Source organism: Streptomyces sp. DSM 41931 (genome assembly GCF_050271085.1).
GTDB classification, from domain to species: Bacteria; Actinomycetota; Actinomycetes; order Streptomycetales; family Streptomycetaceae; genus Streptomyces; species Streptomyces albogriseolus.
The window spans coordinates 4,818,524-5,279,896 of the sequence record NZ_CP189902.1; the positions used below are offsets into that span (position 1 = coordinate 4,818,524).

385 protein-coding genes, 7 tRNA genes, 4 pseudogenes and 3 riboswitches (2 of these 399 only partly in view) are annotated in these 461,373 nt (G+C 71.9%); of the genes and pseudogenes, 253 read left to right on the forward strand and 143 right to left on the reverse strand.

Features of this window, described 5'->3' with window-relative positions:
• The 4 genes from ACP7TJ_RS22475 to ACP7TJ_RS22490 all read right to left on the reverse strand — a co-directional run.
• Nucleotides 1-49, reverse strand: the beginning of a protein-coding gene (locus ACP7TJ_RS22475; protein ID WP_387791075.1) for a penicillin-binding transpeptidase domain-containing protein. Its footprint begins 1,418 nt before the window's first position; only the first 49 of its 1,467 coding nucleotides appear in the window; its start codon is at nt 47-49; the stop codon falls past the left edge of the window.
• Nucleotides 46-1,407: an FtsW/RodA/SpoVE family cell cycle protein gene (locus ACP7TJ_RS22480; RefSeq protein WP_266400706.1), complete on the reverse strand. Its 1,362-nt coding sequence runs from the start codon at nt 1,405-1,407 to the stop codon at nt 46-48. Before ACP7TJ_RS22480 ends, ACP7TJ_RS22475 begins: the two co-directional genes overlap by 4 nt.
• A gap of 43 nt (nt 1,408-1,450) precedes the next feature.
• Nucleotides 1,451-1,981, reverse strand: a complete 531-nt coding sequence (locus ACP7TJ_RS22485; protein ID WP_427764894.1) for an SH3 domain-containing protein — start codon at nt 1,979-1,981, stop codon at nt 1,451-1,453.
• A gap of 151 nt (nt 1,982-2,132) precedes the next feature.
• Complete coding sequence (locus ACP7TJ_RS22490) at nt 2,133-2,639, reverse strand: protein-tyrosine phosphatase family protein (RefSeq protein ID WP_427764897.1); 507 nt, start codon at nt 2,637-2,639, stop codon at nt 2,133-2,135.
• A 99-nt stretch (nt 2,640-2,738) separates the two neighbouring features.
• Between ACP7TJ_RS22490 and ACP7TJ_RS22495 the strand changes: the two genes are divergently transcribed.
• Nucleotides 2,739-3,542, forward strand: a complete 804-nt coding sequence (locus tag ACP7TJ_RS22495; protein WP_093767020.1) for an NERD domain-containing protein — start codon at nt 2,739-2,741, stop codon at nt 3,540-3,542.
• Nucleotides 3,543-3,570: 28 nt separating this feature from the next.
• On the opposite strand, the gene ligD is transcribed toward ACP7TJ_RS22495, so the two are convergent.
• Nucleotides 3,571-4,452 (reverse strand): non-homologous end-joining DNA ligase, encoded by an 882-nt coding sequence (gene ligD / locus ACP7TJ_RS22500; RefSeq protein ID WP_427764900.1) that lies wholly within the window; start codon nt 4,450-4,452, stop codon nt 3,571-3,573.
• Nucleotides 4,453-4,516: 64 nt separating this feature from the next.
• Here ligD and ACP7TJ_RS22505 point away from each other — a divergent pair, with 64 nt between their 5' ends.
• Complete coding sequence (locus tag ACP7TJ_RS22505) at nt 4,517-5,539, forward strand: Ku protein (protein ID WP_427764903.1); 1,023 nt, start codon at nt 4,517-4,519, stop codon at nt 5,537-5,539.
• 300 nt (nt 5,540-5,839) lie between these two features.
• Here ACP7TJ_RS22505 and ACP7TJ_RS22510 read toward each other — a convergent pair whose 3' ends face one another.
• Nucleotides 5,840-7,615 (reverse strand): beta-ketoacyl-[acyl-carrier-protein] synthase family protein, encoded by a 1,776-nt coding sequence (locus ACP7TJ_RS22510; protein WP_427764906.1) that lies wholly within the window; start codon nt 7,613-7,615, stop codon nt 5,840-5,842.
• A gap of 419 nt (nt 7,616-8,034) precedes the next feature.
• Here ACP7TJ_RS22510 and ACP7TJ_RS22515 point away from each other — a divergent pair, with 419 nt between their 5' ends.
• Together ACP7TJ_RS22515 and ACP7TJ_RS22520 are read left to right on the forward strand one after the other, a co-directional pair.
• A complete protein-coding gene (locus tag ACP7TJ_RS22515) occupies nt 8,035-8,550 on the forward strand; it encodes a SigE family RNA polymerase sigma factor (RefSeq protein WP_093765266.1) in 516 nt (171 codons plus the stop codon).
• A complete protein-coding gene (locus tag ACP7TJ_RS22520) occupies nt 8,540-9,208 on the forward strand; it encodes a hypothetical protein (protein ID WP_427764910.1) in 669 nt (222 codons plus the stop codon). The genes ACP7TJ_RS22515 and ACP7TJ_RS22520 overlap by 11 nt, the downstream gene beginning before the upstream one ends.
• On the opposite strand, the gene ACP7TJ_RS22525 is transcribed toward ACP7TJ_RS22520, so the two are convergent.
• The 6 genes from ACP7TJ_RS22525 to ACP7TJ_RS22550 form a co-directional block, all read right to left on the reverse strand.
• Entirely contained in the window at nt 9,201-9,872 is a 672-nt protein-coding gene (locus ACP7TJ_RS22525) for a response regulator (protein WP_167744631.1), read from the reverse strand. The genes ACP7TJ_RS22520 and ACP7TJ_RS22525 overlap by 8 nt on opposite strands.
• Nucleotides 9,869-11,026, reverse strand: a complete 1,158-nt coding sequence (locus ACP7TJ_RS22530; RefSeq protein ID WP_427764913.1) for a sensor histidine kinase — start codon at nt 11,024-11,026, stop codon at nt 9,869-9,871. Before ACP7TJ_RS22530 ends, ACP7TJ_RS22525 begins: the two co-directional genes overlap by 4 nt.
• A complete protein-coding gene (locus tag ACP7TJ_RS22535; protein ID WP_427764915.1) occupies nt 11,023-11,850 on the reverse strand; it encodes a CPBP family intramembrane glutamic endopeptidase in 828 nt (275 codons plus the stop codon). Before ACP7TJ_RS22535 ends, ACP7TJ_RS22530 begins: the two co-directional genes overlap by 4 nt.
• Nucleotides 11,851-12,022: 172 nt before the next feature.
• Nucleotides 12,023-12,883, reverse strand: a complete 861-nt coding sequence (locus ACP7TJ_RS22540; RefSeq protein ID WP_093765258.1) for a carbohydrate ABC transporter permease — start codon at nt 12,881-12,883, stop codon at nt 12,023-12,025.
• Entirely contained in the window at nt 12,880-13,821 is a 942-nt protein-coding gene (locus tag ACP7TJ_RS22545; protein ID WP_370164750.1) for a carbohydrate ABC transporter permease, read from the reverse strand. The genes ACP7TJ_RS22540 and ACP7TJ_RS22545 overlap by 4 nt, the downstream gene beginning before the upstream one ends.
• Nucleotides 13,821-15,176 carry a sugar ABC transporter substrate-binding protein gene (locus ACP7TJ_RS22550; protein WP_427764920.1) on the reverse strand — a complete coding sequence of 452 codons (1,356 nt, stop codon included), beginning with the start codon at nt 15,174-15,176 and terminating at the stop codon, nt 13,821-13,823. The genes ACP7TJ_RS22545 and ACP7TJ_RS22550 overlap by 1 nt, the downstream gene beginning before the upstream one ends.
• A gap of 252 nt (nt 15,177-15,428) precedes the next feature.
• Here ACP7TJ_RS22550 and ACP7TJ_RS22555 point away from each other — a divergent pair, with 252 nt between their 5' ends.
• Together ACP7TJ_RS22555 and ACP7TJ_RS22560 are read left to right on the forward strand one after the other, a co-directional pair.
• Nucleotides 15,429-16,271, forward strand: coding sequence for a class I SAM-dependent methyltransferase (locus ACP7TJ_RS22555; protein ID WP_427764923.1), 843 nt, complete (start codon nt 15,429-15,431; stop codon nt 16,269-16,271).
• Nucleotides 16,264-16,608: a hypothetical protein gene (locus ACP7TJ_RS22560; RefSeq protein ID WP_427764926.1), complete on the forward strand. Its 345-nt coding sequence runs from the start codon at nt 16,264-16,266 to the stop codon at nt 16,606-16,608. Before ACP7TJ_RS22555 ends, ACP7TJ_RS22560 begins: the two co-directional genes overlap by 8 nt.
• Nucleotides 16,609-16,616: 8 nt before the next feature.
• Here the strand turns inward: ACP7TJ_RS22560 and ACP7TJ_RS22565 are convergent, their stop codons facing one another.
• Together ACP7TJ_RS22565 and ACP7TJ_RS22570 are read right to left on the reverse strand one after the other, a co-directional pair.
• Nucleotides 16,617-17,030 (reverse strand): type II toxin-antitoxin system VapC family toxin, encoded by a 414-nt coding sequence (locus ACP7TJ_RS22565; protein ID WP_427764929.1) that lies wholly within the window; start codon nt 17,028-17,030, stop codon nt 16,617-16,619.
• The gene (locus ACP7TJ_RS22570; RefSeq protein ID WP_093765264.1) at nt 17,027-17,290 is read right to left on the reverse strand and encodes a CopG family transcriptional regulator; all 264 of its coding nucleotides are present in this window, start codon (nt 17,288-17,290) and stop codon (nt 17,027-17,029) included. Before ACP7TJ_RS22570 ends, ACP7TJ_RS22565 begins: the two co-directional genes overlap by 4 nt.
• A 117-nt stretch (nt 17,291-17,407) precedes the next feature.
• Here ACP7TJ_RS22570 and ACP7TJ_RS22575 point away from each other — a divergent pair, with 117 nt between their 5' ends.
• Nucleotides 17,408-18,637, forward strand: coding sequence for an HNH endonuclease (locus tag ACP7TJ_RS22575; RefSeq protein WP_427764932.1), 1,230 nt, complete (start codon nt 17,408-17,410; stop codon nt 18,635-18,637).
• 92 nt (nt 18,638-18,729) lie between these two features.
• Here ACP7TJ_RS22575 and ACP7TJ_RS22580 read toward each other — a convergent pair whose 3' ends face one another.
• Together ACP7TJ_RS22580 and ACP7TJ_RS22585 are read right to left on the reverse strand one after the other, a co-directional pair.
• The gene (locus tag ACP7TJ_RS22580; protein ID WP_427764935.1) at nt 18,730-18,921 is read right to left on the reverse strand and encodes a hypothetical protein; all 192 of its coding nucleotides are present in this window, start codon (nt 18,919-18,921) and stop codon (nt 18,730-18,732) included.
• Between the two features lie 11 nt (nt 18,922-18,932).
• Nucleotides 18,933-19,784, reverse strand: a complete 852-nt coding sequence (locus tag ACP7TJ_RS22585) for a helix-turn-helix domain-containing protein (protein WP_427764938.1) — start codon at nt 19,782-19,784, stop codon at nt 18,933-18,935.
• Nucleotides 19,785-20,037: 253 nt separating this feature from the next.
• Between ACP7TJ_RS22585 and ACP7TJ_RS22590 the strand changes: the two genes are divergently transcribed.
• The gene (locus ACP7TJ_RS22590; RefSeq protein WP_391113639.1) at nt 20,038-20,451 is read left to right on the forward strand and encodes an ATP-binding protein; all 414 of its coding nucleotides are present in this window, start codon (nt 20,038-20,040) and stop codon (nt 20,449-20,451) included.
• A 146-nt stretch (nt 20,452-20,597) separates the two neighbouring features.
• On the opposite strand, the gene ACP7TJ_RS22595 is transcribed toward ACP7TJ_RS22590, so the two are convergent.
• On the reverse strand, nt 20,598-21,263 hold the full coding sequence (locus ACP7TJ_RS22595) for a hypothetical protein (RefSeq protein WP_391113636.1): 666 nt from the start codon (nt 21,261-21,263) through the stop codon (nt 20,598-20,600).
• Between the two features lie 76 nt (nt 21,264-21,339).
• On the opposite strand from ACP7TJ_RS22595, the pseudogene ACP7TJ_RS22600 reads away from it, so the two are divergent.
• Nucleotides 21,340-21,490 (forward strand): annotated as a pseudogene (locus ACP7TJ_RS22600) (replication initiator); the annotation flags it as partial.
• Nucleotides 21,484-21,986 (forward strand): annotated as a pseudogene (locus tag ACP7TJ_RS22605) (tyrosine-type recombinase/integrase); the annotation flags it as partial. The pseudogenes ACP7TJ_RS22600 and ACP7TJ_RS22605, both read left to right, overlap by 7 nt.
• 99 nt (nt 21,987-22,085) lie before the next feature.
• Here the strand turns inward: ACP7TJ_RS22605 and ACP7TJ_RS22610 are convergent.
• Nucleotides 22,086-22,505 carry a YybH family protein gene (locus tag ACP7TJ_RS22610; protein WP_376725445.1) on the reverse strand — a complete coding sequence of 140 codons (420 nt, stop codon included), beginning with the start codon at nt 22,503-22,505 and terminating at the stop codon, nt 22,086-22,088.
• A gap of 147 nt (nt 22,506-22,652) precedes the next feature.
• On the opposite strand from ACP7TJ_RS22610, the gene ACP7TJ_RS22615 reads away from it, so the two are divergent.
• Together ACP7TJ_RS22615 and ACP7TJ_RS22620 are read left to right on the forward strand one after the other, a co-directional pair.
• Nucleotides 22,653-22,955 carry a winged helix-turn-helix transcriptional regulator gene (locus ACP7TJ_RS22615; protein WP_427767444.1) on the forward strand — a complete coding sequence of 101 codons (303 nt, stop codon included), beginning with the start codon at nt 22,653-22,655 and terminating at the stop codon, nt 22,953-22,955.
• Nucleotides 22,942-23,151 (forward strand): annotated as a pseudogene (locus ACP7TJ_RS22620) (tyrosine-type recombinase/integrase); the annotation flags it as partial. The gene ACP7TJ_RS22615 and the pseudogene ACP7TJ_RS22620, both read left to right, overlap by 14 nt.
• Before the next feature lie 154 nt (nt 23,152-23,305).
• Here ACP7TJ_RS22620 and ACP7TJ_RS22625 read toward each other — a convergent pair.
• The 7 genes and pseudogenes from ACP7TJ_RS22625 to ACP7TJ_RS22655 all read right to left on the reverse strand — a co-directional run bounded on the left by ACP7TJ_RS22625 (nt 23,306) and on the right by ACP7TJ_RS22655 (nt 28,888).
• Nucleotides 23,306-23,458, reverse strand: coding sequence for a hypothetical protein (locus ACP7TJ_RS22625; RefSeq protein WP_427767541.1), 153 nt, complete (start codon nt 23,456-23,458; stop codon nt 23,306-23,308).
• A gap of 712 nt (nt 23,459-24,170) precedes the next feature.
• Nucleotides 24,171-24,229, reverse strand: a tRNA-Ser gene (locus tag ACP7TJ_RS22630).
• 508 nt (nt 24,230-24,737) lie between these two features.
• Nucleotides 24,738-25,382, reverse strand: coding sequence for a hypothetical protein (locus ACP7TJ_RS22635; RefSeq protein ID WP_387586187.1), 645 nt, complete (start codon nt 25,380-25,382; stop codon nt 24,738-24,740).
• Nucleotides 25,383-25,384: 2 nt separating this feature from the next.
• Nucleotides 25,385-26,290 carry a nucleotidyltransferase domain-containing protein gene (locus ACP7TJ_RS22640; RefSeq protein WP_387586189.1) on the reverse strand — a complete coding sequence of 302 codons (906 nt, stop codon included), beginning with the start codon at nt 26,288-26,290 and terminating at the stop codon, nt 25,385-25,387.
• A 232-nt stretch (nt 26,291-26,522) separates the two neighbouring features.
• On the reverse strand, nt 26,523-27,098 hold the full coding sequence (locus ACP7TJ_RS22645; RefSeq protein WP_427764945.1) for an SMI1/KNR4 family protein: 576 nt from the start codon (nt 27,096-27,098) through the stop codon (nt 26,523-26,525).
• Between the two features lie 120 nt (nt 27,099-27,218).
• Nucleotides 27,219-28,021 (reverse strand): IS5 family transposase gene (locus tag ACP7TJ_RS22650; RefSeq protein WP_427764948.1). Its coding sequence is split into 2 segments (ribosomal slippage): nt 27,219-27,673 and nt 27,673-28,021, totalling 804 coding nucleotides; the frame shifts between segments, so codons are not numbered across the junction.
• A gap of 49 nt (nt 28,022-28,070) precedes the next feature.
• Nucleotides 28,071-28,888 (reverse strand): annotated as a pseudogene (locus tag ACP7TJ_RS22655) (IS5 family transposase).
• A gap of 252 nt (nt 28,889-29,140) precedes the next feature.
• Between ACP7TJ_RS22655 and ACP7TJ_RS22660 the strand changes: the two are divergent.
• Nucleotides 29,141-30,271, forward strand: coding sequence for an endonuclease NucS domain-containing protein (locus tag ACP7TJ_RS22660; RefSeq protein WP_387586070.1), 1,131 nt, complete (start codon nt 29,141-29,143; stop codon nt 30,269-30,271).
• Nucleotides 30,272-30,482: 211 nt separating this feature from the next.
• Here ACP7TJ_RS22660 and ACP7TJ_RS22665 read toward each other — a convergent pair whose 3' ends face one another.
• Nucleotides 30,483-31,265 (reverse strand): hypothetical protein, encoded by a 783-nt coding sequence (locus tag ACP7TJ_RS22665; RefSeq protein ID WP_387586068.1) that lies wholly within the window; start codon nt 31,263-31,265, stop codon nt 30,483-30,485.
• Nucleotides 31,266-31,700: 435 nt separating this feature from the next.
• Between ACP7TJ_RS22665 and ACP7TJ_RS22670 the strand changes: the two genes are divergently transcribed.
• Nucleotides 31,701-32,084 carry a DUF6083 domain-containing protein gene (locus ACP7TJ_RS22670; RefSeq protein ID WP_387586066.1) on the forward strand — a complete coding sequence of 128 codons (384 nt, stop codon included), beginning with the start codon at nt 31,701-31,703 and terminating at the stop codon, nt 32,082-32,084.
• Between the two features lie 172 nt (nt 32,085-32,256).
• Here ACP7TJ_RS22670 and ACP7TJ_RS22675 read toward each other — a convergent pair.
• A tRNA-Arg gene (locus tag ACP7TJ_RS22675) sits at nt 32,257-32,331 on the reverse strand.
• A gap of 183 nt (nt 32,332-32,514) precedes the next feature.
• On the opposite strand from ACP7TJ_RS22675, the gene ACP7TJ_RS22680 reads away from it, so the two are divergent.
• From ACP7TJ_RS22680 to ACP7TJ_RS22800, 25 genes are all read left to right on the forward strand, one after another.
• Nucleotides 32,515-32,958: a response regulator gene (locus ACP7TJ_RS22680; RefSeq protein WP_323137466.1), complete on the forward strand. Its 444-nt coding sequence runs from the start codon at nt 32,515-32,517 to the stop codon at nt 32,956-32,958.
• 97 nt (nt 32,959-33,055) lie between these two features.
• Nucleotides 33,056-34,147, forward strand: coding sequence for an ArgS-related anticodon-binding protein NrtL (nrtL, locus tag ACP7TJ_RS22685; RefSeq protein ID WP_427764954.1), 1,092 nt, complete (start codon nt 33,056-33,058; stop codon nt 34,145-34,147).
• A 24-nt stretch (nt 34,148-34,171) separates the two neighbouring features.
• The gene (gene lysA, locus ACP7TJ_RS22690; RefSeq protein ID WP_093768125.1) at nt 34,172-35,563 is read left to right on the forward strand and encodes a diaminopimelate decarboxylase; all 1,392 of its coding nucleotides are present in this window, start codon (nt 34,172-34,174) and stop codon (nt 35,561-35,563) included.
• A 155-nt stretch (nt 35,564-35,718) separates the two neighbouring features.
• Nucleotides 35,719-37,011, forward strand: coding sequence for a homoserine dehydrogenase (locus tag ACP7TJ_RS22695; protein WP_167744660.1), 1,293 nt, complete (start codon nt 35,719-35,721; stop codon nt 37,009-37,011).
• A gap of 6 nt (nt 37,012-37,017) precedes the next feature.
• On the forward strand, nt 37,018-38,076 hold the full coding sequence (thrC, locus tag ACP7TJ_RS22700) for a threonine synthase (protein WP_189911701.1): 1,059 nt from the start codon (nt 37,018-37,020) through the stop codon (nt 38,074-38,076).
• Between the two features lie 405 nt (nt 38,077-38,481).
• Nucleotides 38,482-39,399 carry a homoserine kinase gene (gene thrB, locus ACP7TJ_RS22705; RefSeq protein ID WP_093768127.1) on the forward strand — a complete coding sequence of 306 codons (918 nt, stop codon included), beginning with the start codon at nt 38,482-38,484 and terminating at the stop codon, nt 39,397-39,399.
• Between the two features lie 421 nt (nt 39,400-39,820).
• The gene (rho, locus tag ACP7TJ_RS22710) at nt 39,821-41,863 is read left to right on the forward strand and encodes a transcription termination factor Rho (protein WP_193460171.1); all 2,043 of its coding nucleotides are present in this window, start codon (nt 39,821-39,823) and stop codon (nt 41,861-41,863) included.
• A gap of 201 nt (nt 41,864-42,064) precedes the next feature.
• On the forward strand, nt 42,065-43,828 hold the full coding sequence (locus tag ACP7TJ_RS22715; protein WP_427764961.1) for a trypsin-like serine protease: 1,764 nt from the start codon (nt 42,065-42,067) through the stop codon (nt 43,826-43,828).
• A gap of 168 nt (nt 43,829-43,996) precedes the next feature.
• Nucleotides 43,997-44,218, forward strand: coding sequence for a 50S ribosomal protein L31 (gene rpmE / locus ACP7TJ_RS22720; protein WP_006130146.1), 222 nt, complete (start codon nt 43,997-43,999; stop codon nt 44,216-44,218).
• Between the two features lie 106 nt (nt 44,219-44,324).
• Nucleotides 44,325-45,392: a peptide chain release factor 1 gene (gene prfA / locus ACP7TJ_RS22725; protein WP_427764965.1), complete on the forward strand. Its 1,068-nt coding sequence runs from the start codon at nt 44,325-44,327 to the stop codon at nt 45,390-45,392.
• Between the two features lie 28 nt (nt 45,393-45,420).
• On the forward strand, nt 45,421-46,266 hold the full coding sequence (prmC, locus tag ACP7TJ_RS22730) for a peptide chain release factor N(5)-glutamine methyltransferase (protein ID WP_093768131.1): 846 nt from the start codon (nt 45,421-45,423) through the stop codon (nt 46,264-46,266).
• A 56-nt stretch (nt 46,267-46,322) separates the two neighbouring features.
• Nucleotides 46,323-46,970 carry an L-threonylcarbamoyladenylate synthase gene (locus tag ACP7TJ_RS22735; RefSeq protein WP_093768132.1) on the forward strand — a complete coding sequence of 216 codons (648 nt, stop codon included), beginning with the start codon at nt 46,323-46,325 and terminating at the stop codon, nt 46,968-46,970.
• Complete coding sequence (locus tag ACP7TJ_RS22740; protein WP_427764970.1) at nt 46,967-47,647, forward strand: protein-tyrosine-phosphatase; 681 nt, start codon at nt 46,967-46,969, stop codon at nt 47,645-47,647. Before ACP7TJ_RS22735 ends, ACP7TJ_RS22740 begins: the two co-directional genes overlap by 4 nt.
• A gap of 101 nt (nt 47,648-47,748) precedes the next feature.
• The gene (gene glyA, locus ACP7TJ_RS22745) at nt 47,749-48,987 is read left to right on the forward strand and encodes a serine hydroxymethyltransferase (protein WP_370164808.1); all 1,239 of its coding nucleotides are present in this window, start codon (nt 47,749-47,751) and stop codon (nt 48,985-48,987) included.
• Nucleotides 48,988-49,124: 137 nt separating this feature from the next.
• A complete protein-coding gene (locus tag ACP7TJ_RS22750) occupies nt 49,125-50,468 on the forward strand; it encodes an MraY family glycosyltransferase (RefSeq protein ID WP_093768135.1) in 1,344 nt (447 codons plus the stop codon).
• 311 nt (nt 50,469-50,779) lie between these two features.
• Nucleotides 50,780-51,217 (forward strand): hypothetical protein, encoded by a 438-nt coding sequence (locus ACP7TJ_RS22755; RefSeq protein ID WP_093768136.1) that lies wholly within the window; start codon nt 50,780-50,782, stop codon nt 51,215-51,217.
• Nucleotides 51,218-51,490: 273 nt separating this feature from the next.
• A complete protein-coding gene (gene atpB / locus ACP7TJ_RS22760) occupies nt 51,491-52,261 on the forward strand; it encodes a F0F1 ATP synthase subunit A (RefSeq protein ID WP_093768137.1) in 771 nt (256 codons plus the stop codon).
• Between the two features lie 76 nt (nt 52,262-52,337).
• Nucleotides 52,338-52,574, forward strand: a complete 237-nt coding sequence (gene atpE, locus ACP7TJ_RS22765) for an ATP synthase F0 subunit C (protein ID WP_093768138.1) — start codon at nt 52,338-52,340, stop codon at nt 52,572-52,574.
• Between the two features lie 39 nt (nt 52,575-52,613).
• The gene (locus ACP7TJ_RS22770) at nt 52,614-53,162 is read left to right on the forward strand and encodes a F0F1 ATP synthase subunit B (RefSeq protein ID WP_093768139.1); all 549 of its coding nucleotides are present in this window, start codon (nt 52,614-52,616) and stop codon (nt 53,160-53,162) included.
• Complete coding sequence (locus ACP7TJ_RS22775) at nt 53,159-53,974, forward strand: F0F1 ATP synthase subunit delta (RefSeq protein ID WP_093768140.1); 816 nt, start codon at nt 53,159-53,161, stop codon at nt 53,972-53,974. Before ACP7TJ_RS22770 ends, ACP7TJ_RS22775 begins: the two co-directional genes overlap by 4 nt.
• 134 nt (nt 53,975-54,108) lie before the next feature.
• Nucleotides 54,109-55,698, forward strand: coding sequence for a F0F1 ATP synthase subunit alpha (gene atpA / locus ACP7TJ_RS22780; RefSeq protein ID WP_093768141.1), 1,590 nt, complete (start codon nt 54,109-54,111; stop codon nt 55,696-55,698).
• Nucleotides 55,699-55,719: 21 nt separating this feature from the next.
• Nucleotides 55,720-56,637: a F0F1 ATP synthase subunit gamma gene (locus ACP7TJ_RS22785; protein WP_427764977.1), complete on the forward strand. Its 918-nt coding sequence runs from the start codon at nt 55,720-55,722 to the stop codon at nt 56,635-56,637.
• The gene (gene atpD / locus ACP7TJ_RS22790; RefSeq protein WP_093768143.1) at nt 56,637-58,073 is read left to right on the forward strand and encodes a F0F1 ATP synthase subunit beta; all 1,437 of its coding nucleotides are present in this window, start codon (nt 56,637-56,639) and stop codon (nt 58,071-58,073) included. Before ACP7TJ_RS22785 ends, atpD begins: the two co-directional genes overlap by 1 nt.
• 131 nt (nt 58,074-58,204) lie before the next feature.
• Nucleotides 58,205-58,582 (forward strand): F0F1 ATP synthase subunit epsilon, encoded by a 378-nt coding sequence (locus ACP7TJ_RS22795; RefSeq protein ID WP_093768144.1) that lies wholly within the window; start codon nt 58,205-58,207, stop codon nt 58,580-58,582.
• Between the two features lie 160 nt (nt 58,583-58,742).
• A complete protein-coding gene (locus tag ACP7TJ_RS22800) occupies nt 58,743-59,189 on the forward strand; it encodes a DUF2550 domain-containing protein (RefSeq protein ID WP_228917147.1) in 447 nt (148 codons plus the stop codon).
• An 81-nt stretch (nt 59,190-59,270) separates the two neighbouring features.
• On the opposite strand, the gene ACP7TJ_RS22805 is transcribed toward ACP7TJ_RS22800, so the two are convergent.
• The 3 genes from ACP7TJ_RS22805 to ACP7TJ_RS22815 all read right to left on the reverse strand — a co-directional run bounded on the left by ACP7TJ_RS22805 (nt 59,271) and on the right by ACP7TJ_RS22815 (nt 63,067).
• Nucleotides 59,271-61,094 (reverse strand): glycoside hydrolase family 18 chitinase, encoded by a 1,824-nt coding sequence (locus tag ACP7TJ_RS22805; RefSeq protein ID WP_093768146.1) that lies wholly within the window; start codon nt 61,092-61,094, stop codon nt 59,271-59,273.
• 141 nt (nt 61,095-61,235) lie between these two features.
• Nucleotides 61,236-61,877: a response regulator gene (locus tag ACP7TJ_RS22810; protein ID WP_189911705.1), complete on the reverse strand. Its 642-nt coding sequence runs from the start codon at nt 61,875-61,877 to the stop codon at nt 61,236-61,238.
• Nucleotides 61,877-63,067 carry a sensor histidine kinase gene (locus ACP7TJ_RS22815; RefSeq protein WP_401627038.1) on the reverse strand — a complete coding sequence of 397 codons (1,191 nt, stop codon included), beginning with the start codon at nt 63,065-63,067 and terminating at the stop codon, nt 61,877-61,879. Before ACP7TJ_RS22815 ends, ACP7TJ_RS22810 begins: the two co-directional genes overlap by 1 nt.
• 153 nt (nt 63,068-63,220) lie before the next feature.
• Here ACP7TJ_RS22815 and ACP7TJ_RS22820 point away from each other — a divergent pair, with 153 nt between their 5' ends.
• A complete protein-coding gene (locus ACP7TJ_RS22820; protein ID WP_093768149.1) occupies nt 63,221-63,808 on the forward strand; it encodes a hypothetical protein in 588 nt (195 codons plus the stop codon).
• A 76-nt stretch (nt 63,809-63,884) separates the two neighbouring features.
• On the opposite strand, the gene ACP7TJ_RS22825 is transcribed toward ACP7TJ_RS22820, so the two are convergent.
• Nucleotides 63,885-64,457: a cob(I)yrinic acid a,c-diamide adenosyltransferase gene (locus ACP7TJ_RS22825; protein ID WP_093768150.1), complete on the reverse strand. Its 573-nt coding sequence runs from the start codon at nt 64,455-64,457 to the stop codon at nt 63,885-63,887.
• 52 nt (nt 64,458-64,509) lie between these two features.
• Complete coding sequence (locus tag ACP7TJ_RS22830) at nt 64,510-65,172, reverse strand: maltokinase N-terminal cap-like domain-containing protein (protein ID WP_189911708.1); 663 nt, start codon at nt 65,170-65,172, stop codon at nt 64,510-64,512.
• Nucleotides 65,173-65,460: 288 nt separating this feature from the next.
• Here ACP7TJ_RS22830 and ACP7TJ_RS22835 point away from each other — a divergent pair, with 288 nt between their 5' ends.
• The 3 genes from ACP7TJ_RS22835 (at nt 65,461) to ACP7TJ_RS22845 (ending at nt 69,563) form a co-directional block, all read left to right on the forward strand.
• A complete protein-coding gene (locus ACP7TJ_RS22835) occupies nt 65,461-66,309 on the forward strand; it encodes a 3-hydroxyacyl-CoA dehydrogenase family protein (RefSeq protein ID WP_093768152.1) in 849 nt (282 codons plus the stop codon).
• A gap of 153 nt (nt 66,310-66,462) precedes the next feature.
• Nucleotides 66,463-66,786 (forward strand): STAS domain-containing protein, encoded by a 324-nt coding sequence (locus ACP7TJ_RS22840; RefSeq protein WP_093768153.1) that lies wholly within the window; start codon nt 66,463-66,465, stop codon nt 66,784-66,786.
• Between the two features lie 260 nt (nt 66,787-67,046).
• Nucleotides 67,047-69,563: an ATP-binding protein gene (locus ACP7TJ_RS22845; RefSeq protein ID WP_427764986.1), complete on the forward strand. Its 2,517-nt coding sequence runs from the start codon at nt 67,047-67,049 to the stop codon at nt 69,561-69,563.
• A gap of 73 nt (nt 69,564-69,636) precedes the next feature.
• Here the strand turns inward: ACP7TJ_RS22845 and nucS are convergent, their stop codons facing one another.
• Nucleotides 69,637-70,308, reverse strand: a complete 672-nt coding sequence (gene nucS / locus ACP7TJ_RS22850) for an endonuclease NucS (RefSeq protein WP_093768155.1) — start codon at nt 70,306-70,308, stop codon at nt 69,637-69,639.
• 288 nt (nt 70,309-70,596) lie between these two features.
• Between nucS and ACP7TJ_RS22855 the strand changes: the two genes are divergently transcribed.
• On the forward strand, nt 70,597-70,989 hold the full coding sequence (locus ACP7TJ_RS22855; protein ID WP_033275506.1) for an SCO5389 family protein: 393 nt from the start codon (nt 70,597-70,599) through the stop codon (nt 70,987-70,989).
• An 83-nt stretch (nt 70,990-71,072) separates the two neighbouring features.
• Here ACP7TJ_RS22855 and ACP7TJ_RS22860 read toward each other — a convergent pair whose 3' ends face one another.
• Nucleotides 71,073-72,101: an LLM class flavin-dependent oxidoreductase gene (locus ACP7TJ_RS22860; RefSeq protein ID WP_093768156.1), complete on the reverse strand. Its 1,029-nt coding sequence runs from the start codon at nt 72,099-72,101 to the stop codon at nt 71,073-71,075.
• Nucleotides 72,102-72,341: 240 nt separating this feature from the next.
• Between ACP7TJ_RS22860 and ACP7TJ_RS22865 the strand changes: the two genes are divergently transcribed.
• Entirely contained in the window at nt 72,342-72,674 is a 333-nt protein-coding gene (locus ACP7TJ_RS22865; RefSeq protein ID WP_093768157.1) for an ATP/GTP-binding protein, read from the forward strand.
• Nucleotides 72,675-72,689: 15 nt separating this feature from the next.
• Here the strand turns inward: ACP7TJ_RS22865 and ACP7TJ_RS22870 are convergent, their stop codons facing one another.
• The 7 genes from ACP7TJ_RS22870 to mce all read right to left on the reverse strand — a co-directional run bounded on the left by ACP7TJ_RS22870 (nt 72,690) and on the right by mce (nt 82,382).
• Entirely contained in the window at nt 72,690-73,583 is an 894-nt protein-coding gene (locus tag ACP7TJ_RS22870; protein WP_093768158.1) for an ABC transporter permease subunit, read from the reverse strand.
• Nucleotides 73,580-74,788, reverse strand: a complete 1,209-nt coding sequence (locus tag ACP7TJ_RS22875; RefSeq protein WP_167744674.1) for an ABC transporter ATP-binding protein — start codon at nt 74,786-74,788, stop codon at nt 73,580-73,582. The genes ACP7TJ_RS22870 and ACP7TJ_RS22875 overlap by 4 nt, the downstream gene beginning before the upstream one ends.
• A 133-nt stretch (nt 74,789-74,921) precedes the next feature.
• Nucleotides 74,922-75,695 carry an ABC transporter permease gene (locus ACP7TJ_RS22880; protein WP_266400804.1) on the reverse strand — a complete coding sequence of 258 codons (774 nt, stop codon included), beginning with the start codon at nt 75,693-75,695 and terminating at the stop codon, nt 74,922-74,924.
• Between the two features lie 2 nt (nt 75,696-75,697).
• Nucleotides 75,698-76,654, reverse strand: coding sequence for an ABC transporter ATP-binding protein (locus tag ACP7TJ_RS22885; protein ID WP_167744676.1), 957 nt, complete (start codon nt 76,652-76,654; stop codon nt 75,698-75,700).
• A gap of 89 nt (nt 76,655-76,743) precedes the next feature.
• On the reverse strand, nt 76,744-77,682 hold the full coding sequence (locus tag ACP7TJ_RS22890) for a cellulose-binding protein (protein WP_093768161.1): 939 nt from the start codon (nt 77,680-77,682) through the stop codon (nt 76,744-76,746).
• 183 nt (nt 77,683-77,865) lie between these two features.
• Entirely contained in the window at nt 77,866-81,714 is a 3,849-nt protein-coding gene (gene scy / locus ACP7TJ_RS22895; protein WP_370164829.1) for a polarized growth protein Scy, read from the reverse strand.
• 227 nt (nt 81,715-81,941) lie between these two features.
• Entirely contained in the window at nt 81,942-82,382 is a 441-nt protein-coding gene (mce, locus tag ACP7TJ_RS22900; protein ID WP_093768163.1) for a methylmalonyl-CoA epimerase, read from the reverse strand.
• A 147-nt stretch (nt 82,383-82,529) separates the two neighbouring features.
• Between mce and ACP7TJ_RS22905 the strand changes: the two genes are divergently transcribed.
• Together ACP7TJ_RS22905 and meaB are read left to right on the forward strand one after the other, a co-directional pair.
• Entirely contained in the window at nt 82,530-83,753 is a 1,224-nt protein-coding gene (locus ACP7TJ_RS22905; RefSeq protein WP_167744678.1) for an acetyl-CoA C-acetyltransferase, read from the forward strand.
• 40 nt (nt 83,754-83,793) lie between these two features.
• Nucleotides 83,794-84,765, forward strand: a complete 972-nt coding sequence (meaB, locus tag ACP7TJ_RS22910; protein ID WP_189911712.1) for a methylmalonyl Co-A mutase-associated GTPase MeaB — start codon at nt 83,794-83,796, stop codon at nt 84,763-84,765.
• Nucleotides 84,766-84,929: 164 nt separating this feature from the next.
• Here the strand turns inward: meaB and ACP7TJ_RS22915 are convergent, their stop codons facing one another.
• On the reverse strand, nt 84,930-85,547 hold the full coding sequence (locus ACP7TJ_RS22915; RefSeq protein WP_427764997.1) for a PepSY domain-containing protein: 618 nt from the start codon (nt 85,545-85,547) through the stop codon (nt 84,930-84,932).
• Between the two features lie 122 nt (nt 85,548-85,669).
• Between ACP7TJ_RS22915 and ACP7TJ_RS22920 the strand changes: the two genes are divergently transcribed.
• Both ACP7TJ_RS22920 and ACP7TJ_RS22925 read left to right on the forward strand, forming a co-directional pair.
• A complete protein-coding gene (locus ACP7TJ_RS22920) occupies nt 85,670-86,335 on the forward strand; it encodes a response regulator transcription factor (RefSeq protein WP_102638330.1) in 666 nt (221 codons plus the stop codon).
• Nucleotides 86,332-87,798 (forward strand): ATP-binding protein, encoded by a 1,467-nt coding sequence (locus ACP7TJ_RS22925; RefSeq protein ID WP_427765000.1) that lies wholly within the window; start codon nt 86,332-86,334, stop codon nt 87,796-87,798. Before ACP7TJ_RS22920 ends, ACP7TJ_RS22925 begins: the two co-directional genes overlap by 4 nt.
• Before the next feature lie 22 nt (nt 87,799-87,820).
• On the opposite strand, the gene ACP7TJ_RS22930 is transcribed toward ACP7TJ_RS22925, so the two are convergent.
• The 4 genes from ACP7TJ_RS22930 to ACP7TJ_RS22945 form a co-directional block, all read right to left on the reverse strand.
• Complete coding sequence (locus ACP7TJ_RS22930; RefSeq protein WP_006130189.1) at nt 87,821-88,297, reverse strand: MarR family winged helix-turn-helix transcriptional regulator; 477 nt, start codon at nt 88,295-88,297, stop codon at nt 87,821-87,823.
• A 97-nt stretch (nt 88,298-88,394) separates the two neighbouring features.
• Nucleotides 88,395-89,195 (reverse strand): AIM24 family protein, encoded by an 801-nt coding sequence (locus tag ACP7TJ_RS22935; RefSeq protein ID WP_427765005.1) that lies wholly within the window; start codon nt 89,193-89,195, stop codon nt 88,395-88,397.
• Nucleotides 89,192-89,842 (reverse strand): AIM24 family protein, encoded by a 651-nt coding sequence (locus tag ACP7TJ_RS22940; protein WP_189911716.1) that lies wholly within the window; start codon nt 89,840-89,842, stop codon nt 89,192-89,194. The genes ACP7TJ_RS22935 and ACP7TJ_RS22940 overlap by 4 nt, the downstream gene beginning before the upstream one ends.
• Nucleotide 89,843: 1 nt before the next feature.
• A complete protein-coding gene (locus ACP7TJ_RS22945; RefSeq protein ID WP_093768171.1) occupies nt 89,844-90,476 on the reverse strand; it encodes an AIM24 family protein in 633 nt (210 codons plus the stop codon).
• A gap of 190 nt (nt 90,477-90,666) precedes the next feature.
• On the opposite strand from ACP7TJ_RS22945, the gene ACP7TJ_RS22950 reads away from it, so the two are divergent.
• The 5 genes from ACP7TJ_RS22950 (at nt 90,667) to ACP7TJ_RS22970 (ending at nt 94,040) form a co-directional block, all read left to right on the forward strand.
• Nucleotides 90,667-91,011, forward strand: a complete 345-nt coding sequence (locus ACP7TJ_RS22950; RefSeq protein WP_093768172.1) for a DUF3817 domain-containing protein — start codon at nt 90,667-90,669, stop codon at nt 91,009-91,011.
• Nucleotides 91,008-91,301 carry an MTH1187 family thiamine-binding protein gene (locus ACP7TJ_RS22955; RefSeq protein WP_006130194.1) on the forward strand — a complete coding sequence of 98 codons (294 nt, stop codon included), beginning with the start codon at nt 91,008-91,010 and terminating at the stop codon, nt 91,299-91,301. The genes ACP7TJ_RS22950 and ACP7TJ_RS22955 overlap by 4 nt, the downstream gene beginning before the upstream one ends.
• A 62-nt stretch (nt 91,302-91,363) precedes the next feature.
• The gene (locus tag ACP7TJ_RS22960) at nt 91,364-91,873 is read left to right on the forward strand and encodes a MarR family winged helix-turn-helix transcriptional regulator (protein ID WP_189911717.1); all 510 of its coding nucleotides are present in this window, start codon (nt 91,364-91,366) and stop codon (nt 91,871-91,873) included.
• Between the two features lie 43 nt (nt 91,874-91,916).
• Nucleotides 91,917-92,255, forward strand: coding sequence for a DUF3817 domain-containing protein (locus ACP7TJ_RS22965; RefSeq protein ID WP_093768174.1), 339 nt, complete (start codon nt 91,917-91,919; stop codon nt 92,253-92,255).
• A gap of 84 nt (nt 92,256-92,339) precedes the next feature.
• The gene (locus ACP7TJ_RS22970) at nt 92,340-94,040 is read left to right on the forward strand and encodes an acyl-CoA mutase large subunit family protein (RefSeq protein WP_093768175.1); all 1,701 of its coding nucleotides are present in this window, start codon (nt 92,340-92,342) and stop codon (nt 94,038-94,040) included.
• 76 nt (nt 94,041-94,116) lie between these two features.
• Here ACP7TJ_RS22970 and ACP7TJ_RS22975 read toward each other — a convergent pair whose 3' ends face one another.
• Both ACP7TJ_RS22975 and ACP7TJ_RS22980 read right to left on the reverse strand, forming a co-directional pair.
• The gene (locus ACP7TJ_RS22975; RefSeq protein WP_427765013.1) at nt 94,117-94,917 is read right to left on the reverse strand and encodes an SAM-dependent methyltransferase; all 801 of its coding nucleotides are present in this window, start codon (nt 94,915-94,917) and stop codon (nt 94,117-94,119) included.
• Nucleotides 94,918-95,016: 99 nt separating this feature from the next.
• Nucleotides 95,017-95,637 carry a TetR/AcrR family transcriptional regulator gene (locus tag ACP7TJ_RS22980; protein WP_367425577.1) on the reverse strand — a complete coding sequence of 207 codons (621 nt, stop codon included), beginning with the start codon at nt 95,635-95,637 and terminating at the stop codon, nt 95,017-95,019.
• A 238-nt stretch (nt 95,638-95,875) separates the two neighbouring features.
• Between ACP7TJ_RS22980 and ACP7TJ_RS22985 the strand changes: the two genes are divergently transcribed.
• The 4 genes from ACP7TJ_RS22985 (at nt 95,876) to ACP7TJ_RS23000 (ending at nt 100,135) form a co-directional block, all read left to right on the forward strand.
• Nucleotides 95,876-96,850 (forward strand): tetratricopeptide repeat protein, encoded by a 975-nt coding sequence (locus ACP7TJ_RS22985; protein ID WP_093768178.1) that lies wholly within the window; start codon nt 95,876-95,878, stop codon nt 96,848-96,850.
• A 657-nt stretch (nt 96,851-97,507) separates the two neighbouring features.
• Complete coding sequence (locus ACP7TJ_RS22990) at nt 97,508-98,143, forward strand: DUF6230 family protein (RefSeq protein WP_427765017.1); 636 nt, start codon at nt 97,508-97,510, stop codon at nt 98,141-98,143.
• Between the two features lie 116 nt (nt 98,144-98,259).
• The gene (locus ACP7TJ_RS22995) at nt 98,260-98,829 is read left to right on the forward strand and encodes a DUF6114 domain-containing protein (RefSeq protein WP_093768180.1); all 570 of its coding nucleotides are present in this window, start codon (nt 98,260-98,262) and stop codon (nt 98,827-98,829) included.
• Nucleotides 98,819-100,135, forward strand: a complete 1,317-nt coding sequence (locus ACP7TJ_RS23000; protein WP_427765021.1) for a hypothetical protein — start codon at nt 98,819-98,821, stop codon at nt 100,133-100,135. Before ACP7TJ_RS22995 ends, ACP7TJ_RS23000 begins: the two co-directional genes overlap by 11 nt.
• Nucleotides 100,136-100,415: 280 nt before the next feature.
• Here the strand turns inward: ACP7TJ_RS23000 and pyk are convergent, their stop codons facing one another.
• The 3 genes from pyk to pta form a co-directional block, all read right to left on the reverse strand.
• Nucleotides 100,416-101,843 carry a pyruvate kinase gene (pyk, locus tag ACP7TJ_RS23005; RefSeq protein ID WP_093768182.1) on the reverse strand — a complete coding sequence of 476 codons (1,428 nt, stop codon included), beginning with the start codon at nt 101,841-101,843 and terminating at the stop codon, nt 100,416-100,418.
• 73 nt (nt 101,844-101,916) lie between these two features.
• Nucleotides 101,917-103,128, reverse strand: coding sequence for an acetate kinase (locus tag ACP7TJ_RS23010; RefSeq protein ID WP_093768183.1), 1,212 nt, complete (start codon nt 103,126-103,128; stop codon nt 101,917-101,919).
• On the reverse strand, nt 103,125-105,221 hold the full coding sequence (gene pta, locus ACP7TJ_RS23015) for a phosphate acetyltransferase (protein ID WP_266548982.1): 2,097 nt from the start codon (nt 105,219-105,221) through the stop codon (nt 103,125-103,127). Before pta ends, ACP7TJ_RS23010 begins: the two co-directional genes overlap by 4 nt.
• A 197-nt stretch (nt 105,222-105,418) precedes the next feature.
• Here pta and ACP7TJ_RS23020 point away from each other — a divergent pair, with 197 nt between their 5' ends.
• Nucleotides 105,419-106,444: an ATP-dependent 6-phosphofructokinase gene (locus ACP7TJ_RS23020; protein ID WP_093768185.1), complete on the forward strand. Its 1,026-nt coding sequence runs from the start codon at nt 105,419-105,421 to the stop codon at nt 106,442-106,444.
• Between the two features lie 54 nt (nt 106,445-106,498).
• Here ACP7TJ_RS23020 and ACP7TJ_RS23025 read toward each other — a convergent pair whose 3' ends face one another.
• The 6 genes from ACP7TJ_RS23025 to ACP7TJ_RS23050 all read right to left on the reverse strand — a co-directional run bounded on the left by ACP7TJ_RS23025 (nt 106,499) and on the right by ACP7TJ_RS23050 (nt 113,211).
• The gene (locus ACP7TJ_RS23025; protein ID WP_427765026.1) at nt 106,499-107,230 is read right to left on the reverse strand and encodes a helix-turn-helix domain-containing protein; all 732 of its coding nucleotides are present in this window, start codon (nt 107,228-107,230) and stop codon (nt 106,499-106,501) included.
• A gap of 287 nt (nt 107,231-107,517) precedes the next feature.
• Nucleotides 107,518-108,351 carry a carbohydrate ABC transporter permease gene (locus ACP7TJ_RS23030; protein WP_266400841.1) on the reverse strand — a complete coding sequence of 278 codons (834 nt, stop codon included), beginning with the start codon at nt 108,349-108,351 and terminating at the stop codon, nt 107,518-107,520.
• 5 nt (nt 108,352-108,356) lie between these two features.
• The gene (locus ACP7TJ_RS23035; RefSeq protein ID WP_427765029.1) at nt 108,357-109,304 is read right to left on the reverse strand and encodes a carbohydrate ABC transporter permease; all 948 of its coding nucleotides are present in this window, start codon (nt 109,302-109,304) and stop codon (nt 108,357-108,359) included.
• A 19-nt stretch (nt 109,305-109,323) separates the two neighbouring features.
• Entirely contained in the window at nt 109,324-110,715 is a 1,392-nt protein-coding gene (locus ACP7TJ_RS23040; RefSeq protein WP_367534880.1) for an extracellular solute-binding protein, read from the reverse strand.
• Nucleotides 110,716-110,887: 172 nt separating this feature from the next.
• Nucleotides 110,888-111,571, reverse strand: a complete 684-nt coding sequence (locus ACP7TJ_RS23045; protein ID WP_093768190.1) for a response regulator — start codon at nt 111,569-111,571, stop codon at nt 110,888-110,890.
• A complete protein-coding gene (locus ACP7TJ_RS23050; protein ID WP_427765033.1) occupies nt 111,568-113,211 on the reverse strand; it encodes a sensor histidine kinase in 1,644 nt (547 codons plus the stop codon). Before ACP7TJ_RS23050 ends, ACP7TJ_RS23045 begins: the two co-directional genes overlap by 4 nt.
• Nucleotides 113,212-113,366: 155 nt before the next feature.
• Here ACP7TJ_RS23050 and ACP7TJ_RS23055 point away from each other — a divergent pair, with 155 nt between their 5' ends.
• The 4 genes from ACP7TJ_RS23055 to ACP7TJ_RS23070 all read left to right on the forward strand — a co-directional run bounded on the left by ACP7TJ_RS23055 (nt 113,367) and on the right by ACP7TJ_RS23070 (nt 118,137).
• Nucleotides 113,367-114,761 (forward strand): cation:dicarboxylate symporter family transporter, encoded by a 1,395-nt coding sequence (locus tag ACP7TJ_RS23055; protein WP_167744691.1) that lies wholly within the window; start codon nt 113,367-113,369, stop codon nt 114,759-114,761.
• Between the two features lie 227 nt (nt 114,762-114,988).
• Entirely contained in the window at nt 114,989-115,417 is a 429-nt protein-coding gene (locus ACP7TJ_RS23060) for a MerR family transcriptional regulator (RefSeq protein ID WP_093768193.1), read from the forward strand.
• Nucleotides 115,414-115,737, forward strand: a complete 324-nt coding sequence (locus ACP7TJ_RS23065; protein ID WP_167744692.1) for a thioredoxin family protein — start codon at nt 115,414-115,416, stop codon at nt 115,735-115,737. The genes ACP7TJ_RS23060 and ACP7TJ_RS23065 overlap by 4 nt, the downstream gene beginning before the upstream one ends.
• A 168-nt stretch (nt 115,738-115,905) precedes the next feature.
• Nucleotides 115,906-118,137 carry a HelD family protein gene (locus ACP7TJ_RS23070; RefSeq protein WP_189911726.1) on the forward strand — a complete coding sequence of 744 codons (2,232 nt, stop codon included), beginning with the start codon at nt 115,906-115,908 and terminating at the stop codon, nt 118,135-118,137.
• Between the two features lie 12 nt (nt 118,138-118,149).
• Here ACP7TJ_RS23070 and glgB read toward each other — a convergent pair whose 3' ends face one another.
• The 4 genes from glgB to ACP7TJ_RS23090 form a co-directional block, all read right to left on the reverse strand.
• Nucleotides 118,150-120,735 (reverse strand): 1,4-alpha-glucan branching enzyme, encoded by a 2,586-nt coding sequence (glgB, locus tag ACP7TJ_RS23075; protein ID WP_427765040.1) that lies wholly within the window; start codon nt 120,733-120,735, stop codon nt 118,150-118,152.
• Between the two features lie 32 nt (nt 120,736-120,767).
• The gene (locus ACP7TJ_RS23080) at nt 120,768-122,186 is read right to left on the reverse strand and encodes a maltokinase N-terminal cap-like domain-containing protein (protein WP_093768196.1); all 1,419 of its coding nucleotides are present in this window, start codon (nt 122,184-122,186) and stop codon (nt 120,768-120,770) included.
• Nucleotides 122,187-122,297: 111 nt separating this feature from the next.
• Nucleotides 122,298-123,998, reverse strand: a complete 1,701-nt coding sequence (gene treS / locus ACP7TJ_RS23085; RefSeq protein ID WP_266400855.1) for a maltose alpha-D-glucosyltransferase — start codon at nt 123,996-123,998, stop codon at nt 122,298-122,300.
• On the reverse strand, nt 123,995-126,169 hold the full coding sequence (locus ACP7TJ_RS23090; RefSeq protein ID WP_427765045.1) for an alpha-1,4-glucan--maltose-1-phosphate maltosyltransferase: 2,175 nt from the start codon (nt 126,167-126,169) through the stop codon (nt 123,995-123,997). The genes treS and ACP7TJ_RS23090 overlap by 4 nt, the downstream gene beginning before the upstream one ends.
• Before the next feature lie 772 nt (nt 126,170-126,941).
• Between ACP7TJ_RS23090 and glgP the strand changes: the two genes are divergently transcribed.
• Nucleotides 126,942-129,560: an alpha-glucan family phosphorylase gene (glgP, locus tag ACP7TJ_RS23095; protein WP_427765048.1), complete on the forward strand. Its 2,619-nt coding sequence runs from the start codon at nt 126,942-126,944 to the stop codon at nt 129,558-129,560.
• A gap of 357 nt (nt 129,561-129,917) precedes the next feature.
• Here the strand turns inward: glgP and ACP7TJ_RS23100 are convergent, their stop codons facing one another.
• From ACP7TJ_RS23100 to ACP7TJ_RS23135, 8 genes are all read right to left on the reverse strand, one after another.
• Nucleotides 129,918-130,439 (reverse strand): DUF1990 domain-containing protein, encoded by a 522-nt coding sequence (locus tag ACP7TJ_RS23100; RefSeq protein WP_093768115.1) that lies wholly within the window; start codon nt 130,437-130,439, stop codon nt 129,918-129,920.
• A gap of 124 nt (nt 130,440-130,563) precedes the next feature.
• Nucleotides 130,564-132,216, reverse strand: coding sequence for a M4 family metallopeptidase (locus ACP7TJ_RS23105; RefSeq protein WP_380795469.1), 1,653 nt, complete (start codon nt 132,214-132,216; stop codon nt 130,564-130,566).
• Between the two features lie 287 nt (nt 132,217-132,503).
• Nucleotides 132,504-134,549: a M4 family metallopeptidase gene (locus tag ACP7TJ_RS23110; RefSeq protein ID WP_189912121.1), complete on the reverse strand. Its 2,046-nt coding sequence runs from the start codon at nt 134,547-134,549 to the stop codon at nt 132,504-132,506.
• A 300-nt stretch (nt 134,550-134,849) separates the two neighbouring features.
• Nucleotides 134,850-136,616 (reverse strand): ABC transporter ATP-binding protein, encoded by a 1,767-nt coding sequence (locus tag ACP7TJ_RS23115; protein ID WP_193459907.1) that lies wholly within the window; start codon nt 136,614-136,616, stop codon nt 134,850-134,852.
• Entirely contained in the window at nt 136,613-138,334 is a 1,722-nt protein-coding gene (locus ACP7TJ_RS23120; protein WP_427765054.1) for an ABC transporter ATP-binding protein, read from the reverse strand. The genes ACP7TJ_RS23115 and ACP7TJ_RS23120 overlap by 4 nt, the downstream gene beginning before the upstream one ends.
• A gap of 53 nt (nt 138,335-138,387) precedes the next feature.
• The gene (locus tag ACP7TJ_RS23125; RefSeq protein WP_367422344.1) at nt 138,388-139,272 is read right to left on the reverse strand and encodes a fructosamine kinase family protein; all 885 of its coding nucleotides are present in this window, start codon (nt 139,270-139,272) and stop codon (nt 138,388-138,390) included.
• Between the two features lie 54 nt (nt 139,273-139,326).
• Complete coding sequence (locus ACP7TJ_RS23130) at nt 139,327-141,183, reverse strand: ABC transporter ATP-binding protein (protein ID WP_380795478.1); 1,857 nt, start codon at nt 141,181-141,183, stop codon at nt 139,327-139,329.
• Nucleotides 141,180-142,967: an ABC transporter ATP-binding protein gene (locus tag ACP7TJ_RS23135; protein WP_427765059.1), complete on the reverse strand. Its 1,788-nt coding sequence runs from the start codon at nt 142,965-142,967 to the stop codon at nt 141,180-141,182. The genes ACP7TJ_RS23130 and ACP7TJ_RS23135 overlap by 4 nt, the downstream gene beginning before the upstream one ends.
• Nucleotides 142,968-143,187: 220 nt before the next feature.
• Between ACP7TJ_RS23135 and ACP7TJ_RS23140 the strand changes: the two genes are divergently transcribed.
• Genes ACP7TJ_RS23140 through ACP7TJ_RS23155 form a run of 4 tightly spaced genes read left to right on the forward strand, consistent with a single transcriptional unit; the run spans nt 143,188 to nt 146,810 of the window.
• Nucleotides 143,188-144,090, forward strand: coding sequence for an ABC transporter ATP-binding protein (locus ACP7TJ_RS23140; protein WP_427765062.1), 903 nt, complete (start codon nt 143,188-143,190; stop codon nt 144,088-144,090).
• On the forward strand, nt 144,087-144,836 hold the full coding sequence (locus ACP7TJ_RS23145) for an ABC transporter permease (RefSeq protein ID WP_228920104.1): 750 nt from the start codon (nt 144,087-144,089) through the stop codon (nt 144,834-144,836). Before ACP7TJ_RS23140 ends, ACP7TJ_RS23145 begins: the two co-directional genes overlap by 4 nt.
• 26 nt (nt 144,837-144,862) lie before the next feature.
• Complete coding sequence (locus tag ACP7TJ_RS23150; RefSeq protein ID WP_228920101.1) at nt 144,863-146,137, forward strand: sensor histidine kinase; 1,275 nt, start codon at nt 144,863-144,865, stop codon at nt 146,135-146,137.
• Nucleotides 146,127-146,810 carry a response regulator gene (locus ACP7TJ_RS23155; protein ID WP_093768105.1) on the forward strand — a complete coding sequence of 228 codons (684 nt, stop codon included), beginning with the start codon at nt 146,127-146,129 and terminating at the stop codon, nt 146,808-146,810. The genes ACP7TJ_RS23150 and ACP7TJ_RS23155 overlap by 11 nt, the downstream gene beginning before the upstream one ends.
• 24 nt (nt 146,811-146,834) lie before the next feature.
• Here ACP7TJ_RS23155 and glgX read toward each other — a convergent pair whose 3' ends face one another.
• Nucleotides 146,835-149,087 carry a glycogen debranching protein GlgX gene (gene glgX, locus ACP7TJ_RS23160; protein WP_367491262.1) on the reverse strand — a complete coding sequence of 751 codons (2,253 nt, stop codon included), beginning with the start codon at nt 149,085-149,087 and terminating at the stop codon, nt 146,835-146,837.
• Between the two features lie 174 nt (nt 149,088-149,261).
• Here glgX and ACP7TJ_RS23165 point away from each other — a divergent pair, with 174 nt between their 5' ends.
• From ACP7TJ_RS23165 to ACP7TJ_RS23195, 7 genes are all read left to right on the forward strand, one after another.
• Nucleotides 149,262-150,488 (forward strand): L,D-transpeptidase, encoded by a 1,227-nt coding sequence (locus ACP7TJ_RS23165; protein ID WP_427765069.1) that lies wholly within the window; start codon nt 149,262-149,264, stop codon nt 150,486-150,488.
• Between the two features lie 152 nt (nt 150,489-150,640).
• Nucleotides 150,641-151,882: a L,D-transpeptidase gene (locus tag ACP7TJ_RS23170; RefSeq protein ID WP_318296512.1), complete on the forward strand. Its 1,242-nt coding sequence runs from the start codon at nt 150,641-150,643 to the stop codon at nt 151,880-151,882.
• Between the two features lie 86 nt (nt 151,883-151,968).
• On the forward strand, nt 151,969-152,736 hold the full coding sequence (locus tag ACP7TJ_RS23175; RefSeq protein ID WP_122213641.1) for an enoyl-CoA hydratase/isomerase family protein: 768 nt from the start codon (nt 151,969-151,971) through the stop codon (nt 152,734-152,736).
• A 179-nt stretch (nt 152,737-152,915) separates the two neighbouring features.
• Nucleotides 152,916-153,524 carry an ATP-binding protein gene (locus ACP7TJ_RS23180; RefSeq protein WP_167744714.1) on the forward strand — a complete coding sequence of 203 codons (609 nt, stop codon included), beginning with the start codon at nt 152,916-152,918 and terminating at the stop codon, nt 153,522-153,524.
• A gap of 79 nt (nt 153,525-153,603) precedes the next feature.
• Nucleotides 153,604-154,518, forward strand: coding sequence for a MerR family transcriptional regulator (locus ACP7TJ_RS23185; protein ID WP_189912112.1), 915 nt, complete (start codon nt 153,604-153,606; stop codon nt 154,516-154,518).
• Between the two features lie 49 nt (nt 154,519-154,567).
• A complete protein-coding gene (locus ACP7TJ_RS23190) occupies nt 154,568-154,780 on the forward strand; it encodes an EF-hand domain-containing protein (protein ID WP_093768100.1) in 213 nt (70 codons plus the stop codon).
• 22 nt (nt 154,781-154,802) lie between these two features.
• Nucleotides 154,803-155,621 carry an NADPH-dependent F420 reductase gene (locus tag ACP7TJ_RS23195; protein WP_427765076.1) on the forward strand — a complete coding sequence of 273 codons (819 nt, stop codon included), beginning with the start codon at nt 154,803-154,805 and terminating at the stop codon, nt 155,619-155,621.
• A gap of 4 nt (nt 155,622-155,625) precedes the next feature.
• Here the strand turns inward: ACP7TJ_RS23195 and ACP7TJ_RS23200 are convergent, their stop codons facing one another.
• Nucleotides 155,626-156,180 (reverse strand): glycoside hydrolase family 25 protein, encoded by a 555-nt coding sequence (locus ACP7TJ_RS23200; RefSeq protein WP_167744717.1) that lies wholly within the window; start codon nt 156,178-156,180, stop codon nt 155,626-155,628.
• A gap of 203 nt (nt 156,181-156,383) precedes the next feature.
• Here ACP7TJ_RS23200 and ACP7TJ_RS23205 point away from each other — a divergent pair, with 203 nt between their 5' ends.
• The 4 genes from ACP7TJ_RS23205 to ACP7TJ_RS23220 all read left to right on the forward strand — a co-directional run bounded on the left by ACP7TJ_RS23205 (nt 156,384) and on the right by ACP7TJ_RS23220 (nt 162,548).
• Nucleotides 156,384-157,460, forward strand: a complete 1,077-nt coding sequence (locus ACP7TJ_RS23205) for a sugar-binding transcriptional regulator (RefSeq protein WP_189912110.1) — start codon at nt 156,384-156,386, stop codon at nt 157,458-157,460.
• Nucleotides 157,457-158,122 carry a type VII secretion system-associated protein gene (locus tag ACP7TJ_RS23210; RefSeq protein WP_427765080.1) on the forward strand — a complete coding sequence of 222 codons (666 nt, stop codon included), beginning with the start codon at nt 157,457-157,459 and terminating at the stop codon, nt 158,120-158,122. Before ACP7TJ_RS23205 ends, ACP7TJ_RS23210 begins: the two co-directional genes overlap by 4 nt.
• A complete protein-coding gene (locus tag ACP7TJ_RS23215) occupies nt 158,119-161,226 on the forward strand; it encodes a hypothetical protein (RefSeq protein ID WP_427765083.1) in 3,108 nt (1,035 codons plus the stop codon). The genes ACP7TJ_RS23210 and ACP7TJ_RS23215 overlap by 4 nt, the downstream gene beginning before the upstream one ends.
• Nucleotides 161,227-161,288: 62 nt before the next feature.
• Nucleotides 161,289-162,548, forward strand: coding sequence for a hypothetical protein (locus tag ACP7TJ_RS23220; protein WP_427765086.1), 1,260 nt, complete (start codon nt 161,289-161,291; stop codon nt 162,546-162,548).
• 54 nt (nt 162,549-162,602) lie between these two features.
• Here the strand turns inward: ACP7TJ_RS23220 and ACP7TJ_RS23225 are convergent, their stop codons facing one another.
• The gene (locus ACP7TJ_RS23225; RefSeq protein WP_427765089.1) at nt 162,603-165,953 is read right to left on the reverse strand and encodes a right-handed parallel beta-helix repeat-containing protein; all 3,351 of its coding nucleotides are present in this window, start codon (nt 165,951-165,953) and stop codon (nt 162,603-162,605) included.
• Between the two features lie 85 nt (nt 165,954-166,038).
• Between ACP7TJ_RS23225 and ACP7TJ_RS23230 the strand changes: the two genes are divergently transcribed.
• Entirely contained in the window at nt 166,039-167,247 is a 1,209-nt protein-coding gene (locus tag ACP7TJ_RS23230) for a S8 family serine peptidase (RefSeq protein ID WP_380881867.1), read from the forward strand.
• A gap of 185 nt (nt 167,248-167,432) precedes the next feature.
• On the opposite strand, the gene eccCa (ACP7TJ_RS23235) is transcribed toward ACP7TJ_RS23230, so the two are convergent.
• Nucleotides 167,433-171,377: a type VII secretion protein EccCa gene (gene eccCa, locus ACP7TJ_RS23235; protein ID WP_427767447.1), complete on the reverse strand. Its 3,945-nt coding sequence runs from the start codon at nt 171,375-171,377 to the stop codon at nt 167,433-167,435.
• A 344-nt stretch (nt 171,378-171,721) separates the two neighbouring features.
• Here eccCa (ACP7TJ_RS23235) and eccD (ACP7TJ_RS23240) point away from each other — a divergent pair, with 344 nt between their 5' ends.
• The 9 genes from eccD (ACP7TJ_RS23240) to ACP7TJ_RS23280 all read left to right on the forward strand — a co-directional run bounded on the left by eccD (ACP7TJ_RS23240) (nt 171,722) and on the right by ACP7TJ_RS23280 (nt 197,371).
• Complete coding sequence (eccD, locus tag ACP7TJ_RS23240) at nt 171,722-173,119, forward strand: type VII secretion integral membrane protein EccD (protein WP_427765094.1); 1,398 nt, start codon at nt 171,722-171,724, stop codon at nt 173,117-173,119.
• An 18-nt stretch (nt 173,120-173,137) separates the two neighbouring features.
• Nucleotides 173,138-174,610 carry a type VII secretion protein EccB gene (eccB, locus tag ACP7TJ_RS23245; RefSeq protein ID WP_167744725.1) on the forward strand — a complete coding sequence of 491 codons (1,473 nt, stop codon included), beginning with the start codon at nt 173,138-173,140 and terminating at the stop codon, nt 174,608-174,610.
• A gap of 397 nt (nt 174,611-175,007) precedes the next feature.
• A complete protein-coding gene (locus ACP7TJ_RS23250; protein WP_313896893.1) occupies nt 175,008-175,352 on the forward strand; it encodes a hypothetical protein in 345 nt (114 codons plus the stop codon).
• A 58-nt stretch (nt 175,353-175,410) separates the two neighbouring features.
• Complete coding sequence (locus tag ACP7TJ_RS23255; RefSeq protein WP_093768088.1) at nt 175,411-175,731, forward strand: WXG100 family type VII secretion target; 321 nt, start codon at nt 175,411-175,413, stop codon at nt 175,729-175,731.
• Nucleotides 175,732-175,759: 28 nt separating this feature from the next.
• A complete protein-coding gene (locus ACP7TJ_RS23260) occupies nt 175,760-176,206 on the forward strand; it encodes a type VII secretion system-associated protein (RefSeq protein ID WP_093768087.1) in 447 nt (148 codons plus the stop codon).
• A gap of 12 nt (nt 176,207-176,218) precedes the next feature.
• Complete coding sequence (locus ACP7TJ_RS23265; RefSeq protein ID WP_427765099.1) at nt 176,219-179,605, forward strand: AAWKG family protein; 3,387 nt, start codon at nt 176,219-176,221, stop codon at nt 179,603-179,605.
• A gap of 31 nt (nt 179,606-179,636) precedes the next feature.
• Nucleotides 179,637-180,095 carry a YbaB/EbfC family nucleoid-associated protein gene (locus ACP7TJ_RS23270; RefSeq protein WP_367518678.1) on the forward strand — a complete coding sequence of 153 codons (459 nt, stop codon included), beginning with the start codon at nt 179,637-179,639 and terminating at the stop codon, nt 180,093-180,095.
• Between the two features lie 2 nt (nt 180,096-180,097).
• On the forward strand, nt 180,098-180,445 hold the full coding sequence (locus tag ACP7TJ_RS23275) for a hypothetical protein (RefSeq protein WP_367496196.1): 348 nt from the start codon (nt 180,098-180,100) through the stop codon (nt 180,443-180,445).
• Nucleotides 180,446-197,371 (forward strand): lonely Cys domain-containing protein, encoded by a 16,926-nt coding sequence (locus tag ACP7TJ_RS23280; RefSeq protein WP_427765104.1) that lies wholly within the window; start codon nt 180,446-180,448, stop codon nt 197,369-197,371.
• A gap of 15 nt (nt 197,372-197,386) precedes the next feature.
• Here ACP7TJ_RS23280 and ACP7TJ_RS23285 read toward each other — a convergent pair whose 3' ends face one another.
• The 4 genes from ACP7TJ_RS23285 to gcvT all read right to left on the reverse strand — a co-directional run bounded on the left by ACP7TJ_RS23285 (nt 197,387) and on the right by gcvT (nt 201,814).
• The gene (locus ACP7TJ_RS23285) at nt 197,387-198,754 is read right to left on the reverse strand and encodes an L-serine ammonia-lyase (RefSeq protein WP_093768082.1); all 1,368 of its coding nucleotides are present in this window, start codon (nt 198,752-198,754) and stop codon (nt 197,387-197,389) included.
• 166 nt (nt 198,755-198,920) lie between these two features.
• Nucleotides 198,921-200,180 carry a serine hydroxymethyltransferase gene (glyA, locus tag ACP7TJ_RS23290; RefSeq protein WP_093768081.1) on the reverse strand — a complete coding sequence of 420 codons (1,260 nt, stop codon included), beginning with the start codon at nt 200,178-200,180 and terminating at the stop codon, nt 198,921-198,923.
• Nucleotides 200,181-200,194: 14 nt separating this feature from the next.
• The gene (gene gcvH, locus ACP7TJ_RS23295) at nt 200,195-200,572 is read right to left on the reverse strand and encodes a glycine cleavage system protein GcvH (protein ID WP_093768080.1); all 378 of its coding nucleotides are present in this window, start codon (nt 200,570-200,572) and stop codon (nt 200,195-200,197) included.
• Nucleotides 200,573-200,695: 123 nt separating this feature from the next.
• A complete protein-coding gene (gene gcvT, locus ACP7TJ_RS23300) occupies nt 200,696-201,814 on the reverse strand; it encodes a glycine cleavage system aminomethyltransferase GcvT (protein WP_093768079.1) in 1,119 nt (372 codons plus the stop codon).
• A gap of 71 nt (nt 201,815-201,885) precedes the next feature.
• Nucleotides 201,886-202,008, reverse strand: a riboswitch (glycine riboswitch).
• A riboswitch (glycine riboswitch) is annotated at nt 202,009-202,109 on the reverse strand.
• 223 nt (nt 202,110-202,332) lie between these two features.
• On the opposite strand from gcvT, the gene ACP7TJ_RS23305 reads away from it, so the two are divergent.
• The 10 genes from ACP7TJ_RS23305 to ACP7TJ_RS23350 all read left to right on the forward strand — a co-directional run bounded on the left by ACP7TJ_RS23305 (nt 202,333) and on the right by ACP7TJ_RS23350 (nt 212,723).
• Nucleotides 202,333-203,001: an AAA family ATPase gene (locus ACP7TJ_RS23305; protein ID WP_387624552.1), complete on the forward strand. Its 669-nt coding sequence runs from the start codon at nt 202,333-202,335 to the stop codon at nt 202,999-203,001.
• 51 nt (nt 203,002-203,052) lie between these two features.
• Complete coding sequence (locus ACP7TJ_RS23310; protein ID WP_093768077.1) at nt 203,053-203,829, forward strand: enhanced serine sensitivity protein SseB; 777 nt, start codon at nt 203,053-203,055, stop codon at nt 203,827-203,829.
• 119 nt (nt 203,830-203,948) lie between these two features.
• Nucleotides 203,949-204,731 carry an enhanced serine sensitivity protein SseB C-terminal domain-containing protein gene (locus ACP7TJ_RS23315; RefSeq protein WP_228920037.1) on the forward strand — a complete coding sequence of 261 codons (783 nt, stop codon included), beginning with the start codon at nt 203,949-203,951 and terminating at the stop codon, nt 204,729-204,731.
• Nucleotides 204,732-205,164: 433 nt separating this feature from the next.
• Entirely contained in the window at nt 205,165-206,835 is a 1,671-nt protein-coding gene (locus ACP7TJ_RS23320; protein WP_093768076.1) for an ABC transporter substrate-binding protein, read from the forward strand.
• 107 nt (nt 206,836-206,942) lie between these two features.
• Entirely contained in the window at nt 206,943-207,947 is a 1,005-nt protein-coding gene (locus ACP7TJ_RS23325; RefSeq protein ID WP_093768075.1) for an ABC transporter permease, read from the forward strand.
• A 1-nt stretch (nt 207,948) separates the two neighbouring features.
• A complete protein-coding gene (locus tag ACP7TJ_RS23330; protein WP_193459885.1) occupies nt 207,949-208,908 on the forward strand; it encodes an ABC transporter permease in 960 nt (319 codons plus the stop codon).
• 6 nt (nt 208,909-208,914) lie between these two features.
• Complete coding sequence (locus ACP7TJ_RS23335) at nt 208,915-209,916, forward strand: ABC transporter ATP-binding protein (RefSeq protein ID WP_189912098.1); 1,002 nt, start codon at nt 208,915-208,917, stop codon at nt 209,914-209,916.
• Nucleotides 209,913-211,094, forward strand: a complete 1,182-nt coding sequence (locus ACP7TJ_RS23340) for an ABC transporter ATP-binding protein (RefSeq protein ID WP_367461754.1) — start codon at nt 209,913-209,915, stop codon at nt 211,092-211,094. The genes ACP7TJ_RS23335 and ACP7TJ_RS23340 overlap by 4 nt, the downstream gene beginning before the upstream one ends.
• A 69-nt stretch (nt 211,095-211,163) precedes the next feature.
• Entirely contained in the window at nt 211,164-211,820 is a 657-nt protein-coding gene (locus ACP7TJ_RS23345; RefSeq protein WP_093768071.1) for a trimeric intracellular cation channel family protein, read from the forward strand.
• 42 nt (nt 211,821-211,862) lie between these two features.
• Nucleotides 211,863-212,723, forward strand: a complete 861-nt coding sequence (locus ACP7TJ_RS23350) for a thioesterase family protein (protein ID WP_376725875.1) — start codon at nt 211,863-211,865, stop codon at nt 212,721-212,723.
• Between the two features lie 58 nt (nt 212,724-212,781).
• On the opposite strand, the gene ACP7TJ_RS23355 is transcribed toward ACP7TJ_RS23350, so the two are convergent.
• Nucleotides 212,782-213,432 carry a TetR family transcriptional regulator gene (locus tag ACP7TJ_RS23355; protein WP_266549073.1) on the reverse strand — a complete coding sequence of 217 codons (651 nt, stop codon included), beginning with the start codon at nt 213,430-213,432 and terminating at the stop codon, nt 212,782-212,784.
• Between the two features lie 115 nt (nt 213,433-213,547).
• Between ACP7TJ_RS23355 and ACP7TJ_RS23360 the strand changes: the two genes are divergently transcribed.
• The 3 genes from ACP7TJ_RS23360 to ACP7TJ_RS23370 all read left to right on the forward strand — a co-directional run bounded on the left by ACP7TJ_RS23360 (nt 213,548) and on the right by ACP7TJ_RS23370 (nt 215,291).
• A complete protein-coding gene (locus ACP7TJ_RS23360) occupies nt 213,548-213,715 on the forward strand; it encodes a hypothetical protein (protein ID WP_167744734.1) in 168 nt (55 codons plus the stop codon).
• Between the two features lie 46 nt (nt 213,716-213,761).
• Entirely contained in the window at nt 213,762-214,028 is a 267-nt protein-coding gene (locus ACP7TJ_RS23365) for a DUF4190 domain-containing protein (protein ID WP_266549076.1), read from the forward strand.
• A gap of 93 nt (nt 214,029-214,121) precedes the next feature.
• Complete coding sequence (locus tag ACP7TJ_RS23370) at nt 214,122-215,291, forward strand: cysteine desulfurase family protein (RefSeq protein WP_189912095.1); 1,170 nt, start codon at nt 214,122-214,124, stop codon at nt 215,289-215,291.
• 52 nt (nt 215,292-215,343) lie between these two features.
• Here the strand turns inward: ACP7TJ_RS23370 and ACP7TJ_RS23375 are convergent, their stop codons facing one another.
• Nucleotides 215,344-216,042 (reverse strand): N-acetylmuramoyl-L-alanine amidase, encoded by a 699-nt coding sequence (locus ACP7TJ_RS23375; RefSeq protein WP_093768065.1) that lies wholly within the window; start codon nt 216,040-216,042, stop codon nt 215,344-215,346.
• A 60-nt stretch (nt 216,043-216,102) separates the two neighbouring features.
• Here ACP7TJ_RS23375 and mnmA point away from each other — a divergent pair, with 60 nt between their 5' ends.
• Entirely contained in the window at nt 216,103-217,233 is a 1,131-nt protein-coding gene (mnmA, locus tag ACP7TJ_RS23380) for a tRNA 2-thiouridine(34) synthase MnmA (protein ID WP_167744737.1), read from the forward strand.
• A 19-nt stretch (nt 217,234-217,252) separates the two neighbouring features.
• Here mnmA and ACP7TJ_RS23385 read toward each other — a convergent pair whose 3' ends face one another.
• Together ACP7TJ_RS23385 and ACP7TJ_RS23390 are read right to left on the reverse strand one after the other, a co-directional pair.
• On the reverse strand, nt 217,253-218,032 hold the full coding sequence (locus ACP7TJ_RS23385) for an alpha/beta fold hydrolase (RefSeq protein ID WP_376725874.1): 780 nt from the start codon (nt 218,030-218,032) through the stop codon (nt 217,253-217,255).
• A 61-nt stretch (nt 218,033-218,093) separates the two neighbouring features.
• Nucleotides 218,094-218,435: a DUF427 domain-containing protein gene (locus tag ACP7TJ_RS23390; protein WP_266400929.1), complete on the reverse strand. Its 342-nt coding sequence runs from the start codon at nt 218,433-218,435 to the stop codon at nt 218,094-218,096.
• Nucleotides 218,436-218,514: 79 nt separating this feature from the next.
• Here ACP7TJ_RS23390 and ACP7TJ_RS23395 point away from each other — a divergent pair, with 79 nt between their 5' ends.
• The 9 genes from ACP7TJ_RS23395 (at nt 218,515) to gatB (ending at nt 229,375) form a co-directional block, all read left to right on the forward strand.
• Nucleotides 218,515-219,054 carry a TIGR00730 family Rossman fold protein gene (locus ACP7TJ_RS23395; RefSeq protein ID WP_193459879.1) on the forward strand — a complete coding sequence of 180 codons (540 nt, stop codon included), beginning with the start codon at nt 218,515-218,517 and terminating at the stop codon, nt 219,052-219,054.
• Between the two features lie 18 nt (nt 219,055-219,072).
• Entirely contained in the window at nt 219,073-219,771 is a 699-nt protein-coding gene (locus ACP7TJ_RS23400; protein ID WP_167744741.1) for an SDR family oxidoreductase, read from the forward strand.
• A 144-nt stretch (nt 219,772-219,915) separates the two neighbouring features.
• A complete protein-coding gene (locus ACP7TJ_RS23405) occupies nt 219,916-220,923 on the forward strand; it encodes a methionine synthase (protein WP_266400935.1) in 1,008 nt (335 codons plus the stop codon).
• Nucleotides 220,924-220,937: 14 nt separating this feature from the next.
• Complete coding sequence (gene ligA / locus ACP7TJ_RS23410; protein ID WP_189912089.1) at nt 220,938-223,133, forward strand: NAD-dependent DNA ligase LigA; 2,196 nt, start codon at nt 220,938-220,940, stop codon at nt 223,131-223,133.
• A 259-nt stretch (nt 223,134-223,392) separates the two neighbouring features.
• On the forward strand, nt 223,393-225,645 hold the full coding sequence (locus ACP7TJ_RS23415) for a putative bifunctional diguanylate cyclase/phosphodiesterase (RefSeq protein ID WP_367452753.1): 2,253 nt from the start codon (nt 223,393-223,395) through the stop codon (nt 225,643-225,645).
• 166 nt (nt 225,646-225,811) lie between these two features.
• Entirely contained in the window at nt 225,812-226,108 is a 297-nt protein-coding gene (gatC, locus tag ACP7TJ_RS23420; RefSeq protein ID WP_006130840.1) for an Asp-tRNA(Asn)/Glu-tRNA(Gln) amidotransferase subunit GatC, read from the forward strand.
• 6 nt (nt 226,109-226,114) lie between these two features.
• Nucleotides 226,115-227,611, forward strand: coding sequence for an Asp-tRNA(Asn)/Glu-tRNA(Gln) amidotransferase subunit GatA (gene gatA / locus ACP7TJ_RS23425; protein WP_093768057.1), 1,497 nt, complete (start codon nt 226,115-226,117; stop codon nt 227,609-227,611).
• Nucleotides 227,608-227,847, forward strand: a complete 240-nt coding sequence (locus ACP7TJ_RS23430) for a hypothetical protein (RefSeq protein ID WP_033276008.1) — start codon at nt 227,608-227,610, stop codon at nt 227,845-227,847. Before gatA ends, ACP7TJ_RS23430 begins: the two co-directional genes overlap by 4 nt.
• 16 nt (nt 227,848-227,863) lie before the next feature.
• A complete protein-coding gene (gatB, locus tag ACP7TJ_RS23435; RefSeq protein ID WP_167744745.1) occupies nt 227,864-229,375 on the forward strand; it encodes an Asp-tRNA(Asn)/Glu-tRNA(Gln) amidotransferase subunit GatB in 1,512 nt (503 codons plus the stop codon).
• A 66-nt stretch (nt 229,376-229,441) separates the two neighbouring features.
• Here the strand turns inward: gatB and ACP7TJ_RS23440 are convergent, their stop codons facing one another.
• Nucleotides 229,442-230,245: an SAM-dependent methyltransferase gene (locus tag ACP7TJ_RS23440; protein WP_167744746.1), complete on the reverse strand. Its 804-nt coding sequence runs from the start codon at nt 230,243-230,245 to the stop codon at nt 229,442-229,444.
• Between the two features lie 186 nt (nt 230,246-230,431).
• Between ACP7TJ_RS23440 and ACP7TJ_RS23445 the strand changes: the two genes are divergently transcribed.
• The 6 genes from ACP7TJ_RS23445 to ACP7TJ_RS23470 all read left to right on the forward strand — a co-directional run bounded on the left by ACP7TJ_RS23445 (nt 230,432) and on the right by ACP7TJ_RS23470 (nt 237,696).
• Nucleotides 230,432-230,812: a hypothetical protein gene (locus tag ACP7TJ_RS23445; protein ID WP_367452756.1), complete on the forward strand. Its 381-nt coding sequence runs from the start codon at nt 230,432-230,434 to the stop codon at nt 230,810-230,812.
• 205 nt (nt 230,813-231,017) lie between these two features.
• Nucleotides 231,018-233,264, forward strand: a complete 2,247-nt coding sequence (locus tag ACP7TJ_RS23450; RefSeq protein ID WP_193459873.1) for an MMPL family transporter — start codon at nt 231,018-231,020, stop codon at nt 233,262-233,264.
• On the forward strand, nt 233,242-233,799 hold the full coding sequence (locus ACP7TJ_RS23455) for a GNAT family N-acetyltransferase (RefSeq protein WP_093768052.1): 558 nt from the start codon (nt 233,242-233,244) through the stop codon (nt 233,797-233,799). The genes ACP7TJ_RS23450 and ACP7TJ_RS23455 overlap by 23 nt, the downstream gene beginning before the upstream one ends.
• A 90-nt stretch (nt 233,800-233,889) precedes the next feature.
• Nucleotides 233,890-234,150: a hypothetical protein gene (locus ACP7TJ_RS23460; protein ID WP_370164937.1), complete on the forward strand. Its 261-nt coding sequence runs from the start codon at nt 233,890-233,892 to the stop codon at nt 234,148-234,150.
• A gap of 152 nt (nt 234,151-234,302) precedes the next feature.
• Nucleotides 234,303-237,410 carry a helix-turn-helix transcriptional regulator gene (locus ACP7TJ_RS23465; protein ID WP_404716039.1) on the forward strand — a complete coding sequence of 1,036 codons (3,108 nt, stop codon included), beginning with the start codon at nt 234,303-234,305 and terminating at the stop codon, nt 237,408-237,410.
• A 43-nt stretch (nt 237,411-237,453) separates the two neighbouring features.
• A complete protein-coding gene (locus tag ACP7TJ_RS23470; protein WP_401544625.1) occupies nt 237,454-237,696 on the forward strand; it encodes a DUF6191 domain-containing protein in 243 nt (80 codons plus the stop codon).
• Here the strand turns inward: ACP7TJ_RS23470 and ACP7TJ_RS23475 are convergent.
• On the reverse strand, nt 237,689-238,834 hold the full coding sequence (locus tag ACP7TJ_RS23475) for a PQQ-dependent sugar dehydrogenase (protein ID WP_425950435.1): 1,146 nt from the start codon (nt 238,832-238,834) through the stop codon (nt 237,689-237,691). The genes ACP7TJ_RS23470 and ACP7TJ_RS23475 overlap by 8 nt on opposite strands.
• A 109-nt stretch (nt 238,835-238,943) precedes the next feature.
• A complete protein-coding gene (locus tag ACP7TJ_RS23480; protein ID WP_376725870.1) occupies nt 238,944-239,942 on the reverse strand; it encodes an aldo/keto reductase in 999 nt (332 codons plus the stop codon).
• Between the two features lie 75 nt (nt 239,943-240,017).
• On the opposite strand from ACP7TJ_RS23480, the gene ACP7TJ_RS23485 reads away from it, so the two are divergent.
• The 6 genes from ACP7TJ_RS23485 (at nt 240,018) to serA (ending at nt 250,029) form a co-directional block, all read left to right on the forward strand.
• Nucleotides 240,018-240,968 carry a 2-hydroxyacid dehydrogenase gene (locus ACP7TJ_RS23485; RefSeq protein ID WP_427765135.1) on the forward strand — a complete coding sequence of 317 codons (951 nt, stop codon included), beginning with the start codon at nt 240,018-240,020 and terminating at the stop codon, nt 240,966-240,968.
• 400 nt (nt 240,969-241,368) lie between these two features.
• Nucleotides 241,369-244,428: a putative bifunctional diguanylate cyclase/phosphodiesterase gene (locus ACP7TJ_RS23490; protein ID WP_427765138.1), complete on the forward strand. Its 3,060-nt coding sequence runs from the start codon at nt 241,369-241,371 to the stop codon at nt 244,426-244,428.
• A 231-nt stretch (nt 244,429-244,659) separates the two neighbouring features.
• A complete protein-coding gene (locus ACP7TJ_RS23495; RefSeq protein WP_093768118.1) occupies nt 244,660-246,510 on the forward strand; it encodes an acetolactate synthase large subunit in 1,851 nt (616 codons plus the stop codon).
• A 21-nt stretch (nt 246,511-246,531) separates the two neighbouring features.
• Nucleotides 246,532-247,056 (forward strand): acetolactate synthase small subunit, encoded by a 525-nt coding sequence (gene ilvN / locus ACP7TJ_RS23500; protein WP_042167943.1) that lies wholly within the window; start codon nt 246,532-246,534, stop codon nt 247,054-247,056.
• A 117-nt stretch (nt 247,057-247,173) separates the two neighbouring features.
• Nucleotides 247,174-248,172, forward strand: a complete 999-nt coding sequence (ilvC, locus tag ACP7TJ_RS23505; RefSeq protein ID WP_367422235.1) for a ketol-acid reductoisomerase — start codon at nt 247,174-247,176, stop codon at nt 248,170-248,172.
• 267 nt (nt 248,173-248,439) lie between these two features.
• Entirely contained in the window at nt 248,440-250,029 is a 1,590-nt protein-coding gene (gene serA, locus ACP7TJ_RS23510) for a phosphoglycerate dehydrogenase (protein ID WP_019524399.1), read from the forward strand.
• 18 nt (nt 250,030-250,047) lie between these two features.
• Here the strand turns inward: serA and ACP7TJ_RS23515 are convergent, their stop codons facing one another.
• A complete protein-coding gene (locus tag ACP7TJ_RS23515) occupies nt 250,048-251,586 on the reverse strand; it encodes an MFS transporter (RefSeq protein WP_427765143.1) in 1,539 nt (512 codons plus the stop codon).
• A gap of 84 nt (nt 251,587-251,670) precedes the next feature.
• On the opposite strand from ACP7TJ_RS23515, the gene ACP7TJ_RS23520 reads away from it, so the two are divergent.
• Nucleotides 251,671-252,297, forward strand: coding sequence for a TetR/AcrR family transcriptional regulator (locus ACP7TJ_RS23520; RefSeq protein WP_427765146.1), 627 nt, complete (start codon nt 251,671-251,673; stop codon nt 252,295-252,297).
• Here the strand turns inward: ACP7TJ_RS23520 and ACP7TJ_RS23525 are convergent.
• Nucleotides 252,278-253,516, reverse strand: a complete 1,239-nt coding sequence (locus ACP7TJ_RS23525; protein WP_391634045.1) for a PucR family transcriptional regulator — start codon at nt 253,514-253,516, stop codon at nt 252,278-252,280. The two genes, ACP7TJ_RS23520 and ACP7TJ_RS23525, sit on opposite strands and share 20 nt — an antisense overlap.
• Nucleotides 253,517-253,654: 138 nt before the next feature.
• Between ACP7TJ_RS23525 and ACP7TJ_RS23530 the strand changes: the two genes are divergently transcribed.
• Nucleotides 253,655-254,581, forward strand: a complete 927-nt coding sequence (locus ACP7TJ_RS23530) for a proline dehydrogenase family protein (protein ID WP_367535458.1) — start codon at nt 253,655-253,657, stop codon at nt 254,579-254,581.
• 175 nt (nt 254,582-254,756) lie between these two features.
• Entirely contained in the window at nt 254,757-256,388 is a 1,632-nt protein-coding gene (gene pruA, locus ACP7TJ_RS23535; protein WP_093768039.1) for an L-glutamate gamma-semialdehyde dehydrogenase, read from the forward strand.
• Nucleotides 256,389-256,451: 63 nt separating this feature from the next.
• Here the strand turns inward: pruA and ACP7TJ_RS23540 are convergent, their stop codons facing one another.
• The gene (locus ACP7TJ_RS23540) at nt 256,452-256,658 is read right to left on the reverse strand and encodes a DUF5988 family protein (protein ID WP_093768117.1); all 207 of its coding nucleotides are present in this window, start codon (nt 256,656-256,658) and stop codon (nt 256,452-256,454) included.
• Between the two features lie 336 nt (nt 256,659-256,994).
• Here ACP7TJ_RS23540 and ACP7TJ_RS23545 point away from each other — a divergent pair, with 336 nt between their 5' ends.
• The 5 genes from ACP7TJ_RS23545 to ACP7TJ_RS23565 all read left to right on the forward strand — a co-directional run bounded on the left by ACP7TJ_RS23545 (nt 256,995) and on the right by ACP7TJ_RS23565 (nt 263,089).
• A complete protein-coding gene (locus tag ACP7TJ_RS23545; RefSeq protein WP_093768038.1) occupies nt 256,995-257,126 on the forward strand; it encodes a hypothetical protein in 132 nt (43 codons plus the stop codon).
• An 88-nt stretch (nt 257,127-257,214) separates the two neighbouring features.
• Nucleotides 257,215-258,258 (forward strand): 3-isopropylmalate dehydrogenase, encoded by a 1,044-nt coding sequence (locus ACP7TJ_RS23550; protein ID WP_266549098.1) that lies wholly within the window; start codon nt 257,215-257,217, stop codon nt 258,256-258,258.
• Nucleotides 258,259-258,511: 253 nt separating this feature from the next.
• Entirely contained in the window at nt 258,512-259,600 is a 1,089-nt protein-coding gene (locus ACP7TJ_RS23555) for a branched-chain amino acid aminotransferase (RefSeq protein ID WP_387624605.1), read from the forward strand.
• Nucleotides 259,601-260,049: 449 nt separating this feature from the next.
• Nucleotides 260,050-261,651: a citramalate synthase gene (cimA, locus tag ACP7TJ_RS23560; RefSeq protein WP_320586807.1), complete on the forward strand. Its 1,602-nt coding sequence runs from the start codon at nt 260,050-260,052 to the stop codon at nt 261,649-261,651.
• Nucleotides 261,652-261,739: 88 nt separating this feature from the next.
• Entirely contained in the window at nt 261,740-263,089 is a 1,350-nt protein-coding gene (locus ACP7TJ_RS23565; protein ID WP_093768034.1) for a hypothetical protein, read from the forward strand.
• Nucleotides 263,090-263,167: 78 nt separating this feature from the next.
• Here ACP7TJ_RS23565 and ACP7TJ_RS23570 read toward each other — a convergent pair whose 3' ends face one another.
• Together ACP7TJ_RS23570 and hpnR are read right to left on the reverse strand one after the other, a co-directional pair.
• Nucleotides 263,168-263,770 (reverse strand): YceI family protein, encoded by a 603-nt coding sequence (locus ACP7TJ_RS23570; RefSeq protein WP_193459862.1) that lies wholly within the window; start codon nt 263,768-263,770, stop codon nt 263,168-263,170.
• Between the two features lie 169 nt (nt 263,771-263,939).
• Nucleotides 263,940-265,439, reverse strand: a complete 1,500-nt coding sequence (hpnR, locus tag ACP7TJ_RS23575) for a hopanoid C-3 methylase HpnR (RefSeq protein ID WP_093768032.1) — start codon at nt 265,437-265,439, stop codon at nt 263,940-263,942.
• A gap of 290 nt (nt 265,440-265,729) precedes the next feature.
• Between hpnR and ACP7TJ_RS23580 the strand changes: the two genes are divergently transcribed.
• From ACP7TJ_RS23580 to ACP7TJ_RS23590, 3 genes are all read left to right on the forward strand, one after another.
• Nucleotides 265,730-266,569, forward strand: a complete 840-nt coding sequence (locus tag ACP7TJ_RS23580) for an SDR family NAD(P)-dependent oxidoreductase (protein WP_167745160.1) — start codon at nt 265,730-265,732, stop codon at nt 266,567-266,569.
• A gap of 404 nt (nt 266,570-266,973) precedes the next feature.
• Entirely contained in the window at nt 266,974-268,557 is a 1,584-nt protein-coding gene (locus ACP7TJ_RS23585) for an acyl-CoA carboxylase subunit beta (protein WP_367549148.1), read from the forward strand.
• Between the two features lie 15 nt (nt 268,558-268,572).
• Nucleotides 268,573-268,764 carry an acyl-CoA carboxylase epsilon subunit gene (locus ACP7TJ_RS23590; RefSeq protein WP_093769008.1) on the forward strand — a complete coding sequence of 64 codons (192 nt, stop codon included), beginning with the start codon at nt 268,573-268,575 and terminating at the stop codon, nt 268,762-268,764.
• A gap of 122 nt (nt 268,765-268,886) precedes the next feature.
• Here the strand turns inward: ACP7TJ_RS23590 and ACP7TJ_RS23595 are convergent, their stop codons facing one another.
• From ACP7TJ_RS23595 to ACP7TJ_RS23630, 8 genes are all read right to left on the reverse strand, one after another.
• Nucleotides 268,887-269,468, reverse strand: coding sequence for a GTP-binding protein (locus ACP7TJ_RS23595; RefSeq protein WP_093769009.1), 582 nt, complete (start codon nt 269,466-269,468; stop codon nt 268,887-268,889).
• Entirely contained in the window at nt 269,449-270,021 is a 573-nt protein-coding gene (locus tag ACP7TJ_RS23600) for a DUF742 domain-containing protein (RefSeq protein WP_093769010.1), read from the reverse strand. The genes ACP7TJ_RS23595 and ACP7TJ_RS23600 overlap by 20 nt, the downstream gene beginning before the upstream one ends.
• Before the next feature lie 94 nt (nt 270,022-270,115).
• A complete protein-coding gene (locus ACP7TJ_RS23605) occupies nt 270,116-270,529 on the reverse strand; it encodes a roadblock/LC7 domain-containing protein (RefSeq protein WP_004983065.1) in 414 nt (137 codons plus the stop codon).
• 10 nt (nt 270,530-270,539) lie between these two features.
• The gene (locus ACP7TJ_RS23610; protein WP_427765162.1) at nt 270,540-273,836 is read right to left on the reverse strand and encodes a nitrate- and nitrite sensing domain-containing protein; all 3,297 of its coding nucleotides are present in this window, start codon (nt 273,834-273,836) and stop codon (nt 270,540-270,542) included.
• A gap of 376 nt (nt 273,837-274,212) precedes the next feature.
• Nucleotides 274,213-274,803 (reverse strand): GTP-binding protein, encoded by a 591-nt coding sequence (locus ACP7TJ_RS23615; protein WP_037641771.1) that lies wholly within the window; start codon nt 274,801-274,803, stop codon nt 274,213-274,215.
• Nucleotides 274,784-275,179, reverse strand: a complete 396-nt coding sequence (locus ACP7TJ_RS23620; RefSeq protein WP_006130593.1) for a DUF742 domain-containing protein — start codon at nt 275,177-275,179, stop codon at nt 274,784-274,786. Before ACP7TJ_RS23620 ends, ACP7TJ_RS23615 begins: the two co-directional genes overlap by 20 nt.
• A 111-nt stretch (nt 275,180-275,290) precedes the next feature.
• Nucleotides 275,291-275,704, reverse strand: a complete 414-nt coding sequence (locus tag ACP7TJ_RS23625) for a roadblock/LC7 domain-containing protein (protein ID WP_030231800.1) — start codon at nt 275,702-275,704, stop codon at nt 275,291-275,293.
• Between the two features lie 9 nt (nt 275,705-275,713).
• Nucleotides 275,714-279,376 carry a nitrate- and nitrite sensing domain-containing protein gene (locus ACP7TJ_RS23630; protein ID WP_427765167.1) on the reverse strand — a complete coding sequence of 1,221 codons (3,663 nt, stop codon included), beginning with the start codon at nt 279,374-279,376 and terminating at the stop codon, nt 275,714-275,716.
• A 605-nt stretch (nt 279,377-279,981) separates the two neighbouring features.
• Between ACP7TJ_RS23630 and ACP7TJ_RS23635 the strand changes: the two genes are divergently transcribed.
• The 9 genes from ACP7TJ_RS23635 to ACP7TJ_RS23675 all read left to right on the forward strand — a co-directional run bounded on the left by ACP7TJ_RS23635 (nt 279,982) and on the right by ACP7TJ_RS23675 (nt 284,000).
• On the forward strand, nt 279,982-280,170 hold the full coding sequence (locus tag ACP7TJ_RS23635) for a hypothetical protein (protein WP_093763921.1): 189 nt from the start codon (nt 279,982-279,984) through the stop codon (nt 280,168-280,170).
• A 173-nt stretch (nt 280,171-280,343) separates the two neighbouring features.
• Nucleotides 280,344-281,129, forward strand: coding sequence for a fumarylacetoacetate hydrolase family protein (locus ACP7TJ_RS23640; protein ID WP_093763922.1), 786 nt, complete (start codon nt 280,344-280,346; stop codon nt 281,127-281,129).
• Nucleotides 281,122-282,606, forward strand: coding sequence for a glutamate--tRNA ligase (gltX, locus tag ACP7TJ_RS23645; protein ID WP_427765172.1), 1,485 nt, complete (start codon nt 281,122-281,124; stop codon nt 282,604-282,606). The genes ACP7TJ_RS23640 and gltX overlap by 8 nt, the downstream gene beginning before the upstream one ends.
• Before the next feature lie 97 nt (nt 282,607-282,703).
• On the forward strand, nt 282,704-283,435 hold the full coding sequence (locus ACP7TJ_RS23650; protein ID WP_093763924.1) for an HAD family hydrolase: 732 nt from the start codon (nt 282,704-282,706) through the stop codon (nt 283,433-283,435).
• Nucleotides 283,436-283,526: 91 nt separating this feature from the next.
• Nucleotides 283,527-283,598 (forward strand) — tRNA-Gln (locus ACP7TJ_RS23655).
• 39 nt (nt 283,599-283,637) lie between these two features.
• A tRNA-Glu gene (locus ACP7TJ_RS23660) sits at nt 283,638-283,710 on the forward strand.
• Nucleotides 283,711-283,734: 24 nt separating this feature from the next.
• Nucleotides 283,735-283,807: transfer RNA gene (locus ACP7TJ_RS23665), tRNA-Glu, on the forward strand.
• Between the two features lie 21 nt (nt 283,808-283,828).
• A tRNA-Gln gene (locus tag ACP7TJ_RS23670) sits at nt 283,829-283,900 on the forward strand.
• Between the two features lie 27 nt (nt 283,901-283,927).
• Nucleotides 283,928-284,000 (forward strand) — tRNA-Glu (locus ACP7TJ_RS23675).
• 47 nt (nt 284,001-284,047) lie between these two features.
• On the opposite strand, the gene ACP7TJ_RS23680 is transcribed toward ACP7TJ_RS23675, so the two are convergent.
• A complete protein-coding gene (locus ACP7TJ_RS23680) occupies nt 284,048-284,692 on the reverse strand; it encodes a MerR family transcriptional regulator (protein ID WP_189912218.1) in 645 nt (214 codons plus the stop codon).
• 88 nt (nt 284,693-284,780) lie between these two features.
• On the opposite strand from ACP7TJ_RS23680, the gene ACP7TJ_RS23685 reads away from it, so the two are divergent.
• The gene (locus ACP7TJ_RS23685; protein ID WP_167740794.1) at nt 284,781-285,341 is read left to right on the forward strand and encodes a DUF4188 domain-containing protein; all 561 of its coding nucleotides are present in this window, start codon (nt 284,781-284,783) and stop codon (nt 285,339-285,341) included.
• 73 nt (nt 285,342-285,414) lie between these two features.
• On the opposite strand, the gene ndgR is transcribed toward ACP7TJ_RS23685, so the two are convergent.
• A complete protein-coding gene (gene ndgR, locus ACP7TJ_RS23690; protein ID WP_006130487.1) occupies nt 285,415-286,128 on the reverse strand; it encodes an IclR family transcriptional regulator NdgR in 714 nt (237 codons plus the stop codon).
• 193 nt (nt 286,129-286,321) lie between these two features.
• Here ndgR and leuC point away from each other — a divergent pair, with 193 nt between their 5' ends.
• From leuC to ACP7TJ_RS23710, 4 genes are all read left to right on the forward strand, one after another.
• Nucleotides 286,322-287,752, forward strand: a complete 1,431-nt coding sequence (gene leuC / locus ACP7TJ_RS23695; protein WP_093763927.1) for a 3-isopropylmalate dehydratase large subunit — start codon at nt 286,322-286,324, stop codon at nt 287,750-287,752.
• A 6-nt stretch (nt 287,753-287,758) separates the two neighbouring features.
• Nucleotides 287,759-288,352 carry a 3-isopropylmalate dehydratase small subunit gene (leuD, locus tag ACP7TJ_RS23700; RefSeq protein WP_167740792.1) on the forward strand — a complete coding sequence of 198 codons (594 nt, stop codon included), beginning with the start codon at nt 287,759-287,761 and terminating at the stop codon, nt 288,350-288,352.
• A 278-nt stretch (nt 288,353-288,630) separates the two neighbouring features.
• The gene (locus tag ACP7TJ_RS23705) at nt 288,631-288,861 is read left to right on the forward strand and encodes a hypothetical protein (RefSeq protein WP_093763929.1); all 231 of its coding nucleotides are present in this window, start codon (nt 288,631-288,633) and stop codon (nt 288,859-288,861) included.
• Nucleotides 288,862-288,996: 135 nt separating this feature from the next.
• Complete coding sequence (locus ACP7TJ_RS23710; protein ID WP_093763930.1) at nt 288,997-289,635, forward strand: HU family DNA-binding protein; 639 nt, start codon at nt 288,997-288,999, stop codon at nt 289,633-289,635.
• A 99-nt stretch (nt 289,636-289,734) separates the two neighbouring features.
• Here ACP7TJ_RS23710 and ACP7TJ_RS23715 read toward each other — a convergent pair whose 3' ends face one another.
• Together ACP7TJ_RS23715 and cofC are read right to left on the reverse strand one after the other, a co-directional pair.
• On the reverse strand, nt 289,735-289,938 hold the full coding sequence (locus ACP7TJ_RS23715; protein ID WP_427765180.1) for a hypothetical protein: 204 nt from the start codon (nt 289,936-289,938) through the stop codon (nt 289,735-289,737).
• Nucleotides 289,939-289,948: 10 nt separating this feature from the next.
• Entirely contained in the window at nt 289,949-290,587 is a 639-nt protein-coding gene (gene cofC, locus ACP7TJ_RS23720; RefSeq protein WP_093763931.1) for a 2-phospho-L-lactate guanylyltransferase, read from the reverse strand.
• A gap of 175 nt (nt 290,588-290,762) precedes the next feature.
• Between cofC and ACP7TJ_RS23725 the strand changes: the two genes are divergently transcribed.
• The 3 genes from ACP7TJ_RS23725 to ACP7TJ_RS23735 all read left to right on the forward strand — a co-directional run bounded on the left by ACP7TJ_RS23725 (nt 290,763) and on the right by ACP7TJ_RS23735 (nt 293,830).
• Entirely contained in the window at nt 290,763-291,584 is an 822-nt protein-coding gene (locus ACP7TJ_RS23725) for a lysophospholipid acyltransferase family protein (protein ID WP_093763932.1), read from the forward strand.
• The gene (locus ACP7TJ_RS23730) at nt 291,581-292,591 is read left to right on the forward strand and encodes an NAD(P)H-dependent glycerol-3-phosphate dehydrogenase (RefSeq protein WP_167740791.1); all 1,011 of its coding nucleotides are present in this window, start codon (nt 291,581-291,583) and stop codon (nt 292,589-292,591) included. The genes ACP7TJ_RS23725 and ACP7TJ_RS23730 overlap by 4 nt, the downstream gene beginning before the upstream one ends.
• Before the next feature lie 81 nt (nt 292,592-292,672).
• A complete protein-coding gene (locus ACP7TJ_RS23735) occupies nt 292,673-293,830 on the forward strand; it encodes a D-alanine--D-alanine ligase family protein (protein ID WP_427765185.1) in 1,158 nt (385 codons plus the stop codon).
• Nucleotides 293,831-293,849: 19 nt separating this feature from the next.
• On the opposite strand, the gene ACP7TJ_RS23740 is transcribed toward ACP7TJ_RS23735, so the two are convergent.
• Nucleotides 293,850-294,350, reverse strand: a complete 501-nt coding sequence (locus ACP7TJ_RS23740; protein ID WP_167740790.1) for a DUF3515 domain-containing protein — start codon at nt 294,348-294,350, stop codon at nt 293,850-293,852.
• Between the two features lie 20 nt (nt 294,351-294,370).
• Complete coding sequence (locus tag ACP7TJ_RS23745) at nt 294,371-294,604, reverse strand: Lrp/AsnC family transcriptional regulator (protein ID WP_004983019.1); 234 nt, start codon at nt 294,602-294,604, stop codon at nt 294,371-294,373.
• Nucleotides 294,605-294,810: 206 nt separating this feature from the next.
• Here ACP7TJ_RS23745 and ACP7TJ_RS23750 point away from each other — a divergent pair, with 206 nt between their 5' ends.
• Both ACP7TJ_RS23750 and thiD read left to right on the forward strand, forming a co-directional pair.
• Nucleotides 294,811-295,776: a thiamine-phosphate kinase gene (locus ACP7TJ_RS23750; protein WP_093763935.1), complete on the forward strand. Its 966-nt coding sequence runs from the start codon at nt 294,811-294,813 to the stop codon at nt 295,774-295,776.
• Nucleotides 295,773-296,588 (forward strand): bifunctional hydroxymethylpyrimidine kinase/phosphomethylpyrimidine kinase, encoded by an 816-nt coding sequence (gene thiD / locus ACP7TJ_RS23755; RefSeq protein ID WP_427765190.1) that lies wholly within the window; start codon nt 295,773-295,775, stop codon nt 296,586-296,588. The genes ACP7TJ_RS23750 and thiD overlap by 4 nt, the downstream gene beginning before the upstream one ends.
• A gap of 127 nt (nt 296,589-296,715) precedes the next feature.
• On the opposite strand, the gene rpmB is transcribed toward thiD, so the two are convergent.
• Nucleotides 296,716-296,901, reverse strand: a complete 186-nt coding sequence (gene rpmB / locus ACP7TJ_RS23760; protein WP_003993230.1) for a 50S ribosomal protein L28 — start codon at nt 296,899-296,901, stop codon at nt 296,716-296,718.
• Nucleotides 296,902-297,167: 266 nt separating this feature from the next.
• On the opposite strand from rpmB, the gene ACP7TJ_RS23765 reads away from it, so the two are divergent.
• The 9 genes from ACP7TJ_RS23765 (at nt 297,168) to mutM (ending at nt 306,255) form a co-directional block, all read left to right on the forward strand.
• Nucleotides 297,168-298,856 carry a DAK2 domain-containing protein gene (locus ACP7TJ_RS23765; RefSeq protein WP_427765194.1) on the forward strand — a complete coding sequence of 563 codons (1,689 nt, stop codon included), beginning with the start codon at nt 297,168-297,170 and terminating at the stop codon, nt 298,854-298,856.
• Nucleotides 298,857-298,929: 73 nt separating this feature from the next.
• Nucleotides 298,930-301,131, forward strand: coding sequence for an ATP-dependent DNA helicase RecG (gene recG / locus ACP7TJ_RS23770; protein WP_167740787.1), 2,202 nt, complete (start codon nt 298,930-298,932; stop codon nt 301,129-301,131).
• A 55-nt stretch (nt 301,132-301,186) separates the two neighbouring features.
• A complete protein-coding gene (gene rsmD / locus ACP7TJ_RS23775) occupies nt 301,187-301,774 on the forward strand; it encodes a 16S rRNA (guanine(966)-N(2))-methyltransferase RsmD (RefSeq protein ID WP_427765198.1) in 588 nt (195 codons plus the stop codon).
• Between the two features lie 26 nt (nt 301,775-301,800).
• Nucleotides 301,801-302,280 (forward strand): pantetheine-phosphate adenylyltransferase, encoded by a 480-nt coding sequence (gene coaD, locus ACP7TJ_RS23780; RefSeq protein ID WP_006130469.1) that lies wholly within the window; start codon nt 301,801-301,803, stop codon nt 302,278-302,280.
• Between the two features lie 112 nt (nt 302,281-302,392).
• Nucleotides 302,393-303,496 carry an ATP synthase F0 subunit B gene (locus tag ACP7TJ_RS23785; protein WP_427765202.1) on the forward strand — a complete coding sequence of 368 codons (1,104 nt, stop codon included), beginning with the start codon at nt 302,393-302,395 and terminating at the stop codon, nt 303,494-303,496.
• A 132-nt stretch (nt 303,497-303,628) separates the two neighbouring features.
• Nucleotides 303,629-304,273: a YceD family protein gene (locus tag ACP7TJ_RS23790; RefSeq protein WP_093763941.1), complete on the forward strand. Its 645-nt coding sequence runs from the start codon at nt 303,629-303,631 to the stop codon at nt 304,271-304,273.
• A gap of 2 nt (nt 304,274-304,275) precedes the next feature.
• Nucleotides 304,276-304,449 (forward strand): 50S ribosomal protein L32, encoded by a 174-nt coding sequence (rpmF, locus tag ACP7TJ_RS23795; protein WP_003951102.1) that lies wholly within the window; start codon nt 304,276-304,278, stop codon nt 304,447-304,449.
• 19 nt (nt 304,450-304,468) lie between these two features.
• Complete coding sequence (rnc, locus tag ACP7TJ_RS23800) at nt 304,469-305,287, forward strand: ribonuclease III (RefSeq protein WP_093763942.1); 819 nt, start codon at nt 304,469-304,471, stop codon at nt 305,285-305,287.
• Nucleotides 305,288-305,370: 83 nt separating this feature from the next.
• Nucleotides 305,371-306,255: a bifunctional DNA-formamidopyrimidine glycosylase/DNA-(apurinic or apyrimidinic site) lyase gene (gene mutM, locus ACP7TJ_RS23805; protein ID WP_370165011.1), complete on the forward strand. Its 885-nt coding sequence runs from the start codon at nt 305,371-305,373 to the stop codon at nt 306,253-306,255.
• Here mutM and ACP7TJ_RS23810 read toward each other — a convergent pair.
• Together ACP7TJ_RS23810 and ACP7TJ_RS23815 are read right to left on the reverse strand one after the other, a co-directional pair.
• Nucleotides 306,228-306,629, reverse strand: a complete 402-nt coding sequence (locus ACP7TJ_RS23810) for a winged helix-turn-helix transcriptional regulator (protein WP_093763944.1) — start codon at nt 306,627-306,629, stop codon at nt 306,228-306,230. The two genes, mutM and ACP7TJ_RS23810, sit on opposite strands and share 28 nt — an antisense overlap.
• 157 nt (nt 306,630-306,786) lie before the next feature.
• On the reverse strand, nt 306,787-308,133 hold the full coding sequence (locus tag ACP7TJ_RS23815) for a CAP domain-containing protein (protein WP_427765209.1): 1,347 nt from the start codon (nt 308,131-308,133) through the stop codon (nt 306,787-306,789).
• Between the two features lie 175 nt (nt 308,134-308,308).
• Here ACP7TJ_RS23815 and ACP7TJ_RS23820 point away from each other — a divergent pair, with 175 nt between their 5' ends.
• The 5 genes from ACP7TJ_RS23820 (at nt 308,309) to ftsY (ending at nt 316,155) form a co-directional block, all read left to right on the forward strand.
• Nucleotides 308,309-308,590 carry an acylphosphatase gene (locus ACP7TJ_RS23820; protein WP_093763947.1) on the forward strand — a complete coding sequence of 94 codons (282 nt, stop codon included), beginning with the start codon at nt 308,309-308,311 and terminating at the stop codon, nt 308,588-308,590.
• A gap of 378 nt (nt 308,591-308,968) precedes the next feature.
• On the forward strand, nt 308,969-309,172 hold the full coding sequence (locus tag ACP7TJ_RS23825) for a hypothetical protein (RefSeq protein ID WP_093763948.1): 204 nt from the start codon (nt 308,969-308,971) through the stop codon (nt 309,170-309,172).
• Between the two features lie 288 nt (nt 309,173-309,460).
• Nucleotides 309,461-313,090: a chromosome segregation protein SMC gene (gene smc / locus ACP7TJ_RS23830; protein WP_427765213.1), complete on the forward strand. Its 3,630-nt coding sequence runs from the start codon at nt 309,461-309,463 to the stop codon at nt 313,088-313,090.
• Between the two features lie 204 nt (nt 313,091-313,294).
• Nucleotides 313,295-314,713, forward strand: a complete 1,419-nt coding sequence (locus ACP7TJ_RS23835; RefSeq protein ID WP_093763950.1) for a sugar porter family MFS transporter — start codon at nt 313,295-313,297, stop codon at nt 314,711-314,713.
• 239 nt (nt 314,714-314,952) lie between these two features.
• Entirely contained in the window at nt 314,953-316,155 is a 1,203-nt protein-coding gene (ftsY, locus tag ACP7TJ_RS23840; RefSeq protein ID WP_093763951.1) for a signal recognition particle-docking protein FtsY, read from the forward strand.
• 90 nt (nt 316,156-316,245) lie between these two features.
• Here the strand turns inward: ftsY and ACP7TJ_RS23845 are convergent, their stop codons facing one another.
• Entirely contained in the window at nt 316,246-316,911 is a 666-nt protein-coding gene (locus ACP7TJ_RS23845) for a bifunctional DNA primase/polymerase (RefSeq protein ID WP_367560474.1), read from the reverse strand.
• A 447-nt stretch (nt 316,912-317,358) separates the two neighbouring features.
• Here ACP7TJ_RS23845 and ACP7TJ_RS23850 point away from each other — a divergent pair, with 447 nt between their 5' ends.
• The 5 genes from ACP7TJ_RS23850 (at nt 317,359) to ffh (ending at nt 325,044) form a co-directional block, all read left to right on the forward strand.
• Nucleotides 317,359-318,855: a transcriptional repressor NsdA gene (locus ACP7TJ_RS23850; RefSeq protein ID WP_093763953.1), complete on the forward strand. Its 1,497-nt coding sequence runs from the start codon at nt 317,359-317,361 to the stop codon at nt 318,853-318,855.
• 346 nt (nt 318,856-319,201) lie between these two features.
• Nucleotides 319,202-320,542, forward strand: coding sequence for an ammonium transporter (locus tag ACP7TJ_RS23855; RefSeq protein ID WP_189912232.1), 1,341 nt, complete (start codon nt 319,202-319,204; stop codon nt 320,540-320,542).
• The gene (locus ACP7TJ_RS23860) at nt 320,539-320,877 is read left to right on the forward strand and encodes a P-II family nitrogen regulator (protein WP_093763955.1); all 339 of its coding nucleotides are present in this window, start codon (nt 320,539-320,541) and stop codon (nt 320,875-320,877) included. Before ACP7TJ_RS23855 ends, ACP7TJ_RS23860 begins: the two co-directional genes overlap by 4 nt.
• A gap of 44 nt (nt 320,878-320,921) precedes the next feature.
• Entirely contained in the window at nt 320,922-323,348 is a 2,427-nt protein-coding gene (locus ACP7TJ_RS23865; RefSeq protein ID WP_387754123.1) for a [protein-PII] uridylyltransferase, read from the forward strand.
• A 145-nt stretch (nt 323,349-323,493) separates the two neighbouring features.
• Complete coding sequence (ffh, locus tag ACP7TJ_RS23870) at nt 323,494-325,044, forward strand: signal recognition particle protein (RefSeq protein WP_093763957.1); 1,551 nt, start codon at nt 323,494-323,496, stop codon at nt 325,042-325,044.
• Nucleotides 325,045-325,121: 77 nt separating this feature from the next.
• Here ffh and ACP7TJ_RS23875 read toward each other — a convergent pair whose 3' ends face one another.
• Nucleotides 325,122-325,976: a methyltransferase domain-containing protein gene (locus ACP7TJ_RS23875; RefSeq protein WP_189912235.1), complete on the reverse strand. Its 855-nt coding sequence runs from the start codon at nt 325,974-325,976 to the stop codon at nt 325,122-325,124.
• Between the two features lie 586 nt (nt 325,977-326,562).
• Between ACP7TJ_RS23875 and ACP7TJ_RS23880 the strand changes: the two genes are divergently transcribed.
• The 17 genes from ACP7TJ_RS23880 (at nt 326,563) to ACP7TJ_RS23960 (ending at nt 339,882) form a co-directional block, all read left to right on the forward strand.
• Nucleotides 326,563-327,159, forward strand: coding sequence for a hypothetical protein (locus ACP7TJ_RS23880; protein ID WP_033275912.1), 597 nt, complete (start codon nt 326,563-326,565; stop codon nt 327,157-327,159).
• A 284-nt stretch (nt 327,160-327,443) separates the two neighbouring features.
• Complete coding sequence (rpsP, locus tag ACP7TJ_RS23885) at nt 327,444-327,863, forward strand: 30S ribosomal protein S16 (protein ID WP_093763959.1); 420 nt, start codon at nt 327,444-327,446, stop codon at nt 327,861-327,863.
• Nucleotides 327,864-327,865: 2 nt separating this feature from the next.
• Nucleotides 327,866-328,105: an RNA-binding protein gene (locus tag ACP7TJ_RS23890; protein ID WP_003973401.1), complete on the forward strand. Its 240-nt coding sequence runs from the start codon at nt 327,866-327,868 to the stop codon at nt 328,103-328,105.
• Nucleotides 328,106-328,188: 83 nt separating this feature from the next.
• Nucleotides 328,189-328,749, forward strand: a complete 561-nt coding sequence (gene rimM / locus ACP7TJ_RS23895) for a ribosome maturation factor RimM (protein WP_167740779.1) — start codon at nt 328,189-328,191, stop codon at nt 328,747-328,749.
• Nucleotides 328,749-329,582: a tRNA (guanosine(37)-N1)-methyltransferase TrmD gene (trmD, locus tag ACP7TJ_RS23900; protein WP_266401077.1), complete on the forward strand. Its 834-nt coding sequence runs from the start codon at nt 328,749-328,751 to the stop codon at nt 329,580-329,582. Before rimM ends, trmD begins: the two co-directional genes overlap by 1 nt.
• A 130-nt stretch (nt 329,583-329,712) precedes the next feature.
• A complete protein-coding gene (rplS, locus tag ACP7TJ_RS23905) occupies nt 329,713-330,063 on the forward strand; it encodes a 50S ribosomal protein L19 (RefSeq protein WP_006130445.1) in 351 nt (116 codons plus the stop codon).
• A gap of 45 nt (nt 330,064-330,108) precedes the next feature.
• Complete coding sequence (lepB, locus tag ACP7TJ_RS23910) at nt 330,109-330,852, forward strand: signal peptidase I (RefSeq protein ID WP_266401080.1); 744 nt, start codon at nt 330,109-330,111, stop codon at nt 330,850-330,852.
• Nucleotides 330,845-331,945, forward strand: a complete 1,101-nt coding sequence (gene lepB / locus ACP7TJ_RS23915; protein ID WP_370165039.1) for a signal peptidase I — start codon at nt 330,845-330,847, stop codon at nt 331,943-331,945. Before lepB (ACP7TJ_RS23910) ends, lepB (ACP7TJ_RS23915) begins: the two co-directional genes overlap by 8 nt.
• Nucleotides 331,833-332,801 (forward strand): signal peptidase I, encoded by a 969-nt coding sequence (lepB, locus tag ACP7TJ_RS23920; RefSeq protein ID WP_093763964.1) that lies wholly within the window; start codon nt 331,833-331,835, stop codon nt 332,799-332,801. The genes lepB (ACP7TJ_RS23915) and lepB (ACP7TJ_RS23920) overlap by 113 nt, the downstream gene beginning before the upstream one ends.
• Nucleotides 332,802-332,858: 57 nt before the next feature.
• Entirely contained in the window at nt 332,859-333,632 is a 774-nt protein-coding gene (gene lepB, locus ACP7TJ_RS23925; RefSeq protein ID WP_427765230.1) for a signal peptidase I, read from the forward strand.
• Nucleotides 333,622-334,149 carry an NUDIX hydrolase gene (locus ACP7TJ_RS23930; RefSeq protein ID WP_390923831.1) on the forward strand — a complete coding sequence of 176 codons (528 nt, stop codon included), beginning with the start codon at nt 333,622-333,624 and terminating at the stop codon, nt 334,147-334,149. Before lepB (ACP7TJ_RS23925) ends, ACP7TJ_RS23930 begins: the two co-directional genes overlap by 11 nt.
• Nucleotides 334,150-334,202: 53 nt before the next feature.
• Nucleotides 334,203-334,511 carry a DUF2469 domain-containing protein gene (locus ACP7TJ_RS23935; RefSeq protein ID WP_003965949.1) on the forward strand — a complete coding sequence of 103 codons (309 nt, stop codon included), beginning with the start codon at nt 334,203-334,205 and terminating at the stop codon, nt 334,509-334,511.
• Between the two features lie 107 nt (nt 334,512-334,618).
• Complete coding sequence (locus tag ACP7TJ_RS23940) at nt 334,619-335,065, forward strand: YraN family protein (RefSeq protein ID WP_208839298.1); 447 nt, start codon at nt 334,619-334,621, stop codon at nt 335,063-335,065.
• A 1-nt stretch (nt 335,066) separates the two neighbouring features.
• Entirely contained in the window at nt 335,067-336,689 is a 1,623-nt protein-coding gene (locus tag ACP7TJ_RS23945) for a YifB family Mg chelatase-like AAA ATPase (protein WP_427765236.1), read from the forward strand.
• Nucleotides 336,690-336,967: 278 nt separating this feature from the next.
• Nucleotides 336,968-338,086 (forward strand): DNA-processing protein DprA, encoded by a 1,119-nt coding sequence (gene dprA, locus ACP7TJ_RS23950; RefSeq protein ID WP_266404373.1) that lies wholly within the window; start codon nt 336,968-336,970, stop codon nt 338,084-338,086.
• Nucleotides 338,087-338,384: 298 nt separating this feature from the next.
• The gene (whiG, locus tag ACP7TJ_RS23955; RefSeq protein ID WP_093763969.1) at nt 338,385-339,224 is read left to right on the forward strand and encodes an RNA polymerase sigma factor WhiG; all 840 of its coding nucleotides are present in this window, start codon (nt 338,385-338,387) and stop codon (nt 339,222-339,224) included.
• Nucleotides 339,225-339,324: 100 nt separating this feature from the next.
• A complete protein-coding gene (locus ACP7TJ_RS23960) occupies nt 339,325-339,882 on the forward strand; it encodes a TetR/AcrR family transcriptional regulator (protein ID WP_093763970.1) in 558 nt (185 codons plus the stop codon).
• 43 nt (nt 339,883-339,925) lie between these two features.
• On the opposite strand, the gene ACP7TJ_RS23965 is transcribed toward ACP7TJ_RS23960, so the two are convergent.
• Complete coding sequence (locus ACP7TJ_RS23965; protein ID WP_093763971.1) at nt 339,926-340,522, reverse strand: M23 family metallopeptidase; 597 nt, start codon at nt 340,520-340,522, stop codon at nt 339,926-339,928.
• A 373-nt stretch (nt 340,523-340,895) separates the two neighbouring features.
• Between ACP7TJ_RS23965 and rpsB the strand changes: the two genes are divergently transcribed.
• The 5 genes from rpsB (at nt 340,896) to ACP7TJ_RS23990 (ending at nt 345,526) form a co-directional block, all read left to right on the forward strand.
• On the forward strand, nt 340,896-341,783 hold the full coding sequence (rpsB, locus tag ACP7TJ_RS23970) for a 30S ribosomal protein S2 (protein ID WP_167740776.1): 888 nt from the start codon (nt 340,896-340,898) through the stop codon (nt 341,781-341,783).
• Nucleotides 341,784-341,937: 154 nt separating this feature from the next.
• Nucleotides 341,938-342,774 carry a translation elongation factor Ts gene (gene tsf, locus ACP7TJ_RS23975; RefSeq protein ID WP_093763973.1) on the forward strand — a complete coding sequence of 279 codons (837 nt, stop codon included), beginning with the start codon at nt 341,938-341,940 and terminating at the stop codon, nt 342,772-342,774.
• Nucleotides 342,775-342,965: 191 nt separating this feature from the next.
• Nucleotides 342,966-343,724: a UMP kinase gene (pyrH, locus tag ACP7TJ_RS23980; RefSeq protein ID WP_093763974.1), complete on the forward strand. Its 759-nt coding sequence runs from the start codon at nt 342,966-342,968 to the stop codon at nt 343,722-343,724.
• 120 nt (nt 343,725-343,844) lie between these two features.
• A complete protein-coding gene (frr, locus tag ACP7TJ_RS23985; protein ID WP_006136598.1) occupies nt 343,845-344,402 on the forward strand; it encodes a ribosome recycling factor in 558 nt (185 codons plus the stop codon).
• Nucleotides 344,402-345,526 carry a phosphatidate cytidylyltransferase gene (locus ACP7TJ_RS23990; RefSeq protein ID WP_189912241.1) on the forward strand — a complete coding sequence of 375 codons (1,125 nt, stop codon included), beginning with the start codon at nt 344,402-344,404 and terminating at the stop codon, nt 345,524-345,526. Before frr ends, ACP7TJ_RS23990 begins: the two co-directional genes overlap by 1 nt.
• A 210-nt stretch (nt 345,527-345,736) precedes the next feature.
• Here ACP7TJ_RS23990 and ACP7TJ_RS23995 read toward each other — a convergent pair whose 3' ends face one another.
• Nucleotides 345,737-346,264, reverse strand: coding sequence for a hypothetical protein (locus ACP7TJ_RS23995; protein WP_367491036.1), 528 nt, complete (start codon nt 346,262-346,264; stop codon nt 345,737-345,739).
• 198 nt (nt 346,265-346,462) lie between these two features.
• Here ACP7TJ_RS23995 and rlmN point away from each other — a divergent pair, with 198 nt between their 5' ends.
• The 5 genes from rlmN (at nt 346,463) to ACP7TJ_RS24020 (ending at nt 352,374) form a co-directional block, all read left to right on the forward strand.
• Complete coding sequence (rlmN, locus tag ACP7TJ_RS24000) at nt 346,463-347,569, forward strand: 23S rRNA (adenine(2503)-C(2))-methyltransferase RlmN (RefSeq protein WP_093763977.1); 1,107 nt, start codon at nt 346,463-346,465, stop codon at nt 347,567-347,569.
• A 24-nt stretch (nt 347,570-347,593) separates the two neighbouring features.
• Nucleotides 347,594-347,699: riboswitch (TPP riboswitch) on the forward strand.
• Between the two features lie 80 nt (nt 347,700-347,779).
• A complete protein-coding gene (locus tag ACP7TJ_RS24005; protein ID WP_367560478.1) occupies nt 347,780-348,868 on the forward strand; it encodes a thiamine ABC transporter substrate-binding protein in 1,089 nt (362 codons plus the stop codon).
• Nucleotides 348,844-350,520, forward strand: coding sequence for an ABC transporter permease (locus ACP7TJ_RS24010; protein WP_380876156.1), 1,677 nt, complete (start codon nt 348,844-348,846; stop codon nt 350,518-350,520). The genes ACP7TJ_RS24005 and ACP7TJ_RS24010 overlap by 25 nt, the downstream gene beginning before the upstream one ends.
• The gene (locus tag ACP7TJ_RS24015; protein ID WP_189912244.1) at nt 350,521-351,552 is read left to right on the forward strand and encodes an ABC transporter ATP-binding protein; all 1,032 of its coding nucleotides are present in this window, start codon (nt 350,521-350,523) and stop codon (nt 351,550-351,552) included.
• 24 nt (nt 351,553-351,576) lie between these two features.
• Nucleotides 351,577-352,374, forward strand: coding sequence for a maleylpyruvate isomerase family mycothiol-dependent enzyme (locus ACP7TJ_RS24020; protein ID WP_387624271.1), 798 nt, complete (start codon nt 351,577-351,579; stop codon nt 352,372-352,374).
• 67 nt (nt 352,375-352,441) lie between these two features.
• Here the strand turns inward: ACP7TJ_RS24020 and ACP7TJ_RS24025 are convergent, their stop codons facing one another.
• The 6 genes from ACP7TJ_RS24025 to ACP7TJ_RS24050 all read right to left on the reverse strand — a co-directional run bounded on the left by ACP7TJ_RS24025 (nt 352,442) and on the right by ACP7TJ_RS24050 (nt 358,219).
• Nucleotides 352,442-353,143 (reverse strand): LAETG motif-containing sortase-dependent surface protein, encoded by a 702-nt coding sequence (locus ACP7TJ_RS24025; protein ID WP_228918340.1) that lies wholly within the window; start codon nt 353,141-353,143, stop codon nt 352,442-352,444.
• A gap of 368 nt (nt 353,144-353,511) precedes the next feature.
• A complete protein-coding gene (locus ACP7TJ_RS24030) occupies nt 353,512-353,919 on the reverse strand; it encodes a VOC family protein (protein WP_093763982.1) in 408 nt (135 codons plus the stop codon).
• Between the two features lie 100 nt (nt 353,920-354,019).
• On the reverse strand, nt 354,020-355,351 hold the full coding sequence (locus ACP7TJ_RS24035; protein ID WP_189912246.1) for a hypothetical protein: 1,332 nt from the start codon (nt 355,349-355,351) through the stop codon (nt 354,020-354,022).
• Nucleotides 355,333-356,082 (reverse strand): ABC transporter ATP-binding protein, encoded by a 750-nt coding sequence (locus tag ACP7TJ_RS24040; RefSeq protein ID WP_167740769.1) that lies wholly within the window; start codon nt 356,080-356,082, stop codon nt 355,333-355,335. The genes ACP7TJ_RS24035 and ACP7TJ_RS24040 overlap by 19 nt, the downstream gene beginning before the upstream one ends.
• A 242-nt stretch (nt 356,083-356,324) precedes the next feature.
• Complete coding sequence (locus ACP7TJ_RS24045; protein ID WP_093763985.1) at nt 356,325-357,698, reverse strand: aspartate aminotransferase family protein; 1,374 nt, start codon at nt 357,696-357,698, stop codon at nt 356,325-356,327.
• Between the two features lie 2 nt (nt 357,699-357,700).
• A complete protein-coding gene (locus ACP7TJ_RS24050) occupies nt 357,701-358,219 on the reverse strand; it encodes an Lrp/AsnC family transcriptional regulator (protein ID WP_093763986.1) in 519 nt (172 codons plus the stop codon).
• Nucleotides 358,220-358,424: 205 nt separating this feature from the next.
• Between ACP7TJ_RS24050 and ACP7TJ_RS24055 the strand changes: the two genes are divergently transcribed.
• Nucleotides 358,425-359,864, forward strand: a complete 1,440-nt coding sequence (locus ACP7TJ_RS24055) for a gamma-aminobutyraldehyde dehydrogenase (RefSeq protein ID WP_093763987.1) — start codon at nt 358,425-358,427, stop codon at nt 359,862-359,864.
• 116 nt (nt 359,865-359,980) lie between these two features.
• Nucleotides 359,981-360,523 carry a hypothetical protein gene (locus ACP7TJ_RS24060; RefSeq protein WP_167740767.1) on the forward strand — a complete coding sequence of 181 codons (543 nt, stop codon included), beginning with the start codon at nt 359,981-359,983 and terminating at the stop codon, nt 360,521-360,523.
• Here ACP7TJ_RS24060 and ACP7TJ_RS24065 read toward each other — a convergent pair.
• Both ACP7TJ_RS24065 and ACP7TJ_RS24070 read right to left on the reverse strand, forming a co-directional pair.
• Nucleotides 360,518-361,210, reverse strand: coding sequence for a glycerophosphodiester phosphodiesterase (locus ACP7TJ_RS24065; protein ID WP_167740766.1), 693 nt, complete (start codon nt 361,208-361,210; stop codon nt 360,518-360,520). The genes ACP7TJ_RS24060 and ACP7TJ_RS24065 overlap by 6 nt on opposite strands.
• 19 nt (nt 361,211-361,229) lie before the next feature.
• A complete protein-coding gene (locus ACP7TJ_RS24070; RefSeq protein ID WP_367535135.1) occupies nt 361,230-362,354 on the reverse strand; it encodes an adenosine deaminase in 1,125 nt (374 codons plus the stop codon).
• Between the two features lie 98 nt (nt 362,355-362,452).
• On the opposite strand from ACP7TJ_RS24070, the gene ACP7TJ_RS24075 reads away from it, so the two are divergent.
• The gene (locus ACP7TJ_RS24075; protein WP_404715973.1) at nt 362,453-363,325 is read left to right on the forward strand and encodes a DUF4190 domain-containing protein; all 873 of its coding nucleotides are present in this window, start codon (nt 362,453-362,455) and stop codon (nt 363,323-363,325) included.
• A gap of 359 nt (nt 363,326-363,684) precedes the next feature.
• Here ACP7TJ_RS24075 and ACP7TJ_RS24080 read toward each other — a convergent pair whose 3' ends face one another.
• Nucleotides 363,685-364,260, reverse strand: coding sequence for an NADAR family protein (locus ACP7TJ_RS24080; RefSeq protein WP_427765255.1), 576 nt, complete (start codon nt 364,258-364,260; stop codon nt 363,685-363,687).
• A 217-nt stretch (nt 364,261-364,477) separates the two neighbouring features.
• On the opposite strand from ACP7TJ_RS24080, the gene ACP7TJ_RS24085 reads away from it, so the two are divergent.
• From ACP7TJ_RS24085 to ACP7TJ_RS24115, 7 genes are all read left to right on the forward strand, one after another.
• On the forward strand, nt 364,478-366,013 hold the full coding sequence (locus ACP7TJ_RS24085; protein ID WP_189912725.1) for a gamma-aminobutyraldehyde dehydrogenase: 1,536 nt from the start codon (nt 364,478-364,480) through the stop codon (nt 366,011-366,013).
• 49 nt (nt 366,014-366,062) lie between these two features.
• Nucleotides 366,063-367,310: a polyamine ABC transporter substrate-binding protein gene (locus ACP7TJ_RS24090; protein ID WP_266549181.1), complete on the forward strand. Its 1,248-nt coding sequence runs from the start codon at nt 366,063-366,065 to the stop codon at nt 367,308-367,310.
• 4 nt (nt 367,311-367,314) lie between these two features.
• On the forward strand, nt 367,315-368,484 hold the full coding sequence (locus ACP7TJ_RS24095; RefSeq protein ID WP_266549183.1) for an ABC transporter ATP-binding protein: 1,170 nt from the start codon (nt 367,315-367,317) through the stop codon (nt 368,482-368,484).
• Entirely contained in the window at nt 368,484-369,413 is a 930-nt protein-coding gene (locus ACP7TJ_RS24100) for an ABC transporter permease (RefSeq protein WP_189912723.1), read from the forward strand. The genes ACP7TJ_RS24095 and ACP7TJ_RS24100 overlap by 1 nt, the downstream gene beginning before the upstream one ends.
• The gene (locus ACP7TJ_RS24105) at nt 369,414-370,214 is read left to right on the forward strand and encodes an ABC transporter permease (protein ID WP_189912722.1); all 801 of its coding nucleotides are present in this window, start codon (nt 369,414-369,416) and stop codon (nt 370,212-370,214) included.
• 38 nt (nt 370,215-370,252) lie between these two features.
• Nucleotides 370,253-371,671: an NAD(P)/FAD-dependent oxidoreductase gene (locus ACP7TJ_RS24110; RefSeq protein ID WP_189912721.1), complete on the forward strand. Its 1,419-nt coding sequence runs from the start codon at nt 370,253-370,255 to the stop codon at nt 371,669-371,671.
• A gap of 120 nt (nt 371,672-371,791) precedes the next feature.
• Nucleotides 371,792-373,606, forward strand: a complete 1,815-nt coding sequence (locus ACP7TJ_RS24115; RefSeq protein WP_427765262.1) for a chitinase — start codon at nt 371,792-371,794, stop codon at nt 373,604-373,606.
• Here the strand turns inward: ACP7TJ_RS24115 and ACP7TJ_RS24120 are convergent.
• On the reverse strand, nt 373,545-374,180 hold the full coding sequence (locus tag ACP7TJ_RS24120; RefSeq protein WP_167740758.1) for a phosphatase PAP2 family protein: 636 nt from the start codon (nt 374,178-374,180) through the stop codon (nt 373,545-373,547). The two genes, ACP7TJ_RS24115 and ACP7TJ_RS24120, sit on opposite strands and share 62 nt — an antisense overlap.
• 419 nt (nt 374,181-374,599) lie before the next feature.
• Nucleotides 374,600-375,934 carry a 4-aminobutyrate--2-oxoglutarate transaminase gene (gene gabT / locus ACP7TJ_RS24125; protein ID WP_189912718.1) on the reverse strand — a complete coding sequence of 445 codons (1,335 nt, stop codon included), beginning with the start codon at nt 375,932-375,934 and terminating at the stop codon, nt 374,600-374,602.
• A gap of 278 nt (nt 375,935-376,212) precedes the next feature.
• Between gabT and ACP7TJ_RS24130 the strand changes: the two genes are divergently transcribed.
• The 3 genes from ACP7TJ_RS24130 to ACP7TJ_RS24140 all read left to right on the forward strand — a co-directional run bounded on the left by ACP7TJ_RS24130 (nt 376,213) and on the right by ACP7TJ_RS24140 (nt 381,724).
• Nucleotides 376,213-378,336 (forward strand): ATP-binding protein, encoded by a 2,124-nt coding sequence (locus ACP7TJ_RS24130; protein ID WP_167740756.1) that lies wholly within the window; start codon nt 376,213-376,215, stop codon nt 378,334-378,336.
• Nucleotides 378,337-378,457: 121 nt separating this feature from the next.
• Nucleotides 378,458-380,044 (forward strand): PucR family transcriptional regulator, encoded by a 1,587-nt coding sequence (locus ACP7TJ_RS24135; RefSeq protein WP_390923801.1) that lies wholly within the window; start codon nt 378,458-378,460, stop codon nt 380,042-380,044.
• Nucleotides 380,045-380,278: 234 nt separating this feature from the next.
• Nucleotides 380,279-381,724 carry an aldehyde dehydrogenase family protein gene (locus tag ACP7TJ_RS24140; protein WP_093764002.1) on the forward strand — a complete coding sequence of 482 codons (1,446 nt, stop codon included), beginning with the start codon at nt 380,279-380,281 and terminating at the stop codon, nt 381,722-381,724.
• Between the two features lie 68 nt (nt 381,725-381,792).
• Here ACP7TJ_RS24140 and ACP7TJ_RS24145 read toward each other — a convergent pair whose 3' ends face one another.
• The gene (locus ACP7TJ_RS24145) at nt 381,793-384,636 is read right to left on the reverse strand and encodes a glycoside hydrolase family 3 C-terminal domain-containing protein (RefSeq protein ID WP_404715968.1); all 2,844 of its coding nucleotides are present in this window, start codon (nt 384,634-384,636) and stop codon (nt 381,793-381,795) included.
• Nucleotides 384,637-385,003: 367 nt separating this feature from the next.
• On the opposite strand from ACP7TJ_RS24145, the gene ACP7TJ_RS24150 reads away from it, so the two are divergent.
• The 6 genes from ACP7TJ_RS24150 (at nt 385,004) to ACP7TJ_RS24175 (ending at nt 393,804) form a co-directional block, all read left to right on the forward strand.
• Nucleotides 385,004-386,692 carry an extracellular solute-binding protein gene (locus ACP7TJ_RS24150; RefSeq protein ID WP_427765269.1) on the forward strand — a complete coding sequence of 563 codons (1,689 nt, stop codon included), beginning with the start codon at nt 385,004-385,006 and terminating at the stop codon, nt 386,690-386,692.
• 25 nt (nt 386,693-386,717) lie between these two features.
• Entirely contained in the window at nt 386,718-387,782 is a 1,065-nt protein-coding gene (locus ACP7TJ_RS24155) for an ABC transporter permease (protein WP_093764005.1), read from the forward strand.
• On the forward strand, nt 387,779-388,735 hold the full coding sequence (locus tag ACP7TJ_RS24160; protein ID WP_093764006.1) for a carbohydrate ABC transporter permease: 957 nt from the start codon (nt 387,779-387,781) through the stop codon (nt 388,733-388,735). The genes ACP7TJ_RS24155 and ACP7TJ_RS24160 overlap by 4 nt, the downstream gene beginning before the upstream one ends.
• Nucleotides 388,736-388,875: 140 nt before the next feature.
• Nucleotides 388,876-390,846, forward strand: coding sequence for a beta-galactosidase (locus ACP7TJ_RS24165; RefSeq protein WP_427765274.1), 1,971 nt, complete (start codon nt 388,876-388,878; stop codon nt 390,844-390,846).
• Nucleotides 390,843-393,056 (forward strand): glycosyl hydrolase family 95 catalytic domain-containing protein, encoded by a 2,214-nt coding sequence (locus ACP7TJ_RS24170; protein WP_367491063.1) that lies wholly within the window; start codon nt 390,843-390,845, stop codon nt 393,054-393,056. Before ACP7TJ_RS24165 ends, ACP7TJ_RS24170 begins: the two co-directional genes overlap by 4 nt.
• Nucleotides 393,057-393,090: 34 nt before the next feature.
• Nucleotides 393,091-393,804 (forward strand): GH12 family glycosyl hydrolase domain-containing protein, encoded by a 714-nt coding sequence (locus ACP7TJ_RS24175; RefSeq protein ID WP_427765278.1) that lies wholly within the window; start codon nt 393,091-393,093, stop codon nt 393,802-393,804.
• A gap of 54 nt (nt 393,805-393,858) precedes the next feature.
• Here the strand turns inward: ACP7TJ_RS24175 and ACP7TJ_RS24180 are convergent, their stop codons facing one another.
• The gene (locus tag ACP7TJ_RS24180; RefSeq protein ID WP_093764009.1) at nt 393,859-394,869 is read right to left on the reverse strand and encodes a LacI family DNA-binding transcriptional regulator; all 1,011 of its coding nucleotides are present in this window, start codon (nt 394,867-394,869) and stop codon (nt 393,859-393,861) included.
• A gap of 273 nt (nt 394,870-395,142) precedes the next feature.
• On the opposite strand from ACP7TJ_RS24180, the gene ACP7TJ_RS24185 reads away from it, so the two are divergent.
• The 7 genes from ACP7TJ_RS24185 to ACP7TJ_RS24215 all read left to right on the forward strand — a co-directional run bounded on the left by ACP7TJ_RS24185 (nt 395,143) and on the right by ACP7TJ_RS24215 (nt 404,448).
• Entirely contained in the window at nt 395,143-397,092 is a 1,950-nt protein-coding gene (locus ACP7TJ_RS24185; protein ID WP_167744846.1) for an acyl-CoA dehydrogenase family protein, read from the forward strand.
• Nucleotides 397,093-397,217: 125 nt separating this feature from the next.
• On the forward strand, nt 397,218-398,480 hold the full coding sequence (dxr, locus tag ACP7TJ_RS24190; protein ID WP_427765283.1) for a 1-deoxy-D-xylulose-5-phosphate reductoisomerase: 1,263 nt from the start codon (nt 397,218-397,220) through the stop codon (nt 398,478-398,480).
• Between the two features lie 8 nt (nt 398,481-398,488).
• Nucleotides 398,489-399,781 (forward strand): M50 family metallopeptidase, encoded by a 1,293-nt coding sequence (locus tag ACP7TJ_RS24195; protein WP_208841076.1) that lies wholly within the window; start codon nt 398,489-398,491, stop codon nt 399,779-399,781.
• A gap of 187 nt (nt 399,782-399,968) precedes the next feature.
• A complete protein-coding gene (gene ispG, locus ACP7TJ_RS24200; RefSeq protein WP_390923788.1) occupies nt 399,969-401,126 on the forward strand; it encodes a flavodoxin-dependent (E)-4-hydroxy-3-methylbut-2-enyl-diphosphate synthase in 1,158 nt (385 codons plus the stop codon).
• A gap of 102 nt (nt 401,127-401,228) precedes the next feature.
• Nucleotides 401,229-402,077: a GNAT family N-acetyltransferase gene (locus tag ACP7TJ_RS24205; RefSeq protein WP_093765267.1), complete on the forward strand. Its 849-nt coding sequence runs from the start codon at nt 401,229-401,231 to the stop codon at nt 402,075-402,077.
• A 27-nt stretch (nt 402,078-402,104) separates the two neighbouring features.
• A complete protein-coding gene (locus tag ACP7TJ_RS24210; protein WP_093765268.1) occupies nt 402,105-402,671 on the forward strand; it encodes a GNAT family N-acetyltransferase in 567 nt (188 codons plus the stop codon).
• A 73-nt stretch (nt 402,672-402,744) separates the two neighbouring features.
• Nucleotides 402,745-404,448, forward strand: a complete 1,704-nt coding sequence (locus ACP7TJ_RS24215; RefSeq protein ID WP_427765288.1) for a proline--tRNA ligase — start codon at nt 402,745-402,747, stop codon at nt 404,446-404,448.
• A 152-nt stretch (nt 404,449-404,600) separates the two neighbouring features.
• Here the strand turns inward: ACP7TJ_RS24215 and ACP7TJ_RS24220 are convergent, their stop codons facing one another.
• Both ACP7TJ_RS24220 and ACP7TJ_RS24225 read right to left on the reverse strand, forming a co-directional pair.
• Entirely contained in the window at nt 404,601-404,846 is a 246-nt protein-coding gene (locus tag ACP7TJ_RS24220) for a hypothetical protein (protein WP_019526997.1), read from the reverse strand.
• 144 nt (nt 404,847-404,990) lie between these two features.
• The gene (locus ACP7TJ_RS24225) at nt 404,991-405,416 is read right to left on the reverse strand and encodes a helix-turn-helix domain-containing protein (RefSeq protein WP_246532261.1); all 426 of its coding nucleotides are present in this window, start codon (nt 405,414-405,416) and stop codon (nt 404,991-404,993) included.
• 412 nt (nt 405,417-405,828) lie between these two features.
• Between ACP7TJ_RS24225 and ACP7TJ_RS24230 the strand changes: the two genes are divergently transcribed.
• Genes ACP7TJ_RS24230 through ACP7TJ_RS24240 form a run of 3 tightly spaced genes read left to right on the forward strand, consistent with a single transcriptional unit; the run spans nt 405,829 to nt 407,800 of the window.
• Nucleotides 405,829-406,431, forward strand: a complete 603-nt coding sequence (locus ACP7TJ_RS24230) for an RNA polymerase sigma factor (RefSeq protein WP_266401163.1) — start codon at nt 405,829-405,831, stop codon at nt 406,429-406,431.
• On the forward strand, nt 406,428-407,270 hold the full coding sequence (locus ACP7TJ_RS24235; protein WP_425824480.1) for a BN159_2729 family protein: 843 nt from the start codon (nt 406,428-406,430) through the stop codon (nt 407,268-407,270). The genes ACP7TJ_RS24230 and ACP7TJ_RS24235 overlap by 4 nt, the downstream gene beginning before the upstream one ends.
• Nucleotides 407,267-407,800, forward strand: a complete 534-nt coding sequence (locus ACP7TJ_RS24240; RefSeq protein WP_427765294.1) for a hypothetical protein — start codon at nt 407,267-407,269, stop codon at nt 407,798-407,800. The genes ACP7TJ_RS24235 and ACP7TJ_RS24240 overlap by 4 nt, the downstream gene beginning before the upstream one ends.
• Nucleotides 407,801-407,972: 172 nt before the next feature.
• Here ACP7TJ_RS24240 and ACP7TJ_RS24245 read toward each other — a convergent pair whose 3' ends face one another.
• The 3 genes from ACP7TJ_RS24245 to ACP7TJ_RS24255 are packed head-to-tail and all read right to left on the reverse strand — an operon-like array spanning nt 407,973 to nt 409,978.
• Complete coding sequence (locus ACP7TJ_RS24245; RefSeq protein WP_367549036.1) at nt 407,973-408,896, reverse strand: aminoglycoside phosphotransferase family protein; 924 nt, start codon at nt 408,894-408,896, stop codon at nt 407,973-407,975.
• 51 nt (nt 408,897-408,947) lie between these two features.
• Nucleotides 408,948-409,412, reverse strand: coding sequence for a ferritin-like domain-containing protein (locus ACP7TJ_RS24250; protein ID WP_370165109.1), 465 nt, complete (start codon nt 409,410-409,412; stop codon nt 408,948-408,950).
• The gene (locus tag ACP7TJ_RS24255) at nt 409,409-409,978 is read right to left on the reverse strand and encodes a hypothetical protein (RefSeq protein ID WP_189912860.1); all 570 of its coding nucleotides are present in this window, start codon (nt 409,976-409,978) and stop codon (nt 409,409-409,411) included. The genes ACP7TJ_RS24250 and ACP7TJ_RS24255 overlap by 4 nt, the downstream gene beginning before the upstream one ends.
• 222 nt (nt 409,979-410,200) lie before the next feature.
• Between ACP7TJ_RS24255 and rimP the strand changes: the two genes are divergently transcribed.
• The 9 genes from rimP (at nt 410,201) to ACP7TJ_RS24300 (ending at nt 422,022) form a co-directional block, all read left to right on the forward strand.
• Complete coding sequence (gene rimP, locus ACP7TJ_RS24260; protein WP_093765277.1) at nt 410,201-410,722, forward strand: ribosome maturation factor RimP; 522 nt, start codon at nt 410,201-410,203, stop codon at nt 410,720-410,722.
• A 2-nt stretch (nt 410,723-410,724) separates the two neighbouring features.
• On the forward strand, nt 410,725-411,711 hold the full coding sequence (gene nusA, locus ACP7TJ_RS24265; protein WP_093765278.1) for a transcription termination factor NusA: 987 nt from the start codon (nt 410,725-410,727) through the stop codon (nt 411,709-411,711).
• Between the two features lie 101 nt (nt 411,712-411,812).
• Nucleotides 411,813-412,133, forward strand: a complete 321-nt coding sequence (locus tag ACP7TJ_RS24270) for a YlxR family protein (RefSeq protein ID WP_093765279.1) — start codon at nt 411,813-411,815, stop codon at nt 412,131-412,133.
• Nucleotides 412,134-412,281: 148 nt separating this feature from the next.
• Complete coding sequence (gene infB, locus ACP7TJ_RS24275; protein WP_093765280.1) at nt 412,282-415,347, forward strand: translation initiation factor IF-2; 3,066 nt, start codon at nt 412,282-412,284, stop codon at nt 415,345-415,347.
• A gap of 177 nt (nt 415,348-415,524) precedes the next feature.
• Complete coding sequence (locus ACP7TJ_RS24280) at nt 415,525-415,818, forward strand: DUF503 domain-containing protein (protein ID WP_093765281.1); 294 nt, start codon at nt 415,525-415,527, stop codon at nt 415,816-415,818.
• Between the two features lie 33 nt (nt 415,819-415,851).
• The gene (rbfA, locus tag ACP7TJ_RS24285) at nt 415,852-416,301 is read left to right on the forward strand and encodes a 30S ribosome-binding factor RbfA (protein ID WP_093765282.1); all 450 of its coding nucleotides are present in this window, start codon (nt 415,852-415,854) and stop codon (nt 416,299-416,301) included.
• Nucleotides 416,298-417,206, forward strand: a complete 909-nt coding sequence (gene truB / locus ACP7TJ_RS24290) for a tRNA pseudouridine(55) synthase TruB (RefSeq protein ID WP_391114240.1) — start codon at nt 416,298-416,300, stop codon at nt 417,204-417,206. The genes rbfA and truB overlap by 4 nt, the downstream gene beginning before the upstream one ends.
• Nucleotides 417,207-417,510: 304 nt before the next feature.
• Nucleotides 417,511-420,918, forward strand: a complete 3,408-nt coding sequence (locus tag ACP7TJ_RS24295) for a trypsin-like peptidase domain-containing protein (RefSeq protein WP_427765302.1) — start codon at nt 417,511-417,513, stop codon at nt 420,916-420,918.
• Between the two features lie 141 nt (nt 420,919-421,059).
• Nucleotides 421,060-422,022 carry a bifunctional riboflavin kinase/FAD synthetase gene (locus ACP7TJ_RS24300; protein WP_093765285.1) on the forward strand — a complete coding sequence of 321 codons (963 nt, stop codon included), beginning with the start codon at nt 421,060-421,062 and terminating at the stop codon, nt 422,020-422,022.
• Nucleotides 422,023-422,037: 15 nt separating this feature from the next.
• Here ACP7TJ_RS24300 and ACP7TJ_RS24305 read toward each other — a convergent pair whose 3' ends face one another.
• From ACP7TJ_RS24305 to eccE, 8 genes are all read right to left on the reverse strand, one after another.
• A complete protein-coding gene (locus tag ACP7TJ_RS24305; protein WP_189912753.1) occupies nt 422,038-423,036 on the reverse strand; it encodes an ABC transporter ATP-binding protein in 999 nt (332 codons plus the stop codon).
• Nucleotides 423,033-424,328: an oligopeptide/dipeptide ABC transporter ATP-binding protein gene (locus tag ACP7TJ_RS24310; RefSeq protein WP_427765307.1), complete on the reverse strand. Its 1,296-nt coding sequence runs from the start codon at nt 424,326-424,328 to the stop codon at nt 423,033-423,035. The genes ACP7TJ_RS24305 and ACP7TJ_RS24310 overlap by 4 nt, the downstream gene beginning before the upstream one ends.
• Nucleotides 424,325-425,260: an ABC transporter permease gene (locus tag ACP7TJ_RS24315; RefSeq protein WP_167744130.1), complete on the reverse strand. Its 936-nt coding sequence runs from the start codon at nt 425,258-425,260 to the stop codon at nt 424,325-424,327. Before ACP7TJ_RS24315 ends, ACP7TJ_RS24310 begins: the two co-directional genes overlap by 4 nt.
• Nucleotides 425,257-426,285, reverse strand: coding sequence for an ABC transporter permease (locus ACP7TJ_RS24320; RefSeq protein ID WP_266401189.1), 1,029 nt, complete (start codon nt 426,283-426,285; stop codon nt 425,257-425,259). Before ACP7TJ_RS24320 ends, ACP7TJ_RS24315 begins: the two co-directional genes overlap by 4 nt.
• A gap of 15 nt (nt 426,286-426,300) precedes the next feature.
• The gene (locus tag ACP7TJ_RS24325) at nt 426,301-428,166 is read right to left on the reverse strand and encodes an ABC transporter substrate-binding protein (RefSeq protein WP_367560493.1); all 1,866 of its coding nucleotides are present in this window, start codon (nt 428,164-428,166) and stop codon (nt 426,301-426,303) included.
• A gap of 267 nt (nt 428,167-428,433) precedes the next feature.
• Nucleotides 428,434-431,817, reverse strand: coding sequence for an SCO5717 family growth-regulating ATPase (locus ACP7TJ_RS24330; RefSeq protein ID WP_427765312.1), 3,384 nt, complete (start codon nt 431,815-431,817; stop codon nt 428,434-428,436).
• A gap of 308 nt (nt 431,818-432,125) precedes the next feature.
• A complete protein-coding gene (locus ACP7TJ_RS24335) occupies nt 432,126-432,935 on the reverse strand; it encodes a hypothetical protein (protein WP_167744053.1) in 810 nt (269 codons plus the stop codon).
• A complete protein-coding gene (gene eccE, locus ACP7TJ_RS24340) occupies nt 432,932-434,248 on the reverse strand; it encodes a type VII secretion protein EccE (protein WP_427765315.1) in 1,317 nt (438 codons plus the stop codon). Before eccE ends, ACP7TJ_RS24335 begins: the two co-directional genes overlap by 4 nt.
• 203 nt (nt 434,249-434,451) lie before the next feature.
• Between eccE and eccB (ACP7TJ_RS24345) the strand changes: the two genes are divergently transcribed.
• The 3 genes from eccB (ACP7TJ_RS24345) to ACP7TJ_RS24355 all read left to right on the forward strand — a co-directional run bounded on the left by eccB (ACP7TJ_RS24345) (nt 434,452) and on the right by ACP7TJ_RS24355 (nt 437,934).
• Complete coding sequence (eccB, locus tag ACP7TJ_RS24345) at nt 434,452-435,987, forward strand: type VII secretion protein EccB (RefSeq protein ID WP_427765317.1); 1,536 nt, start codon at nt 434,452-434,454, stop codon at nt 435,985-435,987.
• A 15-nt stretch (nt 435,988-436,002) separates the two neighbouring features.
• Nucleotides 436,003-437,274 carry a type VII secretion-associated serine protease mycosin gene (gene mycP, locus ACP7TJ_RS24350; RefSeq protein ID WP_380799393.1) on the forward strand — a complete coding sequence of 424 codons (1,272 nt, stop codon included), beginning with the start codon at nt 436,003-436,005 and terminating at the stop codon, nt 437,272-437,274.
• 276 nt (nt 437,275-437,550) lie between these two features.
• Nucleotides 437,551-437,934, forward strand: coding sequence for a hypothetical protein (locus ACP7TJ_RS24355; RefSeq protein WP_367426937.1), 384 nt, complete (start codon nt 437,551-437,553; stop codon nt 437,932-437,934).
• Here ACP7TJ_RS24355 and ACP7TJ_RS24360 read toward each other — a convergent pair.
• Nucleotides 437,913-438,512: a hypothetical protein gene (locus ACP7TJ_RS24360; protein ID WP_367426939.1), complete on the reverse strand. Its 600-nt coding sequence runs from the start codon at nt 438,510-438,512 to the stop codon at nt 437,913-437,915. The two genes, ACP7TJ_RS24355 and ACP7TJ_RS24360, sit on opposite strands and share 22 nt — an antisense overlap.
• Nucleotides 438,513-439,714: 1,202 nt before the next feature.
• On the opposite strand from ACP7TJ_RS24360, the gene ACP7TJ_RS24365 reads away from it, so the two are divergent.
• From ACP7TJ_RS24365 to ACP7TJ_RS24375, 3 genes are all read left to right on the forward strand, one after another.
• Complete coding sequence (locus ACP7TJ_RS24365) at nt 439,715-440,992, forward strand: S8 family serine peptidase (protein WP_427765322.1); 1,278 nt, start codon at nt 439,715-439,717, stop codon at nt 440,990-440,992.
• Between the two features lie 97 nt (nt 440,993-441,089).
• On the forward strand, nt 441,090-441,431 hold the full coding sequence (locus ACP7TJ_RS24370) for a WXG100 family type VII secretion target (RefSeq protein WP_367426942.1): 342 nt from the start codon (nt 441,090-441,092) through the stop codon (nt 441,429-441,431).
• Nucleotides 441,432-441,477: 46 nt separating this feature from the next.
• On the forward strand, nt 441,478-441,780 hold the full coding sequence (locus tag ACP7TJ_RS24375; protein ID WP_367426944.1) for a WXG100 family type VII secretion target: 303 nt from the start codon (nt 441,478-441,480) through the stop codon (nt 441,778-441,780).
• 343 nt (nt 441,781-442,123) lie between these two features.
• On the opposite strand, the gene ACP7TJ_RS24380 is transcribed toward ACP7TJ_RS24375, so the two are convergent.
• From ACP7TJ_RS24380 to eccCa (ACP7TJ_RS24395), 4 genes are all read right to left on the reverse strand, one after another.
• Nucleotides 442,124-442,666, reverse strand: coding sequence for a hypothetical protein (locus tag ACP7TJ_RS24380; RefSeq protein WP_427765327.1), 543 nt, complete (start codon nt 442,664-442,666; stop codon nt 442,124-442,126).
• Nucleotides 442,663-445,005, reverse strand: coding sequence for a DUF6571 family protein (locus ACP7TJ_RS24385; RefSeq protein WP_367549021.1), 2,343 nt, complete (start codon nt 445,003-445,005; stop codon nt 442,663-442,665). The genes ACP7TJ_RS24380 and ACP7TJ_RS24385 overlap by 4 nt, the downstream gene beginning before the upstream one ends.
• 18 nt (nt 445,006-445,023) lie before the next feature.
• On the reverse strand, nt 445,024-445,497 hold the full coding sequence (locus ACP7TJ_RS24390) for a hypothetical protein (protein ID WP_367426950.1): 474 nt from the start codon (nt 445,495-445,497) through the stop codon (nt 445,024-445,026).
• 92 nt (nt 445,498-445,589) lie between these two features.
• On the reverse strand, nt 445,590-449,567 hold the full coding sequence (eccCa, locus tag ACP7TJ_RS24395) for a type VII secretion protein EccCa (RefSeq protein ID WP_427765331.1): 3,978 nt from the start codon (nt 449,565-449,567) through the stop codon (nt 445,590-445,592).
• A gap of 304 nt (nt 449,568-449,871) precedes the next feature.
• On the opposite strand from eccCa (ACP7TJ_RS24395), the gene eccD (ACP7TJ_RS24400) reads away from it, so the two are divergent.
• Complete coding sequence (gene eccD / locus ACP7TJ_RS24400; protein ID WP_427765334.1) at nt 449,872-451,386, forward strand: type VII secretion integral membrane protein EccD; 1,515 nt, start codon at nt 449,872-449,874, stop codon at nt 451,384-451,386.
• A gap of 70 nt (nt 451,387-451,456) precedes the next feature.
• Here the strand turns inward: eccD (ACP7TJ_RS24400) and ACP7TJ_RS24405 are convergent, their stop codons facing one another.
• Nucleotides 451,457-451,735: a DUF397 domain-containing protein gene (locus ACP7TJ_RS24405; protein WP_320586930.1), complete on the reverse strand. Its 279-nt coding sequence runs from the start codon at nt 451,733-451,735 to the stop codon at nt 451,457-451,459.
• A 267-nt stretch (nt 451,736-452,002) separates the two neighbouring features.
• Here ACP7TJ_RS24405 and rpsO point away from each other — a divergent pair, with 267 nt between their 5' ends.
• The 5 genes from rpsO to ACP7TJ_RS24430 all read left to right on the forward strand — a co-directional run bounded on the left by rpsO (nt 452,003) and on the right by ACP7TJ_RS24430 (nt 457,540).
• Complete coding sequence (gene rpsO / locus ACP7TJ_RS24410) at nt 452,003-452,290, forward strand: 30S ribosomal protein S15 (RefSeq protein WP_006130415.1); 288 nt, start codon at nt 452,003-452,005, stop codon at nt 452,288-452,290.
• 404 nt (nt 452,291-452,694) lie between these two features.
• Nucleotides 452,695-454,914, forward strand: a complete 2,220-nt coding sequence (locus tag ACP7TJ_RS24415) for a polyribonucleotide nucleotidyltransferase (protein WP_093764886.1) — start codon at nt 452,695-452,697, stop codon at nt 454,912-454,914.
• A complete protein-coding gene (locus ACP7TJ_RS24420; protein ID WP_167744071.1) occupies nt 454,911-456,290 on the forward strand; it encodes a M16 family metallopeptidase in 1,380 nt (459 codons plus the stop codon). The genes ACP7TJ_RS24415 and ACP7TJ_RS24420 overlap by 4 nt, the downstream gene beginning before the upstream one ends.
• Before the next feature lie 38 nt (nt 456,291-456,328).
• Complete coding sequence (dapB, locus tag ACP7TJ_RS24425) at nt 456,329-457,081, forward strand: 4-hydroxy-tetrahydrodipicolinate reductase (protein WP_427765340.1); 753 nt, start codon at nt 456,329-456,331, stop codon at nt 457,079-457,081.
• Nucleotides 457,082-457,096: 15 nt separating this feature from the next.
• Nucleotides 457,097-457,540, forward strand: coding sequence for a hypothetical protein (locus ACP7TJ_RS24430; RefSeq protein WP_093764889.1), 444 nt, complete (start codon nt 457,097-457,099; stop codon nt 457,538-457,540).
• Between the two features lie 41 nt (nt 457,541-457,581).
• On the opposite strand, the gene ACP7TJ_RS24435 is transcribed toward ACP7TJ_RS24430, so the two are convergent.
• Complete coding sequence (locus ACP7TJ_RS24435; protein ID WP_427767455.1) at nt 457,582-458,139, reverse strand: hypothetical protein; 558 nt, start codon at nt 458,137-458,139, stop codon at nt 457,582-457,584.
• 149 nt (nt 458,140-458,288) lie between these two features.
• On the opposite strand from ACP7TJ_RS24435, the gene thyX reads away from it, so the two are divergent.
• The 3 genes from thyX to ACP7TJ_RS24450 form a co-directional block, all read left to right on the forward strand.
• Nucleotides 458,289-459,029 (forward strand): FAD-dependent thymidylate synthase, encoded by a 741-nt coding sequence (thyX, locus tag ACP7TJ_RS24440; RefSeq protein ID WP_093764891.1) that lies wholly within the window; start codon nt 458,289-458,291, stop codon nt 459,027-459,029.
• A 221-nt stretch (nt 459,030-459,250) separates the two neighbouring features.
• Nucleotides 459,251-460,153, forward strand: a complete 903-nt coding sequence (dapA, locus tag ACP7TJ_RS24445; protein ID WP_093764892.1) for a 4-hydroxy-tetrahydrodipicolinate synthase — start codon at nt 459,251-459,253, stop codon at nt 460,151-460,153.
• 154 nt (nt 460,154-460,307) lie between these two features.
• Nucleotides 460,308-461,373, forward strand: the 5' portion of a protein-coding gene (locus ACP7TJ_RS24450; protein ID WP_093764893.1) for a ribonuclease J. 620 nt of this gene lie beyond the right edge of the window; the window shows 1,066 of its 1,686 coding nt (coding positions 1-1,066); its start codon is at nt 460,308-460,310; the stop codon falls past the right edge of the window.

Here is a 461,373-nt window from a genome sequence, read left to right on the forward strand (position 1 = left end):
CCAGCAGCAGCGCGCAGAACAGCGCCGCGTGCCGGATGTGCCGGGTCACCGGAGCGCACCCGGGGCGGCCTGCCGCCGCGCGCAGTCGCTGAGCCGGACCAGCAGCGCCACGATCGCCCAGTTGGTCACCACCGAGGAGCCGCCCTGCGCCAGGAACGGCATGGCCATCCCGGTCAGCGGGATCAGCCCGGTCACCCCGCCCGCGATCACGAACACCTGGAGCGCCACCAGTGAGGCGAGCCCCACGGCGAGCAGCCGCCCGAACGGGTCGCGCAGCGCGAGCCCGGCCCGGTAGCCGCGCTCCACCAGCAGCCCGTACAGCAGGAAGATCGCGGACAGTCCCGCCAGGCCCAGCTCCTCGCCTGCCGTCGCCAGGATGAAGTCGGACTTCACGGCGAAGCCGATCAGCACCGAGTGTCCGAGCCCCAGCCCCGAGCCCAGCATCCCGCCCTCGGCGAAGGCGAACAGCGACTGGGCGAGCTGGTTGGGGCCCTCGCCCGCCTCGATGGAGGCGAACGGGTGCAGCCAGGTCTCGATCCTGTGGTGCACGTGCGGCTCCAGCCGGCCCACCGCGACCGCGCCCAGCGAGGCCAGGAGCAGCCCCACCGCGATCCAGCCGGTGCGGCCGGTGGCGACGTACAGCAGGACCACGAAGAGACCGAAGAACAGCAGCGAGGTGCCGAGGTCCCGCTCCAGGACCAGCACGCCCACGCTGACCAGCCACACGGCGACGATCGGGCCGAGCACCCGCCCGGTGGGCAGCTGCATCCCCCCGACGCGGCGGCCCGCGTAGGTCAGGGCGCCGCGGTTCGCGGCCAGGTACGCGGCGAAGAACACCGCCAGCAGCACCTTCGCGAACTCGCCCGGCTGGATGGAGAATCCGGCCACCCGGATCCAGATGCGGGCGCCGTTCACCGCGGGGAAGAGGATCGGCACGGTCAGCAGCACCAGCGCGACGGTGACGCAGAGGTAGGTGTAGCGCTGGAGCACCCGGTGGTCGCGCAGCACCAGGATCACCGCGATGAACAGCGCCACCCCGAGCGTCGACCAGATCAGCTGGGCGGGGGCGGCCCGGTCGCCGGGCGTCTCCAGGTCCAGCCGGTAGATCAGCACCAGGCCCACCCCGTTGAGCAGCACCCCGATCGGCAGCGGGAGCGGGTCGGCCAGCGGGGCCCGCCAGCGCACCGCCAGATGGGCCAGCACGGCGAGCACACCGAGCCCGGCGCCGTAACCGGCGGCGCCGGGCGGGACGGTGCCGTTCCTGGCGAGACCGACGGCGCAGTAGCCGTACACCGACAGTCCGACGGCCAGGACGATGAGGGCGAGTTCCACACCGCGGCGCCCGGTGAGACGGACGGCGGGCGCGGGCGGGTCCGCCGTCGCCAGGGTGATACCGGCCTTGCTCATGTCCGGAACTTACCCACATGCGACGCTTCGCGTGGTGCGCTCATCAGCACCAGCGTGGCGCGGGACCGATGTTGTCGATGTACCGGGCCGGGCCCCAGGCCCAGGTGCCGTCGGTGAGCAGGTACCAGAGCGGGTTGCCGTCCACGTGGTCGCCCGGCACCTTGCAGAAGATCGAGACGACATCGCCCTTGTGGGCGTACCGGATGACCTGGGAGCCGCGGTTCGGGGCGCTGCGCAGGGCCAGCTTCTGCGCGGTGACGACGCCGCGGTAGGCGCCCTGGTCGCCGTGGTTGCCGCCGGCCTGGTTGCCGCCGGCCTGGTTGCCCCAGTCGCCGCCCTGGTCGCCCCCGCCCTGCTGGTAGGAGCCGGTGTTGGTGCCGGTGCCGGTGCCGGTGCCGGTGCCGGTGTCGCCCTGCTGGCTCCAGTCGCTCTGGCCGCTCTGGTCGCCCTGGCCCTGGCCCGGGTCGTCGGCGGCGAGGGCGGGGGCGACGGCGGTCGCGACCGCCAGGGCGCCGGCGGCGAGCGCTATGGGCAGACGGCGGGCGAGCGGGGCGCGCGGGCGTCGTAGCGACATGGCAGTACCTCCATAAGGGGGAGACAACAGGTCGAAGGTGACTTGTCGCCACATTAGGAGCGCCCCCCGGCGCCCGCCCGCCCTGCTGCGCCATCGGGGAGGACGCTCCGCCTACCGGGTCACACGCCCCGGCAGGGCGGCCGGCCCCCCGTCACTCCGCCAGCTCCTCCAGCATCCGCGCGGTGGCCAGCCCCGCCCGCAGGTAGTCGACGAACAGGTCGTTGTGCAGCGCCCAGGAGGAGCGGCGGGACCGGATCAGCCGGATCGCCGCCTCCGCCGAACGGCCCCGGCGCATCAGCGCGTGCGCGACCACCAGGCCCGAGCGGTTGTAGCCGTGCCAGCAGCGGACCAGAACCGTGCGGCCCGCGTCCAGGGCCTCGCACGCCGCCTCGGCCATCCGGATCACGCCCGCGAGCTGGGTGCCGTCGAGCGGGCCGTCCGGGATGGGCCACACCTGGTGCTCGACCCCGGGATCGGGGCCGTGCCCCGGCAGTCGCAGCAGCGTCTGCACCAGGTCGAACTGGCGGCGCACCACCACCGGCTCCACCCGCCCCGCGGGCCCGCGGACCTGGTGCCCGCCCATCCACAGACCCGGCTCGATCTCGTCCCACGGACTGTCCGGAGCCGGTACGTCGGGTTGACTCTCGCGGGTACGCAACGGCGCCTCCCACCCACCTCGCCCAACTTCTGTCCACGGTATCCGGCTTCTTGCCCCCGCAGCACCCCGCCTGGTCCCATGGAGGCGAGGTGATGGCGCATGGACGGACCACGCGTCGTGCCGGCCCGCCGGCACGGCAGGGACTGGCTCCACGTCCGTCTCCCGGACGGCAGGGACATCGCCTGGTACGACCGTGAGGCGGCCCGGGTGACCCTGCTCGACGCCGGGCGCGAGGAGGAGGCGCTCGCCGCCCTGGGCCCGTATCTCACCGGCCCGGTCGCCGTCGGACCGCCCCCGGTCCCCACCTCCGCCGACCTCGTGCGGCTCTCCCTCCACCCCGACGACGACCTCGCCCCGAACCGTCCCGGCGAGGCCCTGCTCCTCGACCTGGACCGCACCCCCGGCCCGGCCCGCCGCCTGCGCCCGGACCCGCGCCGTGCGGAGCTGGCCGCGCAGCGGACCGTGGGCGACGCCCTCGACGCCATGGACGGCGCGGGATGGCACGCCCTGCACTCCCTGCCGCTCCCCGGCGGCCACCGCGTCCACCACCTGCTGATCGGCCCCGGCGGCCTGTACGCCCTGCACGTCCGGTCCGCCCACCGGCAGCGGGCGACCGTCGCCGAACCGCGGGTGCGCATCGGCCGGCGCCCGCCCGAACCGGTGCTGCACCGGGTGCGGGCCGACGCCGACCGCGCCGCCCACGCCCTGACCGCCGAGGTCCGCCCGGTGCTGGTCCTGGCCGGCGCCCGGCGGGTGACGGTCGCCGGCGCACCGCGCGGGGTCCGGATCCTGACGGACGCGGACGTGCCGGGGCTGGCCCGGGGCGGAGGCGTACTGAAGCCCGCGGACGTCGAGGCGCTGTACGCGGCGGCACGGGACCGGAGGACGTGGGCGGGGCTGTGAGCGGACGCGGCTGACGGTCGCCGTGCCCCTAGGGCAGCGTGCCCGCCTGGTCCCGGTCCAGCAGCGGCGCCAGCAGGTCACCGAAGTCCTGCACCCGGGGGGCGATGTCGGGCGCCCGCAGCGCCATCCGCTCAGGCGACCGGCACTCCTCGACCTCCTGCCAGGTCACCGGCGCCGACACCAGCGGCTCGGCGCGCGCCCGCAGGGTGTACGGGGCGGCCGTGGTCTTGCGCGCCGCGTTCTGGCTCCAGTCGACGAAGACCTTCCCCGGCCGCAGGCTGCGCTTCATCTGGTGCAGCACCAGCCGGGGCATCGCCTTCTCGGCCTCCACGGCCAGCGCCTTCGCATACTCGGACACCTGTTCGGAAGAGGAGCCGCGCACCGCCGCCAGCAGATGCAGTCCCTTCGACCCGGAGGTCTTCGCGTACGCCTCGAACCCGTCCCGGGCCAGCCGCTCCCGCAGCCACAGGGCGACCTCGCAGCAGTGCACGACGGTCGCCGGCGGCCCCGGGTCCAGGTCGAACACGATGCGGTCCGCCTGCCCCGGGTCGGTGATCCGCCACTGGTGGGTGTGGAACTCCGCGACCAGGTTCGCCGCCCACATCAGGCTCGGCAGATCCTCCACCAGCACCATCCGGGCGGGCCCCTCCGACCTCGGCACCTCGGCGGTGGTGACCCAGTCGGGCGTACCGGGCGGCACGTTCTTGGTGAAGAACACCTGCCCGTCGGGCCCGTCCGGATACCGCAGGAACGACACCGGCCGCTCCCGCAGATGCGGCAGCAGCACGTCGGCCACGGTCGCGTAGTAGTGCAGTACCTCCGCCTTGGTGAAGCCGGTGGCGGGATACAGCACCTTCTCCAGATTGCTGAGCGGGAGCCGTCGCCCCTCCACCTCCGTGATGGGAGCCATACGATGAGAATCTCACGCAAACTATGACAAAAGCTCCGACATCGATCGGCGGACGACCGGAGAGGTGCTGCACGTGAGGTCCATCTGGAACGGCGCGATCTCGTTCGGGCTGGTCAGCATCCCGATCAAGCTGGTGAACGCCACCGAGAACCATTCGATCTCCTTCCGCCAGATCCACACCGAGGACGGCGGCCGGATCCGCTACCGGAAGTACTGCGAGCTGGAGGACCGCGAGGTCAGCGGCCAGGAGATCGGCAAGGGCTACGAGGACGCGGACGGCACGATCATCCCGATCACCGACGAGGATCTGGCCGGGCTGCCGATCCCGACCGCCAAGACGATCGAGATCGTCGCCTTCGTGCCCGAGGACCGCATCGACCCGCTCCAGATGGACGCCGCGTACTACCTCCAGGCGGGCGGGGCCCCCGCGGCGAAGCCGTACACGCTGCTGCGGGAGGCGCTGAAGCGGAGCAAGAAGGTCGCGATCACGAAGTACGCCCTGCGCGGGCGGGAGCGGCTCGGCATGCTGCGCGTGGTGGGCGACGCGATCGCCATGCACGGCCTGCTGTGGCCGGACGAGGTCCGCGCCCCCGAGGGGGTCGCGCCGGACACCGACGTCACCGTGCGGGACAAGGAGCTGGACCTCGCGGACGCGCTGATGGACACCCTCGGCGAGGTCGACCTGGAGGACCTGCACGACGAGTACCGCGAGGCGGTGGAGGAGGTCGTCGCCGCGAAGGCGGCCGGCGAGACCCCGCCGGAGGCGCCGGCCGCGGAGGCCGGCGGCGGCAAGGTCCTGGACCTGATGGCAGCCCTGGAGAACAGCGTCCGCGCGGCCCGCGAGTCCCGCGGCGAGGAGGCCGAGGTCAAGCACCTCCAGCAACGCAAGACGTCCCGCTCGTCCCCGAAGGACACGGGCGGCAAGAAGTCGACGTCGACGGCGAAGAAGAAGACGGCGTCCTCGCCTCGGAAGTCGACGTCGAAGACGTCGCAGGCCGAGAAGAAGACGACGAAGAGCACGGCGAAGAAGACGGCGGCGAAGAAGACCCCGGCGAAGAAGGCGACGTCCCGCAAACGCTCGGCCTGACCCGTTTGGGTGGGTGGGGGTTGCTGTAGCGCTATGGCGGGTGGGTGGTGCGGGGCCGCGGCGGGGGCGGTCGTCCTCGGTCTGGCGCGAGAGTGCGTGCTGGAGAGGTCCAGGGCGTGGACGCGCCAGCCGCTGCGGGCGCCCACCCCCACCCCGTCCCCTCCCCGCCGCGGGCGTCGCTAGCCGCGGGCATTCGTGCCGCTTAGGGCGGCACGGGTGGGCGCGGCGGCACCCCGTAAGCGCCGGGCTGCGCGACACCCCCCGCCCCGTACCGACACCCGGCGCCCTGGACAACAGGCGTTACGACACCCGCCGCAACGCCAGCACCGCGTTGTGCCCACCAAAGCCGAAGGAGTTGCTCAGGACCAGGTCACCGCCGTCCGGCAGCGGACGCGGCCCGTCACGGACGACGTCCAGGTCGATCCCGTCGTCCACCTCCCCACACCCCACCGTCGGCGGCACCACACGGTGGTGCAGCGTCAGCACCGCGGCCACCGCCTCGACCCCGCCCGCGGCCCCCTGCAGATGCCCCAGGTGCCCCTTCAGCGCGGTCACCGGGACGTCCTGCCCGCCCAGCACCCCCCGCAGGGCCCGCGCCTCCGCGAGATCCCCGTCGACCGTGGCGGTGGCATGGGCGTTCACATGGACGACGTCCGCCGGCTCACCGCCCGCGTCCCGCACGGCCCTCCGCAGTGCGAGCGCGATGCCGTCGCCGGACGGGTCCGGGGCCGCGACGTGGTGGGCGTCCGCCGACAGCCCCCATCCCGCCGCCTCGCAGTAGATCCGCGCCCCACGCGCCCGCGCGTGCTCCTCGGACTCCAGCACCAGCACCCCCGCGCCCTCACTGTTGACGAACCCGTCCCGGCCCTTGGCGAACGGACGCGACGGTGATCCCTGGGACGGGTCGCCCTCCGCCAGCGCCCGCATCGCGGCGAACGACGCCATGATCGCGGGAGTGACCACCGCCTCGGCGCCGCCGGCCAGCGCGACGTCGACCCGGCCGTACCGGATCCGGTCGACGGCCTGCCCGATCGCCTCCGTACCGGAGGCGCAGGCGCTGGTCACGGTGCGTGCCTCACCGGTGATGCGCAGGTCGAGGGAGACCTGTGAGGCCGCCTGCGACGGCACCGTCATCGGCGTGGTGAGCGGGGACACACCCCGCGGCCCGCGGTCCCGCAGCCTGCGGTCGCCGCCGACCAGCACCGACGCGTCCCCGAGGATCGCGCCGAGGCTCACCCCGACGCGCTCCGGGTCCAGCCCGCTCTCCCGGGTGCCGCCGTCGGCGTACCCCGCGTCCGCCCACGCCTCGCGCGCGGCCAGCACCGCGAACTGGGCGGCCCGGTTCATCCGGCGCGCCGCCTGCCGGGGCAGTAGCGCGGCCGGGTCGACGGGCACCGTGCCGGCGATCCGCACCGGCAGCGCGTCGAACTCCGGGTCCGTCAACTCCCGTATGCCGTGCCGTCCTTCGAGCAGCCCGTCCCACAGCGCGTCGGTGCCCACGCCCAGCGGGGTGACCGCGCCGAGCCCCGTGACCACCACGCGCCGCGGCCCGGCCGCCCGAGCCGCCCGCACGGGACGCGGCTCGTACCGGACGACCGTGCCCTCCCGGCCGGCGTCGGCGGCCCGGCGGCGCACCTCCGCGTCGGTCATGGCGTGGGCGTCCTCGGGCTCCGCGGCGTCCCGGTGCCAGGCGCCCCAGCGGCGTACGTACGTCACCTCGGCGGCCAGCGGATCCACCGCCCGCAGGACGGTCAGCCGGTCGCCGTCACGGAACTCCACGCCCTCCAGGGGCTCCGGCTCCACCAGCGGCACCGCGGCCACGTCGACCCGCCGCCCGGCGACGGTGACCGTCTGCTCGCGCCGCAGGTCCTCCTCGTGGTCCACCCCGCCGAGCGGCGGCCGCAGCGTGACCCGGATCACCTCGGGGGAGACGGGCAGCGTGTGCGTGACGACGTGCCAGCGGCGCTCGGCCGCGTCCTCGGGGGAGAGGGCGAACAGGTCGCCGGGGACGACCTCCGCGGCGGTCACCTCGTAGGGCCGTATGGGTACTTCAGGCGTTTCGGGGGAGTGGGTCATGGCGAGGCATGCTCTCTTTGGTCCGAACTGTCGTACTGCGGGCGGTTCCGAGTGTTCTGTACGACTCCCGAACGGGCCACGATCCACTTCACGGGGTGTCCGATTCATCCCGGTCTACCAGGTGGGTGACGCGGAACACATTCGCCAAGACGCCGACAGGTGTGCAGAGTTACCAGAACGTAGTGGCACTGTGGAAAACGTCACCAAGCGCGTGTGCGCGGCCCCGGCCGCCCCGCGGAACGAGTCGCGCGTCACGTTCCGCGCGACCCGCCCCACCGGCACGGTGGTCCGACTGATCCCCGAGGCCGGTTCCGGCGTCTTCCCACGGGGGCGCGTTCCGAAGTGCGCGACCCGCCGGGCCGGCCCGCGGGGCGGCGGCGGACGGGCCGCGCAGGTGACCAGAGACTGCGGTGGAGGGCATGGACGAGGACGAGTTCGACGCTTTCTACGCGGCTGCCTTCCCCCGCCTGACCGGCCAGCTCTTCGCATTCACCGGGGACCTCGGCGAGGCCCAGGACGTGGTGCAGGAGGCGTTCGTGCGCGCCTGGGACCGGCGCCACCGGCTCATGGCCGACGAGGCGCCTGAGGCCTGGGTGCGCACCGTCGCCATGCGCCTCGCGGTGAGCCGCTGGCGCCGCGCGAAACGCTGGCTGGAACTGGTACGCCACTCCCCGCCGCCCGAGACGACGCCCGGTCCCGGCCCCGACCGCACCGCCCTGGTCGCCGCCCTGCGCCAACTCCCGGAATCCCAGAGGATGGCGGTCGTGCTGCACCATCTGTGCGACCTCAGTGTCGAGCAGGTAGCCTCCGAGACCGGCGCGCCGGTCGGCACGGTCAAGGCCCGCCTGTCCCGCGGGCGGGCGGCACTGGCCCGGCACCTGGCGGTGGACGAGGCCGAGGAGCCGGCCTGGGAGGGGGGCGGCCGTGTCCGATGAACTCACCGAAGCCCTGCGCGAGTTGGCCGCGCGGCACGAGACCCCGCCGCTCCTCGCCGCCGCCGAGGTCCGGGACCGCGCCCGGCGCCGCTCACGCCGCCGCAGGGCCACCCTCGCGCTCTGCACGGCGGCCACGGCCGCCTGCGCGGTCACCGTGGTGACCCTCGCCCTGCACGCCGACCACCCCGCGGGGAAGCGGCACAGCCCCGGCGCGACCCCGGCCACCTCGCCCACCCCCGCCCGGACCCCCACCGCCTCGGCCCCGGCCCGTGCGCCCCGCCCCTTGGGCCGGCTCGACACGGACCTGCGCACCCTCACCCTCGCCGGCCGCGTGCTGCGGGTCGACCTGCGCGCCGCCGGCCGTCTCCCGCCCGGCACCCGGCTCACGGTGGTCGCCCGGAGCGCCGGCGCGGTGCTGCCGTTGAAGACCAGGACCGAGGTCCGCGAGGTCAAGGTGCCCTACCTGGTGGAACTGCGCGCCCCCGGCGGCGAACCCGTCTACGCGGGCGCCCTCTCCTTCGACGCCAAGGTGCTGCGCGCCCTATCGGGCGCCACGGGCTGGGTGGGCCTCAGCGCGCGGGACGCCGCATGGCTGCACGACCGGCTGCGCGACGGCGACCAGATCGAACTCACGCCCCCGCGCCGAGGGTTCAGCTGACCAGCCCGCGCCGGTACGCGTAGACGACCGCCTGCACCCGGTCCCGCAGGTGCAGCTTGGACAGGATGCGGGACACGAACGTCTTGACCGTCTCCTGACTGATCACCAGCGCCGCCGCGATCTCGCTGTTGGACAGCCCGTCCGCGATGAGCCGCAGCACCTCCAGCTCACGCGGGGTCAGCGGGATCTCCCGGTCGCCGCCGTCGGAGGGCCGGATCCGGGAGGCGTACCGGCCCACGAGCTGCCGGGTCACCTCCGGGTCGAGCAGCGCCGCGCCCGAGGCCACCGTCCGGATGCCGTGCAGCAGCCGGTCCGGCGGCGCGTCCTTCAGCAGGAACCCGCTCGCCCCCGCGCGCAGCGCCTCGTACACGTACTCGTCGAGGTTGAACGTCGTCACCACGAGCACCTTCACGGGGTCCCGCACCCCGGAGCCGGCCAGCAGCCGGGTGGCCTCGATGCCGTCCAGCACCGGCATCCGCACATCCATCACCACGACGTCCGGCCGCACCCTCCCGGCGAGGTCGACGGCCGCGCGCCCGTCCGCGCAGTCGCCCACCACCTCCATGTCGGGCTGGGCGCCGATGATCGTCACAAGACCGGTGCGCACCAGCGTCTGGTCGTCGCAGACCACCACCCGTACCGGCCGTACCGGTGCGCCGCTCACGGCCTGCTCCCGGCGGGTATCCGCGCCCGCACGGCGAACCCCCCGCCGGGACGCGGCCCGGCCTCGAACTCGCCGCCGAGGACGTCCACCCGCTCACGGAGACCGGCCAGTCCCCGCCCGCTGCCGCCCGGCGAGGTCACGGGCCCCGTCCCGGGACCGTCCGTGCCGACCTCCACCGTGATGTCCCTCTCGCCGTGCCGCACCAGAACCGAAGTAGCCCGCCCGTGAGCGTACTTGAGCGCGTTGGTGAGGGCCTCCTGCACCACCCGGTACGCCACCAGGTCCGCGCTCCCGGTCGACGCCGCCGGGGTGCCCGTCTCGGTGAACTCCACCGGCTGCCCGGCCCGGCGCGTCTGCTCCACCAGCGTCAGCAGCCGGCCCACCGGCGGAGTCCGGGAGCCCTCGCCGTGGTCGGGATTGAGCAGGTCGAGCAGGTGCCGCAGGTCGGCGACGGCACGCCGTCCGGTGTCGGTGACCGCGGTCAGCGCCTCGTCGAGCCGTTCGGGCGCGGCGGTCAGATAGCGCGCCGCCTCCGCCTGCACCACCATCGCGGTCACATGGTGGGTCACCACGTCGTGCAACTCCCGAGCGATGCGCGCCCGTTCGGCCGCCCGCGTCTGCTCCGCCACCTGGTGGCGCCGCTCCGCCTCGGCGATCCGCGTGGAGCGCAGCCACGCCCCGCCGCCCCACAGCAGGCACATCGCCACGTAGAACGACACGAACTCGGCCGGCGGCTCGCCCGTCCCGCGCCGCACCAGCTCGGCCACGAACAGCGCGTACGCCAGGGAGCCCAAGGCGACGGTGGTGCGCCGGTACCGCTCCAGATGGGCGCCCGTGCTCAGCAGCGCCAACGGCAGCGCCGTACTGGCGACGGTGTGGTAGCCGTGCAGCTGGTCCAGCACGAAACCCGCCGCCACCAGGGTCAGGCAGACGGCCGGCCACAGCCGCCGCAGGGCGAGCGAAAGGCCCTGCAGCCCGATCGCGACCACGGCCAGGACGTCGTACGGGCGCTCCGCCACCGCACCGATGTCGGTGCCGCTGCCGCGCATGCTCGGGACGAACGCCAGGACGCACAGCAGCACGGCGAACGGCAGGTCCCGGGCCGTGACGTGCAGTCGGCCCCAGACCTGCCGCAGCCCGCGCGGACGGATCACCGGGACAGCGCGACCGCGTCGGCCCGCTTCGAACGGCGGGACATCAGCTGACCGCGTCGGCGGGCCAGCCACAGGAAGCCGACGGTGACCAGCGCCCAGAACACCAGCGTGTACAGGCTGGCCTCCGGCCCGAACGCACCGCCGCTGATCAGGGTCGGCCCGGACGTCGAGGCGTCCAGCAGGCCCTGCTGGGTGTCGTTGCCCGACACCTCGGTGCTGAAGACGCCGGACGCGGCGAAGTTCCAGCCGAAGTGCAGACCGATCGGCATCCACAGGCTGCGGGTGGCGACGTACGCGGCGCCCAGCACCGGACCCGCCGACAGCGCGATGACGGCCGCGCCCCACAGGCTCGCGTCCGGGTTCGCCAGATGCCACGCGCCGAACAGCACACTGGTCGGGACCAGCGCCCCCCACGTACCGAACCGCTCCTCCATGGTCCTGAACAGTACGCCGCGGAACAGCAGTTCCTCCGTGACGGAGGCGCCGGCCATGAACCCGGCCAGCCCCACGGCGCCGGTGTACGACCCCCAGCCGTCCACCTCGTAGTGCCCGACGAGGGCGATGTTCGCGACGACGGACGCGAACACCAGCGTCCCGATCAGCACGCCCCGGCAGACCGCGCCGACGGCGCCCTCGCGGGCGACCTCCGTCACCGCGCGCTTCTCGGTGCGCCCCACGACCCAGGCGTAGACGTACACGGACAGCACCGCCGCCATCAGGCCCACACCGAGCGTGGCCCACGGATTGTCCTCGGCGGCGGCCACACCCTGTCCCGCGACCAGGGACACCACCACCACGGCCAGCAACTGCCATACGACACGCACGTCTTGCTCCTCGACAGGGGGGACGGCGGCGGTGAGACGACCGCCGCTCCGACCGCCCCGACGTTACGGAGGCGCGTCGCGGGAAGCGTCACCAGCGAGTGGACACCCTCGCGTAGCTCTTACGGGGGACAGGGCGCGGGCTGTCCCCCGTGAGGAGGGAATCCTTCGGTGGCTAGCCCTTCACCGCGCCGGAGGTGAGCCCGCGGATGAAGGACCGCTGGAGCGCGAGGAACGCCAGCACCGACGGCAGCATCGCCAGGAACGCGCCCACCAGCAGCACGCCGATGCCCACCTGGTCGTCGGAGCGCAGGGAACGCAGCGCCAGCGGGAGGGTGTACTGCGCCGGGTCGGTGGCGACCAGCAGCGGCAGCATGTACTGGTCCCAGATCATCGTGAAACCGAAGATGCCGATCACACCCAGCGCGGGCCGGCACAGCGGCAGCACGACCTGCCAGAACACCCGGAACTCGCCCGCGCCGTCGAGCCGCGCCGACTCCTCCAGCTCCTTCGGGATCTCCTTCATGAACTCGGTCATCACCAGGATGGAGAACCCCCAGGCGGCCACCGGCACGATCATGCCGACCAGCGAGCCGACCAGACTGACGTGCAGCAGCGGCAGGTCCGCCAGCAGCACCGACAGCGGGACGGCCAGCACCTCCTCGGGCAGCATCATCGTCGCCAGGATGAGCACCAGCACCACCGCCGACCCGCGGAACCGCTTGCGGGCCAGGGCGTACCCGGCGAACACGCTGACCAGCACCTGGAGCGCCAGCCCGCCGCCCACCACGAGGAAGGAGTTGAGCAGGTAGTCCAGCACGTTGCGGTCGACCGCCCGCTCCAGGTTGTCCAGGGACAGCCGGTCGGGCCACAGCGTGAACTGGGTGGGGTCCACGGTCGGGGTGAACGCGCCGACCATCAGCGCGAGCAGCGGCCCGGCGAACACCATGAACAGAGCGGTGTACAGCACGAACCGCAGCACCCGCGCCCACGGCCCGCGCGCCTCCGCCAGTCCGAGCGCCGTCTCGTTCCTCATCGGACCTCCCTCCGGCGCAGCCGCGACGCCACGGTCAGCACCAGCAGCACCAGGAACAGCAGCACCGTCCCGGCCGCCGCGACACCCAGCTCGTTACGCTCCAGGCCGAGTTTGTACGTCAAGGTCAGCAGCACCTCGGTGGAGCCGTCGGGCCCGCCGTTGGTCAGCAGGAACACCTCGGTGAAGATGCGCAGGCCCCGGATCGCCGCGAGCGTCAGCAGAATGGCGAACACCGGCCGCAGTCCCGGCAGGGTGACGTGCCAGATCCGCCGCCACCGCGAGGCGCCGTCGACCGCGGATGCCTCGTAGAGCATCCGGTCCACGCCCGCCAGCCCGGCCAGGAAGATCATCATGTCGTACGGGGCTCCCCGCCAGATGCCGACGAAGGCGATGGACGCCAGCGAGCTGTCGGGGGAGTTGAGGAACTCACTCGGACCCAGACCGAGCACGCCCAGCACCGAGTTGAGCGCGCCGCCCTCCGCCGGGTAGTACATGACCCGCCACACCTCGGCCACCACCGCCATCGCCGTGACGACCGGCAGGAAGATCGCCGACCGGATGAACCACAGCGAGCGGGTCTGCCCCTCCAGCAGCAGCGCCAGCGCGAGACCCAGCAGGATCGAACCGGCCGTCGTCGCCACCGCCAGCACGACCGTGTGCCACACGGCCGCGCCGAAGTCGGAACTCCCCGCGATCTCGGCGTAGTTCTCGCCCCCCACATAGGTGTTGCCGAGGAACGGCCGCACCTCCTGAAAGCTCATCCGCACGGCCTGCGCCATGGGGATGAACTTGAAGTACAGGAAGAGCAGCAGCGCCGGCGCGAGGAACAGCCACGGCGTCGCGCTCCGCCGCAGCCGTGACCGCAGCGGGCGAGCCGTGCGGGCCGGGCGCCGCGCCTGCGTCTTCCCCGCCGCCGCCCGCGCCTCGGTCACCGCCATCAGCCCTTGGCCCCCTGCTTCTCGAGCTCGGCGTCGATCTCGTCGGCGAGCTCGCCCATCGCGCCGGCGACGTCACGGGAGCACTCGGAGACCACGCCGTTCAGCCCCTCGGACGAGATCTGCCGGACGGTCGCCCAGTTGGGCAGCGCGGGGGCGTTGCGGCCGTGCTCGTCGTACACCTTCTGGAAGACGTCCCAGCGGGGGTCCTTGCGCTCGGCGGCGCCGTCCACGGTGGTGTTCACGGGCAGCCGGACGATGATGCCGCCGTTCTCCAGCCCGAGGCCGATCTTCTGCCCGGCGGGCGAGGCGGTGAACTCGGCGAACTCCTGCTGCCCCTTCTCGTTGCCGGACCCGGCCATCAGATAGACGTTCTCCCCCTCGGCGAGGGCCGCGGCCTCACCGCCGGCGCCGGGCGGGGCCGCGACGACCTCGTACATGTCCTTCCCGAGCGACCCGTCGAACCGGGGCAGCATGTAGGGCCCGGTGAGATAGATGCCGCCCTTGCCGCTCTCGAACACGGTGTGTGTGGTGGCGGAGTCGGCGGTACTGGCGCCGGGCTGCACGACCTTGGAGTCGCAGAACATGGCCTGGAGCTTCTCGACGGCCTTGACGGAGGCGGGGTCGTCGACGGCGGCGGTGTACCCGTCCCCTTGCTTCTTGACGAAGTCGCCGCCCTCGGACCAGAGCATGGTGGAGAACCACCAGGTCAGATACCCACGGGTGGTGCTGCCGGGGACAACCATGCCGGCGGTGTCCTTCTTGCCGTTGCCGTCGGGATCGTCGTTGGTGAACGCGACGGCGAGCTGGGTCAACTCATCCCACGAGGAGGGCAGCTGGGCCCCCACCTTCTCCCGCCAGTCCTTCCGTATCAGCAGGGCGAACGCCTGCGAGTTGAAAGGCACCCCGTAGTACTTGCCGTCGTAGCCCTGCGCCGCCTCCCAGGCGCGGTCGGCGATGTCACCGCTCCCGGCGGTGCCCTCCCGGTCCACCTCGCGCACGAGCCCCTGGGTCACCAGATTGCCCAGCTGCCCGGTGTCGTTGATGACGATGTCGGGGAGGTCCTTCTGTGCGGTGCGCTGCTGGAGCTTGGTCTCGAAGTCGTTGACGCCGACGGCGACCAGCTTCGCCTCGATGCCGCTCTTCTCGGTGAACGCCTTGGTGAGCGCCTCCGCCGACTCCGCGGCCGGACTCCCGGCGTCCTGCCGGATCCAGACCTCCAGCGCTTGCGACTCGTCCTGCTCCGTCCCGGACGAGCCCGAGGAACACCCGGCGGCGGTCACGACGGCTGCGACGACCAGGGCGCCGACTGCGCCGAGCCGCCGCGTTCGTACTGGCTTGCGGAGTTGCTTCGACACGGGAGGCTCCGTCCATTCCGTACGGGCGAGGTGGCGGGACTCTATGCAGAGAGGCCGTGTCGAATCAATAGAATGAACAGTATTTACATACATGAACGAGGGTTGGGTGCACCACGGGTCTCACCGGCCGCGGATGCCCGACCGTGGGTGCCCGACCGTGGGTGCCCGGCGGCGGGTGCCCGACCGTGGGTGCCCGGCGGCGGGTGCCGCAAAGGGGGCGCGGGGTTCGCCAGACGAGGGCACGATGAACCCATGGCGGACACCCCCATCGCGAACACGCACCAGTACGAGGCCTGGAACGGCTACGAGGGCCGGCACTGGGCGGACCACCAGGCGCGCTACGACGCCCTGAACGAGCCGGTGACCGGCCCGCTGTTGGAAGCGGCGGCGCTCAGGGTGACGGACACGGTCCTGGACATCGGCTGCGGCAACGGCAGCGTGACGCGACTGGCGGCCCGCCGCGCACGGCACGCGGTGGGCATCGACCTGTCGGCGCCGATGCTGGAACGCGCGCGAGCGACAGCCGAGGCGGAAGGCCTCCCCCATGTCACCCACGTCCAGGGGGACGCCCAGGTTCACGCTTTCGAACCGGCGAGCTTCGACGTGGCGGTGAGCCGCTTCGGGGTGATGTTCTTCGCGGACCCGGTGGCGGCGTTCTCGAACATCGCCGGCGCGCTGCGCCCGGGGGGCCGCCTGGCCTTCGTCTGCCCCCAGTCCTTCGACCACCAGGACCAGGCGAGGGTGTTCGCGGCGGTGGGGCGGCACGCGCCGCTGCCGGACCTGACGGCGGCGTCGGAGACGGGCCCGGCCTCGTTCGCGGACCCGAGCCGGGTGAGGGCGGTGCTGTCGGCGGCGGGCTTCGAGGGCATCGAGGTGAGGGCCGTGGACACGGAACAGGTGTGGGGGAGGGACCCGTCGGACGCGTCGGCCTTCCTTTTCGGGTGGGGTCCGATGCGGCACTGGCTGCGGGACGCGCCGGAGGATGTGGTGGGGCGGGCACGGGAGGCGGCGACGGAGGCGTTCGGGGAGTACGCGACGGGGGAGGGGGTGCGGCTGAAGATGAGTTGCTGGCTGGTGACGGCGACCCGTGCCTGACGAGTCCGGCGACCTCGCCCCCGAGTGGACGAAGCTGTCCAACAACGTATGCGGCGTCCTGCACGGGCACAGGGAAGCGGCCTCCATGGCCGAGCGCTTCGAACGACTCGGCTGGAGATCGAGATCATCGTCCTGGTGCGGCTACGAGGTGGGCACCACCTGGTGCGAGGTCGAACTCGAGGCCGTCGACGGGCAGGACGTACTCCTGAACGGAGTCGTCGACCCGTCCCGCTTCGACGACCTGGCGGCTCTCCTCGACCGGTTCGGCCTGACGTACACGCTGGAGCTGTATGACGAGGACGTCAACCTGCTCAGGGAAACCAGGCGCGAGGGCTGAGCGCCGCGTCAGACCTTGATCATGGTGATGCGCCCGCCCCCGAGCGCTGTCAGGTCCTCGGGGTCCGAGGTGAGGACCGTGACCGGCCCGGGCGCGGCGAGGGCGGTGGCGCACAGCATGGCGTCGATGGCGTACTTGTGGCCGTGCAGGCCGGCGTCGGCGAGGAGCACGGCTGCCTGCCGGGCGATCGTCTCGCTGATCGGTTCGACCACCAGGCGGGAAAGCGTCCACTCCAGAGCCGGGCGATTGATCCGGGGATGCACCACTTCGACGAGGGTGGCTGCCGATGTGATCACGCGCAGGTCATCGGCGCGCGCCAGAGCGAGCCAGGCGGTCACCGCGCGGTCGCGCAGAACGGCTTTGGCCAGCCCCTCGCTGTCGAGGACCAGGGTGCCACCAGGGGTGGCGGGGGAGGGCGTCACGCCGCGTCCGCCCCGTTCGAGCGCTGCTGCTCGCGAGCCAGGTGGAGCTGGTCCCGCAGAGCTTGGACCTCCTCCTCTGTGATGGGGCCGTGCTCAGCCTCGGCGACCTGGATGAGGTCGTTGAGGTTGTCGCGCTCGATCTGACGGGCGACGGCCGCGGCCACGTAGGACGACAGGCCGGAGGGGCCACTGCGCGCACGAGCGGCCTCGGCGATGTCCCGGGGCATCGTGATCGAGTACTTCTGGGTAGGCTCACTCATGCTCTTCATGCTACCTCGGATGCCACCGCTGTGGATGGTATGCAGTCCGGAGGCGTCCCGCGTGATGACTGCCAACGGACGTACGACTTGTCATACCGTCCGACTAGCCTCCCCCGTATGGGGCTTGGGGACATCAGGTACGAGCACGTCATCGCGGCGACCGAGGAGTTCCGCCGCTTGGGCCGGGACACCTTCCTCCTGACGTACGGTTTCGGGCGGGCCATGTCGTACGAGCTGGTCCTGGACGGTCGTCGCTATGACTCGAAGGCCATCGCGGGCGTCGCCCATGGGTATGCCACAGGTGACTTCTGGAAGGCGCGGGACTTCAGCGGCGGAGCGGCCACAGTGGCGCGATGCCTGCGCGAGCTCGGCTTCGTGGTGGAAACCGGGGAGCCATCCCGCAACCGCGCTGCTCTGCTGGCGCGGCTACGGAACCTCAAGGTCTCCCGCGGCCCCGGCAACCCCGCGCCCAGTCGCCACCAACCGTTGAGCCTTCTGTGGGCGATATCCCGCGCAGCCGACGAGCGACCCCGCCTCACCCCGTGGCCAACGTTCCGGGACGAGGTCGGCCCGCTCCTCGTCGAGTTCGGCCTTCCGAACGCGAAGGCCACACCGGAGTATCCGTTCTGGCACCTTCAGGGCAGCGATGTGTGGGAGGTACGAGGCATACCGGCCGAACTCGCCAAGAGAATGCCGACCACCGGCGCCTTGAACGAGCACCATCCGCAGGCCGGCTTCACGCCCGAGACCGCGGATCTTCTCCGCGATCCGGTGACCCGCCTGGAGGCCATCGCCACGATCTGCGAGACGTATCTCGAGGACGTCGACCGTCAGGCCCTCTTCGCACGGACAGGCCTGTCCGGATACACCACAGCTGGCGGCCTGCTGAGCCCGTCGGAGGACGAGAGCGCCGATGGCGCCACGGACGAGTACGGGCGGGCGATCGGCCCCGCTCCCCGCCGTGACGCGACCCGCTCCGTCATCGTCCGGGACGAAGCTCTGGCCAGAAGGGTCAAGGAGCTCGAGGACAACCGCTGCCAGATCTGCGGCACCACCCTCCGCTACCTGAACCGCCCGTACAGCCAGGCCGCGCACATAAGAGGCCTGGGCAGCCCCCACCACGGCCCCGACGAACTCCAGAATCTCCTGTGCCTGTGCCCGAACTGCCACATCCTCTTCGACGGCTTGGAGATCTACGTCGACTCCGACGGCCTGGTCAGGCGGGCGAGGGACGACAGAGACTTCAGCCCGCTCCATCTCGCCCCCGGACACCCAGTGGACGAGGCGCACATCGCCTACCACCGCACTCTGTGCACCCTCAAGGCACGTATCTCTGGCGACGGCTGACCCGGCCGCCCATGACCGAGGCCGGAGGCCGGCCGAGGCCGCCGAACCTGTGGGGGATCACGTCACTGGGCGAGGTAACACTGCGTGCGGCTTCACAACAGGTGGTCGGCCTTCCCGGCCTTGATGTCGGTAATGAGGGTGCGTAGGGCTTCGAGGGAGTCGGTGAGAGGGGTCTCCTCCTGGCCGGCGACGGCTATGTACCCGTTGCCGTCGGTATCGGTACCGAGGCGGAAGCAGGAGCTGCCCTCACCGCAGAACGGGGCTTCCCAGGTGATGTCAGCCATGTGGTCACTCCTCATAGGTGGTGAGCGATCGCGCGGATGAAGTCGCGGGACCGCTCCGGTGACAGTGCCAGACCTTCCAACAGGTCGAGCTGCGCACGGTATTTCGCGAGCTGGGTCTCCGCGTGGAGAAAATTCGGCCCGTGAGAGTTGTCGATCTGCACGGTGTCGAGCTGCCTCACAGGCCCTTCGGCGTAGACGACCGTCTGTCCCGCTCCTGGGAAGGCGCCGTGGTCGAAGGGAAGCACAAGTACGGTGACGTGGTCCCACTCGGAGACTTCCAGCAAGTACTGCAACTGCCCTCGGGCAACATCCCGTCCCCCGAACTGCATCCGAAGCGCTGCTTCATGGACGACGGCTACATACGGGACGGGGTTGTCGCGGGTGATCACACACTGGCGCTCTGAACGGTGGGCCAGACGGAGAGCGACCTCATGCTCGGGAAGCTGCGGTACGACGGCGCGGAAGATGGCCATCGCATGCTCAGGCGTCTGCAGCAGCCCTGGCACATGGACGGTGTTCGCGCCCCGCAGACGCACCGCGTACGCCTCTGTTTCCGAGATGTCCAGAAACCCCTGGGGCAGGCTGCCCCGATAACGCTCCCACCACCCTGCCTGGCTCGGCTCCGCCATCTCGACGAGGGCATCGATGTACGTCTCGTCGGTGCAGTCACAGTTGCAGGCCAGTTTGCGCAGCCGTTCGGCGTTGATGCCCCGCTGTCCGGACTCCATGTTGGAGATGCGGCTCCGGTCGACACCGAGGAGCCCCGCGGCGTACTCCGCGGACATGCCGGCTGCGGTGCGCATCTTGCGCAGTTCACTACCCAGACGCTTCTGACGCTGAGTGAGAATCGTCCTTGGGGGCATGACGTTCCTTCCGTACGGCGTGCTGTCCGGATCAGTCCTATAAGCACAGGTTCACCGCATCGAGGCCATTGTTCCGGATCGCATGGCAAATATGGCCCCTGCTGGTCTACCGTCAGTATTGCGCAAGTTACACAACGCGATGCCGGAAGTGCACCGCGCGAGCACGCCCGCCTGCCCCGGGACGGGTGTGCCCGCGACCAGGGCGGTAGGCCACCGGCGAGTCCAACCCCTGTCCACATGAACGGAGTTCGCCATGCCCGAAATCCCTCCGGTGCCCATCCACTGGCATCTCCCCGCCCACCCCGCCTCCGTACGGCGGGCCCGCCACGCCGTGACCGAATGCCTGCCGCACGCCCTCCGCCCGCACCTCGGCGACGACCTCGGACTGCTGACCTCCGAACTGGTGACCAACGCCATCCGCCACGGAGCGTGCGGGAAGGACGAGGACCTGATCGAACTCGTCCTGTGGCCTGCCGAAGGACACTACTGGCTCGCTGTCTCCGACCCGGGCATCGGTAAGCCGGAACTGGCCTACCCGAGCGCGGACTCGGAGAGCGGCCGGGGCCTGCTCCTCGTCGACCATCTCGCCGCAGCCTGGACCGTTCGTCCCCGCCCTACCCGGGGCACATCCGTGGTCGTCGGCCTCGCTTACCGCCAGGGCAGCTGACCTGGCGGAGTGGTCGGCAGAGTCGGCCTGACGCGGGGGCCCTCACCGCACTGTCAGGCCGACCGCTCCAACTCGGGGGCACCGGAGTCGTCGAGCGTGCTGAGTCCTCCAGCATCTCGTCCAGAGCCTCACTGGTGCTCTGCGCCTCAGTTCGTTGGATAACCAATCTCCGCGACGTCCTCCGAGAGATCCGCCAGGACGATGTCCGAGTTCAACGCGCGGACTACCTCTTCGGTCAGTGGGCGGGAGGAGAAGACGTGACGAACGGCCGCCAGGTCGACCGGGACCTCGTAGTAGCCCTCAGCCCATCGCTGAAACGCTTCCGGGGAGCGATCCACCAACAGCCGGAAGAGGTGCCCGGCACCGTCCGCATCCTCCGTCGTGCCATCGGGGAAAACGATCGTTCCCGCCTTCCAACGGTCGTCGACCGTCTCTCGCCACATACAAGCGGTGACGACGGGCATCCCGTCTTCGTCGCAGAACGCCGGCTCCTCGACATACGGCCGGAAGACCTCAGGAACCTCGTCGAGTACTCCGGGCCATGGCCCGTCCTCTGCATAGGGGCTTATGAGCGATTCGTGATCGAATCCCCGCACGTAGGCGCCGGCGCCTGAGAAGACGATCGAGTACTCGTCGCCCGATCCGCTTCGCATCGAAGCCATCGACTCCGTCTCGGACCAGTGGTCGTCGAAGGAGTGGCAGCGGCTCTCCCACTCAGGGCTCAGGACTGCCTCCAGGACAGCCATGGAGCGGCAGTGCTCACGGAGGACTGCTATCTCGGGCAAGTGCCGAGCAACGTCATGAACGGTCACCCGCTCATCCAAGCGCACGCATCGGACACGTCAGGTTCCTTCCCGGCGGGTCACTGTTGCACCGACCCCCCAAGGCCGCGGCCACTTCTCCACCAAATCCCGCGCCTACTCCGTCACCCTCAGCCCCCCCCGCCAGGAACGCGCCGACCACAACGAAGGTTGCCCGCGATCGCGCGGCCGAAGCGGGACACCCGCTGCCCGACCCGGACACGGTGCTCGTCCTCTCTCGGCTGTCCTCTGGCAGAGGCCGCAGGTGTCCAACCAGGTCGATATGCGGGTCGTCGCCAACCCGGAGCAGGCGCGGAACCTCCTCGCGGCGGTTTCCTACGTGGGCGGGTACCGGCGTGCCCGTGGTCGTCGCCTCGTGGGTCCGTTCGCCGTCATGTACTTCGGCGGTTTCTCCGGCCGGCGGAAGCGGTCGGCCTCGTCGAGACGGACCTGAACCTTTCCGGGCAGGGCTGGGGCTCGGCGCTGCTCCACCGGACCCGTCCGTCCGCCGGCAAGCAGTGGACCGACTCGGGGGAGACCCATGACGACCGCGGGCTGAAGAACCGGCCGACCGAAGACGTTAGGAGGGTGCCCATCCCGCCGCACCTCGTCGCCGTGCTCCGCGAGCACCTGGCCACCTCCGGCACGGCGGACGACGGGCGGCTGTTCTTCAGTGAGAAGGGTTCGGTCGTCCCATCCTGGATCTACTACCGCGTGTGGCACGAGGCCCGGCTCCGCATCGAGGACCTCCTGCGCGTACGACTGACCCCACCCGACCATGTCCGAGGCCCCTGGCATCCACCAGGGGCCTCGGTGTTTCCCAGGGGTGCTCGCTCAGAACGCTGGTTTCACGGTGTCCTCGGTCGGCATTTGCTGTGCGCGGGTGCCGAAGGGGTTGTCGATGACATACCGCCAACGGCCGTCCGCACCCCGCCGGGCGATGTCTGTAGCAGTGCCTTCGACGTGCACGGCCTGTCCCTCCCGACCGGTCCCGTCGATGACCCAGTCGACTATCAGCAGCGCCACGTCTCCGCTTCGGTACACATGCCGCGGACGGACCGTGATGGGAACCCCGAGCTTCTGCAGGCGGCCGTTTGCGGCGTGCAAGTCCGGTCCGGTCGCCGGTGTTCCCGGCTGCGGGACCAGCACTGCTGCGTCCTCGTAGACCTGCGCCAACGCGGCGGGGTCGCCGCTGTTGAACCGCTCGGCGAACACCACGGGCACCTCTTCGGGCCGATCGGCCAAGGTTCGCATGATCGACAGACGTCCTTCCGGGCCGGGAGAATCGAAGTGCCCCACACGTTAGGAGGCGATCTCGTGACTCACCGAACGGTTGGTCACCTGGCAGGGCTCCCCGACGACCCGCGCGCGAATGTCACCGCACCTACCCCCGAGTGCCCGGTGGAGATCACGCTGGCGGCACTGCACGGCCGCTGGACGACGCTGCTGGTTCGCGAACTGCTGTGCGGCGACCGCTACTACAGCGAGCTGCGCGCCGCCCTGCCCATGTTGTCGGACAAGGTGCTGTCCGACCGTTTGGCACAGCTAGGCGAGGCCGGAGTGGTCAAACGCGACCGCCGACCGGGCTGGCCGCCGCGAGTGCGCTACACGCTCACCCCGAGTGGACACCGCCTCGGCCCTGTCCTCCAGGCTTTGTGGGACTGGGGAGCGGAGGCGTCAGCACGAGACGGCGCTCACACCTGAGCAGGTGGCCTCGCCGCCGGCTGCTCGGCCGTACGACCTGCGGCATGCCGCGCTCTCCTCGTGGTTCAACGCCGGCGTGGATCCCCCCGAGGTCGCGGAGTGCGCGGGCAACGGCGTCGAGGTGCTGCTGAGCCGGTGTGCCAAGTGCCTCGACTGCTGCCAGGACGTCGCCAACCGCAGGATCGCCGAACTCCTCGGCGACGAGGACGGGCACCCGGACGAGACCCGATCTCGACCTGTCTGCGCTGCACTCATAGGCATGATGACCCCTGAACCCCCAGAATCCTGCCCTCCTGTCCGAGGGCCTTCGGTTTCGCGGACGGCAGCTGCGGATGAGTCGCTCGCGCCCTTCACCTGTGGGTGCGGCGCCTGTAGTAGTGCACGGTCACCGCGCTAAGCAGCGGCCCCCAGGCCACCATGGGCAGGTAGCAGGCGGTCAGGAGCCAGTTGCCCCACGGCGTGATGTCCATTTCACCGTGCACGGTCGTCCAGACGAGAAGCACGCCGTAGACGCTGCAGGTGATCGCGCCGAACGCGGCCGGCACGACCGCGGCGAGGACCGGGACCGGACGGCCTCCGCGGTACGGCAGCTAACGCGGCCACACCTCACCCCACGGACGGACCAGCCCGAGTGTCAGCCAGGCCAAGCCTTCCTGGGCCAGCGACAGCAGGGGCAGCACCAGCAGGCCCCAGCCGGGTATGAGCATCGCGTCGTACTCAGACTGTCCCAGGCCGAGCGGTATGCCCAGCACCGCGGCGAGACGCCACAACGCCGACGGCAGAGATGCCCAGACAACCGCTGCAGCCGCGCGTCTCGCCCAGCCCGGGACGTCGGGGACCGTCCGGCCCGGAGGGCGGCCGGGTAAGTGACCCTTGTCCGCAGGGCCGTTGGCGGAGAGGGAAGCAATGGTGGGCATGCGGCACGCTCCTCGGTCAGCGATGCAGTCCGGTGCCCTTGATGCTTCCGCGGTCCCCTACCGCTTTCGTCCTGCCAGGGTATGCACTGCCTACGCCGCAGTACGTAACCGCAGCGTCGCCGCATCAGACTCGGGAGGTATGCGTGGACGCCGTCGCCCACTGCTCCGTGGACAGTCCACGTACGGTCCGCAGTGCCCGACGTACGGTTACTCCGAGCCGCACACGCCCGCACATACGCGAAGACCCCGTCCTCAGTGAAAGCGCTGATGGCGGGGTCTTCGGGCACCTGGTGCGAAGTGCCCCCGGCAGGATTCGAACCTGCGCACACGGCTCCGGAGGCCGCTTGGGACCTGGGCAACGCAGCAGGTCACGGCCCTGTAAGTGCTCGGTCAGGCGGGACGAGTCCACGCATAGTCCACGGCCGACAGAGCGTCGCTTTCGGAAGGGCAGGAGCCGAAGGAAGCGGGGCATGCGAGCTAAGCGCGCCATGGCCTGTGCCGTGCTGGGACGGCGGGATTTACTCCCATGACCTCTTCGTCCTGCGACTTGGGTGGTGGGCCTGCCTTGGCTGTAGTGTCTCCCACCCGCACTGAGGGCCCGCTGACGTGTGGTTATTCTGCCTCAACCTGAAGCCATTTGGTTCCCCCCGGCGTTGGTACAACCTTGGTGACCGATGAACTTTCGTGCCCATCGCGCACATGCGCTGGCTTGCCGCTGCCGTTGGTTCTGAGGGAGCCACCGCTTCAAGGCGCCTCCGCGCTCCCTCTCGGAGCGTGCGAGACGGGCCCAGGACTTTGTGACGGGACGAGTGCGCCCGGGGCTGCCTCCTTTTCGTGCCGCGCGATGCGGTGGCGGTGGTCGCGCTCAGGTGCTGGTGCTGGCGTGCTCTGGGTCGGCGGCTTGTGCATCGGCGAAGGTGCCGTAGTCGGTGGAGCGGTTGAGCAGGGTGTAATCCATGTCGCCGGCGGTGAAACGGCTGGTGTAGTAGTGCCCGGTGGCAGCTCGTGGGGTCAGGCCCGTGACCGATATCCGGCAGGCCCCTTCGTGCCGGGGGCTGCGGTGCTGGTGTTCTACGCGCGGCGTGTTGTCGTACAGGAATCCGATCTCGGCCGTACCAGAGTTCTCAGGTGAGCCGATGGTGGCGTTGCTCGACCGGGAGGTGCTTTCCTTGGTGCGGAGCGTGGCGTGCAGGCTCCAGAAGGTCTGCTCGATCGTCATATACGTGGTGATCGGGCCTCGGTTGCCCCCTTTGGGGATGTGACTGAGCGGGCTCGGGGACAACACCACACGCCATGTGCCGGTGACCCAGGGCCGACCGGTCAAGCGGTGGATGACGGGCCAGTGCCAGGCCCACTTGTCGAAGACGACGACGCAGTATCCGACAGCGGCCGGGATGTAGGCGAACAGGTACCGGAACTGCGACGGGTACAGGTCCAGGACGACCAGGATGACCGTATAGAGGGTGGCGGCGATGGTGGCGCCGGTGCGGATATTGCTGGCCGTGCTCATCGTCAGTCTCCATAGCCGAGGTAGTGCCAGGCGCCTTCGATCAGCTCGCGGGCGTCCTTTATATTCCATTTCTGGCCTTCGCCGAAGACCCTCTTCATTCCGTTCGGCTCCCACATGACCTGAGGCCCCATGAAGGACCTGAGCTGCCGGTAGACCTCCTTCAAGCTGGAGCGGACCGCGTCGTCCAGGTCACCAGCGAGGAAGACGTGGTCTGGGACGTTGTAGATCAGGCACTCGGAGAAATACGACGGCAGGGCCTTGATGATGCCCTGCGCCGCGAGGTCGTTCTCCACGTTCTTCAAGACCCGCACCACGAACTTGTACCGGTAGTTGGTGTTGGTGTTCTTCGTGCGGCCGTTGGTCAGCTGAAGCTCGGGCCAGTTGATGATTTGCTTGCCGTTACGTCCGTAGACGACGCTCCCGACGTGCTCGCCCTCAGGTGCCGCGAGGTCGTACTTCACCCACTTGAAGCACGGCACCACGTCGATGCTGGGACGGCTGCCGAGGACCTCCGGGACGTAGAAGGCGATGTTGTGTTCCGCGTCTACCCATCCGAAGTAGCTGGTGAGAGCGGCGTGGACTTCCTCGCGGAGCTTGGCCTTGGTCCACGGACCCGTATACCGGGCTGGCTGGCCCCACCACCATGACGCTAGGCCGTCGGTGTGGCAGGGGTCGTTGAGCCTCACCATGATGTCCACGTCGCTGTCACCGCGGACATTTGTCTTGTTAGGGTAGGAACCCTTCGCCGCGACCGTGATGTCGAACCCCCGGAACGGCTCATGCCAGCTGACCGCATCCTTCACCATGCGCTCAGCCCGCTCCAACCTCGCCTGCTCGGAAGGTCCTGGAGGGTTCTTCCACTTGGTGATCAGTACGAGCCGCTGAGCGTACGTCAGTTGTCGTGCCATGAACTCCTCCCTACCTCCGGCCCTGTGCCGGGGACAGCGTACGAGCGGGGTCTGACAAACCTGCCTACAGCAGAACACTGTCACCCGACGTCTCGGTCCGGGCCGGAGATCGAGCGCCTGTGGCGGAATCGCTCCCATAACCTATTCGTCCCGAACTCTCGGCTGAGGTCATCGGGGTCCGGTGGGCTGGTAAGACGTCGTTTCTTATGGCTGATGACGGCCTGCGAATCGCTCAGCAAGGGGTGACTTCAGGGTCGACTGGGGGCAGCGCCCAGGGTTCCAACGTGCCGTCGCAGAGTTCGGCGAGGAACTGGACGGCGCCACCCTCGTAATGCCACCAGCCGCCGTTGCGAGAGGCGATGGTGACGAGCCACTGCTGCGGGTTGTCCCCAGTCGTACTCCAGAGGAACTTGTCGCCCTCGTTGGACTCCGCCCACGGCAGTAGGCCGCCCGTTGCCGGATGCGGGCGCAGGCCGATGGACATATCGGCCTCCCACCACGCGTGGATGACCCCTTCAAGGTCATCGCGGATACCGCGGAGCCAGTAGTGCTCTTCGCCCGGTGTAGGAAGGCCGACGAGGAGAAAGTCTCCGAGGGCGAAGGTGGGGTACCACTCGGCGAGGCGCTTGTAGTCGGCGGGTAGCGCGGTGTCCAGGCCGTGCTCGAGCAAGGCCCAGTTGAGGACGGCGGGCTCTGATCGGCGGTACTCGGCCAGTCCAGGAACAGCACGTTCCAGTGCCGCGATCGCCTCTTCCGGCTCGGTGATGCGGTGCATCGGCGCCTGTGTGCCGATCAGATCGTCTGTCATGGCGAGCAGCGTGCCAGACCCGTCTGACATCAGCGCCACTGATGCCGCCCGGCCTGTCGTCAGAGGCCACCGTGCCCCTGTACCGCGGGTAGCGAGGGACGCGGCCCGCTCTCGGGGGAGCTATTCGATCAGGCGGCGCTGGCAGATGAGGGCTGCGGCTATGCCGACGAAGGCGAGGAAATGTTCTGCCTCGCGTTCGTAGCGGCGGTGCAGTCGTCGGCAGCCGGCCAGCCAGGACACGGTCCTCTCGACCACCCAGCGGTGGCGGCCCAGCCGCTGGGAGGATTCGATGCCCTTGCGGGCGATGCGGTGGCGGATGCCGCGCTTGCGGAGCCATCGGCGCAGGTGGTCGTAGTCGTAGCCCTTGTCGGCGTGGAGCTTGGCGGGCCGCCGTCGGCGGGGGCCGCGACGGGAACGGATGGGCGGTATGCCGCGCACGAGCGGCTCAAGGCCCTGACTGTCATGCATGTTAGCGCCGGAAATACCCAGCGACAGCGGCACTCCGTTCCGGTCCGTGATCAGGTGGATTTTCGATCCCGCTTTGCCGCGGTCGGTCGGATTCGGACCGGTCAGTAGCCCCCTTTTACCGCGCGGACGCTGACGGAGTCGATCGCGCACCGCGACCAGTCCAGCTCGCCTCGGGCGCCGAGTTCGTCCAGGACCAGGCGGTGGAGCCGGGCCCAGACCCGCTCCCGGCTCCACTGGGCGAAGCGCCGGTAGACCGTGGGCCAGGCCGGACCGAACACCGGCGGCAACTGCCGCCAAGTGCAGCCCGAGGTTGCCACGAAGATGATCGCGGCCAGACGGTCACCGGCCCGCTGTCGCCCGCCACCTTGCGGACGTATGACCTGCGTCGGCTGGACCACCCGCCGGAACAGCGTCCACAACTCGTCCGGCACCAACCGCTTTACCAGATCCGTCATGCACTGCTCAACGAACGATCACGCCATAAGAAACGACGTCTAACTGGCCCTAACAAAGCCTCTGGACGTGCCGGTGGGTGATCAGGCAGACGGCGAGTCCGAGGAAGGCCTCGTGGATGTCGTCGCGTCGTTCCCACCGGATGCGTAGGCGGCGGAAGCCATGCAGCCAGGAGATCGTCCGTTCGACGACCCAGCGGAAGGTGCCCAGACCGGTACCGTGCGGCTGGCCACGCTCGGCGATCACCGGGCGGATCCCGCGCTGCCGCAGAAGCCGGCGGTACTTGTCGTGGTCGTAGCCGCGGTCCGCGAAGAGCATGTCGGGCCGCCTGCGCGGCCGGCCCACGGCTCCCGCCACTGGCGGGATCTTGTCCAGCAGCGGCAGGAGTTGGGTGACGTCGTTGCGGTTTCCGCCGGTCAGCGACACCGCGAGCGGGATGCCCTGGCCGTCGGTGATGATGTGGTGCTTGCTGCCCGGCCGTGCGCGGTCGACCGGGCTGGGTCCGCTTTTGGGCCCCTGCGTGCGGCCCGGACGTGGGATGAGTCGATCACCGCCCGGGACCAGTCCAGCTGGTTCTTCGACCGCAGCTTGTTCAGCAGCAGCTGGTGCAGCTTCTCCCAGACTCCGGCCTCGTTCCAGGCCGCCAGACGCCGCCAGCACGTCATGCCCGAGCCGAAGCCGAGCTCCTGGGGCAGGTACTCCCACTGAATGCCGGTGTGGAGGACGAACAGGATCCCGCACAACGCTTGGCGGTCGGGCACCCGCGGCCGGCCTTCTACCTGCTTCGGCGGCGGCTCGGGCAGCAACGGCTCGATGAGCGACCACAGTTCGTCCGACACGATCCACGGCCGCGACTGACGCTTCCCCATGACCACATCAACGAACGATCAAGCAGACAGTCACATGATCAAACAGCTTTTGTTAGAGCCAGTAAGTCGGCTATTGATGGCTGTTGGCGGTCGACTGAGGTCACGTTGGTTGCTGTACTTCGCTGCTGTACCGCAACGGCAATCACGTGGAGCCGGACCGCCAGCTCGGCCTACTGGCAGACAAGGGTTCGTCGTCATACAGTCGTTAGCCATGCCTGGTCAGCTGGGCCTGCTGGTAGGAACGGAGGGGGGATGGCGATGCCGCTGGAGTTCGGGCTGTGGCGTGTAGACGACAAGCCCGTGCGGGTCGCTACGCGGCCGATGCCTTTGGAGTCCCGACTTGAGGAGCTCATAGAGGCTGATCCCGGCATCCTGGGGCATCCGTTGCTGCTGATCGGCCGACAGGTGCTCACCCAGTACGGGAAGGTTGTTGACCTGCTGGGCATGGATGCCGAGGGTGGCCTGCACGTTCTGGAACTCAAGCGAGACCGTACGCCTCGGGAAGTGGTGGCTCAGGTCCTCGACTACGGTTCCTGGGTCCAGGATCTCACCAACGAGCAGATCCGTGACATCTACGCCTCCTACGCCCGCGGCAGAGGAATGGCGGAGGAGTTGGACGAGGCGTTCGCGGTGCGATTCGGTGGAACTCCGCCGGAAGCGCTCAATTCGACCCACGCTCTCACCATCGTCGCGAGTGAGATCGATGCGGCAACGGAGCGGATCGTCACCTACCTGGCGTCGGGGTTTCAGGTCCCGGTCAATGTGCTCTTCTTTCGTTACTTCGAGGATGAGGGGCGCTCCTATCTCGCCCGTACCTGGTTGATGGACGAGGCCGAGGCTGTGGTGCCGTCGGCCGGAGCGAAGGGGCGTGGCAAGCAGGAGCCGTGGAACGGGTCGGATTGGTATGTGTCGTTCGGTGATGAGGCCGGCGGCCGGAATTGGGACGACGCCCTTCGCTACGGATTCGTGTCTGCCGGAGGCGGGGAGTGGTTCTCCCGAACGCTCCGGTCCCTGCCTCTCGGGGCGAGGGTGTTCACGCATATCCCCAAGGTGGGATACGTGGGCGTCGGCACAGTATCCGGCGAACCCCAACCGTTCGAGGACGCCGTCCTCAGCAACGAGGGTGAAAGCTGGCGCATGTCCGACCTCTCCCTAGCGGGCACCTACCGACGTGTCGGCGCCAGAGCAGAGAGCGGCGATGCGGACGATCGTCGTGAGTGGATCGTCCCGGTGACTTGGGAGCGGGCCGTGCCACGCGAAGAGGCATTGTGGCGCACAGGCTTCTTCGCCAACCAGAATTCCGCCTGCAAGCTCCGCGCCCGCTTCACCATCGAAGAGGTCACCCGGCACTTCGGTATCGATCAAGGCTTTTCTGGCGCCTGATACAGCCATGCGTACCGGGCGACAGTGAACGCTCGCGCGTTCACGTATGGTCCGTAGCTAAGACTGCCCTTGGGGGCACTAGCGGAGCTATCCGGCCGATGCGGGCTCTACATGTTGGGAGCCGCCTTCGACGCCACGGCGTCAGCGGTCGTCCCCTCCTTACTGCCCGGCACGGCTGGCCCTAGAGGGGGGCGCCGAACCGTTGAGGCTCCTACGTCGCCTCGTCGCCCAACATGTCATCACGAATGCGCTCGTATCTCTGCTGCGCTTCTCGAACCATAGAAACCAACAACATCACTGCGATGAGACAGTGGCCCTCGCTGAGGTGTTCTAGGGGCAATCGATGCACCACGGCGTGCCGGGACAACGCAGTCGGTACTGGATCACCGTCCTTCGCCCACCATGTGGTGTAGAGCGTCGTTAGCGGAGTCAGCACGTAGCGCGAGTGAGCGAATAGGCCCACGGGCTGTTGTTTCGCATTATCGGTGAGGTCCTTGTACTTCGCACCGCGCGTTAGGTTCGACATCTCGTATATGAGATCCTCGGACCCGAGAAGGGCCAGGCATGCGGCTGCCTCATCGTGACCGTCAGCTAGAGCACTTAGTGATTTATGAGCCACCGTAACGGTGTCACCGAGCCAACTATCCACGCACTCATCGAGCTTTTGGCGACTCAATGCAACGATGTCATGACGTGCACCGATGAGGACTTGTAGCTTCTCTTGGTGATCGGGGCCGACATCAGCGAGTTTGCGGAGGACATCAGCTGATGGGACCCACGCCACGGGAATCCCGTGAGAACTAGCGAGGGCCCACAAATCGTTCAGCGGTACGCCACAACCCCACCAATTCTCATGGCGGATTACCGGATAGAAGGAGTTCATTCGGACAGGGCCGTGCTTAGTGGAGTCGTATGTGTCCCATACGGTTGCAAACTTCCGGAGCTCCATGGCACCGATCGTGTTGCGGCCAGCGGCCGGATCGACGAACGTCATGCCGAATATTCTTACCCGATCGGGGTGTGAGCGTCCTCGCGGCGATCGTGACTACCTGAGCAGCGCGACAGTTTAAAGCGCATTCGCCTGATTAATCCGTTCTGCCCGGTATTGATGATATAGTACCGATGCGAAGATGGTCGCTTGAGTGGAATCTCGGCGTCTCCTCGCGTCGCATCGACGGACGGCAGGAGATCGTCAACCGGAAGATCGAGGAGTTGTTGCGCGAGTACGAGTGATCACGCGCGTAGGCCGTCAGCCCTCCAGCCCGCTCGGGCCGGAGGGCTTCGCCATGTCTCGGCCGTGTGCCGTCGGCCGTTGGTTGCTGGCTGCACCTGCCGCGTCGTGTTTCGCCCCGCTGGCGGACGGTTGCCCCAGGGGTTCCGTCTGATTCGCGCTCTACGCCTGGACTGCCGGGCTGGCGACCCTCGCAGTATGGGGGCCTTGGAAGAGAAGCCGCGGCGGCTGGGTGGTGGGCAGCCCCGCTGCCCGTACTGCGGGCTGCTGCAGGATCGGGTGGCGACGCTGGAGCAGGACTGGGTACTGCTGGAGCCGGACATGTATCCGCTGGCCCACGCAGTGCCGGCGGAGCACCGGTGGATCGAGCTGTCCGATGGACGGGTGACGGTCTACGGGGTGTGTCCGCCGGATCAGTTCCAGCGGTGCCGCATTGAGCACCGTCTCGCATGCCCGGCACAGCCGCTCCCGGACCTGTGGCCGTGGTTGACGAGCCTGCGAGGCGAGAACGCGCGGCAGGCAGAGCGACAGAGCGATACGGAGCCGCCTCCGCCTCCGGAAGAGTGGCCGGACGCCGGCTGACGGGCGCCTCGAAAACCTTGGGGCTGACCAGGAAGGATGCCCCAAGATCCTGTCCACGAATAGTCCACGGACCCCGGCATACGGCCGCTCTGGGCGGCATACGCCTGCACATACGCGAAGACCCCGCTCTCAGCGTTTCCGCTGGTGACGGGGTCTTTGGGCACCTAATCGATGGTGCCCCCGGCAGGATTCGAACCTGCGCACACGGCTCCGGAGGCCGTTGCTCTATCCCCTGAGCTACGGGGGCGCGTCGGTCGCGGTGATCGCGGCGACGGGTAGAACACTACCAGTTCTCGGGGGGTGGTCATGAACCACTTTCCGCGTCCGACGGCGGCCGCCCCGGTCGACTCCCTGTGCGGCCCGTACCCCGGTCGGGGTGGAAGTGGGCAAACGCCGGACGTGGTGGCCGGGCTCGACCTACTCTCGAGTCGTGCCGAGCACTTCGGGCCGGGTTCTTGTGGTCGACGACAACAAGGTCATCCGGCAGTTGATCAGGGTCAACCTCGAGCTGGAGGGTATCGAGGTGGTGACCGCGGCCGATGGTGCCGAGTGTCTGGAAGTCGTGCATCAGGTGCGGCCCGACCTCATCACCCTGGACGTCGTCATGCCCCGCCTCGACGGGCTCAGAACCGCCGGGCGGCTGCGGTCCGACCCCCGGACCGCCGGCATCCCCCTCGTCATCGTCAGCGCCTGCACCCAGCACGAGGTCGACAGCGGGCTCGACGTCGGCGTCGACGCCTTCCTCGCCAAGCCCTTCGAGCCGCAGGAGCTGGTGCGCGTCGTGCAGTCGCTGGTCAGCTCCTCGATCGGGTCGGCCGGGCGGGTGCGCGGACCCGGGGACGCCGAGGCCGCCGCCGGGCATGCCGGAAGCTGACTCCGCGCGCACCCTGCCTGTCCACGCCCGTCCACATCCCGGGACAGCCGACCAACCTGTTCGCCTACCCACCCCCCTCCTCGCCTACGCTTGTCCCGTGACCCCCGTCGAGCTCTCCCGCACCGTGCTGCACGCGGTGCGTCGTGCCGTCGACGCGGGAGAACTCGCCGTGGCCGTGCTGCCCGAGCGGGTCGTCGTCGCGCCCCCCGGGCCCGGAGGCTGCGGCGACTACGCCACCAACGTCGCCCTTCAGCTCGCCCGCCCCGCCGGACAGCCCGCCCCCGCCGTCGCCGAGCTGCTGCGCACCCGACTTCTCCGTACCGACGGGATCAGCGACGTCGTCGTCACCGGGCCCGGGTTTCTCAACATCTCCCTCGACGGCGGCGCCGACGCCCGCCTGGCCCGCCTCGTCCGCGACATCCTCCGCGCCGGCGCCCGGTACGGGCACACCGACACCCTCGCCGGGCAGGCACCGGAGCTCCACGCCGCCCATGACGCCCGCGCCGTCGTCCTCATGGACGCCGTCGCCCGCGTGCTGCGGTCGCAGGGCGCTCGCCCCCGTCTCACCTGCGCCGGGCCGCCCGAGGACGCCTGGGTGCGCATCCTCGGCATCCCCAGCGACATCCCCGTAGGCACCGGCACCGGCACCCGCAGCGACCCCCTCCGCCCCGTCCCCGCCCCCGCCGACCCCACCCCCCTCGGCCGCGACGCCGCCCGCTGGGCCCTGCTCCACCCCGCCCCGCACGACCGCCCCCATCTCGGCCCCGGCCACGACGACGAACACCTCGCCCAGCGCGAGACCAACCCCCTCTTCCGCGTCCGGTACGCCCACGCCCGCACCCGCGCCCTCCTCCGCAACGCCGCCGACCTCGGCTTCACCCCCGAGCCCGGCCCCCTCACCTCCGACGGCGACCGGCCCGTTGCCCCTCACGGAGACGTCCTCCCCCTCCTCGCCGACCACCCTCGCGTCCTAACCGCCACCGCCGCCCACCGCGCCCCCGACCGGCTCGCCCGGCACCTCGTCGCCGTCGCCGACGCGCTCGCGCCCCTGCTGCCCTCCGTCCTGCCGCTCGGCGACGAGAAACCCTCGGCCGCCCACCGTGCCCGGCTCGCCCTCGCCGAAGCCGCCGGGACGGTGCTGGCCGGCGGCCTCACCCTGCTCGGCATCGACGCACCCGACCATCTCTGACACCTCTGAGAGAGCACGCGAACAATGAGCCGTTCCGCACACCCCGCCGGGCCCCGTCACGCCGACGTCCTCCCCGAGGGGCACTACCTCGCGCCGCCCGCCGACCCGAACGCCCTCGACCCCAAGGTGTGGTCCCAGACCGTCACCCGTGACGACGACGGCGTGCTCACCGTCGGCGGGATCGACGTCAAGCGGCTGGCCGAGGAGTACGGCACCCCCGCCTACGTCCTCGACGAGGACGACTTCCGTTCCCGGGCCCGCGCCTGGCGCACCGCCTTCGGCGAGGACGCCGACGTGTTCTACGCCGGCAAGGCGTTCCTGTCCCGGGCCGTCGTGCGGTGGCTGAACGAGGAGGGGCTGAACCTCGACGTCTGCTCCGGCGGCGAGCTGGCCACCGCCCTGTCCGCGGGGATGCCCGCCGAGCGGATCGCCTTCCACGGCAACAACAAGTCCGTCGCCGAGATCCGCCGCGCCGTTGAGGCCGGCGTCGGCCGCATCGTGCTCGACTCCTTCCAGGAGATCGTCCGCGTCGCCCACATCGCCCGTGAGCTGGGCGTCCGGCAGCGGGTGCAGATCCGCGTCACCGTCGGCGTCGAGGCGCACACCCACGAGTTCATCGCCACGGCCCACGAGGACCAGAAGTTCGGCATCCCGCTGGCCGGCGGGCAGGCCGCCGAGGCCGTGCGGCGGGCGTTGCAGCTCGACGGCCTCGAGGTCATCGGCATCCACTCGCACATCGGGTCGCAGATCTTCGACATGTCCGGCTTCGAGGTCGCCGCGCACCGCGTGGTGGGGCTGCTGAAGGACATCCGCGACGAGCACGGGGTCGAGCTGCCCGAGATCGACCTCGGCGGCGGGCTCGGGATCGCGTACACGAGCGACGACGACCCGCGCGAGCCGCACGAGATCGCCAAGGCGCTCACCGAGATCGTCACCCGTGAGTGTGAGGCCGCGAAGCTGCGCACGCCCCGCATCTCCGTCGAGCCGGGACGTGCCATCGTCGGGCCGACCGCGTTCACGCTCTACGAGGTCGGCACCGTCAAGCCGCTCGACGGGCTGCGCACGTACGTGTCCGTAGACGGCGGGATGTCGGACAACATCCGCACCGCCCTGTACGACGCCGAGTACAGCGTCTCCCTGGTCTCCCGTTCCTCCGACGCCGAGCCGATGCTCACCCGGGTCGTCGGCAAGCACTGCGAGAGCGGTGACATCGTGGTGAAGGACGCGTTCCTGCCGGGCGACCTGGCGCCGGGCGACCTGATCGCCGTGCCGGCGACCGGGGCGTACTGCCGGTCCATGGCCAGCAACTACAACCATGTGCTGCGGCCGCCGGTGGTCGCGGTCAAGGACGGTCAGGCGCGTGTCATCGTCCGTCGGGAGACGGAGGAGGATCTGCTCCGGCTCGACGTCGGCTGAGGTCCCCGAAGGCGGCGGCCGCGCCGACGGAAGATCTTTCGCCGGTGCGGTCATCCAAATGAAATAGATGTCTCACGATCCGGACTTTGCACAGAAAGTCCCGTTCGGTGAGTGAGACTGGTGCAACCGAGACGGTAATCAGGAAACGAGGTCGGATGATGCGTACGCGTCCGCTGAAGGTGGCGCTGCTGGGCTGTGGAGTGGTCGGCTCAGAGGTGGCGCGCATCATGACGACGCACGCCGACGACCTCGCGGCCCGCATCGGCGCCCCGGTCGAGCTCGCGGGCGTGGCCGTACGGCGGCCGGACAAGGTGCGCGAGGGCATCGACCCCGCGCTGATCACCACCGACGCGACCGCCCTGGTCAAACGCGGCGACCTCGACATCGTCGTGGAGGTCATCGGCGGCATCGAGCCCGCCCGGACCCTCATCACCACCGCCTTCGAGCACGGCGCCTCCGTCGTCTCCGCCAACAAGGCCCTTCTCGCCCAGGACGGCGCCGCCCTGCACGCCGCCGCCGAGGAGCACGGCAAGGACCTCTACTACGAGGCCGCCGTGGCCGGTGCCATCCCGCTGATCCGCCCGCTGCGCGAGTCGCTCGCCGGCGACAAGGTCAACCGGGTGCTCGGCATCGTCAACGGCACCACCAACTTCATCCTCGACAAGATGGACTCCACCGGGGCCGGTTATCAGGAGGCCCTCGACGAGGCCACCGCCCTGGGGTACGCCGAGGCCGACCCGACCGCCGACGTCGAGGGCTTCGACGCCGCCGCCAAGGCCGCCATCCTCGCCGGGATCGCCTTCCACACCCGCGTGCGCCTCGACGACGTCCACCGCGAGGGCATGACCGAGGTGACGGCCGCGGACTTCGCCTCCGCCAAGGAGATGGGCTGCACCATCAAGCTGCTGGCCATCTGCGAGCGGGCCGAGGACGGCGCGTCGGTCACCGCGCGGGTGCACCCGGCGATGATCCCGCTCAGCCACCCGCTGGCCTCCGTGCGCGGCGCCTACAACGCCGTGTTCGTCGAGTCCGACGCCTCCGGCCGGCTGATGTTCTACGGTCCCGGCGCGGGCGGCTCCCCGACCGCCTCCGCCGTGCTCGGCGACCTGGTCGCGGTCGGCCGCAACCGGCTCGGCGGCACCACGGGGCCCGGCGAGTCCGCGTACGCCGCGCTGCCCGTCTCGCCGATGGGCGAGGTCGTCACGCGCTACCACATCAGCCTGGACGTGGCCGACAAACCGGGTGTTCTCGCCCAGGTCGCCACCGTGTTCGCGGAGCACGGTGTCTCGATCGACACGGTCCGCCAGCAAGGCAAGGACGGGGAGGCGTCGCTCGTCGTCGTCACCCACCGTGCGTCCGACGCGGCCCTCGGCGGGACCGTGGAGGCGCTGCGCAAGCTCGACACCGTGCGTGGTGTCGCCAGCATCATGCGGGTTGAAGGAGAGTAACCAGCAATGACCCACCAGTGGCGCGGAATCATCGAGGAGTACCGGGACCGGCTGCCGGTATCGGACACCACGCCGGTCGTGACGCTCCGTGAGGGCGGTACGCCGCTCGTGCCCGCGCAGGTGCTCTCCGAGCGCACCGGCTGCGAGGTCCACCTCAAGGTCGAGGGCGCGAACCCGACCGGGTCCTTCAAGGACCGCGGCATGACCATGGCCATCTCCCGGGCCAAGGAGGAGGGCGCGAAGGCGGTCATCTGCGCCTCCACGGGCAACACCTCCGCCTCCGCCGCCGCGTACGCGGTGCGGGCCGGGATGGTCTGCGCCGTGCTCGTGCCGCAGGGCAAGATCGCGCTGGGCAAGATGGGCCAGGCGCTGGTGCACGGCGCGAAGATCCTCCAGGTCGACGGCAACTTCGACGACTGCCTCACGCTGGCCCGCTCGCTGAGCGACAACTACCCGGTGGCGCTGGTCAATTCGGTCAATCCGGTGCGCATCGAGGGGCAGAAGACCGCCGCCTTCGAGATCGTGGACATGCTGGGCGACGCCCCCGACATCCACGTCCTGCCGGTGGGCAACGCGGGCAACATCACCGCGTACTGGAGGGGCTACAAGGAGTACGCCGCCGACGGCGTCAGCTCCCGCACCCCGCGCATGTGGGGCTACCAGGCCTCCGGCAGCGCCCCGATCGTGCGCGGCGAGGTCGTCAAGGACCCCTCGACCATCGCCACCGCGATCCGCATCGGCAACCCCGCCTCGTGGCAGTTCGCGCTGGCCGCGCGGGACGAGTCGGGCGGCCGCATCGACGAGGTGACGGACCGTGAGATCCTGCGCGCCTACCGGCTGCTGGCCTCCCAGGAGGGCGTCTTCGTCGAGCCCGCGTCCGCCGCGTCGGTCGCCGGTCTGCTGAAGGCCGCCGAGCAGGGCAAGGTCGACCCGGGCCAGACGATCGTTTGCACGGTCACCGGCAACGGTCTGAAGGACCCCGACTGGGCCGTCGCCGGCGCCCCGCAGCCGGTCACCGTCCCGGTCGACGCCGCGACCGCCGCCCAGCGGCTCGGCCTCGTCTGACCCGCGGCGACAGGCGCCGTCCGGCCCGCCGGGCCGCGCGCTTCCGCCGACGGCGGAGCCGTGGAAACCGCGTGCTCCCGCCGACACGGAACCGCGAAACCGGCGTAAGGACGCGCCTGCCGGGGGACGCTCCCTACGGGGGTGCACAGGGGGCTTGCGACACGCATCGTGCGCCTCCTGTGCGCCCTATGTCGCAGGTGAACCTTCCTTCGATAGGCTGTAGGGAACCCGCCCGCCGCATATGCCGCGGCAGTGCGTCGTCCTCAGGGTCCCGCCAGTGACCCGGGACGGCCCGGAAGCGGCCGGCCAGCCCGGTCGGCGGCGGCCCCAGGGTTCTCGTACGTCATCGAATGTCCATCGAACGTCATTCGACAGTCCACGCAGCTCAAGGAGAGTCTTCGAGCGATGGCCGGTCCCGCGTTCCGCGCCGCCGCCGTCCGGGTGCGCGTCCCCGCCACCAGCGCCAACCTCGGCCCGGGCTTCGACGCCTTCGGCCTCGCGCTGGGCCTTTACGACGACGTCGTCGTCCGGGTGGCCGACTCCGGGCTGCACATCGACATCGCGGGTGAGGGCAGCGAGACCCTCCCGCGGGACGAGAGCCACCTTCTCGTACGCTCCCTGCGCACCGCCTTCGACCTGCTCGGCGGGCAGCCGCGCGGTCTGGAGATCGTCTGCGCCAACCGCATCCCGCACGGCCGGGGCCTCGGCTCCTCCTCGGCCGCCATCTGCGCCGGGATCGTCGCCGCCCGCGCCGTGACCATAGGCGCCGAGGCCAAGCTCGACGACACCGCGCTGCTCGAGCTGGCCACCGAGATCGAGGGCCACCCCGACAACGTCGCGGCCTGTCTGCTCGGCGGTTTCACCCTGTCCTGGATGGAGGGCGGCGCCGCCCGGGCGATCAGGATGGAGCCCGCCGATTCCATCGTTCCGGTGGTTTTCGTGCCCGCGAAGCCGGTCCTCACCGAGACCGCGCGCGGACTGCTCCCGCGCACCGTGCCGCACGTCGACGCCGCCGCCAACGCGGGCCGTGCCGCCCTGCTCGTCGAGGCCCTCACCCGGCGCCCCGAGCTGCTGCTGCCCGCCACCGAGGACCGCCTGCACCAGGAGTACCGCGCCCCGGCCATGCCGGAGAGCGCCGCACTGGTGGAGCGGCTGCGCGGGGACGGCGTCCCCGCGGTCATCTCCGGCGCCGGACCGACGGTCATGGCGCTGGCCGACGCGGGCACGGCCGACAAGGTCGAGGCGCTCGCCGGCGCCGACTGGGCCGCCAACCGGCTGGGCCTGGACGTCCAGGGAGCGAGCGTCCTTCCGCTCGCGACCTGACACGGTTGCCGGATTTGGAGAGGGGGAATGTTTGTTGGATCCGGTAGTGTTAACCTCAAGTCTGCACCCGACCCCACCATGGCGAGGTGCCTCGTGTCCCCGTCCGGGACAGACATTCTTCCGGGAGCCCCCCAAGCCGCACTGTGTTCACTGCTACGTACGCGGGCAGTACGTCGTACACGGACACTGAGCGGCCCGCAGGTGGGGGCACCCCCTCTGGGGGAGCTTCGGAACCGGTGCGACCACGCCACGTGACACTGGGTGCCACGGCTCGTCGAGGTAGCGCCATCACCAGATATCTCTTCCGCCGCGCAGGCGGACAACCGCCCCGGCACGGTCCACACATCAGGGAACGATGCCGGACAGCACAACCGGTCGCCGAGCCAGACAGGCCGACGTCCGCTCCAGGGAAGGACCCTTCGTGAGCGACACCACCGATCTGATGGGCGCACGTGTCGAGGAGACCGCTGCCGCGCCCGCCACGGACGCTTCCGCGCCTGCCACCGGTGCCGGCTCCCGGCGGCGCCGCGGTACCGGCCTCGAGGGCATGGTGCTGGCCGAGCTGCAGCAGGTCGCATCCGGCCTCGGCATCAGGGGCACCGCGCGTATGCGCAAGAGCCAGCTGATCGAGGTCATCAAGGAGGCGCAGGCCGCCGGTGGAGGCACCCCTTCCGGGGACGCCCCGGCCAAGGCCGAGTCCGCCGAGACCAAGCCCAAGCGCCGCGCCACCTCCCGCGCCCGCACGGGTGACACGGCCGAGAAGGCCGGGAAGAAGACCGAGGCCAAGGACGAGCAGGCGCCCGCCGACCAGGCCGCGGCCCAGCAGCAGATCGACATCCCCGGCCAGCCCTCGCCGAAGGCCTCCGCCGCCGGGCAGACCGCGGAGGGCGCCCCCGAGCGCCGCCGCCGTCGCGCCACCGCCGACGCGGGCGCCCCGGCCGCCGCGACCGAGACGATCACCGCCGAGGCGAAGACCGAGACCACGTCCGAGGCTCCGGCGCAGCAGCAGTCCCAGCAGGGCGAGGGCAAGTCCGACCAGGACGGCGGCGAGGGCCGCCGGCGCGACCGCCGCGAGCGTGGCCGTGACCGTGACCGCGGGGACCGGGGCGACCGCGGGGACCGCGGTGACCGCCGCGGCAAGGGCGACGACCAGCAGCCGAACCAGGGCGGCGGCCGTCAGCAGAGCCAGCAGGGCGGCGGGGGCCGTCAGGACGACGGGTACGACGACGACGGAGGCGGCCGCCGTGGCCGTCGCGGCCGCTACCGCGACCGCCGTGGCCGCCGTGGCCGCGACGAGGTGCAGGAGCCGCAGATCAACGAGGACGACGTCCTGATCCCCGTGGCGGGCATCCTGGACATCCTCGACAACTACGCGTTCATCCGGACCTCCGGCTACCTGCCCGGTCCGAACGACGTGTACGTCTCCCTCGCCCAGGTCCGCAAGAACGGTCTGCGCAAGGGCGACCACATCACGGGCGCGGTGCGCCAGCCCAAGGAAGGCGAGCGGCGCGAGAAGTTCAACGCGCTGGTCCGCCTGGACTCCGTCAACGGCATGGCGCCCGAACACGGCCGCGGCCGCCCGGAGTTCAACAAGCTGACCCCGCTGTACCCGCAGGACCGCCTCCGTCTGGAGACCGACCCGGGCGTGCTGACCACGCGGATCATCGACCTCGTGTCGCCGATCGGCAAGGGCCAGCGCGGTCTGATCGTGGCCCCGCCGAAGACCGGCAAGACCATGATCATGCAGGCGATCGCCAACGCGATCACGCACAACAACCCCGAGTGCCACCTGATGGTCGTCCTGGTCGACGAGCGTCCGGAAGAGGTCACCGACATGCAGCGGTCGGTGAAGGGCGAGGTCATCTCCTCGACCTTCGACCGCCCCGCCGAGGACCACACCACGGTCGCCGAGCTGGCCATCGAGCGCGCCAAGCGCCTGGTGGAGCTGGGTCACGACGTGGTCGTGCTGCTCGACTCGATCACCCGCCTGGGCCGTGCGTACAACCTCGCCGCCCCGGCCTCCGGCCGCATCCTGTCCGGTGGTGTCGACTCGACCGCCCTGTACCCGCCGAAGCGCTTCTTCGGTGCGGCCCGCAACATCGAGGACGGCGGCTCGCTGACCATCCTCGCCACCGCCCTGGTGGACACCGGGTCCCGCATGGACGAGGTGATCTTCGAGGAGTTCAAGGGCACCGGCAACGCGGAGCTCAAGCTTGACCGGAAGCTCGCCGACAAGCGCATCTTCCCCGCGGTGGACGTCGACGCGTCCGGCACCCGTAAGGAAGAGATCCTGCTCGCCAGTGACGAGCTCGCCATCGTCTGGAAGCTGCGCCGGGTGCTGCACGCGCTCGACCAGCAGCAGGCGGTCGAGCTGCTCCTCGACAAGATGAAGCAGACGAAGTCGAACGCCGAGTTCCTGATGCAGATCCAGAAGACGACGCCGACGCCGGGCAACGGCGACTGACGTCACCCCTTCTCGGCCCCCGCGGGGGCACGCGAACGGCCGTCCCTTCACGGGACGGCCGTTTTTCGTACACAAAGATCGTCGGACAGGTGTACGATCACGCTGCTTCGAGCTGTCCCTGAACGGGTTCCCGAACAGGTCCTGAACGGGACTCAGCGCTCGAACTCAGCATCCCGAGGGGGGAATTGCATGGTTACACCCATGTCCGGACCCGGCCGTCGCAGACGCCGGTTCGCCGTGGCCGCGGCCGGTGCCGCCGTGGCCGTCGGAGCGGCGCTGCTGTCGGCGCCGGCGGCCCAGGCGGCGCCCGCGCTGCCCCAGCCGAACGTCACTCCGGCGACGGAGTCACCGTCACAGTCCGAGCTGATCCGCCGCGTCGTGGACGCGATGGCGGCGGACGAGGCCGCCCGGGCCAAGGAGAAGGCGCCGCTCAGCACGAGCGGCAAGGCCGACTCCGGGATCGACGCGAAGATCATCGGTGGCACCACCACCACGATCTCCGCGGCGCCCTGGATGGCGCAGCTGCACTACTACGACCCGGTCTACGACGAGGGCTTCTTCTGCGGCGGCGTCGTCGTCGCGCCGACGAAGATCCTCACCGCCGCCCACTGCGTCAAGGGCTACAACTGGTACCAGAACGGCGCCGTCGTCACGGGCGCCACCCAGCTGCCCTCCGCGGACGGCGACCTGCACGGCGGCACCGCCACCGGTGTCTGGCGGCAGTGGCACAACCCGGCGTACAACGCGGCCACCATCGACAACGACATCGCGGTGCTCACGCTGCCGGTGCCGGTGAAGGCCACCCCGCTGCGGATGACCACGGCGGGCGACACCGCGTCGTACGCGCCGGGCACCAACGCCCGGGTCTACGGCTGGGGGCGCACCACCTCCACCAACAACGAGATCTCCGAGTACCTGAAGACGGCGACGCTGCCCATCCAGTCCGACGCCACGTGCGCCGGCGCCTGGGGCAGCGACTACGTCCGCGGTCACATGGTCTGCGCGGGCGCGCCGGCCACCGGCAGCGACGCCGGCACCACCACCGCCTGCAACGGCGACTCCGGTGGTCCGCTGGTGGTCAACAACCGGATCGTGGGCGTCGTCTCCTGGGGCGTCGAGGACTGCGTGGCGAAGGGCGCCTACGGCGTCTTCACCAAGGTGACGAGCTACGTCGGCGTCACCTACCCGCGCGTCGACGACACCGACATCAACGGCGACCACCGCGCCGACCTGTGGGCCCGCAAGAAGTCCACGGGCGTCGGTTACTCCCGGAACTCGCTGGGCTCGAAGTTCGCCGCCCAGGAGGCGTGGGGGGACTGGAGGGGCGTCAACGTCGTCCTCCAGACCGACCTCGACCGCGACGGCTACCAGGACCTCGTCTACCGCACCACCGGCGGGACCCTGTACTGGGCGCACTACGTGATCTCCAGCAACAGCTGGGCCACCAAGCAGCTCGGCACCGGCTGGAAGTACGTCCGCCAGATCGTCACCCCCGGTGACGTGACCGGCGACTACCTGCCCGACCTGCTGATGGTGGACTCGGCGGGCGTGCTGTGGACGTACCCGGGCAAGGGCAACGGCAGCTTCTCGACCCGTGTGAAGACGGGCACGGGCTGGGGCGGGTTCGACGCCCTGCGCGGCCACGGCGACTTCACCGGTGACGGCCGCACGGACCTGGTGGCCCGCGTCCGCACCACCGGCGACCTGTACCTGTACAAGGGCACCGGCAAGGCCGGCTCCGGCTCCTTCACGGGCCGGACCAAGCTGGCCACGTGGAAGAGCACCACGTACAACGCCCTCGTCACGGTCGGGGACGTCAGCGGCGACGGGAAGGCGGACCTGCTGGCCCGCACCCCGAGCGGCACGATGTACCTGTACCGGGGCACCGGCCGAGGCGCCGCGCCGTTCTTCTCGGCGCGGCTGTCCATGGGCACGGGTTACCAGTACTACGACGTGCTGGGCTGAGCCCGCCGCACGTCCGCAGGACCGCGAGGTGGCCCCGGGAATGTCTCCCGGGGCCACCCCCGTTTTGGGAGACGGCCCCGGTCCTGGCAGACTGGTACGTCGGCCCCGGTTCACGCTCCCGCATCCCGCGGCGGCGACCCGGCGCCCTCCCGGAACCTAGGAGACACCTTGAAGCGCGACATCCACCCCGAGTACGTCGAGACGCAGGTCAGCTGCACCTGTGGCGCGTCGTTCACCACCCGCAGCACGATCTCCAGCGGCAACATCCGCGCCGAGGTCTGCTCCGAGTGCCACCCGTTCTACACGGGCAAGCAGAAGATCCTCGACACCGGTGGCCGTGTGGCCCGCTTCGAGGCCCGCTTCGGCAAGGCCGCCGGCTCCAAGAAGTAGCGAGCACCGATTCGCCGGTCCACGGCCGCGTCCCCGCCCGGGGGCAGGCCGGGACCGGCGTTTTTGGTCGCCCGCCCCTTCACCCACGTACCAGCAGGAGCCCACCATGTTCGAGGCCGTCGAGGAACTCGTCGCCGAGCACGCCGACCTGGAGAAGAAGCTCGCCGACCCGTCGGTCCACGCCGATCAGGCGAACGCGCGCAAGCTGAACAAGCGCTACGCCGAGCTCACCCCGATCGTCGCCACGTACCGCTCCTGGAAGCAGACCGGCGACGACATCGGAGCCGCGCGCGAACTGGGCGCCGACGACCCGGAGTTCGCCGCCGAGGTCAAGGACCTGGAGGCGCAGCGCGAGGAGCTCACCGAGAAGCTGCGGCTGCTGCTGGTCCCGCGCGACCCCAGCGACGACAAGGACGTCATCCTCGAGATCAAGGCGGGCGCCGGAGGCGACGAGTCCGCCCTGTTCGCCGGCGACCTGCTGCGCATGTACCTGCGCTACGCCGAGCGCGTCGGCTGGAAGACCGAGATCATCGACGCCACCGAGTCCGAGCTGGGCGGTTACAAGGACGTCCAGGTCGCGGTGAAGACCCGAGGGCAGACCGAGCCCGGCCAGGGCGTGTGGGCCCGGCTGAAGTACGAGGGCGGCGTGCACCGCGTGCAGCGCGTGCCGGCCACCGAGTCGCAGGGCCGCATCCACACCTCCGCCGCGGGCGTCCTGGTGACCCCGGAGGCCGAGGAGGTCGACGTGGAGATCAACCCGAACGACCTGCGCATCGACGTCTACCGCTCGTCAGGACCCGGCGGGCAGTCGGTGAACACCACCGACTCCGCCGTGCGCATCACGCACCTCCCGACCGGTGTCGTCGCCTCCTGCCAGAACGAGAAGAGCCAGCTGCAGAACAAGGAGCAGGCCCTGCGTATCCTGCGCTCCAGGCTCCTCGCCATGGCGCAGGAGGAGGCGGAGCGCGAGGCCGCCGACGCCCGCCGCAGCCAGGTCCGCACCGTCGACCGCTCCGAGAAGATCCGCACGTACAACTACCCGGAGAACCGCATCTCGGACCACCGCGTCGGCTTCAAGGCGTACAACCTGGACCAGGTCCTGGACGGCGACCTCGACGCGGTGATCCAGGCCTGCGTCGACGCGGACTCGGCCGCCAAGCTCGCCGCCGCGTAAGCACCCGAAGACAGCCCGGAGGACCAGCGTGAACCTGCTGCTCGCCGAGGTGGCCCAGGCCACCCAGCGGCTCGCCGACGCGGGCGTGCCCTCGCCGCGCACCGACGCGGAGGAGCTCGCCGCGTTCGTGCACGGCGTCAAGCGCGGCGAGCTGCACACGGTCAAGGACGCCGACTTCGACGCCCGGTACTGGGAGGTCATCGCCCGCCGCGAGGCGCGCGAACCGCTCCAGCACATCACCGGCCGGGCGTACTTCCGCTACCTGGAGCTCCAGGTGGGCCCCGGGGTGTTCGTGCCCCGCCCGGAGACCGAGTCGGTGGTCGGCTGGGCCATAGACGCGGTGCGCGCCATGGACGTGGTCGAGCCGTGCATCGTCGACCTGTGCACCGGCTCCGGCGCGATCGCCCTCGCTCTGGCCCAGGAGGTGCCCCGGTCCCGCGTGTACGCCGTGGAGCTGTCCGAGGACGCCCTCAGGTGGACCCGCAGGAACATGGAGGGGTCCAGGGTCGAGCTGCGTCAGGGGGACGCCCTGACGGCCTTCCCGGACCTCGACGGCCAGGTCGACCTGGTGGTCTCCAACCCGCCGTACATCCCGCTCACCGAGTGGGAGTACGTCGCCCCGGAGGCCCGCGACTACGATCCCGAGCTGGCTCTGTTCTCCGGCGAGGACGGCCTCGAACTGATCCGCGGCCTGGAGCGCACCGCGCACCGGCTGCTGCGCCCCGGCGGCGTGGTCGTCGTCGAGCACGCCGACACCCAGGGCGGGCAGGTGCCGTGGATCTTCGCCGAGGACCGCGGCTGGACCGACGCGGCCGACCACCCCGACCTCAACAACCGCCCCCGGTTCGCCACCGCACGCAAGGCGCTGCCGTGACCGGCACGGCGCATACTTCTTCCCCCCAGCAGCACGTGTACGAGGAGGCCCGCTCCATGGCTCGGCGATACGACACCAATGACGCGACCGACCGCGCGACCGGTCTGCGCGAGGCCGCGTCCGCAGTGCGCCGCGGCGAGCTCGTCGTACTGCCGACCGACACGGTGTACGGCATCGGCGCCGACGCGTTCAGCTCCGAGGCCGTCGGCGACCTGCTCCAGGCCAAGGGCCGCGGCCGCAACATGCCCAGCCCCGTCCTCATCGGCTCCCCGAACACCCTGCACGGCCTCGTCACCGACTTCTCGGAGATGGCCTGGGAGCTGGTCGACGCGTTCTGGCCGGGCGCGCTGACGCTGGTCGCCCGCCACCAGCCGTCGCTCCAGTGGGACCTCGGCGACACCCGCGGCACCGTCGCCGTGCGCATGCCGCTGCACCCGGTCGCCATCGAACTGCTCACCGAGGTCGGCCCGATGGCCGTCTCCTCCGCCAACCTCACCGGACACCCGGCGCCGGAGGACTGCGACGCCGCCCAGGAGATGCTCGGCGACTCCGTCTCCGTCTACCTGGACGGCGGACCCACCCCGGGCAACGTGCCGTCGTCCATCGTCGACGTCACCCGTCCGGTGCCGGTGCTGCTGCGCGAGGGCGCCCTCTCGCCCGACGAGCTGCGCAAGGTGGTACCCGACCTCGAGGTGGCGAATTGACGGCCCCTGAGGCGGGGCGTGGCATAGGCAGCGGGGAACGAGCCGCGGAGATCACGACCACCTTCGTAGGGCTCCCGCGCGACAGCTTCCGGATCCTCCACGTCAGCACCGGGAACGTGTGCCGCTCGCCCATCACCGAGCGGCTGACCCGGCATTTCGTGCACCAGCGGCTGGGCGTCCTGGGCGGCGGGCTGATCGTCGAGAGCGCGGGCACCTGGGGGCACGAGGGCGCGCCGATGGAGGCCCACGCGGAGACCGTGCTGGCGGAGTACGGGGCGGACGCCTCCGGCTTCATCGGCCGGGAACTGCTCGACGAGCACGTCATCCGCGCCGACCTCGTGCTGACCGCGACCCGCGACCACCGCGCCCAGGTCATCTCCATGGGCCACTCGGCGGGACTGCGCACCTTCACACTGAAGGAGTTCACCCGCCTGGTCGACGCGATCGACCCGGCGACCCTGCCTCCTCTGGAGGACGGGCTGGTCATGCGCGCCCGCGCCCTGGTCCGCGCCGCCGCCGCCCTGCGCGGCTGGCTGCTGGCGCCCACGGCCGAGGCCGACGAGGTGCACGACCCGTACGGCGCCCCGCTGACCTTCTTCCGGTCCATCGGCGACGAGATACACCAGGCGCTGGACCCCGTGGTCACGGCGCTGACCGGAGTGCCCGCGCGGACCTGAGCGTCCGGCGGCGCCCGCGGAACGGATGCAGGAACCCGGGCGTACCGGGACGGGCGGGCCTACATTGGTCGTACGTCAGTGCCGACGTCCGGGAGTCCATGATGACGGTCACCCCTGCGCGCGAGGCCGATGTCCTGCGCCGGCAGGACCCCGAGCTCGCCGAGGTGCTGCTCGGGGAGCGCGAGCGGCAGGCGACCACGCTCCAGCTGATCGCCGCCGAGAATTTCACGTCGCCCGCGGTGCTGGCCGCCCTGGGCTCACCGCTGGCCAACAAGTACGCCGAGGGCTACCCGGGCAACCGGCACCACGGCGGCTGCGAGATCGTCGACGTGGCCGAACGGCTCGCCGTGGACCGCGCCAAGGCCCTGTTCGGCGCCGAGCACGCCAACGTCCAGGCGCACTCCGGCTCCTCCGCGGTGCTCGCCGCCTACGCCGCGCTGCTGCGCCCCGGCGACACCGTCCTCGCCCTCGGCCTGCCCTACGGCGGCCACCTCACCCACGGCTCCCCGGTCAACTTCTCCGGCCGCTGGTTCGACTTCGTCGGCTACGGCGTGGACGCGGAGAGCGGCCTGATCGACCACGAGCAGGTCCGCACCCTGGCCCGCACGCACCGCCCCAAGGCGATCGTGTGCGGCTCCATCGCCTACCCGCGCCACATCGACTACGCCTTCTTCCGCGAGGTCGCCGACGACGTGGGCGCGTACCTGATCGCGGACGCGGCGCACCCCATGGGCCTGATCGCCGGGGGAGCGGCGCCCAGCCCGGTGCCGTACGCCGACGTCGTGTGCGCGACGACGCACAAGGTGCTGCGGGGGCCGCGCGGCGGGATGCTGCTGTGCGGGGCGGAGCTGGCCGAGCGGGTGGACCGGGCGGTGTTCCCCTTCACCCAGGGCGGGGCGCAGATGCACACCGTCGCCGCCAAGGCGGTCGTGTTCGGCGAGGCGGCCACCCCGGCCTTCGCCGCGTACGCACACCAGGTGGTGACCAACGCGCGGGCGCTGGCGGCCGCGCTCGCCGCCGAGGGGCTGACCGTCACCACCGGGGGCACCGACACCCACCTGATCACCGCCGACCCGGCCCCGCTCGGCGTCGACGGGCGCACCGCCCGCGGCCGGCTCGCGGCGGCGGGCATGGTCCTGGACTGCTGTGCGCTGCCGCACGCCGACGACCGGGGGCTGCGGCTGGGCACGGCGGCCGTGACCACGCAGGGGATGGGAACCGGCGAGATGACGCTGGTCGCCGGTCTGCTGGCGAGCGTGCTGCGCGGGGGCACGGACCCCGTACGGGCCCGCGAGGACGTCCGTGACCTGGTGGCGGCCTTCCCCCCGTACCCGCGCTGAGCCGCACGAAATGAGGGAGCCGGCGCTCCGGCGGGGCCGTCCGTGCAACCATCGTCACCACCCGGCAGTCCCCACTCGTATCCGCCCCTCGCTAGGGTGTGGGGCTGTGAAGGCCAGCGAGATCTGTGGGGAAGCCCGTGCGTGAATACCTGCTGACGCTCTGCATCACGGCCGCGGTGACGTACCTCCTGACGGGACCGGTGCGGAAGTTCGCGATCGTGGCGGGGGCGATGCCGGAGATCCGGGCACGTGACGTGCACCGGGAGCCCACTCCGCGGCTCGGCGGGATCGCGATGTTCTTCGGCCTGTGCGCGGGTCTGCTGGTCGCCGATCACCTGACCAACCTCAGCACGCTCTTCGAGAAGTCCAACGAACCGCGGGCGCTGCTGTCCGGGGCGGCGCTGATCTGGCTGATCGGCGTGCTGGACGACAAGTTCGAGATCGACGCGCTGATCAAGCTGGGCGGGCAGATGATCGCCGCCGGCGTGATGGTCATGCAGGGTCTGACGATCCTGTGGCTGCCGATCCCCGGTGTCGGCTCGGTCGCGCTCACCCAGTGGCAGGGCACGCTGCTCACCGTCGCCCTGGTGGTCATCACCATCAACGCGGTCAACTTCGTCGACGGCCTGGACGGTCTCGCGGCCGGCATGGTGTGCATCGCCGCGGCCGCGTTCTTCCTGTACGCCTACCGCATCTGGTACTCGTACGGCATCGAGGCGGCCGCCCCGGCGACGCTGTTCGCGGCGATCCTGATGGGCATGTGCCTGGGCTTCCTGCCGCACAACATGCACCCGGCGCGGATCTTCATGGGCGACTCCGGCTCGATGCTCATCGGGCTGGTGCTGGCGGCCGGGGCGATCTCCGTGACGGGCCAGGTGGACCCGGACGCGCTGAAGCTGTTCGCCGGTTCGGAGAAGGAGGCCGTGCACCAGACGGTGCCGGTGTACATCCCGCTGCTGCTGCCGCTGACCATCATCGCGGTGCCGGCCGCCGACCTGATCCTGGCGATCGTGCGGCGCACCTGGCGCGGCCAGTCGCCGTTCGCCGCGGACCGGGGGCATCTGCACCACCGGCTGCTGGAGATCGGGCACTCGCACAGCAGGGCCGTGCTGATCATGTACTTCTGGTCGGCGCTGATCGCCTTCGGCGCGCTGACCTACTCGGTGAACTCGGCGTCGATGTGGATCGTGCTGAGTGTGGTGATCCTCTCGACGATCGGTCTGGTGCTGCTTCTGCTGCCGCGGTTCACCCCGCGCGCCCCGCGCTGGGCGGAGGCGATCGTGCCGCCGCGCTACCGGCGCGGGAGGGCGTCGGCGGCCGACGCCCCGGAGACCGCCGCCGCGGACACACAGACCGTGGAGGGGCCGCAGGAGGCCGCCTCGGGGGACCGGACGCCGGTGGCGGCCGGTGTCTCCGGCGTCAACGGCGCGAGCGCCGTGGGACCCCGCGCACGCCTGGCCGACCGGTCACGGTCAAGGTAAGAATTCGACTAGAGCATTGCCAAGACGTGGGGGTTCGATGGGGCGGAGTTGGGGGCAGCAACCGCCCCAATACCGGACATAAGGGTCTGATGTCCGCTCAGGCGCGCAGGTTCGCCCTCATGTGTGACCCCACGCACACCGTTCAGGTAAAGACTGCATCAAATAGTTTGTGATACCGTTCACGAGTCCCCGGAAAGAACCGACGAGCCGCCCTCTGGCAGCTCACCGGTGCGGTGAATTCGCACCCGGTCCGGGGGTTTACGCTCGTCCATGACGACACCACGCCCCCTGTGAATTGCGGAGTTGCCGCCATGCCGTCCAATGACGCCCGGAACCTTCTGCAGTGCGCTGTGCCCACAGCGGCTGCCGGAGCGATCACCGTCGCCGTCAGCGGTGCGGTCGCGGGCGGCAAGGGTGCGCTCGGTGCGGCTGTCGGCGCGGTGCTGGCCATCCTGTTCATGGGGATCGGCCTCTACGTCCTGCAGCGCACGGCGAAATCACTTCCGCAGCTGTTCCAGGCCATGGGGCTGATGCTGTACGTCGCCCAGTTGCTGCTGCTCCTGATCTTCGTCGGCGTCTTCAAGGACACCTCCCTCTTCAACCCCCGGACGTTCGCGGCCTCGCTCGTCGTCGCGACGGTCGTCTGGATGGCCGCCCAGGCCCGCGCGCACATGAAGGCCAAGATCTTCTATGTCGATCCGGACGCGGAGAAGAACGAGAAGTCCGAGAAGACGGGGCCGTCGTCGTGACGGGTAGGGGCGCGATAAAGAGCCGTGGGAACTCCTGCTATCGTCCGGTGCCAACTGCGGCATCGCGGGCGCGGGTATCCGAGCTGACGCCTGCTCCATCGCGAGGCTTGATGCCCTCCAGCCGCCCTCACATCCGTAACACCTGTCCGGTGCCGACCCGCGGCTTCATGCCGCGCCGACACAACGAGGTTGCCGTACCTATGCGTCACGCCGAAGGAGCCCGCGGTGAGTGCTGACCAGACCCAGCTCGCCTTTGACTGGAGCTGTCGGATCATGTCCGACAACGGGTGTGGTTTTCCGGCTCCGGGCCTGCACTCGTTCCTCTTCCAGCCGATCGCCACTGTCGGTGGGTTCGAGTTCAACAAGGTGATGCTGCTCGCGCTCATCACCACCGTCCTCGTCATCGGCTTCTTCTACGCCGCCTTCGGCAAGGCCAAGGTGGTGCCGGGCAAGCTGCAGATGGTCGGTGAGGCCGGCTACGACTTCGTCCGCCGCGGCATCGTCTACGAGACGCTGGGCAAGAAGGAGGGCGAGAAGTACGTCCCCTTCATGGTCTCGCTGTTCTTCTTCATCTGGATCATGAACATCTGGTCCGTGATCCCGCTGGCCCAGTTCCCGGTCTCCTCGATCATCGCCTACCCGATGGTCCTGGCCGCGATCGTCTACATCACCTGGGTCGCGCTGACCTTCAAGCGCCACGGTTTCGTGGGCGCCTTCAAGAACTTCACCGGCTACGACAAGTCGCTGGGCGCCGTCCTGCCGCTCGTCATGGTCATCGAGTTCTTCTCCAACCTGCTGGTCCGCCCCTTCACGCACGCGGTCCGACTGTTCGCGAACATGTTCGCGGGTCACCTGATGCTGGTGATGTTCACCGTCGCCTCCTGGTACCTGCTGAACGGCTGGATGATCCCGGCGGCCGGCGTCTCCTTCGCCATGACGATGGCCATGATCGTCTTCGAGCTTTTCGTGCAGGCCGTCCAGGCGTACGTCTTCGTACTGCTGGCCTGCTCGTACATCCAGGGCGCTCTGGCCGAGCACCACTGAGCCCCTACCGCCCCACAGCCCCAGATCGTCCGGTGGCCAACCCCCGCCGGTCCATGAAAGAGAAGGAAGAATCAGCATGGCTGCCACTGAGACCCTCGCCGCTGTCTCCGGTTCGCTCGGCTCCATCGGCTACGGCCTCGCCGCCATCGGCCCCGGCATCGGCGTCGGCATCATCTTCGGTAACGGCACCCAGGCCCTGGCCCGCCAGCCCGAGGCCGCCGGCCTGATCCGTGCCAACCAGATCCTCGGCTTCGCCTTCTGTGAGGCGCTCGCCCTCATCGGCATCGTTATGCCGTTCGTGTTCGGTAAGTAATCACTCCTTACCCGGCACGTTTCGACGAAAGGCACTGATGTGATCGCCAACCTGGTACAGCTGGCGGCCGAGGAGGAGCAGAACCCGCTCCTTCCTCCGGGCCCCGAGCTGCTCGTCGGCACCATCGCCTTCGCCATCGTGTTCTTCTTCTTCTGGAAGAAGCTGCTCCCGAACATCAACAAGGTTCTGGAGGAGCGCCGCGCGGCGATCGAAGGCGGTATCGAAGAGGCCGAGACCATGAAGGTCGAGGCCCAGAGCGTCCTTGAGCAGTACAAGGCCCAGCTCGCCGAGGCCCGGCACGAGGCCGCGCGTCTGCGCCAGGAGGCGCAGGAGCAGGGTGCCGCGCTCATCGCCGAGATGCGTGCGGAAGGCCAGCGGCAGCGCGAGGAGATCGTCGCCGCCGGTCACGCGCAGATCGAGGCCGACCGCAAGGCCGCCGCGTCCGCGCTGCGCCAGGACGTCGGCAAGCTCGCCACCGAACTGGCCGGCAAGCTCGTCGGCGAGTCCCTCGAGGACCACGCCCGGCAGAGCCGCGTGATCGACCGCTTCCTCGACGAGCTCGACCAGAAGGCCGAGGCCGCACGATGAACGGAGCGAGCCGCGAGGCCCTGGCAGCCGCACGTGAGCGTCTCGACGCGCTGACGGACTCCACGTCCGTGGACGCGGCCGCGCTCGCCGACGAGCTGGCCGCCGTCACCGCGCTGCTCGACCGCGAGGTGTCGCTGCGTCGGGTCCTCACCGACCCGGCGCAGGCCGGCGAGGCCAAGGCCGGCCTGGCACAGCGCCTGCTCGGCTCGCAGGTCAGCGGCACCGCCGCCGACCTGGTGGCCGGCCTGGTGCGCTCCCGCTGGTCGCAGTCCCGCGACCTGGTGGACGCACTGGAGGAGCTGGCGAACACCGCCGACCTCACCGCCGCCCAGAAGGCCGGTGCGCTCGACGACGTCGAGGACGAGCTGTTCCGGTTCGGCCGGATCGTCTCCTCCAGCACCGAGCTGCGCGCCGCGCTCACCAACCGCAGCGCGCCCGCCTCCTCCAAGAGCGAGCTGCTGCGCAGCCTGCTCGGCGGCAGGGCGAACGCGGCCACCGAGCGTCTGGTGACGCGTCTCGTGACCGCGCCGCGTGGACGTAGCCTGGAGTCGGGACTCGAGTCCCTGTCCAAGCTCGCCGCCGAGCGCCGGGACCGCATGGTGGCCGTGGTCACCTCCGCGGTGCCGCTCAGCGACGGGCAGAAGCAGCGCCTGGGCGACGCCCTGGCGAAGCTCTACGGCCGCCGCATGCACCTCAACCTCGACGTCGACCCCGCGGTCGTCGGCGGGATGCGGGTGCAGGTCGGTGACGAGGTCATCAACGGTTCCCTGGCGGACCGGCTCGAGGACGCGGGCCGCCGCCTGGCGGGCTGAGCACCACATTCTTCATACGCAGTACGTACTTACGGCCCTGGTTGGGCCGTGCAGAGGATTCACCTCCTGTAGGGGGGAGTCCCCATCCCCCCCAAGTGAAACTTCGGGCCCAACAAGGAGAGCAGGGAACTCAGATGGCGGAGCTCACGATCCGGCCGGAGGAGATCCGGGACGCGCTGGAGAACTTCGTCCAGTCGTACAAGCCGGACGCGGCCTCGCGCGAGGAGGTCGGTACGGTCACCCTGGCCGGTGACGGCATCGCGAAGGTCGAGGGCCTGCCCTCGGCCATGGCCAACGAGCTGCTGAAGTTCGAGGACGGCACCCTCGGCCTCGCCCTCAACCTCGAGGAGCGCGAGATCGGTGCCATCGTCCTCGGTGAGTTCAGCGGCATCGAGGAGGGCCAGCCGGTCACCCGTACCGGCGAGGTGCTGTCCGTCGCCGTCGGCGAGGGCTACCTCGGCCGTGTGGTCGACCCGCTCGGCAACCCGATCGACGGCCTCGGCGAGATCGAGACCGAGGGCCGCCGCGCCCTCGAACTGCAGGCCCCCACGGTCATGCAGCGCAAGTCGGTGCACGAGCCGATGGAGACGGGCTACAAGGCCGTCGACGCCATGACCCCGATCGGCCGTGGTCAGCGTCAGCTGATCATCGGCGACCGCCAGACCGGCAAGACCGCGCTGGCCGTCGACACGATCATCAACCAGCGTGACAACTGGCGTTCCGGCGACCCGAAGAAGCAGGTCCGCTGCATCTACGTCGCCATCGGCCAGAAGGGCTCCACCATCGCGTCGGTCCGCCGCGCGCTGGAGGAGAACGGCGCGCTGGAGTACACGACCATCGTCGCCGCCCCGGCGTCCGACCCGGCCGGCTTCAAGTACCTGGCGCCGTACACCGGCTCGGCCATCGGCCAGCACTGGATGTACCAGGGCAAGCACGTCCTGATCATCTTCGACGACCTGTCGAAGCAGGCCGACGCCTACCGTGCCGTGTCGCTGCTGCTGCGCCGCCCGCCGGGCCGCGAGGCCTACCCGGGTGACGTCTTCTACCTGCACTCCCGTCTGCTGGAGCGCTGCGCGAAGCTCTCCGACGAGATGGGCGCCGGCTCGATGACCGGTCTGCCGATCGTCGAGACGAAGGCCAACGACGTCTCGGCGTTCATCCCGACCAACGTCATCTCCATCACCGACGGCCAGTGCTTCCTGGAGTCGGACCTCTTCAACGCCGGTCAGCGCCCCGCGCTGAACGTCGGTATCTCCGTCTCCCGAGTCGGTGGTTCCGCCCAGCACAAGGCGATGAAGCAGGTCTCCGGCCGTCTGCGCGTGGACCTCGCCCAGTTCCGTGAGCTGGAGGCGTTCGCCGCCTTCGGTTCCGACCTGGACGCGGCCTCCAAGGCGCAGCTGGAGCGCGGTCAGCGCATGGTCGAGCTGCTGAAGCAGGACCAGTACCAGCCGATGTCGACCGAGGACCAGGTCGTCTCCGTCTGGGCCGGCACCACCGGCAAGATGGACGAGGTGCCGGTCGCCGACATCCGTCGCTTCGAGAAGGAGCTCCTGGAGTACCTGCACCGCAAGGAGCAGGGCCTCATGACCTCCATCCGCGAGGGCGGCAAGATGTCGGACGACACCCTGCAGGCCGTGGCCGACGCGATCGCCGAGTTCAAGAAGCAGTTCGAGACGAGCGACGGCAAGCTGCTCGGCGAGGACGCCCCGTCCGCCGCCAAGTGACGTAAGGAAGGGACCTGACTCATGGGAGCTCAGCTCCGGGTCTACAAGCGTCGCATCCGATCCGTCACCGCGACCAAGAAGATCACCAAGGCGATGGAGATGATCGCCGCCTCGCGCGTCGTCAAGGCGCAGCGCAAGGTGGCGGCCTCCACGCCGTACGCGCAGGAACTCACCCGCGCGGTCACGGCGGTCGGAACCGGGTCGAACACCACCCACCCGCTCACCACGGAGGCGGACAACCCGACCCGTGCCGCGGTCCTGCTCCTCACGAGCGACCGCGGCCTGGCCGGCGCCTTCAACGCCAACGCCATCAAGGCGGCGGAGCAGCTGACCGAGCGCCTCGAGCGCGAGGGCAAGCGGGTCGACACGTACATCGTCGGCCGGCGCGGTGTGGCCCACTACAACTTCCGTGAGCGCACGATCGCGGAGACGTTCACCGGCTTCACCGACGAGCCCTCGTACGCGGACGCCAAGAAGGTCGCGGCGCCGCTGATCGAGGCCATCCAGTCGGAGACGGCGGACGGCGGCGTGGACGAACTCCACATCGTCTACACCGAGTTCGTCTCGATGATGACGCAGACGGCGGTCGACTCCCGGCTGCTGCCGCTGCGGCTCGAGGAAGCGGCCGCGGAGACCGCCGGCAAGGGCGAGATCCTTCCGCTGTACGACTTCGAGCCCTCGGCGGAGGACGTCCTCGACGCGCTGCTGCCGCGGTACGTGGAGAGCCGGATCTACAACGCGCTGCTCCAGTCGGCCGCTTCGAAGCACGCCGCCACGCGGCGCGCGATGAAGTCGGCCACCGACAACGCGGGCGAGCTGATCAACACGCTCTCCCGTCTTGCCAACGCGGCCCGCCAGGCCGAAATCACCCAGGAAATCAGCGAGATCGTCGGTGGCGCCAGTGCCCTGGCCGACGCGACCGCGGGGAGTGACAACTAATGACCACCACTGTTGAGACCGCGACGGCTACGGGCCGCGTCGCCCGGGTCATCGGCCCGGTCGTCGACGTGGAGTTCCCCGTCGACGCCATGCCGGACATCTACAACGCCCTGCACGTCCAGGTCGCCGACCCGGCCAAGGAGGGCGAGCTCAAGACGCTGACCCTCGAGGTCGCGCAGCACCTCGGTGACGGCCTGGTCCGCACCATCTCCATGCAGCCCACCGACGGTCTGGTCCGCCAGGCCCCGGTGACCGACACGGGCGCCCCCATCTCCGTGCCGGTCGGCGACTTCACCACCGGCAAGGTGTTCAACACCCTCGGTGAGGTGCTGAACACCGACGAGGAGTACACGGGCGAGCGCTGGCCGATCCACCGCAAGGCGCCGAACTTCGACGAGCTCGAGTCGAAGACCGAGATGTTCGAGACCGGCGTCAAGGTCATCGACCTGCTGACCCCGTACGTCAAGGGCGGCAAGATCGGTCTGTTCGGCGGCGCCGGCGTCGGCAAGACGGTGCTCATCCAGGAGATGATCTACCGCGTCGCCAACAACCACGACGGTGTGTCGGTGTTCGCCGGTGTCGGTGAGCGCACCCGTGAGGGCAACGACCTCATCGACGAGATGAGCGAGTCGGGCGTCATCGACAAGACCGCGCTGGTCTTCGGCCAGATGGACGAGCCCCCGGGCACCCGTCTGCGCGTGGCCCTGGCCGGTCTGACCATGGCGGAGTACTTCCGCGATGTGCAGAAGCAGGACGTGCTGTTCTTCATCGACAACATCTTCCGCTTCACCCAGGCCGGTTCCGAGGTGTCGACCCTGCTCGGCCGTATGCCCTCCGCGGTGGGCTACCAGCCGAACCTGGCCGACGAGATGGGTCTCCTCCAGGAGCGCATCACCTCGACCCGTGGTCACTCGATCACCTCGATGCAGGCGATCTACGTCCCCGCGGACGACCTGACCGACCCGGCCCCGGCCACCACCTTCGCCCACCTCGACGCGACGACGGTGCTCTCCCGTCCGATCTCGGAGAAGGGCATCTACCCGGCCGTGGACCCGCTGGACTCGACGTCCCGGATCCTGGACCCGCGCTACATCGCGCAGGACCACTACAACGCGGCCATGCGCGTGAAGAACATCCTGCAGAAGTACAAGGACCTGCAGGACATCATCGCGATCCTCGGTATCGACGAGCTCGGCGAGGAGGACAAGCTCGTCGTCCACCGTGCCCGTCGCGTGGAGCGCTTCCTGTCCCAGAACACCCACGTCGCCAAGCAGTTCACCGGCGTCGACGGGTCGGATGTCCCGCTGGACGAGTCGATCGCGGCCTTCAACGCGATCTGCGACGGCGAGTACGACCACTTCCCGGAGCAGGCGTTCTTCATGTGCGGTGGCATCGAGGACCTGAAGAAGAACGCGAAGGAGCTGGGCGTCTCCTGACCCCCGCGCTCTGACGTGAGCCGAACGGCTCACTCTTGAGGGGGCGGGCACGTCCCGCCCCCTCTGCCACGCCCACTAGACTTGTAACCAACACCCGGCACTACCGCCGGGTGGTGACCCGAGGAGCCACCTTGGCTGCTGAGCTGCACGTCGCGCTGGTCGCGGCCGACCGAGAGGTCTGGTCCGGCGAGGCCACCCTGGTCGTCGCGCGCACCACGTCCGGCGACATCGGCGTCATGCCCGGTCACCAGCCGCTGCTCGGTGTGCTGGAGTCGGGCCCGGTGACCATTCGCACGCCCGAGGGCGGGACGGTCGTCGCCGCGGTGCACGGCGGATTCATCTCGTTCGCGGACAACAAGCTGTCCCTGCTGGCCGAGGTCGCCGAGCTGTCGGACGAGATCGACGTCCAGCGCGTGGAGCAGGAGCTCGCCCGCGCGAAGGCGGAGGACGACGCCGAGGCGCAGCGCGCCGCGGACGTCCGTCTGCGGGCGGCTACGGCGGGGCGCTGATCCGTGGGGGCCCCTCCCAGGCCCTTGGGGCACTGGGGGAGAGGTAGATGACGTCACTCAGCCGCGGCCGGCACCGGAGCGATCCGGAGCCGGTCGCGGCTGAGGCAGATCTGGATGATTTTTCCGTTCCGTTACCTAGGAGACGAGGAGGTCGGTGCCGATGGTCCTCGCTCTGACTGTGTGCGGAATCGTCGTGGCCCTCGTGGTGGTGGGTCTCTTCGTCTTCGGCCTGCGCCGCCGGCTCATCCAGCGGTCGGGCGGCACCTTCGACTGCAGCCTGCGCTGGGACGCGCCCGAGAAGGGCGACGCCGGCGGCAAGGGCTGGGCGTACGGGGTGGCACGCTACAGCGGCGACCGGGTCGAGTGGTTCCGGGTCTTCTCCTACGCCCCCCGTCCCCGCCGTGTCCTGGAGCGCTCCGCGATCGAGGTGGCCGGCCGCCGCGTCCCGGAGGGCGAGGAGGAGCTGGCGCTGCTGTCCGACGCGGTGATCCTCGCCTGTCTGCACCGGGGCACCCGGCTTGAGCTCGCGATGAGCGAGGACGCGCTGACCGGCTTCCTCGCCTGGCTGGAGGCGGCGCCTCCTGGACAGAGGGTGAACGTCGCCTGATCCTCTGACGTCGGTGAAGCACATCGCCCCTCCTCCCGGCCGGGAGGAGGGGCGATCGCTTGTCCGCCGGGGCGGGAGGGGTTACCTCAGCCCGGCGTCGACGGCGGAGGCCAGCTCACCGTTGCTGGTGTCGCCGCTGAACTCCCAGTAGAAGGCGCCGCCCAGGCCCTGGGACTTGGCCCACGCCATCTTGGAGCCGATGGTGGCGGGGGTGTCGTAGGACCACCAGTTGGTGCCGCAGTAGGCGTACGCGGTGCCGGCGATGGTGCCGGTGGCCGGGCAGCTGTTCTTCAGGACCTTGTAGTCCTCGATGCCCGCCTCGTAGGTGCCGGGCGCGGCGCCCGTCGCGGTGCCGCCGGGGGCGGACTGGGTGACGCCGGTCCAGCCGCGGCCGTAGAAGCCGATGCCGAGCAGCAGCTTCTTGGACGGGACGCCCTTGGCCTTCAGCTTGGCGATGGCGTCGGCGGAGTTGAAGCCGGCCTGCGGGATGCCCGGGTACGACGTCAGCGGCGAGTGCGGGGCCGTCGGACCCTGCGCGTTGAAGGCGCCGAAGTAGTCGTACGTCATCACGTTGTACCAGTCGAGGTACTGGGCGGCGCCGCCGTAGTCGGCCGCGTCGATCTTGCCGCCGTTGGAGCCGTCCGCCGTGATGGCCGCGGTGACCAGGTAGTCCGGGCCGAACTCGGCGCGCAGCGCCTGCATCAGGGTGCGGAAGGCCGCCGGTCCGGAGGTGTCGCAGGTGAGACCGCAGGCGTTCGGGTACTCCCAGTCGATGTCGATGCCGTCGAAGACGTCGGCCCAGCGCGGGTCCTCGACGACCTGCTTGCAGGAGCGGGCGAACGCGGCGGCGTTCTGCGCGGCCTGGCCGAAGCCGCCGGAGTAGGTCCAGCCGCCGAAGGAGTACAGCACCTTGATGTGCGGGTACTTGGCCTTCAGCTGGCGGAGCTGGTTGAAGTTGCCGCGCAGCGGCTGGTCCCAGGTGTCGGCCTGCCCGCTGACGGACTGGTCGGCGGTGTACGCCTTGTCGTAGGCGGCGTAGGTGTCGTCGACCGTGCACTGGCCGTTCTTCACGTTGCCGAAGGCGTAGTTGATGTGGGTGATCTTCGAGGCGGTGCCCGAGGTCACCAGGTTCTTGACGTGGTAGTTGCGGCCGTAGACGCCCCACTCGGTGAAGTAGCCGAGCTTGACCTTGTCGCCGGTGGGCGGCTCGGTGGTGCCTCCGGTGGTGCGCACCGCGCGGGCGCCGCTGACCGGGCCGAGCTGGTCGGCGGTGTCGCGGGCCCGGACGGTGTACGAGTAGTCGGTGCCGGAGGCCAGACCGCTGTCCGTGTACGAGGTGGCGGTCACGGTGGCGACCTTGGCGCCGTCGCGCAGCACGTCGTAGTTCTTGACGCCCTTGTCGTCGGTGGCCGCGCTCCAGGACAGCTTCACCGAGGTGTCGGTGATGTCCGAGGCGGACGGGGTGCCGGGGGCGCTGGGCGGGTTGTCACCGGGGTCGGTGGAGCCGCCGTCGCAGCTGCCGCCGTTGAGCTTGCAGTTGGCGGGGGAGCCGGAGCCGGCGCCGTTGAAGCCGAAGCTGACGGAGGCGCCGGGGGCGAGGGTGCCGTTCCAGGACTTGTTCTTCGCGGTCCAGTGGGTGCCGGAGGAGGTGACGTCGGCGTCCCAGGCGGAGGTGACCGAGGTGCCGGCGGGGAAGTCCCACTCGACGGTCCAGGAGCTGAGGCTGGTGGTGCCGGTGTTCTTGATGGTCCACTTGCCCTCGAAGCCGGAGCCCCAGTCCTGGGTCTTGGCGTAGGTCGCGGTCGCCGACGTCGCCGCCTGGGCGGGGTTCGCGAGGCCGACGAGGCCGGCGAAGGGGAGCACGAGGGTCGCGATTCCGGCCGCGACTCTGTGTCTGAAGCGCATGACGCGCCTCCTTCTGGGGGATGGGGGCACGACTGAGCCTTCGTGCCCACGGTGCCGCGAGAATAGAAAGGTCTGGACCACGGGTCAATAGGTCTGGACCACTGTGCGCGGCTCTTTCCCTTCTAAACCTTCAGGCCGCCCTCAGATGCCCAATTCCTGCGCCAGCACCGCCGCTTGCACCCGGCTGCGCAGCTCCAGCTTTCCCAGCAGCCGGCTGACGTGCGTCTTCACCGTCGCCTCGGCCATGTCCAGGCGCTCCCCGATGGCGGCGTTGGACAGTCCCTCCCCGAGGCACGACAGCACCTCCCGCTCCCGCCGGGTGAGCGCGTCCAGGACCGACGGGTCCGCCGTCGCCGGCCGGGCGGGCTTCGCGGCGAACTCCGCGATCAGCCGCCGCGTCACCGCCGGGGCGACGATCCCCTCGCCGCCCGCGACCGTGCGCACCGCCGCGATCAGATCCCTCGCCTCGGTGTTCTTCAGCAGGAACCCGGCCGCACCGGCGCGCAGCGCCCCGAAGACGTACTCGTCCAGGTCGAAGGTGGTCAGCACCAGCACGTCCGCCAGGCCCTCCCCGACCACCTTCCGGGTCGCCGACACCCCGTCCAGGCGGGGCATCTGCACATCCATCAGCACCACGTCCGGGCGCAGCTCCCGGGCGAGCGCCACCGCCTGCTCGCCGTCCGCGGCCTCGCCCACCACCTCGACGTCCGGCGCGCTGCGCAGGATCAGCACCAGTCCCGCGCGGACGGCGGACTGGTCCTCGGCGACCAGGACCCGGATCATCAGGCTTCTCCTTGTTCGACGTCGGTGACCGGAAGGGCGGCACGCACCACCCACCGCTTGCCCTCGGGGCCGTCCTCCGGGCCCGCCGCGAAGGAACCGTCCAGCAGGGCCGCACGCTCCCGCATCCCGACCAGACCGGCCCCCGAGCCCGGCGCGCGCGGCCCGTCGCGGTCGCCGTAGGGGCTGGTCACCCGGATCTCCAGGGCGTCGGGCGAGCGGCGCAGGCACACGGTCACCCGTCCCGCGGCGGCGTGCTTCAGCGCGTTGGTCAGCGACTCCTGCACGATCCTGTACGCGGCCAGCTCCACCGGCGCGGGCACGGCGCCGTGCCCGGCGTCCAGGGTGACGTCGAGGCCGTTGGCGCGGGCGCCCGCCACCAGGGCGCCCAGGCCGTCGAGCGTGGGGGTCGCGGACGGCTCCCGGTCGTCGGCGCCGTCGCGCAGGATGCCGATGAGCCGTCGCATTTCGGACAGACCTTGGACGCTGTTCTCCCGGATCACCGTGAGCGCGTCCTTCGAGGTCCCCGGGTCGTCCAGGGAGAGCGCGGCGGTGGAGTGGATGGCGATCGCCGACAGGTGGTTGGCGACCAGGTCGTGCAACTCCCGTGCCATGCGGGAGCGTTCCGCGGTGACCGCCTGGACCCGGTCCATCTCCGCCAGCAGCGCGGTCTGTTCGGCCTGGAGACGGGCGGCGTCGGCGGCGTCCCGGTGGTTGCGCACGATCAGACCGGTCGACGCGGGCGCGAAGGCCAGCGCGCCGACCACCAGACCGATCAGCAGCGCCTCGGGCACCCGCCACACGGCGTACGGCACCAGCATCCCGGCCAGCGTGAGCACCCCGGTGATCCACGGCAGACGGCGGGCGGTCGCGGGGGAGCCGTAGACCACGGCGGCGTACATCAGGTCGGTGAACATCACGATCGTGGCGATGCTGCCCTGTGTCGTCGTGTCCGCGGCCAGGGCCAGCGTGCCGGTCAGCAGGGCGGTGCGCGGGGCGGTGCGGCGCAGCAGCTCGCAGCAGGCCGTCACGCCGAGCGGCACCAGCAGCGCCCACCGTCCGCCGAAGAGCACCATCGGGTCGTCGCCCGGCCGCACGCCCAGCCCGAACCCCCACAGCAGCAGACCGCCGAGCAGTCCGGCGAGGGCGACGGCCACGTCGAAGCGGGGCGGGCGGAGGGGTCGTACGGCCATGGATCCCATCCAACACGGTGCGAGCGGCCTGCGCCTGATCCCCGGGGGCGGTCCTGGACTGCATCTTTCGATGTACTGCGGATTCGTCGGCCGCGACGACGCGCCGGACCGGCACGCACGGGAGCCTGGAAGGGAGACCGAGAGGAGAGAACCGTGATCGTCGCCTTGATCATCGCCTGCGAGATCGGGTTCTGGGTGCTGCTGGCGGCCGGCCTGGGCTTCCGCTACCTGCTGCGGATGCCGCGCACCGGCCTGGCGCTGCTGCTGTGCGAGCCGGTGCTGGAGGTCGTGCTGCTCGTCGTCACCGCGTGGGACCTGAAGAACGGCGCGGAGCCGGACTGGACCCACGGGCTCGCCGCGCTCTACATCGGCTACACGGTGGGCCACGGCCACCGCACCGTGAAGTGGCTCGACGGGCACGCGGCGCACCGCCTCGACGGCCGCCCCCTGGTGCGGCCGCCGCGCTACGGCCTGGCCCGCGCCCGGCACGAGACCAAGGTCTGGCTGGGCACGCTGACCGCCGCCGTCGTGGCGACCGCGCTGCTCCAGCTCGCCATCTGGTACGTCGGCGACCCCGGCCGGGTCACCTCCCTGGAGTCCTGGCGGTCCACCGCCTGGCGGGCGGCCGGCATCCACGGCCTGATCGCGCTCACCTACTGGCTGTGGCCCAAGAAGACGCCCCCGGGGCACGCGGAGACCGCGCAGGACGCGGGGACGGGCCGGGAGAAGGCGGTCCGCTGAGCAGGGCGCCACGGACCATGCGGGGCCGACCGGCGGGGCCGGGCGGCCCCGCCGGGACGTCCGCGGACGAGCGGTCTCAGCGCTCGCCGCCCGGCACCCACAGGACGTCGCCCGTCTCCTTGTTGGCGATGCGGGCCAGGATGAACAGCAGGTCCGACAGGCGGTTCAGGTAGGTCGCGGTGAGCGGGTTCATCGTCTCGCCGTGCGCCTCCAGGGCCGCCCACGTGGAGCGCTCCGCCCGGCGCACCACCGTGCACGCCTGGTGCAGCAGGGCCGCGCCGGGCGTGCCGCCCGGCAGGATGAAGGAGCGCAGCTTCTCCAGCTGCTCGTTGAAGCGGTCGCAGTCCGCCTCCAGCCGGTCGACGTAGAACTGCTCGACCCGCAGCGGCGGGTACTTCGGGTCCTCCACCACCGGCGTCGACAGGTCGGCGCCCACGTCGAACAGGTCGTTCTGCACGCGGGTGAGGACCGCGACCACCTCGTCCGGGAGGCCGCCCAGGGCGAGGGCCGTGCCGATCACCGCGTTCGCCTCGTTGGCGTCCGCGTAGGCGGAGATCCGCAGATCGGTCTTGGCGACCCGGCTCATGTCCCCGAGGTGGGTGGTGCCCTTGTCGCCGGTCCGCGTGTAGATGCGTGTCAGGTTGACCATGAGGCCAGCCTAGTGACGCGCCGGCGACTTCAGGGCACCCGTGTGCGCACCGTCACGGTGCGGGCGGCGGCGTGAGCAGCAGCACCATCAGGCCCTGCACCCGGGCGCCGTCCGGTGCGTCCCACGCCCCGGCGACATGGCCCGCGGCGCCCGGCTCGGCCTGCGGGGCGCCGTCCGGGGCGGGGTGCAGGGTGCGCAGCACGCGCAGCACCGTGCCGTCCGGCGCGGTCAGCTCGGTGTGCTCCTCGCCGTCCTCGACCGCCGGGAACTCCGCCGGCACCGGGCCCTCGCCCGCCAGGGCGCGGCTCACCTCGTGGTCGGGGGTGTCGCTCACGCTCTGCGCCTGCGGCTGAGCCCGGCCCTCGACCAGCGCCGCCAACTCGGCGACGGCCACCGGGTCGTGACAGGCGTCGTAGACCCAGCGGCGGCCCAGCACCCCGTGCTCGGCGGTGCCGACGAGGGCCGCGTCCGCTCCGTCGAGCGGTGCGGCGCGGTAGGTGAGCGGCACCAGGTAGCAGACCGGGCCGTCGCCGGAGTCGTCCCGGACCACCATGAACTCGATGCCGACCTCGCCCTTGGGGTCGTCGAGCCGGAAGCCGCCCGCCTTGCCCAGCCGCGGCCGGGGACCGCCGTGGTACCAGGGCCGGGTGGGCAGCCAGCCGGCCAGCAGCTCCAGCTTGGTCGGCTCGAGGGTGGTGCGGTGGATGACGGACATGCCGGGGGCTCTCCTTCGACGGGCGGACACACCGGCCCCCACCCTCGCACCGGCGGCGTCCCGGCGCGACGGCTTTCCGCGAGGCCCGCTGTCCGCCCGGCCGTACCGGCCCTCGGGACGGCGGACGCCTGTGACCTGACGCACCGTCGGCTCCCGGCGCGTCTGCCGCCGGTGTGATGTCCGTCATGTGAGACGTGACGCGCGTTACTTACCGGTCACAGGGCCCCTCACGACCGCTAATGTCCGCTCCTGGAGAACATGGACAGCGCGTATCAGGGGAGTCGCACAGTGGCACGCAAGCTCGCCGTCATCGGGGCCGGACTCATGGGGTCCGGCATCGCCCAGGTCTCCGCTCAGGCGGGCTGGGACGTCGTCCTGCGCGACGTCACCGACGAGGCGCTGACGCGGGGCACGGACGGGATCAAGGCGTCGTACGACAAGTTCGTCGCCAAGGGGAAGCTCGAGGCGAAGGACGCCGAGGCCGCCCTCGGCCGGATCACCACGACCACCGATCTCGACGCCTGCGCGGACGCGGACGTCGTGGTCGAGGCCGTGTTCGAGAAGCTCGAGGTCAAGCACGAGATCTTCCGCACGCTCGACAAGCTCGTACGCGAGGACGCCGTCCTCGCCTCCAACACCTCCGCCATCCCGATCACCAAGATCGCGGCCGTGACGGAGCGCCCGGAGCGGGTCGTCGGCACGCACTTCTTCTCGCCGGTGCCGATGATGCAGCTCTGCGAGCTGGTCCGCGGCTACAAGACCAGCGACGAAACCCTCGCCAGGGCGCGGGAGTTCGCCGAGTCGGTCGGCAAGACCTGCATCGTCGTCAACCGCGACGTGGCCGGCTTCGTCACCACCCGCCTCATCTGCGCCCTCGTCGTCGAGGCCGCCAAGCTGTACGAGTCGGGCGTGGCCAGCGCCGAGGACATCGACCTCGCCTGCAAGCTGGGCTTCGGTCACGCCATGGGCCCGCTGGCCACCGCCGACCTCACCGGCGTGGACATCCTGCTGCACGCCACCAGCAACATCTACACCGAGTCCCAGGACGAGAAGTTCGCGGCTCCCGAGCTGATGCGCCGGATGGTTGACGCCGGTGACATCGGGCGCAAGAGCGGGCAGGGCTTCTACGAGCACTGAGACCGCGCACACCCCGGCGTGCATCACACGCCGGGGTGAATTCGGTATCGGTTCGCTCACAGCCGGCAACCTCCGCGGCCGTCACGCAGTCAGTGGTTGCAACACCGGCCGTCAGGACACCGCGGAGCACACCACGCATCACGGGGAGCGCATATGCACATCAGGGGCGACCACGCCGAGCTGGTCGTCGGGGGCCGCCTCGACGTCCGCAGCGCGGCGGACGCCCGTACGGTCCTGCACTCGGCCGTCGACGACGGAGTCGGCGACCTGGTGCTGGACCTGTCCGAACTGAACTCCTGGGACGCCACCGGACTCGGGGTGATCATGGGGGTCCACCGACGGGCCGGCCGCTGCGGCCGGCGCCTGGTGCTGCGCGACGTGCCGCCGCAGCTGCAGCGTCTGTTGGTGGCCACCCGGCTGCACCGCATCCTGGCGATCGAGGGGGGCATCGGGGTGGACACGCTGCCCCGCGTGTAGGGGCGTACGGGTGCACGACGGACGAGCGGGAGAAGCCGGGCCCACGCCCGCGGACCCCGGCCCGCGCGCACAATCCTCACGAGACCGTGACCAGTCGGACGCCCCGGCACCCCGGACTGTCGTGGATACTGCCCGAAGGTTTAGGGTTCGGCTGCCCGCTGCCTTGCAACCCTCGAGCGGGCCCGGACCAGAAGCGACAGCGCGGTGTGCAGCGAGGCCGGGGAGGGCTTCAGCCACGACGCTTTTGGGGGCTAGGACCTATGGACCCGAACCGCACGGGACCCGAGGAGTACGGCCACGGCGGCGACGCGCCGCGCCAGCGCCCTCCGAGGGAATCCCTCACCTCCGACTTCGGACAGCACACGCCCGTGCCCGCCCGCACGGTGCAGCTCGTCTCCGGCGACTTCCTGCTGACCGTCAACCCCGTGGACGGCAGCGAGATCGAGCCCTGCCCGCCCGCCGAGCGGCCCGACCGCCCCGCGAAGCTCACCGATGCCGAGCGCGCCGAGGTGGAACGCGCCGCCGCCCCGCCCGTCCCCCCGGGTCCCGCGCAGCCCGCGCTGCCCCTGCTGGCCCGTCAGGACGAGCGGGAGACCCTGGTGCGGCTGCTCGCCCGCGGCCGCTCCGTGCGTCTCGTCGGCCCCGGCGGCTCCGGCCGCACCCGGCTGCTCGACACCGTCGCCGAGGACTGCGCCGACCTCGCGCCCGACGGCGTGGTCCGCCTGAACGGCCACCGCCGCACCGCCGACGACCTCCTCCACGACCTCTTCCACGCGGTGTTCGACGCGCCCCTGCACAGCCCCGACCGGGACGAACTGATCGAGAGCGTCCGCGAGATCGGCGCCGTCGTCGTCCTGGACGACCTGGAGTTCGGCGGCGCCGCCCTGGACGAGCTGCTGGACGCCACCCCCGAGTGCGCCTTCCTGTTCGCCGCCACCCCGGACGTGGCCGCCCCCTCCGCCGACGCCCGCGTCGAGGACGTCGAGCTGGCCGGGCTCGACCGCGCGGCCGGCCTCGACCTGCTCGGGCACGCCGTCGGCCGCGGCCTCACCGACGAGGAGGCCACCTGGGCGGGCGACCTGTGGTTCGAGTCCGAGGGCCTGCCGCTGCGCTTCGTCCAGGCGGGCGCCCTGCTGCGGCAGCGCGACCGGCTGCGGGCCGGCGCCGGCGCCGTCGACGAGTTCGGCGTCTTCGAGGACGTACGGCCCGACGAGGTGCCCTACGACCCCGCCGAGGGCGACGAGGTCCCGCTGCCCTCCCTCGGTGAGGCCGCCGCGCCCGCCCCGCTGCTCGCCTCCCGGCTCAGCGCCTCCGCCCGCGCCACCCTGCGGTTCGCCGTCGCGCTCGGCGGCGAGGTGCCGCACCAGGCGCACCTGCCCGCCCTGGTGGGCGACACCCACGCCGACGCCGCCCTCGGCGAACTGGTCTCCTGCGGACTGGTCTCCCCGGTCGGCGCCCGCCACCGGCTCGCCGCGGGCGTCCCCGCCCAGCTGGAGGCCGCCGGGTACGCCGACGACGCCGACACCCGGATCCGCGAGGCCGCGCAGCACTACGCCTGGTGGACCGGACACCCCTCGGTGACCCCGGAACGCGTCTGCGCCGAGTCCGACGCGGTCCTCGCCGCGCTCACCGCCCTGTCGCCGCTCGCCCCGGACACCGACGACGAGCCCGGCACCGCCGTGCGGCTCGCCCGCACCGCCGCGCCCGCCTTCGCCTCGGGGCTCCACTGGAGCGCCTGGGAGCGGGCGCTGCGGGCCGGCGCGGAGGCCGCCCGTATCGCCGGGGACGTGGGCGAACAGGCCTACTTCCACCACGAGTTGGGCATCCACGCGCTGTGTGCCGGACAGCTCGACCGGGCGCGCGCCGAGCTGGAGGCGTCCATCGGCCTGCGCGGCGCCCTCGCCGACAAGCGCGGCACGGTCGCGGGCCGCAGGGCGCTGGCCCTCGTCGCCGACCGCTCCGGCGTCCCGCTCGCCATCGCGCCGACCGCGGCGGACGAGGTGCCCGAGGCGCACGTCGAGGAGTCGGCGTCCCCGCCCCGCGGGGTGCCGATGGCCTTCCCCGACCTCCAGCCTCCCGCGGACACCGGTCCGGTCGTCTCCTACGCCGTCCCGGCGACGGCCCCGCGGCAGACCAAGGAAGGCGTCGCCGGCGGCCTCAAGGGGCTTGCCCGGCGGAACCTGGTCGCGGCGGGCGCGGGCGCGCTGCTGGTCGCCGTCCTCGGCACCGTCGTCACCCTCGGCGCCACGTCCGGGAACGACCCGGCGACGCCCGCGGAGAACATCGGCGTCAACCCGTCCGCCAGCCAGGGCCTGGAGGACGACAGCCTCGACGCGGACCCGGCGGCCGGCGACAAGGGCGACACCGGGAAGGCCACCAGCCGCCCCTCCGACCCCGGTCCTGACGGCACCCCCGGCACCGCGGACGACCCGACGCCCACGGCCGCCGAGTCCGACGAGCCGACGGACGAGGAGACCGGCCCGAAGGATCCGGGGGAGCCGACGACGTCCACCTCGCCGGGCACCAGGCCGACCAAGTCGCAGAAGCCGCCCACGTCGAACTCGCCCGACCCGACGGAGTCGGAGACCGAGGAGCCCACCGGTTCGCCGTCGTCCCCCGACACCGAGGAGCCGACGGGCTCACCCACCACCTCAAGCGAACCGACCACCAGCAACTCCGCCAGCGGTCCCGTCTCCTCCGCCCCCGTGGAGACCTCCGCGAGCGCCACGCAGAGCACGGATCAGGCCTCGCCCGAGGACTCCGAAACGCTGATCTGACCCGCCGGACGCGCCAGGGGCCCGGGTTCCGTACGGAACCCGGGCCCCTGGCCGTGCCGTCGTGGCGCGCCGCTCAGAACAGGCGCAGCTTGTCGTCCTCGATGCCGCGCAGGGCGTCGTAGTCGAGGATCTGGCAGCCGATGCCCCGGTCGGTGGCGAGCACCCGGGCCTGCGGCTTGATCTCCTGCGCGGCGAAGATGCCGCGCACCGGCGCGAGGTGCGGGTCGCGGTTGAGCAGTTCCAGGTAGCGGGTGAGCTGCTCCACGCCGTCGATCTCGCCGCGCCGCTTGATCTCCACGGCGACGGTCTGCCCGTCGGCGTCCCGGCACAGGATGTCGACCGGCCCGATCGCCGTCATGTACTCGCGGCGGATCAGGGTGTAGCCCTCGCCGAGGGTCTCGATGCGGTCGGCGAGCAGTTCCTGAAGGTGTGCTTCCACGCCGTCCTTGATCAGGCCGGGATCGACGCCGAGTTCGTGCGACGAGTCGTGGAGGATCTCCTCCATCGTGATGATGAGCTTCTCGCCCGCCTTGTTGACGACGGTCCAGACGCCCTCCTCCTCGCCGGCGCCCTCCTTCAGGGTGCACGGCGGCGACATCCAGTTGAGGGGCTTGTAGGCCCGGTCGTCGGCATGGATCGAGACGCTGCCGTCCGCCTTGACCAGGATCAGACGAGGTGCGGACGGCAGGTGCGCGGTGAGCCGCCCGGCGTAGTCCACGGAGCAGCGGGCAATGACGAGACGCATGGTCGGCAACGCTACTCGACCGGCCGGGGTGGACGCGATCCGCCCTCACAGGCGCCCCTCGAAGCCCATGGGGCGCGTCCTGTATCTCCTGGAAAACGCGTGTTCCGCGATGGCCGATTACCGGCCCACAGGAAGTTCCGCATCCGCCCGTTCTCCTGGTGCGGTCACCGTCCGTTGCTTACGGTATTGAACGGGAGGTCGCGAACTGTGTACGCAGCGTGCCCGATGTCGCGCACTCCCTTATCTGTCAGGCAACCCCCGAGTGCTGGGGGTGCGAGAGGAGAACCCATGTCGCTCGACGTCTCACCGGCCCTACTCGAACAGGCCGAGCGAGGCGAGGTCGACGAAGCTGCCTTCGTCGACTGCGTCCGGACCTCCCTGCCCTACGCGTGGGAGATGATCAGCTCCCTGGTGGCCCAGCTGAAGGTGGACGGCGGTACCTTCGCCGACAACCAGACGCCCCCGCCGGACGAGCAGGCACGCGGTCAGCTGCTGCGTGCGCTCGCGAGTGACGCGATACGCGGCGCGCTGCAACGGCACTTCGGTGTTCGGCTGGCCTTCCAGAACTGCCACCGGGTGGCCGTGTTCCCGCTTGACTCCTCGGTCGACGAGACGCTCGCCCGCTTCACCTCGGTGCGCAGCCAACTGCTCAACCAGTCGCCGGAACTGCGCGACTGCTGACGCTCCATCGACAGCTTGCCGCTCCGTACGCGGGAGGTGCGGTTGTACCGGGGCGGCAAGCATCGCTGGAACGTCCGGACCCGTCAGGTGAGTTGGGGGAGTACCTCGGCGCCGAGCCGCCGTACGTTCTCCTCCGTCGCCGCCAGGTCACCGGAGCCCTCGACGAGCAGCGCGAAGCGGGAGATGCCGGTCCGCTCGCTGGTCGCGGCGAGCCGGTCGGCGCACAGCCGCGGGGTGCCCACCGGGTGCAGCCCGCACAGCAGCTCGGTGTAGGCCAGCGGGTCGCGCATCCGCCGCTCGCGGCCGTCCACCGTCATATGCGCCTCCAGCCCCTGTTTCAGCCAGCCGGGCATCGCCTTCAGCAGGGTCTCGGCCGCGTCCGCGCGCCGGTCCGCGATCTGGCAGACCCCGGCCGAGACATGGGCCGCGCCCTCGACCTCGGCGGACGTCCGGCCGCAGGCGCGCGCGTGACGCCGCCACAGGGCGACCATCTCGGCCTTCTCCTCGTCGCCGACGTGCATGCCGAGCAGCATCGGCAGCCCGCGCTCGGCGGCCAGCCGTACGCTCGCGGGGGAGGTGCAGGCCACCACGACCTCCGGGCCCTCGGCCTCGGTGAGCGCCTCGGAGGGGCGGGGGACGACGGGCACCTCGCGGAACCGGTACCGCTCGCCGTCGGCGCCCACGGACGGCTCGCGCAGCCAGCGCAGCAGCAGGTCGAGCGCCTCGGGGAACCCCTTCTCGTACGCCTCCAGGCCGGCCCCGAAGACCTCCAGGTCCACCCACGGGCCGCCCCGGCCGAGGCCCAGCGAGAACCGTCCGCCGCTGGCGACGTGCAGCAGCGCGGCCTGTTCGCCGAGCGCGACCGGGTGGGCGGTGGGCAGCACACTGACCGCCGTGCCCACCCGCAGCCGCCGGGTGCGGCCGAGCAGCAGCGCCGCCAGGGTGACGGCGGACGGACAGGTGCCGTAGGGCACGAAGTGGTGCTCGGCCAGCCAGACCGTGTCGAGCCCCGACTCCTCGGCCACCTCGGCGGAGCGGACCGCGCGGTGCAGCGCCTCACCCTCGCCCTGCCCGGGGAACCGGGCGGCCAACACGAAACTTCCAACGCGCATTGCTTTTCCTGCTTCCTTGGCTCCGACGCGGAGCTCCCCCGCAGGGCATAACCCCCCGACACGTGCCGAGGACACGGCCGGGTGAGCGGTTTTGCGGATTGTCTGCAGAATGAGCCGCTCACATGGGCCGCCGCGCGCCACGGAGTGACTTGTGACGATTGGCGGCGTACGCGTACCCCGGCCCGCGGCGGCTAGGCTGGACGCGGTCCGTGCAACCTGTAGAGCCCCGTGAGGTGTCCTGTGTCCCCGCGTCGCAACCGACCCAAGGGAGCCGGTTCGTCCGGCCGGAGCGCCGAGGACGACCGCTCCGGGAGGTACGGCGGCTGGGAGTCCACGGAGTCCTGGCGGGGCGAGGACTGGAGCGTGCGGCACGTGGCGGGCAGCAGCGCACGCGGCAAGTCCTACCGGTGCCCGGGCTGCGACCAGTTGATCCCGGACGGGGTGCCGCACGTGGTGGCCTGGCCCGGGCACTCCGGCGTCGACGAGCGCCGGCACTGGCACAAGGCCTGCTGGAACGCGAAGGACCGCCGCACCACGCGGGTGCAGCGGTCCCGTAACGCGCCGAGGTTCTGACCGGCCCCCGGGTCTCTAGACGTCCCGCTTCCGCAGCAGGGTGAACGCCCCGGCGAGCGCGGCCCCCGTGACGATCAGCATGATCCACAGCGGGTCCCAGCCCGACGGTCCCGACTCCGACAGGGAGTTGGCGTAGAAGATGCTCATCTGGTTCGGGATGGAGTACTCGAACAGCGCCTGCTGCACGTCCTCCAGCGAGGGGGAGAACATGAACAGCGCGATCACCAGCGGGGCCAGCACCGCCGCGATCATGATCGTGATGGCGCCCGCCGAGTGCCGCACGATCGACCCGACCGCCAGCGACAGGGTGCCGAGCAGCGCCAGGTAGAGCGAGACGCCGACCGTGCCCTTCAGCCATTCCCCGGCGTTCGGGTCCGCGGCGTTGTGCTCCTCGAGCAGCGACACGTGCAGCAGGCCGACGACCGACGCGCACACCAGGGTCACCACGAAGGCGACCAGGAAGAACACCAGGGCCTTCGCCGCGAGCACCCGGCCGCGGCTGGGGCAGGCGACCATCGTCGTGCGGATCATGCCGGTGCCGTACTCGGAGGCGGTGGTCAGCACGCCGAGCGTGATGAGGCACATCGAGCCCAGCAGCAGTCCGAAGAAGCCCAGCGACAGCGGGCTCTCGCCGCCCAGGTCGGGGTCGGAGCCGGCGACCACCAGGCCGGTGAGCAGTCCGATGCCGACCACGAGCGCGAAGAACACGCCCAGCGTCCACAGGGTGGAGCGCACGGACTTGATCTTCGTCCACTCGGAGGCGAGCGCGTGCCCGAGATGGGTGCGCACCACCGGGATGGGCGAGGTGTAGGTGGGGTACGCCGGGCCGGGGGCGGAGGGCGCGGCACCGGGTGCGGCCGGCCACTCGGGTGCGGCGCTGTGCGGCATCGGGGGCTGGGGCGTGCTCATCGGGCGTCCTCGGACTTGGTCGGCTCGGCGGAGGGGGCGGACTGGGGAGCGCTCTGCGGCGGCTGCGGAGGCTGCGCGTACGGGTTCGCCGCCGGGGCGGCCGGAGCGGCCGCGGGAACCGCGGGAGCGCCGTAGGGGCCCGCGGGCGCGGCCTGCGGCGGGGCGAAGGGCTGCCCGCTCTGCTGGGGCGGCGGCGGGGCGTACCAGCCGGGCTGGCCCTGGCCCGGCACCGGCATCGGCGGCTGCGCGCCCGGCGGCAGCGGCTGCTGGAGGCCTTCCTTCTGGTCGACGGTCGAGCGGTAGTCGACGGCGCCCTGCGTCATCCGCATGTACGCCTCCTCCAGGGACGCCTGGTGCGGCGACAGCTCCCACAGCCGTACGTCGTGGTCGTGGGCGATGTCGCTGATGCGGGGCAGCGGCAGTCCCGTCACCCGCAGCGCGCCGTCCTGCTCGGGCAGCACATGACCGCCGGCCTCGGTGATCGCCGCCGACAGCTTCTCGCGCTGCTGCGGCTCGGCGTCGGGCGTGCGCACCCGGGCGAAGTCGGCGGAGTTGGCGGAGATGAAGTCCCGCACGCTCATGTCCGCCATGAGCTGGCCGCGGCCGATCACGATGAGATGGTCGGCGGTGAGCGCCATCTCGCTCATCAGGTGGGAGGAGACGAACACCGTACGGCCCTCGGCGGCCAGCGACTTCATCAGGTTGCGCACCCAGAGGATGCCCTCGGGGTCGAGGCCGTTGACCGGCTCGTCGAACAGCAGCACCTGAGGGTCGCCCAGCAGCGCGGCGGCGATGCCCAGGCGCTGCCCCATGCCGAGGGAGAAGCCCTTGGAGCGCCGGCCCGCCACCTCGTGCAGACCCACCACGCCCAGCACCTCGTCCACCCGGCGGGCCGGGATGCCCGACAGCTGGGCCAGGCTGAGCAGGTGGTTGCGGGCGGTCCGGCCGCCGTGCACCGCCTTGGCGTCCAGCAGCGCGCCGACCTGGCGGGGGGCGTTGGGCAGCTTGTCGTACGGGTGGCCGCAGATTGTCACATGGCCCGCGGTGGGGTTGTCCAGACCGAGGATCATCCGCATCGTCGTCGACTTGCCCGAGCCGTTGGGGCCCAGGAAGCCGGTGACGGCGCCGGGACGCACCTGGAAGGAAAGGTTGTACACAGCGGTCTTGTCGCCGTACCGCTTGGTCAGGCCGACTGCCTCGATCATGCTCCGCACCCATCGAAAGGTTCAGGGACAGCGGGGCATACGCCCCCCGTAAGGGTTAGGAGCTTATCGGGGCGCTGACGGTTCCGCTCAAGGGCGCATCACGGACGGACCGGAAGCGGTCCCGAACGGTCGTTCACTGCGCGTCACGCCGCTTCAGCAGCACGTAGCCGCCGACGACCGCCGCGATCACCCACAGCGCCATGATGCCCAGACCGCCCCAGGGCCCGTACGGGGTGTCGTCGTCCACCGGGGTGACCACCTGCATGATCCTGCTGCCCGCCTGGTCGGGCAGGAACTGTCCGACCTTCTCGGTCGCGCTGACGTTGCCGAGGATGTTGGAGATCAGGAAGAAGAACGGCATCAGGATGCCCAGCGACAGCAGGGGGGAGCGCAGCATCGCGGCCACCCCCATCGAGAACAGCGCGATCAGCGTCATGTAGAGCCCGCCGCCGAAGACCGCGCGCAGCACCCCGTCGTCGCCGATGGACGCCCTGAGGTCGCCGAGCATCAGCTGGCCCAGGAAGAAGGTGGCGAAGCTGGTCGCCATGCCGACCACGAACGCCAGCGCGGTGGCCACGGCGAGCTTGCTGAACAGGAAGACGCCGCGCCTGGGCACGGCCGCCAGCGAGGCGCGGATCATTCCGGTGCTGTACTCGTTCGACACCACCAGCACCCCGAACACGATCATCGCGAGCTGGCCCAGGCTGGTCCCGGCGAAGCTGATGAACGTCGGGTCGAAGGAGAGTCTCTCCCGCTCGCTGAGGTTGTCGAACTCGTTCTTCGACAGCGCCGAGATCAGCATGCCGAGGGCGATGGTGACGATCACCGCGGTGGATAGCGTCCACACGGTCGACGCCACCGACCGGATCTTGGTCCACTCCGCCCGTACGACCTGTGCCGTCGCCATGCTCAGCCCTTCCTCCAGCTCTCGCCCCACTGCTGCTGCGGGGGCAGGGGCGCGCCGGTGTGCGCGTGGTACTCCACCGACTCCGCCGTCAACTGCATGAAGGCCTCCTCCAGAGAGGCCTGCTGCGGGCTCAGTTCGTGCAGCACCACCCCGTCGCGGGCGGCCAGCTCGCCGATCTTCTCGGCGGGCGTCCCGTCCACCTCCAGCGTCCCGTCCGCACCGTCCACGGCGGTGACGCCGGCCCGGTGCAGCGCGTCCAGCAGCGCCTCACGCTGCGGGCTGCGCACCCGGACGTAGGAGCGGGAGTTGCGCTCGATGAACTCCGCCATCGAGGTGTCGGCGAGCAGCCGGCCCTGCCCGATGACGACGAGGTGGTCCGCCGTCAGGGCCATCTCGCTCATCAGGTGGGAGGAGACGAACACCGTGCGGCCCTGCTCGGCCAGCGACTTCATCAGCGTGCGGATCCAGTGGATGCCCTCCGGGTCGAGGCCGTTGACCGGCTCGTCGAACATCAGGATCCGCGGGTCGCCGAGCAGCGCGGCGGCGATGCCGAGGCGCTGCCCCATGCCGAGCGAGAACCCCTTGGCCTTCTTCCGCGCCACCGCCGTCAGGCCGACCCTGTCCAGCACCTCGCGCACCCGCCGTTCGGGGATGCCGTTGCTCTGCGCGAGCCACAGCAGATGGTTGTAGGCGCTGCGCCCGGGGTGCACCCCCTTGGCCTCCAGCAGGGCGCCGATGTACGTCAGCGGGTCCTGGAGCCGGTCGTAGTGCGTGCCGTCGATGCGCACGTCCCCCGCGGTGGGGTGGTCGAGCCCCAGGATCATCCGCATGGTGGTCGACTTGCCGGCGCCGTTCGGGCCGAGGAAGCCCGTGACGATGCCCGGCCGGACGGTGAAGGTCAGGTTGTCCACCGCCACCTTCTCGCCGTACCGCTTGGTCAGCCCCTCCAGCTCGATCATGCGGCCACGCTAGAACGGGGCGAAGCCCTCTGCCACCGCAGTGGCAGAGGGCTTCGCCCGGGGGCCGGTCGACCGGTGGTCCGGTCGTGTTACCGGGACTGCTGGGCCGGGACGCCGCGGGAGACGGGCTCGTCCTCGGTGGCGGGCGCGCCGGTGGCGGCGACCGCGGCACCCGTGAGGGTCGCCAGCATCTCGCGGACGTTGGTCAGCTGGGCGTTGATGGAGTCGCGGCGGTTGGTCAGCGCGGCGAGCTCGCGCTCGGACTCCGAACGGATCCGGTCGGCCTTGGCGTTGGCGTCGGCCACGATGTCCTCGGCCTGGCGCTGAGCGGTCTCCACCGTCTGGCGGGCCCGGCGCTCGGCGTCGGTGCGCAGCTTCTCGGCCTCCAGGCGGAGCTGCTCCGCGCGGTGCTCGATCTCCGCGAGGCGCTTCTCGGCCTTGGCCTGACGCGAGGCCAGGTCGCGCTCGGACTGCTCGCGGCGCTTCGCCAGGTTGGTCTCGAAGTCCGCGGCGGCCTGCGCGGCCTTGGCGCGGGTCTCCTCGAAGAGGGCGTCCGCCTCCTCGCGCTTGGACTGGGCGTCCCTCTGCGCCTCGGAGCGCAGCTGGGTGGCCTCGCCCTGGGCCTTCTCGACGATCCGGACGCCCTCGTCCTCCGCCTTCGCCTTGCGCTCGGCGGCGTAGGCCTCGGCGTCGTTGCGCACCTGCTGGGCGGCCGACTCGGCGAGCTCGCGGTGCTGCTCCGCGGCGCGCCGGGCCTCCTCGCGCAGGTCCTTCGCCTCCTCCTCGGCGAGGCGGAGGATCTTCTCCACGCGCGCGCCGAGACCCGCGTACGACGGCTCGGCGTCGTTGACCTGGGCCTGGGCGTTCTGCGTCTCGAGGTGGAGCTCTTCGATGCGCTTTTCCAGAGCGGTGATGCGGGCGAGAGCGCTGTCACGGTCGGAGACGAGCTTGGAGATACGTTCGTCCACCTGAGCGCGGTCGTACCCACGCCGCACAAGCTCGAAGCCGTAGGGGGAAGTGTCGCTCATGGGGTTCCTGTCGAATGAGACCGGTGAGGTGATAGGTGGAATCCTAGGGGCCGAAGCGCTGTGTCATCGAGCGGATGCACGTTTGATACGGAAGATGACACCCCTTTTGAGTGGCTCGCCGCCGGAAGCCTTGCCAAAGCCATGGTCAAAGCCCTCACCGTACAAGGGATTTCGCCCGGTTTGCTAGCTGTCGCCCGACTTGCCACCCGTACGGGTAGCACCTGCCGCGGCCCCCGCCTTGACGCCGTTGTCCTTGCCGCCCGCCGGGGCTTCGAAGGACTCCAGGGCCTCCAGGACGTCCTGGACGCGCGAGATCTCCGCGTTGATGTCCTCGCGGCGCCGGACGAGGACCTCCAGTTCGCGCTTGCCCTCCTCGACGGTGCGCCGTGCCTCGCGCACCGCCTCGGCCTTCAGCTCCTCGGCCTCCTTCACGAGCGTGGCCTTCTTCTGCTCCGCCTCCTTCAGAAGACCCTCGGCCTTCTTCACGGCGGCGATGCGCACCTTGCCCGCCTCGGAGTTGGCCTCGGAGACGATCTCCTTCGCCTTGGCCTCCGCCTTGGCCAGCTGCTCCTCCGCGGCCTTGATCAGCGCGTCGCAGCGGTCGCCGGCCGACCTCATGGTCTCCGCCGCCTCGCGCCGGGCCCGCTCGTGCAGCTCCTCGATCTCGCTGGTGAGACGGTCGCGCAGCTCCTCGGCGCGCTCCCGGATCTGCGTGGCGTCGCGGCGCGCGCCGACCAGCAGCTCGTCGGCGTCCGCACGGGCCTTCTCCACCAGGGAGTTGCCCTCGACCCGCGCCTCGGACACCAGCCGCTCGGCCTCGCTGCGGGCCGCGCCCACCATGGTGTCCGCCTGCGACTCGGCGTCGGCCGTGGTCTTCAGCGCCTGCTGCTGCGCCTCGGTGAGCAGCTTGTCCGCCTCGGCGGTGGTCTCCGTGATGAGGGTGTCGACCTGCTCGGCCGCCTCCGAACGCCGCTTGTTGGCCTCCTTGCGGGCCTCGTCCAGCGTCCGCTCGGCCTCCCCGCGCGCGGAGGACACCAGCCGCTCCGCCTCCGACTCCGCGTCGGCCTTGAGCCGCTCGGCCTCGTGCCGCAGCCGCTCCGCGTGCTGCTGCGCCGACCCCACCGTCTCCGCGGCCTCGGCGCGCAGCCGCTCCGCGTCGCCGGTGGCGTCCGCGATGAGCTTCTCCGCCTTGGCGACCGACTCCGAACGCACCCGCTCGGCCTCGGCGACCGTCTCGTCGGTGAGCCGCTCCGCCTCGCTGCGCGCCTCGGTGATGAGCGTGTCCGCCTGCGTCGCCGCGTCCGAACGGATCCGGTTGGCGTCCTCGCGGGCGTCCGCCCGGGTCCGCGCCGCGGTCTGCTCGGCCTCGGCGACCGCGTCGGACGCCTCGGTACGCAGCCGCTGCGCGTGCTCGGAGACCTCGGCGCGGATCCGGTCCGCCTCCGTGATCGCCTCCGAAACCGTGCGCTCCGCAAGGGACTTGGCCTCCTCGGCCTCCTCCCGCGCCTCGCGCCGCAGCCGGCCCGCGTCCTCGCTCGCCCGCTCCCGCTCCGCGTAGGCGTCGGTGCGGACCCGGTCCGCCTCCTCCTCGGCCTCGCGGCGGGTGCGCTCCGCCGCGTGCTCGGCGGCGCTGCGCAGCCCGGCGATCTCCTCCTGCGCCTGCTCGTGCAGCCCCGCGACGGAGTCCCGCACCTGCTGGGCATGGAGCTCGGCCGCCGACACCATCTCCGTGGCGCGCCGGTCGGCCTCCTCGACCAGCCGTACGGCCTCGGCCTGCGCCTCCTCCACACGGGTGCGCGCCGCCGCCAGCAGCTCCTCGCTCTGCGCGCGGGCCCGCCGGCGCTCCTCGTCGGCCTCCTCGCGGGCCGCGCCGAGGAGTTCCTCCGCCTCCCGGCGCCGCCGGGCCGCCTCCTCCTGCGCCGCCGCCAGCGTCTCGGACGCCTCCGTGCCGATCCGCTCCGCGGCCGCCTGCGCCTCCGCGCGCATCCGGTCCGCGCTGTCCTGCGCCTCCGACTTGAGCCGCTCCGCCTCGGCCGCGGCCTCCGACCGCAGCCGCACGGCGACGGCCTCGCCCTCCGCCCGGGACGCCGACGCGTCCGCGGCGGCCTCGTCGCGCAGCCGCTCGGCCTCCTGCTCGGCCTGCTGCCGGAGCGTGCGGATCCGCTCGGCGGCCTCCGTACGCAGCCGCTCGGCCTCCTCGGTCGCCTCGCGGCGGATCCGGGCGGCCTCCTCGCGCGCGTCGCTCAGCGCCTGCTCGGCCGAGGCGAGCCGCTCCTCGGCCTCGGTGTGCAGCCGGGTCAGCTCATCGGCCGCCTCCGCGCGCCGCGCCTCGACGGCCCGCTCGGTCTCCTCGCGCAGCTCGCGCGCGGCCCGCTCGGCGTCCTCCTTGAGCGCGTCGGCCTGCTCCACGGCCTCCGCGCGGTACCGCTCGGCCTCCTTGCGGGTGCGCTCCAGGGTCTCCTCGGCCTGCCGGCGCAGCGTCGTGGCGCGCTCGATGGCCTCGGTGCGGACCTTCTCGCTGTCCGTCTGCGCGGTGGACCGCAGTTCGTCCGCGTCCGCCTTGGCCTTGGCGAGCAGCTCCTCGGCGGACTTGGCCGCCTCCTCGATCTGCGCCACGGCCTCCTTGCGGGCCTCCGCGCGGATCTTCTCGCCCTCGGCGACCGCGTCGGCGCGCAGCTGCTCGGCCTCGCCGCGCAGCCGGCGCGCCTCCTCCTGCAGCTCGACCGTCTTGGCGCGGTACTCCTTGGTGTCGTCCTTCGCCGCGCCCTTGAGCTGCTCGGCGATGTCGTGCGCCTCGGCGCGCAGCCGGTCGGCCTCGGCCTCGGCCTCGCGGCGGATCCGCTCGGCCTCCTCGGCGGCCGCCTTGGTGGTCCGCTTGGCCTCCTCGGACGCCTTGTTGAGCACGTCCTCGGCGGTCTTGGCCGCCTTGGACAGCTGGGTGGCCGACTCCTCCGCGGTGAGCGTACGGGCCTTCTCCGCGGCCTCCGCGACGATCTTCTCCGCCTCGGCGCGGGCGTCGGCGACCAGCTGCTCGGCGTCCGCCTTGGTGGCCTCCGCCTCCTTGGTCGCCTCGCCGACCAGCCGCGCCACCTGCTCCTTGGCGGTGCGTGTGCGCGTCTCGTTGGCGGCCTCGGCGGACGCCAGCGCCTTGGCGGCGGCCTCCTTCGCCTCGGTGAGCACCTTCTCGGCCTCGGAGCGCGCCTCGCGCAGCGCGCTCTCCGCCTCGGCCATCCGCTCCTCGGCGGCCCGGCTCATCTCCTGCGCCCGGCGGCGCGCCGACTCCGACTCGCTGACCGTGGAGGTGCGCAGCTGCTCGGCGTGCTCGGTGGCCTCCTGCGCCTGCGTGGACGCGGCGTTCAGCAGGCGTTCGGCGTCCGCGCGGGCCCGGCGCAGCAGCTGCTCGGCCTCGCTGCGGGCCGCCTCCGCCTCGCTCTGCAACCGGCGGCGGGCCTCGGAGGTCAGCCGCTCCGCCTCCTCACGGGCGGCGGCCAGGGCCTGCTCCCGCTCGGCGCGGGTCTCCTCCATCAGGCGGCGGGCCTGCTCCTCGGTGCGGGCCCGCAGCTGCTCCGCCCACGCCACGTTCTCGTTGACGTGCGACTCGACGGTCTGCCGGCGCTCGGCCAGCTCCTGGTCGAGCTGCTGGCGCCGGGTCACCGCCTCCTGGTGCAGCTCCGCCTGGAGGCGGGCCGCCTGCTCGGCGTGCTCCTGGAGGATGCGCTGGGTCTGGGCGCGGGCCTGGCTCAGCTCCCGCTCGGCGTCCGCGCGCAGCTGGTCGGCCTGGATCTGCGCGTTGCGGAGCAACTGCTCGGCCTGGTAGCCGATGTCGCCGCCGTCGTAGGCGGGCCGGGACATGATGGTGCGCCGCGCCTCGTGCAGCTTGGCGCGCAGCACCTCGACCTGGTAGCCGAGGTCCTCGGCGTGCTGGATCGCCTTTTCCCGCTCGGTCTTCAGCCGCTTCATCTCGGCTTCGAACCGAGAGAGGTGGTCGACGTCAGCCGCCGGCTCTCGCTCCTGGCTCTCGTAGCCCCGCACTGCGCGGTCCCATCCGTCCCCTGGTCGCAAGTCTGGCCGAGCTCCGCCCATCCCGAACGGAGCCCCCGGGGAATGGTGTCAGATCAACGGCGGAGCATGGGCTGCCGCCCCGCGCTCGCCCCCCGCCACCCGGACCCCGGCGATCCCGTCGCCGAACACGACGGGACTCGGTCACCACGCATCGAGCGGCGACCAGACCCAACCCTACCGGCCCCTATGTACGTGGGTCAGTGCTCGGACGACTCAACGGGCGCGGAAGTGACCAGTTCTGTCAGTACGCCGTGGCAGTCCTTCGGGTGCAGGAAGGTGATCCGTGACCCCATGGAACCGCGCCGGGGCTCTTCGTACAGAACGCGTACGCCCTTCTCCTTGATGCCGGCCGCGTCCGCGTCGACGTCCGCCGTACCGAAGGCGATGTGGTGGACGCCCTCGCCGTTCTTCGCGAGCCACTTGGCGACGGTGGAGTCCTCGCGGGTCGGCTCGAGGAGCTGCAGGTAGGAGGCACCGCCGTCCGAGGTCTCGTTGATCTTGAGCATGGCCTCACGCACGCCCTGCTCCTCGTTGACCTCCGAGTGGAACACCTCGAAGCCGTAGGTGGACCGGTAGAACTCCACGGTCCTGTCCAGGTCGAAGCAGGCGATCCCGATGTGGTCGATTCGCGTCAGCATGGATTCAGTGCAGCGCCCCCGCGGCGGTTACGCAACGTGCGCGCGATCACACCGAAAGGCCGATGACGGGGTCCACCGCACGTCAGTACATTCGAAGTAAACCCTCGTTCACTCCTCGGCTGTGCAGCCGGAAGGGGACCGCAGCTCATGACTTCTGCATCTTCTGCATCATCCGCAACGAACGGCACGACGTCCGTCATCGTCGCGGGCGCCCGCACCCCCATGGGTCGGCTGCTCGGTTCGCTGAAGTCGTTCTCCGGAGCCGACCTCGGCGGCTTCGCGATCAAGGCCGCCCTCGACCGTGCGGGGATCGGCGGCGACCAGGTCCAGTACGTGATCATGGGGCAGGTGCTCCAGGCCGGGGCGGGGCAGATCCCGGCGCGCCAGGCGGCCGTGAAGGCCGGCATCCCGATGAACGTCCCGGCGCTCACCGTCAACAAGGTGTGCCTCTCCGGCCTCGACGCCATCGCGCTGGCCGACCAGCTCATCCGCGCGGGTGAGTTCGACGTGGTCGTGGCCGGCGGCCAGGAGTCCATGACGAACGCCCCCCACCTGCTGCCGAAGTCCCGCGAGGGCTACAAGTACGGCGCGGTGCAGGTGCTCGACGCCATGGCGCACGACGGTCTGACCGACGCCTTCGAGAACATCGCCATGGGCGAGTCGACCGAGAAGCACAACACCCGCCTCGGCATCGGCCGCGCCGAGCAGGACGAGATCGCCGCCCTGTCCCACCAGCGGGCCGCCGCCGCGCAGAAGAACGGCATCTTCGAGGCCGAGATCACCCCGGTCGAGATCCCGCAGCGCAAGGGCGACCCGGTGCTGTTCAGCAAGGACGAGGGCATCCGCGGCGACACCACCGCCGAGTCCCTCGGCAAGCTGCGCCCGGCGTTCGCCAAGGACGGCACGATCACCGCCGGCTCCTCCTCGCAGATCTCCGACGGCGCCGCCGCCGTGGTCGTGATGAGCAAGGCCAAGGCGCAGGAGCTGGGCCTGGAGTGGATCGCCGAGATCGGCGCCCACGGCAACGTGGCCGGCCCCGACAACTCGCTCCAGTCGCAGCCGTCGAACGCCATCCTGCACGCCCTCAAGAAGGAGGGCCTGGAGGTCTCCGACCTCGACCTGATCGAGATCAACGAGGCCTTCGCGGCGGTTGCCGTCCAGTCAATGAAGGACCTGGGCGTTTCCGCCGAAAAGGTGAACGTCAACGGCGGCGCCATCGCGCTGGGCCACCCGATCGGGATGTCCGGCGCGCGGCTGGTGCTGCACCTGGCCCTGGAGCTGAAGCGGCGCGGCGGCGGTGTCGGCGCCGCGGCGCTGTGCGGTGGCGGCGGCCAGGGTGACGCGCTGATCGTGCGGGTACCCAAGGCCTGACCCGGTTGTTGCCGACTTCCCTTACGTGAACGGAGCTGTGATGCAGGACGTCTCCACTCTGGTGGCCCAGGCCAGAGAGGGCAGGCCACGGGCCGTGGCCCGGCTGATCTCCCTGGTGGAGGGGGCGTCACCGCAGCTCAGGGAGGTCATGGCGGCCCTCGCGCCGCTCGCGGGCAACGCCTACGTGGTCGGTCTCACCGGTTCGCCCGGGGTCGGCAAGTCGACGTCCACCTCGGCGCTGGTGACCGCGTACCGCAAACAGGGCAAGCGGGTCGGCGTCCTGGCCGTCGACCCGTCCTCCCCCTTCTCCGGGGGCGCCCTGCTCGGCGACCGCGTCCGGATGTCGGAGCACGCCTCCGACCCGGGCGTGTACATCCGTTCCATGGCCACCCGGGGTCACCTGGGCGGCCTCGCCTGGGCCGCGCCGCAGGCCATCCGCGTCCTGGACGCGGCCGGCTGCGACGTGATCCTGGTGGAGACGGTGGGCGTCGGCCAGTCGGAGGTGGAGATCGCCTCCCAGGCCGACACCTCCGTGGTCCTGCTGGCCCCCGGCATGGGCGACGGCATCCAGGCCGCCAAGGCCGGAATCCTGGAGATCGGCGACGTCTACGTCGTCAACAAGGCCGACCGCGACGGCGCGGACGCCACCGCCCGCGAGCTGAACCACATGCTGGGCCTCGGCGAGTCCCGCGGCCCCGGCGACTGGCGCCCCCCGATCGTCAAGACGGTCGCCGCCCGCCAGGAGGGCGTCGACGAGGTCGTCGAGGCGCTGGAGAAGCACCGCGCCTGGATGGAGGAGCGGGGCGTCCTCGCGGAGCGCCGCCGCGCCCGCGCGGCGCACGAGGTCGAGACGATCGCGGTCACGGCGCTGCGCCGGCGCATCGGAGACCTCCATGGCGACCGTCGACTCGGGGCGCTCGCGGAGCGGATTGTCATGGGCGAGCTGGATCCCTACCGGGCGGCGGACGAGTTGGTCGAGGGTCTGACCCAGGGTGGCTCGTCCGGCGGCTGAGCACGGGGTTCTCGCCCCCGCCGCCCCTTCCCGTCCCGACCCGGGGCTCCGCCCCGGACCCCGCTCCTCAAACGCCGGAGGGGCTGTTTTTCAGCCCGTCCGGCGTTTGAGGACGAGGCCCGCAGGGCCGAAGGGGGGTCTGGGGGCGCAGCCCCCAGGGACCGTCAGTCGTCGTCGCGGTCCGGTGTGACGGACGCCGTCTTCAGGTCGACGTTCCAGTCCCGCGCGTCCCCGCCGGAGGCACGCGTCTCCGCCTCCCAGCCCTTGTCGCCGCCGTCGTCGTCCAGATCCACGGAGACGACGGTCCCCTTCGCGGCCGCGGCCGCGGCCTTCGCCGCGTCCTCGGCCGTCACCGAGGCGCCCTTGAGCGCGGCGCGCACCTCCGCCGCGTCGTCCTCGTCGTCCTTCTGCGCGCCCAGCACCTTGCCGCTGTCCGGGGCGATCCTGACGGTGTGCCAGGTGTCGCCCTCGGCGAGGACGTCGACCTCCCAGGAGCCGTCGTCCAGTTCGGCGGAGACGGCCGTACCCGGCGTGTGCTTCAGCGCGGCGGTGATGGCCTCGGCGGCGGTCACGTCACCAGGGGCGGCGGCGCGGACCGCACCGTCGTCGTCATCGCCGTCCCGGTCGTCCGAGCGGTCCTCACCACGGTCGTCCCGGTCGTCGTCCGTCCGCGTCACCGACGTCGAGTCGTCGTCGTCCCCCGCGACCGCCAGCGCCGTCGCCGTGCCCCCGCCCACCAGTGCCGCGGCCGTGACGACGGCGATCACGATGTTGCGCTTCATGTGCGTTCCTCCCGAGTCGGTGTGCTTCGTGCTGTACGACGATCAATGTCGCCCACCGACGCTGAGCGGAGGCTGAAGCAGCCTGAAGTGATCTTCAGCTTCCCTTTGCGACCCTGGACCGCATGCGACTCCTGATCGTCGAGGACGAAAAGCGCCTCGCCCTCTCCCTCGCCAAGGGCCTCACCGCCGAGGGATACGCCGTCGACGTCGTGCACGACGGCCGGGAGGGGCTGGACCGGGCCACGACCGAGCCGTACGACCTGGTCATCCTCGACATCATGCTGCCCGGCCTCAACGGCTACCGGGTGTGCGCCGCCCTGCGCGCCGCCGGGCACGACGTGCCGATCCTGATGCTCACCGCCAAGGACGGCGAGTACGACGAGGCCGAGGGCCTGGACACCGGCGCCGACGACTATCTGACGAAGCCCTTCTCCTATGTGGTGCTGGTCGCCCGGGTGAAGGCGCTGCTGCGCCGCCGGCGTGCGGCGGGGGCGTCCCCGGTCCATGTGCACGGCGACCTGAAGGTGGACACCGCCGCCCGCCGGGTCTGGCTCGGCGAGGAGGAGGCGGAGCTGACGGCGAAGGAGTTCTCGGTGCTGGAGCACCTGGTGCTGCGGGCCGGCGAGGTGGTGTCCAAGGCCGACATCCTCGAGCACGTCTGGGACTTCGCCTACGAGGGCGACCCCAACATCGTCGAGGTCTACGTCAGCGCCCTGCGCCGCAAACTGCGCGCGGACCTCATCCGCACGGTGCGCGGCGCCGGCTACCGGCTGGAGACGGCGCCGTGAGCCGGCTGTTCGGCTCGGTCCGCTCGCGGGCGACGCTCGGCGCCACGCTCGTCGTCGCCGTGGCTCTCGTCGCGGCGGGCGCCGCCGTCCTGCTGTCCCTGCGCGCCAACCTGACCGGCGAGGCGGGCACCCGGGCCGAGCGCTCCGCGCAGGCCGTCGCCTCCGAACTGGCCGCCCGTATCCCCCTCGACAAGCTCTCCGGGCTGGACGCGGAGGACGTCCCCGTGCAGATCGTCGACGCGGACGGCGTCCTGCTCGCGGCCTCGGAGGACCTGGAGCGGATCAGCGGGACCGGCACCGCGGAGGTGACGCCCGCACCGACGCGGTCCGGCGCGGACGACGACCGGGACCGGGAGGACGACGACCGCGACGACGACTCCGGCCGCTCGGGCGACGACGAGTCCCTCGAACCCGGCGAGATCGCCCAGGGGGCGAGCTACACCAACGGCACCGCCACCATCGACGGGGACACCGAGGACTACCGCTTCGCCGCCGTCGAGGTGGAGACCCCCGACCGGGGCCGCCTCACCGTCCACGCGGGCTCCCCGCTGGCCGCCGAGCACAGCGCCGTGGGCACCGCGCTGACCGCCATGCTCATCGGCTTCCCGCTGCTGCTCGGCGTCGTCGCCGGGGTGACCTGGCTGGTCACCGGCAGGGCCCTGCGCCCGGTCGAGGGCATCCGCCGGGAGATGGCCGCGATCACCGCCTCCGAGGACCTTCGCCGCCGCGTCCCCGAACCGGCGACGCACGACGAGATCGCCCGGCTCGCCCGCACCACCAACGCCACGCTCGCCGCGCTGGAGGCCTCCGTGGAGCGGCAGCGCAGCTTCGTCGCCGACGCGTCGCACGAGCTGCGCAGCCCCATCGCCTCGCTGCGCACCCAGCTCGAGGTCGCGGCCGCGCACCCCGAGCTGCTCGACCTGGACGGGGCCGTCGAGGACACCGTGCGGCTGCAGAACCTCGCCGGGGACCTGCTGCTGCTCGCCCGGCTGGACGCGGGGGAGCGGCCCGTCGGCACCCGGGTGGACGTGGCCGCGCTGGCCCGCGAGGAGGCCGCGGGGCGCGAGGGGGTCACGGTGGAGGCGGAGCCCGTCGAGGTCTCCGGGTCGCGCGGCCAGCTGGGGCGGGTGCTCGCCAATCTGCTGGACAACGCGGAGCGGCACGCCCGTGAGCGGATCACGGTGACCGTGCGCGGGGAGGGCGGCGAGGCGGTGGTGGGCGTCGCCGACGACGGCGAGGGTGTGGCGGAGGCCGACCGCGAGCGGATCTTCGAGCGGTTCGTACGGCTGGACGCGGCGCGCAGCCGGGACGACGGCGGGGCGGGTCTCGGCCTGGCCATCGCGCGGGACGTGGCTGTACGGCACGGCGGCACGCTCACGGCGGGTGCGGCGCCGGCGGGCGGAGCCCTCTTCGAACTCCGCCTGCCGCTCGCCGGCGCGGACCGGGGGGCGCCCCGGGCCTAGGCAGGCCGGCAGGGGGTGGACGTCAGAGCCGTCCCCGCTGCCCCCGCAGGTGCTCCGCGATGGGCTTGAGGGCCTTGTCGAGCTCGATGAGAGCCTCGGGGGAGAGCAGGTCGATGAAGTGCCGGCGCACCGACGCCACGTGGTGCGGTGCGACCTTCTGCATCGTCTCCATGCCGTGGTCGGTGAGGACCGCGTAGAGTCCGCGGCGGTCCGACTCGCAGTTCTCCCGGCGGACCAGGTGGGCGTTCTCCATCCGGGTGATCTGGTGGGAGAGCCGGCTCTTGGACTGCATCGTGGCGGAGGCGAGGTCGCTCATCCGCATCCGCCGGTCCTCCGACTCGGACAGGTTCACCAGGATCTCGTAGTCGTTCATTGTCAGGCCGAACGGCTGCAGATCCTTCTCGAGCTGGTAGGTCAGCAGCTTGTTGACCTCCAGGTGGGTGCGCCAGGCGCACTGCTCCGCATTGGTCAGCCAGCGGGTGGCCGTCTCGGTCTCCATGAATGAAGTCTACCTAAGGAAGTTGAAAGGCGAACTAATAGGGCTTCCGTGTGACATCACGTGCAGGCGTTCGATGTCACACCCCGCACACTACCGCTCACAGCCCGAAGCGACGCTGGAGGTCTCCCAGCTGTCCGGGAAGGCGCGGTCCGCCTGCGCCAGGTCCGGACGCCCCCGGTCCGCCCCCTCCGGGCACCCCGGGCTGCTGCGGGGGCGCCCCGGTGGCCTGCTCGGGCATCAGCGCCTCGGACGACTGCAGCAGCACCGTTCCCGCGCCGACGAACTCGAACTGGTGCTCCTCGCCGGAGACCCCGCCGAGGCCCGTCATCGCACGTAGACCGCCCAGTACGCCGGTCAGGTAGCCGTGGTCGTAGTGGTGGCACGGGGACGGGCAGTCCGCCCAGCCGACCAGCGCCTGCGGGTCGACCCTGATCGGCGGTTCCATGAACACCACCGGTCCGTTGGACGCCGCCACGAACTTTCCGGTTCCGACCAGTGTCAGAAAACCTGGCACGATCGACTGCTTCAGCGACAGACTTGGCTGAAAAGCAAGCAAGTTGCCCGAGCGAATGGTCAGATTGCCGTCGTCCAGGTCATACGAATTGACATCGAAGGCCCGGTCGGCGAGCAGCATCTTGCCCGAGCCCTCCGCCACGACCCAGTCGCTCGCGTGCAGTGGCGAATGGAACGCCTTCCGGACAAGTCGGTCGAGTCGCCCGTGCCCGATCCCGTTGAACTCGACCGTGCCGTAGTAGGCGATCATCTTCCCCTTCTGCAGGAACCACTGGGTGCCCTTGAGCTCCACGCAGAAGGTGTAGTCGTTCACGTTGTCGTCGGACGGCAGCGTCATGGGGTCGAAGACCGCGGGCCCGGCGCCCGGCGTTCCGTACGTGCTCACAGCTTCTCCTCCGAGGCCTGGACGTAGACCGCGCCGCTGCCGCTCAGCTCCAGCTGGAAGGCCTCGCCGGAGCCGCGTCCCACCATGTCCCGCCAGCCGAGCGCCGTCGACAGCTTGTTGCGCACGTCGCCGTGATGGGCGACGTACGCCTGCGGGTCGACGTGCACCGGGCGCTGCGGGGTGACCGGCACCTCGATCACCCCGCCGTGCGCCATCACGGCGACCGCGCCGTGCCCCTTGAGCGTGGTGGTGAACAGCCCTTGCCCGGAGACCTGGCCCCGCACCATGCCCATCACCCCGCCCTGCGAGCCGAGGAACACCGTGCCCTGCTCCAGCGTCCCCTCGAAGGCCAGCAGCCGGTCCGCCTCGACGTACAGGGTGTCCCCGGAGAGGTGGATCACCTGGACGTGGTGGCCGCCGTGCCCGAACAGCACCGTGCCGCTGCCCTCCACGGTCATCAGGGGCGTGTCCTCGTTCGCCACGCGCCGGCCGATCATCGACATCACCCCGCCCTGGCCGCCGCGCAGGTTGGGGGTGAAGCTGACCTCGCCCCGGTAGGCGAGCATCGCGCCGCGCTGGCTGAACAGCCGCTGACCGGGCGCGACGGTCGCCTCGACCATCTTGGCGTTGATCTCCCGGAAGCCCATGTCAGACGTCCCCCGCGATCGTGTTGCGCTCACTGGGCTGGACGTAGACCACCCCGTCGCCCTCGAAGCGGATCTGGAAGGCCTCGCCGCCGCCCTCGCCCATGAACGTGCGGAACGTCACGCCGGACTGGAACGACTGCCGCAGATTGCCCTGGTGCGCGACGTACGCGCCCGGGTCGACCGTGAGCGGGTACTGCGGGGCGACCCGCAGCAGCACGGCGGGGCCGTCCGACATGATCGCGGCCTGGCCGTGGCCCTCGATCGTGGTCGTGAACAGCCCGTTGCCCTGGGAGGCCCCGCGCAGGCCGGTGAACGTGGTCCCCGTGCGCAGGCCGCCGTCGGTCGCCAGCAGGTTGCCGGACTCGACGTACAGCTTGTCGCCGTTCAGGGTCACCAGGTTGATCTCCGAGGCACGGTCGGCGAAGAAGCAGGTCCCGTGCCCCTTCACCTCCATGAGCGTCATCTGCTCGCCCGTGAGCCGCCGGGTGACCATCCCCCGGACGCCCTCACCGCCACCCGTGAGTTTCTTGAAGGCCATCTGTCCGTCGTACGCGACCATGGAGCCGTTCTTCGCCTTCACGGCGTCCCCGGTCATGTCGACGGCGAGCACCTTGCTGCTCTGAAGTCGGAACATCGCCACGTGTGCGACGGTAGCGGCCCTTTTGCCCCGCGCCCAGATCCTGAAGGAGGAGTCGCACCCTGATACGGCCCCGACCCCCTGCGGTGATCACCCACGGGGTTTGCCACAATGGCTACGCTTGTGCGCGCGTTCACAAGCCGACCGCACCGTCGACGCCGACGTCTCTCCCTTCCGAAGGTGACCCGTGGACATCAAGACCGCCTCCGCACTCCGACGCCTCCGCCTGGTCTCGGGCCCCGAAGCGATCTCGTTCCTGCTGCTGCTCGTCTGCTCGGTCCTGAAGCGGACCACCGACTTCAACGCCGTGCCGGTCATGGGTGCGGTCCACGGCTTCCTCTTCGTCCTCTACGTGCTCTTCTGGGCCGACGCCTGGAACCGTGCGAAGTGGTCGCTGGGCACCGCCGCCTACTACTTCGTGATGTCGGTGCTGCCCACCGGCGGCTTCTTCGCCGAGCGGCGGCTCAAGCGTGAGGCCGAGGACGCGGTGATCGCCTCCCGCGCCCGCAAGGAAGGGGTCGTGAACGCGTGATCGTCGCCTTTTCCGTGACGCCGCTGGGCGTCGGCGAGGACGTGGGGGAGTACGTCGCCGACGCCGTGCGGGTGGTCCGCGAGTCCGGTCTGCCGAACCGCACCGACGCGATGTTCACGTCGGTCGAGGGGGAGTGGGACGAGGTCATGGACGTGGTGAAGCGCGCCGTGGCCGCCGTGGAGGCCCGCGCGCCGCGGGTCTCGCTCGTGCTCAAGGCGGACATCCGCCCGGGCGTGGAGGACGGGCTGACGTCGAAGGTGGAGACCGTCGAGCGGCACCTGGCCGGCTGACGGGCGGACCGAAGGGCGAGACAGGGCTGACCGGCATCTGACCCGCCGGTAGGGTCTGGTCCGTGCCCAAACCGCTCAGTCTCTCGTTCGATCCCATCGCCCGTGCCGACGAGCTCTGGAAGCAGCGCTGGGGAAACGTGCCGGCGATGGCCGCGATCACCTCGGTCATGCGGGCCCACCAGATCCTGCTGGCCGAGGTCGACGCGGTGGTCAAGCCCTACGAGCTCACGTTCGCACGGTACGAGGCGCTGGTCCTGCTGACCTTCTCCAAGTCCGGCGAGCTGCCGATGTCGAAGATCGGCGAGCGGCTGATGGTGCATCCGACGTCGGTGACCAACACCGTGGACCGGCTGGTGCGGTCCGGGCTGGTGTCCAAGCGCCCCAACCCCAACGACGGCCGCGGCACGCTGGCGTCCATCACCGACAAGGGCCGCGAGGTCGTCGAGGCGGCCACCCGCGACCTGATGGCGATGGACTTCGGCCTGAGCGCCTACGACGCGGAGGAGTGCGCGGAACTCTTCGCCATCCTCCGGCCTCTGCGCGTGGCGGCGGGTGACTTCGAGGAGGGGTGACCCCGCCGAAGATCGCCCGGAACGTGCCGTTACGCTCGATCGCATGAAGAAGAGCGTGCTGACCCGCTACCGGGTCATGGCCTACGTCACCGGTGTCCTCCTCGTCGCGCTGACCATCGGCATGATCGGCAAGTACGCGCTCGACGTGGACGCCGCCGAGGACTTCACGCAGGTGGTCAGCATCGCGCACGGCTGGCTCTACGTCCTGTACCTGATCTTCGCCTTCGACCTCGGCTCCAAGGCGAAGTGGCCGGTGAAGAAGCAGCTCTGGGTGCTGCTCGCCGGCACCGTCCCCACCGCCGCCTTCTTCGTCGAGCGCAGGATCAGCCGCGAGCTGGAGGCCTCCGTCGAGGACGGCGCTCCCGAGGTCGCCAAGGCCTGACGCCCCGCGTCGCACCGCCGTACGGACGAGCGTACGGCGGTCTCCCATCGACATTTACTTGGACGTCCTAGTAAATTCGTAGGTATGGACGCTGACGCCATCGAGGAGGGCCGCCGTCGCTGGCAGGCCCGGTACGACGCCGCGCGCAAGCGCGACGCAGACTTCACCACGCTCTCCGGAGACCCCGTGGAGCCGGTGTACGGCCCGCGGCCCGGGGACCGCTACGACGGGTTCGAGCGGATCGGCTGGCCGGGGGAGTACCCGTTCACCCGCGGGCTGTACCCGACCGGCTACCGGGGGCGGACCTGGACCATCCGGCAGTTCGCCGGGTTCGGGAACGCCGAGCAGACCAACGAGCGGTACAAGATGATCCTCGGCAACGGCGGAGGCGGCCTCTCCGTCGCCTTCGACATGCCGACGCTCATGGGCCGCGACTCCGACGACCCGCGCTCGCTGGGCGAGGTCGGGCACTGCGGGGTGGCCATCGACTCGGCGGCCGACATGGAGGTCCTGTTCAAGGACATCCCCCTCGGTGACGTCACCACCTCGATGACCATCAGCGGGCCCGCCGTGCCCGTCTTCTGCATGTACCTCGTCGCCGCCGAGCGCCAGGGCGTCGACCCGGGCGTGCTCAACGGCACGCTGCAGACGGACATCTTCAAGGAGTACATCGCCCAGAAGGAGTGGCTCTTCCAGCCGGAGCCCCATCTGCGCCTCATCGGCGACCTGATGGAGTACACCAGCGCGCGCATCCCCGCGTACAAGCCGCTGTCCGTCTCCGGCTACCACATCCGCGAGGCCGGCTCGACGGCCGCGCAGGAGCTGGCGTACACCCTCGCCGACGGCTTCGGGTACGTCGAGCTGGGGCTCAGCCGCGGCCTGGACGTGGACGTCTTCGCGCCCGGACTGTCCTTCTTCTTCGACGCGCACGTCGACTTCTTCGAGGAGATCGCCAAGTTCCGTGCCGCGCGCCGCATCTGGGCGCGCTGGATGCGGGACGTCTACGGCGCGCAGAGCGAGAAGGCGCAGTGGCTGCGGTTCCACACCCAGACCGCCGGCGTCTCGCTCACCGCGCAGCAGCCGTACAACAACGTCGTCCGCACGGCCGTCGAGGCGCTCGCCGCGGTGCTCGGCGGGACCAACTCGCTGCACACCAACGCCCTCGACGAGACCCTCGCGCTGCCCAGCGAGCAGGCCGCCGAGATCGCCCTGCGCACCCAGCAGGTGCTGATGGAGGAGACCGGCGTCGCCAACGTCGCCGACCCGCTGGGCGGTTCCTGGTACGTCGAGCAGCTCACCGACCGCATCGAGGCGGACGCCGAGAAGATCTTCGAGCAGATCAAGGAGCGGGGCCTGAGGGCCCACCCCGACGGCAAGCACCCCATCGGGCCGATCACCTCCGGCATCCTGCGCGGCATCGAGGACGGCTGGTTCACCGGCGAGATCGCCGAGTCGGCGTTCCGCTACCAGCAGGCGCTGGAGAAGGGCGACAAGAAGGTCGTCGGCGTCAACGTCCACACCGGCTCCGTCACCGGCGACCTGGAGATCCTCCGGGTCAGCCACGAGGTGGAGCGCGAGCAGGTCCGGCTGCTCGGCGAGCGCAAGAGCGCCCGCGACGACGCGAAGGTGCGCGGCGCGCTGGACGCGATGGTGGAGGCGGCCCGCTCCGGCGCCAACATGATCGAGCCGATGCTCGACGCCGTCCGCGCGGAGGCGACGCTGGGCGAGATCTGCGACGCCCTGCGCGACGAGTGGGGCGTCTACACCGAGCCCGCCGGCTTCTGACGCACCCGGGGACCGGCCCCGCCCCGCACGACCACACCGCCCCGGCAGGATCCGCGCCTGCCGGGGCGCGGTGCGTTCACGGCTTGCGGGCGACCGCCCCGTACAGGGAGATGACCGCGCGCTCGTCGGTGCTCTCCCCGACCGAGAGTTCCGGGTGCCAGTCGGTCAGCTGGACCAGCCCCGGCTCGACCGGCTCAAGACCCTCGAAGAAACGGGCGATCTCCGCGCGGGAACGGGGCGCCAGGGTGACGCCGCCCGCCCGGTACATCTCCACCCCGCGGGCCACGGCCTCGGGGTCGAAGTCCGCGGTGAGCTGCGACAGCACCAGGCAGCTGCCGGACGGCAGGGCGTCGACGAGACCGGCCACCAGGGTGTGCGGATCGTCCTCCTCGCCGAGGAAGTGCGTCAGCGCCACCAGGGACAGCGCCACCGGACGCGTGAGATCCAGGGTCTGCCGGGCCTCCTTCAGGATCCGGCCGGGCTCGCGCACGTCCGCCTGCACGTAGTCGGTGGCGCCCTCGGGCGTGCTGCGGAGCAGCGCCTCGGCGTGCTTCAGCACGATGGGGTCGTTGTCGGTGTAGACCACCCGCGACTCCGGCGCGATGCCCTGCGCGACCTGGTGGAGGTTCGGCTCGGTCGGTATGCCCGTGCCGATGTCCAGGAACTGCCGTACGCCCCCGGGGCCGGCCAGCCAGCGGGTGACGCGCTGCATGAACCAGCGGTTGGTGCGGGCCACGTGCCGGGCGGTGCCGTCCAGGCTCATGATCCGGCGGCCCAGTTCCTCGTCGACGGGGTAGTTGTCCTTGCCGCCGAGGAACCAGTCGTAGACCCGGGCCGGGTGCGGCGTGGACGTGTCGATGCGTGCGGCGCCGGTCATGCCAGTTCCCCCTGGTGCTCGCGTCCCGTGCGTTCCGAAGCGATCGGAGCGGTCACGATCATCGCAGTGGGTGACCGTGAGGTGACAGGCGAGTATCGGTCAGCGCGCGCCCGCCGCCAGCCCCGACAGCAGCACCCGGGTCAGCCCGTGCACCCACTCCTCGTCGGCCGGCTGGTTGCTGACTAGGGTCCGGTGCACCACCGAACCCGCCACCATGTCGAAGATCAGGTCGACCGCGCGGGCCGAGCGTGCCGCGTCGGACTCGGGCGGCAGCTCGCCGCGCTCCTGGGCGCGGGCGCGGCCCGCGATCACCAGCCGCTTCTGCCGGTCGACGATCGAGGCGCGGATCCGCTCGCGCAGCGCCTCGTCGCGAGTGGCCTCGGCGACCACCGCCATCAGTCCACTGCGGGCCTCCGGGCGGGCCAGGATCGCGGCGAACTGGAGCACCACGCCCTCGATGTCGGCGGCCAGCGAACCCCGGTCGGGCAGCGTCAGCTCGTCGAAGAGCTCGGCGACGGCGTCCACGACCAGTTCGTTCTTGCCCGCCCAGCGGCGGTACAGCGTCGTCTTGGCCACCCCGGCGCGCACCGCGACGTCCGAGAGCGTGAGCTTGGACCACCCCAGGTCCACCAGCGCCTGCCGGGTCGCGGCGAGGATCGCGGTGTCGGCCGCGGCGCTGCGGGGACGCCCGGTGCGACTGGCTGGATAGCGGCGCTGCATGGCACGACCATAACCGGCGGATTCCGTGCGGTGGTGAGGGAGATCACCGGCAAGCGGTGCCGCGCGCCCGCCCCTTGCCATTACGCTACGACTCGTAGCGAAAGCACGTGGGCGTGATGACGTGCCCGAGCGACGACCACCGCGCCGGGTGGGGACCCGGCGCATCAGCACCACACGTACGCCTGGGTTTTCCTGGGCGCCTTTCACACTCACACGCGGTACGGGGGAGGATAGACGCATGCAGCCACGGAACATGTCCATGAGCGGAGTCGTCGACCTCGCCGCGGTGAAGGCGGCCCAGGAGGCCAAGGCGAAGGCGGAGCAGGCGCGCGCCGAAGCCGCCCGGAGGGGCGGCGCCGGCGCCGTCTCGCCCGCCGATCTCGTCATCGACGTCGACGAGGCCGGTTTTGAACGCGACGTCCTGCAGCGCTCCACCGAGGTCCCGGTCGTCATCGACTTCTGGGCCGAGTGGTGCGAGCCCTGCAAGCAGCTGAGCCCCGTCCTCGAGCGGCTCGCCGTCGAGTACAACGGCCGCTTCCTCCTCGCCAAGATCGACGTCGACGCCAACCAGATGCTGATGCAGCAGTTCGGCATCCAGGGCATCCCCGCCGTCTTCGCGGTGGTGGCCGGACAGGCCCTGCCGCTCTTCCAGGGCGCCGCGGGCGAGGCGCAGATCCGCCAGACCCTGGACCAGCTCGTGCAGGTCGCCGAGCAGCGCTTCGGCCTGACCGGTCTGACCGTCGACCCGGAGGCCGAGCCGGGCGGCGCCCCGGCCGTCGACGAGGCCCCGGCCGGCCCCCACGACTCCCTCCTCGAGGCCGCCGCCCGCGCGCTGGACGCCGACGACCTGGACGGCGCGGTGCAGGCGTACAAGAACGTGCTCGCCGAGGACCCGGCCCACCCCGAGGCCACGTTGGGTCTCGCCCAGGCCGAACTGCTGCGCCGCGTACGGGACATGGACCCGCAGCAGGTGCGCAAGGACGCCGCCGAGAAGCCGGGCGACGTGCAGGCGCAGATCGCCGCCGCCGACCTGGACCTGGCGGGCGGTCATGTCGACGACGCCTTCGGCCGGCTGGTCGACACCGTGGCCCGCACGGCGGGCGACGACCGCGAGACCGTACGCGTGCGGCTGCTGGAGCTGTTCGACGTGGTCGGCGCCGACCACCCCGGCGTGGTGACCGCGCGCCGGGCCCTGGCCCGCGCCCTGTTCTGAACGAACCGCACCCGGGCGCCCGTTCTGCCGCCTTCGCCTGTTATGGCGGCGGACGGGGCCCGAGGTGCCGACTGGCCGGCAGAGGCCGAAGCGGCCGCGCTTTACCAAATCTTGGTAATCGCGGCCGCTGTTACTGCGAGTAAGTCGCAGGCGTTGATCTGTCGGATTCTGTCCACCGATCAACTGTTTTGTACACCCCCTTCGGTGCACCCAGCGTCGCCGGTCGGGTCCGGCGGGTCGCGCCGTGGTTATCCGGCCGTTACTAGCCAGTAACGAACCCCCTTGTGCGGGCGGCGAGAATGCACCACGATCGGCGACGCTCGGTCCATTACCCGTACCCCCGACAGCCGGTCGGGCCGCGGGAACTCCTGGGTCCCCACCGAGCAGGAGCGCCGGCAGTGACGGCGCTCCTTGGACAGGGGGGTCTTCGCCCGTCCGGTGAAGCCTGTCCAGCAGGGTTGTGCGTGATGCGTGTCAGGCGCGACCAGTGGTTGTCGCTCGGGGGTGATCGCCGGTGATTCGGGCGCGTTCGTCGCGCCGCCGAACGCGGGCGCTCCCCTTCCCGAGGACGTAGCACTTCTCCCATCCCTGCCCGACTCGGCCGCCGGTCAAGGCGGCGAGCCAGGACAGGAGATGTACGTCCGAGAAGGAGGAAATATGGAGTCCCAGGTGCGTGGCGGGACCAGATGGAAGCGGTTCGCTGTGGTCATGGTGCCCAGCGTTGCCGCCACGGCGTGCATAGGTGTCGCTCTCGCGCAGGGCGCCCTCGCGGCGTCGTTCAGCGTTTCCGGCCAGTCGTTCAAGGTCACCACGAAGGAGCTCGTCGGCGAGGGCTTCTCGCAGTACGGCGCTCTGGACGAGGGGTACACCCTCGACGGCAAGAAGACGGCTCACCCCGTCGCGGTCTCGGCGTTCAAGTCCGCGACCATCAAGAGCCTGTGCCAGTCGGTCGTGACCCCGAACATTCCGGTGCTCGGGAACGTCAGCCTGATCCTGCGCGCCGGTGACGGCGCTCAGCCGGTCGAGGCCAAGAACCTGTACATCGACGTCGCCGAACTGAACGCCGATGCGACGTTCACGAACATCGACATCGGTGTGGCCGCCAAGGACGCCAAGAAGGGTCCGGGCATGAAGGGCGGCGGCGAGCAGGCCAACCCCTTCGGGTTCGCGCAGCAGGCCGAGAGGGCCGTGCTGAAGGACGTGAAGCAGACGGCGTGGGCGACCACCGCCGGAACCTTCAAGCTCAGCGGCCTGAAGATGTCGCTCTCGACGGGCGTCAAGGAGTGCTACTAAGCACTCGCTGACGGGCGGGGGAGCCGATGGCGCCCCCGCCCGTCCACCTTCCCGCCGCGCTTTCACGCGCGGCGCACATCACCACCACAGCAACGCCATCCAGGGAGCTGTTTCTCATGAGCGCCGAGACTCCTGCCGCCTCCGGCCAGTTCACTCGCCGACGGCTGCAGTTCCGCGCCTGGCGTGGCCAGCGGCCCTTCTGGGCCGGCCTGTTCATCATCATCGGCGGACTCCCCATCGCCTACTTCCCGTACGCGAACCTGCAGATCGGTCACCTGACCCTGGCGATGGCGACCACCGCGGGCGCCGGGTCCCTGATCATCGGCGTGCTGCTCGTCGTCCTCGGCGTCAGCCTCTGGTTCCAGAAGCACATCCGCGTCTTCGCGGGTGTCGCGGCGATTCTGCTGGCGTTGGTGTCCATCCCCGTGTCCAACCTCGGCGGGTTCCTCATCGGCTTCCTCTTCGCCCTCGTGGGCGGGGCGATGGCCGTGTCCTGGGTACCGGGCGAGCCGCCCGAGCAGGAGCTGCCGGCGGACGCGGGCGTGCACGGCGGCGCACCCGAGGGCGCCCTCCCCGAACCCACGGTCTCCGGCCCCGCAGAGGGCGCCGCGGCGACGGGTGAGCCGAACGATCTGTCAGGAACGAGCCCGGCGAACGGGGCGAACGGGAGGCACAGTGCCGGCTGACGAGGTGACCCACGGGGCTGATGTGGAGGCGTCCCGTGCGAGAACCGGGCCGCGTCACGCGGCGCCCAAGAAGCCGCTGTTCACCAGGTTCCACATGCCTGCCGGGAAGGCGATAGCCATCGCGGCGATGCCGACCGCGGTCCTGATGGGGATGGGCTTCACCCCGACGCTCGCCCAGGCCGACGACCAGCCGTCGTCGAGGAATCTCACGGCCGACGAGTTCAAGGAGTGCCTGGAGGCCATCGAGAAGGCGGAGGAGGGGGACGCGAGCGCGTCGCCCACGCCGTCCGCCACCGCGAGTGAGAGCGCCTCCGAGGACGCCGAGGAGCCCTCGGCGGACCCGACCGGCTCGGCCCCCGCCCAGGAGGCCCCGGACGCGGACGAGGACGCGGACAAGGGATCGGACTCTTCGCCGGATTCAGGTTCCGACGACGAGGCCGAGCCGACGTCGACGCCCTCCGCGACCGCGGGCGGACAGGCGGCGGACACCGAGCCCGCCCCCTCCCCGTCGGAGACCGACAAGAACCTGCTGGAGCAGATCGGGGACGCCATCGAGGACGTCTTCACGCCCGGCGAGAAGGCGGAGGAGACCCCGAGTCCGAGCCCGTCCGCCTCCGCGTCGTCGTCCGCCCCCGCCGAGGAGACGGACGAGAAGGCCGAGGAGGCCCCGCAGAAGCCCGCGGAGAAGGCCGCCGGGGACGTCCTCGAGCAGACCGGCGACGCGGTGCAGGACGCCACGGAGCAGGCCGAGGAGGCCGTGGAGGAGGAGACGCAGGAGCCCGAGGCCACCGCCTCGCCCAGCCCTTCCGAGTCGTCCGGGATCGACCTGGAGGACTGCCCGGTCGCCACCGATGCCGAGGGCGGGGTCGACAACAACGTTCCGCTGCCCGACGACCCGTGGTTCCTGAACGCCAGCTCGCTGCTGCTGAAGGGCGCCGACTACAAGGGCATCGTCGAGGTGCGGACCGCCAACGGCACCAAGAAGAAGGTGCTGAAGTACGTGATCTCCGACGGCACCGACATCGGCGACCTGCACCAGACGGTCAAGGACCCGCAGACCGGCAAGACGTACCACGTCCAGGCCGCCAAGGGGTCCACGTCGACCATCCGCGACGGCGACACCGTCATGTACACCGAGAGCATCTCCGGCAACCTGCTGGGCCTGATCCCGGTGACGTTCGACCCGGAGAACCCGCCGCCGCTGAACATCCCGCTGATCTACTTCACCAAGGTCACGGTCCAGCAGGCCGGCCAGTTCGGCGGCACCCTGCACGTACCGGGACTCCACCAGTACGTCACCGACTGACAGGTCGGCCTCTCCGGGGAGCCGGAGATCGTGCCCCGCAGGGTCGCCCTGCGGGGCACAACGCTGAGGAGGCAGCTTTGCGGACGCGGTTGACGCTCGCGCGGGACGGCGACGCCCTGGTGGCCAGGCTGGCGCCTTCCCATCCGCACGGGCTTCTACCGGGAGAACTTCGACGCACTGGCCCACGGCCTCCTGGAGGCGGCAGCCGGGCTCTGATCCCGGAGGAGGGCGCCCCCTGCGGGAGGCAGGGGGCGCCCTCGGGTGTCTCCGGGGTGCCGGGTCAGGCGGTCGCCTCGCCCAGGTGGTGGACGCGGACCATGTTGGTGGTGCCGGGGACGCCGGGCGGGGAGCCGGCGGTGATGACCACGATGTCGCCCTCGTTGAAGCGGCTCAGGCGGACCAGCTCCTGGTCCACCAGCGCGACCATCTCGTCGGTGCTGCTGACGAACGGCACCACGTGCGGCTCCACGCCCCAGCTCAGCGTGAGCTGGTTGCGGGTCGACTCGTCCGTGGTGAACGCCAGGATCGGCTGCGCGACGCGGTAACGGCACAGCCGGCGGGCGGTGTCGCCGGACTGGGTGAAGGCCACCAGGCCCCTGCCGCCGAGGAAGTCGGCGATCTCGCAGGCCGCGCGGGCCACCGAACCGCCCTGGGTGCGGGGCTTCTTGCCCGGCACCAGCGGCTGCAGGCCCTTGGACAGCAGCTCCTGCTCGGCCGCCTGGACGATCTTCGACATCGTCCGCACGGTCTCGATCGGGTACGCGCCCACGCTGGACTCGGCGGACAGCATGACCGCGTCCGCGCCGTCCAGGATTGCGTTGGCCACGTCGGAGGCCTCGGCGCGCGTCGGACGGGAGTTGGTGATCATCGACTCCATCATCTGGGTCGCCACGATCACCGGCTTGGCGTTGCGCCGGCACAGCTCGATCAGGCGCTTCTGCACCATGGGGACCTTCTCGAGCGGGTACTCGACGGCCAGGTCGCCACGCGCGACCATCACGCCGTCGAACGCCATCACGACGTCCTCCATGTTCTCCACCGCCTGCGGCTTCTCCACCTTGGCGATGACGGGGACGCGGCGGCCCTCCTCGTCCATCACGCGGTGGACGTCGGCGACGTCCTTGGCGTCCCGGACGAAGGACAGGGCGACCAGGTCGCAGCCCATCCGCAGGGCGAACCGCAGGTCCTCGACGTCCTTCTCGGACAGCGCGGGCACGTTCACCGCCGTGCCGGGCAGGTTGATGCCCTTGTGGTCGGAGATGACGCCGCCCTCGATGACGATCGTCTTGACCCGCGTGCCCTCGACGTCCAGCACCTTCAGCTCGACGTTGCCGTCGTTGATGAGGATCTGGTCGCCGCGGGAGACGTCGCCCGGGAGGCCCTTGTAGGTGGTCCCGCAGATCGTCTTGTCACCGGGGACGTCCTCGGTGGTGATGGTGAACTCGTCACCGCGCACCAGCTCGACGGGGCCCTCGGCGAAGGTCTCCAGACGGATCTTGGGGCCTTGGAGGTCGGCGAGGACGCCGACGGCCCTGCCCGTCTCCTTGGCGGCGGCCCGGACCCGGTCGTACCGGCCCTGGTGCTCGGCGTGCGAGCCGTGGCTGAAGTTGAAGCGGGCCACGTTCATGCCGGCTTCGATCAGAGCGACGAGCTGCTCATGGGAGTCGACCGCGGGGCCGAGAGTACAGACGATTTTCGAACGGCGCATGGGGCGATCCTATCGGTTTGTTTCGCTCCGGAATATTCCGTCTGGCGGAATGTACATATGAGGTTCCCGGTGCTCAGTTGTCCTTTCCGACCAGGGCGTATGTCTGCTGTGCGATCTCCATTTCCTCGTCCGTGGGTACCACCGCGACCGCGACCCGTGCCCCCTCGGGCGAGATCAGCCGCGCCCCGCCGCCGCGGACGGCGTTGCGCCCGGCGTCCACCGCGAGGCCCAGCCCTTCCAGGCCCGCCACGGCGGCCTCACGCACCTCGGCGGAGTTCTCGCCGACCCCGGCGGTGAAGGCCACCGCGTCCACCCGTCCGAGAACGGCGTAATAGGCGCCGATGTACTTCCTCAGACGGTGAATGTAGATGTCGAAGGCGAGCTTCGCCCGTTCGTCGCCCTCGGAGATACGGCGCCGGATCTCCCGCATGTCGTTGTCCCCGCACAGTCCGACCAGCCCGCTCCTCTTGTTCAGAAGGGCGTCGACCTCGTCGGCGGACATTCCGCCGACGCGCATCAAATGGAAGATGACGGCCGGGTCCATGTCACCGGACCGCGTACCCATCACGAGCCCCTCCAAGGGGGTGAGCCCCATGGAGGTGTCCACGCAGCGGCCCGCCCGCACGGCCGAGGCGGACGCCCCGTTGCCCAGGTGCAGCACGATCACGTTCACCTCCTCGGGCGCCTTCCCCAGCAGCCGCGCCGTGGCCCGGGAGACGTACGCGTGCGAGGTGCCGTGGAAGCCGTAGCGGCGGACCCGGTGCGCGTCGGCGGTCTCCACGTCGATCGCGTAGCGCGCCGCCGACTCCGGCATCGTGGTGTGGAACGCGGTGTCGAAGACGGCGACCTGCGGCAGGTCCGGGCGCAGCGCCGTCGCCGTGCGGATGCCGGTGAGGTTGGCCGGGTTGTGCAGCGGCGCCACCGGGATCAGCCGCTCGATCTCGGCGAGCACCCGCTCGTCGATCACCGTCGGCTCGGTGAAGTGCTTGCCGCCGTGCACCACCCGGTGGCCGATGGCGAGCAGCTCGGGGGAGTCCAGCCCGAGGCCGTCGGCGGCCAGCTCCTCGGCCATCGCCTTCAGCGCGGCGTCGTGGTCGGCGACCGGCCCGGTCCGCTCGCGGGTCTCCCCGCCGGACGCCAGCGGGGTGTGGCGCACCAGGGAGGTGCGCTCGCCGATCCGCTCCACGAGACCGGACGCCAGCCGGCTGCTGTCGCTCATGTCCAGCAGCTGGTACTTCACCGACGAGGAACCGGAGTTGAGGACGAGGACACGGGACGGGATCACTGGGCGGCTGCCTTCTCGCTCGGGGCCGGGGACTGCGCCTGGATGGCGGTGATCGCGACGGTGTTGACGATGTCCTGCACCAGGGCGCCCCGGGACAGGTCGTTGACCGGCTTGCGCAGGCCCTGGAGGACCGGGCCGACGGCGATCGCGCCGGCCGAGCGCTGCACGGCCTTGTAGGTGTTGTTGCCGGTGTTCAGGTCGGGGAAGATCAGCACGGTCGCCTGGCCCGCCACCTCGGAGTCCGGCAGCTTGGTCGCCGCGACCGACGGCTCCACGGCCGCGTCGTACTGGATCGGCCCCTCGATGCGCAGGTCGGGCCGGCGCTCCCGGACCAGCTCGGTCGCCCGGCGCACCTTGTCCACGTCGGCGCCGGAGCCGGAGGTGCCGGTCGAGTACGACAGCATCGCGATCCGCGGCTCCACCCCGAACCGCGCCGCCGTGACCGCCGACTGCACCGCGATGTCGGCGAGCTGCTCGGCGTCCGGGTCCGGGTTGACCGCGCAGTCGCCGTACACCAGCACCTTGTCGGCCAGGCACATGAAGAACACCGACGAGACGATGTCCGCGTCCGGCCGGGTCTTGATGATCTCGAAGGCCGGGCGGATGGTCGCCGCCGTGGAGTGCACCGAGCCGGACACCATGCCGTCGGCGAGGCCCTCCTCGACCATCAGCGTGCCGAAGTAGTTCACGTCGGACACCACGTCGTAGGCCAGCTCCACGGTGACGCCCCGGTGGGCGCGCAGCGCCGCGTACTTCTCCGCGAAGGGGTCGCGCAGCTCGGAGACGGCCGGGTCGATCAGCTGGGTGTCGCCGAGGTCGACGCCCAGGTCGGCGGCCTTCTTGCGGATCTGGTCGACGTCGCCGAGGAGGGTCAGCTCGCACACGCCCCGGCGCAGCAGCACCTCCGCCGCGTGCAGCACCCGCTCCTCGGTGCCCTCCGGGAGCACCACCCGGCGCAGGTCGGAGCGGGCCTGTTCGAGCAGCTTGTGCTCGAACATCATCGGGGTGACCCGGTCGCTGCTGGGCGCGGACACCTGGCGGGTGAGCTCGGCGGTGTCGGCGTACCGCTCGAACAGGCCGAGCGCCCGCTCCGCCTTGCGCGGGGTGGCCGCGTTCAGCTTGCCCTCCAGGGAGAAGAGCTGCTCGGCGGTGGGGAAGCTGTTGCTCGGCACCGACAGCACCGGCGTGCCGGGCGCGAGCCGGTCGGCGAGGGTGAGGATACGCTCGCCCGGCACCTCGTCCAGGGTCAGCAGCACCCCGGCTATCGGCGGGGTGCCGGCGCTGTGCGCGGCCAGCGAGCCGATCACCAGGTCGGCCCGGTCGCCGGGGGTGATCACCAGGCAGCCCGGGGTCAGGGCGGCGAGCAGGTTCGGCAGCATGGCGCCGCCGAAGACGAAGTCCAGGGCGTCCCGCGCGAGCCCGGAGTCGTCGCCGAGCACCACCTTCGCGCCGAGGGTGTGGGCGATCTGGGACACCGTCGGCGCGGACAGCGCGGGCTCGTCGGGCAGCACGTAGCAGGGCACGGGCAGCCGGGTGGCGAGCCGCTCGGCGATCTCGTCCCGGTCCTCGCGCGCGACCCGGTTGACCACCATCGCCAGCACGTCGCAGCCGAGGGTGTCGTAGGCGCGGTAGGCGTTGCGGGTCTCCGCGCGCACGGACGCGGCGGTCTGCCTCCGGCCGCCCACGACCGGGATGACCGAGGCGCCGAACTCGTTGGCCAGGCGGGCGTTCAGGGACAGCTCGTCCGGGAACTGCGTGTCCGCGTAGTCGGTGCCCAGCACCAGCACCACGTCGTAGTCGCGGGCCACCAGGTGGAACCGGTCGACCAGGGTGGACACCAGCTCGTCGGTGCCGCGCTCGGCCTGGAGCGTGGAGGCCTCGGCGTAGTCCATGCCGTAGACGGTTCCCGGGTCCTGGGAGAGCCGGTAGCGGGCGCGCAGCAGTTCGAAGAGCCGGTCGGGCCCGTCGTGCACCAGGGGGCGGAACACGCCCACCCGGTCGACCTGCCGGGTCAGCAGCTCCATGACCCCGAGTTCGACGACCTGACGGCCGTCGCCGCGGTCGATACCGGTCACGTACACGCTGCGGGTCACGCGCGCTCTCCGTTTCGTCGGGTGCCGCGAAGGCGACGGGCTGGGAAACCGCCCACACAGGTGAGCGGATCCCTCTTGACAATACCTGCGGCGCTGGCTAGGACGCCCGCGCGTCGGGCTGTCGGCGGTGCTCCGGGGGACGTGGAACAATCGGCAGTGGCTCACCGGTATCGACAGCGACCAGGAGACACTTCACGATGCGTATAGGAGTCCTCACCGCAGGCGGCGACTGCCCTGGGCTGAACGCAGTGATCCGGTCGGTCGTGCACCGGGCGGTGGACAACTACGGCGACGAGGTCATCGGCTTCGAGGACGGCTACTCCGGCCTGCTGGACGGCCGCTACCGCACGCTGAACCTCAACGCGGTCAGCGGCATCCTGGCGCGCGGCGGCACCATCCTGGGTTCCTCCCGGCTGGAGCGCGACCGGCTCCGCGAGGCCTGCGAGAACGCCTCCGACATGATCCACGAGTTCGGCATCGACGCGCTCATCCCGATCGGCGGCGAGGGCACGCTGACGGCGGCGCGCATGCTGTCCGACGCGGGTCTGCCGGTGGTCGGCGTCCCCAAGACGATCGACAACGACATCTCCTCCACGGACCGCACCTTCGGCTTCGACACCGCCGTCGGTGTCGCCACCGAGGCGATGGACCGCCTGAAGACCACCGCCGAGTCCCACCAGCGGGTCATGGTCGTCGAGGTCATGGGCCGGCACGCGGGGTGGATCGCCCTGGAGTCCGGCATGGCGGCCGGCGCCCACGGCATCTGCCTGCCCGAGCGGCCCTTCGACCCGGACCAGCTGGTCAAGATGGTCGAGGAGCGCTTCGAGCGGGGCAAGAAGTTCGCGGTGATCTGCGTCGCCGAGGGCGCCCACCCGGCCGAGGGCACCATGGACTACGGCAAGGGCGAGATCGACAAGTTCGGTCACGAGCGCTTCCAGGGCATCGGCACGGCCCTGGCGTACGAGCTGGAGCGCCGCCTCGGCAAGGAGGCCAAGCCGGTCATCCTCGGCCACGTCCAGCGCGGCGGCGTGCCCACGGCGTACGACCGCGTCCTCGCCACCCGCTTCGGCTGGCACGCGGTGGAGGCCGCCCACCGGGGCGACTTCGGCAGGATGACCGCCCTGCGTGGCACGGACATCGTGATGGTCCCGCTCGCGGAGGCGGTCACGGAGCTGAAGACGGTCCCGCGGGACCGCATGGACGAGGCGGAGTCGGTCTTCTAGACCGCTCCGTCCGTACGGTGGGGGCCGGTTCTCCGACCCCCACGGACGCCCCCGCTACACCTGCTCCGGACCGGCCTCCGCCGTGACCGTCTGCCAGAAGTGGTCGACGACGTGGGTGAGGAAGGCGCGGCCCGGGTCGGCCGCGTCGGTGGGGCCGCCGCCCCAGCTGAGCGTGGCGGCCCTGTGGCCCTGGTAGTCCTGGTGCAGCCGGTGCAGCACCTCCTCCAGCAGCCGCCGTTCCAGCGGGGCGATCTTCGACACCGGCCGGACGTACGCCTGCCAGCGCGTGGTCACCGCGTCGCGCAGCAGGTCCGCGAGGCGCTCCTCGCGGCCGGTGACGGCGATGACGTCGGCCAGGGACAGGCCGAGCATCCGGGTCAGCACGGCGGTCTGGCGTTCGGTGCCGCGCCACTGCCCCGTCTCCTCCATCCGTAGGTAGGCGTGGAGTTCGTGCCCGACGGTGCGGGCGACGTCCTCCGGCGCCAGGCCGCAGGCCACCCGGTGCTCGCGCAAGGTGCGCGGACGGCCGATGAGTTCGCCGGGGGAACACCACAACACACCGGCGAGGGCGGCGAGTTCGGGATGGGACGGCGAGGCGTTGCCGCGCTCCCACGCGGCGACGAGGGCCGGCGTGACGTACGGCAGGTCGTAGGAGGCGCGCAGGGCGTGGGCCACGTGGTCCGGGTCCAGGCCCAGCGCGGCGCGCAGCCGGCGGGCGGCGGGGGCGTTGAACGGCGGGGGCGGACGGCGGTCGCTGCGAGCGGGAGGTCGGCGCACGGCCCACAAGCTAGGCCCGCCCGCCGGGGGTGACTACGGTCTGTTCGGCCAGGCTCACTGTTTGTGGAAAGGTACGGCTACCGGCTGGTCGTGTTTCGGCGGAACGGCGGGACCGGCCGCGGAGAGATACGTTCCGTGGTGCGAACGGCAAGCTCAGTGGGCATATGCGACCGCGTGCGGCCCCGGTCCGCGCGCGAGCCGGAGGGAACGGACGCCCGCCCCTCGCACCTCCGTACGGGCCCCGCGCCCCGTGCGCCCCTCCGCCCGCGCCCCCGCGCGCGGCGCGAATCCGCCGGTCACCCCTTCACCGCCCCGCCCAGCGCGAACCCCGCCCCCAGCCGCCGGGAGACCAGCACGTACAGCAGGATCACCGGCGTCGAGTAGACGAGGGAGAACGCGGCGAGCTGGCCGTACGCCACCATCCCGCGGTTGCCGAAGAAGTCGTTGATGCTCACGGACGCCGGCATCAGGTCCGGGCTGAGCAGCAGCATGAAGGGGACGAAGAAGTTCCCCCACATCATCACGAACGAGAAGACGGTCACCACCGCCACACCCGGCCCCATCAGCGGCAGCACGATCCGCGCGAGCGACTGCAGCGGGGACGCCCCGTCGGTCCAGGCCGCCTCCTCCAGCTCCTTCGGCACGCCGTCCATGAAGTTCTTCATCAGCCAGATGGCGAACGGGAGTTGGGACGCGGCGAAGAAGAAGACCGTGCCGTGCACGGTGTCGATCAGATTCACCCGCACGAACAGCGCGTACACCGGCACCATGATCGCGGTGATCGGCAGGCTGGTCGCGAAGAGGATCGTCAGCAGGAACGGCCGGTTGAGCCGCGACCGGTAGCGGGACAGCGGATACGCGGCGAGCGCCGCGCACACCACGGTCAGCGCGGTCGCGCCCCCGCACTGGAGCAGACTGTTGAGCAGCGGGGTGAAGGTGATCTCGTCGGTGAGGATCGCGTCGAAGTGCTCCAGTGTCACCCCGTCCGGGGCCTTCACCCGCAGACCGGCGTGCGGGTCGATCGCGGAGAGCACCACCCACGCCAGCGGCAGCAGGAACGCGACGGCGACGACGAGCAGCCCGGCGTCGGCGGCCAGCCGCCGGGCGGTACGGCGCGAGGACAGGGACATGGCGGTCAGACCTCCGTCCGCAGCAGACGCAGGTAGAGCAGCGAGAACAGCGAGCCGACCAGCAGAAGCAGCAGCGCCACCGCCGTGCCGTAGCCGATCAGGCTGTTCTGGAAGGCCTGCTCGTACATGAACAGCGGCAGCGTCTGGCTCTTCCCGCCGGGGCCGCCCCGCGTCATCACCCAGATCAGCCCGAACACCGACAGCGTCTGGAGGGTGTTGAGCATCAGCGTGGTGCCGATGGAGCGGCGGATCATCGGCAGCGTGACGTGCCACATCCGGCGCCATCCGCTCGCCCCGTCCACCTCGGCGGCCTCGGTGATCTCCTTCGGGATCTCGTTGAGCGCGGCGGAGTACACCAGCATCGAGAACGCCGTGCCGCGCCACACGTTGGCGAACGACACTGCCAGGATCGGCAGGGTGAACAGCCAGTTCTGCGACGGCAGATGGAGAAGGCCGAGCACCGCGTTCAGCGTGCCCTCACGGCGGAAGAAGGCGTACAGCAGGAACCCCGCCACCACCTCCGGCAGCACCCACGCCGTGACGACGACCCCGCCGGTGAGCGTGCGCACCGGTTTCGACGCCCGCTGCATCAGCGCGGCCAGCGCCAGGCCCAGGGTGTTCTGCCCGACCAGCGCCGACACCACGGTGAACACCAGGGTCAGCCATACGGCGTTGAGGAACGCGTCGTCACGGAACGCCCGCCGGAAGTTGTCCAGACCGACGAACGACTCCCGCGCCTGTCCCGTCAGCTGCAGATCGGTGAAGGCGATGAGGACGCAGTACGCGATCGGCCCGGCCAGGAACACCAGCAGCAGGGCCAGCGCGGGGGTGAGCGGCAGAAAGCGGGGGAGGAACCGGCGCAGGGTGCGCCGGCCCGCCGGGGGCGGGGAGACGGCGGGCGGGCCCGGGGTCTTCGCGAGGTCCGGGCCCGTGTGCGGTGCGGCGGCGGTCATCGGCGCGTCCCGTCTCCGCTCACTTCGAGGTGACCTGGCCGCCGGCGGCGTCGCGCAGCGCCTCGTCGTAGTCCCGCGCGGCCTCCTCCACGGACGCGTCACCCGTGGTCACGGCCTCCATCGCCTCCTGGACGGCGGTCGACACCTTCGGGTACGCCGGGTACGCGGGCCGGTAGTGGGTGTGCTCCACCAGGTCGGTGAAGAACCGGATGCCGGGCTGGGCCGCCGTGTACGCCGGGTCCGCCGCGACGTCCTCGCGGACGGCGATGCCGGAGTTGGCGATGTACCACTTCTGCGCGTTGGCCTTGGTCTGCATCGTCTTCACGAACTCGAAGGCCAGGTCGGGGTTGGCCGCCTTGGCGGGGATCGCCCAGGTCCAGCCGCCCGACATGCTCACCTTGCCGGGCGCCTGCCCGTGCTGGGTGGGCATCGCCGCGAGCCCCAGCTCCTTCGACCACTCAGGCCACTCGTGCCCGCTGCCCTCCAGCCAGTCCTGCGGCAGCCAGGAACCGTCGAGCGCGATGCCGAGCTTGCCCTGCGGCAGCCACTCACCGCGCACCCGGGTGCCCACGTTGGGGTCGAGCGCGTCGGCGACGTCGGGCCCGAGCTTCTCCTTGTACACGGTCTCGACGAACGTCAGGGCGTCCCGGAAGCCCTTGCCCGCCGTGATCCACTTCTTGCTGTCCTTGTCGTACAGCGGGTCCGACGAGCCGTCGTTCGTGCCGTACAGCAGCATCTCGAAGGTCTGCATGGTGGCCGCCTCGCCGACCGGCTTGCCGGTGTAGACGTTCAGCGGGATGACGCCGGGCACCTCCTTCTTGATGGCGCGGGCGGCGTCCAGCACGTCCTCCCAGGTCCTCGGCTGCCAGTCGGCGGGGAGCCCCGCCTTGGCGAAGACGTCCTTGCTGAACCACAGCCCGCGCGTGTCGGTGCCGTCCGGGACGCCGTAGGTCTTCCCGTCCTCGCCCTTCGCGGCGGCCTTGGCGGTGTCGATGAACCGGTCCCAGTCCTTCCACCCGGCGAGGTAGGGGTCCAGCGGCTTCAAGTACCCGCTGGTGATGTCGGAGTTGATGAGGAACGTGTCCTCGTACACCAGGTCCGGCGCGGTCCTGGGGGAGCGGAGCATCTGCTGGAGCTTGGTGTAGTACTCGGCGTCCGGCGCCTTGATGGGGACGAGCTCCACCTTCTTGCCGGGGTTGGCCTTCTCGAACTGCTTCTTGATGTCCGCGAGATAGGTGTCCATCACCTTCACGGAGTTGTCCGTGGACTGCTTGAAGGACACCTTCAGCGTGTCCGGATCCCCGCCGGACCCGCCGCCGCAGGCGGTCAGCAGCAGCGGGGCGGCGGCGCAGAGGGCGACGAACGCGGTCGGACGGACGGTGGTGCGGGGGCGAGCGGCGGTGGGGCGCACGGGCACGACCTCCTACGGGCACACGACACTGTGGCCTCGACGGCTGCCTGGCGAACGTAAGTTGACCGGTCTGGTCCGGTCAATGAGCGTGCGCAGGGGGAACCGCCGGGGCCGGTGAAGGCTTCGTGAGGTTCGGTGGCCCGCGCACCCACGGGCCGTGTGACGGGCCGGGTCAGTGGCCCGGCACCCACCGGTACTGGAGTTCCGGCCGGCCCACCGTGCCGTACTGGGGGCGGCGGGCCGCGCAGCCGGAGTCGACGAGGTGTTCCAGATAGCGGCGGGCCGTGATGCGGGAGATGCCGACCGTCTCCGCGACGCCCGCGGCGGTGAGGCCGTCGGGGGCGTCGCGCAGGGCCGTGGAGACGCGTTCCAGGGTGGGGCCGCTGAGGCCCTTCGGGAGGGCGGCCGGGCCGGGGGCGCGCAGGGTCGCCAGGGCGCGGTCGACCTCGTCCTGGCCGCTCGCCTCGCCGGCCGCCGCGCGGAACTCGGCGTACCGCACCAGCCGGTCCCGCAGCGTCGCGAAGGTGAACGGCTTCAGCACGTACTGCACGACGCCCAGCGACACCCCCTCGCGCACCACCGCGAGGTCCCGCGCCGAGGTCACCGCGATCACGTCGGCGTGGTGGCCCGCCGCGCGCAGCGAGCGGGCCAGCTGCAGCCCGTGCACGTCCGGCAGGTGCAGGTCGAGGAGCAGCAGGTCGACGGGGGTGCGGTCGAGCGCCCGGCGGGCCTCCGCCCCGGTGCGCGCCTGGCCGACGGCGACGAAGCCGGGCACCCGCCCGACGTACATCACATGCGCGTCGGCGGCCACCGGGTCGTCCTCGACGACCAGCACTCTGATGGGCTGCCCGGTCACCGGGCACCGCCCGCGCCGTTCGCCACCGCACCGGCCGTCTCCCGCAGCGGGATCCGCACGTCGAACACGGCGCCGCCGTCCTCGCCCGAGGTCACCGCGAGGGTGCCGCCGTGCCGGGACACCGCCTGCCGGACCAGGGCGAGGCCCAGGCCCCGGCCGCCGGGGCCGGACGGCTTGGTGGTGTAGCCGAGCCGGAACAGCTCCTCGGCGCGGTCCGGGTGCACGCCCGGCCCGGTGTCGCCGACCCGCAGGACCAGCTCCGAGCCGTCCTCCTCGGTCAGCGCCGTCACCGTCACCCGCGGACGCACCCCGCCCTGCGCCGCGTCCACCGCGTTGTCGATCAGATTGCCGAGGATGGTCACCAGGTCACGGGAGGGCAGCGTCTGAGGCAGCAGGCCGTCGTCCAGGCGGCTGTCCGGGGACACCACGAGCTCCACGCCCCGCTCGTTGGCCTGCGCCGTCTTGCCCAGCAGCAGCGCCGCCAGCACCGGCTCGCTCACCGCCGCCACCACCTGGTCGGTGAGCGCCTGCGCCAGCTCCAGCTCGGCGGTGGCGAACTCCACGGCCTCCTCGGCGCGCCCCAGCTCGATCAGCGACACCACGGTGTGCAGCCGGTTGGCCGCCTCGTGCGCCTGGGACCGCAGCGCCTGGGTGAAGCCCCGCTCCGAGTCCAGCTCGCCCATCAGCGACTGCAGCTCGGTCACGTCCCGCAGCGTCACCACCGAGCCGCGCCGCTGGCCGCCGGTGACCGGCGAGGTGTTCACCACGAGCACCCGGTCGGCCGTCAGGTGCACCTCGTCGACCCGGGGCTCGGAGGCGAGCAGCGCGCCCGTCAGGGGAGCGGGCAGACCCAGCTCCGTGACCGACCGGCCCACCACGTCCTCCTCCTGGTCCACCCCGAGCAGCTCCCTGCCGCCGTCGTTGATCAGCGCCACCCGGTACTGCCCGTCCAGCATCAGCAGACCCTCGCGCACGGCGTGCAGCGCGGCCTGATGGTAGTCGTGCATGTGGCTGAGCTCGGTCGCGTTCATCCCGTGGGTGTGCCGGCGCAGCCGCGCGTTGATCACGTACGTGCCGATCGCGCCGAGCCCGAGCGCGCCCGCCGCGACCGCCAGCAGCGCGGCGAGCTGCTCCTGCACTCGCCGGCCGATCTCCTCGACCCGTATGCCCGCGCTGACCAGGCCGACGATCCGGTCGCCGTCCCGCACGGGGGTCACCGCGCGCACGGACGGGCCGAGCGTGCCGGTGTAGGTCTCGGTGAAGGTGCGCCCCTTCAGCGCCGGGCCGGTGTGCCCCCGGAAGGGCAGGCCGATCTGGGCCGGGTCGGGGTGGGTCCAGCGGATGCCCCGCGGATCCATGATGGTGACGAAGTCCACGTCGGTGTCGCGCACCACCGCCACCGCGTACGGCTGGAGCCGCGCCGAGGGGTCGGATGAGCGGATCGCCTCCCGCACCGACGGTGAGTCGGCGACCGAGCGGGCCACCGAGGTGGCCTGCCGGCCCGCGGCCTCCTCGGCCTCGCTGCGGTGGCTGAGATGGGTGGCCAGCGCGTACCCCGCCACGACGACCGTGAGCAGCACGGCCTGCATGGCGAAGAGCTGTCCCGCGAGGCTGCGGGGCCGGGGGAGGGGGATACGCATTCGGCCAGTCTGCCTCGCGCGTCCGCGGTGAACTAAATGAACGGAAGGGTGACCACGCTCACAAGGCGCGACATAGTCACCGCGTTCCCCCGAACCATCCCCCGGACGTGAGCCGCACGCCGGTGATGCCGACGACGACGTCAAGGAGGGCCGCCGTGACCAGCACCGCCGATACGGCACCAGCCGCACCCGAGGCCAAGCGGGACCGCACGCACTATCTCTACATCGCGGTGATCATCGCGGTCGCCCTCGGCATCGCCGTCGGCCTGATCGCGCCGGACTTCGCGGTCGAGCTGAAGCCGATCGGCACCGGCTTCGTGAACCTGATCAAGATGATGATCTCGCCGATCATCTTCTGCACCATCGTGCTGGGCATCGGGTCCGTACGGAAGGCCGCCAAGGTCGGCGCGGTGGGCGGCATCGCCCTCGGCTACTTCATGGTCATGTCGGTGGTGGCGCTCGCCATCGGCCTGGTCGTCGGCAACATCCTGGAGCCGGGCACCGGCCTCGCGATCACCGACGCGGTCAAGGAGACCGGCCACGCGCAGGTCGACGCGGAGGCCAAGGACACCACCGAGTTCCTGCTCGGCATCATCCCGACGACCATCGTGTCCGCGTTCACCCAGGGCGAGGTGCTGCAGACCCTGCTGGTCGCCCTGCTGAGCGGCTTCGCCCTGCAGGCCATGGGCAACGCGGGGCAGCCGGTCCTGCGCGGTATCGAGCACATCCAGCGGCTGGTCTTCCGCGTCCTCGCCATGATCATGTGGGCGGCCCCGGTCGGCGCGTTCGGCGCGATGGCCGCGGTCACCGGCTCGGCCGGCCTGGACGCGCTGAAGAGCCTCGCCGTGCTCATGCTCGGCTTCTACATCACCTGTGTGCTGTTCGTCTTCGTGGTGCTCGGCGCGATGCTGAAGATCGTCGCGGGCCTGAACGTGTGGACCCTGTTCAAGTACCTGGGCCGTGAGTTCCTGCTGATCCTGTCCACCTCCTCCTCCGAGTCCGCGCTGCCGCGGCTCATCGCGAAGATGGAGCACCTGGGCGTCAGCAAGCCGGTGGTCGGCATCACCGTCCCGACCGGCTACTCCTTCAACCTCGACGGCACCATGATCTACATGACCATGGCCTCGCTGTTCATCGCCGACGCCATGGGCACGCCGATGTCGGTCGGCGAGCAGATCCCGCTGCTGCTGTTCCTGCTGGTCGCCTCCAAGGGCGCCGCCGGTGTCACCGGCGCCGGCCTCGCGACCCTGGCCGGCGGTCTCCAGTCGCACAAGCCCGCCCTGGTGGACGGCATCGGCCTCATCGTCGGCATCGACCGCTTCATGAGCGAGGCCCGCGCGCTGACCAACTTCGCCGGGAACGCGGTCGCCACGGTGCTGATCGGCACCTGGACCAAGGAGATCGACAAGGAGCGGGTCGCCGAGGTCCTGGCGGGCCACGCCCCGTTCGACGAGCGCACGCTGCTGGACGACCACGGCGACGGTGCCGGCCGGGACGACTACGCCGAGGCGTCCGAGCCGGGCGGCGAGAAGGAACTCGCCAAGGCCTGACCGGGCAGGCGCCCCGCACCCCGGCCGGCCGGGCCGCACCCCCGTCGGCCCGGCCGGCCGGTCACCGGAGGCCCACCCCCCCCTGACAGGGCCTCCCCGCCGGGCGGCCGGACTCCTCCCCCGTGAGTCCGGCCGCCCGGCTTTTCCACGCCCGGCAGCCGCCCGGCAGCCGCCCGGAACGACCCGCCCTTGCCCTGACGCCCTCGTCAAGCTCTACGTTCGACGGCATGCGAATCGGCGAGCTGGCCGCACGCGCCGGGACCACGACGCGGACGCTGCGGTACTACGAGTCCCGCGGGCTGCTGCCCGCACGCAGGGACGGGAACGGCTACCGGACCTACGACGAGTCCGACCTGAGGCTGCTGCGGCAGATCCGCACGCTCCAGGACTTCGGGTTCGGTCTTGAGGAGACCCGGCCGTTCGTGGAGTGCCTGCGGGCGGGGCACCCCGAGGGCGACTCCTGCCCGGCCTCGCTCCAGGTCTACCGGCGCAAGCTCGACGAGCTCGACACGCTCATCGCCGAGCTGGGCGCGGTGCGGGAGAAGGTCGGGCGGCAGCTGGCGCGGGCGGAGGCGGCCCGTGCGGCGCTGGCGGCCGACGCGGCGGTCCCGGGAGGTCCGGAACCGGAGTGCGAACTGGGAGGGGGACCGCGATGAGCGGCGTGCCCGAGGTGACCGACGCGGATTTCGCGGAGGAGGTGCTGGGCGCCGGGCTTCCGGTGCTGGTGGAGTTCACCGCCGACTGGTGCCCGCCGTGCCGGCAGATGGCGCCGGTGCTACGGGAGCTGGCCGCGGCGGAGGAGGGCCGGCTGAAGGTGGTCCAGCTGAACGTCGACCACAACCCCGCCACGACCAACGCCTACAAGGTGCTGTCGATGCCGACCTTCGTCGTCTTCCGCGACGGGGAGCCCTTGCGGTCGATGGTCGGCGCGCGGCCGGGGCGGCGGCTGAGGGAGGAACTGCGGGACGTGCTCTGACCCGCCGCCCCAGACATGAAAAACCCCCGGGCAATTGCGCCCGGGGGTTTTCCTTGCGTATATTCGTTCATTCACGCCTTCGTTATGAGAAGTCGCGAAGAAGTTCAGTGAGCACAGTATATCCGGGCGGGAGTGGAATTGTCAAACACCGAATTTCCGGACGATGAATTGCGGCACGAACAGGAATTCATCGACGGCCTGTACGCACGGGTGGACGTCCTGCGGGGCGACGCCGAGGCAGGTGTGGCGGACGCCCTCGCCCAGGGCCACACCCCCCGGCAGGCCCGGCTGGAGCGGGACATCCTGGTCGCCGAGCGCTCCGGGCTGCTCGCCGCGCTGAACGCGGTGGACGGCTCCCTCTGCTTCGGCCGGATCGACCTCGCCTCCGGGCAGACCCACCACATCGGACGCATCGGCCTGCGCGCCGACGACGACGAGCGCACCCCGGTCCTCATCGACTGGCGGGCCGGTGTCGCCCGCCCGTTCTACCTGGCCACCGGCCACACCCCGATGGGACTGCGCCGCCGCCGGCACATCGCCACCGAGGGCCGCCGGGTCACCGGTCTGCACGACGAGATCCTCGACCTCGGCGACGAGACCCGCACCGGCCACGAGGACCCCACCGGCGACGCCGTGCTGCTCGCCGCCCTCAACTCCGCCCGCACCGGCCGCATGGGCGACATCGTGCGCACCATCCAGGCCGACCAGGACCGCGTCATCCGCGCCCCGCACCGGGGCGTCATGGTGGTCGAGGGCGGCCCCGGCACCGGCAAGACCGCCGTCGCCCTGCACCGGGCCGCGTTCCTGCTCTACGAGCACCGTGAGCTGCTGGCCCGCCGCGCCGTCCTGATCGTCGGACCCAACCCGGCGTTCCTCGGCTACATCGGCGAGGTGCTGCCCAGCCTCGGCGAGACCGGCGTGCTCCTCGCGACCGTCGGCGAACTGTTCCCGGGGGTGCGGACGACCCGCACGGACACCCCGGAGGCCGCGGCCGTCAAGGGACGGGCGGAGATGGCCGACGTGCTCGCGGAGTACGTCCGCGACCGGCAGGCGCTGCCCGACCCGGTCATCGCGATCGAGCACGACCGCGAGATCCTGATGCTCGACGACGGCCTGGTGAACGTCGCCCGGGAGCGCACCCGCGCCACGAAGCTGCCGCACAACGTGGCCCGCGAGCACTTCGAGGGGCACATCCTCAACACGCTCACCGACATGCTCGCCGAGCGCATCGGCACCGACCCGTACGACGGGTCCAGCCTGCTCGACCCGAGCGACATCACCCAGATCCGCGACGAGCTCGCCGAGAACCCCGAGGTGTGGTCCGCGATCGACCGGCTCTGGCCGCGGATCACCCCGCAGCGGCTGGTCGCGGACTTCCTCGCCGCCCCGGAGGGCTACCTCTCCGACGAGGACGCCGCCGCGGTCCGCCGCCCGGTCACCCGGCACTGGACCGTCTCCGACGTGCCGCTGCTGGACGAGGCCGCCGAACTGCTCGGCGAGGACGACCGGCTCGCCCGCGAGCGCGCCGAACGCGAGCGGCAGCGGCAGATCGCCTACGCGCAGGGCGTGCTGGACGTCTCCTACGCCTCCCGCACCTTCGAGTTCGAGGACAAGGAGGAGGACGACCCGGAGTCCTCCGAGGTGCTCTCGGCGCACGACATCATCGACGCCGAGCGGTTCGCCGAGCGGCACGAGGAGGACGACCACCGCAGCGCCGCCGAACGCGCCGCCGCCGACCGCACCTGGGCGTTCGGACACATCATCGTGGACGAGGCGCAGGAGCTGTCCCCGATGGCGTGGCGGCTGCTGATGCGGCGCAGTCCCACCCGGTCGATGACGCTGGTCGGCGACCCGGCGCAGACCTCGGAGGCGGGCGGCGTCGGCTCCTGGGAGGGCATCCTCGCCCCCTACGTCGAGGACCGCTGGGAGCACCACCGCCTCGGCGTCAACTACCGCACCCCGGCGGAGATCATGGAGGTCGCCGCCGAGGTGGTGCGCGCCGCGCACCCGGGCTTCGAGCCGCCCAGCTCGGTGCGCGCCACCGGGGTGAGGCCGTGGGCCCGCGCCACCGCGGACCTGCCCGCCGCCACCGCCGAGGCGGTCAGGGAGCTCACCCCCGAGGAGGGCCGTCTCGCGGTCATCGCCCCGCGCGAGCTGCACCGCGCCCTGGCTGCCCGCCTGGACGGGGTGACGGCCGGCGCCGAGCCGGACCTCACCCGCCAGGTGGTGCTCCTCGACCCGCGTCAGGCCAAGGGGCTCGAGTTCGACTCGGTCCTGGTGGTCGAGCCGGGCCGCTACGGCACCAGCGACCTGTACGTGGCGCTCACCCGGGCCACCCAGCGGCTCGGCGTGCTGCACACCGAGCCGCTCCCGGAGCCGCTGGCCGAGGCTCTCGCGTAGGTCCCGCCCGGGTCAGGCCGGGCGCAGCCACACCGTCGACAGGGGCGGCAGGGTCAGCCGGACGCTCGCCGGCAGGCCGTGCCACCCCTGCGGCTCCGGCTTCACCGGATCGGGGTGGGTGACGTCGCCGCCGCCGTAGCGGGCCGCGTCGGTGTTCAGCGCCTCGTGCCAGGCGGGCACGTCGTCCGGGACGCCGATGCGGTAGTCGTGCCGGACCACCGGCGCGAAGTGGGACACCGCGAGCAGCGGCGAACCGTCGGCGTCGTACCGCAGGAAGGCCAGCACGTTGTCGTCGGCGGCGTCCCCGGTCACCCAGCGGAAGCCGGCCGGCTCGGTGTCGTACTGCCACAGCGCCGGGGTGGCGCGGTACACGGTGTTGAGGTCGCGCACCAGGTCCCGCACGCCCCGGTGGTCGGCCTCCGCCCCGTAGTGCGGGTCGAGCAGCCACCAGTCCGGGCCGTGCGCCTCCGACCACTCCGCGCCCTGCGCGAACTCCTGCCCCATGAACAGGAGCTGCTTGCCGGGGTGGGCCCACATGAAGCCCAGGTAGGCGCGCAGGTCGGCGCGCTGCCGCCACCAGTCGCCGGGCATCTTCGACACCAGGGACCGCTTGCCGTGCACCACCTCGTCGTGGGAGATCGGCAGCACGTAGTTCTCGCTGTACGCGTACACCATCGAGAAGGTCATCTCGCCGTGGTGGTACGCGCGGTGCACCGGCTCGCGGCTCATGTACTCCAGCGAGTCGTGCATCCAGCCCATGTTCCACTTCAGCCCGAAGCCCAGCCCGCCGAAGCCGCTCGGGCCGCGGTGGTGGGTGGCGCGGGTGACGCCGTCCCAGGCGGTGGACTCCTCGGCGATCGTCACGACCCCCGGCACCCTGCGGTACACGGTCGCGTTCATCTCCTGGAGGAACGCCACCGCGTCCAGGTTCTCCCGGCCGCCGTGCTCGTTCGGCGTCCACTGGCCCGGCTCGCGCGAGTAGTCCAGGTAGAGCATGGAGGCGACGGCGTCCACCCGCAGCCCGTCGATGTGGAACTCCTCGCACCAGTACAGGGCGTTGGCCACCAGGAAGTTGCGCACCTCGCGGCGCCCGAAGTCGAACTCCAGGGTGCCCCAGTCGGGGTGCGCGGCGCGCAGCGGATCCGCGTGCTCGTACAGCGGGCGGCCGTCGAACTCGGCCAGCGCCCACTCGTCGCGCGGGAAGTGCGCGGGCACCCAGTCCATGATCACGCCGATCCCGGCCCGGTGCAGGGCGTCGACCAGGTGCTTGAAGTCGTCCGGGGCGCCCAGGCGGGCGGTCGGCGCGTAGAAGCCGGTGACCTGGTAGCCCCAGGAGCCGCCGAAGGGGTGCTCGGCGACCGGCATCAGCTCCACGTGCGTGAAGCCCAGGTCCTTCACGTACGCGGGCAGCTGCTCGGCGAGCTGCCGGTAGGTGAGCCCCGGCCGCCACGACGGCAGATGCACCTCGTACACCGAGAACGGCGCCCGGTGCGCGGGGACCTCCGCCCGCCGCTCCAGCCACTCCGCGTCGCCCCACTCGTACCGCGACGACGTGACGATCGACGAGGTGGCCGGGGGCACCTCGGTGCGGCGGGCCATCGGGTCGGCGCGCAGGGTCTTCGAGCCGTCGGGGCGGGTGATCTCGAACTTGTACAGCTCGCCCTCGCCGATCCCCGGCACGAACAGCTCCCACACCCCGGACGAACCCAGTGAGCGCATCGGGAAGCCGGTGCCGTCCCAGAAGTTGAACGAGCCCGCGACCCGCACCCCCAGCGCGTTCGGCGCCCACACCGAGAAGCGGGTGCCGCTCACCCCCTGGTGGGTCATCGGGTGCGCGCCCAGCACCGTCCACAGCTGCTCGTGCCGGCCCTCGCCGAGAAGGTGCAGGTCCAGCTCGCCCAGCGTGGGCAGGAAGCGGTAGGCGTCCTCCGTCTCCAGCTCGGTCCCCTCGTACGCGACGCGCAGCCGGTACGCCGGGACCTCCCGCAGCGGCAGCAGCCCGGAGAAGAAGCCGTCGCCGTCGTCGTGCAGGGCGACGGTCACGCCTCCGGACTCCACGGTCACCGCCCGCGCGTACGGCCGGAACGCCCGGAAGGCGACCCCGCCGGGCACGGGGTGCGCGCCCAGCACGGAGTGCGGCGCGTGATGCGTCCCGTGCAGCAGCCGCTCCCGGTCGCCGGCGTCCACGGCGGGGGAGACGGCGATCTCCGCCTCCGGCGGGGCGGGCGGCACGGCCTCTTCCGGCACCGGTGCCGACCCCGCAGGCGTCGTCGTGTCGCCCGGAGTCCGCCGCGCGGCCGGTGTCCTGCCCGCCTTCTTGTCCGTGGCCGGCGTCTTGCCGGCCGTGTCCTTCGCGGCCGGGCTCTTTCCGGCCGCCTTCGTCACCGCCGTCTTCTTCGCGGCCGCCTTCTGGACCGTGGCCTTGGCGGTCGCGGCGGTCTTCGCCGCGGCGGCCGTCTTCTTCGCGGGAGTCTTCCGCGCGGCGGACTTCTTGGCCGCGGCGGCCGGTTTCTTCCGCTCGGGCGCCGGTGGCTCGGTGTGCCGCCGGTCGGCCGGCTGCTCCGGGGACGGACCGCTGGACTCGGGGCGGGGGGTCACGGGCGAAGCCTCCTGGACACGGGTCGGGTGGATCAGGTCGGGTCGGACGAGGCGAGCCGGCGCAGGGCCGCCAGCGGCACGGGCAGCCAGTCGGGGCGGTGCCGGGCCTCGTAGACCGCTTCGTAGACCGCCTTGTCGGTCTCGTACGCGCGCAGCAGCACCGGCTCGGTGCGCGGGTCACGGCCCGCGGCCTCCGCGTACCCGGCGCAGTACGCGGCCCGGCAGTGGGCGGCCCAGTCCGGCTGGGGCGGGTCCGCCGTGCGCGCCGCGTAGTCGAAGGAGCGCAGCATGCCCGCCACGTCCCGTACGGCCGGCTGCGGCATCCGGCGCTCGGCCAGCGGCCGGGCCGGCTCCCCCTCGAAGTCGATCACCGACCAGGCGCCGGCCGGGGAGCGCAGGCACTGCCCGAGGTGCAGATCGCCGTGGACCCGCTGGGCGGTCCAGGTGCGGCCCTCGGCCGCGAGGTCGTCCAGCGCGGTGTACGCCGAGCGCAGATCCTCCGCGTACGGCCGCAGCGCGGGCACCGCGTGCACGGCCGCGTCCAGCCGCTCGGTCATGCCGTCGACCAGGGCGCGCATCTGCGCATGACCCAGGGTGACCGTGGGCAGCGCACGCGCCAGCGCGGTGTGCACCTCGGCGGTGGCCCGCCCGATGGCCCGGGACTCGGCGACGAAGTCCTCCCCCTTGGCCAGCTCCCGCAGCGCCAGCTCCCAGCCGTCGGTGGCGCCCTGCACGAACGGCTGGAGCACCCCCAGGACGTACGGCTCGGCCGTGTGCGACGGTCCGGCCGTGTCCTCGGCGTCGGCGACCAGCCACGCCGTCGGCGGGGGCACCCGGGGGCAGCCCTCGCGGGCCAGCGCCAGCGGCAGCTCCAGGTCGGGGTTGATGCCGGGCACCACCCGGCGCATCAGTTTCAGGATGAAGGTGTCGCCGTAGACGACCGACGAGTTCGACTGCTCGGCGGTCATCAGGCGCGGCACCAGCCCGGCCCGTATCTCCTGGCGCGGGTCGCGCTCGAAACGAAGCCCGCCGATCCGGGCCTGGGTGCGCAGGGCCTCCAGGAGCAGGTCGGCGGGCCGGGTGTCGTGCAGGGCCTCGTAGACCGTCCGGCCGGCGAGGGGGCCCTGCGACACATGACCGATCAGCGCGGGCGCCAGCCGGGGCGGCAGCGCCTCGCGCACGCCTATGAACAGCTGGTAGCAGTCCCCCGGCTGGTCGTGCCCGGCGTGGCCGGGCTGGAGCGGCTGGTGGGCGCGTACCAGGAGGTGGTAGAGGCCGAGCTTGGCGCCGGCCGGCAGCAGCTCGGTGGCCGCCACCAGGTCGAACCCGGTGACCGGGCGGCCCTTCCCGGCGAACCAGCGCTGTCTCGGCAGCCATTCCCGCAACAGTGGATCCAGTGACGCAAGGAGGCCTGGCGGGGTCGTGACGGTGCGTGTGACGGCTTCCGACATGGCGTCGCGTCCTTTCCCCTCTGTCGGCGCGCCACTGGGGCGCCGCCGGTGGGCGGGGTGTTACTCATGCGTGCCCCGGGCGGAGCGGGAGAAACCGCCCCGCCCGAGGTTCTAGGCGGTGTCCTTCCGGAGCCGGAACCAGTAGAAGCCGTGCCCCCCGAGGGTCATCAGGTACGGCAGTTCGCCGACGGCCGGGAACCGCACCCCGCCGAACAGCTCCACAGGGTGCCGCCCCTCGAAGGCGCTGAGATCCAGCTCGGTGGGCTGCGCGAAGCGGGAGAAGTTGTTGACGCAGAGGACGAGGTCGTCCTCGTATTCGCGGAGGAAGGCGAGGACGGCGGGGTTGGAGGAGGGCAGTTCGGTGTAGGAGCCGAGGCCGAACGCCGGGTTCTGCTTGCGGATCTCGATCATGCGCCGGGTCCAGTGGAGCAGGGACGAGGGCGAGGCCATGGAGGCTTCGACGTTGGTGACCTGGTAGCCGTAGACCGGGTCCATGATCGTGGGGAGGTAGAGGCGGCCGGGGTCGGAGGAGGAGAAGCCGGCGTTGCGGTCGGGGGTCCATTGCATGGGGGTGCGGACGGCGTCGCGGTCGCCGAGCCAGATGTTGTCGCCCATGCCGATCTCGTCGCCGTAGTAGATGATCGGGGACCCGGGCAGGGAGAGCAGGAGGGCGGTGAAGAGTTCGATCTGGTTGCGGTCGTTGTCGAGGAGGGGGGCGAGGCGGCGGCGGATGCCGATGTTGGCGCGCATGCGGGGGTCTTTGGCGTATTCGGCCCACATGTAGTCGCGTTCCTCGTCGGTGACCATTTCCAGGGTCAGCTCGTCGTGGTTGCGCAGGAAGATGCCCCACTGGCAGCCGGAGGGGATGGCGGGGGTCTTGGCGAGGATCTCGGAGACGGGGTAGCGGGATTCGCGGCGGACGGCCATGAAGATGCGGGGCATGACCGGGAAGTGGAAGGCCATGTGGCATTCGTCGCCGCCGGCGGCGTAGTCGCCGAAGTAGTCGACGACGTCCTCGGGCCACTGGTTGGCCTCGGCGAGGAGCACGGTGTCGGGGTACTGGGTGTCGATCTCCTTGCGGACCCGCTTCAGGAACGCGTGCGTCGCCGGCAGGTTCTCGCAGTTCGTGCCTTCCTGCTGGTACAGGTACGGCACCGCGTCCAGCCGGAAGCCGTCGATCCCGAGGTCCAGCCAGAACTTCAGCGCGGAGATCATCTCCTCCTGCACGGCCGGGTTCTCGTAGTTCAGATCCGGCTGGTGCGAGAAGAAGCGGTGCCAGTAGTACTGCTTGCGTACCGGGTCGTACGTCCAGTTCGACGCCTCGGTGTCGACGAAGATGATCCGGGCGTCCTGGAACTGCTTGTCGTCGTCGGCCCACACGTAGTAGTCGCCGTACGGCCCGTCGGGGTCGCGCCTGGACTCCTGGAACCACGGGTGCTGGTCGCTGGTGTGGTTCATGACGAAGTCGATGATCACGCGCATGCCGCGCTGGTGGGCGGAGTCGACGAACTCCACGAAGTCGGCGAGGTCGCCGAACTCGGGCAGCACGGCGGTGTAGTCGGCGACGTCGTAACCGCCGTCGCGCAGGGGCGACTTGAAGAACGGCGGCAGCCACAGGCAGTCGACGCCCAGCCACTGCAGATAGTCCAGCTTGGCGGTCAGGCCCTTCAGGTCGCCGATGCCGTCCCCGTTGCTGTCCTGGAAGGAGCGGACGAGGACCTCGTAGAAGACGGCGCGTTTGAACCAGTCGGGGTCCCGGTCCTGGGCGGGGGTGTCCTCGAAGGTGTCCGGGACGGGTTCGTTGACGCTCATGTGGCGGATGACCCTCCGATCTGCGGGGTGGACGGTCGCAGAACCGTGCTGTGCGTCCCGGAAGGCCCGTCCCCGGACCTCCCTCCGACGACGAGTACATGTGCCCCGCCCGGACCGAGACGCACATAGTTGGCGCTGCCCCATTGATAGGTCTCGCCGGTGAGCTCGTCGCGCACCGGCACCGACTCGTGCCAGTCCAGGCCGAGTTGCGGCATGTCCAACGAGACCGTCGCCTCCTGGGTGTGCCGGGTGTCGAGATTGGCGACCACGAGCACCGTGTTGCCGTCCCGCCGCTTCGAGTAGGCGATGACCTCCTCCTTGTCCGCCTGGTGGAAGTGGAGGTCACGCAGCTGCCGCAGGGCCGGGTTCTCCCGCCGGACGGTGTTGAGGCGGGTGAGGAGCGGGGCGATGGTGCGGCCCTCCCGCTCGGCGGCTTCCCAGTCGCGGGGTTTGAGCTGGTACTTCTCGCTGTCGAGGTACTCCTCGCCGCCCTCGCGCAGCGGGGTGTTCTCGCACAGTTCGTAGCCGCTGTAGATGCCCCAGGAGGGGGAGAGGGTGGCGGCGAGGACGGCGCGGACCTCGAAGGCGGGCCGGCCGCCGTGCTGGAGGTAGGCGGGCAGGATGTCGGGGGTGTTGGCGAAGAAGTTGGGCCGCATGTAGGAGGCGGCCTCCCCCGACAGTTCGGTGAGGTACTCCGTCAGTTCCTGCTTGGTGGTGCGCCAGGTGAAGTACGTGTAGGACTGCTGGAAGCCGATCTGGGCGAGGGTGTGCATCATCGCCGGGCGGGTGAAGGCCTCCGCCAGGAAGATGACGTCGGGGTCGGTGCGGTTGATCTCCCCGATGACCCGTTCCCAGAAGACGACCGGCTTGGTGTGCGGGTTGTCCACGCGGAAGATCCGCACTCCGGCGTCCATCCAGTGCCGCAGGATCCGGCAGGTCTCCGCGACCAGCCCGTCCATGTCGGCGTCGAAGGCGACGGGGTAGATGTCCTGGTACTTCTTCGGCGGGTTCTCCGCGTAGGCGATGGAGCCGTCGGGGCGGTGGTGGAACCACTCGGGGTGCTTGTGCACCCAGGGGTGGTCCGGGGAGCACTGCAGGGCGAAGTCGAGGGCGACCTCCATGCCCAGGTCGCGGGCGCGGGCGACGAAGCGGGTGAAGTCCTCCAGCGTGCCCAGTCGCGGGTGCACGGCGTCGTGGCCGCCCTCGGGGGAGCCGATCGCCCACGGCACGCCGACGTCGTCGGGGCCGGCGTCGAGGGTGTTGTTCGGGCCCTTGCGGAACGTGGTGCCGATGGGGTGGATCGGGGGCAGGTAGACGACGTCGAAGCCCATCGCGGCGATCGCGGGCAGCCGTCGCGCGGCGGTGTCGAAGGTGCCGTGCGGCTGCTCGGGCGTGCCCTCCGAGCGCGGGAAGAACTCGTACCACGAGCCGAACAGGGCCCGCTCCCGCTCGACCAGCAGGGGGAGCGGCTCGCTGCTGGTGACCAGCTCCCGCAGCGGATGGCGGGCCAGCACCGCGTCCACCTCCGGCGTCAGCGCCGCCGCCAGCCGGGCCGCCGCCGGGCGCTCCGTGTCGCGCAGGGCGTCCACGGCCGCGCGCAGCACCTCCCGGTCGTCGTCCCCGGGCACCTGCTCCGCCGCCCGCTCGAACAGCCGGGCCCCCTCCTCCAGCATCACCTCGGTGTCGATGCCCGCCGGGACCTTGATCCGCGCGTGGTGCCGCCAGGTGGTGACCGGGTCGCCCCACGCCTCCACCGCGTACGTCCACAGGCCCGTGCCCGCCGGGGTGACGGTCGCCCCCCAGCGGTCCGTGCCGGGGGCCAGCTCCCGCATCGGCGTGAACGGACCCGGGCGCCCCTCCGGGTCCCGCAGCACCACGTTGGCCGCCACCGCGTCGTGCCCCTCACGGAACACGGTCGCCGTCACCTCGAACGCCTCGCCCACCACCGCCTTCGCGGGGCGGCGCCCCTGCCGCACCAGCGGCCGGACGTCCAGCACGGGGATGCGTCCCACGGACGTCTCGGGGGGCGCCGGTGAGGCGGGCGTGCCCGGGACGGACGGGGCGGCGGGCTCGGTACGGGAGGGACGGCCGCGCGGGGGCGCGGTATCGGGGCGGGAGGACGCCTTGGCGCCGGACGGCGAGGGGGATGACGAGTGGTGCTTGGCGGGCATGACCGCTCCTGTCCGCGTCAACGTGGGTGGGCTGATGACTGTGGGGAGGTGGGTCCTGCGGGGTCTGAAGTGGGGTGTACCCGCAGGAGCCTTCCCACACCGTTCGGGTGGGCAATCCGGCCCTTTGTTAACTACTCACGCGTATGTCGACACTCAAGACCGGCCGCGCCCCCTCGGCGTCCGGCGGGACCCGGGAACACCCCCGCTGGGCTCGTTCCCACCGGCCGCCGGGGGGCGCGGGCGCCTTGGAGCGCGTACGGCGCACCGGCGCACGCGGGCACCGCGGCGGGCGGAGTTACGCGCCGTGCACACGCCGCCCGCCCCACCCGGTGACCAGCGGCTTCTCCGGCCGCTCCCGCCGCCGTCCGTCCGGGGCGCGGCGACCCGCCCACGCCCTGCGCGGACGGCGGTGCCTGACCGGGTGGGACAGGCGGGACGGGAGGGGCGCGCGGGGGCCGAACACCGACGGTGACGTGGGTGCGTGCCGGGAGGGGCGCGGAAACGGCCGGTTTCTTGCCCTGCCCGGCGACCGGCCCGGGGCGCGCGGTGCGACAGGGATCGCCGAGCAGCGGCGCGATGCGCGGGGTGAAGTACGACAAGACCGTACATGGGGGCGGAATCGGCCATGTCCGCCGTGCGGTGAATCGTTTGGACAGCCCAGACGAGGTACCCGTGTCTCCCGGCTTCCCCCGCGGACGGTGTCCGCGCCGGTACTGTCGGCTGCGATGCCCGGACGCACACCGCGTCTCTCACGAACGCGCCGAGGTGGCTTGTGAAGGCTATCCGTCGATTCACCGTCCGACCCGTGCTCCCCGAACCCCTCCGGCCGCTGAGCGATCTGGCCCGCAATCTGCGCTGGTCCTGGCACGCCGGAACCCGTGACCTGTTCCGCTCCGTCGACCCCGGACGCTGGGCCGCGGCCGGCGGCGACCCCATGCGCCTGCTGGGCAGCGTGCCGACCGAGCGGCTCACCGAACTGGCCGGCGACCGCGACTTCCTCGACCGTCTCGCCGCGGTCGCGGACGACCTGGACGCCTACATGACCGGCGAGCGCTGGTACCAGCGGCAGAGCGGCCGGCTGCCCGCCGCCGTCGCCTACTTCTCCCCCGAGTTCGGCATCACCGCCGCCCTGCCGCAGTACTCCGGCGGGCTCGGCATCCTGGCCGGCGACCACCTCAAGGCCGCCAGCGACCTCGGCGCCCCGCTGATCGGCGTCGGCCTGCTCTACCGGCACGGATACTTCCGCCAGTCCCTGTCCCGGGACGGCTGGCAGCAGGAGCACTACCCCGTCCTCGACCCGCACGAGCTGCCCCTGGACCAGCTCAAGGAGGCCGACGGCGCCCCCGCCCAGATCACCCTCGTCCTGCCCGGCGACCGCTCCCTGCGCGCCCGCGTCTGGGTCGCCCAGGTGGGCAGGATCCCGCTGCTCCTGCTCGACTCCGACATCGAGGAGAACGACCTCATCGAGCGCGGGGTGACCGACCGGCTCTACGGCGGCGGCAGCGAGCACCGGCTGCTCCAGGAGATGCTCCTCGGCATAGGAGGTGTCCGCGCCGTCCGCGCGTACTGCAGGCTCACCGGGCACGCGGCGCCCGAGGTGTTCCACACCAACGAGGGGCACGCCGGGTTCCTCGGCCTGGAGCGGATGGCGGAGCTGCGCGCCGAGGGGCTCGACTTCGACGCGGCGCTGGAGGCGGTCCGCGCCGGGACCGTGTTCACCACGCACACACCCGTGCCGGCCGGCATCGACCGCTTCGACCGCGAACTGGTCGCCCGGCACTTCGGCCCGCACGCGGAGCTGCCGGACCTGGAGGTCGACCGCATCCTGCGGCTCGGCATGGAGACCTACCCCGGCGGCGAGCCCAACCTGTTCAACATGGCCGTGATGGGCCTGCGCCTCGCCCAGCGGGCCAACGGCGTCTCCCTGCTGCACGGGCAGGTCAGCCGGGAGATGTTCGCCGGACTGTGGCCGGGGTTCGACCCCGAGGAGGTGCCCATCACCTCCGTGACCAACGGGGTGCACGCGCCCACCTGGGTCGCCCCCGAGGTGTACCGGCTCGGCGCCCGGCAGATCGGCACCCAGCGCGCGGAGGAGGCGCTCAGCATCGGCGACTCCGACCGCTGGGACTCCGTCGCCGACATCCCCGACCAGGACATCTGGGACCTGCGCCGGTCGCTGCGCGAACTGCTGGTGCTGGAGGTGCGGGAACGGCTGCGCGCCTCCTGGCGGCAGCGCGGCGCCGGGACCGCCGAACTGGGCTGGATCGACGGCGTCCTCGACCCGGACGTGCTCACCATCGGCTTCGCCCGGCGCGTCCCGTCGTACAAACGGCTGACGCTGATGCTGCGCGACCGGGACCGGCTGATGGACCTGCTGCTGCACCCCGACCGGCCGGTGCAGATCGTGGTCGCCGGCAAGGCGCACCCGGCGGACGACGGCGGCAAGCGGCTCATCCAGGAGCTGGTCCGCTTCGCCGACGACCCGCGGGTGCGGCACCGGATCGTGTTCCTGCCCGACTACGGCATGGCGATGGCGCAGAAGCTGTACCCCGGCTGCGACATCTGGCTGAACAACCCGCTGCGGCCGCTGGAGGCGTGCGGCACCAGCGGGATGAAGGCCGCGCTCAACGGCGGGCTCAACCTGTCCGTGCTCGACGGCTGGTGGGACGAGTGGTTCCAGCCCGACTTCGGCTGGGCGATCCCCACGGCGGACGGCGCGGGGACCGATCCGGACCGGCGCGACGACATAGAGGCCGCTGCGCTGTACGACCTGCTCGAGCAGCGCGTCACCCGCACCTTCTACGAGCGCGGGCGCAGCGGGCTGCCGGACCGGTGGATCGAGATGGTCCGGCGGACGCTGAGCCTGCTCGGGCCGAAGGTGCTGGCCGGGCGCATGGTGCGGGAATACGTGGACCGGCTGTACACGCCGGCCGCGCACGCGCACCGGGCGATGACCGCGGACGCCGCGCGGGAGCTCGCGGAGTGGAAGGCGGCGGTGCGGGGCGCGTGGCACGGGGTGACCGTCGACCACGTCGAGACGTCCGTGGCCTCGGCCACCGCGGAGCTGGGCAGCACGCTGGCCCTCCGGGTGCGGGTGGGGCTGGGGCGTCTGCGTCCTGAGGACGTGGAAGTGCAGGCCGTCGCGGGCCGGGTGGACGAGGAGGACCGCATCACGGAGGCGGCCGCTGTGCCGCTGAAGCCGGTGGGGGCGCCTGGGGCGGCGGGCGAGTGGGTGTACGAAGGCCCGCTGTCCCTGGACCGGACGGGGCCGTTCGGCTACACGGTGCGGGTGCTTCCCAGCCACCGGCTGTTGGCGTCCGGGGCGGAACTGGGGCTGGTGGCGGTGCCACCGGAGGACGTCGCCGAGGCGGCGGGCTTATTGATGCGGTAGCACCCCGCAGGGGCGCGGGGAACTGCGCGACCGGCCCTCGGCGGCCCGCACCCGGCGGTCAGCAGTTCCCGGCACCTCGGTGGCCGTGGGGGGTGTCGCGCGGCTCGGCGCTGCGAGGTGCCGCCTGCGCCCACCCGTGCCGCCCCAGGCGGCACGAATGCCCGCAGGCTGGGGGCAGTGCCCCACAGGGGCGCGGGGAACTGCGCGACCGGCCCTCGGCGGCCCGCACCCGGCGGTCAGCAGTTCCCGGCACCTCGGTGGCCGTGGGGGGTGTCGCGCGGCTCGGCGCTGCGAGGTGCCGCCTGCGCCCACCCGTGCCGCCCCAGGCGGCACGAATGCCCGCAGGCTCGGCGTGCCTCAGGCGTCCCGCACGCCCCGTGTGGCCAGGCGGCGAAGGATCTTGCCGCAGCGGCGGGCGTAGGCGTGCTGGAGGGACCGGGTGGCCGGGCCGCCCGCTCGGGCGTACCAGCGGGCCGGCCTGCTGAAGGCCGAGACCGTCAGCCACACCGTCCCGTCCCCCGTCCGGTGCACGACGAACGCCTCCTCCCCGGTCTCCGGATGCCCCGCCAGCGTGCCGTACGCCCAGCCGGCCCTCCGGTACTCGTCCGCCGTCCACACCACCCGGCAGGGCGCCTTCACCACTCCGGCCAGGGTGACGGTGACGTCGACGCCGGGCGCCGCCCGGTCCGCCGAGGCGTCGATGCCGACGCCCATCTCCCGGTGCATCTCCCAGGTGAACAGCGCGTCGGCGGCCTGCCGGAACACCTTCTCCCCCTCGCCGAGCCGGGTGCGCTCCCTCAGATGGTGAAACCCCGGAGGGCAGTAGTCGGGATCCCGGCTCGCGCCGACGTGGTCGTAGGTGAAGTCCGCCGAAGACATGGGACACAAGCCTAGGCGGTGGCCCCGCACGCACCGGCGGCACCCGGAGCGTTTCGCTCCGGGTGCCGCGCGGTACCCGGAGCGTTTCGCTCCGGGTGCCGCGCGGTACGGGACGGGGCCGGCCTCAGCTGACGTTGACCGCCTTCCAGGCGGCGTCGACCGCCTTGTACTCCGTGCTGCTCGCGCCGTACAGCGCGGACGCCGCGTTCAGGGTGCCCGTGCGGGCCGCCTTGTAGGTGGTCGTCGAGGTGAAGTACGTGGTCAGCGCCTTGTACCAGATCTGCAGCGCCTTGGCGCGGCCGATGCCGGTGACCGTCGAGCCGTCGTACGTCGGCGAGTTGTAGGCCACGCCGTTGACGGTCTTGGAGCCGCTGCCCTCGGCGAGCAGGTAGAAGAAGTGGTTCGCCGGGCCCGAGGAGTAGTGCACGTCGACCGAGCCGAGGCTGGAGGACCAGTAGTCCTTGGACGCGCCGTCCTTGCTCGGCTTGTCCATGTACCGCAGCGGGGTCCCGTCGCCGTTGATGTCGATCTTCTCGCCGATGAGGTAGTCGCCGGCGTCGGAGGAGTTGGCCGCGTAGAACTCCGCGCCGGCGCCGAAGATGTCGCTGGTCGCCTCGTTGAGGCCGCCGGACTCGCCGCTGTAGCGCAGGCCCGCGGTGTTGGAGGTGACGCCGTGGCTCATCTCGTGGCCGGCGACGTCCAGCGAGGTCAGCGGGTGGGTGTTGCCCGAGCCGTCGCCGTAGGTCATGCAGAAGCAGCTGTCCTGCCAGAAGGCGTTGACGTAGTTGCTGCCGTAGTGGACGCGGGAGTAGGCGGCCTTGCCGTCGTTCTTGATGCCGTTGCGCCCGAAGGTGTTCTTGTAGAAGTCCCAGGTGACCTGGGCGCCGTAGGCCGCGTCCACGGCCGCGGTCTGGTCGCTGGAGGAGCTGGAGGCGGTTCCGGTGCCCCAGGTGTCGTCCGCGTCGGTGAACAGGGTGCCGGTGCCGGAGGTGCCGCGCGCCAGGTTGTAGGTCTTGTGACCGCCGCGGGAGGTGTCGTACAGCTGGTACGTCGAGCCGGACTTGTAGGTGCCGAGGGTGACGGTGCCGGAGTAGAGGCTCCTGCCGCTGCCGGTGTGCACGGCCTGCCACTCGTACAGCTTCTCGCCGGTGGTGGCGTCGGTGATCACGTGCAGCTCGTTCGGGGTGCCGTCCTCCTGGAGGCCGCCGACGACGGTCTCGTAGGCGAGGACGGGCGTGCCCTCGGCGGCCCAGATCACCGTGCGGGGCGCGGATTCGGCCCCGGTGCGCTCCGCGCCGGCCTTCTCGGCGGCGGCGAGCGCCTGCGCCTCGGCCTTGCCCGCGGTGACCTTCGGTGTCACGGAGGCGACCCCGACCGCCGTCTTCACTGCCTTGGTGACGGTTCTGGCGCCGCCCGCCGGCTCGTGCACGACCAGGTCGCCGCCGAGCACGGGCAGTCCGTCGTAGGTGCGCTCGTAGCGGGTGTGGACCGTGCCGTCGACGTCCCGCACGACGTCCTTGACGATCAGCTTCTCCTTGGCGCCGAGGCCTATCGCATCGGCGGTCTCGGCTGCCGTGGCCTGCTGCTCCTGGATGAGGGAGGTGCGGGCGGCGGCGGACAGCAGCACGGGGGCGCCGCCCAGGACCGGCTTGCCGGCCGGGGCGGAGTCGGCGGTCGCGGTACCGGTGGCCAGGCCGGTGGTGAGCAGGGCGCCGGCCGCGACGGCGGTGGCGGCGGCCAGGACGGTACGCCGGCGACGCGCGTAGAGGGGAGTCACTCGAAGCTCCTCGGGGGGTGAGTGGGGGTGCCGGACGGTGGGGGGCCGTCCGGGTGGTGCACCGAGCGAGGGAAGAGTGACATCTACGTCGCGTACATGTCATGAGGGTGGGATGATGTTGGCCGAAAGTTGACGTCGGGACGAATATTGCGTGCGGGTAAAACCGTGTGACCTCGGCAAAGGCGCAACCCGCGGCGCGTATGGGATCGGCAAAAAACGGCGCCGTTCCAGGTGGTGGGAACCACCTGGAACGGCGCCGCTACGGGGCCCGTTTCGACGGGGTCCGTCTACGGGAAGGTCAGGCTCCAGCCGTTGATGTAGCCGGTGTCGTAGCGGGCCATGTCCTGGACCCGCAGCCGCCAGGTGCCGTTGGCCGTCTCCGACGACGCGTTGACCGTGTACGTCTCGTTGATGTTGTCCGCCGAACCGCCGGTGCGGTTGCGCAGCCGGTACGCGGTGCCGTCCGGGGCCACCAGGTCGACGACGAGGTCACCGCTCCAGGTGTGCACGATGTCCACCGCGACCTGGAGGTTGCCCGGCGCGTTGCCGGTGCGGCCGGTGACGGCGATCGAGGACGTCACCGCGGCGCCGGCGTCCGGGATCGCCACGTCGGTGGTCGACTCGAAGGTGGTCCCGCCGCCCCCGGGGCCGCCGGAGCGGCTGCCGACGTTGACGGCCGCCCAGGCGTCCTGCACCGCCTTGTACTCGGCGCTGTCCGTGCCGTACAGCTCACCGGTCGCCGCCAGGGTGCCGGTGCGGGCCGCCGCGTAGTTGGTGGTGGAGGTGAACTTCGTGGTGAGCGCGCGGAACCAGATCTTCTCCGCCTTGGCGCGGCCGATGCCGGTGACCGGCAGGCCGTCGGAGGTGGGGGAGTCGTAGGTGACCCCGTTGATGGTCTTCGTTCCGCTGCCCTCGCTCAGCAGGTAGAAGAAGTGGTTCGCCACGCCCGACGAGTAGTGCACGTCGATCGAGCCGATGCCGGAGTACCAGGAGTCCTTGGACGCGCCGTCCTTGCTCGGCTTGTCCATGTACCGCAGCGGCGTGCCGTCGCCGTTGATGTCGATCTCCTCGCCGATGAGGTAGTCGCCGACGTCGGAGGAGTTGTTCGCGTAGAACTCGACGGTCGAGCCGAAGATGTCGCTGGTCGCCTCGTTGAGACCGCCGGACTCGCCGCTGTAGTTCAGGCCCGCGGTGTTCGAGGTGAGGCCGTGGGTCATCTCGTGCGCGGCCACGTCGATCGACGTGAGCGGGTTGACGTTGCCGGAGCCGTCGCCGTAGGTCATGCAGAAGCAGCTGTCCGACCAGAAGGCGTTGACGTAGTTGTTGCCGTAGTGGACCCGGGAGTACGCGCCGACGCCGTCCCCGCGGATGCCGCTGCGGCCGTGCACGTTCTTGTAGTAGTCCCAGGTCAGCGCCGCCCCGTAGTGGGCGTCCGCGCCGGCCGACTCCGCGTTGGAGGGGCTGCCGTCGCCCCAGACGTCGTCGGAGCCGGAGAACAGCGTCCCGGTGCCGGAGGTGCCGCGGTTGAGGTTGTACGTCTTGTGCCCGCCGCGCGCGCCGTCGGTGAGGTTGTACGTCGAGCCCGACTGGGTGGTCGTCAGGTCGACGGTGCCGCTGTAGACGGTGTGGCCGGTGCCGTTCTGCACGGCCTGCCACTCGTACAGCTTCTCGCCGGTGGTGGCGTCGGTGACGACGTGCAGCTCCTGCGGGGTGCCGTCGTGCTGGAGGCCCCCGACGACCGTCTCGTACGCGACGACCGGTGTGCCGCCGGCCGCCCAGACCACCTTGCGCGGGGCCCGCTCGACGTCCGCGCCCTCGGCCTTCTCGGCCTTCGCGGCGGACAGGGCCTGCTGCTCGGCCTTGGCGGCCGGCACCTTCGCGGCGGTGGTGGCGGGCTTGACTGCGGCGCGGGTCGCCTTCACGACCTTGTCCGCCTCGCCGGCCGTGTCGCCCTGGACGATCAGGTCGCCGCCGAGGACGGGCAGCCCGTCGTAGGTGCGCTCGTAGCGGACGTGCACGGTGCCGTCGCGGTCCTTGAGGACGTCGCGGACGACGAGCTTCTCCTTCGCGCCCAGACCGAGGTCCTTGGCGGTCCCGGCCTTGACGGAGTCCGCCTGGCGCATCAGCGCGGCACGCTGGGCGGGGGTGAGCGTGACCGACTCCGAGCCGGGCGCGGCGGCGCTCGCGGTGCGCGGCGCCGTGCCGGGGGCGGCGGTGGCCGCGCCGGACTGCACGGCCGTGGCGACCAGTGCGGCCACGCCGGCCAGGGCGACGGCGGCGACGCGACGCTGCGCGGTGCGGGGGGTGCGTCTGTGGGACGTCCTGCTTCTCAACGCTGACTCCTTCTGCGGGGCCGCGGGGTGCGCGGCCTGGGGAGACCGGCCGGCGGGTCAGCCGGCCGGGCAGAACGGAAGTGCTCCGAGCAGTGACCGCCGTACAACGGGCAGCCGAAGCTGTGGGGTTGCTGTGAAGCGGCCGTGGGAAGAGTGGCAGGGGAGCGCGGTTTCTGTCAGGAGCGCGTCAGGAAGTTGGCCGGATCCCGTTCGGTGTCCGGGAGGGGGTGTCCGGTATACGGACGGCAGCGGGGCGGCGGCGCTCCGGTGACCCCGACCCGCCGCGACGACGGGCCGGCCCTAGGCCCTGCCGCCGGCCGGCCCCTCCCCGTGCCACGACCGCCACAGCGCCGCGTACACCCCGTCCGCCGCCACCAGGGCGTCGTGCGTGCCCAGTTCGGAGAGCCGGCCGTCCTCCATCACCGCCACCCGGTCCGCGTCGTGCGCGGTGTGCAGCCGGTGCGCGACGGCGACGACCGTACGGCCCTCCAGCACGGCGGCCAGCGCGCGCTCCGCGTGCCGGGCGGTCGCCGGGTCGAGCAGGGCGGTCGCCTCGTCGAGGACCAGCGTGTGCGGGTCGGCCAGCACCACGCGCGCCAGGGCGAGTTGCTGCGCCTGGGGGCCGTCGGTGGGGTGGCCGCCCTCGCCCAGCCCGGTGTCCAGCCCGCGCGGCAGCTCCCGCACCCAGCCGTCCGCGCCCACCACCGCCAGCGCCGCCCACAGCTCCTCGTCCCCGGCGTCCGGGGCGGCGATCCGCAGATTGTCCCGGACCGACCCCAGGAAGACATGGTGCTCCTGGGTCACCAGCACCACCTGCCGGCGCAGCCGCTCCGGGTCCAGCGACGCCACCGGCACCCCGCCCACGGTCACACTCCCGGCGGCCGGCGCGTCCACCCCCGCCAGCAGCCGGCTCAGCGTGGTCTTGCCCGCGCCCGACGGCCCCACCACCGCCAGCCGTTCGCCCGGCGTCACCGTCAGATCCACCCCGCGCAGCACCTCGCCGCCCCCGTCGTACGCGTAGCGCACCCCGGTCACGTCTATGCGGTCGTCCACCGGGTCCGGAGCGTCGCTGCGCCCGGCCGCGCGCGGCGCCCGCGCCAGCCCCTCCACCCGTGCGAACGAGGCGCCGCTCGACTGCAGTTGCTCCAGCCGCATCAGCACCTCGTCCAGCGGACCGCTCAGCTGAAGCAGGTACAGCGACGCCGCCACCACCGCGCCCAGGCTCACCGCGCCCCGCGCGTGCAGCCATCCGCCGCACAGCAGCACCCCGGCCACCGGCACGACGTACGACAACTCGACCACCGGGAAGAACACCGAGCGCAGGAACAGCGTGCGCATACGGGTGCGGCGGGACGTCTCCAGGGCCTCCCGGCTCGCCCGGATCCGCCGCTCCTCCATCCGGAACGCCTCCACGGTGCGGGCGCCCGCCGCCGTCGACGCGACCACCTCCGCCACGTCCGAGTTGGCCGCGCCCTCGGCGAGATACGCGTCCCGGGCCCGCCGCAGGTACCAGCGCAGCACCAGCCAGATCGGGGTGAGGCACAGCAGCCCCAGCGCCCCCAGCAGCGGGTCCACGACGAGGATCGCCGCCATGACGAACACCGACTGCACCGCGTTGACCAGCAGTGAAGGGCCCGCGTCGCGCAGCGTGGTGCCCACGGCGGTCACGTCCGCCGTGCCCCGCGTCGTCAGATCGCCGGTGCCCGCCCGCTCCACCACGGCGGACGGCAGCGCCAGCACCCGGTCCACGAACCGCTCCCGCACCCGCGCCAGCGTCCGCTCCCCGAACCGGTGCCCCACGTAACGGGCCCAGCGGGACAGCAGCAGCTGCGCCACCGCGCACGCCAGGATGACCGGGGCCAGCCGGTCCACCACCGCGGTGCCGGCGCCCGCCCGCACCTCGTCGACGATCCGCCCGAGCAGCCACGGCCCGGCCAGACCGGCGAGGGCCGCCGCGCCGTTCAGCGCCAGCACGCCCGCGAAGACCCGCCCGTCCGCCCGCACCAGCTCCCCGGCCGCCCGGCGCACATCGGCCGGTTCCGCCACCGGCAGCCGCTCCCCGCTCATCCCGCCACCTCCTCGGGGGCGCCCTGCTCGGCGTCCCTGGCCACCAGGCGCCGGTACTCCGGCTCACCGTCCAGCAGTTCCCGGTGGGCGCCGCTCGCCGCCACCTTGCCGTCGGCCAGGAAGAGCACCCGGTCGGCCCGGTCCAGCACCAGCGGCGAGGTGGTGACCAGTACCGTCGTCAGGCCCTCGCGCGCGGCGCGCAGCCGGTCGGCGACCAGGGCCTCGGTGTGCGCGTCGAGCGCCGAGGTCGGCTCCACCGCCAGCAGCACCTCCGGTCCTGCGAGCAGCGCCCGCGCCAGCCGGACCCGCTGCCGCTGACCTCCGGACAGGCTGCGGCCCTGCGCGGACACCGCCGAGTCCAGCCCGTCGGGCAGTCCGCGCACCACGTCGTCGGCGGCCGCCGCGTGCAGCGCCCGCAGCACCTGTGCGTCGGACGCCCCGCCCCGGCCCGCGACCACCTCGCGCAGCGGACCCGCGAACAGCGCGGCCTCCGGGTCGGCCACCAGGATCCGCTCCCGCACCCGGGCCGGCGCGATCTCGTCCAGCCGGACCCCGCCCCAGGTGGCCCCGGACGGCGTGTACCGGCCCAGCCGGTCCACCACGGCCTGCGCGTCCGCGGGCCGGGCGCACACCAGCGCGGTCAGCCGCCCCGGCAGCACCCGCACCCCGGACTCCGGGTCCTCCAGCGCGGACGGCTCGGCCGGCGGTTCCGCGGCGGACGCGTCCGGCGGCGGCTCGATCCGCAGCAGGGCCGCCACCCGGCCGGCCGCCACCACGCCCCGGCTGAGGTAGTAGCCGCACTCGATCAGGAACATCACCGGCCACACCAGGACGGTCACGTACCCGTACACCGACACCAGTTCGCCGATGCTGATGTCCCCCTGCGCGGCCTGCCGCGCCGCGATCCACGTGACCACCGCGAGGAACAGCGTCGGCAGACCGGCGGCCAGCGCCTGCATCCAGCTGGTCACCGCCCCCACCCGGTAGCCCTGGTCCCTCAGCCGTCCCGAGTCGCGGCGGAACGCGTCCGCGACCAGCCCCTTGCCGCCGAGCCCGCTCAGCACCCGCAGCCCGCCCGCGAGATCCCCGATCCGCGCGGTCAGCACACCCTGCCGCTCCCGGTACTCCGTCTCCGCGCCCTGGAGCCGCCCGGCGAGCGGCCCCACCACGAGCCCGATCACCGGCACCCCCAGCAGCACGACCGCGGCCAGCAGCGGAGACACCGTCAGCAGCAGCCCCGCCACCGCCGCGTACGCCACGACGGCGCCGATCCCCGGCCCGACGGCGGTGAGCGAGTGGGCGATCACCTGCACGTCGCCCACACCGATCGTCACGACCTCCCCGGCCGTCGCCCGCCGGTCCAGAGACGCGCCGAGCCGCACGGTGTGCCCGACGACCACCTTCACCGTGCGGAAGTTGGCGTCCATCCGGACCATCGTCATCGTGCGGTGCCGCATCATGCCCAGCCAGGCGTTGAAGGCGGTCACCCCGACCAGGGCGCCGGCCCAGCCGGCCAGCGCCGCCATGTCACCCGTCCCCAGGCCGTCGTCCACCGCCCGGGACATCAGGTACGGCGTGGACGCCAGCAGCACCATCCACACGCTGCCGTACACCGCCCCCGCCGCGCAGCGACCCGGCTGCCGGCGCACCAGCCACCACAGATAGCGGGCCCCGCTCCGACCGTCGGGCGTGCCGGGATCCCCGTAGGCGTCGATCACGTCCGCTTCCCTTCCCCCGCGGCCCCGGCGGCCGGTGTGCCTCGTCGGTCGTCTCACGGGCGCTTCCGGAACGGCGCGAGCGTGGCCCGTACGTGTGCGGCGGCGCCCCAGTCGGGCTCGAACTGGGCGATCACGGCCAGGTGCTGACGCAGCTGGAGGACCGGCATCCGCTCCCGCCAGCCCGCGTCGAGACCGGTCAGCTCCGCGTACCGCTCGAAGAACACCCGCGCCTCGGGCGGCGGCGCGGTCGTCCACAGATGGGCCAGGTCCACCTCGGCCCAGGTGTACGACACGGCCGGGTCGATCAGCGCGGGCCGGCCGTCGGGGGCGGCCATCACGTTCTGCGTCCACAGGTCGCCGTGGGTCAGACAGGCGGGCCGGTCCGGCAGCAGCTCGGGCAGCCGGTCGCACAGCCGCTCCAGCGCCTGCCGGTCGGCGGCGTCCAGCGCCTGGCGTACCCGGGGCTCCTCCAGCCAGCGCAGCAGCCGGTGCCGGGCGAAGAACTCGAATCCGTCGTCGGTCCAGGTGTTGACCTGACGGCGGCGGCCCAGCCAGTTGTCCCGGTGCCAGCCGAACCGGTCGTGGCGCGTGGTGGTGTGCAGCCGGGCGAACGCGTGCGCGCACTCCTCCCAGAACGCCTCCGTGTCCGGCCGGGGGCGCAGCACCGACAGCACGAGCAGGTCCCGCTCCGCGCGCACCACGTCCGGCGTGAGCACCCCGCCCGCCTCGCGCAGCACCGTCAGCCCCTCGGCCTCCGCGGCGAAGGCGTCGTCCGCCGGCGGCTCGCCGAACGCCTTCACGAACAGCGGGGTGCCGTCCGCGCGGCGGGCCAGCCCCGCGGTCGCGGCGAGCCCTCCCGTCGCCGGCCGCACCGCGCCGACGTCCGTCAGCCCGGCCGCGTGCAGCCGCGCGAGCAGCATCGACGTCGCCTCCGTCACCGGTGTGCTCCCCTCGGTCGGTACGCCGACGCGCCCCCGCGACGGCGGCGGTCGTCAGGCCAGGCTGTCCCGCCAGGCCCGGTGCAGGTCCGCGAACCGGCCCGTCCCGCCGATGAGTTCGTCCGGGCTGCCGTCCTCCACGATCCGCCCGTGCTCCATCACCAGCACCCGGTCCGCGATCTCCACGGTGGACAGCCGGTGCGCGATCACCACCGCCGTCCGGCCCTTCAGCACCGTGGCCATCGCCCGCTGCACCGCCCGCTCGCCGGGGATGTCCAGCGAGCTGGTCGCCTCGTCCAGGATCAGCACCGCCGGGTCCGCCAGCAGCGCCCGCGCGAACGCCACCAACTGCCGCTGTCCCGCCGAGATACGGCCGCCGCGCTTGCGGACGTCCGTGTCGTAGCCGTCGGGCAGCGCGGCGATGAAGTCGTGCGCGCCGATCTCCTTGGCCGCCTGCTCGATCTCCTCGCGGGTGGCCTCCGGACGGCCGATCGCGATGTTCTCGGCTACGGTCCCGGAGAACAGGAACGCCTCCTGGGTCACCATCACCACCTCGCGCCGCAGGTCCCGTCCGGTCAGGTCGCGCAGGCCGACCCCGTCGAGCAGCACCCGTCCGTCGCTCGGGTCGTAGAACCGGGCGAGCAGCTTCGCCAGCGTCGACTTGCCCGCGCCGGTGGAGCCGACGACCGCGACGGTCTGCCCGGCCGGCAGGGTGAGGCGGAAGCGGGGCAGCACCTCGCCGCCGGTGCGGTACGCGAACCGCACGTCGTCGAAGACCACCTCGCGCCCGGGCAGACCGGTGCGCCGCCCCGGCAGCTCACGGGGCGCCGCCGGTTCGGGCACGGACGGGGTCTGCGCCAGCAGGCCGGCGATCTTCTCCAGCGAGGCCGCCGCCGACTGGTAGGAGTTGAGGAACATGCCCAGCCGGTCGATCGGGTCGTACAGCCGCCGCAGATAGAGCACGGCCGCCGCCAGCACACCGAGCGCCAGCGTCTGACCGGCCACCCGGTAGGCGCCCCACAGCACGATCAGCGCGACCGTGGTGTTCGCCGTCACCCGGGAGCCGACGACGTAGCGGGCCATCTCCAGCAGCGCGTCGCCGTTGGTCCTCTCGTGCCGCCGGTTCAGCACCGCGAAGTCCGCGTCGTTGGCCCGCTCGCGGCGGAAGGCGCGCACCGGGCGGATGCCGTTCATCGTCTCGACGAACTTCACGATCACCGCGGCGATCGCCGTCGACCGCTTCCGGTACACCCGCTGCGCCCGCCGCTGGTAGGAGCGCACCAGCAGGTACAGCGGCACGAACGACGCCACCGCCACCGCGCCGAGGCCCAGGTCCAGCCAGAGCAGCAGCACCGAGATGTACACGGCGGACAGGATCGTCATCACCAGTTCCTGCAGGCCCTCCTCCAGCAGCTCCCGCAGCGACTCGACGTCGGTGGTGGAGCGGGAGATCAGCCGGCCGGAGGTGTAGCGCTCGTGGAAGTCCACGCTCAGCGCCTGCGCGTGCCGGAAGATCCGGCCGCGCAGGTCCAGCAGCACGTCCTGGCTGACCCGGGCGGAGGCGGTGATGAACGCGTACTGCAGCGCCCCGGCCGCCGACGCGCACAGCAGATAGCCCACCGCCACCGCGATCAGCGGCCCGTGGTCGCTGACGCGGAACGCGGGCACCGCCCGGTCGATCGCGTACGCCACCAGCAGCGGGCCCGCCTGCACGGCGGCCTGCTGGAGCAGCAGCAACAGCGCGGTCAGCGCCACCCGGCCGCGCATCGGCGCGAGCAGGGAGCGCAGCAGCGCGCCGGTGGCGCCCGGGGGAGTGGGCAGCACGTCCCGGTCGAAGGGGTCGCCGCCGCCCTGCTCCGGCGACCGGTCGTCGTCCTCGTCGCGGACGGGTGCGGTGGTGGCCGCCGTCATCGCTGCTCCTCCAGTTCCTCCGCCGGGCCACCCGACATGAGGTGGGCGTACTCGGCATTGCCGCGCAACAGTTCGTGATGGGTGCCGACCGCCGTGATCCGCCCGCCGGACAGCAGCGCCACCCGGTCGGCCAGCAGCACCGTGGACGGGCGGTGCGCCACGATCAGCGCCGTGGTGTCGGCGAGCACCCGGCGCAGCGCGGCCTCGACCGCGGCCTCGGTGTGCACGTCGAGCGCGGACAGCGGGTCGTCCAGCACCAGGAAGTCGGGCCGCCCGACGACCGCGCGGGCGAGCGCGAGCCGCTGCCGCTGCCCGCCGGAGAGGCTCAGGCCCTGCTCGCCGACCTGGGTCGCGGTGCCCTGGGGCAGCGCGTGGGCGAAGTCCGCCTGGGCGACGGCCAGGGCGCGCTCCAGGTCCTCCGCGCCGCTGCCGCCGCCCATCAGGACGTTCTCGCCGACGGTCGCGGAGAACAGCGTCGGCTCCTCGAAGGCGACGGCGACCCGGGAGCGCAGCTCCTCCCGGGACATGTCCCTGATGTCCCGCCCGTCGAGGGTGATGCGCCCCTCGGTGACCTCGTGCAGCCGGGGCACCAGCGCGGTCAGCGTGGTCTTGCCGCTGCCGGTCGCGCCGACCAGCGCCAGCGACTCGCCGGGCCGGATGTGCAGGTCGACGCGGTCCAGCACGGGCGGCGAGCCCTCGGGCGCGTCCGGGTAGCGGAAGGTGACGTTCTCGAACCGCAGCCCGCCCTCCCGGGAGCCGCCGTGCTTCCTCGCGGACGGCGTGGCCCCCGACTCCGGTTCCGCGTCCATCACCTCGAAGTAGCGCTCGGTGGCCGTCGCCGCCTCCTGGCTCATCGCCAGCAGGAAGCCGATCGAGTCCACCGGCCAGCGCAGCGCCAGCGCCGTGGACAGGAACGCCACCAGGGTGCCCGCCGACAGCTCGCCGTCCGCCACCTGCACGGCGCCCAGCACCAGCGCCGCCCCGATGGCCAGTTCGGGCAGCGTCACGATGATGCCGAGGATCGTCGCGAGCAGCCGCGCCTTGTGCAGCTCCGTGCCCCGCAGCTTCCCGGACAGCTCCCGGAACGCCCGCGCCTGGCTGCGGTGCCGGCCGAACCCCTTGATGATCCGGATGCCGAGCACGCTCTCCTCGACCACGGTCGTCAGATCGCCCACCTGGTCCTGCGCCTGCCGCGCCGCCCGCGAGTACTGCTTCTCGAACACCACGCAGGTGATCAGCACGGGCACCGCCGGCACCAGGATGACCAGTCCCAGCGTCCAGTCCTGGACCAGCATGATGATCACGCCGACCAGGATCGTCACCCCGTTGACCAGCAGGAAGGTCAGCGGGAACGCGAGGAACATGCGCAGCAGCATGAGGTCCGTGGTGGCCCGCGACAGCAACTGGCCCGAGGCCCAGCGGTCGTGGAAGGCGATCGGCAGCCGCTGGAGATGCCGGTACAGGCCGGCCCGCATCTCCGCCTCGACGTGCGACAGCGGACGCGCCACCAGCCAGCGCCGGAACCCGAACAGCAGCGCCTCCGCGAGCCCGAGCAGCAGCAGGTACAGCGCGCCGAGCCACACCCCCGCCGGGTCCCGGTCGGCGATCGGGCCGTCGACCATCCACTTCAGGACCAGCGGGATGACGAGCCCTGTGCAGGACGCCAGGACGGCGACGAACGCGGCGGTGAACAGGCGCGCCCGCACGGGACGCACGTACGGCCACAGCCGCAGCAGCGTCCGCACGGTGGAGCGGGGTTCCCGGGGAGAAGGTGTAGTGGGCATCAGCAGTGAGAGTACGGATCGCCACTGACGCTGCCCACCGAATTCCGGCCCGGTCCGCCTCGGCCGTGGGTCCTACGACCGGCGCCCATGGGCGGCCCCACCTCGGCGAACGCCCGCCGCCGGCCGGGGAGTCGTACCACTCCATCGGCCGATCGGACGATGCGCGGTCGAGCGCGACGGCCGATGCCCGCGCGCCCCGTTCGCCGGAACACTGACCGTCATGTCCGTCATCGACGTCACCGACCTGCGCAAGGCCTACGGCGGCCGGCCCGCCGTCGACGGGGTGTCCTTCTCCGTCGGCGAGGGCGAGATCTTCGGCATCCTCGGCCCCAACGGCGCCGGCAAGACCACCACCGTGGAGTGCGTGGAGGGGCTGCGCGTCCCCGACGCCGGGCGGGTCCGGGTCGCCGGACTCGACCCCGTCGCCGACCATGCCGAGGTCACCCGCATCCTCGGCGCGCAGCTCCAGCAGAGCGGACTCCAGCCCAGACTCACCGTCCGCGAGGCCCTGGAGCTCTACGCCTCCTTCCACCACCGTCCCGCCGACTGGCGCCCGCTCGCCGAGCGGCTGGGCCTCACCGCGAAGCTGACCACCCGGTTCGCGAAGCTGTCCGGCGGCCAGAAGCAGCGCCTGTTCATCGCGCTCGCCCTGATCGGCGGCCCGCGGATCGTGGTGCTGGACGAGCTGACCACCGGCCTCGACCCGCGCGCCCGGCGCGACACCTGGGAACTCATCGAAGACGTCCGCGCGGGCGGCGTCACCGTCCTCCTCGTCACCCACTTCATGGAGGAGGCCCAGCGCCTCTGCGACCGCATCGCGGTCATCGACAAGGGACGCGTCGCCGCCCTCGACACCCCGGCGGGACTCGTCCGCCGCTCGGCCGGGGCCACCGTCATCAGCTTCACCCCGTCCGCCCCGCTCGACGACGCCGGCCTGAACGCCCTGCCCGGCCTCGCCTCGGTCGCCCGCAAAGGCGGCCGGATCACCCTGTCCGGCACCGACGACACGGTCGACGCCGTCCTCACCCTCCTCGCCCGCTCCCGCGTCACCGCCCACCAGCTGCGCGTCACCGACGCCACCCTGGACGACGCCTTCCTGGACCTCACGGAGAGCCCCGCATGAGCACCGGACTGGTCAACACGGCGGTGCTGCGCACCGAGTTCCGCCTCTTCCGGCGCGAACCCGCCGGCATCTTCTGGATCACGCTCTTCCCGACCCTGCTGCTGGCGGTCCTCGGCTCCATCCCCTCCTTCCGGGAGGCCGACCCCGCCCTCGGCGGACTGCGCCCGGTCGACGCCTACGTCCCCGTCACCCTCCTCCTCGGCCTGATCATCGGCGGACTCCAGGGCATGCCGCCCACCCTGACCGGCTACCGCGAGACCGGCATCCTGCGCCGCATGTCCACCACACCGGTCCGCCCCCGCGCCCTGCTCGCCGCGCAGATGACGGTGCTCGGCGCCGCCTCGCTGGCCTCCGCGCTGCTCACCCTCGCCGTCGGCCGGCTCGCCTTCGGCGTCGCCCTGCCCGCACAGCCGCTCGGCCACCTGCTGGCGCTGCTGCTCGCCCTCGCCGCCTCCCTCGCGCTCGGCGCGCTGCTCAGCGCCCTCGCCCGCACCGCGAAGATCGCCACCGCGGTCGGCTCCGCCGCGCTGTTCCCGGCCATGTTCACCGCGGGCGTGTGGCTCCCCGTCGAGGCCATGCCGGACCTGATGGCCGACATCGTCGGCTGGACCCCGTTCGGCGCGGCCGCGCAAGCCCTCGGCGAGGCGTCGGCGGGCGACTGGCCGGGAACGATGCACCTCGCGGTGACGGCGGGGTGGGCGGTGCTGCTCACCGCCGGCGCGGTGCGCTGGTTCCGCTGGGAGTGAGGACGGCCGTGCCGGACACTGATGCGATGCCGCACGCGACGGACGTGACACGGAACTGGTCGGGGATCGAGCAGCGGTGGGCCCTGCTCTACCGCTGGGGGCCGTACGTCCTGCTGGGCACGGGCACCGTGCTGGCGGCGGCCACCGCCGAACCGCTCGGCATGACCCGCGCGGAGGTGTACGCCTGCGGGGTGCTGGTCGTCGCGGCCCTCGTGCTCCAGCTGTGGTGGGAGAGGGCGTCCCGCGGGGCCGGGGAGCCGACCCGGACGAGCACGGTGTACTTCGCGGTCCGCATGGCCATCGGCTTCGCCCTCACCTGGATGAACCCGCTGTTCGCCTTCCAGGTGGCCGTCAACTACTGGGACGCCGGCCGGCTGCTGCCGAAGCGGCTCGTCGTCCCCGGGCTGCTGGCGGCGGCCGCCGCGGTCGCCGGATCGCAGAGCGGCGGGCTGCCGCCGGACGGCCTGACCGGCTGGCTGGTCTTCCTCGGGCTCATGGCCGTCAACCTGGGCCTGCTCCTGCTGTTCTCCCACCTCGCCCGCATGGAGCAGGACCGCGCCCGCACCCAGGCGGCGACCATCGCCGCACTCGAGCGCACCAACACCGCGTTGCAGCAGGCGCTCGACGAGAACGCCGCCCTGCACTCCCAACTGCTCGTCCAGGCGCGGGAGGCCGGGGTCGCCGACGAGCGCCGCAGGCTCGCCGCCGAGATCCACGACACCCTGGCGCAGGGCCTGACCGGCATCATCGCCCAGCTCCAGGTCGCCGCGAACACCCCCGACCCGGTCGCAGGCCGCGACCGTCTGGACCGGGCCCTCGCCCTGGCCCGCGAGAGCCTCGGCGAGGCCCGCCGCTCCGTGCACAACCTCTCCCCGGTCGCGCTCGCCGACGGCGGCCTGCCCGGCGCGCTGCGGCGGACCGTCGCCGAATGGGGCGAACGCAGTCAGGTGAAGGCCGAGTTCACCGTCACCGGGACCGCCGAGCCGCTGCACGACGAGATGGCGGCCACCCTGCTGCGCATCGCCCAGGAGGCCCTCTCCAACACCGCGCGGCACGCGCGGGCCACCCGGACCGGCGTCACCCTCTCCTACATGGGGGACGAGGTCACCCTCGACATCCGCGACGACGGCCGGGGGTTCGACCCGCTCGCCGTCCCCGCGCGCACCTCCGCCGGCGGCTTCGGCCTCGACGGCATGCGGGCCCGCGCCGAACGCGTCGCCGGGTCCCTCACGGTCGAGTCCGAGCCGGGCGGCGGCACGGCGGTCTCGGCTCGCGTACCGTTGGTCCGCCATGACCCATGACGCCGCGTCCCGCACGGCCGGACAGGCCGCGCCCGCAGAGCCCGTGATCACCCTGCTGGTCGTCGACGACCACCCGGTCGTCCGGGACGGCCTGCGCGGCATGTTCGAGTCCGCGCCCGGCTTCCGCGTGCTCGGCGAGGCGGCCGACGGCGCGGCGGCGCTGGAGCGGGCGGCGGAGCTGGACCCCGACGTGATCCTGATGGACCTGCGGATGCCGGGCACCGGCGGCGTGGCGGCCATCCGCGAGCTGACCCGCCGGGGCGCGCGGGCCCGGGTGCTGGTGCTGACCACCTACGACACCGACTCCGACACGCTGCCCGCGATCGAGGCGGGCGCGACCGGCTATCTGCTCAAGGACGCCCCGCGCGAGGAGCTGTTCGCGGCCGTACGCGCCGCCGCCGACGGGCGTTCCGTACTGTCCCCGGCCGTCGCCTCCCGGCTGGTGTCCGCCGTCCGCGCGCCCCGCACCCCGGGCGCGGAACCGCTGTCCGCGCGGGAGCGGGAGGTGCTGGCGCTGGTCGCCAGGGGCACCTCCAACCGGGAGATCGCCCGCGAGCTGTTCATCAGCGAGGCCACGGTCAAGACGCATCTGACGCACATCTTCGCCAAGCTCGGCGCCAAGGACCGGGCGGCCGCGGTGGCGACGGCCTACGACCGGGGCATCCTCGGCTGACCACGGACCGGCGCACGCCGGGCGTCAGGGCAGCACCCGCAGCAGCAGCACCGACCGCCCCGGCACGGTCACCGGCACCCCCGCCCGGTGCACCACCGCGGGCGCGCGGTCCTGCTCCTCCCGCGCCGTGTCCACGACCACCTCGTACCGCCCGGCCCACGGCGGGCCCGGCAGGACGAAGTCCACCGGGTGCGCGCCCGCGTGCAGGACGGCCAGGAAGCTGTCGTCGAGCACCGGCGCCCCCTGCTCGTCGCGCCCCGGGATGTCCCGCCCGGAGAGGTACATGCCGAGGGTGGCGGCCGGCGCGTACCAGTCGCCCTCGGTCATCTCCCGGCCGTGCGGGGTGAACCACGCCAGGTCCCGCAGCCCGTCCGCGGAGTGCGCCCGGCCGGAGAAGAAGGAGCGGCGGCGCAGCACCGGGTGCCGGTGGCGCAGCGCGATCAGCCGCGAGGCCAGCGCGGTCAGCGGCCGCCACTCCGGGTCGTCGCGCAGGCTCCAGTCCAGCCAGCCGGTCTCGTTGTCCTGGCAGTAGGCGTTGTTGTTGCCGCGCTGGGTGCGGCCCATCTCGTCGCCCGCCACCAGCATCGGCACGCCCGTCGACAGCAGCAGCGTGGTCAGCAGGTTCCGCAGCTGCCGCCGCCGCAGGGCGCGGACGTGCCCGTCGTCCGTCTCGCCCTCCGCGCCGCAGTTCCAGGACCGGTTGTCGTCCGTGCCGTCGCGGTTGCCCTCCCCGTTGGCCTCGTTGTGCTTGCGGTCGTACGACACCAGGTCGCGCAGGGTGAAACCGTCGTGCGCGGTGACGAAGTTGACCGAGGCGTACGGCCGCCGCCCGCCCCAGGCGTACAGGTCGCTGGAGCCGGACAGCCGGTAGCCCATCTCCCGCACGTCCGGCAGCGCGTGGCGCCAGAAGTCCCGTACGGCGTCCCGGTAGCGGTCGTTCCACTCCGTCCACAGGGGAGGGAAGGCGCCCACCTGGTAGCCGCCGGAGCCGACGTCCCACGGCTCCGCGATCAGCTTCACCCGGCGCAGCACCGGGTCCTGCGCGATCACCGCGAGGAACGGCGAGAGCATGTCGACGTCGTGCATGGAGCGGGCCAGCGCCGCCGCCAGGTCGAAGCGGAAGCCGTCGACGCCCATCTCCGTCACCCAGTAGCGCAGCGAGTCCGTGATCAGCCGCAGCACGTGCGGCTGCACCACGTGCAGGGTGTTGCCGCAGCCGGTGTAGTCGGCGTACCGGCGGGCGTCGGGCTGGAGGCGGTAGTAGCCGCGGTTGTCGACGCCTTTCAGGGACAGCGTGGGGCCCAGCTCGCCCGCCTCCGCGGTGTGGTTGTAGACGACGTCGAGGATCACCTCGATGCCGGCCGCGTGCAGCGCGCGCACCATCCGTTTGAACTCGCCGACCTGCTGCCCGGCCGTCCCGGAGGCCGCGTAGGCGGCGTGCGGGGCGAAGTAGCCGATGGAGTTGTAGCCCCAGTAGTTGCGCAGGCCCCGGCGCAGCAGATGGTCCTCGTGCGCGAACTGGTGCACCGGCAGCAGCTCGACGGCCGTGACGCCCAGCCGCACCAGGTGTTCGATCGCCGCGGGGTGCGCGAGTCCCGCGTAGGTGCCGCGCAGCTCCTCGGGGACGTCCGGGTGCCGCTTGGTGAAGCCGCGCACATGCAGCTCGTAGATGACCGAGTCGGCCCACGGCGTCTTCGGCCGCCGGTCGTCCGCCCAGTCGTCGTCGTCGTGGACGACGACGCCCTTCGGCACGTACGGCGCGGAGTCCCGGTCGTCGCGCACGGTGTCCGCGACATGCTGCTCCGGCCAGTCCCGGACGTGCCCGTACACCTCGGGCGGCAGCGTGAAGTCCCCGTCCACGGCGCGGGCGTACGGGTCGAGCAGCAGCTTCGCCGGGTTCCAGCGCCCGCCGGTCCACGGGTCCCAGCGGCCGTGCACCCGGTAGCCGTACCGCTGCCCCGGCATCACCCCCGGCACGAAGCCGTGCCAGATGCCGTGCGTCAGCTCGGTCAGCCGGGCCCGGTTCTCCCGGCCGTGCTCGTCGAACAGGCACAGTTCCACGCCCTCCGCCCCGCCCGCCCAGAGCGCGAAGTTGGTCCCCGCCACCCCGTCCGGGCCGGTGCGGAACCGGGCGCCCAGCGGCGTCGGCCGGCCCGGCCGGACGGGCACCGTGGGCACGGGCGGCGCCGGCCGCGCGCCGTTCACGACGACGGCCGGGAGACCGTCCCCGGTGGCCCGCTCTCCGGCCACCGCCTCCTGCTCGGCTGCGCTGGACACCTGTCAGCCTCCCGCGGCTCGTGGGGGACGACGGCGGACAGGTGAGCCACGGCCCGTGCGGCTCCCCGGTGCGTCGTCCTCCCACAGTTCTGCCCAGAGCGCGCCTCGCACTCACGTTTCCCCGAGGGGCGGCATGGTCGTTTCCCCGAGGCTGCGCCCGTCGTTGGGTACCGCGTGAGGCACGTACAAGGGCGCGCACGGCGCGCGAGGGCCGCGCTGGCCGTCGTAGTGACATGGGCAGGACTGCTGACCGCGATCGCCGGGTGCAGCCCGGAGGGTCCCGTCCCGGGGGCGTTCGGGCCGCCGGGACGCGGGGACGTCATCCAGGTGTCCCCGCGGGACGGGAGCAAGGGCGTACGCCCCGGCGACCCGCTGCGGGTGCGGGTGGCGGAGGGCCGGCTGGAGTCGGTGAAGGCGGTCGTGTCGCAGGACGCGCGCGAGTCACCGGTCCCGGGCCGGATCTCCGCCGACGGGCGCACCTGGAAACCCGACGACGAACGGCTGGCGCTCGCCGCGAAGTACACCGTCGACGCGGTCGCCGTGGACGGCGCCGGACGCAGCTCCGCCCGGCACACCACCTTCACCACGCACGTCCCGGAGGAACGCTTCATCGGCTACGTCGCCCCCGAGGACCGCTCCACCGTCGGCACCGGGATGATCGTCTCCCTGGAGTTCAACCGGAAGATCACCCGCCGCGCCGCCGTGGAGCGCGCGGTCCGGGTCACCGCACGCCCCGCCGTCGAGATCCGGCCCCACTGGTTCGGCTCCACCCGCCTGGACTTCCGCCCCGAGCACTACTGGAAGCCCGGCACCAAGGTCACCGTGGACCTCGACCTGCGCGACGTCGAGGGCGCGCGCGGCGTCTACGGCCTCCAGCGCCGCACCTTCACCTTCACCGTCGGCCGCAGCCAGGTGTCCGTGGTCGACGCCGCCGCGCACACCATGCGGGTGCGCCGGGACGGGGAGCTGCTCACCACCGTGCCGGTCACGGCGGGCGCGGCGAAGACGCCCACGTACAACGGCAAGATGGTGATCACCGAGATGCTCGAGGTCACCCGCATGAACAGCCGCACGGTCGGGTTCGGCGGCGAGTACGACATCCCCGACGTCCCGCACGCCATCCGGCTGACCAGCTCCGGCACCTTCCTGCACGGCAACTACTGGGCCGCGCCGGAGGTGTTCGGCAGCAGCAACGTCAGCCACGGCTGCGTCGGCCTGCGCGACGAGAAGGGCGGCAGCGCGGACACCCCGGCGGGCTGGTTCTTCGACCGCAGTCTGATCGGCGACGTCGTCGAGGTGGTCAACAGCAAGGACCGGACGGTCGCGCCGGACAACGGGCTCGGCGGCTGGAACATGAACTGGAAGGACTGGAAGGCGGGCAGCGCGGTGAACGGCCGCTGACCGCACCCCCTCGGCCGGGCCGTTGAACTTGGAACGGAACGGTGACACAACCTCCGCCTTCCGCGCTCCTGGCCTGTGGTTACCATTCGCCGTGTGCGCGAGAGGCGTGCTGGGGGGCCGGGTCCGGACAGACCCGCCGAGGGGAGAAACAAGTGAACGTGGGGCCGATATCGGGGGCGTCGGTGGGCGCGCGGCGCGGCGGCAGGAAGCTGGCGGCGCTGGCACTCGGGGTGATGCTGGCGGTCACCGCCTGCGGCGGGGGATCGGAGCCGGGATCCGGCTCGGGCGAGGGCAAGGGCAAGGGCAAGGACTCCACGGCGGCGCGCGGCACGCAGTCCGAGGCGCGCGTGACCATCGCGCCGCGCGACGGCGCCACGTCGGTGGAGACCAGCGGTGAGCTGAAGGTGACGGCCGCCCAGGGCAGGCTCACCGAGGTCGTCGTCAAGAACGCCAAGGGCAAGGCCGTCGAGGGCGCGATATCCAAGGACGGCGCCACCTGGACGCCGTCCACCCACCTCGCCGCCTCCACCGGCTACACCGTGCACGCGGTCGCCAAGGACGCCGAAGGCCGCACCACCACGCAGGACTCCCGCTTCACCACCCTGACGCCGAAGGAGACGTTCATCGGGCACTTCACCCCCGAGGACGGCTCCACCGTCGGCGTCGGCATGCCCTTCTCCCTTCGCTTCACCCGGGGCATCACCCACCCCGAGGACGTCGAGAAGGCCGTCCGCATCACCACCGAGCCGGCCGTCGAGGTCGAGGGCCACTGGTTCGGCAACGACCGCCTGGACTTCCGCCCGCAGACGTACTGGAAGGCCGGCACCAAGGTCACCGTCGACCTCGACCTGGACGGCGTCGAGGGCCGTGACGGCGTCTACGGCGAGCAGTCCAAGAAGATCTCCTTCACCATCGGCCGCAGCCAGGTCTCCGTGGTCGACGCCAAGAAGCTCACCATGAAGGTGATCCGCGACGGCAAGGTGATCAAGAAGATCCCGGTCACCACCGGCGCCCCGGGCTACGAGACCTGGAACGGCAAGATGGTCATCAGCGAGAAGCTGACGGTCACCCGGATGAACGGCGACACGGTCGGCTACGGCGGCGAGTACGACATCAAGGACGTCCCGCACGCCATGCGCCTGTCCACCTCCGGCACCTTCATCCACGGCAACTACTGGGGCGGCGACGCCTTCGGCAACCGCAACGCCAGCCACGGCTGTGTCGGCCTGCGCGACGTGAAGGGCGGCTGGGACAAGACAGCCCCGGCGGCGTGGTTCTTCACCAACTCGCTGATCGGCGACGTGGTCGAGGTCAAGAACAGCGACGACGCGGTGATCGCGCCCGACAACGGCCTCAACGGCTGGAACATGTCCTGGGAGAAGTGGAAGGCGTAGGCCCTCCGCGGGCGTGCCCGGTGTCGGCGGGGGATGTGAGCCACGGCACCGGCTCACGAAGGGTTAGTCACCGTTAACCTGCTGGCATGACCGTACATCTCGAAGTCGCCGAGGGCGTCGGCACGCTGCGCCTGGACCGGCCGCCCATGAACGCGCTGGACGTCGCCACGCAGGACCGTCTGAAGGAGCTCGCCGAGGAGGCCACGCGCCGCGAGGACGTGCGCGCCGTGGTGATCTACGGCGGCGAGAAGGTGTTCGCGGCGGGCGCGGACATCAAGGAGATGCAGGCCATGGACCACACGGCGATGGTCCTGCGCGCCCGAGCCCTCCAGGACTCCTTCACCGCCGTCGCCCGCATCCCCAAGCCGGTCGTGGCCGCCGTCACCGGCTACGCGCTCGGCGGGGGCTGCGAGCTCGCCCTGTGCGCCGACTACCGGATCGCCGGGGAGAACGCCAAGCTCGGCCAGCCGGAGATCCTGCTCGGCCTGATCCCCGGCGCGGGCGGCACCCAGCGGCTGGCCCGGCTGATCGGCCCGTCCAAGGCCAAGGACCTGATCTTCACCGGCCGCCAGGTGCGGGCCGACGAGGCGCTCGCCCTCGGCCTGGTGGACCGCGTGGTCCCCGCCGACGAGGTCTACACCCAGGCGCACGCCTGGGCGGCGAAGCTGGCGCAGGGGCCGGCGCTCGCGCTGCGGGCGGCCAAGGAGTCGGTCGACACCGGTCTGGAGACGGACATCGACACCGGTCTCGCGGTGGAGCGCAACTGGTTCGCGGGCCTGTTCGCCACGGAGGACCGGGAGCGGGGCATGCGCAGCTTCGTGGAGGAGGGCCCCGGCAAGGCGAAGTTCCTGTGACGAGCAGTTGAAATCCCCGCCAAGGGGTTGCAGTTGACGTCATGTCTCATCCGGCCCTCTCGACGGTACGCATTATGGGAGCCTTAACGCACCCTTAAGCCGTACCCGTCGAGGGGGCCCGTCGATTGCCCGAGCGTGAGTCGTTGTCGCAGGTCGAGCAGGCTTTCGGATGCACCGACATGCCTTTGGCACATGCCGGAGGCCCACGGTCGGACGGGGGCGCAGAGGGGGCGTATTCCCTCGGAACGGCCCCGGCCTCCCCGGTGGACGGCCATGATGGGGCCATGGCGGGGCTGGAGGGCATGGAGCAGCCGCGGGGAGACGGACGCGCCATCGCGTCGCGCTGGTCGCCGACGGTCGAGGACGAACATGCCGTGCGCGCAATGGAGTTGTACGGCGACCCCACGGAGGGCGAAGTTCCGCTCCCGTCCCTTCCCGAGTCCGCCGCCATCGCCCGCCGACTGGTCCAGATCGTCATCCTGCGCCGCTGGGGCCTGCCCCCGAAGTTCACCGAGGACGCGGTGCTGCTCGTCTCGGAACTCGTCGGCAACGCCGTACGCCACACCGGGGCCCGTGCCTTCGGGCTGCGCATGCGGCACCGCCGGGGCTGGATCCGCGTCGAGGTCCGCGACCCGTCCCGCGCCCTGCCCTGTCTGATGCCGGTGCAGGAGATGGACGTCAGCGGCCGCGGTCTGTTCCTCGTCGACGAACTCGCCGACCGCTGGGGCGTCGACCTCCTCTCCCACGGCAAGACCACCTGGTTCGAGATGCGCGTGGCGGACCGCTGAGGGCTCACGGAGGTCCCTGAGGGCCTTCCCGCCCGCGTGGCTTGAGTCTCCACCCACTGGAAGGCCCAGACTCCCGGACATGACCGACGACGGCACCGGCCTTCTCACCATCGGCGAGCTCGCCCGGGCGACCGGGCTGTCCGTGCGCACCATCCGCTACTGGTCGGACGAGGGCGCCCTGCCCCCGGCGACCCGTTCGGCGGGCGGCTACCGGCTCTACGACGCCGGCTCCTTCGCCCGCCTGGAGCTGGTCCGCACCCTGCGTGAGCTGGGCCTCGGCCTCACCGACGTACGCCGGGTGCTGACCGGTGAGACGACGGTCGCGCAGGTCGCGGCGGCCCACGTGGCCGCGCTGGACGCGCAGATCCGGTCGTTGAAAGTGACCCGCGGGGTGCTGTCGACCGTGGCCCGCAGGGGCTCGACCGCCGAGGAGACGACCCTGATGAACCGACTCGCCCGCCTGTCCGCCGCCGAGCGCGCCCGCATCCTCGACGACTTCACGACCGAGATCTTCCAAGGCCTCGACACCGCGGACCCCGACATCCGGAACCGTCTGCGGTTCGCCGCGGCCGATCTTCCCGACGACCCCACCCCGGACCAGGTGGACGCATGGGTGGAACTGGTCGAGCTGATCCAGGAGCCGGAGTTCCGGGCCGCCATGCGCAGGATGATCGAGTTCAACGCCGCGGACCGGGGACGGGACGTGCCCACCGGCAGCTCCCTGTGGTTCATGAGCCGCCTGATCCGCAGCGCCGGCGACGCCCTGCGCGACGGCGTCGTGCCGGGCACGCCCCGCGCCGCGGCCGTGCTGCGCGACCTGATCGGCGACGCCGACCCGGCTGCCGTGCTGAAGCGCCTCCAGGCGGTGGCCGACCCGCGCCTCAACCGCTACCGCGAACTGTCCGCCGTGGTGAACGGATGGGACCGGCCCTCCGCCCGCACCGAGGAGTTCGGGTGGGTGGTCGCCGCACTGGAGTCCCAGGTGGCCCCATAAACTGACCCGCGTCAGCAAGACGGCAAAGTACGAGACGAGGGGCGGACCGGTGGCGGACATCGAGGAAGCACGGAAGCAGTTCGAGCGGATCGACACGAACGGGGACGGGTTCATCACCGCTGCCGAGTTCAAGACCGCGCTGGCCCAGGGCGGCGACTGGAACGTCACCGAGGCGGTCGCCGAGGCCCTCATCAAGTCGCGGGACCTCGACGGCGACAAACTGCTGTCCTTCGACGAGTTCTGGATCCACCTGAACAAGTAGGACCGGGCATGCCCCGGCGCCGGTGACTCCGGCGCCGGGAATCCACGCGGACGCCGCACAGGGCCGGACGGGCGAAAGCGCCCGGAATGGTCCGCCCGCCCGGCAGGTTGGTGCCGATCATGGGGTTTCCCCGGAAACCCCGGCGACATCGACCCCGGAAAGGGCGAGGCGAGCGGACATGAAGATCGGCATCATCGGCGCGGGCAACATCGGCGGAAACCTCACGCGACGGCTCACGGCCCTCGGCCACGACGTCTCCGTCGCCAATTCCCGCGGCCCGCACACCCTGAGGGAACTGGCCGACGAGACCGGCGCGACCCCGGTACGGGCAGAGGAGGCCGCGCGCGGCGCCGAGATCGCCGTCGTCACCGTGCCCCTCAAGGCCGTGCCGGACCTGCCCTCCGGCCTGTTCGACGAGGCCGCTGAGGGCCTGGTCGTCATCGACACCGGCAACTACTACCCGCGCCGGCGCGACGGCAGGATCCCCGGCATCGAGGACGAGGGCCTCACCGAGAGCCGCTGGACCGAACGCCAGATCGGCCACCCCGTCGTCAAGGCGTTCAACGGCACCTACGCCCAGGACCTGCTGGACCGGCACCGCCCCGCCGGCGACCCCGAGCGCATGGCCCTCCCCGTCGCCGGCGACGACGAGGCGGCCAAGCGCACGGTCCGCGACCTGATCGAACAGCTGGGCTTCGACACCGTCGACGCGGGCGGCATCGACGACTCCTGGCGCCAGCAGCCCGGCACCCCGGTCTACGGCCTGCGCGCGGGCGCCGAGGCCGTCACCCAGGCCCTCGCCGAGGCGTCCCCGGAACGCCCGGAGGAGTTCCGCGGCTGACCTCTCACGCCCCGGCCCACTCCCGTAGCGCCGACCCGCTGGAGAAGTCCGCGACGTTCTTGTCCAGCGGGTCGTCGGTGTACTGGTGGAATCGCCAGTCCGCCTTGATGCGCGGTTTCCCGGCGGTGACGTAGTCGGCGATCCAGAGGCCGTCGCCCGCGTAGGACGTGGTGTCGACGTCGAGCCAGAAGTGCCTGTTGGCGTAGAGGATCACCCTGTGGTGCGGCCTCAGGTCCTTCACCTTCCGGATGAAGCGGTCCTTCTCCGCGTTGCTCGCCCGTGTCCCCTCACCCGTCGTCTCCCAGTCGACCGCGAGGACGTCGCCCCGCTGCTCCGGGGCGTGGCGCACGAAGTACTCCGCCTGGGCCGTGAGGTCGCCCGGCCAGAGGAAGTGGTAGAAGCCGACGACCAGGCCGGCGTCGCGGGCCCGCTTCGTCTGGGCCGAAAGCTTGGGGTTGATGTACGAACGCCCCTCCGTCGCCTTGATGAAGACGAAGGACAGGCCGTCGGTGTCGTACGAGGAGGACTGGTACGCACTCACGTCGATGCCGCGCAGCATGGGGCTCCCTGAGGTGCCGGTGGGGGGAGGGGAGTCGAGTGATTCCTTCCCCGCTCTGGGACCGGCGACCCGTCCGGCAGGTGGAAAGTCCGGTCCCGGCGGTCACTGACACCCCTGGTGTCACTCCTGTGTCGCTTACCCGTCATGTTCCGCTCACCTCGCACAGATGAACTAGCCGGAGAAGTGACGTGAGGTGACGACCGATGAGAGCGCGGAGAGACGACATGGCCGAACCGGCCGAGGCGGCGGCGTTACCCGCCCCGATCGACATGCTCCTCGCCGCCGCCGTCGCGCGGCGCTTCTACCTGGAGCACCGGTCGAAGGTGGAGATCGCCAAGGAGTTCGGCATCAGCCGGTTCAAGGTGGCCCGCCTCCTCGGCGCGGCCGTGGCCCACGACATCGTGCGGATCGACATCACCGTCCCGGCCGAGATCGACGTCCCGCTCGGACGGGCGTTGTCCGAGCGGTTCGGGCTCCGGCACGGCATCGTTGTCAACCTGGGCCGCGGCGAGGGCGGTACGGCGGCGCCGGCGGACCAGTGGCGGAGCGGGCGCTGGCTCGGCACGGCGGCGGCCCGGCTGATCTCGGAGATCGCCGAGGAGGGCGACGTCCTCGGACTGGACGGCAGCCACGCCGTGGACGCGCTCAGCGAGGCGGTCACCCGGCTGCCGCTGTGCGACGTGGTGCAGCTGACCGGGGTGCGGGGGCGGGACCTCGCCCGTGACGCCGCGATCACCGCGGTCCGCCGTACGGCCGCGGCCGGCGGGGGCAGGGCGTTCCCCCTCCACACCCCGTTCCTGCTGCCCGACGCGGTGACGGCCGCCGTCCTGCGCAGCCAGCCCGCCACCGCCGAGACGCTGAACCGGTTCGGTCTGGTCACCAAGGCCGTCGTCGGCATCGCGGCGTGGGACGCACCGCACTCCACGGTGTACGACGCCCTGTCCGAGCGGGAGCGGGAGACACTCCGGGAGGCGGGAGCGTGCGCCGAGGTGGCCGGCCATGTCCTGGACGCCGAGGGCCGGATGATCCCCACCGAGCTGACCGCCCGGACGATCGCCGTCACCGCCGACGAACTCCGTGGCGTCACCGAGCTGATCGGCGTCGCGGCCGGCGGACGCGGTGCCGGGGCGGTGCGCGCCGTACTGAACTCCGGACTGCTCACCGGAGTCGTCACGGACGCCACGACCGCGCGCCTCCTCCTCTGGCACGACGACCCGGACGACCCGGCGCGGACCGTATCCGCACCGTCGTCCCGATCCACTGGACGAGGACAGCGATGAGCCGGCAGGACGGGGCGCTTCCGCCCGTTCCGGACGACATCCGCGAGGCGGGCCGCCTCGCCCCGGACCACTGGCTGGGGGTGGTCGACCCGATGTGGTCCGGGGAGGGCAAGCCTCCGGAGTGGGCGATGACCGGCCGGTGGCGGTCCGGACCCGACGGCGAGATCGTCGAGTGGGAGGACAATCCCGGGTACCGGCCGTCCCCGCGCGCGCTCGGCTGGCCCGAACCGGTGGACGAGGTGGACCGCGCCGTCCAGCTCGCGTCCACCGGATACGGGCCCGGCGAGGCGGTGCCGGCCGCGCTGGTGGGACGTGAGGTGGCCGTGCTGACCGCGCCGGGCGGCGAGGGCCTGGTGAGCGCGGCGGCGCCGGACGGGACACCGGTCGTGCCGGTGTTCACCTCGTCGGTGTTCCTGCGCACGGCGGGCCGGTTCGCCTTCGAACTCGTCGGCGTCGACGACCTGGTGACACGCGTCCCCGAGGGGCACGTGCTGTATCTGAACCCCTCGGCCGCGGTGGGCATGCTGCTGGACCCCGGCCCCGTACGCGACGCGGTCCGAAACGGCGCGGGGGAGCGGCCCGTCGCGGCCGCCACCGCCGTCGGAAGCACGGCGCCGGTGGTCACCGAGGCCGTTCACCCGGTCCGGGGGACGGACGCGTGAGCCGCTGGTCGTCCGTGCTGCGGGGCCGGGGACGCGGAGGTACGGCGGTCCCGGCCGGCGGCGGGAACGGCGCCGGGAACCGGGGCGCCGGCGGGCCCCCGGTGGAGGACATCGACGGTGTGCTGCTGGTGCGCTCGGTCGAGGACGACTCCTTCCCGCTGGACGTCGTCGCCGAGGTGGCGGGCGCCGTCGGGCGGGAGGAGGACGTCGTCACGGTGATCGTGGGCTCCGCCGCCGGGGGCGGGGCGCCCGACGCCGGCCACTGGGCACGACTGGGCGCGCTCCTCGACTCCCTCCGCGCGCGGGGCACCGACCGGGTCCGGCTCGTCATGTCCGGCGCCGGTGACGACCGGCCGGACCGGCCCGGCGTCGCCCGCAGGATCGCGGAGGCCTGGGAACTGGAGGTGACGGCGCCGGACGGGGCCGTCCTGATCACACCCGGGGGCACGCTCTTCGTCCACGGCGACTCCCGCCGAGATCGCGCCTGGTGGCGGTTCGCACCCGGTGCGGAGCCCCGGAAGGCGGGCCGGCGGGCGCCGGCACCCGCCTGGGAGGAGGCGCTGGACGGGGTGCCCGCGCGCACGGCCGGCGGCTGTGTCGTGGACCGCGTCCCGGCAGGCGTGGTGATCCGTCCGGCCGAGGCGCCCGGGCCGGCCCCCGACGACCTGTGCTTCTCCGTGCCCGTCGACCTCGAACGGCTGACGGTACTGGTCGGTGCCCCGCAGGCGGAGGACGTCGGCGCCGACGAGGTGGCCGCCGTGCTCGCGGGGCTGCCGGAGGCGGAGCGCGCCCGCACCCGGCTCGCGCCCGGCGGCCGGCGTGACCTGCTGCGGCTCGGGCAGTCGGTCGCCGACCTGCTGGGCGCCGAGGTGGAGGTGCTCACCGGCCTGCCGCTGCTCGATGACCACGCTCCGCCCGGAACGCCTCCCCGGCCCACGCTGGTGGGGCTGGACGGGAGGCCGAGCTGGCGGCCGTTCGTGTCGTCCGTGGTCTGCGGACCGGTCGACGCCGAGGGGCGGGCTCCCGTACCCAGGCCGGTGGAGATCCACCCGCCCGACTGGGTCCTCGGCGGCAGCGAACGGGGGACGGTACGGCTGACGGACCACTGGCAGGCGAGGGTGACCCGGGCCGGCCTCGCCCTGTGGGCACCGGACGGACCTCGTCCGGGGCCGCTCGGACCGGCCGTCGACCCGGAGGTGTGCGCCATCGAAGTGGGCATGCCGGGGCAGCCGTTGGACGACTCCCTGCTGCCCGCGCTGTCCCGCCTCGTGCGCGGCCTCGGCACCGACGTCCGCGCACGCACCACCCTGCTGGTCCGCGGCCGACTCCTGAAGGGCGACGGCGCTCTCCGCCGTCTGGCCGCCGAACACGGCATACCGAACATCCGCTACGTCACCTCCGGACGGCCCTCGTGCCCCGGCCCGGCGACCGTTCGGCCGGGCATGGCGACGAGCCGACCGCCCACGGGCGCCGACGGCCCGTCGGCGGCGAAGCCCGGACAGACTGTGCCGACCGTGGCCCACGGGCCTGGTACAGCGCCTGTTCCGCCTGGGGCCAGGCATGCCGCCGGGGTGGGCCGTGGGCCCGGCGGGACGGGCCGGGCGTCGGCGTCCGGCGGGGTGGCCCGTGGGGCCGGCACGACTCCTGTTCCGCCTGTTGCCGGGTCTGCCGCCGGAGCGGGCCGCGGGCCCGGCGACGGGGAGACCCGTCGGTCCGGTACGGCTGCGAGCGGTCCGTCGGCCGGCGGACCCGGCGGTGGGGCGGCCCGCTCCGACGGTGTGGCTGCCGCCGGTCCGCAGGCTGCCGGGCCCGGGGCACCGGTGCGCCCGCGTGCCCTGTCCCCGGATGCTCCTCCGGGCGATGCGGCCGCTGAAGCGAACCGATGTTCGACTGTCGGGCCCGTCGCGTCCCCGGATGTCCCCGTGGACGCGGACGCCCCCGGCCTGTCGGCCGCCGGTGCCGGGGGAGAGGCGGGTGCACCGCCGGGCTCCTCGCCGGAGGCCGCCGAACCCGAGGCGGCGGGGCGCGGGGCGTCCGTGCCCGCCGCGTCCTCGGAGTCCCGTGCACAGGGTCGGTCCGCCGAGGGGTCCCCGACCGCCGCGTCGCCGGAGCCCGGCGCCGGGAGCGAGGCGAGGGCTTCGGGGCCCGGTGCGGTGCCGGGCACCGGGGCGGGTCCGGGGGCCGCAAGGCCTCGGACCGTCTCCTCGGCCGGGGCGCGCCCCGGAGCCGGCGGTGTCGTCGGCGGGGCGGGGCACGCCGCCGGCGGTCGGGCCGTACGTGCCGTGGCGCCGTCGGGACCGCCGGGGCGGGCCGGGGAAGCGTCCGCGTCGCGCCGTGCCGCCCTGCCGTTCGTGCCCGGGCATGTCAGCGGGCCCGCCGAGCGTGCCGCGTTCCGGGATGCCGCGGGCGGCGCCTGGGAGGGGCACGCGGCCGCCGTGTCGCGGGTGCTCACCCGGATGCCCGCCCTGCGCGGTCAGGAACTGGACGCCGCGCGGACCGACCTCGTCGCCGCGCACGCCTACCTCACCGCCGGGGAAGGACCTCTGCACCACCGCGAGCTGATCCGGGACCTGCGCACCGGCGAGGGGCGCCTGCTGCCCTACGCCGGGTGTCTCGCGTCCGCTCTGCGCCGGCTGCCCTCCTACCGGGGCGTGGCCCTGCGCGGCGGGGACGCCGACGGCCCCGCACCGGAGGCCGGCACGCTGCTGCACGACCCCGCCCCGGTCAGCGCCCTGGCCGGATCCTCGGCGCTCCCCTCCGGGGCCCCCGTGCGCTACGCGGTCTGGTCCGTCACCGGACGCAAGGTACGGCAACTGATCGACCGGCCGGGCGGGCCCCCGGAGAGGTACGAGGAGATCGTCTTCGTGCCGGGGACCGGCTTCCGGGTGCTGGGGGTGCGGACCGTGCCCGCGGGCCCTTCCGTCGTACTGCTGCGCGAGCTCCCCGGGAACGCGACCGCCTACCGGGACGGGTCGGACGAGCTGAGCGGGCTGGACCTCAAGGCCCTCACGCACCTGGAGGAGGCGCTGGCCAAGGGCTTCCGCCCCGGCGACGACCACCAGTGGCCGGAGCGCTGTTCCGGGCCCGTGGGCCAGGACGGATAGCGGGCGGGGGCGCGCCACACGACCACCCATCACCCGACAGTCCACACAGATCGAGGAGAACGATGGCACGTCAGAAGAAGCCGCCCGCTCCCGGCGGGCCCGACGGCACGGGGGGTCCGGGCGGCTCGTCCGTCCGCAGGGCCGTGTCCCTCGGGTCGGCGGCGGCCGACCCCGGCCCGATGCTGGCGCCGGCCGCACGGCGTACGGCCGCATCGGACCCCGGCGACGGCGACACCGGGCGAACCGGGGAAGCGGCGGAGACGGCCCGGCCGGCCGCGGACACCGCCGAGAGCGAGGCCGCCCCCGCGCCGGCCGCCGCCACCGGGGAACCGGCCGCGGCGGCCACCGCGTCCGCCTCGCGGGAGCGGCCGGAAACGGAGAGCGGGAGCGCCGCCGAGCCGGCCGCCGCAGCCGCCGCGGCCGCCGAACCCGCCGGAGTGAGCGGGGTGGGCGGAACCGCCGCTGCCGCCGCCGGTGCGGACGGGCCGCCGTCCGGGAAACCGAAGAAACCCCTGCTCGCCGCCGCCGGCATCGCGGGTGTCGTCCTTCTCGCCGTGCCGCTGCTGATCTGGGCCACGGACGACTCACGGCAGAAGGAGAAGGACGACGTGACGGTGGCCGCCGGGTCCGACACCTTGCTGGAGGAGGACCCCCTGGAGGTGCCGAAGGGCGACTACGCCGCGGCGGAGCCCACACCTGAGCCGTCGACCGGGAAGCCGTCCGTCGAGCCGTCCGTCAAGCCGAGCCATGTCGTCGAGAAGCCCGTCCCCCCGGTGACGAGTTCGGCTCCCGCCCCGGTCGGCGAGTCGCCCAGGGCGACGACGAAGAAGGCGGAGACCCGGACCGAGAAGCGCGAGGCCCCGGTGCTCCCGCCGAACACGGCCGCCTACGCCGTTCAGCGGCTGGCCGCCGAGGATTCCGGCCGGCACATCTGCTACCGGGTCCACCGGAAGGGGGCCGGCTGGACCAACCCGAGGTGCGACGGGGCCATGTCGGGCAAAGGGCTGCCGATCACGGCCATCAACATCGCGGTGGTCGGCGCCAAGAAGGTGTCCGCCAACGAGTACGTCCAGAAGGACGGCTGGACGACCGCGTGGTCGAGCGCGGGCGAGGCGACGGATCTGACGCTGGGCAGCGACTCCCCGAACGCGCCGAACCTCAGCGGGTACGCCATCGGCGTCGACGACGGCAACGTCTGCCACCACCACAAGCTCGGTGGGCACGACTGGGGCGCCTATCTGTGCGAGTCGTCCGAGGGCTGGCGGTTCGGCGGGACGCTGGAGCCGGACCTGTGGCTGGAGAGCGTCAAGTTCAACCTCTGAGGGATCCGCCGGCGCGGTGGACGCCCGCCGGCACCGGCCGGCGGGCGTCCGTCCTCACCCGGCGGGCTGCTGCCGGAGGACCTGCCGGCCCGGCAGGTCCTCCGGCAGCAGCGTCGTGAGGTCGGCGAGACTGGGAGAGGCCAGCCCGCCCAGCCGGCGGGCCTGGCTCGTCATCATCGTCTCCAGCAACTGCCGGGCCAGCCGCGCGTTGCCGAAGGACCGGTCGCGCGGGATGGCGTCCACATGGGCGCGCAGCGCCTCGACGGTGGCGTCGGCGCACTCGTACCCGGAGGCGGCGGCGTGCCGGGACACGATGGTGACCAGTTCGTCCGTGCTGTAGTCCTCGAACGTCACGAACTTGGAGAACCGGGACGTCAGACCGGGGTTGGAGGCGAGGAAGCGCCCCATCTCCTCGGTGTATCCGGCGACGACGACCACGATCTCGTCGCGGTGGTCCTCCATCAGCTTCAGCAGGGTGTCGACCGCCTCGCGGCCGAAGTCGTTGGACGATCCCTCGGGGGTCAGGGTGTAGGCCTCGTCGATGAAGAGCACCCCGCCCAGCGCGCTGGTGAAGACGTCCTTGGTGCGCTGGGCGGTGTGGCCGACGTACTGGCCCACCAGGTCCGCCCGCGCCACCTCGACCAGGGAGTCGCGGGGGAGCACCCCCAGCGAGTGCAGGAGCCTGGCGTACAGCCGGGCGACGGTGGTCTTGCCGGTGCCGGGCGGTCCGCTGAAGACCAGGTGGTTGCTGATCCGGGGGGCGGGCAGCCCGGCGGCGACCCGCTGCCGGGCGTTGGTGAGGAGGCTGACCAGGTCGGCTACCTCCCGCTTCACGGCGGCGAGTCCCACCATGGCGGTGAGTTCGGCCATCGGGTCGGAGGCTGCGGACGCGCCGTCCGCGTCCTGCTCCGTGCCGCCCTCGCCGGCGCCGACGGCCGCCGCCTCCGCGTCGCCGACGTCCTGCGGCAGCAGCAGCGTCAGGTCGTTCTCCGACGGGTCGGTCATGGCCGCGAGCCGGAACGCCTGCCGGTCCACCATGTCCTCGAACACGCTGCGGGCCGCACGGCCGTTGCCGAAGGTCGCGTCGCGCGTCATCTGCTCGAAGCGTACGGCGAGGGCCTCCCGGGTCAACGGCCCGAGCTCGAACTGGTGACGCAGGCAGAGGCTCTCGGTGATCGTCACCAGCTCCTCCACCGCGTAGTTGCCGAACTCGATGGTGCGGGTGAACCGGGAGGCGAGACCGGGGTTGGCGGTCAGGAACGACTCCATCTGCTCGGAGTATCCGGCCGCCACCACGACCACGTCGTCGCGGTGGTCCTCCATCAGCTTCAGCAGGGTGTCGACGGCCTCGCGGCCGAAGTCGTTGGACGTTCCCTCGACGGTGAGCGTGTAGGCCTCGTCGATGAACAGCACTCCGCCCAGCGCGCTGGTGAACGCCTCGGTGGTCTTGATGGCCGTGCCGCCGATGACCTGCGCGACGAGATCGGCACGGGCGACCTCGACCAGGTGTCCGCTCCTGAGCACGCCCAGGTCCGCGAGGATGCTGCCGTAGAGGCGGGCGACGGTGGTCTTGCCGGTGCCGGGCGGCCCCGCGAAGATCAGGTGCCGGCTCATCGACGGGACCGGCATGCCGAGCCGGCGCCGGCGCTCCGCGAGCTGGTTCAGATTGACCAGCGTGTTCACCTGGTGCTTGACGTTCTCCAGGCCGACGAGCGCCTCCAGTTCGGCCAGCGGGCCCTCCGGTTCCGGTTGCTTGCCGGACCCGCCCGGTGCGCCGTCCTCGCCGCCTGTCCCGGCCGACTCGCCCCAGCTGTCCGGCAGCCCGTTGTCCGCGCTGGTCAGCAGCTCGACCGTGAGCCGCTCGCTCGCGCGGCTCTGGCGCAGTCCCGCGCCCCGGTTGTCGCGTACGACGCACCGGGTGACGTCGACCGGCTCGGCGCTGTCGATCCGTACGCCGTCGCCCGTACTCCCGGTGATCTGACAGGCGGTGAGGACGGCCCGGCCGCCCCGCGACACCTGGACGCCGTGCGCCTTCGAGCCGTGCACCCGGACCCGCTCCAGGGTGATTTCCGCGCCGTCCCGCACCCCGACCCCGGCGTCGGCGCTGTCGCCGATCTCGCAGTCCCGCAGGGTGCCCCGGCCGCGTTCGCCGACGAGCAGGCCCGAGCGGGCGGCGGAGGTGAGGACCGTGTCGCTGATCTCGGGGTCCGAGTCGTCGTCGATGCTCAGCGCGCAGCCGCCGGCGGACTCGATCTCACAGTGCTCGAGCCGGCCGCGGCCGTCATCGGTGAACTCGACGCCGTGGCCGCCGGAGCCGGTGACCCTGACGCGGCGCAGCAAGGGGTTGGCGGCGGAGCGCACCGAGATGCCGACGCCGGCCGCGTCCAGGACCTCCAGGTGCTCGAACTCGGCCGTGGAGTCGTCCCAGAGCTGCACCGCCCCGCCGGTGTCGGCGCAGTCGCTCACCACGGTGTTCCGCAACAGCGGGGCACCGCCCTCGACGACCCGTACGGCGGCCTCGGCGGAGCCGTGGAACGAGCAGCCCTCCAGCATTCCGCGCGAGCGGTCCAGGACGAGCAGCCCGCTGGTCCCGGTGCGCCGGGTGACGCATCCGCGCAGCACGGGGTCGGCCCCGCCGGAGATGACGATGCCGCTCTGCGCGATCGACTCGAAGGAGGTCTCCTCGATCTCCGGCCGGGACATGCTGGTCACCAGCAGGCCCACCGAGGTGTGGTGCACGGCGCACCGCAGCACGCGCGTCGAGCTGTGGCCCTCCAGGGCGATGGCCGGCTTGTCGGTGCCGGAGATGTCGCAGCCCTCCACGGTGCCGCGGGACTCGCCGCTCGCCAGGACGCCGTTGGCCCGCGCGCCCCGGATGCGGCAGTCGCGGACGAGGGGCCCGGCACTCTCGCCGATCACCACCGCGGAGGTGCCGAAGTTCTCGAACACACAGTCCTCGACGATGCTCCCGGACTCCGACGAGTCGACCAGGCCGGCGCCGCCGGGGTTGCTGATCCGGCAGCCGCGGGCGGCCAGCGAGCCCTTGCCGCGGACCAGCAGCGCCGTCCATCCGGAACCGGCCACGGTGCAGTCGTCGAGGGCCGCCTGGCCGGCCGGTACGTCCACGACCGCGGCCTCCTTGTCCCGGCCCCGGAGGGTCAGGGCACTGAGCATCACGGCGTCGGCCATGAGGGTGACGGCGGTGCCGTCCCGCGGGCAGAGCTCGACGGCGCCCGGCTCGCCCTCGCCGGCGATCGTCACCCGGTGCCGGATGACGAGGTTCTCGGCGTAGCGGCCGGGGCGGACCCGGATCACCGCCCCGGTACGGGCATGGGCCAGTGCCTCACCGATCGTCCGGAAGCCGTCCGACCGTTCCGGGCCGACCGTGAGTATGTGACGTGCCACGCCTCGAACCTCCTTGTGCTGTCGCCTAGTTGGCGTTGTACGCCGTACATCTTGTGTGCATATCATGCGGCTTATGCGGAATGTCATGAGACGTCGGGGGGCGGGCCTTGTGCTGGCGGTCGCCGTGGTCCTACCGGTCACGGGCGGGCCTGCCCTCGCCCTCCCCGCCGCGCCGTCGGCGAGCTCCGGTGCCGACGATCCGGGGGCCACGCTGCTGCCCCCGCTGCCCGTCCGGCTCGGCGAGGGCAACCCGTGCACCGGGGCCTCGGATCAGACGGCCACCGGGGCGGCGTGGTCGCAGACGGCGCTCGGGCTGTCCCGGGCCCAGCGGATCTCCCGCGGCGGCGGGGTGACCGTCGCGGTGGTCGACAGCGGGGTCGCCACCGGCGTCCCCAGTCTGTCCGGCAGGGTGGAGCCCCTCGACGGGGCGGCGAAGGACTGCGTGGGCCACGGCACGTTCGCCGCCGGCCTGATCGCCGCCGCGCCGGAGAAGGGCAGCGGCATCACCGGGATCGCCCCACAGGCGGAGATCCTCGCCCTGTCCGGCACCGACGACCGGGGAGTGCCCTCCGTGGAACGCGTCGCCGCCGGCATCAGGACCGCGGCGGACCGCGGCGCACAGGTCATCTACGTCGGCCAGGTCCTGCGCACCGGCAAGGCCGAACTCACCGCGGCCGTCGCCCACGCCGCCCGGCGCGACGCGCTGGTCGTCGCCCCGGCCGCGCCCGACGCCGTGGCCCGTGAGGAGCGGGGGCCCGACGGTGAGATGCCCGAGGGGCCGTACTGGCCGGCCGCCGCACCCGGCGCGCTCGCCGTCGTGGACTTCGGCCCCGGCGGCGTACGGCAGAAGAACGCGCCGCCCGCCTACGAGCCCGATCTGTCCGCGCCCGGCAGCGAGATGGTCAGCGTCGGCCCTGAAGGTTCCGGCCACTACATCGGCTCCGGCGCCTCGCTGGCCGCGGCGGGCGTCGCCGGCGCCGCCGCCCTCGTCCGCGCCTACCACCCCGACCTCGGGGCGGCCGAGGTCGCCCGTCGCCTCCTCGACACCGCCTACCCCTCGGACATCCCCCGCCTGGACCCGTACGCCGCCCTGTCCCTGGTCCAGGACCACACGAAGCCCTCTGCAAGGACCCCCGCCCCCGCGCGGATGCCGCCCCCCGCCGACCCCGCCCCCCGCACCCGTTCCCTGACGATCGCGGCCGTGGGCCTGACCACGGTCCTCCTCCTGGCGGCCCTGGCCGCGGTCGTCCCCCGAGGCCGCACCCGTAACTGGCGCCCACCGGGCACCTCCTGAGGACGTCGTCACCGCACCCGTCCGGGCCGGCCCTCGCCTGCCCGGCCCGACGCCTTCGGGGCGCCGTCGCGCCCACCCTCCCCCACTCTCGGCTCCACTCGAGCGGGGGGACCCCCATCGCCCTGCGGCACGACTGCCCGCGGATCGTGGCGGCGGTGCGGAGACCCTCTCAGGACCCGGACGCCTCACGACCCGCCCCCCACGAGCCCCGTCTGCACCTGCAAGGTCTTCCGCCGGGCGATCCGGACCGCCCGCCCCGGAATCAGCTCCCGCCCCTTCACACTTCCGAACAGATATCCCTCACTGGGCGGACACGACATCAGCAGCCCCGGCGTGTTCACCTCCTGCAACCGCCGCAGCAGCGCCTCGTTCAGCCCTCGCCCGGCTCCCGCCGAGGACCGCGCCACCACCAGGTGCAACCCCACCTCGTGCCCCAGCGCCAGATGGTCGAGGAGCGGGGCGAACGGCTGCGTCATCGGCCCGCCGCCCACCATGTCGTAGTCGTCGACCAGGATGAACAGCCGCGGCCCCTGCCACCAGTCGCACAACCGCATCCGCGACGGAGCGATGTCCTCCCCCGGCACCCGCTGCCTGACCGCCCGCGCGGCTCCGTCCACCAGGTCCCGCAGCATGTCCAACGACACGGCGTGCCCCAGCCGGTACGCCTCCGGAACGCTCTCCACCAGCTCCCGCCGGTAGTCCACCGTCATGATCCGCGCCTCGGCCGGCGTGTACCGCTCGGTGATGCCGCGCGCGACCAGCTTCAGCAGGTTCGTCTTGCCGCTCTCCGTGTCGCCCACCACGATCAGATGCGGGTTCTCGGCGAAGTCGTGCCACACCGGCGCCAGTTCGTTCTCGTCCAGGCCGATCGCGATCCGCAGCCCGTTCTCGCCCTCCGGCTCCGGCAGCTCCTCCACCGGCAGCGTCGAAGGCAGCATCCGCACCCGTGGCGCGGTGGGCCCCGTCCAGTTCTCGCCGATCGCGGCGACCAGTCCCGCGACCCCGTCCGCGAGGTCGTCGGCGTCCTCGACCCCGTCGACGCGCGGCAGCGCCGCCAGATAGTGCAGCTTGTCCGAGGTCAGCCCCCGTCCCGCGCTGCGCGGGACCGTCGCCGCCTTCCGGGAGTCGATCTGGGAGTCCATGGGATCGCCCATACGCAGCTCCAGCCGGGTCCCGGTCTGGTCGCGTACCGACGACGACAGCTCCACCCAGCGGGCGGTGGTGACGATCAGGTGGACGCCGTAGTTGAGCCCGCGGGCGGCCAGCGCGTTGAAGGTGGGGATGTGCCGGTCGAAGTCCTGGCGCACGGTCGCCCAGCCATCGATGACCAGGAAGACGTCCCCGTGCGGCTCGTCGGGGAACTCTCCCGCCGCGCGCCGCTTGCGGTAGGTCGCCATGGAGTCGATGCCGTGCTCCAGGAAGAACCGCTCCCGCCGGGCGAGCAGCGTGGTGACCTCCGCGATCGTACGGCCCACCCGCTCGGTGTCCACCCGCGCCGCGACCCCGCTCATATGGGGCAGCCCGTCCAGTGAAGCCAGCGTGCCGCCGCCGAAGTCGAGGCAGTAGAACTGCACTTCGCGCGGGGTGTGGGTGAGGGCCAGCGCGGTGACGAGGGTCCGCAGCAGCGTGCTCTTGCCGCTCTGCGGCCCCCCGGCGACGGCCACGTGGCCCCCGGCCGCGGACAGGTCCACGGTCAGCAGGTCACGCACCTGGTCGAAGGGCCGGTCGACCACACCCACCGGAACGGTGAGCCGCCCCCGCAGCGGCCAGTCGGCCGTGGTCAGGCCGTACCGCGGGTCGGGGGACAGCGGGGGCAGGATCTGGTCCAGGGTGGCCGGCCGGCCCAGCGGCGGCAGCCACACCTGGTGGGCGGGCGGCCCCGCCCCGCGCAGCCGGTCGAGCGCCACCGACAGCAGCGTCTCCCCGCCGCCGTCCCCCTCGCCCTCCGGTTCGGGTACGGTCCCGTCGGGCTCGCCCGCCGGGTCCGGGTCCGCGGGAGCGCGCGGCACCACCCACTCCGCCGTCCACGGCACCACCTGACGCGCCACCTGCGCCCGCGCGACGGCCCGCCGCCGCCGGTACGGTCCCGAGACGTACGCGGCCCGGAACCGGGTCAGCGCGTCGACACCGCTCTTGAGGAACCCGGCGCCCGGCTGCGCGGGCAGCTCGTAGGCGTCCGGCACCCCCAGCACGCCCCGGCTCTCCATCGCGGAGAACGTCCGCAGACCGATCCGGTACGACAGATGGCTCTCCAGCTGGTGCATACGGCCCTCGTCCAGCCGCTGCGAGGCCAGCAGCAGATGGACCCCGAGGCTGCGCCCGAGCCGGCCGATCATCACGAACAGCTCCATGAAGTCGCGGTGCGAGGCGAGCAGTTCGCTGAACTCGTCGACCACCACGAACAGGCTGGGCAGCGGCTGCAGCGGCGCCCCGGACTGCCGCGCCTTCTCGTACTCCAGCGCGGAGGTGTAGTTCCCGGCGGCGCGCAGCAGCTCCTGCCGCCGGATCAGCTCCCCGTGCAGGGCGTCCTGCATCCGGGCGACCAGCGCCACCTCGTCCGCGAGGTTGGTGATGACCGCCGAGGTGTGCGGCAGCTCGTCGAGGCCGAGGAAGGTCGCGCCGCCCTTGAAGTCGACGAGGACGAAGTTCAGCGTCTCGGAGGAGTTGGTCAGCGCCAGCCCCAGCACCAGCGTGCGCAGCAGCTCGCTCTTGCCGGAGCCGGTCGCGCCGATCAGCATGCCGTGCGGCCCCGTACCGCCCTGCGCGGACTCCTTGATGTCCAGCTCCACGGGCCTGCCCTCACCGCTCACCGCGATCGGCACCCGCAGCCGGGCGCTGCCCGTCGCCTTCTGCCACAGGGTGGCCGGGTCGTGCCGGTGCAGATCGGGGATGTTCAGCAGCGAGGTCAGCTCGACGTCGTCGGCGAGCGGCTTGGAGTCGTCGCCGCCCACACTCATCCGGTACGGCGCCAGCAACCGGGCCAGCGCCAGCGCGCCCACCGTGCCCAGCCGGTCGGGCCGGCCGAGCACCGTCGACTGCTCCTTGCGGTCGCGGTCGGTGCGCACCAGCGCGACACCGCTCTCGTCCACCTCCAGGCGCAGCGTGGTCCGTCCGGGCTTCCACGCGAGCGCACCGGTGAGGTCGAGCACCACCGCGTTGCGGAACCCGTGCCCGTCGAAGCGGTGCCCGGCCGGCACCGTGCAGCCGTCGATCACGACGACCGTGTACGGCTCCTCACGTCCCGGAACCGCGTCGGGGTCGGCGCCCGGCCGCTCCAGGAACTCCGCGCCGAGCAGGTTCTCCAGCTCGGTGAAGGCCGAAGCGACCAGACGGGCCGGTCCGGCGCCGTCCTCCTCGTGCCGGTGCAGGCTGTGCGGCAGCCACTTCGCCCACTCCCACTCCGCGCGCCGCTCGTCCGAGACGCACAACGCGATCCACAGGTCGTCGGGGGAGTGGAACACCGCCAACTGCGCGAGCAGGGCCCGCACCTGGGCCCGTATCCGCTCCTCGTCCCCGCGGAACAGCACCTTCGACCAGGCCCGCAGATAGATCGCGATGGGCTGGTCGCGGACGGTGGAGTACGCGCGGGTGAAGCTGCGCAGCGCGTGCGCGCTTAGCGGCTCCAGGTCCTCGACGGGCTTGGTCGACAGCGGTGTCAGCTTCATCGCCAGCCGCTGGTCGCCCACACCCATCCGCACCTCGGCGAAGTCCTCGTCGGACGACCGGCGTTCCCACAGCCGGGTGCTGCGCACCAGCGACGACAACGCGTCGGGCTCCGGGTGGCGCCAGGCCAGGGCGCGCTGCTGCTCGACGACGGACGTCCGCACCATGCGCCGGGTCTGCCGCAGATACCGCAGGTAGTCGCGGCGCTCGCCCTTCATCCGCTGCTTGCGCTCGCCGTTGCGCCGCATCACCTGACCGAGCATCATGCCCGCCGACGCGATCACCATCACACCGAGCGCGATGTAGATGAATCCGCCGCTGCTCTGGCTCATCCCCGGCCGCATGAACATCAGCATCATGGAGACCGACATCAGCGCCATCGGCAGATACGTCCACACCGCGGAACTGTCCGGCACGACTTCCGGAAGCGTGGGCGGCTCCTGGAGACTCAGTTCCCCCGACGGCATTTCCGGCCCTTTGCGACGGGCCGGACGGCGGAACAGGATCACGCTCAACGAACGTCCTCCTCAATGATGTCGGAAGGAATTCCGGGGGAAATCCGCGAGAACAACGCGGGTTTTACCGTAAAGAGTCAACGTCCCGTGCGTCGGCGTCGGGAGAATGGCCGGGAAGCGCCGTGAAGTTGAACTCCCGGAGTGGTGTTGCGAAAAGCCCGGCGTACGGTCAAACTCGTCGGCGCATGCCCCGTCCGACTTTTCCGTCGTGTTCGGCGACCGACCGGTGTGCCGCCCTTGCCACTTCCAGCCACCGCGTATTCCGCGGTCCGCCAGAAAGTGTGAACTCCGAACCCATGACTGACACTCAGACGGCAAGCCTGTGCCGCGTCACCGTACGTGCTCCGGCCAGGACCGTCGACCTGGCCGTGCCCTCCGACGTCCCTGTCGCCGATCTGCTGCCCACAGTGATCGGCTACGGAGGGGACGACCTGGAGGAAACCGGTCTGGAGCACGGAGGCTGGGTGCTCCAGCGGCTCGGCGGCCCACCGCTCGACCCCGAGAGTACCTTGGACTCCCTCGGTCTGCGGGACGGAGAGGAGCTGCATCTGCGGCCGCGCACCGAGGCGCTGCCCGAGGTGCACATCGACGACCTGGTCGACGGCATCGCCGACGGCATGGGCCGCAGACCGCACGGCTGGAGCCCGGAGGCGGGCCGTCGCCTGCTGCGCGGACTGGCCGCGGCCACCCTCGCGCTGGGCATCGTGCTGCTGGCCATGCCCGGCACGGCCGGCTGGATACGGGCGGTCGCCGCCTCGGCCGCGGGACTGCTGCTGATCGCCGGAGCCGGCTCCGCATCCCGTGCCGTCGGGGACGCCGGAGCCGGCTCGGTGCTCGGCCTGATGGCGGCCCCCTACTTCGCCCTGGCGGGCTGGCTGCTGCCCGGCGGCGACCTGGGCGGCGTCGACGGTGATGCCGTCCTCGGCGCCCGGCTGCTGGCGGCGTCCGCGGCCGGCGGCGCGGGCACGATCCTCGCCCTGGCGGCGGTCGGCGTCCACCCGGCGCTCTTCATCGGCACGGCCTGTGTCGCCGCGGCGGGCGCGCTCGGCGCCGCCCTGATCACCCTGGACCTGGCGCCGCAGCAGGCGGCCGGTGTGGTGGCCGTCGTGGTGGTGCTCTTCGGCGGGTTCGTCCCGTCGCTGTCGTTCCGGCTGGCCGGCATGCGGATGCCGCCCCTGCCGACCAACGTCCAGCAGCTGCAGCAGGGCATCGACCCGTACTCCTCCTCGGACGTCGACGCGCGCTCCGCGCTGGCGGACGGCTGGATGACCGCCCTCTACGCCGCCATCGGCCTGGTGTGCCTGCCCTGCCTGGTGGCCCTCATGGCTTCGCCGGGCCTCGCCGAGATCCTCACCGTCGTGGCCCTCTCCCTCCTGCTGCTGCTGCACAGCCGGGGGCTGGGCAACGTCTGGCAGCGGCTGGCGCTGACCGCCGCCGGGGCCTGGGGCGTGGTCCTGCTGCTGTTCGTCTCCGCGCGCTCCCTCGCCCCGGCGGACCGGCTGACCCTGACGGCCGGCCTGATGGGGCTGGCCGCCGCGATCACCATCGCCTCGTGGACCGTGCCTGGACGGCGGCTCGTCCCCTACTGGGGACGTGCGGCCGAGCTGCTGCACTCACTCGCCGCCCTCAGCATCCTGCCGCTGACGCTCTGGTCGATGGGCGTCTACGGCTGGCTCCGCGGCATCAACGGCTGACCCGGGAGACACGGCGACATGCACAGCAAACGCGACCAAGTACAGGCGCATCTCTTCATCATGGGGCGGCTGGCCTCGGCCATGCTGCGCGCCGAGCCGGACTCCCCGGAGAGCCCGCTGGGCCGGACCAACCGCGGCGCCGCGATCGGCGTGGTCATCGCCGTGCTGGTGTGCGCCGGCGCCTTCGTCTTCGGACTCATCCGGCCCGGCGGCAACGACTCGTGGCGCTCGGGGGAGAACCTGGTCGTCGACAAGGACACCGGCGCCCGCTACCTGTACCTGGACGGGCGGCTGCGCCCGGTGCGCAACTACGCGTCGGCCCGGCTGGTCACCGGCGGCGAGGTCGGCGTCACGACGGTGGGCACGTCCTCGCTGGCCGGCACCCCGCACGGGACGCCCGTCGGCATCCCCGACGGGCCCGAGGCGCTGCCGGGCACGGGCGACCTGGACCGCACCCCGTGGCTGGTGTGTTCCGACGTCCTGCCGCGGACGACGGGCGTCGTCACGACGACCACGACCCTCGCCCTCGGCGCCGACGCCCCGCAGGACGTTCCCGGCGGCCGGCGACTGGGCGGGAACGAGGGCCTGCTGGTCACCGGCCCGGACGGCACCACGTACCTGCTGTGGCAGGGCAGCCGGCTGCGCCTGGACGGGCGGGCGAAGGCGGCCGAGGCCCTCGGGTACGGCGACGTCACCCCGCGTCCCGTCTCCGCGGCGTTCCTCGACGCCTTTCCGCTCGGCCCCGACCTGGCCCCCGCCGACGTACCCGGCCGGGGCGAGAAGGGCCCCGAACTGGGCGGGCGGAGCACCAGGATCGGGCAGCTCTTCAAGGTCGACGTGCCCGGCTCCGCCACCCGCTACCACCTGCTCACCCGGGAGGGCCTCGTCCCCCTCACCGACACCGGTGCCACCCTCCTGCTGGGCGATCCGCGGACGCGTGAGAAGGCGTACGGCGGTGAGGCCGCGGCCGTGGTGACGCTCGGCGCGGACACCCTGGCCGGGCATCTGGCCCCCGACGCGCGGAGCTCGCGGACGGATCGGCTGCCCGCGAAGCCGCCGGAGGCGGTCACCGTCGCCACCGGCTTCCTGTCCTGCGCGGAGGTCGACTCCGCGGACTCCGGTGTGCGGGTGGGGACCTCGGTGCTGCCCGGGAGCGCTCTGCCTCAGGCGGTGCAGGCGCCGGCGCCCGAGGTCGAGCCGGGCTGTCTGAGGGTCGACTCCATCGCCGTACGGGCCGGAAAGGGCGCGCTGGTCAGGGTGTTGAGCGCGAGCGGCAGCGCACTGGGCGACACCACGTACCTGGTGACGGACGAGGGCGTGAAGTACCGGCTGCTGTCCCAGGAGGCGGTGAAGGCGCTGGGCTACGAGGGCGTCGAGGCGCGGACGATGCCGTCCCCGATGCTGGCCATGCTGCCCAGCGGCCCGGACCTGACCCCCGAGGCGGCGGCCGAGGGCGAGGCCCGGGTGACGCTGCGGTGCCCCGGGCGGTAGCGGGCGGGAGGGACGGGAGGGACAGGAGGGGACGGCCGGGCTCCGCCGGCGGTCGTCCGGAAGGGAAATTCTTGGAGTCCCCCCGGTCACCTCGCGTTCAGCCGGGCACCCGGCGGTGTCCGGCGGACGGCACCGATGCCCGGTCTGTCCGGCCGGATTCACCGCGCCGCTCAGGTGAGCGGCATGAATTCCGAGTCATTGCACAATTGAGCTTCTCCCTCCCGGACTTCGCGGTTCCTTCGGTAATTGCCAAAGAAGTTGCAGTCTGCATAGCATCTGGCCACCCCATGACCCCGGCGCATCATCCGCGATCGCAGGAACACTCTGTCTGCCCACGGAGTGGACCTGGGAGCCGAAGCCCGGTGAGCGTCACCGAAAAGGGAGTTCCCTCATGGCCATGCAGCAGTCCGAAGAGCGCGCGACCCGTAACGGGATCATGGCGCTGGAACAGGCATTCACCGGTGTTCAGCGCTGTCAGCAGGACGTCCAGTCCACGTCGCACACGCTCGCCTCGAATTACGGGGGCGTGGACGGCGGTAAGTACAAGAAATTGCTGGAGCAGTGGGACGAGCACGTCGACACCATCCTGATCAACCTGGACCGGATGGTCGACGAGCTCAACACCACCCTCACGGAACACGGGCTGGTGCAGGGATCCACCAGCGACGCGATCGACGCGGAGTACTCACGCTCCACGCAGGTGTTCGACGAGCTCAACGGCACCAACACGTCGTCGAACTGACCCAGCAGACCCCAAGCCCTTCCACTCTCGTCGTTCCCCCGGTGAATAGAGGACTCCGATGGACTTCTCCGATGGCTACATCTACGTCGACTACAACCATGCCGAAGGCGCGGCGGACGACATGGTCAGCCAGTCCCAGTCGATCATGAGCATTCTGGCCAACCTGGAAATGGAACTGGCCGAACTCCGCAACAGCTGGATCGGTGACGACCGGGACGTCTACAGCGAGGTCCAGGCGAAATGGGACAACGCCGTCCAGAACATCAAGACCCTGCTCGCCAACCACTCCGGTCTGCTCACCGAGATCTCCGGCAACTACCGGTACACGGAGCAGAACCTCTCGCAGCGGTGGGGCGACATCAGGATCGGCAGCCGCTGACGCCGGCCGGTGACGGAAGGGTGATCACGTGGCCGTCACGGTCCTCGACAGCACGTTCCTGAAGAACTTCATCAACAACCAGGTCGACGCGTTCCGGACGTCCCTGGAGAACATCCTCAAGGACAGCCCGACCGCCGGTCCGGCGATCTCGTTCATCGCGGACAGCATCTCGACCACGACGATCCTGTCCTCGAAGCCGCTCGTCCTCGGCCCCATGGCCGACGAGAACAGCGTGGTCGGCGGGGGATCCCTGAACAAGGTCATCCAGCAGGGCGCGGGCGAGGTCGAGCGCATCCTGGAGGACCAGACGGTTCTCTTCGAGGACCTCGAACAGGCCTTGTGGGACACGATCGACGAGCTGGCCAAGGCCCAGGGCAGGAATCTCGAGAACATCACCGCGGACGAGTTCATGGACATCTTCGAGGATGTCGACAGTGATCTCGACAATCCGGGTGGCAACGAAGAGGAAGAGTAACGGAGTTCGGCGATGGCCAACCCCGAGGACAACAACGACGACTACTGGAAGAAAGCGGTCGACCTGCTCACCGGCTACGTTCTGCCGGAGCGGAAGACGTTGTTCGACACCCTCAAGGGCAACGACGGCATCCCGATGATCCATGTCCGGGTGGAGGACGAGGGAGGTCCGGGCTACTCGTCGGGTTTCCTTTCCTCGGGCGGTTGGGGCACGCACAACACCAACTACACCATTCCGTACTACCAGCCGGCCGGAAACGATACGAGCGTCTCCGAAGGCAGCTACCTCTACCGGTACCGCGTGTACATCACCTTCCTCGCCACGCCCGCGGCCGCGCCCCCGAGCGGGGAGGACGTGATCGCGAAGTTCGAGAAGACGAGCAAGGTCCTGATGGACAAGGGCGGCTCGAACAGCGAGGGCGAGAAGCTCGACTGGGACACCAGCGCCCTGGTCCAGTACATCTACGGTTCCAAGGCCGCCCTCGACCAGTTGACGATGTGGCCCTACTCGACCCACGGATTCGAGAACCGCGGCATCAAGGTGGGCGACGGCACCTACGTCGACCTGCTCACCTTCACCAAGACGGCCCAGGCGTTCGACCGGGTCGTCAAGTTCTTCGAGGACAGCGCGGTCACCATCGGCGCGTGGGACACCGAGAACATCGGGGAGGGCAGCGACTCCTGGGACGGCACCTCGGCCGCCGTCTTCAAGGCGCTCATCCACAAGCTGGCCCGGAACTACGAAGGGTACGCAGACCAGATCGACGGCAAGGGCAGCGAGGGCTCCGCGGTCACCATCGACACGGTGACGGTGTCGTCCGAGCCGGCCAGGGCGCTGGCCGCGGCCCAGAGCGTCGTCCTCGAGCAGGCGCAGAACCTGCGCGACGCCTGGGTGGCGTGGCGGGCCGAGAGTAATCCGCAGCGCTGGCTCTACGACATGCTGCAGGACGCCCGGTTCAACCTCATCGAGAACCAGTTTGAGAAGACGGATTTCGACACGGTGTCCAGTGGCTCCGGGCCGTACACCACCTGGCACAACTACGTGGTGTCGACCGCCGGCTTCCGGAACGAGATCGTCATCGGGGAGAAGTCGTACGGCAGGCCGAGCGACATGACCACCTGGAAGGCGATCGCCGAGGAGGCGGTGCGCCGGTGGGAGCAGTCCGTGCAGGACTGGCTCAGCACGAAGGGCGCCGAGGCCATCGTGGCCGTCAACAAGGCGTTCAAGGAAGCCGAGAAGGCGTTCGACACCAGCATCACCGACCGGGACGACCGCCCCCTCTCCGAGATCGCCGCCAAGGAAGAGGCCACCGCCGAGAAGAAGAAGGCGGAGGCCGAAGCGGCGGCGGCCAAGGCCCAGGCGGAGAAGGAGAAGGCGGAGGCCAAGGCGGCGGCGGAGAAGGAGAAGGCCGAAGCGAAGGCCGAGCGGGACAAGGAGAAGGCTGAAGCCGAGAAGGAGAAGGCCGAAGCGAAGGCGGCGGCCGAGAAGGAGAAGGCGGAGGCCAAGGCCGAGCGGGACAAGGAGAAGGCTGAGGCCGAGAAGGAGAAGGCCGAGGCGAAGGCGGCGGCCGAGAAGGAGAAGGCGGAGGCCAAGGCCGAGCGGGACAAGGAGAAGGCTGAGGCCGAGAAGGAGAAGGCCGAGGCGAAGGCGGCGGCCGAGAAGGAGAAGGCGGAGGCCAAGGCCGAGCAGGACAAGGAGAAGGCCGAGGCCAAGGCGGAACAGGCCGCCGCCAAGGAGGCGGCCGAGAAGGAGAAGGCCGAGGCCAAGGCCGAGCAGGCCGCCGCCAAGGAAGAGGCGGCGAAGGAGAAGGCCGAGGCGAAGGCGGCGGCGGCCGAGCAGCAGGCGTTCGTCCTCGCGCAGAACCAGAAGGCGCAGGACGAGGCGAAGAAGGAACGGGAACGGGCCGCGGCCCAGGCCGAAGCCGACCGCGCCGAAGTGAAGGCCGAGCAGGAGGCCGCCAAGGAAGAGGCGGCGAGGGAGAAGGCCGAGGCGAAGGCGGAGCAGGAGGCCGCCAAGGAAGAGGCCAGGCGGGAGCAGGAGGCCGCCAAGGCCCAGGCCGAGAAGGAGAAGGCGGAGGCCAAGGCCGAGCAGGAGGCCGCGAAGGCGGCGGCCGAGAAGGAGAAGGCGGAGGCGAAAGCCGAGCAGGAAGCCGCCAGAGCGGAGGCCAAGGCCGACCAGGAGGCTGCCAAGGCGGAGGCCAAGGCCGAGCAGGAAGCCGCCAGGGCGGAGGCCGACGCCGAGCGGGAAACCGCCACGCGGGAACAGGCGGACGCGCGGGCCAGGGCGGAGGCCCAGCAGGAGGAGGCCCGCCGTGAGGCCCTGCAGGAGAGGCAGCAGGCCAGGCTGGACGCCGAGAACGCCAAGGCCGACGCGCAGGCCGACTACGAGCAGCAGAAGGCCGAGGCCCGCGCCGACCGCGACGCCGCCCTCCAGGAGGCCGACCGCCAGGAGGCGGCGGCGCGCCAGGAGTACGAGCGGGAGAAGACCGAGGCCCAGGAACAGCGGGACCAGGCACGCCAGGACGCCGAGCGGGAACGGGCCGAGGCGCGCCGGGAGTACGAGCGCGAGATCGCCGCCGGCACCGACGAGAAAGAGGCCCGCGAGGAGTACGACCGGCGGATCGCGGGGATCGACGCCGCCGAACAGGCGGCCGTCGACCGGGCGGACGCCGCAGAGGCCGACGCCAGGCGGGAGTACGACGAGGCGAAGGCCGACGCCCAGGCGGAACGCCAAGAGGCGCGCACCGAGGCCGAGCAGGCGCGCAAGGACGCCAAGTCCGCGTACGACCAGCGCATGCGCGACATCCAGGCCGAGTACGACCGGATCAACGCCGGTGACAAGGACATCGACGAGCTGATCCGGCAGCGCATCGCCGACCTGCCCGAGCCTCCCGACCTCTCGGCCCACGGGGGCGGCTCCACGGGCTCGGCCGGCTCCGCGTACTCCTCGGTGTTCGACGACAACCTCTACAACCAGGACGACCTCTCCTCGGCGCTGGGGCGTCCGCAGGGCAGCGGCGTCCTGGCGGGCGCCTCCGCCGACGGCACCGGCACGGGGCCGGGATCACCCGGGATGTACCCGCCGATGATGCGCGGCGCGGGCGGCGATGCCGGCGGCAACAGCGGCGAGCGCACCAGGACCGTCATCGAGCCCACGGTCGGCCGCTCCGGCCGGACGACCGCCGCGCAGACCGTCGACGACGAGGAGCACCGCGTCGTCCCCAGGTCCACGCAGACCAGCAGCAGCATGCCCTTCATGCCGCCCATGGGAGGCATGGGCGGGGCGGGGGAGAGGCCGCAGACGGAGAGCGGGGACAGGGAACGGACCACGTGGCTGGCCGAGGACGAGGGCGTCTGGGGAACCGACGAGGGCGGCGCGCCGCAGGCCCTGGGGCGCTGAGGGGAAGGGGAGGACCAGGATGAGTCAGCCGATGGAGGACCGAGTGGCCCAGGCGATGGCCCACCTCAAGGCGGCGGAGGCGGCTGCGGCCTCGGCACGGGCCGAACTGGACACGGCGTCGGCCACCGCGCGTTCGGCGGACCGGTCGGTGCGGGTCTCCGTCGGCGCGAAGGGCGAGCTGACCAGCCTGGAGTTCCTCGACGGCAAGTACCGGACCATGGCCGCCGCCCAGCTCTCCGCTGCGGTGCTGGAGGCCGCGAACACGGCGCGGGCCGAGATGGCCCGCAGGGTCGTCGACCTGCTCGACCCGCTCACCAGGATGACCGCGCGCGGCGCCGCCCCGGAGCGGATGGGCGTCGACTGGGAGGCCGTCTTCGGCTCGCTGATCGCCGAGACCTCCGTGGCGAAGGGGCCCACGGCGATGAGCAGGCTCCGCGACGAGATCGTCGAGGACGACGAGGACGACAAGGGACGGCAGGGGGGCGCGTAACCATGTCCGGCAACTACTCCGCCGACATCCAGGCGATTCTGCAGGGTTCCAGGCACCTCGCCGACGCCGTCCGCTACGGCGACGAGATGCTGCCCCGGTTCGAGACCGGCTGCGCCCAGTACGCGGGCTGGTGGGGCGAAGAAGGCGGCGACGACGAGTTCGCCAACGCGGTCGGCGAGCAGATCCGGCGTGAACAGGAGCAGGTGAGGGACACGGTCCTGGCCATCACCGGTGGGTTCCTGGCGCTGGTCGACGCGGTCGCCGCGGAGGCCGACCACGTGCAGCGGCCGCAGATCCAGGCGGTGGAGGACATCGAGGCGCACGGCTCGGAGAGCGAGAACAGGCGCTGAATGGCCATCATGTTCCCGCCCGGCCTGCGGGAGTTCATCGAGGTCTGGGTGGGCGCGAACGTCGCCACCGGCAACGAGGACCGGGGCTTCGACAGCCGTAACCCCTACAAGCGGCTGGCCGACGACGTCAGGGACCTCTCCGACGCGATGAAGGGAGCGATCTCCACCGCCGGGAACTCGCTCCCGCCGCAGATCGCCCAGGAGTTCGTCGCCGCGATGAAGCTCTTCGTCGACGACAACGGCCAGAACCACCTGCAGAAGTTCTCCGACGAACTCCGGGACCTGGGCGCCCAGCAGGTGAACCGTTCCATCAAGCTGTCCGAGGCGAAGTACCAGATCCTCATCGAGTTCATCCTGATGAACATCGAGCTGGCCCTGATCGCCGCGCTGGCGGTCTTCACCGGCGGTACGTCGCTCACCGAGATCGCCATCCAGAAGGCGCGCACCGCGCTCACCATCCTGCTGATCCTCCAGCGGCTGGGACGCGCCATCCCCACGCCGCTCTCGGTGCTGCTGGAGGCGATCCAGGAGGCGTTCGTCTCCTTCGCCTCGCAGCTGATCTCCATGACCGCGCCGGACGACCCGGAGCGCCGGCGCACCAAGTTCGACTGGACGGACATCGGCCAGTCGGCGGTCGCCGGCGCGTTCGCGGGACTCTTCGGGGGCATCTTCGGTGAGGTCGGCGGAAAGTTCATCAACAAGTACTTCAAGAACAACAACTTCTGGAAGGAGTTCTCCGAACTCCCGTTCAGTTTCATCAACGAGGGGCAGGCGGAGACCTTCGCCGAGGCCTTCACCGGTCTGATCTTCCTGGGCACGTTCACCCTCAACCCCGGTACGTTCCTGAGCGCCGGCCTCAGCGGCCTGATCTTCGAAGCGGCCTCCACCGGCGCGGAGTTCGGCGGGAAGTTCGTCTACAAGAACTACTTCCAGAACACCGGCTCCGACGACGTCAACGACCTGCCGGGCGGCGCGAACCGGGACGGTGACAGGAGCGGAAGCGGGAACCGGTACGCGTACGAGAACCGGTACGACGACATGTACGACGGCGGCAGCACGTACCAGGACCTCCGCGACGCCCCGTACACGGGCAGCGGCGCGCACCGGAGCACCGACGAGGACTCCGTCTCCTCCGTCGGTGACATCAGCGACACCGCGTCGGTCTTCAGCGACACCAGCGACGTCTCGTCGGTCTCCTCCGTGTCCTCCTCCTCGTCCCTTCCGGGCCACGACACGGTCCACGGCGTCGGCGACCATGCCGGCACGTACGGCCTCCCCGCGGCGGCGGGCACGGTCAAGCCGTCGTACCACCCTCCTTCGCCGGACACGCACGAGGATCCCTACCGGGACTCCCTCGTGGACGACCCGGACACCGACACCGTCTTCTCCACCCTCAACCCGTCGGTAACCGGGACCCCCTGGACCGGCGGGAACACCGACACGGACCCCACCCTGCCGGTCGACAGACCCGTCACCGTCGGCTCCTCCGTCCCGGACCAGACGTCGACCCGGACGGGCGGCAGCGGTCCCACGCCCGACGGGACCGCACGACAGCGGCCGACGGACGACGACACGACCCGGTTCACCTCCGACGACGGACCACAGGGGCGGCAACAGCCCCACGCACCCCTCGCACCCGCCCCCTCGGCCACCACGTCCCCGGGCCAGGCCCCGCCGAACGCCACCCCGCAGACACGGCCCCAGACCACCCCGTCCGGCGACCCGGCGGTCACCGCCGAGACGCCGGACCAGGACCCGCTCGCCCCGGACGACGTCCGCACCCCCGCACCCGAGGAGTCCGGGCCGTCCCACCCGTCCCCCGCGGTGCCGAAGGCCGAGACCCGGACCACGTCAGACGATCCGCAGCCCTACCGGCCCGTGCGCACCGAGTCCGAGGAACTGCCGGCCACCCAGCCCGTCACCGTCGACGAGACACCGCTCAGCTCCCGGGCACCGGACGGGATCCCGACCGGGGAGTCCTCCGGGCCGGGTTCCCCGGACTCGGTCGACATGATCCTGGACTGGGAGGACGACCAGGACGCGTCCGAGCCCGAGTACGAGCCGGACCCGGCCACCGAGGCGCTGTACGACCGGCTGCTGACGGACGTCTTCGGTTCCGCGATCGGGACGAACCCCCTTCACCCCGCCCTCCGTGACGCCCTCGCACACCTCGACCAGCTCCGGCAGGCCGTTCCCGCGCTCCGCGGCGGCCCGCTCGACCTGGACGCCGTGACCCGCCAGGTGCTGCTCCTGGACACCGCCCATCCGGTGACCGACGCGCAGCGCAGTGAGCTGTTCCGGGTGGCGATGGCCCCGGAGACGGAGTCGGCGGGCAGCCTGGCCGCCCTGGCCGCCTTCCACCTGGAACTCCGCGGCGTCCTGTCCCCCACCCAGACGCTGACCGCCGACGACGGCGGCGTGCGGGGCCGCAACTGGACGAACGCCACGATCCCCGACCTCGACCTCACCGAGGTGGGCAAGGTGGTCCGGCAGCCCGACGGCACCCTGGGCCGCGGCGACGTACAGCCCGCGCCCTGGCACCGGCCCGGTGAGCCGAAGCCGTACGTCGTCATGGCGGAGGGCGACCACCGGCGGATCGTCGTACGCGGCCACGACGGCGCCCCGCGCCAGGTGCCGATCGACGTGTTCGCCGAACTGCTGGCCCGCGACCCCCGGCTCGCGGCGCTGCCCCCGGGCACCCCCGTGGTGCTGCTCGTCCCCGACGCCGGCGCCCGCGGCCTGGACCTCCCGCGCCAGGCGGCGGACCGGATCGGCAGGGAGGTCTGGTCGGCCAACGGCGCCGTGAAGGTGTCCCCGCAGCGGGACCCGTCGCAGCCGCACGTCGTCTCCCTGCTGTTCGGACAGGGGCTGCCGCGCGCCGACTGGATCCGCAGCAACCCGGGCCAGGTGCTCGACCCGGCGGAGCGCGAGAACGCGCCGGAGTGGGAGCGCGAGATGCTGTCGCACAGCGTCGTCGTCGACGGGGGCGCGACCATCGGCAGGGGCGTGTTCGAGGACTCCGAGGCCCCGCGCCGGATCGCGGCGCTGAAGCTCGCGACGGAGTCGTCGGAGCTGTGGCACTACAACCCGGTCACCAAGGAGGAGACCAAGGACGACGAGCCGGTCCCGTTCGCCGGCAAGCCGGTGTACGTCTTCGGCGGCCACGCCCGGTCGGGCGCGACCCGGGTGCCGACCACGACGGACCCGAGGCACCACACCCGCGGGCCGGCGACCGGCGGGATGCTCAGGCGGCGTCCGAGCCTGGCGCAGCTCCCCGAGGACCACGGCGTGCTGATGGAGGCGTGCTCGAGCGCCAAGCCGCCGGGTGTGGTCCGTACCCGCAGGGGCATCGACGACACCTTCGTCCCCGACCCGCTGGCGGTCGTCAGCGAGAGCCAGCACGTCGCCAACGAGACCGGGCGCACGGTGTACGGCGGCACCCACATGGTCAGCTTCGCGACGCGACCGGACGGGAAGTTCGTCCACCGCCTCTACACGGACTCGCGGGGGCGGCGCGGGAAGTGGGTGGAACACCGGCCGGAACCCGCCGGTGAGCTGCTCGACGACCGCGCCCGCGCGGCGGGCCTGCACACCGACCCGGTGGGACCGGCCTCGGAGGAGGTCCGTGAGCGGACGCTGCGGCTGGTCCGCGCGCTGCGGCTGGCCTTCGGCGCGGCGATCGAGGACGACAGCCGGTACGGCGACCTCCTCGCCGGGATCGGCGCGCTGGAGACCATGCGGGCGGCCGACCCGGCCCTGCGCGACCTCGCCCCGTTCTCCATGGACCTGTTCGAACGCGCGGCCCACGCCCGCCGGCCGGGTGGCGCCGGCCCCGACGCCTACCGGGGCCTGCTCACCGCCGCCGTCGACGCCGTACGCCGAGGGCCGGACACCGGGCTGTCCGACTTCGTCACCCTGCCCCACGTCACCGCCGCCGCACAGCGGCTGGGCGGCCTGACGGACCAGGACCTGGACACCGAGGCCGCCCGCGTCCTGCGACTGGACGACGGCCCGGCGGCGGTCGGGGAGCCCGAGCGGGCCCGGCTGTTCTGGGCGACGGTCAAGGCCCTGGAGTGGGAGAGCCGGATCCCCGACCCGGACGCCCTCACCGGCCGGATCCTGCACCTGGACCGGCCCGACCCGGCCCGGCGGCCCGAGCTGCTCGACCTGGTGGCTCAGGCGGCGGCCGTCGGCGCCGACGTGGACAACCCGGTCGAGCTGGGCGCGTTCCACCTGGAGACCCTGGGCGCCCTCTCGTCCCAGACCCAGTTGCTCGACCCGGGCGGCGTGCCCACCGGGCGGCGCTGGTCCCCGACCCCGCCGGGCGCGGCCACGACCACGCTCACCGACCGTGTCGTCGTCGCCGCCCCGCAACAGGGCGGCGGCTACCGGGCCGTTGGCCAGGAACGCCCCCCATGGAGCGTCCACGGCGGATCGCCGGCCTACCTGGTGTGGGCGGGCGGCGGCCGGGACCACCTCCTCATGACCCTGCCCGGCGGCTTCCGCGCCCGGGTCCCCTACGACGAGGTCGCCGAGCTGCTGGCCCGCGACCCGGTGCTCAACACCCGGCCGCAGGACACCACGGACGTCGTCCTGGCCGTCCCGAAGGCGGCCTTCACCGTACCGGCCGGGGACGGCACCCCGGGCCCCGATCCGCGGGCCGTCGTCGGCGCCGGCACCGGCCGTACCGTATGGGCCTCGCAGGGCAGTGTGAGCCTGGCCCCGACCGGGCCCTCACGGCCCTACGTCCCCTCCCTCCTGCCCAGCGCGCCGGGGCGTCCCGCGGCGGCCGACTGGGCGGCCGTCCGGCCCGGCGACGGCGGCACCGGAGTGGACGACGTCACCTTCGCGGACCGCCCCGCGACCGAGGTCCCGGCCGAGCCGCCCGCCGCGCTCGCCGACCTCCTCGACCCCGGACCGGTCGGGGGCCTCGAGACCCCGTTGCCGAGCCTGGACGGCCTGCTGGAGGGTTTCGACGCGCCGCTGTCCGACCACCAGGACGACGAGGTGGACGACGACCGGGCGCAGGAGCCGTCCCCGGAGGAAGCCGGGTACCGGGAACTGCTGGCGGACATCTACGGCCCCGACGTCATGTCGAGCCCCCTGTACCCGGACATCCGTGACGGGCTCGCACGCCTCGACCGGCTCCGCCGGACCGACCCCCTGCTGGACTTCGGCCCGCTCGACCTGGACGCCGTGGCGCGCCGGGTGCTGCTCCTGGACCCCGCCGATCCGGTGACCGACGTGCAGCGCGCCCGGCTGCTGGGGCTGGCCTCGGCACAGGAGGCACGGACGGCGGACGGTCTGGCCGCCCTCGCCGCGCTCCACCTCCAGCGCCAGGGCGTGCTGTCGCCCACCCACGCCCTGACCACCGGCCCCGACGGACGCCCTCGCGGTCGCGACTGGACCCGGGGCAAGGGCGGGATCGACGACCTGGATCTCACCCGTACGGGAAGGACCGGGCCCCGGGCCGACGGCAGCCTGTCACGCGACGAGATGGGACCCGCGCCCTGGCACCGGCCCGGCGGCCCGGACCCCTACGTCGTGCGGGCGGACGGCGACCGTGACCAGATCGTCGTCCGCGGCCATGACGGCGCCCCGCGCGAGGTGCCCCTCGACGTGTTCGCCGAACTCCTCGCCCTGGACGCCGAGCTGAGCGGACTCCCGGCGGACGTGCCGGTGCTGCTGCTCGTCTCCGACGCCGGCGGGGGCGGCCTGGAGCTGCCGCGGCGGGCGGCGGACCGGATCGGCAGGGACGTCTGGGCTGCCAACGGGGACGTGGGCGTCGCCGAAGGCCCGGACGGCAACGCCTCCCACCCGTACGTCGTGCCCCTGCGGACTGCCTGGGGCAGCGACCGCACCGACTGGATCCGCAGCTTCCCCGGCCTGCTGCCCGACCCCGCGGAGTCCGCCCCTGCCCCCTTCTGGGAACAGGACCTGCTGTCCCACACCATCGTCACCGACCAGGGGTCGACCGGCAGGGCCGTCTTCAGGGACGGCGACCGCGCACGGCTGATGCGGGGGATCCGGCACGCGACGACGGCGACCGCGCTCTACCACGTCAACCGGCAGGACGGGACCTGGGTCAAGGACGACGAGCCGGTCCCGTTCGCCGGCGAGCCGGTGTACGTCTTCGCCGGGCACGGCTTCCTCGGCGAGACGGAGCTGCCGACCCGGTCGAACCCCCGCCACCGGAAACGGGACCGGGCGGTGGGCGGCATGCTCGGGCGCCGTCCGAGCCTGACGCGGCGCCCCAAGGACCACGCCGTCCTCATGCAGGAGTGCTTCGCCGCGACACCGCCGGGCCTCACCCGCAGGCGCAAGCTGGTCACGGACACGTTCGTCCCCGACCCGCTGGCCGACGCCAGCCAGAGCCAGCACGTCGCCAACGAGACCGGCCGCACCGTCTACGGCGCCACCCAGGAGGTCGGCTTCAAGTTCGAGAAGGACGGCCGGGTCTCCCACTACATCATCATGGATTCGCGGGGCCGGCGCGGGAAGTGGGTGAAGCACCGGCCGGAACCCGACGACGCCGCACTCGACGACCGCGCCCGCGCGGCGGGCCTGCACACCGACCCGGTGGGACCGGCGTCGGAGGAGGTCCGCGAGCGGACGCTGCGGCTGGTGCGCGCGCTGCGGCTGACGTTCGGGGTGGCGATCGAGGACGACAGCCGCTACGGCGAACTCCTCGCGGGCATCGGCGCGCTGGAGTCCCTGCGCGCCGCCGACCCGGCGCTGCGCGACACCGTGCCCTTCTCCCTGGACCTGTTCGAGCGCGCGGCCCGCGAGATCCGTGCGACGGAACACGGCGACCCGGACGGCGAGCCGGGACCCGACGCCTACGAGGACCTGCTGGCCAGGGCCGCCGACGCCGTGCACCGCAACCCCGGCGCCGTGCTCACCGACCTCGTGACCCTGCCGCACGTGATCACCGTGGCGGAAGGACTGGACGGTCTCACGGACGAGGAGGTGAACGAAGAGGCCGCCCGGCTCCTGGGGCTGGACCCGGACCAGGTGGTCATCGGGGCGCCCGAGCGGGCCCGGTTCTTCTGGGCGACCGTGAAGGCCCTGGAGTGGGAGAGCCGAACCCCCGACCCGGTCGCCCTCACCGGCAGGGTGCTGCACCTGGGGCGGCCGGACCCGGACCGGCTGCCCGACCTCCTGGACCTGGTGGCGCGCGCGGCGGCCGTCGGCGTCGACGTGGACGACCCGGTCGTGCTGGGCGCGTTCCACCTGGAGTCCCTCGGCGCCCTCGCGCCGGACACCCTGCTGCTCGACGACTCGGGCGCCCCGGCCGGCCGGAGCTGGGCGCCGGGCCCGCCGGGTGCGGCGGTGGACGTCACGTCCGCCCTCGTCATGGTGGCGACACCGGACGGCGGTCACCGTCCGGTGCGCCAGGCGAAGATGCCGTGGACCACCGACACCGCCAAGCCCACCCCGTACCTGGTGCGGGGCGAGGCTGGTCCTGACCACCTCACCATGGAGCTGCCCGGCGGACTCCGCGTCGAGGTCCCTTACGAGGATGTCGCCGAACTGCTCGCGGTGGACCCGGCGCTGAACGACTTCCCGCGCACGGCCGACATCGTCCTCGCCTCCATGACCCCGGCCACGGCGGACCCGGGAACCACCGACAGGCAGGCCCTCGTCGGCGCCGCGACCGGCCGCGGTGTGTGGACCTCACCGGGACCCGTGGGCCTGCTCGCGCAGAGCGACGCGTCCTTGCCGCACGTCCTCTCCCTGCTCCCCCTGACGGACGGCCGGCGCCAGCAGGCCAAGGACTGGTCGGCCGTCCGGCCGACCCCCGCGTCCCCGGCGGACACCCACCTGTCGCCCACCACGGCCACGGCCGGAAGCGGAGCCGTGGCCCCTTCCGGCCCGCCCCGGCCCCCGGAGCCGGACCCGCCCTCCCCGGACGCCCCGCGCCTCGACCCCGCCATGACGCCCCCGCCGAGGCGCCGCGACCCGGTCCGGTTCGAGGGCGGCAGGCGGATGCCCGCGTACGTCGACGACCTCACGTCGCTGCTGCCGTCCGGCCTGACCGCCGCCGAGCTCGAGCAACTCCTCGCCAACCCGAGCACGTTCGGCCAGAGCACGGTCGTCCTGCGGGGCTACGAACAGGCATTGGACGCCATCGACCGCGAACTGGGGAGCCGGCCGGAGGCCCGGCCCGCGGACGGCGCACGGCTGCTGGACGATGTCCGGCAGACGCTCCGGGACAAGCCGAAGACGCTGGCGGACGGGAAGGGGCGCCCCTTCCCGTACGTCAACGCGGACGGAAAGAGGCGCGTCCTGTGGGTCAGGGCGCGTCACTACGGCAACTGGACCCCGTTCGACGACGGCGTCGGCGACTCGACGAAGATCGACAGCATGCACCGGGCGGCCGCTGCCTTCGGGCTGACCAAGAACATGCAGGCCAACTCCCAGTACGGTCTCGGCGGGCCGATCGGCCCGGCGGGCAGCGCGGCGTTCGGCGGCTTCGGCCGGCTCGCCGTGCGGTTCGGCTTCATCGACAAGGTCGGCTACACCCTGACCGACCAGCGCATGAACCAGATGGAGACCCGCACGCTGGACACGTCGCGGGCGTACCTGGACGACGTCCACTACGAGATGCACGTCACCGACGCCGCCGGACAGGACATCACGGACACAGGCACAGGCACGGACACAGGCACGGGCACCGAACCGGCCGCGCCCGTCCGGTTCGCCTTCGGCGTCCGGGGCGGCCTGCGCGTGCGCCTGCCCGACAGCGTGACGAAGATCCCGAAGCCGGGCCGCATCCCCCGGACGATGACCCTGGACCGCGACTCCCAGTACCGCTTCGTCCGCATCGAGGGGTTCGGCCCGGTCGCGGCGATCCGCGACTGGGCGGCCGCCCGGATCGGAGCCCTGCCCGGCAGCTCGGCCTACACCGAGCTGGACAGCTTCTTCTCCGGCGACAGCTTCCAGCGGCACGGCGGCACGATGGCGCGCGGCCGCATCACCACTCCGCAACTGTTCGCCGACGACAAGAAGAAGTCACCGCTGGGCGCCTTCGTGGTGGAGGAACTGATTCCGCTGTCGGCGGTGCTCGTCGGGGAGACCGACCAGGCCGAGATGCGGGACATCAACACCTCGACGGTCCGCAGCGAGCGGAGCCGGGCCTACGGCAGGAGCCTGCTGCTGCAGGCCGTCGCCGGACCCGCCTTCAACTTCCACGACCCGGGCACGGCCCCCTTCGACCTGCGGCTCCAGCTCGGACCGACCCTCCAGGCATCGTTCGCGAAGACCTGGTCGGCCGGACTCGGCGGGGCCGGCACCCTGAAGTCGGCCGGACAGGTGAAGGGCCCAAGGACCGCCCTCTACCTGGTCGTGAAGTCGGTGCGGGTGCGCCGGTCCGGTGACGACGCACCGCCGACGCGCTTCCTCACCTGGAGCCTGGACCGGATGACCAGCTCCGAGGCGCGGCGGCTGGCCGGATGGGACGACGGGAGCACACTCGCCCTGCGCAACGGCGTCGCCCCGCCGTTCGCGCCCGCCTACCTGACCGTGGACCGGCCGCGCACCCTGGGCATGCACCGGGTGAAGGAGTTCGCCTTCGACGACGGCCGGCGCACCCGTGTCACACCGGACGCGGCGGACGGCATCGGCCGCACCCTGCTGGACGCGTTCGCCGACGGCCTGGTCGACGCCATCTCGAACCTGCGCCAAGGGCTGGTGGTGCCCCTCGACCAGCTGCTGCCGCCGAACCTGCCGAAGGGCTGGCGCGCCCGCTTGGGCGACCTGCTCAAGCGCGATCCCGACCAGGTGCTCCGGGCGGCCGAGAGCCTGCCCATGCCGCCCCGGTGGACCGACCCCGTCACGTACCGGATCGCGCTCCAGAACACCCTGCAGGTCCTCGGCGTGCTGTCCCAGCAGAACGTCACCGCGACCCTGGAGGGGCTGACCACGGTCGGCCTGCCGATCAGACTCACCGACCCCGACTCCGTCGGACAGACCTACTACACCGTCCGGGTGCACGGAACGCTGACCGGGCGGCGGTACGAGGGCAGGGACGACAGCGAGGGCATGCGCTTCAGCGCCCAGGGCGTCGACCGGATCGACGGCCAGGCGAGCGCGAAACGAGGCCTGGAGCTGGGCTTCGAGGGCACGTTCTCGGGCCGCGACAACGACCGCGACGAGGCGGGCCTGCCCCGGAACACGCTCGGGCTGACCCTGGGCGCGCGCGGGGGCTGGCAGTGGGAGACGGAGACCGGCTTCGGCTCGACCGTCACCAACGAGCCGATGTCGGTGAGTAACCAGCCCACCCACCTGTACCGCTACGACCTGTCCCTCACCGCCTCCATGAGCGGCTACTGGCGGCCCCGCGGCCTGGTCCGCGGTCTCGGCCTCGGGCTGCCGGGTCTGCTGGTCCTGGACGAGCCGGTCAACGTGCTCTTCGGCCGGACGCCGCTGGGCCACCTGCGGGGCGGCGGCCCGAGGACCGGGCAGGTGCTCATCGGCGTCCCCGTCCAGCACACCCCCGATGCGGACCCGCACGCGGACGGGGCGCTCAACCCCTATCTGTCCGACGAGTCCGCCCCCGCGCACATGTCCACCGAGCGGGCCCTCGCCCTGGCCAAGGGCGACCTCCTGCTGCCCGCGGACCCCGGTGCGGGCCGGCCCGCCGGACGGCTCGCCGACCGCGGGACGGGCCAGTTCCGGGACTTCCGGCAGCACCCGTTCGTCATCGTGAACATGGTGGTGTCACCCCTCCTCCTCGCGGAGGTGGACCGGGTCCTGGGGGCGGCGTCGGGCAACGCCTGGCAACTGACGAAGGAGGGCGCCGCCACCCGGGACGCGATCGTCCGTTCCTTCACACCCCAGTCCCTGGCATCGGGCTTCGACCAGAGTTCGGGGCCGCTGGGCCTGGTGGGCAGCGGCCTGCTGGGCAAGGGGCCGTACGGCGAGCTGTGGGGAACCTTCCGGTACGCCACGACGGTCGGGGACCTGCGGACCCTCACCCCGTCGATGTCCATGGACACCGAGATGACGCTCGGCGGGACCCGTCAGGCGGCCGGCAAGGTCAGCAACAGCACCAGCTTCGTCTTCGGTGGCCAGCTGGTCTACTCCGTCTCCCAGAACCCGGGCCACGGCCTCATGGGCGCGTACGGCCTCGTCGCCAACCCCCTCTCGACGTCCCACGCGCGCAGCCGCAGCGTCGTCCGCACGGTCGTCGCGGACATGAACCGCAAGGGCTTCACCCACCAGGTGCTGGTGGCCGGCGACGTGCAGCACTGGTTCGCGCTGTTCACCAGCCGGCTGGGCACGGGCCGGATCGGGACGGGCGCGGCGGCCAGGACCTTCGTGCCGAGCCTCCTCGCCGGAGCGGCGGGAACCGAGCTGACCGGCAGGGGCGGACTGCTGGGGCACCTGCCGGAGAAGAGCGCCCACCGGATGGGGCTGATCGACGACGGCATGGGCGACGTCCCCCGCTACACCGGCCGGAGCTGGACGCCGCAGCCCTGGATGCGCGGCACCGCCTTCGGCACGTACGCGGTGAACCCGCTGGACCCCACCGACGCACTGCTCGCGTTCGACCGGCGGATCGGGAGACTGGGGCTCGACGACGAGAGCCGGGAGCGGATCAGGCAGCTGGTGACGGCCCGCGCCACGCGGGCGCTGAAGGGGGAGATGACGACCACCGCCCCGTCGACGCCGGTCAAGGCCGGAGGCTGGGGCTGGGACAGCATCCGGATCGGCAGCCGGCAGGTGCGGGCGCGCGTCGAGCTGATCCCCGGGACGCCCGTGTTCGAGGGACTCGACCACAGCGCGGAGCTGGAGGAGAACCGGCGGGCCATCGAGACCGCCCAGGAGAACTCGGAGTCCTCCTCCGGGGCGGACCTGGGTCTGCTGACCAGCCAGCTGGTGTACACCGGCAACACACAGGTCCCGGCCGCCGGGCCCACGTACACCGAGGGGGGCTCGAACCGGAAGACGGTCGCGTCCAGTCACACGGTCACCACCGTCACGATCTACCGGGCGGCGTCCACCGAACCGCACGCCGAGATCGTCACCCCGTACCGGATGCGGATCACCTTGGAGGCCGACGACACCCCCCACACCGGCACGTCGGCCGGAGCGAAGCCGGCGAAGGGGGAGCCCACGGCCCTCGACCGCTTCCGGGGCCGGCTGCGCATCGTCGAGGAGGGCGACGTCGGCGAGCTGCGCGAGCACGTGCCGCTCAGCCTGATGGAGCCGGTGCGGTCGGGGGAGGACGAAGGGACCGGCCGGCTGCTGCCCGCGCCCGACCCGGCGGCCGACCCCGCCCTGGCCGCTCCGCCCCGGCCGATACCTCTGTCCAGGGCGGTGGAGGAACTGACGGTCCGGGACGGGGACGGTGTCGTACGGTCGTTCACCTTCCCCGAGAACGGCATGCACCCCCGCGGGATCATCGGCGTCGAGAACATCCGCACGGCCGGCGAGCTCCTCCTCACGAAGGCGTACGACGTCGGCTTCCCCCTCCATACCCTGGAGGCCGCGGACGGTACCGGCGCCGCCGCCCTCACCGACCTCCTCCGCAGGACCAGGCGGACCGGGCTGACCCGCCTCGGCACCGGATCGGCGCAGGCGCTGGAGGACGGCACCAGCTCCACGGCGGTCACGGCGTTCTTCCCGCGCACCACCGAACCGGGCGGCTACCAGGTGGCGGGGCTGACCGAGAAGTCCCTCCTGGGCACCGACACCGGACAGCTGTCACTGCGCTCGGCCCCCGACTTCAGCCGCGCGCTGCTGCTGACGGTCGCCGACGGCAAGAAGCTGGAGGTGCTCAGACGGTACGGGGACAACACCGGCACGTCCTCGTCCGTCGAGCACAGCCAGTCCTCGAGCTTCGGCGGCGCCTTCCTGTACAACTCTCCCGACAACGCCGGACTCAACCAGATCGGAGCCTTCGGTCCCGGCCCCAACGACCTCGACGGCGACGGCATGCCGGTCGGGGACGACCACCTGACCTCGCGCAACCTCAAGCCCAAGACGGGCCGGTCCTTCCTGTTCGCCGTCCCGGCCACCTGGATCGGCGTCGGCGACGTGCACCGGAGCACCCTGGACTCGAGGCTCGCGAACCGGATTCGGGGCGGGACCTTCGCCAAGGCCAGATCGGGTCCGCAGGCGATGAGGTCCGAGGCGTACGTCGTCACCTGGATCCGGGAGGACGTCGCCCGCGAACTGCGGATCATCACCGACACGAACTTCCCCGAACGCGTCTCGAAGGCGTGGGACGCGGTCGAGAAGGCGAGCAAGGCGTGGGTCGACGCCGACAAGGCCTACTGGAAGAAGCGGCGCGCCTCCGGCGGGCTGCGCGCGGACCTCGACGCCGCACAGGCCGCCCTCGACAAGGCCGCCGGGGTCGCCCGCGCGGCGGCCCGCCCGGTCGGCCTCGCCCGGACGGGCGTCGAGGACGCGGACAGGGCCCTGGCACAGGCCGAGGCCGCCGCACGCCGGGACCACGGCATCGCGGACGCGAACGTGGCCGCCGCACGGGCCGAGGCCGCCGCGTTCGCCGACGACGAGTACGCCCAGCCCGAGCACGACGGCTGGGCGGAGCTCCTGCGGGACGAGCAGGACGCCGCTCTGGCCCGCCTGGCCGACGCGGAAAGGGCCGCCGGGACCCTGCGGAGGGCGGCCGACCTGCGGCTGGAGACCGCGCGCACCGAGAAGGCGTTGGCCGACGGGCGGCTCGACGCGGCCCTGCTGTCCGCGCAAGCGCCCGGCAGGGCCCTCGACGAGGCCACCGCCCGCCGGGACACGGCACGCGACGCCTTCGACACCCGGCGCGCCGAACTGGACGCGCTCAAGGACACGGCGGAGAAGGCCGCGGCGGAGTACCACCGGGTACGGGCCGGGGCGGACCAGCTCACCCGCTGGCACCGGCTCGCGGCCACCGAGGAGGGCCGGAAGGAACTGGACGGTCTCGCCGAGCCGCCCCCGGTGACCTACCAGGCCCCGCCGAAGAAGCCCGTGGCCGAACCAGCGGCCCCGCCCCGCTACACCAGGAGCGGTGAGGCACCGGACGCCGTCCTCACCTCACCCACGGGCGAGACGTACACGCTCCACGACGTGCCGGAGGACGGCGACGCCTTCTTCCGCGCGCTCGCCGAGGGCCTCGAACGCGCCGCTCCGGGGCTGCCGGCCGCGCACGGCATCGACCTCACCGGCCCGAGGGCGATGTCCGAGATGCGCCGGAGGATGGCTTCCTGGCTCACCGACCACGCCGACGAGGACCTGCTGGCCGTCGTCGCCCCCGACCACACCGACACCTTCAGCGCGGAGGAGATCGCCGCGGCGGGTCTGGACCTCGGAACGGACACTCCCGCACGCCGTGAGTTCGACGGCCTCGGCGGTCTGATCCCGCACGTCGCCGAGCTGTCCCCCGAGGTACGGGCCGAACTGGCGGTCACCCAGCTCCTCCGCCCGGGCGACGCCCCGTCCGAGGCCGGCTGGAACCACGCCGCGTCCGACCTCCTCCCGCTGCTCGCCGCACGCACCTTCGGCGTGCGCGTCACGGTGGTCGGGAGCGACGGCGGCTTCCAGGACTTCGCTCCCGAGGACCAGACGGGGACCGGCGGCCTCCGGGAACTCGTCGGCCCGTCCCCCCACTCCGGCGCACACGTGGTCCTGAGCCTCGACAACCGCCACTACCGGCTGGCCCTGCCGGCCGACCCGGTCCCGAAGCCGGAACCGAAGCCCCCGGTCCCGAAGCCGGAGCCGGACTCGACACCTGAGCCGAAGCCGGACTCGAAACCGGACCCGTCCCGGAAGGACGCCGGGAAGGGCTCCGGGCCGGGGAGCGACAGCGGTCGGGCGAGAGGCCGCCGGGTGCCGGTGCCCGGTACGGGGGAGTGCCTTCTGTACTCCTTCATGGCCGGCGACCCCGTGCACATCCGCAGCCGTCTGGGCGGCCTCGCCGCCACCGACCGCGCCGCGTACGACCTGCTCGGGGACCCCGGCGCCGTACGCGCCGAACTGCGTCACCAGACCGCGGCCCGCGCCAGGACCGGCAAGGCCCCGACCGGCCCCTCACAGGCCGTGCTCCGGGCCATGCGGTCCCATCTGGAGGACTACGTGGCCCGCAGCGAGGGACGGCTGCATCCGCAGATCGTCGGCCAGTTCCGGCGGACGGCCGCCGACGCGTTCGCCGCACGGGTCCAGGGCATGGACCGGGCCGAGAGGCTCGCCCTCCTCGCCCACCACGGCGTCCGGCGTCCCCTTGTCCCCGAGGCCCTCGACCCCGCCGAACTGATGAAGCGGTACGTCGATGCCCGCATGGCGGCGCTCCCCGCCGACCCCGGCATCTCCCCGCGGGACGCCCGGGCCGTCCTGGAGGCGGAGGCCGAGGACCTGAGCCCGCGCCGGATGTTCGAGTACCTCGATCAGCACGACCTGCTGCCGGCACCCGACGCGTTCGACGACCGCGCACTGGGCCGCCTGCTCCGCACCGCCTACACGCAGAGCACCGCGCCGCTGGACGACACGGAACTGCCCAGGCTTCTGGACGCCGTCGTCCACTGGGAGCAGCGCTGGGGGACGCCGGAGGGGGAGACCTTCCTGTTCCTCGCCGCGCACGCGTTCGACCTGCGGGTCGATGTGGTGCGGTCGCTCCCGTCGGGACCCCGACGGGTCGGCGGTGCCGGACCCGACAACGCCGTACGGCAGACGGAGGTCTACTACAACGGCGTCGACCACTACGACGGCAGTGACGCCGAGGCCCGTGACCGGTTCGGCGCCCCGGTCCTTCCGAAGCGGATCAAGAAGGAGGAGCGCGACCAGGACGGCGACGTACGGCTCAACCCCCTGTGGGTGCCGTTGGACGAGGTCGACCCCGGGCTGCTGATCACCGGCAACCGGGACGCGGTGTGGCTGTACACGGTCACCGATGAGGGCCGGGTGATCCTCGGTACGGAGGACCTGAGCGGGATCGTCACGCCGGAGCAGTTCGACGCGCTGCTGGCGGGGATGCGGGAGAAGGACCCCGACCTGACGGCGGAGTCGCTGCGCAGGACACTGGACGGGCTGGGCCACACCGGTGTCGCCGCCGGTTTCGCCGGCGGCGGGGAGACGGCCGGCCGGACGCTGCCGGGCCGCAGCCGGGTGTCCGGCGAGTTCCGCTGGAGTGAGGAGCTGCGTTCCTGGGTGGTGAACGACAAGTCGGGCCGCTACATGAGCGAGACGGTCCGTCCGGGCCTGGACGCGGCGGAGGCCGCCGACTGGCTGACCAACGTGGCGGCCCTGTTCAGCGAGCGGCTGGGCGTCGTCGTCCGCACCGACCAGGTGAAGACCGCCGCGGCCGCACCGCCCCCGGCCCCGCCGACGGAACCCGCACAGCCCCCGCCGCCCGCACCCCCGCCTCCGCCGCCCGGGCCGAAGGCGCCGCCCTCCGAGGAGGCCCGACGCCGGTGGATCGCCGGTCAGGTGAGCGCGGACGACCTGCCGGGCGACCCGCCGGGGTTCACCGGCGACGAGACCGTCACCCTGGCCGAACTGAGGGACGCGGGCATCGGGATCACCCCCGGAACGGAGGTCGAGGCGCAGCTCGGCGGAGGCGTGCGGGGCGGCGGACTGGCACCGCTCGACCAGGTGCGGCTGCTGCTGGCTCGCCCCGGCCCGTGGCCGGCCGCCCTCGACGCCGTCGTGGCCACGGTGTCGCGCCGGATCTGGCACTCGGCCTTCACCGACTTCGGGAGCACGTTCCCGGACACGGACGCCGCCCGGGCGTGGGACACGGCCCTCGGCCTGCTCCTGCCGGGCGACGCGGACTCCGCGCGCGCGGACTGGCGGTACGCGGGGGAGGCGTACCGCGACGCGGTGCGCCGGCTCGCCGTCCTCCTGGCGGCGGAAGGGACGGACCCCCGAACGGTCGCGCGCCTCGCCGCCCGGCTCCGGGAGATCCTCGGACTGCCGCCCCTCGGGTGAACGCGGACCGGCCCCTCAGCACTCGATGATGTTCACCGCGAGCCCGCCCCGCGCCGTCTCCTTGTACTTCACCGACATGTCCGCCCCGGTCTCCTTCATGGTCTTGATGACCTTGTCCAGGGACACCTTGTGCGAGCCGTCGCCGCGCATCGCCATCCGGGCGGCGGTCACCGCCTTCACCGCGGCCATGCCGTTGCGCTCGATGCACGGGATCTGCACCAGGCCGCCGACGGGGTCGCAGGTCAGGCCCAGGTTGTGCTCCATGCCGATCTCGGCCGCGTTCTCCACCTGCTCGGGGGAGCCGCCCAGCACCTCCGCCAGCGCGCCCGCCGCCATCGAGCAGGCGGAGCCCACCTCGCCCTGGCAGCCGACCTCGGCGCCGGAGATGGAGGCGTTCTCCTTGAAGAGCATGCCGATGGCGCCCGCCGCGAGCAGGAAGCGGACCACGCCCTCCTCGTCGGCGCCCGGCACGAAGTTCATGTAGTAGTGCAGGACGGCCGGGATGATGCCGGCCGCGCCGTTCGTCGGGGCCGTGACGACCCGGCCGCCGGCCGCGTTCTCCTCGTTCACCGCCATCGCGTAGAGGGTGATCCACTCCATCGCGAGCGCCTGGGGGTCGCCCTCGGAGCGCAGCTTGCGGGCGGTGGTGGCGGCCCGGCGGCGGACCTTCAGTCCGCCCGGCAGGATGCCCTCGCGGGACATGCCCCGCTCCACGCAGGCCCGCATCACGCGCCAGATCTCCAGCAGCCCTTCGCGGATCTCCTCCTCGGTCCGCCAGGCGCGCTCGTTCTCCAGCATCAGCGCGGAGATCGACAGGCCGGTCTCCTGGGTGAGGCGCAGCAGCTCGTCACCCGTGCGGAAGGGGTACTTCAGCACGGTGTCGTCGAGCTTGATCCGGTCCGCGCCCACCGCGTCCTCGTCGACGACGAAACCGCCGCCCACCGAGTAGTACGTCTTGGCCAGCAGCTCGGCGCCGGAGGAGTCGTACGCCCACAGCGTCATGCCGTTGGCGTGGTAGGGGAGCGCCTTGCGGCGGTGCAGCACCAGGTCGTCGTCGAAGGAGAAGCCGATCTCGTGCTCGCCGAGCAGCCGCAGCCGCCCGCCGTCCTTGATCTTCTCCACCCGCTCGTCGGCCGACTCCACGTCCACCGTGCGCGGCGAGTCGCCCTCCAGGCCCAGCAGCACCGCCTTGGGCGTGCCGTGGCCGTGCCCGGTGGCGCCCAGGGAGCCGTACAGCTCCGCCCGCACCGAGGCGACGGAGTCCAGAAGGTCCTCGTTGCGCAGCCGCCGGGCGAACATCCGGGCCGCCCGCATCGGGCCGACCGTGTGCGAGCTGGACGGGCCGATGCCGATCGAGAACAGGTCGAAGACCGAGATGGCCACGGGAGGACTCCTCAGGGTTCGGCGGACGACGCTGTCCACCGGGGAAGGGCGGTTCGGTGGGCCGGGCGGGGTGGTGAATCGTTCATGCGCTGCATGGTGCGGGGCACCGCGCCCACCGACCCAGTGTGCGCGATGCCCCGTAGGTCCGTACAAAAAGCGGACGGAACTACCGCAGACCGGGGTACAGCGGGTGCTTCGCGGCCAGCGCCGCGACCCGGCCCCGGAGCGCCTCGGCGTCGTACGACGGCTTCAGCGCCTGAGCGATCACGTCCGCGACCTCGGCGAAGTCCTCGGCCGTGAAGCCGCGGGTGGCGAGGGCGGGCGTGCCGATGCGCAGGCCCGAGGTGACCATCGGCGGGCGCGGGTCGTTCGGGATCGCGTTCCGGTTCACGGTGATCCCGACCTCGTGCAGCCGGTCCTCGGCCTGCTGGCCGTCCAGCTCCGAGTTCCGGAGGTCCACCAGGACGAGGTGCACGTCCGTGCCGCCGGACAGCACGTCCACGCCCACGGCCTTCACGTCGTCCCGCACCAGACGCTCGGCGAGGATGCGCGCGCCCTCCAGGGTGCGGCGCTGGCGCTCCTTGAACTCCTCCGAGGCGCAGACCTTGAAGGCGACCGCCTTGGCGGCGACCACGTGCTCCAGCGGACCGCCCTGCTGGCCGGGGAACACCGCGGAGTTGATCTTCTTGGCCAGCTCGGCCGTGGAGAGGATCACACCGCCGCGCGGACCGCCGAGGGTCTTGTGCGTGGTGGTGGTCACCACGTGGGCGTGCGGCACCGGGTTCGGGTGCAGGCCCGCGGCGACCAGACCGGCGAAGTGCGCCATGTCGACCATCAGGTACGCGCCGACCTCGTCGGCGATCCGGCGGAACGCGGCGAAGTCCAGCTGACGCGGGTACGCCGACCAGCCGGCCACGATCAGCTTCGGCTTGTTCTCCTTGGCGAGGCGCTCGACCTCGGCCATGTCGACCTGGCCGTCGTCGCCCACGTGGTAGGCGACCACGTTGTAGAGCTTGCCGGAGAAGTTGATCTTCATGCCGTGGGTCAGGTGCCCGCCGTGCGCGAGGTTCAGACCCATGATCGTGTCGCCCGGCTTGAGCAGCGCGAACATCGCGGCCGCGTTGGCCTGGGCGCCCGAGTGCGGCTGGACGTTGGCGTGCTCGGCGCCGAACAGCTCCTTCACCCGGTCGATGGCGATCTGCTCGATCACGTCGACGTGCTCGCAGCCGCCGTAGTAGCGGCGGCCGGGGTAGCCCTCTGCGTACTTGTTGGTGAGGACCGAGCCCTGGGCCTCCATGACCGCGACCGGGGCGAAGTTCTCCGAGGCGATCATCTCGAGGGTGGACTGCTGCCGGTGCAGCTCGGCGTCGACCGCGGCGGCCACCGCCGGGTCGAGCTCGTGCAGAGGCGTGTTCAGAAGCGACATACGGCTACGGCTCCTCAGCCCGCGATGAACGCGTCGTACTCGGCGGCGGACAGCAGGTCGGCCGGCTCGTCGGTGACCCGCACCTTGAACAGCCAGCCGCCCTCGAAGGGGGCCGAGTTCACCAGCGCCGGGTCGTTCACCACGTCCTCGTTGACCTCGGTGACCTCGCCGGAGACGGGGGAGTACAGGTCGCTGACGGACTTGGTGGACTCCAGCTCGCCGCAGGTCTCGCCCGCGCTCACCGTGTCACCGACCTCGGGGAGCTGGACGAAGACCACGTCGCCGAGCGCGTTGGCCGCGTGCTCCGTGATGCCGACCGTCGACACGCCGTCCTCGGCGGCCGACAGCCACTCGTGCTCCTTGCTGTAGCGCAGCTGCTGGGGGTTGCTCATGGCCTGAATTCTCCTGTACGCGGGAAACTGCTGATGACGGGGAGGGAGCGCGAAGCGGCCGGACGGGTGGGACCCCCGTGCCGCGGTGGCGCGAAAGCCGCCCGGAGGCCGGCTACGACGGTGTCACTTCTGCCGCTTGTAGAACGGCAGCGCCACGACGTCGTACGGCTCGTGGCTGCCGCGGATGTCCACACCGACGCCCTCGGCGCCCGGCTCCGCGTGGCGCGCGTCGACGTAGGCCATGGCGATCGGCCTGCCCAGGGTGGGGGAGGGGGCGCCGGAGGTGACCTCGCCGATCTTCTCGCCGCCGGCCACCACCGCGTACCCGGCGCGCGGCACCCGGCGGCCGTGGGCGACCAGGCCGACCAGGACGCGCGGCGGGTTCTGCGCGGCGCGCTCGGCGGCCTCGGCGAGGGCGGCGCGGCCCACGAAGTCGCCCTCCTTCTCGAACTTCACCACCCGGCCCAGACCGGCGTCGAACGGCGTGAGGGAGGTGCTCAGCTCGTTGCCGTACAGCGGCATGCCCGCCTCCAGGCGGAGCGTGTCCCGGCAGGACAGACCGCACGGCACCAGCCCGTGGGCCTCGCCCGCCTTGGTCAGCGCCTGCCACAGCTCCACCGCGTGCTCCGGCTTCACGAACAGCTCGAAGCCGTCCTCGCCGGTGTAGCCGGTGCGGGCGATGAGCGCGGGGACCCCGGCCACGGTGCCGGGCAGTCCGGCGTAGTACTTCAGGCCGTCCAGGTCGGCGTCGGTGAGGCTCTTGAGGATCGCCGGGGACTCGGGGCCCTGCACGGCCAGCAGCGCGTAGGCGTCGCGGTCGTCGCGCACCTCGGCGTCGAAGCCCGCGGCCCGCTCGGTCAGCGCGTCCAGCACCACCTGGGCGTTGGAGGCGTTGGCCACGACCATGTACTCGGTCTCGCCGAGCCGGTAGACGATCAGGTCGTCCAGGATGCCGCCGTCCTCACGGCAGATCATCGTGTAGCGGGCGCGGCCCGGCTTCACGCCCGAGATGTTGCCGACCAGCGCGTGGTCCAGCAACGCGGCGGCCTGCGGGCCGGTGACCGTGATCTCGCCCATGTGCGAGAGGTCGAAGAGGCCGGCCTTCGTGCGCACGGCGTTGTGCTCGTCGCGCTCGGAGCCGTAGCGCAGGGGCATGTCCCAGCCGGCGAAGTCGGTCATCGTCGCGCCGAGCGACCGATGCAGGGCATCGAGCGCGGTGCGGCGGGGTTCGGTACTGCTCATCGGTCGGTCTCCCAGGGCGATGGGGGTCCCTCCCATGCGAGGTCGTCCGAGCATGGGGGAGGCGAGGTCGTTCCTCCCCATCTGTCATCGGAACCTGAGAGGTTCGCCATGACCACCGCCGGAGGGAGGTCAGGACTTGCACCTTGGGTGGGGCCACCGGAGCACTGCGACGGCGGCCCGCTTTTCAGATGTGCCTCGCCCGCGCGGTAACGGTGCCTGAGAGATTCAAGGGAGGGACTTGCTCCTTCGGCGCCCCGGCGGCACACGGTGCCGGGGACTCTCCCGCGCGGATTCAAACGGCCGGTATGCAGTTGGCGCGCACATCATTGCACGCATCGCGGGACACCGGCAGGGGGACCCTTGCCGGGGGTGCACCGTTCGTGCAGGCTCGGTCACAGGGAGCTGTGACAGGCCTGTATCGGTATGAGCACGCAACCGAGGCGACCTGGCATTACCTTCTCTTTACACGCGGCGGGGATCGGACCTCCATATCCGGCCCCAGGGGGAGGACGACCACGGTGAACAGGCCCACGGCGTACGCCGGCACCACAGGCGTGGCGCTGCCGCCGCAGCACGCGGACCGGCCCGGCGGCGCCCGCGGCGCGACGCCCGCCCCCCTCGTCCAGGACCTGCGCGCCCGCTCGGGACGCAGCCCGCGCGCCCTGCTCTTCGGCCCCCGCGACCTCGTCGTCGTCACCGGACTGCCCGGCAGCGGAAAGTCCACGCTGATGCGGCGCGCGGTGCACGGCGACCGCGTCGACTCCCAGGACGCCCGCGACCGCTGGGACCGCCGTATGCCCCGTCTGCTGCCGTACGCGGCCTACCGCCCGCTGGTCCGGCTCACCCACTACGCGGGACTGCGCCGGGTGCTGCGCTCCGGCCGGCCGGTCGTCGTGCACGACTGCGGCACCCAGACCTGGGTGCGGCGCTGGCTGGCCCGCGAGGCCCGCCGCCGCGGGGCCGCGCTGCACCTGCTGGTGCTGGACGTCGCGCCCGAAGAGGCTCTGGCCGGGCAGCTGGAGCGGGGCCGCGGCGTCTCGCGCTACGCCTTCCGCCGGCACCGCACGGCGTGCGGCCGGCTGCTGGACGCGGTGGAGTCCGGCCGGGTGCCGGAGGGCTGCGCCTCGGCGGTGCTCGTCGACCGGGACGCCGCCAACGCCCTGCGCCGGATCGGCTTCACCGGCTGACCGGCTAGCCTTTCCGCCAAGCAGTGGCATCAGGCAGACGGTGGGCGACAGATGGACTTCCCGGCGGACATCCCGGACCGGACGCACTTCCACCCGCACGGCGGGTGGCCCGGCAACGAACTGGAGGAGGCGCTCTCCGCCTCCCTCGGCGTCCCCTCGGCGGGAGCACGGATCGTCGAGGTCCTCGGCCGCAGCTTCCTCTGGGTGCCGCTGCCGAGCGGCGGCGGCCCGCACAGCGGCCCCCTCGACCTGCCCACCATGGAACTGGACGGCCAGGCGTATGTGCCGGTCTTCAGCTCCGAGGAGCAGTTCCGGCAGGTCGTCGGCTCCCACATGGGCTGCACCGTCGCGCCCGCCGTGGAGTTCGCCCGCGGACTGCCCCCGCAGGCCGGCATCGTGGTCAACCCGGGCGGCACGGTCGCCGTCCCGCTGCCGCCGGCCGCGGTGGCCGACCTGTGCCGGGCCGGGCGCTCCCCGCTGGACGGTCCCGCGAGCGGCGGCCGCGTCCGGCTGTTCGAGCCGGACTGGCAGGACGACCCGGTGGACTTCCTCGCCGCGGCCTCGCAGGAGTTCGACTCCCTCGGCGTGGTGGCGACCGCCCGCCGCTGCCTGGCCGCCGTCGAGACGGCAGACCCGGTGCTGTTCGTCGGCGTGGAGCTGCTGCACTGGGAGGGCGACCCCCGCGCGCTGCCGCTGGACGCCCTCGGCCGGGCCCTTGGCCGCAGCCCCGCCCGCTGGCCGGTCAGCCTCGTCGTCCTCGACGTGGCCCAGGACCCGGTCGCCGACTGGCTGCGCGCCAAGGTCCGCCCCTTCTACCAGCGCGCCTGACGCGCCCCCCGATCCGCCGCATGCCCTCGCCTTCCGCGCACTGACCGCAGACCGCCGGAGGCCGTCGGCTTAAGCTAGGAGCATTGGCCGGCAGGGTGTTGTACGGAGGGGCGATACAAGTGAGCGCTGGCACCGCGGCGGCCGGACAGGTCGAGCACATGCTGCGCCAGGTGACGCCCGGGCGTTACGACGCCTACGAGGCCTTGCTGCGCGCCCTCGCCACCCCCTCGTCCGGCCGGGTCTGGATGCTGCTCTGGCACGGCCAGGCCGGCTCGCCCGACGCCCAGTACGGGACCATGGAGGTCGAAGGGCACGGCTACGCGCCCTGTGTGACCTCCGCCCAGGAGCTGTCCGCCAGCGGCTGGAACCGCTCGTACGAGGTGGTCGACGGCCTGGAGGTGGCCCGCGCGCTCTACCCGGACCGCTACGGCCTCTGGCTCAACCCGCACGCGCCCGGCGGGGGCGTCGGCATCCCCTGGCTGGACCTGCGCCGCATCGCCGGCGGACTCGACCAGCAGCCCGCCGGGCCGCTGCGGCTGTCCGAACCGGCCATCGAGATCCCGCAGTTCTACGCCCTCCTCGCGCAGAACGCCCACCGCACCCCGGCCGTGCGCGCGCTGCGCCGCGCCTGGGTGCAGCCCGCCCTCGGCGCCCCGTACCTCGCCATCGGCCTGGACGTGTACGACACCTCGCCGCCCGCCGTGGAGTCGGTGCGGGCGATGATGCGGCAGTCGCTGCCCGCCGTGCCCGACGGGCTGCCGGTCTCCACCGTCGCCATGGCCGACGAGCACGACCCGGTGGCGATGTGGCTGCGCGTCAACGCGCGCCCGTTCTACGACCGTGGGGCGCACGCCCCGGCCCCCGCCACGGGCTACGGCTATCCGCCCGCGCACCGTCTCTGACCGGTACGTCTTCCCCGAAGCCCGCGGCGGCGCGGCCCCGCCGCCGCTGGTCCGGCGCAGGGTGACGCAGCGTCACCGTGTCCAGCATGTGGACAATGGGCGGCGGTGCGGCTCCTGTCCCGACCCGTCCGCCGCTGATTTTGCGTCAGATTCCGTCGGATGCGATCAGCTACCTGTCGATGACCGCCTGTCACCTGCGGTTTCACCGCGTCTTCACGTCATCCCGGGCCTTGCGACGGGCACTTACGGAGCCCCCGTATGTGTCCTGGGCGTTAAATCATCGCGCGAAGATGCCGGAACAGTCCCTTATGTCGACTGTTCAGATCTCAGGTAGGTATCACCGCTATCCGGACTGTTCCTGACTCACTGCGAACGTCTGTAGTGTTCGGCCGGTCAAGATGCATCCACATAGCGGACCCGGAGTGGCCCCAGTATGCGCATATTCAAGACCCGAGCCGCTCGGGCGATCACGGCCGCGGTCGCGGTCGGCCTGATCGCCACGGGCTGCGCCAGCGAGCGGGACAGCGACAACGAGAGCGGCGGCAAGAAGGACACCTTCGTGTTCGCCGGTGCGGGCGACCCGGGATCCCTGGACCCTGCCCTCGCGAGTGACGGTGAAACCTTCCGCGTGACCCGCCAGGCGTTCGAGGCCCTCCTCGAGCACGAGTCGGGCGGCACCAAGCTGGTCGGCGGCCTCGCCGAGACCTGGTCGAGCAACGACGCGGGCACCGTCTGGACCTTCAACCTCCGCAAGGGCGTGAAGTTCCACGACGGCGAGGCGTTCAACGCCGCCGCGGTCTGCGCCAACTACGACCACTGGTTCAACTGGAAGGGCACCTACCAGTCGAGCGCGGTCTCCTACTACTGGCAGACCATCATGGGCGGGTTCGCGAAGAACGAGGACCCGGAGACGCCCGAGGCGAACTACAAGAGCTGCACCGCGAAGGACGAGAACACCGCCGTCATCGAGGTCAAGCAGCCCTCCGCGAACCTCCCCGGCGGCTTCTCGCTGAACGCCCTCGCCATCCACTCGCCGAAGGCGATCAAGGAGTACGAGAAGCAGGAGGCGACCGCCAAGGGCGACGCCATCACGTACCCCAAGTACAGCCAGGAGGCCGGCACGGTCGCCGGCACCGGCCCGTACAAGATCGTCAAGTGGAACAAGGGCAACAAGGAAGTCACCCTTGAGCGCTTCGACGACTACTGGGGCGAGAAGGCCAAGATCAAGAACCTGGTCTTCCGCACGATCGACACCGAGGAGGGCCGCCGCCAGGCGCTCCAGGCCGGTGACATCGACGGCTACGACCTCGTCGCCCCGGCCGATGTCAAGACCCTCGAGGACCAGGGCTACGTCGTCCCGACCCGTGGTGTCTTCAACCTCTTCTACGTGGGCATGAGCCAGTCGGCGAACCCGGCCCTCAAGAAGAAGGAGGTCCGCCAGGCGATCGCGCAGGCGATCGACAAGGAGAACCTGGTCAAGACCCAGCTGCCCGAGGGCGGCAAGGTGGCCGACCAGTTCATGCCGGACACCATCGAGGGATACTCCAAGAACGTCAAGCAGTACCCGCACGACCCCGCCGCGGCCAAGGCGCTGCTGAAGAAGGCCGGCGCGCAGAACCTGACCATCGAGTTCTGCTACCCGACCGAGGTCACCCGCCCGTACATGCCTGCCCCGCAGGACCTGTTCGAGCTGATGAAGGCCGACCTGGAGAAGGCCGGCATCAAGGTCAAGCCGAAGGCCATGAAGTGGGCCCCGGACTACCTGGACGCCACCGAGGCCGGCTCCTGCGCCCTGCACATGCTGGGCTGGACCGGTGACTTCAACGACGGCTACAACTTCATCGGCACCTGGTTCGCCGGGTTCGACAAGCAGTGGGGCTTCAAGGACAAGAAGGTCTTCGACGCGGTGAACGCCGGCTCGAAGATGGGCAAGGCCGAGGAGCGCACCGCGGCCTACCAGAAGGCCAACGAGGTCATCATGGACTACCTGCCCGGCGTCCCGATCTCGTCGTCCCCGCCGGCCATCGCCTTCGGCAAGAACGTCAACCCGCCGAACGTGTCGCCGCTGACGCAGGAAGTCTTCGCCGAGGCGTCCTTCAAGTAGGCGAACCGGCAGGAAATCGATAACGGGGGGGTCCGCCCGGCCGTCGCAACTCGGCGGCCGGGCGGGTCCGTTCATGTAAGACAACACGCAAGAAAGGGGCAAGCGGGGTGCTGCGTCTCGTCGTACGAAGACTGCTCCAGCTCATACCCACGCTGCTCGGCCTGTCGGTTCTGCTCTTCCTGTGGCTCGACCGGCTGCCCGGTGGACCCGCCTCAGCGATCCTGGGGGAGAAGGCCACCGAGGCCGAAGTGGCGCGCATCAACCGTGCGCTCGGGCTGGACCAGCCCGTCTACGTCCAGTACTGGCGCTTCCTCAAGCGCATCGTCGAGCTCGATCTCGGCACGTCCACCCAGACCGGACAGCCGGTGTGGGACGAGTTCGTCCTGCGCTTCCCCGCGACCGTGGAACTGTCCCTCCTCGCGATCCTCATCGCGGTGGCCGTCGGCGTCCCCCTCGGCTACTTCGCCGCCCGCAACCGCGGCGGCTGGCTCGACGTCACCGCGGTCTCCGGCTCGCTCGTCGGCATCTGCATCCCGGTGTTCTTCCTCGCGCTGATCCTCAAGGGCATCTTCGCCGTGCAGCTCGGGATCTTCCCCAGCTACGGCCGCCAGGACACCGGCATCAACGCCACGGACGTGACCGGCTTCGCCGTCCTCGACGGCATCCTCACCGGGGAGTTCGACGCGTCCTGGGACGCGATCATGCACCTGATCCTGCCCGCCGTCGCCCTGGCCTCCATCCCGCTCGCGGTCATCGTCCGTATGACCCGCGCCAGCGTGCTCGAGGTGCAGGACGAGGACTACGTGCGCACCGCCGAGGCCAAGGGCCTCAAGCGCAGCGTCGTCCGCAGCCGGCACGTGCTGCGCAACGCGATGCTCCCCGTGGTGACCGCGGTCGGCCTGCTCACGGGCTCCCTGCTGTCCGGCGCGGTCCTGACCGAGTCGGTGTTCTCCTTCGGAGGCATCGGTTCCTTCATCCGGACCGCGATCGACGGCCGCGACTACCCCGTGCTCGTCGGGTTCATCATGTTCATCGCGATGGTGTACGTCCTGATCAACCTGCTGGTGGACCTGGCGTACAGCCTCATCGACCCGAGAGTGCGGGTGCACTGACATGAGCGTCGCCACCAAGACCGACAAGATCCAGCGCCTCGCGGAACTCACCGCGACCAAGGAGACCAGCACCGGCGCCAGCCTGTGGCGTGAGGCGTTCCGCCGCCTCAAGAGCAGCAAGATGGCGATCATCGGCGCGGTCATCATCGCCGTCTTCGTCGTGATCGCCGTCGTCGGGCCGTACCTCACCCCGTACGCGCCCACCGCCCAGACCTGGCGCGGCGAGGTCTTCCCCAACCAGGGCAAGTTCGTCGGACCGCGCGGCGAGAACTGGTTCGGCCTCGACCACCTGGGCCGGGACATGTTCTCCCGCATGCTGGTCGGCGCCCGCCAGACCCTGCTCGTGGGTGTCGTCTCCACCCTGATCGGCCTGGTCGCCGGCTTCCTGATCGGCGGTCTGTCCGGCGCGGCCGCGACCCTCGGCGGTGAGGCCGGCAAGCGCGTCGACTCCGTCATCATGCGCTTCATCGACATGATGCTGGCGCTGCCGTCGCTGCTGCTCGCGGTGTCCGTCGCCGCCGTCATGGGACAGTCGCTCACCACCGTGATGATCGCGGTGGGTGTGGTCCAGGTGCCGGTGTTCGCCCGTCTGCTGCGCGGTTCGATGCTGGCGCAGGGCGGCGCCGACTACGTGCTCGCCGCGCAGTCGCTGGGCGTCCGCAAGCGCCGCATCGTGACGTCGCAGATCGTCCCGAACTCGCTCAGCCCGGTGATCGTGCAGGCCACGCTCTCCCTGGCCACGGCGATCATCGAGGCGGCCGCCCTGTCCTACCTGGGGCTCGGCAACCCCGACCCGGCGATCCCCGAGTGGGGCGTCATGCTCGCCCAGGCGCAGCGCTTCTTCGACAACGCGCCGATGATGGCGGTCTACCCCGCCGTCGGCATCATCATCACCGCCCTCGGCTTCACCCTCCTCGGCGAGGCCATGCGGGAAGCCCTCGACCCGAAGCTGAGGGGCTGAACCACCATGTCTCTGCTCACTGTCGACGAACTGACCGTCACCTTCGGCGGCCGCGGCCGCAAGGAGTCCCGGGCGGTCGACGGCGTCTCCTTCGAGGTGGACCAGGGCCAGGTCGTGGGCCTGGTCGGCGAGTCCGGCTGCGGCAAGTCCGTCACCTCCCTGGCCCTGATGGGCCTGCTGCCCGCGAAGGGTCTCACCATCGGCGGCCGTGCCGAGTTCGACGGCACGGACCTGTTCACGATGAGCCAGTCCGCCCGCCGCGACCTGCGCGGCAGCGAAATGGCGATGATCTTCCAGGACCCGCTGTCCTCGCTGAACCCGGTCGTCCCGATCGGCGTGCAGGTCACCGAGATCCTGGAGCGCCACCGCGGGATGAAGGGGGAGGCCGCCCGCAAGGAGGCCGCCCACCTGCTGGACCGGGTCGGCATCCCCGACCCCGCCCGGCGGCTCAAGGAGTACCCGCACCAGCTCTCCGGCGGCATGCGCCAGCGTGCGCTGATCGCCATGGCGGTGGCCTGCGCCCCGCGTCTGCTCATCGCCGACGAGCCCACCACGGCGCTCGACGTGACGATCCAGGCGCAGATCCTGGAGCTGCTCAAGGAACTCGTGGACCAGGAGGGCACGGCCCTGCTGATGATCACCCACGACCTCGGCGTGGTCGCCGGCCTCTGCGACCAGGTCAACGTGCTCTACGCGGGCAAGGTCGTGGAGTCCGCCGGGCGCCGCGAGCTGTTCGCCCACCCCACCCACCCCTACGCGCACGGTCTGCTGGGCTCCATCCCGCGGCTCGACGCGCCCCGGGGAGAGCCGCTCAACCCCATCCGCGGCTCGATCAACGACCGCATCGCCTGGGCCGACGGCTGCGCCTTCGCGCCCCGCTGCGACCGGTACGAGATGGGCTGCCTGACTGGCACCCCGCAGCTCACGGAGCCCCGCGCGGCCGGTCACCAGGTGCGGTGCGTCAACCCCGTACTCGACGACGCGAAGGCCGAGGAGGTCCCCGCATGAGCCTGCTCGAACTGGACGGCGTCAAGGTCCACTTCCCCATCAAGAAGGGCCTCCTGTTCGACCGCACGGTCGGCCATGTGTACGCCGTGGACGGGGTCTCCCTGAAGGTCGAGGCCGGCGAGACCTACGGTCTGGTCGGCGAGTCCGGCTGCGGCAAGACCACCCTCGGGCGGTCCGTGCTGCGGCTGGTGGACATCACCGAGGGCTCCGTCGTGCTCGACGGCACCGACCTGGCGAAGCTGCCCGGCGAGGAGATGCGCCGCTTCCGGCGCCGGCTCCAGATGGTCTTCCAGGACCCGCTGGGCTCGCTCAACCCGCGGCAGAACATCGAGTCGATCCTGTCCGAGGGCATGATCGCCCACGGCATCGGCAAGGACCAGGAGGAGCGCCGCGAGAAGATCAAGGCCATCCTCGACAAGGTCGGCCTGCCCTCCAACGCGCTCGCCCGCTACCCGCACGAGTTCTCCGGCGGCCAGCGGCAGCGCATCGGCATCGCCCGCGCCCTCGTGCTCGAACCGGACGTGATCATCTGCGACGAGCCGGTCTCCGCGCTCGACGTGTCGGTCCAGGCCCAGGTCATCAACCTGCTGGAGGAGCTCCAGGAGGAACTCGGCCTGACCTACGTGGTGATCGCCCACGACCTCGCGGTGGTCCGGCACATCTCCGACACGATCGGCGTGATGTACCTGGGCTCGCTGGTCGAGGAGGCGCCGAGCGACGCGCTCTACGCCGAGCCGAAGCACCCGTACACCAAGGCCCTGATGTCGGCCGTGCCGGTGCCGGACCCGGAGGTGGAGGACAAGCGCGAGCGGATCCTGCTCACCGGTGACCTGCCCTCGCCGGCGAACCCGCCGAGCGGCTGCCGGTTCCACACCCGCTGCCCGTGGGCCCAGGCCGAGCGCTGCGCGACCGAGCGCCCCCAGCTGCGGGACATCGGCGGCGGCCACCGGGTGGCGTGCCACTACGCGGAGGACATCGCGTCCGGGAAGCTCTCGCTGACCAAGGGCGAGGTCGTCTCGGCGACCCGCGAGGGCGTCGAGGACAACCCGGAGTCGGACGACCCGGAGACGGGGACCTCGGCCGAGGACACCCCGGCGAAGATCCCGGCCCAGGCGGAGAAGACCGCGAAGGACGAGAAGCCCGCCGAGGCCTCCGAGGAGCCCGAGAAGGCTGTCTGATCGGCACCCGGAAGAAGCCCTCGCCTTGCTTTGCAAGGCGAGGGCTTCTTTCTACGCCACAATATGTAAGTGCTTCAGCAACTGTTCAGCCCGTCCGTCCTGCACACGCTCGATCTGATCGGCATCTTCGTCTTCGCCATCTCCGGCGCCCTGCTGGCCGTCCGGAAGAACTTCGACGTGTTCGGGATCGCCGTGATGGCCGAGATCACCGCCCTGGGCGGCGGTCTCTTCCGCGACCTGATCATCGGCGCCGTGCCGCCCGCCGCCTTCACGGACCTGGGGTACTTCGTCACCCCGCTGCTGGCCACCGTCCTCGTCTTCTTCCTGCACCCGCACGTCGAGCGCATCCAGACCGCCGTCAACGTCTTCGACGCGGCCGGCCTCGGCCTCTTCTGCGTCGTCGGCACCACCAAGGCGTACGACTACGGGCTCGGCCTCACCGCGTCCGCCTGTCTGGGCCTGGCGACGGCGGTCGGCGGCGGTGTGCTGCGGGACGTGCTCGCCAACGAGGTGCCGTCGCTGCTGCGCTGGGACCGTGACCTGTACGCGGTGCCCGCGATGGTCGGCGCGACCATGGTCGCCCTGTGCCTGCGCTTCGACATGCTCAACCCGGTGACCAGCACCACCGCCGCCGTCACGGCCTTCGTGCTGCGGCTGCTCGCGATGCGGTACCACTGGCGGGCGCCCCGCGCCTGGCACCGCCGCTCGACGGTCATGGAGGAGTGAGCAAAGCTACCGCTTAGTATTATCTTCTTGTACTGTTCACCCATGCCAGAAGCAGCCTCCGCCCAGGCCACCCGGGCCGTCATCGGTGACAGTGAGTTCGACCGCGACACCGCGCTCACCGCGCGGGAACCCGGTGTCTACGACATCGACCTCTCCGCCGGCTGGACGATCATCAACGCCGTCAACGGCGGTTACCTGCTGGCCGTCCTGGGCCGCGCGCTCGCGGACGCGCTGCCGCACTCCGACCCGTTCACGGTCTCCGCGCACTACCTGACGGCCTCCCAGCCGGGCCCGGCGGTCGTCCGCACCGAGACCGTCCGCACCGGGCGCACGCTCTCCACCGGCCAGGCGTCCCTGTTCCAGCGCGACGAGCAGGGCAACGAGGTGGAGCGCATCCGGGTCCTCGCCTCCTACGGCGACCTGGACTCCCTCCCCGCCGACGTCCGCACGACGGCCGTGCCGCCCGCGCTGCCGCCGATGGACCAGTGCTTCGGCCCCGAGGACGGCCCCGCCCCGGTCGACGGAAGCTCCGAGATCGCCGGCCGGCTGATGCTGAAGCTCGACCCGTCGACCCTCGGCTGGGCCCTCGGGAAGCCGTCCGGCAGGGGCGAGATGCGCGCCTGGTTCGGTCTCGCCGACGGCCGGGACGCCGACCCGCTGGCGCTGCTGCTCGCGGTGGACGCCCTGCCGCCGACCGCCTTCGAGTTGGGCCTGACCGGCTGGGTGCCCACGGTCGAGCTGACCGTCCACGTCCGCTGCCGCCCGGCGCCGGGCCCCCTGCGCGTGTCCATCACCACCCGCAACCTCGCGGGCGGCTTCCTCGAGGAGGACGCCGAGGTCTGGGACAGCGCCGACCGCCTCGTCGCGCAGTCCCGCCAGCTGGCCCGCGTGCGGCTGAGCTGAACCGACGCGAAGGGGCGGTGCGGGGTCGTGGGCGACCCCGCACCGCCCTTTCGCGGTGTCACCGGCTCCCGGCCGCGCCCGTCCCGTCGAGCCAGTGCTGCCGTCCCACATGGATGAGCCGCAGCTGACGGGCCGCCACCCTGGACACCCGCTCCCGCGCCTCGGGCGAACTCGCCGGCGCCTCCAGGAAGAGCGAGGCCGTGATCAGCATCTGGTCCACGTAGAGCTGGGCCAGCATCAGCAGGTCCTCCTCGCTCCAGCCCGCCGACTCCGCGTCCCCGGCCAGCGCCTCGCCGACCTCCGCCGTGAACCGGGCCAGCTGCTCCTGTATCGCCTCGCGGACCGGACGCACCCCGCCGTGCCGTTCCCGGGCGACGAACCTCACATGGGCCGGGTGCGCGTCCACATGACCGGCGATCAGCTCGATGGCGCCCGCGATGCGTTCCTCGCCCTCGCCGGCCGGCGACACCGTCGTCCGGATCATCGGATGCAGGCTGCCCAGCGCCTCCTCGACGAGCGCCACGCCCAGGTCCTCGACCGACCGGAAGTGCCGGTAGAACGCGGTCGGGGCGATCCCGACGGCGCGGGTGACCTCACGCAGGCCCAGGCTGCTCAGGCTCTGGCCCTCCAGCAGTTCGAGCGCCGCGTCCAGAAGCGCCTGCCGGGTCCTCTGCTTCTGGGCCTGCCGGATGCCGGGCGTGTGACTCATGCCATGCAGTTAACAACTGTTCTCCCGAATTGGGAAGTGAGGAGGACGCTAGACTGGGAAGTCAGTAAACAAGTGTAACTACAGCCGTTCACCCAAACTCTGGGGGATCCGACTCATGCTGTTCCTCGTCGCCGCGCTGCTGCTGATGGGCGTCGTCCTCGGCGCCGTCGCGCACGCGCCGCTCACCTTCTCCGTCGCCGTCGGCGCCGTCATCGCCGTCTGGCTCGGCGTCTTCGCCGTACGCGAGCACCAGGGCCGCGACCGCGGCACCTCCGCGCACTGACCCGCGCCGCCCGCCCGACACCCTCCGACCGCAGGAGCCGATCACCATGCAGCTCACCGCACCGGCCGGCCACCGCACCGGGATCCGCGACACCGACGGCATGGCCGTCGCGTCGTTCGTCCTGGGCCTGCTCGGCCTGCTCGTCCTCAACGTCTTCCTCGGCCCGAGCGCCATCGTGCTGGCGTCCGTCGCCCTGTGGCGGGGCACCGCCCGCCGCGGCCGCGCCCTGCTCGGCCTGGGGCTCGGCATCGCCGACCTCGTCGTCCTCGCCGCGTTCATGCAGGCGGACGGCACGATCTCCTGGAGCTTCTGACGGGGAGACCCGCCGAACCCGCCGTACGGGCGTCGCATCCCGGCCACCGGGATCCGTGGGTCATGCACCGGGCCCCGTAGAATCGGCCCCACCATGGCTTACCTCGACCACGCCGCGACCACCCCGATGCTGCCCGAGGCGGTCGAGGCGCTCACCGCGCACCTGGGCGTCACCGGCAACGCCTCCTCCCTGCACGCGGCCGGCCGCCGCGCCCGGCGCACCGTCGAGGAGGCCCGCGAGACCCTCGCCGAAGCCCTCGGCGCCCGCCCCAGCGAGATCGTCTTCACCTCCGGCGGCACGGAGGCCGACAACCTCGCCGTGAAGGGCCTGTACTGGGCGCGCCGCGACGCCGACCCGGCCCGCACCCGGGTCCTCGCCAGCCCCGTCGAGCACCACGCCGTCCTCGACGCCGTCGACTGGCTCGCCACGCACGAGGGCGCCACCGTCGAGTACCTCCCCGTCGACGCCCACGGCCGGGTCCACCCCGACGCGCTGCGCGAGGCCGTCGCGCGCAACCCCGACGACGTCGCCCTCGCCACCGTCATGTGGGCCAACAACGAGATCGGGACGATCCTGCCGGTCACCGAACTCGCCGCCGTCGCGGCCGAGTTCGGCGTCCCCCTGCACTCCGACGCGGTCCAGGCCTTCGGCCAGGTCCCGGTGGACTTCGCCGCGTCCGGGCTCGCCGCGATGACCGTCTCCGGCCACAAGATCGGCGGCCCGTACGGCATCGGCGCCCTGGTCCTGGGCCGCGAGCACACCCCCGTGCCCGTGCTGCACGGCGGCGGCCAGGAGCGCCACGTCCGCTCCGGCACCCTCGACGTGCCGGCGATCGCCTCCTTCGCCGTCGCCGGACGGATCGCCGCCGAGGAGCGGGAGCGGTTCGCCCTGGAGATCGGACGCCTCCGCGACGACCTGGTCGCCGCGGTGCTGGAAGCCGTCCCCGACGCGATCCTGGGCGGCGACCCCGCCCCCGGCGGCCGGCTCCCCGCCAACGCCCACTTCACCTTCCCCGGCTGCGAGGGCGACTCCCTGCTCCTCCTGCTGGACGCCCAGGGCATCGAGTGCTCCACCGGCTCCGCCTGCACCGCCGGCGTCGCCCAGCCCAGCCACGTCCTCCTCGCCACCGGCACCGACCCCGACCTCGCCCGCGGCACCCTCCGCTTCTCCCTCGGCCACACCTCCACCGACGCCGACGTGGCAGCCCTCGCCAAAGCCATCGGCCCGGCCGTCGAGCGCGCACGGGCGGCTGGGCTGAGCTGAGCGGCCGCCGCGTCCCGCAGCGGTCCGGGGGCCACGCCCCCGGGGGCCGGGTTCAGCCGCCCGTCGGAGCGGCCGTGCGGCCCTGGCCCGCCTGCGCCGTGCCGGCCCGGCGGACCAGCTTCAAATAGCGGTCCCAGTCCCAGTGCGGGCCCGGGTCGGTGTGGTCGGTGCCGGGCACCTCGACGTGCCCGATGATGTGCTCCCGGTCGACCGGGATGCCGTAGCGCGCGCATATTCGGGCCGTCAGACGGGCCGAGGCCGCGTACATCTCGTCCGTGAAGTCCTCCGGGCGGTCCACGAAGCCCTCGTGCTCGATGCCGACACTGCGCTCGTTGTAGTCGCGGTTGCCCGCGTGGTACGCCACGTCCAGCTCGCGGATCATCTGCGTGACCCGGCCGTCCTTGCCGACGATGTAGTGCGCCGCGGCCTTGTGGCCCGGGTTCTGGAACGCCCTCACCGCGCTGTCCAGGCTGCCCTGCGTGACGTGCACGACCACCATGTCGATGTGGAAGTCGTCCGGCCGGTCCGCGCCGCGCCAGTTGGCGTCCGAGGCCGCCACCCAGCGGGCGCCCGCGAAGTCGACCGCGCCCGGGGTGCGCGGCTTCTCGACCCCCGGCAGCCGCCACCACAGCCGCGCCAGCTCGTCGCGCGCCAGCGCCGCCGTCCCCGCCGCTGCCGCCAGCCCGCCCACGATCAGGGCGCGCCGCCCGATGCGCCGGTCGCCGTCCTCGGATGTTCCCTTGGCCCCCATATGATCGTGAACGCATATCCGGCGGCCGTGGTTCCCGCGCCCCCGTACCCTGGAGGGGCTATGACTGACACCCCGCAGCGCACCCGCCCCCTCCGCGTCCTGGCCGCCATGTCCGGAGGCGTCGACTCCGCCGTCGCCGCCGCCCGCGCCGCCGAAGCGGGCCACGACGTGACCGGCGTCCACCTCGCGCTCTCCGCGAACCCCCAGTCGTTCCGCACCGGCGCGCGGGGCTGCTGCACCATCGAGGACTCCCGCGACGCCCGCCGCGCCGCCGACGTCATCGGCATCCCGTTCTACGTGTGGGACCTCGCCGACCGCTTCCGCGAGGACGTCGTCGAGGACTTCGTCGCCGAGTACGAGGCCGGCCGCACCCCCAACCCGTGCCTGCGCTGCAACGAGAAGATCAAGTTCGCCGCGCTGCTCGACAAGGCCCTCGCCCTCGGCTTCGACGCCGTCTGCACCGGCCACTACGCCAAGGTGATCCTCCGCGAGGACGGCACCCGCGAACTGCACCGCGCCTCCGACCTGGCCAAGGACCAGAGCTACGTCCTCGGCGTGCTCGACGACCGGCAGCTCGCCCACGCCATGTTCCCGCTCGGTGACACGGTCACCACCAAGGAGGAGATCCGCGCGGAGGCCGAGCGCCGCGGACTCGCCGTCGCCAAGAAGCCCGACTCGCACGACATCTGCTTCATCGCCGACGGCGACACCCAGGGCTTCCTCGCCAAGCGGCTCGGCAAGGCCGAGGGCGACATCGTCGACGAGTCCGGCGCCAAGATCGGCACCCACGAGGGCGCGTACGGCTTCACCATCGGCCAGCGCAAGGGCCTGCGCATCGGCACCCCCGCCCCCGACGGCAAGCCGCGCTACGTCCTCGACATCTCCCCGGTGGACAACACCGTCACCGTGGGCCCCGCCGCCTCCCTCGACGTCGGCGCCCTCACCGCGATCCGCCCCCGCTGGTGCGGCGCCGCCCCCACCGGCCCCGGCGCCTACACCGCCCAGCTGCGCGCCCACGGCGACGAGACCGCGGTGACCGCCGAACTCGTCGGCGAGGAGCTGCGCGTGCGCTTCGCCGAGCCGGTCCGCGGCGTGGCCCCCGGCCAGGCGGTCGTCCTCTACGACGGCACGCGCGTGGTGGGCTCGGCGACGATCGCCTCCACGGAGCGGGCCACGGCGGACGTGGCCTGAGCGGCCCCGCCCCGGCCGCTCACCGCGAGAAGAACTCCGCCAGCACCGGCGCCAGGACGTCCGGTTCCACCATGTGGGTCTGGCCCCCCAGGGTGCGGTACGTGCCCCGGGGGACCGACTCCGCGATCGCCCGCGCCGCCTGACGCATCCACGCGGGGCTCGCGTCGCCCGCGATCGACAGCACCGGCACCCCGATCGACGCCAGCGACTCCCGCGGCACGCCCCCGTCGCCCATCACGGCGTCGTCGTACGCCAGGCTCGGCGCCAGCGTCTCCATGCCCGCCCACATCGGCGACTGCCGCGCGCTCCGGATCACCGCGTCGTCGAGGCCGGTGAGCTGGAGGAAGAGCTCCACCGCGTCGCCCCGCCGCCCCTCCTCCAGGGCCGCGGTGAGCTCCTCGGTGTACCGGGCGCGCTCCGCCAGGTGCTCCTGCGACATCGCGTACGGCGTCTCGTACACCGCGACCTGGCGCACCGGCAGCCCGCCTGCCGCCGCCCGCAGCGCCAGCGCGCCGCCCGAGGAGACGCCGTACAGCGCCGCCTCGCCGCCCGTCGCCTCGATCAGCGCCGCCAGGTCCTCCACCTCGCGTTCCACCGTGTACGGCGGCGTGTCACCGCTCGCGCCCCGGCCGCGGCGGTCGTAGACCACCACCCGGAACCGCTCGGAGAGCGGGGCGGCCAGCGGCGCCACCGTGGCGCCCGTCGACATCGCGCCGCTGACGAGGACGATCGTGGCGCCGCGCCCGGCGCTCTCGTAGGCGAGGGAGGTGCCGTCGCGCGAGGAGATGTTCTGGTCCATGTCTCAGCAGACTGCCGCACGGCACGGAAATCGTCCGTGAGGCGGGCGGCGCGTCCGCCGATCACACCCCTGCGCGCGGTCCGTCCACGTCCGTGTCGTAGAAGCACAGGTGGTCCTTGATCGGCGCCACCGCCGGCTTCGGGTCCGGGTACGACCACACCAGGTCGGGGGCGTCCGGCAGCGACCAGTACGACGCGGTCCCCTTGAACGGGCAGTACGTGTGCGTCGCGGACGGCGTCAGCAGGTCGAGCCGCACGTCCTCCGGCGGGATGTACCAGCGCGCGGGGCAGCCCGTCTCGCGCAGCACCAGCGCCCGGTCGCTCTCCGCCAGCACCCGCCCGTCGCGCACCACGCGCACGCGCCGGTCGCCCCGCTCGACGGTGATGCGATGGCCTGTGGTCACGGCGTCCTCCTCGGCAGTCGGTCCTCCCCCGTACAGCACCCCTCGGGGCGGGCTTCTTCCCGGGCGTAGGCTGACGGCCGTGAACATCTGCGTCTTCCTCTCCGCCGCCGACCTCGACGACCGCTACACACGCCCCGCGCGGGAGTTCGCGCACCTGCTCGGCAAGGGCGGGCACACCCTGGTCTGGGGCGGCTCGGACGTCGGCCTGATGAAGGTCGTCGCCGACGGGGTGGAGGAGGCCGGCGGCCGGCTCCTCGGCGTCTCGGTGGAGTTCCTCGCGGCGAAGGCACGCCCCGGCGTCGACGAGATGGTCGTGGCCAAGGACCTCGCCGAGCGCAAGCGGCTCCTCCTGGAGAAGGCCGACGCCGTCGTGATCATGGTCGGCGGCACGGGAACGCTGGACGAGGCGACCGAGATCCTGGAGCTGAAGAAGCACGGCCACACCGACAAGCCGGTGGTGCTGCTCAACTCCGCCGGCTTCTACGACGGGCTCAAGGAGCAGTTCCGCCGCATGGAGGACGAGGGCTTCCTGCCCCGCCCGCTCGCCGAGCTGGTGTTCTTCGCCGAAGAGCCGGTTGGCGCGCTGGCCTACCTGGAGGAGAGCCTGGGCGTCGTCTGACCGCGCGGTGATGCGAGCATGGCGGTCATGGCTACACATGTGATCACCGGAGCAGGCTCCGGCATCGGCGCGGCCGTCGCGCGCCGTCTCCACGCGCGCGGGGACGACCTCGTGCTCCACGCGCGCGACGCCGGCCGCGCGAAGGAGCTGGCCGCCGAGTTCCCCGGTGCCCGCACCCTGGTCGGCGACCTGGCCGACCCCGACCGGCTCAGCTGGGCGTTCTCCCACCAGTCGCTGCCCGGCCGGGTGGACTCGCTGCTGCACGTCGCGGGCGTCGTCGACCTCGGCCCGGTCGGCGAGCTCACCCCGAAGAGCTGGCGCCACCAGCTCAACGTCAACCTCGTCGCCCCCGCCGAACTGACCCGCCTCCTCCTGCCCCAGCTCCGCGCGAGCCGCGGCCACGTGGTCTTCGTCAACTCCGGCGCCGGCCTGAGCGCCCACGCCGACTGGTCCGCCTACGCGGCCTCCAAGCACGGCCTGAAGGCTCTCGCCGACTCCCTCCGCGCGGAGGAGCACGCGAGCGGCGTCCGGGTCACCTCGGTCTACCCCGGCCGCACCGCCAGCCCGATGCAGGCCAAGGTCCACCAGCAGGAGGGCAAGGACTACGACCCGGAGAAGTGGATCGACCCCGAGTCGGTGGCCACGACGATCCTCATGTCCCTCGACCTCCCGAGAGACGCGGAAGTGAACGACCTGACGGTCCGACCGGGCAACTGAGCCGGTCCGGCAATTCCAGCCCGTCCGGCGCTTGAGGACGAGGCCCGCAGGGCCGACGGGGGTCCGGGGCGCAGCCCCAGGGACGGGACGGGAAGGGGCGGCGGGGGCGAAAAACCCCGGCGCCCCACTGCGTACGCTTCCCGTGTGAACGACACCCCGCACCTCCCACCCGCCCCCGCCACCGGCATCGGCTCCCTCCCCGGCACCGACGCGAGAGAGGCCGCCAAGGCGGCCACCGGCAGCTTCGAGGACTTCCCCCACCTCCCCGAACTCCCCGCCCGCGGCCCCGGCGCCGACATGATCGGCCGCACCGCCGGCCTGCTCGTCGAGCTCTACGCGCGCGTGGAGCCCAGCGGCTGGCGGATCGGCGACCGTCCCGGCCGGGACACCCGCCGCGCCCGCTCCTGGCTCGGCGAGGACCTGGACGCGCTGGAGGAGTTCACACAGGGCTACGAGGGGCTGCTGAAGGTCCAGGCGGCCGGCCCGTGGACCCTCGCCGCGTCCCTGGAGCTGAGGAACGGCGAGGCAGCCCTCTCCGACCCCGGCGCCTGCCGCGACCTCGCCGCCTCCCTCGCCGAGGGCCTGCGCCTGCACCTCGACGAGGTGCGCCGCCGCGTCCCCGGCGCGCGGCTCGTCCTCCAGCTCGACGAGCCCTCCCTCACCGCCGTCCTGCGCGGTCAGGTGAGGACGGCCAGCGGCTACCGCACCCACCGCGCGGTCGACCGCCAGGTCGTCGAGGCCACCCTGCGCGACGTGGTCGGCGTGCACGACGGCGGGCCGGTCGTGGTCCACTCGTGCGCCCCGGACGTCCCGTTCGCCCTGCTGCGCCGGGCCGGCGCGGCGGCGGTCTCGTTCGACTTCTCCCTCCTCACCGAGCGTGACGACGAGGCGATCGGGGAGGCCGTGGAGGCCGGGACCCGGCTGTTCGCCGGTGTCGTGCCGGGCACGGACGGCCCGTTGTCGGACCCTGCCGGTAGCGTCATGGGTGTCAGGACGCTCTGGCGCAGGCTGGGGCTGCGGCCGGGACTCCTCCCGGAGGCGGTCACGGTCACCCCGGCGTGCGGACTCGCGGGGGCATCCCCGGGGTACGCGCGATCGGTCTACGCCCACTGCGTCCGGGCGGCGAGATCCCTCGCGGACAACCCTGAGTAACGGAAGGACACACGGTGGCCGGCGACAAGCAAGCGGAGACGACGAGCGTGCCCGCACAAGCGCGGGAGCAGCACGCCACGCTCGCCGAGCAGATCGAGGAGCACCGCTTCCGGTACTACGTGAACGACGCGCCCGTCGTCAGCGACGCGGAGTTCGACCGCCTGCTGCGGGAGCTCGAGGGGCTGGAGGAGCGTTACCCGGAGCTGCGCACGCCGGAGTCGCCGACCCAGAAGGTCGCCGGGGCCTACGAGACGGAGTTCACCTCCGTCGAGCACCGCTCCCGGATGCTCTCCCTGGACAACACGTTCAACGACGAGGACCTCGCCGCCTGGGCCGACCGCATCCACCGGGAACTGGGCGACCAGACCTACCACTTCCTGTGCGAGCTGAAGGTCGACGGCCTCGCGGTCAACCTCACCTACGAGCGCGGACGGCTGGTCCGCGCGGCGACCCGCGGCGACGGCCGCACCGGCGAGGACATCACGCCCAACGTCCGCACCATCGCCGAGATCCCGGACCGCCTCAAGGGCGACAAGGTGCCCGACGTCGTGGAGATCCGCGGCGAGGTCTACTTCCCGATGGAGAAGTTCCAGGAGCTCAACGCCCGCCTCGTAGGGGCCGGCGACAAGCCGTTCGCCAACCCGCGCAACGCGGCGGCCGGTTCGCTGCGCCAGAAGGACCCCCGGGTCACCGCCACCCGCCCGCTGCACATGGTGGTGCACGGCATCGGCGTGCTCGAGGGCTACAAGGGCCTGACCCGGCTCTCCCAGGGCTACGACCTGCTGAAGGAGTGGGGCCTGCCGACCTCCCCGCACAACCGGGTGGTCGACGGCCTGGAGGGCGTGCGGGAGTTCATCGCGTACTACGGCGAGAACCGCCACTCCGTGGCGCACGAGATCGACGGCGTCGTGGTCAAGCTCGACGAGATCTCCCTCCAGGGACGCCTCGGCACCACCTCACGTGCCCCGCGCTGGGCCATCGCGTACAAGTACGCGCCGGAGGAGGTCAACACCAAGCTGGTGAACATCCGGGTGGGCGTGGGCCGCACCGGCCGCGTCACGCCGTACGCGCAGGTCGAGCCGGTGACGGTGGCCGGCTCGGAGGTCGAGTTCGCCACGCTGCACAACCAGGACGTGGTGAAGGCCAAGGGCGTCCTGATCGGCGACACGGTGGTGCTGCGCAAGGCCGGCGACGTCATCCCCGAGATCCTCGGCCCGGTGGCCGACCTGCGGGACGGCAGCGAGCGGGAGTTCGTGATGCCGTCCGAGTGCCCCGAGTGCGGCACGCCGCTGCGGCCGATGAAGGAGGGCGACGTCGACCTGCGCTGCCCCAACGCCCGTACGTGCCCGGCCCAGTTGCGCGAGCGGCTGTTCTACCTGGCCGGCCGCAAGGCGCTGGACATCGAGCACTTCGGGTACGTCGCCGCCGCGGCCCTCACCGGCCCGCTGGAGCCGGAGGAGCCGCCGCTGAAGGACGAGGGCGACCTGTTCGACCTCACCGTCGAGCAGCTGCTGCCCATCAAGGCGTACGTCCTCGACCAGGACAGCGGACTGCCCAAGCGGGACCCGAAGACCGGCGAGGAGAAGATCGCCACGGTCTTCGCCAACCAGGAGGGCGCCCCCAAGAAGAACGCGCTGGCGATGCTGGAGAACATCGCGGCGGCCAAGGAGCGCCCGCTGGCCCGGGTGCTCACCGCCCTGTCGATCCGTCACGTCGGCCCGGTGGCGGCGGAGGCGCTGGCCCGCGAGTTCCGCTCCATCGACCGCATCGAGCAGGCCACCGAGGAGGAGCTGTCGGCCACCGAGGGCGTCGGCCCGACCATCGCCGCCTCCCTCAAGGAGTGGTTCGCCGCGGACTGGCACCGGGAGATCATCCGCAAGTGGAAGGCGGCCGGAGTCCGCATGGAGGACGAGCGGTCCGGCGAGGACGAGGGCCCGCGTCCGCTCGAAGGACTCACGGTCGTGGTGACCGGGACGCTGGAGAACTTCACCCGGGATGGCGCGAAAGAGGCGCTGCAGAACCGGGGCGCCAAGGTGACCGGATCGGTGTCCAAGAAGACGTCGTTCGTCGTCGTGGGTGACAACCCCGGGTCGAAGTATGACAAAGCGATGCAGTTGAAGGTGCCGGTTCTGAACGAGGACGGTTTCCAGGTGCTTCTGGAGCAGGGTCCCGACGCCGCGGCCGACGCCGCTCTTTCGGCCGAGGAATAGCGGTTGAAGGCCACCCGATCGGCGCATATCAGATGCATACGGGTGGCTGGGGCGCATTCGGGCAACCGTCGGCGACCGGTGCCCGTACAAGCCTTCCGCGGCCTACTGTTGAGATGTGCGCCCGCCGTGCCCAGTTGCGGTCGGGGCAACTCCCGTACCCGTGACGGGTCCGGGGAAGGGCTTTCCACGGCGAGCCGCTGAGGGATGTCGGGCATCGGGCCGCGTGGCGTGGGCACCGCCGGCTGTGAGAGGGACGGGAATGGAACCGACCGAGAGCGCCGCCCCGGGCTCACGGCTGCGCCTGCGCCGCCTGGCGGTCGTCCGGCGGCGCGGCCGTGAGGACGGGCGGCCCGCGGAGCGACCGGACGCGCGGGGGCGCACCGGGGCGGGCGCCGCGGACGCGCGCGACGCCGGCGCGGCACGCCCGGCCGGCGGGCACGGCATCGGAGAGGCCGCGACGGAGACCGAACGGCACCCGTCCTGGCCCGCGTTGCCCACCGCGGTCGTCGCGGCGGCCGGCTTCGTCCTCGGCGCCGGCTTCCTGCGCGCCTTCACCGGCGGGCACGCCCTCTTCCCGTCCGGCACGGTCGGCTGGTCGCTGGCCGTGCTCACCGGCATCGTCGTCGGCCACCTCGTGATGCTGGGCCGCTCCCGCTGGTGGGGCGGCACCGGCTCCGGCGCGGCCCTCACCCTCGCCGTGCTGCTGCTCTACGGCTGGGTCCCGGCCGGCATGGTCAGCCTCACCGTCGTCGTCCTGGTCGGCATAGCCCGCCGGGGCCGCTGGCGGCAGGGCGTGCTGCACGGCGCGGTCGACCTGCTCGGCATCGGCGCCGGAGCGCTCGTCCTGGCCGCCTTCGGCACCGTGCCGTCCGTCGAGTCGCCGTCCACCCCCGACACCTGGACCCTCTACACCGGTCCCGGGGTGGTGCTCGTCGCCGCCGCCTATCTCGCGGTCACCCGCACCCTGTTGTGGTACCTGCACACCCCGCGCTCGGGCCTGCCCACCGTCGCCCGCACCGCCCTGGTCCGCCAGGGTCTCGTCGCGGTCGCCCTGCTCGGCATCGCCCCGCTGGTGTGCGTGGTCGCCGACGCCAAGCCCGTGCTGCTGCCGCTGTTCGCCATCCCGCTGATCGCCCTCGACTCCACCCTGTGGATCGCCCGCGCGCGGGCCGAGGAGCAGTTGCGCGACCCCCTGACCGGACTGCCCAACCGGCAGTGGCTGCAGGAGCGCATCTGGACCGCGCTGGACGACGCCGAGCGGGCCGGCTCCCGCGCCGCGCTCATGCTCATCGACCTCGACCGCTTCCGGTCGGTCAACGACACCCTCGGCCATCTCGCCGGCGACCGGCTGCTGCTGCAGATCGCCGACCGGCTGAGAGCGGCCCTGCCGCGCGGGGCGGAGGCCGCGCGGCTCGGCGGCGACGAGTTCGCCGTGTTACTGCCCGTGGCGGACTCCACGACGTCCGCCACCCGCGCCGCCCGCGGACTGGTCGCGGCCCTCAGCTCCCCGCTCGACCTCGACGGGCTCACCCTCGTCCTGGAGGCGAGCGCGGGAGTCGCCGTCTTCCCGGACCACGCGTCCGACGCCGAAGGGCTGCTGCGGCGGGCGGACGTGGCGATGTACCAGGCCAAGCGGGACCGCACGGGAGTCGAGGCGTACGAGTCCAAGCGGGACTCCAACACCCCCGACCGGCTGGGGCTGCTGGGCGATCTGCGGCGCGCCCTCGACGCGCACGAGGTGGAGCTGCACTACCAGCCGAAGGTCCGCTTCGACGGCCAGGTCTCCGGTCTTGAGGCGCTGGTGCGGTGGGTGCACCCGGAGCGCGGGCGGGTCCCCCCGGACGAGTTCATAGCGATAGCCGAGTCGTCCGGGCTCATGCCGCAGCTCACCGAGTACGTGCTGGAGACCGCGCTCGGGCAGGTCGCCGAGTGGCGCTCCCAGGGGCTGTTCGTGCCGGTCGCCGTCAACGTCTCGCCGCGCGACGTCCACAGCCCCGGCTTCGCCGGCTCCGTCGCCGCGCGCCTCGCCCGCTACGGGGTGCCCGCGGGAGCGCTCCAGCTGGAGATCACCGAGCACGTGCTGCTGGAGGACCCCACGCGGGCCGCCGACACCCTCAACGCGCTGACCGGGCACGGCGTGAAGATGTCCCTCGACGACTTCGGCACCGGCTACTCCTCGCTGGTGCATCTGCGGCGGCTGCCGGTGAGTGAGCTGAAGATCGACCGCTCCTTCGTGGCCCGGCTGGCGATCGACGCGGAGGACGCGGAGATCGTGCGCTGCACCATCGACCTGGCCCACTCGCTGGGGCTCCTGGTGGTCGCGGAGGGCGTCGAGGACGACGAGACCTGGGAACGCCTGCGGGACCTGCGCTGTGACGCGGTCCAGGGCTGGCTGGTCGCCGCCGCGATGCCCCCGGACGAGACGACGGCCTGGCTCCTCGCCCGGGGCTCCCGGGGCTGGCAGCGGCCGGCCGCGGCCCTGCCCGCTGCGACGGGCACGGCGGAGGACTAGCCCCCCGGCTGACACACGCCGTACTTCGGCCGCGGGTTCGCCGTGGCTGCTCGCGCCGTTCCCCGCGCCCCTCACGGGGCGCTCAGAGCGGAGGTTTCACGGGCATGGGGCCCCGCCCCATAGGATTGGTCCCAAACCACACACACTCACCCCAGAGGATCGCTGCATGCCTGGCATCACGCGCGAGGAGGTCGCCCACCTCGCCCGGCTGGCGCGTCTGGAGCTGAAGCCCGAAGAGCTCGACCACTTCGCGGGCCAGCTCGACGACATCATCGGCGCGGTCGCCCGCGTCAGCGAGGTCGCCGACCAAGACGTACCGCCGACCTCGCACCCGCTCCCGCTGACGAACGTCATGCGGGCCGACGAGGTCCGTCCCTCGCTCACCCCCGAGCAGGCGCTCTCCGGCGCCCCGGCCCAGGAGCAGCAGCGTTTCAAGGTGCCGCAGATCCTGGGGGAGGAGTAAACCGCCATGAGCGATCAGATCATCAAGCTCACCGCGGCCGAGACCGCGGCGAAGATCGCCTCCGGCGAGCTCACCGCGGTCGAGGTCACCGAGGCCCACCTGGCCCGCATCGAGGCCGTCGACGAGAAGGTGCACGCCTTCCTGCACGTCGACCGTGAGGGCGCCCTCGCGCAGGCCCGCGCCGTCGACGCCAAGCGCGAGCGCGGCGAGAAGCTCGGCCCGCTCGCCGGCGTTCCCCTCGCGCTGAAGGACATCTTCACCACCGAGGGCGTCCCGACCACCGTCGGCTCCAAGATCCTCGAAGGCTGGATCCCGCCGTACGACGCGACGCTCACCAAGCGCCTCAAGGCCGCCGACGTCGTCATCCTCGGCAAGACCAACATGGACGAGTTCGCCATGGGGTCCTCCACCGAGAACAGCGCCTACGGCCCGACCGGCAACCCGTGGGACCTCACCCGCATCCCCGGCGGCTCCGGCGGCGGTTCCTCCGCCGCGCTCGCCGCGCACATGGCGCCGCTCGCCATCGGCACCGACACCGGCGGCTCCATCCGCCAGCCGGCCGCCGTCACCGGCACGGTCGGCGTGAAGCCGACGTACGGCGCGGTGTCCCGGTACGGCATGGTGGCGTTCTCCTCCTCCCTCGACCAGGGCGGCCCCTGCGCCCGCACGGTCCTGGACGCGGCCCTGCTGCACGAGGTGATCGCCGGGCACGACCCGATGGACTCCACCTCCGTCGACGAGCCGGTCCCGCCGGTCGTGGAGGCCGCCCGTAACGGCAGCGTCCAGGGCATGCGCGTCGGCGTCGTCAAGCAGTTCCGCGGCGAGGGCTACCAGGCCGGCGTCGTCCAGCGGTTCGACGAGTCGGTCGAGCTCCTCAGGGAGCTGGGCGCCGAGATCGTCGAGCTGGACTGCCCGTCCTTCGACCTGGCGCTCTCCGCGTACTACCTGATCGCGCCCTCCGAGTGCTCCTCCAACCTCGCCCGCTTCGACGGCCTGCGCTACGGCGCGCGCGTCGGCGACGACGGCACGCACTCCGCCGAGGAGGTCACCTCGCTGACCCGTGAGGCCGGCTTCGGCGACGAGGTCAAGCGCCGCATCATGCTCGGCACGTACGCGCTCAGCTCCGGCTACTACGACGCGTACTACGGCAGCGCCCAGAAGGTCCGCACGCTCATCAAGCGGGACTTCGACAAGGCCTTCGAGCAGGTCGACGTGATCGTCTCCCCGACGACCCCGACCACCGCCTTCCCGATCGGCGAGCGCGCCGACGACCCGATGGCGATGTACCTCGCCGACCTGTGCACCATCCCGACCAACCTGGCGGGCAACGCCGCCATGTCGCTGCCCTGCGGCCTCGCGCCGGAGGACAACCTGCCGGTCGGGCTGCAGATCATCGCCCCGGTCATGAAGGACGACCGCCTCTACAAGGTGGGTGCCGCCGTCGAGGCCGCCTTCGTGGAAAAGTGGGGCCACCCGCTGCTCGAGGAGGCTCCGTCGCTGTGAGTGCACTGACCAAGGCCAAGGGCTTCAAGAAGTCCCGGTCCGGTACGTACCTGTCCATGGCCGCCACCGCGTTCGGCGCGTTCGGCGTCGCCAAGCGGCTGAAGACGGCGCGCGCCGAGAAGGACACCCTGGTCCTGATCGACGCGACCGTGTCCGCCGCCGCGATCGTCACCGGCCTCGCCATCCTCTACCGCGAGCTGAAGCGGCTGGGCGACGACGACGTCCTGCTGGGCTGAGAGGGAAGTTTTCACCGTGACCACCACGACCGACCTGGTGTCGTACGAGGACGCGCTCGCGTCGTACGACCCCGTCATGGGCCTCGAGGTCCATGTCGAACTCGGCACCAAGACCAAGATGTTCTGCGGCTGTTCGACGGCCCTCGGTCAGGACGCCAACACCCAGACCTGCCCGGTCTGCCTCGGCCTGCCCGGCGCGCTCCCGGTCGTCAACGCGACCGGCGTCGAGTCCGCGATCAAGATCGGCCTCGCGCTCAACTGCGAGATCGCCGAGTGGTGCCGCTTCGCCCGGAAGAACTACTTTTATCCGGACATGCCGAAGAACTTCCAGACCTCCCAGTACGACGAGCCGATCGCCTTCGACGGCTACCTCGACGTGCAGCTGGAGGACGGCGAGGTCTTCCGCGTGGAGATCGAGCGCGCCCACATGGAGGAGGACACCGGCAAGTCGACGCACGTCGGCGGCGCCACCGGCCGCATCCACGGCGCCTCGCACTCGCTGCTCGACTACAACCGCGCCGGCATCCCGCTCATCGAGATCGTCACCAAGCCGATCGTCGGCGCCGGCGAGCGCGCTCCCGAGGTCGCGCGGGCGTACGTCCGTGAACTGCGCGAGCTCATCCGCGCGCTCGGCGTGTCCGAGGCCCGCATGGAGATGGGCCAGATGCGTTGCGACGTCAACCTGTCGCTGATGCCGAAGGGCGCCGAGAAGTTCGGCACCCGCAGCGAGACGAAGAACGTCAACTCGCTGCGTTCCGTCGAGCGCGCCGCCCGCTTCGAGATCCAGCGGCACGCGGCCGTGCTGTCGTCCGGCGGGACGATCGTGCAGGAGACCCGGCACTTCCACGAGGACACGGGGTCCACGACCTCGGGCCGCGTGAAGGAGGAGGCCGAGGACTACCGCTACTTCCCCGAGCCCGACCTGGTGCCGGTCGCCCCGTCACGGGAGTGGGTCGAGGAGCTGCGCGCGGGCCTGCCCGAGCTGCCGCTGGTGCGCCGCAACCGGCTCCGCGAGGAGTGGGGCGTCTCCGCCACCGACATGCAGGCGATCCTCAACGCCGGTGCGCTGGACCTGATCGTCGCCACGATCGACGCCGGCGCCGACGCGGCCTCCGCCCGCAAGTGGTGGATGGGCGAGCTGGCCCGCAGCGCCAACGAGTCCGGCACGGCGCTGGACGAGCTGGCGATCACCCCGGCGCAGGTGGCCCGGGTGACCGAGCTGGTGGCCAAGGGCGACCTGAACGACAAGCTGGCCCGCCAGGTCATCGAGGGCGTCCTCGCCGGTGAGGGCACCCCCGACGAGGTCGTGGAGAAGCGCGGTCTGAAGGTCGTCTCCGACGAGGGCGCGCTCACCGCCGCCGTCGACGAGGCGATCGCCGGCAACCCCGCGATCGCCGACAAGATCCGCGGCGGCAAGGTCGCCGCGGCCGGCGCACTGGTCGGCGCGGTCATGAAGGCCACGCGCGGTCAGGCGGACGCGGCCCGGGTGAAGGAGCTGATCCTTCAGAAGCTGGGCGTCGAGGGCTGAGCCGGTACGGCATGAGGGAAGGGGGCGCACCCGCCGGGTGCGCCCCCTTCCCGTGCGACGAGCGGGTCAGCGGCGGCGGCCCACCACACGGGTGAAGCCCAGCGTGCGGCCCTGGTCGGCGCGCACCAGCCGCCCGTTCTCCCGGCCCATCCGCACATGGAACTCGTCCGTGTGGTGCTCGGCGACCACGTCGCACCACAGCAGCCACTCCCGCCAGCCGTCCTCCAGCCAGTCGGCCGCCAGGACGTCCACGGCGCCGCTGCGGGTCCAGTGGCGGCGCCACCAGGCGGGGCTGTGGAAGCACCAGAACGCGGGCTCCCAGAAGGGCCTCAGGTGCTCCGGCGGTTCGCTGCCCTCGATCTCCTCGGACAGGGACGGGACGACGACCCCGATCCGGCCGCCGGGCTTCAGCAGCCGGGTCAGCGTCGGCAGGTAGAGATCGTCGGTGCCGAAGTACTGGTACGCGTCGACGGAGACGATCGCGTCGAAGGTCTCCTCCCCGAAGGGCAGGTCGTGCGCCTCCGCGAGGACGGGCTGGACGCGGTCGGCGACGCCCGCCTCGGCGATCCGGCGGGCGTTCTCGTCCGGCGTGATCCACAGATCGGCGGCGGTGACCTGGACGTCGTACTCCCGGGCGAGGAAGACGGACGTCAGGGCGCGGCCGCAGCCCAGGTCGAGCACCCGGGCGCCCGGGCGCAGGGTGTCCAGACCGAGGGCGGGGGCCAGCCACTCCAGCAGCCACAGCGCGTGCGGGCCCATCTGGTTGTCGATGGTCCAGCGCGGGTCGTAGGCGCTGCTGCGGGGGTACCGGGGCAGGCTGAGGAGGCTAGCGAGGTCGTCGTGCGAGGTGTTCGATGTGATGTCCGACATCGGTGAACGGGCTCCTTGAGGCCGTGAAGAGGGAAGGGGTCGCGTCGGAGGTCGGACGGACAAGCATCAAAGCACCTGCTTCGGCCGGCGGCGCAGTGCCGCGGATGTGTCGGACCGACGGACGCTAACAGCTGTGCGGGTGGACCCGCATCCGGGTTTCCGGAGGTGAGGCGCTACGCTCCGGCCATGAGTGGACGCCCTGACTCCGACCTGCCCCCGGACACTCAGACCACCCCGGAGCCGACCGAGGACGCCCCGCGGGACCTCCCGGAAGACCTCCCGGACGACCTCCCGGAGGCCGAGGACGAGGACCTCCTCCTCGAGCAGGCGCGGCGGGCACGCTGGGGCTCCGTCGGCACCGGCGCCCTGCTCGCCCTCGCCGGAACGGCCGCCACCGCGCTCCGTGCCGCCGACGCCGCCCCGGCCCTCGTCCTGGCCGCCTACGCCTGCGGGGCCGCCGTCTGCGCCCTGGCGGCCGTGCTGGGCGCGCGCGGACGCACCCGCAGGGCGCTGTGGACGACCGTCGCGGGCGTCATGGTCATGGCGCTGGGCGACCACTTCGACTGAGGCGGTCGGCGGCCCGCGCGCCCCTCGTGACCAGCGCGGAGACGAACTCAAGAAGAAATGTGAGTTAGTCCACGAAAGCGACAAACGATCATTTTCGCCTGTAACAGTGGCAGGGCATTGCTCATGCGTTCTTTGCGATCCGTCCGGCTGTTCGCCGACGGCATCCGCTCAAAGATCCACCCCGAGCCATACCGGGAGCACGTCTGTGGCAGCCCTAGCACGTTGGTGCGTACAGCGCCGTCTGGTCACCGTTCTGCTGTGGCTGCTCGCCCTGGTCGGAATCGCGGCGGGCGCCTTCGCCGCCGGCTCCGCCTACTCGAACGACTACAACGTGCCCGGCACCGAGTCGGGGCGCGCCACCGAGCTGCTGAAGGAAGGCTTCCCCTCGCTGGGGGGCGACAGCGACAGCGTGGTCTGGCACACATCCTCCGGCACCGTCCGGGACAGCGGCGTCGAGCAGACCATGACCCACACCCTCGACCGGCTCGAGGAGCTGCCCGGCGTGGCCTCCGTGAGCGGCCCGTACGACGAGGGGGGCGCCGGACGCGTCAGCGCCGACGGCCGTACCGCCTACGCCACCGTGACCTTCGAGCACTCCGGCACGGACATCACCAGCGGTGAGGCCGAGGCCGTGGTCAAGACGGCGAAGGCCGCCGAGACCGACGGGCTGGACGTCGAGCTGGGCGGCAGCGCCGTGGAGCTGAGCGAGTCGTCCGGCGGGCACACCGCCGAGATCGTCGGCGTGGCCGTCGCCGCCGTCGTGCTGTTCCTCGCCTTCGGCTCCCTCGCCGCCTCCCTGCTGCCCATCGCCACCGCGCTGGTGAGCGTGGGCACCGCCTACGCGGGCATCGTGCTGCTCGGCCATGTGATGACCGTCGCGGACTTCGCGCCGATGCTCGGCCTGCTGATCGGGCTGGGCGTGGGCATCGACTACGCGCTGTTCATCGTCACCCGGCACCGTCGCGGACTGAAGCGCGGCCTGAGCGTCACCGAGGCCGCCACCAACGCCGTCGCCACCACCGGCCGGGCGGTCGTGTTCGCGGGTGCGACCGTGTGCATCGCCCTGCTGGGCATGCTGATCCTCCGCCTGAACTTCCTCAACGGCGTCGCCGTGGCCGCCTCGCTCACCGTGGTCCTCACCGTCGCCGCCTCCGTCACCCTGCTGCCCGCCCTGCTGTCGCTGATCGGCACACGCGCCCTCAGCCGCCGGGAGCGGCGCCGGCTCGCCGAGCACGGACCGGAGCCGGAGGTGCCCACCGGGTTCGCCGCCCGCTGGTCGGCGTTCGTGGAGCGCCACCCCAAGCTGCTCGGCGCGCTCGCCGTCGCCGTGATGGCCGTCCTCGCGCTGCCCACCTTCTCGCTCCACCTGGGCACCTCCGACCAGGGCAACGACCCGAAGACCTCCACCACCCGCCAGGCCTACGACCTCATCGCCGACGGCTTCGGACCGGGCGTGAACGGGCCGCTCACCCTGGTCACCGAGGTCGACGGCGCCCAGGACCGGCTCGCCCTGGACAACCTGGGCTCCACCCTGCGCACCACCGAGGGCGTCGCCTCCGCGTCGCCGGTCACGTACAACCAGGGCGGCGACACCGCCTTCCTCACCGTCGTACCGGACTCGTCCCCGCAGTCGAAGCAGACCAGCGACCTGGTCGACCGGCTGCGCGAGGACGTGCTGCCCCGCGCCGAGTCGGGCACGTCGCTCGACGTGCACGTCGGGGGCGTGACGGCCGGCTACGACGACTTCGCCTCCGTCATCGTCGGCAAGCTGCCCCTGTTCGTGGGGGTCGTGATCGGCCTGGGCTGTCTGCTGCTGCTCCTCGCGTTCCGCTCCATCGGCATACCGCTCAAGGCCGCCGCGATGAACGTGGCCGCCGTCGCCGGCGCGTTCGGCGTGGTCGTCATGATCTTCCAGTGGGGCTGGGGGAGCGAACTGCTCGGCCTCGGCAGCGCGGGCCCCATCGAACCCTTCCTGCCTGTGATCATGGTGTCGGTGCTGTTCGGGCTGTCGATGGACTACCAGGTCTTCCTGGTGAGCCGGATGTACGAGGAATGGCTGGAGACCGGCGACAACCGGCGGGCCGTGCGCGTGGGCCTCGCAGAGACCAGCCGCGTGATCAACTCCGCCGCCGTGATCATGATCTCCGTCTTCCTCGCCTTCGTGCTCAGCGGCGACCGGGTGATCGCCATGTTCGGCATCGCCCTCGCCGCGGCCGTCGCCCTCGACGCCTTCGTGCTGCGCACCCTGCTCGTGCCCGCGCTGATGCACCTCCTCGGCGGCGCCAACTGGTGGCTGCCGAAGTGGCTGGACCGGATCCTGCCCCGGATCAGCATCGAGCCGCCCGAGTGCCGTGCCGCCCATGAGAGGCTGGCCGCCGTCACGGACGCCGAGGTGGCGGACGTGCTGGCGGAGGAGGAGCGGCAGCGGGATGTACGCGATACGACTGGGTGACGACGGCGCCGAGATGCGCCCCCTGGAGATCTGGCACGCCGAGGAGTTCCTCGCCCACCTGGACCGGGGCCGCGAGTTCATCAACCGGTACGTCCCCTTCGGCTCCCGCGCCACCGACCTGGACACCGCGCGGGAGGCGCTCCAGCGCTACGCCGACCTGCGCGCCGCCGACACCGCCTGGGTGCACGGGCTGTGGCTCGACGGCAAGCTGGTCGGCGGGGTCCTCACCCTGAACTTCGACGCGGCGGCCGGCACCTGCGAGCTCGGCTGCTGGCTGGAGCCCGCCGGCACCGGACGCGGGCTGGTCACCCGCGCGATGCGCGTGCTGATCGACTGGGCCGTCGAGGAGCGCGGCATCCACCGCGTCGAATGGGTCGCCGCGTCCGGCAACACCGCCAGCGTCGCCGTCGCCCGCCGGCTCGGCATGACCCGCGACGGCGTCCGCCGCGAGGCCCACCTCCATCACGGCGTACGGCACGACCTGGAGGTCTGGTCCCTGCTGGCCCCCGAATGGCGCGCCCGCGCGGCCTCCTGAGGAGGGTCCTAAGCACCCTCTTAGGCGCCGGCCCGGCAAGGCGCTCCACTTCTAAGGCATCACCGCCCGCGAAGATATGGAACTCTCCCGATGCGGCTCGACCGCCTTGGAGACGAAGGTGAAGGCATCGCAGAAAGCGATACCGACACCGGATCCGAGGGGGACACCATCATGTTCGAGATCGAGCTGCACCGGCTCCGCCACGACGAGCTGATCCGCCGGGCCGAGACGGAGCGCCGGGTCCGCGAGGCGGTACGCGTCCGCCGCGCCGCCCGCCGCGGAACCGCCGCACGCGGCGCCGAACCCGAGAGCCATACCCGGCGCCGGTCCTGGTTCGCCCGGACCGCATGAGCACCGCCCAGGGGCGGCGGCCGCACGGAAGCGGCCGCCGCCCCGTCGTCGGTGCACACGGCCCAGGAAGGCGTTCGGGACGAGAAGGAGGGGGCGCCGTGCCGGTGCGCCAGGAGAGGAAAACCACTGCGCCCTCCTCGCGGGCCCGTGCGATGCTCGGGGGCGTGGAGACCAAGTCCGTCAGTCCCGTCTTCGTCGGCCGCACCGCCGAACTCGCCACCCTGATCGACGCGTTCGTCCGGGCCGGCGCCGGTGAACCGCAGGCGCTGCTGGTCGGCGGCGAGGCCGGGGTGGGCAAGACCCGCCTCGTGGAGGAGTTCGCCGCCACCGTCCGCGACCGGGGCGGGATCGTCGCCCTCGGCGGATGCGTGGAGATCGGCGCCGACGGCCTGCCCTTCGCCCCCTTCTCCACGGCCCTGCGCCAACTGCGCCGGGAACTGCCCGACCAGCTCACGGCCGCCGCCGACGGGCAGGAGGAGGAACTGGCCCGGCTGCTGCCCGAGCTCGCCGTCGCCGCCGCCCGCGAGGCCCGCCGCGACGAGCAGGGCATGGCCCGCCTCTTCGAGCTCACCGCCCGCCTGCTGGAACGGGTCGCCGCCGAGCACACCGTCGTCCTCGTCCTGGAGGACCTGCACTGGGCCGACGCCTCCACCCGCCATCTGCTCGCCTATCTGTTCCGCACCCTGCGCACCGGCCGCCTGGTCGTCCTCGCCACCTACCGGTCCGACGACATCCACCGCCGCCACCCGCTGCGCCCCCTCCTCGCCGAACTCGACCGGCTGCGCACCGTCCACCGCGTCGAACTGGGCCGCTTCAGCCGCGAGGAGGTGCACCGGCAGATCGCCGGCATCCTCGCCCGCGAACCCGAACCGGACCGCGTCGACGACATCTTCGAACGCTCCGACGGCAACGCCTTCTTCGTCGAGGAGCTCGCCGTCGCCGCCGACGAGGGCTGCCGCACCGGTCTCACCGACTCCCTGCGCGACCTGCTCCTGGTCAGGGTCGAGAACCTGCCGGAGAGCGCCCAGCGGGTCGTCCGGATCGTCGCCGAGGGCGGCTCCACGGTCGAGGACCGGCTGCTCGCCGCCGTCGCCGGGCTCGGCGAGGACGATCTCATCGAGGCCCTGCGCGCCGCCGTCAACGCCAGCATCCTCACCCCGGCCCCCGACCGCGACGGCTACCGCTTCCGGCACTCCCTGGTCCGCGAGGCCGTCAGCGACGACCTGCTGCCCGGCGAGCGGTCCCGGCTCAACCGCCGCTTCGCCGAGGCCCTGGAGGCCGACCCCGTGCTCGTCCCCGCGGACGAGCGGCCCACCCGGCTGGCCAGCTACTGGTACCACGCCCACGACGCCGCCAAGGCCCTGCCCGCCGTCCTCGACGCCTCCGTCGTGGCCCGCCGGCGTCACGCCTACGCCGAGCAACTGCGCCTGCTGGAGCGGGCGATGGAGCTGTGGGACGCCGTGCCCGACACCGTGCGCGCCGGGCTGCGGCCGCTCGACCACGCCGAGGCCTACCCGCCCCCGCCGCCCGGCTGCGACGAGGACCCCTGCGCCGACGACACCGCCACGCGGCCGCTGCGCTACCTCGACCTGCTGGCGGAGGCCGCCGTCGCCGGCCGCCTCTGCGGCGAACGCGAACGCTCCCTGAAGCTCACCAGGCGGGCGCTGCGCCTCCTCGACGAGGACCCCGACCCGCTGCGTGCCGCCTGGTTCTGGGTGCAGCGCTCCCGGCTCACCCAGGCCCTCGCCCGCGGCGACGGCTGGGAGGAGCTGGGCACCGCTCAGGAACTCGTGCGCGGACTGCCGCCCTCCGAGGTGCACGCCGAGGTGCTCGCCTCCGCCGCCGGCTGGTCGATGCTGCACGAACCCGGCCCCGACGCCATGGCCGCCGCGGAACGCGCCGTCGAGTACGCCCGTATGGTCGGCGCCCACGACATCGAGCTCAACGCCCGGCTCATCCTCGGCGGCCTCATGGTCGACGCCGGCGACATCGAGGCCGGGCTCGCCGAGATGTACGAGGTCAAGGAACGGGCGACCGACCTGGGCGTCGACATGGTGCTGGCCCGAGCCTTCGTCAACCTGCCCTCCGTGCTGGAGGGCGTCGGCCGCTCCGAGGAGGCCGTACGGCTCCTGGAGGAGGGCGTCCGGGTCACCCGGCGGCTCGGCCTGCTGGACTCCGAAGGGTGGGTGTGGGGCAACCTCGCCGAGTCCCTGCTGTCCGTCGGACGCTGGGAGGACGCCGCCCGCGCCGCGGCCAGCGCGCAGGGGTCCGAGCAGAGCGCCAAGCCGCGCGCCGGCGGCTCGCTGCGCCTGGCCCATCTCGCCTACCTCCGGGGCGACACCGCCGGGGCGGCCCGCTGCCTCGCCGAGGCCCGCGCCCACTTCGGCACCCACGACCCGATGCCCCAGTACGCCCTCCCGATGAAGTGGGTCGCCATCCGCGTCGCCGCCGCCGAAGGCCGCCCTGAGGAGGCCCGCGCCGAACTGTCCGCCGCCCTCGACGCCGGCTTCCCGCCCGGCACCCAGCGCTACGCGTGGCCCCTGCTGCTCGCCGCCACCACCGCCGAGGCCGACCGGTACGGCGACCCCGCGACCGAACCGGGCCGCCCCGAGGTCCTCGACCGGATCCGCCGGGCGGCGAGGAATCTCGCCACCGGGGTGCCCTTGTGGAAGGCCCACGACCAGTGGCTGCGCGCCGAACTGCTGCGCGCCGACGGCCGGAGCGAGCCGGACGCCTGGTCCGAGGCCGTCGCGGCGCTGGAGCCGCTGGGGCGGCCCCATGATCTCGCCTGCGCCCGCTTCCGGCTCGCCGAGGCGCTGCTGGCCGCCGGCGGGGGCGAGGACGAACGGGCCCGCGCCACCGAGCTGCTGCGCCTGGTCGACGCCGTCGCCTCCCACCTGGGCGCGGCGCCGCTGGCCCGGGACGCCGCGCTGCTGGCCCGCCGCGGCCGCCTCGCGCTGACGCCCGCCCCGCGCGAGGAGCCGGCCCCGGCGCCCGCCGACCCGGCCGAGGCGCTCGGCCTGACCAGCAGGGAGCGGGACGTGCTGCGTCTGGTGGCGGCCGGGCACACCAACCGGCGGATCGCCGAGGAACTGTTCATCTCGCCGAAGACGGCCAGCGTCCATGTGTCGAACATCCTCGCCAAGCTGGGCGTCTCCGGCCGCGGCGAGGCGGCGGCGGTGGCCCACCGCCTGGGCCTGTTCCCGGACGGCTTTCCCGACGGATCCGGACATCTCGCCACCGCGCGACAATCGGTGTAGGACGCAGACGGCCCGGCACCCGGGGCCCGGTGAAAGGGGAGCGATGTTCAACGCCTTCGAGGAACTGTTCTCCCCTGGGCGCAAACACACCCAGGACGAGCAGAAACGCCTGGCGCTGACCCGGGAGGACGTCGGCGACGCCGACCCCGGACGCGGGCCGATAGACCTCGCCTCCGGGAAGGTCACCGTCCGCCGGCCGGCCCCCGCCGACGAGGAGACGGACCACGCCGACGGCACCGGCGACGCCCCGGACGCCTCCGCCGGGGGACGGACGCCGGCTAGCTGACCCGCAGCTCCAGCACGCGGTCGTCCTGCGGCTCCGGGCTGCCCCGGCCGTCCGTGTTGCTGGTCACCAGCCACAGCCGGTCGCCGCCCGCCGCGACCACGGTGCGCAGCCGGCCGTACTCCTCCTCCAGGAACGCTTGCGGCTTCGCGGAGGCCTCCGTGCCCTTGAGGGGTATGCGCCACAGCCGCTCGCCGCGCAGCCCCGCCATCCAGACGGACCCCTCGGCGTACGCGATGCCGCTGGGAGAGGCGTCCTCGGTGCTCCACTGCGCGATCGGGTTGTGGAAACCGCCCTCGTCCGCGTGGCCCTCGGCCTCCGGCCAGCCGTAGTTGTCGCCCGGCGCGATCGCGTTCAGCTCGTCCCAGGTGTTCTGGCCGAACTCCGAGGCGAACAGCCGCTGTTCACGGTCCCAGGCCAGGCCCTGCACATTGCGGTGGCCGTAGGAGTACACGGGGGAGCCGGGGAACGGGTTGCCCGGGGCCGGCTCGCCGTCCGGGGTCATCCGCAGGATCTTGCCGCCGAGGGACTCCTTGTCCTGGGACAGCCCGGTGTCGCCGCTCTCGCCCGTGCCCGCGTAGAGCATGCGGTCCGGGCCGAAGGCGATCCGCCCGCCGTTGTGGATCACGCCCTTGGGGATGCCCCGGAACACCGTGTCGGGCGCCCCGAGCTGCTCGCCCGCCGGCTTCCGCTCGTTGTAGAGCATCCGCACGATGCGGTTGTCGGAGGCGGAGGTGAAGTAGGCGTAGATCATGTGGTCCGAGGCGAAGTCGGGGGAGAGGGCGATGCCCAGCAGACCCCCCTCGCCCTCGGCCGCCACCCCGGGCACCTCGCCCAGCTCGGTCTTCTTCCCCGTCTTCCCGTCGATCCGGGTGAGCGTGGCCTCGTCGCGGGAGGACACCAGGAGGTCACCGTCCCCGACCGGGGCCAGACCCCAGGGGCCGGCCAGCCCCGTCGCCACCGTACGGACCACCGTCACCGAGCCCTTCGCGGGCGGGGTCTCCTCCGCCTTCCCGGACGGGGAGGACGGGGCCGCGGCGCCGGCCGAGGAGGCGGCGGCGTCCTTCTCCGGCGGCGCTCCGTCGTCGGAGGAGCAGCCGGCGGTCAGCAGGAGCGCGGCGGCGGCCAGCACGGCCGGCACGGCTCGTCGTTGCACGATCTCGTCCCTTCGACGCGGCGGGTTCTGTCTGTCATACACCGCTCGCGCCTCCCAGGTTCCCGCTTCGCCGGGGCCGAACCTCGTGAGGACCTCAGTCCCACGACCCCTGCGCCGGCGGCAGGCTCGCGATCTCCGCCAGGTCCTCGCCGGTCAGCCGCAGCTCCGCCGCCGCCGCGTTCTCCGTCACCCACCGCTCCTGCTTGGCGCCCGGCACCGGGATCACCTGGCGGCCCCGGCCCAGCACCCAGGCCAGGGCGACCTGTGCCGGGGTGACGTGCTTCCCGTGCCGGCGCGCGACCCGGCGCAGACCGGCCACGATCGGCTGGTTCGCGGCCATCATCTCGGCCGTGAACCGCGGATGCCGGGCGCGCAGGTCGTCCGCCTCGAACCCCTCGCCGGGCGTCAGCGTCCCGGTCAGGAAGCCGTTGCCCAACGGCATCGCGGCCAGGAAACCCACGCTCCGCGCCTCGCACCAGGGCAGCAGCGTCTCCATCGCCTCAGGCGACCACACCGACAGCTCCGCCTGCACCGCGCTCACCGGGAAGACCTGCTGCACCCGCTCCAGCTGCCGGACCGTCGCGTCGTGCAGCCGCGCCCCCGGCCGCCGCGACGAGCGCGCCCCGACCGCGCACAGGCCCAGCGCCCGCACCTTGCCCGCCCGCACCAGCTCCGCCATCGCGCCCCAGGTCTCCTCGACCGGGACCTCCGGGTCGGCGCGGTGCAGCTGGTAAAGGTCGATCACGTCGGTCTGCAGCCGCCGCAGCGACGCGTCGCAGGCCCGCCTGACGTATTCGGGGCGGCCGTTGGCCACGATGTGCTGGTCGCCCACCAGCAGCCCGACCTTCGTCGACACGAAGGCGTCGGCACGCCGCTCCTTCAACACCCGCCCGAGCAGCAGCTCGTTGGTGAACGGGCCGTACATGTCGGCGGTGTCGAGGAGGGACGAGCCCGTGTCCAGCGCCCGGTGCACCGCCCTCAGCGACTCCTCGCCGCGCTGCCTGGACGTGCTGTAGGCCCAGCTCATCGGCATGCATCCGAGGCCTACGGCGCCCACCGAGAGCGCCGCCGCGCCGATCGTCCTGCGCTCCACCTGCTCGTGACCCTCCCTCTCCGGTCCCCCAACCTAACCTCTGCCGTTCCGGCGGCCTGAACTAGCCTCCGTGGCATGACTCCTGACGTGTGGCTTCCCATTCCCCCGGACGAGATCGACGGGCTCCCCGAGGGGCCGCGCTACCACTTCTGGGACGGCGCCGAGACGTACCCGGCCGCCCCGGAGGAGTGCGACTTCTACGTCGTGCCGTACATGAAGCCCGCCGAGGTGTGCCTGCGTCCGCTGTCCCGGATGCGGTCAGTGCGGGTGGTGCAGACCCTGTCGGCCGGCATCGACCATGTGCAGCCCGGGCTGAAGGACCTGCCCACGGGGGTGCGGCTGTGCAACGCGCGCGGGGTGCACGAGGCCAGCACCGCGGAGCTCACGCTCACCCTGATCCTCGCCTCGCTGCGCGGCATCCCCGGCTTCGTGCGCGCCCAGGACCGGGGGGAGTGGCAGGGCGGGTTCCGGCCGGCGCTCGCCGACCGGACCGTCCTCATCGTCGGGTACGGCTCGATCGGCGCGGCCGTCGAGGACCGGCTCGCCCCCTTCGAGCTCGCGCGGGTGGCGCGCGTCGCGCGCTCCGCGCGCACAACGGAGCGCGGGCCGGTGCATCCGCTCACCGAACTTCCCTCGCTGCTTCCGGAGGCGGACGTCGTCGTCCTGTGCACCCCGCTGACCGAGGGCACCCGGCACCTCGTGGACGCCGGGTTCCTGGCCCGGATGAAGGACGGCGCCCTGCTGGTGAACGTCGCCCGCGGACCGGTCGTCGACACCAAGGCCCTGCTCAACGAGGTGGAGAGCGGCCGCATCACCGCGGCCCTCGACGTCACCGACCCCGAACCCCTGCCCGCCGGCCACCCGTTGTGGCGGGCGCCGGGCGTCCTGATCACCCCGCACGTCGGCGGACCCACATCCGCGTTCCTCCCCCGCGCCAAGCGGCTGCTGCGCGACCAGTTGCGCCGATACGTGAACCGCGAAGCGCTCGGGAACGTGATCCTGGTGACGGGAACGGAAGACGTGTAGTCCGCTTCGAGTACCGTCCGCGACCCCCCGGGAGCGGTGGGTACGCGGCGGCCCGTTGACCGTCACGGAGCGTAGAGGACCTATGTCCCTGAGTGACGATCCTGGTGTATCGTCCCGGCAGGGGCTGCGCCGCCGACCAACGGCGCGGGGGAGCGACACGGAGACTGTGAGGGGGGCGACGGGCGATGCACGGCCACAGGACCAGCGATCCGACGCGGCGGATGCGTCGGCGACGACACCGGCGCGCGGACACGCACAGGCACGGTCAGCACATCCGGCGCGGCGGGCGGACCGACGGCGCCGGCCCCCACCACCCTCCCCGGCAGACCGGCCGGCGGACCCGGGCCCACGCGCAACGGGGACCGTGGAGCGCGGAGGCGGCGCGGACCGGGAGGGACCGGTGAGCGCGCCGCCGACCCCCACCCTCGACGGAGCGCTGCGTCCCGCGTCCGGCCCGCGGACCCTGCTGCCCGCGTCCGCCGTCGGCCGCCCCGGCCCCGCGGCCCAGCTGGTGCTCGCCCTGGTCTGCGGCGCCTACGCCGTCGGCGCCGCGTTCGGCTGGGGGTCGGAGCGACTGGCCCTGATCATGGGGGACTTCGGGCTGAGCGCCGCCGCCGCGGCCGCCGCCGTGTCCTGCGCGGTCTACGCCCGCAGCCGCCGCACCCGGTACCGGTCCGCCTGGATGCTGTTCGGGCTCTCCTCGGCCATGGCGTCCCTGGGCAATCTGGTCTGGGGCTGGTACGAGGTCGTGCTGGACCGTGACGTGCCGAGCCCCAGCTACGCCGACCTGTTCTTCCTCTGCTTCGCGCCGCCCGCCATCGTCGGCCTGCTGGTGCTCGCCAAACGGCCCGTGACCAAGGCCGGCTGGGTGTGCCTCGGCCTCGACGCCTGGCTGATCGGCGGCTCGCTGCTGACCCTGGCGTGGAGCCTCGCCCTCGCGCAGGCCGCCCAGGCCGAGGGGCCCGGCGTCGCGCACACGGCGCTGTCCCTGGCGTACCCGCTGCTCGACATCGCCCTCGTCAGCATGGTCCTCGCGCTGCACTTCCGGCGCTCCTCGGTCAACCGCTCGGCGGTGAACACGGCGATCGGCGCGCTCGCGCTGACCGTGATGTGCGACGCCCTGTTCACCTCCCCGCTGCTGCACGCCGACTACCGCTCCGGGCAGTTGCTCGACGCGGGCTGGTTCGCCGGGTCGCTGCTGCTCGCCTACGCCCCCTGGACCGCTCCCCGCCGCGGCGGGCCGGACCGGGAGACGTCCACCCGCGTGGTCCGCGAGCACCTGCCCGGGCGGCGCGCCGCTCCCGACCACCAGCACGGACCACCACCCGGCGGGGGAGCGGGCCGGTACCAGGTGTCCCGGCCCATCGCCGGATCCCTCGCCGCGCTCACCCCCTACCTGGCCGCGGCCGTGTGCACCCTGGGGATTCTCTACAACGTCCTCAACGGCCGCAGTGTCGACCGGGTCGTGCTGATCACCGGGGGCACCGTGGCGCTCGCGCTCGTGGTGCGCCAGGGCATCATGCTCCTGGACAACATCACCCTCACCCAGGAACTCGCCCAGGCGGAGAACCACTTCCGCTCCCTGGTGCAGGGCTCCAGCGACGTCATCATGATCGCCGCCCCCAGCGGCGTCCTGCGGTACGTCTCCCCGGCCGCCGCCGGGGTGTACGGCCGACCGGCCGAGGATCTGGTCGGCACCGAACTGGCCTCCCTGATCCACCCCGAGGACCTCGGCCGTGTGGTGCACGAGGTGCGCAGGTTTCTCGCCGCCGACCCGGTGGAGGAGCCCACCACGCGGATCGAGTGCCGGTTCCGCTCCGGCGGTGGGGGCGCCTCCCGCTCATGGGGGTCCCCCCGCTCGAGCGAGACCGGGAGCGGGGGAGAGGCCGGGAGCGGGGAGACCTGGCTCAACGTGGAGTCGACCGTCAACCGGCACCACGGCGGCCTCATCTTCAACAGCCGCGACGTCACCGAGCGCGTCCGCCTCCAGGCCCAGCTCCAGCACAACGCGGAGCACGACCCGCTGACCGACCTGCCCAACCGCGTGCTGTTCACCCGGCGCGTGCAGCAGGCCCTCTCCGGCCGCCGCGCCTCGGACCGGGGCGCCGCCCTGCGCGGCACGGCGGTGCTCTTCATCGACCTCGACGGCTTCAAGGGCGTCAACGACACCATCGGTCACCAGGCCGGGGACGAACTGCTCGTACAGGCCGCCCGCAGACTCCAGGACGCCGTCCGCAAGGGCGACACCGCCTCCCGGCTCGGCGGCGACGAGTTCGCGGCGCTCATCGTCGGCGACGGCGTACGCGACCGGGACGCGCGCGAGCGGCACATCCTCGAACTCGCCGACCGGCTCCGAGCCACCCTCTCCCAGCCCTACCTCATCGACGGCAACGATGTCCGGGTCAACGCCTCCATCGGCGTCGCCTTCGCCGAACCGGGCATCGGCGCGGGTGAGTTGCTGCGCAACGCCGACCTCGCGATGTACCGGGCGAAGGCGGCGGGCAAGGGCCGGGTCGAGCTGTACAAGCCGCACATGCAGCAGGACGTCGTCCGCAAGGCGGAGCTGGCCACACGGCTGCGTGCGGCGCTGCACCACGGCGAGTTCGCCCTGCTGCACCAGCCCGTGGTGTGCCTGGCGGACGGCCGGATCACGTCGGTGTGCGCCCAGGCGCGCTGGCGCTCCTCCCAGGGCGTGCTGTTCACGCCCGCGGAGTTCCTGCGCGTCGCCGAGGACAGCGAGAAGACCGCCGAGCTGGGCCGCTGGGTGCTGGAGGAGGCCGTCGGGCAGGCCGCCGAACGGCACGCGACGGGCCTGCCCGTGCCGGTGGCCGTACGGCTGGGCGCGCGCCGGCTGCTGGACCGCTCGCTGCCGCTCGGCTCGGTCGAGGCGCTGCTCACCCGGCACGGTCTGCCGTCCGGCTCACTGGTCGTGGAGCTGGCCGACATCGATCCCCGGGTCTCCCTCGACGAACTGGAGCGGCGGCTCACCGTGCTCAAGCGGCTCGGCGTACGGATCTCCCTGGACGGCTTCGGCAGCGGACGCGCGGCGATCACGGCCCTGCGACGGCTGCCCCTCGACATGCTGAAGCTCGACCGCGGCCTGGTCGACGAGGTGGCGGAGTCCGCACGGCTGTACAAGATCACCCACGGGCTGCTGCGGATCGCCTCCGACCTCGGTCTGCAGACCGTGGCCGACGGGGTGGACCTGCCCGAGCAGGCCGAGGCGCTGCGCGCGATGGGCTGCACCCACGGGCAGGGACTGGCCTTCTCCGGGCCGCTCGACGAGTACCGGCTGCGCCGGGCGCTGGCCTCCGGGCACTACCCGGTGCCGCACGCCCCGGGCGAGCCGGTGCTGGCCGGCGGGGGCGGTTCCGGCGTGTACTCCACGGGGGTGACGGCGGTACTCGAAAGCACTACGACACTCCGCTCACATAATGAGACTCCCGTCCCACCCACTTGACAGTGGCTGTGCGCCGGGGGAGGGTCAATGCCATGCGCACCCGAATTCTCGTACTTGGAAAGCGCGTCGGCTGACGCTGAGCGACGAACGCTCAGCGACCCACCACCCGGCGCGCTCCCCTCGCTTGCCTTACGGCACGAGGGGTTTTTTGTTGCACAGGCACCTGCCGAGCAGCACGCGTAACCCGCACGAACCTCGCAAAAAACCCTCAGCATCGAGAAGAGAATGCCGATGACCGAGCAGGCCACCGGGGCCCATCACCCGCAGCCGCGGCCCCGTTCCGGAGGACAGCAGTCCGCCCCCGTCGAGCACGTCACGGGCGCGCAGTCCCTCATCCGCTCTCTCGAGGAGGTCGGCGCCGACACCGTATTCGGCATTCCCGGCGGTGCGATCCTTCCGGCGTACGACCCGCTGATGGACTCCACACGGGTGCGTCACGTCCTGGTCCGGCACGAGCAGGGCGCGGGTCACGCGGCCACGGGTTACGCGCAGGCCACCGGCAAGGTGGGCGTCTGCATGGCGACCTCGGGTCCCGGCGCCACCAACCTGGTCACGCCCATCGCCGACGCGCACATGGACTCCGTCCCGATGGTGGCGATCACCGGCCAGGTCGCCTCCAAGGCGATCGGCACGGACGCCTTCCAGGAGGCGGACATCGTCGGCATCACCATGCCGATCACCAAGCACAACTTCCTGGTCACCAAGGCCGAGGACATCCCGCGGGTCATCGCCCAGGCGTTCCACATCGCCTCCACCGGCCGTCCCGGCCCGGTGCTGGTCGACATCGCCAAGGACGCCCTCCAGGCGAAGACCACCTTCACCTGGCCGCCCGTCATGGACCTGCCCGGCTACCGGCCCGTCACCAAGCCGCACGCCAAGCAGATCCGCGAGGCCGCCAAGCTCATCACCTCCGCGAGGCGACCGGTCCTCTACGTCGGCGGCGGTGTCCTCAAGGCCCGCGCCACCGCCGAGCTGAAGGTCCTCGCAGAACTCACCGGAGCTCCCGTCACCACCACCCTGATGGGACTCGGCGCATTCCCCGACAGCCACGAGCTGCACGTGGGGATGCCGGGCATGCACGGTTCGGTCACCGCCGTCACCGCGCTGCAGAAGGCCGACCTGATCGTCGCCCTCGGAGCCCGCTTCGACGACCGCGTCACCGGCAAGCTGGACAGCTTCGCCCCGTACGCCAAGATCGTCCACGCCGACATCGACCCGGCGGAGATCGGCAAGAACCGCGCCGCCGACGTGCCGATCGTCGGTGACGCCCGCGAGGTCCTCGCCGACCTCATCCAGGCCGTCCAGAAGGAGCACGCCGAGGGCCACCGCGGCGACTACAGCGCCTGGTGGAAGGACCTGAACCGCTGGCGCGACACCTACCCGCTGGGCTACGACCAGCCCGCGGACGGCTCGCTCTCCCCTCAGCAGGTCATCGAGCGCATCGGGCAGCTCGCCCCGGAGGGCACGATCTTCGCGGCGGGCGTCGGCCAGCACCAGATGTGGGCCGCGCACTTCATCCAGTACGACAGGCCCGCCACCTGGCTGAACTCCGGCGGCGCCGGGACCATGGGCTACGCGGTCCCGGCCGCCATGGGCGCCAAGGCCGGCGCGCCCGACCGCGCGGTCTGGGCGATCGACGGCGACGGCTGCTTCCAGATGACCAACCAGGAGCTCACCACCTGCGCCCTGAACAACATCCCGATCAAGGTCGCCGTCATCAACAACGGCGCCCTCGGGATGGTCCGCCAGTGGCAGACCCTCTTCTACAACCAGCGGTACTCCAACACGGTCCTGCACTCCGGCCCCGACGACGTCAACCCGGAGGCGAGGGGCACCCGCGTCCCCGACTTCGTGAAGCTGTCGGAGGCCATGGGCTGCCACGCGATCCGCTGCGAGGACCCCGCGGACCTCGACAAGGTCATCGAGGAGGCGAACTCCATCAACGACCGCCCGGTCGTCGTGGACTTCATCGTCCACGAGGACGCGATGGTCTGGCCGATGGTCGCCGCCGGCACCTCCAACGACGAGATCATGGCCGCCCGGGACGTGCGCCCCGACTTCGGCGACAACGAAGACGACTGAGCGAGAGAGACCGAAGAGATCATGTCCAAGCACACGCTCTCCGTCCTGGTGGAGAACACCCCCGGCATCCTCGCCCGGATCGCGGCCCTGTTCTCCCGCCGCGGCTTCAACATCGACTCGCTCGCCGTCGGTGTCACCGAGCACCCCGACATCTCCCGCATCACCATCGTGGTGAGCGTCGACGAGTTCCCGCTGGAGCAGGTCACCAAGCAGCTCAACAAGCTGGTCAACGTGCTGAAGATCGTCGAGCTCGAACCCGGGCAGGCCGTCCAGCGCGAACTCGTCCTGGTGAAGGTGCGCGCCGACAACGAGACGCGCTCCCAGATCGTCGAGATCGTCCAGCTGTTCCGCGCCAAGACCGTGGACGTCTCCCCGGAGGCCGTGACCATCGAGGCCACCGGGAGCAGCGACAAGCTGTCCGCCATGCTGAAGATGCTGGAGCCGTTCGGCATCAAGGAACTGGTCCAGTCCGGCACGATCGCGATCGGACGCGGTGCCCGTTCGATCACCGACCGGTCGCTGCGCGCCCTGGACCGGTCGGCGTAAGACACGGAACGGGCGGCCGGGACACGGCCGGCCGCCCGTATCGCGAGACCCTCAACCTTCCCCCTCCCTCACCGTCATACGGTGGGACGCAACACCTGCACACAAGGAGAGAACCCAGTGGCCGAGCTGTTCTACGACGCCGACGCCGACCTGTCCATCATCCAGGGCCGCAAGGTCGCGGTCATCGGCTACGGCAGCCAGGGCCACGCCCACGCCCTGTCGCTGCGCGACTCCGGCGTCGACGTGCGCGTCGGTCTGCACGAGGGCTCCGCGTCCAAGGCCAAGGCCGAGGAGCAGGGCCTGCGCGTGGTGACCCCGTCCGAGGCCGCCGCCGAGGCCGACGTCATCATGATCCTCGTCCCGGACCCGATCCAGGCCCAGGTCTACGAGGAGTCCATCGCCCCGAACCTGAAGGACGGCGACGCGCTGTTCTTCGGCCACGGCTTCAACATCCGCTTCGGCTTCATCAAGCCCCCGGCCGGCGTCGACGTCTGCATGGTCGCCCCGAAGGGCCCGGGCCACCTGGTGCGCCGTCAGTACGAGGAGGGCCGCGGCGTCCCCTGCATCGCGGCCGTCGAGCAGGACGCCACGGGCAGCGCCTTCGCGCTGGCCCTGTCGTACGCGAAGGGCATCGGCGGCACCCGCGCCGGCGTCATCAAGACCACCTTCACCGAGGAGACCGAGACCGACCTGTTCGGTGAGCAGGCCGTCCTCTGCGGTGGCACCGCCGCGCTGGTGAAGGCGGGCTTCGAGACGCTGACCGAGGCCGGTTACCAGCCGGAGATCGCCTACTTCGAGTGCCTGCACGAGCTGAAGCTGATCGTGGACCTCATGTACGAGGGCGGCCTGGAGAAGATGCGCTGGTCGATCTCCGAGACCGCCGAGTGGGGCGACTACGTCACCGGCCCGCGGATCATCACCGACGCCACCAAGGCCGAGATGAAGAAGGTCCTCGCCGAGATCCAGGACGGCACCTTCGCGCAGACGTGGATGGACGAGTACCACGGCGGCCTGAAGAAGTACGCGGAGTACAAGAAGCAGGACTCCGAGCACCTCCTGGAGACCACCGGCAAGCAGCTGCGCAAGCTGATGAGCTGGGTCGACGAGGAGGCCTGAGCCCGGTCGTCCTGAGGGCCGGGGCGCCACGCCCCGGCCCTTCGGGCGAACCAGGGGTAACGTCGGTAGTACGGCGTTGTCCATCCCGTCCGCCACGGACGGGTGATCCTTCCGAAGCGGCGTAAGACGACGCCCTCGGCGCCACTACACTGCTGCACTACATACGCGTCAGGCCCACAGCGTCGTGCGTCTTCCACGCGGCTAGCACTTCTTCACCGCCTGCGGCCGTCGGGACGGCCGTCCGCATTGGGACTTGTGAGGACTCACGTGAGCTCGAAACCCGTCGTACTCATCGCTGAAGAGCTGTCGCCCGCCACCGTCGACGCACTCGGCCCGGACTTCGAGATCCGGCACTGCAACGGCGCGGACCGAGCCGAACTGCTCCCCGCCATCGCCGACGTGGACGCGATCCTGATCCGCTCGGCCACCAAGGTGGACGCCGAGGCGATCGCCGCGGCGAACAAGCTGAAGGTCGTCGCGCGAGCCGGCGTCGGCCTCGACAACGTCGACGTCTCCGCCGCCACCAAGGCCGGCGTGATGGTCGTCAACGCCCCCACCTCCAACATCGTCACCGCCGCCGAGCTCGCCTGCGGACTGATCCTCGCCACCGCGCGGAACATCCCGCAGGCCAACGCCGCGCTGAAGAACGGCGAGTGGAAGCGGAGCAAGTACACGGGCGTCGAGCTCGCCGAGAAGACCCTCGGTGTCGTGGGTCTGGGGCGGATCGGCGCCCTCGTCGCGCAGCGCATGTCCGCCTTCGGCATGAAGGTCGTCGCCTACGACCCCTACGTCCAGCCCGCGCGGGCCGCGCAGATGGGCGTCAAGGTGCTGTCGCTGGACGAGCTGCTCGAGGTCTCCGACTTCATCACCGTCCACCTGCCGAAGACCCCCGAGACGCTGGGCCTGATCGGCGACGAGGCGCTGCGCAAGGTCAAGCCCACCGTGCGCGTCATCAACGCCGCGCGCGGCGGCATCGTCGACGAGGAGGCGCTGTACTCGGCGCTCAAGGAGGGCCGCGTCGCCGGCGCCGGCCTCGACGTGTACGCCAAGGAGCCGTGCACCGACTCCCCGCTCTTCGAGTTCGACCAGGTCGTCTGCACCCCGCACCTCGGCGCCTCCACCGACGAGGCCCAGGAGAAGGCCGGCATCGCCGTCGCCCGCTCGGTGCGCCTCGCCCTCGCCGGTGAGCTGGTCCCCGACGCGGTGAACGTCCAGGGCGGCGTCATCGCCGAGGACGTCAAGCCGGGCCTGCCGCTCGCCGAGCGCCTCGGCCGCATCTTCACCGCGCTGGCGGGCGAGGTCGCGGTCCGCCTCGACGTCGAGGTGTACGGCGAGATCACCCAGCACGACGTGAAGGTGCTGGAGCTGTCCGCGCTCAAGGGCGTCTTCGAGGACGTCGTCGACGAGACCGTCTCCTACGTCAACGCCCCGCTGTTCGCGCAGGAGCGCGGTGTCGAGGTGCGGCTGACGACCAGCTCGGAGTCGGCCGACCACCGCAACGTGGTGACCGTGCGCGGCACCCTCGCGGACGGCGAGGAGATCTCGGTCTCCGGCACGCTGGCCGGCCCCAAGCACGTCCAGAAGATCGTCGCGGTCGGCGAGTACGACGTCGACCTCGCGCTCGCCGACCACATGGTCGTCCTGCGCTACGAGGACCGCCCGGGTGTCGTCGGCACCGTCGGCCGCATCCTCGGCGAGGCCGGCATCAACATCGCCGGCATGCAGGTCGCCCGTGCGACGGTCGGCGGCGAGGCGCTCGCCGTGCTGACCGTCGACGACACGGTGTCCACCTCGGTGCTGGGTGAGCTGGCCGCGGAGATCGGCGCGACCTCGGCCCGGTCCGTGAACCTGGTCTGACCCCACCCTTCGTCGGGCTCACACGCCGGACGGGCTGAGTGTCTCGGCCCGTCCGGCGTTGTCGCGCACCCGGATGTGCCGCAGGCCCGCCACCGCGATCCCCGCCGCGACGAGGAGCAGCAGCGCCCCGGCGACCGCGGCGCCCCGCATCCCGTCGGTGAACGCCTCGCGTGCCGCTGCGGCCAGGGCGTCCCCCGCGCGCCCCGGCAGGTCGGCGGCGACGGCGAGCGCCCCGCCGAGGGTCTCCCGCGCCGGTTCGGGCGCGGTGTCCGGCATCGCGTGCCGGTAGACGGCGGCGCCGATCGACCCCAGGGCGGCCATGCCCAGGGCGCCGCCGAACTCGGTGCCGGTCTCCAGCAGGGACGACGCCGAGCCCGCCCGGTCCACCGGGGCCGAGCTGAGCGCCAGGTCGGTGAGCAGGGACATCACGACGACGATGCCCGCGGCCATCACCCCGCACGCCGCCAGCACCAGCCACAGGGAGTCCGTGCCGGCCAGGGCGAGCAGCCCGTAGCCGCAGGCGGAGATCACGAACCCGGCGGTGACGACGTGCGCGCGCTCGGCGCCGCGCTGCACCAGCAGCGCGGCGACCGGGGCGGCGACGCCGATGAGCACCGACGGCAGCAGGCTCCACAGCGCGGCCTCCAGCGCGCTCCTGCCGAGCACCGACTGAAGGTACTGGGTGGTGAAGATGGCGGAGCCCATCATCCCGAACGCCGACAGGGTGTTGAGGACGAGCGCGGGACTGAAGCCGTGCCCGCGGAACAGGGCGGGCGGGATCATCGGGGACCGCGCGGTGCGCTGCCGGTGCACGAACAGCGCGGCGAACAGCAGGCCGACGGTGATCGAGACGACGTACCGGACGTTCCAGCCCTCGGAGGGCAGTTCCTTCAGGCCGTAGACCACGGGGAGCACGGCGGCCATGGACAGCGGGACGCTTCCCAGGTCGAAGCGGCCGGGGGAGGGGTTCCTCGACTCCGGCAGCAGCAGCGGGCCGAGGACCAGCAGCAGCACCATCGCGGGCAGGTTGACCAGGAAGACCGAGCCCCACCAGAAGTGCTCCACGAGCAGCCCGCTCATCACCGAGCCGAGCGCGATGCCGCCCGTCATCACCCCGGACCACAGCCCGATCGCCTTCGCCCGCTGGCCGGAGTCGGTGAACATCGTGCGGACCAGCGCCATCGTCGCCGGCATCAGGGTGGCGCCGCCGAGGCCCAGCACCGCGCGGGCCACGATCAGCGTCTCGGCGGACCGCGCGTAGGCCGCGAACAGGGAGGCGGCGCCGAAGGCGGCCGCGCCGCACAGCAGCAGCCGGCGGCGGCCGACGCGGTCACCGAGCGCGCCCATGGTCATCAGCAGGCCGGCCAGCACGAAGCCGTAGATGTCGAAGATCCACAGCTGCTGGGTGCCGGTCGGCTCCAGATCGGCGCTGATCTCGGGGACGGCGAAGTAGAGGACGGAGACGTCCATCGAGACCAGCAGCAGCGGAAGCATCAGGACGACGAGCGCCGTCCACTCACGGCGGCCGGCCCGGTTCGGGTTCGGGTTCGGTGTCATGGCGCCGACTGTACGCACGTCCTATACGGCTGTCTAGAACGCTTGTATAAGACGCCCGTATGAGGTGCGGGGTAGGCTGCGGCCATGGGACATCGTGAGGATCTGCTCGAAGGGGCCAAGCGCTGCCTGCTCGCCAAGGGATTCGTGCGCACCACGGCGCGCGACATCGTCAAGGAGTCGGGCACCAACCTCGCGTCGATCGGCTACCACTACGGCTCCAAGGACGCGCTGCTCGCGCAGGCATACGTCTCCCTCGTCGAGGGCATGGGCGACGCCTTCGACGGCGACGGCACCGTGGACGCGGCCGCGCCGGGCTCACTGGAGCGGTTCGAGCGGGTGTGGGCGAACATCATCGCCACCATGAAGGAGCCCGGCTCGGTGTGGCGCCTCAGCATGGAGGTGCTCGCCTTCGGCGACCGGCTGCCCGAGGTGCGCGCCCACCTCGCGGCGGCCCAGCGCGAGGCCGGACGCGGTCTGGTGCCGCTGCTCATGGGAGGCCGGGAGGAGGACGTCTCCGACGGGACCGCCGACACCCTCGGCGCGTTCTACGTGACCCTGATGACCGGCCTCATCGCCCAGTGGACCTTCGACCCGGCCAGCGCCCCCGACGCGGAGCGGCTCACCGCCGGCCTGCGCCAGGTGCTCGAGGCGGCCACGGCGCCCGCGGACGGCGCGTCAGCGGCAGACGCGTCTACAGACGGTGCGCCTTGAGCGCCATGTGCAGCAGCAGGCGGTCCTCGCCGTCGTCCAGGTCCAGGCCGGTGAGCCGCTCGATCCGCGACAGCCGGTAGTACAGCGTCTGGCGGTGCACGCCCAGCTCCGCCGCCGCGCGCCCGGCCTGGCCCGCGCAGTCGAGGTACACCTCGGCGGTGCGGGCCAGTTCCGTGTGCGCGGGGGAGAGCAGCGGGCTGACGGCGGGATCCTGGGCGGCGCCGGGCGACAGCGCGGTCAGCAGGCGGTACGGGCCGATCGACGCCCAGCGGGCCACCGGTCCGAGGCGCGGCTCGGCCAGCGCCGCCCGCGCCGACGCCGACGCCTCGTCCCAGGCCGTGCCCAGACCGGCCAGACCCGTACGGGGCGCGGCGATCCCCGCGGCCGCCGGGGGCGGCCCGGACCGGCCCGCCGCCCCGCCGTCCCGGGCCCGCTCCAGCAGTCGCCCGGCCGCGGTCGTCGCCGGCGTCAGCACGTCGGGGGAGCGCAGCCGCAGCAGCAGCGCCAGCGAGACGGCGGTCGCGCCCCAGGGCAGCGTGCACAGCGCGGTCGCCCCCGGCACCGTGCGGACCGAGGGCGCGTCGTCGGGGTCGGCGGACGGCCAGGGCGCGACGCAGACCACCGTGTGCGGTCCCTCCGCGCGGGAGCCCAGGGCGGTGCGCAGCTCGGCGACCGCCATGTCCCGCTGCCAGCCCCGCTCCGCCGTCAGCACCGCCCGCAGCTCCCGGGTGAGATCCGCGCCGTGCTGCGCCTCGTCCGCGAGCAGCGCGCCGATCCGCGCCGTCACCCGCATGGCCGCGTCGAGCTGCTCCGCCGTGGGTCCGGGTTCGTCCTCCAGCAGCCAGACGTAGCCGAGGGCCACCCCGCGATGCCGTACGGGGAGACAGACGCGCCCCCGGTGCACACCCGCCTCCGGTGTGCGCGGGATGTGGACCGGGCCGGTCGCGCGGGTGATCCCGAACCCCTCGAACCAGGCGCGGACGGCCGGTGTGGAGCGCCGGGTCAGGATCGAGCGGGCGCGCACCGGGTCCAGCGCCGACGGGTCGAGGTCGCCCTCGCTGTCGTACGCGCCGAAGGCGATCAGCTCGAAGTCGCGGTTCTCCAGGGTCGCCGGAGCGCCGAGGAGCTCCGAGATCTCGTCGACCAGCTCCTGGTAGTCGTCCCTGTATTCCGACGTCACCTGGGCATTCTGCCGCAAAAACCGGCACCCTTCATACATCTGTCTGAGATCTCGCTCAGGGATGCGTGACGTCTGTCGATGGCCCAGGATCAGGGCCATCCTTAGGTTTCACGGTGGTTCTCCGTGCCGTCCCCGAACCGTCGGGTGGCGGCCTCTCGCAGCTTGTGGAGGTGCCCCGTGCTGGGTCCCGTGATTCTCGCCGCGTCGCGCAGCGACCGGATGCGACGCCTGATCTCGGCGGCCCCGGTGACCAAGCAGGTCGTCGACCGCTTCATCCCCGGTGAGACCGTGGACGAGATCCTGCCGATCGTGCGGGAGCTCACCGACAACGGTCTCGAACTGACCATGGACGTCGTCGGCGAGGACATCACCACCCCCGAGCAGGCCGAGGCCGCCCGCGACGCCTACCTGGAGCTGATCGACCGGCTCAAGCCGCTGGGGCTCGGCGAGCGCGCCGAGATGTCGGTGAAGCTGTCCATGTTCGGCCAGGCGCTGTCCGGCGGCCACGAGCTGGCCCTCGCCAACGTCCGCCCGGTCGTCGAGGCCGCCGCCGAGATCGGCACCACGGTCACCCTGGACGCGGAGGACCACACCACCCTCGACTCGATGTTCGCCATCCACGAGGAGCTGCGGAAGGACTTCCCCCGGACCGGCTGCGTCATCCAGGCCTACCTCTTCCGCACCGAGGAGGACGCGCGCCGGCTCGCCGCCGCGGGCAGTCGCGTACGGTTGGTGAAGGGCGCCTACAAGGAGCCCGCCGAGGTCGCCTACCAGCAGAGGCACGAGATCGACAAGGCGTACGTGCGCATCCTGCGGACGCTGATGGAGGGCGAGGGCTACCCGATGATCGGGTCCCACGACCCGCGCCTGATCGCCATCGCCCAGGAACTGGCCCGCACCGCCGGACGCAAGCTCGACGAGTACGAGTTCCAGATGCTCTACGGCATCCGCGGCGACGAGCACCTCCGGCTCGCCGCCGAGGGCCACCGCATGCGCGTCTACACGGCCTACGGCACCGACTGGTACGGCTACTTCATGCGGCGCCTGGCGGAGAAGCCGGCCAACCTCCGGTTCTTCGCCCGCAGCATGATCAGCCGTGGCTGAGACAACTCGGTTGTGCCGCCGCCCCGGCTCCGGCCGGGGGTCCGGGGGTCGCCCCCCGGGAAGGCACAGCATGCGGCGCCTGGCGGAGAAGCCGGCCAACCTCCGGTTCTTCGCCCGCAGCATGATCACCAAGGGCTGACACCACACCCCGCTCAGACAAGGAGTTACGGAACCCATGGACGCTGTGACCCAGGTCCCCACCCCCGTCAACGAGCCGGTGCACGGCTACGCCCCCGGAAGCCCCGAACGGGCCCGGCTTGAGGCCAAGCTCAAGGAGCTGGCCGACAACCCGATCGAGCTGCCCTGCACCATCGGCGGCGTCCGGCGGATGGGCGGCGGCGAGCGCTTCGACGTGGTGCAGCCGCACAACCACAAGGCCCGCCTCGGCACCTACGCCAACGCCACCCAGCAGGACGCCCAGGACGCCATCGACGCGGCCCTCGCCGCCGCCCCCGCCTGGCGCGCCATGTCCTTCGACGACCGCGCGGCGATCATCCTGCGCGCCGCCGAGCTGCTGGCCGGACCCTGGCGCGAGACCATCGCCGCCTCCACCATGCTCGGCCAGTCCAAGACCGCCCAGCAGGCCGAGATCGACAGCCCCTGCGAGCTGGTCGACTTCTGGCGCTTCAACGTCCACTACGCGCGCGGCATCCTCGCCGAGCAGCCCCCGGCCAACTCCCCGGGCGTGTGGAACCGCCTCGACCACCGGCCGCTGGAGGGCTTCGTCTACGCGATCACGCCCTTCAACTTCAGCGCCATCGCGGCCAACCTGCCGACCGCGCCCGCGCTGATGGGCAACGTCGTGGTGTGGAAGCCGTCCCCGACGCAGACCCACGCCGCCGTGCTGCTGATGCGGCTGCTGGAGGAGGCCGGGCTGCCCAAGGGCGTCATCAACCTCGTCACCGGCGACGGCATCGAGGTCTCCAAGGTCGCCCTGGAACACCGCGACCTCGCGGGCATCCACTTCACCGGCTCCACCAAGACCTTCCAGTACCTGTGGAAGACGGTCGGCCAGAACATCGAGAAGTACCGCTCGTACCCCCGTCTGGTCGGCGAGACCGGCGGCAAGGACTTCGTCGTCGCCCACCCGAGCGCCGACCGCGCCGTGCTGAAGACCGCGCTGACCCGCGGAGCCTTCGAGTACCAGGGCCAGAAGTGCTCGGCCACCTCGCGCGCGTACATCCCGGCCTCGATCTGGAACTCCGGCTTCAAGGAGGAGTTCGCGGCCGAGGTGGACGGCATCAAGATGGGTGACGTCACCGACCTGTCCAACTTCATCGGCGCCGTCATCGACGAGCGGTCCTTCGCCAAGAACAAGGCCGCCATCGACCGCGCCAAGGAGGACCCGGCCTGCACGATCGTCGCGGGCGGCACCTACGACGACTCGGTCGGCTACTTCGTCCGCCCGACCGTCATCGAGTGCTCGGACCCGGAGAACGAGGTGTTCCGCACCGAGTACTTCGGCCCGATCCTCGCCGTCCACGTCTACGAGGACGACGCGTACGACGCGATGCTGACCCAGATGGAGTCGGTGTCCGACTACGCCCTCACCGGCTCGGTCATCGCGGGCGACCGCGCGGCGGCGGCGTACACGATGGAGAAGCTGCGTTACGCGGCCGGCAACTTCTACATCAACGACAAGTCGACCGGCGCCGTGGTCGGCCAGCAGCCCTTCGGCGGCGGCCGCGCCTCCGGCACCAACGACAAGGCGGGCGCCCCGCAGAACCTGATGCGCTGGACGCTGACCCGCGCCATCAAGGAGACGCTGGTCCCGCCGACCGACTACACGTACCCGCACATGGGCTGACGTCCCGTCGGGACGTGACAGGGGCCGGGCGCACGACGCCCGGCCCCTTCGCGCTGTCCGGGGTCAGCCGGGCATCTCCGTCCGCTCCCACCACTCGTACACCGGCAGCCGCCCTTCCGGCGTGTCCGCCTGGCGTGAGGTCGGCCGGAAGTGCTCGTAGCCGTTGCGCAGCTCGACCTTCACATCGGGGCCCGGGCTCGGGGCCGGGACGATCCGCTCGGACAGATCGTCCGGCCCGCCTTCGAGGAACACCTTCGCCGTGTCGTTCATGCCGGTCACCGTTCCCCTCCGGCCCGCGGCAGTCGCCCGCCGGGCGCCGGGATCAGCCGAGTGGCCGAGTCGGCATCAGAAGAAGCGCAGCTCAGCGGGGTGGTGGCGGTGCCGCCGTCTCAGATAGTAGGAAGCCCAAGTAATTGTGCAGACAGATGCGGCCGCCGCCCTTACTTTTGTAGGAGCCGAACGCATCGCTCGATCCAGCGAACGGCGGTTGTGAGCAGGCCCTGTGCAGGCGACCCCTGCGGCCGTGGCTCCCCGCCCCCTCCGGCGTCTCGTCACCCTCCGCGCATCTTCGAGTCCGCGCGTCTTTTCCGAAGGAGTCGATCCCTCATGCCCGAGACGACCGCCCGCCGCCGTGTCCGCCGCTCCGTCCGCAGCGCCGAGAGCGACCGCAAGAACGCCGCCGCCGCCCTGCAGCGCGCCCTCGACCGCCGGGACAACGGCGGCTCGACCGGCCACTGAGCCGCCGCCGGCCGGCCTCCGACACACCGAGGCGTCCGTATGCCGGACGCCCCATGTCATCCCGTGGGACGAGGAGTAGGGTGCCCGCATGTCTCGCAGCATCAATCTCGCAGTGATCCCCGGTGACGGCATCGGCCAGGAGGTCGTGGCCGAAGGCCTGAAGGTCCTCTCCGCCGTCCTTCCGCAGGATGTGAAGCTGGAGACCAAGGAGTACGACTTCGGCGCCCGGCGCTACCACGCCACCGGTGAGACCCTCACCGACGCCGACCTCGACGCGCTCAAGCAGCACGACGCGATCCTCCTCGGCGCCATCGGCGACCCGGGCGTCCCGTCCGGCGTCCTGGAGCGGGGCTTCCTGCTGAAGCTCCGCTTCGCCTTCGACCACCACGTCAACCTGCGTCCCTCGAAGCTCCTCCCGGGCGTCGCCACGCCGCTCGCAGGACAGCCCGAGATCGACTTCGTCGTCGTCCGCGAGGGCACCGAAGGCCCCTACACGGGCAACGGCGGAACCATCCGCAAGGGCACCGAGCACGAGGTCGCCACCGAGGTCTCCGTCAACACGGCCTTCGGAGTCGAGCGCGTGGTCCGCGACGCCTTCGCCCGCGCGCAGGCCCGCCCGCGCAAGAAGCTGACGCTGGTCCACAAGAACAACGTGCTGACCTTCGCCGGCCACCTGTGGACGAACGTCTTCAACAAGGTGGCCGAGGAGTACCCGGACGTCACCACCGACTACATCCACGTCGACGCCGCGACCATCTACCTGGTCACCGACCCCGGCCGGTTCGACGTGATCGTCACCGACAACCTCTTCGGCGACATCATCACCGACCTCGCCGCGGCCGTCTCCGGCGGCATCGGCGTCGCGGCCTCCGGCAACATCAACCCGAGCCGTGAGTTCCCGTCCATGTTCGAGCCCGTGCACGGCTCGGCCCCGGACATCGCCGGCCAGGGCAAGGCGGACCCCACCGCCACCGTCCTGTCCGTCGCCCTCCTGCTGCGCCACCTCGGTCACGACGCCGAGGCCGCCCGCATCGAGGACGCCGTCTCCGCGGACCTCGCCGAGCGCGGCGCCCTGCCCGCCCGCAGCACCTCGCAGATCGGCGACGCCCTCGCCGCACGCGTAGCCGGCTGACCCGGCGCCCACCTCGACACACTCGAAGCCGCCGGGTCGCATCCGCACCCGGCGGCTTCGACGCGTTCTTCCGCCGGGTGGCGTGTCAATGACCACCGGGCCGCATTCACCCTGTTTCTTCCGCTGCCTCCGCCGGGCGATAATCGAACGCGGAGCCGCGGACGGAGGGAATGCTCGGACGTCCTAGTACTGGCCACGGGCCGTACGGGCGTGTGCGCGGCCCGTCACTACAACCGGTGAAGGACAACCACTCATGACGACGCCCACGATCGAGCTCAAGCCCTCGGCCCACCCGCTCTCCGACGCGGAACGCGAAGCGATCCTGGCCGCCCCCGGCTTCGGCCGCCACTTCACCGACCACATGGTGACGATCAAGTGGACCGAGGGCCGCGGCTGGCACGACGGCCAGCTCGTCCCGTACGCGCCGATCTCCCTCGACCCGGCGACCACGGTGCTGCACTACGCCCAGGAGATCTTCGAGGGCCTCAAGGCCTACCGGCAGCCCGACGGGTCCGTCGCCACGTTCCGCCCCGAGAAGAACGCCGAGCGGTTCCAGCGGTCCGCCCGCCGTCTCGCCATGCCGGAGCTGCCGGTCGAGACGTTCATCGAGGCGTGCGACGCCCTGGTCACCCAGGACCAGGCGTGGGTGCCGGCGCACGGCGGCGAGGAGTCCCTCTACCTGCGCCCCTTCATGATCGCGACCGAGGTCGGGCTGGGCGTGAAGCCCGCCAACGAGTACCTGTTCCTGGTGATCGCCTCCCCGGCCGGCGCCTACTTCCCGGGCGGCGTGAAGCCGGTGTCGATCTGGGTCTCCGAGGACCGCGTCCGCGCCGTCCCCGGCGGCATGGGCGACGCCAAGACCGGCGGCAACTACGCGGCCTCCCTGCTCGCCCAGGCCGAGGCGGCCGCCAAGGGCTGCGACCAGGTGTGCTACCTCGACGCCGTCGAGCACAAGTGGGTCGAGGAACTGGGCGGCATGAACCTGTACTTCGTGTACGGGAACAAGATCGTCACGCCGGCCCTCACCGGGTCCATCCTGGAGGGCGTCACCCGTGACTCCCTGCTGGGCGTCGCCCGCGACCTCGGCTACGAGGCGGTCGAGGAGCGTGTCTCGGTCGAGCAGTGGCAGCGCGACTCGGAGAACGGCACGCTGACCGAGGTCTTCGCCTGCGGCACCGCGGCGGTGATCACGCCGGTCGGCACGGTGAAGCGGGCGAGCGGAGAGTGGCAGCAGGGCGGCGGCGAACCGGGCGAGGTCACCCTCCGTCTGCGCCAGGCCCTCCTCGACATCCAGCGCGGCACGGCGGAGGACAAGCACGGCTGGATGCGCAAGCTGGGCTAGGCCGTCACACGTCGGGTCACCCGGGGGGCTCGGCCCCAGGGTGACGCCGCGTGTTCACCCGTTCGCATCCGGGAGGGCGCGCGTCGCCCCGCAAGGAGCCTTCTCGCGTCCCACCGCCCGGTACCGGCCGGCCTGACCGCCCGGGGCCGCATGCCGCCCGCATCCTGAGACGGATCGTGAGCACGGGGGCTGCTTGTGCCAGACTTCCCCCGTGCTCTCGTTCGCCACGATTATTGGCAGCAGGCGCGCCGGTCCGCAGTGACCGCACGTACGACACCGTACGGGCGGACACCGTCGTCCTCGACCCGCGCGCAGACCTCTCGCACCCGCGAGGGGTTTTTCTGTTTCTCGGCCCACCTTCAGCCGGGGACCGGGCGCGAGGGACCATGGGGGAACGGTGGAACCGGTCATTCCGGTAGACCGAGATCCAATACAGGAGCCTTCAGACCATGACCGCAACCAGCGAGCTCGACGACTCGTTCCACGTCTTCGACACCACCCTGCGCGACGGCGCCCAGCGTGAGGGCATCAACCTCACGGTCGCCGACAAGCTGGCCATCGCACGGCACCTGGACGAGTTCGGCGTGGGCTTCATCGAGGGCGGCTGGCCGGGCGCGAACCCCCGGGACACCGAGTTCTTCGCCCGGGCCCGGCAGGAGATCGAGTTCCGCCACGCCCAGCTGGTCGCCTTCGGCGCCACCCGCCGCGCCGGCACGACCGCCGACCAGGACCCCCAGGTCAAGGCGCTCCTCGACTCCGGCGCGCCGGTGATCACGCTGGTCGCCAAGTCCCACGACCGGCATGTCGAGCTCGCCCTGCGCACCACCCTCGACGAGAACCTGGAGATGGTCCGCGACACCGTCTCCCACCTCCGCTCCCAGGGCCGCCGCGTCTTCGTCGACTGCGAGCACTTCTTCGACGGCTACCGGGCCAACCCCGCCTACGCCAAGTCCGTCGTCCGCGCGGCCTCCGAGGCCGGCGCCGACGTCGTCGTCCTGTGCGACACCAACGGCGGCATGCTCCCCGCGCAGATCCAGGCCGTGGTCGCCACCGTCCTCGCCGACACCGGCGCCCGGCTCGGCATCCACGCCCAGGACGACACCGGCTGCGCGGTCGCCAACACCCTCGCCGCCGTCGACGCCGGCGCCACCCACGTCCAGTGCACCGCCAACGGGTACGGCGAGCGGGTCGGCAACGCCAACCTGTTCCCCGTCGTGGCGGCCCTGGAGCTGAAGTACGGCAAGAAGGTCCTCCCCGACGGCCGGCTGCGCGAGATGACCCGCATCTCCCACGCCATCGCCGAGGTCGTCAACCTCACCCCCTCCACCCACCAGCCCTACGTCGGCGTCTCCGCCTTCGCGCACAAGGCCGGACTCCACGCCTCCGCGATCAAGGTCGACCCGGACCTCTACCAGCACATCGACCCCGAGCAGGTCGGCAACACCATGCGGATGCTGGTCTCCGACATGGCCGGCCGCGCCTCCATCGAGCTGAAGGGCAAGGAGCTCGGCATCGACCTCGGCGGCGACCGCGAACTGGTCGGCCGCGTCGTCGAGCGGGTCAAGGAGCGCGAGCTCAAGGGCTACACCTACGAGGCCGCCGACGCCTCCTTCGAGCTGCTGCTGCGCGCCGAGGTGGAGGGCGGGCCGCTGAAGTACTTCGAGGTCGAGTCCTGGCGCGCGATCGTCGAGGACCGCCCCGACGGCACCCACGCCAACGAGGCCACCGTGAAGCTGTGGGCCAAGAGCGAGCGCATCGTCGCCACCGCCGAGGGCAACGGCCCGGTCAACGCCCTCGACCGCGCCCTGCGCGTCGCCCTGGAGAAGATCTACCCGCAGCTCGCCAAGCTGGAGCTGGTCGACTACAAGGTCCGCATCCTGGAGGGCAAGCACGGCACCCAGTCCACGACCCGGGTGCTGATCTCCACCTCCGACGGGGCGGGGGAGTGGTCGACCGTCGGCGTCGCGGACAACGTCATCGCCGCCTCCTGGCAGGCGCTCGAGGACGCCTATGCCTACGGGCTGCTGCGCGCCGGGGTGGAGCCCGCCTGAGGCGACCGGACCTCCGGACCGGCGGGCGGCAGAATTGCCCAATGGTCCGGATGTCCGTTTCGTGGCGTATTCGGGTAGCTTCGACTATATGAAGGTCGCACCGATGCGCACCCTTGTACGTCTGCTGATCGCGCCGGTGGCCGCCGTGCTGGCGGTCCTCCTGGCCGGCGCGCCGGGGGCGCAGGCGGCCACGGACGTCTCCGTCGTCGCCGAGAAGCTGCGCGAAAGCCCTGTCTACGTCGATCCCGAGGCCCGGGACATCCTGTCGGAGTCCGACGCCGAGGCCCTCGCCGGCAAGATCGAGGACTCCGGCAAACCCGTCTTCGTCGCCGTCCTGCCGGCCGACTTCCCCACCCAGAACCTCTTCCGCGACCTGCGCACCGAGACGGGCATCACCGGTCTGTACGGCGTCCGGCTCGGCGACCGGTTCGACGCCCGTGCCGACAGCAGTGTGCTCAGCCGGCAGGGCGTGTCCAACCTGGTCGGGTCCGTGCAGGACGCAGGGGACGCCAAGGCCCAGCTCAACGACTTCGTCGACACCGCGATCCGCAGCATCGGCGGCGGAGCGCCCGACTCCTGGAGCGACGGTTCCGGCGACGTGCCCGTCGGCGGGCTGATCACGGTCGGCGCGCTGGTGGCGGCCGGCGGAGCGGGCGCGTACGCGGTGACCCGCCGCCGCAGGCGCCGTCACGAGGAGGAGCAGGCGGCCGCCCTGGAGAAGCTGCGGGTGGTGGTCGACGAGGACATCACCGCGTTCGGCGAGGAGCTGGACCGGCTCGACTTCCACCCGGGCGAGCCCGGAGCGGACGACGCGATGCGCGCGGACTACGCACGCGCGCTCGACGCCTACGAGCAGTCCAAGGCCTCCATGGCGGCGGCCCGGAAACCGGAGGACGTCCGGGCGGTGACCGAGGCCGTGGAGGACGGCCGGTTCGCGCTCGCGTCGCTGGCCGCCCGCCGTGAGGGCAGGCCGGTGCCGGAGCGCCGCCCGCCGTGCTTCTTCGACCCGCGCCACGGCCCCTCCGTCGCCGACGCCCGGTGGACGCCGCCCGGCGGGACGGAGCGCGAGGTGCCGGTGTGCGCGGCCGACCAGGCCCGGCTGGCCGAGGGCCGCGATCCCGCGGTCCGCGAGGTCGACACCGAGTACGGCCGCCGCCCCTACTGGGAGGCGGGACCGGCGTACGGCCCCTGGGCGGGCGGATACTTCGGCGGCGGGCTGCTGCCCGGACTGCTGTTCGGCACCCTGCTCGGCAGCATGATGGCCGGCCCCGGGTACGCGTCCGACTACGGCGCCGGGTACGGCGACTTCGGCGGTTACGAAGGCGGTGACGTCTCCGGCGCGGACTTCGACTCCGGGGACTTCGGCGGTGGCTTCGGCGGCGGCGACTTCGGAGGGGGCGGCTTCGGAGGCGGCGGCGACTTCGGCGGAGGCTTCTGACCCGGGCCGCGCACCACGGACGCCGAGCGCCCGCCCTCCCGTACCGGGAGGAGCGGGCGCGCTCGGTGCTGCGGGGCGTCAGGCCTTGCGGATCGCCGAGATGTCGAAGACCAGCTTGATCTTGTCGGAGACCAGCATGCCGCCCGTCTCCAGGGCGGCGTTCCAGGTCAGACCCCACTCGGAGCGCTGGATCTCGGCCTTGCCCTCGAAGCCGACGCGCTCGTTGCCGAACGGGTCCTTCGCGGCGCCGTTGAACTCCAGGTCGATGGTGATCGGCTTGGTGGTGCCGAGGATCGTCAGGTCGCCGGTGATGCGGTAGTCGTCGCCGCCCAGGGCCTCCGCCTGGGTGGAGCGGAAGGTCATGGTCGGGAACTCGTCGATCTTGAAGAAGTCCGCGCTCCGCAGATGACCGTCGCGGTCGGCGTTGCCCGTGTCGATGGTGTCCATCACCACGTCGATCGAGGCCGTGGACCGGCTCGGGTCCGCTCCGTCGAGGTGCAGCTGACCGGAGAACTCCTTGAAGTGGCCCTTCACGTTGGTGACCATCGCGTGGCGGGCGACGAAGCCGATCGTGGTGTGCGCCGGGTCGAGCTCGTAGTCGCCGGTCAGCGCTGCCAGGTCCGGGCTCACCGCCGAGCCGGTGGCGCCCTTGTCGTCGTCCTTGCGGCCGAAGAGACCCATGGTGTTCCTCCTGGGGACGGGGATGGGGAGATCCCGTTGAATGTTCAACTACTCAACACGGCCCACCGTAGACCCATTCCCTTCAATGTTCAACATCTTTCGGGGAAGGTGTCGCGATCCGTTCGTTCGAACGAGTGAGAACGAGCGGCCGGGCAACGAGCGGCCGGGCCTAGTCCGGCAGCCGGCGGGCCGGGGCGCCCTGGGTCGCGCCGCGGGTGTGGACGTACAGCTGGCGCCGGTCTCCCACGTCGAGCCGCTGGGGGAGCGGCAGCTCGTGACGCACCGGACGCGCGTGGTCGGCGAGCTGCCGGCGCGGGTCGTAGACCTGGTTGAACTTCCACAGCATGCGGGCGAAGTTCGTCTGCCCGCGCGCCAGGTTCCCGGCCAGCACCCGGGCCGCCCCGAACGCCGTGCGCAGCCCCAGGTGTTTGCGGTTGATGACCGCCTGGGTGCGCACCAGCTCCTCGTAGAAGCGCTCCAGCGGCAGCGTGGTCGGCACCACCGCGTGCTGGATGTCGAAGAGCCGGTAGTCGCGGGTGGTGAGCCGGCGCGACTCGGTGTGCCAGATCTCCGTGCCCGGGTACGGCGTCATCACGGTGAAGTGCACGATCTCCGGCACCGCCATCGCGAACTCCCGCACCACCCGGAAGCGCTCCTCGTCCCAGGCCGGGTCCACGATCAGGTTGATGGCCACCTGGATGCCCAGTCGTCGCGCCGTCTCCAGCGCCTTCAGGTTCTCGTCCGGGCTGACCCGCTTGCGGTACAGGTCGAGCCCTTCGGCGTCGATCGCCTCCATGCCGAGGAACATGTACCGCAGCCCCAGCCGCGCCCAGCGCTCGAACACCTCCGGGTGGCGCAGCAGCACGTCGGAGCGGGTCTCCAGGTAGTACTGCTTGCGGATGCGCCGCCGCTCCACCTCCGCGGCGATGGCGTTGCCGTGCTCGGGCCGGATGAAGGCCACGTCGTCCACGATGAACACGTTCGGTTCGCGGATCGCCGCGAGGTCGTCCGCCGCCGCCTCCGGGGACGCCTTGCGGTAGCTGCGGCCGTAGAACGTCCACGCGGAGCAGAACGAGCAGTCCCAGGGGCAGCCGCGGGTGAACTCGATGGACGCGCACGGGTCCAGCTCGCCGATGAAGTAGCGGCGGCGGCTGCGCATCAGGTCCCGGGCCGGGAGGGGCGTGTCGATGCTGTGCAGCATCAGCGGGGCGGGGCCCCGCCCCGACGCCGTGACGACACCGGGCACCCCCTCCACGCCGCCGTCCCGTACCGCCTCCAGCAGCGGCGCGACGGCGGGTTCGCCCTCGCCCCGGACCACGGCGTCCACCGCGCCCCGCGCCTGCTCGATGACCTCCTGGGCGACGAACGAGACGCTGTGGCCGCCGAGGAACACGAAGCAGTCCGGCAGCTCCTCCTTCACCCGCTCGGCGAGCCGGATCGCCTCGGGGATGTTCGCCAGGTAGTTCAGCGAGATCCCGAGCGCCTCCGGGCGGAACGACCGCACCTCGTCGCGCAGCCGCCGCACGCTCAGCACCTGGAGGTCGACCACCCGGACCTCGTGACCCGCCTCGCGGGCGGCGCCGGCCACCCGCTCCAGGCCCAGGGGTTCGAGCCGGAGGAAGATCTCGGAGTACATCAGGGCGCTGGGGTGGACGAGCAGCAGGCGCATGAGGGGACCTCGTCACGGTGCCGGGAGCAGGGCGGGATGTCCCTTTCGTAACCCGGTGCGCCGGGTCGCGTACTGCCCATACGCCCGCATGGCCTACCCGGCGGCACGCAGGAGTGGTTGCCCGGCGCGGCGTACCGGCCCACCGACCGCCGCGACGACCGGCGGCGGCACCCGCCGGAGGGCCGCCGCCGGGCCCGCCGCGGACGGGCCGCTGCGCTGGCGGCGTCCCCCGGGCCGGGGGTGTCCTGGATGGCGAGGCCCGCAGCGACAGCGCATGGGAGACCGTACTCGTGACCACCACCGGCTCCGCTTCCCCCTACGACCCCCCGGCGGACCCCGCCGCCTCCGCCGCGGCCGCGGCGGTCGAACAGACCCCGCCCCGCACGGACCGCCGCGTCGTCCTCGTCACCGGCGCGTCCTCGGGCATCGGCGCGGCCACCGCCCGGCGCTTCGCCGCCGGCGGATGGCATCTGCTGCTCAGCGGACGCGACCGACGGCGGCTGGAGGAGACCGCGTCCGGCACCTCCGCGGTCCTGCTGCCCGCCGACCTCGCCGCCCCGGACGGGGCGAAGATGCTGGCCGAGGCCGCGCTGCGGGAGGCCGGGCGGATCGACCTGCTGATCGCCGGGGCGGGCATCGGCTGGGCGGGCCCCTTCCTGACCATGCCGCACACCGACATCGACCGGGTGCTCTTCCTGGACCTCAACGCCACCCTCCACCTGGTCCGCGAGGTGCTGCCCGCGATGGTGGCGGCCGGGAGCGGCCGGGTGGTCCTCGTCGGGTCGGTGGCCGGCGCGGTGGGCGTCCGCGAGGAGGCGGTGTACTCCGCCGCCAAGGCCGGACTGGCCGCGTTCGCCGAGGCGCTCCGGCAGGAACTGCGCGGCACCGGCGTCGGCGTCACGCTGATCGTGCCCGGCCCCGTCGAGACCGGCTTCTTCGCCCGCCGCGGCCGCCCCTACCACCGCACCCACCCGCGCCCCACGTCGGCGGCCCGGGTCGCGGCCGCCGTCTGGGACGCGGTCAGCGAGGCCCGCGACGACACGTACATCCCGTCCTGGCTCACCCTCCCCGCCCGCGTCCGGGCCCTGACGCCCGGCCTGTACCGGAGGCTCTTGGACCGCTTCGGCTGAGGCCGTGTCCGCCGCTACGCCACCGTCTCCCGCCCGGCGGCCGTGCTGCTCCGCCGTCAGGGGCGTACCGCTAGGCTCTGCGTGTAGGACCCGACCCGAACGGGCGAATCCGTAAAACTTGGATGGGACCGGCCCGTGCGGGAGGTGCCGGACCCCGTGGGGATTCTGGCCACCGAGCCCCGGCCGCGGCTGCGCGTCACTCGGGGGGAGGCATGCGTGACGCACGTGTGTGAGGCGGCTCTCAGCTGCTGGGGTTTGTGCGACCTCCACAAGCCGCAGGGCCTCTGAGCAGTCGGAACGCCTGCATGGCCCGCTGGTTCTGTTCGGTGCTACCAGGAAAACAGTCCGGAGACTGTGAGGAGTCGACGGCTCGCAATCAGCGGCGGGCTTCGTAAGGTCACTACATGACCGTTTTGGATGAGGCGCCGGGTGAGCCCACCGACGCGCGTGGACGCGTGGCCGAACTGCACGAGATTCGTGCGCAGGCACTGGCCGGCCCGAGCGAGAAGGCGACCCGGGCGCAGCACGCCAAGGGCAAGCTGACCGCGCGGGAGCGCATCGAACTGCTGCTGGACGCGGGGTCGTTCCGTGAGGTCGAGCAGTTGCGGCGGCACCGGGCGACCGGCTTCGGTCTGGAGGAGAAGAAGCCGTACTCGGACGGTGTGATCACCGGCTGGGGGACGGTGGAGGGGCGGACGGTCTTCGTCTACGCCCACGACTTCCGTATCTTCGGCGGTGCGCTGGGTGAGGCGCACGCCACGAAGATCCACAAGATCATGGACATGGCCATCGCGGCGGGTGCGCCGCTGGTCTCGCTGAACGACGGCGCGGGCGCGCGTATCCAGGAGGGCGTCTCGGCGCTCGCCGGCTACGGGGGGATCTTCCAGCGCAACACCAAGGCGTCGGGTGTGATCCCGCAGATCTCGGTGATGCTGGGCCCGTGTGCGGGCGGTGCGGCCTACAGTCCGGCGCTGACGGACTTCGTGTTCATGGTGCGGGACACCTCGCAGATGTTCATCACCGGCCCGGACGTGGTCAAGGCGGTCACGGGCGAGGAGATCACCCAGAACGGGTTGGGCGGCGCGGACGTGCACGCCGAGACGAGCGGTGTGTGCCACTTCGCCTACGACGACGAGGAGACCTGCATCGCCGAGGTGCGGTACCTCCTCTCCCTGCTCCCGCAGAACAACCGGGAGAACCCGCCGCGGGTGGACACCTCCGACGCCGCCGACCGCCGCAGCGACGTGCTGCTGGACATGGTCCCGGCGGACGGCAACCGTCCGTACGACATGGCGAAGGTGATCGAGGAGATCGTCGACGACGGCGAGTACCTCGAGGTCCACGAGCGCTGGGCGCGCAACATCATCTGCGCGCTGGCCCGGATGGACGGCCAGGTCGTCGGCATCGTCGCCAACCAGCCCCAGACGCTGGCCGGTGTGCTGGACATCGAGGCGTCCGAGAAGGCCGCCCGCTTCGTGCAGATGTGCGACGCCTTCAACATCCCCATCCTCACCTTCCTGGACGTGCCCGGGTTCCTGCCGGGTGTGGACCAGGAGCACGGCGGCATCATCCGCCACGGCGCGAAGCTGCTGTACGCGTACTGCAACGCCACGGTGCCGCGGATCTCGCTGATCCTGCGCAAGGCGTACGGCGGCGCGTACATCGTCATGGACAGCCAGTCCATCGGCGCCGACCTGACCTATGCCTGGCCGACGAACGAGATCGCGGTGATGGGCGCGGAGGGCGCGGCCAACGTGATCTTCCGCCGGCAGATCGCCGAGGCCGAGGACCCCGAGGCCATGCGGGCGCGCATGGTCAAGGAGTACAAGTCCGAGCTGATGCACCCCTACTACGCCGCCGAGCGGGGTCTGGTCGACGACGTGATCGACCCGGCCGAGACCCGCGAGGTGCTGATCCGTTCGCTGGCGATGCTGCAGACCAAGCACGCCGACCTGCCGTCGCGCAAGCACGGCAACCCGCCCCAGTAAGTGGGAGAACTGACGATGACGACACCTGACATCCGTGTGGAGAAGGGGCATGCCGAGCCGGAGGAGGTCGCGGCGATCGCGGCGATCCTGATGGCTCGCGCGGCCGCACCGCAGCCCGCCGCACCGGCCCACCGGGGCCGCCCCCGGGCCGGCTGGCGACGCCTGGAACGCGAGCCGGGCTTCCGAGCCCCCCACAGCTGGCGCTGACCCCAAAGGGCCCCACCTTCACCAAGAAGGTGGGGCCCTTCCACTCGGCACCAAGGCCCCGTACCCACGGAAACAGCCCCCGTGCCACAGAGGCGCCGGGGGCTGTTCTCGCGTGGAGGCGCCTAGCGAAGGCGCGCCATCAGCGCATGCTCCACGAGCGTGATGAGCGCCGACTTGGCGTCGGCCCGATGCCGCGCGTCCGTCGTGATGATCGGCGTGTCCGGCCCGATCTGCAGAGCCTCCCGGACCTCGTCCGGAGAGTACGGCTGCTGTCCGTCGAAGCCGTTGAGGGCGATGACGAAGGGCAGCCCGCTGTTCTCGAAGTAGTCGACCGCGGGGAAGCAGTCCGCGAGACGCCGCGTGTCGACCAGCACGATCGCACCGATGGCGCCGCGCACCAGGTCGTCCCACATGAACCAGAAGCGGTCCTGGCCGGGGGTGCCGAACAGGTACAGGATCAGGTCCTGGTCCAGGGTGATACGGCCGAAGTCCATGGCCACCGTGGTGGTGGTCTTGTCCCCGGTGTGGGTGAGGTCGTCGATGCCTGCCGAAGCAGACGTCATGACGGCCTCCGTGCGCAGCGGGTTGATCTCCGAAACGGCCCCGACGAACGTGGTCTTGCCCACGCCGAAGCCACCCGCCACCACGATCTTCGCCGAGGTGGTGGAGCGGGAAGGACCGCCGCTAGAGCTTGCGAAGTCCACTGAGCACCCTTTCGAGCAGTGTCACGTCTGGCTGGCCGCCGGCGTTCTCGTCGCCGCCGGGCTGATGGATGGCGACCAGTCCCGCCTCCGCCAAGTCGGCGACGAGGATCCTGGCCACGCCGAGAGGGATGGTCAGCAGGGCCGAGATCTCGGCCACCGACTTGATTTCCCGGCAGAGGTTGCAGATCCGCTGATGCTCGGGCAGCTGGCCCTGCATCTGGTGCGGCTGCGCGGTGGTGTGCACCAGCGCCTCGATGGCGAGCTGGTACCGCGGCCTGGTGCGGCCGCCCGTCATCGCGTACGGGCGCACCAGGGGATTGTGCGACGCCCCGGCGGGCGACGACTCGGGTGCCCGGCGCTGCGGCTGCACGGGCTGGATGCGCGGGCTGTGCGGCTGGTCGTACGGCGAGGGGCCGGGGCCCTGAGGCGCGTACGGCTGACCGTGCTGCGGCGTGGAGGGGTAACCGTACCGGTTCTGGGAACCGTCGTTCTGACCCTGGGCAGGGCCGTACGACCAGTTGCCCGCCGATGAACCGTCTGGGGGTGTTGCCACTTTCTCCTCCTCCGACTGTGCCTGGCACCCATCTGTGTGGAGCCGCGTCCCGAAACCTTACGGCCCCGGGACGCCATATCGCACCGTCCGTTTGTCAGTTGAGAAGGCTCCCCTGGAGCTCCGCTCGAAGGTCCGGCGTGAGGACCGTACCCGCTCGGTCGACCAGAAGGGCCATCTCGTAACCAATGAGACCGATGTCCGCCTCGGGATGTGCGAGGACCGCGAGCGACGAACCGTCGGAAATGGACATGATGAAGAGGAATCCCCGCTCCATCTCCACAACCGTCTGATTCACGCTGCCGCCCTCGAAGATCCGAGAGGCGCCGGCGGTGAGTGAGGTCAGACCGGAGGCGACGGCCGCGAGCTGGTCGGCGCGGTCGCGGGGGAAGCCTTCGGACATCGCCAGAAGGAGTCCGTCGGCGGAGACCACCACCGTGTGGGACACCCCCGGGGTGTTGTCCACGAAGTTGGTGATCAACCAGTTCAGGTTCTGTGCCGCCTGGCTCATCGGGCTCACACTAACGCTCCTGGTTGTAGGTGCTGTCAGGACCGAAGCCCTGGCCGTTCGTTTCACTGCCTGCGGTGCGGCCTCGTTGGACGCCGCGCCGCAGGTTGCTCAGCCTGCCCCGGACGTCCTCCGGGGCGCGGGAGACCTGTGGGCCCCCCTGGGGGGTCGTTTCGGCGGCTCCCTGGACCAGGTTGGCCTTCGGGACCCTCCGTGGCAGGCCGGAGGAGGTCACTCCGCCCGCCTTGGGCTTCCGGAGCTGCGAGGCCTGCTGCCAGCGCTCGTCGTTCGCCGAGCGCCAGCTGTCGTCGCCGTTGCTCTCCGGAGTGGTGGCCGGCGGCTCCTGGTTCCCGCGGCCCGCGTCGCCCGTGCCGCCCGCGCCGTTCGCGGAGGATCCGCGGCGCGGAAGCCCGGCATTGGTCAGCGCGTGGGCCTCGGACGGAGCCGGTCCCGGACGGTCGAAGCCTACGCTGTCCGGCTCACGCGCGTCAGCGGCCTGCGAGGATTCCCCCTCCGGGGCCTGTGCAGGGTACTGGTCCTGGTAGCCGTTGCGGTAGCCGTCGTGCTGCGGCCAGTCGTCGTCCTGACGCCGCTCGCCGAAGCCCGGGAACGAGCCCGTGGCGCCCGCGGGGGCCTGGCCGTTCCGGCCCGGCTCGGCGTAGGAGCCGTTCTGGTAGCCGCCGTTCTGCTGGAAACCGTCGTTCTGCTGGAAGCCGTCGTTCTGCGGCAGGCCGCCGTTCGGCGTGTAGTAGCCCTCGCCGTACGACTGCTGCTGCTCGTCGTAGCCGCCTTGCCGGCCGTCGTCGTACGCCTGCTGGTCGTACCCGCCGCCCTGCTGGTCCTGGTAGCCGTTGTCGTAGCCCTGCGCGTCGTAGCCCTGGCCGTCGTCGTAACCCTGCTGCTGCGCGGCGAACTCGTCCCGGTAGCCGGCCTGCTCGGCGCCCTCCTGGGCGTTCCCGGCGGTCAACTCGCCCTGCTGCGACGGCGACTGGGACTCCAGGGCCGCACGCCGCTCCTCACGCATCAGGGACCGGCCGACCGGGTCCAGCTCGCGGATGTCGTCGGGGACGTCCGCGTAACGGCTGTCGTCGAAGCCCAGCTCCGCGGCGGTGCGCATCGGCTGGCCGAAGTTCTCACCCTGGAAGTTCTGCTCCGGGATGATCTGCGAGACCGTGAACTCGTCGTGGGCCGGGGCCGCCTCGCCGCCACCGCCGTGGGTGATGGCGTCCGGCAGCATCACCAGCGAGGTGGTGCCGGCCTGCTCGCCCGAGGGGCGGAGCTGGACGCGGATGCCGTGCCGGTCGGACAGCCGGCCGACCACGAACAGACCCATGCGCTGCGAGATCGCGGCGTCCACGGTCGGCGGGTTGGCCAGCTTGTGGTTGATGTCCGCGAAGTCCTCGGCGGTGAGGCCGATGCCCTTGTCGTGGATCTCGATCATGATGCGGCCGTCGGGCAGACGGGTCGCGGTGACGCGCACCTTCGTCTGCGGCGAGGAGAACGTGGTGGCGTTCTCCAGCAGCTCGGCGAGCAGGTGCACGAGGTCGGTGACCGCGCGGCCGTGGATCTCGGCGTCCGGCACGCCGGACAGCTCGATGCGCTCGTACTGCTCCACCTCGGAGGAGGCGGCGCGCAGCACGTCGACCAGCGGGACCGGCTGGTCCCAGCGGCGGCCCGGCTCCTCGCCGGCGAGGACCAGGAGGTTCTCGCCGTTGCGGCGCATGCGGGTCGCGAGGTGGTCCAGCTTGAAGAGGTTCTCCAGCTGGTCCGGGTCGGCCTCGTTGTTCTCCAGGTCGGTGATCAGGGTCAGCTGGCCCTCGATCAGCGACTGGTTGCGGCGCGACAGGTTGGTGAAGATCGCGTTGATGTTGCCCCGCAGCAGGGCCTGCTCGGCGGCGAGCCGGACGGCCTCGCGGTGGACCTGGTCGAAGGCGCGGGCGACCTCGCCGATCTCGTCCGTGGAGTTGATCGGGATGGGCGCGACCTTGGTGTCCACCCGGCCCGGGTCGGTCCGGGAGAGCTGGTCGACCAGCATCGGCAGGCGCTGCTCGGCGATGCCGAAGGCGGCGTTGCGCAGCTGGCGCATCGACTGGCTCATCTGGCGGGCCACCATGCCGGCCAGGATGAACGCGGCGAGCAGCGCGAGCACGACCGCGGCGCCGGTGATGAAGGCGTCCCGCTGGGCGTCGGAGGCGATCTGCGAGGCCTCGTTCACGGCGGTGTCGGCGAGGTCGGACTCGATCTCGCGGTAGCCGTCGAACTTGAGGGTGTTCATCGCCCACCAGTTCTCGGGCGTGATGCCCTTGGCGGCGAGGTCCTCGCGGGCGGCCTCGTCCGTGGTGGACAGGCGGCCCAGCTCGGAGATCATCGTCTCCGGCTTGGCCGGCGGCGGGACGTAGTCCGGGTCGTTCTGCGCGGCGGTCTTCGCCATGGCGGCGCCCTCGGCCTGGATCCGCGCGGTGATCTCTTCCAGCTTGGTGTTGTCCGCCTCGGTGCCGCCGCCCTTGTACTCCTCGAGGGCGATGCGCTCGAGGTAGGCGTACGACAGGAAGGCCACGCGCTGGCTGGCGAGCTGGCTGTCGGTCGGGCCCGGCTTCACCAGCAGGTGCATGCCGATGGCGCGCTCCAGCGACAGGGCGGACTTGGTCAGCGAGACCGCGTAGACCGTGCGGCCGTAGCTGGTGACGTTGCCGGTGCCGAGGCTCAGCTCGTTGGCGATCTCCATCAGGGGGTGGGCGACGGCGACGTAGCCCTCCTCCGTCTCCACGCCCTTGAGCTTGGAGGTGTAGGCGGCGGCGCGCAGCGCGGTCAGCTTCGGCTCGGCCTCGCGGACGAGCTTCAGCCGGCGCTCCAGACCGGGCTTGGACGGCATGTCCTGCGCGGCCTCGTCGAAGGCGTCGGCGGCCTTGTCGGTCGCCTCGCGCGCCTTGCTGACGTCCGGGTCGTCCTCGCCCTTGCCGCTCAGCAGCGGCACGGCGCTGACGTCGCGCTCGTTGTAGAGGGCGTTGGCGTACGTGAGGGAGGCACGGACCAGGCGGGCGGTGTTCTCGGCGTCCTGCGCCTCGTTCCACGTGTCGATCGAGCTCTTGACCTGGAAGCCGCCCATGACAAGGCCGACCAGCACGGGTATGAGCAGGATCGCGTTGAGTCTCGTGGCCACGCGCCAGTTCCGCGGGGACAGACGTCCTCCGCTCTGTGCGGGCGCGGCCTTCGGCGCGGGACCGGGCACGGGGGCGGGCGCCGCTGTGCGCGGCGGCGGCGTGAAGTTGCCCCGGGCCGACGGCTCGGGACTGTTCTTGCTTCGCCTCACTCGACCAACAACCTCTCGGCGGTCGGCACCTTCGTCGTGCCGCAGTGTCTCAGAGCCCGGCATGCCATCGACTACTGAGTACGTCTTTGACCCATGGGCAGTTCAGGCATTCCAGCATGCCGACCAGCGCTCTTCCAAACATGGAAAGGCAGAGGTCCCGAGTGATGTAAGCCCCAGATAAAACGGTCATAAAGAGCGAGGACCGTCAAATGGCGAGGTCTTCGTGCGCACAGTGGTACCGCGCGACCGCGTCGCGTGTCGGCCTCACCCGATTCCTCTGCCGAAACGTTATGAACACCGGGGCCGACCGTGTCAAAGGACACAGCCGGCACCGGTACATCTACGACAACTGCATTATGTCGCTTTCGATTTGCCCCTACCTGAGTCGCGCCATAAGCGCGTGTTCGACCAGGGTGATCAGCGCACTCTTGGCGTCCGCGCGGTGGCGGGCGTCCGTGGTGATGATCGGGGCGTCGGGCCCGATCTGCAGCGCCTCGCGCACTTCCTCCGGAGAGTACGGCTGCTGTCCGTCGAAGCCGTTGAGGGCGATGACGAAGGGCAGCCCGCTGTTCTCGAAGTAGTCGACCGCGGGGAAGCAGTCCGCGAGACGCCGCGTGTCGACCAGGACGACGGCGCCGATGGCGCCGCGCACCAGGTCGTCCCACATGAACCAGAAGCGGTCCTGGCCGGGGGTGCCGAACAGGTACAGGATCAGGTCCTGGTCCAGGGTGATACGGCCGAAGTCCATGGCCACCGTGGTGGTGGTCTTGTCCCCGGTGTGGGTGAGGTCGTCGATGCCTGCCGAAGCAGACGTCATGACGGCCTCCGTGCGCAGCGGGTTGATCTCCGAAACGGCCCCGACGAACGTGGTCTTGCCCACGCCGAAGCCACCCGCCACCACGATCTTCGCCGAGGTGGTCGCACGGCTCTCGGAGACCGTCCCGCCGCTAGAGCTTGCGAAGTCCACTGAGCACCCTTTCGAGCAGTGTCACGTCCGGGGCGCCTGTCGCCTCGTCGCCGCCCGGCTGGTGCACGGCGACGAGTCCCGCCTCCGCCAGGTCCGCCACCAGGATCCGGGCGACGCCCAGCGGCATGTTGAGCAGTGCCGAGACCTCGGCGACCGACTTCACCTCTCGGCACAGGTGGCAGATGCGCTGATGCTCGGGAAGGAGCCCCATGAGCGCTGCCGGGTCGGCCGTCGTACTGATCAGTGCCTCGATGGCCAGCTGGTAACGCGGCCTGGTCCGGCCGCCGGTCATCGCATACGGACGAACCAGCGGCTGGTCGCCCTCGTCCTCGTACGGCTCCGCGTACGGATCATGAGAGGCGGTGGGCGGGGTCATGAATCCTCCGGGCGGGACAGCAAGCGGTCAGTCAAGCCGTCTGATGGGGCCGGTGGGGGGAATTGTGGCGGCCGGACGGTGATTTGGTGAGACGGGTGGTGCCGGGGCCGTTCAGTGCAGCAGACTTCCCTGTAGCTCGGCGCGCAGGTCCGGGGTGAGGACCGCCCCCGCGCGGTCGACCAGGAGCGCCATTTCGTAGCCGACGAGGCCGATGTCGCACTCGGGGTGCGCGAGCACGGCGAGGGACGAGCCGTCGGAGACGGACATGAGGAAGAGGAACCCCCGCTCCATCTCCACGACCGTCTGAGCGACGTCGCCGCCCTCGAAGATCCGCGAGGCGCCGGCCGTCAGGGAGGTCAGCCCCGAGGCGACAGCCGCGAGCTGGTCCGCGCGGTCGCGCGGAAAGCCCTCGGAGAGCGCCAGGAGGAGACCGTCGGCGGACACGACGACGGTGTGGGACACCCCTGGGGTGTTGTCCACGAAGTTGGTGATCAACCAGTTGAGGTTCTGTGCCGCCTGGCTCATCGGGCTCAACTAACGCTCCTGCTGGTGAGTGGGGTGCGGGAAGCTGCCGGTCTGTGCGGACCCGGCCTGACGACCCTGTGCGATACCCCGACGGAGATTGGTCAGCCGGCCGCGCACGTCATCGGGGGCGCGCGAGACCTGAGGACCGCTCTGGTGAGACTGCTGCTGAGCCGTGCCCGGGACGAGGTTCGCCTTGGGCACCCGGCGCGGCAGGCCGGAGGTGGTGACGCCGCCCGCGGCCGGCTTGCGGACGCGTTCGGCCTGCTTGACGAGCTCGTCGTTGGGCGAGCTGCGCCAGGCGGCGTTGGACCGCTGCGAGCCGGTGGGGCTCTGCGGTTGGGGGGACTGCTGCTGCGGCTGCTGCTGCGGGGCGGCCGGCGCGGAGCCGTTGCCCTGCTCCTGCGCACCGCCCTGGCCGCGGAACCAGTTGGTCTCCAGCGTGTCGTACAGCGGCGTACGGCCGTCGCCCGGGCCGGTGGCCGGGGGCAGCGCCCACTGGTCGGACGGCTGACGCTGCTCCTGCTGCTGCGGCGGCTGCGGACGCGGGGGGACGGGACCGCCGCCGTGCGTGCCGTTCACCCGCGGACGCTCGAACTGGCCCGTGCCCGAGGGGTCGCCGGAGCCCGCGCGGCCGGGCAGCGCGTACTGGCCGGTCGAGCCGTCGTTCTGGCCCGGGGCCGGGTACTGGCCCGTGCCGGTGTCGTAGCCCTGCGGGGCGGGGAACTGGCCCGTGGACGCCGGGTTCTGCGCGCCCGGGCGGCCGCCCTGCTGGGCGCCGAAGATGTCACCGCGGACGAACTGGCCCGTGGACGGGGCGCCGTTGGCGCCGGGACGGCCGTACTGGCCGGTGTCCTGACCGGGCGCGTGCTGCTGCTCGTCGAACCGGGGGATCTCCGCCGTGGCGCCGGGACCCTGACGGTCGTCGAAGCGCGGCATCGCGGCGGTGCGGGAGACGTCCGGCTCCTCGTGGCCGCGCGGGGCGTCCATCGAGGGGCGCGGCGCCGGCGGGCGGGCGTTGTCGTCGCTCCAGCTCGGCGTGCGCTGCTGCTGGTCGCCGCCCGGCAGTTCCGGACGGGCGCCGCCGCGCGGCGGGAGCTGGGGACTGCGGCCGCGCTCGGGGGCGTTGCCCCGCTGCGGCGGCACCTGGCCCCGGCCGCCGCCGAAGCCGTCCTGGCCCTGGTTCCCGGCCTGCGGCGCGTTCGGGCCCTGCTGCTGCCCGAAGCCGGCGCCCGCCGGAGCGGGACGGCCCTGCGGGGGAGCGGAGGGAGCGCCCTGGTCGAACAGCGAGGGGGTCTGGTTGGCCGAGGGACCCTGCGGTCCCCGGCCGCCGGGACGGCCTGAGCCGTCCCGCCCGGGCAGCGCGGCGCGCGGGCCCTGACCGGCACCGAGGCGCCCGCCGGGCACCCCCGCGCCGAGCGAGCCGCCGCCGGACTGGCCGGCCCCGGCGGAGCGCCGCGCGGCGGCGGCGCCCGCGGCGGCCTGCGCGGCGGCCGGACCGCCGGCGCCGCCCGGCTGACCGGGCTTGCCCTGCGGCTTCTTGCTGCCCTGGGCGACGTCGACGGGCAGCATGACCAGCGCGGTCGTGCCGCCGGAGTCGGACGGGCGGAGCTGGATCCGGATGCCGTGGCGCTGCGACAGACGGCCGACCACGAACAGACCCATGCGGCGGGAGACGGAGACGTCCACGGTGGGCGGCGAGGCGAGCCGCTCGTTGATCGCCGCGAGGTCCTCGGGGGACAGACCGATACCGGTGTCGTGGATCTCGATCAGCACCCGGCCGTCGGGCAGGGCGTGACCGGTGACCTTGACCTTGGTCTGCGGGGAGGAGAACGACGTCGCGTTCTCCAGCAGCTCGGCGAGCAGGTGCACGAGGTCGTTGACGACCCGGCCGGCCACTTCGGTGGACGGCACCGCGGCCAGCTCGATGCGCTCGTACTGCTCCACCTCGGACGCGGCGGCGCGGAGCACGTCGACCAGCGGGACCGGGCGGGTCCACCGGCGGCCGGGCTCCTCACCCGCGAGGACGAGGAGGTTCTCACCGTTACGGCGCATACGGGTGGCGAGGTGGTCCAGCTTAAACAGCGAGGACAGCTGGTCCGGGTCGGCCTCGCGGGACTCGAGCTCGGAGATCAGCGACAGCTGGCGCTGGATCAGACCCTGGGAGCGGCGCGAGAGGTTGGTGAACATCGCGTTGACGTTGCCCCGCAGCAGGGCCTGCTCGGCGGCGAGGCGGACCGCCTCGCGGTGCACGTCGTCGAAGGCCGCGGCCACGCGGCCGATCTCGTCCCGGGAGTGCACACCGACCGACTCCACGGTGGTGTCGACGTCCTGCGGGTCCGACTCGGAGAGCTGCTTGACCAGGTCGGGCAGGCGCTCCTGGGCGACCCTGGTGGCGGTCTCCTCCAGGCGGCGCAGCGACCGGATCATGGACCGGGCCACGACGAAGGCGCCGACCAGGGACACACCGAGCACGAGGAGGATCAGCGCACCGGAGATGATCGCGTCGCGCTCGGTGGCGCTGCGCAGCTCACGGGCCTTCTGTTCCATCTCCTCGAGCAGCGAGAGCTCGATGTTCTTCATCTGCTGGATCTTGGTGGAGCTGTCGTCCAGCCAGTCACGGTAGGAGCGCGCGCCCACCGACTGCAGACCGAACTCGGAGGCCAGCGCGCGGCCGGCGTACTCGTCGGTCGCCTTGATCGTGGTGTTGCCCTCTTCGATGGGCAGCAGCAGCTCTGCGGCGAGGTCCTCGCCGTAGATGCTCTTGAAGGCGCGGAGCTCGGACTTCTGGCTCTCCAGGGCGGACTGCGCGTAGAGCCGGTCGTTCTCGGCGATGTCGCCCTTGGTGGTGTTGCTCGCGGGCAGCGCCGCGGCGAGAACCGCGCGCTGGACCGACGCGTACTCCTTGGCGGAGGAGAACGACGCCAGGGCACGCGTGCGCTGGATCATGTCGGGGTTGCTGGTCGCCTCCGCCATGTCCTGCGAGAGGTCGATCAGGTTCTCGATCAGGCGGTGGTAGCCCTCGACGCTCTGCGTGGAGTTGTTCTCCTGCTGGAACGCCGTGTTGCGGATCTTGGCGAGCTCGCTCAGGTCGCCGGCCAGCTGGACGAGGTTGTCGCGGACTCCCTTGAGGTTGCCGTCCTTGCTCGCCGCGTCGATCTCCTCGGAACTGTCGAGGAAGTTCGACATCGCGCGATCGGTCTTCTCGCGGTAGCCCTTGACCGAGAAGTCCGTGCCCTTGCCGCCGTGCGCGAGGGGACCGGCCGACTGGTCGCGCTCCTCCTGGAGCGCGTGCGCCAGCTCGGTGGCCTGCTTGGTCATGTCCGTCAGCAGCTTCATGTTGTCGAGCTGCTGGATGTCGTCCATCGACTGCTGGATACGCAGCGCGCCGAGCGAGGTGGCCGCGACCACCGGCAGCGCAAGCAGCGACACCAGACGGGTCGAGATCCGCCAGTTGCGCAGGGCTATTCGCGAACCCGGGCCGGCGGGGGCGGCCGGCGGGGTGGCCGGGGGTGCGGACGGCGCGCCGGGGCGCTCGCCGCCGCTGTTACCGGGTGTGGTCGGACCCTGGCTCTGGGCGTGCTGGGGCGAGGAGCTGACGGCCTTGGGGCCAGTCCCGCCCTGCGGCTCCGGCTCCGCCGAAGCGCTGCCATCCCTCTTGAAACGTCCCTGCACTAGCGTCGCAACCTCTGAACCAGGCGCCCCTCCGCGTGAACGGCGAGGCACGGTGTCGGCGTCATAGGGGCGCCCTGAATACGCCCCCGTGGTGGTCGTGATGATCCGGCGCCGGTCCCCCCATCTCGCCGCCGCTCGGCGCGTGGTCGCGCCCCCTGTGCGCCGGCTCGATCCCTGCGGCGGTCCGTGAGATTCCAGCACAGTGCAGGATCTCCAACAAGGCCCGTGGGCTTACCCGTGACATACGTGACACCGCGTGTCCGTCGGATCACCAGTCGTAGAACGGGATCTTGCCTATTCCGGGCATACCGGTCCGGACCGGCGAGGTGGGGGCGGTGTCCCAGTCGGCATGATCAGGAGCGGAATGGTCGCTTCAGGTGGTCAATGTCCGATTCCGCTCGCCGTGGCGCGCGCCCGAGATGCCTGGATTGTCGTTCGTATCGTGAGCAAACTCACACCGAGATCACCGCTCCCGGCCCCGGGCCGCCGGGAATTGAATGTTTAGCCTGACGCTTTACAGGGACGGCAGAACTGACAACCCGCGCCCGTCCGAGGGTCTTCCCGACCCTCCGGGCGCCCGTGCACAGGACAGGGTCAAGTAAACAGTGAAGACGACGACGATGTTCCACAAGATCGCCAACCCGCGGCGCACCACGCTCGCGCACCTCGACGGTGCCGACGATCTGCAGAAGCCGGTCCAGCAGGAGCACCCCGTCGAACTCCCGGCCCAGACTGCCAATCCCAAGCGCACCGTCCTCATGGAGATCCCGGTCGCGGCCGGCGCCGCGAACTGACACCGGTCCATACGCGCGGCCGCCGCGAAACGCTCAGCGCGAGCCGCGCACCGACGAGGGGCGCCCCACCAGCCGCGGTGGGGCGCCCCTCGTCGGTGCGCCGGGCCGGGACCCCTGCGCGTTAGCCTGGAGCGTCAGACTCCAGCCGCTTCAGTCAAGGGGACCAGCATCCCGTGCGCATCGCCAGATTCTCCATCGACGGGAACGTCGCCTTCGGCGCGGTCGAGGGCGAGAAGCAGGACGAGCTCGTCCTGGACATCATCAAGGGCATCCCGTTCGCGGACTTCGAGCTCTCCGGCACCAAGGTCCCGGTGAGCAAGGTCAGGCTGCTGCCCCCGGTGCTGCCCAACAAGGTGGTGGCCTTCGGGCGCAACTACGCGGACCACGCCAAGGAGATGGGCAACGAGGTGCCCGACGCGCCCTTCGCCTTCTTCAAGCCCGCCACCTCGGTCATCGGCCCCGGCGACGAGATCCAGTACCCCTCCTTCTCCCAGGAGGTGCACCACGAGGCCGAGCTCGCCGTGGTCATCGGCCGGCTCTGCCGCGAGGTCCCGCGCGAGCGCGTCAAGGACGTGATCTTCGGCTACACCTGCGCCAACGACGTCACCGCGCGCGACGTCCAGAAGCGCGAGAAGCAGTGGGCCCGCGCCAAGGGCTTCGACACCTCCTGCCCGCTCGGCCCCTGGGTGGAGACGGACCTCGACATCGCCGCCGCGCAGGACCTGACGATCCAGCTCACGGTCAACGGCGGCCAGCGCCAGCTCGGCCGCACCAGCGAGATGATCCACTCCATCGAGGACCTGATCGTCAACATCTCCGAGGCCATGACCCTGCTCCCGGGCGACGTCATCCTCACGGGCACCCCGGCTGGGGTCGGCCCCCTCCACGTCGGCGACGAGGTCGCCGTCACCATCGAAGGCATCGGCACTCTCACCAACAAGGTTGTCAAGCGTGGCTAGCGCATCCGGCTCCTCCGTACGCGTCCGTTTCTGCCCGTCGCCCACCGGTAACCCCCACGTGGGCCTGGTCCGCACCGCCCTGTTCAACTGGGCGTTCGCCAAGCACCACGGCGGCACCCTGGTCTTCCGCATCGAGGACACCGACGCGGCCCGCGACTCCGAGGAGTCGTACAACCAGCTGCTGGACTCCATGCGCTGGCTGGGCTTCGACTGGGACGAGGGCCCCGAGGTCGGCGGCCCGTACGCGCCGTACCGCCAGTCGCAGCGCATGGACCTCTACCGCGACCTGGCGCAGAAGCTGCTGGACCGCGGCCACGCCTACCACTGCTACTGCTCCCAGGAGGAGCTGGACACCCGCCGCGAGGCCGCCCGCGCCGCCGGCAAGCCGTCCGGCTACGACGGCCACTGCCGCGAGCTCACCGCCGCGCAGGTGGAGGAGTACAAGGCCCAGGGCCGCGAGGCGATCGTCCGCTTCCGGATGCCCGACGAGCCGATCACCTTCACCGACCTGGTCCGCGGCGAGATCACCTACCTGCCGGAGAACGTGCCGGACTACGGCATCGTGCGCGCCAACGGGGCCCCGCTGTACACGCTGGTCAACCCGGTCGACGACGCCCTGATGGAGATCACCCACGTCCTGCGCGGCGAGGATCTGCTCTCCTCCACCCCGCGCCAGATCGCCCTGTACAAGGCGCTGATCGAGCTCGGCGTCGCCAAGGAGATCCCCGCCTTCGGCCACCTGCCGTACGTGATGGGCGAGGGCAACAAGAAGCTCTCCAAGCGCGACCCGCAGTCCTCGCTCAACCTCTACCGCGAGCGCGGCTTCCTGCCCGAGGGCCTGCTCAACTACCTGTCGCTGCTCGGCTGGTCGCTCTCCGCCGACCAGGACGTCTTCTCGATCGACGAGATGGTCGCCGCCTTCGACGTCACCGACGTCAACCCCAACCCGGCGCGCTTCGACCTCAAGAAGTGCGAGGCGATCAACGCCGACCACATCCGCATGCTCGACGTGAAGGACTTCGCCGAGCGCTGCCGCCCCTGGCTGCAGGCCCCCCACGCCGCCTGGGCCCCGGAGGCCTTCGACGAGGCCAAGTGGCAGGCCATTGCGCCGCACGCGCAGACCCGCCTCAAGGTCCTCTCCGAGATCACCGACAACGTCGACTTCCTGTTCCTGCCGGAGCCGGTCTTCGACGAGGCGTCCTGGAACAAGGCGATGAAGGAGGGCTCCGACGCCCTGCTGCGCACCGCCCGGGAGAACCTGGAGGCCGCCGACTGGGCCTCCGCCGAGTCGCTGAAGGAGGCCGTCCTGGCCGCCGGCGAGGCCCACGGCCTCAAGCTCGGCAAGGCCCAGGCCCCGGTCCGCGTCGCCGTCACCGGCCGCACCGTCGGCCTGCCGCTCTTCGAGTCCCTCGAGGTGCTGGGCAAGGAGAAGTCCCTGGCCCGCGTCGACGCGGCCCTGGCGAGGCTCGCCGGCTGACCTCACCCGCCGTGCAGGGGCGGCTCCCGGACACGTCCGGGGGCCGCCCCTCGGCGTTCCCCGGTGTCCTCCGGCCCGTCCCGGTACCGTCGGTGGCATGGACATCCGCGCCGTGGTCTGGGACGTCGACGACACGCTGTTCGACTACACCTCCGCCGACCGTGAGGGCATGCGCGCCCACCTCGTCACCGAGGGCCTGCTCGCGGGGTACGGCTCCGTGGAGGAGGCGCTGACGCGCTGGCGGGAGATCACCGACCAGCAGTGGGCGCGGTTCGCCGCCGGCGAGGTGGACTTCGAGACCCAGCGCCGCGACCGCACCCGGGTGTTCCTGGGCCGCGAGCTGACCGACGCGGAGGCGGACGACTGGTTCGACCGCTACCTGGTGCACTACGAGTCCGCCTGGAGCCTGTTCCCGGACGTGCTGCCCGTGCTGGACGCCCTCGCCGCCAGCCACCGGCACGCCGTGCTCTCCAACTCCAGCCTGCACGTGCAGGACCGCAAGCTGCGGGTGCTGGGCGTGCACGACCGCTTCGAGGCGATCCTGTGCGCCGCCGAGCTGGGCGTCTCCAAGCCGGAGCCCGGCGCCTTCCTGGCCGCCTGCGACGCCCTCGCGCTCCACCCTGAGCAGGTCGCGTACGTCGGGGACCATCCGGAGATCGACGGCCGGGGCGCCGCCGAGGCCGGGCTGCTCTCGGTGTGGATCGACCGCGCCGACGCCCACGCCACCCTCGAACCGCCGGCCGGTCCGCGCCGCATCGCGTCCCTCGCCGAACTGCCCTCCCTGCTGCGCGGCGATACCCGTTTTGGAGCGTCGACCACCTTCAGGTAATGTTCTTCCTGCGCCGCGGGGAGCGGGCCGGAAGGCCGGAGCCCCGAAGCGCAGAACTAGAACGAGATCCCCTCCGGGGCTTGCGTTCCAGTGGCCTATGGTGTAATTGGCAGCACGACTGATTCTGGTTCAGTTAGTCTTGGTTCGAGTCCAGGTAGGCCAGCTCGCAGAGCTCATCTGCACCCGCGGATCACATCCGCAAGCCCCCGTTGTGTAGCGGCCTAGCACGCTGCCCTCTCAAGGCAGTAGCGCCGGTTCGAATCCGGTCGGGGGTACAGATCCTTCGCGGGATCGCTAGGGCCCCCGTTGTGTAGCGGCCTAGCACGCCGCCCTCTCAAGGCGGTAGCGCCGGTTCGAATCCGGTCGGGGGTACTGACTGGTCTAAACCATCATTGGTCTATGGTGTAATTGGCAGCACGACTGATTCTGGTTCAGTTAGTCTTGGTTCGAGTCCAGGTAGACCAGCAGGATCTGCGGAAACGCATGATCCACGCCCCCGTTGTGTAGCGGCCTAGCACGCCGCCCTCTCAAGGCGGTAGCGCCGGTTCGAATCCGGTCGGGGGTACACCGGCGAAAGCCCTCCACCTCGGTGGGGGGCTTTCGTGCTGTCCGTCACTCGATGCCGTACCGCCGGGCCGACTCCTCCTCCTGCGCCAGCCGGTGCAGCGCGCGCAGCACCGGCTCGAACAGCACCGCCGACGCCACGGCCATCTCCACCTGCTCCTTCAACGAGTCGTACGTCTCCATGAAGTCGAGCTGCCGGGACGCCACCTGGTGCATCAGCCGCGCGTACGGCGCCATCAGCTCGGCGTCCCACGGGTAGCCCAGCCGCCGCAGTGCGGCCACCGCCACCACCAGCGAGCGGTGCACGGGGGAGAGGGGGGCCATCTCCCGCGACGTCTCCCAGCCCAGCGTCTCCAGCAGCCTGTCCACCTCCGCGCGGGCCGCCACCACGTCCGGGTCCTCCTCGTCCGGCTCCGGGTCCTGCGGCAGCGCCCACAGCGCCGCGCCCAGGCGGATCGTGCGGCCCAGGGAATCGTCGTCGATGTGGCTCAGCACCTCACGGGCCCTGGCCACGGGGATGCCGCCCACCTGGATCAGCGCGCGCACCAGCCGCAGCCGGCGCAGGTGCTCCTCGTCGTAGTCCGCCGTGGTCGCGTTGACGCGGCGGCCGGGCGGCAGCAGTCCCTCGCGCAGGTAGTACTTGATCGTCGCGGTGGACACACCGCTGCGTTCGCTCAGTTCAGCCAGCCGCACCTCTTGCGCCTTTCATGGGATAGCGAGACTATCCAAGGGTTCCCCCCGGGAACTCGTCCAGGCCACCCTAGGGATCCGGGAGTGAGACATGCGGCGCAGGTTCGCGGTCGCCGAGCGCACCACCGCGGCGGCGGAGGGCACCGTCGTCGTCCTGCTGATCGGTATGCGGATCAACCGCTTCTGGGCCGTGCACCACTGGCTGCCCGTGCTGGTCTCGATGCCGCGCATGCTGCGTGAGCTCGGGAAGCGCCCGGAGAGCGGACTGCTGAAGTACATCCTGCTCACGGCCTCCCCGCGGACGTACTACGTCGTCCAGTACTGGGAGTCCAAGGAGAAGCTCTACGCCTACGCGCACGCCCCGGGAACGGTCCACCACCGCGCGTGGACCTTCGTCAACGGCAAGGAGCGCGCGGGCAAGGTGCGCGGCCATGTCGGGCTGTGGCACGAGGCGTACGTGGTGCCGCAGGGGAACTACGAGTCGATCTACGCCGACATGCCGGCGTTCGGACTCGCGGCCGCGCACGGGCAGATACCGCTGGAGCGGCGCGGACGGCGCGCCAAGGACCGCTTCGCGTACCGGCCGGAGCAGCCCGCGCGGCCGGAAGGGACGGAAACGACTGCGCCGTCGGCGGTGGCCGACGGCGCGTGAGGCGGGGGAGGGTCCGCCGCGGCGTTGAGGCGGACCCGTTCCCGCGGAACGTGTGCGGTGGACGGGGGGACGTTCAGGAGCGCCGGAGCGCCTCGGAGAGGCGGGCGGCGGCGTCGATGACGGCCTGGGCGTGCATCCGGCCCGGGTGACGCGTCAGACGCTCGATGGGGCCGGAGACCGACACGGCGGCCACCACGCGGTTCGACGGCCCGCGCACCGGCGCCGAGACGGACGCCACGCCCGGCTCGCGCTCGCCGATCGACTGGGCCCAGCCGCGGCGCCGTACACCGGAGAGGGCCGTCGCCGTGAAACGGGCGCCCTGCAGGCCGCGGTGCAGCCGCTCGGGCTCCTCCCAGGCCATGAGGATCTGCGCCGACGAGCCGGCCTTCATGGTGAGCGTGGAGCCCACCGGCACCGTGTCCCGCAGTCCGGACAGGCGCTCCGCCGCGGCGACGCAGATGCGCATGTCGCCCTGGCGGCGGTAGAGCTGGGCGCTCTCACCGGTCACGTCGCGCAGGTGGGTCAGCACCGGGCCCGCCGTGGCGAGCAGCCGGTCCTCGCCCGCGGCCGCGGCCAGTTCGGCCAGGCGCGGGCCGAGGATGAACCGCCCCTGCATGTCACGCGCCACCATGCGGTGGTGCTCCAGCGCCACCGCCAGGCGGTGGGCCGTGGGTCGTGCCAGTCCGGTGGCACCGACCAACCCCGCGAGGGTGGCCGGGCCGGACTCCAGGGCGCTCAGGACGAGTGCTGCCTTGTCCAGAACGCCGACGCCGCTACTGTTGTCCATGCAACGATACTTGCGTCTCACTCTGTGAAACGCAAGTTCAATTTTCCGTGGAACCCGCCACTCTTGAAGCACGAAGCAACGCGGCCCGTGGACCACCGGGCCTGACGGCGGACGCCCGGTGTCAGGGGCGCGGGCGCCGTCTCACAGATCTCTAGTTGGGCCGGAGGGCAACGTGCCGGCCGGAGGGAAAGCGATGGGTAGGACACTCGCGGAGAAGGTCTGGGACGACCACGTCGTCCGGCGCGCCGAGGGCGAGCCCGACCTCCTCTTCATCGATCTGCACCTGCTGCACGAGGTGACCAGCCCCCAGGCCTTCGACGGCCTCCGCAAGAACGGCCGCCGGGTGCGCCGTCTCGACCTCACCATCGCGACCGAGGACCACAACACCCCGACCCTCGACATCGACAAGCCCATCGCCGACCCGGTCTCCCGGGTCCAGCTGGAGACGCTGCGCAAGAACTGCGCCGAGTTCGGCGTCCGGCTGCACCCGCTGGGCGACGTCGAGCAGGGTGTCGTGCACGTCGTCGGCCCGCAGCTGGGCCTGACCCAGCCCGGCATGACGGTGGTGTGCGGCGACTCCCACACCTCCACCCACGGCGCCTTCGGCGGACTCGCCTTCGGCATCGGCACCTCCCAGGTCGAGCACGTCCTGGCGACCCAGACGCTGCCGATGGCCCGCCCCAAGACCATGGCGATCACGGTCGACGGCGAGCTGCCCGAGGGCGTCACCGCCAAGGACCTGATCCTGGCGATCATCGCGAAGATCGGCACGGGCGGCGGCCAGGGCTACGTCCTGGAGTACCGCGGCGAGGCCATCGAGAAGCTCTCGATGGAGGCCCGGATGACCATCTGCAACATGTCGATCGAGGCCGGCGCCCGCGCGGGCATGATCGCCCCCGACGAGACGACCTTCGCGTACCTCGAGGGCCGTCCGCACGCCCCGAAGGGCGAGGACTGGGACGCGGCCGTCGCCTACTGGAAGACGCTGAGGTCCGACGACGACGCCGAGTTCGACGCCGAGGTCGTCATCGACGCCTCCGAGCTGTCGCCGTTCGTCACCTGGGGCACCAACCCGGGCCAGGGCGCGCCTCTCTCCGCGTCGGTCCCCGACCCCGCCTCGTACGAGGACGCCTCGGAGCGGCTCGCCGCCGAAAAGGCGCTGGAGTACATGGGGTTGGAGGCCGGCCAGACGCTCCGCTCCATCAACGTGGACACCGTCTTCGTAGGGTCCTGCACCAACGGCCGCATCGAGGACCTGCGCGCCGCCGCGGACGTCATCAAGGGCCGCAAAGTCGCCGACGGCGTACGGATGCTGGTCGTCCCCGGCTCCGCGCGGGTGGGTCTGCAGGCCGTCTCCGAGGGCCTGGACGTGGTCTTCAAGGAGGCCGGCGCCGAGTGGCGGCACGCGGGCTGCTCGATGTGTCTGGGCATGAACCCGGACCAGCTCGCCCCCGGTGAGCGGTCCGCCTCCACCTCCAACCGCAACTTCGAGGGCCGGCAGGGCAAGGGCGGCCGGACGCACCTGGTGTCCCCGCAGGTCGCCGCGGCCACCGCGGTCCTCGGCCACCTGGCCTCCCCGGCCGACCTCGCCGCCGCCGACGACCGCACGCCCGCTGGAGTCTGATCAGTCATGGAAGCATTCACCACCCACACCGGCCGGGCCGTCCCGCTGCGCCGCAGCAACGTCGACACCGACCAGATCATCCCGGCCCACTGGCTCAAGAAGGTGACCCGGGACGGGTTCGAGGACGGGCTGTTCGAGGCCTGGCGCAAGGACCCCGAGTTCGTCCTCAACCGACCCGAGCGTGCGGGCGCCACGGTGCTGGTGGCCGGCCCCGACTTCGGCACCGGCTCCTCCCGTGAGCACGCCGTCTGGGCGCTGCAGAACTACGGCTTCAAGGCCGTGATCTCCTCCCGCTTCGCCGACATCTTCCGCGGCAACTCGCTGAAGAACGGCCTGCTGACCGTCGTCCTCGACCAGAAGATCGTCGACGCCCTGTGGGAGCTCACCGAGGCCGACCCCACCGCCGAGATCACCGTCGACCTCGAGGCCCGCGAGGTCCGCGCCGAGGGCCTCAACGCCCCCTTCGAGCTGGACGAGAACGCCCGCTGGCGGCTGCTGAACGGCCTCGACGACATCTCCCTCACGCTGCGGAACGAGGCGGACATCGCCGCGTACGAGGCGAAGCGCCCGTCCTTCAAGCCGCGGACCCTCACGGCCTGACCTTCCCGCGCGGCCGAAGTCCTCGGCAGAGGTCGACTTTCGGCCACCCCCTCACCCCGCCCGTACCCCCGATCGGACCGATCGGGGGTACGGGCGTCTTCGTACCCGTTCGGCCCCGCGTGCCGTCTTGAGGGCCGCCAACTTGCCACGTTAAGAAGGTGGTTGCCGGGGTACACGTGTCACGTGGCCGTGGATCCCGGGTGTGTGCGGACGGCCGTCCGGCGCGGCAGTTGCCCCCTGCGCAGGCGACAACTCGCCCCAGATGGCACAATCTGTGCATGGAACACGACGGCCAACTCCAGCTCTGTACGGCGGTCGCGGTCCGGCTCAAGGAAGCGCACTCGAGGGTGCGCGCACTGCAAGTCCCGGAGGGCGTACGGATGGCGCTGACCCGGAAGCTGTTGGTCATTACGGCCGCGGCCAAGCACGATCTCGCCGGTGCGGCAAGGCGTCTGGAGCGGTTCATGGCGGACCTCGACGAGGGACGAATCCCCGACGAGGAACGCTGAGCCAGTCAAGACAACCGAGTCCGTTGCGGCACAAGGGTGATTAGCCCGTTTCGTGTTTGATTTGCGGTATATATCTGCCTAACGTGCGAAAAGCTTGAACACATTCGTTCTGGCGATGTCTCCGAAGGGGAAGACGTGAACAAGGCGCAGCTCGTAGAAGCGATTGCCGACAAGGTGGGCGGCCGCCAGCAGGCCGCCGACGCCGTCGACCACGTACTGGACGCCATCGTCCGCGCGGTCGTCGCAGGGGAGCGGGTCTCGGTCACCGGCTTCGGTTCGTTCGAGAAGGTCGACCGCCCGGCCCGCTACGCCCGCAACCCGCAGACGGGCGAGCGCGTTCGGGTCAAGAAGACCTCCGTCCCGCGTTTCCGTGCGGGCCAGGGCTTCAAGGACCTGGTCAGCGGCTCGAAGAAGCTGCCGCGCGGCGGTGAGGTCGCCGTGAAGAAGGCGCCCAAGGGCAGCCTGACCGGCGGCGCTTCGGCGACGGTGAAGAAGGCCGCGGCGAAGAAGACCACGGCGAAGAAGGCCGCCACCGCCAAGAAGGCGGCCGCGAAGAAGACGGCGGCCAAGAAGGCCACCGCCAAGACCACGGCGAGCAAGACCGCGGCGAAGAAGGCCCCCGCCAAGTCGACGGCCGCCGCCAAGAGCACCGCCGCGAAGAAGACCACGGCGAAGAAGGCCCCGGCGAAGAAGGCGACGGCCACGAAGGCCCCCGCCAAGAAGTCGACCGCGCGCAAGACCACCGCCAAGAAGACCACCACCCGCAAGAAGTAGCGGACGCCTCGTCCCCCCTTCGGGCAAACGGTACTCATGTGTCGGGCCGGACTCCCCGGGAGTCCGGCCCGCGGTGTGTGCGGGACCGCGCCGCGCGCGTCAGAACGTCTGCAGTGTCACCAGCCTGATCCGCAGGGACGCGCCCTCGCCCTCCGTCTCCAGCCGCACCCGCTGCCCGGGACGCAGCAGCCGCAGACCGCCCGCGTCGAACGCCGCGGCGTCGAAGGGAACCGGGGTGCCGTCGTCCAGCAGCACCTGACCGCTGCGGCTGTCGGGGTCGTAGGTGTACGCGGTGGCCTGCATGTGCGGCAGCCTACTGCTGCCCGGCGGGCAGCCGCGCGGCGGCCGCGGCCGTGCGGGGGCCGACGCCCAGCGCCAGCGCGGCCCGCAGATCCCCGCCGGTGTCCACGTCCTGCCGTACGGACTCCACCGCGTCGAGCGTGAGCTCCACCGCGCCCGACGCCCGGTGCCGGGCACGGGAACCGACGCCGAAGTGCGGACGCAGTTCACGGCCGCGGCTCGCGGCGAGCAGAGTCGTGCCGAGCCCCGCGGAATCCGCGAGAAAGGACCGCGGGAATTCCGCCGCCGCGTCCAGCACCCGGGCCAGTTCCGCGGGGCGCAGCGCCGGCAGATCCGCGTTCAGCGCCGCCACCGAGGCCGCGCGGCGGGCGGCGCCCACCACCGTCGCGGCATGGACCAGCGCGGCGTTGAGCCCGGCCCGCGGCAGGTCGGGAACGGTCCCGGCGCCCAGCGCCGCCAGTTCCCTGGCGGCCAGCGCGTCGTTGGTGACGACCACCACATCCCGCACCGCGGGGCAGCCCAGCGCGGCCGCCACCGTGTCCTGCGCGAACGCCAGCGCCAGACCCGGCCGCAGACCGTCGTCCGCGGTGTCCGCCAGCCTGCTCTTGGCCTGCGGCAGGGGCTTCAGGGGTACCACCAAGGTCCACTGCACGAGTGTTGCGTCCCTCTCTTGTCACGGCCATTGTCACCCGGTGCGGCCGACGGCCGAGGGACCGGGCGTACGGTGTTCTCGACAGACCGGCGGCCCGGGGCGACACTTGTGCGGCCCGCCCGGCCTCGAGGGGACCGGGACCTGGGCCTGTCGTCCGTAAGAGGAAGGTGTACTCGTGCCGCGCCGCAGAATCGGCTTCTGGTACCGCTTCGCCGCGGTGATCTGCAAACCGCCGCTGGTGGTACTGCTCAAGCGGGACTGGCGCGGAATGGAGAACATTCCGGCCGAAGGTGGATTTATCACCGCGGTGAACCACAATTCGCACATCGATCCTCTGGCCTACGCGCACTTTCAGTACAACACCGGCCGTGTTCCGCGATTCCTGGCGAAGAGCGGCCTTTTCAACAAGGGATTCGTCGGCGCCGCGATGCGCGGTACCGGGCAGATCCCCGTCTACCGCGAGAGCACGGACGCGCTCAGCGCCTTCCGCGCCGCGATCGACGCCGTGGAGCGCGGCGAGTGCGTCGCCTTCTACCCCGAGGGCACCCTCACCCGGGACCCGGACGGCTGGCCCATGACCGGCAAGACCGGCGCCGCGCGCGTCGCGCTGCAGACCAAGTGCCCGGTGATCCCGGTCGCCCAGTGGGGCGCCAACGAACTGCTCCCGCCGTACGCCAAGAAGCCGCGGCTGTTCCCGCGCAAGACCAGCAGGGTGCTGGCCGGCCCGCCGGTCGACCTCTCGCGCTTCTACGACCAGGAGATGACGCCGGAGCTCCTCAAGGAGGCCACCGAGGCGATCATGGCCGCCGTGACCGGCCTGCTGGAGGAGATCCGCGGCGAGAAGGCCCCCGAGAGGCCCTACGACCCGCGCACGGAGCGGATGGAGCAGCGCCGCCGGACGCACGCGCAGCGCAACGGCAGGAACGGGCGGCAGGACCGCACCCGGGGCGAGCGAGCCGCCGTCCGGGAAGCACGTGAAGAGGGGCTGGGTACGTGAGCGAGCCGGTCAAGGCGGCCGTCTTCGGCACCGGATCGTGGGGGACGGCCTTCGGCATGGTCCTCGCCGACGCGGGCTGCGACGTCGTGCTGTGGGGACGGCGCCCCGAACTCGCCGAAGCGGTCAACTCCACCCGCACCAACCCCGACTACCTGCCCGGGGTGGAACTCCCCGAGAACCTGCGGGCCACCTCGGACGCCGCCGAGGCCGCGCGCGGCGCCGACTTCACCGTCCTCGCGGTGCCCTCGCAGACGCTGCGCGGCAACCTCGCCCAGTGGCGGGACCTGCTCGCGCCGCGCACGGTGCTGGTGTCCCTCATGAAGGGCATCGAACTCGGCTCCGCGATGCGGATGAGCGAGGTGATCGAGGACGTCGCCAAGGTCGGCCGGGAGCGGATCGCGGTGGTGACCGGCCCCAACCTGGCCCGCGAGATCGCCGCCCGGATGCCGGCCGCCGCCGTGGTCGCCTGCACGGACGAAGAGGTCGCCCGGCGGCTCCAGACCGCCTGCCACACCCCGTACTTCCGGCCGTACACCAACACCGACGTCATCGGCTGCGAGCTGGGCGGCGCGGTCAAGAACGTCATCGGCCTGGCCGTCGGCATCGCCGACGGCATGGGCCTCGGCGACAACACCAAGGGCTCGCTCATCACCCGCGGCCTCGCCGAGACCACCCGGCTCGGCGTCGCGCTCGGCGCCGACCCGCTGACCTTCTCCGGACTCGCGGGCCTGGGCGACCTGGTGGCCACCTGCTCCTCGCCGCTGTCCCGCAACCACACCTTCGGCACCAACCTCGGCAAGGGGCTGACCCTGCAGGAGACCATCGCGGTCACCAAGCAGACCGCCGAGGGCGTCAAGTCCTGCGAGTCGGTGCTGGACCTGGCCCGCCGGCACGGCGTCGACATGCCGCTCACCGAGACGGTCGTCGGGATCGTGCACGAGGGCAAGCCCCCTCAGGTGGCCGTCAAGGAGCTGATGTCGCGCAGCGCCAAGCCGGAGCGACGCTGAGCGACGGCCCCTCCGTTCGGCCCACGCACGGCGTTGCGGGCGCTGTATCCCGGCTCCGGCAGCGGGTACGCTCGTCGCGATATGAGCACCGAGAACCTCCCCCAGAGCCCCGACTCGCCGTCGCGCAAGCCGCGTGTGGCCGTCGTGTTCGGCGGGCGCAGCTCCGAGCACGGGATCTCCGTGGTCACCGCCGGCGCCGTCCTCAAGGCCATCGACCGGACCAGGTACGACGTCCTGCCGATCGGCATCACCCAGGACGGCCGGTGGGCGCTCACCGCCGACGAACCGGAACGCATGGCGATCGCCGAGCGCCGCACGCCCAGCGTCGACCAGCTGGCCGAGTCCACGGAGGGCGCGGTGGTGCTCCCCGTCGACCCCGCGGACCGCGAAGTCGTGTACAGCGAGCCGGGATCGGTGCCCAAGGCACTCGGTGAGGTCGACGTGGTCTTCCCGGTGCTCCACGGCCCCTACGGGGAGGACGGCACCCTCCAGGGCATGCTCGAACTCGCCGGCATCCCTTACGTGGGCTCCGGTGTGCTGTCCTCGGCCGTCGGCCAGGACAAGGAGTACATGAAGCGGGTGTTCACCTCCTTCGGGCTCAAGGTCGGCCCGTACCTGGTGATCCGGCCGCGCGAGTGGGCGCGGGACGAGGCCGCCGCCCGCAAGCGGATCGTCGACTTCGCCGGTGAGCACGGCTGGCCGCTGTTCGTGAAGCCTGCCCGGGCCGGCTCGTCCATCGGCATCACCAAGGTCGACGACCTCTCCGGTCTGGACGACGCCGTCGCCGAGGCGCAGCGCCACGACCCGAAGATCCTCGTCGAGGCGGCGCTGCGCGGACGCGAGATCGAGTGCGGCGTGCTGGAGTTCGAGGACGGTCCGCGCGCCTCGCTGCCCGCCGAGATCCCCCCGCCGGACGCGCACGCGTACTACGACTTCGAGGCGAAGTACATCGACTCCACGCCCGGCGTCGTGCCGGCGCCGCTGACCGACGAGGAGACGGCCGAGGTGCGCCGGCTCGCGGTCGAGGCGTTCGACGGGGCCTCCTGCGAGGGTCTGGTCCGCGCGGACTTCTTCCTCACCGAGGACGGCGAGTTCGTGATCAACGAGATCAACACCATGCCCGGCTTCACGCCCATCTCGATGTACCCGCAGATGTGGCAGGCGACCGGCGTGAGCTACCAGGAACTCGTCGACCTGCTGATCCAGGCGGCGCTGCGCCGGTCCACCGGACTGCGCTGAGCCGGGTTCCGCGCGCGTGTCAGGAGGCGATCCCCTCGGGGATCGCCTTCTTCACGGCCGGGGCCAGGTCGATCAGCACACCCGTGCTGTCCCGCCCGTCGGACACCCTGACCTCGACATACGCCTCACGGTTGGCGGTGGTGAAGCGGTGGACGCCGTCGTCCTGCTTCTCCATCAGCCAGTCGACGCCGTTGACGCCGCCGGGCACCGCGTCGGCGTCCTGGCCGTTGGCCACCTTGGGATCGGTCATCTTCGGCGGCCGCTCGACACCGCACCGCAGTATGATCGCCACGCCGCCCCAGCCCGCGGTCAGTTCGGACGCGGGCTCGGGGTCGTCGCGGCTCTCACCGTCCACCGTCGCCGGCAGGACCTCGTCCAGGTTCTGACACAGCTCGGTGACCTTCGTGTCCGGGCTGGGAACCGCCGCGGACACGTTGTCGTCTGCTGAGGAGCAGCCCGCGACGGTGATCAGCACCGCGAGTGCGGAGCAAACGGCGTGCCGGTGGCGGAAGGAGTTCACCGGCACAGGGTAGACGGGGGCTACAGATGCACCACCGGGCAGGTCAGGGTGCGGGTGATGCCGTCCACCTGCTGGACCTTGGCGACGACCATGCGTCCCAGGTCGTCCACGGTGTCGGCCTGGGCGCGCACGATGACGTCGTAGGGACCCGTCACGTCCTCGGCCTGGACGACTCCAGGGATCTTGCCGATCAGATCGGCGACGGTCGACGCCTTGCCGACCTCCGTCTGGATCAGGATGTACGCCTGTACCACGGAACCTCCAGGGCGGCCACGAGGATCATGTGGGGAAAAGGAACGCCACGGTATCGCGTCGCCGCACGTCGCGGGGAGACCTGCGAGAACCGGCGCCCCCGCGCCGGGGTACAGGCACGAGAGAAATTGACGGTCGGTTCGACCGTAGCGAGGACTCGGACGACCCGCGACCGGGCACGGACAGGGATAGAAGGGGCGTAAGGGAAATGAAGGGCACTGTTGGTGAGCTCGGGGAGTTCGGGCTCATCAGGGAGCTCACCTCCCGTCTCACCACCACCCCGGCGGTCCGGGTCGGCCCCGGCGACGACGCCGCCGTGGTCTCCGCGCCCGACCGGCGGGTCGTGGCCAGCACCGACGTCCTGGTGGAGGGGCGCCACTTCCGCCGCGACTGGTCCACGGCCTACGACGTCGGCCGCAAGGCCGCCGCCCAGAACCTCGCCGACATCGCCGCCATGGGCGCCGTGCCGACCGCGCTGCTGCTCGGCCTGGTCGTGCCCGCCGAACTGCCGGTGACCTGGCCCAGCGAACTCATGGACGGGCTGCGCGACGAGTGCCAGGTGGCCGGCGCGGCGGTCGTCGGCGGGGACGTCGTCCGCGGCGACACCATCACGGTGTCCATCACCGCGCTCGGCGACCTGCGCAACCAGGAGCCCGTCACGCGGGGCGGGGCGCAGCCCGGCGACATCGTCGCGGTGACCGGCTGGCTCGGCTGGTCCGCGGCCGGGCACGCGGTGCTCTCCCGCGGCTTCCGCTCCCCGCGCGCCTTCGTCGAGGCGCACCGGCGCCCCGAGCCGCCGTACCACGCGGGTCCGGCGGCCGCCGGACTGGGCGCGACCGCCATGTGCGACGTCAGCGACGGACTGATCGCCGACCTCGGGCACATCGCCGAGGCCAGCAAGGTCCGCATCGACGTCCGCTCCGGCGCGATCGACATCCCCTCGCAGATGCACGACATCGGGCAGGCCGTCGGCGTCGACCCCATGCAGTGGGTGCTGACCGGGGGCGAGGACCACGCGATCGTGGCCACCTTCCCGCCGGACGTGAAGCTCCCCGCCCGCTGGAAGGTCATCGGGGAGGTGCTCAACCCCTCCGCGCTGCCGCAGGTGACGGTGGACGGGGCGCCCTGGACCAGCCAGGGCGGCTGGGACCACTTCGGGGACATCGAGTCATGAGCGCGCCGCCCCGGGTCCTCACGGTGGCCGGCTCCGACTCCGGCGGGGGAGCGGGCATCCAGGCCGACCTGAAGACGATGCTGGCGCTCGGTGTGCACGGGATGAGCGTGCTCACCGCGGTGACCGCGCAGAACTCCCTCGGCGTGCAGGGCGCCTGGGAACTGCCAGTGGAGGCGGTACGGGCCCAGTACCGCAGCGTGGTCGACGACATCGGCGTGCAGGCGGTCAAGACCGGCATGCTGGCGTCGGCGGAACTCGTCGAGACCGTCGCCGACCTGCTCGCCGGCACGGACGCGCCGACGGTCGTGGACCCGGTGGGCGTCTCCAAGCACGGCGATCCGCTGCTGGCGGTGTCGGCGCTGGACTCCGTCCGCACGAAGCTGCTGCCGGTGGCGACCGTGGCCACCCCGAACCTGGACGAGGTCGCGCAACTCACCGGCCTGCGGGTGGCCTCCGAGCAGGACATGCGGCGGGCCGCCGCGGCCGTGCTGGAGTTCGGCCCGCGCTGGGTGGTGATCAAGGGCGGCCACCTCGCCGCCGCCGGTTCGGATGAGGCCGTCGACCTCCTCACGGACGGCGCGGAGGAGCACTGGCTGCGCGCCTCCCGCCACGACAACCGCCACACCCACGGCACCGGCTGCACCCTGGCCTCCGCCATCGCCTCGTACCTCGCCCGGGGCCATACGGTCCCGGAGGCGGTCGCGGCGGCGAAGACGTACGTCACCGGAGCGCTGGCCTCGGGCTTCGCCCTGGGCGCGGGGATCGGCCCGGTGGACCACGGCTGGGCGTGGCGCGGAGAGGGCGCGCGGTAGTCACCGAGACCGGGCGAGGGGTGCGCGTGGCCGTCCCCTGGCCGGGGACAGCAAAAAGCCGGTCCACCCTGAGGTGGACCGGCCCGTTGCGGCGATACCGGCTGTGGCCGCGCGCTCAGCGAATGCGTCAGCGCGAGACCTTGCCGGCCTTGATGCACGAGGTGCAGGCGTTCACGCGCTTCGGCGTCCCGCCGACCACGGTACGCACACGCTGGATGTTCGGGTTCCAGCGGCGGGACGTACGGCGGTGCGAGTGCGAGATGTTGTTGCCGAAGCCCGGCCCCTTGCCGCAGACGTCGCAGTTGGCAGCCACGGGTCACTCCAAAGACTTCAGATGCACTTACGGTTGATCCCGGCAGGCCGGGATCCAGATCCAGAACTCGGAGAGCGGGTGGATCTGAGTGGCGTTGCCAGGGGGATACGCCCGATCGGATCGGGCAACCGGAGCAGCATACAACGGCTGCACCCGTAGGACGAAACTAGCACGGCGGCTCACGGGCCCGCCCGCGGCCCTCTTCCGGCAGGCGGGGGCACACCGTCTACGCTGCGTGCCACGTCCAGCAGCTCGAGGAGGCGCAGGTGCCGCAGGTGCCGCAGACGTTCGATGCTCTCGCGGTGCGTGCCTGGTGCGGCCTCGCGCTCGACGCGCTCGGACGGGCCCGCGAGGAGATCGACGCGATCAACGTCTATCCCGTGGCGGACGGGGACACCGGCACCAATCTCTATCTGACGCTGGAGTCGGCGGCCACGGCCGTGGAGGCGGTGTTCGCCGGTCACGAGGCGGGCGGCGGCGGGAATCCCGGCCCCACCCTGGCCGACGCGGTCCGCGCGATGGCGCACGGCGCGCTGATCGGGGCGCGCGGGAACTCCGGGACGATCCTCGCCCAGCTGCTGCGCGGCATGGCCCAGGTGCTGGCCGGTGACGACGCCCCCGCCCACGCCGACGGCCGGGGCCTCGGGCTCGCCCTGCGGCACGCGGCCGACTCCGCCCGGCAGGCGGTGGCGCACCCCGTCGAGGGCACGGTCCTCACCGTCGCCTCGGCCGCCGCCGACGCGGCCGGAGGCGCCGACGGCGACTGCGGCGCGGTGGCCCGCGCCGCCTACGAGGGCGCCCGTGAGGCGCTCGCCGAGACCCCGGACCGGCTGGAGGTCCTGCGCCGGGCGGGCGTGGTCGACGCGGGCGGACGCGGCCTGGTGACCGTCCTGGCGGCGCTGGTGGAGACGCTCACGGGGGAGACGCCCCGGGGCGCCGCGGCACACGGGCCCGGTCCGCACGCGCGCACCGGGGCGTCGCACACGATCGAGGCTCCCTGCGCGGACGACGCCGCCGCACCATGGCCCGGAGGCCCCGCCTTCGAGGTGATCTACCTGCTGGAGGCCGAGGACGCGGCCGTCGCCCGGCTGCGGGAGCGGCTCGACGCCCTCGGCGACTCCCTCGTGGTGGTCGGCGGTGACGGCCTGTGGAACGTCCATGTGCACGTCGACGACGCCGGCGCCGCCGTGGAGGCGGGCGTCGAGGCGGGACGGCCGTACCGCATCCGGATCACCCACTTCGGCGCCGGGGACGCGCACGCCGCGGGGCCCGAGCGGACGCCCGCCGAGCGCGTCCAGCGGGCCGTGGTGGCCGTGGTGCCCGGCGAGGGCCTGGCGGGTCTGTACGCGGAGGCCGGCGCCACGGCCGTACTCGCCCGGCCCGGGGAGCCGCCCGCGAGCGGCGAGCTCGTGCAGGCCGTACGGCGCGCCCACGCGCGCGAGGTGGTGCTGCTGCCCAACGACGCCGAGCTGCGCCACACCGCCGCCGCGGCCGCCGAGCAGGTGCGGGCGGAGGGCGTCAGGGTGGCGCTCATCCCCACCCGGTCCGCGGTGCAGGGCATCGCGGCCCTCGCGGTGCACGAGCCGGAGCGCCGCTTCGACGAGGACGTGGTGGCGATGACCTCCGCCGCCGGCGCGACCCGTTACGCCGAGGTCACCGTCGCCGAGCGGCAGTCCTGGACCATGGCCGGCATCTGCCAGGCCGGCGACATCCTCGGCCTGGTCGACGGCGACGTCGCGGTGATCGGCCAGGACCTCACCGACACCGCCCTGGCCGTCCTGGACCGCATGCTCGCGGCCGGCGGGGAACTGGTCACCCTGGTTGTCGGCGACGGCGCCCCGGAGTCCGTCGCCGAACGCCTGGAGGCCCGGGTCCGCGAGGGCTACCTGGCCGTCGACACCGTCGTCCACCACGGCGGCCGGCAGGGCTCCGTCCTCCTCATCGGCGTCGAGTGACCCGGCCGGCGCCGCCCGGCGCGGACCGGGGAGGCGGCCCGCCGTCCCCGCTCTGTCAGTGGAGTGGTGTCCAATGGATCCCGTGCCCGCACTGGACGAACCACTGAAGAAGGTGCTCGGCCCCGCCACCGCGAAGGTGATGGCCGAGCACCTCGGCCTGCACACCGTCGGCGATCTGCTGCACCACTACCCGCGCCGGTACGAGGAGCGCGGCCAGCTCACCCACCTCGCCGACCTGCCGATGGACGAGCACGTGACCGTGGTCGCGCAGGTCGCCGACGCCCGGCTGCACACCTTCGCCTCCAGCCGCGCCCCGCGCGGCAAGGGCCAGCGCCTGGAGGTGACGATCACCGACGGCAGCGGCCGGCTGCAGCTGGTCTTCTTCGGCGCCGGTGTCCACAAGCCGCACAAGGAACTCCTGCCGGGCACCCGCGCGATGTTCGCCGGCAAGGTCTCCGTCTTCAACCGCCGCCTCCAACTCGCCCACCCCGCCTATGAGTTGCTGCGCGGGGACGCCGAGGAGACCGTCGAGACCTGGGCGGGCGCGCTCATCCCGATCTACCCGGCCACCGCCAAGCTGGAGTCCTGGAAGATCGGCAAGGCGCTGCAGACCGTGCTGCCCAGCGCCCAGGAGGCCGCCGACCCGCTGCCCGAGGCGCTGCGCGAGGGCCGCGGCCTGGTCACGCTGCCCGAGGCGCTGCTGAAGATTCACCGCCCGCACACCAAGGCGGACATCGAGGAGGCCCGCGCCCGCCTCAAGTGGGACGAGGCGTTCGTCCTCCAGGTCGCCCTCGCCCGCCGCCGGCACGCCGACGCGCAGCTCCCGGCCGTGCCCCGCCGCCCGCGGACCGACGGCATCCTCGCCGCCTTCGACGGCCGTCTCCCCTTCACCCTCACCGAGGGCCAGCGCAAGGTCTCCGAGGAGATCTTCGCCGACCTCGCCACCGACCACCCCATGCACCGCCTGCTCCAGGGCGAGGTCGGCTCCGGCAAGACCATGGTCGCCCTGCGCGCCATGCTCGCCGTCGTCGACGCGGGCGGCCAGGCGGCGATGCTCGCGCCCACCGAGGTCCTCGCCCAGCAGCACCACCGTTCGGTCACCGAGATGATGGGGGATCTGGCCCAGGGAGGCATGCTCGGCGGTGCGGACGACGCCACCAAGGTGGTGCTGCTCACCGGCTCCATGGGCGCCGCCGCCCGCCGCCAGGCCCTGCTCGACCTGGCCACCGGCGAGGCCGGCATCGTCATCGGCACGCACGCGCTGATCGAGGACAAGGTGCAGTTCCACGACCTCGGCCTGGTCGTCGTGGACGAGCAGCACCGCTTCGGCGTCGAGCAGCGCGACGCCCTGCGCGGCAAGGGAAAGCAGCCGCCGCACCTGCTCGTCATGACGGCCACGCCCATTCCGCGCACGGTCGCCATGACCGTCTTCGGCGACCTGGAGACCTCCGTCCTGGACCAGCTCCCGGCCGGCCGCTCGCCCATCGCCAGCCATGTCGTCCCGGCCGCCGACAAACCGCATTTCCTCGCCCGCGCCTGGGAGCGCGTGCGCGAGGAGGTGGAGAAGGGCCACCAGGCGTACGTGGTCTGCCCGCGCATCGGCGACGAGGAGGACGGGGCCAAGGCGAAGAAGAAGTCCCCCGAGGACGAGGCCGAGAAGCGGCCCCCGCTCGCCGTGCTGGACACCGCCGAGCAGCTCGCGCGGGGCCCGCTGGCCGGACTGCGCGTGGACGTCCTGCACGGCAGGATGCCGCCCGACGACAAGGACGCCGTGATGCGCCGGTTCGCGGCCGGAGAGGTGGACGTCTTGGTGGCGACCACCGTCATCGAGGTCGGCGTCAACGTCCCGAACGCCACCGCGATGGTGATCATGGACGCCGACCGCTTCGGCGTCTCCCAGCTGCACCAGCTGCGCGGCCGCGTCGGCCGCGGCTCGGCGCCCGGACTGTGCCTGCTGGTCACCGAGATGCCCGAGGCCAGTCCCGCCCGCCAGCGGCTCAACGCCGTCGCGTCCACCCTCGACGGCTTCGAGCTCTCCCGCATCGACCTCGAACAGCGCCGTGAGGGCGACGTGCTGGGCCAGGCCCAGTCCGGCACCCGGTCCAGTCTGCGCATGCTCGCCGTCATCGACGACGAGGAGGTCATCGCCGAGGCGCGCGAGGAGGCCGCCCGGATCGTCGCCTCCGACCCGGACCTGGAGCGCCTGCCCGCCCTGCGCACCGCGCTGGACGCCCTGCTGGACGAGGAGCGTGAGCAGTACCTGGAGAAGGGCTGACAGACTGGGGACCCCCGCACGAACCGACCCGCACCCACCGACAAGGACCGAGGACATGACCCGCGTGATCGCCGGCGCGGCCGGCGGACGCCGCCTGGCCGTCCCGCCGGGGCAGGGCACCCGCCCCACCTCCGACCGGGCGCGCGAAGGACTCTTCTCCACCTGGCAGTCGCTGCTCGGCGGCCCCCTCGACGGCGAATGCGTCCTCGACCTGTACGCCGGCTCCGGCGCCGTCGGCCTGGAGGCCCTGTCCCGCGGCGCCGGACACGTCCTGCTCGTCGAGGCCGACGCCCGCGCGGTGCGCACCGTCCGGGAGAACGTGAAGTCGCTCGGACTCCCCGGCGCCGAGGTGAGATCCGGCAAAGCGGAACAGATCGTCCGCACCGCGCCCCCCGAGCAGCCGTACGACATCGTCTTCCTCGACCCGCCCTACGCCGTCTCCGACGGCGATCTTCGGGAGATTCTGCTCACACTCCGCACCGAGGGGTGGCTCGCCGACGACGCCCTCGTCACCGTGGAGCGCAGCACCAGAGGCGGAGAATTCGCCTGGCCGCCGGGTTTCGAGGCGATCCGGGCCCGTCGCTACGGCGAGGGAACGTTTTGGTACGGTCGCGCCGCCTCTACGTGCGAAGACGCACGATGACCGGACCGGAGAGCGAGGAATCACCAGTGCGCCGCGCCGTATGCCCCGGGTCCTTCGACCCGATCACCAACGGACACCTCGACATCATCGCCCGGGCCTCCCGGCTGTACGACGAGGTCTACGTCGCGGTGATGATCAACAAGTCCAAGAAGGGCCTGTTCGAGATCGAGGAGCGGATCGACCTGATCCGCACCGTCACCGCCGAGTACGGCAACGTCCGGGTCGAGGCCTTCCACGGCCTGCTCGTCGACTTCTGCAAGCAGCGTGACATCCCCGCCATCGTCAAGGGCCTGCGCGCGGTCAGCGACTTCGACTACGAGCTCCAGATGGCCCAGATGAACAACGGCCTCTCGGGCGTGGAGACCCTCTTCGTCCCCACCAACCCCACCTACAGCTTCCTGTCCTCCTCGCTCGTCAAGGAGGTCGCGGCCTGGGGCGGCGACGTCTCCCACCTGGTGCCCGCCGAGGTCCTGACGGCGCTCACCGAACGCCTGCGCAAGGACTGAACGCGCCCCCGCGCCACGGACGGAGGGGGCATCCGGTGTCCCCCGGACGCCCCATGGCCGTACAGTCGTCCCGTCCGTCTCCAACACAGCTGTAGAGAGTGGCGAGCACACGGTGGACGTGCAGAAGAAGCTGGACGAGATCGTCGCCGCGGTCTCCAGTGCCCGGTCGATGCCCATGTCGGCGTCGTGCGTGGTCAACCGCGCCGAACTGCTCGCCATGCTCGACGAGGTGCGCGCGGCGCTGCCCGACTCCCTCGCCCAGGCCGAGGAGTTGATCGGCGGCCGGGAGCAGATGGTCGAACAGGCCCGCCAGGAGGCCGAACGGATCATCTCCGAGGCGCACGCCCAGCGCGGTTCACTGGTCGCCGAGACCGAGATCGCCCGCCGTTCCCAGGCCGAGGCGGACCGTATCCTCGCCGAGGCCCGCCAGGAGGCCGAGGAGATCCGCGCCGAGGCCGACGACTACGTCGACTCCAAGCTCGCCAACTTCGAGGTCGTCCTCACCAAGACCCTCGGCTCCGTCGGCCGCGGCCGCGAGAAGCTGCTCGGCACGGGCCCCGGCCTGGACGAGCAGGGTTACGAGGACGAGGACGCCCCCGAGCGCAGCCACGACCCGGAGACCCTGCGCCGCAACGCGGACGCCTACGTCGACGTCAAGCTCGGCGCCTTCGAGGCGGTGCTCGCCAAGACGCTGGAGGCGGTCGGCCGCGGCCGGCAGAAGCTGCACGGCCGGATCGCCACCGACGACCTGGGCGCGCTGGCCGACGACACCAGCACCGTCCAGCACTCCAGCGACGCCGACTACCTCGCCGACCTGGCCTCCCTCGCCGAGCAGGACGCCCGGGGCCGCAGGACCGAGCCGCAGCAGCCGCCGCAGCCCCAGCAGCCCCCGCAGCCGCAGACACAGCCGTACGCCCAGCCGGAGCCCGCGTACGGCTACGACGCCCAGCAGGCCGACCCCTACGGCGGCTACCAGCAGCAGTACGGCGGCGCCCAGGACCCGTACGCCCAGTCCGGCGGCTACGCCCAGGCCGACCCGTACGCGGCCTACCAGGGCTACGACACCTCCCAGCAGGCGTACGACCCCGGCCAGACCGCCCGGCACGCGCCGCAGCAGCCCCAGCAGGGGTACGCGCTGGACGAGACGAGCCTGTTCGACACCAGCATGATCACGCCCGAACAGCTCGAGGCGTACCAGCGCGAGCGGGGCCTGTAAGGGGCGGATTGGGCCGAGAGCGAAAGGTCCAGTATCCTGGCTCTTCGGTCGCGCGTATGACCGCGATCCACGCTGCCCGGGAACGCACCGTACGGCAGCGACACCCTCCGAGCTCGAAGATCGAAAGCAGGAATGGCTCTGAACGCCCGCCTCGACCACCGCAACCCCCTCGTGTTCGACACGCACGAGCTGGGGCGGCGGCCCGGTGCGCTGCAGCGCCTGACCCGTACGGTCGACGCTCCCCAGGACCTCGGTCTCACGGGAGTCGTCGGAGTGCCGGAAGGCGCCCCGGTGGAGCTCGAACTCCGGCTCGAGTCGGTCATGGAAGGTGTGCTCGTCACAGGCACCGCCCGTGCCAGGGCCGAGGGGGAGTGCGTAAGGTGTCTGGAGCCGCTCGAGCTGGAGCTCGAAGCGGACTTCCAGGAGATGTTCTCGTACCCTGACGCCGACGACCGGGGCCGCGTGATCGCGGAACCGGGCGACGACGCCGAGGACGACGAGGACCGGCTCCTCCTCGAGGACGGCCTGTTCGACCTCGAGCCGGTGCTGCGCGACGCGGTGGTGCTCGCACTGCCGATGCAGCCGGTGTGCCAGGAAGACTGCCCGGGTCTGTGCTCCGAGTGCGGAGTGCGGCTGGCGGACGACCCGGACCACCATCACGACGCCGTCGACATCCGTTGGGCGGCATTGCAGGGACTCGCCGGCACCATGAAGGACGGCGAGAAGGACGAGATGAGCGGCGCCGAAGCCGGCGTCGACGAGAAGCAGGAGAAGTAGCCGTGGCTGTTCCGAAGCGGAAGATGTCGCGCAGCAACACGCGCCACCGCCGGTCGCAGTGGAAGGCTGCGGTCCCCACCCTGGTTGCGTGCGAGCGCTGCCACGAGCCCAAGCAGCAGCACATCGCGTGCCCGTCTTGCGGCACTTACAACAAGCGCCAGGTCCTCGAGGTCTGAGCGGCTGGTGAGAGGCACTGTGTCCACGCCGAAGAAAAACTCTGCGGACAACCAGGCCTCGTCCCCCACGCTTCTGGAAGGGCGGCTCGGCTACCAGGTCGAGTCCGCCCTTCTGGTGCGTGCGCTGACCCATCGTTCCTACGCGTACGAGAACGGCGGTCTGCCGACGAACGAGCGGCTGGAGTTCCTCGGGGACTCCGTGCTCGGCCTCGTCGTCACCGACACGCTGTACCGCACCCACCCCGACCTGCCCGAAGGCCAGCTGGCCAAGCTGCGGGCCGCGGTGGTCAACTCGCGTGCGCTGGCGGAGGTGGGCCGCGGGCTCGACCTCGGCTCCTTCATCCGGCTCGGCCGCGGTGAAGAGGGAACGGGCGGCCGGGACAAGGCGTCCATCCTCGCCGACACCCTCGAAGCGGTGATCGGCGCGGTCTATCTCGACCAGGGCCTGGAATCGGCGGCGGAGCTGGTGCACCGTCTGTTCGACCCGCTGATCGAAAAGTCCTCGAACCTGGGAGCCGGCCTGGACTGGAAGACCAGTCTCCAGGAGCTCACCGCGATCGAGGGGCTCGGCGTTCCCGAGTACCTGGTCACGGAGACCGGCCCCGATCACGAGAAGACCTTCACTGCTGCCGCCCGCGTCGGAGGCGTCTCGTACGGCACCGGCACCGGCCGCAGCAAGAAGGAGGCGGAGCAGCAGGCCGCCGAGTCCGCGTGGCGGGCCATCAAGGCCGCGGCGGACGAGCGGGCCAAGGCGGCTCAGGAGGCCGAACAGGTCGTCCAGGCCGCCGAGGCCGAGGCCTCCGGCAAGAGCGCCGGGGCCCCGTCGGCATCCGCCTGACGTAGCACGCACGGCCCGAGCGCCCGTCCCCGCACCGGGGCGGGCGCTCGGTGCTCGATCCACCGGTCCTGGGAGGGGACACCATGCCCGAGCTGCCCGAGGTCGAGGTCGTACGGCGCGGACTCGAGCGGTGGGTCGCCCACCGGACCGTCGCTGACGCCGAGGTCCTGCACCCGCGCGCGGTGCGCCGTCACCTCGCCGGCGCCGACGACTTCGCGCACCGGCTGAAGGGGCACCGCATCGGCGTCCCGCGCCGCCGTGGCAAGTACCTGTGGCTGCCGCTGGAGGACACGGACCAGTCGATCCTGGCCCACCTCGGCATGAGCGGCCAGCTGCTGATGCAGCCGCACGCCGCGCCGGACGAGAAGCACCTGCGCATCCGCGTCCGCTTCACCGAGCCGCAGTCACCGGACGAGGGACCGGCGGGCGACACCGAGCTGCGCTTCGTCGACCAGCGCACCTTCGGCGGTCTGTCGCTGCACGACAACACCCCCGAGGGCCTGCCCGACGTCATCGCGCACATCGCCCGCGACCCGCTCGACCCGCTGTTCGACGACGAGGCCTTCCACCAGGCGCTGCGCCGCAAGCGGACCACCATCAAGCGGGCGCTGCTCGACCAGTCGCTGATCAGCGGCGTCGGCAACATCTACGCGGACGAGGCGCTGTGGCGCGCCCGCATCCACTACGAGCGCCCGACGGCCGGCTTCACACGGCCCCGCACCCTGCAGCTGCTGGGGCACGTCCGGGACGTCATGAACGCCGCCCTCGCCGCGGGCGGCACCAGCTTCGACAGCCTCTACGTCAACGTCAACGGCGAGTCCGGCTACTTCGACCGCTCCCTGGACGCGTACGGCCGCGAGGGCCTGCCCTGCCGCCGCTGCGGGACGCCGATACGCCGACGGGCGTGGATGAACCGCTCCAGCTACTTCTGCCCGCGCTGTCAGCGGGCGCCGCGCGCCGCGTCGTAGCGCTCCCGGGCCTCGAGGACGGTGTCCATGCGGTCCTCCAGGAGACGGATGAGGGCCAGCAGGTGCTCGGCGACCTCACGGCCCAGCGGGGTGAGTTCGTAGTCCACGCGGGGAGGGTTGGTCAGCTGCGCCTCGCGGTGCACGAGCCCGTCGCGCTCCAGCGCGTGCAGGGTCTGCGACAGCATTTTCTCGCTGACGCCGTCGACCCGCCGGCGCAGCTCGTTGAACCGCAGCGACCCCTCGTACAGCGCCCCCAGCGTCAGCGCCCCCCAGCGCCCGGTCACGTGTTCCAGCGTGACTCGGGACGGGCAGGACTTGGCGAACACGTTGAACGGGAGGTCCCGGTCCTCCGGGGCCGACTGCGTGGTCGTCATGGACTCAGCGTACTTCAGAGCAGCGCTTGCTGAGAGGCGGCGCTTACTCCTGGTAAGTGGGTAAGTGAGAGGGCTGCTGATCCGATGTGAGCCCGGCGACCGGGCTCACAAGGTGAGGGTGGCGCTGCCGGCCGGCGCCCAGGCCCACGGCGGCGGCTCAGTACCCGAAGTTCTGCGTCCACCAAGGCCCGCCCGGGCCCAGGTGGACGCCTACGCCCAGGGTCTTGAAGTCGCAGTTCAGGATGTTCGCCTTGTGGCCGGGGCTGTCCATCCAGGCCTGCATGACGGACTCGGCGTCGGCCTGGCCGCGGGCTATGTTCTCGCCGCCGAGGTTGCTTATGCCCGCCGCCTGGGCGCGGTCCCACGGGGTGTCGCCGTCGGGGTCGGTGTGGTCGAAGAAACCGCGGTCGGCCATGTCGTCGCTGAACGCCGTGGCCAGCCCGGTCAGGGCGCTGTCCGCGGTGACCGGGCTGCAGCCCACCTTCGCGCGCTCGGCGTTGACCAGCCGCAGCACCTCCGCGGCGGCGGTTGCCTCGGCCGAGGTCTGGCGCTTGCCCTGACTCTGGTCGCCCGCCTTCCGTTCGGTGTCGGGCGTCGTCCTGCGGTCCTGCGCCCGCTCCTCGGTCTTCTCCGGGGCGGCCGCGGACTCCGTCTTCTCGGGGGTCTTCTCCGCCTCGGGCGCCTTCGTCGGCGCGGTCGGGGCGGACGGCGAAGCCGACGGCGCCGGGGAGGCGGCGCGTCCGCCGTCGCGGCTCGCGGGGGTGGACGCGTCGCGGCCCGGCGCCTCGGCGGAGCCGGACGTGCCGCCCTGCTCCGTCGGCAGGTTGGTCGTCACACCGGCGCCGGCCTGCACGTTGTCACTGGGGCCGCGGTCGCCGCCGAGCTTGTAGTTCTCCAGGCCGGGCACCGCGCCGGTGGCCACCGCGACCGTGCCGAGGGCCACGGCGGCGGACACGCCGAGCAGCCCGGTGCGGACCGGCGTCGCGGCCTTCTTCTTCTTGCGGCGCCGTCCGTTCGCGGGCCGGTCGTCCGCGCCGACCGACGAGGTCACGGTGGTACGGGCGGTACGGACGGGGCGGGGCCGGGGCGTCACGTCCCACTCTGGGAGCGGGTCACCGGCGAAGGAGTGGCCCGTGAAGTCGTACTCGGCGGTGCGCGGGCCCGGGACGGCGGGGGCGGCGACGGTGTCCGTGGTGTGGACGGACGCGGTGTAGGCGTACGCGGCCGGGGCGGGGCCGGCGTCCGGGTGGCCGCCCGTGGGGAAGCCGGCGCCGCCGGAGGGGACCGCGGTGCCGTCCGTCGCGTACAGGTACGCCTCGCTGCGGGCGTACGTCTCCGCGTAGGCCTCCGGGTTCAGATACGGCGCGGTGCCCATCGTGGGCGGGCCGTCGGCCCCGGCGCCTCGCGGGTCCAGGCCTTCACCGTAGGAGCCGTCGTGGTGGGTGACCCCGGCGGCGCGGCTCGTGGCGGCGCGGCCGGCGTCGGAGCGTCGGTGGCGTCCCATGTTTGGCCTTCCTCGTCCTGGTGGTCGGCCGCGTCTCGCGACCTGCCCGTAACTCGACGATCACGAAACTCACACCAACGAGTGAGTTTCATATGAGATTTATGGGTGGGGACGCTACCGCATGGCGCACGGGGGCGGAGTGCCCGGTGTGACTTTGTGCGGTTAGGTTGCAGGCATGAGCGAGGATGTGCGACTGGTCGCCTGGGTCCGCGGACACGTCCAGGGCGTGGGCTTCCGCTGGTTCACCCGGGCCAAGGCCCTGGAGACCGGCGGCCTGCGGGGCTTCGCCCTGAATCTCGGCGACGGCAGGGTGCAGGTGGTCGCCGAGGGTCCCCGCGACCGCTGCGAGCGGCTGCTGGAGTGGCTGCAGACCGGCGACACGCCCGGGCACGTGGACGGAGTGACCGAGATCTGGGACACACCCCGTGGCGGCTACGACGGCTTCGCGATCCGCTGACGGCGCCCGCCGGGCCGCCGCGCCCAGGCCCGCGCGGCCCTCGCCGTGAACGGTCCGGACGCAAAAAAGTCCTGGTGATCGAAGCAAACGGCTTGCCGACGGCGGCTGGGCCCGCCAAGATGATCGCCACGCCCCGAGGACCCGCGAGGAACGCGACGCCGCCGCCGTCCGGCCGTATGCGCCCGGTTGTCCCCCAATACGGGGCGTGATCGTGTTGACCCTCAAACTTTTTGGTGAGACGCTGAAAGCCCCGCGCACCTTAGCTGTTTGGCATGGCTGAACGGCAGCACAACTCCAGGCCTGCCAAGCACCGCGGGTGCGAATCCCTCACGACCCACACCGCATCGGTCGGTCACTCATTGTGGAGGACCATCCATCATGGCAAAGGCGCTTCTCGGTTACGTCGGCGGCTCCGACCCTCGACTCCTCGCCGAGATGCGACGGCTCCAGCAGCGCGTCCAGGACCTGGAATCCGAGCTCACGCGGATCCAGGCCGAGAAGGACGCCCTGAAGGCTGCCGCTTCTCACGACAGGATCATGGAGAGCGTTGACGCACACCAGGCGGAGCCTGCGCTCACCTGATCACTGCACGCTCCACGAACAGCACCGCAGTGGTCGGGCTTGCCCGTCAATCACCGCCAGGCAGTCAGAATTGCAAGGGACGCTCCGGCGTCCCTTCTTTCTTCACCCCTCCGCGTCCCGAACCGCTGAGCCTGCCGTCTCCCGCGGGGAACCCCGCGACCCCCGCGCGGCGCACTCTCTGTCCCGCGCACCTGTTCACGTTCTCAACGACTGGCATGCCCTGCGCGTTCACCCGCGAAACCGCGCGCTCATGGAGTGAGACATGCCCGCCGGGTAGAGTCCGACGGCGTGCACCTCAAGGCCCTGACCCTCCGCGGCTTCAAGTCGTTCGCCTCCGCGACCACCCTGCGGTTCGAACCGGGGATCACCTGCGTCGTCGGCCCGAACGGCTCGGGCAAGTCCAACGTGGTGGATGCCCTCAGCTGGGTCATGGGCGAGCAGGGCGCCAAGTCGCTGCGCGGCGGCAAGATGGAGGACGTCATCTTCGCCGGCACCACCGGCCGCCCGCCCCTGGGCCGCGCCGAGGTGTCCCTGACCATCGACAACTCCGACGGGGCCCTCCCCATCGAGTACTCCGAGGTCACCATCACGCGGATCATGTTCCGCAACGGCGGCAGCGAGTACCAGATCAACGGCGACACCTGCCGTCTCCTGGACATCCAGGAACTGCTCTCCGACTCCGGCATCGGCCGCGAGATGCACGTCATCGTCGGCCAGGGCCAGCTCGACTCCGTCCTGCACGCCGACCCCATGGGCCGCCGCGCCTTCATCGAGGAGGCGGCCGGCGTCCTCAAACACCGCAAGCGCAAGGAGAAGGCGCTGCGCAAGCTGGACGCGATGCAGGCCAACCTCGCACGCGTCCAGGATCTCACCGACGAGCTCCGCCGCCAGCTCAAGCCGCTCGGCCGCCAGGCCGCCGTCGCCCGCCGGGCCGCCGTCATCCAGGCCGACCTGCGCGACGCCCGCCTGCGCCTCCTCGCCGACGACCTCGTCACGCTGCGCCAGGCGCTCCAGGCCGAGATCGCCGACGAGGCCGCCCTCAAACAGCGCAAGGAGGCCGCCGAGGCCGAGCTGAAGAAGGCCCTCCAGCGCGAGGGCCTCCTGGAGGACGAGGTACGCCGCCTCACCCCGCGGCTCCAGAACGCCCAGCAGACCTGGTACGAGCTCTCCCAGCTCGCCGAACGGGTGCGCGGCACCATCTCGCTCGCCGACGCGCGCGTGAAGAGCGCCACCTCCGCACCCCCCGAGGAGCGGCGCGGCCGGGACCCCGAGGACATGGAGCGCGAGGCCGCCCGCATCCGGGAGCAGGAGGCCGAACTGGAGGCCGCCCTCGAAGCGGCCGAACGCGCGCTGGAGGACACCGTCGCCCACCGCGCCGAACTGGAGCGCGAACTGGCCCAGGAGGAACGGCGGCTCAAGGACGTCGCCCGCGCCATCGCCGACCGGCGCGAGGGGCTCGCCCGGCTCAAGGGACAGGTGGGCGCCGCCCGCTCCCGCGCAGCCGCCGCCCAGGCCGAGATCGAACGCCTCGCCGCCGCCCGCGACGAGGCGCGGCAGCGCGCCGTGGCCGCCCAGGAGGAGTACGAGGCCCTCCGGACGGAGGTCGACGGCCTCGACGCGGGCGACGCGGAGCTCGCCGAGCGGCACGAGGAAGCCAAGCGCGGGCTCGCCGAGGCAGAGACCGTCCTCACCGCCGCCCGCGAGGCCGTCACCGCCGTGGAGAGGAAACGCGCCGCGACCCAGGCACGCCACGAGACCCTGGCGCTCGGCCTGCGCCGCAAGGACGGCACCGGCGCGCTGCTCGGCGCGAGGGACAGCCTCACCGGGCTGCTCGGCCCGGCCGCGGAACTGCTGACGGTGACGCCCGGCTACGAGGTACCGCTCGCGGCCGCCTTCGGCGCGGCGGCGGACGCCCTCGCGGTCTCCTCCCCGGCCGCGGCGGCCGACGCCATCCGTCTCCTCCGCAAACTGGACGCCGGCCGAGCCGCCCTCCTGGTGACAGGCCCGTCCGACGCCGCAGGCGAGACACCCTCCAGGGGTGCGGGGAACAGCGCGCCCAGCCACGACGCCCCCGCACCCGCCGCTCCCTCCGGAACCCCCCTCCCCGAAGCACTCACACCCCTTCCCGCGGAGCGCCTCGTCCGCGGCCCCGACGACCTCATGCCGGCCGTGCGACGGCTCCTGCACGGCATCGTCGTCGTCGGCACCCTCGAGGACGCCGAGGAACTCGTCCACGCCCGGCCCGGCCTCACCGCCGTCACCGCCGAGGGCGACCTGCTCGGCGCCCACTTCGCGCACGGCGGCTCGGCCGGCGCGCCCAGCCTGCTGGAGGTACAGGCGTCCGTCGACGAGGCCGCCGCCGAGCTGGAGGAGCTCGCGGTGCGCTGCGAGGAGCTGGCCGAGGCGCAGGAGGCGGCGGCCGCCCGGCGCCGGGAGAGCGCGGCCCTCGTCGAGGAGCTGGGGGAGCGGCGCCGGGCCGCCGACCGGGAGAAGTCCGCCGTCGCCCAGCAGCTCGGCCGGCTCGCCGGACAGGCGCGTGGCGCCGCCGGCGAGGCCGAGCGCGCCGGGGCCGCCGCCGAACGCGCACAGGAGGCCCTCGACAGGGCGCTCGCCGAGGTGGAGGAGCTCGCCGAGCGGCTGGAGACGGCCGAGGAGATGCCGTTCGAGGAGGAGCCCGACACCTCCGTGCGCGACCGGCTCGCCGCCGACGGGGCCAACGCCCGCCAGACCGAGATGGAGGCCCGGCTTCAGGTCCGTACGCACGAGGAGCGGGTCAAGGGGCTGGCCGGACGGGCCGACTCCCTGGACCGGGCCGCCCGCGCCGAACGCGAGGCACGCGCGCGTGCCGAACAGCGCCGCGCCCGGCTGCGCCACGAGGCGGAGGTCGCCGCCGCCGTCGCCGCGGGCGCCCGCCAGCTCCTCGCGCACGTCGAGGTGTCCCTGGCCCGCGCCGCCGACGAGCGCACCGCCGCCGAGGCCGCCAAGGCCCGCCGCGAGGAGGATCTCGCCCGCGCCCGCGCCGAAGGACGCGATCTCAAGGCGGAACTCGACAAGTTGACGGATTCGGTCCACCGCGGCGAGGTACTCGGCGCCGAGAAACGGCTGCGGATGGAGCAGCTGGAGGCGAAGGCGCTGGAGGAACTGGGTGTCGAACCGGCCGGGCTGGTGGCGGAGTACGGGCCGCACCAGCCGGTGCCGCCCTCGCCCCCCGCCGAGGGCGAGCAGCTCCCGGAGGACCCGGAGCATCCGCGCAACCAGCCCCGTCCCTTCGTGCGGGCCGAGCAGGAGAAGCGACTGAAGGCCGCCGAGCGCGCCTACCAGCAGCTCGGCAAGGTCAACCCGCTCGCCCTGGAGGAGTTCGCGGCGCTGGAGGAACGCCATCAGTTCCTCAGCGAGCAGCTGGAGGACCTGAAGAAGACCCGCGCGGACCTGCTCCAGGTCGTCAAGGAGGTCGACGAACGCGTCGAGCAGGTCTTCACCGAGGCCTACCGGGACACGGCCCGGGAGTTCGAGGGCGTTTTCTCCAGGCTGTTCCCGGGCGGGGAGGGGCGCCTGGTGCTGACCGACCCCGACAACATGCTCACCACGGGCGTGGACGTCGAGGCGCGTCCGCCGGGCAAGAAGGTCAAGCGGCTGTCGCTGCTGTCGGGCGGCGAGCGGTCGCTGACCGCGGTGGCGCTGCTCGTGTCGATCTTCAAGGCGCGGCCCAGCCCGTTCTACGTGATGGACGAGGTGGAGGCCGCGCTCGACGACACCAACCTCCAGCGGCTGATCCGGATCATGCAGGAGCTGCAGGAGGCCTCGCAGCTGATCGTGATCACGCACCAGAAGCGCACCATGGAGGTCGCCGACGCGCTCTACGGCGTCTCCATGCAGGGCGACGGCGTGTCCAAGGTCATCAGCCAGCGTCTGCGCTGAAGCGGCCCGAACTCTTCAAGATGTGAACCCTTTGTGGTCCTTCCTGGGCTCCTGCGTCTCATAACTCACAGCCCAGTCCCTATTGACTTCAAAAGTTGAAGACATAGTCTCTGCACTGTTGTTTTTACCTTCAGGTGCCTACGGCAGAAACCTTGAAGGGCTGACCCCCACCCGGCGATGTTGCCGGTGGCCCGAGGAGTACACGTGACCAGCACCGCGCAGGCACAAGCGTCAGGAGCCCGGACGGCTCACCCCGAACATCTCGGGCATGTCATCTTCATCACCGCTGCCGCCGCCATGGGCGGCTTCCTCTTCGGCTACGACAGCTCCGTGATCAACGGCGCCGTCGAGGCGATCCGCGACCGCTACGACGTCGGCTCCGCCGCACTCGCCCAGGTCATCGCCATCGCGCTGATCGGCTGTGCCATCGGCGCCGCCACCGCCGGCCGGATAGCCGACCGCATCGGACGCATCCGCTGCATGCAGATCGCCGCGGTCCTCTTCACGGTCAGCGCCGTCGGCTCCGCGCTGCCCTTCGCGCTGTGGGACCTCGCCTTCTGGCGGGTCGTCGGCGGCTTCGCCATCGGCATGGCCTCCGTCATCGGCCCGGCCTACATCGCCGAGGTCGCCCCGCCCGCCTACCGCGGCCGGCTCGGCTCCTTCCAGCAGGCCGCGATCGTCATCGGCATCGCCGTCTCCCAGCTCGTCAACTGGGGCATCCTGAACGCCGCCGACGGCGACCAGCGCGGTGAGCTGATGGGCCTGGAGGCCTGGCAGGTCATGCTCGGCGTCATGGTGATCCCCGCCGTCCTCTACGGCCTGCTCTCCTTCGCCATTCCCGAGTCGCCCCGCTACCTGATCTCCGTCGGCAAGCACGAGCGCGCCCGCCAGATCCTCTCCGAGGTCGAGGGCGACGGGACCGACCTCGACGCCCGCGTCACCGAGATCGAGACCGGCATGCGCCGCGAGGAGAAGTCCAGCTTCAAGGACCTGCTCGGCGGCAGCTTCTTCTTCAAGCCGATCGTCTGGGTCGGTATCGGCCTGTCGGTGTTCCAGCAGTTCGTCGGCATCAACGTCGCGTTCTACTACTCGGCCACGCTGTGGCAGTCGGTCGGCGTCGACCCGGCGGACTCGTTCTTCTACTCGTTCACCACGTCGATCATCAACATCGTCGGCACCGTCATCGCGATGATCTTCGTCGACCGTGTCGGCCGCCGGCCGCTGGCCATCATCGGCTCCGTCGGCATGGTGATCGGTCTCGCGCTGGAGGCCTGGGCGTTCTCCTCGAACCTCGTCGACGGCCAGCTGCCCGCCACGCAGGGCTGGGTGGCCCTGATCGCGGCCCACGTCTTCGTCCTCTTCTTCGCCCTCTCGTGGGGCGTGGTCGTGTGGGTCATGCTCGGCGAGATGTTCCCGAACCGGATCCGGGCGGCGGCGCTCGGTGTGGCCGCGGCGGCGCAGTGGATCGCCAACTGGGCGATCACCGCGAGCTTCCCGTCGCTGGCGGACTGGAACCTGTCCGTCACATACGTGATCTACACGGTGTTCGCGGCGCTGTCGATCCCGTTCGTGCTGAAGTTCGTGAAGGAGACGAAGGGCAAGCGGCTGGAGGAGATGGGCTGACGCCCCTCCTCCCCAAAGACCCGAGGGGCGGGGTCACCTCCCCGCTGCCCTGCCCCTCGTGTGTGCCACCCCCCACCCGCCCCGGTTCGGTCTCGTCCGAGCCGGGGCGGCGGCGTTCGTGGGCTCGTGCGGGCGGGTGAGGGAGGGGCGCGCGGTTCCCCGCGCCCCTCGGGGCGTCTCAAGTGGGGCGCGTCGGGGGCAGGGGCCTCGGGGGCAGCATGGCTGATACTGGACGGGTTATGGACATCGTCATCCTTGCTGTAGTCATCGCCGTGGTCGTGCTCGGCGCGCTCGGCGGGCTCATCGTCGGGAGCCGGCGCAAGAAGCCGCTGCCCCCGCCGCCGCCCGCCGCGCCCGACATCACCGCCCCGCCGGCCGAGCCGCACGTCGGCGAAGAGGCCGAGACGCCGCGGGAGGAACCGCGGCGCACCATCGAGGAGGTTGATCTTCCGGCGGGCGCCGGTCCCGTCGTCATCGAGGAACCGCCCGCCGCCGAGGCTCCCGAGATCGAGATCCCGGAGCCCACCGCCGGCCGTCTGATCCGGCTGCGCGCCCGGCTGTCCCGGTCGCAGAACGCCCTGGGCAAAGGTCTGCTCACCCTGCTGTCCCGCGAGCACCTCGACGAGGACACCTGGGAGGAGATCGAGGACACCCTGCTCACCGCCGACGTCGGCGTCCAGCCCACCCAGGAGCTGGTCGACCGGCTGCGCGAGCGGGTCAAGGTGCTCGGCACCCGCACCCCCGAGGAGCTGCGCGGACTGCTCCGCGAGGAGCTGATCACGCTGGTCGGTCCCCAGATGGACCGCACCGTGCACACGGAGAACCCCAACGGCGGCCCCGGCGTCGTGATGGTCGTCGGCGTCAACGGCACCGGCAAGACCACCACCACCGGCAAGCTCGCCCGCGTCCTGGTCGCCGACGGCAACACCGTCGTCCTCGGCGCCGCGGACACCTTCCGCGCCGCCGCCGCGGACCAGCTCCAGACCTGGGGCGAGCGGGTCGGCGCCCACACCGTGCGCGGCCCGGAGGCCGGCGACCCGGCCTCCGTCGCGTTCGACGCGGTCAAGGAGGGCAAGGAGATGGGCGCCGACGCGGTGCTTATCGACACCGCCGGCCGGCTGCACACCAAGACGGGCCTCATGGACGAGCTCGGCAAGGTCAAGCGGGTCGTCGAGAAGCAGGCCCCGCTGGACGAGGTGCTGCTGGTGCTCGACGCCACCACCGGGCAGAACGGTCTGGTGCAGGCGCGGGTCTTCGCCGAGGTCGTCGACATCACCGGCATCGTGCTCACCAAGCTCGACGGCACCGCCAAGGGCGGCATCGTCATCGCCGTCCAGCGCGAGCTGGGCGTCCCGGTCAAGCTGATCGGTCTCGGCGAGGGCGCGGACGACCTCGCGCCGTTCGAGCCCGAGGCCTTCGTGGACGCCCTGCTGGGGGAGTGACACCCCCGGAGCCGTCCGGCCCCGTACGCGAGGAAGCGCCCGCCCCCGGAAACGGTCGGGGGACGGGCGCTTCGCCGTACCGGAAGGGGGTCAGGAGCCCGAGCGGTGCGCCACGTACGCCAGCGTGCCGAGCAGCAGCCGCGCCTCCGGCGGCCGGGAGGCGGAGTCCAGGGCGGGGGAGCGCAGCCAGCGCACCGGGCCGAGGCCGGCGCGGTCCGACGGCGGTGCCGTGATGTGCGTACCGCGTCCCAGGCCGCGCAGGTCGAGGGCGTCCGGGTCGTCCCAGCCCATGCGGTACAGCAGATCGGGCAGGGCGGCCGCGGCGCCCGGGGCGACGAGGAACTGGGCGCGGCCGTCCGGGGTGGCGGCGACCGGCCCGACCGGGAGGCCCATCCGCTCCAGCCGCGCCAGGGCGTGACGCCCGGCGGGCTCCGCCACCTCGATCACGTCGAACGCCCGCCCGACGGGCAGCATCACCGAGGCGCCCGGGAACTCCGACCAGAGCGCCGTCACCTCGTTCAGCGGCGCGCCCGCGCGGATCACCGGCGCGTGCTCCAGGGGGTGGGCGCCCGGCGCCCGGCAGCCCGAGCGGCCGCAGGAGCAGGACCCGGCGACGGCGCGGACGCCCGGCACCACGTCCCAGCCCCACAGTCCCGTGTACTCCGCCACGACCGTGCCGTCCGAGGAACGGCCGCGCCGCCGCGAGCCGGACCGGATGTCACGGATGCCCCGACTGATGCCGATCGTGAAGCCCATGCCCCCTCCAACGGGTCCGGCGCGCTGGTGGTTACGTAGCGGACGCAGCGTGTGACTCTCTGTTTCCGGCTTCCCGGTGCGACCCGCGCCAACCGGCGCCTTGTTGCGCGCGGGGTGGTGCGATGGACGTCGCGCGCCCCTGAGCGCACCGCTGCATCCGCTCTTGTCTGTCCTGTGTCAAGTCAATCGCGGGACGGCGACGGTGCGTTCATTCGAAGGGGTGGCGAATGGTGGCGATTGAGGTTCCGTCATGGTGAGGCGGGTGATCATAGGGTTACTGTGTGTGCACGGTTCGGACGGGGCACATGCAGGCGTGGGTATGCCGGAGGCAAGTCGGCTTTCCGTTCGCGGGGTGGCAATCGCCGGACGGGCGGCCCCAACTACCGGCATTCTGATAGGGCTTGGCGCACTCAGCGACAAGTGGTTCTCAGGGATGGGGGCGTTCCAGTGGGCGGCAACGGCGGTGGCGGGACGAGTTCTGCGAGTGCGGAGAAGCGCCCGAACGAGCTGCTCACCTCGTGGTTCGCCCGCAGCGGCTGGTCCAAGGGCGAACTCGCCCGTCAAGTGAACCGCAGAGCACGCCAGTTGGGCGCCAACCACATCTCCACCGACACCTCCCGCGTCCGCCGCTGGCTGGACGGGGAGAACCCGCGCGAGCCGATCCCGCGCATCCTCTCCGAGCTGTTCTCCGAGCGTTTCGGTGTCGTCGTCTCCGTGGAGGACCTGGGCCTGCGCACCACCCGCCCGGCACCCTCCGCGACCGGCGTCGACCTCCCCTGGACGGGCCCGCAGACCGTGGCCCTGCTCAGCGAGTTCTCGCGCAGCGACCTGATGCTGGCGCGGCGCGGCTTCCTCGGGAGCTCGCTGGCCCTCTCCGCGGGCCCGTCCCTCATCGAGCCCATGCAGCGCTGGCTCGTCCCCTCGCCGTCCGGCCCGCTCGCCAGGCCCGAGCCGGACGTCGCCCCCTCCTCGGCGCGCGCCCGCGGCCGGCTGTCCAAGCCGGAGCTGGACCTGCTGGAGACCACTACCGTGATGTTCCGGCAGTGGGACGCCCAGTGCGGCGGCGGACTGCGCCGCAAGGCCGTCGTCGGCCAGCTCCACGAGGTCACCGACCTGCTCCAGGAGCCCCAGCCGGAGGCCACCACCAAGCGGCTGTTCAAGGTCGCCGCCGAGCTCGCCGAGCTGGCCGGCTGGATGTCGTACGACGTGGGGCTGCAGCCCACCGCGCAGAAGTACTTCGTGCTCGCCCTGCACGCCGCCAAGGAGGCCGGCGACCGGCCGCTCGGCTCCTACGTGCTCTCCAACATGAGCCGGCAGATGATCCACCTCGGCCGGCCCGAGGACGCCCTGGAGCTCATCCACCTCGCCCAGTACGGCAGCCGCGACTGCGCCGGCCCCCGCGTCCAGTCCATGCTGTATGCGATGGAGGCCCGCGCCTACGCCAACATGGGCCAGCCCGGCCGCTGCAAGCGCGCCGTCCGCATGGCCGAGGACACCTTCGCCGAGGCCGACGAGTGGGACGAGCCGGACCCCGACTGGATCCGCTTCTTCTCCGAGGCCGAGCTGTACGCGGAGAACAGCCACTCCTTCCGCGACCTCGCCTATGTCGCGGGCCGCAGCCCCACGTACGCCTCGCTCGCCGAGCCGCTGATGAAGCGGGCCGTGGAGCTGTTCGGCCGGGAAGGCGGCGAGCACCAGCGCTCCTACGCCCTCAACCTGATCGGCATGGCCACGGTCCATCTGCTCCAGCGCGAGCCCGAGCAGAGCACGGTTCTCGCCACCGAGGCCATCAAGGCGGCCAAGAAGGTCCGCTCCGAGCGCGTCAACACTCGTATCCGAAAGACCGTCGACACCGCCGTACGCGACTTCGGTGAGCTCGCCCAGGTCGTCGAGCTCACCGAGCGGCTCGCGGCCGAGCTGCCCGAGACCGCCCAGGCGGTCTGACCCACCGAGGAACCCTGGACCCCGGCCGCGGCCGGCCCTCCCGAACTGCCCGACTCGGCTCCCCCATGCCAGTCATTCGGAAGGCCGGCCGCGGCCGGTCGTGTGTCTCCCCGGCCGCGGCTCACCGCCGTACACCGAAGATTGCGCCACGATAACGATCGGCGCTCCCCGGATCCGGCGGTTCACCGACCCGTAACACTCCGGGTGCCTTCGTCACGGCGGCGAAACAACGAGGGGCTTCCACCGAAACGGCGCTGCGCCAATCTCATGGCGCATAACCGGCCCACCCCTCAATCCGCTCAAGGCTTCGCCCGCACGGGGCCGTACCAACGACGAGGAGACGCCGATGGCACAAGCCATCACCCTGGCAGCAGACGCGCCCACGCTGTCCGCCGCCAACACAGGGTTCATGCTCATCTGTTCCGCCCTGGTGATGCTCATGACCCCCGGTCTGGCCTTCTTCTACGGAGGCATGGTCCGGGTCAAGAGCACCCTGAACATGCTGATGATGAGCTTCATCAGCCTGGGCATCGTCACCATCCTGTGGGTGCTCTACGGGTTCTCCGTCGCGTTCGGCGACGACAAGGGCAGCCTCGTCGGCTGGAACTCCGACTGGGTGGGGCTGAGCGACATCGGCTTGACGGAGCTGTGGGACGGCTACACCATCCCCGTGTTCGTCTTCCTGGTCTTCCAGCTGATGTTCGCCGTCCTCACGCCCGCGCTGATCAGCGGTGCCCTCGCGGACCGTGTGAAGTTCACCGCGTGGGCCCTGTTCGTCGCCCTGTGGGTCACCGTCGTCTACTTCCCGGTGGCCCACTGGGTCTGGGGATCCGGCGGCTGGGCCTTCGAGCTCGGCGTCATCGACTTCGCCGGCGGTACCGCGGTCCACATCAACGCCGGTGCGGCCGCCCTCGGTGTCATCCTCGTCATCGGCAAGCGCATCGGATTCAAGAAGGACCCGATGCGTCCGCACAGCCTCCCGCTGGTCATGCTCGGCGCCGGTCTGCTGTGGTTCGGCTGGTTCGGATTCAACGCCGGCTCGTGGCTGGGCAACGACGACGGCGTCGGCGCGCTGATGTTCGTCAACACCCAGGTCGCCACCGGCGCCGCGGTCCTCGGCTGGCTCGCCTACGAGAAGATCCGCCACGGCGCGTTCACCACGCTGGGCGCCGCCTCCGGCGCGGTCTCCGGCCTGGTCGCCATCACCCCGGCGGGCGGCGCGGTCTCCCCGCTCGGCGCCATCGCGGTCGGCCTCATCGCGGGTGTGCTGTGCGCCATGGCCGTCGGCCTCAAGTACAAGCTCGGCTACGACGACTCCCTCGACGTCGTCGGCGTCCACCTCGTAGGCGGCATCATCGGCTCCCTGCTCATCGGCTTCTTCGCCACCGGCAAGGGCCAGTCCGACGTCGCGGGCCTCTTCTACGGCGGCGGCCTCGACCAGTTCTGGAAGCAGTGCGCCGGTGTCTTCGGCGTCCTCGCCTACTCCCTGGTCGCCTCCGCGGTCCTGGCCCTCCTGATCCACAAGACCATCGGTATGCGAGTCTCCGAGGACGAGGAGGTGGCCGGCATCGACCAGGCCGAGCACGCCGAGACCGCATACGACTTCAGCGGCGCGGGCGGCGGCGCGGCCCGTACGCCGGCCAGCAGCCCCGCCGCCCCGGCCGAGAGCAAGAAGGTGGACGCATGAAGCTCATCACCGCCGTCGTCAAGCCGCACCGGCTCGACGAGATCAAGGAGGCCCTCCAGGCCTTCGGAGTCCACGGTCTGACCGTCACCGAGGCCAGCGGCTACGGCCGCCAGCGCGGCCACACCGAGGTCTACCGCGGCGCCGAGTACACGGTCGACCTGGTGCCCAAGGTCCGCATCGAGGTCCTGGTCGAGGACGACGACGCCGAACAGATCGTCGACGTCGTGGTCAAGGCCGCCCGCACCGGCAAGATCGGCGACGGCAAGGTGTGGACCATCCCCGTCGAGACGGCCGTACGGGTCCGGACCGGCGAGCGCGGCCCGGACGCGCTCTGACAGCAGACCGACCGAACAGGAGTCGCCGGGTGACGAGGACGGACATGCACGGCCAGGCAGAGAACTCGGGACCCGGCGGCTACGCGGCGGCCCGGCTGCGCCTTCTCAACGAGAAGGCGCGGTCCGGGCCGCCGCGCCGTTCCGCGCTCGCCGGTCTCACCGACGATTGGCTCGCCGGACTCTTCGCGGCCGGCGCCCCCGGAGCGCGCGGGGTGTCCCTCGTCGCCGTCGGCGGCTACGGACGCGCGGAACTCTCCCCGCGCAGCGACCTCGACCTGCTGCTGCTCCACGACGGCAGCGCCACCGGCGCCGTCTCCGCGCTCGCCGACCGCCTCTGGTACCCGGTCTGGGACCTCGGCCTCGCCCTCGACCACTCCGTCCGCACCCCGGCGGAGGCCCGCAGGACCGCGGGGGAGGACCTCAAGGTCCAGCTCGGCCTGCTGGACGCCCGGCACATCGCCGGCGACCTCGGCCTCACCACCGCCCTGCGCACCACCGTCCTCGCCGACTGGCGCAACCAGGCCCCCAAGCGGCTGCCCGCCCTGCGGGAGCTGTGCGAGGAGCGCGCCGCACGCCAGGGCGAACTGCAGTACCTCCTGGAACCCGACCTCAAGGAGGCCCGCGGCGGACTGCGCGACGTCACCGCCCTGCGCGCGGTGGCCGCCTCCTGGCTCGCCGACGCCCCCCGCGAAGGACTCGCCGAGGCCCGCTCCGGCCTCCTCGACGTACGCGACGCCCTGCACCTGACCACGGGACGCGCCACCGACCGGCTCGCCCTCCAGGAACAGGACCAGGTCGCCGCCGAACTCGGCCTGCTCGACGCCGACGCCCTGCTCCGCCAGGTCTACGAGGCCGCCCGGGTCATCGCCTACGCGGGCGACGTCACCTGGCGCGAGGTCGGCCGCGTCCTGCGCTCCCGGTCCGTACGGCCCCGGCTGCGCGCCATGCTGGGCGGAGGCAAGCCCGCGCCCGAGCGGTCCCCGCTCGCCGAGGGCGTCGTGGAGCAGGACGGCGAAGTGGTGCTCGCCCGCGCCGCGCGCCCCGACCGCGACCCCGTGCTCCCGCTCCGCGCCGCGGCCGCCGCCGCCCAGGCCGGCCTCCCCCTCAACCTGCACGCCGTACGCCGCATGGCCGCCGGCGCCCGCGCCCTCCCCTCGCCCTGGCCCGCCGAGGCACGCCAGCAGCTCCTCACCCTGCTGGGCTCCGGCCGGCCCACCGTCGACGTCTGGGAGGCGCTGGAGGCCGAGGGCCTGATCAGCCTGCTGCTCCCCGACTGGGACCGGGTGCGCTGCCGCCCGCAGCGCAACGCCGTCCACCTGTGGACCGTCGACCGGCACCTCATCGAGACCGCCGTGCGCGCCTCCGCGTTCACCCGCCGGGTCAGCCGTCCCGACCTGCTGCTCATCGCCGCCCTGCTGCACGACATCGGCAAGGGCTGGCCCGGCGACCACTCGGTCGCAGGGGAGGTCATCGCCCGGGACGTGGCCGCCCGCATCGGCTTCGACCCCGCCGACGTCACCGTGGTCGCCACCCTCGTACGCCACCACCTGCTGCTCGTGGAGACCGCCACCCGGCGCGACCTCGACGACCCCGCCACCGTGCGGTCCGTCGCCGAGGCCGTCGGCTCCCCGGGCACGCTGGAGCTGCTGCACGCCCTCACCGAGGCGGACGCCCTCGCCACCGGACCGGCCGCCTGGTCCTCCTGGCGCGCCGCACTGGTCGCCGACCTGGTCAAGCGGGTCTCCGCCGTGCTGGCGGGCCAGACTCCGCCCGACCCCGAGGAGGCCCTGCCCACCGCGCAGCACGAGCGGCTCGCCCTGGAGGCCGTCGCCACCGGCGCCCCCGTGCTGTCCCTGCGGGCGCAGACGGAGCCGGCCGCCGAGCCCTCCGACGACCCGGAACCGCTCGGCGTGGAGCTGCTGATCGCCGTGCCCGAGCAGGCGGGCGTGCTGCCCGCGGTGGCCGGCGTGCTCGCCATGCACCGGCTGACCGTGCGCACGGCCGAACTGCGCTCGCTGGATCTCCCGGACGGCGTCGACGGCTCCGTGCTGCTGCTGGACTGGCGGGTCGCCGCCGAGTACGGCTCGCTGCCGCAGGCCGCCCGGCTCCGCGCCGACCTGGTCCGTGCCCTGGACGGCAGCCTGGACATCTCCGCCCGCCTCGCCGAACGGGACGCCGCGTACCCGAGGCGCCGCGGGGTGGTCGCCCCGCCCCCGCGGGTGACGGTCGCCCCGGCCGCCTCCCGGCACGCCACGGTGATCGAGGTGCGCGCGCAGGACGCGCCGGGCCTGCTGTTCCGCATCGGGCGGGCGCTGGAGGACGCGGCGGTACGGGTGCGGAGTGCGCATGTGAGCACCTTGGGCGCGAACGCGGTGGACGCCTTTTACGTGACGCAGGAGCAGGGTGTGCCTTTGCCGGGTGAAGAGGCGGTGGCTGTGGCACGGAAGCTGGAGGAGGCACTGCGGGCGTGACCACCTCCGTGCCGCACGGAAGCGTGCGCGGCACGGGCCTCGCCCCCGGCAGCCGGCCACGGCAGGCGGGGGCGATTTGCTTGCGGGGCCGGATACCCTGGAGGGCAGCCCAGTTCCGCCCCCGACCTCGAGGACCGACGCCACCGTGTTCGATACCCTCTCCGACCGCCTCAGCGCGACTTTCAAAAACCTCCGCGGCAAAGGCAGGTTGTCCGAGGCGGACATCGACGCCACGGCGCGTGAGATCCGCATCGCCCTCCTCGAGGCCGACGTGGCCCTGCCCGTCGTCCGCTCGTTCATCAAGAACGTCAAGGAGCGTGCGCTCGGCGCGGAGGTCTCCAAGGCGCTGAACCCTGCCCAGCAGGTTCTCAAGATCGTCAACGACGAGCTCGTCCAGATCCTCGGCGGCGAGACCCGCCGCCTGCGCTTCGCCAAGCAGCCCCCGACCGTGATCATGCTCGCGGGTCTGCAGGGCGCCGGCAAGACCACCCTCGCGGGCAAGCTCGGCAAGTGGCTCAAGGACCAGGGCCACTCCCCGCTGCTGGTCGCCGCCGACCTCCAGCGCCCCAACGCCGTCAACCAGCTCAGCGTGGTCGCCGAGCGGGCCGGCGTCGCCGTCTACGCGCCCGAGCCGGGCAACGGCGTCGGCGACCCGGTGAAGGTCGCCAAGGACTCCATCGACCACGCCCGCGCCAAGGTCCACGACATCGTGATCGTGGACACCGCCGGCCGCCTGGGCATCGACCAGGAGATGATGCAGCAGGCCGCGGACATCAGGGACGCCGTCAGCCCTGACGAGATCCTGTTCGTCGTCGACGCCATGATCGGCCAGGACGCCGTCAACACCGCCGAGGCCTTCCGCGACGGCGTCGGCTTCGACGGCGTGGTGCTGTCCAAGCTCGACGGTGACGCCCGCGGTGGCGCCGCCCTGTCGATCCGGCAGGTCACCGGCAAGCCGATCATGTTCGCGTCCAACGGTGAGAAGCTCGACGACTTCGACGCCTTCCACCCGGACCGGATGGCCTCCCGCATCCTCGACATGGGTGACCTGCTCACCCTGATCGAGCAGGCGGAGAAGACGTTCAGCCAGGAAGAGGCCGAGCGGATGGCCTCCAAGCTGGCGTCGAAGAAGGGCCAGGACTTCACCCTGGACGACTTCCTCGCCCAGATGGAGCAGGTCCGCAAGATGGGCTCCATCTCCAAGCTGCTCGGCATGCTCCCGGGCATGGGCCAGATCAAGGACCAGATCAACAACCTCGACGAGCGGGACGTCGACCGCACCGCCGCGATCATCAAGTCGATGACGCCCGGCGAGCGTCAGGACCCGACGATCATCAACGGTTCGCGCCGCGCCCGTATCGCCAAGGGTTCCGGTGTCGAGGTCAGCGCGGTGAAGAACCTGGTCGAGCGGTTCTTCGAGGCGCGGAAGATGATGTCCCGCATGGCGCAGGGCGGCGGCATGCCGGGGATGCCCGGGATGCCGGGCATGGGCGGCGGTCCCGGCCGCGGCAAGAAGAAGCAGAAGCAGGCCAAGGGCAAGCAGCGCTCCGGCAACCCGATGAAGCGCAAGCAGCAGGAGCAGGAGGAGGCCGCGCGCCGCGCGGCGGCGGCCCAGGGCGGAGGCGCCTTCGGTCTGCCCCAGCAGGGCGGCAAGGACTTCGAGCTGCCCGACGAGTTCAAGAAGTTCATGGGCTGAGACCCGCGCACGAACGCCGCAGGGGCGCTCTCCTCGTAGGAGGAGGCGCCCCTGCGGCGTTCCGCGTGCCGTGCGTGTCAGGGCACGCGCGCGACGAGATAGCGGAACACGTTCGGCATCCACACGGTGCCGTCCGCGCGCTGGTAGGGGTGGAGGGCCTCGGTCAGCTCCTTGTCGACCTGCACCTGGTCGGTGGCGGCGATCGCCGGGTCGAACAGACCCGTCGACTTCAGGCCCCGTACGGCGCTGTCGGCGTCCGCGTAGCCGAAGGGGCAGGCCACCCGTCCGGAGCCGTCGGGCCGCAGTCCCGCGCGCTCGGCGACCCGCTCCAGGTCGTCGCGCTCGGTGGGGCGCCAGGCGTCCGCGCCGCGCAGCGGTTCCGCCAGCTTGGCGGCGACCCGCAGCACCGTCGCGGTGGTGCAGCGCTCCGGCGGGCCCCAGCCGGCCAGCACCACGGCCGCCCCGTGCCCGGCCAGCGGCAGCGCCTCGGCGAGCAGTTCGCCCAGTCCCTCCGCGTCGCCGGAGAGGCACCCGATCGGTTCGAAGGCGGTCACCACGGTGTACCCGGCGGCGTCGGCGGGGACGGCCTCGGCGGGGGAGCCCCGCACGATCCGGGCGCCGGTGTGCGGGGTGGTGTCCCGCTCGTCCGGCAGCAGCCGCTCCCGGGCGAGGGCCAGCCGGTCGGACGAGGTGTCCACACCGGTGATCGCCGCGCCGCGGGAGGCCGCCATCAGCAGGGCCAGCCCGGAGCCGCAGCCGAGGCCCAGCAGCCGGGTCGCCGGGCCCACGTCGAGTCGCTCGTACACCGCCTCGTAGAGCGGTACGAGCATCCGTTCCTGGATCTCGGACCAGTCACGCGCGCGTGCCCGCAGGTCCACGCGCGGGGCCGCCCCCGTGCGTGACGGGTGCTGCCGCACGAGCGTAGGTGTCATAGGTAAGCGCCCCAATCAGCCGAGAGTTGCCGCAGTGCCCGTTGTCCTGGCCCCCGTGCAGTGCGCCCGCACATCCCCCGTATGCCAGGTAACTCCGCCCTCGACGTGTCGTCCAGTGGAAGGGGACGGCCGTTTGGTAGTTGCTCGTGCCAGTGGCAAGAATTCACGTTCCGGTAATCGGGGGCCGTACGGTCCGCCATGGGGGAGACGTCCGCGGAACGGTTCCGGCCATCGGCGGCGAGGGCTCCGGGGGCGGGGGAGGGCCGGTTCGCGGTGCCGGGGGCGGACCCGGTAGGTTCTGCCGTCACGGCGTTCCGGGTGAACCGGACGCCGCTTCCCGCCACGAGGGCGGCCGAAAGGGCTCTTGCGCGTCCGTGGGGCGCACGCGCACCGGCGCGTGCAGACCGGATACACGCGGGGGCGTACGTCAGCCTACGCACCACCTTGCGGTGAGCTGCGTGGCTTCTCCGCAGATCAGCGCACCCGTGGTCGTCAGGGCGCATCAGTGGCAACTGACGGGTACGTGCAAATTATTTGGGATGCCCCGGAATCGGAACACAGAGGCACCCAGGCTCGTTGTCATTACGTGAGCACGACACAGACACCACCTGTTCTCGCCGCAGAGCTGGCACAGGCGTGGGCCGACATTCAGCGGTACCACCCCGAACTGCCCGATCTTGCCGCGCCCGAGTCCCTGATCGGGGAGTCGTCGTCCGCGTGCGGGCACGAACTCTCCTTCGAGCGACTGCTGCACGAGGCAGTCCACGGCATCGCCGCCGCGCGCGGCGTGCGCGACACGTCCCGAGCCGGGCGGTACCACAACCGCAGGTTCCTGGCCATCGCCGAGGAGCTGGGCCTGGACCACCCCGAGGAGCCGCACCCGAGCAGCGGCTTCTCGCTGGTCACGCTCACCCCCGAGGCGAAGCGCCGGTACCGCCCGACGACGGAGCGTCTCCAGCGCGCCCTCAAGGCCCACACCGCGGCGACGGCGGGCGACACCGCCCGCAGCTTCCGCGGTCCGGCCGCGCGGCACGGCTCGTCCGGCGGCGGGGTGCGCGTGAAGGCGGTCTGCGACTGCGGCCGCAACGTGCGCGTCGTCCCGTCCGTGCTGGCGCAGGCGCCCATCGTCTGCGGCGGCTGCGGAAAGCCGTTCCGGATCCCGGAAGTCGTCGCGGCGAGCTGAGTCCCCGGCACCTCGTGGGTGCCGGGGCCCCAGCCCCCGCCGGCCATCGGGCGCACCCGACGCCAGAAGCACCATGCGCCGGGTGCCGCTTCGTCGTGCCCACGTGCCCTCACCCCGGAACCGTCCGGCCCCTCGGGGTGTGGCACAATGGCTAGCTGTACTCGACAGCCGCACAGGACCCCTCTCTCCTCCGGCTGACGCGTCCATCGGGCACTCGGGTACCGCAACCCCACGCGGCCTTCCCGCCGTGCCCAACCACGTCAAATCCAGGAGAACCCACTCCCGTGGCAGTCAAGATCAAGCTGAAGCGTCTGGGCAAGATCCGTTCGCCTCACTACCGCATCGTCGTCGCCGACTCCCGTACCCGCCGTGACGGCCGGGCCATCGAGGAGATCGGCAAGTACCACCCGACGTACAACCCGTCGGTGATCGAGGTCGACGCCGATCGCGTGGCGTACTGGCTCTCCGTCGGCGCCCAGCCGACCGAGCCCGTGCTCGCCATCCTGAAGAAGACCGGCGACTGGCAGAAGTTCAAGGGCGAGCCCGCCCCGGCGCCTCTGCTGCAGCAGCCCGAGAAGCCCGCCCGCCCGTCCTTCGAGGCGATCGGCGGCGACGACGAGGGCAAGGGTGAGGCCATCACCCAGAAGAAGAAGGCTGAGAAGAAGGACGAGGCCGCCGCTGAGTCCGCGTCGACCGAGGCCTGAGCATGCTCGAGGAGGCTCTCGAGCACCTCGTGAAGGGCATCGTCGACAACCCTGACGATGTGCAGGTGGCCTCGCGCAACCTGCGCCGCGGTCGCGTGCTCGAGGTCCGGGTCCACCCGGACGACCTCGGCAAGGTGATCGGCCGCAACGGCCGCACCGCACGCGCTCTGCGCACCGTCGTGGGCGCCATCGGCGGCCGCGGTGTCCGTGTCGACCTCGTCGACGTGGACCACGTCCGCTGACGCCGTAAGCAGCACCGGCTCGGGCCGGGGAGGGCCACTGGGCCGTCCCCGGCCCGCAGTCGTATGACAGGAGAACCAACACAGTGCAGCTGGTAGTCGCGCGTATCGGCCGCGCCCACGGCATCAAGGGCGAGGTCACCGTCGAGGTCCGCACCGACGAGCCGGAGCTGAGGCTCGGCCCCGGCGCCGTGCTGGCCACCGACCCGGCCTCCGCCGGGCCGCTGACCATCGCGAGCGGCCGGGTCCACAGCGGCCGCCTGCTGCTCCGCTTCGAGGGCGTCCACGACCGCACCGGCGCCGAGGCGCTGCGCAACACCCTGCTGATCGCCGACGTCGACCCCGAGGAACTGCCCGAGGGTGAGGACGAGTACTACGACCATCAGCTGATCGACCTGGACGTCGTCACCAAGGACGGCGAGGAGGTCGGCCGGATCACCGAGATCTCCCATCTGCCCACCCAGGACCTCTTCGTCGTCGAGCGCCCGGACGGCACCGAGGTGTACGTGCCGTTCGTCGAGGAGATCGTCACGGAGATCGACCTGGAGGAGCAGCGCGCGGTCATCGACCCGCCGCCCGGCCTGATCGACGACCGTGCCGAGGTCGCCTCGTCCCGGGACGCCGCGGAGACCGGGGACGACGCCTGATGCGGCTCGACGTCGTCACGATCTTCCCCGAGTACCTCGACCCGCTGAACGTCTCCCTGGTTGGCAAGGCCCGCGCCCGCGGACAGCTCGGCGTGCACGTCCACGACCTGCGCGACTGGACGTACGACCGGCACAACACCGTCGACGACACCCCGTACGGCGGCGGTCCCGGCATGGTCATGAAGACCGAGCCCTGGGGGGACGCGCTGGACTCGGTCCTGGCGGACGGCTACGAGGGCGGCTGCGGCGAGCCTGCCCTGATCGTCCCCACCCCGAGCGGCCGCCCCTTCACCCAGGAACTCGCCGTCCACCTCTCCGAGCGGCCCTGGCTGATCTTCACCCCGGCCCGCTACGAGGGCATCGACCGCCGCGTCGTCGACGAGTACGCCACGCGCATGCCGGTGTACGAGGTGTCCATCGGCGACTACGTCCTGGCCGGCGGCGAGGCCGCGGTCCTGGTGATCACCGAGGCGGTGGCGCGGCTGCTCCCGGGCGTCCTCGGCAACGCCGAGTCGCACCGCGACGACTCCTTCGCCCCCGGCGCCATGGCCGGCCTGCTGGAGGGCCCCGTCTACACCAAGCCGCCGTCCTGGCGCGGCCGGGAGATCCCGGACGTGCTGCTCAGCGGCCACCACGGGAAGATCGCCCGCTGGCGGCGCGACGAGGCGCTGCGGCGGACCACCGTGCACCGCCCCGACCTCGTCGAGCGCTGTGATCCCAAGGCCTTCGACAAGAAGGACCGGGAGATGCTGTCCATCCTCGGCTGGGAACCGGACCCCGAAGGGGAGTCGTACGGCCGATTTTGGCGCAGGACCGGCGGCGTGGAAGAATAGGCCGCTGTTGTGCGCCGTCCGGCGAGCGCCCCTGCCGCAGGGGGACACGACGCCGCCCCGACCGCACAGCCCAGATCCGAAACCCAAGTGCCGTTGATGACCTGCGGCATCAGCGAAGAAAGCAGACGACATGTCTCACCTGCTCGACTCCGTCGACACCGCGTCGCTCCGCAGCGACGTCCCGGACTTCCGTCCCGGCGACACCGTCAACGTCCACGTGCGCGTCATCGAGGGCAACCGCTCCCGTGTGCAGCAGTTCAAGGGCGTGGTGATCCGCCGCCAGGGTTCCGGCGTGCGCGAGACCTTCACGGTCCGCAAGGTCTCCTTCTCCGTCGGCGTCGAGCGCACCTTCCCGGTGCACACCCCGATCGTGGAGAAGATCGAGCTCGTCACCAAGGGTGACGTCCGCCGCGCCAAGCTGTACTACCTCCGTGAGCTCCGCGGCAAGGCCGCGAAGATCAAGGAGAAGCGCGAGAACTGAGCGCTTTACCGGCGTCACATCGCGGCCGGATAGCATCTGGCCCCGATGGACACCGAAGCACAGCCGACGGAGCGCGACCGCTCCCTCCCCCCGGACCCCGAGGACTCCTCGGGCGCGCCGGGGCCGGAGGGGCGGTCGCGTTCCGCGTTGGCGTCGCGCTTCACGGACTGGCTGCCCGGCGGGCGGATCACCCTGACCCTGCTGCTCTGCCTGCTGTTCCTGCTGGCGGTCAACACGTTCGTGGCGCGCCCCTTCGAGATCCCGAGCGGATCGATGGAGAAGGGATTGAGGGTCGGGGACCGCGTTCTCGTAAACAAGTTGGCATACACCTTCGGCGACGGGCCGGCCCGCGGCGACGTGATTGTGTTCGACGGCACCGGGTATTTCGGTGACGCCGACTACATCAAACGGGTTGTCGGGGTGGGCGGGGACCATGTCGTCTGCTGTGACGGGGAGGGGAGGATCCGGGTGAACGGCCGGTCGGTCGACGAGTCGGGGTTCCTGTTCCCCGGCGACAGTCCCTCCACGGTGCGGTTCGACGTGGTCGTGCCCGAGGGGCGGCTCTTCGTCCTCGGCGACCACCGCGGCAGCTCCAGCGACTCGCGTGACCGTCTCGGTTCGCCCGGTGGCGGGATGGTGCCGGTCGAGAAGGTCGTCGGGCGCGCGGAGGGCCTCGTGTGGCCGTTCGGCCGCGCCGGCCGCCTGGAGCCGACGGACGCGTACGACAAGGTGCCGGCGGGGGAGGCATCCGCGCCCGCGGCCGCTCCGACGGGAGGCGGCCATGGGTAACCGCGGAAAGCCCCGCGGCGTGCCGGCGAGCGCCGCCGAGAACCTGCTGCCCACCGGGTCACGCCGGGCCGTCTCCCCGGCCTCCGGCCGCACCCGCGCCGAGCGGCGCAAGCTGCAGCGCAAGGTCAAGCGCCGCCGCAGGCGCAGCGCCGTCAAGGAGATCCCCCTCCTCATCGGTGTCGCCGTCCTGATCGCGCTGGTGCTGAAGACGTTCCTCGTCCAGGCGTTCGTCATCCCGTCCGGCTCCATGGAGCAGACGATCCAGATCGGCGACCGCGTCCTGGTCGACAAGCTCACCCCCTGGTTCGGGTCCAAGCCGCAGCGCGGGGACGTCGTCGTGTTCAAGGACCCCGGCGGCTGGCTCCAGGACGAGCGGACCACGGTGAAGAAGGAGGACCCGGTCGGCATCAAGCAGATCAAGGAGGGTCTCACCTTCATCGGCCTGCTGCCGTCGGAGAACGAGAAGGACCTCATCAAGCGGGTCGTGGGGGTCGGCGGCGACCGCGTCCGGTGCTGCGACGCCCAGGGCCGCGTCACCGTCAACGGCGTCCCGCTGAACGAGGACTACCTCTACCCCGGCAACGCCCCCTCGCTGACGCCCTTCGACGTCACCGTGCCCGAGGGCCGCCTGTGGGTGATGGGCGACCACCGCGCGAACTCCGCGGACTCCCGCTCGCACCAGGACACCGACTACGGCGGTACCGTCTCCGAGGACGAGGTGGTGGGCCGCGCCATGGTCATCGCCTGGCCGCTCGGCCACTGGAACACCCTCGACGAGCCCACGACGTACGCCTCCGTGTCCGACTCGGCGCCGGGGTCGATCGCCGGAGCGCCGTCGTCGCATAGGGTTGCCACGGACGATCCCGGCCAACGTGAAGAGATTGTCCAGCTCCCGACCCCTGCGGAACTCCCGCTCGTTATGGGAGTGGTGGGCCTGCGCCGGGCATGGCGCGGGCGGCGGCAGAGAGTGAGGAGTCGGCGTGGGGGATGTGGCGGTAGGCGCACGGTCCGGTCAGGGAGGCGAGGAGCACCGCGGACGTTCCGCGGGTCCGGGCGACCCGGACGCGGGCCACGCCGCGTTCTCCGGGAGTGACGAGCGTGCGGTCGAGGACGGCGGAGTGAACGAGGACGGGACGCGGACCGGCGGCCAGGGGCCGGACGGTCCGGAGCAGGACCGGCCGAAGAAGCAGCAGCGCTCCTTCTGGAAGGAGCTGCCGATCCTCATCGGTATCGCGCTCGTCCTGGCGCTGCTGATCAAGACGTTCCTCGTGCAGGCGTTCTCGATCCCCTCCGACTCGATGCAGAACACCCTCCAGCGGGGTGACCGGGTCCTGGTCGACAAGCTGACCCCGTGGTTCGGCTCCGAGCCCGAGCGCGGCGAGGTCGTCGTCTTCCACGACCCCGACAACTGGCTGGCGGGCGAGCCGACCCCCGACCCGAACGCGCTGCAGAAGGCCCTCAGCTTCATCGGCCTGATGCCGTCCGCGGAGGAGAAGGACCTGATCAAGCGGGTCATCGGCGTCGGCGGCGACACGGTCGAGTGCAAGGGCACCGGCCCGCTGAAGGTCAACGGCAAGGCGCTCAACGAGCCGTACGTCTACCCGGGCAACACCCCGTGCAGCCAGGACGACCAGGGCGGCCAGTTCAAGGTGAAGGTCCCCGAGGGCCACATCTGGGTCATGGGTGACCACCGGCAGAACTCGCGGGACTCCCGCTACAACACGGCCGACAAGAACCAGGGCTTCGTCCCCGTCGACAAGGTCGTCGGCCGTGCCGTGGTCATCGCCTGGCCGATCAACCGCTGGACCAACCTGCCCGTCCCGGACACCTTCGACCAGCCCGGCCTGAACACCCCGGCGCAGAACGCGGCGGCCCTGACGGTCGCGCCGCCCGCGGTCGCGCTGGCCGGCGCGGTGCCGTTCGCGCTGTGGCGGCGCCGTCGCGCCTGACGGCGGGGGCACGGGGAGGGCTTACCCGCCCGGGTACCGCCGGGTAGGGTGCCGCCCATGAGTGGTCAGAGCACGACGCGTACGGTCCCGGGCAGCGGCGGTTTTGGCACGGTACGGACGGGCCGGACCGGTCAGGTGCTGTCCAACGTGGCCGTCGCGCTCGGGCTGGTGCTGTTCCTCGGCGGGTTCGCCTGGGGAGCGGTGGCCTACCGGCCCTACACCGTGCCGACCACCTCGATGGCCCCGACGATCGACGCCGGCGAGCGGGTGCTGGCGGAGCGCGTCGACGGCGGCGAGGTCCGCCGCGGCGACGTCGTCGTCTTCCGGGACGCCACCTGGTCGAACGCGCCCATGGTGAAGCGGGTGGTCGCCGTCGGCGGCGACACCGTCTCCTGCTGCGAGGACGGCAAGCTCACGGTCAACGGCAAGGAGATCGACGAACCGTATCTCCCCGACGACCCGATGGCGCGGTCCGCCGTCTTCCCCGAGGTGACCGTGCCGAAGGGCCGCCTGTTCCTGCTCGGAGACGAGCGCTCCGGGTCGGTCGACTCCACGGCCCATCTGACCGACGCGGCCAGCGGCACCGTCGCGCGTGACGCCGTCCAGGCCCGCGTGGACGCGGTCGTCTGGCCGATGGACGGCATGCTCGCCGAGCCCGCCGGCTTCAAGACCCTCGGCCCGCTCTCCACGCCGGGACCGCTGCCGAGCGTGCTCGCGGCGGTGGTCGGCGGCGCGGTGCTGGTGCTGGCGGGAGCCGCGTACGGGCCGCTGGCCAAGCGGGCGGCCGCCTCCCGGGCCCGGAGCGCCGCGGGGAGCGCCGGTGGCCGCTGAGCCGGCGCCGGCGGCACCGGACACATACACGGGCGGGCTGCGCAGGGTCGCCCGGGTGGTGCTGCTCGACCCTCAGGACCGCATCCTGCTGCTCCACGGCCATGAACCGGACGACCCCGGCACCGACTGGTGGTTCACGCCGGGCGGCGGCGTGGAGGGCGACGAGACCCGTGAACAGGCCGCCCTAAGGGAACTCGCCGAGGAGACCGGCATCACCGACGTCGAACTCGGCCCGGTGCTGTGGCGGCGGCGCTGCTCCTTCCCGTTCGCGGGCCGCCAGTGGGACCAGGACGAGTGGTACTACCTGGCCCGTACGGCGCAGACGGCCACCGCGGCGACGGCCCTGACCGAGCTGGAGAGGCGCAGTGTCGCCGGAGCTCGCTGGTGGACCTGCCCGGAACTGCTCCACGCCCGTGAGACGGTGTATCCGACCAAACTCGCCGGGCTGCTGCGGACACTGCTCGACGAAGGCCCCCCGGCCGCGCCCGTGACCCTGGACACCGAAATCGTCCGGTGACTCCCGGGACTGGCGCACAATGGTGGGATCGCACGGCTGAAGGGGAACATGCCATGAGCGCCGAGGACCTCGAGAAGTACGAGACCGAGATGGAGCTGAAGCTCTACCGGGAGTACCGCGATGTCGTCGGTCTGTTCAAATACGTGATCGAGACCGAGCGGCGCTTCTACCTCACCAACGACTACGAGATGCAGGTGCACTCGGTGCAGGGCGAGGTGTTCTTCGAGGTCTCCATGGCGGACGCCTGGGTCTGGGACATGTACCGGCCCGCCCGCTTCGTGAAGCAGGTACGGGTGCTCACGTTCAAGGACGTGAACATCGAGGAGCTCAACAAGAGCGATCTGGAGCTGCCGGGCGGGTGAGGTTCACCCTCGCGGGTGGCGGGGTTGTCCACAGTCGCCGGGTTGTGCACGTCCCCCGGCGGGGGCCGCGGTGATGCGTGACGGTTGGCGCCGGAGGTGGTGCCGACATGGACGCACGGCAGGACAGGCAGGTACGGGACGGCCAGGGGGCTGCTCAGGGGCGCGCTGCCCGGGGTGAGCCCAGGCGCGGCGGGCGGGCCCGTGGGGCGCTCGGCAGATACGGGGAGACACTGGCCGCGCGGCGGCTCACCCAGGCCGGGATGACGGTGCTGGCGCGCAACTGGCGCTGCGGCAGGACCGGCGAGATCGACATCGTCGCCCGGGACGGCGACGCCCTGGTCGTCTGCGAGGTGAAGACCCGCCGCGCCACGCCCTTCCAGCACCCCATGGCGGCGATCACCCCGGCCAAGGCGAGCCGGCTGCGCGGCCTGGCGGAGCGCTGGCTCCAGGAACACGGGGGAGCACCGCCCGGCGGTGTCCGCATCGACCTGGTCGGCGTGCTGCTCCCCCTGCGCGGCGCTCCCGTCGTCGAGCACGTCAGGGGGGTGGCCTGACATGGGATTCGCCCGTACATGCGCGGTGACCCTCGTCGGCGTCGAGGGCGTGGTCGTCGAGGTGCAGGCCGACCTGGAGCCGGGAGTCGCCGCGTTCACGCTGGTGGGGCTGCCGGACAAGAGCCTCACGGAGAGCCGCGACCGGGTCAGGGCCGCCGTGGTCAACTCCGGCGGCGAGTGGCCGCAGAAGAAGCTCACCGTCGGACTGAGCCCGGCGTCGGTGCCCAAGGCAGGCAGCGGTTTCGACCTGGCCGTGGCCTGTGCGGTCCTCGGCGCCTCGGAGCGGATCGACCCCCGGGTCCTGTCCGACATCGTGATGATCGGCGAGCTGGGGCTGGACGGCCGGGTGCGGCCGGTGCGGGGCATCCTGCCGGCCGTGCTGGCCGCGGCGGACGCGGGCTTCGAGCAGGTGGTGGTACCGAAGTGCGCCGCCGCCGAGGCCGCTTTGGTGCCGGGCGTGTCCGTGCTGGGCGTGCGCAGCCTGCGCCAGCTCATCGCGGTCCTCACCGACGAGCCGGTGCCCGACGAGGAGCCCCTCGAGCCGGAGCGGCCCGATCCGCTGATGGCGGGGCTGCGCGACCTCGGCAGCGGAGGGATCACCGGCATGAGCGGCGGTCCCGGCCGGTGCGACCAGGGGCACGACCTCGCCGACGTCGTGGGCCAGCACGCGGCGCGCACGGCGGTCGAGGTGGCCGCGGCGGGCGGGCACCACCTGTTCCTGGAGGGACCGCCCGGCGCCGGCAAGACGATGCTCGCGGAGCGGATGCCGTCCATCCTGCCCCCGCTGGACCGCCAGGCGTCCCTGGAGGTGACGGCCGTGCACTCGGTGGCGGGCCTGCTGCCGCCGGGCCGTCCGCTGATCGACACCGCCCCCTACTGCGCCCCGCACCACTCGGCCAGCATGCAGGCACTCGTGGGCGGCGGCCCGGGGACGGCACGGCCGGGAGCGGTGTCCCTGTCCCATCGAGGCGTCCTGTTCCTGGACGAGACCCCCGAGTTCAGCAGCAAGGCGCTGGACGCCCTGCGCCAGCCGCTGGAGGCCGGGCACGTGGTCATCGCGCGCAGCGCGGGCGTCGTGCGCTTCCCGGCTCGCTTCCTCATGGTGCTCGCGGCCAACCCGTGCCCCTGCGGCCGGTTCTCGCGCACCGACGAGCGGTGCGAGTGCCCGCCCTCGGCGATCCGCCGCTACCAGGCCCGGCTCTCCGGACCGCTGCTCGACCGGGTCGATCTGCGGATCGAGGTGGACGCCGTCACCCGTGGCGAGCTGACGGCGACGGGCGCCCGGGGCGAGACCACCGCGACGGTCGCCGACCGGGTGCGCTCGGCCCGGGAACGCGCCGCCGCGCGGTTCCACGGCACGCCGTGGCGCCTCAACAGCGACGTCCCGGGGCGGGAGCTGCGCAGCCGCTGGCAGGCCGCGCCGGGCGCCATGGACGAGGCCGAGCGCAGCCTGGAGCGGGGTGTGCTGACCGCGCGGGGGATCGACCGGGTGCTGAGGGTCGCCTGGACCGTCGCCGACCTGGCCGGCCACGACCGCCCCGACGCCGGCGACGTCGCCCTCGCCCTGCAACTGCGCACGGGCGTCCCGCGTGGGGTTCCGATGGCGATCGGAGCGGGGGTATGAGCGGGGCGAGCGGGCCGTACGGCCCGCCGCGGTCCACGGAATCGACGGGATCGACCGACCGGATCGGGCGCGAGGGTCCGGCGGGGCCGAGTGGCTCGGGCGGTTCGCCTGGAAGGGCTGGGCGCGAGGGTCCGCTGGGGCCGAGCGGCTCGGGCGGTGTGCCTGGAGAGGTTGGGCGCGAGGGGCCGCTGCGGCCGGCCGGCTCGGGCGGTTCGCCTGGAGGGGTCGGGCGGGACGGCCCGCCGCGACCCACCGGCCAGGGCGGTCTTCTCGGCCGGATCTTCCTCACCCGCGTCATCGAACCCGGCGACGAGACCGGCGGGCGCTGGGTGCGGGAGCTCGGGGTGGACGGAGTGGTGCGCCGGCTGAGGCAGCGCGGGGAGCCCTTGCCCGGCGCCGGCCGGAAGCGGTGGGCCGGGCTGCTGGCCCGGGCCGAGCGGGCCGACCCGCGCCGGGACCTCGCCGTCGCACAGGAGGCGGGCGTGCGGTTCGTGTGCCCCGGGGACGCGGAGTGGCCCGGTCAGCTCGACGACCTCGGGGACGCCCGCCCGCTCGGCCTGTGGGTGCGGGGCACCGCGGACCTGCGGATGTGGGCGCTGCGCTCGGTCGCTCTCGTCGGCGCCCGCGCCTGCACCGAGTACGGCGCGTTCATGGCCGCCACCCTCGCGGCCGGACTCGCCGAGAAGGGATGGGTCGTCGTCTCCGGCGGCGCCTACGGCATCGACGGCGCCGCCCACCGCGGGGCGCTCGGCGCGTGCGGCGCGACCGTCGCCGTGCTGGCCTGCGGGGTGGACCGTCCCTACCCGCGCGGACACGCAGGACTGATCGGCCGGATCGCGGAGCAGGGTCTCGTGGTCGGCGAGCTGCCGCCGGGCGAGCATCCGACGCCCAGCCGCTTCATCCTCCGCAACCGTGTGATCGCCGCCCTCACCCGGGGCACGGTCGTCGTCGAGGCGGCCCACCGCAGCGGCTCCCTGGTGACCGCCCGCGCCGCCCTCAGGCTGGGACGCCACACGATAGGGGTGCCGGGCCCGGCCACCAGCGGCCTCTCCGCCGGGGTGCACGAACTGCTCCGGCAGGACGCCGTCCTGGTCACCGACGCCGACGAGATCGCCGAACTGGTCGGCGACATGGGCGAGCTCGCCCCCGAGCGCAGGGGACCGGTCCTGCCCCGCGACCTGCTGGACCCGGCGGTCCGTCAGGTCCTCGCCGCGCTGCCGGCCCGTAGGGCGGCCCGCCCCGACGACATTGCCCGCACGGCCCAGACCACCCCGGACGACGCGATCGCGAAACTGTACGAACTCCGGGCACTTGGTTACGTCGAACGACATGGCGACAGCTGGAAGTTGACGCGCCAGGCGATGATCTCCGTCCGGGCCGCTTCCGATGTCCGCTGACACAGCGTGTTCGGCCGTCCGGGGGAACCCCGACACGCCTAGGAAAATACGCCAGTTGGGGTATCCGGGTGATCACACAGAGCGACGGGCGTGCCCCGGCGGGACGGCCCTCGGAACGTATCTGCGTACGGCCCGGCCGCCGTTCTTCGCACACCGCGACGCCGCAGTCACGCTACGCTCACGAGGGCCCAGACACGGACAGCCCAGAACAGACACCGGAACACACACCAGAACAGACATCGGACAGACAACGCACCCAGGCAGTACCAGCCCACGGCAGAACGGCACTAGGCGACGAATGCCCCAGCACACCTCCGGGTCCGACCGGGCGGCGATCCCCCCAGCCGCCCGCGACGGTGGCAGCGTGCGGCCGCCCGCTCCCTCGACGCTCGACGAGCTGTGGCGGTCGTACAAGGCGACGGGGGACGAACGTTTGCGGGAGCAGCTGATCCTGCACTACTCACCGCTGGTGAAGTACGTCGCCGGCCGGGTCAGCGTGGGGCTGCCGCCCAACGTCGAACAGGCGGACTTCGTGTCCTCCGGGGTCTTCGGGCTGATCGACGCGATCGAGAAGTTCGACGTCGACCGCGAGATCAAGTTCGAGACGTACGCGATCACCCGGATCCGCGGCGCGATGATCGACGAACTGCGGGCGCTGGACTGGATCCCCCGCTCGGTGCGGCAGAAGGCGCGCAACGTCGAGCGCGCCTACGCCACCCTCGAGGCGCGGCTGCGACGCACACCGACGGAGAACGAGGTCGCCGCCGAGATGGGCATCACCGTCGGTGAGCTGCACGCGGTGTTCAGCCAGCTCTCGCTCGCCAACGTCGTCGCCCTGGAGGAGCTGCTGCACGTCGGCGACGGCGGCGACCAGCTCAGCTTCATGGACACCCTGGAGGACACCGCCGCCGACAACCCGGTGGAGGTCGCCGAGGACCGGGAGCTGCGCCGCTTCCTGGCGCGGGCCATCAACACCCTGCCCGAGCGGGAGAAGACCGTGGTCACGCTGTACTACTACGAGGGCCTGACCCTGGCCGAGATCGGCAACGTCCTGGGCGTGACCGAGAGCCGGGTCAGCCAGATCCACACCAAGTCCGTGCTCCAGCTGCGCGCCAAGCTGGCGAGTTTCGGCCGCTGACCCCAGCCGGCCGGCCGGACATCCCGGCCGGCCGGACCCTGGCCGCAGTGGGCAGGGCGTCCGTAAAGTGGACGGCGTGCCAAGGATTCGAGCGGCCTCCGTGGCCGAGCACCGGTCGATGCAGCGAGCCGCCCTGCTGGACGCGGCACGCTCCCTGCTGTCCGAGGGCGGTACGGAGGCGCTGACCTTCCCGGCCCTCGCCGAGCGCACGGGCCTCGCCCGGTCGTCCGTGTACGAGTACTTCCGCTCGCGGGCGGCCGTCGTCGAGGAGCTGTGCGAGGCCGACTTCCCCGTCTGGGCGGCCGAGGTCGAGGCGGCGATGGCGGACGCCGAGGGCCCCGAGGGCAAGATCGAGGCGTACGTCCGCAAGCAGCTGGAACTGGTGGGGGACCGGCGGCACCGCGCGGTCGTCGCGATCTCCGCGAGCGAACTCGACGCCGGCGCCCGGGAGAAGATCCGCGCGGCCCACGGCGGACTCATCGCAATGATCGTCGAGGCGCTCGCCGAGCTGGGGCACGCCGAACCGCGTCTGACCGCCATGCTGCTCCAGGGCGTGGTCGATGCCGCCGTGCGCCGTATCGAGCTGGGGGCGGCCGAGCATCCCGACGTGATCGTCCGGGCGGCGGTCTCCCTCGCCCTGGACGGCGTCCGGGGCTGAAACGGCGTCCGGCGCGCCCTGCTCCCGCACCGGCCGGGGCTCCTCAGGGCAGAGGCACCCCGAGCACCGGCAGGAGCCGGGACGGACCCCGGTGGAGCAGCCACGGGGGCAGCACGGAGAGCGGGTCCAGGTAGGCCTCGCCCCGCAGCAGCCCCCAGTGGACGCAGGCCGCCGTGCAGTGGGAGCCGCCCGCCTCCACCGTGCCGATCACCTCGCCCGCCGTCACCTCCGCACCCTCCGGCACCGAGGCGCGGACGGGTTCGTAGGTGGTGCGCAGCGGAGGGTCCCCGGTGCCGGCGAGCTCCACCGCGACGACGCCCTTCCCGGCCACCCGGCCCGCGAACGACACCCGGCCGTCCGCCACCGCGCGTACCGGCGTCCCCGGCGGCGCCGCGAGATCGACACCCCGGTGCCCGGGCCCGTAGACGGTCGCCGGCGGTTCCCAGCCGCGCAGCACCGGCGGGCGCACCCCCACCGGCCACATACGCGCGATGGCCGGAACGGCGTCGTCCGCGGCACGGCGCCCACCCGCCCCGACGGTCGGTGACGCGGCGTTCCCCGCCCCCGCCGCGAGGAGGCGTGACGCCGGCGGCGCCAGCAGCGCCGCCACGGTCACGGCCACCACCAGCACCAGCCGCACGCACCGCCAGGCCCATCCGCCCCGCCCGCTCCCCTCAGCCGTTCCGGCCCGTTCACGCCACCCACGTCCTTCGCTCCGTCCCAGTCGTCGCATGGCGGAAGCGTCTCGCGGGGACGTGATCTCCGCCGGGACCTGTGGACAGCCGGCCGGGTTGTGGACAACGGCGTCACCCGGCACGCCGCGGGTCCCGTACACTTCTGGTGGCGACCCGGGCCACCGGGTCGACTTCGCACGCCCCGACATCGGGACCGGTCACGGCCGTGGCCCGGTGTCAGCGCCCCTCGGTCCTTTGTGGCACGGCGCGTCGTGGGCGTCAGGCGCGGGAGCCGTCCGGCACCCGCGGCACAACCGAGAAATTCAAGGAGATACGGCCATGGCCGTCGTCACGATGCGGGAGCTGCTGGAGAGCGGCGTCCACTTCGGTCACCAGACCCGTCGTTGGAACCCGAAGATGAAGCGCTTCATCTTCACGGAGCGCAACGGCATCTACATCATCGACCTGCTCCAGTCGCTGTCGTACATCGACCGCGCCTACGAGTTCGTCAAGGAGACCGTGGCCCACGGCGGCACGGTCATGTTCGTCGGCACGAAGAAGCAGGCGCAGGAGGCCATCGCCGAGCAGGCCACCCGCGTCGGCATGCCCTACGTCAACCAGCGCTGGCTGGGCGGCATGCTCACCAACTTCTCGACCGTCTACAAGCGTCTGCAGCGCCTCAAGGAGCTCGAGCAGATCGACTTCGAGGACGTGGCCGCCTCCGGCCTCACCAAGAAGGAGCTGCTGGTCCTCTCCCGCGAGAAGGCCAAGCTGGAGAAGACCCTCGGCGGTATCCGCGAGATGCAGAAGGTGCCCAGCGCCGTCTGGATCGTGGACACCAAGAAGGAGCACATCGCGGTCGGCGAGGCCCGGAAGCTCAACATCCCGGTCGTCGCCATCCTCGACACCAACTGCGACCCCGACGAGGTCGACTACAAGATCCCGGGCAACGACGACGCGATCCGCTCCGTCACCCTGCTCACCCGCGTGATCGCCGACGCCGTCGCCGAGGGCCTCATCGCCCGCAGCGGTGGCGCGGAGGGCAAGGGCGAGAAGGCCGCCGGCGAGCCGCTGGCCGAGTGGGAGCGCGACCTGCTCGAGGGCGAGAAGAAGGGCGAGGAGGCCGCTCCGGCCGCCGCCGAGGGCGAGAAGCCGGCCGAGGCCCCCGCTGCCGAGGCCCCCGCCGCGGAGACCCCGGCCGCGGAGACCCCGGCCGAGCAGGCCTGACCGCTCCGTCAGAGCCGATGACGGCGGGAGCGGAGACATGTCGTCCGCTCCCGCCGTTCACCCGTAGACCGGGGGCGGCCCGGGACCTGCCCGCGCGGCGGTCCCGTCCCGCCGATCTTCGAACCTCCAGACTTCGAGAAAGATTCACAGACTCATGGCGAACTACACCGCCGCCGACGTCAAGAAGCTCCGGGAGCTCACCGGCGCCGGCATGATGGACTGCAAGAAGGCGCTGGACGAGGCCGACGGCAACGTCGACAAGGCCGTCGAGGCGCTCCGCATCAAGGGCCAGAAGGGCGTCGCCAAGCGCGAGGGCCGCTCCGCCGAGAACGGCGCCGTGGTCTCGATCATCGCCGACGACAACTCCTCCGGTGTCCTCGTCGAGCTGAAGTGCGAGACGGACTTCGTCGCCAAGGGCGAGAAGTTCCAGGCCGTCGCCACCGCGATCGCCGAGCACGTCGCCAAGACGTCCCCGGCCGACCTCGAGGCCCTGCTCGCCTCCGAGATCGAGTCCGGCAAGACCGTCCAGGCGTTCGTGGACGAGGCCAACGCCAACCTCGGCGAGAAGATCGTCCTGGACCGCTTCGCGCAGTTCGCCGGCGGCTACGTGACGGCGTACATGCACCGCACGATGCCCGACCTGCCCCCGCAGATCGGTGTGCTCGTCGAGCTCGACAAGCCGAACGCCGAGATCGCCAAGGGCGTCGCCCAGCACATCGCCGCCTTCGCGCCGAAGTACCTCTCCAAGGAGGACGTGCCGGCCGAGGTCGTCGAGTCCGAGCGTCGCATCGCCGAGGAGACCACCCGCGCCGAGGGCAAGCCCGAGGCCGCGATCGGCAAGATCGTCGAGGGTCGCCTCAACGGCTTCTTCAAGGACGCCACGCTGCTCGGCCAGCCCTACGCGCTGGACAACAAGAAGTCCGTCCAGAAGGTGCTGGACGAGGCCGGTGTCACCCTGAAGCGCTTCTCGCGCATCAAGGTCGGCATCTGAGTCCGCACCGCGACGGGCGCGCGACCCCGATAGGGTCGACAGCAGTCGTTCGGACACGCGTCCACGCACGCGCGCGTGCCGGGCGACAGCAGATCTGACGAGGAGGCCATTGCCGCATGGGATGCGAACCACGCCCCACCGGCAATGGCCTTCTTCGTATGTGCAACACGTGAAAGAGGCGGGATTCGACCATGACGACCAAGGCTGAGAAGAGCGACGACGGCAAAGTGCGCGGCCGGTTTCTGCTGAAGCTGTCCGGAGAGGCATTCTCCGGTGGCGGAGGCCTGGGCGTCGATCCCGACGTGGTGCACGCCATCGCCCGTGAGATCGCGGCCGTCGTACGCGACGGCGCGCAGATCGCGATCGTGATCGGCGGCGGCAACTTCTTCCGCGGAGCCGAGCTCCAGGTGCGCGGCATGGACCGCGCCCGCTCCGACTACATGGGCATGCTCGGCACCGTGATGAACTGCCTGGCCCTCCAGGACTTCCTGGAGAAGGAGGGCGTGGACTGCCGCGTGCAGACCGCCATCACCATGGGCCAGGTCGCCGAGCCCTACATCCCGCTGCGCGCCGTGCGCCACCTGGAGAAGGGCCGCGTGGTCATCTTCGGCGCCGGTATGGGCATGCCGTACTTCTCCACCGACACCACCGCCGCGCAGCGCGCCCTGGAGATCGACGCCGAGGCGCTCCTCATGGGCAAGAACGGTGTCGACGGGGTCTACGACTCCGACCCCAAGACCAACCCCGACGCCGTCAAGTTCGACGCCCTCGGCTACGGCGAGGTCATCACCCGGAACCTGAAGGTCGCCGACGCCACGGCCGTCACGCTCTGCCGGGACAACAGCCTGCCGATCGTCGTCTTCGAACTCCTGAAGGAGGGCAACATCGCCCGCGCCGTCAAGGGTGAGAAGATCGGCACGCTGGTGGGCGACGACGCCGGGCACAACTGACCGGGGGATGGACAATGTCCTGCCGGTCGTGAACCGTGCAGGAAGAAGACGCGACGCAGCCGGCCGCCGCCCTGACCAGGAACCGCAGCCGGGCCTACTCAAGACACGCAGGAGCAAGTGGTGATCGAAGAGACCCTCCTCGAGGCCGAGGAGAAGATGGAGAAGGCCGTCGTGGTCGCCAAGGAGGACTTCGCCGCGATCCGCACCGGCCGTGCGCACCCGGCGATGTTCAACAAGATCGTGGCCGACTACTACGGCGCGCCGACGCCGATCAACCAGCTGGCCTCGTTCTCCGTGCCCGAGCCGCGCATGGCCGTGGTGACCCCGTTCGACAAGAGCGCCCTGCGCAACATCGAGCAGGCGATCCGCGACTCCGACCTGGGCGTCAACCCGAGCAACGACGGCAACATCATCCGGGTGGTGTTCCCCGAGCTGACCGAGGAGCGCCGGCGCGAGTACATCAAGGTCGCCAAGGGCAAGGGCGAGGACGCGAAGATCTCGATCCGCTCCGTGCGCCGCAAGGCCAAGGAAGCCATCGACAAGCTGATCAAGGACGGCGAGGTCGGCGAGGACGAGGGCCGCCGTGCGGAGAAGGAGCTCGACGACACCACGGCGAAGTACGTCGCCCAGGTGGACGAGCTCCTGAAGCACAAGGAAGCGGAGCTGCTCGAGGTCTGATGAACGACTCTTCCTGGGGGACGCCGCAGACCGGGTACTGGGGGCAGTCCGACCACGGACCCGGCCGGGGAGCTGTCCCGGCGGGTCCCGCGTACGATGCGCACCAAGCACAGCAGACGCGGCCCATGCCCATCGTGCCTGATGTACCCGAACACGGCGGAGACCAGGATGCGGACCGGGGGGTCGCTCGGCTGAGCGGCCCCCTGTTCCGAGACGAGCCGACGCGGGCCCGCCCCCTGCCGGGGGAGGTGCCGCAGAATCCGGAGCCCATGCCCCACGCCCCGCAGCCGGCCCCCGCACCGCAGAAGAAGAGCGCGGGGCGGGACCTCGGCGCCGCGATAGGCGTCGGCGTCGGACTCGGCGCGGTGATCGTCGCGTCGCTGTTCGTCGTCAAGGCCGTCTTCGTCGGGGTGGTCGCGGTCGCCGTCGTGGTGGGCCTGTGGGAGCTGACGACGCGGCTGGACGAGCGCAAGGGGATCAAGGCGCCCCTCGTCCCGCTGGCGCTGGGCGGCGCGGCCATGGTCGTCGCCGGGTACGCCCGGGGCGCGGAGGGCGCGTGGGTCGCCATGGCACTCACCACGCTGGCGGTGCTGGTGTGGCGGATGACGGCGCCGCCGCAGGGCTACCTCAAGGACGTCACGGCCGGCGTCTTCGCGGTGTTCTACGTCCCCTTCCTCGCGACGTTCGTCGCGATGCTGCTGAAGGCCGAGGACGGCCCGTGGCGCGTGCTGACCTTCCTGCTGCTCACCGTGGTCAGCGACACCGGCGCGTACGCGGTCGGCTGGCGCTTCGGCACGCACAAGCTCGCCCCGCGCATCAGCCCCGGCAAGACCCGCGAGGGCCTGCTGGGCGCGGTCGCCTTCTCGATGGCGGCGGGCGCGCTGTGCATGCAGTTCCTGATCGACGGCGGCCAGTGGTGGCAGGGCCTGCTGCTCGGCCTCGCGGTCGCCGCGAGCGCCACGCTGGGCGACCTCGGCGAGTCGATGATCAAGCGCGACCTCGGCATCAAGGACATGGGCACGCTGCTGCCGGGCCACGGCGGCATCATGGACCGCCTGGACTCCCTCCTGCCCACGGCGCCGGTGGTGTGGCTGCTGCTGGCGATCTTCGTGGGAGCGGGCTGAGATATCCGTTCCCGCGTATCGCAGTCCGGGCCCCTGTCCTTCCCGGAGGACAGGGGCCCGTTCGCGTGCCACCGCCTTGTCGTCGGTCCGCTCCGAGGAGTGGATCGATCACAACGGAGCGGAAGTGGTCTGACCTGCGTGGATGGTTGATTTTTGCATCAGGCTCCGTCGGCCTCGGAGTCGAATGCTTCAGCCGAGCTTGCCGAGAACTCATTGATCGCAGGAGATCTCAGCCAACCATTCAGGGGTGTAGCACTCGGCAAACGACCACTTCTGGTCCGAGTAGTGGTCATCGGTGCTGTCGGTGTACACCTCAAGCCTGCCCTGCGGCGTCAGGCGGTAGTACTCGCGAATCGGGTCACCCTCCACGGTGGGATAGGTGATCTTCAGTTCTGCGCTCTCGCCGCTCTTGAGGGCTCGTCGGAGGCAGTCGATCTCCCGCGCCGCCTGCTTCTGTATCTCCTCACCTTGAGCCAAGCCCACCTCGCCACAACTTGGATACTCAGTTCTGGACTCCCAGCGGTCCTTGACCGGATCGTCCAGCATGCCGCAACCGGCGGCCAGCAAGGACGTGGCCGCTACCGCGGCGAGCCGCGCGCGGACCGAAACAGCCGCCACACAGCGACGACGGGCCCTGCTCCGACCTGTCGTCCGCGCCAGGTGCGCCGGCCTCACCCGCTGCAACTGCTTCGGCAGGTCGTTGTCAGCGTGCACGAGCAGACCCGTCTTCGCTCTCAAAGCCCCTCCCCGAACCCATGCTTGATCGCAGCCGGACCATACCCGCCAGCACCGACATGAGATGCCCGATACCGCCTCTTCGGGCCGTCTCTGGGCCGTCCGACGCCGCTCAGTGACGACCGGTGACGACCACCGACGACAGCCGTAGCGGGCGACAGCCGCAGGCCACCCATATGGATCTGCGACACTGGTACAGCCATGCCTAAGCCCGGAGAACTTACATTCGTCGCGCCGCGCGGAGCCAAGAAGCCGCCGCGGCATCTTGCCGATCTCACGCCTGCCGAGCGCAAGGAGGCGGTTGTCGCGGTCGGTGAGAAGCCGTTCCGTGCCAAGCAGCTCTCGCAGCACTACTTCGCGCGGTACGCGCACGATCCGGAGCAGTGGACCGACATCCCCGCCGGTTCGCGCGGGAAGCTGCGGGAAGCGCTGCTTCCCGAGCTGATGAGCGTCGTGCGGCATCTGTCGACCGACCAGGGGACGACCCGCAAGACGCTGTGGAAGCTGTTCGACGGGACGCTCGTCGAGTCCGTGCTGATGCGGTACCCGGACCGGGTCACCATGTGCATCAGCTCGCAGGCCGGCTGCGGCATGAACTGCCCGTTCTGCGCGACCGGGCAGGCCGGTCTTGACCGGAACCTGTCCACCGCCGAGATCGTGCACCAGATCGTGGACGGCATGCGTGCGCTCCGCGACGGCGAGGTGCCCGGCGGGCCCGCGCGGCTCAGCAACATCGTGTTCATGGGCATGGGCGAACCCCTCGCCAACTACAACCGGGTCGTCGGCGCCATCCGCCGCCTCACCGACCCCGAGCCCGACGGCCTCGGCCTGTCGCAGCGGGGGATCACCGTGTCGACGGTGGGCCTCGTACCGGCCATCCACCGGTTCTCCGACGAGGGCTTCAAGTGCCGGCTCGCCATCTCCCTGCACGCCCCCGACGACGAGCTGCGCGACACCCTCGTCCCCGTGAACACGCGGTGGAAGGTGCGCGAGGTGCTCGACGCCGGGTTCGAGTACGCGGCGAAGTCCGGGCGCCGGCTGTCCATCGAGTACGCGCTGATCCGGGACATCAACGACCAGGCGTGGCGCGGTGACCGGCTCGGGCGGCTGCTCAAGGGGCGTCCCGTGCACGTCAACCTCATCCCGCTCAACCCCACGCCCGGGTCCAAGTGGACCGCGTCGCGGCCCGAGGACGAGAAGGCGTTCGTCGAGGCGATCGCCGCGCACGGTGTGCCGGTCACGATCCGGGACACCCGTGGTCAGGAGATCGACGGGGCGTGTGGTCAGCTCGCCGCCACCGAGCGGTAGTCTGACCGGCGTCAACACATCTGCATATTCCGACAGGGGAGCGCCACAGCGCTGAGAGTGCGGCACCGGCCGCAGACCCTCCGAACCTGGCCCAGGTCATTCTGGGTAGGGAGATCGGTCATCACTCGAGCTGTTGCGCCCTGCCCGGGACCCCGCCCAGGGGTTCCGGGCAGGGCCGCGTCTCTTCCTGGTCACTCCAGGAGGAATCAAGTGGGCATCACCAAGAAGGTCACCGTCCTGGCCGTCGGGCTGGGGCTCGTCACGCTGTCCGCCTGTGGGTCGTCCGGCGGGGACGGCAGCGGGGGCAGCGGCGAGGGCTCCAGGACCGTGACCCTCGTCAGTCACAACTCGTGGGCCGTGTCCGAGGACGTCGTCGCCGCCTTCGAGAAGCAGTCCGGCTACCAGCTCAAGGTCCTCAAGGACGGCGACGCCGGGCAGGCCGTGAACAAGGCGATCCTGACCAAGGACAACCCCCAGGGCGACGTCTTCTTCGGCGTCGACAACACGCTGCTGTCCCGCGCCCTCGACAACGGTCTCTTCCAGTCCTACGAGGCCAAGGGCTCCGACCAGGTCCTGCCCGAGTACCGGGTCGACGAGGACAAGCACCGGGTGACCCCCGTCGACACCGGCGACGTGTGCGTCAACTACGACAAGGCGTGGTTCGAGAAGAAGAAGCTGACCCCGCCGGAGACCTTCGACGACCTGGTCAAGCCCGAGTACAAGGACCTCCTCGTCGTCGAGAACGCCGCCACCTCCTCGCCCGGCCTCGGGTTCCTGCTCGGCACCGCCGCCGAGTACGGGGACGAGGGGTGGGAGGACTACTGGAAGAAGCTGAAGGCCAACGGCGTCAAGGTCGTCGACGGCTGGGAGCAGGCGTACAACGAGGAGTTCTCCGGCTCGGCCGGCGGCAAGAAGGCCAAGGCCGACCGCCCGCTCGTCGTGTCGTACGCCTCCTCGCCGCCCGCCGAGGTGATCTACGCCGACCCGCGGCCCGACACGGCGCCCACCGGCGTCGCCGAGGGCACCTGCTTCCGGCAGGTCGAGTACGCGGGCCTGCTGAGCAACGCCGAGAACCCCGAGGGCGGCAAGGCGCTGCTGGACTTCATGACCGGCGAGAGCTTCCAGGAGGACATGCCGCTCAACATGTTCGTCTACCCGGTGCGCGAGGGCGCGCAGGTGCCCGAGGAGTTCGTGACGTTCGGGCCGCAGGCGAAGGAGCCGCGGACCATGGACCCGGCGAAGATCGCCGAGAACCGTGACCAGTGGGTCAAGTCGTGGACCTCGCTCGTACTGAAGTGAGCCCGCGCCGCACCGGCCGGTGGCGCCGGAACGCGGCCCGGCTCGGCCTGATGGCCGTGCCGGCCGCGTTCTTCGCCGTCTTCTTCGCCTACCCGGTCGCCGCGATCGTCGCCCGGGGGCTGAAGGCCGACGGCGGCTGGCAGCCCGGGCGGATCGTTGACGTGCTGGCCCAGTCCGACGTCCGCCAGGTGCTGTGGTTCACCCTCTGGCAGGCACTCGTCTCCACGGCCCTCACCCTGGTGATCGCCCTGCCCGGCGCCTACGCCCTGGCCCGGTTCGACTTCCCCGGCAAACAGGTGCTCCGCGCGGTGATCACCGTGCCGTTCGTGCTGCCGACGGTCGTCGTCGGCACGGCGTTCATGGCGCTCGTCGGGCGCGGCGGACTGCTCGACGAGCTGTGGGGCGTGCGCCTCGACACCACGGTCTGGGCGATCCTCCTCGCGCACGTCTTCTTCAACTACGCCGTGGTCGTCCGCACCGTGGGCGGGCTGTGGGCGCAGCTCGACCCGCGGCAGGAGGAGGCGGCGCGGATGCTCGGCGCCTCCCGTCTCACCGCCTGGCGCACCGTGACCCTCCCGGCGCTCGCGCCCGCCGTGGCCGCCGCCGCGCTGATGGTCTTCCTCTTCACCTTCACCTCGTTCGGGGTGGTGCAGATCCTCGGCGGGCCCGCCTTCTCCACCCTGGAGGTGGAGATCTACCGGCAGACCGCCGACCTCTTCGACCTGTCCACGGCCGCCGTCCTCACGCTGATCCAGTTCGTCGCCGTGGGCGCGATCCTCGCCCTGCACGCCTGGACCGTGCGGCGCCGTGAGACCGCGCTGCGGCTGGTCGACGCCTCGGTGACCGCACGCCGCCCGCGCGGCGCCGGGCAGTGGGCGCTGCTCGGCGGGGTCGTCGCCACGGTCGTCGTACTCCTGCTGCTGCCGCTCGCCGTGCTGGTGCAGCGCTCCTTCGGCAGCGCCGGCCTCGCCTACTACCGGGCGCTCACCGAGGCCGACGGCGGGGTCTTCCTGGTCGCCCCGATCGAGGCGATCGGCAACTCCTTGAGCTACGCCGTCGCCGCCACCGTGATCGCCGTGGTGATCGGCGGTCTCGCCGCCGTCGCGCTGACCCGGCGCGACGCGGGACGGCTGGTCCGCGGCTTCGACGCGCTGCTGATGCTGCCCCTCGGCGTCTCCGCGGTGACCGTCGGCTTCGGCTTCCTGATCGCCCTCGACGAACCCCCGCTGGACCTGCGCGCCTCCTGGATCCTGGTGCCGCTCGCGCAGGCGCTGGTCGGCGTCCCCTTCGTCGTACGGACCATGCTGCCGGTGCTGCGGGCGGTGGACGTGCGGCTGCGGGAGGCGGCGTCGGTGCTGGGAGCGTCGCCGTGGCGGGCGTGGCGGGAGGTGGACCTGCCGCTGGTGCGGCGGGCGCTGCTGATCGCCGCCGGGTTCGCCTTCGCCGTGTCCCTGGGGGAGTTCGGGGCGACGGTGTTCATCGCGCGGCCGGACAACCCCACCCTGCCGGTGGCCGTGGCGCGGCTGCTGGGACGGCCCGGGGACCTCAACTACGGGCAGGCGATGGCCCTGTCGACGATTCTGATGATCGTGTGCGCCGTGGCGCTGCTGGTGCTGGAGCGGCTGCGGACCGACCGGACGGGGGAGTTCTAGATGCCCACGGACAGCCTGCTGAGCCTCGAGGACGCGACCGTGCGCTTCGGCGGGCGGGCCGCGCTGGACGCCGTCGGCCTCGGGGTCGCCGAGCACGAGATCGTGTGCGTGCTCGGGCCCAGCGGCAGCGGCAAGTCCACGCTGCTGCGCGTGGTCGCCGGACTCCAGCCCCTGGACGCCGGGCGCATCCTGCTCGACGGGCGGGACCAGGCGGGCGTCCCCGCGCACAGGCGGGGCGTCGGGCTGATGTTCCAGGACCATCAGCTGTTCCCGCAGCGGGACGTGGGCGGCAACGTGGCCTTCGGCCTGCGCATGCACGGCGCGCCGCGTGCCGAACAGAACCGGCGTGTGGGCGAGTTGCTGGAGCTGGTCGGGCTGCCCGGGGCGTCCGGGCGGGCCGTCGCCGCCCTGTCCGGTGGCGAGCAGCAGCGGGTGGCGCTGGCCCGTGCGCTCGCGCCCAGCCCGCGGCTGCTGATGCTCGACGAGCCGCTCGGACAGCTCGACCGGTCGCTCAGGGAGCGGCTGGTCGTCGAACTGCGCGAGCTGTTCGGCCGGCTGGGCACCACCGTGCTGGCCGTGACGCACGACCAGGGCGAGGCGTTCGCGCTGGCCGACCGGGTGGTGGTGATGCGCGACGGCCGGATCGCCCAGTCCGGCACGCCGCTCGAGGTGTGGCAGCGGCCCGCCGACGCCTTCGTGGCGCGCTTCCTCGGCTTCGAGAACGTGGTCGAGGCGGCAGTCGCCGACGGCGTCGCCGTCACCCCCTGGGGCAAGGTCCCGGTGCCGCGCGACGCCCCCGGGGGCACGCGGCCGCTGCTGGTCCGGCCCGGCGGGGTCCGGCTGGTCCCGGCCGGGGAGGGACTGCGCTGCACGGTGACCGCGCGCACCTTCCGCGGCACCCATGTCGCCGTGCGCCTGCAGCCGGAGGACGCGCCCCCGCTGGAGGCGGCCTGCGCCCTGAGGGAGGCCCCGGAGGTCGGGGACGTCACCGGCGTGGAGTTCGACGGCGCGGAAATCGCTGTGCTGGGCTGATCACCGCTGCCTAGGGTGAGCGGCATGACACGACTCGCACACGCACGCTACTGCGACGAGATCGCCCGTCAGATTGGGCAGTTGAGGTCGGTGGTGACCTCCGGGACGGACCTGTCCCGCACGGTGCCGACCACGCCCGACTGGTCCGTGGAACAGCTCGTACGGCACCTCGGCGGCGCCCTGCGCTGGGTGGCCCTGATGGTGCGGACCGGGGCCGGGAAGGAGGCCCGGGAGGAGGACGTGCCGGGCTTCGAGGGGCCCGAGGCGCGCGGGGACGCCGCCGCGCTGGACGCCTGGCTGGCGGAGAGCGGCGACCTGGTCGTCTCCGCGCTGCGGGAGGCGGGTCCTGACGCGCGGGTGTGGAGCTGGGCGGGCATCGAGAACGCCGGCTTCTGGGCCCGCCGTGTGACCCACGAGGTGACCGTGCACCGGGCGGACGCCACGCTCGCCGCCGGACTGCCCTACGAGGTCGCGCCCGAGGTGGCCGCCGACGCGGTCGACGAGTGGCTGGAGATCGTGGAGTGGGCGCAGCGGACGCTGCCCGACGACGAGGTGCACGGGCTGCGCGGACCCCTGCGCACGATCCACCTGCACGCCACCGACACCGCGCCCGGCGTAGCGGCGGAGTGGCTGATCAGGCTGGACGAGGAGGGGGTGTCCTGGAGTCACGGCCACGAGAAGGCCACGGTCGCACTGCGCGGTCCGCTCACCTGGGTGCTGCTGGCCTTCTACCGCCGCATCCCGCTGGACGACCCCCGCATCGAGGTGCTCGGCGAGCGCGCGGTGCTCGAACACTGGTTGGAACGGGCCACGTTCGGCTGACCGGTACGGCAACGGCGAGCGGCCCGCCCCCGGTTCGGGGACGGGCCGCGGGCGGTTCCGTGAGGCGTCAGCGCTGGCTGTTCGCCCCGCGGCGGCGCATGCCGAAGAAGACCGCGCCGCCACCGAGCGCGACCAGGGCGGCCGCGACACCGGCGATCAGACCGGTGTTGGAGTTGGCGCCGGTCTCGGCGAGGTTGGACTCACCGGCCGGGGAGGGGGCGTTGTCCGACGTGTCCGCCGGGGGAGCGGCGCTCTCGCTCTCGCTCTCCGACGGGGCCGGGGTCGGCTCCTCGCTCTCCTCGGCCGGGGCCGAGGTCTCCTCCGACGGCGTGGGCTCGGGGGACGGGGACTCCTCGTCCTCCTTGCACGGCGTCGACGGCGTGATCAGGTTCGGCTTGATGTCCTCGTCCACGAACGGCTTGGCCGTGACGTGGATGCGGTACTCGGCGTTGGGCTTCCAGTCCTCCTCGAAGGTGATGGTGGTGCCCTCCTTGGAACCCCGGACCACCTGCTCGCCGATCTTCTCGATGTCGGCGCCGTTGTTCTGGAGGAACACGGTCACGGTGGCGGGGACGCCGGCCGGGTCGACGTCGGTGACGGTGATGACGCCCTTGTCACCGTCGCACTTGGCCTCGGCCGAGAACTCGTTGATGTTGCACGCCGCGGCGTTGCCGGCGGCACCGAGCGCGAGCGCGGCGGTCGCGGAGACGACACCGAGGGCGCGCACGGAGCGGGTCACGGTACGGCGTGAAACGGACAGAACTGCCACGTTTGTCCTTTACATGATGCGCAAATGAGGGGGGTTGAGGGAGAGGTGATGAAGAATCAGCACTCCCATGAGGCTCCCAGGTCTATAAGCGCCGCATAAGTAGTGTCAACGCATATGCCTACCGGGGGCCCCGGCTTTGCCTATTTGTTAACCACCCGGACGTTTACCCGCCCTTGGGACCGCATCGATCCGGCCGCAGCGTCCGAGATCGGTCACCGAACGTGTACGGTGGGTTAGTTGGCGTACGCGGGCATCAACAAGGCTGTCGCCAGCCTACGTTGGCCCGCCGGCGCGCGGGAACGCGGCAGGGGCGGGGCGCGCTTCCGCGAGCACCCCGCCCCTGCCAGGTCCGGTTCGGCGACGGGCCGTCAGCCCTCCACGGCCGCCGGGTCCATCCAGACGACCTCCCAGGTGTGGCCGTCGGGGTCGTCGAAGGACCGGCCGTACATGAAGCCGAGGTCCTGGGTGTCGCCGGCCACGGAGCCGCCCGCCGCCAGCGCCTTCTCCACCAGCTCGTCGACCTTCTCCCGGCTCTCGGCGCTCAGCGCCAGCAGCACCTCGCTGCTCTTGCGGGCGTCCGCGATCTCCTTCTTCGTGAACTGCGCGTACTTCTCCTTCGTCAGCAGCATCGCGATGATCGTGTCGCTGATCACGACGGACGCGGTGGACTCGTCGCTGAACCGCTCGTTGATGGAGTAGCCGAGCGCCGTGTAGAACCTCCGCGACGCGTCGATGTCCTCGACGGGCAGGTTCACGAAGATCATCTGCTGGTACATGACGGGGCCTCTCCTTGTGTCGTTGCCGTTCGAGGGGGTAGACCGGAGGGCCGCGCGGAACTCATCGCGCCCGGGGAAAGAATTCTTCGACCGTCTCCGCTCAGCCGCCCAGCGGCCACGCCGACAGCTCGGCCACCGCCACGGTGAGCGGCCCGAACAGGGCGAGCAGCGCACCCGCGCGCAGGGAGGCGGCCCGGCGCAGCGTCCCCGCGGGCGCCCCCAGCCGCCGCAGCGAGGCGGTGGTGTCCGCGTGCGCCTGCTTCGCCTCGACGGCCGCCGTGAGCAGCGTCGCCACCGTGCAGCCGGCCACCAGCAGCACCCCGAGCACCACGAGCGGACCGGCCGACGGGTCGTCCGGGTCGTGCAGCGACGCCATCGTGTACGCGGCCGACACCACCGCGCAGACCACGCCCAGCGGGCGTCCGATGCGCGTCGCCTCCGTCATCAGCACCCGCCCGGCCAGCAGCCGCAGCGCGCCCGGCCGCACGGCCTGGAGCAGCCGCCCGCACAGATGGGTGAGCCCGGGGCCGACCAGGGCCAGGCCGAGGGAGGTCAGGGCCAGCCCGAGGAACGCGGCCGGGCCGTCCGCGGAGCCGGTACGGCTGGTGAGCGCCTCCACCGCCAGCCCCACCGCGAGCACCGCGACGCCCCAGGGCAGACCCGACGGGGCCGCGGTCGGCACGGGCGGCGGGACGACGGCGGGGGAGCCGTCGACGGCCTCCGCACCGGCATCCCCGGCCGCGCCGGCCGGTGCGCCGTCCTGCTCCTGTGCGGGCGCCTCCGCGGCCGTGCGCCGGCCGCGGGCCGCAGCCCCCAGCTGCCGTCCGAACCGCCCGTACGCGCCGAAGGACTCCCGCACCGGGGTGCGCCGGTAGGCGCCGAACCGGCCGTACGCCCGTGCCGCCCGGCCCGCGCCCTTCACCGGTTCGCGCGGCCGCAGCGTCACCGCCACCGCCCCCGACGCGCTCAGCGGCACCAGGGCCAGCAGCGTCAGCGCGGCCGGCAGCGGCAGGGGACGCCCGGCGGCCAGGAACTCCTGTGCGCCCCCGCCGAGGGACATCCCGGTGAGGTCGCCGCGCAGCTGGAGGAAGACGAGCAGCGCCAGCGCCGAACCCAGCAGGCAGGACACGGCCGTGGTCGCGGCGGAGATCGCCATCAGCCTGACCGGGCCGAGCCCGACCGCCGACAGACCGGGCCGGGGCCGGGTTGCCGGATCGGCGCGGGCGACCGCGACCGCGAGGTAGACGGTGGCCGCCAGCGGGGCCGTGCACCAGGCCAGCCGGAGCGCGGAGGCGGCGGGGTCGGGGTGGCTCAGCGCGTGGCCGAGGGCGCTCAGCAGCAGGAAGCCCGTGCCGGCCGAGGCGCCCGCGACGAGCAGCCGGCGGACCTGGACGGCGGGCCGGGCGCCGAGGCTCAGACGGAGAGCGAGCACGCCGCCCGGCCTTCCGACTCGGCCGGTCCGGAGACCGGGGGGAGGTGTACGGTCCGCACGCACCGCCCGTCGAGCAGCGACACCGTGCGGTCGGCGAGGGCGGCGGTCTGCGCGTCGTGGGTCGCGAGGACCACGGTGATGCCGTGCGAGCGGGCCGCCGTGGTGAGGGTGCGCAGCACATGGGCGCGGTCGACGCGGTGCAGCGGCGCGGTCGGCTCGTCGGCGAACAGCACCGACGGCGCCGGGGCCAGCGCGCGGGCGATGCTCACCCGCTGGCGCTCCGCGTGCGTCAGCTCCACGGGATGCCTGCGCGCCCGGTCGCCGACGTCGAGGCGCTCCAGCCACTCGACGGCGGCGGCCTTGGCGCGGCGCCGCCCGGTGCCGCGCAGCATGAGGGGCAGCGCGGCGTTCTCCCAGACGTTCAGCTCGGGCACCAGCACCGGGGCCGGGTCGATCCAGCCGAACCGGTCGCGGCGCAGCCGCTCCCGGGCCGCCGGGCCCATCGTGTGCACGGGCACGCTGTTGAACCAGACCTCGCCGTCGTCGGCGGGCACCAGGCCGGACAGGCAGCGCAGCAGGGTCGACTTGCCGCTGCCGCGCGGGCCTGAGACGGCGAGGATCTCGCCCTCCCGGACGCCGAGCGAGACCCCGCTCAGGCCGGGTGAGCCGTCGTCGTGCCGGAAGCGCAGGGCGCGCGCCCAGAGCACGTCGTTGTCCGGTGGGGCCACCATGGCGTACACCTCGGTTCGGATCGGAAATGCCGTGCGCTCTTCGGGTTAATCCCCCGTCCGGGGGAACGAAGGGCGGGCCGATCGGTCACTGGGCACGCTAGGCAGGCGGTGGCGGGCGGTCGGACAGCACGCGGCCCCGGGACGCCGTTTCTCACTCGAACGGGCGGCACCGGGGCCGGTGTTGATCATTCAAAGGGAAGATCGGTACCTCGGACGGCCTACGCCGCGATCAGCTCGTCGGCCTACAGCTTCGTCCATGCCTCCGTGAGGGTCGCGCGCAGGATCTGCTCGATCTCGTCGAAGGTCTCCTGGTTCGAGATCAGCGGCGGCGCGAGCTGGATCACCGGGTCGCCGCGGTCGTCGGCCCGGCAGTACAGGCCGTTCTCGAACAGCTTCTTGGACAGGAAGCCGTACAGCACGCGCTCGGTCTCGTCGGCGGTGAAGGACTCCTTGGTCGCCTTGTCCTTGACCAGCTCGATGCCGTAGAAGAAGCCGTTGCCGCGGACGTCGCCGACGATCGGCAGGTCGTGCAGCTTCTCCAGGGTGGCGCGGAACGCGCCCTCGTTGTCGAGGACGTGCTGGTTGAGGCCCTCGCGCTCGAACAGGTCGAGGTTGGCGAGGCCGACCGCCGCCGACACCGGGTGGCCGCCGAAGGTGTAGCCGTGCAGGAAGGTGTTGTCGCCCTGGTAGAACGGCTCGGCGAGCCGGTCGGAGACGATGCACGCGCCGATCGGGGAGTAGCCCGAGGTCATGCCCTTGGCGCAGGTGATCATGTCCGGCACGTAGCCGAACTTGTCGCAGGCGAAGGTGGTGCCGAGCCGGCCGAAGGCGCAGATGACCTCGTCGGAGACGAGCAGCACGTCGTACTGGTCGCAGATCTCGCGCACCCGCTGGAAGTAGCCGGGCGGAGGCGGGAAGCAGCCGCCCGCGTTCTGCACGGGCTCCAGGAAGACCGCGGCGACCGTGTCCGGGCCCTCGAAGAGGATCTGCTGCTCGATCTGGTCGGCGGCCCAGCGGCCGAACGCCTCCGGGTCACCGCCGTGGATCGGCGCCCGGTAGATGTTGGTGTTCGGCACCTTGTGCGCGCCCGGCACCAGCGGCTCGAAGGGCGCCTTGAGGGCCGGCAGGCCGGTGATGGACAGGGCGCCCTGCGGGGTGCCGTGGTAGGCGACCGCGCGGGAGATGACCTTGTACTTGGTCGGCTTGCCGATCAGCTTGAAGTACTGCTTGGCGAGCTTCCAGGCGGTCTCCACCGCCTCGCCGCCGCCGGTGGTGAAGAAGACCTTGTTGAGGTCGCCGGGGGCCTCGTGGGCGAGCCGCTCCGCGAGCTCCACGGCCTTGGGGTGGGCGTAGGACCAGACCGGGAAGAACGCGAGCTCCTGCGCCTGCTTGGCGGCGGTCTCGGCGAGCTCCTGGCGGCCGTGACCGGCCTGCACCACGAACAGGCCCGCCAGGCCGTCGAGGTAGCGCCTGCCCTTGTCGTCCCAGATGTGGGTGCCCTCACCGCGGACGATGGTGGGGACGGGCGCGTTCTCGTACGACGACATGCGGGTGAAGTGCATCCACAGGTGGTCGTACGCGGACTTGCTGAGGTCGTTGGGGCTGTCGGTGGTCACGATTATCGGGTTCCCCACATGTAGGTCTGCTTCTTGAGCTTGAGGTAGACGAAACTCTCGGTGGAGCGCACTCCGGGGACGGCCCGGATGCGTCTGTTGATGACCTCCAGAAGGTGGTCGTCGTCCTCGCAGACGATCTCGACCATGAGGTCGAAGGAGCCGGCGGTCATCACCACGTACTCGCACTCATCCATGGCGGTCAGCGCGTCGGCCACGGACTCCACGTCGCCCTCGACGTTGACCCCGACCATCGCCTGCCGGCGGAAGCCCACGGTGAGCGGGTCCGTGACGGCGACGATCTGCATCACGCCCTGGTCGAGCAGCTTCTGCACCCGCTGGCGCACGGCCGCCTCCGACAGGCCCACGGCCTTGCCGATCGCGGCGTACGGCCGGCGGCCGTCCTCCTGGAGCTGCTCGATGATGGCGAGGGAGACGGCGTCCAACTGCGGTCCGCCGCCGTTCTTGGACTCGCGGGAGTCCCTCGGGTCTGCGCTTCGACTGGCCACGAGGTCACTGTGCACGACGTATCGACAGTTTCGCAAGGCTCGATCGATGAAATCCGTTGTTAATGAAGCTGATGCTTGCGGATTTCGCAGATGCGGGGGGAGTGGGGGTGTTGAAAACGTCAGCGCTCCGTCTAGGGTGGGTGTCTCAGAGGTTGGACACCTCACACCCGTTCACACCCGACACCTCGGGCACCCACAAGGAACACCAGGAGGGCCTGCAGTGAGCACCGAGCTGCGTCGTCTGCGCAACTACATCGGCGGTGAGTTCCGGGACGCCGCCGACGGACGGACCACCGAGGTGGTCAATCCCGCGACCGGCGAGGCGTACGCGACGGCTCCGCTGTCCGGTGCCGCGGACGTCGACGCCGCGATGGCGGCCGCCGCCGAGGCCTTCCCCGGCTGGCGCGACACCACCCCGGCCGAGCGGCAGAGGGCGCTGCTGAAGATCGCGGACGCCTTCGAGGAGCGCGCCGAGGAACTCATCGCCGCCGAGGTGGAGAACACGGGCAAGCCGGCCGGGCTGACCCGCTCCGAGGAGATCCCGCCGATGGTGGACCAGATCCGCTTCTTCGCGGGCGCGGCGCGGATGCTCGAGGGCAAGGGCGCCGGCGAGTACATGGAGGGCCTGACCTCCTTCGTGCGCCGTGAGCCGGTCGGCGTCTGCGCCCAGGTGGCGCCCTGGAACTACCCGATGATGATGGCCGTGTGGAAGTTCGCCCCGGCGATCGCCGCGGGCAACACGGTCGTCCTCAAGCCGTCCGACACCACCCCCGCCTCCACCGTCCTGATCGCCGAGATCCTCGGTTCGATCCTGCCCAAGGGCGTCTTCAACGTCGTCTGCGGCGACCGTGAGACCGGACGTCTGATGGTGGAGCACCCGACCCCGGCGATGGCCTCCATCACCGGCTCGGTCCGCGCGGGCATGGCGGTCGCCGAGTCCGCCTCCAAGGACCTCAAGCGGGTCCACCTGGAGCTGGGCGGCAAGGCCCCGGTCGTGGTCTTCGAGGACGTCGACATCGCCAAGGCCGTGGCGGGCATCTCCGAGGCCGGCTACTTCAACGCCGGCCAGGACTGCACGGCCGCCACGCGCGTGCTGGTGCACGAGTCCGTGCACGACGAGTTCGTCCAGGCGCTCGCCAAGGCCGCCTCCGACATCAAGACGGGCATGCCCGACGACGAGGACGTCCTCTACGGTCCGCTCAACAACCCCAACCAGCTCAAGCAGGTCGAGGGCTTCATCGAGCGGCTGCCCGCCCACGCGCGCGTCGAGGCCGGCGGCAAGCGGGTCGGCGATCAGGGGTACTTCTACGCGCCGACCGTCGTCTCGGGCCTCAAGCAGGACGACGAGATCATCCAGAAGGAGGTCTTCGGGCCGGTCATCACCGTCCAGTCCTTCACGGACGAGGACCAGGCCGTCGAGTACGCCAACGGCGTGGAGTACGCGCTGGCCTCGTCGGTGTGGACCAGGGACCACGCCCGCGCGATGCGGATGTCGAAGAAGCTGGACTTCGGCTGCGTGTGGATCAACACCCACATCCCGCTGGTCGCGGAGATGCCGCACGGCGGCTTCAAGAAGTCGGGCTACGGCAAGGACCTGTCGGCCTACGGCTTCGACGACTACACGCGGATCAAGCACGTGATGACGTCGCTGGAGGACTAGCGGACGGGACGCTCGGCCCCGGACGGTGCACCGCGCCTGTCCGGGGCCGACGTGTTTCTCCGGGGCCGCCGTCCAAGATTTTTGAACATGTTCAACTTCAGGCGTACGCTCCTGCCATGAGCGACAGAGCCGCCCTGCTGAAGGGCATTCGCGTCTGGCTGGTGTTCTTCGTCGTCTGCCTGGTGCTCAGCGGCATCACGGCCTTCCCGCTGGTGCACGAACTGCGCTGGGCGGAGCAGACGGCGCGGTCCCTCGGGGCGCCCGAGCACCTCCCCGGACTCATGGAGTGGATCGAACGCGTACGGGACGGGCTCGACGCCGCCGACGCCGACCACCCCTTCCTGCTCTACGGCACCGACTGGCTGGCCTTCGCCCACCTCGTCATCGCGGTCGCCTTCCTCGGCCCCTACCGGGACCCCGTACGCAACATCTGGGTCGTGGAGTTCGGCCTGATCGCCTGCGCCGGTGTCATCCCGCTCGCGCTGATCTGCGGGCCGGTCCGGGGCATCCCCTTCTGGTGGAGCGTCATCGACATGGCGTTCGGCGTGTTCGGCGCGATCCCGCTGTACCTCGTCAGGAAGAAGATCAAGCGGCTGGAAGCGCTCACCGAGGCGGCTGTTCCCGGGGCCGTCACCTGGGGGCCCGGCCGGCCGTCATGACGCCAGGCGGTCGCGCAGCGCGCCCAGGACGTCGACGCGGTTGGTGGTGATCGAGTCCACGCCCGCGGCCAGCAGGCGGCGCATCGAGCGGCGGGTGTCCGGGGTCCACACGGACAGCAGGTAGCCGTCGCGGTGGACCCGGTCCGCGAGCGCCCGGTCCACCAGGCTGAAGCGGTAGTTGAGCCAGCGCGGGCGGACCGCCTCCAGGAGTCCGGCGCGCGGCGGCGCGTGGGAGGTGTGGGTGAGCGCGATCTCCGCGTCCGGGTCGACCGCCCGCACGGCCAGCATGGCGGGGGCGCCCGCGCAGTAGTACACGCGGTCCTCGGCGCCCTGTTCCCGGACGACGTCCACGATCCGGCGCACGGCGCGCTCGCCCGGGGCGCCGGGCAGGTCGATCATCACCCGGCTGCCCTCGGTCGCCGCCAGCGCGTCGGCGAGGGCGGGCACCCCGCCGTCCGTCACCTCGCGCACCTCGTCCCAGGTGAGGGACGCGAGGGGACGGTCGTGGTCCCACAGACGCTCGAGGGTCGCGTCGTGCAGCAGCACCGGGACGCCGTCCCGGGTGAGCCGTACGTCGATCTCGACCGCGTCCGCGCCCCGCCCGATCGCGGAGCGCAGCGAGGGGAGGGTGTTCTCCCGGACACGGTAGGGGTCGCCGCGGTGGGCCACGGCGGTCACGTTCTGCATGGTGCCCTTCGCGGGATGGTCAGGAGGCGAGCCAGGAGGCGGTGTACGTGTCGATCTCGGCCGTCAGCCGCGCCTTGCCGGCCGGGTCCAGGAACGACGCCTCGACCGCGTTCTTCGCGAGGCCGGCGAGACCCCGCTCGTCGAGGTCCAGCAGGCGGGCGGCGACCGCGTACTCGTTGCGGAGGTCGGTGCCGAACATCGGCGGGTCGTCGGAGTTGATCGTCACCAGCACGCCGGCCCGGGTGAACTCCTTGATGGGGTGCTCGTCCAGGGCGGCGACCGCGCGGGTGGCGATGTTGGACGTCGGGCACACCTCCAGCGGGATACGGCGCTCGGCGAGGTGCCGCAGCAGCTTCGGGTCCTGCGCGGCGCTGGTGCCGTGGCCGATGCGCTCGGCGCCCAGTTCGTTCAGCGCGTCCCAGATCGTCTCCGGTCCCGTGGTCTCGCCCGCGTGCGGCACCGAGCGCAGCCCGGCGGCGACGGCCCGGTCGAAGTACGGCTTGAACTGCGGGCGCGGCACGCCGATCTCGGGCCCGCCCAGTCCGAAGGAGACCAGGCCCTCCGGGCGCAGCCGGTCGTCGGTGGCGAGCCGCGTCGTCTCCTCGGCGGCCTCCAGTCCGGCCTCGCCCGGGATGTCGAAGCACCAGCGCAGCACGGTGCCCAGCTCGCTCTCGGCCGCCTTGCGGGCGTCCTCGATCGCGTCCATGAAGGCGCGCTCGTCGATCCCGCGGCGGGTGGAGGAGAACGGGGTGATGGTCAGCTCGGCGTACCGCACCTGCTGCCGGGCCAGCTCACGGGCCACCTCGTACGTCAGCAGCCGCACGTCCTCGGGGGTGCGGATCAGGTCGACGACGGACAGGTAGACCTCGATGAAGTGCGCGAAGTCCGTGAAGGTGAAGTAGTCGGCGAGGGCCTCGGGGTCGGTGGGGACCTTGGAGTCGGGGTGGCGGGCGGCCAGCTCCGACACGATGCGGGGGGAGGCGGAGCCGACGTGGTGCACGTGCAGTTCGGCCTTGGGCAGTCCGGCGATGAAGGCGTGCAGGTCACGGACCTGTCCGGCGGTGGCCGCGGTGGCGTGGCGGTCGGTCAAGGTTCCTCCCCGGGAACGGCGTCCCGGTCCGGGTCGCGGCGGGACGCGGGTGATCGGCTGATCGGTGGTGCGGGGATCATCGTAGGCCCGGCGTACGCGGGAGGGACGCGGGCCGTAGCATGACGGTTCGTCCGAGGGAGGGGTCGCAGCGCATGTCCGACGACGCACCGGCACCGGGGGCCGGGGACCGCACGGGGGACGGGACGCCTCCGGCGGGTTCGTCCACCCCTGAGCTGTGGCCGGCACCGGCCGACGGCGGGGCGCCGCACGTGGCCCCCCTGGACGGCTCGCTGGTGGACGCGCGGACTACGGAGACGGGGCGTGCGGCGCCCGGGCCACGGGACCCCGAGACGCCCGCGGCCGATCCCTGGGCGCTGCCCGGGGACCACGCGCAGGCCTCCGGCGGTCCGGGCGAGACCGTGGTGGCGGGGGAGCCCGCGCCGTGGTCGCCGCCCACCGTGCACGACCGGCCGGCGTCCGGCGCCTCCACGGTGCACGACCAGCAGACGGTGACGTCCTTCCCGGCGGTCTCGGACGCGACGCCGCCCGCGCCGGCGTACGGCGGCGCGTGGGCGGGGCCCGCGGGGACGGCCGCGCCCGTGCCGCAGCCCGCCGCCCGCCCGGCGGCCGCCGACCCCTTCGCGCCCCCGGCCGCGGGTGCGGCCGTCCCACCGCCGCCCATCGGCCCGGAAGGGCCCGGTCAGGTCCCCTACGGCTATCCGCACGCCGGGTACGCGGGCGCGCCCGCCCAGGGATATCCCGGCTGGGCCGGCGTCCCGCCCCTGCCGAGCAACGGCATGGGCGTCGCCTCCCTGGTCCTCGGGATCATTGCGGCCGCCGCGTTCTGCCTGTGGCCGGTGGCCATCGTGCTGGGCGTCCTGGCGGTGATCTTCGGCGCGATCGGCCGCGGCAAGGCGAACCGCGGCGAGGCGACGAACGGGGGGCAGGCCCTGGCGGGCGTGATCTGCGGAGCGGTGGGGAGCGCGCTGGCGCTCACGTTCGGCGTGATCGTGCTGGTCACCTGAGCCCGAGGGGCTCCTCTGGACGGGGGTTCACCTCCGAGGCCCGGAGGCGTACCGTCCGCCGCTGATCGTCCCGGCGTTCGCACGGTGCCGCCCGCGCCCACCCTCCCCCACTCTCGGCTTCGCTCGAGCGGGGGGACCCCCATCGCCCCAGCGGCACGAATGCCCGCAGCGGCGGCGAGTCACTTTCAGCGGCCGTGGCGGAAGCACCCTTCAGGGGCGCGGGGAACTGCGCGACCAGCCGCGGACTGCCCGCACCCGGCGCTGCAGAGGTGCCGCCCGCGCCCACCCGTGCCGCCCCAGCGGCACGACTGCCCGCGGACGGCGGCGCGTCTTCCCACGCCGACGGCGGCGGGGGCGTGTCACGTCTCCCGCAGCCGTCTTCGTGCCTCCATCAGCGCGAAGCCCAGCAGGTTCGGGCCGCGCCAGCGGGCCGGGTCGGTGGCGGCCTCGTCGTCGGCCGCGAGGCCTATGCCCCAGACGCGGTCGACGGGGCTGGCCTCGACCAGGACGCGGTCGCCCGTGCCGAGCAGGAAAGACCGCAGCCCTCCGTGAGCTGCGAACTTGTGCTCGCTGCCCGTCACCACGATCCCGAACCGCTCCCGTCGCCAGATCCCCTCGTCGAAGCCCCGGACGAGACGGCCCGCCTTCTTCGCCTCGGAGGGATGCCCCGCGGCCAGCACGCGCCGCTCACCCTCCGCGTCCCCGAAGAGGCGTGCCTTGGCCGCCATCATCCAGTGCTCGGCGGTCGCGTACTCCACGCCGTCGACGGTGAACGGGGACGGCCACCACTGGCTCAGGCAGCTCGCCCCGATGCGCCCGTCGGGCAGGGGCCGGTGCCCCCAGAAGTGCAGGTACTTCACCCGCTCCCCGGCCCGGACCGCCTCGATCAGCGCCTCCCGGGACGCCACCGTGCGTACGGTTCCGTCCACGCTCATCACCCCCCACGTGATCCATGCGCAGAGCAGTCTCGCAGGCACCACTGACACTCCGTCCTGCCTTTTCCGTTGCCACTCGACACCCGGTCGACAGATTCCGTCGCGTAACCAAATGGCAACAACGGAATCACTTGTTGGAGGGCCTCTGCTCTGTCAGGATCGGCACTCAAATCGAGCTCAAGCCACGCCGCCCCCTGGGGACACGGAGGAGAGCGACATGCACAAACCCGGCTCCACCCCGCACGACCGCTTCCCGGCCGGTGAACGGTTCGCGGACGGCGCGCAGTTCATCGCGGGCCGTCCGGCCAAGGGCACCTCGGGACGCACCCACGCCGTGGTAGACCCGGCCACCGGCACGGAGGTGTACACCTACGACCTCGCCGGCGCCGACGACGTCGACGCGGCCGTCGCCGCCGCGCGGGAGGCGTTCCCGGCCTGGGCGGCCGCCACCCCCGGCGAGCGCTCCGACGCCCTGCACCGGTTCGCCGCCGTGGTCGCCGAGCGCGCGGAGGACTTCGCCCGCGCCGAGTCGCTGCAGTGCGGCAAGCCGCTGAAGCTGACCCGCGAGTTCGACGTGCCGGGCACGATCGACAACATCGCCTTCTTCGCCGGCGCCGCCCGCCATCTCGCGGGCCAGTCGGCCGGCGAGTACTCGGGCGATCACACCTCCTACGTCCGGCGCGAGCCCATCGGCGTCGTCGGCTCCATCGCCCCCTGGAACTATCCGCTGCAGATGGCCGCGTGGAAGATCCTCCCGGCGATCGCCGCGGGCAACACCGTCGTGCTGAAGCCCGCCGAGCTCACCCCGCTGACCTCGCTGCTGTTCGCCCAGGCCGCCACCGACGCGGGCATCCCGGACGGCGTGATCAACGTCGTCACCGGCACCGGCAAGGAGGCCGGCGAGCACCTGGTCGGCCACCCCGACGTGGCCATGACCTCCTTCACCGGCTCCACCGCCGTGGGCAAGCGGGTCGCCGAGATCGCCACCGCCACCGTCAAGCGCCTCCACCTGGAACTGGGCGGCAAGGCCCCCTTCCTGGTCTTCGACGACGCCGACCTCGACGCGGCCGTCAACGGCGCCGTCGCGGGCGCGCTCATCAACACCGGCCAGGACTGCACGGCCGCCACGCGCGCGTACGTGCAGCGCCCGCTGTACGACGCCTTCGTCGAGCGCACCGCCGCGCTGATGGAGACCGTCCGGCTCGGCGACCCCTTCGCCCCCGGCACCGACCTCGGCCCGCTCGTCTCCCACGCCCAGCGCGACCGGGTGGCCGGTTTCGTGGAGCGCGCGCGTGCCTACGCGCGCGTGGTGACCGGTGGTGAGACACCCCTGGGCGAGCTGGCGGACGGCGCGTACTATCGCCCCACGCTCATCGCCGACGCCGCGCAGGACAGCGAGGTCGTGCAGTCCGAGATCTTCGGTCCGGTGCTGGTCGTCCTGCCCTTCGACACCGACGACGAGGGCATCGCACTCGCCAACGACACCCCGTACGGGCTCGCCGCCTCCGCCTGGAGCCGGGACGTGTACCGCACGGGCCGGGCCACCCGCGAGATCAAGGCGGGGTGCGTGTGGATCAACGACCACATCCCGATCATCAGCGAGATGCCGCACGGAGGCTACAAGGCGTCCGGCTTCGGCAAGGACATGTCCGCGTACTCCTTCGAGGAGTACACCCAGATCAAACACGTCATGTTCGACAACACCGCGGTGGTCCGCAAGGACTGGCACCGCACCGTCTTCGGGGACCGATAGCAGCCAGGCCGCCCGACCCGCGGCCACTTCCCGAAAGGGCACCACGCGCATGGAGCAGTACGAGCCCGACCGCCTCTCGCCGGCCCAGCAGGCCGCGATACGGCGCAGTTTCCGCAACGGCAGGGCGGCCCTCACCCGCCGTTCCCTGCTGCGCGCCTCAGCGGGCGGCGCCCTCGCGGTCGGCGGCCTGGGCGCGCTGAGCGCCTGCGGCATCCCCGCGGCGGGGAACACCCAGGGCGGCGTCTCCGCGGAGGACCGCTCGGCCGAGGAGAAGACCGTGACCTTCTCCAACTGGACCGAGTACATGGACGTCGACGACAGCGGACGCCGGCACCCCACGCTGGAGGCGTTCACCCGACGCACCGGCATCAAGGTCAAGTACACCGAGGACATCAACGACAACACCGAGTTCTTCGGCAAGATCAAGCCGCAGCTCGCCGCGGGCCAGGACACCGGCCGCGACATCATCGTCCTCACCGACTGGCTGGCCGCCCGGCTGATCCGCCTCGGCTGGGTGCAGAAGCTCGACGCCTCCCACCTGCCGCACGCCTTCGCCAACGTGGCCTCGTCGTACCGCACCCCCGACTGGGACCCGGGCCGCGCCTACTCGTACCCCTGGCAGGGCATCGCCACCGTCATCGCCTACAACAAGAAGGCGCTCGACGGCGTGGAGGTGAGGACGCTCTCCGACCTGCTGGACAACCCGAAGCTCAAGGGCCGGGTCGGGCTGCTCACCGAGATGCGCGACACCATGGGCATGACGCTGCTCGACATGGACAAGGACCCGCGGTCCTTCAGCGCCGACGACTACGACGCCGCCCTCGCCCGGCTCCAGAAGTCCGTCGACAAGGGCCAGATCCGCCGCTTCACCGGCAACGACTACACCGCGGACCTCACCAAGGGCGACCTCGCCGCGTGCGTCGCGTGGGCCGGTGACGTCGTCCAGCTCCAGGCCGACAACCCGGACATCGGCTTCGTCATCCCGGACAGCGGCTACATGCTCTCCAGCGACAACCTGCTGATTCCCAACAAGGCCCGGCACAAGACGAACGCCGAGCGCCTGATCGACTACTACTTCGAGCCGCAGCCGGCCGCCCAGCTCGCCGCCTACATCAACTTCGTCTGTCCGGTCGACGGGGTGAAGGAGGAGCTCTCGAAGCTCGACGAGGACGCGGCGAACAACCCGCTGATCCTCCCCGACCGGGCCATGCAGGCCAAGTCCCGTGCCTTCCGCTCGCTGAGTTCCGAGGAAGAGACGGCATTCGAAGGCAAGTTCGCGAAGCTCACTGGGGCGTGACGAGATGAAGACCACCGAAGAGACCACCACGGCCGGCGGCGGTGACGTCCGCCTCACCGGGATCAGCAAGACCTACGGCGACTTCACCGCCGTGCACCCGCTCGACCTGACCGTCCCGCAGGGCTCCTTCTTCGCCCTGCTCGGCGCGTCCGGCTGCGGCAAGACCACCACCCTGCGCATGATCGCCGGCCTGGAGGAGCCCACCTCGGGCACCGTCCACCTCGGCGACCAGGACGTCACCGCGCTGCCGCCGTACAAGCGGCCGGTGAACACGGTCTTCCAGTCCTATGCCCTCTTCCCGCACCTCGACATCTACGAGAACGTCGCCTTCGGCCTGCGCCGGCGCGGCATCAAGAGCGTGAAGAAGCAGGTCGAGGAGATGCTGGAGCTGGTCCAGCTCGGCGAGCAGGCGCGCAAGAAGCCGCACCAGCTCTCCGGCGGCCAGCAGCAGCGCGTCGCGGTCGCCCGCGCGCTGATCAACCACCCCAAGGTGCTGCTGCTCGACGAGCCGCTCGGCGCCCTGGACCTGAAGCTGCGCCGCCAGATGCAGCTGGAGCTCAAGCGCATCCAGACCGAGGTCGGCATCACCTTCGTGCACGTCACCCACGACCAGGAGGAGGCCATGACGATGGCCGACTGCGTGGCGGTGATGAACGCAGGCCGGGTCGAGCAGCTCGGCACCCCCGCCGACCTGTACGAGAACCCGCGCACCACCTTCGTCGCGAACTTCCTCGGCACCTCCAACTTCATCGAGGCCGAGGTGGACGCCACGTCCGGCGACGACATCGTGCTCAAGGCGGGCGGCGGCAAGCTGGTGCTGCACCGGTCCCGCGCGAGCGCGCCCGCCACCACGGGCGGCAAGATCCTGGCCGGGGTCCGCCCGGAGAAGATCTCCCTCACCCACGCCGACGACGCCGGCCGGATACCCGAGGGCCGCAACCGCATCACGGGCCGGATCACCGAGTCCAGCTTCATTGGCGTCTCGACGCAGTTCGTCGTCGACAGCCCGGTCTGCTCGGACTTCGAGGTCTACGTGCAGAACATCGACCGGGACCCGCGGCTCGCGCCCGGCGCCGAGGTCGTCCTGCACTGGAACCCGGCCCACACCTTCGGACTGGACGCCGCCCAGGACATCGACGCGGGCGTCGAGACGGTCGAGGAAGAGGTCGCCTGATGGCCACGGTCACCGAGGCGCCGCCGCCGCTCGCGCCGCCCGCCCCCGAGACGAAGCCGCCGCGCAGACGAGTCCGCTGGACGCCCTACCTGCTTCTGCTGCCCGGTCTGCTCTGGCTCGTCGTGTTCTTCGCGCTGCCGGTGATCTACCAGGCCTCCACGTCCGTGCAGACGGGCTCCCTGGAGGAGGGCTACAAGGTCACCTGGCACTTCGCCACCTACTGGGACGCGCTGTCCGAGTACTGGCCGCAGTTCGTCCGCTCCGTGCTCTACGCGGCCTCCGCGACCGTGCTGTGCCTGCTGCTCGGCTACCCGCTGGCGTATCTGATCGCTTTCCGCGCGGGACGCTGGCGGAACCTGATCATGATCCTGGTGATCGCGCCGTTCTTCACCAGCTTCCTGATCCGCACCCTCGCCTGGAAGACGATCCTCGCCGACGGCGGCCCGGTGGTCGGCGCCCTGGACGCGCTGCACGTCCTGGACGTCACCGCGTTCCTCGGCTGGACCGCCGGCGACCGGGTGCTCGCCACCCCGCTCGCGGTGGTGTGCGGTCTGACGTACAACTTCCTGCCGTTCATGATCCTGCCGCTCTACACCTCGCTGGAGCGGATCGACCCCCGGCTGCACGAGGCCGCCGGCGACCTCTACGCCAAGCCGTCGACCACGTTCCGCAAGGTCACCTTCCCGCTGTCGATGCCGGGCGTGGTCTCCGGCACGCTGCTGACCTTCATCCCGGCGTCCGGCGACTACATCAACTCGGACCTGCTCGGCTCCACCGACACCCGGATGGTCGGCAACGTCATCCAGTCCCAGTTCCTGCGGATCCTGGACTATCCGACGGCCGCGGCGCTCTCGTTCATCCTGATGGCCGCGATCCTCGCCGTCGTCACGGTCTACATCCGCAAGTCCGGCACGGAGGATCTGGTTTAAATGGCCTTCGTCAATTGGTTCAAGCGCAACGTCGTCGTCATCGCGGGCCTGCTGACGCTGGCCTACCTCCTGCTGCCGAACGTCGTCGTCACGGTGTTCTCCTTCAACCGGCCGAAGGGGCGCTTCAACTACGAGTGGCAGCGGTTCTCCACCGACGCCTGGCGGGACCCGTGCGGGGTCTCCGGGCTGTGCGAGTCGCTCGGCCTCAGCCTGCAGATCGCCTTCTGGGCCACCCTCGGCGCCACACTCCTCGGCACGATGATCGCGTTCGCGCTGGTGCGCTACCGCTTCCGCGCCCGCGGCGCGGTCAACTCGCTGATCTTCCTGCCGATGGCGATGCCCGAGGTGGTGATGGCGGCCTCGCTGCTCACCCTGTTCCTCAACATGGGCGCGGAGCTGGGCTTCTGGACGATCCTGATCGCCCACATCATGTTCTGCCTCAGCTTCGTCGTGGTCGCCGTGAAGGCGCGCGTGATGTCGATGGACCCCCGTCTGGAACAGGCCGCGCAGGACCTCTACGCCGGCCCGGCGCAGACGTTCCTGCGGGTCACGCTGCCGATCGCCGCCCCCGGCATCGCGGCGGGCGCGCTGCTCGCCTTCGCGCTGTCCTTCGACGACTTCATCATCACCAACTTCAACGCCGGTTCGACCGTCACCTTCCCGATGTTCGTGTGGGGCTCCGCGCAGCGCGGCACGCCCGTCCAGATCAACGTCATCGGCACGGCCATGTTCGTGATCGCCGTGCTGCTGGTGCTGGTCTCCATGGCCGTCGGCAACCGCCGCAAGCGGCAGAAGGCATAGCGACCCGTCACCACAGTCCGCAGTAGGGAGTTGAGATCATGGCCCCGAGCGCCATGAGCCGTTGGACGCAGTCCCTCTCCGAGGCCCGGCCGGTCTCCTACTGGCTGGACGACCCCGGCCGCCCCGTCCCCGAGCCGGCCCTGACCGGCCGTACCGTCTGCGACCTGCTGGTGGTGGGCGGCGGCTACAGCGGACTGTGGACCGCGCTGATCGCCAAGGAGCGCGACCCCTCGCGGGACGTGGTGCTGGTGGAGGGCCGCGAGGTGGGCTGGGCCGCCTCCGGCCGCAACGGCGGGTTCTGCGCGGCCTCCCTCACCCACGGACTGCCCAACGGGCTCGCCCGCTGGCCCGACGAGATCCACACCCTGGAGCGGCTGGGCGCCCGCAACCTCGACGCCATCGAGGAGACGGTCGCCCGCCACTCCATCGACTGCGACTTCGAGCGCACCGGCGAGATCGACGTCGCCACCGAGCCGTACCAGGCGGAGGAACTGCGCGGCTGGTACGAGGAGATCAGCGCCCGGGGCCTCGCCGACGGCATCGAGTTCCTGGACGCCGACGCGGTCCGCGAGCAGGTGGACTCGCCCACCTTCCTCGCCGGGCTGTACGACCGCCGGGGCGTGGCCATGCTCAACCCGGCCCGCCTCGCCTGGGGCCTGAAGCGGGCCTGCCTCGACCTCGGGGTGCGCGTGTACGAGCACACCCCCGCCCTCACCCTCCGGCAGTACGGCGCCGGCATGTCCGTGCGCACCCCGTACGGCGCGGTCCGCGCCCGCCGGGTCGCGCTCGGCACCAACGTCTTCCCGAGCCTCGTGCGCCGGGTGCGCCCCTACACCGTCCCGGTCTACGACTACGCCCTGATGACCGAGCCGCTCACCGACCAGCAGCTCGCCTCGATCGGCTGGAAGAACCGCCAGGGTCTCGGCGACAGCGCCAACCAGTTCCACTACTTCCGGCTCTCCTCCGACAACCGCGTCCTGTGGGGCGGCTACGACGCGGTCTATCCGTTCGGCGGCCGGGTGCGCGCCGAGCACGACGACCGGCCCGAGACGTACGCGAAGCTCGCGGGGCACTTCTTCACCTGCTTCCCGCAGCTCGAGGGGGTGCGCTTCACCCACGCCTGGGGCGGTGCGATCGACACCTGCTCCCGCTTCTCGGCGTTCTTCGGCACGGCCCACGCCGGCCGGGTGGCGTACGCGGCGGGCTACACCGGGCTCGGCGTGGGCGCGACGCGGTTCGGCGCGGAGGTGATGCTGGACCTGCTGGCGGGGGAGCGGACCGAGCGCACGGAGCTGGAGATGGTGCGCAGCAAGCCGCTGCCGTTCCCGCCCGAGCCGTTCGCCTGGACCGGCATCGCCCTCACAAAGTGGTCGCTGGCCAGGGCGGACGCCCGGGGCGGACGGCGCAATCTGTGGCTGCGGACGATGGACCGGCTGGGGCTGGGCTTCGACAGCTGAGCCTCTGCGGAGCCGGGCAGGGGCGTGCGGGGACGCTGCGCGAGGTCTTGACAACCGAATTGGTCTGGACCAAATTGAGCGCGCTCCACCCCTCCAACTCCCCCCTGCCCGGAGGCCCTTGTGGACCGCGCCAGACCGATCGTCCGCCGCCCCCTCGCCGCCCTGCTCACCGCCACCGCCGTCGCCGCGGCCGGCGTCACCGCCCTGACGCCGGACGCCCGCGCGGCCGACGCCGACCTCGCCCGCAACGGCGGCTTCGAGGCCGGCCTCGACGGCTGGAGCTGTCCGGCCGGCACCACCGTCACCTCGCCCGTCCGCACCGGCGCCTCCGCCCTGAAGGCCACCCCGGCCGGGTCGGACAACGCCCGCTGCGCGCAGACGGTCACCGTGAAGCCGGACTCCGCCTACACCCTCTCCGGACACGTCCGCGGCGCCTACGTCCACCTCGGCGCGAGCGGCACCGGCACCACCGACGTCTCCACCTGGACCCAGTCCGCCCCCGACTGGCAGAAGCTCACCACCACCTTCCGCACCGGCCCCTCCACCACCAGTGTCACGATCTACACCCACGGCTGGTACGGCACCGGCGCCTACCACGCCGACGACATCACCCTCGTCGGCCCGGGCGGCGAGACCGGACAACCGCCCGCCCCGCCGGCCGGCCTCAGCGCGTCCGGGGTGACCGCCACCAGCGTCTCCTTGTCCTGGTCACCGGCCGCGGGCGCCACCTCGTACGCCGTGTACCGCGACGGCGCGCGGATCCGCACCGTCACCGGCACCTCCACCACCGTCACCGGACTGTCCCCGTCGACGGCGTACGCCTTCCAGGTGGCCGCCCTCAACGACGCCGGGGAGTCGGCCCGTTCGGCCACCGTCACGGCGACGACCTCGGCGCCCGACTCCGGCGGCGGCGACCCGGGCCTGCCCGCCCACGCCCTCGTCGGCTACCTGCACGCCGGCTTCGCCAACGGCTCCGGCTACACCCGTCTCGCCGACGTCCCCGACAGCTGGGACGTCATCGACCTGGCCTTCGGCGAACCCACCTCCGTCACCTCCGGCGACATCCGCTTCGAGCGCTGCCCGGCCGCGGAGTGCCCCGGCGTGGAGAGCGACGCCGAGTTCAAGGCGGCCATCAGGGCCAAGCAGGCGGCGGGCAAGAAGGTGCTGATCTCGATCGGCGGCCAGAACGGCCAGGTCCGGCTGACGACGACCGCCGCCCGCGACACCTTCGTCAGCTCCGTCTCGCGCATCATCGACGCGTACGGACTCGACGGCCTCGACATCGACTTCGAGGGCCACTCCCTCTCCCTGGACACCGGCGACACCGACTTCAGGAACCCGAAGACCCCGGTGATCGTCAACCTGATCTCCGCCCTGAAGACGCTGAAGGCCCGCTACGGCGACGACTTCGTCCTGACCATGGCTCCGGAGACCTTCTTCGTCCAGCTCGGCCACCAGTTCTACGGCAGCGGCCCCTGGGGCGGCCAGGACCCGCGCGCGGGCGCCTACCTCCCGGTCATCCACGCCCTGCGCGACGACCTCACCCTGCTGCACGTCCAGGACTACAACTCCGGCCCGATCATGGGCCTGGACGGCCAGTACCACTCCATGGGCGGCGCCGACTTCCACATCGCCATGACCGACATGCTGCTCACCGGCTTCCCGGTCGCGGGCGACGCGGGCAACGTCTTCCCGCCCCTGCGCCCCGACCAGGTCGCCATCGGCATGCCCGCCACGGTCAACGCCGGCAACGGCCACGTGCCCCCGGCGGAGGTCGTCAAGACCCTCAACTGCCTGACGAAGGGCGCCGACTGCGGCTCCTACCGCACCCACGGCACCTGGCCGTCCCTGCGCGGCCTGATGACCTGGTCGATCAACTGGGACCGCTTCGGCGGCTGGGAGTTCCAGCGGACGTTCGACGGCTACTTCGGCTGACCAGCACCACGCCGGCCAGCAGCACCGCGCCGAGGCACCAACTGGCCGCCACGTCCAGCGGCCAGTGGTAGCCCCGGCGCACCAGGCCGTACGAGGCGCCCAGGATCAGCAGCGCGCACAGCGCGATCAGCCCCCGGCGGACGGCCGGCGACCCGAGCAGCCGCAGAAGCAGCAGCGTCGCCGCGCCGTACGCCACCACGGCCGTGGCGGTGTGCCCGGAGGGGAAGTAGCCGGTCGCCGGCGGGACGGCGGGGGTGCCAGGACGGTCGGTCCAGGCCTTCAGCGGGGCGACCAGGACGGGAACCAGGAGCATGGCCGCCGCCCCGGCCGCGGGCGGCAGCCACCAGCGGTCCACACCTCTGGCGCGCAGCCGCCACGCCGTCACGGCCAGCGCGAGCGCGAGGACGGGCACGGCGACCTCGACGTTGCCGAGGTCGGAGAGGAGCTCCGAGGCCCGGTCGGGGCGGACCAGCGCGTCGCTCAGGCGTGCGTCGAGGTCCAGCAGCGGACCGTCGGCGAGGACCTGCCAGGTGATCAGCAGGAAGAGGAGGAGCGGCACGACCAGCAGCAGCATGCGGCACAGCTTCGCAGGCGGGAGGGGGCGGACACACCGGAGGGCCGGCGCAAAGGGGGGATGTGCGCCGGCCTCCGGGGAACGGCTTGCCGTGTCTGGTGCCCGGACGGCCGTCCGGATCGGAACGTCGCGCGCCCCGGGGGGTCTGGGGCGGGCGACCGTCCGATCGTGAGGAGACCCGGGGCCCTCGGGCCCCGGTTGTGTGCGCGAGGGCACGACCAGGTCGAAGCTGGGGAGGCCTCGGCCTGAGCCGCCCACAGTCCCCTGTGGGCGGGGTGTATCTCTCATCCGGGTAGAAACCTACGGCAGGGGGTGGCCCGGCGACAGGGCCCACGGGCTCCTGTCATCCACCCCGCACACCTTCTTCACACGCTCTGCCGCTGTCCGGATCCGGCCGGAACAAGCCGGAACGGGCCGGATCAGATGCGGGTGAAGGCCTGCTCGATGATGTCGAGGCCCTCGTTCAGCAGGTCCTCGCCGATGACCAGCGGCGGCAGGAAGCGCAGCACGTTGCCGTAGGTGCCACAGGTCAGGACCAGCAGGCCCTCCTGGTGGCAGGCCTTCGCCAGCGCGGCCGTCGCCTCCGGGTTCGGCTCCTTGGTGGCGCGGTCCTTGACCAGTTCGATCGCGATCATCGCGCCGCGGCCCCGGACGTCGCCGATGACGTCGAACTTCTCCGCCATGGCGGTCAGGCGGCCCTTCATGACCTCCTCGATCCGCTGGGCGCGGGCGTTGAGGTCCAGCTCCTTCATCGTCTCGATGGCGCCGAGCGCACCCGCGCAGGCCACCGGGTTGCCGCCGTAGGTGCCGCCCAGGCCGCCGGAGTGCGCGGCGTCCATGATCTCCGCGCGACCGGTGACCGCGGCCAGCGGCAGACCGCCCGCGATGCCCTTCGCCGTGGTGATCAGGTCGGGGACGATGCCCTCGTCCTCGCAGGCGAACCACTGGCCGGTGCGGCAGAAGCCGGACTGGATCTCGTCGGCGACGAAGACGATGCCGTTGTCCCGGGCGAACTTGCTGATGGCCGGCAGGAAGCCCTTGGCCGGCTCGATGAAGCCGCCCTCGCCGAGCACCGGCTCGATGATGATCGCGGCGATGTTGTCGGCGCCGACCTGCTTGGACATCTGGTCGATGGCCTGCGCGGCGGCCTCAGGACCCGCGTTCTCCGGACCGGTCGGCCAGCGGTAGCCGTAGGCGACCGGCACCCGGTACACCTCGGGCGCGAACGGGCCGAAGCCGTGCTTGTACGGCATGTTCTTCGCGGTCAGCGCCATCGTGAGGTTGGTGCGGCCGTGGTAGCCGTGGTCGAACACGACGACCGCCTGCCGCTTGGTGTAGGCGCGGGCGATCTTCACGGCGTTCTCGACGGCCTCGGCGCCGCTGTTGAACAGCGCGGACTTCTTCGCGTGGTCGCCCGGCGTCAGCTCGGCCAGCGCCTCGGCGACGGCCACGTAACCCTCGTACGGCGTCACCATGAAACAGGTGTGGGTGAAGTCGGCGAGCTGCGCGGAGGCGCGGCGGACGACGGCCTCGGCGGACGCGCCGACGGAGGTCACGGCGATGCCGGAGCCGAAGTCGATCAGACGGTTGCCGTCGACGTCCTCGATGATGCCGCCGCCGGCCCGCGCGGTGAACACGGGCAGCACGGAGCCCACGCCCTGCGCGACCACGGCGGTGCGGCGGGCCTGCAACTCCTGCGACTTCGGGCCGGGGATGGCGGTGACGACGCGGCGCTCCTGCGGAAGTGCGGTCATGCGGGGCTCCTGGGGGGTGTAACGGACGCTCGGTGCTTCTTTTCTCGCAGGCTAGGACGGGGCGCGAAGGCTGGGCATGCTCCATGTGGGCGTTGTCCGGGGGGCCGGGTTGTCCGTGGTGGACATACCCGCCGGGGAGCGGCCGTGCCGACGCGGCGCGGCGGCGGGTCCCGGCCGGGACGCGGACCCCGGCCGTGCCACCGGTGGACGGCGCCTGTCGGGGCGTTAGATTGACGTGTCTACAGGCGGACGAGGCGGCTGCTCAGGGGGCAGGGGCGATGGACAGCGAGGGTACCCAGGACGCGCGGGGCACGCAGGCCGGCCCGGTGCCGCGCCCGGCGGGACCACCTCAGGTACCGGCGGCGCCACCGCGCCCGGCGCACGTACCGGGCATGCCGCCGCCCCCGGACGGCTCCGCGTTCCTCGCCTGGCTGCGCACCGCCCGCCCGGAGACGCTCCCCGGCATCTGGCGGTTCGGCCACCGGCCCCGGCCCGAGGAGGAGCCCGAGCGCGTCCCCGGCCGTCAGCTGTTCAGCGGCGCGCTCATCGCGTTCCTCGTCGGCTGGCTGATCTGGTCGCTGCTGTGGAACGGCTACCTGGGCGGCTGGTGGCTGCTGCCGCTGTACGCGATGATCCCCGACTCCTGGGCCGAGCCGCACAGCTTCGCCGCCGTGGTGGTCGTCTACGCCTACTACGTCCTCGTCGCCGGGATCATCATGGTCGGCGTGGGCCGGCTCGGCCGCTGGGGCGAGATCTGGCGCCGCTACGGCCCGCCCGCCTGGCGCAGGAGCCCCGCACGCGACGAGCGCCCGCCCGCCCCCGAGGAGGACCCGGCCGCCTGGCCCGCGCTGCGCGCCGCCGGTGCCGTGGACGCCGCCGAGCGGCTCGCCTCCGACGCCCGCTCGGGGCTGATGCGGGACGTCGACCACGCCCGGATCGCCCGCGCCTGGCAGGGCGTGCGCACCGGCCGGCACAGCCTCGCCACCTTCACCGGGGCGGTGCTCAAGGACGGCGCCGCCGCCTGCCCGCACCCGTCCGGCGCCCGCGACCTGCCCGTCCGGCAGGCCCGTCACGACCTGCTCACCGGCCAGGTACGGCTCGGCACCACCGCCGACGATCCGCGCAACCCCTACGCCTACCGCGGCGCCGGCCTGGCCCTCGGCCCCGACCTGCTCGGCACCTCGATGCTCGTGGTCGGCCCCGCCGGGTCCGGCAAGACCGGCGGTGTGGTCCGGCCGGTCGCCGAGTCGCTGTGCCTCCAGGCGCTCGCCGGGCGGACCGCCGTGGTGGTGGTCGGCGCGGCCGGCGCGGGCCTCGGCCCGTCCGACGCCTACGACGTCGTCGTCCGCATCGGCAGCCCCGACTCCGTCTACGACCTCGACCTGTACGGCGGCACCACCGACCCGGACGAGGCCGCCGCCGTGCTCGCCGAGGCGCTCGTCGGCGACCTGGCCGACCCGCACCCCGGCAGCGACACCCGCCGCTCCACCACCGTTCTCGCCCAGCTCCTCGGCCCCTTCCGCGCGGTGCACGGCCGCTTCCCTTCGGTGCCGGAGCTGCGGCAGCTGCTCGACGGCTCCCCCGCACTCCTGGCCGCCCTGCGCCAGGGCCTTCAGGAAGCGGGTCAGGAGTCGCTGCTGCGCGAACTCGACGCGCGCGAGCGGCAGATGGGCCACCCCGGCGACGTGGGCGGCATCCTCGCCGACCGGGTCGCGCTGCTGGACCGGCCGGCCTTCGCCGGGTTCTTCGACACCTCGGGCGAGTCCCGGCCGTTCACCCTCAAGGCCCTCGACCACCCGGTCCGGGTGCGCGTGGACCTGCCCGAGCGGGGCCACGCGGACGCCTCGCGAATGCTGGCGCGGCTGGTCCTCGCGCAGTTCACCGCGAGCGTCACGGTGCGCGAGGACCGCTCCCTGTTCGCCTGCCTGGTGCTGGACGACGCCACCGGCGTGATCACCCCCGAGTCCGTGCGGGGCATCCAGCGGCTGCGGTCCGCCAACGCGGGCGTGCTGCTCACCCTGCGCACCCTGGACGACGTGCCCCGGCCGCTGCGCGGGCCGCTGCTCGGCGCCACCGGCTGCCGGATGGCGCTGTCCGGGGTGACGCCCTGGGACGGGCAGGACTTCGCCGAGGTGTGGGGCAAGGAGTGGACCGAGGCGCGGGACGTCACCGACCGGCAGATCATCGCCGAGAGCCCGGCCGGCAAGGCCGTGCACGCGCTGCGGCGGGCCATCACCGGCAAGGCGCCCACCGCGCGGGCGGTCACCGTCCGCCAGGTCGAGCGGGAGCGCTGGTCGGCGTCCGAGTTGGCGCACGCGGTGCCCGCGGGCCACGCGGTGCTGTCGCTGACGAACGTGAAGGGGGAGCACGCGCCTCCGCTCCTGGTGGACCTGCGGGAGTGAGCGGCCGCGGCCGCCGGGGACCGTACGGTGAGGCAGAATCGACACAGGTCGTTCATACGAGACGGCCAAAAGATCACCGTTCTTGCACACCCGACCGCCGAACCGAAGGCTCACCGCCCCGATGCCCCCGACGCTCGCCTCGCTCGTCCACCACTCCGCGCTCAAACTGACCGTGCGCGCGGGGGAGGACCGCCTCGACGCGCCCGTCCGCTGGGCACACGCCAGCGAGCTCGCCGACCCCGTGCCGTACATGGAGGGCGGCGAGCTGCTCCTGATCACCGCGCTGAAACTCGACGCGGAGGACCGGGAGGCGATGCGCCGCTATGTGAAGCGGCTGGCCGGCGCGGGCGTGGTCGGACTCGGCTTCGCCGTCGGCGTCCACTACGACGACATCCCCGAGGCGCTGGTCGAGGCCGCCCGCGAGGAGGGGCTGCCGCTGCTGGAGGTGCCGCGTCGCACCCCGTTCCTCGCGATCAGCAAGGCCGTGTCCGCCGCGATCGCCGCCGACCAGTACCGCGCGGTCACCGCCGGCTTCGCCGCCCAGCGGGAACTCACCCGGCACACCCTCACGGACGGCCCCGAAGGGCTGCTCGCCGCGCTCGCCTCCCAGGTCGACGGATGGGCCGCACTGTACGACGCCTCCGGATCGGTCGTCGCGGCCGCCCCCGACTGGGCGGGCCGGCGTGCCGCCCGGCTGACCTCGGAGGTCACGCGGCTGCGGGAGCGGCCCGCGCCCGCCTCCTCGGTGGTGGCCGGACCGGAGAACGAGGACCGGGTCGAGCTGCACTCCCTCGGCACCGGACGCCGCCCCCGCGCCGCGCTCGCCGTCGGCACCGCGTCCGCCCCCGGCACCGCCGAGCGCTACGCCGTCCACTCCGCCGTCGCGCTGCTCACCCTCACCACCGAACGCTCGCGCTCGCTGCACGCCGCCGAACAGCGCATCGGCGCGGCGGTGCTGCGCATGCTGCTCGCGGGGGAGCCGGACCACGCCCGCGCCGTCGCCGGCGACCTGTACGGCGGGCTGCTCGACGCGCCGTTCCGGATCATCGTCGCCGAGACCGGCGCGGCCCCCGCCGCCCGCGCCCAGGGAGAGACGAACGGCGACGCCTTCGGGGCCCTCGCCGAGGTCGCCGAGTCCGCCGCCGCCCGCTCCGGCGAGGCGGTCCTCGTGGTGCCGGAGGGGGACCGGCTGGTCGTGCTGGCCGCGGACGGCGGCACCGTCGTCGGCGCCTGCCGCGACCACGCCGCCGTGCGCGAGGCCGCCCGCAAGACCGACGACGAACTGGTCGTCGGCCTGTCCGCGCCGGCCGGCCCGATCGCCGCGTCCGCCGCCTACAAGCAGGCCGAACAGGCGCTGTCCGTGGCCCGGCGGCGGGGCAGGGTGCTGGTGGAGCACGAGCAGATGGCCGCCGGCTCCGTACTCCCGCTGCTCGCCGACGACGCGGTCAAGGCGTTCGCCGACGGGCTGCTGCGGGCGCTGCGCGACCACGACGCGACCGGGCGTGGCGACCTCGTCGCCTCCCTGCGCGCCTGGCTCTCCCGCCACGGGCAGTGGGACGCGGCCGCCGCGGATCTCGGCGTCCACCGCCACACTCTGCGCTACCGCATGCGCCGGGTGGAGGAGATCCTGGGGCGGTCCCTGGACGACCCGGACGTCCGCATGGAGCTGTGGCTGGCGTTGAAGGCGACGACGGCGGACACGGGGTGAGTGGCGGGGCCGCGGCGGGTGGGCGGGTGCGGGTTCGTGGGGGTTGAGCGCGCAGTTCCCCGCGCCCCTGGGGTGTCCGCAGCGGCGCTGGTGCCAAAGTGGCACGGAATCGCCGGGCACTACTACGCCCCGGACAAACGCCGCCCCGGCGCCCCGGACCTACCGTGGTGCCCAGCAACCCACGTACACCTCCAACGCGGAAGGGCCGGGACTCACATGCCCCAAGAACGAGAAGTGAGGGCCACCCACGCCTTCTGGCTCGCCGGCCGCCAGGCAACCGGCGAGACCGCCTTCGACGTCACCTCCCCCTGGGACGGCCGGGTCGTCGGCGCCGTGAGCGTGCCGACCGAGGCCCAGGTCGAGGAGGCCGTGGCCGCCGCGTACGCCGTGCGGGACGAGTTCGCCGCCACCCCCGCCCACGTCCGGGCCGCCGCCCTGGACCACGTCAGCCGCCGGCTCGCCGAGCGCACCGAGGAGATCGCGCGGCTGATCTCCGCCGAGAACGGCAAGCCGATGAAGTGGGCGCGCGGCGAGGTCGGCCGGGCCGTGTCCGTGTTCCGCTTCGCCTCCGAGGAAGCCCGCCGCTTCAACGGCGGCGAGGCCCAGCGGCTCGACACCGACGCGGGCGGCCAGGGCCGGCTCGCCTTCACGCGCCGTTTCCCGAAGGGCGTCGTCCTCGGCATCGCGCCGTTCAACTTCCCGCTGAACCTCTGCGCCCACAAGGTGGCCCCCGCGATCGCGGCCGGCGCGCCCATCGTCCTCAAGCCGGCGCCGGCCACCCCGCTGTCCGCGCTGGTCCTCGGCGAGCTGCTGGCCGAGACCGAGCTGCCCGCCGGCTCCTGGAGCGTCCTGCCGGTGCCCAACGACCGCATGCCCGCCCTGGTCCAGGACGAGCGGCTGCCGGTCATCTCCTTCACGGGCTCCGAGAAGGTCGGTTACGCGATCATGGACTCGGTGCCGCGCAAGCACTGCACCCTGGAGCTGGGCGGCAACGGCGCGGCCGTCGTCCTCGCCGACTTCGCGAGCGACGAGGACCTCGACCGGGCCGCGAACCGCATCGCCACCTTCTCCAACTACCAGGGCGGCCAGTCCTGCATCTCCGTGCAGCGCGTGATCGCGGACGCCTCGGTGTACGACCGGCTGCTGCCGCGCATCGTCGCCGCCGTGGAGGCCCAGGTCACCGGTGACCCGTCCGACGACGCCACCGACGTCGGCCCGCTGGTCAGCGAGGACGCCGCCCAGCGCGTCGAGTCCTGGGTGAACGAGGCCGTCGAGGCCGGCGCCACGCTCCACACCGGAGGCAAGCGCGACGGCGCCTCGTACGCGCCGACCGTGCTCACCGACGTGCCCGCCGACGTGACGATCTCCTGCGAGGAGGTCTTCGGACCGGTGCTGACGGTGCAGAAGGTGAACGGCGAGGAGGAGGCGTTCGCCGCCGTCAACGACTCCAAGTACGGCCTCCAGGCAGGCGTGTTCACCCACGACCTGCAGACCGCCTTCCGCGCCCACCGCGCGCTGGAGGTCGGCGGCGTGGTCGTCGGCGACGTGCCGTCCTACCGCGCCGACCAGATGCCGTACGGCGGCGCCAAGCAGTCCGGCGTGGGCCGCGAGGGCGTGCGGTTCGCGATGGAGGACTACACCTACGAGCGGGTGATGGTCCTCACCGGCCTCGCCCTCTGACGACCCCGGGCAACAGCAGGGGCCCGGCACCGACGCGTTCGGTGCCGGGCCCTTCGCCGTACCGGCGCTCAGCCCGTGAAGCCGACCCGCGCCACCCGCAGCGCCCCCCGCACCCGCAGCCGCACGTCCCGCACCCCGCCGGGCGCCCCGGCGACGGGCGCGGTCAGCGTGACGTACGCGTACGGACCGGCCGTGGGCGTCTTCGGCGACAGCGAGGCCAGCGGCGGGCCGCCGTCGACGGCGATCTCCACCGTGCCCGCGCCGGACACCTCCACCGACACCTCCCGCACCCCGGCGCCCATGTCGCAGCGGCGATACAGCAGTTCGCCGTCCTTGCCGCCGAGCGGGGTCACGGCGTCGCCCGCCTCCTTGGTCCGGTCGACGATCTCCATGCCGCTCTGCTCGTCGAAGTCCGCCGCGCCCAGGCCGTGTTCGACGACCGGCCGCGGAGCACCCGGCTCGCCCTCCAGGGTGACCGTCGTGCTCCGCCGCACGTCCTCGCTGGACGCCCCGGCCAGCAGTTCGTACGCCCCCGGCTCCACACGCCACCGGCCTGCCGCCACGTCCCAGAAGGCGAACGCGGACAGCGGCAGGGCGAAGAAGAGGCGGGTGCTCTCGCCGGGGGCGAGCGTCACCCGGCGGTGGCCGAGCAGTTCGCGGCGCGGGCGCGGCACGGACGGGTCCACGGCCCGCCCGTACAGCTGGGCCACCTCGTCGGCCGTGACCTCGCCGGTGTTGGTCACCTCGAACGCGACCCGCACCCCGGACGCCGTCACCTCCGCCGTCAGCTCCCCGTAGGAGAAGGACGCGTAGGACAGGCCGTGCCCGAAGGGGAACAGCGGGGCGCCCTCGAACCAGAGGTAGGTCTGGCGCCCGCCGATCACGTCGTAGTCGAGGAGTTCCGGCAGGTCGGCGTCGTCGGCGTACCAGGTCTGCGGCAGCCGGCCGGCGGGGGAGACGTCCCCGGCGAGCACCCGCGCCAGGGCGGTGCCGGCCGCCTGGCCGCCGTGCGCGGTCCACAGCACCGCCGGGAGGTCCGCCGGGTCCACCGCGTACGGGTAGGCGGACACCAGGGTCAGCACCGTGCGCGGGTTGGCAATCCGGGCGGCGCGCAGCAGCCGCTCCTGCTGGGCGGGCAGGCGCAGGGTGGTGCGGTCCTCGGTCTCCCGCCCGTTGATGTGCGGGTCGTTGCCCGCGACCACCACGACCACGTCGGCCGCGGCGGCGGCGCGGGCCACGGCGTCCTCCCCGCGCTCGGTGACGACCAGCTCGAACACCTCCGGGCCGCCCCCGTCGGCCCGCACCCCGTCCGGAGTGACCCGCACGGGGTGCCCGGTGCCCAGGTGGCGCAGCAGTTGGCCGTCGCCGTGCGGCTCCAGCCGGAACGTCTCCTGCACGATCCAGCCGCCCGGCTGGTCGGCGGAGGCGCGCAGGTACCCGTCGTCGGCGACCGAGAGGTACCGGCCGTCCGGGGCGCGCAGGGTGAGCACGCCGTCGCCCCAGTCGACGAGGGCGAGTTCGGTGCCCTCCGGTCCTGCGGTGAGCGGCGGCAGGTCGGTGCGGCCGGCGAGCAGCGCCGGGTCGAGGGCGCCCTCCTCGCCGCGCGCCGTCTCCGGGGCGCCGGGCGCGGGCGGCACGTGCAGGAAGGCGCCGGCGGAGGTGCGCAGCAGGACGCGGTCCACCCCCTCGGCGAACTCCACGCGGTCGGCGCCGAACCGCTCGTACAGGCCCTCCAGCGGGGTGGAGCGGTGGATCAGGCTGCCGCTGTACCAGTCGAGCTTGCACTCGTCGGCGAGCAGCCCGACCACGGCGACCCGGCCGCCCGGGGCGAGCGGCAGCAGACCGTCGTTCTTCAGCAGCACCACCGCCTGCTCGGCGGTCTCCTGGGCGAGCGCACGGTGCTCGGGGGTGTCGAAGGCCCGCTCACCCGCGTACGGGTCCCGGTCGGGGTCGAACTCGCCGAGCCGGAACCGCACGGAGAGCTGCCGCCGGACCGCCGTGTCGACGTCCTCCTCGGTCAACAGGCCTTGTTCCAACGCCCCCTTGATCCGGGCGACGATGACCGAGCTGTCGGTGCCGTGGTCGGTGAAGCTGTCGACGCCCGCGCGCAGCGCCGCCGCCGTGGCCTCCTCGTGGGAGTCGAAGTAGTGCTCGGAGTCGACCAGGTTGGACGGGGCGCCCGCGTCGGAGCAGACCAGCAGCTCCTCCCCGGTCCAGGTGCGCAGCTGCTCGCGCAGGTACGGCGACACATGGTTGGGGCGGCCGTTGACCAGGTTGTACGCCGGCATCACCCCGGCCACCGCGCCCGCCTCCACTGTGTCGCGGAAGGCCCGCAGGTCGTACTCGTGCAGCACGCGCGGCCGTACCGAGCTGGACGTGGTGTCCCGGCGCGTCTCGTTGTTGTGCGCCAGCCAGTGCTTGAGGACGGGCGCGGTGCGCCAGTACACCGGGTGGTCGCCGCGAAGTCCGCGGGTGTAGGCCGTGGCGATCGCCGAGGTGAGGCGCGGATCCTCGGAGTAGCCCTCCTCGTTGCGGCCCCACAGCGGGTGGCGCAGCAGGTTGACGGTGGGCGACCAGACGTTGAGGCCGACCCGCTCGTCGCGGGCGCGCATCGCGCGGGCCTCCCGGGAGACCGCCTCGCCCACCCGGCGCACCAGGTCCTCGTTCCAGGTCGCGCCCAGCCCGACGGCTTGCGGGAAGACGGTCGCCGGGCCCATCCAGGCGACCCCGTGCAGGGCCTCCTGGCCGGTGCGGAACGCGGCGACGCCCAGCCGCTCGACAGCGGGACCGAACTGGTGCAGGAAGCCGATCCTCTCGTCCAAGGTGAGCCGCGACAGCAGGTCGTCGATGCGCTCGGCGAACGGCAGGTCCGGGTCGCGGAACGGCGGCGTGGGCGGGGTGGGTGCGGTCACGTGGGTCCCCTCGGGATGGAGCGCCAAGGCGCTTTCGAAGCGCTTCGATGCTCACTGCGCGCCAGGGTGGGTGTCAAGCGTCCGTGCGCCTGGACCACTGCGCCCGCATGCCACCCGCCGACACGACTCCCCTGACTCTCCTCCCTCGTGATCGCGCATCCGTCTCAGGAATTATCGAATCGGGCCTTGTGTGCCTCTGGGTGTTCACTTAACCTCGCAGCAACATCGAAGCGCTTCGACAGCGAGGCCGCCGTGATGGCGTGCACCTTCCGCCGGACGACCGCTTCCCATCGGCCAGTTCCACCGAAGACACCACAGCCGACGGCCACCTGCCGGGTGTCCTGGTGCGCCATGAAGGGTTGACGCAATGACGCCGAACGCCGCTTCCTCCTCCGGGCCGAGCCGGAGAAGCTTCCTCACCTCCACGGCGGTCGCCACCGCGGCGGTCGCCGTGGGGACGCCGCTGCTGGCCGCCTGCGGCGGCGGGGGCCAGGAGGGCCGCAAGGAAGGCACCACCTCGGGCAAGGAGGCCGCGAAGATCCTCCCGGCGTACGTGGCGTCGAACGTCGTCACACCCGACATCCCGGCGAAGAACGGATCGGCGGCCGGCTTCACCCGGGCGATACCGACGGCCGAGCTGAAGACCTCCGTGCCGAAGACGCTGGGCAGCGGCGGGAAGCTGACCGTCATGTCCCCGTTCTGGGGCACCCCGCCGAAGGGCGACAACCCCTACTACACGGCGATGAACAAGGCCGTCGGCGTCGACGTCACCTGGCAGAACCAGGACGGCGTCACCTACGACCAGAAGCTCGGCGCGGTGCTGGCCTCCAGCGAGGTCCCGGACGTGATGGTCGTCCCCGGCTGGAACCTGATGGGCCGCATCCCCAGCGCGATCAACGCCAAGTTCGCCGACCTCGGCCCCTACCTCTCCGGCGACAAGGTGAAGGACTACCCGAACCTCGCCGCCGTCCCCACCGAGGCGTGGCAGCGCGGCATCTTCGGCGGCCAGCTGCGCGGCATCCCCATGCCCGCCCCGTACGTCACCGACATCGCGCCGCTGTACCGCAAGGACCTGTTCGCGAAGAAGGGCTACACCGTCCCGGGCAGCCCCGACGAGTTCCTGGCCTGGGCGAAGGAGGCCACCGACGCCAAGTCCAAGCTGTGGGCCTGCGACGACATGAAGTGGACGGCGTTCAACATCTTCGGCGTCCTCTCCGGCGGCGACAAGGCGCTCTGGTGGAACCTGGAGGGCGGCAAGCTGGTCAACCGCATCGAGACCGAGCAGTTCCTCGAGGCGCTGGAGTGGACCCGCAAGCTGTACGCCGCCGGAGTGGTCCACCCCGACGCGGTGCAGGGCAAGGCCGGCGGCGACGCGGGCAACCGGTTCACCGCCGGCGAGGTGCTGGTCTACAACCAGAACATCTCCGACTGGTGGGGCAAGACCGCCGAACAGCGCACCCAGAACGCCGACTTCGAGATGGAGGCGTTCGACTACTTCGGCCCCGACGGCGGCGACCCCACCCTGTGGGCGGTCCAGCCGGCCAACATCTTCACCTTCGTCTCGAAGAAGGCCTCCGAGCAGCAGATCAAGGACTTTCTCGCGCTCTGCAACTTCTGCGCCGCGCCCTACGGCACCAAGGAGTTCATGCTCACCGCCTACGGCGTCGAAGGCACCGACTACACCTTCGAGCAGGGCCTGCCGGTCAAGACCCAGCAGGGCGTCAACGAGGTCAACGGCGCCTACGACTACACCGGCAACCCGGCCCCGTACATCGCCTACCCCGACCTGCCCGAGGTCACCAAGGGGATGGTCGAGTGGCAGCAGCGCATGGGCGCCTTCACCAAGAAGTCGTCGTTCTTCGGGCTCACCGTCACCGAGCCCGCCCGCTGGTCCAACCTCGCCGACGACTTCGAGCAGCTCGAGGACGACGTGGTGCGCGGCCGCAAGAAGATCAGCGACGTGCAGCAGGCGGTGTCCGACTGGAGGAGCAGGGGCGGCGACGGACTGCGCGACTGGTACCGCAAGCTGCTCGACGACAACGGCTCGGCCGACTGACCCGGAGCGAGGCGAGGAGACGGCCGTGTCGCACAGCACGGTGCCCCGGGGGACGACCGAGGCGCAGACACCCCGGCAGGACGACGACGGGACGACCGGGACCCCCGAGGGCCCGGCCCCGTCCGGGAAGGGCGGGCGAGGACCCCGCGCGAAGAAGGCAGGACGGCTCGCGTTCCGGATCAGGTGGCGGCGGGACCGCACGCTGATCCTGATGACCGTGCCCGCCCTGCTGCTGGTGCTGGTCTTCAACTACGTGCCGATCCTCGGCAACGTGGTCGCCTTCCAGGACTACGACCCGTATCTCAGCGAGAACGGCTTCGTCGCCGTCTTCGAGAGCCCCTGGATCGGGTTCGAGCAGTTCGAGCGGATCTTCGCCGACTCGGCCTTCTGGCACGCGGTGCGGAACACGTTCGTGCTGTTCTTCCTCCAGCTGGTGCTCTACTTCCCCATTCCGATCCTGCTCGCGCTGCTCATCAACAGCGTGGTGCGGCCCCGGGTGCGGGCGGTCGCCCAGGCGATCATGTACCTGCCGCACTTCTTCTCCTGGGTGCTCGTCGTCACCGTCTTCATGCAGATCTTCGGTGGCGCCGGCATCATCGCGCAGACCCTCCGCCGCCACGGCTACGAGGGCTTCGACCTGATGACGAACCCGGAGATCTTCAAGTACCTGGTGACCGCCGAGACCGTCTGGAAGGACGCCGGCTGGGGCATCATCGTCTTCCTCGCCGCCCTCTCCTCCGTCTCCAACGACCTGTACGAGGCCGCCGCCATGGACGGCGCGGGCCGCTGGCGCCGCATGTGGCACGTCACCCTGCCCGCGCTGCGCCCGGTGATCGCCCTGCTGCTGGTGCTGCGCGTCGGCGACGCCCTCACCGTCGGCTTCGAGCAACTGCTGCTGCAGAGACAGGCGGTGGGCGTCGACGCCTCCGAGGTCCTCGACACCTACGTGTGGTGGAACGGCATCCGCAACCAGGACTTCAGCTACGCCGCCGCGGCCGGACTGATCAAGGGCGTGGTGGGCCTCGGCCTGGTCCTCACCGCCAACAAGGTGGCCCACCTCATGGGCGAGCAGGGGGTGTACAAGAAATGACCGCTGTTCTCGGCACCCGTCCGGACCAGGGGAAGACCCGGGAGAAAAGGCCCGGCCGCTGGTCCGCGCCGCCCCGCCCGGTGTGGGAGGAGGAGCCGTCCCGCGCCGGACAGGCCGGCAAGGGGATCGCCCTGGGCCTCGCCTGCCTGGCCATCCTCTTCCCGCTGTGGATCGTGATCGTCACCAGTCTGCAGACCAAGCGGACCATCGACGAGGCGGGCGGCCTCGTGGTGATCCCCAAGGGCATCACCTTCGTCGCCTACCAGGAACTCCTCGGCGGCGGGCAGGTGCAGCGCGCCGCCCTGGTCAGCATCGGCGTCACCGTCGTCGGCACGCTGTTCAGCATGGCCGTGTCGGTGCTGTGCGCCTACGGCCTCTCCCGCAGCGGCTCGCTGGGGCACAGCTGGATCCTGATGACCCTGCTCGCCACCATGTTCTTCGGCGCCGGCCTCATCCCGACCTACCTGCTGGTGCAGGCGCTCGGACTGACCGACACCTATCTGGCGCTGATCCTGCCGAGCGCGGTGAGCGTCTTCAACATCCTGGTCCTGCGCGCGTTCTTCATGAACATCTCGCAGGAACTCGTCGACAGCGCCCGCATCGACGGGGCGGGGGAGTGGCGCATCCTGTTCCGCATCGTGATGCCGCTGTCCCGCGCGGTCATCGCGGTGATCTCCCTGTTCTACGCGGTGGGCTACTGGAGCGCCTGGTTCAACGCCTCCATCTACCTGACCGACCAGGACATGATGCCGCTGCAGAACGTCATGATCCAGCTCGTGCAGAAGCAGGAGCGGCCCGTCGGTCTTTCCGCACAGATCAACACGGGACAGCTGTCGCCGCTGGCCATCCAGATGGCCGTGATGGTGCTGGCCCTGCTGCCGGTGGCCGTGCTCTCGCCCTTCGTCCAGAAGCACTTCAAGAAGGGGATGCTCACCGGCGCGGTCAAGGGGTGACCCCCTGTGCGGGACGCCTCCGGGCGTCCCGCACCCGCGCGCATCCCCTCCGTCCGCCCCTTGCCCCGAGGACCTGACATGCTCGTGCCCTCTGCCCGCCGGTGCGCCGCGCCCGCCGTCCGACCCCGGGGGACCGTCTGATGCCCCGCCTGGACGACGCCACCCGCGGCCGCGTCCTCTACGGCGGCGACTGGAACCCCGAGCAGTGGCCCGAGGAGACCTGGGAGGAGGACGTCCGCCTGATGCGCGAGGCGGGGGTCAACTCCGTGACCCTCGGCGTCTTCTCCTGGTCCCGGATCGAACCCCGGCCGGGCGAGCGGGACTTCGGCTGGCTGGACCGGCTGATGGACCTGGCGCACGACCACGGCATCGGGGTCGTCCTCGCCACCCCCACCGCCTCCCCGCCGCCGTGGATGGGCCGGCTGCACCCGGACACGCTGCCGGTCGACGCCGACGGCCACACCGAACTGTGGGGCGGACGCCAGCACTTTTCCCACTCCAGCGCCACCTACCGGCGCCTCGCCGCCGCGATCACCGAGGACCTGGCCGCCCGCTACGCCGGCCACCCGGCGCTCACCCTGTGGCACATCAACAACGAGTACTGCACCTACGACCACGGCGACGAGGCCGCCGCCCGCTTCCGCACCTGGCTGCGGCACCGTTACGGCACCCTCGACGCCCTCAACACCGCCTGGGGCACCGCCTTCTGGAGCCAGACCTACGGCGACTGGGCGGAGGTGCTGCCGCCCCGGCGCACCCACTACCTGAAGAACCCCGCGCAGGTGCTGGACTTCCGGCGCTTCACCTCCGACATGCTCCTGGAGTGCTTCACCGCCGAGCGCGACATCGTCCGCCGGCACACCCCGCACCTCCCGGTCACCACCAACTTCATGCCGCTGTGGTCCGGGCAGGACGCCTGGCGCTGGGCCGAGGAGGAGGACGTCGTCTCCGTCGACCTCTACCCCGACCCGGACGACCCCTTCGGCGCGCAGCACGGCGCGCTCGTGCAGGACATGACCCGCTCGCAGGCGCGCGGCCCGTGGATGCTCATGGAACAGGCGGCCGGCGCGGTCAACTGGCGGCCGGTGAACCGCCCCAAGCCGCGCGGCCTGAACCGCCTGTGGTCCCTCCAGGCCGTGGCCCGCGGCGCGGACGCCGTCTGCTGCTTCCAGTGGAGGCAGTCCCGGCAGGGCGCCGAGAAGTTCCACTCCGGCATGCTCGGCCACGCCGGCCCGGACGGCCGTGCCCACCAGGAAGTACGCCGGCTCGGCGCCGACCTGGCGCGGATCGCCCCGCACGTCGTCGGCGGCGCCGTCACCGCCGAGGTCGCCGTGCTGCACGACTGGCACGCCTGGTGGGCGAGCGACCAGGAGGGCCGCCCCTCCCGGGAGACCGGCCACGCCGAGATCCTCGGCGCCTGGCACCGCGCCCTGTGGCGGGCCCACCTCACCACGGACGTCGCCCACCCCGAGCACGACCTCACCGGATACCGGATGGTCGTCGTCCCCCAACTGCACCTCCTCACCGACCGGGCCGCGGACAACCTGGTGGCGTACGTGCGCGGCGGCTCCACCCTGGTCTGCGGCTTCGGCACCGGCGTCGTGGACGAGGACGACCGGGTGCGGCCCGGCGGCATGGACGAGCGGCTGCGCGCCCTCTTCGGCATCCGCACCCTGCACGAGTGGTGGCCGCTGGAGCCGGGCGCGACCGTGGAGGCGGAGGGCGGCCTGCGCGGCACCCTGTGGTCCGAGGAACTGGAACCCGACGGCACCGCCGACGAGACCCTCGCGTACCGGGGCGGCGAGCTGGACGGACTGCCCGCCGTGCTGCGCAAGGGCCGCGCCTGGTATGTCTCCACCCTCCCCGAGCCCGACGCCCTGCGGGACCTGCTCGTCCGCGTCGCCGCCGGGGCGGGGGCGCGGCCGGTGCTGGACGGGCTCCCGGACGCGGTGGAGGCCGTGCGCCGGGGCGGGCTGCTGTTCCTGCTGCACCACGGCCGGGGCGAGGTCACCGTGGACGTCCCCGGCACCCACCGCGACCTGCTCACCGGCGTCACCGTCACCGACCGGGTCACCCTCGGCCGCTACGGCGTGGCGGTGCTCGCGCCATGACCGCCGGACCCGTGCACGGCACCTGGGAGCCCCGGCCGGCCGCCCGCTGGGAGGACGCCTTCCTGTGCGGCAACGGCCGGCACGGCGCCCTCGTCCTCGGTGATCCGGACGACGACCGGACCGTCGTCACCCACCACACCCTCGTCCGCCCGAACGACGACGCGGGCGGCCGGCACCGGCTGCCGCCCCTGCTGGCCGACGCGCTCCCCGACGTCCAGGACCGGCTGCTCTCCGGCGACCTCACCGCCGCCGAGGACTTCACCGACGGACGCCCGCTCCAGTGGGTCCGGCCCTTCCACCCCGCCTTCCGGATCCGCCTGCGCCACCAGGCCGCCGGCCTGACCGGCTACCGCCGCGAGCTGGACTTCGCCACCGGCGAGGCCACCGCCCGCCACGGCGGCCGCTCCAGCCGTGTCTTCGTCTCCCGCGCCGACGACGTGATCGTCCAGCACGTCACCGGCCGCGACCTCACCCTGCGCCTCTCCCTGGACCACCGGCTGCCGAACGCGCCCGACGACCTGCGCGTCGGACACGGCGCCGTCCTCACCCCGGAGGGCGTCCTGCTCAGCCTGCGGGCCCGCTACCCCGGCAGCGACCTCGCGTACACCGGGGTGACCGTGGCGGCCGTCACCGGCGGGCGGACCGAACTCGCCCCGCCCGGGGCGCGCGTCACCGGCGCCCGCTCGATCCTGCTGCTCACCCGGGTGCTGCGGCACACCGGTGAGGCGGACGTGGTCGCCGAGGGCCGCGCCCTGCGCGACCTGCTCGCCACGGACGAGCCGGCGTACGACACGCTGCTCGCCCGGCATCTCGCCCTGCACCGCACCGCGTACGAGCGCGTCACCCTCGACCTGGCCGCGGAACCCGCGGAACGGGCCCTGCCCGGCTCGGCGTTGCTCACCCGGCCGCGGAGCACCGCACTGCTGGAACGGCTGTTCGCGGCCGGCCGCTATCACCTGCTGTCGGCCGGCGGGCTGTTCCCGCCCCGGCTCACCGGACTGTGGACCGGCGACTGGGACACCGCCTGGTCGGGCGCCTTCACCCTGGACGCCAACCTCAACCTCCAGACCGCGTCCGCCGCCGCGGCCGCCCTCCCGGAGGTCACAGAGTCCCTGGCGTGCTTCATCCAGGGGCAGTTGCCCCACTGGCGCGACAACGCCCGCGCGGTCTTCGGCGCCCGGGGCGTGGTCGCGCCCGCGCACACCGACGGCGAGTCGGGGCACAGCTACCACTTCAGCCGCGAGTACCCCCTGCATCTGTGGACGGCCGGCGCCGACTGGCTGCTCAAGCCGCTCGTCGACCACGACGAGACCTACGGCGCCCGCACCCCGCGCACCGCCGCCGCGCTCGCCGAAGTCGCCGACTTCTACGAGGATTTCCTCACCCGTACCGGCCCCGACGGCCGGCTGGTCGTCGTCCCCTCCTACTCGCCCGAGAACCGTCCGGCGAACGGCGGCTGGGGCGCGCTGAACGCGGCCATGGACCTCTCCGCCGCCCGTCACGCCCTGCACACCGCGGCCGCGTACCACCCGGACCGCGCCGACCGCCTGCGCGCCCTCGCCGACCGGCTGCCCCCGCACCGCGTCAACGCCGACGGGGCGCTGGCGGAATGGGCCTGGCCCGGCCTGGAGGACACCTACGACCACCGCCACCTCAGCCACCTCTACGGCGTCTGGCCGCTGGACGAGATCACCCCCTACGACACCCCCGAGCTCGCCGCCGCGGCCCACCGTGCCCTGGAACTGCGCGGCCCCGAGAACGACTCCGCGCACGGCCATCTGCACCACGCCCTGATCGCCGCCCGGCTCCGGGACGGCAGGCGGGTCGCCGACGCGCTCGGCCGGGTGCTCGACGGCGACTTCTTCCACGACTCCCTGATGAGCGCCCACTATCCGCGGCGGAACGTCTACAACGCCGACGCCGCCCACACCCTGCCCGCCGTGCTGATCGAGGCGCTCGTGCAGTCCGCCCCGGACCGGCTGGTGCTGCTGCCGGCCCCGCTCCCCGCGCTCCCGAGCGGCCGGCTGACCGGGATCCGCACCCGCTTCGGCGCCGCCCTCGACCTCACCTGGACGCCGGACGGCGGCACCGCCGTGCTCCGGCCCGGCCGCACGGCCCGCATCACCCTGTGGACTTCCGCCGGCGCCGAGCCGCTCGACCTGGTCGCCGGCGGAGAACGCGTCGTCCCGCTGCCGGCGGCGACGCGATGACCAGGCACATCCCCCCACCCATGGAAGGAACACCATGGCATCGAAATCCCTGCGCGGGATCGTCCGGGCGCTGACCGTCCCCGTCCTCGCGTTCGGCGCGACGGTCGGAGCGGCCTCCGCGCCCGCGCACGCCGCCGTCTGGAACTCCTGCGACCAGTGGGGCAACACCACCCTGGACGGCTACATCCTCTACAACAACATCTGGGGCTCCGGCGCCGGCTCCCAGTGCGTCTGGGCCAACTCCGGCACCAACTGGGGCGTCTGGGCCGACCACCCGAACACCGGCGGCATCAAGTCCTACCCGAACAGCAAGAAGGTGATCAACAAGCCGATCTCCTCGCTGACTTCGCTCACCAGCAGCTACCGGGTCACCGTCCCGTCCGCGGGCGCGTACAACACCTCGTACGACATCTATGACACGGACTACGACTACGAGATCATGCTGTGGGTCAACCACCACGGCGCCGTCGGTCCGCTCGGCACCGCGCAGGGCACCGTGAGCCTCGGCGGCCACACCTGGAACGTCTACAAGGGGAACAACGGCGCCAACGAGGTCTTCTCGTTCCTGCGCACGTCCGACTCGACGTCCGGCACCGTCGACATCCTGCCCGTCCTGAAGTGGATCAAGGACACCAAGGGCTGGATGGGCAACGAGACCATCGGCGACGTGCAGTTCGGCTACGAGATCACCTCGTCCGCCGGCGGCCTCGACTTCCGCACCGACCGCCTGACCGTCTCGGGCGGCTGACCGCACGGCACACCCCCTGCGCCGTCCGTACCGGTGCGGACGGCACAGGGCCGGTCAGCGCACCGGCGCGGGTCCCGAACTCGCCCGGACCGTCAGCTCGGGCGGCAGCAGCACGACCTCGTCGCCGCCCCGCCCGTCGAGCTTGGCGACCAGCTGCTCCACGGCGTGCCGGCCCATCTCCTGGGCGGGCAGGGACACCGACGTCAGCCGCACCGACGCCTGGACGGCGACCTGTTCCGGGCAGACCGCGACCACCGAGACGTCCTCCGGCACGGCCCGGCCCTGCTGCCGCAGCAGGGCGAGGAGCGGCTCGACCGCCGCCTCGTTCTGCACCACGAAGCCCGTGGTGTCCGGGCGTTCGTCGAGGATCCGGGCGACCGTGACGGCCGTCGCGTCGTACCCGCCCTCGCAGGGGCGGTGCAGCAGCCGCAGCCCGGTCTCCCGGGCGGCCGAGCGCAGCCCGTCCAGGGTGCGCTCGGCGAAACCGGTGTGCCGCTCGTAGACCGCCGGGGCCTCGCCGATGACGGCGACGTCCCGGTGGCCCAGCCCGGCCAGGTGCTCCACACAGAGCGCGCCGGTCGCCCGGAAGTCGAGGTCCACGCAGGTCAGCCCGGTGGTGTCGGCGGGCAGGCCGATCAGCACGGCCGGCTGGGCGGACTCCCGCAGCAGTGGCAGGCGTTCGTCGTCCAGCTCGACGTCCATGAGGATCATGCCGTCGGCGAGTCCGCTTCCGGCGACCCGGCGGACCGCGTCCGGGCCCTCCTCGCCGGTGAGCAGCAGCACGTCGTAGCCGTGGGTTCGGGCGGTGGTGGCGACCGCTATGGCGATCTCCATCATCACCGGCACGTACATGTCGGTCCGCAGCGGCACCATCAGGGCGATGACGTTGGACCTGCTGCTGGCAAGGGCGCGGGCGCCCGCGTTGGGGTGGTAGCCGAGCTCGCGGATGGAGCGCTCGACGCGCTGCCGGGTGGTCGCGGAGATGGACCGCTTGCCGCTGAGGACGTAGCTCACCGTGCTCGCCGAGACTCCGGCGTGCTGGGCGACCTCGGCGAGGGTGACCATCCGGCATCTCCCAGGGATGTGAAGCGCTTCGACGGGGCGCTGGACCGATAAAAAGGCTTGTGGAAGCCGGTTCGACCCTAGCTTCCGCGGGGTCGTGATGTCCAGACAGTCGAAGCGCTTCGACTGAGGAGTTCCCCGCCGTCGCCGCCGTGCGCGGATCGGCCGGACGGCGGCACGAAGGGTGGTGGGGTCGCTACGAATCGGGTACATACGATCGAGTAGCACCGGTCCGTACCGCAATGACTCCATCCTATTCGCGGCGAGGTGAGCCTCATGTCCGCAGTACCCGAGACACCCGCGGCCCCGTCCAGGCCGACCGTCACCGAACGTGAGGCCCGGCAGGTCGCCGAGGCGGCGAGGGAGCAGGACTGGCGCAAGCCCAGCTTCGCCAAGGAACTGTTCCTCGGACGCTTCCGGCCCGACCTCATCCACCCCCACCCCCTCCCCGCCGACGAGGACGTCCGGCGCGGCGAGGAGTTCCTGGCCAAGCTGCGCGACTTCTGCGAGACGCGGGTCGACGGCGCCCTGATCGAACGCGAGGCGCGCATCCCCGACGAGGTGATCAACGGGCTCAAGGAGCTCGGCGCCCTCGGTATGAAGATCGACATCAAGTACGGCGGCCTCGGCCTCACCCAGGTGTACTACAACAAGGCCCTCGCCCTGGTCGGCTCCGCCAGCCCCGCCATCGGCGCCCTGCTCTCCGCGCACCAGTCGATCGGCGTCCCCCAGCCGCTGAAGATCTTCGGCACGCGCGAGCAGAAGGAGACGTTCCTGCCGCGCTGCGCCCGCACCGACATCTCCGCCTTCCTGCTCACCGAGCCCGACGTCGGCTCCGACCCGGCCCGCCTCGCCACCACCGCCGTACCCGAGGGCGACGACTACGTGCTCGACGGCGTGAAGCTGTGGACCACCAACGGCGTGGTCGCCGACCTGCTCGTCGTCATGGCCCGCGTCCCCAGGTCCGAGGGCCACCGGGGCGGCATCACCGCCTTCGTCGTGGAGGCGGACTCCGAGGGCGTCACCGTGGAGAACCGCAACGCCTTCATGGGGCTGCGCGGCCTGGAGAACGGCGTCACCCGCTTCCACCGCGTCCGCGTCCCCGCCTCCCACCGCATCGGCGAGGAGGGACAGGGGCTCAAGATCGCCCTCACCACCCTCAACACCGGACGGCTCTCGCTGCCCGCCATGTGCGTCGGCGCCGGCAAGTGGTGCCTGAAGATCGCCCGCGAGTGGTCCGCCGAGCGCGAGCAGTGGGGCAAGCCGGTCGCCCTGCACGAGGCCGTCGGCTCCAAGATCGCGTTCATCGCGGCGACCACCTTCGCCCTGGAGGCCGTGGTCGACCTGTCCTCGCAGATGGCCGACGAGGACCGCAACGACATCCGCATCGAGGCCGCCCTCGCCAAGCTCTACGGCTCCGAGATGGCCTGGCTGATGGCCGACGAACTGGTTCAGATCCGCGGCGGCCGCGGCTTCGAGACCGCCGACTCGCTGCGCGCCCGCGGCGAACGCGCGGTCCCCGCCGAGCAGATGCTGCGCGACCTGCGCATCAACCGCATCTTCGAGGGCTCCACCGAGATCATGCATCTGCTGATCGCGCGCGAGGCCGTCGACGCCCACCTGTCCGTCGCCGGCGACCTCATCGACCCCGACAAGTCCCTCGGCGACAAGGCGCGGGCGGGCGCGAGCGCGGGCGCCTTCTACGCCAGGTGGCTGCCCAGGCTGGTCGCCGGACCCGGACAGCTCCCGGGCTCCTACGGCGAGTTCAAGCACGGCATCGACCTGTCGCCGCACCTGCGCTACGTCGAGCGCACCTCACGCAAGCTGGCCCGCTCCACCTTCTACGCCATGTCCCGCTGGCAGGGGCGGATGGAGACCAAGCAGGGCTTCCTCGGCCGGATCGTCGACATCGGCGCGGAACTGTTCGCGATGAGCGCCGCCTGCGTCCGCGCGGAACTCCTGCGGAGCCGGGGCGACCACGGCCGCGAGGCCTACCAGCTCGCCGACGCCTTCTGCCACCAGGCCCGGCTGCGCGTCGAGGAACTCTTCGGCCGGCTCTGGAGCAACACCGACGACCTCGACCGCAAGGTCGTGAAGAACGTCCTCGGCGGCTCCTACACCTGGCTGGAGGACGGAGTGATCGACCCCTCCGACGACGGACCCTGGATCGCCGACGCCACCCCCGGCCCCTCCACCCGGGAGAACGCGCGCCGCCCGATCCGCTGAGCGGGCCCGGGGAGGGGACCGCCACGGCGCGCGTCCCCTCCCTCCGCTCCCCGTGCACGGCGGACACGACCCCGGGGTACCGGGGCGGGGGCCCGACGGCGGCCGCGACCGGACACAATGGGGCCATGACCGACGCTCCAGCCCCCCTCGCCGACCCGCACCTGGTGTACGACCCCGTCGCGGGAGACGGCCCGAAGGACGTGGTGATCCTCGGCTCCACCGGGTCGATCGGCACCCAGGCCATCGACCTCGTGCTGCGCAACCCCGACCGCTTCCGGGTCACCGCCCTGTCCGCCAACGGCGGCCGGGTCGCCCTCCTCGCCGAGCAGGCGCACCGCCTGCGGGTGCGCACGGTCGCCGTCGCCCGCGAGGACGTCGTGCCGGAGCTGCGCGAGGCGCTGTCCGCGCGGTACGGCGCGGGGGAGCCGCTGCCGGAGATCCTCGCCGGGCCCGACGCGGCCACCCAGGCCGCCGCCTCCGCCTGCCACACCGTCCTGAACGGCATCACCGGTTCCATCGGGCTCGCGCCGACCCTCGCCGCCCTGGAGGCGGGCCGCACCCTCGCGCTCGCCAACAAGGAGTCGCTCATCGTGGGTGGCCCGCTGGTGAAGGCGCTGGCCAAGCCCGGTCAGATCATCCCGGTGGACTCCGAGCACGCCGCGCTGTTCCAGGCGCTGGCCGCCGGCACCCGCGCCGACGTCCGCAAGCTGGTCGTCACCGCCTCCGGCGGGCCCTTCCGCGGCCGCACCCGGCAGGAGCTGGCGGCCGTCACCGTCGAGGACGCCCTCGCCCACCCCACCTGGGCCATGGGCCCGGTCATCACGATCAACTCCGCGACCCTCGTCAACAAGGGCCTGGAGGTCATCGAGGCGCACCTCCTCTACGACATTCCCTTCGACCGCATTGAGGTGGTCGTGCATCCCCAGTCGTATGTCCACTCGATGGTTGAGTTCACGGACGGATCGACACTGGCCCAGGCGACGCCCCCCGACATGCGGGGCCCCATCGCCATCGGCCTCGGCTGGCCCGAACGGGTCCCCGACGCGGCCCCGGTCTTCGACTGGAGCAAGGCGTCCACCTGGGAGTTCTTCCCTCTCGACGACGAGGCCTTCCCCGCGGTGAACCTCGCCCGGCACGTCGGCGGGCTCGCGGGAACTGCCCCCGCGGTGTTCAATGCCGCGAACGAGGAGTGCGTCGAGGCCTTCCGCACCGGTGCGCTGCCGTTCCTCGGCATCATCGACACGGTCACCCGGGTGGTGGAGGAACACGGAACGCCCGCCGCGGGAACCTCCCTGACCGTGCCGGACGTCCTCGAAGCGGAGACCTGGGCCCGCGCGCGGGCCCGCGAACTGACAGCCCGGACGGCGAGCGCGGAGGCGCGTGCATGACGACCCTGATGTTCATCCTCGGCATTGTCGTCTTCGCGGCCGGCCTGCTGTTCTCCATCGCCTGGCACGAACTGGGGCACCTGTCCACGGCCAAGATGTTCGGCATCCGCGTGCCGCAGTACATGGTGGGCTTCGGCCCGACGATCTGGTCGCGGCACAAGGGCGAGACCGAGTACGGCGTCAAGGCGATCCCGTTCGGCGGCTACATCCGGATGATCGGCATGTTCCCGCCGGGCCCCGACGGGAAGCTGGAGGCCCGCTCCACCTCCCCGTGGCGCGGCATGATCGAGGACGCCCGCTCCGCCGCCTTCGAGGAACTGCGGCCCGGCGACGAGAAGCGCCTGTTCTACACGCGCAAGCCGTGGAAACGGGTCGTCGTCATGTTCGCCGGCCCGTTCATGAACCTGATCCTCGCGGTCGTGCTGTTCCTCATCGTGCTGATGGGCTTCGGCATCCAGCAGCAGACCACCACCGTCAGCTCGGTCTCCCAGTGCGTGATCTCGCAGAGCGAGAAGCGCGACGACTGCCGGACGTCCGACCCGCGGTCACCGGCCGCCGCGGCCGGCATGAAGGCCAAGGACAAGATCGTCGCCTTCGACGGGGTCCGCACCGACGACTGGGGCCAACTGTCCGACCTCATCCGCGACAGCGCCGGCAAGAGCGTGCCGATCGTCGTCGAACGCGACGGCAGGGAGGTGACGCTCCAGGCCACCATCGCCACCAACATGGTCGCCAAGAAGGACGGCAACGGCGCCTACGTCGAGGGTGAGTACGTCAAGGCCGGCTTCCTCGGTTTCAGCGCCGCCACCGGCGTCGTCAAGCAGGACCTCGGCGAGTCCGTGAGCTGGATGACCGACAGGGTCGGCGACGCGGTCGACTCCCTCGCCGCCCTGCCGTCGAAGGTCCCCGCCCTGTGGGACGCGGCCTTCGGTGACGGACCGCGCGAACCGGACTCCCCGATGGGCGTCGTCGGCGCCGCCCGTGTCGGCGGGGAGATCGCCACCCTCGACATCCCGGCCTCGCAGCAGCTCGCGATGTTCGTGATGCTCCTCGGGGGCTTCAACCTCTCCCTGTTCCTGTTCAACATGCTCCCGCTGCTGCCGCTCGACGGCGGACACATCGCGGGCGCCCTGTGGGAGTCGCTGCGCCGCAACCTGGCGAGGCTGCTGCGCCGCCCCGACCCGGGCCCCTTCGACGTGGCGAAGCTGATGCCCGTCGCCTACGTCGTGGCGGGGATCTTCGTCTGCTTCACGATCCTCGTCCTGATCGCGGACGTGGTGAACCCGGTGCGCATCTCCTGACCGGCCGGCGCCACGCCACCCGTTGTTCACGACGGCCCGGAACCCTGAGGGTTCCGGGCCGCCGTCCTCGGGGCGGGTTCGAGGGCGCGATGTGCTCGAGCATGGGCCATTGCCGTAATCTCGGAGCCCGGAGCCCGCTGCTCACGGGGAGCCGGACCATGATCCACGACTTGGGGTTGCACAGCAGATGACTGCGATTTCTCTCGGCATGCCGTCCGTCCCGACCACGCTCGCCGTGCGCCGGAAGAGCCGGCAGATCCAGGTCGGATCGGTGGCGGTGGGCGGGAACGCCCCGGTGTCGGTGCAGTCGATGACGACCACGCGGACGTCGGACATCGGGGCGACGCTGCAGCAGATCGCGGAGCTGACCGCGTCGGGCTGCCAGATCGTGCGGGTGGCCTGCCCGACTCAGGACGACGCGGACGCGCTGGCGGTGATCGCGCGGAAGTCGCAGATCCCGGTGATCGCCGACATCCATTTCCAGCCCAAGTACGTGTTCGCCGCGATCGAGGCGGGCTGCGCGGCGGTGCGGGTGAACCCGGGCAACATCAAGAAGTTCGACGACCAGGTCAAGGAGATCGCCAAGGCGGCGAAGGACCACGGCACCCCGATCCGTATCGGGGTGAACGCGGGCTCGCTGGACCGGCGGCTGCTGCAGAAGTACGGCAAGGCCACTCCGGAGGCGCTGGTGGAGTCGGCGCTGTGGGAGGCGTCGCTGTTCGAGGAGCACGACTTCCGCGACATCAAGATCTCGGTGAAGCACAACGACCCGGTCGTCATGGTCGAGGCCTACCGTCAGCTCGCCGAGCAGTGCGACTACCCGCTCCACCTGGGCGTCACCGAGGCGGGTCCGGCGTTCCAGGGCACGATCAAGTCCGCGGTCGCCTTCGGCGCGCTGCTGTCGCAGGGGATCGGGGACACCATCCGCGTGTCCCTCTCGGCGCCGCCGGTGGAGGAGATCAAGGTCGGCATCCAGATCCTGGAGTCGCTGAACCTGCGTCAGCGGGGTCTGGAGATCGTGTCGTGTCCGTCGTGCGGGCGTGCGCAGGTGGATGTGTACAAGCTGGCGGAGGAGGTCACCGCGGGGCTGACGGGTATGGAGGTGCCGCTGCGGGTCGCGGTGATGGGCTGTGTGGTGAACGGTCCGGGCGAGGCGCGTGAGGCCGATCTGGGTGTGGCCTCCGGCAACGGCAAGGGGCAGATCTTCGTGAAGGGCGAGGTCATCAAGACGGTGCCGGAGTCGAAGATCGTGGAGACCCTGATCGAGGAGGCGATGAAGATCGCCGAGCAGATGGAGAAGGACGGTGTGGCCTCCGGCGAGCCGCAGATCGCGGTGGCCGGCTGACCGGGCCCTCCCGGCACCCGCGGGGTCCGGGGGCGGCGGCCCCCGGCCTCCGCGGGTACAGTGCGGAAATCAGGCAGAACCCCTTTGTGTGAGGCCCCGCACGTGTTGACGCAGACCACCTCCCGGGTCCTCGAACCGAGCGACCTGGACGCCGCCCTCGCCGTACTCGACCGCGACCCGGTCGCCAACGCCTTCGTGACGGCGCGCGTGCAGATCGCCGGTCTCGACCCGTGGCGGCTCGGCGGCGAGATGTGGGGCTGGTACGAGGACGGCGTCCTGACGTCGATGTGCTACGCGGGCGCCAACCTCGTCCCCATAAGCGCCACCCCCCGCGCCGTCCGCGCCTTCGCCGACCGCGCCCGCCGCGCCGGCCGCCGCTGCTCCTCCATCGTCGGCCCGGCCGAGGCCACCGCCGCTCTCTGGCAGTTGCTCGAACCCCAGTGGGGCCCCGCCCGCGAGGTCCGCGCCCGCCAGCCGCTGCTGGTCACCGACCGCGTGCCCGACACCGTGGCGCCCGACCCGTACGTCCGCCGCGTCCGCAAGGACGAGCTCGAGACGATCATGCCGGCGTGCGTGGCGATGTTCACCGAGGAGGTCGGCGTCTCCCCGCTGGCCGGCGACGGCGGCCTGCTCTACCAGGCCCGGGTCGCCGAGCTGGTCGGCTCCGGCCGCTCCTTCGCCCGCTTCGACGCCGACGGCAACGTCGTCTTCAAGGCGGAGATCGGCGCGGCCACCGACCGCGCCTGCCAGATCCAGGGCGTCTGGGTCGCCCCCGAACACCGCGGGAAGGGCGTCGCCGCCCCCGGCATGGCCGCCGTCCTGCGCTACGCCCTCGCCGACGTCGCCCCCGTGGTCAGCCTCTACGTCAACGACTTCAACACCCCCGCCCGCCGCACGTACGCCACGGTGGGCTTCCGCGAGGTCGGCGCCTTCATGAGCGTGCTGTTCTGACGGGCGCGTCCCTGTAGTCTCGCCGGCATGCTGCGCTTTCCCGGTCACGGCCGCCCCGAGCCCGACGACATCGTGATCGGCCCCCTCGACCTCCCCGGACACGTCGACGAGGCGCTGGCCGTCCAGGCGGTGGCGTTCGGACTCGGCCCCGACGAGGTGGCCGTACGCCGGCAGATCGTGCTGCGCCACATGACCTTCCCCGACGCCCGGGCCTTCGGCGCCACCGTCCGGGGACGCCTGGTCGGCTTCGTCTACGGCATGCCGAACGACCGCACCCACTGGTGGTCCACCGTCGTCGAGCCCTATCTGCGCGCCCGCGGCCACGACGACTGGCTCGACGACTCCTTCGTCATCACCGAGCTGCACGTCCACCCCCGGCACCAGAAGCACGGCATCGGCCGCGCCCTGATCACCACGATCACCGACGGCGCCGAGCAGCCCCGGTCGATCCTGTCCGCGCTGGACATCGACAGCCCCGCCCGCCATCTGTACCGCTCGCTGGGCTACCGGGACCTCGCCCGGCAGGTCCGCTTCCCGAGCGCGCCCACCCCGTACGCCGTCATGGGCGCCCCGCTGCCGCTGCCGCGCCCTTAACCGATTTCCGCCGTCCCGTCCCGCCCGGCTAACCTCGCCTTCATCACCTAGACGCAGCAGGAGTACGAGAACCATGGCGAACGCACCGGTCCAGCGCATGTCCCAGTTGATGGCGAAGACGCTGCGCGACGACCCGGCCGACGCCGAGGTCCTCAGCCACAAGCTGCTGGTCCGCGCGGGCTACGTCCGCCGCACCGCCGCCGGCATCTGGACGTGGCTGCCCCTCGGCAAGAAGGTGCTCGCCAACGTCGAGCGGATCGTGCGCGAGGAGATGGACGCCATCGGCGCCCAGGAAGTGCTGCTCCCCGCCCTCCTGCCGCGCGAGCCCTACGACGCCACGGGCCGCTGGGACGAGTACGGCGCCGAGCTGTTCCGCCTCCAGGACCGCAAGGGCGGCGACTACCTCCTCGGACCCACCCACGAGGAGATCTTCACGCTGATGGTGAAGGACCAGGCGTCCTCCTACAAGGACCTGCCGGTCATCCTCTACCAGATCCAGACGAAGTTCCGCGACGAGGCCCGCCCCCGCGCCGGCATCCTGCGCGGCCGCGAGTTCCTGATGAAGGACTCCTACTCCTTCGACCTGGACGACGACGGCCTGGGGCAGTCCTACGCCCTGCACCGCAAGGCCTACCAGCGGATCTTCGAGCGCCTCGGCCTGGACTACCGCATCTGCGCGGCGACCGCCGGCGCCATGGGCGGCTCGAAGTCCGAGGAGTTCCTCGCCCCCGCCGAGGCCGGCGAGGACACCTTCGCCGACTGCCCGAACTGCGACTTCGCCGCGAACACCGAGGCCGTCTCGTACGAGCTGAAGCCGGTGGACGCCGCCGGGACGCCGGCCGCCGAGGACATCCCCACGCCCGACACCCCCACCATCGAGACCCTCGCCGCGCAGCTCGGCGTCCCCGCCTCGGCCACGCTGAAGAACCTGCTGGTCAAGGTCGACGGCGAGATCGTCGCCGTGGGCGTGCCCGGTGACCGCGAGGTCGACATGGGCAAGGTCGAGGCGCACTTCGCCCCGGCCGTGGTCGAGATGGTCACCGAGGCCGACTTCGTCGCCCGCCCCGACCTGGTGCGCGGCTACGTCGGCCCGCAGGGCCTGGACAAGGTGACGTACGTCGCCGACCCGCGCGTCGCGCCCGGCACCGCGTGGATCACGGGCGCCAACAAGGCCGACACCCACGCGAAGAACGTCGTCGCCGGCCGTGACTTCGAGGTCGACGCGTACGTGGACGTCGTGGTCGTCGAGGAGGGCGACCCCTGCCCCAAGTGCGGCACCGGTCTGAAGCTCGACCGCGCCATCGAGATCGGTCACATCTTCCAGCTGGGCCGCAAGTACGCCGACGCCCTCAAGCTCGACGTCCTCGGCCAGAACGGCAAGCCGGTCCGCGTCACCATGGGCTCCTACGGCGTCGGCGTCTCCCGCGCGGTGGCGGCCCTCGCCGAGCAGACCGCCGACGACAAGGGCCTGTGCTGGCCCCAGGAGGTCGCCCCGGCCGACGTGCACGTGGTCGCCGCCGGCAAGGCGCTCCAGACCGAGCTGGCGCTCGAGGTCTCCGAGAAGCTGGCCGCCGCGGGCGTCCGCGTCCTGGTCGACGACCGTGCGGGCGTGTCCCCGGGCGTGAAGTTCACCGACTCGGAGCTGATCGGCGTCCCGCGGATCCTGGTGGCGGGCCGCCGTTCCGCCGACCGTGTCCTGGAACTCAAGGACCGCCGCACCGGCGAACGCGAGGAGCTGACGGTCGACGAGGCGATCGCCCGCCTGACGGCGCGCTAGCCCCCACCCGGCAGCCCCGGGATCGTCCCGGCCCTGGACGCATGTGCCGTCCGGAGCCGGGACGTTCGCGTTCGGACAGGCGTCCCGTAGTGGGCGGTGGGCAGGGCGCGTCGGGGCCGGGCTGTGAGGGCGGCGGGCCGGAGGTCCGCCCGTCAGCAGGCCTCCGCCGTCAACGCGCGGCTCAGGATGCTCGCGGGGAGGTCGACGTGTTCGCCGCAGAAGCAGAGGAGGGCCGTGCCGGCGCCCTCGGGGGCGCCCAGGTCGACCGTGAGGAGCGCGCGCAGTTCGCGGACCACGTCGAGCAGATGGGCGCCGCGCGCCACCAGCACGCTGACCTCGTCCGGATCCCAGACGACGATGTCCGGCAGGTCGTCCGCCGTGTGAACGCGAATGCACATGACTGTCTCCCCAGGGGTGCGCGAGGGCACGGTGTTCCGCTTCGGGAGGCCAGCGGCTTCCGATCGTAGCGAGGCCCGTGCGCACCGGTGGGGCTTTCGGGACATTTCGTGGGACGTGGGGAGGTTCCGGCCGCCCGGGGAGAATCAGGTGATCCTGCTGACCTGCAGCATGGCCTCCGCGTCCTTGATCAGGGCACGCTGCCGGGCCTCCGGAAGCTGCCGGTACAGCTTCAGCAGCCGCGCCTCGCGCTCGTCGCGGCTGGGCCCCGGCACGGGACGCCCGACCGCCTCGAAGAACTCCTTGGGCGTCGTCCGTACGCCCCACCGCCGGAACACCTCGACCATCGCCCGCAGCTTCTCGGGCGGAATGCGGGATGTGCCGCGCGTGCGGTTCATCCAGGCGTTCAGGGTCGGGTAGGAGATGCCGGCCTCGCGCGCGAGGTCCTTCTGCGTACCGCTCCGGGGAAGTGCGAGGAGGCGCTCCAGCAGCGCCGCCAGATCCTCATCCGGGGACTGAGGACCGCCCTCGTCGGTCCCGGGCGAGGAAGGCGGTGTCTGTCGGCTCGTCACGCGTCCGAGCATCGGTCATGCCCATCTACAAGCGCAAGTAGATTGCAGATCGACGGCCGGATCAGAGGGTGTGCGCCGGTGCGTTCGGGCGCATTCGCGCTACCCTGCCCCGCCTTTCGTTCCTCCGTCCGCCCCCTCTGCGCCCTTTCACCCGTCGGTCGTTATATGCCCCGCCATCCTTGACCCGATCTTCATCTACATGAAGACTGTAGATGCTTTCGGGAGTCGGAACCCCTTGCGCCGACGGTCGGCCGCGCCGGCCGGACCCGTCCCGGCGTGCGCGCATCCCTGTCCGCCGGTTCGCGTCGGACGCCCACCCGAAATCTACATCTACATGAAGATCGCAGACGTTGTGCGGTCGTGTCGGGCGGTCCGCCCGTCCTTGCCCACCCCTTACCGAGGAGCAACGAACGTGTCCTTAGCGACCACTGCATCCACCGCCGAGAGAACCGTCCCGAACGCCCCGGAACCGGCGTGGCTGACCCGGGCCCGCACCGGGGACCCGGAAGCGTTCGCCTGTCTCTACCGCGAGTACCGCGGCACGGTGTACGGCTATCTGCTGGCCCGCACCCGTGACCGGCACCTGGCCGAGGACCTGACCCAGGAGGTCTTCGCCCGCGCGCTGCGGAACATCTCCGGCTTCGCCTGGCGCGGCACCGACCCCGCCGCCTGGCTGACCACCATCGCCCGCAACATCCACCTCGACGAACTGGGCCGCAGCCGCCACCGGCGCGAGACGCTGGTCGCCGAGTTCGGCGACCCGGGACAGCCGGGCCCGGGGACGGAGACCTTGGTCCTGCGCGACCTGGACGCCGTCGACGCCCGTGAGACGGTGCACCGCGCCCTGAGCGCCCTCGCACCCTCCCAACGGGCCTGCGTGGAACTGCGGTTCCTCGGCGGGCTGTCGATCGAGCAGACCGCGCGGACCATGGGCCGCACCGCCGGCGCGGTCAAGGCGCTGACGCACCGCGCCATGTGCCGGCTGCGCTGGGCGGCGGGGGCGGTGCCCGCGTGAACGAGTACCCGCCGGACGCCGTGCCCGTCCTCCGCGTGACCGTGGCCGTGCCCGGCCTCCGCGACCTGTACCTCGCCTCCTCCCCGCCGCCCGAGGTGCTCGCCTTCCCGGCCGGCGCCCTGCCGCACCCGAGCCTCCTCCCTCCGCACGGCGCCGTGCCGCCCGGCGTGGACGGCGGCCTCCCGCCAGGGACGCCCGCGCCGACCCAGCTGGAACGCCAGGCGCTCGCCTGGGACGCGGCCCGCGACCGCGCCCGGTCCGTGGCCCTGACCGTCGAGCGGGAGGTCGGCACCCACCCGGACGTCCGGACCGTGTGGGCCGACGGCGACACCGTGCACGTCCTGCTCCGCCTCGAACCGCCGTACGCCCGCTGGCCCGGCTGGTGCGCCTACTTCGGCATCACCGCCGCCGCCGAGTGCACCGCTCCGCACATCCTGGCCGGAGAGGGCAGCCGGGACGGGGTCCGCGTGACCGCCGCCGTCCAGCCGCTGCCGTCCGGCCCGGACGGCGAGCCCGACGAGACGCACGCCGGGGGAGCGGACACCGGGGCGGAGGGAACCCCGGAGGCCGCGCACCCCCACCCGACGGCGGACCCGGCCGGGCCCATGCGCCCCTTCCTGCTCGGCGGCACGGCGTACGACCTGGCCCTGCCGTATCGCGACGCGCACGGCGAGACCTGGTACTTCCAGGGGGAGCGCGCCTACGACGGGATGCCGCTGATGTCGCTCGACGGCCGCCCGGAGCGGTGCTCCCTGGCCCACGTGGCCGAGTACGCGGGCCCGCTGACGCCCGTGACGGAGTCCCCGTCGGAACCGGCCCCGCACGAAGGGGACCGATGACCGCGATGGAACCGCCGACCGACACGGGTGCGCCGGCGCACGCACGGGAGGGGCTGTTGCGCCGGCTGGTGCGCCCCCGCCGCTCCGGCCCGGCCGGCGGCCGCACCGCCGCACCCGTGGACCGGTTGCGCCTGGAGCACGAACTGGCGGTGAGCCGCCTGAGGCTGGCGCGCTGGCAGCAGCACGCCGACGCCTACGAACGCCGGCTGGGCGACGCCGAGCGGGAGCGGGCCCACCTCCTGTCCTGGCTCGCGGCGCTGCACCCCGCCAGCGCGGTCGTCACCCCGCCGGCCGGACCGGAGCACGAGGGAACGCACCGCCTGTGCCTGTTCGCCGGCGGCTGGCACCTGTCCTGGCCCATACCGCCCGCCGACCTCGCCCTCTTCGCGCACGTGCCGTTCAGCGCGGGGTCCGCCGACGCGCATCCCGTGCCGGACGCCGTCGACCAGGGGGCGCTGATCCGCCGCCATGTCCGGCTGCTGGCGATGGAGGGAGCGGTACAGGCGGGCCTCGCCGGCCGCGTCCCCTGACCCCGGCACGGCCGCGAGACTCCGGCCGGCAAGCTCGGGAGGCACGCCGACCGGACCCCGAGCGCCCCCCTGCCCGGGCAGGGGGGCGCACCCCGCCGCTTCATCGCCGTCAAGTGTCGGCCGCGGGCCGTGGCGGGCTGAGCGCGCAGTTCCCCGCGCCCCTGGGGGCGCCCTACAGCCAGCTCGCGAACTCCAGCAGCAGCTCCGCGTCCCGTTCGCGGCCCACCCGGCGGGCGCGGACGCCCGACTCGACCGCGCGGAACAGGGTCCAGCCGCGCAGGCGGTCGCGGTCGACCTCCAGCGACTCCGCGAGGCGCCGCACGCGTCGGCGGGTCGTCGTCGCGCCCGAGGGCTGGGCGATCAGGTCCTCCACGCGGTCACGGACCAGCCGCGCCAGGTCGAAGGCGTGCTCGCCGACCACCGGGTCGGGTCCCACCGCGAGCCACGGCATCCGGTCCCCGGACAGCACCTTGCTCTGCCGGAACGTGCCGTGCAGCAGCCGGTGTTCCGGCGGCGAGTCCAGCAGCTCCTCGCGGGCCGACAGCGCCGCGTCCACCAGCGGGGCCACCTCGGGAGCCGCGTCCGCCCCGGCCCGCATCGCCTTCGCCTGCCGCCCGGTGCGCTCGGCCACCGTCTCGAACACATGGCCCTCCGGCGGGTCCACCCACAGCCTGCGCAGGGTGCCCGCCGCCTCCAGCAGCGCCTTCGCCTCCGGGAGCGTCCGCACCGAGACGTCAGGGTGCAGCCGCTCCAGGAGCAGCACTCCCTCGGAGCCCTCGGCGCCCCCGGCGCCCTCGGACACCGGCTCCAGCAACTGCACCGCCCCCCGGCCGCCCCAGTGGGCCAGCGCCACGCGCTCGCTCTCCGGACGCGCACGGGGCGGCGCCAGCTTCAGCACGGCGGGCGTGCCGTCGGCCCTGCGGACGAGCACCACCAGGCTGCTGCGCCCGCCCGGCAGCTGCACCCGCTCCACCGTCAACTCGCGCCGCTCCACGGCCTCACGCGCCAGCCCGGGCAGCTTCTCCAGCCAGTCGTCACCCTCGGGCGCCGTCTCACCGAGGGCCCTCACCAGACGCCGCGGCGGTTCGAATGCCATGCGCGAGTCGTTCCTTCCTGCCGTCACACGGTGCCGGAGCCCCCCGTCATGTCACGGCGCCGGCGCCGGGCCGCCCGGAGCCGTTCCGCTCCGCTCGGCGAGCCCAGGGAAGGCTACGCTCTCCCCGCTCCAGCGCACGGACCGCACCGCCGCCTCACGCATGGCCTCGGCCGCCGACCTGCGCCGTTCGTCGCCGCTCGACCGCACCAGGTCGGCGTAGACGCCCGCCACCCGCATCTCCAGCTCCGCCGCCAGCCGCACCGCCGCCGCCGCGTCCGGCACCGGGAACGGCAGCGCGTACCCGGCCGCCGCGGCCACCGGCGTGCCGCCGGCGCCCTTCACGTCCCGTACCAGCGCGTCCCTGCGCGCCCGGTGCGCGTCGTACGCCGTGCGCGCCTCCGTGCGCCGCTGCTCGCCGATCCGTCCGCCGACCACGCCGTAGCCGTACACCGCCGCGTGCTCCGCGGCCAGCGCGGCCTGCAGCGCCCGCAGCTCCTTGTCCTGCGCGTCACTCACCGTCGGGCCTCCGTCAGCAGGTACACGTGCGCGGCGCCGGACGCGGACACCGACGCCAGCAGCCGGGCCAGCTCGGCCGGCGCCGTCAGCAGCTCCTCGGCCCGCCGGTCGGCGATCTCCCGTTCCGCCGCGGCCAGTTGGGCGAGCGCGTCCTTCTCGTTCGCGGGCACCCCGGCCGACGCGGGGGCCGAAGGGGCCGACGACGGCGCGGCCGCCGCGGTCGCCCCGGCCGAAGGAGCGGCCGAGACCGACGGCGGGGCCGAGCCGGCCGCGCCCGCCTCGAACGCCTCCGCGTGCCGCACCACGTCCGCCCGCAGCGGACGCAGACGCTCCGCCAGCTTCGGATGCGCGGCGGCGACCGCGTCGTACCGCGCGGCCAGCGCCCGGCTGTCCCGGGCCGCGCGCGCCCGGGTCCGCTCGGCGGCCGAGGGCCGCGCGGCCGCGGCGCCGCCCGGGTCGCCGGACCCGGCGGAACAGCCCGCCACCAGCAGGGCCGCCGGGACGGCGGCGAGCAGACTCCTTCTGCGCGGCCCCGAACGGGCGCGCGGAGACAGGGGGAACGACACGGCAGACGTCCTCGGGGGGCTCGTGACGAACGGGGCTGGAACAGGAGATCGGGCGGGGCCCGTGATCACGGTACCCGCAGGTCCGCCCGGCGCACCTGAGCGGCACCCTCGCCGACCGGGTGGACGGCAAGGGTGGACGGCAACACCCCTGGCGACCGGATACCCTTTGTGCAGACACGCGCACCGTCCCACAACAGCACACGCGGCCGAGGAGTCACCCGGATGAGCACCACCCAGAGCGAGAGGCTTCGAGAACTTCTGGAGCCGCTCGTCAGCTCCCAGGGCCTGGATCTCGAGGAGATCGCCGTGGACACGGTCGGCCGCAAGCGTGTGCTGCGCGTCGTCGTCGACTCCGACACCGGGGCCGACCTCGACCGGATCGCCGATGTGAGCCGCGCGCTCTCGGCGAAGCTCGACGAGACCGACGCGATGGGCAGCGCGGAGTACACCCTCGAGGTCGGCACCCCCGGCGCGGAGCGCCTGCTGACCGAGCACCGTCACTACGTGCGCGCCACCGGCCGCCTGGTGCGGTTCCAGCTCGCCGAGGGCGGCGAGCTGGTCGCCCGCATCCTCGCGGCCGACGACGAGGGCCTCGACCTCGAGGTGCCCGGGGTGAAGGGCCGCAAGGCCACCGCGCGCAGGCTCGCCTTCGACGACATCACCAGGGCGCGCGTCCAGGTCGAGTTCAACCGCAAGGACGACGCGTCCGACAAGAACAACGACAAGAAGGAAGAGGAGGCGTAGCCGTGGACATCGACATGAGCGCCCTGCGGGGCTTGGTACGGGAGAAGGAGATCTCCTTCGACCTGCTGGTCGAGGCGATCGAGTCGGCCCTCCTCATCGCCTACCACCGCACCGAGGGAAGCCGCCGGCACGCGCGCGTGGAGCTCAACCGGGAGACCGGGCATGTGACCGTGTGGGCGAAGGAGGACCCCGACGACCTCGAGGAGGGCCAGGAGCCCCGCGAGTTCGACGACACCCCGTCCGGTTTCGGTCGTATCGCCGCCACCACGGCCAAGCAGGTCATCCTGCAGCGCCTGCGCGACGCCGAGGACGACGCGACGCTCGGCGAGTACGCCGGCCGTGAGGGCGACATCGTCACCGGCGTGGTCCAGCAGGGCCGCGACCCGAAGAACGTGCTGGTGGACATCGGCAAGCTGGAGGCCATCCTGCCGGTGCAGGAGCAGGTCCCCGGCGAGACCTACCCGCACGGCCTGCGCCTGCGGTCGTACGTCGTCCGGGTGGCCAAGGGCGTGCGCGGCCCGTCCGTCACTCTTTCGCGTACCCACCCCAACCTGGTGAAGAAGCTGTTCGCCCTCGAGGTGCCGGAGATCGCCGACGGCTCCGTGGAGATCGCCGCGATCGCCCGTGAGGCGGGTCACCGCACCAAGATCGCCGTACGCTCCACCCGCTCCGGGCTGAACGCCAAGGGCGCCTGCATCGGCCCCATGGGCGGCCGTGTGCGCAACGTCATGGCGGAGCTGAACGGCGAGAAGATCGACATCGTCGACTGGTCCGACGACCCGGCCGACATGGTGGCGAACGCCCTGTCCCCGGCCCGCGTCTCCAAGGTGGAGATCGTCGACCTGGCGGCCCGGTCCGCCCGGGTCACGGTGCCGGACTACCAGCTGTCGCTGGCCATCGGCAAGGAGGGGCAGAACGCCCGTCTGGCCGCCCGGCTGACCGGCTGGAGGATCGACATCCGTCCGGACACGGAGCAGACCGGGGAATAGATCCAGGCCGCGATCCGCTGAGAACACGACAGCTTTGCTCGTGGTGGTGTTCGATTCTTGCCCCGGAGGGGTGAGGTCGGTCCGGGGAGGTAGACTAAGGAGTGTCTGGCCGGACACAGGCTGGCGCGCGCCCCGAACGCACATGCGTGGGGTGCCGCGAGCGAGCGGTCAAGGGCGAGCTGCTGCGGATCGTGGTGATCGAGGACGCATGCGTCCCGGATCCACGCGGTACGCTGCCCGGCCGGGGTGCGTATGTGCATCCCGTACCGGCTTGTCTCGACCAGGCGGTGCGCCGCAGGGCGTTCCCGCGGGCGTTCCGCGTCCCGGGACCGCTCGACGTAAAGGCGTTGCGCCACCACGTCGAGCAGGCACAAGGTTGCCGATCAGCGGCTGACACGTCCGCTGGACAGGCGACACGGTAAGAACATGCCGTACGGAAACCCCCGTACGGCCTGGTACCTCGCGAGTCGAAAGCAGGTCGAGATTGCGATGAGCACTCGATGAGTACGCGATGAGTACGCCCATGAACTAGCGACGGTCCGGACGCAACCCGGACCTCAAAGGAGCGAAGTGGCTAAGGTCCGGGTCTACGAACTCGCCAAGGAGTTCGGTGTAGAGAGCAAGGTCGTCATGGCCAAGCTCCAGGAACTCGGTGAGTTCGTCCGTTCGGCGTCTTCGACGATCGAAGCGCCCGTGGTACGCAAGCTGACTGACGCCTTCCAGCAGGGCGGGGGCAACGGCAGGTCCGCCGCCAAGCCCGGCGCGCCCAAGAAGGCTGCCCCCAGGCCCGCTGCGCCCTCTCCGGCGCAGGCTGGTGGCCCCTCCCGCGCCGTTGGGGCAGCGGGGGAGCGTCCGGCTGCTCCCAAGCCGCCGGCCGCACCCAAGCCCGCCGCGGCCCAGCCGCCGGCGGCTCCGTCGGCGCCCGCGCCGGCCCCCGGTGGTCAGCGCCCGACGCCGGGCCCGCGCCCCGCGCCGCGTCCGGCCCCGGCGGCTCCGGAGTTCCAGGCCCCGCCCGCGGCGGCCCAGGCTCCCTCCGGCCCGAAGCCCGGCGGCGCGCGTCCCGGCGCTCCCAAGCCCGGCGGCCGTCCCGCCGGTCCCGGTCAGGGCCAGGGCGGCCAGGGCCGTCCGGCAGGCCAGGGTCAGCGTCCCGGCGGCGGTGCTCCGCGTCCGGGCGCCCGCCCGGCCGGTCCGCGCCCCGGCAACAACCCGTTCACCTCGGGTGGCTCCACCGGCATGGCCCGTCCGCAGGCTCCGCGCCCGCAGGGCCAGCGTCCTGGTCCCGGCGCCCCCGGCGCCGGTCCCCGTCCCCAGGCCCCTGGCCAGGGCGGCGGTCCCCGTCCGCAGGCTCCGGGCGGTCCGCGTCCCACTCCGGGCGGCATGCCCCGTCCGCAGGGCGGTCCCCGTCCCGGCGGCGGCCCCGGCGGTCCGCGTCCCAACCCCGGCATGATGCCGCAGCGTCCCGCTGCCGGCCCGCGTCCCGGCGGCGGCCCCGGTGGCCGCGGTCCGGGCGGTGCGGGTCGTCCCGGCGGTGGCGGCGGCCGTCCCGGTGGCGGCGGCGGCTTCGCCGGTCGTCCGGGCGGCGGTGGCGGCGGCGGCTTCGCCGGTCGTCCCGGTGGCGGCGGCGGTGCCGGTCGTCCCGGTGGCGGCGGCGGCTTCGCCGGCCGTCCCGGCTTCGGCGGCCGTCCCGGCGGTCCCGGTGGCCGCGGTGGCACGCAGGGCGCCTTCGGCCGTCCCGGCGGTCCCGCGCGTCGTGGCCGCAAGTCGAAGCGGCAGAGGCGCCAGGAGTACGAGGCCATGCAGGCCCCGTCGGTCGGCGGCGTGATGCTGCCTCGCGGCAACGGCGAGACCATTCGCCTGTCGCGCGGTGCGTCGCTCACCGACTTCGCGGAGAAGATCAACGCCAACCCGGCGTCGCTCGTCGCGGTCATGATGAACCTCGGCGAGATGGTCACCGCGACCCAGTCCGTCTCCGACGAGACGCTCCAGCTCCTCGCGGACGAGATGAACTACACGGTTCAGGTCGTCAGCCCGGAGGAGGAGGACCGCGAGCTGCTCGAGTCCTTCGACCTGGAGTTCGGCGAGGACGAGGGCGACGAGGGGGACCTGGTGGTCCGTCCGCCGGTCGTCACCGTCATGGGTCACGTCGACCACGGCAAGACCCGCCTCCTCGACGCCATCCGCAAGACGAACGTCATCGCGGGCGAGGCCGGCGGCATCACCCAGCACATCGGTGCCTACCAGGTCACGACCGAGGTCAACGAAGAGGATCGCAAGATCACCTTCATCGACACCCCGGGTCACGAGGCGTTCACCGCCATGCGTGCCCGTGGTGCGAAGTCGACCGACATCGCGATCCTGGTCGTCGCGGCCAACGACGGCGTCATGCCGCAGACGGTCGAGGCGCTCAACCACGCCAAGGCGGCCGACGTCCCGATCGTCGTCGCGGTCAACAAGATCGACGTCGAGGGCGCGGACCCGACCAAGGTGCGCGGTCAGCTGACCGAGTACGGCCTGGTGGCCGAGGAGTACGGCGGCGACACCATGTTCGTCGACATCTCCGCCAAGCAGGGTCTGCACATCGACAGCCTCCTCGAGGCCGTCATCCTCACCGCGGACGCCTCGCTCGACCTGCGGGCCAACCCCACGCAGGACGCGCAGGGCATCTCGATCGAGTCCCGGCTCGACCGCGGCCGCGGCGCCGTGGCGACCGTCCTCGTCCAGCGAGGCACCCTGCGGGTCGGCGACACGATGGTGGTGGGCGACGCCTACGGCCGCGTGCGCGCCATGCTCGACGACAACGGCAACAACGTCGCCGAGGCCGGACCCTCGACGCCGGTCCAGGTCCTGGGCCTGACCAACGTCCCGGGTGCGGGCGACAACTTCATCGTGGTGGACGAGGACCGTACGGCCCGTCAGATCGCGGAGAAGCGCGCCGCCCGTGAGCGGAACGCCGCGTTCGCCAAGCGCACGCGCCGTGTCTCCCTCGAGGACCTGGACAAGGTGCTCAAGGCCGGCGAGGTCCAGCAACTGAACCTGATCATCAAGGGTGACGCCTCCGGTTCGGTCGAGGCCCTCGAGTCCTCGCTGCTCCAGCTGGACGTCGGCGAAGAGGTCGACATCCGCGTCCTGCACCGCGGCGTCGGTGCGGTCACGGAGTCCGACATCGACCTGGCGATGGGCTCGGACGCCATCGTGATCGGCTTCAACGTCCGCGCGGCCGGCCGCGCGGCGCAGATGGCCGAGCGCGAGGGCGTGGACGTCCGCTACTACTCGGTCATCTACCAGGCGATCGAGGAGATCGAGGCGGCCCTCAAGGGCATGCTCAAGCCGGAGTACGAGGAGGTCGAGCTCGGCACCGCGGAGATCCGCGAGGTCTTCCGCTCGTCCAAGCTCGGCAACATCGCGGGTGTCCTCATCCGCTCCGGCGAGGTTCGCCGCAACACCAAGGCGCGCCTCATCCGCGACGGCAAGGTCATCGCGGAGAACCTCAACATCGAGGGTCTGCGTCGCTTCAAGGACGACGTCACCGAGATCCGCGAAGGCTTCGAGGGCGGTATCAACCTCGGAAACTTCAACGACATCAAGGTCGACGACGTCATCGCGACGTACGAGATGCGCGAGAAGCCGCGCGTCTGACCGCAGCAGCACGCGATCGGGGCCGGTCGGCGGAAGCGTATTTCCGTCGATCGGCCCCGGCCGTTGCGTGTACGGTTCCCGTACCGGCGCCGCTGCGGCGCCCTTCCCCGGGGTACCGGCTCCGTCCGGACCGGGGAGGTCCCTGATCCCGAACCGGCGGGTCATCCGGATGCACACATGTATGTGGGGACTCTGTCCTTCGACCTGCTCCTCGGCGACGTCCGCTCGCTCAAGGAGAAGCGTTCCGTCGTCCGTCCGATCGTCGCCGAACTGCAGCGGAAGTACGCGGTCAGCGTGGCGGAGACCGGGAATCAGAACCTGCACCGCAGGGCCGAGATCGGCCTCGCGGTGGTCGCGGGGGAATGGGACCGCGTCACCGACGTCCTCGACCGCTGCGAGCGGCTGGTCGCCGGGCGGCCCGAGGTGGAACTGCTCTCGGTTCGACGCAGGCTCCACAGCGACGAAGACTGAAGCAAGACGTTAAGCACTTAAGGAGACGGACCAGTGGCCGACAACGCGCGTGCCAAGAGGCTGGCGGACCTCATCCGAGAGGTGGTGGCCCAGAAGCTGCAGCGCGGGATCAAGGACCCGCGGCTCGGCTCGCACGTCACCATCACGGACACCCGGGTCACCGGTGACCTCAGGGAGGCGACCGTCTTCTACACGGTGTACGGGGACGACGAGGAGCGGACGGCGGCCGCGGCCGGCCTGGAGTCCGCCAAGGGCGTGCTGCGCTCCGAGGTGGGCCGGGCGGCGGGCGTGAAGTTCACCCCCACCCTGACCTTCGTCATGGACGCCCTGCCGGACACCGCGCGCAACATCGAGGACCTCCTCGACAAGGCGCGCCAGTCCGACGCCAAGGTGCGCGAGGCGTCCGCGGGCGCCACGTACGCCGGCGGAGCCGACCCGTACCGCAAGCCGGAAGACGACGAGACGGACGACACCGCCGAATGACCCAGAAGCAGACCACGCCCGACGGCCTTGTCATCGTCGACAAGCCGTCGGGCTTCACTTCGCACGACGTGGTCGCCAAGATGCGCGGGATCGCCCGCACCCGGCGGGTCGGCCACGCCGGCACCCTCGACCCGATGGCGACGGGCGTCCTCGTCCTCGGCGTCGAGCGGGCGACCAAGCTCCTCGGCCATCTGGCGCTGACCGAGAAGGAGTACCTCGGCACGGTCCGGCTCGGCCAGACCACCGTCACCGACGACGCCGAGGGGGAGATCACCGCCTCCGCCGACGCCTCACGGGTCACCCGCGAGGCCGTCGACGCGGGCATCGCCGCCCTCACCGGCGACATCATGCAGGTGCCGTCCAAGGTCAGCGCCATCAAGATCGACGGCGTGCGCTCCTACAAGCGCGCGCGGGAGGGCGAGGACTTCGACATCCCCGCCCGCCCGGTCACCGTCTCGTCGTTCTCCGTGTACGACGTCCGCGAGGCCGTCGCCGAGGACGGCACGCCGGTGCTGGACCTGGTCGTCTCGGTCGTCTGCTCCTCCGGCACCTACATCCGCGCCCTCGCCCGCGACCTGGGCGCGGGACTGGGCGTCGGCGGCCATCTGACCGCGCTGCGCCGGACCCGCGTCGGCCCGTACCGGCTGGACGCGGCGAAGACCCTGGACGAGCTCCAGGAGAAGCTGACGGTCATGCCGATCGCCGAGGCCGCGGCGGCCGCGTTCCCCCGCTGGGACGTCGACGAACGCCGCGCCAGGCTGCTGACGAACGGCGTCCGCCTGGAGATGCCGGAGGAGTACGCCGGCCGGGGGCCGGTGGCGGTCTTCGGGCCGGGGGAGCGGTTCCTGGCGCTGGTGGAGGAGCAGCGGGGGAAGGCGAAGAGCGTGGCGGTCTTCGCGAGCTGAGGCCCCCGGGGCTCCGCCCCGGACCCCGCTCCTCAAACGCCGGAGGGGCTGACATCAGCGCGCCGAAGGCCGTCCGTGGAGCGGCGCCGGCACGGGGACGGCGCGGCGCCGCTCCACGGCCCCCCTCGGTTCCCCCACCCCTAGGGTCTATCCATCACCCCCGCCCTGTTCACCCTCATGTGCGGGCGCTCGGAGTGAAGCGGGGGAGTGGAAGGGGGCGCGTTCGCCGGCCGATCTGTGCTGCTGATCATCGGGGCCCTAAGGTCGCGGGCAAGGCACCAGGTACGGCACGGCAGGAGGCTCCATGATGCCGTCGCTCGACGCTCCAGGACACACCCTCGAGCGGTTCCGGTCCGCCGCGGACCCCGGGCTGGTCGCGCTCCACGACCTGGCCGGCCGCCCCCGCGGCACCGGCTTCGTGGCCGACCTCCACGGCACCGTGATCACCAGCCACGAGGCCGTCGACGGCCTGCCCCGCCTCGTGCTGCACGGCGCGGAGGGCCGCCACGGCGTCGTGGGCGCCGACGCGGTCACCCCGCTGCCCGCCCTCGGCCTGGCCCTGGTGCGCGGCGGCGACCTCGGCGTCGCCCCTCTCCCCGTCACCTCACGGGACACCGTGGAGACCGGCGCGTACGTGCGGATCCCCGCCGGGGGCTGGCGCGAGGCGCGGGTGCTCGGGACGACCACCGTGACGTACACCGCCACCGACCGCGCCCACCGCGTGCCCGGCGCCCTGGAACTGGCCGTCGGCACGGCCGGGCGGGACGCGCTGCGGCTCGGCGGCGGGGCGGCCGGCGGCCCCGTGCTCGACCCCGCGACCGGCACCGTCGTCGGCGTCCTCGGCACCGCGCTGCGCACCGCCGCCTCCGACGTCGGCTTCGCCGTGCCCCTGCGCCCCACCGTCCCCGCCCTCGCCGCGCTGCTCATGGAGAACGCGGCCACGGTCCCCGCCTACGGGACCGACCTCAACCTCGCCGGTCTGGTCGGGCTCACCGCCGCCTCGGTGGCCCGCCACGGCCCCCAGCCGGTCGTGGAGCCGGTCCAAAGAGGCGGCGTCCGCGCGGAGTTGTACGCCTTCGAGCGGGGTGAGGCCCCTGTCCTGGGCCTCGTCGGGCCGCCCGGCAGCGGCCGCAGCACCGAACTCGCCGCCCTCGCCGCCCGCCGCCACCGCGCGGGCCTGCCCACGCTGTGGCTGCGCGGGGCCGACCTGCGCGAGGACGACACCTCGGTCGCCGACGCCGCCCGCCGCGCCCTGGAGCGGGCCGCGGCCGACGTGACCGCCCGTCTGCCGTTCCCGCCGCGGGACCTGGGCGACCTCGCGCCCGAGCGTCTCGCCGCGCTCGCCCGCACCGCCGGCCGCCCTCTGCTGCTTCTCCTCGACGACCCCGAGCAGATGGACCCCGGCCTGTACCGGCGGCGCGGCGCGTGGACCGAGGAGACCGTGCGCCTGCTGCACGCGACGGGAACCCGCCTGGTGGTGTCCTGCGGCGCCGAGCACTGGGAGGAGGCCGGCTACCCGCCCGCCCTGCTGCACCACGGCGGCGCGGGACCCGACGGGCTCCCGCCGTGCGTGGTCCTCGGCGACCTCACCGCCGACGAGGCACGCGAGGCCCGCGCCCGGTACGGCATCCCGGAGGGCGCCGTCACGGACGCCGACGCGGCCCACCCGCTGACCCTGCGGCTGCTCGCCGAGGTCCGCACCGACGTCGCCGCGACGACGCCCGACGGCCCCGTCGACCGCGACGACGTGCTCGCCGCCCACCTGGACCTGACCTGCCTGCGGATCGCCCAGCGCCTCGCCGGAGGGGCCGGCGCCCGCGGCGCCGCCGTACGCCGGCTCGCCGTCCGGGCCGCCGGGAAGGCGCACGAGGCGGCCCGCCGCTGCCTCGGCACGGAGGACGGGGCGCTGGACCGCGCGTCGTTCGAGGAGCTGTTCCCCGCGTCCGGACCCGGCTTCACCACCGCCTGCGGCGAGCACTGCGGTGCGGCGCCCGGATGGGCGGACGCGGTGCTCGCCGAAGAGCTGCTCGTCCCGGCCGGGGACGGCTACCGGTTCGGGCACGAGGAGCTCGCCGACTGGCTCCAGGGCGCCCACCTCGACCTCGACGGCGCCCTGCACACCCTCGTGCACACCCCCGCCGGCGACACCGGCCCCGTGCCCCGCCACCGCATCGGCCCCGTCGTCGAGGCCCTGCTGTGCCTCGCCCGCCGGCACGGCCCCGCCCGGCTCGCGTCCCGCCTGGCGGACCTCACGCACGCCCTGGACGCCGACCCCGGCTCCTGGTGGGCCTCCCGCCTCCTCACCGGCGTCCTCACCCGCGTCCCCGACGCGGGCCCGTACACGGACGTGCTGCGGCTGCTCGCCGACCGTCTCGTGGCCTGGCGCGAGCAGCGCCGGACCGTCCCGCCCGAGCTGGGGCCCCCCTTCTGGACAGGGCTGCGGCTGCCCATGGAGACGCGCTGCGCCCTGCTGCGCCGCCTGGTGCCGGCCGACGGACCCCCGTGCGAGAGCGGCCCCCGCTTCCTCGACGCAGTCGCCGGACTGCTCACCGCCGACCCCGCGACCGTCCTGCCGTACCTGATCCGCTGGTTCGACGACGAGCGGCCGCTGCCCGCCACCCCGCACGCCACCGTGGCGACCGCCGCGCAGGCCCTGCTGCACACCCACCGCCACGCCGCGCCCGACGCGCTGACCGAGGCGCTCGTCGACAGCCCGCACCGGCGGGCCGACGAACTGCTCGCCGTGCTCGCCGAGGAGGAGCCGGGCGCCCTGTGCCGGGCCGTCGACCGCTGGGCGGAGGACCCGCGCCCCGCCCGCCGGGCCGCGGCCGTCACCCACGGGCTGCGGGTCGCGCCGTACGCCCGCGACCTCGGCGACCGCACCCTGCTGCGGTACGCCGCCCTCGCGGTCCTGGTGCGCACCGCCGACCGCGCGCTGCACGGCGGCGCCCTCGCCCTCCTGGTCCGCGACCCGGACAGCAGGGGACGCCACCTCGCCCGCGCCCTGGAGCGGTTCGCGGCCGGCGACCCGCACTTCCCGCCGAGCGCGCTCACCGACGCCCTGACCACCCACACCGAGCCCGTCCTCGACGCCTTCCGCACACGGCTCACCCAGGGCGCGGACCCGGACGACACCTTCCGCGCCCTCGCCGACGCCACGACGCCCGCCCTGGCCCGGCCGGTCGCCGCCCTCGTCCGGGAAGCGGCGGCCCGGCGGCCCGAGCTGACCGGCTGCGTGGCCGGGTACGCCGACCGCCGCCTCGACCTCGGCCCCGCCGCCCGCGGGGTGCTGCGTCTGCTCCTCACCGAGCTGCTCGACGGCGGCCCGCGCCCCCTGCGGACGGCCCTCGCCGGCGTCCTCGCCGCGCCCGGCACCTCCGCCTCCCGCCCCCTGCGCCGCGGCCTGCTCGACACGCTGCTCGACCGGGAGACCGACCCCGGCGTGCTGGACGCGGTGCTGCGCGCCGCCGCCCGCACCACCGGGCCGGAGCTGCGGGTGCTCGTCCACCGCACGGCACTGCTCCTCGTCCGCACCGCCGAGGGCGCCGTCCGCCTCGACCGCACCCTCGCCGACCTGGCCCGCCATGTGCCGGGCCTCGCGGCGGCCATGGCCGGCTGGCTCACGGACGCCCCGCACGTCTGGGGACCGCTCGTCGGACCCGCCGCCCGGGAGGTGATCGACGAGCTGACGGGCGCGGCCGTCCCCGTCTGACGCCACCCGGCGCGTGCACGTCGTCACACAGCCCCCATGCCGATGCGAGCCGGGCGCACCCGGCATGGCACCCTTAGAGCTGCGCAGAGAAGTCCACGGACTCGGGTTCGTCCGACAAGGTTTCGACAAGGAGCAGTCACAGTGCAGCGCTGGCGTGGCTTGGAGGACATCCCCCACGACTGGGGGCGCAGCGTCGTCACCATCGGCTCCTACGACGGAGTGCACCGCGGGCACCAGCTGATCATCCGGCACGCCGTGGACCGCGCCCGCGCGCTCGGCGTCCCCGCGGTCGTCGTCACCTTCGACCCGCACCCCAGCGAGGTGGTCCGCCCCGGCAGCCACCCGCCGCTGCTCGCCCCGCACCACCGGCGCGCGGAGCTCATGGCGGAGCTGGGCGTGGACGCGGTGCTGGTCCTGCCCTTCACCAGCGAGTTCTCCAAGCTGTCGCCGGCCGATTTCGTCGTCAAGGTGCTGGTCGACAAGCTGCACGCCAAGGCCGTCGTCGAGGGCCCCAACTTCCGCTTCGGCCACAAGGCCGCGGGCACGGTGCAGTTCCTCGCCGAGCAGGGCAAGGTGTACGACTTCGAGGTCGAGGTCGTCGACCTGTACGTGACCGGTGAGGCGGGCGGCGGCCGGCCGTTCTCCTCCACGCTCACCCGCCGGCTGGTCGCCGAGGGCCAGGTCGAGGGCGCCGCCGAGATCCTGGGCCGCCCGCACCGCGTGGAGGGCGTCGTCGTCCGCGGCGCCCAGCGCGGCCGCGACCTCGGCTTCCCCACGGCCAACGTCGAGACGCTCCCGCACACCGCGATCCCCGCCGACGGGGTGTACGCGGGCTGGCTGCACGCGCAGGGCGAGGCGATGCCGGCGGCGATCTCCGTCGGCACCAACCCGCAGTTCGACGGCACCGAGCGGACCGTCGAGGCGTACGCCATCGACCGCGTCGGCCTCGACCTGTACGGGCTGCACGTCGCCGTGGACTTCCTGGCGTTCGTGCGCGGGCAGGCGAAGTTCGACACGCTGGACGATCTGCTGGCGCAGATGGGGCGGGACGTCCAGCGGTGCAAGGAGCTCGTCGCGGCCGCCGAGCAGGACAAGGACGCCTGAGGTCTCCCCCCGGGGTCAGCGTGCCGCCGCCCAGTGGCACGCGACCTGAGCGGTGTCGTCGCCGGTCAGGATCCCCGGGTCCCGCGTCCGGCACGCCTGCGCCACTCCGGCCCGTTGGGCCTCACCGCCCGCCAGGACCTGGCAGCGCGCGTGGAAACGGCAGCCGGACGGGATACGGGACGGATCCGGCGGCTCACCCGTGAGGACCACGGGGTCGCCGGGCGCGTCGGGGAGCACCGACAGCAGCGCCTGCGTGTAGGGGTGCCGGGGAGCGGTCAGCACCTGCTCCACCGGGCCCGTCTCCACGATCCGGCCCAGATACATGACCGCCACCCGGTCGGCGATGTTCCAGGCCAGCCCCAGATCGTGCGTGACGACCAGCGCGGCCAGCCCCAGTTCGTCGCGCAGCCGCAGCAGCAGCCCCAGGATCTCGCCGCGCACCGACGCGTCGAGGGACGCCACCGGCTCGTCGGCGACGAGGAGTTCGGGCTCCAGCACCAGCGCGCCCGCGATCACCACCCGCTGGCGCTGACCGCCGGACAGCTCGTGCGGACGGCGCAGGAAGAAACGCTCCGGAGGCCGCAGGCCGGCCCGCGCCAGTGCCTCGGCCACGGCCGCCTGCTCGTCACCACGGTGACCGTGGATGCGCAGTCCCTCGGCCACCGCGTCGTACACGGTGTGCCGGGGGTTGAGCGAGCCGCTCGGGTCCTGCAGCACCAGCTGCACCCGCTTGCGGTACGCCTTGAGGGAGCGGCCGGAGTACGCCAGGGGCCGTCCGTCGAAGGTGACGCCGCCCTTGGTCGGAGCGACGAGGCCCAGCAGGGTGCGGGCCAGCGTCGTCTTGCCGCATCCCGACTCACCGACCAGGGCGACGATCTCGCCGGGCCGGATGCCGAGGTCGACCCCGTCCACGGCCCGGGCGTCGGGCGCGCCGTGCCGTCCGGGAAAGGCGACGTGCACACCGTGCGCGCCGAGCAGCGCGGTCGTCGTGTCGGTACCGGGGGAGAGGGTCATGGAGTGCCGGGCCTCGCTTCCTCACCGGGGCGGGCGGGGCCGCCGTCTGGTTTCGGGGTGGTGGGGGGTGTTGTCTTGCCGTCCGGTTTCGTGGCGGTGGGGTGCGTCGCCTTGCCGTCCGGCTCCGCGCCGAGGGGGTGTGTCCTCTCGCCGTCCGACCTCGTGCCGGCGGAGGATGGCGCCCCGCCGTCCGGTTCCGCGCCGGCGGGGTGCGCCGTCTCACCGTGCGGCTCCGTGTCAGCGGAAAGTGACACCGTGCCGGACCGTTCCGCGCCGGCGGGCCGCAGCGCCTCACCGGGCGGTGGGACGCCGTCATGTCCCGCGGCCGGCGCTTGCGCGTCGTCCCGCCCGACCCGTGCGCAGGCCGCCCGCCAGGCCCTGCCCACCTCGCGCAGGGGCTGGTCGTCGACCGCGCAGGAGTCCAGCGCCACCGGACAGCGCGGATGGAACGTGCAGCCGCCCGGCAGCGCCGACGGGTCCGGTGGGTCGCCGGGCAGGCCGCGGGGCGCGCGGCGCGACGACGGGTCGCCGATGCGGGGGAAGGCGGCCGACAGGGCCCGGGCGTACGGGTGCCGAGCGTCCTCGTGGACCTGAGCGGCGGGCCCTTCCTCGACCACCCGTCCCGCGTACATCACCGCCAGCCGGTCGCAGGTGTCGGCGAGCACCGCCAGGTCGTGACTGATCATCACCAGCCCCACGCCCTGGTCCGCGACCGACTGCTCGATCAGCCGCAGGATCTGCGCCTGGATCATCACGTCCAGCGCGGTGGTCGGCTCGTCCGCGACGATCAGCCGCGGATCGCAGGCGAGCGCCATCGCGATCATCACCCGCTGCCGCTGGCCTCCGGACAGCTCGTGCGGATACGCCGACGCACGGGCCGCCGGAAGACCCACCTGTTCCAGCAGCTCCCCGGCCCGCTTCCGGGCCCCTGCCGCCGTCGCCCGGCCGTGCAGCACGATCGGCTCGGCGATCTGGTCGCCGATACGGTGCACCGGGTTGAGGGAGTGCATCGCGCCCTGGAAGACGATCGAGGCGCCGGCCCAGCGCACCGCCCGGACCCGGCCCCACTTCATGGCGAGCACGTCCTCGCCGTCCAGCAGGATCTCCCCGCCGACCCGGGCGCCCGCCGGGAGCAGCCGCAGCAGCGCCAGCGCGAGCGTGGATTTGCCGCAGCCCGACTCCCCGGCGATCCCGAGCTTGCTCCCGGCGTCCAGCCGCAGGTCCACCCCGCGCACGGCCGCCGCGCCGTCCGCGTACGTCACCGTCAGGTCCCTGACCTCGAGCAGGCTCACCGGGACACCCCCAGCCGCGGGTTGAGGACCTGCTCCACGGCCCGCCCGCACAGCGTGAACGCCAGCGCCACCACGGCGATGGCGACACCCGGCGGCACCAGATACCACCAGTGCCCGGAGCTCACGGCGCCCGCCTCCCGCGCGTCCTGCAGCAGCGCGCCCCAGGAGACGACCGTCGGGTCGCCGAGCCCGAGGAAGGCGAGCGTGGCCTCGGCGAGGATCGCCGAGGAGATGATCAGGGTCGTCTGCGCCAGGACCAGCGGCATCACGTTCGGCAGCACATGCCGGGACATGATGTGCCAGTGCCCGCCGCCCAGCGCCCGCGCCCGCTCGATGTACGGCCGGGTCTCCACCGCCAGGGTCTGCGCGCGCACGAGCCGTGCCGTGGTCGGCCAGGTTGTCACGCCGATCGCCACCACGATGGTGAGCAGCGACCGCGGCATCACCGTGGCCAGCGCGATCGCCAGCACCAGCGTCGGCATCACGAGGAACCAGTCGGTGATCCGCATCGTCACCGTGGCGTACCAGCCCTTGAAGTGGCCCGCCGTCACCCCGATCAGCGTCCCGATCGCCACCGACAGGACGGCCGCGAGCAGTCCCACCAGCAGCGACACGCGTGCGCCCCAGATCACCAGCCCGAGCAGGTTCCGCCCGAACCGGTCGGTGCCGAAGGGGAACGCGGTGCTCGGGTCCTCCAGCGGGCCGCCGGGCGCGTCGGTCACGTCGTCCACGTCGGAGCCGACCAGCAGCGGGGCGGTCAGCGCCGGCAGCGCGAACAGCAGCAGCGCGCCCAGGCCGAACAGCCCGGCCCGGTGCGTGCGGTACTGCCGCCAGAAGCGCGCGGCCGAGTCCCGGCGCCGCCGCCGGGCGAGCGAGCGCGACCGCACCGGGGAGGACCCCTGCCCCTTTGTCATGCCGGTCCCGGTCGTCATCGGCCCACCCGGGGGTCGAGCAGCGGATAGATCAGATCGGCCAGGGTGTTCATCACGATCACCGCGGCGGCGAACACGAAGAACAGCCCCTGCACCAGCGGCAGATCGGGCACGCTGAGCGCCTGGTAGAACAGCCCGCCGAGGCCCGGCCAGGAGAACACCGTCTCCACCAGGATCACCCCGGCCACCGTGCGGCCCAGGTTGATGAAGATCAGCGTCACGGTCGGCAGCAGCGCGTTCGGCACCGCGTGGCGCCGCCGTACGAGGTCGTCGCGCAGCCCCTTGGCGCGGGCGGTGGTCAGATAGTCGCTGCCCATCTCGTCCATCAGCGCCGACCGGGTCACCAGCAGCGTCTGCCCGTACTCGACGGCCACCAGCGTCACCACCGGCAGGACGAGATGGTGGGCCACGTCCAGGACGTACGCGAGGCCCTCCTCGCCGCCCGACTCCATGCCCCCGGTGGGGAACAGCCCCGGCAGCGGTCCGATCCCGACCGACAGCGTGACGATCAGCAGCAGCCCCAGCCAGAACGACGGCACCGAGTAGAGGACCAGCGCCAGACCGGTGTTGAGCCGGTCGCCGAGCCGCCCGTGCCGCCATGCCGACCGCGTGCCGAGGACGATCCCCAGCAGGGTGTAGATCACGAAGGCCGTGCCGGTGAGCAGCAGCGTGTGGGGCAACGCCTCGGTGATCTTGTCGATCACCGGGGCGTTGAACTGGTACGAGGTCCCCAGGTCACCGGTGAGGGCCTTGCCGCAGTAGTCGGTGAACTGCTGCCACAACGGCAGGTCGAGACCGAACTGTTCGCGGTAGTTGGCCAGTTGCTCGGACGACACCTGACGCCCGCCGGTCATGAACCGCACCGGGTCGCCGGGGATCAGGCGGAACAGGAAGAAGCTGGTGACGAGCACGGCGAGCAGCGACACGGCCGCGCCCGCCAGCTTGCCGGCCAGGTACCGCGGATACGCGGTGGCGGTGCGGGCACCCGGCTTCCCGAGCGGTGCGGACGCCGCATCGGCGGTCATCGGCGCCTCCGTCCGCTACTCACGCTCGTCGGCCGTAGCCCGGCGCCGCCTCGCGAAGAAGGCGCCCACACCGGCGAGGACGACGACACCGGTCACGATCCCGATGACCACCCCGGTCGACGAGGAACTGCCGGAGGAGTCCCCGGAGTCCGCCGGCACCGCCGACCACCAGCTCCAGTAGCCGTCCTGCCCGTAGATGTTGCCCGCCTTCGCCGGCATGGTGGTGATCGACGCGATCTGGTCGGTGCGGTACGCCTCCACCGCGTTCGGGTACGCCATGACGTTCATGTACCCGAGGTCGTACAGCCGCGACTCCATCTGCTTGACGAGGGCGGCCCGTTTGTCCGGGTCGTACTCGGCGAGCTGCCGCGCGTACAGCTCGTCGTACTTCTTGTCGCAGATGAAGTTGTCGGTCGCGCCGGTGTCCTCGGGGGTGGCGGGCAGCGCGGCGCAGGTGTGGATCGACAGCACGAAGTCCGGGTCGGGGTTCACCGACCAGCCGTCGAACGCGAGGTCGTACTCACCGGCCAGCCAGGGATCGGTCACGTTGTCCAGACAGGTGAGGGTGACGCCGATGCCCAGCTCGCCCCACCACTCCTGGAGGTACCTGCCGATCGCCTTGTCGTTCGGGTCGGTGGCGTGACACAGCACGCGGTAGGTGAGGGGCTTGCCGTCCTTGCCGACGCGCCTGCCGTCCGCGTTCTTCCGCAGCCCGGCCCGGTCGAGCATCCGGCCGGCCTCCACCGGGTCGTACGTCAGCTCCTGGCCGGGGGACGGCTTCCAGAAGTACTGCGCGAAACGGGGCGGGATGTAGCCCGCGCCCTCCACGGCGTGCCCCTGGAAGACCTTGTCGATGACGGCCTTGCGGTCCACCGCCTTGAACAGCGCGTTCCGCACCCGCTGGTCGAGCAGCGAGGGGTGCCCGTCACCCAGCGTCTCGCCGTTCTTCGCCCTGGCGCCCGGGTTGATGGCCAGCGCGTAGAAGCGGCGGCCGGGGGCGTCGTTGACGTGGATGTTCTTCTCGCCCTTGAGCGACGACGCCTGGGCGGGCGTCAGTGACGGCGACCCGGCGACGAACGACACCTCGCCCTTGCGCAGCGCCGACACCGCCGCGTCCTGGTCCTTGTAGTAGCGGAAGACCAGCTCGTCGAACTTCGGCGCACCGCGCCAGAAGTCCTTGTTGGCCTTCAGCCGTACGTAGCTGTCGGGCTTGTGGTCGGTGAGGACGAACGGCCCGTTGCCGACCACGGGGAAGTCCTTGTCGTTGTTGAACTTCGAGAAGTCGTCGACCTTCTCCCACACATGCTTGGGCACGATGGGCACGTCCAGCGCCGTCATCGTGGCCTGCGGCTTCTTCAGCTCGATGACCAGCGTGGTCGGGTTCGGCGCGGTCACCTTCTCGAAGTTGGAGACGAAGCTGCCGTTGGCGGTGGCCGCGCCCGGGTCGGTCATCATCGTCTGGAACGTCCACGCCGCGTCCTCGGCGGTGGCCTGCCTGCCGTCCGACCACCGCGAGTCGGAGCGGATCGTGTACGTCCAGGTCAGCTTGTCCGGTGAGGACTCCCACCGGGTGGCCAGTCCCGGGACGACGTGGTTGTCCTCGGGGTCGTAGTTGGTGAGGTACTCATAGGTGAGCCGGTGGATGCTGGTGCTGAGCAGCCGCACCGCGAGGAACGGGCTGAGCGAGTCGACGCTCTGCGCCACCGCGACCGTCAGCACCCTGCCGCCGTCGTCGTCGGCCGCGTAAGCCTGCGGTCGGGCGGGGCTGAGGGGGGTGGCGAGCGCGGCGCTGAGCGTGAGCGCCGCGGCGCCGGCCGCCACGACGAGCCGGACCCGGCCAGGGGTGCGGTGGTGACCGCCGTACTGATCGTTCGTGTCCATGGGCGCAGACCTCGTGTCGTCGATCGCACGGGTGGGACGGGCTGATCAGATGAGTGAGGGTGTGTCTATCAGCGGCATGTACGGCCGTCAACGGCGCGCGCACCCCATGTGGCCTGCGGAAACGTTGAGTTGACGCAGTGTTTGCACCCATTGGTCGAGACCACTGACGCGGTGCTGGTCGGCGGCTGACGGTGCGGACACGGGAAAGCGGCCCCTCGTGGAGGGGCCGCTTTCCCTTACGGGCGGTGCGGGGGTTCGGGCTGTGCCCTACTGCTGTGCGGGGCCGGGGTGTCCGGGCTGGCCGGGGTGCGGCGGGTACGGCTGCGGCTGGCCGGGCGCCTGAGGATAGGGCTGACCCGGCTGGGCCTGCTGACCCGGCTGGGCCGGGGGCTGGCCGGGCTGGGCCGGGTGGCCCGGCTGTCCCGGCTGGGCGTAGGGCTGGCCCGGGTGGGGCTGCGGGGCCTGAGGCGACTGCGGGGCCTGCTGGGGATGCTGCGGCGGCTGAGGCTGCTGCTGCGGGTACGCGCCCGGCTGGCCGGGGAAGCCCTGACCCGGCACGTACGGCCCCGGGGCGGGCTGACCGGGCATGGGCTGACCGGGAACCGGCTGACCGGGGTAGGGCTGGCCCGGGACCGGCTGGCCCGGCATGGGCGGGGCGGCGACCGGCGGCGGGTTGCCGTCGGACGTCCACAGCCCGTGCGACTGCTGGTGCCGGACGAAGTCCTCGGCGACCATCGCCGCGAGGTTGAAGTACGCCTCGCGCACCTTGGGCCGCATCATGTCGAGGTCGACCTCGGCGCCGGCGGCCAGGTGCTCGTCGAACGGCACGACGATCACACCACGGCAGCGCGTCTCGAAATGCGACACGATGTCCTCGACCTTGATCATCTTGCCGGTCTCGCGCACACCGGAGATGACGGTGAGGGACCGGGACACGAGGTCCGCGTACCCGTGCGCCGACAGCCAGTCCAGCGTGGTGCTGGCGCTGCTCGCACCGTCCACGGACGGTGTGGAGATGATGATGAGCTGGTCGGCGAGGTCCAGCACCCCGCGCATGGCGGAGTACAGCAGACCGGTGCCGGAGTCGGTGAGGATGATCGGGTACTGCTTGCCGAGCACGTCGATGGCGCGCCGGTAGTCCTCGTCGTTGAACGTCGTGGACACGGCCGGGTCGACGTCGTTGGCGATGATCTCCAGACCGGAGGGCGCCTGCGACGTGAACCGCCGGATGTCCATGTAGGAGTTGAGGTACGGGATCGCCTGGACGAGGTCACGGATGGTGGCCCCGGTCTCGCGCCGCACGCGGCGGCCGAGCGTACCGGCGTCCGGGTTGGCGTCGATTGCCAGGATCTTGTCCTGCCGCTCGCTGGCGAGCGTGGCGCCGAGCGCGGTGGTGGTGGTCGTCTTGCCGACGCCGCCCTTGAGGCTGATGACGGCGATGCGGTAGCAGGACAGCACCGGCGTGCGGATCAGCTCCAGCTTCCGCTGCCGCTCGGCCTCCTCCTTCTTCCCGCCCAGCTTGAACCGCGACCCGCCGGCCGCGGGACGGCTGCTCTTCGCCTTCTGCTTCTTGCTGTTGAGCAGCCGGTCCGACGACAGCTCGACGGCGGCCGTGTAACCGAGCGGTGCGGCACCGGGGTTGACCGGCTGGCGCTGGTCGTGCTGCACGGGCTGCGGCCAGGCGGTGCCGCTCCGCGGGTCGACGGGCTGCTGAGGCGGCTGCGGCTGCGGCGCCTGTGGCTGCGGCGCCTGCGGGGGCTGTGCCTGGGGCGGGACGCCGGGGTGGGGCTGCTGGGGCTGCGGCTGGGCAGGCGGGGCGGGCTGCTGGGGGAAGCCGTAACCGCTCGGCTGGGCCGGGGGAGCGGGCACACCCGGAGCACCGGCGCCGGCGCCGGGCTGCGGGAACCCGTACCCGGGGGGTGGGGTGGGGGCACCCGGCTGGGGCTGGGGCTGGGGCTGGACGGGGGGCTGCGGGAAGCCGTACCCGGGCTGGGCGTTGGGCGCGCCGGGCTGAGGCTGTGCCTCGGGCTGCGGCTGCGCGGGCCCGGCGGGAGGGAAGCCGTAGCCGGCCGGGGGCGCGGGCGGGGTCGGGGCCTGGGGCGGCTGTTGCGCGGTGGGTGCGGAGGGCTGGGCCTGCTGCTGTCCGGGAGCGGGGGGCTGCGGGAAGCCGTATCCGGGCTGCTGGGCGGGCGGGGTCGGGGCCTGGGGCGGCTGCTGGACCGCGTCTGCCGGCTGCGTCGGCGGAACCGGCGGGGGGTTCCAGGCGGCCGGCGCCGGCTGGGGCGCCTGCGGCTGGAACGGCGGCTGCGGAGCGGGCACACCACCCTGCGGCGTCTGCGGCTGAGGCGGCTGCATGGACCAGTCGCCGCCCGCCGGGGGAGCGCTGGGGTACGCGGGCGGAGCCGAAGGCGCCTGAGGCGCGTCGACCGGCCCCGTAACGGCGTCCTCGGGCTCGTCGTCCTGGTCGTCCGCGTCGGCGGGAACGGCGTCCTCGGGCTGGTCCTCGTCCTCGTCCTCCGACGCTGCCGGAACGTCGTCCTCCACGTCAGCGGACTCGGGGTCCACAGCGGCGCTCTCGGCGTCCTCGGCGTCCTCGGCGTCCGCAGCGGCGCTTTCGGCGTCCTCGGGACCGAAGGAGTCCGCGTCGAGCCCGTCACGCTCGTCGGCGTCACCACTGGACTCGGACGGATCGTCAGAACCCTCGTCCGCCGAGACAACCGGCTCAACCGAAGCCTCGGAGCTGTCGGTGTCGGTGTCGGTGTCGGTGTCGGAATCGCTGTCGGAGTGGGATTCGGGCCCGTCTTCGGACCCGGAGGCGTCCTCCTCCTTGGCCTTCTCCGCCTCGGCGGCCGCATCGCGCTCAGCGATCTCCCGCTTCAAGGCGGCGGCGGAGAAACGGATCGTGGCGCCGCTCTCGATGTCGCCCTTGTCGGTCCCGTCCGAGGGCTCGACGTACTGCGACGGCTCCTGCCCGACCGGCATGACCGGCACGGCGGCAGGAGACGAAGACGCGTCCGGGGAAGCCGTCTCAGGCCTGGCCTCCTGCTCCTGCTCCTCCTTCTCCTCCTCCGCCGCGTTGGTCTCCGGCTGCTGCGGCTCGAACCCGCTTCCCACCGGCAGCCGGGGCACGGCGGCGGGCCCGCCGGAGGGCGGCGGGGGAGGCGTGAACGGCGCACCGGGCGCAGGCGCCGGGGGCGTGAACGGGGCGCCTGGAGCGGGCGCGGGCGCGGGCGGAGTGAAGGGCGCCCCGGGAGCCGGTGCCGGAGGCGTCGGAAGGGCGGACGGCCCGGAGGCCCCCATGGCGTGCGGAGGCGGAGTCAGCCCCGGGAGCGGCGGAATGATCCCGCCCGAGGAGGACGAAGAACCCCCCGAAGCGTCCGAAGCTCCCGGATCACCGGCACCCGCCGGCGAACCGGACGAGTCACCGGAACCGGACCCGGAACCCGAACCGGACCCGGAGTCGGAGGCGGAAGTGGAGGAACCGGCCGCCGAGGCCGAGGAAGCCGTCTCCGAGGCGTTCTGCGTGTACCAGGCCGGCGGCGCGTAGTCGATGGTGAACTCGCCCGTCGTCTCGACGGCGGACTCCGCGTCGGGCTGGTCATCGCCGGGGGTCGCCCAGCTCCCGTGCGTACCGTCCCGATCGCTGCTCACAGTTCCTCCTGGTTGGTCGAGCACCCTTGTGCCGTGCTGGGGGCGACCATCTGCCCTCCCCGTCAGGACGCCCGTACCCGTACGACAGGTTCGGACGTCACACCGGTACCAGCCTAATCACCACGACCGTCACCCCGGGAGGCCTGCCCTCCGCCCGGTGCCCCACACCCGCGTCACGCCCGCACGGCAGGGGCGGCCCACGCGCCCGCAACCCGGACGAAAGCGCGCCGACCGCAACGAACTCCCCACGGAAAAGGCGCTGATCACGGACCTCCCCCAACTCCCACGTCCAGCCGATCGACCGGACGTCAGTCCATTCGCCGCGGTGTGCCGAGGAGCCCCACTTCCGCGTCGGTCGGCTGCGTCGTCACGTACTGCCGGTCGCGGTCGGAGCACCACAGGGTGACACCGTCGACGAGGGTGGGCAGGGCGTCGATGTCGGCGCGGGGCAGCCCCATCGTGCGGCCCAGTTCGGCGGACTCGTCCGGTGATATCCGCTGAACGCCCACGAGCCGGGCCTGCCGCACCAGCCGGGGCGCGACAGGGCTGAGGTAGGGCAGCAGGGTCAGCACCGACTGCCAGGGGCCGGACACCACGCGCCCCCGCGGAGGCCGCATGCCGCAGTCCCGCACCACCAGCACCGGGGTGCCGGCCGAGGCGCCCTGCGGGGGCACCCGCCCCACGTCGTACACCGAGAGCCCGTTCTGGCCGCCGCCCATGGCGTGCATCATCTGCGTCCAGGCCTGGGGCCGGCCGGTCTCCACGGCCACCCGGGCGCCGGTCGCCGCCGCCCGCAGCGCGAGCACCTGAGCCGTCCAGAGGCCACCGATGAGCACGACGTCGTACGGCGTGGGCCGGTTCAGCCCCAGGACGGCGGGCTGCCCCTGGGCGTCCACCCCGATGACGACGCCGTCGTCCCCGATGGGCAGCGCCAGGCTGTCCAGGTCGTCCGCGGACAGGGTGTGCCGGCCGTGGCGAGGCCCGAACAGCCCGAAGCCGGGACGCAGCGAGCCACGCGCCCACGGGGCGGTCTGCCCGCCGCCCGCCGGCGCGTCCGTACGCGGGGGTGCGCCGTAGGCGCCCGCCCCCTGGGCGGTCTGTGCCGTCGTGGCGGTCACCGGGCACCTCCGAGCGGCAGAGTGGCGAGCACGCCGGGCAGTTGCTCCCGGTCGAGCCGGGTCAGCGCCGCGCCCGCGTCCCGGGCGGCTGCCTCCAACGCGCGTCGCGCGCCGGTCAGTTCCTCGGCGCTGCGTCCGGTCACCCGGAGGTGGCCGCTCAGCGACATCTCCCGCCGGTCGCCGGGGGCGAGGGTGAGGCTGATCGTGGTGGCGAGCGCGTGCACCCCCGTGACCCGCGCGACGAACTGGTGCAGAGACGCACCCTGAGCGCCGCCCAGGGAGGGCCACTTGCGGATCCAGTACGTGGTGTGCCGCCGGTTGTCGCACCGCCAGCTGCGGCCGGACTCCTCGGTACGCCGCTCCCGCCGGTCGGCCCGTCCCGCCTCCGCCGTCACCAGGGGGTTGGCGCAGGCGGAGGTGGCGACGGCGGAGATGAGCTCCTCCTCGTCGAGCACCGTCGCACGGAACCCGGCGCCGGTCAGCCGGCTGGCCAGGTGGTCGGCGACGCGTACGACGCACTTCTGCGCGCCGTGCAGGCCGCCGCCCCGGGCGGCCACGGCCTCCGGGCACAGCTCGGGGTCCAGCTTCAACGCGATCCAGGTGATGCGGACCGCGGGAGCGCCGGTCTGCGCCTGCAGCGGCGCGTAGTTGGTGACGGCCACCGACTGGGGCGGCAGATGCAGCGCGGGCGCGGGCTGGGTGTGCAGCACCACCTGCGCCGACTCCAGCCGGATCCCGTCCACCTCGAGCGCGTCCCGCACCAACGCCAACGGCAACGGCCGCCGGCTCCGCTCGGCCCGCAGCGCCGTGGCGTCGGCCTCCACCTGCACCACAGCGGTGACGAAGGTCCCGTCCCCGACGATCCCGACGGGGCGGCGGTCGCGTGCGCCGTAGGAGTAGGTGCGCAGGGCCGGGTCGCACTCCACGGCCGGGGCCAGTCCCGGCTCCGTGTCGGGCGGCACCACCAGCTTCGCGGCGCTCCTCCTCCGCGAGCGCAGACCCTGGCGCGTGGCGATCCACTCGGGCAGCGGACGACCGCGTCGGCGGACGACGGCCATAAGCACCAGGACAACGGCGACGGCGACAGCGGGCACGAGTGCCAACGGACCGAGCGCCCACCCTGTGAGAAGGCCGGCCGCCGCAAGCTCCAGCAGCACGAGTCGTTGCAGCCGGAACGAGCCCGGCCTGCCGCCGCGAACTTTGGGGTGGAGGCCGTCACGCGTTGCCGTCGGCCGAGTCGCTCCCGCCGTGGGCCCCCCGGAGCCGCCTGCCCCTACCCGGCCACGGCTTGCCGCCCGTGTTCCGGAAGCCATCACTCCATCCCCCGCTCTCTCACCGCTCGCTGGAATTCCAGCTCCGCACCAGGCCCTTGAGGACCCAGGCACCCTACCCGTTCCCCACGTCATCCCGCGTACCAGGCATAGTAGGAGGCCGGTCCGACAGCGGCGGGCAGGGGACAGCGGCCCCGGCGCCGCCTGGCGGAACTCGGACGGAACACGGGGAGAGACACGCATCCATGACATCTCGGCGGGACCAGCTCAACGCCTACACCTTCGCGAAGCGCCGCTTGCTCGCGGCATTCGTCCAGTCGGCGCCGCTGGGTTCGGAAGAGGGAGCACCGCGCCCGTTGCGGGGTGTTGTGCCCGGGCTCATCATCGGCGTGATTGTCATGGCCGTGTTCGGCGCCTGGGGGATGTTCAAGCCCACAGCGCCCAAGGGCTGGGACGTCCCGAACGAGAAGGTGATCATCGCCAGCAAGTCGACCACCCGGTACGTCGTGCTGAAGACCGGTGACGAGGTCCAGTTGCACCCTGTGCTCAACATGGCCTCCGCCAAGCTTCTCCTGGCCCCCGGCAAGGGCGACGTCGTCACAGTCAGCGAGTCGCTCCTCGACAGCGGGAAGATCCCGCACGGCGCCACCATCGGCATTCCGTACGCACCAGATCGCCTGCCCTCCGATGCGGAGGCGGGAGCCGCGAAGCGCTGGGTCGTGTGCGAGCGCCCGAGCGCGGGCGGCCGGTCCATCCAGAAGGCCGCGCTGGTACTCGCCGACCGTGAGAAGGAGTTGACCGAGGGGAAGGAGCGGCTGAGGGGCGGTCAGCTGCTCTACGTGACCGACCCCGACGGCGACCGCTTCGTCGTGGACGCGGGCGGCACCGCATACCGGGTGGACGAACTGGACACCGGGGATGACCTGGAACTGCTGCTCCGTACGGTCGTCGGTTCAGGCCGCGAACCCCAGCGGGTCTCCAAGGAGTGGCTTGCGACGCTGCACCAGGGCGACCCGGTGACCTTCCCGGAGATCGACGGGGTTCCCGGCGACCCCGCGGACGCCCCGGGCCAGCTCGACGTGTCGGTGAACCGGGTCGGCACCGTGCTCAAGGCGTTCGACAACGACAAGGAGCAGTACTACGTCGTGCTGCCCGGCCGTGTGGCACCGGTCTCCGCCTTCGTCGCCCAGCTGCTGCTGTTCAGCAAGGACCTGGCCCAGGTCGGACAAGCCGGACAGGCGTTGGAGACGAGCCCCGGGGCCATCGTTCCCGGCGAGCCCTTCGGCACCGAGCACGACTGGCCCACCGGCACTCCCCGCCCGGTCAACGAGGCCTCGCACGCCCAGGGCAGCCGCAACACGGTCTGCAACGTCCTGCGGGGCGTCGGCGACAAGGGCACCACGACGCTCAGCACCTGGGCGGGCACCGACTTCCCCGCCGACCTCCCCACCGGTTCCTCCAGCGCCTACGTCACCCCCGGTTCCGGCCAGCTCTTCCGCCAGTTCCAGGGCAAGGAGACCGAGGCGGGCCCCGTCTTCCTGGTGACCGACACCGGCCTGCGCTACGTGCTGCAGTCCAACGCGGACAGCGCCACGGACGACGCCGGCATCGGCATGTCGGCCGAAGAGCGCAAGCAGTTGGAGCAGGAGGCCCAGCAGGCCCAGAGCCGCCTCGGCTACGCCGACGTGGACCCCGCGCCGATCCCCGCCGCCTGGTCCGCGTTCCTGCCCACCGGCCCCCGTCTGTCCACGGCGGCGGCACGCCAGCCGCAGGGCGCGTAGCGGGAGGAGACCGCGATGCGACACACACGCCCACCCCTCCTCCACGCGGCGGCCGCAGTGACCCTGCTGCTGACGGGCCTCGCGGCACCCGTGGTCCTCGCGTCACCGTCCTCCGCGGACGACTTCTCGGGCCAGTGCGAGTACCCCAACGCCCGCTACCCAGGCCGTCCCTGGTCCCTCCAGCGGGTCCAGCTCGACGAGCTGTGGAGCCAGTCCAGGGGCCAAGGCGTCCGGGTCGCCGTCATCGACACCGGTGTCGACGTGCAACACCCGCAACTGAAGGACGCGGTGGACGCGAAGAGCGGCCGCAACCTTCTGCCCAAGGACCTCAAGGACGAGAACGGCGACCCTGTCGAGCGGGGCAGCGAAAAGGGCACCACCGACACCGTCGGCCACGGCACGAAGGTCGCCGGCATCATCGCGGCCCGCCCCGCGACCGGGACGGGCTTCGTCGGCCTGGCCCCCGAAGCGACCGTCATCCCGATCGCGCAGAACGACGCGGAGGGCCACGGCGACACCAGCACCCTCGCCCAGGCGATCCGCCACGCCGTCGATGCGGAGGCGGACGTCATCAACATCTCTCAGGACACCACCGACGCCGCCAAGCCCTCCCCGGACCTGGAGGCAGCCGTGAGCGAGGCTCTGAAGCGCGAGATCGTCGTCGTCGCGTCAGCGGGCAACGACGGAGCCGGCGGCAACGTCAAGAAGACCTACCCCGCCTCCTACGAGGGCGTCCTCGCCGTCGCCGCCTCCGACCGAAACAACGAACGTGCGTCGTTCTCCCAGTCGGGGGGCTTCGTCGACGTGGCTGCTCCTGGCGTGGACGTGATCTCCACAGTTCCGCGCGGAGGCCACTGTGCGGACAACGGAACCAGCTTCTCGGCCCCCTACGTCGCGGCCGTGGCGGCGCTCATCAAGGCCAAGCACCCGGACTGGACACAGCGTCAGGTCGTCGCGCAGATCGAACAGACCGCGGAACGCACCATCGCCGGCCGCGACCGTCTGGTCGGCTGGGGAGTGGTGGACCCCGTGCGCGCGCTCACCGAGGACGACCGGCCGATCGAGTCTCCCCGTCCCCAGGAGGGCCTGGTCAAGGCCGAGGCTCCGGCCGCAGCTGCGCTGCCCCTTGGAGAGACCGCCGACGAACGCAACGCCCGTCTGGCGACCTACGCGACCGTTGGCACGGTGATCCTGGTCGCGGCTCTCGGCGGGACCGCGGTCGCGATACGGGACGCACGCAGACGCGCTCGCGGGAAGGAGAGGCACGCGGAGCACGCCGTGACGTGACGAAGAACTTCGGACACGGTCCCGGCCTCAAGGCCCGCCTACGGTTCCGCCGGGCGAGGGAGCGAAACTCGGCCAGTTGTCAGGGGGTGCGTGGATATGGCAGTTGGGGCTGTCAGCACCCGTTACTAGAGTGGTCCGAAGCGGTTGAGATCGTTCAGAGGTGCGCCCACGCAGAACGGGCGCAGAACCGACCGCGCAACGGGGAGAACGGGGAGGAACGAAGTGGGGCTTCCTGACGAGACGGGCAGCGGCACCGCAGACCTACGTCGCGGCGTCATGGCACTGTCCACGTTCAAGAAGCGTGTGGACGACCTGCTGGCCGCCTTTGACGAGTCGCCGGGCGGTCCGTCCAAGGTCGGATCCCACACCCTGCCGGCCAACGCCTTCGGCAGCGGCGCCTTCCCGGAGGGCAAGCGGCTGCACCTGGAGTACGAACGGGTCCACGAGCGGATCACCGCCCTCTCCAAGCAGTTGGGTCTGCAACTGGAGGCCATGCGCATCGCTGTGCACGGTGTGGACGTCACCTTCGACAATCTAGAGGAGGAACAACGCCGGCGCTTTCACGAGATCCGGCTTGAGGTCAACCAGACGCGTGAGGGAATGCTCGACCAGCAGGTCAAGAGGGACAACCGAGCCGATCACACCGACGCGGGGTACTGATGAGCGGGCACGAGAAGAAGCCGGACCCCTTCCTGGAGGAACGCCAGGAGGCCCGGCAACAGAACGGCGTCCTCGACGCGGTCACGGACATGACGCGGCTCTCCGCTCCGTTCGGCCCCTTCCACCACCGGGGACTCCACTTCGGCTCCACGAATTTCGAGGGTTACGACCTCAACGACATGGTCGACATCGTCGAGTCGGCCAGCCCTGAACTGCTGGAGTCGGCGGCCGAGGCCCTCGTCCAGGCACGAGACGCCATCCGGACAGCGGCGGAGGAACTCCAGAAGGACATCGGCGGCGTCGACTGGAAGGGCGAGTCCAGAACCGCCTTCACCAAGTGGGCGGACAGTCTCGTCAAGACCGCGGAGGGCATCGCCGACTACGCCGATGTCGTCGGCACCCAGGTGATGGCGGCGAGTTCCGGCCTCGCCTCGGTCCGCAAGTCCATGCCCCCGCGCGACAACCGCACCGCCCGCACGACGGTCGACGACATCCCCGAGGCCGCACAGGTCGATGGCAACCCCGAGTACACGGCGGCCCTCAAGGCGGAGAAGGACCGCCAGGAGGCGATCAACCAAATGTACCGCCTGGCGTCGTACTACACGGTGTCGGCGGACACGATGCAGTCGGCTGAGGAACCGGTGTTCCCGAAGATGCCGGATGTGGGGGTGCCGGCGCCTGCGACCACGCACAAACCAGGGCCCAGGGACGGTGGTCAGCAACCGCTCACGACTCCGGGCGACTCGCGTGTGTCGTCTGGGGAATCGCGCTTCGCCTCAGCCGAACGCCCGCATGCGGAGCAGCCACCGCTCCTTGCGTCCGGCGCGCACCTCGACATGCCGCCGAGGCAGCCTGTGGGCACAGAGATCAACAGTGTCGGCACATTGCCTCCGCAGGAGGTCGTGAAGCTGGCCACTACCTCACCGGTGACGAACGTTTCCACGGGCCAGCAGGTCGGGCCACCCCCTCTGGGCCCGGGCATGGTGCCACCCGCTTCTCCCTCGGGGACGGGGCGTGTGGCCCGTCCCGGCGGCAAACCCTTGTCCAACACCCCTCCCCCGGCGCAGGGGAGAGCCGCTGGCGCTACAGGAAGCGGGTCGGCAGCTCGCACGGGACCTGCACCCCTGGGGCAGGGAGTGCGGGGCGCCGCACCCGGACCGGTGGGAGGCCGTGTGACGGGTCCAGTGGGGCCGATGGGACAAATGGGGCGCGGTGTCCTACCCGGACAGGCAGGAGTCCAAGGGGCCGGTCCTGTGGCGAGAGGTGTCGTCGGCGGTGTGCCCGCGCCTGCGGGCCCCCTACCAGGACACCTTGGCGGTGCACCCCGTAACCCCGCAAGTGCTCCTGGAACAGCACGGCCCGGGCGTGGCGGCCCAGGCAGCAGTGGCGACGGTGTTGTTGGTGGTCGGCCGGTCACGGGCGCCACACCAGTCCGCAACAGCCCCAGGCTGCCGCGCGGCACGGTCATTGGCGGAGGGGGCGTCTCCGATGTACCCCCGACGGGGCTGGGCACGGGTCAGCGCGGGGTGATCGGCGCTCCTCCGTCGGTGTCGACCAGGGCGCAGGCGGCCCGCCGTCCCGTAGCCGACTACGACGGGGTCGTGGGCGCTTCCGGTGCGAGAGTCGCCGGTGCCCAGGGTAACGGTGGCCGCCGTGATGCCGCGGCCCAACGTGGGGTTGTGGAGAATCGGAGCTCCGCGGCGAACCGCTCTCGCCGCGACGAGCGCCGCCGCGATGTATCGGCGACCGACTGACCAGCAGACGAAGGACAGACAGAAGCATGGTGGTGTACAGGCTCGGCCGACACGTCAGGCGGAACGCGATTCTCAAGGCAAGAAGATGGGGCGCGACTGTCTGCTCGGCGCTCGGAGCTGCTGCGGTCCTGTTGGCGAGTCTGACTCCCGGTGCCGTGGCTGCAGACGCTCAGTCGCAGCAGTGGTACTTGTCGGCGATGAAGACCGTCGAGATGTGGAAGACGAGCACCGGCGAGGGAGTCAAGGTCGCCGTGATCGACTCGGGGGTCAATCCGGACACTCCTTCGCTCCGAGGCCAGGTCGTCACCGACGAGGGAGTCGCTGGCGTCACGTACAAGGCGACCGAGGATTACGAGGGTCACGGGACGACCATGGCCGAGCTGATCGCCGGCACTGGAGCCGGTGGCGGTCTCAAGGGGCTGGCTCCGGGAGCGAAGATCGTGCCTTACCGGATCCATCTGAAAGGTCTGGGAGAAGCTGAGGCGAAGAGGGCTCCTGACCTGGCGGACGTCATCAGAGCAGTTGCCGACAGCGACGTGAAGATCATCAGCATGTCCTTCGGCAAGGACGTGGACACCGAGGACGAACTGAAAGCGATCAAGTACGCCCACACCAAGGGAAAGCTGATGTTCGCCAGTACGGGTAATGACGCCGAGCGGAACAGCCGTATCGGATACCCGGCGGCCTATCCCTACGTGGTGGGCGTCGCCGCATCCGATGAGTCCGGGAAGGTGGCGAAGTTCTCCGAGCACGGCAACTACGTCGACCTGGCGGCTCCAGGGATGAACATGCCGGGTTGGTGCGACAACTCGTTTCGGTCGTACTGCGACCAGGGCGGCACGAGCGCGGCCACCGCCCTCACCTCCGCCTCAGCCGCCCTGGTCTGGTCCGCCCACCCCGACTGGACCGCGAACCAGGTCCTCAACAGCCTCATCGAGACGGCCGGGCGTGACTGGGCCAGGGACGATCCGAGTACGTACCTCGGCTACGGCCTGATCCGTCCCCGCAAGGTGCTCGAGGACAAGAACTTCGATCCGGGCCCGGCGGACACCGACCCCCTCGCCCGGGAGAACGCCGTGGGCCTGCTGGACGAGTCGGGTAAGCCGGTGACACCCTCGCCCGCTCCCTCGAAGGGAACGGCGACACCCTCCCCCGGCGCCGAGGACGACAGAACGCCAGCAGTTGCCTCCGACACTGGTTCCTCCGGCAACGCCACTTTCTGGGTCGCTGTGGGAGCCGCAGCGGCGGTCCTCGTGGTCGGAGTGGGCGCCTTCGCCGTGATCCGGTCACGGCGAGGCGCGTGAGGAGCCGCACGGAGCAGCAAGCCGCCACAGGGAGAGCACGACCACCACAGGTGCCGCTTCACACGGCACAACCGATCTCACGGAAGGGACCGCCGACATGGCTGAAGGCCGTAAGTTTTACGAGGCCCAGGTACAGACGCTCCAGACGAACGTCATCGACCGGTACGACTCCATCAGGCAGTCGCTGGCGAAGCTCCAGGGAACGATCGACATGATCGAGAAGCACTGGACGGGCCAGGGTGCCATCGCGTTCGACAAGAAGCAGACGGAGATCAACGGCCACATGGCCGCGATCGGCCGGATGCTCGATGACTTCCTCGAGGGCATCGACCTGAACAAGAAGGACAAGCGGAACCTCGAGAGCCAGATCGAGGCCGACATCACCAAGATCTCGGTGGACGACCTCGGTGGAAAGACCTCGGCGCTGAGCAGTTACTGAGGCGAGTCACCCACCACCGACCGGTTTTCGACGAAACGAGGAACACATGTCCGGAGCCCACTACGACGAGCTCGCCGTCACATTCGGCACGATGGACGCACTCGCCACCGAGCTCGGCGACCAGGCCAAGAGGCTCGAGGAGGATCTCGAGGCGCTCAAGAAGGCAGTGCTCGACGCAGCCGCGGGCTGGGGCGGCGAGGCGTACGAGGAGTTCACCAAGAAGACCAAGGAGTGGGACCGCCACGCCAGCGGCATCCACCAGGCCCTCGTCAGCATCGCCCAGCGCGTCGGCACCGCCGGCGGTGACTACCGCGGCGGTGACCTGAAGGGCGCCAGCTACTTCATGTAGACCGAGGGCGGAATAGGGCGCCCGACACGGTCCGGCGCTTGCGGAGCAACGACCAGGGTGGACACGCGCGGGAGGTGTCCACCCTGTCGTCTCTTCAGCACCTGCTCCAGACGTGGACAGCCATTCGCCCCCGTCCAGTGAAGGCTTTGACCGCGGCGCCGGTCTCTCCGTCTGACAGGTTGACAATCCGACCGGCGTGCGGACCGCAGGAAGGCCAGTTCGGAGCACGTACGACGGCTTTGACATTCCACCCGAAGTGCCGGTCAGTGATGTCTACGCAGGAATCGCAGGGGTATGTGGAGCCCGGCGAGGGCATGACGGAAAGGCTCGCAGGCCCTCTGGTTCAGGACGGGCAGCCGAGCTTTTTCTTGTACGCTTCGAAGTAAGGTGGTCCCAGCTTTTCCAATAGCGATTGGGACTTGCTGTTCCATCGAAGATCGTTGACCGCAACGACCACAGTGTCGCCCTCTTCGCTGACCCCAGGACATGAAATAGCGGTACCAACGCCAAAATTCCATGAGGCATATTTGCCTCCCTGGAAATAGCGGATGCCCTTCAGGTCGGAGAACTCGAAGTAGTCCTGTAGCGTGTATCCACTTCTGTGCCAGTCGGCGTCACTGACCACGGAGTCGTTCCCGTCGACGTACATGTGGCAGAACTGGCCCTCTTCGAGGGTGAATTGACCGGCGTCCTGCTTCAGGTCGTCGCCGTCCTCGAGTAGGGTCTCGAGAATCTCTTTATTCGCAGGGATGCCGCAGATGTTATCCGGGATCGGATAGGAAGGGCCCTTACTCTCAGAAGTACAAGCGGTGAGTGAAAGCGTGCACAGGAGGGCGCCGACGAGCGCTCCGTGCGAATGCGAGGGCATGTGGCCGTTCAATCTCATGTGCCGTCTCCTGAAGAATTCCACTGAGCGCCGTCGGAGTGACTCATGCCGGCTGCCGTCCGAACTGCTCGGTCGATGGCGTCCATGGTTTCCTGGTCGAACTCTTGATGGTGTTGGAAGAAACTGTTCACGGCCTGGGAGGAAGCCTGCATCGCCGCAATCCGACCCTTTGAGTACTCCTTGCCTGCAGCGTGTTGCGCCTCGTCCGTAGTGTCCGCCTCGACACTCTTCACAACGCTCGCCGTGACGTCTTCGACAAGCCAGTTGACCGGCTCCGCCGCGACGGAGAACGGGGGTGGAATGGCACCCGTTCCCAATCCAAGGAACCGGCCGACCCACTTCGCGTTGTTGGCAACCGCCTCGTTGTACTCCGCGTCTGAAGCAGTGTGATAGTCGTAGATCGCATCGGCTCGTGAGTTGCTCATGATTCCCGCGATGGCGGCGCCCGGCGCGACCAGATGGCCCACGCGGGAGTCGTCCTCCGCGGTGAGGCCCTTCGCCTCCGCCTCCAGGAAATCGTGGACGACGGTTGTGGTGTAGGCCTGCTGCGCGGCGGTGATGGCGCTGTATGCGTCCGGATCTTGGCCTACGAGCCCGAGGAACCTCTGAGCCTGACCGGATTCAAGGCTGGCAGGCGCGCCGTTGACCGGGAACACCTTGCTGTCGGCGCTCTCCAGGTACATCGACCGCTGGAAGTCGCCCATGTAGTCGGCCGCGATGTTGCCCAAGCTGTCCCGCAGGGCGTACAGCGGCCCGGTTTCTTCGTCCTTCAGGTCCCCGTTCATGTTGTGCGTCAGCAGATCCGGATTTTTGGCGAACTTCTCCACAATGTCGTGGACCAGTTCCGCCTGCGCCTTGCTGTGCTTGACCGACGGATCGACCACGTCGCTGTCGTACGGACGCCCCGTCGTGGCCGCCTCCAGAGCATGGCCCAAGGCGTTCGGGCCGTGATTGAGGGCCTTGGCCGATGCCTCGGAGTCATGCAGGACGTTGGCCGTGTTCCTGTCGATCGTCCACTCGAAGTCCTTGCCGGTGAAGAGGTCGAGATAGGACTTGAAGTCCGTCTTGGCCCCGGACTTGATTGTGCCGTCCTCGTTGTACGCCGTCGGCTTCTCCGTGAAGAACTGCTCGGCCGCCTCAGGGCTGTGGCCCAGCGCCTCCAGCACGCTGTTCAGCGGGTCGTTGCCGCTGCCCAGTTTCCCGGACGGGTTGAAGCCGTAGCGATCGTCGCTGCCGGCGGGCTTGTTGGAGAGGAACCGCTGCGGATCATCCTGATGCAGCTGGGTGATGTGCTCCGCGATCGGAGTCAGGAACGCCGGATCGTAGTTCCCGTAGCGGAGCAGTCCGCCCAGGACCTGGTAGCCGTACGGCTTGCTCCACATGCCGCGCTCCCACTCGATCTCCTGGGTGCCCAGCTTGCGGAACTCCGAACCCCACCAGGAGGGAAGGTGCTGCCGGTCGCCGCGGACACTCTGCGGGGTGTAGGGATCGGTGGCGTTGGCCAAGGCGTGGCCCATGTACTTCTGCAGGTCCTGCACCGCGGCCAGACGGGTCTTGGAAGCGTCCTGGCCGGTGCCGTCGGACGACAGGGCGGCGTAGAACTCGAGCGTCTGCCGTGGTCCGCCCAAGCCCTCGAAGAACTCCGTCGCGAACTCGCCGTCCCGCTCCCGCCCGTTGTGACGCAGCAGCCTGTTCAGCTCCGCCAGTTCGCGGTCGGACATGTCCTCGCGCTTCTTGGCGAGCTCCAGGGCGCGCTCGACCTGGGCGTCGTTGAGGGAGTCGTACTTCGCGTGGCCGGCGTTGTACAGGTCGCCGCCGTGTGCCCGCTTGAGCGCCAGCTTGGCGGAGACGTCGATGTCGTGCGCGTGGGCGACCTTCCGGGTGATGGAGTCGGCGTAGTGCTGCCGTTCCGCCTTCGTGTCGTCCTTACCGTCCTTCCCCTTCTTGGCGTCGGCGCCCGATTCGGGCCGGACGCCCACACTCACCGTGCCGTCACCGTTGTCCTGAACGGTGTAGCCTTTCTCCTTCGCCTCGGCGGTGAGTGCGCGCACGCCCTTCTGCAGTCCCACCAGTTCGCGGTGGGCATCCTCCAGAACCTGGAAGATGCTGTTGGCCTCCGTGTGAAGGTCCGCAAACTCCTTGACGGTCTTGTCCACGAACTTCCGCGTAACGCCGGCGTTCACACCCTCCCAGCGAGCGCGGTCGGACTTCTTCTTGAGTCCGTCACGGGCATCGGTCTCAAGCTGCCTCAGGCTGCTGACCACCTTCTGCCAGTCCGACACCGCGGTGCCGAGTTTGCCGAGGTCGACCTGCATCAGATCGCCGTAGCTGATGGACATATCTGACCCTCCCCCGTCCTACTTGAAGTACTTCTCGAGCTCCGAGGCGGGCAACGCGGTGCCGTCACGTCGCATGATGGACGCGGCGATCTCGGCGTCGTCGTTGGCGTGCAGCTTCTTGCTGAAATCCAGGTGGTTGGAGATATGGGCGCAGGCCTGGCGGACCGCCTTCACCTGGCTCTCCCAGACGGACAGGGTCGTCATGAGTTCGTCCCCCATGGAGAATCCGGACGCGGACAGCGTCGTCGCCGCCTGGTGCGTGGAACCGGCGTGGTCGGAGTTCATGCCGGCGCCCGCGACGTCCACCTTCTTCACGAGGTCGCCGTGCAGGACGAAGGCATCGTGGCCCACGGCACCGAGGTCGTCCTGGTGTGCGACCAGGTCAGGCTTGCCGCCACCGGGTCCTTGGGCCGGCGCTCCGTTCATCTGCATGTGCGCCGGCGGCCGGTCGGCAGCCCGAGACTTCAGCTGCTCCCACTCGTCCCATGCCATGGATCCGCTCCTCCTCGGCGTCAGCCGAACTCAGCCGTACCACTTGCCTGCCCTGCACAGACTCCACCAGGAACCACATCGGTCCCCGCCCATCAGAACCTCTCCTCCTCCACCAGCGCCGTCTGCACCAGCGGCCGCCCCCTGCGCCGGGAGACGAACACGCCCCGGCCCGCGGGCATCGGCCGCGGTCGGACCCCGCCCAGCACGTCGCCCTCGCCCGGGTCGCCCGACAAGACGACGCCCTGCGCGCCCAGTTCCTTGATGCGCTGCATGAACGCCTCGTACGAGGCGCGGCTCGCGCCGGCCGTGGACCGCGCGATGACGAAGCGCACGCCCACGTCCCGTGCGAAGGGCAGGAGTTCGGTGAGACCGCTGAGCGGATTGCCGCTCGACGTGGCGACGAGGTCGTAGTCGTCGATGACCACGTACACGGTCGGGCCCCGCCACCAGGACCGGTCCCGCAGTTGCTGCGGGGTGACCTCGGCGGTCGGGGTGCGCCGCTTCATCAGGTCGGCCAGAGCCACCATATGGTGGTCCATTGCGTTGGACATCGGAATGTACTCGGCGAGGTGGGAGTCAGGGGTGACGCCCAGAAGCGAGCGCCGGTTGTCCACGACGAACAGCTTGCACTCGTCGCCGGGGTAGCGCGTCGTCAGCTGCTTGATCAGCAGGCGGAGCAGATTCGACTTGCCGGACTCGCTCTCCCCGAAGATCAGGAAGAACGGATCGTGGTCGAAGTCGACGAACACCGGCTCGAGGTTGTTCTCATCGAGCGCGAAGGCGACACCGCGCTGCGGGAACCGGTCGCCCGGGGGCAGATGGCCGGCGGGCAGCTCACGGGGCAGCAGACGGACCTCGGGAGCTCCCGGTGCCTGCCAGTGCCGGGACACCTCCGCCGCGAGCGCGGCCGTGGCGTCCGCGAGTTCGGTGTCGGACTTCAGGCCGTCGATGCGCGGCACGGCCGCCATGAAGTGCAGCTTCTGCGGCGATAGACCACGCCCGGGCACGCCGGTGGGGACGTTCGCAGCCACCTTGCGGTCCAGCTCGGAGTCCATGGGGTCGCCGAGACGCAGCTCGAGCCGGTTGAGCAGGTTGTCCTTCAGGGCGGACCGGACCTCCATGGAACGGGAGGCCGAGAGGATCAGGTGGACGCCGTAACCGAGTCCGCGAGCGGCGATGTCGAGGATTACCTGATCGAGTGCTTCGTAGTCGGCGCGGAAGTTACCCCATCCGTCGATGACCAGGAAGACGTCGCCCCAGGGCTGGTCGGTCACCGAGATGTCGCCGCGGGCGCGTCGGGCACGGAACTCGGCGATCGAGGAGATGCCCGCAGCGCGGAAGTACTCCTCGCGGCGGTTCAGGACGCCGTACACCTCCGCCACGGTGCGTCGCACCTGCTCCGGATTCAGCCGGGAGGCGACACCGCCGACGTGCGGCAGGCCGGCCACCGCGGACATGCCGCCGCCGCCGAAGTCCAGGCCGTAGAACTGCACCTCGTGCGGGGTGTGGGTGAGGGCGAAGGAGCAGATCAGCGAACGCAGCAGGGTCGACTTGCCGGACTGCGGACCGCCGAGAATTTGCATGTGTCCGGCCGCACCCGAGAAGTCCACCCACAGCGGGTCACGACGCTGCTCGTACGGCTTGTCGACGAGGCCGACCGGGACCACCAGGCGCCCGGCACCTTCGTAGCCGGGCTGGGTGAGGCCCCGCCCCTCCACCGTGGCGAGACCGGGCAGCAGGCCGTCGAGTGACGGCGGGCTGTCCAGCGGCGGCAGCCAGACCTGGTGGGCGGCCGGGCCCTGTGCCTCCAGCCGGCGCACGATGACGTCCAGCACGGTGTCCGCCAGCGCGTCGTCCCTCTCGTCGGCGCCGTCCGCCGCGTCGGTCCGTTGCCGCGGCACCCGTACGTACTGCACCGGCACCTCCGCTGCCGTGAACAACGCCGGACGCCTGTCCACCGGCAGCGGCCCGTCCGCGGATGCGTCCCGCCGCCCTCCGGGACGGTAGACGCCCGAGACGTACGCCGCCTTGAACCGCACCATCTCGTCCGTGCCGAACTTCAGGATTCCCGACCCCGGCTCCTTCGGCAGTTCATACGCGTCCGGCACGCCCAGGGCCGCACGCGACTCGGCGGCGGAGAAGGTGCGCAGACCGATGCGGTACGACAGGTAGGTCTCCAGGCCGCGCAACCGTCCTTCCTCCAGCCGCTGCGAGGCCAGCAGCAGGTGCACGCCCAGCGACCGGCCGATGCGGCCGATCTGCACGAACATGTCGATGAAGTCCGGCTTCGCGGTGAGGAGTTCGCTGAACTCGTCGATGACCAGCAACAGGGACGGGATGGGCTGGAGCGGTGCGCCCGCTGCCCGGGCCTTCTCGTAGTCGTGGATGTTGGCGTAGTTGCCCGAGTCTCGGAGCATCTCCTGACGGCGGTTCAGTTCGCCGCGGATGGAGTCGGCCATGCGGTCGACCAGCGTCAGGTCGTCCGCCAGGTTGGTGATCACGGCTGCCACGTGCGGCATCTGCGCCATCCCGGCGAAGGTGGCACCGCCCTTGAAGTCCGCCAGGACGAAGTTCAGCGTCTCCGAGGAGTGGGTCACCGCCAGACCCAGCACCAGAGTGCGCAGCAGCTCCGACTTTCCGGAACCGGTGGCGCCGACGCACAGACCGTGGGGGCCCATGCCCTCCTGGGCCGCCTCCTTGATGTCCAGCATCACCGGGCGCCCGTCCTCGCCGACGCCGATCGGCACCCGCAGCCGTTCCGCCTGCGACCGTGGTCGCCAGGTGCGCCGGGTTTCGACGGAGGCGGCGTCGCCCAGATTCAGCAGGTCCGTGAACTCCAGGTTCGCCAACAGGGGTTCGTCGTCGTCACCGCCGGACGCCACCCGCAGGGGAGCCAGTTGCCGGGCCAGCGCCTCCGCGGATGCGTACGATAGGGCGTCGGGCTTCCCCTCGTAGACCGCGCCGTGCGCCGACTCCAGGTACAGCGTGTGCGGCCGGACGATCACGGAGAGGTCACCGTGGGCGGCCGTCGGCTCCCCCTCGGTCACCTCGATGACCGTCACGCCCTGCAGGCCCTCAGGGTTCGCCAGCAGGGACGTCGGCGGCAGGGACACGCCGTCGAGCACGACGACGACGTGCGGAGTGTCGGGGAGAGGCGCGGCGTTCGGGTGGAATCGGGGACGTCCGGTCAGACGAGGGGCCAGCAGGCCCTCGAGTTCGAGCGGTTCACCACCGATCAGACGGCGGGACCCGGCGCCGTCAGTGAGGCCGGGAAGCTGCACGTGCGGCAGCCACTTGGCCCACTCCCAGTGCGCCTGCGCCTCACGTCCCGCTGCGACCGCGAGGACCAGGTCCTCGGGAGAGTGCAGGGAGGCTAGCGAGCCGGTCAGGGCCCGGGCGCAGGACCGTACAGATTCTGGGTCGCCGCCGAGCACAACGTGGGAGAAGGCGCGCAACGAGACCGCCATCGGTAGATCGTCCAGAGTGCTGTGCATCGCGACGAACCGCTGCATCGCACCGGCTGTGAGCGGCTCCAGCTGATCGACCGGACCCGTCTCGGGAGCGACCAGCGGGGTGGCCAGGGACTGCGGACCCAGCCCGATGCGCACCTGGGCGAAATCCTCGTCGTTGGGCCGCCGTTCCCACACTCGGCTGCCCTCGGCGACCAGTGCCCACAGTTGCTCGGGTGAGGGGTGGAGGTAGTACTGGGCGTCCCGCTGCGCCCGCGCCGTCTCCTGGGTGGTTCGACGGGTCCGCGACAGGTAACCGAGGTAGTCGCGGCGCAGATCGGCGAGCTGGCCCTGGGATCCGCGACGGAAACGGACCACCATGGCGACCGACATGGCGATCGTCGACGCGATCATCACCATGCCCATGATGCGCATGAACGGCTGCCCGCTGGTGAAGAAGAAGACGACCGAACCACCCATACCGAGGGTCGGCAGCAACTGCATCAGGACGCTTTCCTGGTGCCCGCGCGGCAATTCGGGCGGCGGCTGCACGACGACCTCGCTCGTCGGCACCTCCGGCGGTAGCGCCCGAGGCGGACGCTTGACGACGATCTGGCTCACTGCGCACCAATTCCCTTGCCGACCCGCTGGGTTTGTCGTCCGCCTCCCCGTGTCGGACGGACGAGGGCCACCGCGTGATCCTACTGAGCACACCCTGCGGAGGTGGGCGGTAGGGTGCCGGAGGTTCGCGTGAGCACACGTCGGCCCGGAAGGGCGTACAGCGCTCCGCTCGATGTGACGGGGACGTGAGCACGGCGAACTCGGGTGGAAGCGCGTCCTGTCGTCCCGTCCGCGCTGGGCGGCGAGGAGGAGACGTGAACCGTCACACACCAGCGGACACAGCATTACTGAGGGGGAGCAGAAGGTGAGCACGACGGCCTCCACAGCGGCCACCGGCACCGGCGGACCGAGCCGGGGAGCCCTTTCCGGGGCGGTGACGGGGCTCGGGTTCTGCCGTGTGACCATCGTCGCCCCCGACAGCCGGGTCGATATGGCGCTCCCCGACGACGTACCGGTCGCCGACCTCTACCCGGAGATCCTCCGACTCTCCCGGCAGACCCCGGCCGAGGGAGCTCCGGTCGGCTACCACCTCGTGCGCCGTGACGGCACCGTCCTCGACAGTTCCCGCTCCTTCGCGGCGCAGCGCATTCTCGACGGGGAACTCCTGACCCTGCGTCCCTTCTCCGAATCGCTGCCGCCGGCCGTCGTCGACGACGTCTCGGAAGCGGTCGCCTCCGCGGTGTCCCGGGACCGGTCCCTGTGGGACGGCGACCTCACGCGGGTCGCGGGTCTGGTCGGCGGCGGTGTGCTGCCCGCCCTGCTGGCCTTCGTCGCCTGGACCGCCGATCCGCGGCACGACATGCACAGCCTGCCCGGCGTTCTCGCCGGCGTCGCCGGTCTCCTACTCGTGGTTCTCGGCTGCGTCCGCGCCCGCGTCTACGACGACCGGACCGCAGCTGTCGCGCTGGGCCTAGGTGCGCTGCCCAACGTGGGCGTGGCGGGCTCCGGTCTGCTGTCGCTGTCCGACGGGCAGGGCATCGGGAAGCTCCAGTTCCTGCTTGCCTGCGCGGCCGTACTGGTGGCCTCGGTCGTCCTCACTCTGTGTTCCCCTCGGGGCGACGGTCCGTTCGTCGCCTTCGCGGTCGCCTCGGGCCTAGGACTGCTCACCTCCTTCGCGGCGCTGCTCGGGAACTGGACCCCGGCCGAGACGGCCGCCCTGTGCGCCCCGGTCGCCATCGGCGCCCTCGCCTTCTTGCCGGGCATCTCCCTGCGCTTCGCCAGGCTCCCCATCGGCTTCGACATGCCGGACACCGCCCCGGGCAGTGCCTACGGAGCCGACCCCGTGCCCCACGAACCGGTGGACGCCGAGCGCATCCGGGCTCAGGCCCGGCGCGGTCACGAACTCCTCGTAGGACTGGTCGGCGGGTGTTCGCTGGTGGCGGCGGGTGCGGCCCTGGTGCTCGGCTTCTCCGGCGGGCTCTGGGCACAGTTGCTGGCCCTCGCCACGGGCGTGGCTCTGCTGATGCGCGCGCAACTGTTCCGCTACACCGCGCAGGTCGCCACACTCCTCGCCGCGGGGCTTGCTTCCTTGGTCATGCTCGGCCTGGGCCTCGCGCTCAACCCGCCCGACGCCCTGGTCCGGGACGCGCTGGCGGGGGACCGCGCCGGCCTCGACCTGCGCGCGGTCTGGCTGGTCGCCGCCATCGCCGCGGCGGCCGCGCTGATCACCGCCATCGGTCTGAAGGCGTCCCGCAGCGGACCCACACCCTTCTGGGGCCGGTTCCTCGAGATCGCGGAGGGCTTCGTCCTGCTGACGCTGGTGCCTCTGGCGTTGGCTGTCTTCGACGTCTACACCACGGTGCGGTCCCTGACCGGATGACCCGACGATCGGATGACCCGACGCGGCGCCCGACGGATCCTCGTCGGGCGCCGTGTCTGCAGGCGGACGACTACGCCTCGCCCTCCGCCGGCTCCAGGTCGAACTCCCCGTCGCGCGCGCCCAGCACGAACGCGCGCCACTCGGCCTCCGTGTACCGGAGCACGGTGTCCGGGTCGAGGGAGGAACGCATGGCCACGGCGCCGCCGGGCAGGTACGCGATCTCCACCCGCTCCTCGTGCTCCTCCGTGCCCGGCGCGCTGTGCCACTCGACACCGGAGATGTCGAGGGCGTAGAGCTCGTTCTTCTCCCGCTCCTTGCGTGCCTTGATCTCCTCAGCCGTCTCCGCCATGCCCCAGCGACCCCTTCCCGACGTACGATCGATCCGAGCGTTCACCCTAGTGGCCCGCCCCTTCCCTCCTGACGGGTTCGACCGACCGGGAGGAGGAGGCCCGTCGCCACCTGGTACTCTGGGCGACGGCCGTTTGTGTACGCACCCCCGGAGCCGCTCGCTCTGGAGGCCGCGCCCAGCGGATCCCCGCCTTCCGAGTCATGGAAGACCCCCCGAGAAGCAGACCGGGGGCACTCGGTGGCCACTCACAGATCACGAGGAGTACGCGTGTCGCTCGACGCCGCAGTGAAGAAGCAGATCATCTCCGAGTTCGGCACCAAGGAGGGTGACACCGGCTCCCCCGAGGTCCAGGTCGCTCTGCTGTCCCGTCGGATCTCCGACCTGACGGAGCACCTGAAGACCCACAAGCACGACCACCACTCCCGCCGTGGCCTGCTGATCCTCGTCGGTCAGCGCCGCCGGCTGCTGCAGTACCTCGCCAAGAAGGACATCCAGCGCTTCCGTGCGCTGGTCGAGCGCCTCGGCATCCGCCGCGGTGCGGCGGGCGCCAAGTAAGACGCCGTGGAGGGAGCGGTTCCCGGGACAAGGGGGCCGCTCCCTTTGCTGTACGTGCGGAGTGTCACCACGCCTTTGTAGTGTGGTAGCACAACGCAGGAACGCAAGAACGCAAGAACGCAGGATCTACGACTCAGGGTGATGTCCCGCGCCGCATCGGGTATGCGAACCACGGACATCACACCGGACGTCACCCGACGTCCACACCGGACGTCACCCGACGTCCCCCCGTACGAGGGGAAGCGCACCTCGCCGCCGCCGGTCCTCGGTAGTGGCCCCCGGGAGAGTGAACCCCGGGTGCTTCGATCGAAGACCGGCCCGCACCAGTGGAGCGCTTCTCCGCCCCGTCCCTCCGCCACACGGGCGAGCGGGACGAAAGACGACAAGTAACGGAGAAAACGCTGGTGGAGAACGAGACCCACTACGCCGAGGCCGTCATCGACAACGGCTCCTTCGGCACCCGCACCATCCGCTTCGAGACGGGCCGCCTGGCCCGTCAGGCCGCCGGCTCCGCCGTGGCCTACCTGGACGACGACACCATGGTGCTGTCGGCCACCACCGCTTCCAAGAACCCCAAGGACCAGCTCGACTTCTTCCCCCTCACGGTGGACGTCGAGGAGCGGATGTACGCGGCCGGGAAGATCCCCGGCTCGTTCTTCCGCCGTGAGGGCCGTCCCTCCGAGGACGCCATCCTCACCTGCCGTCTGATCGACCGCCCGCTGCGCCCGTCCTTCAAGAAGGGCCTGCGCAACGAGATCCAGGTCGTCGCCACGATCATGGCGCTCAACCCCGACCACCTGTACGACGTCGTGGCGATCAACGCCGCGTCCGCGTCGACGCAGCTGGCCGGCCTGCCCTTCTCCGGCCCGATCGGCGGCGTCCGCGTCGCGCTGATCCGCGGTCAGTGGGTCGCCTTCCCGACGCACACCGAGCTCGAGGACGCCGTCTTCGACATGGTCGTCGCGGGCCGCACCCTGGAGGACGGCGACGTCGCGATCATGATGGTCGAGGCCGAGGCCACCGAGAAGACGATCAAGCTCGTCGAGGGCGGCGCCGAGGCGCCGACCGAGGAGGTCGTCGCCGCCGGTCTGGACGCCGCGAAGCCCTTCATCAAGGTGCTCTGCAGGGCCCAGGCCGACCTCGCCGCGAAGGCCGCCAAGCCGACCGCCGAGTTCCCGATCTTCCTCGACTACCAGGACGACGTCCTGGAGGCGCTCACCGCGGCCGTCAAGCCCGAGCTCGCCCAGGCGCTCACCATCGCCGGCAAGCAGGAGCGCGAGGCCGAGCTGGACCGCGTCAAGCAGCTCGCCGCCGAGAAGCTCCTGCCGGAGTTCGAGGGCCGCGAGAAGGAGATCTCCGCCGCGTACCGCGCGCTGACCAAGTCCCTGGTGCGCGAGCGCGTCATCAAGGAGAAGAAGCGCATCGACGGCCGCGGTGTCACCGACATCCGCACCCTGGCCGCCGAGGTCGAGGCGATCCCGCGCGTGCACGGCTCGGCGCTGTTCGAGCGCGGCGAGACCCAGATCCTGGGTGTCACCACGCTGAACATGCTGCGCATGGAGCAGCAGCTGGACACCCTCTCCCCGGTGACCCGCAAGCGCTACATGCACAACTACAACTTCCCGCCGTACTCCACCGGTGAGACCGGCCGCGTCGGCTCCCCGAAGCGCCGCGAGATCGGTCACGGCGCCCTCGCCGAGCGCGCGCTCGTGCCGGTGCTGCCGACCCGCGAGGAGTTCCCCTACGCGATCCGCCAGGTGTCCGAGGCCCTCGGCTCCAACGGTTCGACGTCCATGGGCTCCGTCTGCGCCTCCACCATGTCGCTGCTGAACGCCGGTGTGCCGCTGAAGGCCCCCGTCGCCGGTATCGCCATGGGTCTGATCTCCCAGGAGATCGAGGGCGAGACGCACTACGTCACCCTCACCGACATCCTCGGTGCGGAGGACGCCTTCGGCGACATGGACTTCAAGGTCGCCGGCACCAAGGAGTTCGTGACCGCCCTCCAGCTCGACACCAAGCTGGACGGCATCCCGGCCTCCGTCCTGGCCGCCGCTCTCAAGCAGGCCCGTGACGCCCGCCTCCACATCCTCGACGTGATGATGGAAGCGATCGACACGCCGGACGAGATGTCCCCCAACGCGCCGCGGATCATCACCGTGAAGATCCCGGTCGACAAGATCGGCGAGGTCATCGGCCCCAAGGGCAAGATGATCAACCAGATCCAGGAGGACACCGGCGCCGAGATCACGATCGAGGACGACGGCACCATCTACATCGGCGCCTCCGACGGCCCGGCCGCCGAGGCCGCCCGCGCCACGATCAACGGCATCGCCAACCCGACGATGCCCGAGGTCGGCGAGCGCTACCTGGGCACGGTCGTCAAGACCACCACCTTCGGCGCGTTCGTCTCCCTGCTCCCCGGCAAGGACGGTCTGCTGCACATCTCGCAGATCCGCAAGCTGGCCGGCGGCAAGCGCGTGGAGAACGTCGAGGACGTCCTCGGCGTGGGCCACAAGGTCCAGGTCGAGATCGCCGAGATCGACTCCCGCGGCAAGCTCTCCCTCATCCCCGTGATCGAGGGCGAAGAGGGCGACGAGACCAAGAAGGACGACGCCGACAAGTGACGTCCCGTAGCGCCAAGGCGACGGCCCGCACCTCCTCGGAGGCGCGGGCCGTCGCCCGTACCCAAACCCTCATCAAGGGCGAGAACGGCATCGGCACGGTCCGCAGGACCACCCTCCCGGGCGGACTGCGCATCGTCACCGAGACCCTGCCCTCGGTCCGCTCGGCGACCTTCGGCATCTGGGCCCACGTCGGCTCCCGCGACGAGACCCCGGCCCTGGGCGGCGCCACCCACTACCTGGAGCACCTGCTCTTCAAGGGCACGGCCACCCGCTCCGCGCTGGACATCTCCGCCGCCGTCGACGCCGTCGGCGGCGAGATGAACGCGTTCACGGCCAAGGAGTACACGTGCTACTACGCGCGCGTGCTCGACACCGACCTGCCGCTCGCCATCGACGTGGTGTGCGACATGCTGACCAGCTCGGTGATCCGCGAGGAGGACGTCGACGTCGAGCGCGGCGCCATCCTCGAAGAGATCGCGATGACCGAGGACGACCCGGGCGACTGCGTGCACGACCTGTTCGCGCACACGATGTTCGGCGACAACCCCCTCGGCCGCCCCGTTCTCGGCACGGTCGACACGGTCAACGCCCTCACCGCCGACCGCATCCGCCGCTTCTACAAGAAGCACTACGACCCCACACACCTGGTGGTCGCCTGCGCGGGCAACGTCGACCACAACAAGGTCGTCCGCCAGGTCCGTGCCGCCTTCGAGAAGGCCGGCGCGCTCAAGGACCCTGAGGCGCTGCCGATCGCCCCGCGCGGCGGCCGGCGTGCCCTGCGCACCGCCGGGCGCGTCGAGCTCGTCGGCCGCAAGACGGAGCAGGCGCACATCGTGCTCGGCATGCCGGGCCTCGCCCGCACCGACGAGCGGCGCTGGGCCCTCGGCGTGCTGAACACCGCCCTCGGCGGCGGCATGTCCTCCCGGCTCTTCCAGGAGGTCCGCGAGAAGCGCGGCCTGGCCTACAGCGTGTACTCGTACACGTCGGGCTTCGCCGACTGCGGTCTGTTCGGGGTGTACGCGGGTTGCCGGCCCTCCCAGGTGCACGACGTGCTGAAGATCTGCCGCGACGAGCTGGACCAGGTCGCCGAGCACGGGCTGCCCGACGACGAGATCGAGCGGGCCATCGGCCAACTCAGGGGCTCCACCGTCCTCGGCCTGGAGGACACCGGCGCGCTGATGAACCGTATCGGCAAGAGCGAATTGTGCTGGGGCGAGCAGATGTCGGTCGACGACATGCTGTCCCGGATAGCCTCGGTCACCCCGGACGACGTGCGCTCGGTCGCCCGGGACATCCTGGGACGGCGGCCCTCCCTGTCGGTCATCGGCCCGCTGAAGGACAAGCAGGCGTCCCGGCTGCACGAGGCCGTCGCCTGACCCACCCCGGCACCACACCCGGTAAGGAAGCAACAGACATGAGCAAGCTGCGCGTGGCGGTCCTCGGCGCCCAGGGCCGGATCGGCTCCGAGGCGGTACGGGCGGTCGAGGCCGCCGAGGACATGGAACTGGTCGCCGCCCTCGGCCGGGGCGACAAGCTGGAGACCCTCGCCGAGACCGGCGCCCAGGTCGCCGTCGAGCTGACCACCCCCGCCTCGGTCATGGGCAACCTCGACTTCTGCGTGCGCCACGGCATCCACGCGGTGGTCGGCACCACCGGCTGGACCGACGACCGCCTCGCACAGCTCAAGGGATGGCTCGACCAGTCCCCGGAGACGGGCGTGCTCATCGCCCCGAACTTCTCCATCGGCGCCGTGCTGACCATGAAGTTCGCGCAGATCGCCGCCCCGTACTTCGAGTCCGTCGAGGTCGTCGAGCTGCACCACCCCAACAAGGTGGACGCCCCCAGCGGCACCGCCACGCGCACCGCCCAGCTCATCGCCGAGGCCCGCCGCCAGGCCGGCAGCGCCCCCGCCCCGGACGCCACGACCACCGCCCTCGACGGCGCCCGCGGCGCGGACGTCGACGGGGTTCCGGTGCACGCGGTCCGGCTGCGCGGTCTCCTCGCCCACCAGGAGGTCCTGCTCGGCGCGGAGGGCGAGACCCTCACCGTCAGCCACGACTCCCTGCACCACAGCAGCTTCATGCCGGGCATCCTGCTCGGCGTGCGCCGCGTGGTGACCACTCCCGGCCTCACCTTCGGCCTGGAACACTTCCTCGACCTGAACTGAGCCGGTCCCACCCCCATGCGCGCCAAGATCTCCTACGCCCTCACGGCCGCCGTCCTGGTCGTATACTTCGTCCTGGTCGGCAGCCGCGGAGTGCTGCTCATCAAGGCCGGCACGCTCCTCACGGTCACCTTCGGGGTGGCCGTGCTGATCCTGCCGGTCATCGGTGTGTGGTTCCTCTGGAAGAACACCCAGTTCGTGCGGGACGCCAACCGGCTCGCGGCCGAGCTGGACGCCGAGGGCGGCCTGCCCGTCGACACCCTCAGGCGGCTGCCCAGCGGCCGCATCGACCGCGAGTCGGCCGACGAGGTCTTCGCGCTGCGCAAGGCCGAGACGGAGGACGCGCCCGACGACTGGCGCAGCTGGTTCCGGCTCGCCGTGGCCTACCACGACGCCCGGGACACCCCGCGCGCCCGCAAGGCGATGCAGCGGGCCATCGCCCTGCGCAAGACCGCCTCCTGAGCACGGAGGCGGGTTTCAGGCGCGCAGACACGCGTCCGCCGTCAGGCCCGCCCGTACTCGTCCGTCCACGCCTCGACCGTGTCGGCCGCGCGGTCGAAGGCCAGCGGGTCGCGCCCCAGGAAGTCCGCGTTGTGGGAGGTCAGCAGCGGCGCCGGCGCCTCCGCCGAGCGTCCCCGCCGGTTCATCACCAGCGCCTGCCCCTGCACGGTCCGGGGCAGCCCCAGCCAGCGCACCGGCTGCTGCACCGTACGCACCGACACGACCTGGTCCCAGGCCGTCGTACGGGTGCTGACGAAGGCCACGTGACGCAGCCCGCGGGCGCTCACCCACACCCCCATGCGCAGCAGCCGCAGCGCGGCCACCAGGAGGACCAGCGCGAACGCGAACACGGTGGCGGCCGACGCGGGCGTGGCCGTCGCCGCGATGATCACCGAGGAGAACAGCACGAACGAGGCGAGCAGCAGCACGACCGCGGCCGCTGCCACCCGCCAGGGGCCGGGCCGGTAGGGACGCCGCCAGCGGTCCCGGTCGTCGTACGGCAGCGCGACGTCGTCCGTCGTGTCGAAAGCGCGGTCGGCCGTCAGGAAGGGCAGGGGCACGGTGGTCCTCACTCGATCCATGCAGGGGCTGTGCCCGGTGAGGCTATCGACCTGTGTCGGCCGTCACCACCCTCGGGGGTCCGGACGGCCCCGCGTCCGCGCCGTAGAGTGGGCGGCGCCCCAGAAGTGATGGAAGGACCCTCCGCGCCGTGACCGACACCCCTGCCGACGACCTCAAGCCGAGTTTCCGCAGCGATGTGACCGTCGAGCTGGTGAAGCACACCGCGTCCGACGCCGACGTGCTGTTCGCCGCCCGCGTCTCGACCCTCGGCGAGCAGTCCCTGGACGAGCTGCAGAAGGACCCCGAGCGGTCCAAGGGCCTGATCAACTACCTGATGCGGGACCGGCACGGCAGCCCGTTCGAGCACAACTCGATGACCTTCTTCGTCAGCGCCCCGATCTTCGTCTTCCGCGAGTTCATGCGGCACCGGGTCGGCTGGTCGTACAACGAGGAGTCGGGCCGCTACCGGGAGCTCCAGCCGGTCTTCTACGTCCCGGACGCCGACCGCAAGCTGGTGCAGGAGGGCCGCCCCGGCAAGTACCGCTTCGTCGAGGGCACCGCGGGCCAGCAGGAACTTGTCGGGCGCGCCATGGAGGACTCGTACCGGCAGTCCTACGAGGCGTACCAGGAGATGCTGGCCGCCGGCGTGGCCCGCGAGGTCGCCCGCTCCGTGCTCCCCGTCGGCCTGTACTCGTCGATGTACGCGACCTGCAACGCCCGCTCGCTGATGCACTTCCTCGGCCTGCGCACCCAGCACGAGCTGGCGAAGGTGCCGTCCTTCCCGCAGCGGGAGATCGAGATGGTCGGCGAGAAGATGGAGGCCGAGTGGGCCCGCCTGATGCCGCTCACCTACGCCGCCTTCAACGCCAACGGACGCGTCGCCCCGTAACGGAGCCCTCCCGCCCCCCGGCGCGGCAGGCGAGCACAGATGTACGCATCAACCGTGCGAAGTGTCCGTATTGCGGCATTTCACGAAGTTCATCTAGCCTGATCAAACGGGCCCGGCACTGCCTGAACCCCCGAGCAGGCAGTGCCGGGTCCCCCTTCGCCCCCCTCCGGCGCCTCCCCCGAGGGAAGACCCCGACCTGAGCAACGAGTAGCGTGTAACCCATGGCTCCGACCTCGACTCCGCAGACCCCCTTCGGGCGGGTCCTCACCGCCATGGTCACGCCCTTCACGGCGGACGGCGCACTCGACCTCGACGGCGCACAGCGGCTCGCCACCCACCTGGTGGACGCAGGCAACGACGGCCTGATCGTCAACGGCACCACCGGCGAGTCCCCGACCACCAGTGACGCGGAGAAATCGGATCTCGTACGGGCGGTCGTGGAGGCGGTCGGCGACCGGGCCCATGTCGTCGCCGGTGTCGGCACCAACGACACCCACCACAGCATGGAGCTGGCCCGCGCGGCGGAGCGCGCCGGCGCCCACGGCCTGCTGGTCGTCACGCCGTACTACAACAAGCCCCCGCAGGAGGGCCTCTACCGGCACTTCACGGCTGTCGCCGACGCCGCCGAGCTGCCCGTGATGCTCTACGACATCCCCGGCCGCAGCGGCGTCCCGATCAGCACCGAGACGATCGTCCGCCTCGCCGAGCACCCGCGGATCGTCGCCAACAAGGACGCCAAGGGCGACCTCGGCCGCGCGGGCTGGGCCATCGCCCGCTCCGGGCTCGCCTGGTACTCCGGCGACGACATGCTCAACCTGCCGCTGCTCTCCATCGGCGCCGTCGGCTTCGTCTCCGTCGTCGGCCACGTCGTCACCCCCGAGCTGCGCGCCCTGGTCGAGGCGTACACCTCCGGCGACGTCCAGAAGGCGACCGAGATCCATCAGAAGCTGCTCCCCGTCTACACGGGCATGTTCCGCACCCAGGGCGTCATGACCACCAAGGCGGCGCTCGCGCTCAAGGGCCTCCCCGCAGGCCCCCTGCGCGCCCCCATGGTCGAGTGCACGCCCGAAGAGATCGAGCAGCTCAAGATCGATCTTGCCGCGGGCGGGGTACAACTCCAGTAATCAGACTTCGCGCGCCCCGGGCGCGCAGATCGACTCCACAACTGAATACGCGGGCCACCGGTGCCCGCATTTCCCAACCACAACTGCTTCTGCACGAACGTCATGCGCGCCACGTGCCCCACCGGTACGTGGCGCGTGTGGTGAGGAGAGTCTTTTGAGTCATCCGCATCCTGAACTCGGCGCGCCTCCGCCGCTTCCCGAAGGCGGCCTGCGGGTCACCCCGCTCGGCGGCCTCGGCGAGATCGGCCGCAATATGACGGTCTTCGAGTACGGAGGCCGTCTGCTGATCGTCGACTGCGGAGTGCTCTTCCCCGAGGAGGAGCAGCCCGGAATCGACCTGATCCTGCCCGACTTCTCGTCCATCCGGGACCGTCTCGACGACATCGAGGGCATCGTCCTCACTCACGGTCACGAGGACCACATCGGCGGCGTCCCCTACCTCCTGCGCGAGAAGCCGGACATCCCGCTGATCGGCTCCAAGCTCACCCTCGCCCTCATCGAGGCCAAGCTCCAGGAGCACCGCATCCGCCCGTACACCCTCCAGGTCGCGGAGGGGCAGCGCGAGCGCATCGGCCCCTTCGACTGCGAGTTCGTGGCGGTCAACCACTCCATCCCGGACGCGCTGGCCGTCGCCATCCGCACGCCCGCCGGCATGGCGGTGCACACGGGCGACTTCAAGATGGACCAGCTCCCGCTGGACCGCCGCCTCACCGACCTGCACGCGTTCGCCCGGCTCAGCGAGGAGGGCATCGACCTCCTCCTCTCCGACTCCACGAACGCCGAGGTCCCGGGCTTCGTCCCGCCCGAGCGCGACATCTCCAATGTGCTGCGCCAGGTCTTCGCCGGCGCCCGCAAGCGGATCATCGTGGCCAGCTTCGCCAGCCACGTCCACCGCATCCAGCAGATCCTGGACGCGGCCTACGAGTACGGGCGCAGGGTCGCCTTCGTCGGCCGCTCCATGGTGCGCAACATGGGGATCGCCCGCGACCTCGGCTACCTGAAGGTCCCGCCGGGCCTGGTCGTGGACGTCAAGACGCTCGACGACCTCCCCGACAGCGAGGTGGTCCTGGTCTGTACGGGGTCCCAGGGCGAGCCGATGGCCGCGCTGTCCCGCATGGCCAACCGCGACCACCAGATCCGCATCGTCGACGGCGACACGGTGATCCTGGCGTCGTCGCTGATCCCCGGCAACGAGAACGCGGTCTACCGCGTGATCAACG

Excerpts from the sequence above, each read along its gene's own strand:
- ACP7TJ_RS22480 (WP_266400706.1), bottom strand. The coding sequence starts at position 1,407 with ATGAGCAAGGCCGGTATCACCCTGGCGACGGCGGACCCGCCCGCGCCC.
- ACP7TJ_RS22485 (WP_427764894.1), bottom strand. The coding sequence starts at position 1,981 with ATGTCGCTACGACGCCCGCGCGCCCCGCTCGCCCGCCGTCTGCCCATA.
- ACP7TJ_RS22495 (WP_093767020.1), top strand. The coding sequence starts at position 2,739 with ATGGACGGACCACGCGTCGTGCCGGCCCGCCGGCACGGCAGGGACTGG.
- ligD (WP_427764900.1), bottom strand. The coding sequence starts at position 4,452 with ATGGCTCCCATCACGGAGGTGGAGGGGCGACGGCTCCCGCTCAGCAAT.
- ACP7TJ_RS22510 (WP_427764906.1), bottom strand. The coding sequence starts at position 7,615 with ATGACCCACTCCCCCGAAACGCCTGAAGTACCCATACGGCCCTACGAG.
- ACP7TJ_RS22515 (WP_093765266.1), top strand. The coding sequence starts at position 8,035 with ATGGACGAGGACGAGTTCGACGCTTTCTACGCGGCTGCCTTCCCCCGC.
- ACP7TJ_RS22540 (WP_093765258.1), bottom strand. The coding sequence starts at position 12,883 with ATGAGGAACGAGACGGCGCTCGGACTGGCGGAGGCGCGCGGGCCGTGG.
- ACP7TJ_RS22545 (WP_370164750.1), bottom strand. The coding sequence starts at position 13,821 with ATGGCGGTGACCGAGGCGCGGGCGGCGGCGGGGAAGACGCAGGCGCGG.
- ACP7TJ_RS22555 (WP_427764923.1), top strand. The coding sequence starts at position 15,429 with ATGGCGGACACCCCCATCGCGAACACGCACCAGTACGAGGCCTGGAAC.
- ACP7TJ_RS22570 (WP_093765264.1), bottom strand. The coding sequence starts at position 17,290 with ATGAGTGAGCCTACCCAGAAGTACTCGATCACGATGCCCCGGGACATC.
- ACP7TJ_RS22575 (WP_427764932.1), top strand. The coding sequence starts at position 17,408 with ATGGGGCTTGGGGACATCAGGTACGAGCACGTCATCGCGGCGACCGAG.
- ACP7TJ_RS22580 (WP_427764935.1), bottom strand. The coding sequence starts at position 18,921 with ATGGCTGACATCACCTGGGAAGCCCCGTTCTGCGGTGAGGGCAGCTCC.
- ACP7TJ_RS22585 (WP_427764938.1), bottom strand. The coding sequence starts at position 19,784 with ATGCCCCCAAGGACGATTCTCACTCAGCGTCAGAAGCGTCTGGGTAGT.
- ACP7TJ_RS22590 (WP_391113639.1), top strand. The coding sequence starts at position 20,038 with ATGCCCGAAATCCCTCCGGTGCCCATCCACTGGCATCTCCCCGCCCAC.
- ACP7TJ_RS22610 (WP_376725445.1), bottom strand. The coding sequence starts at position 22,505 with ATGCGAACCTTGGCCGATCGGCCCGAAGAGGTGCCCGTGGTGTTCGCC.
- ACP7TJ_RS22635 (WP_387586187.1), bottom strand. The coding sequence starts at position 25,382 with ATGAGCACGGCCAGCAATATCCGCACCGGCGCCACCATCGCCGCCACC.
- ACP7TJ_RS22640 (WP_387586189.1), bottom strand. The coding sequence starts at position 26,290 with ATGGCACGACAACTGACGTACGCTCAGCGGCTCGTACTGATCACCAAG.
- ACP7TJ_RS22645 (WP_427764945.1), bottom strand. The coding sequence starts at position 27,098 with ATGACAGACGATCTGATCGGCACACAGGCGCCGATGCACCGCATCACC.
- ACP7TJ_RS22660 (WP_387586070.1), top strand. The coding sequence starts at position 29,141 with ATGGCGATGCCGCTGGAGTTCGGGCTGTGGCGTGTAGACGACAAGCCC.
- ACP7TJ_RS22665 (WP_387586068.1), bottom strand. The coding sequence starts at position 31,265 with ATGACGTTCGTCGATCCGGCCGCTGGCCGCAACACGATCGGTGCCATG.
- ACP7TJ_RS22670 (WP_387586066.1), top strand. The coding sequence starts at position 31,701 with ATGGGGGCCTTGGAAGAGAAGCCGCGGCGGCTGGGTGGTGGGCAGCCC.
- lysA (WP_093768125.1), top strand. The coding sequence starts at position 34,172 with ATGAGCCGTTCCGCACACCCCGCCGGGCCCCGTCACGCCGACGTCCTC.
- ACP7TJ_RS22695 (WP_167744660.1), top strand. The coding sequence starts at position 35,719 with ATGATGCGTACGCGTCCGCTGAAGGTGGCGCTGCTGGGCTGTGGAGTG.
- thrC (WP_189911701.1), top strand. The coding sequence starts at position 37,018 with ATGACCCACCAGTGGCGCGGAATCATCGAGGAGTACCGGGACCGGCTG.
- thrB (WP_093768127.1), top strand. The coding sequence starts at position 38,482 with ATGGCCGGTCCCGCGTTCCGCGCCGCCGCCGTCCGGGTGCGCGTCCCC.
- ACP7TJ_RS22715 (WP_427764961.1), top strand. The coding sequence starts at position 42,065 with ATGTCCGGACCCGGCCGTCGCAGACGCCGGTTCGCCGTGGCCGCGGCC.
- prfA (WP_427764965.1), top strand. The coding sequence starts at position 44,325 with ATGTTCGAGGCCGTCGAGGAACTCGTCGCCGAGCACGCCGACCTGGAG.
- ACP7TJ_RS22735 (WP_093768132.1), top strand. The coding sequence starts at position 46,323 with ATGGCTCGGCGATACGACACCAATGACGCGACCGACCGCGCGACCGGT.
- glyA (WP_370164808.1), top strand. The coding sequence starts at position 47,749 with ATGACGGTCACCCCTGCGCGCGAGGCCGATGTCCTGCGCCGGCAGGAC.
- ACP7TJ_RS22755 (WP_093768136.1), top strand. The coding sequence starts at position 50,780 with ATGCCGTCCAATGACGCCCGGAACCTTCTGCAGTGCGCTGTGCCCACA.
- atpB (WP_093768137.1), top strand. The coding sequence starts at position 51,491 with ATGTCCGACAACGGGTGTGGTTTTCCGGCTCCGGGCCTGCACTCGTTC.
- atpE (WP_093768138.1), top strand. The coding sequence starts at position 52,338 with ATGGCTGCCACTGAGACCCTCGCCGCTGTCTCCGGTTCGCTCGGCTCC.
- ACP7TJ_RS22775 (WP_093768140.1), top strand. The coding sequence starts at position 53,159 with ATGAACGGAGCGAGCCGCGAGGCCCTGGCAGCCGCACGTGAGCGTCTC.
- atpA (WP_093768141.1), top strand. The coding sequence starts at position 54,109 with ATGGCGGAGCTCACGATCCGGCCGGAGGAGATCCGGGACGCGCTGGAG.
- ACP7TJ_RS22785 (WP_427764977.1), top strand. The coding sequence starts at position 55,720 with ATGGGAGCTCAGCTCCGGGTCTACAAGCGTCGCATCCGATCCGTCACC.
- atpD (WP_093768143.1), top strand. The coding sequence starts at position 56,637 with ATGACCACCACTGTTGAGACCGCGACGGCTACGGGCCGCGTCGCCCGG.
- ACP7TJ_RS22800 (WP_228917147.1), top strand. The coding sequence starts at position 58,743 with ATGGTCCTCGCTCTGACTGTGTGCGGAATCGTCGTGGCCCTCGTGGTG.
- ACP7TJ_RS22805 (WP_093768146.1), bottom strand. The coding sequence starts at position 61,094 with ATGCGCTTCAGACACAGAGTCGCGGCCGGAATCGCGACCCTCGTGCTC.
- ACP7TJ_RS22810 (WP_189911705.1), bottom strand. The coding sequence starts at position 61,877 with ATGATCCGGGTCCTGGTCGCCGAGGACCAGTCCGCCGTCCGCGCGGGA.
- ACP7TJ_RS22815 (WP_401627038.1), bottom strand. The coding sequence starts at position 63,067 with ATGGCCGTACGACCCCTCCGCCCGCCCCGCTTCGACGTGGCCGTCGCC.
- ACP7TJ_RS22825 (WP_093768150.1), bottom strand. The coding sequence starts at position 64,457 with ATGGTCAACCTGACACGCATCTACACGCGGACCGGCGACAAGGGCACC.
- ACP7TJ_RS22830 (WP_189911708.1), bottom strand. The coding sequence starts at position 65,172 with ATGTCCGTCATCCACCGCACCACCCTCGAGCCGACCAAGCTGGAGCTG.
- ACP7TJ_RS22840 (WP_093768153.1), top strand. The coding sequence starts at position 66,463 with ATGCACATCAGGGGCGACCACGCCGAGCTGGTCGTCGGGGGCCGCCTC.
- ACP7TJ_RS22845 (WP_427764986.1), top strand. The coding sequence starts at position 67,047 with ATGGACCCGAACCGCACGGGACCCGAGGAGTACGGCCACGGCGGCGAC.
- nucS (WP_093768155.1), bottom strand. The coding sequence starts at position 70,308 with ATGCGTCTCGTCATTGCCCGCTGCTCCGTGGACTACGCCGGGCGGCTC.
- ACP7TJ_RS22855 (WP_033275506.1), top strand. The coding sequence starts at position 70,597 with ATGTCGCTCGACGTCTCACCGGCCCTACTCGAACAGGCCGAGCGAGGC.
- ACP7TJ_RS22860 (WP_093768156.1), bottom strand. The coding sequence starts at position 72,101 with ATGCGCGTTGGAAGTTTCGTGTTGGCCGCCCGGTTCCCCGGGCAGGGC.
- ACP7TJ_RS22870 (WP_093768158.1), bottom strand. The coding sequence starts at position 73,583 with ATGAGCACGCCCCAGCCCCCGATGCCGCACAGCGCCGCACCCGAGTGG.
- ACP7TJ_RS22875 (WP_167744674.1), bottom strand. The coding sequence starts at position 74,788 with ATGATCGAGGCAGTCGGCCTGACCAAGCGGTACGGCGACAAGACCGCT.
- ACP7TJ_RS22880 (WP_266400804.1), bottom strand. The coding sequence starts at position 75,695 with ATGGCGACGGCACAGGTCGTACGGGCGGAGTGGACCAAGATCCGGTCG.
- ACP7TJ_RS22885 (WP_167744676.1), bottom strand. The coding sequence starts at position 76,654 with ATGATCGAGCTGGAGGGGCTGACCAAGCGGTACGGCGAGAAGGTGGCG.
- ACP7TJ_RS22890 (WP_093768161.1), bottom strand. The coding sequence starts at position 77,682 with ATGAGCGACACTTCCCCCTACGGCTTCGAGCTTGTGCGGCGTGGGTAC.
- mce (WP_093768163.1), bottom strand. The coding sequence starts at position 82,382 with ATGCTGACGCGAATCGACCACATCGGGATCGCCTGCTTCGACCTGGAC.
- ACP7TJ_RS22905 (WP_167744678.1), top strand. The coding sequence starts at position 82,530 with ATGACTTCTGCATCTTCTGCATCATCCGCAACGAACGGCACGACGTCC.
- meaB (WP_189911712.1), top strand. The coding sequence starts at position 83,794 with ATGCAGGACGTCTCCACTCTGGTGGCCCAGGCCAGAGAGGGCAGGCCA.
- ACP7TJ_RS22915 (WP_427764997.1), bottom strand. The coding sequence starts at position 85,547 with ATGAAGCGCAACATCGTGATCGCCGTCGTCACGGCCGCGGCACTGGTG.
- ACP7TJ_RS22920 (WP_102638330.1), top strand. The coding sequence starts at position 85,670 with ATGCGACTCCTGATCGTCGAGGACGAAAAGCGCCTCGCCCTCTCCCTC.
- ACP7TJ_RS22930 (WP_006130189.1), bottom strand. The coding sequence starts at position 88,297 with ATGGAGACCGAGACGGCCACCCGCTGGCTGACCAATGCGGAGCAGTGC.
- ACP7TJ_RS22940 (WP_189911716.1), bottom strand. The coding sequence starts at position 89,842 with ATGGGCTTCCGGGAGATCAACGCCAAGATGGTCGAGGCGACCGTCGCG.
- ACP7TJ_RS22945 (WP_093768171.1), bottom strand. The coding sequence starts at position 90,476 with ATGTTCCGACTTCAGAGCAGCAAGGTGCTCGCCGTCGACATGACCGGG.
- ACP7TJ_RS22965 (WP_093768174.1), top strand. The coding sequence starts at position 91,917 with ATGAAGAAGAGCGTGCTGACCCGCTACCGGGTCATGGCCTACGTCACC.
- ACP7TJ_RS22970 (WP_093768175.1), top strand. The coding sequence starts at position 92,340 with ATGGACGCTGACGCCATCGAGGAGGGCCGCCGTCGCTGGCAGGCCCGG.
- ACP7TJ_RS22975 (WP_427765013.1), bottom strand. The coding sequence starts at position 94,917 with ATGACCGGCGCCGCACGCATCGACACGTCCACGCCGCACCCGGCCCGG.
- ACP7TJ_RS22980 (WP_367425577.1), bottom strand. The coding sequence starts at position 95,637 with ATGCAGCGCCGCTATCCAGCCAGTCGCACCGGGCGTCCCCGCAGCGCC.
- ACP7TJ_RS22985 (WP_093768178.1), top strand. The coding sequence starts at position 95,876 with ATGCAGCCACGGAACATGTCCATGAGCGGAGTCGTCGACCTCGCCGCG.
- ACP7TJ_RS22990 (WP_427765017.1), top strand. The coding sequence starts at position 97,508 with ATGGAGTCCCAGGTGCGTGGCGGGACCAGATGGAAGCGGTTCGCTGTG.
- ACP7TJ_RS22995 (WP_093768180.1), top strand. The coding sequence starts at position 98,260 with ATGAGCGCCGAGACTCCTGCCGCCTCCGGCCAGTTCACTCGCCGACGG.
- pyk (WP_093768182.1), bottom strand. The coding sequence starts at position 101,843 with ATGCGCCGTTCGAAAATCGTCTGTACTCTCGGCCCCGCGGTCGACTCC.
- ACP7TJ_RS23020 (WP_093768185.1), top strand. The coding sequence starts at position 105,419 with ATGCGTATAGGAGTCCTCACCGCAGGCGGCGACTGCCCTGGGCTGAAC.
- ACP7TJ_RS23030 (WP_266400841.1), bottom strand. The coding sequence starts at position 108,351 with ATGTCCCTGTCCTCGCGCCGTACCGCCCGGCGGCTGGCCGCCGACGCC.
- ACP7TJ_RS23035 (WP_427765029.1), bottom strand. The coding sequence starts at position 109,304 with ATGACCGCCGCCGCACCGCACACGGGCCCGGACCTCGCGAAGACCCCG.
- ACP7TJ_RS23050 (WP_427765033.1), bottom strand. The coding sequence starts at position 113,211 with ATGCGTATCCCCCTCCCCCGGCCCCGCAGCCTCGCGGGACAGCTCTTC.
- ACP7TJ_RS23060 (WP_093768193.1), top strand. The coding sequence starts at position 114,989 with ATGCGAATCGGCGAGCTGGCCGCACGCGCCGGGACCACGACGCGGACG.
- ACP7TJ_RS23065 (WP_167744692.1), top strand. The coding sequence starts at position 115,414 with ATGAGCGGCGTGCCCGAGGTGACCGACGCGGATTTCGCGGAGGAGGTG.
- ACP7TJ_RS23080 (WP_093768196.1), bottom strand. The coding sequence starts at position 122,186 with ATGTCGGAAGCCGTCACACGCACCGTCACGACCCCGCCAGGCCTCCTT.
- treS (WP_266400855.1), bottom strand. The coding sequence starts at position 123,998 with ATGAGCGTCAACGAACCCGTCCCGGACACCTTCGAGGACACCCCCGCC.
- ACP7TJ_RS23090 (WP_427765045.1), bottom strand. The coding sequence starts at position 126,169 with ATGCCCGCCAAGCACCACTCGTCATCCCCCTCGCCGTCCGGCGCCAAG.
- ACP7TJ_RS23100 (WP_093768115.1), bottom strand. The coding sequence starts at position 130,439 with ATGTCTTCGGCGGACTTCACCTACGACCACGTCGGCGCGAGCCGGGAT.
- ACP7TJ_RS23115 (WP_193459907.1), bottom strand. The coding sequence starts at position 136,616 with ATGAGCGGGGAGCGGCTGCCGGTGGCGGAACCGGCCGATGTGCGCCGG.
- ACP7TJ_RS23130 (WP_380795478.1), bottom strand. The coding sequence starts at position 141,183 with ATGACGGCGGCCACCACCGCACCCGTCCGCGACGAGGACGACGACCGG.
- ACP7TJ_RS23135 (WP_427765059.1), bottom strand. The coding sequence starts at position 142,967 with ATGCCCACTACACCTTCTCCCCGGGAACCCCGCTCCACCGTGCGGACG.
- ACP7TJ_RS23140 (WP_427765062.1), top strand. The coding sequence starts at position 143,188 with ATGTCCGTCATCGACGTCACCGACCTGCGCAAGGCCTACGGCGGCCGG.
- ACP7TJ_RS23145 (WP_228920104.1), top strand. The coding sequence starts at position 144,087 with ATGAGCACCGGACTGGTCAACACGGCGGTGCTGCGCACCGAGTTCCGC.
- ACP7TJ_RS23150 (WP_228920101.1), top strand. The coding sequence starts at position 144,863 with ATGCCGCACGCGACGGACGTGACACGGAACTGGTCGGGGATCGAGCAG.
- ACP7TJ_RS23155 (WP_093768105.1), top strand. The coding sequence starts at position 146,127 with ATGACCCATGACGCCGCGTCCCGCACGGCCGGACAGGCCGCGCCCGCA.
- ACP7TJ_RS23175 (WP_122213641.1), top strand. The coding sequence starts at position 151,969 with ATGACCGTACATCTCGAAGTCGCCGAGGGCGTCGGCACGCTGCGCCTG.
- ACP7TJ_RS23180 (WP_167744714.1), top strand. The coding sequence starts at position 152,916 with ATGCCTTTGGCACATGCCGGAGGCCCACGGTCGGACGGGGGCGCAGAG.
- ACP7TJ_RS23185 (WP_189912112.1), top strand. The coding sequence starts at position 153,604 with ATGACCGACGACGGCACCGGCCTTCTCACCATCGGCGAGCTCGCCCGG.
- ACP7TJ_RS23200 (WP_167744717.1), bottom strand. The coding sequence starts at position 156,180 with ATGCTGCGCGGCATCGACGTGAGTGCGTACCAGTCCTCCTCGTACGAC.
- ACP7TJ_RS23205 (WP_189912110.1), top strand. The coding sequence starts at position 156,384 with ATGAGAGCGCGGAGAGACGACATGGCCGAACCGGCCGAGGCGGCGGCG.
- ACP7TJ_RS23210 (WP_427765080.1), top strand. The coding sequence starts at position 157,457 with ATGAGCCGGCAGGACGGGGCGCTTCCGCCCGTTCCGGACGACATCCGC.
- ACP7TJ_RS23220 (WP_427765086.1), top strand. The coding sequence starts at position 161,289 with ATGGCACGTCAGAAGAAGCCGCCCGCTCCCGGCGGGCCCGACGGCACG.
- ACP7TJ_RS23230 (WP_380881867.1), top strand. The coding sequence starts at position 166,039 with ATGAGACGTCGGGGGGCGGGCCTTGTGCTGGCGGTCGCCGTGGTCCTA.
- eccCa (WP_427767447.1), bottom strand. The coding sequence starts at position 171,377 with ATGCCGTCGGGGGAACTGAGTCTCCAGGAGCCGCCCACGCTTCCGGAA.
- eccD (WP_427765094.1), top strand. The coding sequence starts at position 171,722 with ATGACTGACACTCAGACGGCAAGCCTGTGCCGCGTCACCGTACGTGCT.
- eccB (WP_167744725.1), top strand. The coding sequence starts at position 173,138 with ATGCACAGCAAACGCGACCAAGTACAGGCGCATCTCTTCATCATGGGG.
- ACP7TJ_RS23250 (WP_313896893.1), top strand. The coding sequence starts at position 175,008 with ATGCAGCAGTCCGAAGAGCGCGCGACCCGTAACGGGATCATGGCGCTG.
- ACP7TJ_RS23255 (WP_093768088.1), top strand. The coding sequence starts at position 175,411 with ATGGACTTCTCCGATGGCTACATCTACGTCGACTACAACCATGCCGAA.
- ACP7TJ_RS23265 (WP_427765099.1), top strand. The coding sequence starts at position 176,219 with ATGGCCAACCCCGAGGACAACAACGACGACTACTGGAAGAAAGCGGTC.
- ACP7TJ_RS23270 (WP_367518678.1), top strand. The coding sequence starts at position 179,637 with ATGGAGGACCGAGTGGCCCAGGCGATGGCCCACCTCAAGGCGGCGGAG.
- ACP7TJ_RS23275 (WP_367496196.1), top strand. The coding sequence starts at position 180,098 with ATGTCCGGCAACTACTCCGCCGACATCCAGGCGATTCTGCAGGGTTCC.
- ACP7TJ_RS23280 (WP_427765104.1), top strand. The coding sequence starts at position 180,446 with ATGGCCATCATGTTCCCGCCCGGCCTGCGGGAGTTCATCGAGGTCTGG.
- glyA (WP_093768081.1), bottom strand. The coding sequence starts at position 200,180 with ATGTCGCTTCTGAACACGCCTCTGCACGAGCTCGACCCGGCGGTGGCC.
- gcvH (WP_093768080.1), bottom strand. The coding sequence starts at position 200,572 with ATGAGCAACCCCCAGCAGCTGCGCTACAGCAAGGAGCACGAGTGGCTG.
- gcvT (WP_093768079.1), bottom strand. The coding sequence starts at position 201,814 with ATGAGCAGTACCGAACCCCGCCGCACCGCGCTCGATGCCCTGCATCGG.
- ACP7TJ_RS23310 (WP_093768077.1), top strand. The coding sequence starts at position 203,053 with ATGGACTTCCCGGCGGACATCCCGGACCGGACGCACTTCCACCCGCAC.
- ACP7TJ_RS23320 (WP_093768076.1), top strand. The coding sequence starts at position 205,165 with ATGCGCATATTCAAGACCCGAGCCGCTCGGGCGATCACGGCCGCGGTC.
- ACP7TJ_RS23330 (WP_193459885.1), top strand. The coding sequence starts at position 207,949 with ATGAGCGTCGCCACCAAGACCGACAAGATCCAGCGCCTCGCGGAACTC.
- ACP7TJ_RS23335 (WP_189912098.1), top strand. The coding sequence starts at position 208,915 with ATGTCTCTGCTCACTGTCGACGAACTGACCGTCACCTTCGGCGGCCGC.
- ACP7TJ_RS23340 (WP_367461754.1), top strand. The coding sequence starts at position 209,913 with ATGAGCCTGCTCGAACTGGACGGCGTCAAGGTCCACTTCCCCATCAAG.
- ACP7TJ_RS23350 (WP_376725875.1), top strand. The coding sequence starts at position 211,863 with ATGCCAGAAGCAGCCTCCGCCCAGGCCACCCGGGCCGTCATCGGTGAC.
- ACP7TJ_RS23355 (WP_266549073.1), bottom strand. The coding sequence starts at position 213,432 with ATGAGTCACACGCCCGGCATCCGGCAGGCCCAGAAGCAGAGGACCCGG.
- ACP7TJ_RS23360 (WP_167744734.1), top strand. The coding sequence starts at position 213,548 with ATGCTGTTCCTCGTCGCCGCGCTGCTGCTGATGGGCGTCGTCCTCGGC.
- ACP7TJ_RS23365 (WP_266549076.1), top strand. The coding sequence starts at position 213,762 with ATGCAGCTCACCGCACCGGCCGGCCACCGCACCGGGATCCGCGACACC.
- ACP7TJ_RS23370 (WP_189912095.1), top strand. The coding sequence starts at position 214,122 with ATGGCTTACCTCGACCACGCCGCGACCACCCCGATGCTGCCCGAGGCG.
- ACP7TJ_RS23375 (WP_093768065.1), bottom strand. The coding sequence starts at position 216,042 with ATGGGGGCCAAGGGAACATCCGAGGACGGCGACCGGCGCATCGGGCGG.
- mnmA (WP_167744737.1), top strand. The coding sequence starts at position 216,103 with ATGACTGACACCCCGCAGCGCACCCGCCCCCTCCGCGTCCTGGCCGCC.
- ACP7TJ_RS23385 (WP_376725874.1), bottom strand. The coding sequence starts at position 218,032 with ATGGACCAGAACATCTCCTCGCGCGACGGCACCTCCCTCGCCTACGAG.
- ACP7TJ_RS23400 (WP_167744741.1), top strand. The coding sequence starts at position 219,073 with ATGGCGGTCATGGCTACACATGTGATCACCGGAGCAGGCTCCGGCATC.
- ACP7TJ_RS23415 (WP_367452753.1), top strand. The coding sequence starts at position 223,393 with ATGGAACCGACCGAGAGCGCCGCCCCGGGCTCACGGCTGCGCCTGCGC.
- gatC (WP_006130840.1), top strand. The coding sequence starts at position 225,812 with ATGCCTGGCATCACGCGCGAGGAGGTCGCCCACCTCGCCCGGCTGGCG.
- gatA (WP_093768057.1), top strand. The coding sequence starts at position 226,115 with ATGAGCGATCAGATCATCAAGCTCACCGCGGCCGAGACCGCGGCGAAG.
- ACP7TJ_RS23440 (WP_167744746.1), bottom strand. The coding sequence starts at position 230,245 with ATGTCGGACATCACATCGAACACCTCGCACGACGACCTCGCTAGCCTC.
- ACP7TJ_RS23445 (WP_367452756.1), top strand. The coding sequence starts at position 230,432 with ATGAGTGGACGCCCTGACTCCGACCTGCCCCCGGACACTCAGACCACC.
- ACP7TJ_RS23455 (WP_093768052.1), top strand. The coding sequence starts at position 233,242 with ATGTACGCGATACGACTGGGTGACGACGGCGCCGAGATGCGCCCCCTG.
- ACP7TJ_RS23460 (WP_370164937.1), top strand. The coding sequence starts at position 233,890 with ATGCGGCTCGACCGCCTTGGAGACGAAGGTGAAGGCATCGCAGAAAGC.
- ACP7TJ_RS23465 (WP_404716039.1), top strand. The coding sequence starts at position 234,303 with ATGCTCGGGGGCGTGGAGACCAAGTCCGTCAGTCCCGTCTTCGTCGGC.
- ACP7TJ_RS23470 (WP_401544625.1), top strand. The coding sequence starts at position 237,454 with ATGTTCAACGCCTTCGAGGAACTGTTCTCCCCTGGGCGCAAACACACC.
- ACP7TJ_RS23485 (WP_427765135.1), top strand. The coding sequence starts at position 240,018 with ATGACTCCTGACGTGTGGCTTCCCATTCCCCCGGACGAGATCGACGGG.
- ACP7TJ_RS23495 (WP_093768118.1), top strand. The coding sequence starts at position 244,660 with ATGACCGAGCAGGCCACCGGGGCCCATCACCCGCAGCCGCGGCCCCGT.
- ilvN (WP_042167943.1), top strand. The coding sequence starts at position 246,532 with ATGTCCAAGCACACGCTCTCCGTCCTGGTGGAGAACACCCCCGGCATC.
- ACP7TJ_RS23515 (WP_427765143.1), bottom strand. The coding sequence starts at position 251,586 with ATGACACCGAACCCGAACCCGAACCGGGCCGGCCGCCGTGAGTGGACG.
- ACP7TJ_RS23520 (WP_427765146.1), top strand. The coding sequence starts at position 251,671 with ATGGGACATCGTGAGGATCTGCTCGAAGGGGCCAAGCGCTGCCTGCTC.
- ACP7TJ_RS23525 (WP_391634045.1), bottom strand. The coding sequence starts at position 253,516 with ATGTATGAAGGGTGCCGGTTTTTGCGGCAGAATGCCCAGGTGACGTCG.
- pruA (WP_093768039.1), top strand. The coding sequence starts at position 254,757 with ATGGACGCTGTGACCCAGGTCCCCACCCCCGTCAACGAGCCGGTGCAC.
- ACP7TJ_RS23540 (WP_093768117.1), bottom strand. The coding sequence starts at position 256,658 with ATGAACGACACGGCGAAGGTGTTCCTCGAAGGCGGGCCGGACGATCTG.
- ACP7TJ_RS23545 (WP_093768038.1), top strand. The coding sequence starts at position 256,995 with ATGCCCGAGACGACCGCCCGCCGCCGTGTCCGCCGCTCCGTCCGCAGC.
- ACP7TJ_RS23550 (WP_266549098.1), top strand. The coding sequence starts at position 257,215 with ATGTCTCGCAGCATCAATCTCGCAGTGATCCCCGGTGACGGCATCGGC.
- ACP7TJ_RS23555 (WP_387624605.1), top strand. The coding sequence starts at position 258,512 with ATGACGACGCCCACGATCGAGCTCAAGCCCTCGGCCCACCCGCTCTCC.
- cimA (WP_320586807.1), top strand. The coding sequence starts at position 260,050 with ATGACCGCAACCAGCGAGCTCGACGACTCGTTCCACGTCTTCGACACC.
- ACP7TJ_RS23565 (WP_093768034.1), top strand. The coding sequence starts at position 261,740 with ATGAAGGTCGCACCGATGCGCACCCTTGTACGTCTGCTGATCGCGCCG.
- ACP7TJ_RS23570 (WP_193459862.1), bottom strand. The coding sequence starts at position 263,770 with ATGGGTCTCTTCGGCCGCAAGGACGACGACAAGGGCGCCACCGGCTCG.
- hpnR (WP_093768032.1), bottom strand. The coding sequence starts at position 265,439 with ATGCGCCTGCTGCTCGTCCACCCCAGCGCCCTGATGTACTCCGAGATC.
- ACP7TJ_RS23585 (WP_367549148.1), top strand. The coding sequence starts at position 266,974 with ATGACCGTTTTGGATGAGGCGCCGGGTGAGCCCACCGACGCGCGTGGA.
- ACP7TJ_RS23590 (WP_093769008.1), top strand. The coding sequence starts at position 268,573 with ATGACGACACCTGACATCCGTGTGGAGAAGGGGCATGCCGAGCCGGAG.
- ACP7TJ_RS23605 (WP_004983065.1), bottom strand. The coding sequence starts at position 270,529 with ATGAGCCAGGCGGCACAGAACCTGAACTGGTTGATCACCAACTTCGTG.
- ACP7TJ_RS23620 (WP_006130593.1), bottom strand. The coding sequence starts at position 275,179 with ATGACCCCGCCCACCGCCTCTCATGATCCGTACGCGGAGCCGTACGAG.
- ACP7TJ_RS23625 (WP_030231800.1), bottom strand. The coding sequence starts at position 275,704 with ATGAGCCAGGCGGCACAGAACCTCAACTGGTTGATCACCAACTTCGTG.
- ACP7TJ_RS23650 (WP_093763924.1), top strand. The coding sequence starts at position 282,704 with ATGGACATCCGCGCCGTGGTCTGGGACGTCGACGACACGCTGTTCGAC.
- ACP7TJ_RS23685 (WP_167740794.1), top strand. The coding sequence starts at position 284,781 with ATGCGGCGCAGGTTCGCGGTCGCCGAGCGCACCACCGCGGCGGCGGAG.
- ndgR (WP_006130487.1), bottom strand. The coding sequence starts at position 286,128 with ATGGACAACAGTAGCGGCGTCGGCGTTCTGGACAAGGCAGCACTCGTC.
- leuC (WP_093763927.1), top strand. The coding sequence starts at position 286,322 with ATGGGTAGGACACTCGCGGAGAAGGTCTGGGACGACCACGTCGTCCGG.
- leuD (WP_167740792.1), top strand. The coding sequence starts at position 287,759 with ATGGAAGCATTCACCACCCACACCGGCCGGGCCGTCCCGCTGCGCCGC.
- ACP7TJ_RS23705 (WP_093763929.1), top strand. The coding sequence starts at position 288,631 with ATGGAACACGACGGCCAACTCCAGCTCTGTACGGCGGTCGCGGTCCGG.
- ACP7TJ_RS23715 (WP_427765180.1), bottom strand. The coding sequence starts at position 289,938 with ATGCAGGCCACCGCGTACACCTACGACCCCGACAGCCGCAGCGGTCAG.
- ACP7TJ_RS23735 (WP_427765185.1), top strand. The coding sequence starts at position 292,673 with ATGAGCACCGAGAACCTCCCCCAGAGCCCCGACTCGCCGTCGCGCAAG.
- ACP7TJ_RS23750 (WP_093763935.1), top strand. The coding sequence starts at position 294,811 with ATGAAGGGCACTGTTGGTGAGCTCGGGGAGTTCGGGCTCATCAGGGAG.
- thiD (WP_427765190.1), top strand. The coding sequence starts at position 295,773 with ATGAGCGCGCCGCCCCGGGTCCTCACGGTGGCCGGCTCCGACTCCGGC.
- recG (WP_167740787.1), top strand. The coding sequence starts at position 298,930 with ATGGATCCCGTGCCCGCACTGGACGAACCACTGAAGAAGGTGCTCGGC.
- rsmD (WP_427765198.1), top strand. The coding sequence starts at position 301,187 with ATGACCCGCGTGATCGCCGGCGCGGCCGGCGGACGCCGCCTGGCCGTC.
- ACP7TJ_RS23790 (WP_093763941.1), top strand. The coding sequence starts at position 303,629 with ATGGCTCTGAACGCCCGCCTCGACCACCGCAACCCCCTCGTGTTCGAC.
- mutM (WP_370165011.1), top strand. The coding sequence starts at position 305,371 with ATGCCCGAGCTGCCCGAGGTCGAGGTCGTACGGCGCGGACTCGAGCGG.
- ACP7TJ_RS23810 (WP_093763944.1), bottom strand. The coding sequence starts at position 306,629 with ATGACGACCACGCAGTCGGCCCCGGAGGACCGGGACCTCCCGTTCAAC.
- ACP7TJ_RS23815 (WP_427765209.1), bottom strand. The coding sequence starts at position 308,133 with ATGGGACGCCACCGACGCTCCGACGCCGGCCGCGCCGCCACGAGCCGC.
- ACP7TJ_RS23820 (WP_093763947.1), top strand. The coding sequence starts at position 308,309 with ATGAGCGAGGATGTGCGACTGGTCGCCTGGGTCCGCGGACACGTCCAG.
- ACP7TJ_RS23825 (WP_093763948.1), top strand. The coding sequence starts at position 308,969 with ATGGCAAAGGCGCTTCTCGGTTACGTCGGCGGCTCCGACCCTCGACTC.
- ftsY (WP_093763951.1), top strand. The coding sequence starts at position 314,953 with ATGGACATCGTCATCCTTGCTGTAGTCATCGCCGTGGTCGTGCTCGGC.
- ACP7TJ_RS23845 (WP_367560474.1), bottom strand. The coding sequence starts at position 316,911 with ATGGGCTTCACGATCGGCATCAGTCGGGGCATCCGTGACATCCGGTCC.
- ACP7TJ_RS23855 (WP_189912232.1), top strand. The coding sequence starts at position 319,202 with ATGGCACAAGCCATCACCCTGGCAGCAGACGCGCCCACGCTGTCCGCC.
- ACP7TJ_RS23860 (WP_093763955.1), top strand. The coding sequence starts at position 320,539 with ATGAAGCTCATCACCGCCGTCGTCAAGCCGCACCGGCTCGACGAGATC.
- ACP7TJ_RS23865 (WP_387754123.1), top strand. The coding sequence starts at position 320,922 with ATGCACGGCCAGGCAGAGAACTCGGGACCCGGCGGCTACGCGGCGGCC.
- ACP7TJ_RS23875 (WP_189912235.1), bottom strand. The coding sequence starts at position 325,976 with ATGACACCTACGCTCGTGCGGCAGCACCCGTCACGCACGGGGGCGGCC.
- ACP7TJ_RS23890 (WP_003973401.1), top strand. The coding sequence starts at position 327,866 with ATGCTCGAGGAGGCTCTCGAGCACCTCGTGAAGGGCATCGTCGACAAC.
- trmD (WP_266401077.1), top strand. The coding sequence starts at position 328,749 with ATGCGGCTCGACGTCGTCACGATCTTCCCCGAGTACCTCGACCCGCTG.
- rplS (WP_006130445.1), top strand. The coding sequence starts at position 329,713 with ATGTCTCACCTGCTCGACTCCGTCGACACCGCGTCGCTCCGCAGCGAC.
- lepB (WP_266401080.1), top strand. The coding sequence starts at position 330,109 with ATGGACACCGAAGCACAGCCGACGGAGCGCGACCGCTCCCTCCCCCCG.
- lepB (WP_370165039.1), top strand. The coding sequence starts at position 330,845 with ATGGGTAACCGCGGAAAGCCCCGCGGCGTGCCGGCGAGCGCCGCCGAG.
- lepB (WP_427765230.1), top strand. The coding sequence starts at position 332,859 with ATGAGTGGTCAGAGCACGACGCGTACGGTCCCGGGCAGCGGCGGTTTT.
- ACP7TJ_RS23935 (WP_003965949.1), top strand. The coding sequence starts at position 334,203 with ATGAGCGCCGAGGACCTCGAGAAGTACGAGACCGAGATGGAGCTGAAG.
- ACP7TJ_RS23940 (WP_208839298.1), top strand. The coding sequence starts at position 334,619 with ATGGACGCACGGCAGGACAGGCAGGTACGGGACGGCCAGGGGGCTGCT.
- ACP7TJ_RS23945 (WP_427765236.1), top strand. The coding sequence starts at position 335,067 with ATGGGATTCGCCCGTACATGCGCGGTGACCCTCGTCGGCGTCGAGGGC.
- whiG (WP_093763969.1), top strand. The coding sequence starts at position 338,385 with ATGCCCCAGCACACCTCCGGGTCCGACCGGGCGGCGATCCCCCCAGCC.
- rpsB (WP_167740776.1), top strand. The coding sequence starts at position 340,896 with ATGGCCGTCGTCACGATGCGGGAGCTGCTGGAGAGCGGCGTCCACTTC.
- tsf (WP_093763973.1), top strand. The coding sequence starts at position 341,938 with ATGGCGAACTACACCGCCGCCGACGTCAAGAAGCTCCGGGAGCTCACC.
- pyrH (WP_093763974.1), top strand. The coding sequence starts at position 342,966 with ATGACGACCAAGGCTGAGAAGAGCGACGACGGCAAAGTGCGCGGCCGG.
- ACP7TJ_RS23990 (WP_189912241.1), top strand. The coding sequence starts at position 344,402 with ATGAACGACTCTTCCTGGGGGACGCCGCAGACCGGGTACTGGGGGCAG.
- rlmN (WP_093763977.1), top strand. The coding sequence starts at position 346,463 with ATGCCTAAGCCCGGAGAACTTACATTCGTCGCGCCGCGCGGAGCCAAG.
- ACP7TJ_RS24015 (WP_189912244.1), top strand. The coding sequence starts at position 350,521 with ATGCCCACGGACAGCCTGCTGAGCCTCGAGGACGCGACCGTGCGCTTC.
- ACP7TJ_RS24020 (WP_387624271.1), top strand. The coding sequence starts at position 351,577 with ATGACACGACTCGCACACGCACGCTACTGCGACGAGATCGCCCGTCAG.
- ACP7TJ_RS24030 (WP_093763982.1), bottom strand. The coding sequence starts at position 353,919 with ATGTACCAGCAGATGATCTTCGTGAACCTGCCCGTCGAGGACATCGAC.
- ACP7TJ_RS24040 (WP_167740769.1), bottom strand. The coding sequence starts at position 356,082 with ATGGTGGCCCCACCGGACAACGACGTGCTCTGGGCGCGCGCCCTGCGC.
- ACP7TJ_RS24060 (WP_167740767.1), top strand. The coding sequence starts at position 359,981 with ATGAGCGACAGAGCCGCCCTGCTGAAGGGCATTCGCGTCTGGCTGGTG.
- ACP7TJ_RS24065 (WP_167740766.1), bottom strand. The coding sequence starts at position 361,210 with ATGCAGAACGTGACCGCCGTGGCCCACCGCGGCGACCCCTACCGTGTC.
- ACP7TJ_RS24075 (WP_404715973.1), top strand. The coding sequence starts at position 362,453 with ATGTCCGACGACGCACCGGCACCGGGGGCCGGGGACCGCACGGGGGAC.
- ACP7TJ_RS24080 (WP_427765255.1), bottom strand. The coding sequence starts at position 364,260 with ATGAGCGTGGACGGAACCGTACGCACGGTGGCGTCCCGGGAGGCGCTG.
- ACP7TJ_RS24085 (WP_189912725.1), top strand. The coding sequence starts at position 364,478 with ATGCACAAACCCGGCTCCACCCCGCACGACCGCTTCCCGGCCGGTGAA.
- ACP7TJ_RS24090 (WP_266549181.1), top strand. The coding sequence starts at position 366,063 with ATGGAGCAGTACGAGCCCGACCGCCTCTCGCCGGCCCAGCAGGCCGCG.
- ACP7TJ_RS24095 (WP_266549183.1), top strand. The coding sequence starts at position 367,315 with ATGAAGACCACCGAAGAGACCACCACGGCCGGCGGCGGTGACGTCCGC.
- ACP7TJ_RS24100 (WP_189912723.1), top strand. The coding sequence starts at position 368,484 with ATGGCCACGGTCACCGAGGCGCCGCCGCCGCTCGCGCCGCCCGCCCCC.
- ACP7TJ_RS24105 (WP_189912722.1), top strand. The coding sequence starts at position 369,414 with ATGGCCTTCGTCAATTGGTTCAAGCGCAACGTCGTCGTCATCGCGGGC.
- ACP7TJ_RS24110 (WP_189912721.1), top strand. The coding sequence starts at position 370,253 with ATGGCCCCGAGCGCCATGAGCCGTTGGACGCAGTCCCTCTCCGAGGCC.
- ACP7TJ_RS24120 (WP_167740758.1), bottom strand. The coding sequence starts at position 374,180 with ATGCTGCTGCTGGTCGTGCCGCTCCTCCTCTTCCTGCTGATCACCTGG.
- gabT (WP_189912718.1), bottom strand. The coding sequence starts at position 375,934 with ATGACCGCACTTCCGCAGGAGCGCCGCGTCGTCACCGCCATCCCCGGC.
- ACP7TJ_RS24130 (WP_167740756.1), top strand. The coding sequence starts at position 376,213 with ATGGACAGCGAGGGTACCCAGGACGCGCGGGGCACGCAGGCCGGCCCG.
- ACP7TJ_RS24135 (WP_390923801.1), top strand. The coding sequence starts at position 378,458 with ATGCCCCCGACGCTCGCCTCGCTCGTCCACCACTCCGCGCTCAAACTG.
- ACP7TJ_RS24150 (WP_427765269.1), top strand. The coding sequence starts at position 385,004 with ATGACGCCGAACGCCGCTTCCTCCTCCGGGCCGAGCCGGAGAAGCTTC.
- ACP7TJ_RS24160 (WP_093764006.1), top strand. The coding sequence starts at position 387,779 with ATGACCGCTGTTCTCGGCACCCGTCCGGACCAGGGGAAGACCCGGGAG.
- ACP7TJ_RS24165 (WP_427765274.1), top strand. The coding sequence starts at position 388,876 with ATGCCCCGCCTGGACGACGCCACCCGCGGCCGCGTCCTCTACGGCGGC.
- ACP7TJ_RS24170 (WP_367491063.1), top strand. The coding sequence starts at position 390,843 with ATGACCGCCGGACCCGTGCACGGCACCTGGGAGCCCCGGCCGGCCGCC.
- ACP7TJ_RS24175 (WP_427765278.1), top strand. The coding sequence starts at position 393,091 with ATGGCATCGAAATCCCTGCGCGGGATCGTCCGGGCGCTGACCGTCCCC.
- ACP7TJ_RS24180 (WP_093764009.1), bottom strand. The coding sequence starts at position 394,869 with ATGGTCACCCTCGCCGAGGTCGCCCAGCACGCCGGAGTCTCGGCGAGC.
- ACP7TJ_RS24185 (WP_167744846.1), top strand. The coding sequence starts at position 395,143 with ATGTCCGCAGTACCCGAGACACCCGCGGCCCCGTCCAGGCCGACCGTC.
- dxr (WP_427765283.1), top strand. The coding sequence starts at position 397,218 with ATGACCGACGCTCCAGCCCCCCTCGCCGACCCGCACCTGGTGTACGAC.
- ACP7TJ_RS24195 (WP_208841076.1), top strand. The coding sequence starts at position 398,489 with ATGTTCATCCTCGGCATTGTCGTCTTCGCGGCCGGCCTGCTGTTCTCC.
- ispG (WP_390923788.1), top strand. The coding sequence starts at position 399,969 with ATGACTGCGATTTCTCTCGGCATGCCGTCCGTCCCGACCACGCTCGCC.
- ACP7TJ_RS24210 (WP_093765268.1), top strand. The coding sequence starts at position 402,105 with ATGCTGCGCTTTCCCGGTCACGGCCGCCCCGAGCCCGACGACATCGTG.
- ACP7TJ_RS24215 (WP_427765288.1), top strand. The coding sequence starts at position 402,745 with ATGGCGAACGCACCGGTCCAGCGCATGTCCCAGTTGATGGCGAAGACG.
- ACP7TJ_RS24220 (WP_019526997.1), bottom strand. The coding sequence starts at position 404,846 with ATGTGCATTCGCGTTCACACGGCGGACGACCTGCCGGACATCGTCGTC.
- ACP7TJ_RS24240 (WP_427765294.1), top strand. The coding sequence starts at position 407,267 with ATGACCGCGATGGAACCGCCGACCGACACGGGTGCGCCGGCGCACGCA.
- ACP7TJ_RS24245 (WP_367549036.1), bottom strand. The coding sequence starts at position 408,896 with ATGGCATTCGAACCGCCGCGGCGTCTGGTGAGGGCCCTCGGTGAGACG.
- rimP (WP_093765277.1), top strand. The coding sequence starts at position 410,201 with ATGAGCACCACCCAGAGCGAGAGGCTTCGAGAACTTCTGGAGCCGCTC.
- ACP7TJ_RS24280 (WP_093765281.1), top strand. The coding sequence starts at position 415,525 with ATGTATGTGGGGACTCTGTCCTTCGACCTGCTCCTCGGCGACGTCCGC.
- truB (WP_391114240.1), top strand. The coding sequence starts at position 416,298 with ATGACCCAGAAGCAGACCACGCCCGACGGCCTTGTCATCGTCGACAAG.
- ACP7TJ_RS24295 (WP_427765302.1), top strand. The coding sequence starts at position 417,511 with ATGATGCCGTCGCTCGACGCTCCAGGACACACCCTCGAGCGGTTCCGG.
- ACP7TJ_RS24305 (WP_189912753.1), bottom strand. The coding sequence starts at position 423,036 with ATGACCCTCTCCCCCGGTACCGACACGACGACCGCGCTGCTCGGCGCG.
- ACP7TJ_RS24315 (WP_167744130.1), bottom strand. The coding sequence starts at position 425,260 with ATGACGACCGGGACCGGCATGACAAAGGGGCAGGGGTCCTCCCCGGTG.
- ACP7TJ_RS24320 (WP_266401189.1), bottom strand. The coding sequence starts at position 426,285 with ATGACCGCCGATGCGGCGTCCGCACCGCTCGGGAAGCCGGGTGCCCGC.
- ACP7TJ_RS24325 (WP_367560493.1), bottom strand. The coding sequence starts at position 428,166 with ATGGACACGAACGATCAGTACGGCGGTCACCACCGCACCCCTGGCCGG.
- eccE (WP_427765315.1), bottom strand. The coding sequence starts at position 434,248 with ATGGCTTCCGGAACACGGGCGGCAAGCCGTGGCCGGGTAGGGGCAGGC.
- eccB (WP_427765317.1), top strand. The coding sequence starts at position 434,452 with ATGACATCTCGGCGGGACCAGCTCAACGCCTACACCTTCGCGAAGCGC.
- mycP (WP_380799393.1), top strand. The coding sequence starts at position 436,003 with ATGCGACACACACGCCCACCCCTCCTCCACGCGGCGGCCGCAGTGACC.
- ACP7TJ_RS24355 (WP_367426937.1), top strand. The coding sequence starts at position 437,551 with ATGGCACTGTCCACGTTCAAGAAGCGTGTGGACGACCTGCTGGCCGCC.
- ACP7TJ_RS24365 (WP_427765322.1), top strand. The coding sequence starts at position 439,715 with ATGGTGGTGTACAGGCTCGGCCGACACGTCAGGCGGAACGCGATTCTC.
- ACP7TJ_RS24370 (WP_367426942.1), top strand. The coding sequence starts at position 441,090 with ATGGCTGAAGGCCGTAAGTTTTACGAGGCCCAGGTACAGACGCTCCAG.
- ACP7TJ_RS24375 (WP_367426944.1), top strand. The coding sequence starts at position 441,478 with ATGTCCGGAGCCCACTACGACGAGCTCGCCGTCACATTCGGCACGATG.
- ACP7TJ_RS24380 (WP_427765327.1), bottom strand. The coding sequence starts at position 442,666 with ATGAGATTGAACGGCCACATGCCCTCGCATTCGCACGGAGCGCTCGTC.
- ACP7TJ_RS24385 (WP_367549021.1), bottom strand. The coding sequence starts at position 445,005 with ATGTCCATCAGCTACGGCGATCTGATGCAGGTCGACCTCGGCAAACTC.
- ACP7TJ_RS24390 (WP_367426950.1), bottom strand. The coding sequence starts at position 445,497 with ATGGCATGGGACGAGTGGGAGCAGCTGAAGTCTCGGGCTGCCGACCGG.
- ACP7TJ_RS24405 (WP_320586930.1), bottom strand. The coding sequence starts at position 451,735 with ATGGCGGAGACGGCTGAGGAGATCAAGGCACGCAAGGAGCGGGAGAAG.
- dapB (WP_427765340.1), top strand. The coding sequence starts at position 456,329 with ATGAGCAAGCTGCGCGTGGCGGTCCTCGGCGCCCAGGGCCGGATCGGC.
- ACP7TJ_RS24430 (WP_093764889.1), top strand. The coding sequence starts at position 457,097 with ATGCGCGCCAAGATCTCCTACGCCCTCACGGCCGCCGTCCTGGTCGTA.
- dapA (WP_093764892.1), top strand. The coding sequence starts at position 459,251 with ATGGCTCCGACCTCGACTCCGCAGACCCCCTTCGGGCGGGTCCTCACC.